Origin of the sequence: Parabacteroides sp. HGS0025 (genome assembly GCF_000969845.1) — a bacterium.
GTDB lineage: Bacteria > Bacteroidota > Bacteroidia > Bacteroidales > Tannerellaceae > Parabacteroides > Parabacteroides gordonii.
The window spans coordinates 2,049,023-2,510,395 of sequence record NZ_KQ033902.1 but is presented as its reverse complement, the minus strand read 5'-3'; the positions used below and the strand labels follow the sequence as shown (position 1 = coordinate 2,510,395).

Below are 461,373 nucleotides of genomic sequence, written 5' to 3'. Positions count from 1 at the left end.
ACAAACGTCGGAACTATGAAGGCGCAACTATATGATGACGTGCCTAATCATGTCCGCGCATTCGTCAACCGGGCACGGCAAGGTGAGTTTAACGGCACGCTGTTCACCCGCGTTATCAAAGAGTTTATGATACAGGGCGGTGCCCCCGATTCTAAAACAGCACCTCCGGGAGCTCGTTGCGGTTTCGGTGATTCGTCTGCCGAGATCATGCCGGAGATGAACGATAAATATTTCCATAAGCGAGGGGCCCTGGCCGCTCCCCGGCAGAATGACGATGTAAACCCGCAGAAGAAATCGGATATGTCGCAGTTCTTTATCGTACAGGGAAAAGTGTACCGCAACGGCGAGTTGGACACATTGGAATTGATCGCTAACCAAGATATTCGTAAAAAAGCGCTCGATAAATTTTACCGTCCTGTAGCCGTAGAACTGAAAATGCAGAAACAGACGAACAAACGGGAATACAGCAAACGTATCAAAGCCATCAATATAAAGATAGACTCGATGATACAGGCAACGCCCGGCCATCTGCTCTTTACCGACGAACAGCGGAAAGCCTATACAACAATCGGAGGCTGTCATCACCTGGATGGTATTTATACGATCTTCGGCGAGGTAACGGAAGGTTTCGATGTATTGGATACGATTGCCAATCAGCCTAAAGACCAGTACGACCGTCCTAAAAAAGATATAAGAATTATAAGTGTAACCGTAGAATAACCCCCATCCATTATGCTAAAAAGAGATTTGATCATGGTACAGATAGAAGAACTGGGCAAAATGATCGCCCAGGTGATCTTCAACCGTAATAACAATGCAGCCGGGAAAAATCCGGAACTGATACAGACCGTTTACGAGAACTTGAAACTGACTCCGGATTTCCTGATGACAACGGCTCCCGACGATATCCTCCGTTTCCTCGACAATGAAGAGAAAAGCGGTGTCTTGCGTCTTGAGATCGCCATCAAGACTTTGATTGAAGATAGTTATCAGCAACCGAAAAACCAACCCGATATGCTCGTACGGGCTAAAGAGTTGCTGGAATACCTACAAGCACACGATACTACTTTCTCGTTGGAAAGGGTTAATCTGATGAATGAGATTGAAAAGCTCCGCGCCTCTTGTCGCTGACAAGAGGACGTCAAGTCAGCGACAAGAGGACGTCGAGTCAGCGACAAGAGCCGCCCCTTCCGCACAGCGTTCTCCGTCGATTGCTGCCGACACAATGCCACCGGCATAACCGGCACCTTCGCCACAGGGGAAAAGCCCTTTGATCGTTACATGCTGGTAACTGTCACGGTCGCGAAGAATACGAACCGGTGAAGAGGTACGTGTCTCCACTCCTATCATCAGAGCGTCATTGGTAAGGAACCCTTTCGATACTTTTCCAAAATAACGGAAGCCATCCCGCAAACGGCTGGTTACAAATTCCGGCATCCAGAAATGAAGCGGAGAAGCCAGCAGTCCCGGTGTATAAGAAGATTCCGGCAGATCGAACGAGTTTTTCTTCGTTACGAAATCATTCATGCGCTGGGCCGGTGCCGTTTGTTTCATGCCACCGTTCAACCAGCATACTTCTTCCAGCCGCTCCTGGAAAGCCATCAGGGCTAAAGGGGAGTCGGCCGGGACTTTCATTTCTTCATGTTTCATCAATTCGGGATAATCTTCAGGACGGATCTCTACCACCATCCCTGAATTCGACCAACGCGAACCCCGATTGGAAGGAGACATCCCGTTGACAACAACTTGCTTCGGGCCACTCGCAGCGGGAACGACAAACCCGCCCGGGCACATACAGAAAGAATATACGCCTCTCCCGTTTGCCTGCGTAACAAAACTATATTCGGCTGCCGGAAGATATTTTCCCCTGCCCTCCTTACGATGGTATTGTATCTGGTCGATCAACTCCTGGGGATGTTCCAGACGGACTCCCACGGCAATACCTTTTGCTTCGATAGGTATCTGCTGCTGATAAAGATATTGATAGACATCGCGAGCCGAATGGCCTGTAGCCAGGATAACCGGGCCGTAGAATGCCTTTCCCGTATTGGTTTCTATACCGATCACTTCATTATCCTTCAGGATCAAGGCATCCATACGGGTCTCGAAATGCACTTCGCCTCCACAGCGGATAATTTGTTCACGGATATTTTCTATTACACGCGGTAGTTTATCCGTCCCGATATGCGGATGGGCATCTGCCAGGATAGAGGTACTGGCACCATGCTGGCAAAAGACATTCAGTATCTTATCGACCGAACCGCGTTTCTTGCTGCGGGTATATAATTTGCCATCCGAATAGGCACCGGCACCACCTTCCCCGAAACTGTAGTTCGATTCACTGTTCACTACATGCTCACGGCTGATCAGTGCGATATCTTTCTTCCGGTCGCGCACATTCTTTCCACGTTCGACGATGACAGGACGCAACCCCAGTTCGATCAGGCGCAGGGCAGCAAAAAGTCCTCCGGGGCCGGTACCGACCACAACCACTTGTTTGCCGCCGGATACATCTTTATATTCCACCGACTGGAATTCCGCTTCTTCCGGTTGTTCATTGATAAATGCACGTAGCTTAACGTTTACATAAATCGTACGCTGGCGCGCATCGATAGAACGCTTCAATAGCCGTACTGCTTGTATATCTTTCAGAGAAGCGCCGGTTTCGCGCGCAACGACCTGTTTCAGAGATTGCTCATTGACTGCTTCTTCCGGCAGGATACGGAGTTGTAATTCTTGTATCATTATTTATTTGCTTGTTAATGGGGAAAAGAGGTTATCCGAACAGGTGCCGGAAAGCTTCCTCTACTTTCTTTACCTGTATAATCTGTATTTTGCATTTAGCGACATCGAAACCTTTCAGGTTGTTATGAGGAATGATTATACGTGAAAAGCCCAGCTTCTCCGCTTCAAGGATACGCTGCTCAATACGGTTGACCGGACGTATCTCGCCCGACAGGCCGACTTCGCCACACATACATACTCCCTGTTCGATACTGATATCGAGACTCGACGAAAGCACGGCACTGATAACAGCCAGGTCGATGGCCGGATCGTTTACTTTCAAACCTCCGGCAATATTGAGGAACACATCTTTTTGTATCAGTTTAAACCCGGCCCGTTTCTCAAGGACAGCCAGCAACATATTCATTCGCCGGAGATCAAACCCCGTTGCGCTGCGTTGCGGCGTACCATAAACGGCCGAGCTTACCAATGCCTGCGTTTCGATCAGGAAAGGACGGATACCTTCGATCGCAGCAGCAATAGTCACACCGCTCAGTCCTTCGTGATTTTGGGTAAGCAATAATTCAGAGGGATTGCTGACCTCGCGTAAACCGTTCTGCCGCATTTCGTAGATACCGAGTTCCGCCGTACTGCCGAAACGGTTTTTGATACTGCGCAGAATGCGGTACATATAATGTTGGTCGCCTTCAAACTGAAGCACCGTGTCGACAATATGCTCCAATACCTTAGGCCCGGCAATGCTTCCTTCCTTATTAATATGGCCGATCAGCAAAACAGGCACACCGCTCTCCTTGGCATATTTCAGGATAGCTGCGCTACACTCACGTACCTGTGAGACGCTACCGGGTGACGACTCCACGATCTCCGTATAAATTGTCTGGATAGAGTCGATAATCATCAGATCCGGCTGTACGTTTCGAGCTTGCACGAAGATTTGTTCGAGGTTTGTTTCACAAAGGATGAAACAGTCGGGATTTTCGTGAGCCAGACGGTCGGCACGCAGTTTGAGCTGGCGGCTGCTTTCTTCACCGGATACGTACAACGTCTTTAGCCCGTTCAACCCCAGGACGGTTTGCAGCACCAGCGTAGACTTACCGATACCCGGTTCACCACCAATCAGCACCAGCGAACCTTTCACCAGACCGCCACCGAGGACACGGTTCAGCTCCTCATCTTTCAGATCGATACGAGATTCTTCTTCGGAAGTGATGTCGCGCAATAAGACCGGACGCACTTTTTCGTTATCGGTTATTCCGGGGATAATATGTTTTGCCGAAGGTTCTTTGGTAGCAACGATCTCTTCCACATACGTGTTCCATTCGCCGCAATTAGGACATTTGCCCACCCATTTAGGAGAGTCTGCTCCGCAATTGGAGCAGACATATACTGTTTTTGTCTTAGCCATACATCTTTAAGATTTGGCGTAAAGATAGGAAAAGTTAGCCAAATAAGTCGAGTGTAAGTTGTTTCTTCTCCGCTTCCAGCTTGCGCAAGTGGCGCTTGCCCTGGGGAGTAACGATTTCAAGTTTGTCGAAGCGGGTACGGATCACCGTAGTCACCGTATAGCTGACGTTGATCGTTTCGCCCAATTCGCTTAGCTTACGTGCAATTTCCAATACGCAGTCGATGCACATGCCGCTGGTGAAGGATATCTTTTCGTCGAACATCTGCTTTTTAAAATCTTCGTCGCACATATAGAAGTCGATCGTTTCGCCTCCCTTGTTATAAATACCTTTCCAACGGTAACGGCTATCTTTCAACACAGGTGAAATGATTTCGATCGTCGCTTTGTTATCTTTGATCGTAGGCAGGTCGTCCGAACGCAGGATAAAGTAATCAAACTGTTCACGTTTCACTTCCAACGAACCGGAGCGGCTGCGGTTGTTCTCGTTCAATTCGCGCACGTTTATCTTTGTCACCTTGGGATAACCTTTCAGCGCTTCATAAAAATTGGACTTGCATTTGCTGAACTTCGGCCATGAAGATAAAAGCTCGATCAGCTCGCGCGGGATGAGTGCACCGACCTGTTTCAACTTGAGAGAACGCTTCAGCAGCGCTATTTCCTTCTGCATATTCTCCTCATCGGCGTTTGTCCGGTCGGCAATGGGTTGTCCTCCAACCGACAGGGTCGGACGCGTCAGAACCTGCATCAATATATTCAATACCACGGAGATAGCACGGGAACTTTCACCGCCTATCGGCCATACAACCCTGTATCCGCCTTCCTGTAGAACAGGTTCGCAATGGGCAGTCATCTTCACATCCAACATATCAGCCAACACACGGATCATGGAAAGTATCTCCTTTTCACAACGGTGTTTGATCATAGCGTCCATATAGCCGGACTTATCGTTAAAAGAATAACGAAGTTCAAGTTTGTTTGCAAACTTTATCATAGAGTCATCATGTTATTTATCCAAAATCCTGCTAATTACTTTACGGGTTGTTCTTTCGGTTTACGATCGAAGAACGGGTTTTTAGAAGAGGCACTGACAGGGATAGCCATTACACATTTGCTCTCTTCTCCCAACCATCCCAGACGCTGGGCAGCCAGCCCGGCACTGAACATGACGCGGGTATCCAGACGCAGATCGGAAGCGGTAGCGCAGGCAGAGCCGATGGCAATCCCCAGATCCACCGAATTAATGGTGCATGGAACCGTTGCCGGTTTCTCTACGCAGGTATCAAACCCGCAATGTGCGCAATTCAATCCTTGTACCTGCTGGCCAGTACCCAATATGACTACGGCTTCTGCACTCAGTATATTGTCCGCATCACGCAGGAAAAACTTTAATCCGGTTTCCGCAGCCACTTTCAGCATCTCTTCAGACAGCTGATGGATATCTTCGCCGGTCACCATAGCCATTTCTATAATGTCAATACCTTTCCCTTTTGGAGCTGTCCGGGCAGCGGTCATCATCTGACGTACAGCTGTTAACACGTGTTCGTGTCGTATCTCTCTTTCGTTTTGTATCATCTTATTATTGGTTTAGCAGGAACAAAGATACACTTTTACTCGTTTTCAAGTTCAAGATTTGTCATCTTTTCTGTGATGGCAAACGGATAACCGGGATATTCGTACAGGCTGAAACGCGGTTCGGTTACCCCTTCACAATAATTCCAGATACTTCGATATTCCTTTACATCCTCTCCCATTTCTTCCAACTGCCGGAGATAGGCTGCCACCGATTTATTTTCGACAATAAAAACCTCTCCCATTTTATTAATGATCGGGCTGTGACGGCGTCCTGTATCATGATCGAACTTAAGGATACGTTTTCCTTCCAAGGTGAGTCCCACCGTTTTAAAAGTCATACTCTTACCTATGGCCGGCAGATTCAACACGCTACGGTCTGTCGCTGCAAACAGCAGATGATTCTCTTTCAGGAAATTGACAAGCTTCTTTCCTAAAGGACGTTTATTGGTTACGATATCATCTAATTCTGCCAGCTTATTTTCAGGTACTCTCCCGAAGATCTTTTCTTCATATTGTTCCTGAAGTGAACGGCTGTTGGGTGTGAACACGGCATAGTTCTCGTTAAATCCTTTGACAGAGAATGTATAATAGCAAATCACCCCGACAGAGTTAAGTGTCTGCCGCAGTTTAGCCGTATGTCCGCGACGGGAAGCAGCAACCGTATACACCAGCTGATTTGTTATGACCCATCCGGCATCCAATATCGCCCGGATAGCCCGCTTAGCCTCCGGTGTTACTTCTAATGGAGACTGAAAATGTGTCTGAATAATAAACTGTGATACACCGACTGCCGATGCCTTATCCTTAAACTCTTTCAGGATTGCCACCAGTTCGTCGGTAATACGCAAAGGCAGGTAAGCCAGCAGACGCGATCCCAAACGAACCCGCTGCAATTCAGCCAGCTTTTCACCTTCCGGGCGATCCTCGTTGGCTTTACGCTTGCGGACAGCCATCTTATAGACTGCTTCCAATATTTTACGTAAGGTCGCATTCTGGCTCATCAAAGCATCCCCTCCGGTGATCAGGATATCCCGCAACTGGGCATCTTCTTCGAAATAATGCATCAACCGGCGAAGTTTCTTATCCCAGGTTTCTTTCGGCTTCAACGCTTCAAAATCGAAGTTCAGCCGTTCGCTCTGGAAGTCATACATGCGCTGGCAGGAAGCACAGAGACCGCCACAGGCGCGTCCCATCGAGTCGGGTATCAGAATGGCTACTTCCGGGTAACGGCGATGGATATTATGTCCTTCAGGCAACAGCCATCCGGCGGCATTCGGTTTGCCGGCTTCCACGATGTCCTCTTTTTCCCAGGCTTTGATACTGCCATAGGTATCTACCAGCTCATTCGAGTAAAGTATATAGGAACGGACAGTTTCGTCGTCAAATCCTTCTGTCCCCGGATTCAGCAAAGACAAATAATAAGGAGTAACGAAGAATGGCATTCCTTTCTTTTTGGCACGTAGCAACAAATGCATCATTTCTTCCGAAAGGGATTCACCCAGAAAATAGTTCAGCTCAGTCGGGCTTTTTATAGCCATCGACAAATGGAAACGTGCCGTATCCCACCATTCCCGAACCTGATTATACTTTTCCTCATAACTCATTTCGGGGGTAAACTGGTAACGGGAAGAAGGGGCCGTACGGCGTTCTATCTTCCGGATCAGCCGTTTTATAATACGTTCTTTATTGGCTTCACGAATAGCGATGACCTCTTCATCCAAACCAGTCGGCCAACGGTTCATTTGTCGTTTCACCAGCGAACGGTCTGTTTCAATCGTTTCCGGATGCTCCAACAACTTGAACTGATGGTAAAGATCGATAAACAGATCAGAAGAAACCTCATCCGTAAGTTTACCTGCCAGTAATTGCCATAGATAGGTTATCGTTTGTATCGACAGCTCCTGTCCCGTCGATAGTTCATCGATCGGGGAACCGTCATATTCTATTAAAAGTAAAATACGTTTCGCGACGGCATTTCCCATATTACCACCTCCTTCATTGACAGCTATCCTGGAAGACACAAACGATCGTAGAGCCTCTCTGAACAATTTTATGTTCCTGCTCTCTTCCGCCATTGCTACCAAATGAGGAAAGTCTCTGTTAAATACTTTTAGTAAATAAGAATTGTCGTACGTTAGTTCTTTTCTTTTAATCATAAACATCACTGCTTTTTAATAGATTGGAATAATTCAAGTCTCAGATCGCTTATTCAAAGGGATTACATTATATTAAGGATAGTTCATTTCCCGAATCGCAAATAACAGATGAAGAAGCTCAGACTTTTACACTTGTCCACAAATATAACATTTTTCATCGAAAAGCAGCGAATATTTAATGGAAAAACATTCTAATTTATGATATAACCGGAGCAAAATGACAACCTTTTTACTGTTCGATTACATTTTGGTTGCATTTTTCCCAGTTTCAGTTGATACAAGTCACTTCTACTTTCACATACGTCTTGAAAAAAGAGCGATAACGTTTGCATTTATCAAAAACTATATTTATATTTGTGACAAAGTAATATTTGAGGTTAAGACCTCTCGTTTTAGGTAAAGGTATTGGTCATTATAAGAATTAAAAAGTCTACTTGTGAAAGTAGACTTTTTGTTTTATAGGACTGTTCACTAAGACAGTCTTTTTATTATCTTTGCAAAGTTTTGATTGATGCAACATTATTAATTATTAAAAAATCACCTATGAACAAAGCAGAACTGATTGCAGAACTGGCTGAAAGAGCCGGATTGAAAAAGCAAAAAGCAGCTAAAGTATTAGATGCTTACATGGAGATCGTGACTGAAAAAATGTCCAACAACGAAGAAGTCGTTCTTATTGGGTTTGGAACATTAATACCCAGACCTCAAACTAGTCGCTTGGCTCGTAATCCCAAAACAGGTGAGCCTGTTATGATCAAGCCAAGAACAACCGTGAAGTTCAAACCGGGAAAGTTCTTACTAGAAGCGATGAACGGTAAAAAGTAATAGATCCGTTTTAAAAAGCTAGAAACGGCAACGCAGGTTGTCGTTTCTAGTAAATTATTATTGAACCGAACCTTTATCTTAACACAAATGTAACATCTATTTCATCCATCCGAAACAACAATGGCGTTCCTTTGCAGGAAAATAATTAATTTTGTAAACAATGAAATGAGTTTTTCATTTCAATATAAATAAAAAAGACTATGGACATGCCCCGAATTCTTGTTGTGGACGACGAAGAGGACTTGTGCGAGATCCTCAAATTCAATCTGGAAATAGAAGGATATGAAGTAGATACCGCTTTCAGCGCGGAAGAAGCACTTAAGAAAGACCTATCCGTATATCAGTTACTTTTACTCGATGTGATGATGGGAGAAATCTCCGGATTCAAAATGGCCAGCATTTTAAGGAAAGACGAAAGCACGGCTAACACGCCTATCATCTTCCTGACAGCCAAAGATACGGAAAACGATATGCTGACCGGCTTCAATCTGGGTGCAGACGATTATATTTCAAAACCGTTTTCCATCCGGCAGGTTGTCGCACGTGTTAAGGCCGTGTTACGCAGAACTACAGAAAAAGAGAAAGCTACCGTAAACGAACTTCTAGAATACGAGACACTGGCACTGGATATAAAACGTATCAAGGCTTCTGTCGACGGGAAAGAAATTCCGTTGACCAAAAAAGAGTTTGAGATATTAAAACTATTGCTGGAAAACAAAGGGAATGTATTTTCACGTGAAGAAATCCTGTCGCGCATCTGGAAAGATGAAGTATATGTACTGGATCGCACCATTGACGTGAATATCACCCGCCTTCGGAAAAAGATCGGCCCTTACGGAAAAAACATTGTCACCCGCCTCGGCTTCGGTTATTGTTTTGAATGCTAATACCCGTCATTTGAATTATGGTAAAGAGAGAGAATATGAAGAGCAGAATACCGTTCAGCCAACGGTTGTTCTGGTCTGTTTTTGTGATGTTTCTGGGATTTACGGTCTGCTTTCTGTTGTTTCAGTATCAGCGGGAGCGCGAATTCTCACAGGAGAAGTTGAATAATGTATTAAGTAACTATAATTACCAGCTATTCCGACGTACACAACAGCAAGGCACCGATATTGACAAAACCGTAAAGCAGTTCATTGAAGATATTCCGCAGAAGGATTTACGTGTGACGATCATCAATCCGGAAGGGAAAGTGCTTTTCGATAACAGCGGAACCGAAGAGTTCAACAACCATAACGACCGCAGCGAGGTACGCAAAGCCCGTTTATATAATGACGGTTTTGCCATCCGCACATCCGGCTCGACAGGTAGAAGATATTTTTATTCGGCCAGCAATATCGGCGGTTACATCTATCGTTCGGCACTACCTTACGATCCGTATGTACAAAGTGCCCTGTCGACCGACAAGGACTTTATTTATTTCATGGTGCTGATGACCCTGATCTTCTTCTTCGTCCTCTCCCGTTTCACTTTCAGCATCGGGCGAACGATATCCAAACTACGGGATTTTGCCCTGAATATAGAGAAGGACAGGATACCGGAAACGGATTACATGTTCCCCAACGATGAGCTGGGCGATATATCGAGGAATATCATCACTTTATACCATCGCCAGCAAAAAGCAAAAGATGAACTTTCGATGGAACGTGAGAAACTGATCAAGCACTTCCAGTATGCCAAAGAAGGGTTTGCCATGTTTACCGCAGAAGGGAAAGAGATCCTTTCCAATATTCTCTTTATCCAGTTCTTCAACGTGGTTTCCGACAGCCAGATCCGCCAGGCGGAAGAGGTGGTCGACATCCAGGAACTGGAACCGATCAAAGCATTTTTGAATAAGAATATCCCCAATACGAACCGGAAGCGGAAAGTATTGCGCGAGTCGGCGACTGTCGATAAGAACGGAAAGATTTTCCTGATCGAATGTATCCTGTTCCTGGATAACAGTTACGAGATATCGATCAACGATATTTCCCGCCAGGAAGAAGAAAGCCGTATGAAACGCCAGCTGACGCAAAACGTAGCACACGAGCTGAAAACCCCAGTCAGCAGTATACAGGGATATCTTGAAACGATCATCAGCAATCCGGAGTTGGCAGAAGACAAGCGTCAGTTCTTCCTCGAACGTTGCTACTCGCAAAGTACCCGCCTGACGGGTCTTCTACGCGATATCTCCGTATTGAACCGGTTGGATGAGGCTTCCGAACTGTTCGATCTGGCCGACACGAATATCTCCAGGCTGATCAGTGAGATACAAAAGGAATGCTCGAAAGAAATGGAAGAAAAGCAGATCACATCCGAAATCATCCTGCCGGGTGATCCGACTATTCATGGTAATTACTCTTTGTTGTATTCCATCTTCCGCAACCTGTATGACAATGCGATTGCTTATGCGGGAGAAGGGTGCAAGATCACGATCAACTGTTACAAGGAAGATCCTAAATTCTATTATTTCAGCTTCGCAGATAACGGAACGGGTATTTCGGAAGAGCACATCAACCGCATCTTCGAACGTTTCTACCGTGTAGATAAGGGACGAAGCCGCAAGGTAGGCGGAACCGGCCTGGGATTGTCGATCGTAAAGAACGGCGTTAATTTCCACAAAGGCCAGATATCTGCCAAGAGCAGCCCGGGAAAAGGAGTTACTTTCTTCTTTACGCTTAAAAAGAAGTTGTAGTAGATCCTGTGAACCATTCCTTAAATTCGGAAACACGAACTTTACTGACCAATATCTTCTCCGCGACAGGCACCTTCAGATTGACCGACAAACGTCCGTTAAACCAAAGGTCGATATCCAGAACTGCCTTTCGGGAGATTAGATATTGACGGTTTACGCGAAAGAACAGATTCGGATTCAGGCAATCCGACAATTCATCCAGTGTTTGTGTAAAAGTATATTCTTTCCCGTCCGTCACAACTGCCTTTACATTTCCTTCATGGATATAAAAAAACAGGATCATATCGACAGACAAAGGAAGTAGTTTATCCCCTTTGACCGGAACAAGGAAATGGGTTTTGTAACTCTCCTGCCGCTTCAGTACATTGATAAGGCTGCTGTAATCCGGTTCTTTCACCGGCAACTCGGCTTTCAGTTGTCTCAATTTACCGATCGCTTTACGGATATCGCTTTGCCCGATAGGCTTTAACAGATAATCGATGCTGTTCACCTTGAAAGCACGCAGGGCATATTCATCATAAGCGGTCGTAAAGATGATCGGACAGGTGATATCGACATGCTCGAATATTTCAAAAGAAGAACCGTCGGCCAGATGAATATCCAGGAAGATCAATTCCGGCATCGGATTGGCACGAAACCATTCGACACTTTCAGTAATACTATCCAGCACGGCTATGATCTCTATGTCGGGAGCCTCATCACACAGGAGCGCCTTCAGATTGCGAACGGCCGCTTTCTCGTCTTCAATGATTAATGCATTCATATCAATGGAATGGTTACAGTAAATGTATTATTATCTTCACGCACTTCGATCTCCTCTTTAAATAGCAGGCGGTAGCGTTTTGCCAGGTTCGACAAACCGATCCGCATGCCGCTGCTGGCCGTCAGTTTACGCTGGATCGGATTACCGACCGTTAAGTGTTTCCCCTCCGAACAGATCCGGATGGTCAGCGGATGGCGGTTACTGATCTCATTATGCTTGACGGCATTTTCAACCAGCAACTGAACCGACATAGGCGGGAGCTGACAAAGCATAGCCCCTTCCTCAATCCGGATATCGAACGACAGATTATCTTCATAACGCATCTTCAACAGAAACAGGTACGCATCGACAAACTCCATCTCTTCCTGCAAAGTAACACTCTGGCATTCGTTCTCCTGCAAGGTATAACGAAGCACACGGGATAGTTCCTGCAGATAATCCTGGGCTTTATCGGGTGTTTCGCGGATCAGCGAACGCAGCGTATTCAGCGAATTGAAAAGCATGTGGGGATTCAGTTGGTTCTTCAGGGCTTCGTATTGATTGACCAGGTTCTCCGTCCGCAACTGCTGGTTCTCGATCAACACCTGCTGGCTTTTGCGGATCAGATGGATCATATAACAACTGCCTGTCACAATACAGGTGATGATAAAGTCACGCAATGGATGCAGATAATGATGCACCATCGCATCGATGGCCGGGATATCGAAATGATGATGCAGGAAGACAAACCCCTGTCCCAACAAGTTACTCATTACCCAGGTCATGATAAAAGACAGCATCATCTTCAGCCAGGTGATACGTGCCGTCGCCCGGTTAAACCCGAACAACAAAGTGTTGAGCGTAAACAGGATCAGCAGGGAAATGAACGTGAAAAAAACCTCGTTGGCAACATCGGCCAGCCGCATCCCCGGAAACAGGTTATCCTGCCCGGAATGATCGAACAGGGAGATCATTTCCGGGAAATGAGTCAGGAACGCCACCACTACGGAAATGACGATCACTGCCAGTTTATATTTATCTACATTTAGCTTCATGCCACAAAGATACTTATTTCTTTTCTACGCGTGCCGTAACATACATGCCAGGACGAAAACGTTCGTTATTTCCTTTTACCCGTGCATATATTTCAAGAGAGCGGTTGACGGCGTCCACTTCCTGTCCGATGGAGAGCAGGGTGGCATCAAAGGTTTGTTTACCCATACCGTTTACGCGGAACTGGATGCGGCTTCCGGGGGTCAGGTCATCCAGGTCTTTTTCGTAAGCGGTCAGGCAGAGCAGGGTTTCCCCTTTGTCGATCACATCACAGACCGGTTCGCCGGCATTGAGATATTTACCCAGATTGATTGTCATTCCGGCCACATATCCATTCAGCGGAGATTTCACTTCGAGATAAGGACGGATACCGCTTTTCAACAGATCAGCGGGATCGACACCGAGGATCGTCAACTGGGCGGCAGCGGCTTCCAGGCGGCTTTTCATCGACAGATAATCTGCCTTACTCTGCTGAAAACGTTTCTGGGAAGCAGCTTCCTGCGAACTTAAACGCTCCTGCCGATGGAATTCGGCTTCCAGATATTCCGCTTGTGCATGCGCTTCGAGATAATTTTGCTGGAGAGTGATAAAATCAGGGTTCTCCAACGTTGCCAGGACAGTACCTTTCCGCACATAGTCACCCGGCAGCAGAGATGTTGCATGTACGGTTCCTCCCATTGTCAGCGTAACAGTGGCATGACGCTGAGGGGGAACGATCATTTTCCCATTAAAGGAAGAATGATTCGGCATAGCGGTTGCAGAGGTGACGGCATCCACCTGAAGCGAGTCGGCTGCAGCAACTACCGGTTCGACCTCCGGCTTTGAAATCTCTTGTGGTTGTTCTTTTTCCGTAGTCGCGCTACAGGCTGCCAACAACAGGGCAGCAATGGGAATAAATATTCTTTTCATCGTATCGTTTTTATTATAAATTCTTTTTATTCGGTATTTCCGGGGACAATGCCAATAATTCTCTGTAAGCACTGTCCCCGGGTTGGACAGCGCCAATAATTTTCTGTAAGTACTGTCCTCGGGCTGGACAGCGCTGATAATTTTCCGTAAGCACTGTCGCCAGGCTGGACAACGCCAATAATTTTCCGTAAGCACTGTCGCCAGGCCGGACAACGCCGATAATCTTCCGGAAGCATTGTCGGGCGGAATATTTCTATCGCGTATACAATTCCAGTTCCAGCGCGGAGATATTGTAATTGTAAACAGATTCAATATATCCTCTTTTTATCTCCCGCGCACTGTTCAGGCTCTGCACAAACTGCATAATATCCGTTTCACTCTCGCGGAATTGTATCTGCGCACTCTTTAACAAAGCATCGGCTTCCGGCAAAGCTCCCGTCGTGTAATAGCGGATACTTTCACCTTGCTGGCGAAGCATTGCCTGCAGTTCGTCAACCTTATTGCTTAGCTGGCGCGTACTTGCTTCCGCTTCCGTACGGGCGATATAAGCATCTATCCGTGCCTGCCGCGTACGACTTTGCTGCGGGAAGAACAGGATCGGAAACGAAACGCCGACCATCCAGGAGTTCAGTCCGCTAAGCGGCGCTATTTTCTGGCGGATATAACCGACCGACAGCTCCGGAAAGAAACGGCTGCGCTCCACGTTGAGCATCGCTTTCTTTTCGTCTGCCGTACTTTGGAAATATCCGACATGCGCATCCGACAGCACAGCAGTTCCGGTTTCTGCTGGGAACAAAGCCAGCGTACTGTCAGCGGGGACGATCGGCCGGTCGGCATAACAAGCCCAAGTAAACCGGCGTGCAGCCAGCTGCAACTCTTCTTCCGACTGCATCAGGCGGGTACGCAGATCTGCGGCGAGCGTGGTTGCCATATTCCGTTCCAGCAAGGTGATATCGCCCTGTTCGTAACGGAGTTGACCGGCTTGTTGCAGACGCGCAGCCAGCTCGTTCTGTTCGCGGTAAAGGGAACGGAGATTGGCTGCATATTGATAATAAGCCCAGGCACGCTTCACTTCGGCGATGATTTCCTTTTTCACCATATCCCGATAGTATTCGCCGGTTGCGATCTGTTTGCCGACAAGCGTATTCTTATAGAACGGAGTGAGCAAAGAACCCAGCGACTGGGTCACTTCGATCTGATTATCGTTACGCGTCTCGCCATTGATCTGTCCCCATGAATAGCTGACCGATGTCGGAGCCAACTCCCACGATTCGCCACGGGCAGTACGTGAACGGTCGATGGCAGCAGATGCCGTTTTCAGACGCGGGTGATTCTGCAGGGCGACAGACAACGCTTCATCTAGCGAAACCATAGCTGCCCGACCAGTTACATCATTCTGAGCCCAAGCCGGGGAAGCCAGAAGAGCAAGCCCCAGGATCATCGGCAACGCCTTTACTCCTCTCCCTTTCCAGATCTTCTTCCATAAGAACGGGAATGAATTTACCAGCCGGTAAAAGACCGGGATAATCAATAAGGTAAGGACGGTAGAAACAATCAGTCCCCCAATCACCACCGTCGCCAGCGGACGCTGCACTTCAGCTCCGGCCGACCGGGCAATCGCCATCGGCACAAATCCCAAGGAAGCGACCAGCCCCGTCAAAAAGACCGGACGCAACAGGTGCGGACAGCCTTTAGCTATAATACGGTTCGTACACATATAATATTTATTTCGTTTACGCAGGTCATTAAAGTGATTGATCATCAGGATACCATTCAGTACCGCCACGCCGAACAAGGCAATAAATCCCACCCCGGCCGAAATGCTGAAAGGCAAACCGCGCAGCCAAAGCGCCGCGATACCGCCGATAAGCGACAAGGGGACGGTTGAAAAGACCACCAGCGTATAAGTCACGCTCTTGAAAGCAAAGAACAACAACAAAAGGATCAGTGCCAAAGCCACCGGAATAACGATCAGCAAGGTATTAATGGCATTCTGCAGGTTCTCGAACTGGCCGCCGTATTCAAAATAATAGCCGGGCTTCAGCTTGATATTCTTATCCAATGTATCCTGAATGTCGGAAACGACCTGCTGAATATCCGCATCGCGCACATTCACCCCGATCACAATACGGCGTTTGGTGGCATCCCGGTTAATCTGGAGCGGCCCGTTCACCAGTTCGATGTTCGCCACTTCGCTCACCGGGATCTGGATGCCTTCCGCCGTACGGATAAACAGTTTATCCAGATTCAGGTCAGACACTTTATCCTTATCGAGACGGAGCACCAGATCGAAGCGGCGTTCATTCTCAAAAATCACGCCGGCAGCTTCACCGGCATAAGCCGTGCGGACAATCGTATTCAGTTCCTCTATATTCATCCCGTAGCGGGCAATCTTGGCGCGATCGTATTTAACCACCAGCTGCGGAAGTCCCATTGCCTGTTCCACGATCACGTCGGCCGCCCCGGATACTTTCTCAACAAAGGCGGACGCTTCTTTCGCTTTCGCATAGAGTTCTTCCATGTCTTCACCATACAGTTTGATGGCTATATCCGCTTTGGCACCCGTCATCAGTTCGTTGAAACGCAACTGGATCGGCTGGCTGAAATTAAACTCGGCACCCTCGATCGGTTCAAGAGCCGCCTTCATCTTCTCCACCATCTCGGCACGGCTCGACGCGGAAGTCCATTCCTTGAAAGGCTTCATGATGATCATTATATCGGCATCTTCCACTGCCATCGGATCGGTAGGCACTTCCGCCGTTCCTATCTTGGCAACCACGTGTTTAATCTCGGGGAACTGATCCATCAATGTCTTTTGTGCCTCGCCGGACAATTCGATGCTGCGGGTCAGCGAACTTCCCGCCGGAAGCGTCATCTGCATGGCAAAGTCCCCTTCATCCAGGGTCGGGATAAACTCGGCACCCAAACGGGTAAACAACAACAAGGAAGCCGCCAGCAAAGCAAAGGCAGAACCGATCGTCGCCCAGATATGATGCAGGCAGAAACGCAGGCTGCTTTTATATACCCGGTTCAGTTTCTCAAAGAAACGATCGGCAAAAGTAGGTTTGGATGAAATAGTCCGTTTCAGGAATAAAGAAGCCATCATCGGCACATAGGTGAGCGAAAGGATCAACGCGCCGATAATACAAAAGACAAGGGTCTTTGCCATCGGTGTAAAGTATTTTCCTTCGATGCCGGTCAACGTAAGGATCGGGAAAAAGACGATCAGGATGATCAGCACCGCAAACGTGGCACTTCGCACCACACCGCTTGCCCCGGCTTCCACTTCCTTGTCCATCTCGACTTTCGACAGTGTCCGTCCGGCAAGCCGCCGGGTATAAATATGTGCCAGGATCCCTTCCACGATCACAATCGAGCCGTCCACAACGATACCGAAGTCGATAGCCCCCAAGCTCATCAGGTTGGCCGACACGCCGAATATACGCATCATGATAAAACCGAACAGCATCGCCAGCGGAATAACGGAAGCCACGATCAGCCCGGCGCGAATATTTCCCAGAAAGATAATCAAGACGAAGAAGACGATCAGGGCACCCTCTATCAGGTTCCGTACAACCGTCGAGATATTGCGGTTCACCAACTCCGAGCGGTTCAGGTAAGGCTCTACGCTGACACCTTCGGGAAGCATCTTCTGTACCTTATCGACACGCGCTTCCAACTCTTTCGTCACCAGGTTGGCATTGGCGCCTTTCAGCATCATGGCGATACCGCCCACACATTCGCCCTCACCGTCTTTCGTCATGGCACCAAAACGCTTCGGCGCTCCGAAACGGACTGTCCCGACATCACTGATATGGATAGGGATGCCTCCCCGGTTGGTTATCACGATACGTTCGATATCTTTTGTATCGCTGATCATCCCTTCGGAACGGATATAATAGGCCCGGTTCACCTTTTCGATATAGCTGCCGCCTGTGTTCTGGTTGTTGCTGTTGAGGGCGGCATACACATCACTGATAGTAATATTCAACGAATACAAAGCGTCAGGGTCGACCGCCACTTCATACTGCTTCAGATAACCGCCGAAACTATTGATCTCTACAATCCCCGGAATACCGGAAAGCTGCCGTTTAACGATCCAGTCCTGGATAGTACGCAACTCCATCGCATCGTATTTATCTTCATAACCCGGAGCCACTTTCAATACATATTGGTAGATCTCCCCCAGCCCGGTGGTTATAGGCATCAGCTCCGGCGTTCCCAGCTCTGGCGGGATTTCACCGGACACGGTTTGTATCTGTTCGTTGATCAACTGCCGGGCATCCAATGTAGGTACGCTCTCCTTGAATACGACCGTTACGAGCGACAGCCCGAAACGGGATACGGAGCGTATCTCTTCTACATTCATTATATTGCTCATGGCAATTTCTATGGGAAAAGTAATCAGTTGTTCTACTTCCTGCGGGGCAAGGGTCGGCGAAACAGTCACGATCTGTACCTGGTTGTTGGTTATGTCCGGTACGGCATCGATAGGAAGCGTCAACATTGCATAAATTCCACCGATCAGCAGAAACAGCGTCGTAAGCCCGACGAACAACTTTTTGTGGATCGAAAAATGTACAATTGCTTTAAACATCACTTTGTAATTTAAAATAATATTACAAAGCTAGCCAGACGGAAAGTGATTACATATAATAAAATACTGAAGCTGACGGAATGGGAGGTGAAGTGTACCTATCAGCATTTAAACGGAAAGGGGAAAAATAATCCGGAAAAGATCAGAGCTATAGTCTTCCTGAAAAGGGGTACATGCGTGTGTAAAAAAGGGGTACATGCGTTTGGTAAAAGAATACAGGCTCTTATTCGTGATCTCTTCCGGAATTAAATCTTATACGACATCGTCTTTTTCGTTGAAGTCGTCGGCTTCCTGGTTACCGCCTTCGATAGTTTCTGTTACGTCCTTGATATCGTCGGCTGTATACGTATTCCCGGTTATAGAATTGTCGACAGACATTCCTTCATCTGTCAGCTCGGAACTTTCGTCCCACAATGTTTTCATTATCTTTGTCATAACCATTGATTTTAATTAGTTAATACTTTAGTTTAACAAAGCTGGCAAGGAAATTGTTGTCCCCAGCCGGGAATTATTCCCCGTAATTGACGGGGGCCGTCAACGAGGGGTGACGATTACCGTCAACGGGAGGTGATGACCATCGTCAACGGGGGGTGACGGATGCCGTCAACGGGAAGACTAGAGCGTCGTATAAACGATCGAGTCTACCGCATGAGATAAAATATAGGCCGCCGGCGTGGCATTCACTGCCGAATAGCCCTGTTTCAACTCCTCGATTGCCGGCCCCTTACCCGCACCTAATACCGGTACAAGCAGCGGAGAACCGTTCAGTATGATCGGGCCGGTCATCGTGATACGGAACTGCCCGGTTTCCGGATGCTGCGAAACGGCATAATTGCGGCTGTCCGTCAGCAACGGAAGATTATCGGGAAAGATAGAGGCCGTATGCGAATCCCCTCCTATTCCCAGAATGATACAATCGAAATAAGGGAACTGGCCGTGGCGGGGCAGATATTCCTTTACAATACGCGAATAACGCATGGCCTCCGTACCTGGCTCCACCTCACCGTGAATACGATGGATATGATCCTGGGGTATCTGCAGAGGTTCGAACAGCAATTTGTTCGCATGTCCGAAATTACTATCCGGATCGGTCGGGGCCACACAACGTTCGTCTACCCAGAAGAAACGCAGACTATCCCAATCGATCTTATCTCTGTATTCATCCACCCAAAGGGCGAACATCTTCTTAGCCGTTTCCCCGCCGGAAAGGGCGAGGTTGAACGGCTTTTGGTCTTCCTTCCGGGCCATATAAGTCATCAACTGACTGGTCAATGCCCGGAGAGCTTCTTTGTTGTCTTTATAATTCTCTATTTTCATACGCTTCATTTTTTAGCCGCACGAATCGCAGGGAGCTCCCATCGAATCGGCGCCCAGGTTCATTCTCTCTATCGGCCCGTTCTGTCCGGGTTCATAGAAGTACAGCCGCTTCGATCCTTCTTCTTTCCAATGATGCAGGATCGGATCGATAAAACGCCAGCTGGCTTCCAAAGCGTCGCTACGGGCATACAGGGTCGAATCGCCCAGCATGGCATCCAGCAGCAACCGTTCGTAGGCATCCGGCAAATGAGTCTTTGAAAGCGAGTCGTAACGGAACTCCATTCCGACCTGCTTCACCGTAAATCCGGCTCCCGGCATCTTCAGCCCGAAACGCAAGGTGATGCTTTCGTCCGGTTGGATACGGATCACCAGCTTATTACAGGAGCTTCCCGAACACTGTCCGGCAAACAACTGGTGCGGGGTCGATTTAAAATGGATAACGATCTCCGACGACTTCTCCGGCAGTTTCTTCCCGGTGAAGAAGTAGAACGGTACGCCGCTCCACCTCCAGTTATCGATAAAGAACTTCATACCTACGTAAGTCTCCGTATTCGAGTCGGGAGCCACATTCTTCTCCTCGCGATAACCGTCGTACTGTCCCCGTACCACCCACTCGTTCATTTCGCGGATCGTATAAGGACGGATCGAGCGGAACACCTTCACGATCTCGTCACGGATCGGTTCCGGATCGAACACGGAAGGCGACTCCATCGCAGCAAAAGCCATCAACTGCATCAGGTGATTCTGTATCATGTCGCGCAAAGCGCCGGCACCGTCGTAATACTTGCCGCGATTCTCCACACCCAGCGTCTCTGAGGCACTGATCTCGATCGAGTCGACATAGTTGCGGTTCCAGAGAGGTTCGAATATGCCGTTCGAGAAACGGAGTACCAGGATGTTCTGCACCGTCTCCTTTCCCAGATAATGGTCGATACGGTAAATCTCTTTCTCATCGAAGATACGGCACAGATGCTGATTCAGGTTCTGCGCCGTATCCAGGCTCGTACCGAAAGGCTTCTCCACGATTACCCGGCGCCATCCGTCTTCCGACGCAGCCACATTCATACCGTTCTCCTGAAGATACTTCGGGATCAACTCGTACATCAACGGCGGAGTCGCAAGATAATAGATCACCTTGTCGGGAAGATTTTCCTGCTGTTGCAAAAGACGGATACGGTCTTTCAGTTTTACATATTCCGCGGTGTTGGTTGAATCGAATGCCAGGTAGAAAAGTATCCGGAAGAAGTTATCCAGATCTTCACTGTTTGTTTCCTTATTTCCCCGTGCTTCCAGTATATGTTTACGTTGTTCGGCACGGAACTCTTCATCCGTAAACGCGGTGCGCGCAGCACCCAGAATGGCAAAATGTTCGGGTAACATCTTGCTGACATACAATTCAAAAAGTGCCGGAAGCAACTTGCGCCCTGTCAGGTCGCCCGATGCCCCGAAAATAACAAGTAGCTGATCATTTGGTCTGTTCATCCTCACGTCCTCCACTTGTTAAACATTATAAGTTCCGGATACCGTGTTACCGCCTTCGCCCGTCCAGTTGGTATGGAAGAAGATGCCACGTTCGCGGTCTGTCCTTTCATAGGTATGGGCTCCGAAGTAATCACGCTGTGCCTGGATCAGATTGGCTGCCGAATGCAGGGTACGCAGTCCGTCGAAATAACTCAGGGCAGAGCTCATGGCCGGTAAGGCGACACCGCTCAGGGCACCTTCCGAAACAGTCTTGCGCCAGGAGGGTAAAGCATTTTGTATCTTGGTGCGGAAGAAGTCGTCGAACAGCAGGTTTTCCAGCTTCGGGTTCTTGCGGTAGGCTTCCGTTATCTTCTGAAGGAAGACGGAGCGGATAATACATCCTTTACGCCATATCTGGGCGATCGTTCCGTAATCCAGCTCCCAGCCGTAATGTTCGGATGCACGGCGTATCAGGGAGAATCCCTGGGCATACGAAATCAGTTTGGAAGCATACAACGCCTGGCGTATCTCCTCCACGAACAGGTTCTCTCCCAGTTCGACCGGTTCGGGATACAGGCCGGCTGCTTTCTCACGTTCGGCATAAAGGGCTGACAACAGACGGGCATAAACAGCTTCGGTAACCAGCGTCAGCGGGTCGCTTTCGTCCATAGCGGCAATCGCGCTCCACTTTCCGGTTCCCTTTTGTCCGGCCACATCGAGTATCTTATCCAGCAACGGCTTACCGTCTTCATCGCGGAAACGGAGAATATTCTTCGTAATCTCGATCAGGAAACTGTCCAGTTCGCCTTTATTCCATTCTTCAAAGACAACCGACATTTCATCGTCGTCCAATCCTTTACGGTTTTTCAGCAACGAATAGGCTTCGGAGATCAATTGCATATCCCCGTACTCGATACCGTTATGAACCATCTTCACGAAATGTCCGGCTCCTCCCCGTCCGATCCACTGGCAGCAAGGCGTACCGTCGTCCAGCTTCGCAGCGATACCCTGCAGGATATCCTTTACGATCGGCCATGCTTCGGGAGAACCGCCCGGCATAACGGAAGGCCCGTGAAGTGCGCCTTCTTCACCGCCTGAGATACCTGAACCTACGAAGTACAAGCCTTTTGCTTCCACTTCCTTCACACGGCGTTCCGTATCGTGGAAATCGGAGTTACCCCCGTCGATGATTACATCGCCCGGCGACATGTGGGGCAATAATTGTTCGATCATCTCGTCTACCGGCGCACCGGCTTTGATCATCATCATGATGATACGCGGACGCTTTACGGCATCCGTCAGTTCTTCGATCGAATGTGTAGCGATGAAGTTCTTCCCTTTACCGCGGCCATTCACAAAACGATCCACCACACCTTCCTCACCGGGAAAGTTGCGGTTATATACAGCAACGGTAAAACCTTTGCTTTCCATATTCAGAGCCAGGTTCTCGCCCATTACGGCAAGCCCGATCAGTCCGATATCTGCTTTTTTCATGTTCTTTCTATTTTATATTTTGTTTTTATTGTTTTATCAATGCGAACAAATCGTTCAGCGATTCGCTCATCGACGGGTGAGTATAAATACTATCCCGCAAAAATGTATAATCTTTTCCTGCCCGTATCGCCAGCGACACGAGGTTGATGACTTCCGTAGACTCTGCACAGAACAAAGTACACCCCAGTATTTCTCCTGTTTCCGTATCTACAATGGCTTTCAGCAGGCCGTCTGTCTGATCGAATGTCCGTGTGCGTGGAAATGCAGCAGCCGGAATACGGGCAATACTGACTTTCCTTCCCGAGTTAAGGGCTTCCTCCTCTCCCATACCGATGCGCGACAACGGCGGGTCGATAAATACGGAATAAGCCACACCCAGGCGGTCGTCTTTCGTACGTGTTCCTTTTCCGAACAGTTCATCCTTTATCACACGATAGTCATCCAGAGAAATATAAGTGAACTGAAGGCCGCCGGTTACATCGCCCATTGCCCAGATACCGGGCACGTTCGTACGAAGATGTTCGTCTACCAGGATGGCTCCCCGGTTGGAGAGTTGTATTCCGGCTGCTTCTGTATTCAAGCCTTCCGTATTCGGTTTACGCCCGGTGGCCAGCAGCACGGCTTCGGCAGATATCTGCTTATCCAGTCCTTCTTTATTCTCTTTATATATTATAACAGCTTCCGCCCCGTTGTGTTCAATAGACTGAACCTGGGCATTCAGATGGATGGTGATTCCTTTCTTTTCGAGAACGGCTTTTACGGCTTCGGCGATATCCCGGTCTTCACGGGCAATGAACTTGTCCCCGCCTTCCAGTATGGTCACTTCCGAACCGAAACCGGCAAACATCGAAGCGAACTCCAGGCCGATATAACCGCCGCCTACGATAACGAGCCGGCGTGGTAACTTGTCCAGTTCCATAATAGAGGTGCTGGTATATACGAAAGGATTTCCCTCCAACCCTTTGATGGAAGGAAGGATAGTTGTGGCACCCGTATTGATAAATATCTTTTCACTTTCCAGCAGCAGGGCTTCGCCTCCCGCTTTTACTTCTATCTGATGAGGAGAACGGAAAGAGGCAACACCGGTATAAACCGTAACCGTATCTTTCGAATCGAGATTATCGAAATTCTTTTTACGCAAAAGGGCTGTCAGCTCCCGCTTTTCAGCAATCGCTTTACGGTATTCTTCCGCATATTGTTCAAAAGACGATGGTTTTCTGTACGAAATCACTTTCGACATGTGTACCAGCTTCTTTGTAGGGATACAACCTATATTGATACAGGTGCCGCCGTACATTCCGGCAGAACGTTCAATGATGGCCACATTCCATCCCCTTGATCCCAACTCTGCGGCAAGTGTCTTGCCGGCTTTCCCAAAACCAATGATTATCGCATCATACTTCTTCATCTTACATTTCTCCTCTTTTGACTTTGTTATTAACAGAACATTCGTTTTAACCTAATTGTTCGGAATTTTTTGTAATAACCGACAATTAATTGTTAACCTCCTCTCCTTAGAAAGTAAAAGCTAACGGTACAAAAGTAGAGAATACGTTGAGTTAAGGCGATGATAATTTTCCCTATAGAGTTGGCAATTTGTCTATTTGGGTCTCTTCTCCCTGATTTTTGTTCTTCTTCCGGTATTCGGTAGTACTCAATCCTGTTGCATTTTTGAAGAAGCGGCTGAACGTCGCCTGGTCTTCAAACCCCAACAACAAAGCGATCTCTTTGGAACTTTTCGAAGTGTAAAGCAACAAACGCTCCGCTTCCGCCTGCACACGATTGTGGATGACACGGATAGCAGACGGCTGTTGATACGTAGACAGTAAGTTAGCGAGTGTCTTAGGCGACTTGTTGAGCATATCGGCATACTCCTGCACCTGCTTTTTCTCCTTGAAATGGGTATCGACCAGGACATAGAACTTGCGGATCGTCTCAAACTGCATCCCGTTTTCTTTCCTTACCCCCTGCCGGTTCTCCGCCACTCGCGTACATAATATAATAAAGCGTTTCAGCAATACACGGAGCATTTCATCCTGCAGATGGTCGCGGCTCTCGAATTCTTCACGCATGATCCCTGTCAGCGTCTCAATCTTCCGCCGTTCCTGATCCGACAAGTCGAATACGACCACATGCGATGATCCGTGGAACAACAACCCGTTGCACGAAACTTCATGGTCATTGCCATAGATACAATAGAAATTACTGTTGAACATCAGGGCAAAATACGATCCGTCCACCCGCACGAACTCCAGGTGATGCAGGTGCGATAAAGTGAGCAGCTGCCCGGCATTCAGTACCACCGCCTGATGGTCGACATCCAGTTCGAGCTGACCGGAAACCACCCATATAAACTTATACAATGTTTTGTCTTTCAATAAAGCCGGGTTAGCATCCAGCGAATCCGTTAAAACTACTTTCCCTTTGATCTTGCTGTTTTCAAATGATAAATTCATGGTATTCCTATACATTATATATTATTACCTCCATTCGGTAGGGATCTCACCCGTATTCCTGCGGAACCAGCGGGAGAAGGTATCGTGGTTGGCAAACCCCAGCATCGTAGCTATCTGCGAAGGACGCAGGCGGGTCTTCGACAACAGGTCTTTTGCTTCCAGCAATACAAACTCACTGATCCATTCGGCTGCTGATATTCCGGCCCCTTGTTTACACCGGATATTCAGCTCCTGCGAATTGATCCCTAACTTTTCTGCGTAAAAGTACGCAGGAGAATGGTGATATCGGCTAATTAATGTCGCAAATTGTTGGAAAAAGAGCGAATTTTCTGTTTTAGGCACTTCGGCGACTGCTTTTCCCTGCTGCAGGTTTATGATCAAAGCCCGCAGCAACGACTCGACCACCTTGGCACGCATCTCCTTCATCTGCTCGATCTGCGACTCGACCAGGTGCAGGTAGGTTCTCGTCTCTTCAATTTCGTTGGAAGGGATATCACGGTACACAAGGCGTTGCCGGTTGATAAGCAACTCTTCGGAGACATAGACGATTATTCCGGAAAAACCGGTCGACTGGAAAGGTTTCACCTCAGTCACATCGTCACTGGCCACAAGAAGGAGTTGTCCGGCCGTTACATCATATACCTGATGCAAGGCATGGCAGTTAAAAGCACCTCCGGTACAGATCACGGCCAGTGTCCCCGACTCCAACGGAAGCAACTGGTAATTTTCACCATCTTTTACATATAGGATCTTCAGCGAACTTTCAAGCGTTAGCTCAGGCGTCGATACCGTATTGTAAAGATCAACAGGTAATATTCTTTCTGTTTTCATTTTTTAATTACTATTTTTAGCGTATAAATTAAGTATCGGGTAAACATACAAACGTCATTGTTAGTTTATTATACAGTGGGATTTTATCTTTAGTTAAAACCATCTTAAGAACATTTTATGATAACAACTCTTATTATTCTCGCACTTTCCGCCGTATTCTTTGTGAATGGGAAAGTACGTTCAGACCTCGTTGCTCTTTGTGCGCTGGTCTTATTAATGGTATTCAACATCCTGACTCCGGCGGAAGCGCTCTCCGGTTTTTCCAATTCTGTCGTCATCATGATGGTGGGACTGTTCGTTGTGGGCGGCGCTATCTTCAAGACAGGTCTGGCCAAGATGATCGGTAGTAAAATATTACAACTGGCAGGCACCAGCGAGATCAAATTGTTTATACTGATCATGCTGGTCACCGCTTTTATCGGTGCCTTTGTCAGCAATACCGGAACCGTAGCCCTGATGCTGCCGATCGTTGTCAGCATGGCGATGAACGCCAATATCAACCCCAGCCGTTTTCTAATGCCTCTTGCTTTTGCGAGCAGTATGGGGGGTATGGCCACGCTGATCGGTACGCCTCCTAACCTGGTGGTACAGGAAGCATTGTCGAATGCAGGATACAACGACCTTTCCTTCTTCTCTTTCACCCCCATCGGCATCGTATGTATCACAGTCGGCATCATCATCCTGATCCCATTGAGCAAATGGTTCCTGACCAAGAAAGATGAAAATAAGAAGACCGATGCATCCTCAGGCCGCTCTCCCCAGGAACTGGCAGCCAAATACAGCCTTTCCGACAATCTATACCGGGTACGGGTGCATAAAGACTCATTGGTACGTAACAGGAAACTCCAGGAGCTCAACATCACCAGCCTGTATAATCTGACCATCCTCGAGATCCGGCGCAAGTCTTCCTCACAGGGACGCTTTATGAAAACGGTCGACCAGAAACTAGCCGGGCCCGATACAGAGATACTGGAAGAAGATATATTATATGTATTCGGCGACTTCGAAAATATAGACAAATTCGTAAAAGAGAACCACTTGGATCTTACCGAGTCGCAGGTATCCGAATTTACGGGTGATGCGGAAAAACTCAGTGTACGCGAGATCGGTATCGCCGAAGTCCTGCTGATGCCCGACTCCAAGCTGATCAACAGAGCGGTCAAAGACTCCGGTTTCCGCGACAAATATTCAGTCAACATACTGGGGATAGAACGCAAAAACGAATATATCCTGTCTGATGTAAAGGATGTGAAGATGCATGCCGGAGATATCCTTCTGATACAAGGGAACTGGGACGACATCGCCCGTATGAGCAAGAAGCAGTCGCAATGGGTAGTGCTCGGCCAGCCGGTCGAAGAAGCTTCCAAGGTTACTCTCGACTACAAAGCACCTGTTGCCGCCGGTATCATGGTCCTGATGATCGCCGCTATGGTATTCGACTTTATCCCCATTCCGCCCGTAGCCGCCGTACTGATAGCCGCCATACTGATGGTGCTGACAGGATGTTTCCGGAATGTGGAAGACGCCTACAAAACGATCAACTGGGAAAGTATCGTGCTGATTGCGGCCATGCTGCCGATGTCGCTCGCGTTGGAAAAGACCGGAGCCTCCTCGCTCATCTCCGAAAAACTGGTAGGCGGACTGGGTAACTACGGGCCGCTCATCCTGATGGCGGGTATCTATTTCACGACCTCTTTGCTGACTATGTTTATCAGCAACACGGCCACAGCCGTACTAGTCGCCCCGATCGCCTTACAGTCGGCCATCGCCATAGGGGTAAGTCCCTACCCGTTCCTGCTGGCAGTAACAGTCGGAGCCAGTATGTGTTTTGCTTCTCCATTCTCCACTCCGCCGAATGCACTTGTGATGTCGGCCGGTAAATATACGTTCATGGATTATGTGAAAGTGGGTCTTCCTCTTCAGGTCATCATGGGAATAATTATGGTGTTTGTGCTGCCTTTATTATTTCCTTTTTAAACATTCGTGCATCTTAATTAGTTTTATATTTGCACGACAAAAAGAAAAATGATGAAGATTCCTTTTAAACCAATTACTATAGAGGATAAGGAGACAATTACCTCCTTTACCTATCCTCACAATTATCGCAATTGCGATTATTCGTTTGCCAATATTTGTAGCTGGCGTTTCCTGTACGACACGGAGTTTGCCGTTGTCGACGGATTCTTGCTGATCCGTTTCCTGATAGAAGACAAAAGCAGGATGGTTTACATGACCCCGGCCGGAGAAGGCGACCTGCGGCACGCATTGGAACTGCTGGAAGCCGACTCACGCGAGCACGGCCATCCGTTATGTATGCTGGGAGTAACCCACGATGCCAAGGAGATGCTTGAAAAAGCATTACCCGGCGGGTTCTTTTATATCCCTGAACGGGATTATTTCGACTATATCTATCTGCGTGAAGACCTGGCCTTGCTGAAAGGCAAGAAGTACCAGTCGAAACGCAACCATATCAATAACTTCAAAAAGAGATATGAGTACGAATATTCCCCCATTACCCCGGAACTGATCCCCCAGTGTCTGAAGCTGGAATGTACCTGGTACAAAGCCAACCGGACGGAAGACGATGCGGAAGATCTGAACTACGAACGTATTTCTATGACCTATGCCCTCAATCACTTCAACGAACTCGGACTGATTGGCGGAGCCCTGCTCGTCGACGGCAAAGTGATAGCCTTTACATTCGGTGCACCGATCAACCATGATACCTTCGGAGTGCATGTGGAAAAGGCCGATGTCGACTATGAAGGAGCCTACACCGTCATCAACCAGGAATTCGCTTCCCGCCTGCCGGAACAGTTCACCTACGTCAACCGGGAGGAAGACCTGGGTATCCCCGGACTACGCAAAGCGAAACTTTCCTATAACCCGGTCATACTATTGGAGAAAAACGCCGCGATAAAGAAAACGCAAAACAATAAACAAGATGAACAAGCAACAAGTAATCGATCTGTGGCGTCTCTCGTTCAATGATACGGAAGAATTTATACGCCTCTATTTCGACCGGGTATACAAGGAAGAGAATACCCTGGTCATCGAAAAGGACGGACAGGTGGTATCTGCTTTGCAGATGCTGCCTTATACTATGACATACTACGGGACAGAAATATCCGTAGCTTATATCTCAGGGGCATGTACCCTCCCTTCGATGCGGGGAAAAGGCCTGATGCGGCAGCTTATCCAGAATGCATACGAGGAAATGAAATACCGGTCGGTGGCCGTAACGGCTCTGATCCCGGCCGATCCCTGGTTGTTCGATTATTACCGGGAACAAGGTTACACCGAGGCTTTCGACTATTCCGAGGAAACCTATATCCGCCCCGAAGAACCGGTATGGGCTCCGAAACTGACTGTGGTTCCTCCCGAAGTCCCTTCGATGGATCTGCTGTACAAGTTTTTCGATAAACACATGCGTCAACGCCCCTGTTGCGTGCTCCATACCAAAGACGACCTTATCACGATCCTGCGCGACCTGCAACTGTCCGGCGGACAACTACTCACCGCCCTGGACGAACAGGAACAGCCTGTCGGAATGGCTTTCGTACTTCCCCCCGACCATACCTCCGGCATACCGGAAGCAAACCAACAGCTGTATATAAAGGAGTTTCTTTACGACGACGACCGGGTGGCAAACCTGCTGCTCCAGGAAGCGACCCTGCAAAACAACGTAAGCAAAGCCGTTTACAAAACACCTCCGGTCGTTCCCGGTACACACCCGATGGGTATGGCCCGCGTGATCGACACGGAACGGTTGATGCACCACTGGTTGTCTACGCACAAGGATGCTCCGGTATCGGAAAAGTTATTAAAGGAGCAGGATATCCAGACTTTCACACGGATCGTAATGGGATACCCCCAACGGGAAGCTTATATGAACCTGATGCTGGATTGATCCGGCACCAGGCATCGGATCAATAACCTTCCGTGTCAGCACGAAAGGTTATTCTTCTTTTCCAGCGCTTCCTTATAAAGCTTTTCCTGTAATACCGCAAACTGCGCAATATATTCTTCCTCCATCATCCCTTCCGGTTCACTAGCCCCATCCGTTGCCACAAACAAGCTGATCCGCTCACTCATTTTCAGATATTCTTCAAAACCTTCACTGGAAGCATTCAGCACACTGATAATTGTCTTGTATTTGGGAGTTTCCATACTATATCTAATTTATATGATTAATCTTTCGTTATCCATTCTGCAATATTCCGTTCCTCCGCACTAAAAGAAGCACCTACTTTTATAAGGGTACGACCATCTGCAATATAAGGGATCAAATACCCTTTTTCATCGATCTGCCGGATGGCATCTTCTGCACTACCATCCAGTTTGAATTCAAATACATAGATGTAATCCTTCGTCTTTACTACCGCATCGGCTCGGCCTCTGGCACTACGAACCTCCGCATCGCAAAATTGTCCCATCAGCTTAAACACCAGATAGAAAACGACCTGATAATGTCGTTCCGTACGATCATTCAGTTCATAAGGGAAATCTGCAAAAAAAGCCTTAAGCCGGGTTAGAAACGCATCCGTTTCTCCGGCACGAAGCTCACGTATAAACTGTTCTATATAAAAACCGCTTTCATCATCCGATACCGGTGTATAGAAAGGCACTATAAAATTCAAAAAACCATATTCCACCTCTTCATTCGGAAAAGCCAGTGTATAATTTTGAAACTCCCTGTCATAATCCTTTATCGTCAGGTAACCACTCTGATAAATCACCGGGATCGGGTTATTAGCCTCCACTCTGTACTCCGAAAAAGCTGAAGCACGCAACTCCACCCCTTCGATGATCCTTCGCAAATCATAGTTACTTTTTTTCAATAACTGAATAAGGAAGGTTGGAGTCCCAGTCTGAAACCAATAATTACTAAAATCCTGTTTTACCAATACGTTCAATACACTGAAAGGATTAAAGACCCCTTCGGCCACCGGATGAAAATGATAACCGTCATATTTCTTTATCAATGTATCGATCGTTTCTTCAAAAGTAAGATCATTCGCATCTCCCAGACTGGCTATCTCATTCGTAAAATTAGCAGTCAATTCACCCTTTGTCAAACCGCAAAGAGTGGCATATTGACGCGCCATACTGATATCATTCAATTGATTCAAATCACTGAACACGCTCACATGAGCAAATTTGGTCACACCGGTAAGCAGGACGAATTGCAGATAAGGATCGGCACTTTTCAATACACCGTAAAAACCTTTCAATGTACTCTGAAAAGTTTCTAACAAAACATCGTCTCCCAAAGCCTGTAACAAAGGTTTATCATACTCGTCGATAAGAACAACGACTTGCTTTCCGGTCTTTTCGTAAGCACGACGGATCAAACCCTGAAACCGGTCAGCCAACGTCTTTTCTCTCTCATCTCTGCCCCATCTATCCTCCCAAATATTCAGATGTCTGATTAATATAAAAGACAGAGATTCTGGAGATACGAACTTCTCCGCATTCAAATCCAAATGTAGCACCGGATATTCAAACCAGTCCTTTTCGAGCTGTTCGATAGCCAACCCTCTAAACAACTCTTTCTTTCCCTGAAAATAAGCTTCCAGTGTCGAAATCAGCAAACTCTTTCCGAAACGTCGTGGACGGCTCAAAAAATAAGGTTTGCCCCTCGTCACCATTTCATAGATCAAAGCCGTCTTGTCTACGTAAGCATACCCCTTGCTTCGCAAATCCTCGAAGCTTTGTATTCCGATCGGCAGTTTTTGGAGTTCTGTATTCATATTATCCGTTTTATGTAGCAATACACAAAGATAACATTTTCTTTAGAACAACCCTTATTTTTCCTTCCTTAGTTTACACACAATCCACAGACAAAACAGCAATAATAGGGCTAATCCGGCGAGTAGCAGGAAAGGGCTCCGGGACGAAGACCGGGCGGTGTGTTGAGCCGTGAGGTTTTCTGTAGCAAGACGTTCATATTCCGTATGGCTGTCTGTAACGGCAAGCAGTGAATCCGTCCAGGAACAGATGCGGGAAGCTTTGGCGGTGGTGACGCTTTGCAGGTATTGCACGCCGGAACTGTCCGGCGGCAAATATACAACCTGCTCCAACTCCCACGAAAGGCTGTCGGTGATCTCCAGGTTCGCGACACGGATCAAACTATCCCGACGGCTTACCTGTACCGAATCCCTGCGTTCTTCCAGACAGGTACCTGCCACCGTACGGCGTGCTCCGCATCCTGCCAGCAAAAAGATAACACATAACATACAGAGAATAACCTGCATACGATTCTTTCCTGAAGTCTTTAACGAGAGATGAAGGAACTTCCTGCGCTTATACAGGATCGCCTGGTCGAAAGGCAAACCCGACTGTAACAACAGTTCCAACAGCTTCGCCGGGCCTTCGGGAGTATAACAATCGGCTGCCTCCCCCTTCAGATGCTGGCTCGTAGATACGCCACCCACCAGACGGTTTACCTCTTTGTTCCGGTAACCGCTCAAAACGGCGATCGGCTTCTTATACAACTGCCGCAAGGGTTCCAGCAAACAACCGGTCAGATGTTGCAACGACACCCTTGCTTCGGGAGACGGTGTATTGTCGATTGCATGCTCTACCGCAGTACGACTATAGGTAAGTTCTTCCAATGTGAAATGCTCACTCAACCAGATCTTTTTACTTTTACTTTCCATTGTCATTGATTTTTAGTTTATATGTATAATCCACCCCGAAAAGAGCTCCTGCAAACGTACTGATCTCGCCGAAAGCCACCAGCACACTGTTATCGATCAGTCCCTGCGGATCGATCCAGAACCCGCAGAAGAGAAGGACAATCCCGCTCAATGTGAGCAGGATTGCCATAATCAATTGAATTGTCAGCCGTTTCATCGGATTACTCGATCACCGGTCTGTCATCCTCGCCACCGCCTTCACCTTCATTCTTGCCTTCAGAAACTGTCACCTTCTCGAAGTTAGTCCGGCTCTTGGCGATACGCAACGCCTTACCGGGGAAGAAGCAAACACGCGGTTCGCGGATCATACTTACATCGAAATCCTTCGCATCGGTTACTCCATCGGAACCAAAAGAGAAACGGAGATTACCCAACTCCCCCAGATTGACACGCCGTCCGTTGCGCAAATGACGTATCGATACCACATTCACACGATCCAGCACCGCTTTCACGCTGGCGCTACTCACTCCCGAGCCGTCGGTTACCTCTTCGATCAGTTCCTCGAAAGTCACCAGATCACCGCAAACCATCTGTGCATACTGCTTTACCGGATGTTCCGCCTGGTCGTCCCCCAGATTCTTGCGCGAAACCATTTTGAACTTGATTGCCATAATACTAATGTTTAATAAATTAATAAAGGAGTACGATATCGAACACATGTCAAAGATATAAATCCGGGAAAACCGCTTCTATCCGAATACGGGGGAACGAACAGTCAAAAAGGGAAGAAAACGATCCCATAAGCCCCACAAGCCATCCGAAGATACCTGAAAGGCGATAGATCGATTCCTCCCCTATTTAACATCAATTAATCATCACTTACGCTTTTCCGCCCACTTACGCATGTTTTCCAAATCCTCGATATCATCCCTGTCAGCCCTGTCGTTCCGGAGCTTACAGGAGAAATACTGCAAATTCCCATCAAAACCAAAAGCCAGAAAACAGATAAAGGCCAGATGCATGGAATTAAAGTCGAAATCCTTCTCATACGTTTCCAGCAACGTTAGTAACCTGCGTAACATCAGAGGTTCACGCAAAGGGAAAGCCAGTTTTCCCAATACTGTATGAGTACGCAGATAGTCGGCCGACCGGGCCCAATCGCTACATACAAAGATCAGGACAAACGTTCTGTACTCGTCAGTCATTTCCACCCAATCACAAAAAGCGGCATCATAGACCGCTTTTACATAAAAGGCCCTCTCTTCGGGAGCCATCCGTTCCGTTTTTTTCCGGAACTTTCTGCCGGAAGGTTTCTCACCCAGCAGTTCTTTTATTATCTTATACATAAAATGCCGGGCCAGTCAGGGAATGGTTTGCCCTTACCGGTCCGGCACAAAAGCCCGTAGGCCATTAATATCCCTGCGCTATGCGAATATTATGACGCGACAGGCGCGGGTTTTGCGGCATCGCCTTGCGAAACCAGGAGATCGCTTCCGACGGCTCGTTCTCCATCAGGGCCAATACCCCCAGGTTATTCCACGAACGCGGATCGTCGGCCACCTGCCGCAGGAAATAAGCGGCTGCTTCCCGGTCGCCCAAAGCAAGCGAGGCTGCTCCCGCATTCAGCACGGCTTCCCGGCTGGAAGGGAAACGGTAAGCAGCCAGTTCGTATACTTCACGGTATTGTTCCGTACCCGGACGATACAACACTGCCACCTGTAGAAGCTCCTCGAGCGTCAGCTTATCCGGATCGGCAACCACCTTTTCAGCCAGTTCCTCCAGTCGGGGCAACCCGGCAGGAACCCTAACCGTCGTCTCATAGGTGACGTCCAGCTCCATCCGACGCAAACGGGAAAAGAAGCTTTTCTCTATATCCTTATATATAGCCCCCTTGCCGAGCGCCTTCAACTGCTTCCGCCGATTGTCGGCATCGGTGTATTTATCCAGTACAGCCAATACCTCCGCACTATAACTACGTCCCGACTTCGCAACCAGCTCGCGCAAACCTTCCCAGTCTTCGCCTACCCAGTCGATCGTGACCGATACTCCGCTGGACAACTCCGGTAACTTTTGCAGATAATTCTTAAAACCGACAGCCCGGTTACCCGCCAGCCGCTCATTCTCACTCGTGCTACCGTCGGGCGAAGCAAAGCCTGTCAGGCGGACGGCCCGTACCCTGTTTTCCGCTCCCTGCAACTGCGACAAGCGTTCTTTCAGCTTTTCCAGTTCGGCCCGGTTGTTGCCATACTTCAGGTCGAGTTTGACACTCCCTGCCGGAAAACCGATATAGGCCGTCAGTTTTTCAGTACCCAATTGTTCTGCCGGACAGGTTTCCGCTTCCGGTGTCAGATAACTGATCATCCCGCTGTAAACGGCCAGGGCATCGATCTGCAATAAAGGGATCTCCGCACGGCGCACCAAGGCAGCTGTAGGCGGCACCTTCTCTACTGCAGCCGACTGGACTCTTTCCATACGTCCCGTCGACTGTGTATCTTGCCGGGTTGTCTTACAGGAAGGCAGGACAGCCAGTATACATAAACCGGCCAACCCTTTTGTTACTATTTTCTTCATATGTTATTTGTCGTGGGTATTCAAGGCCTTCAATAAAAACTTTCCGGGTTTGAACTTCACGCTCGTACGGGCTTCAATCATACAGGGAATACCTGTACGCGGGTTACGTCCCTGCCGCTCTGTCTGTTTCCAGGGTTCAAACGTTCCGAACCCCTGAAGCACTATCGCTTCCTGCCCCAGCGAATCTTTCAGCACATCCTGGAAAGCATTGAGGAACTGGCGGGATTTATACTGCGGAATACCCATCTTCTCCGCTAATGCGTTCACTAAATCTGTTTTGTTCATAATCAGTTGTCTTTAAATGTTATGTTATTTTCCAATTGTTTCTTCAACGACGACAGGAAGATCATACACTCTATCGGGGTCACCCCCGCGATGTCATACAGACGCAACTGTTCCAGCACCTGCGCACCGGCATCCGGTTCTTTCCTGATAGGGACGGTTTCCTGCAATGCTTCCTTTTTCAACGCCTGCATCATCTTGGATATATACCGGCTTTTCTCCGTGGCAAACTCCTCGTCGCCAAGCAATACCGAACGGATAACCAGCCGCTTTTCATCCGGTTGCTCGTATTCCCGGTTTTCAAGTATCTTCGGTAGAACCGCATCCGGAAAACCCAAAGAGATCACTTCCATATTGACTACCTTACAGAAACGGGTATTTACCTGATAAACGGTAATGGTCTGTATAAACTTAATTGCCGAACGCTCATACGCCTTCCAGAAAAGGCCCTCGCGATACAAGTATATATGAGTACTCCCGGCTGTCTCCAAAGCCAGCTTCTGTTTCAAGTCCATAAATAATTTCTTTTATTTGATTACACTTTTCCGCCACCCTGTTATCTGCCGTCCGATATCTTCCATCAACAGAACCAGCTTGGCATAACTACCCGTATCGATGATACGCAGATCATTACACAGGCGGATTTCCAGTTTCAGGAATTCGAACTCATCCACCAGTTGCATCAGGTGGGGCGACTTGTCCAACGACACATTCGCCCGGTAGATACAACGGGTCAGGTTCATCGCGTCCCTGCGGATATCCTGCATCAGGGTGTATTTATACTCCCGGGGAGCATGGTGCGAGACGGCATAGATCATTTTTATCAGTTCAACCGTCCGCAGATAAAGCGGAGTTTCAGTATGTAAAGCCATGATTCAATATTTCATAACAATTGTATCTGGATGCATATATTACCGGATACAGATCGTCGTAATTTCCGGGAACCAGCCCGGCCTTTTTCTGAGCTCTTATTATAGTCGAGCAAATATTCCTGACAGTCTGGTGGCGCAACAGGCGCACCTTCTCCTTCCGGACTATTTTCTCGGGACTGACATAATACAGTTTATCCAGTGCAGGCGAAAGCCATTCCCTGACCTTCTTCCTCAGGTTCATACTACTGTGATGTCTCATCAGTCCTAAATACGAATTCAGGCTTTGTAGAAAATGTTCCTCTTCATCTTCGCTCAACGGGTGTTTGGAAACCTTATAATTATATTCTCCTATCACCTTACGCATCCCTTTCACAGCCCGTTTCCCCGTCAGGATAACACGTCCCTTTACGATAGCTCCGACAAAACGGATACCGTTCGTATAATGGGTCAGCCGTATCTTGTTCGGATGCAGGGTCAACCCCAGTTCTTCCTGCAGATACTGCTGAAATAAGGGGATCAGGCTCTTTAAATATTCCTTGTCGTTGTGCACGACAAAAAAATCGTCTACATACCGTCCGTAATAACGCAGCCCCAGCTTGCTCTTACAATAATGGTCGAAACCGTTCAGGTAAAAGTTGGCAAATAACTGGCTGGTCAGGTTACCGATCGGCAAACCCAACTCCCGGTTACAGACAAACAAGTCCAGTTGCCGGGGTTTCGTCTCATTCGGCAACGGCATGCCGTTCATCGAAAACAGACTCTTATCTTTCGGCAGGCCTTTCCATAAAGACCGGAAACCTTTTATATGTACCCTCGATACAGGGTTATCCAAAGCGATCAGCCGGGTCAGATAAAGAACGGTTTCCAAATCGTCGCCTTCATATCTGGCACGCAGAAACCTATCCAACTTATCCGCCAGCAATCGGCGGTCTATATTCATAAAAAAGCCACGTATGTCACACTGAAGGACATAGCAATCTTTCGTATAATTGGCCGAACACTGGGCGATAAACCGTTTTAAGCGATTTATACCGAATAATGTTCCCTTGCCGGTACGGCATGAATAACTGTCCAGAATAAATTCTTTCTCAAACAACGGGTTGATACGCGCTGCCAGATAATGATGCACCACCCGGTCACGGAACGAAGCAGCAAACACCTCCCGCTTCACAGGTTCCGTTACAATAAATGCCTCCGAACGTGAAATCTTATAGCAGCCCTCCTCTATCTCTTTATATAATGTATAGAGGTTATGCTCTGCATCCATCTCAAATTCCATTGCAGCAGTTGTTCTCCGTTTTGTCTTACGGCAGTCGTACCATGCCTGCACCAATGATTCAAAGTCTATTTTCATTTCCTACTTCATTATTTTTAGATTCATAAACGAGTCCCGGACACAGCGAACATAGCGATTGTTGTTGTCGTTGTTGTTGTTGCTGTTGCCATCGCTGAAGCGCACGATCCAGTGGTTGTTGCTATTGTTGGCCGTACTACTCCAGTACCAATCGCTCGCAAACGTTCGTAGTTGCCACTTATAACTTACTGCCGGGGCTCCCCGGGGTAATTCTAACAGGGCAAGCCCTGCGGACAACCGGATTCGTCTGAATCTTGACGCTACCGTATGCCGTAACTAACGGTATTCTGAAGTCCAAACTATTTTCTTATACTATTCTCTTTTTCTTATACTAAATAATTACAAACAATCAGGCTTAAAGACTCAAACCAGTCCCGGACACAGCGAACATAGCGATTGTTGGTGTCGTTGTTGTTGTTGCTGTTGCCATTGTTGAAGTTCACGATCCAGTGTTTGCCACTACTGTTGGCCGTACTACTCCAGTAGTTATCGCTCGCAAACGTTCGTAGTTGTCACTATAACTTACTGCCGGGGCTCCCCGAGGTAATTCTAACAGGGCAAAGCCCTGTGGACAACCGGATTCGTCTGAATCTTGACGCTACCGTATGCCGTGACTAACGGTATTCTGAAGTCCAAACTATTTCTTATACATCTTTTCTCCTTTACTTAAATAATTACTTGACAATCAGATTTACAGATTTCAAACCAGTCCCGGACACAGCGAACATAGAGATTGTTGTTGTCGTTGTTGTTGTTGCTGTTGCCATTGTTGAAGTTCACGATCCAGTGTTTGCCACTACTGTTGGCCGTACTACTCCAGTAGTTATTGCTCACAAACGTTCGTAGTTGTCACTTATAACTTACTGCCGGGGCTCCCCGGGGTAATTCTAACAAGGCAAGCCCTGTGGACAACCGGATTCGTCTGAATCTTGGCGCTACCGTATGCCGTAACTAACGGTATTCTGAAGTCCAAACTATTCTTTTATATCATAAGCATACCTCCTTTTTATTTTCAAATTTCGACCGCCTTACGGCGGTCTTTGGGTTTCAAATTGTTAAATTGATAAATTGACTATTTATCCCGGACACAGCGAACATAGCGACTGTTGCTGTCGTTGGTGTCGTAGCTGTAGCCATCGCTGAAGTACACGACCCAGTGTAAGCCACTACTGTAGGCCGTACTACTCCAGTAGTAATCGCTCGCAAACGGTGTAAAGCCGGCGGTGTTCTGTAACGAACTCTTATTGTTATACATAGTTAGCAGCTGATCCTTCGATGGCAAATACCAATCACTTTTACCTTCTGCTGTAAGGTTACTACAATATGAATTAGCACTACTCCAATTCATGGTGCCTCCATCCGTTTTACATACTTGAAGGTTGCCTGTTGTAGCTGGTGTTTCGCCAGCCACTTGCGTAACACTTAATGCCAGTGTACGTGCAGGACTGGCACCGGTTGCCGATAAAGTAAATGATCCAGTACGCTCAGCACCGGTATTGGCAGTACCCGTAAAAGTGATCGTTGCATTACCGGTACCACTGGTAGGACTCACCGTTATATTATTATTAGTAGCCGGTGTTATTGTCCACGCCAAACCGTCTGTCGCGGTAACCGAACCCGTTACTTTACTGTTTGCGGCAGCTGCTATTTGGCCCGACGGATTCGTTCGGCTAAAACTAGAAGCAGCTTGCTTGATTTCTACATCTTTTGTCATATTACCGGCTTTCACAGTTACTGTCGCTTTCCGTTCAGTTCCATTCGGATTTACAGAACTCGTTTTATAAGTTAACTGCTGATCAGAACCACTAGTCGTTCCGCCACCGGTAGAAGCAGTACCATTAGTGACTGTCAACCACGAAGGAAAACCGACGGTGAAGGAATATGACAATCCGCTAGTGCCATTCATTGTATAAGTACCGCCGGCACCTGTTGTTGCAACTAATGCTGTTGTTGGACTGACAGAAGCTGTTAAGGATGATGCACTTTGAGTCACTGCTATCGTTCTGGTCAATCCTTCATCCGTACTACCGACAGCATTGCCAGCTTTTACAGTAATCGTTCCCTGGCGGGTAGAGGCATTCGGATTAACAACCGTACTATACGTTATATTCTGATTCGTACCGATAGTGTTATTTGTACCCTCAGTTGTGCCGGTCAAAGTCAACCAATCCATATTTTCCGATACGTTCCACGATAAACCTTTCGTAGCCGAAAAAGTAGATACATAATCAGTAGTAGAAGCGGTAGCTGCCACCGTTTTGGCATCACTCACCTTCAATATTGCTCCCAGCTGGTTCAGAACAATATCGCCTGTCGGTCCGGTAGAAGTATCACCTGCACGAACCGTTATTTTACCGCTCCGGCCAGAAGAAGACGGGTTAACGGTAGCCGTATAATTGATTGTCTGAGCAGATCCGGTAGTAGGCGTGCCCGATCCGCCGGAATTGATAGTTATCCAATTGCCCGAAGTGACACTCGAAGCCCAGACCAAACCTTTTGTAACCGTAAACGAAGCATCACCGGTTGCACCTTGAGCGACTATATTATTCAATGTCGAACCTGTTACTTCGGAACCCGCCTGAGTTACTGCTATCTCCTGTTTCAATCCGGTGTAAGTGGCATCCCCCACCGAAGCACCGGCTTTCACCGTTATTTTACCGGTACGCACCTGTGCCGATGGGTTTACAGAAGTTGCTCGTACTTTCAACGCTTGCGCCTCCTCCGGCGCTTCATCACCGAATGTTCCGGGGTTTGTGCCTGACCAGTCCAGCCAACCATCACCGTCGCTTAAAGCGGCAAGCCACTGTAACCCCTCGGTAGCCGTAAAAGAAGAAGCACCCTCAGAGCCGGTAATTGCCGCTAACGAAACAGCATTTCCTTTTGTCAGGGTCGAACCGCTTTGAGTGATCGTTATCTCCTGATTAACTCCATTCACTTCGATATTAAACGAAACAGATCGCTTTTCTGCTTTCGGATTAGCAGATACAGCCTTAAATACTACATTAGCAGGTCCCTGATGCGTGATGGTTGCACCCGTAGGGATATCTTTCCCATCCAGTACGGCGGATAACCACTCAGGCATATTGAACTCCCACGGCTGACCTGGACGGGCGGTAATCTGTATATCCTTTTCACCGCCTTTATTTGCCGGCATTTCACTCGGATCAACCTCAATAGGAGGTATTTCGCCGACGGTGATACGTTCGTCGGAAGCATCTATACCTACCAATGTGACCGTCATCGTATAATGAGAATTGCGGATGATATCGTAATTATTCATGTCGCTACCCGGATAAAAGCGGAAAATAACATTCTTGTAAGTGACACCTCCCTGCACGGCATTGCCCATCAGTTCGATACAGGTAGCATTCACAACACCCTTTCCCGTCTTCTTCTTCTCCGAATCGACAGCATTTTCACCGCCGACCGTTCCTGCCATATTCTCAGGCAAATACCAATAGATGGTAGCGCCGGTACTGCTGACCGTACCTGAGTAGTCTTTATAGCTGATCCCTCCTGTCGTCAATTGATCCGTTGGCGCTTCCACCTGCGATAACGTAGGAGCGTTTCTCAGAATAACCGAAGTAGGGATAAATGTAAAATCAAGTCCGGTCGAATAGGTAAACGTAATCTTGGCCAGGAGGCGCTTCAAGTTCACAGTAACCTCTTTCACACCACCTTCCTGTACAATCCCTTCCCAGGTTCCTGTCATCTTACATAAGTTATCTTCGGGCAAGCCCTCACCAGTGGATTTATACGCCAATGTTCGCTCCTTCAGTGCCTTTTCGGTGGACACTTCTCCCAGGTCGCCGGCATTTGCAACAAACCACACACGACTTTTCGCTCCGCTCTGACTCTGCTTCAACTTCACATTCACCGTATTATCGGTCATCGAAGCGATATACTGGCTAAACAGCCGGGCACCCGACGTAGCGTCGTACTGTCCGATCCACAAACTGGCGATCTTATTTTCCTGTATCTCCGACAACGGAGCGGCAGCCCGTGTACGAACCGTATCGCCGACAGCCGCTACCAACGTATCGGCCTCTATCGTACCCTCGGACGTAAAGGTTATGCTACGTGTCGCGGGGGTCTGGTTAGCCAATACATTCAGGTTAAAACCTGCTTCCACATCTTTCAGGGCATGGGGAGGGATCACATCCTCTTCCACTTCGGTCTGCGTACAGCCACCAGTCAGCAATAAGACCAGATACACAAACAACCATCCCAGTAATAAGCCGATGCGCAACCTCCCGATCCTCGTCAAAGGCCTCCATCCTGTTTCACTTCCTCGTTTCATTGTATTTCGTTTTTTTAATTTCCTCCAATTTCCCCGTTTCCGCTCCAGGGTATTTCAGTCCATTTGGCAACAACTATCGTAGTGCCGATCCCCTCATTCACATCCGGATCGGGATAAGGCGTGTCGGGACCTCCCACGTTATCGTCCCTGAAGACGATCGCATTCCAGTCGAGCACCCTCATCAAAAGGCTGCTTTCGTTATTCTTCACTTCCAGCGTAAAAACATACCGTTTGCCTTCATCGAACGAGATATTTTTGTCGATCGTCGCTTTCAAGGTAGCCGCTTCATTATCGCGTTGAACACCGATCTCCACCTCGAAAGGCTGGTTATTCTTCGGAATAAGGATACCCTTTGTCTTGTTCAGGCCGATCTTATCAGGGTCCGACTCCACCGGTTCGAATTCTTCGGCTGCAAATACGATCCGGGCCTCTTCCTCTTCACTCCCGCCGGTGGGCGGTATTCCCGTATCCTCACCCGCTATCAGGGAAGCTCCCGAAGAAGAAATCTTTTTCAGTTCCAGCTTTGTGCCGTACAATGTTTCGAAAGGCAGCGCGTTGTCAGGCGAAGGAGCCACATTGAATACCACCAACGCACATTTTCGCCGGAAAGTGCCGAGTGTCACCACACGCGATTCTTTAGCAACCGCAACACCGCGGGCAAAAGCATCCATCACATCTTCCTTATGGGGGATACCGGTTATCTTATAATTATTATCGGCACCCTTCAATAGCTTTCGCGCCGGTGATACCGCATAAAAATCGTATACGCCCCCTCTCACCTGCAAGCCTTTGGCTTCTCCTTCCACCACCTTTCCGGCATTATCCACCCGGCAGGGAACCAACGCACCGTCCTCACCTACCCTGTAAGTAGCTTCAAACGAAGGCTCGTCCGTAGCAAAAGAAGCAGGTTGTTGCTTATCCCCGACGTTCCCTGTGAAATAAGCGCCGATCCGTACGGTTGTTCCTACAGGTAACGGCGTCGGTGTCGTCACCGTTTCATCGGCACGGGTCAGTACCGCAGGCACTCCCAGGTCAGGCTTGCCGAAGCTAAGCATCACCAGCTGTGCCTCCTCCGGTACGATCTCTTCCACCGGTCCTGCCGTACACCCTACCAGCAAACTGCCGGCCAGTAACCCATACAGATATAGTTGTATTCGACTCCGTTTCATCTCAGTTCGTTTTAATCTTTACTTGTCACATTCTTCTTTGTGAACGGGAGGGGTATCGCTCCCCGCCCGCCCTGTTTGTTGCAGCCTATTCTACCGGAATGTCGGTCGAACCACCGTCGTTCCAGCCGGCTACTTCCATATTCGCTATAACGATTCCTTGCGGAAGCATACGGATATTATAGATGTAATTATTCCCTTTCACCCAATCGGCCGTGAACGTGCCGGGATCAGCACTTCCTTCGGACGGAGACATGGTGAACACACGACCGTCGTCGAGTGTCAGTTCCAATGTAACGGATACGCCCGTCACCGGGATCACCAGCCCGAAGGCCTGTACCGGTACCTGCGCAGGTTCGTTCACACCGGTTCCGACAGCACGCATATCGCCATCGGCAGTAAAGGTCAGCTGGCTTACCGGTGTCAGCGTACCGCTCAACTCCCCTGTCGACAGGTTCAGCTTGGCAGAAGTCGACTTTTTAAAACCGTCACTGCTTTTCAATACCACCTTAGCCACATGGAAACCATCGAATGCTGTTCCCCCGTCAGCTTCCAGAATACGGAAACTCACCTTCGTCAGCGCATGCCGCATGGTTAAGGAAACCTCCGGATGCCAGCGGTCCACCTGATCGGATGCCGTGCAATAGAGATAATCATCCTGATCGGTATTCCACAGTACATCGGTAGCAGCATTCACCACACCACTGCCGTCATTGAACACGAAATTCTGCTTTTCCGAGACTTTCACGCTACTCATCACCGGCACTTTGGGAGTGCCGGTGAGCGAGACGCTTTTATCGGCAGGCGAATAAGCATATACCGTACCCTTTTCAGAGTACAGGTAGAGCGCCTCTTCGCCTTCTGCCAGTTCCCAGGCAGGCGTAGCGGAATTGTAGGTGAACATCTGCGTGTTATTTCCGCTGGCATAAACGCTCACCGAACCGCTGCTGCTCTGCTTCGTGACACAAAGTCCTACCTGCGTCAGCGGATTCGGATTGGTGTCACTCCTCACGGGACCTCCGGTCACTAAGCTTCTCGTTTCTATCTCCACCGACAAGCCCAGGTTCTTTACCGACAGAGGGACACCTTTGTCTTTCCCGCCGTCTCCTCCATCGCCACCGGCTACCGGCAAAACGATGTCGGCCTGTGTACAGGCAGTACACAAAGACAGGAAGACCGCTAGCGGAAATGTATATAGATTCTGTTTCATGGGCTTTGTTTTAATGGAAATGATTACAGCGGGATTTCGTCCTGTTCGTTATCTACCCATGCTTCTACGGTAACATCCATTACCGTCAGCTTATTACGGCCTGCAGAAAGCGTATAGATGTAATTGTTGTTGGCAGCCCATTCATTGGCCGTTAGGGTTACCGGATATTCGACAGGAGTGTTAGCACCTTCCTGCAGAGTAACCACCACGTCGATCTCACCATCGCCGAAAGTTGTAGGATACACAATGGCACTGACCGTTTTGGATACCGATTTACCGTTTACAGAGGAGGTACTGGTACCTGTCGATTTGAAAGCGTGTTCGCCTTCAGTTCCCGTTGTCGGATCCACCTGTCTCATCAAGATATAGTTCGTTATCGTACGAGCCATTCCGGTTGTAGTAGACGGGCCAGTAATCGCACCGTCCACCAAAGACATGGTTCCACTTCCCACCTTGAAAGGATTTACTCCGGAAGTAGCATTGTTCTTTATCTCGAACTTAGTAAATTTCACGTCATTAGTACTCAGGTTACCACCGTCGTACACCCGGAAAGAGACCATCGACATGGCATGATGCATATCCAGATTGATCTTATAACCGGGATTGTCCGTATTCTTATTATCCGGTTCGGCATCCGGAGTGACCGGTGTTTGTCCATCGGCACGTCCGTTATTTACATAACGTCCTTCTGTTCCTGCAAAATAAAGGTAATCCTTTTCAGTTGCCAACGACAGGTTCACCAGATCCCCCTTGGCAGTCGTACCCCAGCTAGTGCCGTTCCAATACTTCTTCGCATTGTTTTTCGTAGCATCTATTTCACCGGAAGCCAGCACCGTTACCGGGATTTTCAGGTCAGATTCCGAGGAGATAGAAGAAAGAGAGGTCGTAATATCTGCACTATAAGGATAATAGGCATATACTTTACCGACTGTTTTACTCAGATAATAAGGAACTTCTTTCGTATCGGCGAAAGTGCCGGCTTTTGTTTTGACAGAGATCCAATTAGCTCCCTTTTCATCTCCCAGATACCATACATGATGGCCCGTATACTCTGTTCCGTCGGGCGTGTACCAACCGGTAGCACCGCTGTTCGTAACCAACACACCCAACCCCGGAGCATTATCGTCGCTTGAGAAACTGTTCTTATCGTAAGCGATCGCCTCACCGCTCACGACAGATTTGGTAGCCGCTTTGGTTCCGGCATCCACTTTCAGATTCGGGGTGATCCCCAAAGCTACCTGGTCGTCGTTGCCGGGTCCGGTAATAATTTCCGTTTCCTCGTTCGAGCAACTGACTGCTGTCAGCAGGGCAACTGCCATAGCGCCCATTGTCATTGTCTTTTTCATTTTCGTTCGTTTTAATATAAATACTAGTTATTACTTATTCTATTACTTAAATCGGTATTTCGCCGGCATCCCGATCCGTCCATTGTTCTACGCCGACCGTTGTAGCCTGTATCTTCCGTCCGTCGGTGAAAAACAGCGAGACAACATGCCGCTTGCCGGGCAGGAAACCACCCTCTACGGAAACGGACACCCGGGAGACTGTCTCCACCGCATTGCCGTTGCCGTCTTTTGTTGTCGTCACCTCCAATTGCAGCGGGATCGGCGAAGCGGGAAGCAGGATATACCCCTGCGCTTCGGGAAGCTCACCACCTTCCTCTACCTCGGGAATCGCCAGGCCTGCTATCTCCTGCACGGCGACAGCCTTAATATCTTCCGCCGAAGAGGCATCGGACAACACGGGCAATACTGATTGCCAGTCCAGTTGTTGCCGGGTATGTACCCCTGTTACTTCTATCCCCGCGATCTCTCCCCAACGGTCTGTCCTGTCACTGTAACAAAGCAGGCCGAGTTGAGTCAGCAAATGATGGAACGTACAGGTGCGCAGGGGAGCAAAGCTGTTTCCCGACAAAGGTCCCGTCGCCATCACATCTGTCATTCCGTCTATTGTAAAGGTCATCCGACCTGCCGCAGCATCCGGTTCACCGGTTACCGGATAATAGCCATGCAAACGGATATTGCTTCCATCGGACGGATAGAGCTGCGTCTCATCGAACACGACCGGACGGTTGCCCGCCCCGCCGCTCCGGACGGCTCCGGATACACTCCACGTACCATACACTCCGGAACCGGTTTCATCCTGCCGGGCAAAACACACAGCCAGATCCTTTTTATAGCCGGAGCCGATCACTGCACGGGTAGACACACCGATCGCCCCTTCCAGGCATACCTTCGTTTCGGGGACAGGCTGCGGTGTAGGATCGCTGCCGTCCGAACAGGCGGTTAGTGCCCGAAGGCAAGCGATGGTGGCTATCACTATTATTTTCTTCATCTCCTGCTATTCTAAAAAGGGTTATGCTCCGGGAGTGATCGTTGAACTGCCTCCGTTGCCCGGCTGCCATTCGGCAATGCCTGCTTCGATGGTGATCTCGCCGTCGATCGTGAAATTGAGGGTGATCAGGTGCGACTGTCCCTTCTGTGCGCCTCCGCTGATATTGCTGATAGGTACCTGCAATGTTTTTTCTGTTCCGTCATAAGTCGCTTTTACTTCCAGGGCGATAGCGGCAGACTCCGTACCCATATCCGCTACGGGATAGACCATCAGATATCCGGTCTGCGGGTCGGCTGCATCGGGAGCCGATACTTCTTCCGGACAACCGATCACGCTCAGGCTGGTGTTGGCCGAACCTGTTGTAGCTAGCGTTGCGCCGCTTGTTTTATCGAGCGACAACGACAGTGTGTTATATACGTTCTTTACCGTAATAGATGAAACTTTCGTCCATTTCTTAACTGCTTCCGCCGAACCGGAGCATTTGAATTGCAACTGGGTAAGCAGGTGCTGAAAGGTGAACGGGGTAAACTTGGCGTTAGCAGCCCCGGTCTGCACTTCTGTTGCCATAACGTCCTCGTCGCCCGTAATAGTGTAAGAGACTGTCGGGTTGTTTTTTCCACTCAGGGCAGCCTGCGGATAATAACCGATCAGAACCGACTGACCATTAGCAGGCATATAAGTCTGCGCCGTTGCAAACGTAACGGAGGTATTGCCGCCACCGCCGAGGCGGGTAGCATCGATAGCCGGCGTTGTCCAATCCGTATTAGATACCGGATTATCCAAACGGGCAAACGATACGGCCAGGTCACTGCCATAACCGGCATCGATCACCGCACGGGTAGCCTCTCCGATACCGGCACTTACCTGCATCGCTTCCGGGATACCTCCCACAGCGGGTTCTTCTTCGTTGGAACAGCTGCACAAGAAAACCGTCGCCAACATACTCATTACTAAAAATTTGTTCGTTCTCATTTCATTTATCGTTTAATAATAATACCAGTTTCATTTATTGTCAGATGTGAATCACTTCTTTTTACTCTGTTACCGTTCCGTTTCCGGAGGCACCTACCTGCCACGGGGCTACAGTGGCTGTTCCTTCGATGGCGATTTCACCTGTTTTCAGGAAGGAAAGAGTGATTAGATGGGAATTTCCGGCCAGGGCATTCAAACCTTCTTTGGTAGACGCATCCATAATGCTGATGTCCGGACTGGTTGTACCACCTTCATAAGTCACTTTCACTTTTACGCCGTTCAATGCCTGTATCATAAAAGGTTCACCGACCTTCGTCACATCTTTGGTAAGCTGGGTAGATGTAATACCCGGAACCGGCAATGCAGCTGCAGTCGCATACGTTACAATACCGTCTGCGATCGTCATTGTCTTTGGATAAGAAGCGGATAAAACTTCTATTTTTGTGATCTTCTTATCCGGGTTTGCCGTCAGATAACCATCCGAAGCCTGTACCTGGAAATTCAACTGCGTCAGCGCATGAGTAAAGGAGAACGCTCCTGCAGGAACACTTTTGCTTCCGCTGACGATACCGCCATACATCACATCCTCCGTTCCTGTCTGCTGAAAAGTCACTACCCCCGATACGGAAGCGATCTCCGGATGCCAGGCCGCCATATAAACATTTCCTGTAGTCGGATACACTTTCGATACATTCAAAGGAACCGATGTTCCTGCCGCTGTTTCGGCAGCAATCAATGTGATACTGTTCTGCCACGCAAATGCAGCAGTCCATGATGCAGGAGCTTGGGTTCCTTCAAAAGCTGTGATAGCTGCCGTAAACGTATCGCCCGTAACGACCGGCGCCTTGGTTATGGCTCCGCTTACGGTCGCCCCGACCCTGATTTCTGATGTTTGGAGATCTCCTTCTTCCGAAGAAGAGCAACCCGACATCACTACCGCCAGAAAAGCGGCATACATCCATACTTGTTTCATACTTTCTTTTATTAATTGATTAAATAACTATATCTTCAATCGATAACTCCCGTTCCGTTATTCCCTCTCTTCCACTCCGACACCTGTGCCGACAGGGAACAGGCACCATCGGCACGAAGCACGACCGACAAGAGATAAGAAGTGCCGGATGCCGGATAGCCATCCGTTTCATGGAACGATACCGGCAACCGCTCGAACCGCGTCAGATTGCCTGCACGGTCTTCCAGTATTACTGTCAGGCCCACCGCAACACCAGGCTGTATCATGACCATTTCCGACACGTCTACCCAATCGGTATCCAGCGGCAGACACTCGCCGCCGGCCATCCGGTCAAGGACGATCAACGCCTTTTGTTCACCGGAGAAAGTCAACCCTTTATCCGACAGAGACAATACCGCATCGCATTGTACCCCTTCCGCCACAAGGCCGAAAAGTTTCCACCCTTTCTCTTTTCCCGCCTCGTCACACCGGAACTGAAAACGTAGCTGGCTCAGCAGATGCGTAAACCGGAACGACTTTCCTTCCTGCCAGAACATATCCGTCAGGGAGCCGTTTTGTTCGTCGGTCACCAGCAAGTCCTGCCGTCCATCGATCGAATAAACGATCCGCCCCTCACCAGACAACTGACCTTCGGGAGCAAAGCCGCGCAGGTAAATACGACTATTGTCCGAAGGATAATATTTCGGTTCCGCCAGGCTCGTGCTCCCATCCTCTTTTACCCGGGCTTTCCATATATCCGTATACTTTCCCGATTCATTGCCTTTGGCAAAAAATACAGAGTCGGCAAAAGAAACCTCGCCCGATAGCTTCTCCGAAAAAGCACGAAGCACCAGCTTTTGCCCGAACAGATCAGTAAAATCTTCGTCACTACCCGAACAGGCCGCCATTATTGCTCCTAAAAGGACAAATACAGGCAGATACCATCCTCCTCCATATCTGTTTTTAATCTTCATTTCCCTATACATTAAATATATATCAAGTATTGTCTCAGTTCCCCGCCTCACCGGTTCCTTCTTTCCAGCCGGACAGGGTGATCGTTGCACCGTTTATCTCATCATACGCGATCTCCAGGTCGAGTACGACATGAGCCGATATGCTTTGCTCGAATGCCTTACCCACTTCCCCGGTTATATCCGTAAACGAAGTGACCTCTTTTCCGTCTTTCAGAGTAAGCGTCAGGTAAAGTTCGACCGGATCGCCCTCCTCTCCTCCGTCAGACAGGCCGAACAGATTAAGAGAAGAAGTGTATACTCCCGGATTAGCTGATTCAGGCTCGAATGCCATAAAAGCCGGCGTATCGAACAATGCTTTTCCGGTCGGAATTTGTATCTGCGACGAAACGCCTGTCAACCGGCCGGATAACCCCGTCAACCGGATATCTTCCCCTCCTGTCACCTTTATATTGAGTTCCAGTGTCTTCACCAGACTGACCGGATACAGCTCTTCCACAACAGTCTTTTCTCCTCCTACATCGATCGACTGACAACCCGTACCGTATAAATTACCGGGACGTGCAATATGTACGGAAGCGGATTTTAAAGAAGAAATCAGCCGGGCCTTGCCAAGAGCCTGTTCGTAACCGTTATTCATTTCCAGTTGGACATTATCACAATCGGTATTGCATACCACTACTTTATAATGTCCCGACGGCAGTGTCCCTTCATAACCCGTAACACTTCCCAAGCGGACTACCGGATGCCCTGTCCCGTCTTTATAGAAATAGTACGTCATACCGGACGGATAACTGCTCCGGGTCTGCCAATCCAGATGCAGACGTACTTTCCCGTTCTTCTCCCAGTCTTCGTCGGGGACATGGTAGGTACAAGACGATATTGCAAAGACACATACAAGAAATGCCATCCAACCCACTATTCCACTCTTTTTCTGCTTTTTCATATTTCTACCCTTTCCTTATCTGATCTGAAAACGATACACCAGGCTGACTTTCAGCCCGACCATAAAGCCCGTCGACGAAAAACGGCTCTCCATATAATTCTTATCGTCTATTTTATCATAACGGTATTTCTTCCCGTCGAAAACCGAACGGTAACCTGTACGTACACTCGCCTCGGCACAAAAACCATTTCCTAAAGGAATCAGGCAACCGATCGAAGCACCTAACGTCCAGAAACGGCCGGTCCTGCCATAAAGCACTTCTTCATCGGGATCTATATCGCTCCCCCGCACATCGAAATCACCATATTCACCGAACAAGCCGGTGTTCAGCCAAGTAAATTTTCCGGGAGTAAGCGGCCACACACGGGGCTCGACCGAAAATTCGGATACCGACCAGCGGTCGCGTGTCTTATTCTTATAGGAGAAATCGGAATACATTCCCGATACAGCCACCGACCAACGGTCGGAAAAATAGCATTCCACCTCCAGATTAGGCATAAAGGAGCCGGTTTGCAGTTTCACATCTCCTGTACCCAACTGAATAGAAGGAGATACCGTAAACCAGGGTAACAAATTGGTCTTGACGGACATATATACAGGCGATCCCGGAATTGAAGGAGACGGATGCCGGCTGGTAACCGCTACTGGATCATCCGCTTTTGCCGGTATATCCTCCGTTACTTTATTCACCGGAACTTCTTTCCTGACAACTCGCGTTTTTTCATGTGTCGTTACAACTGTTGAAGACAGAGGAGTCCGGACTGATTTATCCACCATCGAAGCCAGTCGGTAATCCTCCAGTTCAGAAGGATCGAACAGCGGATCGTCGATACGGTATACCGCACGATCGTAACCGCCCGCCTCTCCCCGCCGGAACAGGTCTGCATAGGGGATAGCTCCGTATTTCTCCAATGCATCCCGGATGGCTTTCGGATAACGGCTTTCACTATACCGGATCGCAGTATTAGCAAACCAGGGAAGCGGAGATTCCACCAGATAAACGTGTACCCTATCCCGATAACTTCCACTACGGTCGATATAGAATGCTACACAATCACCGGGAATATCCAACCGGGTTTTCAGATAGGCACGGATCCGATTGGCACGAAGCGAGGCTTCATTGATGACTGTATCTTCTTCCGAGTCGTAAGCGCTCACATGCGATATGATCAGTAAGTGGCAACCTCCGGTCAACAGGCGATTACGGAAAGCAGGCAAATACTGTCCCATTCGTTCCAGTTGATAGGCGTTATCACCAAAATCAGCCAGGAACATATCATTATTTTCTTTAAAGGAGAATAAAAAAGATTCTGCTTTCGTATATGATGTAGTCTGGGCTTTTACTCCCGGAAAGAAAAGTATAAAAAGCAGGAACAGGCAAAGTGCGGTTCTTATTGTTTCCATTCTCTTTTTATGTGTTTGCTGTTTCATCCTGTACATCTCCCTATTAGCTTTTGATATTCAGTTTTTCTTTATTTTTCTACCCTTATTTATAAAATAAGGGGAAAGCAATAAGAAAGCTCTTTTTAGGAGAAGGATTTTACTCTTCAACAATGGTAAAAAATATAGGATTGGGATCTTTTTGAGACTCTTTTAGGGAAAAATTTAACAGAAAGGATAACAGTTTTTTTCTAACGGACATTAAAGAGATAGCACTCCCAGCCCCCTTTATGTCTGCACCACCTAAAATTTAGGTAATAGGACTATAAAACAGAAGAAAAGGTGAAAATATATTAAATCTGTGTGCTTTTTTTAATAAAACACTTTCGAAGCCTTGTTTATTCGTAGGATTCTATCTATGTTTGCACAGTACTTTATCTCAAATGATAAATTAAAGAGATTATAAACACCTCTATTTGAGATAGAAACGATACTTTATCCCTTATTTTATAAATAAGGGTATATTCTAAGCCCTCATCATAGCTTCTATTTCTTCAGTAACAATTTGAGTAGCTTCTGCCATCTTATCAAGATCAAAGGCTGCCAGATAAATACGGGTTGTTTTTTCCGAGGTATGTCCAAGTGCCTGACTGATGATGCTGATCGGCACTCCCCGATGATAAGCCTCCGAGGCCCAAGCATGACGGAATACATACGTAGTCAGTATATCCAACAATTCCAGATCGATACAGATTTGCTTCAAGTACTCATTTTCCTTTGCCAGACAAGATTTATACTGTTCGTGGGTAGCACCCTCCGACAATATAGGAAAAAGATAGTATGCGTCCGGACGGCTATAACGATCTATCAGCTGTTGCATCCCCAAAGTAACCTCCATCCGGATCAGGACACCTGTTTTCTGCCTGTAATAGGCCAACACTTTACCGCCCTCCTCCAGGTTCGCCTTGGTAAGATGCGCAATATCGACAAAAGGAATACCGCAGGCCAGAAAAGAAAACAGAGCCATATCGACGGCGAGTTGCTTCCCGGGTTCCTCTTTCAGTTCGAGCGAAGCCAATTTTTTGATCACGTCAGTCGGTACGGCACGTTTTACCGTCTCCTCCCGTTTCAACCGAATACCGCTAAACGGTGATTCAAGAGGCCGGCTTTTCCATCCCAGGCAAGCACGGTTATACATGGCACGCAGGTTACTGATATAACTGTTTATGCTATTCACCTTTAAGCCTTTGTTCTTCAGCCATTTCAGAAAGGCATGTACCATTTGCGGGGTCACATCCTTCAGCAAAAGTTCGCTCTTACCGGTAAATAACATAAAATGGTTTCGTACAGCCCTGTACAGGTCCGCCGTACTTTCATCGCCCGCAGAACGTTTCTCCTGTTCCTGCAAGCGCATCTGTTTGCAAAAATCCTTATGTTTCATAACTTTTCCCTCAATTTTAAACAAGGGCAAAGTTACAACAATTACTCCCGGATAAAAGTTAGCCGCACAGGCGTTTATCGCTACCTGCGCGGTTAACTGTAATTGGCTGCGCAGGGGATATTCATTTCCTGCACAGGGAGAAGCCGGTTCGAGTTGGAAATACGGCTTACTTCCGGTATTGTGAATGTTTGATTATAACGACTCTATCTCCCCGGCCGACAGACCGGTACATTTTGCAATGTCGGCAGTCTCTATACCCATGCTTTTCATATTGATTGCCGTCCGGCGTAAGGCTTCCGCTTTTCCTTTGGCCTCTCCTTCGGCAAGACCTTTCGCCTTTCCCCTGACTTCTCCTTCAGCAAGGCCTTCTGCTTTTCCTTCGGCAAGGCCTTCGATCCGGCCCTCCCATTTGGCGGTATTGAGGACGTCGTTCTGGATCATGATTACGTTCAGGTGCTCGTCATAAGCATGTCGTTCCTGCGAGGACATGGAGTAATACTTTAGTTTCTCGCGGGCTTCACGAAGACCCGGTGTTGTCGTGTCCGGACGGATAGTTCCGTCTTTCAGGTATTTGATCCATTCGTCCAGAGGTGTCGAAGCTACTTTATCGAACTCGTTTACGCGGATCAGGATATATTCGGGGAAAATCTCGGCAGGCAGGCGGGTGATGACTGCGTCGCGGTCACGCATGTTGATACGCAGACTGTCGCCGGTATGTACACCGGTGAAATGGTTCTGACCGTGGTAGAAATAGTCCGTACCCACACCCAGATCGAAATAAAGAATGCTGATGGAATACACTTTCTTCACTTTCTGATAACCTTCACCCAGCGAGATATGCTCGGTAATAGCTTTGGCCACTCCGTAGAGGATACGTTCGAGATAATGAACCTCACGTGTGTTCTGGATTTCAACGATGATAATTTCGCCTTTGCTGTTCAGGGCTTTGATATCTACCCGGTTGAACTTATCGTCGGCACTTTCCTGATTGCTTTCGCTTTCAAGGATTTCAAGGATACTGACCTCTTCACGCAGCATAACGGTCAGGAAACCATTTAGCACATCGAAGTTGGCCTTCTGGCGCAACAAACGCTTGATAGCCCAATCGAAACGGATATACCGGTCCTGCAACTCTTTTCTTTCATTCTCTGCCATGACTTTCGGATCTGAATTTTTCATAATTAAGTGTTTTTATGTCAGGTAATTCGCAAATATACGTAATTAATATATAAACAGGAAGGGTCGGTTCAATTATTTTCATACCAGCGTCACTCGTCAACCGTCTTTATCCAGACCCGTTTGCCATCGAAGGTGATGGCCATTTTGAGGATGTCGGCGAAACCGGCAGCACAAAGGGTAGCGGCATATTGTTTATTTTCAATCTGCTGGAGAGCCGAGGCAAGTGCCTGTTCGACCGTTTCCTTCGGACGAAGCCGTTTGAGTTCCATTATGATAGCCTGTCCTTGTCCGTTTTTGGGGCGTAGCATGATATCATAACGACCAAAGCCGGCTTCTCGGTTACTGCTGACCTCATAGTCGGACATACCGGCAAGCAAGCCGAGCATAAAGGCCTGATAGACCTTTTCCGGATCGCGTCCGGAAGTATCGTAATAAGAAAGTGAATTTATCAGGAAGTCATTCAGTAGCTCTTCGAAGTATTCGATATCCCCGATACGCAAAGCCTGTAGCATCCGTTCGAGACGGTCGTTTTTCACAGGGCCTTTATTGATCCAGCTACGGATAATAGTAAAGAATACTGTTCTTACCTCCCGGTTGGGCACTTGCAGCGTATATTCCAGCAAATCTTCCGAAGTTAAAACCGGATCGGAAGCTTTCAGGTACCCGCTGAACAGCATGAATGACCAGATATTGACCGTTTCAGCCAACAAATCAGGGAACGCCAGCTTATCATTTATTACGCTGCGAACAGGATAGCCTTGTATCAATGCCTCTACACCATCGCGTATCTGCGAAGGACCGTCGGCCAACAGATGGCGCAACAGAACATCGGAACCAGTGTTTACCCAATAGGGAGCTAACACACCATTATACATTATATAATTAAGCACTGACCAAGGATTATACATCACTTCGTCACCAAACAGGTAACCATCATACCATGTTTTTACATCTTCTTTATGCTCTCCCTGAGAATAATCGTCAAGAAACCGGTCCGTTTCTTCCTGAGTGAAACCGAAAGCGCTGCAAATCGGCCGGTCAAGCAATGTAAATACAGCAATATTATTCAGTCCACTGAAGATAGACTCCTTGCTCACCCGAAGGATGCCGGTAATGACACCACGGAAGATATCCGTATTGTCCTTGAATACAGCACTCATGAAGTTGCGCATAAAACCGATCATCCGGTCGTAGTAGCCTTTGTCGAAAGCGACATGGATCGGGCTATCGTATTCGTCAAGCAAGACAAGCGGGGGCGTGCCCCAGTATGTAGTCAGCATGGTAGACAACATAGCCAACGAGTTTTGTATCTGCACTTCCGTTGCCTGTTGTTCAACGATAGCTTTAAAAGCCGGGATATATGCAGGTTCAGTACGAGGATCTTCCAACAAATACTTATGACGCAGGAATTCGTTTTGCAATTCCTGTCCTAACATACTCAGGAATTGTTCGAACGTATCCGCTTTGCAATCTTTCAGCGTGATCAGTATCACCGGATATTTTCCCTGATATTTATCGAAATCTTTCCATTGCTCGATACTTTTCCCGTTGAACAGCGGGCGATACACATTCCCTTCGGTCTTCTCAAAGAAATAACGGAGTGTGGAAAGGTTGAGCGTCTTACCAAAACGACGCGGACGGGGAAGCAGGGTGATTTTACTTCCGTTTTCTATTATCTGGCGGATAAAGTCGGTCTTATCTACATAATAATAGCCTTCGCTGATCAGTTCTTTATAATCGCTGATGCCTATCGGTAATTTCTTTCTGTCCATACGTCGTTGTTTTTAAGCATGCATACAAAGATAGGCATATTATTCTTATATTTGTGGCTCTATACTTTATTAAACAGCGGAAAATAGTGAAAAGGATTGTTATCATTGGGGCGACGTCCGGCATTGGGTATGAGGTTGCTAAAATATACCGTCAGTTGGGCTGGCGGGTCGGAGTGGCCGGACGCCGTATCGAACGGCTTGAAGCATTTAAGGAACAAGATCCCGGACAGACAGAGATACAACAACTCGACGTTACCGAGGTCGATGCGGTAGAAAAGTTTCATCTGCTGATCGACAAACTGGGCGGCATGGATCTGTTTCTGCTCAGTACTGGTATCGGCAGCCAAAACCGGGCATTAAACACTGACATCGAACTGGCTACAGTCAACACCAATGCCATCGGCTTTACCCGTATGGTGACGGCGGCCTATCACTATTTCAAGGAACAAGGCGCAGGACACCTGGCCGTTATCAGTTCCATCGCCGGAACCAAAGGACTGGGGGCTGCCCCCGCTTATTCGGCTACCAAAAGATTTCAGAACACTTATATAGACGCACTGGCTCAACTAGCCCGGATGGAGAAACTGCCGATCAATTTCACCGACATCCGTCCCGGCTTTGTTAAGACAGACTTGCTGAAAAACGATAAGTATCCGCTGCTGATGCGCCCCGAACGGGTAGCACAACGGATCGTAAGGGCTTTGAGCCGTAAAAAACGCAGTGTCATTATCGACTGGCGCTATTTTACACTTGTATTTTTCTGGAAGCTGATCCCCTCCTACGTGTGGGAACGGTTATCCATACACAATTAAACGCACACTAATAAAACAAAATGGGATTATTCATTAAGAAACCTCTGGGAGCCTTACAGGCAGAAGCGAATGAGTCAGGAAGTAAATCACTAAAACGGGTATTAGGGCCGTGGAGCTTGGTGGCACTGGGTGTCGGCGTTATTATCGGGGCGGGATTATTCTCGATCACGGGAACCGTCGCCGCCGGATATACGGGCCCCGCTATCACCTTGTCGTTTGCCATCGCCGCACTGGGCTGCTGTTTCGCCGGATTGTGTTATGCCGAATTTGCCTCGATGATCCCGGTGGCCGGCAGTGCCTACACCTATTCGTATGCAACGATGGGCGAACTGATCGCATGGATCATCGGCTGGGATCTCGTTCTCGAATATACCGTAGCTGCAACGACCGTCAGTATCAGTTGGAGCCGCTACCTTGTCGTCTTTCTCGAAGGGCTGGGGATCCATTTGCCGCAAACGCTTACCGCCTGTCCCTGGGATGGCGGGATCGTCAACGTGCCGGCTTTCCTGATCGTTGTCCTGATGAGCCTCTTCCTTATCCGGGGGACGGAAGGGAGTTCGATCTTTAACGGGATCATCGTCTTTCTGAAGGTGTCGGTCGTATTGGTTTTCGTGGCACTGGGCTGGAAATATATCAATACGGATAATTATGTCCCCTATATCCCGGCCAATACAGGTACATTGGGCGAGTATGGTTTCTCCGGCGTACTTCGCGGGGCAGCTATCGTTTTCTTTGCTTTTCTCGGATTCGATGCGGTTTCGACTGCGGCACAGGAAGCCAAGAACCCGAAACGCGACATGCCGATCGGTATCCTCGTCTCACTCCTGGTATGCACGGTATTATATATGCTTTTTGCCCATGTTATGACAGGGGTGGCACATTACACGCAGTTCGGCGGCCAGGAAGGGATCGCCCCGGTGGCCGTTGCCATCTCGCACATGGGAAATACGGATGCGGCAGGTATCATCCAGCCGGATTATCCCTGGCTGAATAAAGCGATCGTACTGGCTATCCTGTTCGGTTACTGCTCCGTTATTATGGTCACCCTGCTCGGACAAAGCCGCGTATTCCTGAGTATGAGCCGCGACGGATTGCTTCCTCCTTTCTTCTCGCATATCAACGAAAAGTTCCGCACACCGGCACGCAGCAACCTGCTTTTTATGTTGCTCGTAGGGACACTTGCGGCTTTTGTTCCGGCACGTGTAGCCGGCGAAATGACAAGTATCGGAACCCTATTCGCCTTTACGCTGGTTTGTGCGGGTGTATTGGTCGTGAGAAAAACAATGCCGGATGTTCAGCGTGCCTTTAAGACCCCGTTCGTACCGCTCGTCCCCATCCTGGGTATCGTAACCTGCCTGTGCATGATGCTCTTCCTGCCGGCCGACACATGGATACGCCTGGTACTGTGGATGCTGATCGGATTGGATATATATGCCTGCTACGGGGTGAAACACAGTAAACTGGAATATATGCAACAGCATCGCAAAGGACAGCTTTCGCTCAATATGATAGGTATCACCCTTTCCGTCCTCTGTGTGATCACCGGATTATGGCACCAGCAGACAGTGGGATGGAACGAAAGCAAGACATTGCTGATCATTTCGTTTGTCTTCGCCTTTACACACCTGCCGTTCTATATGACACGTATCTGGAAGAACACGACACAGGCTTAAAAGAACCTGTGCCAAAGCATCTGCACAACTGTGCCATAGTATATGCACTATTGTGCCACTATAGATGCATTATTGTGCCACTGCATGTGCACAAAATATTACTTACGAAAGAAGGTAAGCCGTTTATTCATGCTGAAATTGACGGCACCATAAACGAACAGGCCGAGGAACTGGGCCAGATATTCGTTCATATCGCATAACTCTACCATGAGTAAGAGGGAAAAGAATTGAAGCCCGTAGGCACAACCGAAAGCGATCAGGAAAAGAGGAATCTCGCGCTGGAATTTTCCGCTACGGGCTGAGAATATCCAGTACTTGCTCCAAAAGAAGTTATTGATAAGGGCTGCAACGTATCCTGCGACATTCGACCAGAGGTAATTACAGTCCAGCCCTTCCATCAATACCCATATAACAAGGGCGGTAATAAGGGCATTCAACGTTCCCACGATGATAAAACGAAGTATCCGTACACTCTCTTTCATGCGGCAAATATACATGATTTTCGAAACAACTGGTTCTAATCCGCCGGATTATTCTTCATAAAGAACGTATCGAAGAAGGCATCCCGATAACTATTGCCTATCGATATCTCATATTTTCCGATAAACACGTCGTTATTGTCGAACGAGTCAATATGATCGGTATTAACGATATACGACTTATTGGTACGGAGAAAGATATCCTTCGGAAGCATCTCATGGATAGACTTCAGATTCATCTTCGTCACGATCCGCTGATCGGGCGTCTGGATCACCACATAGTCCTTCAATCCTTCGATAAAGAGGATATTCCTGAACTGTATCTTAAAATAACGCCGTTCGGCTTTCACGAAGATATGGTCGGCGGCGACCGACTCGACGAGGTTCTTGCTGTTGTCCGTCTTTAAGAGGGTGTGATAGACATTGGCTTTCACAACGGCACGTTTGAAGCGTTCTATCTCGATCGGTTTCACCAGGTAGTCGATCGCATCCACTTCGTAACTGTCGAGGGCATATTCCGCATAGGCGGTCACAAAGATCACCAGTGTTTCAGAAGGGATCATCCGGGCAAACTCCAGGCCGTTCACGCCGGGCATCTTGATATCCAGAAAAACAAGGTCGACCGGGCTGGCCTGCATGAACTTTCCGGCCGAAACGGCATCACCGAAACTTCCGCATAAGGATAACAACGGAGTATCCTGTACCAATAGCTGGATGGCCTTGCGCCCCAGTGGTTCATCATCTACAATTATGCAATTCATACAACTATTCATTTTATGTTTAAACGGAGATTGATCGTATATGTTATATCGGTGTCGTCTATTTGCAGCGAATGATCGGTATCGTACAACAGTTCGAGCCGTCGGCGGATATTGGCAAGTCCTATCCCTCCGTCTGTGCGCCGTTCCCGCTGTTCGGCCGGTTTGGAGTTGATACAGATAAAGGTGAGGCTCTTCTCCTCCACTTTGAAATAAAGGTGTACGTACGAGAACTTCTTATTATCGTTGTTATGCTTTACGGCATTCTCCACAAAGGGGATGAACAGTAAAGGTGGCAGGGTGACATCCTCCGTATTCCCCTCTGTCGATACGATAAAATCGAAGTTATCGCGCCGTATCTTCTCCATATTCAGATAATCGTTCAGAAAAGAGATATCGTCTTTCAGGCGGACTTTTTCCGAAACACTGTCTTTCAGCTGATACTTCAGCAGGTCTTTCAGTTTGGAAAGGACAAGGACGGCCTCTGCCGGACTTTCTTTTATCAGCACATTCGCGTTATTCAGCATGTTAAAAAGGAAATGCGGGTTGATCTGGTTCTTCAGCTGTTCCAGTTCGGATTGTATGGTGGCATTTTCCAACTGGCCGATGCGCTGCCCGTTCTTTATGTAATCTTGGAAGACAATCACGGCAGATGCTCCGGCAATAATCAGACTCAACTGGATAACAGACGAAATGATCAGGAAGGAACCCATCCAAAATTGATAAATTTGATACTCTTGCCTGATCGACTCGTTACGCAACAGAAACGAAAAGAGCAGGCTTAGTCCTATACACAAATAAACAGATAGTATATAAGTACCAATCTTATTTCGCAGCAGAAAACGAGGGGTCAGCACAAAGACACTCAAATAAATGGGAACAAGCAAAAAGACGCTTTGCGCAAAATCTTCTGTCAAGTTCTTTCGTTCTACCAGATCCATGTAATAGTTTAGGCCGATCGTTATCATACTGAAAACAAACAACAGGAGATGTCTGTAAATCCTATAACGAGGATCTACCAACAAACGCAACAGGAAACCGGGGGCATTTATCATAACTTAATATACAGATTTGTTTTATAAAGCGGGCCATCACCCACCATCGTTAAAGTATAACTGCCGGCAAATAACAGGTCGAAACGATGTTTTACATCTGTCAGTTCCCGGCTGTTTTCAATATCCGCCAGCGATATTCCGGGAGAAAAACAGATACAGGAGAATAATAATCTTGCTTCTTCCACCCGGAAGAAGATCTGAAGATCCATCTGCATTGTCTTTTCCGTCAATAACTTTACATAGCAAATAGCAAAGGGAATAAACAATAAGGGAGGCACCAGTTTACGGTTGACATTTCCTTCCCATGTCAATGCAAAGCTCAGGTTTATATAACGCATCTGAGCCAAAATCAGGAAATTCTCAATAAAGGAGATCTCCGAGATCAGCAACACTTTCTCTCTATTCCCGTCATACAACTGGTAGCGCAATAGCTTGCTCAACTTCATCAAGACCTTTGATGCCTGTTCCGGATTACCGGCTGTTTGCTCGCCGGCTTCATCCAGCATACTGAAAAGGAACTCCGGGTTTATCTGATCTTTCAAACGTTCCAGTTCTGTTTTCAGATTTACCTTTTCCAATTCGTTCTTTCGCATGCTGAATTGCAGCCACTGGCGCAATAACACAGTAAGCGAAGTTCCTGCTATCAGCAAAGCGAACAGAAAGAAATTCCCTATAATTTCTACTGCCATGATCCGGCTTTCATAGAAAAAAGAATAATGGCCCGGCTTCTGTTCATAATAATTATTTATCCAATAATCCACTCCGAAAGAAATTGCCAATATCAATAAAATAAGCAACGATATAGATCCTATGTATAGCTGATATTTATTCTTCAGCAGTAGTTTGGGCAATAAAACATACATATGCAGATAAAGCCCGGTTAAATAAGCCACCAGTAAAAATAGGCCGGCATACAACACCATGTTATCTATCTTGTCCAGATACTCAGAGCAAATTATATACGGCATATTGAATGACACAAACACAAAGAACAGCACAAGCAACACATGTCTGCCAACCCTGTATTTGGGGGCGATCAGGAAATCGATCAGAAAACTATTATATGTAACTTCCGGTTGGGACATCATTTATTGTTTATCAGTTTTGAACTATCCAAAGAACAAAGATAGTAATATCCCTATTCAGAAACCATACTTAATGGCAACGCTGGCATAGAAGGAAGGCGAGAAATGCGGGTCATAATCTCCCTCCACCTTGAACATGGCCTTCAGCGTACGGTCGTCGTAAAAGGCGGCTCGGTAAGCAGACAGGCCGATCGTGACAGGGACAGACAGCGACTTCGTGATCGTAAGCTCCGGTTGCAACCCTGTAATAACATACTGCTGCGTAAATATCTTATCCTTGCCGTCACGTTCAACAAAGGCCAGCATTCCGTTCATCGAGCCGACCAGCTTCAAACGAAACAGCTTATGCAGTTGGATACCGCCCGAAACCTCCACCCCGTCCATCATCGAGACATTGACCATATAACGTCCTTCGATCCGCCAGTCCACAAAAAGCGCCGGGAAGACCATCGGATAACCGAAGCTGGTATTCAACGCCAACCCCACCCCCAGATCGAGGTTATCCCGCAGATGCCAGATAGCCGCAGCCATTCCTATACCCATCACATTCTTCCAACGGGCATAAGACAAGCTTCCGGTATCCATAAAGATCCCCGCTCCCACACTAGCCAGTAACGACCACTTCTTACTGAGCGGACGAATATACGAAACAGCCAGCTGCGCATTAAAGATCTGTGGGATATCCACATATCCCGACAAATTCTTATTATCCATCGAAGCATAGGAAGCGCCCAGGCCTACCATCCAGGCCGTCGGATGATTGTTCTCATCCATCTTCATCGATACGGGGATATTGACACCTCCCTGTATCACCTTCATATCGCCCTTTCCGTCAACCTTTTTATTATCGACATCCCTAAACCCGGAAGATCCGATATATTCAGCCTTCAGCCAGACCTGTGCGTTTACTTCCTGGAATACAAAAACCAACAAAAAAATCAACATCAACCATCCTGTTTTCATATCATGCTTCTTTAATTATAATTGAACTTGATGCAAAACTAGGCAAACAGGCAATGGCAGAACAGATTAGTATACGAAGCGGCTGTAATAATATACGAAACGAGGTTTTTCGTAGACATCCGGTAACAGTAATAAAAACTACCGGATGTTTGGTTGCTACATCCGCATTTTATATCTTTGCGCCCCATTTTTCATTAAACAAAAGGCAAAGATGAACATGAACGAGTTGACATGCGGTTTAGATTTCGGAACCTCCAATTCCATTATATCCCTTACGGACAAATCGACACAAAAAGAAGTATTCTCCTATAGCGCCAGTTCGATCCTCTATTTCCCGGACACGAACGAAATGACCTGGTATGTGGGAAAAGAAGCCCACGACAAATATATAGAAGAAGAAATGACCGGCCGCCTGCTGAAATCGGTCAAGACACTGCTCCGGCAAGACAAATTCCTTTCGACCTGGATATTCGGCAAGCGGATGACACCGGATCAGCTCGTTACCTGCATCATCCGCCACCTGAAAGAAAAAGCGGAAGCCTTTACGGGTACGGAGATCACCGACGTGGTGTTGGGAAGGCCGGCTATCTTCTCGGAAGATCCCAAACAGGAAAACCTGGCCGTCAGCCGCCTGACACTTGCCGCCCGCAACGCCGGTTTCCGAAGCATCAAACTGCAACTGGAACCGATTGCCGCCGCCCTCTCCTACGAGCAACGGCTCGACCACAGCGAGAATGTCCTGGTAGCCGACCTCGGTGGGGGTACTTCCGACTTTACGATCATGAACCTCTCACCCGATAAAGTCAGGAAGGAAGACCGGAAAGACGATATCATCGCACACGGCGGTGTCTATATCGGCGGTGACTTGTTCGACTCGGAGATCATGTGGTATAAAGTGACCCCGCACCTGGGACGGGGCGTGAAATACCAGTCGTACGACAAGGAAATAGAAGTGCCTTCCATCCTCTACCGCGAACTGAAAAACTGGGAAAGGACATTTATGCTGAAGGAAAGTAAGTTGCGCCGTTCGATGGATAACTATTATCACCTTTCGGGCAATAACCCCAAGATCGATAATGTCAGGGTGCTGATCGACAACAACTATGTTTTCTCACTGTTCAAAGGAATCGAACAGTCCAAGATAAACCTGTCGGGCGGAGAAGAGACAACGATCGACTTTGAGAAAGAGACGATCCGCATACACGAGCCATTCACACCTGCCGAGTTTGCCACGATCATCGAACGGCATACCAGCGAGATCGAACGATATATCCTTAAATTACTGGAAACAGCGAAATACAGTGCCGACAATATCGACTCCGTCTTTATCACAGGCGGTAGCAGCCTTGTCATTCCGGTAAGGGAGATCCTTTACCGTATCTTTGGAAAGGATAAAATACGTACGGGGAATACGTTTAACAGTGTGGCTTATGGGTTGTCGCTAAGTTATTAAAATAGTAAAGGGCGGTTCACGAACCGCCCCTACTTTGTCAACGTTCCGCAATCGGAACATAAGTCGTTTCTTCCAGCACATTCTTGTAGGCAGGACGGATGATACGTTTGCCGTCGAAATGAAGTTCTTCGATACGGTGGGCAGTCCAGCCGACGATACGAGCCATGGCAAACAACGGTGTATAGATTTCCTGCGGCAGGCCGATCATTTCATATACGAAACCGGAATAGAAGTCTACGTTCGAAGAAACACGTTTCTTCGTTCCTTTATGCTTGGCGAAACATTCGATAGCACGTTCTTCCAACAGTTCGAGGAAAGCAAATTCTTCTTCGCGTCCCTTTTCCTTCGCCAGGTCACGAGCCAGTTCTTTCAGTACGATCGCACGCGGATCGGAGATCGTGTAAACGGCATGGCCGATACCATAGATCAGACCTGTCTTATTGTAAGCCTCCTTATTCAGCATACGCATAAAGTAAGTATCGATCTCGTCTACATTCTTCCAATCACCAATATTCTCTTTCAGGTGGTTGAACATATCGACTACCTGGATATTGGCACCTCCGTGTAACGGGCCTTTCAGCGAACCGATACCGGCAGCGATGGAAGAATACGTATCCGTCCCGGTCGAGCTGGTCACGCGAACGGTAAAGGTAGAGTTGTTACCACCCCCGTGTTCGGCCTGCAGGACAAGCAGCAAGTCCAGTGTACGGGCATCCAGTTCCGTGAAGTCTTTCTTCAGCATGTGCAGGAAGTTTTCCGCCAGCGAAAGGTTTTCGTGCGGGTGACGGATATGCAGCGAACGTCCGTGTGTGCTGTGACGGAAGATATTATAGGCATAGGCGATGATAGTCGGGAAACGGGAGATCAGTTCGATAGACTGACGCATCAGGTTGTCGCGGGAAGTATCGTCCGGATTCGGGTCGAACGTATACATTTCCAAGACACTACGGGCAAGGATATTCATGATATTCTGTCCTTCGAGATCCAGGATATTCATCTTTGTTTTCTGTTCAAGCGGCATATTGTCGCAGATCAGGCCTTTGAAAGAGGCCAGTTCTTCCTTGTCGGGCAACTTGCCGGAAAGCAGCAGATAAGCCACTTCCTCGAACCCGAAACGTTTCTCCTTGATCAGAGCATGAGCCAGGTCTTCCACATCGTAACCTCTGTAAAACAGTTTGCCTGGAATGGCTTTCAGACCACCGTTATCCGGCAGGCGTTCGTACCCCACCACGTTACCGATCTTGGTCAGGCCGACCAATACACCGCTGCCGTCTTCATTACGCAGACCGCGCTTCACGTTATACATCGGGAACAGTTCATTATCGATCTTACAGGCATCCTTCGATGCATCCGACAGCTTATAAATAAGATATTCTTTCTTCATGACTATTTGTTTTATGAGGTTACAATAAAGATATGATACAATCACCAAATTCCTTGGTGCCAAGAGATTTTCCTTCCGGCATGAAACGCGCCAGGTCATTCGTCGCTTCTCCTTTCGAGAAGGCTTTTTCCATAGCGGCAGTGATCAGGTCGGCCGCTTCATTCCATCCCATATATTCGAGCATCATCACGGACGAGAGCAAGAGCGACGACGGGTTGACGACGTTCTTTCCGGCAATGTTGGGCGCCGTGCCATGTGTCGCTTCGAAGATGGCATAACCGCTGTCGTAATTGATATTGGCACCCGGGGCTATTCCGATACCGCCTACCATAGCCGCCAACTGGTCGGAGATATAATCGCCGTTCAGGTTGAGCGTGGCGATCACGGAGTATTCTTCCGGGATCAGCAGGGTGTTTTGCAGGAAAGCGTCGGCAATGACATCCTTGATGATGACTTTTCCGGCAGCGGATGCTTCGAACATCGACTTAACGGCTTCGGCTTCCCCTTTTTCCTTTTTGATCTTTTCGTATTGCGGCCAGGTGAATGTCTTGTCGCCGAATTCGCGTTCTGCCAGCGCATAGCCCCAGAGCTTAAAGCCACCTTCGGTAAACTTCATGATATTGCCTTTATGCACCAGCGTCACGCTCGGCAGTTTGTTTGTCAGGGCAAACTCGATGGCGGCACGTACCAGGCGTTCGGTTCCTTCCACGGAAACGGGTTTTACACCGAATGAAGAAGTTTCGGGGAAACGCACTTTGGTCACTCCCATTTCTTCGGTCAGGAATTTCAGGAATTTACGGGCTTCGGGTGTGCCCTGCTGCCATTCGATGCCGGCATAGATATCTTCGGTATTCTCACGGAAGATATACATGTCCACCTTCTGCGGTTCGCGTACCGGAGAAACAACGCCTTTGAACCAGCGGACGGGACGCAGGCAGACATACAGGTCGAGCGTTTGCCGCAAAGCGACGTTCAGGGAACGGATGCCACCGCCGATCGGGGTGGTAAGCGGGCCTTTGATACCGACCATATATTCACGGAAAGCATCCATCGTTTCATCGGGGAGCCAGTTTCCGGTCTTGTTAAATGCTTTCTCACCGGCCAGTACTTCTTTCCATTCGATGGCACGTTTGCCGGCATAAGCTTTTTCGATAGCGGCATTCACTATCTTCTGACTGACCGGAGTAATCTCAGCCCCTACGCCATCTCCCTCGATAAAAGGGATCGTTACCTTGTCGGGAACGATCAGATGGTCGTTTTGTTTTGTTATTTTATGCATGTTACTAGCTTATTAGTTGTTTTAAATGTCCCTGTTAATGTGCCATATTCAATGCCGATCCGGCCTTAAACCATTGTATCTGCAAATCATTGTAAGTATGATTTACGGGGAACGACTCCTGTGTGCCGTCGGCATGCGTAAGGACTGCCGTCAACGGCTTGCCGGGTGCAAAGTCTTTCAGGCCGGTGATCGAGATATGGTCGTTTTCACGGATCTTATTATAATCGTCCTTGTCTGCGAAGGTCAGGGCAAGCATTCCCTGTTTCTTCAGGTTCGTTTCGTGGATGCGGGCAAAACTCTTGGCCAGGATCACCTTTACATTCAGGAAGCGGGGTTCCATAGCGGCATGCTCGCGGGAAGAACCTTCACCATAATTTTCTTCGGCAACCACGATGGAAGAAATGCCTTTTGCCTTGTATTGTTTGGCTACGGCAGAAACGGCTTCATACTCGTTATTGAGCTGGTTCAATACAGCATTCGCTTTCCCGTTGAACGCATTGATCGCACCCATCAGCATATTGTCGGAGATATTTTCCAGATGACCGCGGAAACGAAGCCACGGGCCGGCCATCGAAATATGGTCTGTCGTACATTTGCCTTCCGTTTTGATCAGTAGCGGCATATCCAACAGATCGTTTCCGTCCCACGGGGCGAAAGGATGCAATACCTGCAAACGGTTGGAGTCGGGGTTGATCTTCACATCCGCATTCTTTCCGGTCGGAGCCAGATAGCCGTTGTCCTTTACATCGAATCCATTAGGCGGGAAGTCGGTACCCTGCGGTTCACGGAGCTTCACTTCGCGGCCGTCGGCAGTCTTTAACGTATCGGTCAGCGGATTGAAACACAGGTCGCCGGCGATGGTCAATGCCAGCGTCAGTTCCGGGGAAGCGACAAAGGCGTGGGTATTCGGATTACCGTCCGCACGCTTGGCGAAGTTACGGTTGAAGGAAGTCACGATCGAGTTCTTGCGCGTGTTGTCGTCGGTATGGCGTTTCCATTGGCCGATACACGGGCCGCAGGCGTTAGCCATGATCGTGGCGCCCACTTTTTCAAAGTCGCCGATGATGCCGTCTCGTTCGGCGGTATAGCGTATCTGTTCCGATCCCGGATTGATGATCAGCGGGGCGGCGACAGGTATCTTGTCTTCAAAAGCTTGGCGGGCGATGGATACGGCACGGCTCAGATCCTGGTAGGATGAGTTCGTACACGAACCGATCAGGCCTACTTCCATCTTACGGGGATAGCCGTTGGCTTTTACCTTGGCGGCAAACTCGGAGATAGGAGTTGCGGCATCCGGGGTGAACGGTCCATTGATATGCGGTTCCAATTCGGAGAGGTTGATAACGATCACACGGTCGTAATACTCATCCGGCTGTGCCCTCACTTCCATATCGGCCTCCAGGTAATCCTGGATAGCATCGGCCCAGGCGGCAATGGTATCGCGTCCGGTAGCACGCAGGTAAGTAGCCATATTCAGGTCGTAAGGGAATAAAGAAGTGGTTGCGCCTACCTCGGCTCCCATGTTACAGATCGTCGCCTTTCCGGTGGCAGAGATAGAAGAAGCACCCTCGCCGAAATATTCGATGATGGCATTCGTTCCGCCTTTCACCGTCAGGATACCGGCCAGCTTCAGGATCACATCCTTCGGAGAAGCCCAGCCGCTGAGACGGCCTGTCAGCTTGACACCGATCAGTTTCGGCATCTTCAGTTCCCATTCCATGCCGGTCATTACATCGACGGCATCGGCACCGCCTACTCCGATGGCTACCATTCCCAGACCACCGGCATTCGGTGTGTGGGAGTCTGTTCCGACCATCATTCCGCCGGGGAAAGCATAGTTTTCCAAAACCACCTGGTGGATAATACCGGCTCCCGGTTTCCAGAAACCGATACCGAACTTATCGGACACGGAATGCAGGAAATCGTAGACTTCGCTATTCCCTTTCGTAGCCGTTTCTATATCGGCTTTCGCACCGATATTCGCCTGGATCAGGTGATCGCAGTGGACGGTTGCCGGAACAGCGGATTTATCTTTACCCGCATTCATAAATTGCAGCAAAGCCATCTGTGCCGTTGCATCCTGCATGGCTACACGGTCGGGACGGAAGTTCACATAATCGTCTCCACGCCGGAACAGGCGCAGGGCATCTTCGTCATATAAATGAGCATATAAGATCTTTTCGGCCAATGTCATCGGGCGGCCAATCTTTTCGCGGGCAGTATCTACCCTTTTCGGGAAACTGGAATAAAAGCTTCTCAGCATTTCAATGTCGTACACCATATCGTAATCTTATTAGTTGTTGTTTGTCAGAATGTTTTCATGCAAATATACCGGTCTGTCATCGAACGGAATGTAATATATAAGACACTTCTCTCTGTTAGCATATTTGATTTAATTCCTAACAAATATATATTTTATTAAAACATCTCTCATTCGATAATTTCTATGGACGGATAGAGGATGTCTATCATAAAAGAAAGTTCGCCTTACGTCTACTTATAGAACGCAAGGCGAACTCGTTTTGTTCAGCGATTACTGCTGTTTATTTAATTATTGTTTTTATTTCTTTCCGACTCTTTCCATTTATCGGCATAGCTATGAAGAATAGAGGCTATCCCCTCTCCAATCCGTGCATAATCTTCCGCTTTCAGGTTGGCCAGCGACGCGCGGATAGACCATTCGGGAGCATCGAAACCGCCGCCGTTGAGAAGAACCAGCGAAGTCTCCTGCGCCAGACGGAACACCACGTCGACCGGTTCGTAGTTGGCTTTCAGGTATTCCACGAAATCGTCGCCGTAGAATTTCTTTGCCCATACTTCCATATCGATCTCGCTGTAATAACCGGCACGAAGCGGGTCGTCCAGCAAGGTAAACCCGGTGCTTTCCCAAAGCGTATGCAGGCGTTCGTGGATGATCTCGACCATGCGCGACTGATACAGGTTCTCGGTATCCAGCAGGGAGAAAGCGGCAAACAAGGCCATTTGTGTCTGTTGCGGCAGGGATAGTCCGGCAGTATGGTTAAGTGCCACCTGACGGCTGTCGGCCACCATACGGTCGATGAACTTCATCTTCGACGGATCGAGCATGATGCTGCCGTACCGTTTTGTCAACAGGGCTTTCTTGTCATCCGGCAGGCCGGCAATCATCCGGTCGTAAATATTATCCTCGTGCAATGAAACCACCGCCAGACGCCAGCCTGTCGCCCCGAAATATTTGGAGAAAGAATAAACACATAAAGTATTGGCGGGCAAGTCGGCCATCAGCGAACGGAAGCCGGGAACGTAAGTGGCATAGACATCATCGGTAATGATCATCAGGTTTGGATTATCGTTCGTGACGATGTCGACAATACGTTCCGTTAATCCCTGTGTCAGCGCATAAGAAGGCGGATTGCTCGGATTAACGATAAAGGCCGCTTTGACGGAAGGGTCTTTCAACACATCCAGGTCTTTTTCCTGATACTGCCAGGTGTGATAACCGTCGCCCGTCATCTTCAGGGCATGGATCTCGGTTACGTCAAACTGGTAACGGATCTGTTCGGGTATTTCGATATAGGGAGTGAAGACCGGAGCGAAAAGGACGATCTTATCCCCTTTGTTCAGCAGGAAGTTTTGTTGCAGGGAGTCGAAAACATAGCACATACCGGCTGTACCTCCTTCGGTGGCGAACAGGTCGAACTTGCCTTCAGGCGGAAGATTGTTGCATAAGGCCTGCTTCAGATAGTCTTCGACCAGCACTTCCGTATATTTCAGTATGCGGTCGGGAACAGGATACTGGTCGCCGATCACGCCCTCGGCCCATTCATGCACCAGGTCGTTTTCATCGACACCTTTCTCGTGCACCATATAATTATAGGTATCGCGTAAAAGCTGGGAACCGGGTGTTCCTTCATGTTTGTCGAGGAACTCCCTGAAACGGTAGGCGATACCCGGTTTCTGAGGGATACCGGCCAGGCCGACCATCCCGTCTTCCAGCTTCGTTCCCCGGCGGCATTCTTCCATTCCGAACTGGCCGAGCAGAAAGAAAGCTTCGCGTGGCGTGGTGGCGATCCAGTTAGGATTACCCCGTCCGGCATTCAACATGATATGAGTACTTTTGCGGGCACTCTCGTCGGCCAGTTCAATCAGGATGTTCTTCAGTTCGAAAGGACTGATCTCCGACATTTTCTTTTCGTATTCACGGGTGACTACGATTTTCTTGTTTTCTTCCATATTATATATAATGTATAAGTAATTAGTATCAGGATCGTCAGCTCATCAACAAGACGATGACCACTCCCCAGATGATCAGCAGGGTATTACCTACTGCGTATGTAACGGTATATCCCAGGGCAGGCGTCTGGCTTTCAACGGCATCTTCCACAGCTCCGAGGGCGGCGGTCGTTGTCCGTGCACCGGAAGTACAGCCGAGTGTTATTGCCGGATGGAACTTAAAGAGATAGCGCCCCATCAGGACACCTACGATCAGTGGCAGGGTCGTTGCCAGCGCACCGATCACGAACAGGCTCACGCCCACTTCCTTAAAACCGGTTACGAAACTCGGCCCGGCAGTAATGCCGACAACGGCAATGAACATATTCAACCCAACGTTATTCAGAACCCAAAGCGATGGTTCCGGAATACGCCCGAAGGTAGGATGTTTGGAACGAAGCCACCCGAACACCAGTCCGGCTATCAGGGCACCGCCGCTGGTACTGAGGCTGACAGGTATATCTCCGAAATGAAGTGCCAGCGAACCGATCACACCCCCCAGGAAGATACCCAACCCTACGAAGACCATATCCGTCTGATTGGTCGGACGATCGGCATATCCTAAAGTGGTTGCCGCTTCATTCACTTCCATCTTGGTACCGACCAGTTCGAGCATATCCCCCGGATCGATGGTTGTCGCAGCGAGGACGGGAATACTGATGCCCGCCCGTTTAATACTTTTAATGCTGACGCCATGCATCACTTTCTCCTTACGCAGACGGGCAACCGTCATACCGGCAAATTTCTTGCGCGAGATCAGGACGGGCAATGTCTCGGCCGGGAAGTCCAGCAATTCGATATCGTTCACCTCTTCCCCGATCCAGTTTTCCTCACCGATCACAAACTCACGACGGCCGCTCAATACGACTTCATTCCCTTTCATAAGCATCAGATCGGGTTTTACCTCATAAACGATATTATTGATACGGACACGTTCGACAAACAAACGCCGTCCCTCTGCTTCCAGGTAATCTTCCAGTTCCTGTACCGTTTTACCGGCACCGAACCAGTCGTTACTGATCTTATAGGCACGGAAGGTGATCGGACGGGCGGCCGGCATAAAGCCCGGTTGATCGCTCTCGTCGTCAGTTCCCATCTTAGCTTCCAGCTCTTTGCAGGCTTTCTTCACGGAGGCTAATCCCCCCAGAAAACGCGGGGCGATATCACTCATGATCCAGGCGGAACCGGCCGTACCGAAAATATAGGAAACGGCATAAGCCACAGGCATCACGTTTATCATCGACGTTTTATCCGCTGCACTCAATCCGCCCTGATTGATCGTATCTTCCGCCACGCCCAATACGGCGGAGATGGTCTGCGAACCGGCCAGTAACCCGGCTGCTTCCCCTGCATTGTATCCCATCAGCTTAGCCAACAGAAAAGGGACGAACAGGCAGAACAGGCACATCAGTGCGGCAAAAAGCACCTGCGGAAGTCCTTCTTTCTTCAATCCACGGAAGAACTGGGGCCCTACACTGTAGCCTACGGCAAAGAGGAACAGCAGAAAGAATACTGATTTGATAGGTGCCCCGATATCGATATGCAGCTGTCCGATCAAAACTCCGACCAGCAGGACACTGGTGACGGTACCCAACGAAAATTTCCCGATTTTAAACTTCCCGATCCAGAAGCCGAAAGCCAGTGTGAGAAAAATGGCCAGCTCCGGATAGTGTTTGAGTAAATCTACAAACCATTCCATATATAAATTGTTTGGCGTTAATACTAAACAGACATTTTATGTCCGGTTTTTTATTTGTGGTAATGAAACAGGAGCTATTACATAGTTGTTCCGAGAGAACCAATTAAGATAGTATAAAATCCCGTTCTTTTTAAATAATTTTCTATCTTTGCCCCCGCTTAGGTGATACGACGACTTCCGGTTGTCGTATAAAAGGGAATCCGGTGCGAATCCGGAACAGTGCCCGCTACTGTGAAGCCCATTATAAAAGGAAAGCATACTCACACCACTGTCCGCATCAGGACGGGAAGGTCGCTTTCCGGGCAAGTCAGGAAACCTGCCAGGCATATAGTTAATTCGTTCTCCCGGGGTCAGGAGGGCTATTATGAACATACAAACAAATCTCTTTTAATGAAAAAGAAAAATCTGCTGGCAGCCCTTCTTGTAGGCTGTTTGATGAGTATCTCTATGGTACATGCAGGCGTTCCCCACGATGAAGAAGGCAACTTCAAGTCATCCGACTTCTTTGCCTCCATGCAAACCGGCGACAAAGCCGCTGTCCTGATGGTTCATTTCGGAACCACTTACGACGAAACCCGTGCGCTTACTATCGACGCCATCAACGAGAAGGCACGTGAGGCCTTCGAAGGCACGGAAGTGCGGGAAGCCTACACTTCACGGATCATTATGCGCCGCCTTAAAGCACGCGGCATTGAAAAGCTAAACCCGGCCGAAGCACTGAAACAACTGAAAGCGGAAGGCTTCACCCACATCCTTATCCAGTCGACCAACATCATCGAAGGGGTGGAAATGGAATCGCTGCGTAAAGATGTAACCTCCCTGGAAAAGGAATTCAAAGACGTACGCATCGGCAATCCGCTGCTTTACATGCCTGAAGATTACGAAGCCGTCATTGCCGCCATTGCAAAGAAAGGAGCCAAAGAAGGCGCTACCGTCCTGGTCGGTCACGGAACATACACTCCTTCCACCGCCCAATATGCCATGACCGATTATATGCTGAAAGACAAAGGATATACCAACTTCCACGTCGGAACGATCGAAGGTTATCCGTCATTCGACAACACGCTTGCCAAACTGAAAGCCAGCGGTGTGAAGAAGGTTATGCTCATACCTTTTATGTTCGTTGCGGGCGACCATGCCAACAACGACATTGCCGGCGACTGGAAGAAAGAGCTGGAAGACAATGGCTACGAAGTTTCCGTCCTGATGGAAGGCCTCGGACAGAACCCCGAGATACAAAATATCTTCATCGAACACGCCCGCTTTGTTGCAAAGCATAAGATGATCGACATCATGGAAAAAAAGAAAACTTACGCAACTGAAAAGGATTGAAAAGATGAAAAAGGTTTTGACATTATTACCGTTGACTGCCCTCTGCGTCAATTCGATGCAGGCCCAACAGAAAAAGGAATATACCAATTTCTCGGACACCACATTCAGCATCCAGGAAGTTGTCGTACAAACGGCCAAAAGAAACATTCCGCAGGTAACAAAGCTGAATGTTCCGATGAAATATTTGCCTGTTTCAGTTAATAAAGTATCCGGAAGCAGCCTGGAATTACGGGGTATCCGCGATATTCAGGAAGCTGTGCGCTTTATGCCCGGTGTGCGTATGCAAACCAGTTACGGGGCATTCCAGCAACTGTCGGTACGTGGTTTCGACCATTCCGTATTGATGATAGACGGAGTGCGCGACGAGCGTTCGGCCATCAATAACTCCTACCCTTTCCCCGACCTGTCGGCCATCGAATCGATTGAGTTACTGAAAGGGCCGGCTTCGGTTCTCTACGGACACTCTGCCGTCGGCGGTATATTAAACGTTGTCCGTATTTCCCCGAAAGCGGAACAGACAGTCAATGCACGTGTCAGCTACGGTAGCTACGATAACAAGCAGGCCACAGTAGGTATGGGCGGCCGCCTGATCGGGCCGGTCAACTATTATGCGAACGTGAACTTCTCAGATCAGGACGGCTGGCGCGATAACCAGAACAAACGTTTCTCCGGCTACCTGGCTTTGAGCGCCGATCTGACAGCTAAGGATGTGCTGGACGTACGCGGTGCTTTCAACCGTGACTTTTACGGCACGGAGATCGGTTTGCCCGACCTGATGCCGGGGGATATTTTCGATACGAAAACAAATCAGAAATATCTGAGCGCCCAACAGCAACTACCGGGATTGAACCGTGAAGCCCGCTACAACAACGAATCGGACTTCATGAAGAACCATGCCTGGAATGTGACTGCCCAATACACGCACACCTTCGACAACGGCTTCAAGCTGATCGACAAACTGGCTTACTACAACGATGACATCAACTATTTCGGTACGGAAGCACTGGATTATCTGGAAAGCGAAGATCCGATCTACGATCATTATTATATGAAAAGCGGCAAGAAAAAATATATTTGCCTGGATACCGTATATCTGTCTTACCCGCTCCGCTTCTCGCATATCTCGAAAACAGTAAGTAACAGCCTGGAATTAAGCGGCAAGCTGAATACAGGGGAAGTCACTCACAATTTCATAGGCGGTTATTCTTTCTCGCTGATGAACCGTGTAAGCTACAGCGGCTATGATCTGGGAAACGATGTACAAGGCCCGGGGCTTTACTCGCATGTATCGGTATACGATCCGCACAGTATGGGATATATGACCAGTAAAATGTCGAAAGCAATCCCATCGCATAATTACTCCAATAGCATTTATGTGCAGGATATGCTGGATATCAACGAACATTGGAAAGCCCTGGTTGCCTTGCGCGGCGATTTCTTCCGTTATTTGCAAGCCAATGCTCCGACACCGACAGGAAAACGGGAATATGACGATGCAGACCGCACAATATACAACCGCTTGCATAATGCCGCGTTCACCTATCGCCTCGGAGCCGTTTACCTACCTCGTCCGAATATTTCCATCTATGCTTCATTCGCTACCTTCTTCAAGCCGATCCGTACATTCTATCAGGACAACGTGATCTATGTCGATGGTGACGGCTTACGTTCCTATCCGAAAAACAACGAGGAAATATTCAAACCGGAGAGTGGTTACCAGGCAGAAGCCGGTGTAAAATACACATTGAACAAATGGCTGGAAGCAAATGCCAGCATGTTCTACATCCGTAAGTCGAATGCGACACAGACATTGGCAACAAACGTGGAACAGGAGATAAACGGAGTTGCAACCAAAATGTCGATCATCGGCCAACTTGGTGTGATGGACTCCAAAGGCTTCGACCTGGAAGCAACTTTTACCCCGGTCAGCTCACTGGCCTTCACTCTCGGCTATGGTTACACCGATGCGCGCATCCGGGAAATGAAGGAGGTTAAAGATCCGGAACTGGCTGAGATCATCTATTCGGAAGCAAACAAAGATCAACTGGAGAAATCGACCAGCCTGGAAGGGAACTACCAGAACAACGTTTCCAAAAACACCTTCTATGCATACGGTAGTTACACGATCCCGAAGGGTATCCTGAAGAATCTCAGTTTCAATCTTAGCACAAGCTATACGGATAAAGTGTACCGGAATACGGCCAACAGCAAATGGTTCGATAGCTACTGGATCACAGACCTCGGTGCCTCTTACGTACTGAACCATCGCATCCGCCTGTCGGTCAACATCAACAATCTGTTCAGTAAAGAATATACCAACCAGGCATTGGGCGACCAGATCGTACCGAGCATGCCGCGCAACTACCAGGTTGCGATATCTTACAACTTATGATACGGATAACCAAACTCATGTTAACAATTCACAGGATACTGGGCTCGCTGCTCAGTATCCTGTTTCTCGTTTGGTTCCTGTCGGGACTGGTAATGATCTATCACACCTTCCCACGCGCCGACCGGGCAGACAAACGGGCAAAGATGGATTATCTTCGGGTAGCGGATCTTCCTTCCCTGCAAACCATAAAAGATCGCCTACCCAAAGGAGAACCGATAAAGAATATCACCCTCAACAGCTATCTGGGACAAACCGTTTTCCATATCCGCACGGATAAAAACAGTTATGATATTCCCGCAGACTCTACGGAAACGCTGCCGGTCATCGACGGAAAACGTATACGGGAAACGGCCTCGCTCTGGTGCACCGCCCCTGTGGAAAAGGTCGATACCCTGTATGCCCTCGACCAATGGATCCCTTTCGGTAACCTAAAGAAGGAGTTCCCTATTTACAAGTTCCATTTCGCCGATCAGGAACGGCACCAATTATATATTTCGTCGAAGTCGGGCGAAGTTTTACAATACACGGATAAAGACAGCCGGCTCTGGGCATGGCTGGGTGCAATCCCGCATTGGGTTTATTTTACCTCTTTACGTCAGGATGCCGAACTATGGATAAAGGTCGTTGTCTGGCTATCGGGCATCGGGTGTATCATGTGTATTGCCGGTATTTATCTGGGTGTACGCAATTTCCGGCTGGCACGCAAGCGCAAACTGGCTTCTCCCTATAAGAAGTTCTGGTATAAATGGCATCATATCATAGGAACGGTATTCGGTTTGTTCGTCCTTACGTTCACTTTCAGCGGAATGATGTCACTGGCACGTGTGCAGGACTGGGGGCTTCGTGCCAAGCTGGATATAAACCCGGCACAGGAACTCCGTAAGCTGGCTCCTTCCCCACTCGATTATCCGCTGGATTACCGGGACGTCATACAGGCTTATCCCGGTCAGATCCGCCAACTGGAATGGGGCTGTTTCGGAGATATCCCTTTCTACACGATACTGACAGATGCAAACGATATCGTCGTCAACGCAAATTCGGAGCACACCGTATCTCCTTTAAAACTGGATACCGAAGATATCCATTCCGTGCTGACACAAGTCCACGGGACAGAGTGCGCAATGGACATCAGGCTTTTGGAGGAATACGATACTTATTATATTTCACGCAAAAGAAAACTGGATCTGCCTGTCTGGAAGGTCACCATTGAAGATATAGACAAGAGTTGCTATTACATCAATCCCGGTAACGGGCAATATCGTTATGTGAATACGCCCGCCCGTTGGAACCATTGGATGTATCCGGCCTTGCATAGTTTAAACATCAAGATTCTGGTAGACCATCCAATCTTATGGAATATAGTGATGTGGGGACTGATGCTCGGAGGCACATTCGTTTCCCTGTCAGGAGTTTGGCTGGGTATAAAATTCTTACGCCGGAAAATACATCGTCTAACAAATTAAATACATTATCTTTGTTGTAAAATCTAAAAGATGAGCACAGGAAAAATAATCGTAGCCGGGATCGGACCCGGTAGCGAATCAGATATTACTCCGGCAGTTCTCTCTGCCATCCGCCAGTCGGATGTCATTGTCGGGTATAAGTATTACTTTCAGTTTGTAGAATCTGCGATCCGTCCCGATGCAATCTGTATCGACTCGGGGATGAAACGCGAAAAGGTTCGTGCGGAAGAAGCTTACAATTACGCTACCGAGGGCAATGTGGTAACCGTTATCAGCTCCGGCGACTCCGGTATCTATGGCATGGCGCCGCTGATCTACGAGATGAAGCGCGAGAAGGGAAGCGATATTTCCATCGAAGTACTTCCGGGGATCAGCGCTTTTCAGAAAGCCGCCTCGCTGCTGGGTGCCCCGGTAGGACACGATTTCTGCGTGATCTCCCTCTCCGACCTGATGACGCCCTGGGAAATGATAGAGAAACGGATCAAGGCCGCCGCTTCGGCCGACTTTATCACGGCCATCTACAATCCGAAAAGCGAAGGCCGCTACTGGCAGCTCCACCGCCTGATCGAATTATTCCGGCAGGAACGCAATCCGCAAACCCCTATCGGCTTTGTCCGCCAGGCCGGACGGGAAGAAGAAACCGTGACGATCACCACGCTGGCAGATTTCGATCCGGAGCAAGTGGATATGTTTACCGTTATCATCATCGGCAACTCACAGACGTACCGGTTCGAGAATCACATGATCACTCCGCGCGGTTATTATGGGGAGATAAAGATGGGGAAGAAAGAGACAGGTATCGGGCAGGACATCATGATACGCAGTTTCCGGACAATCGAAAAAGAACTGAAGAACAAAGATATTCCGTTGGATAAGAAATGGGCGTTGCTGCATGCGATCCATACGACAGCCGACTTCGACATGGAGAATGTACTGCGTATAGACGACAATGCCGTAGCAACCCTTTACGAGTCGCTCAGTAGCGGCAAAGTACGTACCATCATCACCGACGTAACGATGGCGGCATCCGGCATCCGCAAGGGAGCCTTGCAGCGCATGGGGATTGAGGTGAAATGCTATCTGTCCGACGAAAAAGCCGTGGCGCTGGCTGCCGATAAAGGGATTACCCGCACGCAGGCCGGTATCCGTGTCGCCGTAAGCGAACATCCGGATGCCTTATACGTATTCGGTAATGCGCCGACCGCCCTGATGGAGTTGTGCGACCTGATACGGAAAGGGAAAGCAACCCCGGCCGGCATCATTGCCGCCCCTGTCGGCTTTGTGCATGTGCAGGAATCCAAACATATGGTAAAACCGTTCGCCTCGATCCCCAAACTGATCGTTGAAGGACGGAAAGGCGGCAGTAACCTGGCAGCTACACTAGTAAATTCTATACTTTGTTATAACGACGCTATTAATTTAAAACCCGGAAGAGACGTATGAGAACACAATTTATCGTTATCGGCATGCCCGATAACCAGTGCTATATAAGCAAGAACAAGGAAATATTGGATATAATCAACAGTAACACCCACTTTTCGGGAGGGAAACGGCACTATGAACTTCTTCGTCCGTTCCTTCCTGTCGATGCCGTATGGATCGATATAAAAGTGCCTTTAGCGGATGTTTTCGACGAATACGAATACCACCGGAAGATCGTCGTGTTCGCTTCGGGAGATCCTTTATTCTCCGGATTTGCATCAACCATCTTGAAGCGTATGCCGGAAGCGGAGGTTACGATAATGCCTTCATTCAATTCGTTGCAGATGCTTTCGCACGAATTGAAAATGTCTTATGAAGATATGCTGATGGTGCCCCTTACCGGCCGGCCGTGGCATGAACTGGATCGTGCACTGATAGAGAACAGGATGAAGATCGGCATACTGACCGATCATGTACATACACCGGCCGCCATTGCCATGCGCCTGCTGAAATACGGCTTCACACAATATAAAATGTATATCGGCGAACATCTGGGCAACCCGGAGAAGCAGCGTGTATCGCGTTCGCTCGCCCTGTCGGAAGTGGAAGAGCATTCGATCGAAAGCCCGAACTGCGTTATCCTGCAACGGATGTACAACGATACCACCTACCGGCCGCTGGGAATACCCGACAAGATGTTCGAACTTCTCGACGGCAGGGAACGGATGATCACCAAAGCGCCTGTCCGCGTGCTCGATATGAGTGCACTGATGTTGCCGATGTGCAACCACTTCTGGGATATCGGTTTCTGTACCGGTTCCATATCCATCGAAGCCAAACGGCAATATCCGCACCTGCATATCCATGCCTTCGAGATACGCAAGGAATGCTGGAGACTGATGGAAGAGAACAGTTGCCGCCTGGGAGCTCCCGGCATCGACGTACATATCGGTGATTTCATGGAGGAAGAAGTATCCGACCTGCCTGCACCCGACGCTGTTTTCATCGGGGGACACGGAGGGAAATTAAAGGAGATCGTTGCCAAAGTAGCCCGTTATCTGGCTCCCGACGGCCTACTGGTATTCAATTCCGTATCCGAAGAGAGCGAGAAGCTGTTTATCGATGCGGTGCAGGATGCCGGACTGAAACTGGATGATCCTTTACATATAACTGTCGGCGATTATAACCCGATAGTGATATTGAAGGCTTTTAAAGAAGCAAAATAAAAGAACTATGAATAAGCGAACTTTAGCCATTGTGGTGGTATCGGCCAGCAGCCTGCCACTGGCACGACGGATAAAAAAGCAGTTTCCCGATGCTGTTATCTACAGCAAGGAATCGCAGGAAGAAACAGTCTTGATGGAGTCGATCGACAGCATTATGGGAGATCTTTTCCTGAAAGCGGAAGCCATCGTCTTTATCGGGGCGATGGGGATCTGCGTCCGCTGCATCGCACCTTATGTGATGGACAAGCATACCGACCCGGCTGTCGTCTGCATCGACAGTACGGGCAAATATATCATCCCTGTCCTGTCAGGACATATCGGAGGGGCGAACGAACTCAGCACCGAACTGGCACAACTCCTGGGTGGCAACGCCATTGTGACGACCCAAAGCGACAACACGGGATTGTGGGCGCTCGATACGCTGGCCGAAAAGTTCGGCTGGTCTGTCGTGGCCGACGACCTGACCGACAACGAGAACGCGATGAATGCCTGTATTGCCGCATTCGTCAATAAGAAACCGACGGCTTTGCTGCTCAATGTGCGCGACAAGGGTACGGATTATCTGGAAAGCTCTCTCCCCGCCCATGTGCAGCAATTCAATAAATTCTCGGATATACCGCTCGATCAGTTCGAATTGGTTATCACCGTCGGGCCGTTCATCTACGAGGCCGACGTGATGATGGTTTCCTACTTCCCGAAAGTCTTGCATATCGGTATCGGTTGCCGGAAAGATATAAAAGGCGATCCGGTGGAACTTCACCAGCATATCATCGGAACGCTGATCGACAACAACATCTGCCCGGAGTCGATCGTCGATATTTCATCCATCGACATCAAGAAGGACGAAGCGATGCTTGCCCTGCTGGCTTACGGCATTATGAACTGTCCGTTCAAGACCTATCCGGCGGAGATATTGAACAAAATACCGGTTCCCAACCCGTCCCCCCGTGTAAAAGAGGCGACGGCATCGGCCAGCGTTTCCGAAGCCGCGGCCATTCACAGTGCCGGAGGCGGTTGGTTGCTATTGGAAAAACAAAAGGGAAGCCTGGGCGAAGGCAACGAATATACTTTTGCCGTGGCTATGGATAAATCCGTACGCCGGCAAGGACATATCGAGATAGTCGGAGCCGGGCCAGGCGATCCGGAACTGGTTTCCATCCGCGGCCGCCGGATGCTGGAGAAGGCAGACCTGATCCTTTATGCCGGGAGCCTCGTCCCGAAAGAGCTGACTTACTGCGCCAAGCAGGGAGCAACCGTGCGCAGTTCGGCCGATATGAATCTCGACGAGCAGTTCGCCCTGATGAAAGAGTTTTACGACAGGGGCAAGTTCATTGTCCGCCTGCATACCGGTGATCCCTGTATCTACGGAGCGATACAGGAACAGATGAATTTCTTCGACCGGTACGATATGAGCTATCATATCACCCCGGGAATATCCTCTTTCCAGGCCGCCGCAGCCGCCTTGCGTTCGCAGTTCACCATCCCGGAAAAGGTACAGACAATCATCCTTACCCGTGGCGAAGGCCGCACGCCGATGCCCGAAAAAGAGCAGTTGCACAAACTGGCCGCCAGCCAGAGTACCATGTGCATCTACCTGAGTGCAGGCATAGCCGACAAGGTGCAGGAAGAACTCCTGCAACACTACGCCCCCACTACGCCGGTAGCCGCCTGCTACAAGCTGACATGGAAAGACGAGCGTATCTACCGCGGGGAATTGAAAGACCTGGCTCAAATAGTGAAAGAAAACAACCTTACACTGACAACGCTGCTGGTTGTAGGGGATGCTATCGACAACCGTGAAGGCCTTTCCCGGTTGTATGCCGACGAGTTCAAACATCTGTTCCGCAAATAACCGGACAATGATACTGATACTGGGAGGAACAACGGAAGGACGTGCCGCCGTCCGCATAGCCGACGAAGGAAGTGCCCCTTATTTCTATTCGACAAAAGGGTCGCTTCAGGAGATAGACTGTGCGCACGGCATCCGCCTGACCGGTGGGATGGATGCTGCATCTATGGAAACATGCTGCCGCGAAAACAATATCCGCCTGCTGATCGATGCCGCACATCCCTTTGCTTCCGCCCTGCACCGAACGGTAGCGGAAGTCGCTTCTTCCCTCCAACTGCCGGTTATCCGCTATGAGCGGCGTTATCCTCCACGCGACAACGAACTGATCTGGTGCGACGATTACCACGATGCCATCGACAAGTTAAACGAGCACGGCATCCGTAACCTGCTTGCCCTGACCGGAGTAAACACCATCGCCCCGTTCCGCCCCTGGTGGGAAAAGCATCCGGCATGGTTCCGCATCCTCGAACGCGAAGAGTCGCTCACCATCGCTACCCGGCAGGGTTTTCCCCCCGACCGACTGTGTTTCTATCGCGATGAAGAGGATGCCGGGGAGTTGATGGATCAGCTTCAGCCGGATGCCGTCATCACGAAAGAAAGCGGACAGTCGGGATATTTCAACGAGAAAGTGGCTGCCGCCCGCAGTCGGTCTATTCCAGTGTTCGTTGTAAAACGTCCGGCATTGCCCGAAACATTCTATATCGTTTACGGGGAAGACGGATTGCGCAAACAGATTGAACGGCTGCTACCCGAATTTTTCCCCTTGCATCATGGCTATACCACCGGCGCCTGTGCCACTGCTGCTGCTAAGGCTGCCTTGCTAGCCTTGCTAACGCGGAAAGAGCAAGCCGACTCTCCCATTACCTTGCCTTCGGGTGAAGTGATCACATTGCCGATCGCCGATACCGCCTGGAACGATAACAGTGCCACCTGCGCAGTCGTCAAAGATGCCGGGGACGACCCGGATGTAACGAACGGCTGCCGGATCGTTGCAACAGTTGCTTTCTCTACGGATATTGCCCTGTCAGGCATCCGCTTTCTTGCCGGAAAAGGGGTCGGCACCGTTACCCTTCCGGGATTGGGTCTGGAAGTAGGCGGCCCGGCTATCAACGCCACTCCCCGAAAAATGATAACGGAAGAGCTGACTGCCGTCTTACAGGATTTCCGGCAGGAGAAGTCAGCCGGGTTAACCGTTACGATCTCCGTGCCCGGTGGAGAAGAAATTGCAGCCAGGACATTCAACCCGAAACTGGGTATCGTCGGTGGGATCTCCATTATCGGGACATCCGGCATTGTTCGCCCTTTCTCCACGGATGCTTTTATCGCCTCTATCCGCAAGGAAACGGAAGTTGCCAAAGCCATCGGCTGCACGACGCTGGTAATCAATTCCGGTGCCAAAAGCGAGCGATACCTGAAAGCCCGTTACCCCGAACTCCCGCCACAGGCATTCGTACATTACGGTAACTTTATCGGCGAGACACTAAAGATAGCTTCATCGCTCGGCTTTCAGCAGGTTGTTATGGGTATAATGATCGGGAAAGCGGTTAAACTGGCCGAAGGTTTCCTCGATACGCACAGTAAAAAGGTAGTGATGAATAAAGACTTCCTGAAGGAATTGGCCCGTCAATCCGACTGTCCCGAAGCAACCATCCAAAAGATCGACGGCATCACGCTGGCCCGGGAGTTATGGCAGCTGTTCCCCGTGGAAGAACAAGAAGCATTCTTCAATCTCTTATTGAAAAGATGCCATGAACATTGTACTCCACTCCTGCCTAAAGGTGATTTATCTATCTTATTGATAACGGAAGAAGGAGTTATTTGGAAATAACCAACCACTTTTCAATGTTGCGAGTCTTTGCGCTGAAATTCACACCGATGCGGAACAATGTACGCGGGTCGGAAGCGAACGGAAGAGCATACCCCTTGTCTTCGATTTGTTGCAATGCCTCTTCTGCTGTACCGTCGAGTTTGAACTCCATGACATAGATAAAACGGTCGGTCTGCAAAATCAGATCTACACGACCTTCGGAGGTATGGTATTCCGCTTTTACATAGAAACCCAACAGCTTAAAGACGATAAAGAGCACATTCTGGTAATGCAATTCCAGGTCACGAACCAACTCATAAGGCGTATCGGCAAAGAAGCTTTGCAGTCGCCGGAAGAAAGCATCATAATCGCCGTCATAAACCTCCCGGGCAAACTTCTTGATCTGGAAAGCAGTATCGACCTGGCTCACCGGAGTATAATAAGGTAGAAGATATTTGATAAACCCTTCTTCTACCTCTTTATTGGGAAATCCCAACCGATAGAGCCCGAAGGTTTTGTCGTACCCTTTGATCGTCAGATAACCGCTTTGATAGATTACAGGTATGGGATTTCTCGAAATGGCATCGATGCTGTTCAAAACATCGGCATCCGTTTCTGTATGTGCCATCCGATAAAGGTCGTAATTTGATTTTTGCAATAACTTTACCAGATAGGTTGGAGTACCGGTTTCGAACCAGTAATTATCGAATTGCCGGTATTTAAATGTATTGAGCAAGCTGAACGGGTTGTAGATTCCGGGAGAGTTTTCAACGAAGTGATAACCATCAAAACTCATTTTCAACTCTGTACAGGTTTCTTCATATGTTATACCGAGCACAGAAGCCAATGTATGAATATCACCATCGAAATCACGATGTAATTCCTCTTCGCTGATACCACAAATAGCTACATATGGCCTTCTCATCGAAAGGTCGTCCAGATTATTTAAATCGCTGAACACGCTCACTTTGCCAAACTTGGTCACGCCTGTGAGGAAAGCAAACTGGATATACCTGTCCATACTCTTCATCACTCCGTAAAAGGCTTTCAGGGTATTGCGGTATTCGTTTTGCAGCTCCTCATTGTCGATAGCTTGCAACATAGGTTTGTCGTATTCGTCAATCAGAATGACTACACGCCGTCCCGCCTGCATGCTGGCCCGTTCAATGACACCGGCAAACCGCAAAGCCTGGCCTTTTTCTGCCGGATCGGAACCATATAATTCTTCCCAGGCAGATAGCTTGCGGTTCAGCATGTCGTCCAAATCGCTTACCTGGTCATATTTCGCGGCATTCAGGTCGAGATGAAACACCGGATAAGTCAGCCAATCTTTTTCCAACTGTTCGACAGCTAATCCTTCGAAGAGTTCTTTTTTACCTTTAAAATAAGCTTCAAATGTGGATATCAGGAGACTTTTACCAAAACGACGGGGACGGCTCAAGAAATAGTAGCTACCGGTTTTTACCAATCGATACATCAATTCGGTCTTATCTATATACAGATAACCTTCATTTCTTATTTTCTCGAAATCCTGTATCCCTATCGGGTATTTTCTGGCATACATTGTTTCCATATATCCACGTGTTTAAAAAGTACAGATACAAAGATAGAAATAATGTAGCAATTAAATACTCTTTCTTCATAGCCAAGATCATTTTATGGTTAAAGCCCATCATCATCTTAATAACGATAGGATAGTAATTGATAGTTCATATTTTGGCAGTTTTGAATGTAGTGTCGTTGGTAGGGGCGGGGTCTGCCCGCCCTTCTCCACCGGTTGTTATATTATTGTCGCAAAGGGCGGGCAAACCCCGCCCCTACAAAGCCTGTCATTTGGGTTCACATTTTTCTAGCTTCGGCATATTGGATCATTATTTTCTAAACATAATCCTATCAGGTATGTATTAGATTTCCTTTACTCCAAGCGTACCTCCTTACTCTGTATATAAGAAACATCCAGTTGCCCGCCGGCATTTCCATTGCTTTCCTGCAAAGGATGAGTCTTGGCACGACTGAGGGATAAGGTGGCTTTGGAAGCGGTCACCTGGTTACCGAGCGTGATACTGATCGATTGGCTGCCTTTATCACGGTTGTAGAGGGTGGTCACTCCGCCATCGTATGAAATGGTAGCTTCCACCATTTCATCGTCCCCGACAGGATCGCCCTCCCAGGTCAGCGTGGTTGAAGTTTTACGGTTGATTGAAGTAAAAGACTCCGGGATGGCAATCGGCTTCACGTCTTTCAGGGTGGCTACATTCGTGAAAATGCTGTCCTTTGCCCGTGTAAAGACGAAAGTCATATCATCCAGTCCGGAGAATGAATAGGTATAAAAGTAAACACCGACGTTGGCAAAGTTCGGGGTCTTGCCGTTAATCAGGATAGAGGCAGGGCCGTTCAATTTAATGTTTACCCCTGCGCTGTCGTACTTGTTGAAATTCGCTCCGACACGTGTCGTATTATTAGTGATATCGTAAGCGACACCCAGGTTTTGATAGAAAGGGACATCTGCTTCTATATCAGATGAGTCGTCACTGCTGCAAGCGGTAAATGCGGCGGCGGAAATCAGAATGGCGTATAAGAAATACTTTTTCATGTCGTTTGTTTTTAAAATTACTCCTATATAACAAACGAACAGGAAAAAGTTTAATCAGTTTAACATTATCTTTCAGGATTCCAATTGCAGCAACAGCTCTTCGATGGTTGCCGCACGCCGGATCTGCCCGTCAGAATCGTGGAGAACGAATGAAGTAGAGGACGGATCACCGGCGTCTATCCAACGCGCCGACTCGATCCCGCTATCCGCATGGATACCGTTCCGTTGAAGAGCCTTCCGTGCCATAGCATATTTCTGCCCCTCACCGACAAGGCGTATTTCGGATTTATACTGGTTGTTGATACGGAACAAGCCGGTTTCGGTATCGAAGATAATCCCCTTGCGGGAGAAGAAACCGCTCAGGTGCCCGCTCAGCGCCAAGTCTTCCGGAGTCCCGGTACTTATACCTTTGTCGCGATCCATCAGCCAGATCTTATCGGCGATCTGGAGAGCCAGTTCGAGGTCGTGTGTAGAGAGGAAGATCGTTTTATCGGTGGTGCGGGTAAGCTGATGCAGGAGTTGCATGATCTCTACCTTGCTGGGGAAATCGAGGAAGGCAGTCGGCTCGTCCAGGTAGATCACAGGCGTTTCCTGTGCGAGGGCTTTCGCGATCATCACCTTTTGCCGCTCCCCGTCGGAGAGGGTGTGCACCATTCGGGAAGCCAGGTTTTCGATGCGGACGAGGGCGATCGCCTCTTCCACCACCCGCTTGTCTTCCTTTCCCAGGCGTCCCCAAAAGCCGGTGTACGGACTACGCCCCATCTCTATGAGTTCCCGGACAGACATGTTACGGATGTCACACTTATCTGTCAGCACCACTCCCACTATAGTGCTAAGTTCCTTATCACTATAGTCCTGTATATCGTGACCCAGTAGTGCTATTTCGCCGGACAAACGGGGCTGAAAAGCGGAGAGCGTACGCAATAAAGTAGACTTTCCCACCCCGTTGGTACCCAACAGGCAAGTTAATTCTCCACTGCATATCGTAGTGGTTATATTGCTAGCTACCAGCTTTGTATCATTCTTGGAATGATAGCCGATAGAAAGGTTGTTTATCCGGATAGTTGCCTCTTTCATACTCATTCGTTCAGTTCGTTTTTGCGTTTGCGGAATAATACGGATGCAACAACGGGAGCACCGACCAGGGCAGTAACCGAGTTGACGGGCAAGGCTCCTTCAAATCCCGGCATACGTGCGATCAGGTTACAGGCCAGCGCCAGGGCGGCACCGACAAACAGGACACCGGGCATCAACACCCGGTGGTCGGATGTCTGAAAAACAGCCCGGCAGAGGTGCGGCACAGCCAATCCGAGAAAGACGATCGGACCGCAATAGGCGGTAACGATCGCGGTCAGGACACCGGCAGAGGTAATGACGAGCAGGCGTGCCCGTTTGATATTCAGTCCCAGGTTGCGGGCATAGCCGTCACCGAGGAGCATCAGGTTCAATGTCTTTATCAATAAAAATGAGAGAGGGATCAGGATCGCCATAATAATCACGAAAAGCATCATCTGATTACCCGATACGCGCGAGAAACTTCCCAGCCCCCAGATAACATAGGCCCGTATATCTTCTTCCACACTAAAGAATTTCAATACACCGATCACGGCATTTGCCACGTAGCCGATCATCACACCGATAATCAGCAACGTCACATTCCCTTTTACCTTCTGCGAAACGTAGACGATCAGCGCCATGACAGACAAGGAACCGACTATCGCTGCAACAGACAAAGCGATCTCCCCCATAAAGCCGAGCTTGCTAAGCGCCACACCTCCCAGGCTTCCGCTCAGCAAAACGACAAAGGCCACTCCCATACTTGCACCGGAACTGATCCCCAGCACAGAGGGCCCGGCCAACGGGTTGCGGAAGACGGTTTGCATCTGAAGCCCGCTGATAGCCAGTCCGGCTCCGGCAACCAAGGCTGTCAAAGCTTGCGGGAAACGTGATTTCCTGATTATATTCTGCCAGGTGACCGGTTCATCGCCATTGCCGCATATAATATTCCAGACCGAGTTGAACGGGATGGATACGGAACCCAACACCAGATTAAGGAACAGCAGTACAACGATCGAAACGACGACCAAAAGCATCAGGACAGTGTTAGAATACTTCATCGGCCCTATTTATTTAAGTAGATCATAATAGACAGGGGTGTGATCCGGCAGCAGGTTCGGATGGAAGATATGCAGCAGGTCGCCCAGCACCACTTCCGGTTCGGTCGGCATACTTTCGTAAAAAGGTTTCTCCCGCATATTGCAATAGATCACTCCTTTTTCCTTGAAAGCACGGAAGTCGGCATAACGCGGATCCTGGTCTTTCAGGGCTTTATAGTCATATGTTCCCGGATAGCTGTTCACGATACGCCAGTAGTCGGCCTCGTCAGCCTGGTTATAAACGGTTTCAAAGTCGAGGGTGACACCTCCCGAACGGTCGTCGTCCTTCAGGAAATAGTCGGCACCGGCATCTTTGAATAGTTGCGCCAGGAAGCTCTTCCCTCCTACCGCATACCAGTTACCGCCATGAATCTCACCACTAAAGACGATGGGACGCCGGGTTACCTTACCTTCGGCAGTCAGCTCCTTCAGTTCATTATAGCGGTGCTCGATAGCCGAGAACTTATCATTGGCCTCCTGTTCCATTCCGAGTAACAGACCGACAAATTTGATCCACTCGGCCTGTCCCAGCGGGGTCATTTCCTTATATCCCAGATGCGGGATCAGCGGGATACCGATATCTTTCATTGTCTCATAGCCGCCACGCTTAAAGGGTGAGATCAGGATCAGGTCGGGATTGATACTCATAATCACCTCATTATCGAAGTTGCCTTCGATCCCGATCTTTGCCGTCTTTCCTTCCTTCAACTGGTCGTTGATCGTCTGATTAAACAGATGGCGGGTACTGGTGATGCCTACCACTTTATCTTCTGCTCCCAACTTGATGAAATTGGATAGTTGCAGGGAAGTCATACAAATGGCACTACGTACAGGTGTTTCAATCACCATATAATCGGTAGGAATACCTTCCGGCTTCGTCCCACGGGGAACCAACGCATACAGGAAATGAGTGCTTTCTTCATTCTGAGGGTCATGTATATCCATCAGGATGTAACCGTCGGCATAGGTCAACTGAAAACCGTCGGCATATTCAGGTGTGATCTGAACCTTACTATCCACCGTAATCGTTTGTTGCGACGATGCATTCTCTTTCTCCTGCTGATTTCCTTTCGATGCGCACGATGCAGCCAATAACGCAAACAGGCAGCAACCTGCCAAATACTTATTCATATTCTATTTGTTTTTATCCGACACAAACCGTCCAAACCCACGAGGACAATCGTTATGCAAAAAATGGCAGGTCTTCTGACTTACTTCCATCCTGAAAGCCTTCCCGATCTCTCCCGGATCAGTGGCAAAAGGTGTTATCAGGATGTTTATAAAGCTTCACAGCAGCGTGGACTGTCCGGGATTTACACCCGGTTCCCTTTTAATCTGTCTCCATGAACAGGAGTTTGACAGAACCTATTTCGACCGCAAAAGTAATAAGAAAAACTGAACCATTCGCATACGGAACTGTTATTTACAGAAAATGGCAGCAATATGGCACTCAATCAGATCGACACTCATTTCTTAATCGCAGCTATCTGCGTAATTTCATCGGCATTAGTGTTTTATACAATCGGTGTCTGGGGCGAACGTATCCAGAAGAAGCTGAAAGCCTGGCACGTGGCCTTCTTTGTTGCCGGACTATTCGCCGATGCTGTCGGAACCGGACTCATGGAACAGATTGCACAAATGACCGGATTGCAGGATAACCTGCACACTATCACCGGAATAATAGCGATCGTCCTGATGTTTATCCATGCCTTATGGGCGCTGTGGACTTACTTCAAGGGTTCGCGCAAAGCGAAAGCACATTTCAACCGTTTCAGCATAGTTGTCTGGTGTATCTGGCTAATTCCTTATTGCATAGGCATCTATTTGGGAATGTCGCTTCATCCGTAATATTGTGCGGTTATTTGTTTGGAGACTTCCGTTATTTTCATCACTTTTGCCCTCCGAATAAAAGCAAAAGCAAATGACACATCCGATCAGTTTCGTTTCATTAGGCCCCGGAGAGCCGGAACTTATTACCGTTAAAGGACTTAAGCAACTTCAGCAGGCAGATATCATCTATTGTCCGGCAACCCGGAATAAACAAGGTACTTCCCTATCGCGTGCGGCAGATATTGTTCGCGCCTTGGAAATCGACGAGACTGCCATCCACTGTTTCATGCTGCCCATGAGCAAAGACCGCACGGAAGCCTGGAAGGTTTACGATGCCCTTTACAACGAAGCCGCAGACCGCTACCGGAACGGGCAACGGATCGTTATCGTGGCCGAAGGAGATGCCGGCTTTTATTCTTCTATTCAATATATCTACGACAAATTTACAAAGGCCGGTATTGCCGTACAACGTACCGCAGGAATACCAGCCTTTATAGCAGCCGGCGCATTGGCCGGATTACATATTGTCAAACAGGAAGAGGAAATAGTCGTAATCCCCGGTACACCTTCTGCGGATGAACTGTCAGAAAAGATAAACGCAGGATATGTGATCGTTATCATGAAACTATCCCAATGCGTAGAAGCTGTATATGAATGTATCCGCAGGCATCCGCAAGCCCAGTTCCACTACTTTGAAAACGTTGGAACGGATAAAGAATATTATACTTCCGATAAGCAAATCATCACACAGAAATCGTTTCCCTATTTCTCACTAATGATCATACAGGCTGTATGATACTGCTCAAGCGGTTAATATGATAGCGAAGTGACTGGACAGACTCCCAGTTCTGGTGTCCTGACTTACATAATTCACGTGCACTAACCAACACACCCGATATATGGCTGTTAATCTCTTCGATCTTTTTATTCGTTCCACTGTAAAGAGAATCGAGCTCTTCCGGTGAATAGATGGAAGCAGACTGTGCCAACGATTCAAGCAAGTTCATCTGATAAACTCCGGCCTTGGGGATTAAGTTGCGGATAGCATAATGATGAAGATCCTGTATTTCCTTCTGCTTGGTGGTGTCCCAACCTACATTATTCATATCTCCCGAAGGATTCATCTTCGAAAACATATGGATTCCCAAACAATCTGCGATTGTCCTGATCCATGAACTTGTTTCTGTCTCTCTCAATGCTACTCCTGCAAAACTAAATCTCATTGTTGCCATAATCAAATCTCCTTAATTACATAAACCGAAGTTTTTAAAATTGTTATATACTTTCTTTTTATTGCCAGAAACTTGCTGTTAGTTTCATTTTGTTATTGACATGATGCAAAATTAGGCAAATTATCATGTACCACAACTCTTTACCTGTATTTTAAAGTTCTTTAATACAACTTCTATCCAAATGCTATTATTTTGCCAACTGAAGATTACAAATAAATTGAAAAACGCACAGTTTACTTAACAAAGATACCTCCATGCGCTCTTTTTTGTAACTTTTATCAATATAACACAAAACATGGGGGAATAATAGGGTTCCACAACCTTTCATTCTGACATTTTGTTATTTAATTAAAAATAGTATACTTTTGTTCCTTCTTAAACTTACATAAGCACATGAAATCGGATATAGAAATTGCTAGAGAAGTCTCCCTGCGTAAAATAAAGGAAGTTGCTACAGGTTTGGGCATTCCTCGCGAGGAAGTTCAGAACTATGGTCGTTACATCGCCAAAGTGCCTCTTCACCTCATCGATGAAGAAAAAATAAAAGAACACAACCTGATCCTGGTAACGGCCATCACTCCGACCAAAGCAGGTATCGGAAAAACAACGGTTTCTATCGGACTGGCTCTCGGTCTGAACAAGATCGGTAAAAAAGCGGTGGCTGCGCTGCGCGAACCTTCACTCGGCCCGTGCTTCGGTATGAAAGGTGGAGCTGCCGGAGGTGGCTATGCCCAGGTATTACCGATGGAAAATATCAACCTGCATTTCACCGGCGATTTCCATGCCGTTACTTCTGCCCACAACATGATCACTGCACTGCTGGATAATTATATCTATCAGACACGCAATACATGTGAAGGACTGAAAGAGATCAAATGGAAACGTGTACTCGACGTAAACGACCGCAGCCTGCGCAACATCGTATCGGGCTTGGGAGGTTCTGCCAATGGCATACCGACTGAGACAGGATTTGATATCACTCCTGCTTCCGAAATGATGGCTATCCTTTGTCTGGCGACCGACCTGGAAGACTTGAAACGCCGTATCGGTAACATCTTACTGGGTTACACCTACGACGATCAGCCGTTCACGGTAAAAGACCTGGGAGTTGCCGGAGCTATCACCGTACTGTTGAAAGATGCTTTGCTGCCCAACCTGGTGCAGACAACTGAGAATACGCCTGCTTTCGTTCACGGTGGCCCGTTCGCCAACATCGCACATGGATGTAACTCTATAATCGCAACCAAGATGGCGCTTACCTATGGTGACTATGTGATCACGGAAGCCGGTTTCGGTGCCGATCTGGGTGCAGAAAAGTTCTTCGACATCAAATGCCGTAAAGCGGGACTGACTCCGAAACTGACAGTTATCGTTGCTACTGCACAGAGCTTGAAGCTGCACGGCGGCGTGCCTGAAGCACTGATCAAGGAACAGAATATCGAAGGCTTACGCAACGGTTTTGCCAACTTGGACAAGCATGTGGCCAATATGAAACGTTTCGGCCAGGAAGTGATCGTTACTTTCAACCGGTATGCAACCGATACGGACGAAGAGATCGCTCTGGTTGCCGAACATTGTAAGGAACTGGGCGTCGGCTTTGCGATGAACAGTGTATTTGCAGAAGGTGGCGAAGGTGGCGTTGAACTGGCTAAACTGGTTGTCGATACGATCGAAAACAAACCGTCGGCTCCACTGAAAATGGTTTACGAAGATACTGATCCGGTACGCGAAAAGATCAAGAAGGTTTCTGAAGAAATCTATGGCGCAGCATCGGTTACTTACACGACTCTTGCCGACAAAAAGATCAAACAGATCGAAAGCCTGGGTATCTCCCACTATCCGATCTGCATTGCTAAAACCCAGTATTCATTCTCTTCCGACCCGAAAGCGTACGGCGTTGCCAAAGATTTTGAATTGAAGGTGCGCGACGTTGTTATCAACAATGGTGCGGAAATGATCGTTGTTATCATGGGTGAGATCATGCGTATGCCGGGACTTCCCAAAGATCCGCAAGCTAAACGGATTGACATCGTAAACGGATTGGTTGAAGGATTGAGCTGATCTTTCAAAAGATATAGAACAGGAAAGGCGACCTTTATAAGGATCGCCTTTTTTATTTCATTTGCGTTTATCGAAATAATTCTTGAAGAACAATATCTGATAATCTATTGAATTACGCCAGTAATCCCCATTATGCGCTCCGGGGCGAACAAGGAAATCATGGTCTATTTTATACTTCAGCAGTTTCTTGTGGAAATCGTTGTTCACTTCAAAAAAGAAATCACTATATCCGCAATCGATGATGAGTGCCAGGTCACCATTCTTCAGGCGGTCGATCTGGTTGATCGCCGTATGGTTATCCCAAACTTCCTGGTTTTCGCTTTCTTTTCCTAACCAGTCACTCATATGCCAGTTATTCGGGAAAGGGCGGATATCCACCCCACCGCTTGTACTCCCAGCCGCTCCGAAGATATCTTTATGGCGGAACGACAACCACATAGCGCCGTGACCGCCCATACTCAATCCGGTAATGGCACGCCCTGTGCGGTCTTTAATAGTCGGATAACTGGCATCTATATAATCGATAAGCTCTTTCGATACAAATGTCTCATAGCGATAAGACGGATTGACCGGGCTATCCCAGTACCAACTGTTCTTGCCATCCGGACAAACGAACATAATTCCATACTGATCGGCAATCTCCGGTAAATTGGGTTTTACGGAAATCCATGTTTTCGCATTTCCTCCATGCCCATGCAATAAGTAAATAACAGGAGCTGTCGTTTTTCCTTTTCCCGGCGAAATAACGATTGTCTGAATATCTTTATTCATGGCATCACTATGCACATAGATAGTATCGACTACTGCCGCCTGCAGAGACAGGGCAAAAAACGCTATAAGCGATAAAAAGAACACCTTTGCTTTCATAAATCAGATTAGAATTTTAATATTGAAAGCAAAGGTATTTATTTTTATTTAAAACACCTCTTTCCAGTGCTTCAGGTTTGTATCGATCGTATCCATAACTTCTTTGGAACGTCCCTGCATCAGGAGCTTGTACATTGTCTGTGCAAACCCGAGCATCTGGGTAAACTCTATTTTCGGAGGCATAGCGAGCGCGTTCGGATCAGTCATAATATTGACCAAGACAGGGCCGTCCGAAACGAAAGCCTTTGTTAATGTCGGCAACACATCATCCGGATTGCATACATTGTAGCCTGCCATTCCCATCGAAAGAGCCACCCGTGCGAAATCAGGATTCAACATCGTAGTTTGCCAGTCGGGTAATCCGGCTACTTCCATTTCGAGTTTGACCATTCCGAGCGAACGGTTATTGAACACAACCAGTTTGATAGGTAATTTATATTGTACGATCGTCGCCAGGTCGCCCAGTGACATGGAAAGCCCACCGTCGCCACATAAGGCAACCGCCTGACGTCCCGGATAAGCCAGTGCCGCCCCGATAGCCTGAGGCATGGCATTCGCCATAGAGCCATGATTGAAGGAGCCCAACATCTTGCGCTTTCCGGTAGCCTGCAAATAACGTGCTCCCCATACGCAGGTCATCCCTGTGTCGACGGTAAAGATGGCATCGTCCGAAGCCAGTTCATTGATAACGGAGATCACATATTCCGGTTGGATCTTTTCTTCTTTGCCCTTCACTTTCGCTGCCGATCTCAAGTTGTCTTTCACCTTTTCATAATGCGCCAGTTGTTCGCGGAGAAAGGAATCGTTTTTCTTCTGCTGAATAAGGGGAAGTAGTTCCGTCAAAGTATCTTTCACATCACCGCAGAGTCCCATTTTTATTTTGGCACGACGTCCGAGACGGTTGGCTTTGATATCCACCTGCACGATCGTATTGTTTTGCGGCATAAAGGCTTCATAAGGGAAATCCGTTCCGAGCAAAAGCAATACTTCGGCTTCATGCATACTATAGTAACCGGAAGGCATTCCCAGCAAGCCTGTCATACCTACCTCGTTCGGATTATCGTATTGTATTTCCATCTTGCTTTTAAAGGAATAAGCGACAGGAGCATTCAGAAGCCGGGATAATTCTACCAATTCCTTATGCGCGTCTTTGGCTCCTATTCCACAGAAGAGGGTAACCTTTTCCGCTTTGTTCAGCAAGTCAGCCAGTTTACCGATCTCTTCAGCGGAAGGGCAAACACGTTGCCGGGTCGGAAACGGAAGCAGGGAAGACTCTCCTTCGCTAGCTGTCATCGAAGTCAGGTCGCCGGGTAAGCCGATCACGCCTACTCCACGAAATGAGAGAGCGGCTTGTATGGCACCCTGCAACATACGGGGGAATTGTTCGGGCGTGGTCGCCACCTGATTATAATGGCTGCAATCTTCAAACAATTTGATTGTATTGGTTTCCTGAAAATACTCCGTTCCAAACTCATGAGTCGGCAATGTGGATGCGATGGCAAGCACAGGAGCCCCCGAGCGCTGAGCATCATAAAGTCCATTGATCAGGTGCACATGCCCCGGGCCGCTACTTCCGGCACAACAGGCCAGTTCACCATTCAATTGCGCTTCAGCCGCAGCGGCATAAGCACCGGTTTCTTCGTGACGGACATGAATCCATTTGATCTTTCCATTTTTTCGTACAGCTTCGTTTACTTCATTCAAACTGTCACCCGTGACAGCGTAAATACGTTTGACACCTGCCTTTTCCAGTGTGTCTACTAATTGTTCTGCTACATTCTTTGCCATATTGATATTTACTTTTTCTTTTATGTTTTGTTTATAAAAGAACTATGGCAGAAAGCAAAATGTTTTGAGAATACAGTTTATAAATTTAAGAAAATAATTTTAAGTGTACACCAGTCCTTTTTCATTACAAAATACTACCTTTGCAGCGATTGTTTAGGGAAATAGTATGGGAACATCCAAAGAAATGACTTCCGGACGGGCACTTCCGCTGATCTTCAGTTTTGCCATGCCGGTACTTTTAGCAAATCTGCTTCAACAAACTTACTCTTTAATCGATGCGGCTATCGTTGGTAAATTTTTAGGGATCGGCGCTTTCTCCGCAGTTGGGGCAAGTACGTCCGTTATCTTCCTTATCATCGGATTCTGTAACGGCTGTTGTGCGGGTTTCGGAATTCCGGTGGCACAAAAATTCGGTGCGCGGGATTACAATACGATGCGACGTTATGTGGCTATCAGTTTACAACTGGCAGCTATCATGTCGGTAATCATTGCCGTCGTGACGTGTATTTACTGCAAAGATATTTTAAAGATCATGCAGACACCGGAGAACATCTTTACAGATGCTTATTTTTATCTGTTGGTGACTTTTATCGGTGTGCCGTGTACCTTCTTCTATAACTTACTTTCCAGTATTATCCGTGCCCTGGGCGATAGCAAGACGCCCTTCTGGTTCCTGCTCTTTTCAACGATTCTCAATGTGATCCTCGATCTGGTTTGTATCCTGATCTTCAAATGGGGAGTTGCCGGAGCAGCGATTGCGACACTTCTTTCGCAAGGTATTTCGGCTGTCCTTTGTTTTATCTATATGTACCGCCGCTTCGATATCTTGCAGGGAACGCGTGACGAACGGAAGTTCAACGCGCGGTTGGCAGGCAATCTGCTTTGGATAGGCGTTCCGATGGGGCTTCAGTTTTCTATTACAGCGATCGGCAGCATCATGTTGCAAAGTGCGAATAATGCACTCGGGTCGGCCAGTGTCGCAGCGTTTGCTTCCGCAGTTCGAATAAAGTCATTTTTCATGTGTCCTTTCGAGAGTCTGGGTATCGCAATGGCAACCTACACCGGACAGAACTATGGTGCAGGAAAGCCCAAACGTATCTGGCAAGGAATCAAGGCCAGTGGCCTGATGATGATCGTTTATGCCGCCTTCGCCTTTATCGTCCTGATGCTGACGTCAGAACGGCTCACATTGATATTCGTCGATCCCACTGAGTCAGAGGTTATTTCTAAAGCCGTGCAATACATGCATGTATCATGTTCCTTCTTTCCTATCCTTGGTACTCTTTGCATACTGCGATATACGATTCAGGGAGCAGGATTCACCAATCTAGCTATGCTTTCGGGCGTTTCGGAAATGATTGCCCGTACACTGGTCAGTATTTATGCAGTACCGGCTTTCGGCTTCCTGGCAGTCTGTTTCGGCGATGCAACAGCCTGGGTTGCAGCCGATCTATTTTTAATTCCGGCATTTATATATGTATATAAGAAGATAAAAGAGATAAAAAGAGTAGAGATAGATAGAATTTGACTAATATTGTACTATCGTAAAGAAAAGGATCATGAATATAGATAAATGTGATATAGCGATACAAAAAGCCGATTATAAAGATCTGCCGGCTATTCTTGCCATTCAGAAATCGGCTTTTCTGGAAGAAGCTAAGTTCTATGATGATTATCAAATTCCCCCACTGACACAAAGCATTGATGAGATAGAGAAAGATTATCAGGATCATTTATTCCTGAAAGCAATGTATCAAGGTCAAATTGTAGGTTCGGTAAAGCTACGGGAACAAAACTCATCCTGCTGGCTCGGCAGGTTGATCGTCTCTCCCGAATTTCAAAACAGAGGCATCGGACGTAAACTGCTGACGGAAGCGGAAGCTCAAATCACTACGGCAAAAGAGCTAATTCTCTTCACGGGCTCACAAAGCACCAGAAACATCAACTTATATGAATCTGTCGGATATAAAAAGATAGAAGAATACGCTGATGAAAACAATCCCAATCTTATATTAGTTAAAATGATAAAAAGCATCCCGGAACAATGAAACAGGTAGAAATTATTTATCCGATTGCTCCCAATGCTATCGCAATAAAGCTCGGGCCATTAATTACTCCGTGAATGATAACGCCCGTCCAGGTGTTTCGTGTTTTCTGGACGATATAGGGCTGGATAAACATCATAGGTAATAAGATAACCCAGAGCTGCCAACCGAAGGCCAGATGAAAAAGGCTCCATCCTGTCCCTTGAACGACCCATGTATATCGACCGAAGATCAACTCCTGACGTGGCTGCATAACACCTCGCCAGAGTATTTCTTCTCCCATTATATTAAATATCCAAAAGACGAACCAGACAGCCAGTAACCAGTAACGCCCGGCACTCAACGGTTCAAACTCCATAAATGAAGGCGTATAATCGAGTTTGTCTACAAATAAGGTAATTATACCCATAACTGCAACCATCCCTATTCCGGTAATCAGTATCCCGAAAATACTCCACATCCAGTCCGGCCCGGTCATTCTGACAAACCGCATTCTTTTATACCACGTTCGGGAGTTCAGCTTATACCTTTCCGATTTAAGTATTGCCATTGCTAGAAGAATAAGAGGCAGGAAAATACCGAGCGCACCAATAACAAACCAAAACAAGATCGGTTCCAGACCGGTCTTTTCGCTTAAATAGGGTATCGTATAATGAGTTTGAAGCCACATAAGCAATGCGGCAATGATATATATGGAAAATGAATAAAATAATTTCATTCCTGAAAGTGGTTTCATACGCATAGAGTTTTGGCAAATATAGCATTTATATATCTGATTATGAAACCATAATGGATAATATAGGATATTTTGACAGCATTTTCTTATGTTTAAAGGAGTCGTAAGTAGCATCCGGTCAGTTTACTTTTACCCTGAAAAACAAGAAATAACAACAAATTATCAAAAAAAACAGGTATTCATAGTGCTAGTTCAAAAAATAGTTGTACATTTGCTATTGAAAAACGTAAATTTTTTCATAGTTAAGGTTTTGGTTAAGAAATGGCCCACTTGTGAAAGTTAGCCATTTCGTTTTTTATATACCTACCTGTTCTTGTATTTCTTCCCTGCTCAAACACACGATATTTAGATATGAATCCCATAATCATGCTTAACTTCATCCATTACGAAAGTGCTTTCCAGAGAACCCAGACTATCGATCGTTCCCAACACATTCAGAATGAACTCCTGATAATACTTCATACTCGGCGCATGGATTTTTAAGAGATAATCATAACGTCCGGATATATTATAACATTCGGTCACCTGGGGAATGTCCTGTATAATTCGTGTGAACTCCGCTGCAATGTCCCGATTCAGCTTACTCAACTTCACACTACAAAATACGACAAATCCCTGGTTCAGCTTCTCTGCATCCAATACGGCAATATACTTCTTTATATATCCCCCATTTTCAAGACGTTTGAGACGCTCAAACACGGGTGTCGACGAAAGACTTACGCGGGAAGCCAACTCTTTTGTCGTCAGCCGGGCGTTCTCTTGCAGCGTACGAAGAATCTGCAAATCTGTTTTGTCCAAAGTATCCATAGAATAAAATTCTTTACAAGAGGCTTTTTTAATATTCTCTCAGTTTATATTTTCTTTATTAAGATACAAAAATAGTGTTATTATCCATATTTACAGTAAATATTGTTTGATATATCTGCATACAATAATTTTGCAAGAAAATAATTCAAGAACAAATCAATTAAAAATATACAGTTATGGCAACAAAGAATTTGCATTTCGAGACATTACAACTTCACGTAGGACAAGAGCAAGCCGATCCGGCAACAGATGCACGTGCAGTTCCTATCTACCAAACTACTTCATACGTGTTCCACAACTCCGCACATGCAGCAGCCCGCTTCAGCTTACAGGATCCCGGAAATATTTACGGGCGCCTGACCAATTCCACACAGGGCGTTTTTGAACAGCGCGTAGCTGTGCTTGAAGGCGGCGTAGCCGGACTTGCTGTTGCTTCAGGAGCCGCAGCTATCACATACGCATTTGAGAACATCACCCGTGCAGGCGACCACATTGTTGCCGCCAAAACCATTTACGGAGGAAGCTACAACCTGCTGGCACATACGCTGCCCGCTTACGGCATAACAGCAACATTTGTGGATCCCACCGATTTATCTAACTTTGAAAAGGCTATCCAAGAGAATACAAAAGCCATTTTCATCGAGACGCTGGGCAATCCCAATTCCAATATTATTGACATTAAAAAAGTTGCTGATATCGCCCACCGCCATAAAATACCGCTGATCGTCGACAATACATTCGGCACACCTTATCTGATCCGCCCCATTGAGCACGGTGCAGATATTGTTGTACATTCTGCCACGAAGTTTATCGGCGGACATGGCTCTTCACTGGGTGGTGTAATCGTCGACTCCGGGAAATTCGACTGGGTGGCATCCGGCAAGTTCCCTCAACTAACCGAGCCCGATCCCAGCTACCACGGCGTACGCTTTGTCGATGCTGCCGGCCCGGCTGCATATGCGATCCGCATTCGTGCCATCCTGCTGCGTGATACGGGAGCAACCATCAGCCCGTTCAATGCATTCATTCTGCTGCAAGGATTGGAAACGCTCTCCCTGCGTGTGGAACGCCACGTAGAAAATGCGCTGAAAGTAGTAAATTATCTGAAAAATCATCCGAAAGTAAAGAAGGTGAACCATCCGGCATTGCCCGATCATCCCGACCATGCGCTCTACGAACAGTATTTCCCCAACGGAGCAGGTTCCATCTTTACATTCGAAATAAAAGGAGGACAAGAAGAGGCACACCGTTTTATCGACAGCCTGGAGATTTTCTCCCTGCTGGCAAATGTTGCTGACGTGAAATCACTGGTTATCCATCCGGCCAGCACCACACATTCGCAACTCAACGCACAGGAACTGGCCGAACAGGAGATTTATCCGGGAACAATCCGCCTGTCGATCGGCACGGAACATATCGAAGATCTGTTGGCAGACTTAGACCAGGCGTTTGCAAAAATTCATGTGTAATCAATCAGCCAGAAACTTTTTATTTATCACTACGAGCAAGAGCAAGAGTCAGTGCCCGAAAGACATGTGAATAATCTTCTGAGTGACTCATCTTTACAATGTGTCTGATTAACTCTCCGTGAATGTTCTGTATTTCCATATTGTTCACTTTCTGTGAATTCTCAGGTAATACACCACTTAGTTTCATTTTTGATAAATTATTCATCTGTACAATTTTAATCTGACTCTTACTCATTATATTATTCCGGCATAAAGGTAGACTTTACCATATTTCTGTAAAGCGTTAATAGACCAACCTCTCTATTCCGGGGATGAAACAGGGAATAAAGTCGATAAACGACTGAATAACATTTATAATTTCCCTATCAGTTCTGCAATACCGAGAGCGCATTCTACAACTCGTTCACAGTTGACTATGCAGAGATTATCCTTTGCCGTATGTGTGATGTCCTGGCACTCCATATGCTCAATAAACCAGTTGGAACTTACAGCAATCGCCGGACGGTCATTCTGCAGAAAAATGCTGTGATCTCCCTGATACCAGGGAAGTCCTTCCACAATCTCCGGAGTATTCCGGATTACCCCATCCATAGCCTGCTGCATATCTGCAGAAAGCCCGAATGCAGAGAAACAAGAATAGCCTTCTTTATATCCGGCTCCATCAATATTAATGTTCAACAATATATCATCAAAATGAGCTATATTCTGTTCAATATAATTGACTTGTCCGGGAGCGGCATAATAATCTTCCCCATTGAAAAGAACCAATTCGACCGGATATCGAGTGTCGCTATCTTTCAGCAACTCCGCAAGCAGCAGAACAGCCGTAACTCCTGTCGCATTATCTATTGCTCCCGGGGTTCCGATTTTTGTATCAATATGGGCAGTGATAATGATCCTGTCTTTCGTCCGGCTGTCTTTTCGCGCAATCACGTTAAATGCAGTCTCCGGGATTCGCACCGCCCCTGAGACGAGTTCCACCATTTGCCCTGTGCAGGCCAACAACTTTTCACCTTCGGTATCTTTCATGTAGACTGACGGAATATCGAAGTCTCCATCCTCGAACAACGGGAAAGGATACACACCGCCGGCCGTTGCCGAATTACGTTCCGTTGCACTGATCAACGCTTTAGGGGCGCCATTCTCCAACACCGAAACCAGATGTTGATGTTCTTCCGGATTCCAGAAAGGAAAGTTTTTAGGAGCGATCTGTTGGGAAGCGATTTCTCCGTACAACAGTACGATTTTATCTTTGATATCTGCTTTTTCCAATTTGCCGACTGTATCCACCGCTATTAATTCTCCTTTTACGGAACATCCCAATGAATAATGGGAGGAAAAAACATCGAACGATTGTTTCCCGCAGGTCAGTGACGCCCCTTCCGTTTTCCAGTCTATCACCGAGAGCTCAGTCTCTTCAACCTGCCACCCCGACAATTGTAATACTTTTTTTGCATAGGCCGTGGCCTGCCGATTCTCTTCACTTCCTACACGGCGTTCACCGATTTCCGAACATAAAACCTGCAAGTCTGCTTCCACTTTGTCTCTTAATGCTTTTTTATCCATATCTTTGTTTGTTTATTATGTGCCGACAAAGGTAGAACCCCTAAAATCATTGGTATTGGAAAAAAGAGACAAAACATCGATCATGCAAAAAACAATCTTCAGTATAAATAATATACCAGCCATCTTGTGGGGTGAAAACTCTGAAAAAGTCATTCTTGCCATTCATGGGAATATGTCGGACAAAGCGGATGTCCCGATCAGGATCGTAGCTGAAAATGCGTTGGCAAATGGCTGGCAAGTTTTGAGTTTTGACCTGCCGGAGCATGGAGATAGGATAAATGAAGATACACCCTGCAAAGTTCAGTACTGCGTTGAAGATTTAAGGGTCGTCATGCAATACACTAAAATGAACTGGAAACATATCCGTTTATTTGCCAACAGCATGGGTGCTTATTTCAGCCTTTTGGCCTATCCAAACGAGCCGATAGAAAAAGCCTGGTTCCTCTCCCCGATCGTCGACATGCAACGTCTTATCCAAAATATGATGATGTGGTTTTCCGTCACGGAAAAAGAGTTGGAAAACAAACAGACAATTTCCACCCCCATCGGACAAAATTTATATTGGGATTATTATTGCTTTGTAAGGGAACATCCTGTTTCCCGTTGGGAAATACCGACACATATCCTGTATGGCAGCAAGGATGAGCTCTGTGAAAGAGATATTATATCTAAGTTTACAGAATTATTCGCTTGCCAACTGGAGATTGTACAGGGATCAGAACATTATTTCCATACACAAGAGCAATTGATGATATTGGATGAATGGCTGAAACGTACGGTATAAAAGGGATTTGAATATATTTACGTAACTGGTTACATATTTTTCGCGAAATATTTGCCAGTATTATTTAAAGCCCATATATTTGCGTAATCAATTACGTATCTAATAACACAAATTCTACATATATGGACTTTTTTAATCAGACAGGCAAGATGGCTATCGGTAGCAGACTACGTATGTTAACCGATAAAATAACAATGGATGCAGCTTCGATCTACGAAATGTTCGGGGTAGACCTCAAACCAAAATGGTTTCCCGTATTCTTCGTTTTATCCCAAGGAGAAGCAAAAACAATCACCTCGATAGCAAAAGAGATCGGACACTCCCACCCTTCGGTAAGTAACATTATTAAAGAAATGGTAGCCAAAGGACTGGTAAAAGAAACCAAAGACCAGTCTGACGGAAGAAGAAATGTAGTTGCATTATCTGCTAAAGGGAAAAAGATGTCAGATTCGTTTACAGAACAATGTGTGGATGTTGCTGCCGCCATCGAACAAATCACCCGACAAACAAAGAATGACTTATGGAAAGCAATTGAAGAATGGGAAAATCTCCTATCGGATAAATCCTTGCTGCAACGGGTAAAGGAAGAAAAACGGGTAAGAGAAAGTAAAGATGTAAAAATAGTTGCATACGAACCGTGCTACCAGATTACTTTCCGTTCGCTTAACGAAGAATGGATAACGGCCCATTGGAACATGGAAGAAGCCGATTACAAGGCATTGGATCATCCGCAAGAATACATTCTGGATAAAGGTGGTCACATTTTTATCGCCCTTTACAAAGGCGAACCGGTCGGTACATGTGCTTTATACAAAATGGAAGATCCGCTTTATGATTACGAACTGGCCAAACTGGCAGTCAGTCCTAAAGTGCAGGGTAAAGGCATCGGTGTGATATTATGCGAAACAGTTATAAACAAAGCGATAGAATTCGGAGCAAAAAGACTTTTTCTGGAAAGTAATACAATTCTGAAGCCTGCCATTCATCTATACAGGAAGTTGGGTTTTAAAGAACTGGCAGAATTGCACCCTGCTTACGAAAGAGGTGATATACAAATGGAATTAATCGTGGAATAACGAATGGTGTCTCCATCCGAAGATAATACAAACAAGGAAAAGTAAAACAATGATCCCAACACAGGCACGCGGACTTTGGGATTTTTCGGTTTGGCTGTTTTCCTGCCGGGCATGCAGTTGTTCGTTTTTTTCTTCGTATTGATAAACCAGGGCTTGCAGGCTGTCGCAGGTGGCGGAGACAAACAATGTGTCGTGCAGGAAACGGATTTCAGCGGTTGCCTGCCCGCTTTTCTGCACAAAAGCGGCACCGGAAAGCAGTTCCTTCAGCCTACCGACAGGGATCGTTAAACGGGCACGGCTTTCAGGGATTTTAGTTGTCCGGACAGATAACCGGCTGGTTTGCCGTAAACTATCGGTTTGTTGCCGGGATGAATTGGTTTGTTTGCGGGTCGAACAGTTTGCAAAAAACAGGATGATGAAAAAGAATAGGCTGAATTTCATGGGTTAATAGAATAATTTATAGGTTGTAAAAAAGTATCCTGTTCCCGTGCTTGACACGGGGTCGCATAATAAACGGCCGTATAACCACTGATTGATAAGGCCTGTCCTTTTGCGACCCCGTGTCAAGCACGGGGACAAGAAGCTCTATTTGTAAAGAACCTGCCTGCGGTTAAACTTTTCTTGAACAAATATCCGAATGTCGGATGCTCGATAGTAAGTCTTATGGCTAATCATAAAGTAGGGAAGTTTACCTGCTGTAAATACGCTATAATTTGTTGGGTGTATTGAGGTTGTTCTCTTACTGATATTATATTCATAATGTTGTCTATTATAAGTTCCTTTTTCTATTTGCAGCAATTATAACTAATGCTTGCGGCAAAAACAGCCAAAAACCGGAAATCGGCTCTATGATACATCTAACAACAGCGAACGCCAAAATACAATACCCCAAAATCAGAGGTGCGGGTTTCTGCTCTTTTTTGATATAGCATTGGAGTGTTAGCCCCCAAAGAATAAGTATAATCCCACATACTAAAAACCAAAGGGCGAAAGCACGGCTGTAACTGTCATCTGTGGAGTTTATTAATCCATCTTTTATCATGTCCGTAAAGTCCTCTTTCCCAAGTAATAGTGCATATACGGTGTGGATTACTCCTGTTATAACAAGGAATGTCCCACTGTATTTCCAAAGTTTCATATTTTCATTCATTGTCATAGATAATATTTTATTAATGTGTTTTTATAGTCTTTATTACTTTCTCTTTTTCTTATAGTTCTGATGGAGTTGTGTTTGCCAAATTTTTAGCTTCTTTTACAAAATGGGAAAAGTCGGTATATCCCAATTCGTCGTATAAATCATAACTACCATTTGCACGATAGTTCTTCAATGCAGTTTTAAAGCGTAAAGCTTTAAAGCATTGTTTGGGTGATATACCTAATACTTCTTTGAAATATCTATTGAGTGTAGGATTTGACACACCAACTTCCTTACTTACTGTGTTCAATTTGTAATTACGGTTAGTATTGATATAGTAAATTGTTTTTATTACAGTGTTGAGTTTGAAATCAGAACTAAAGATTTTCATATTACTTAAAAGCCAATTCTCTACAAACTGAACTCGCTCGGCAAAAGAGCTTTGCAATTTTAGTTCGTCTATTACTTTTTGATTTAGATACTTTTGCAGAGACAAATGATTATCCACCAAAGTTGAAATATCTTTAGATAAACAGGAGTACAAAACTCCCGGCTTGAATTTTATTGAAAATTCATGGGTTCCGGGAGCGTGTATTACAGTGATCGTTTCTGTTAAGCTACCAGATATCTTATCACCCGATGTATCAATTATACCATGTTCACGATGTACTTTGAATGTCTGACTACTATCGGAGATATAAATTGAAACTAAGATATTAGCATTGGGCAAAGCCACAAGTGAAAATGGAGTTATAGAATTGTTAGGAGTACATATTTCAAAATAATACTCAACAATATCCTTTAATTCAAAACAAGGATATTTAATCTCTACTTGTTCTTCATCTTCAAATATGACTTTACTCTTTACCATGTTTATTTAGTTAGGTGATATAATACCTGAATACCAAGCCCGAATGTCATCATTCGCTCTTTTTTGTTGGTTAATAGCTGTTGTGTCCAATCAAGCAATCCACCGTCAGCAATTTCAATAGTATTGCCGCCGATCACTATTTGCTGCTTTATTCTGAAACCATGATAATAGTTATTATCATGTTCCGGTGCTATAACCAAGACCTCAAGATTACTATTTTTTTCCCGGACATACGATATTGATTCCATTATTAGTGGGCTTTGACTGTCATAACCTTTGCATGGAATAATCTCATAATATATTTTCTCCACACCGTAACTTTTACATATTTCATATGATGTAGTTAAATGTTTTAATAGTTCTTCTTTCTCAAAATTAAAGCTACCAGTATCTCTGCCGCATGAAATAAGGGCGAGAACAGTAAAATGAGGAGTGAAATTAGGATTATTAAATACCTGTGTCCTTATTACCCGTGAAATGTTGCTGTAATTATAGGTTTTGTTATCTAATTCTCCTTTTTTCTTTAACGATGCGTAATGTAATGCTATTGCATTCGTCGGGTCTGCCTGTACTTCTGTGTTTCTTAAAGAAGTAAGGACTTTTTTTTGATCTACTGTTGCTATAACACTACTTGTCCCAAATTGAGCGACCGGGGAAAGTTCTATGGGTTCAAATCCTCTACCTGCCATTAATTTATAGCACCGTAATTCATTTTCTTTATATTCTAAAACATCTTCTAATAAGGCGGGCTTAACAAGCTTGTTGCCCTCATATTTACTTAGTAAAGATGAGGGAGTTTCCTGTTGAACACGCTTGTTAAAAACGCCCAGTAAAACAGTGTTCAGTTCCGACCCGCTTAATTCATCGGACAACACTTTAACTATATCTTGCAAATCTAATTTACTAATAATGTGATCGCCTATATCTTTTTTCATTTTTTCCTAATACTATATAAATGTTCATCAACTATTTGTCCCTCTTTTATAACCGAGGACTTAATAATGGCTTCCTTTTCAAAACTTTCATTGAGCCTATATTATACTCGTAAATTTTCGCATAAATCCTCAATAAGTTAAGTTCTTCAAAAGCAAATTTTATCAATAACCTTACCGCTTCGGTGGCATATCCTTTGCCCCAATAAGGTTCTCCAATCCAATATCCAATTTCTGCATTAATACGATATACGCCATACTGTGGTATTAGGCTGCAACAACCAACGAATGTATTATTCTCATATATCCCGAAGACGTTTCCTAATGATCCATTTGTAGCTAAATCAAGAAATGTAGTAGCATCTTCAATCTTATAAGGATATGGAAAGGTGTCCCGTAAGTTTACAGCGATAGCGTGATTATTTGCTAATTGCTGTATATCCTCAGGTGGAGTTAGGTTTATATTTTGTAATCGTATCATTTTAATGTACTTATTGTTTTTGCAAAGGTAATCTCATATGTCATATTAATAAGTGTAAAAATGAATCAATCTGCTAATTCTTTTAATAGCCTAATCATTAATCAAATTTGTTCTAATAGTTAATCCTGAATTTTATCTTTTAGTTCTTTTTTTAATTCTGATGGAATATCATTCCAGTGTAAGTTTAATAGAGCTCCTTCTAAAGAATAGAGATAATAGCACACAGGTATAGTCTTTTCAGGATGTTGTTCACGTATCTTTATAAAAGCTTTGACAGAGGTTGTTTCTGCAAGATCGGCTAAAGTGAATATACCAATTTCATTAAGGTATTTCTCGATAGTTGCACCTATGTTCTTCGCATTTCTTAAATTGTTGTCTATTTTTGATTTCATTTTTACTATGGACTACGTAATATAATCTTCTTTCTACAAATTCGGTAATATTTTATCATTTCGGCAATACTTATTCTACAATAATTCAATAGATCGCTTTAAACATCTAATCGGTACCCAACCTGTCATTCCATTGCCCGCTATACACCAAACCCAATTTACCCATTCTGGATCAGTTTCTTTTATAGCTAAATTGACTACAACTTTTTCATCTTTCTTTAATATAATAGGATTTTCATAGCTCTCAACCCATTTGCACACAACAATATATTTATCTAAATATTTCATTATCTTGTTATTAAGTTGTTTTCAATAGTTGCTTTTATATTTTTAGCGATTTCTTTAATCACCGTTTATCTTTAACTTCATCCTTACTGGTTATTACATAAAGTATTGACAGTTGCTTTATGCTATATAATTCCATGCCGCAAAGTTAAAACATAGAGTTTTTCAAAAATAGGAAAAATCGGACATTTTATTCAGCGGCGATCTTTGAGGGCGTTTTACCGTAAAATAATTTAAACTCTTTTATGAAATGAGTTTGGTCATAGTAACCAAAATCATAATATGATTTTTCGGATTTTATTAATTTAACTGAAGGGTCAATCTTTAAAAGATTCTGAAAACGAACAATTCGGCAAAAAGACTTGGCTGTATCTCCTATGTAAAAATTAAAAAGTCGTTGTAAATGACGACTACTTATTCCACCATTCAAATCTTTCTCAATAATAATCGATCCTTTGCTTTTTAAAATAGTTTCTAATGCACAGAAAAATCTATTATCAAAAGGTTTATCTATTTTATTAATATGCTTAATAAAATAGATATTGAGTTCATCGCACAAATCCTGAAGGCATAAGCATCTATCTTTCGATTGTTGAATTACATTGTATATACGAGGTTGCACGGTATTTAAACATTCGTAATGATTGCTTAATTCTGACGCATCTATATTAAATAGTAATGGAAATATACCCGGAAGAAACCGTATTCCGAAATAATTGAATTCTTTATCAATGCCAATCTTCACAAAAGAATTGCAGTACCCCATTATATATGTTTCATCATAATTTGTACAATTAAAAACGATATCAATACACCCATCAGCAACTACACGATAATTGTATATATCATCTAGTGGCTTAATAGTCTTTAGATTCCAATAACAATAAATAAAGTCTTGTAGTTGTGCGTCAGATGGCAACTCAATATATGAGACCTCGCCATTAGTACCTATTACTGCTGGCTGTACTGGAGTGTACAGGCTTCTTATGTTGTATTCCAATTTCAAATTACGAGTGCTAACTTAGATTATTACTTTATCAACTTTATATATCGGCTACCTCTCACTATGAATCAAAAGCTGACATAGCTTTAAAATATTCGGTGTAGAAATCTATGCATTCCTCTACTTTATTTGTATGGAACGTAATTGAAAGGTCTTTGAACTTCATACTGACTACATTTATAAATTGTTGCAATATAGTAAAATTTGGAGTGTGCTCATGGTATTTCTCATGAAGATTTAAGTGTTATTTGGGAAACTAGCTCGTAGAGACAGTAGTGGTTTTATTATGCCATCCTTGGACAGTTTTGAAAACGGCTCCTGATTCTTCTTTCATTTGCCGATGAAAGTTAGATCAACACGTTTTATAAACCTTTTAAAATTGAAAGTATGGAAGTAGTAACCATTGAAAAGAGAACCTTTTCGTATGTCTGCGAACGGTTCACTGAGTTTGCCAAACGAATAGAAAGTTTGTGCAGCACTCATACCCAGAAAGTAGAAAACTGGCTAGATAGTCAGGAAGTGTGCCTGTTGTTAGGTTTTAGTAAACGAACGCTGCAATATTACCGAAGTAGTGGACGACTGGCTTATTCTCAAATCGGCAGCAAGATTTATTATAAGTCTTCCGATATTGAAAGAATTATTGTGGACAGTGAAACACAAAATCAATCACCCAAACAAACCACGCCTTATGAAAAGAACTAAAGAAGATTATCCGTCCTTCAATCTGTTTTCCATTGTAGGCACATGGGAAAGCATTAATCTGAATCCTACGGTTATCATCTATCGGAGCGACAAAGAGTATCTCCTTTCTATTATATATGTATCAGAAACTACTAAACAGGCTTCACCCGCTACTTATGAGATACAGCAGGAGGTAGCCTGTATTTTATTGCCACTGCATCCAAACGGCTCTATATTGATTATGATCCGGCAAAAGATGTACTTAGCATTTCATCACTTGGTGACTATCTGCGCAACTAATCAGCCATATAGCAATCTTGAAATCAATATTTCAATAAAACAATCTTTCAATCATGGAACTAATAAATAAAGATACCCCGCAAATTAAAGAGTTTATTTCTTCGCTTGATTCGATGCTGAACGGTATTGAATCTATAGTCAAGCATTACAAGCCCCACCTGAACGGGGAGCGTTTTCTTTCTAACAATGAAGTTTCCAAGAAACTGAATGTTAGTTTGCGAACCCTGCAAGAATGGCGAGATACAGGTCAAGTCCCCTTTATCCAGATAAAAGGTAAAATCATCTACCGTCAGAGTGATATTGATAAACTGCTCCAAAAGCACTACTTTGAAAGTTGGAAAGAGTAACCTGACAAGCCCAAAACATTGTTTTCCGGAATTTAATTTGAATCATTGACTTTTCCAGTGAAGTATTTAGTCTGTGCAAGTCTTTGGATAAAAATACGCTCGGAATGAAATGGAGAGGAAGATTTTTATTCAAACCGAAGGCTCAGACTTGAACGGGCTAAATACGGAACTTACCTTTGTCAATGTTTTATATTATATTCTGGAAAAATTTTAATATATTGCCCTTGACTTTTATTTATCTTCATTTTGAACGTATCTGGTTCAATTTGGCATATTGATATTTTAGTCCTTTATAATAATAACGTAATCAATATAGTCACCTGGGAAATCGGAAATCTGTTCATTAGGCCTTCTGTTATATGCTTTAAATCCGACTCCTTCATACATTTGTTGTGCAGGAAACAACCCAATATTTGTTGTTACTATTATCCTATTTACATCATTTAGAACAATTCTTCTATAAGCTTCTTGGAGTTGTATTTTCCCATATCCATTATTTTTATATTTTGATACAATACAATTATGGCCAATTTCAATATAATCAGGAATATTCCTAGGATCCCATGAAATCATTCCTATTGCTTCATTATTTAATGTTGTGATAAAACCATATTTGTCTGCAATTTGCAAATTGTCAAAAAAGAAATTATCAAATTCTTTCCAGTCTGAACTCCAACGTTGAGCACATCTATAATCAAATGAATATGCATCTGTCAGCAATTCAAATATTGTTCCTCTATTAAATTCGCTTACTTTATTAAATTCAATATTCATTTATTATTTCTCTATATTCAGCTTCATAACACAAAGATAATGTGTGAACTTTAATATCCCAAAGTATTATAGTGAAATCAAAGGACTATTTTTAATCTGAATCGAAAGTTTGGATTAGGAAGGCTAAATACATAACTTACCTTCAGCGATATTCCACATTGAGTTCTGGAAAATTTATGATAAAAGAAAATGATTGAGAAAATGAAATTCATTCTTCCCAATCATTTTCTATATTGACTACTAACTTTATTATATAGCCAGTTCCGATAAACAGTTATTTACTTTCTGCATATCTTTTAGAATATTCTGATCTAGTACCCGTGCGTAGTGTTTCGTCACGCTGGTATCTGCATGACCTAACATCTTGGCTACATTTTCCATACTTACGCCATTTGCAAGGCATACGGAAGTGGCATAGGAATGTCTGGCTGAATGTGTGCACAGATTTTTCTGTAACCCGCATACATCTGCAATCTCTTTCAAGTAACTGTTCATGCGCTGATTGCTCAATACTGGCAATAGTTTTCCTGTACATTCTGCCACATTTTTATACTTTTCAAGTATAGAAGCTGCCACAGGTAACACAGGAATGTTACACATGATTTTGGTCTTTTGGCGGTTCTTCCTTATCCAAAGTTCCCCTTTGTTGTCTTTTACCAAGTGTTCGGGTGATAAATCTTTCACATCGCTGAACGCCAAGCCAGTAAACGTGCAAAAGACAAAAACGTCACGTACCTGTTCTACTCGTTTAATTGTGAACTCTTTAGCGAGAATGATTTTAATCTCGTCCATCGTCAGGAATTCAGGATCAGTTTCTTCCAACTTAAAGCGATAGTAAGCGAACGGATCTTTCTTTATCCAGTCGTTTTCCAAAGCAATGCGGATAATTTTCTTCAAGTTCTTTAATCGGGTGATAGAGGAGTTCTGCGCACAGCCCTTTTCTATCTTCAAGAAAGCATCAAATTTAGAAATGAAATTCGCTTCTAAGTTATTCAAGGCAATATCCGATAACTGATATTCTTTCTTAATGAATTCCTCCAAATATCGGGTAGTGGTTTCATACCGTTGAACGGTCTTGCTTACAAAGTCTTTACCGATCAGCTTACGGCTTTGTTCGTTATGCTCCCTGAATACCTGCAATAGTGTTTTGCTATCTTCGTCCACACCATAAAACAACTTTCTCAAAAGATCAACAGTGATAACCTTGCCGGAAGTTTCCAGTTCTCTATAAATTTGGTGTATGTGTGAACGTGTGATTTCCAAGTAGTGGTTCAGTTCCACCGACATACGGTCTTTGCCTTTTGAATTCTCTTTTGCCTGATTCCATAGATTTACAGGACAGCTTCTTTTGATAGAAATGTCTGCCATACAGCCATTTACGGTGATTCTCATGCACACGGGTGCTTCTCCGTTCTTTAATAATTTGCCTTTCTTGATAAAGAACAATACAGAAAATGATTTTCGAGCCATTTTTACATCGTTTTTAAAGTTACAAAACTATGTATTCTCTTCCAAAGTAAGTCTATGCAAAATACTATGAATCAGCGAGAAAGATGCAAATTCGTGGGACTTTTTTGAACTAAATTTTAGTCTCACGATTTATCCACCGATAATATGCTTGAAACGGCTATTTTCTGCTACCTGCTAGAAAAAAGAAATCCCTGATAATGTCTTATTATCAGGGATTTGCTTGATTTTTCTTTTGTTTTCAGTGATCCGCCTGGGACTCACCGCCAAATTATATCTTATTGATATGTAGATGCTTATAAAGTTTTCCTTTTTTAGTCCACCTATTTCACCACAGATTATTTTCTGCGTTTTGCTGTAGATTTCACAGCGACTTTCAATAATAATACAAAGATAGTTACTTTTATTGGAATTTTCAACTGAATTGATAAGTATTTCATTATCAATGCTAACCTAATATTTTAGATGTTTGACTGCTTTTTGAATTGTTATGTGATTAATTGCTTTTTTTGCAATCCATTGCTTATACTTATGGTCAATAATCTGAATCACGTTTTGAATAAAGTTAATATGAAATATAATTAGATAATGGAGAAATATGATTTCTATAACATCTTATATCAAATAAAATAATATTGTCTGTTTCTGTCTTTTTTGTCAGTTGCTCAACAGTTGAGTAACCAAAGGGCTCACAATAACTCTGTAATATTGCACCATAAACGATAAAAACAAGGTCTATATGAATAACAGAAAAGCTGTATTGGGTGCTGGAGTTACCCATATGTTAAGTACTATCCTTGCCAAAGTAGATAGAATTGAGAAGTTGCTTTCACCCAATATCGAAAACTTGCCTGACAGTGAGATACTGGATTCAAAAGGTGTGCGCTTGCTCACGAAGATGTCGGATAGGACGCTTTTAAGACGACGCAATGACGGGACACTTCCCTTTCACAGAGACAAAGGGAAGATATATTACCGCCGTTCGGACGTACTCTGTGCCATGTTACTGGAAAAAGAAGAACACTCTAAAAAATAAGCGTTATGAAGAAGATGATTAAAATTGAAAGCAGATCATTCGCTGCACTCGTGAGAAGTTATAAGAAGTCATTGAATATGCTGGCCGTCCTGCAACATATCTGTCAGGAAAATGAAGTGGCGCTTTCTATGCTCCCCGATGAAGTCTGCGAACTGATAAATCTTGCTCCTGCAGAGATTGAAAAACAGTGTTTGAGCGGTCGATTGCGTTTTGCAGAAGAAGAGAACGGGACAAAGCATTATTCGATTGTGGATATTATCAACCTAAAAGACTCGATTGACTGGAAAGTAATTAACAAGCAGATAGAAAGCCTTTCCTTTGAGGAAGAGGAATGATGTAGTTTACGGTTGACAGACAAGGGTACGGCTGGCAAGGTCGGATTTATCCGAGTGTCAGCCGTGCCTTCGCCCTTTCCTGAAAAGCGGCTCTCTGCTGTAACCTGCGGAAATGGAGCCTGCGTAGCTTCCGGGGCAGTAATGTGTATCGAAGTACTTCATGGGAAAAATCCTGATTCTCAGAATTCTTTATTTTATTCTTTTTATGATGGAAAGAAGAAAAAATGTTTCAAGAGGCTATCGATAAGTGCCTAAAGATGTATGCTGTCAAAACGCATGAAATAGCTAAGTGCGTACCTTCTAATCTCCACTGTCATAGTCTTCGACATGCACGTGCCAGTCATTGGTTGGAACAAGAACTAGATATAGTTGCAATACAGCGACTGTCGGGACATGCTGACGTAAGGACTACAATGCGTTATATTTTTGTTTCTGTCGAACAAAAGAATAAGGCTTTGGCTACCTTTGGAAAATGCATCAATGCTGGGACTTGAAAAGAAATGGAAGAAATCTCCGAAAGGACAGTCTCTTTTGGAATATGTAGGATTGAAAAAGCAGAAATAACTATAATACCGGTCGAATATTGAGCACTCGACCGGTATCCCTTAGACCAGTAAAGTTGTATCTTAACTGAAATTTCCACTATATAAATTTATATCCGTTTTTATAAGTATAGAACAACGATTGCCAGATACATTTGTTATAGGGGACATTTGCATTTCTAAAATGTCACGGATACTGTTTCCTGATGTTTATAGCATCTTCTACTAATGACTCGATATTGTTTGCAATATCATTATATGTATTGGACGCAGATGGGTGATAGAATTTGCAAATATTTGACAGCCTGATTTCATTGCTGTCCACTGTATTTTCGCGTTTAGCAATAAAATTATACGTTTTGTCAATACAGAACTTCGATAATGGATTTTCACCTTGAGAACAAGTTTCACCATATTGATTCTTTAGGAAATGAATATCAATACATACAATACCTTTTCCAGTTTTCCATGCATACTCTATCTCATACTGTACCCAAGGGCGGCTTGCAGTTTCTGATCCAACTAGAACAATGACACATGAACGATATCTCATATTGTTGTCTATCCAATTTTCAATTGCTGTAGAGCCTTTTCGTTTTACTTCCTCCCAAGCACTTGCATTGACAGGAGTGTTACCTTCTATGGCTCCGATATTGCGAATAATCTGAGTCCTCCAACAATCGTTACTATAATGAAAACTATAAAATACTTGTCTTTTCATCGTTATTATACGTTAATATGGATATCGTAGGCATCTTTGTTGTCTCGAATCTTTTTAACCTCATTTATCCAAAAATTGATATTACTGATAAAATTGTCCCATCTAATCATATGTATGTAGCTTACATAACCGTAATAGACATTATCCCTTAGACTACAAACAGAACTAGTCTTTTCCTTTTGATTGAACATATTCATGCGTAAAACTTTAAAGAGTTTATTAGTGTGCCATAGTGTACATCCTGATTGGCAGCACGTCTTCTGTTCGAGCATGTAATCGTATTCATCATTGATATCAGGGAGAACAATGGCTAATATGCCATTTTTTCTGCTTGTGCGGTCATTACGAGTTGTTTCCCGCAATGAATATGACACTTCCCATGGAATCCATTGGTCTTCTTCGTTTTTATTTGCTTCTTTCATGTTAGGAGAGATGAGGACAATAGTAACAGAACTATCATAAATTTTGTCTCTCAATTTTGATTCCACTGTGGAATCTTTAAAATTAGACAAATCCTCACCATCCAACTCTCCCTTATTGATATGGTCACCCTCTTCTAGTTTGTCTTGTAGCTCATCAACATAATGACGAACTTTAGTCGATTCGTACCACGGTGTTCTATCAAGACGTTTTACAGAAGTATCACCATATTTGTATGATATAAAAATTTTATGCCCCATTGATGTTTATAAATTAAGAAGATCTTTAAATAGAGAAGAATAAGCTAAATTGGTACGTAATTGTGGCTCTTGACCACCAAAATATTTATCATAAATGATTTTTGCTGCAGCTCCAGTACTAGCCATAGGAAAAACCTTTGCTTTAGGATGCAGTTGAGTAAACATTTTATATTCATCTTCTACTCCTTTCATACCTCCTATAAATATTCCAGCATAAAATTCATTATCACCAAGCATATGTTTTCTCATATCTTCTATACTAGAAGTTTTATCCCCTAAATCTTTTGTTTTTATGATGTGTGCTACACTTTCATTTTCTAAAGGAAAGAATTTTTCAAAATACATAGATTGGTATAAAGTTACACTACTTTGTATATCGAAACCTGAATGTTGCAGGATATTTGCAATAAGCGGTGTAATCGATGGATGCCCTCCCCAAATCAATTTATACTTAGGTAAAGCCACGCTAGCTAGAGCTAACACTGAATCACGTATTGCTATAACATCTGCTGTTTTAAAATATTTCTCATTCCCTTCTTCAATAGGAATACTTGCAGACAGGAATATATTTAATTGTTTCTGAGCCATGATTCAAAATCCTTTTTCTTTATAGTTTTAACCTCTAATGATTTATTCAGCCATTCCAGATGCTCTATCCACCTCTTGCGAATGCATAAGTCATCATAGATAAGGAATAGTTCTAACTTTTCGTTATTAAGCAACTCTCTGAAACGAAGAGACTCGAAGCAGTCATATGATTGTGGTATTCCTATTGCAGGAATGAACAATCGTATTCTGCCATTTTCCAGATTCTCCACGAGATATCGATACTCTTGAATAAGACGGCGTTCTTGCTTACGCGCTTCCTCAACAAACTCTCCTACAAGATTATCTTGTCTGGCTGCAAGATTTCTAGCTCTGACAGATTCCACTATATGTATTATATTTATAATAGATTCTTCTGTAAGGCGACAATCTTCATTATGGAAATTCTTGTTAATAAACAACTCCTCTGAAAGTTGGACAGGTTCACATAGTAGATTATGGATATCGGGTTTACAGTCAGGCCATACCAATTCAACAACTCCGATCTGCTTCTGGTTTGCTGATGTAATCTCTTCATTACACCATTCACTATTCTTAAAGTCATTTGTGTATAGCTGAATGAGTACATCACAATCTGTCATTCTATGATGCAATTCTTCTTGAAAGTTCTTTGCAGGATTGATGGAATAAGTATCAAGAAAAACATCATAATTGCTTTTAACAAAAGCATCAAAGAGCTGATTGGCCACTGCGGAAGAGTCTGTTCGGCGGTAGCTGATGAACAATTTCCGGTTTTCTCTCAATAATTTCATTGATTCGAACGCATAATTAATATATTTCTCGTGATCGTCAACTATATATCGTTTTCCATTCATTATATGAATAACTTTTGGAACCTCATTTTCGAATTTTTCACCAAAATATATAGGAAAAACCGCATCCCCATTATCTATGAGAATTTTTAAGATGTCTGCATCTGTATCTTGATGATCTGTTTTTCCAAAATAAAAGACGAAAGATGGCTGTTTATTTAAATATTTTTCAGAAAAGCTATCAGCATAGATTACTTCAAACATCTCATCTTTCAATCCAATGTCATGAATCTTTTCAAAAAAACATACTCTTATTGCATCACAAACAGCATTTTCAATATCTCCTAAAAGGATAAGTTGATATTTATAGAACATAGTAAGTTGTAGATAAAAATATGCAGCTTATGATATAAGCCAATCATATAAGTTTTTTAAATAAAATTTCCCATCCGTTCCCTTGTATCGATAGTAGTAACCCTTAGGTATTAGCTCTTTGTTAGAATAGCTTTCTGTTCCATCAAAATATTGAATCGTCGGGTATATCTGCATATATTCTGAACCTTTCCAGCTCCCATCATTTTGAGCAATCGGAAATAATGCTATTTTCCCTGTCTCGAATTTCTGTGCATCTCCGTAACCCAACTCCCAATTGCACCATTTCGAATCAATTGCACCATCAGAAGCAACTAGAATGAACTTATCATATTTTTTAATCCGTTGCTTGATTTTAGCTCCTGTGTCTCCAGAAGTTATTTTGGGCATAGAACTATCAAGCCAGTCAACATAGAGACTAGTATGTAAACGTTCTAAAATGTAAGCCACTCGTTTAAGATAGCTAATCTCATCATGTTTATGAGAAAGAAATACAGATGCCCGTTGGCCTACAGAAAAATATCTAACTTGCTGATGAGCTTCCGAAAGGACATCAGCTGTAGGGGTAAGGCTCCTTAATTGGTTTTCTGTTAGAATCATAGTATATTATATTTTAAATGACTATTTATGTTAAAAAAAGAACAGGATTTTCCTTAAGAATAGTTCTACGAATTCATTTCTTGCATTCTTTAAGTTGTCTCCATTTGCTTGATATTCCATATTGATTTATTTGTCTACAAAAATAATAAAATATCAGATAATATAGCCTTATTTTATTTGTTTTATTGCTAGTATTCTATTGAAATTACAACTTCAGAGTTCTATATTGTATAATAACTGATTCCTTAGTGTCACATACTTCCCAAAGTGCACAAAATATCACAATGCTAAAGTAATTAAAATTTAAAATTTCAATTACTTACTTTATAAAGTTGGGATAAAATGTGCTGCAGGAAACATTAGGATATTTTTTTCTGTTCCCTTGCTGGGTCTACGATTCCCATAGACGGTACATGTTTTGCCTGCCGTGGTAAATCCGGAATAACGTCACTGCCACTGACAAGCCTTTGTTCTTCCGGTTCTTTACCTTCTACATTTTCATGCCGTCCTACCGGTTTAAGGGTAAGCTGTATCTTCCGGTTCAATGTGGCAAGCTCTTCACCCAACTGTTTGATTTCTCCCTCTTTGGGCCATGAGGCCGCCACTATTTCCTGCAAGACCGGAATATCTTTCGACAACTCTGCATTCTCCTTTTCCCGTTTCTCAATCATGCCGGGAATACGTTCCAGCGCATTGATGAAATACATTACGGCCAGTTTGGGGTCTTTGGCTATGTAACCGTTATGATAGGTATATTTGATACCGTCCAGTCCCTCGACCATGAACTTGTTATGCAAGGCTTGCGTGTCTCCGTCACAAGTCTTTTCGGTACGGACAAGGATACGAAAATCGAACAGGGTGCCGATTTTCATGTAATCGTCCTCCATCCGGGCCTTCTGATTGATTATGGCAAGCCGGTTGCCGAGTATCTCGATATTGTCCGAATCCACACCGTCCAGTTTCAGAGGATTGGGACGAAGCCCGGTTTCCGCATTTACCGGAGCCACTTTATTGAGGTATTTCCAATCTCTGGTAAAGCGTCCGATAAAAATGTTGTTCTTCTCTATTCCGGCGGTTTTTTCATTCAGCTTTCCTTTCGCATTTCCTTTATTGCGGTGATACGCCTGCCTTTCGCTTTCAAGGACTGCCAGTTTCTTGTCCAGTTTTGCCTTTTCTAACAAATCGTCGTTGCCTGAAAGAATGGCCACGTATTCACTGAAATTGCCTCCGCCGTTTTCGTCTATCGCCCCTTCGTCAATGGTACGGGCGGCCAGATTGCGGCTTTTAAGCTGGTTGATGAACACCTGCTTGTTTTGCAGCAGGTTGAACTTGTAACTGTCCAGAGACTTTTCCACCGCATAGATGTAACAGTCCACTTTATTGTCTGCATATTTCTTGGCAATGACATTGCCCTTTCTTACCGCCCGTCCGTTACGCTGTTCCAGGTCGGACGGCCTTCAGGGTATGTCTAAATGATGGATAGCCACGGCGCGTTGCTGCGCATTGACTCCCGTTCCCAATTTCTGGGTGGAGCCGAACAGGAAACGGATGCGCCCGGAGTTCATATCGCTGAACAGTTCCTTGCGTGCGTTGTCGCTATTTGCTTCCTGAATAAACTTTATCTGCTTTTCCGGGATATTATGGTCTTCCACGAGTTTGCGCCTTATCTCACTGTATATGTTCCACTGGTCGGGTTTATAGGTACTCAAATCTGAAAAAATGAACTGTGTGCCTTTCTGGTCGAGATATTTATAGTAATATTCCGCAATCTTGGCTGCGCAATGGGATGCCTTGTTTCCCGGATTATCGCCGTATTCAGGGTCTATCAGCCGCATGTCAAGCGACATCTTGTTCGAGTAGTTGGTGGCGATCAGCATCTGTGCCTTTTCTTCCGCCTTGGATAAAGGCTCCCTGTCTATGTAGGCTGCATTCCCGGTTTCAGCGAACTTTATCAGTTTCTGAATGAAAATCTCCTGCTGGGGAGTGGGCGGTATGTGATAGAGTTGCTCGTTGAGTTCCGGCCTGTCAACCCCTACGTCTTCGGCCGTTTTGTAATCGGTTATCTCCGCATAAAAATTGGCGAGTTCCGGCACTTTGATAAAATAGCGGAAACGCTCTTTCTGCACGACCTGGTTGGTCACGGAAAATTCAAAGTCCGTGCTTTTCTTCGCATAGACGGCTGCCCAGCCGTCAAAACAGGTAATCCCCTGCCGTTCCATTTCCTTCGGACGGAGATATTTGAAAAGGAGATAGAGTTCCGTCAGGCTGTTGGAAATGGTCGTACCGGACAAGAAAGTGGCCCCCAAATCCCTGCCTGTGCGCTCCTGTATGGTACGGATGGCGAAAAGCATGTTCATGGCCTTCATGCTTCCTTCGGGGTTGCCCAGACCGGAAACTCTTGCATGGCGTGTATTGAACATCAGGTTCTTGAAATTGTGCGATTCGTCAACGAAGAGGTGGTCGATGCCCATTTGCCTGAAATCGGTCACGTCATCCGTCCGGTCTTTTATATCCTGTTCCAGCTTTTCAAGTTTGGTCTCAAGGTTCTCTTTTCTTCTTTCCAGCCCCTTCTTTATCCAGCCGCTCACTTCATTGCCCTGCTGCTCGAATATGGTGAGATTCTCTTCGATGCTGTCTATTTCCTGCGTATATATTTCCTGCTGTATTTCGGGAGACTGGGGTATTTTTCCGAACTGGTCGTGTGTCAGGATGATACAGTCCCAGTTATTGTTCTTGATGTCATGGAATATTCCGACACGTTTCTCCGGTGTAAAGTCCTCCTTGCCCGGATACAGCACTCTGGCGTTCGGATAGGCTCTCTTGAACGTGTCGGCTATGTTATGCACATTGCTTTTGAGTCCGATAATCATCGGCTTGTTCGCCAGTCCGAGACGTTTCATCTCAAAGGCGGCTATGCACATGATGAGGGTCTTGCCCGTACCCACCTCGTGGTCGATTATGCCACCCCCGTTCATCTTCAGCATCCATACGGCATTTTTCTGGCTGTCGTACAAGTCCGGTATGTCCAGCCCTTTCAGGTCAAGGAACGGGAAACTTTGCAGGGAACCGTCATAATCGGGACGTACATAACAATTGAACTTGCGGTTGTACATATCCGCAAGGTGCTGTTTAAATTCGGGTAGCTGCTCGTTCAGCCAGCCTGTGAAAGCCGACCGTATTTCATTGATTTTGGCGTCGGCAAGCTGGATGGCCTCGGCATCACGCACCTTTATATCATTGCCTTCTTCATCCTGCACATTCTTGGTTATGTCGGGCACCGTGTTGTGCAGCGCATGCTTCAGCAGGTCATTTCCGTAGTAGCTTCTTTTCTCTCCTTTCACATAATATTTATCAGTGATGTTTGCGTTCGTTTCTTCAAAACTCACACTGAACTCGTCGATGGATTCCGTATAGTGGATATGGGCTTTTGCCTCAAAAAGGTATCCGGTAAACTCTTCATATACGGACACGGGTATCCACCTTTCTCCCAGATTAAAATCAAGCAGTTCGAAACTGATCGGCTCCGGAATGGCTTTCTGCAAGGCTTCCAATGATTTCTTGCTTGCGTCGTCATCGGGATAGTCTTTCAGGTAGTTCTCTATCCATTCGACTTTGGCCACCACATTGCCCGCTATGAAACGGTCTTTGATTTCATGGTTCTTCATCATGGGATTGTAGAAGATACGGCTGTCTAGTTGTGTGAGCAGTTCCTGCCTGCCTGTTTCACTGAGATTTTCCATATATTCCAGATTGACTTCCCCGAACTTGTTCAGAGATGCCGCAAGCGCTTCCTGCGGTGTATCCACATGTGTCACTTCATTGGCGTTGAACGATACGGGAACAGAAAATATATCCGCCTTCTGTATCTTGCCGTTAACGGAACGTTCCAATGAAAGTATTTCCCGTCCTCCGGCATCCATCAGCAGGAACTTGGCATTGTCCTTTCCGTTCAATTCCCTGAACATGCGATAAAAACTGTCATACCGCTTAACCAGTTCTTCCCGTAGTTCCGGCTGTTCCGTTTCCGTTTCGGCTTCCTTATTGTAGAGATTGTGGTAGGCTTCACGAAGCGGGATATAGTAGGCGGCCCGGTATTGTTGGGTGACTGTCAGTTTAAGCGGATGGAATTGTACTTCGGGAGTACCCACCCCTCTTAAATATCCGTATTGCTCACCCGATTTCACGATGGAACCGTTCTTGTATTCGGGACGTGTCTCTCCGGTAAACGGTCGTGGTTCCATTTCTTTCTTCCGCTCTTCCTCGAATTTTTGTCTGCGCTCCTGCCATTTTGCTTCCGCTGCCGCCCGTTCCCCGGTCATGTCTTCCTGCGTGGCGGCTTCATCGTACATGTTCTCTTGGGAGAAGAGATTGAACATTTCCGGTTCATCCCCTTTCTTTTTTCGGGATGCCGACGGTGCCCGGCTTGGTGAAGGTCTGCTTTCTACCACTTGCACCTCCGCTTGCTCTTCATCCGCATAGGCGGCAAACAGGTTGAGCATGGGTTCATAGGGTTGTACGGGGCTTTCTTCCTGTACCTCCTGCCGTTCTGTCTCTCCTACAGTTTCCAATAGTGTCTCAAACTCCGTTTTGAGGATGGTGGAATTGTTTGAGCGGGATAGATTGGCATCATAAAGTTTCCGGTCAAGATGGTTCTCCACATCTTGCGCCAATAACTGCCTGAGATGTTCGGAAATGGCGCCGACACCTCCTTCATGAATAAAATTCATGGCCGGTTGTCCGTACATGTTTTTACCCATAGATACGGAAGTATGGATGATATGGTCTAAATCGGCATAGCTGTTGTTGATATTGATGCTGCCGGATATAAGGCGGGTTTCAATAAAGTTCCGTTCCTTTTCGGTCAGTTCCGATTTCCGGGTATTCTTCTGCAATACGATCAAATCACTGCTCACTTCCGTACCCGCATCAACAAACAGGTTGTCCGGCAGACGTATGGTTGAAACAAGATTGGCATGGTTCACCAGCCATTCCCTGACGGGACGGTTCTGTGGCGAGTCCATGACGCCCGAAGTCGTGATATAGGCCAGTATTCCGCCTTCGCGTAATGTGTCCATACCTTTGAGAAAGAAATAGTTGTGTACGGCAGCAAGTGAGGATTTACGCACAACGTCTTCACTCCGGTCAAAATCCCGGTCATAAACTCTGGTATTTCCAAACGGGATATTGGATGAAACCATATCGAAGTAGTTATTATAATAGGACTGTATGGACTGGAAACCGTCTATGGTCACTCTGCTTTCCGGATAGAGGGATGAGAGGATTTTTCCCGTGAGCTTGTCTTTCTCGAAACAATGGATTTCGGGAATATCCTTCAAGCCGCTGATAAACATGCCCGTTCCGGCAGAAGGGTCAAGAAAACGTCCCGGACGGATTCCCGGTGCCTTCAAGGATTCCTGCATGGCCGTTACCACCGGTTCCGGTGTGTAAAAGGCTGTGAGAACGGAGCTTTTAAGGCTTTGGACGTATACCTTGTATTCTTTTTCGTCTTTGGAATACTCACGCAAAAGTTCATGCAGCAGTCGGACTTGGGGAAACAGTTCCCTGTCTGTCGTTCATCTTTCAATGTCCGTGTCTTTTTCCGCCGGATTCAGGATGCACTTCAATCCTCCGAAACCCGAATAACCGTTCAATACTTTGCGTCCCTCTTCCGTGAGACAAAACTCCGTGCGCATGAATATCAATTCAAGTGCGGCTATGTTGTCCGCCAAATGTTGTCGTTTGTTATATGCCATATTGTTCTATATAAAATTGTATGAAACCTGTAAGTTCAACGGTAAGTGTATGATAGGACGGGGATGATTCAAACCGGTCGTCTATGGGATATTTGCTGAATACAGTTTCTGCGGGTGACAATACTTTCAGGCAGAACCCCGTCCGTCTTTCAGGCCGCACTTCGGGAAACCACTCCGACACTACCTCGAAAATCGTATCGAATCTGGAAAAGCGCAAGTCCTGATAGAGAACGGACTCGGCCAGTTGCAAAGCCTGCGTAACGGATAAACCGTCACGTATGGCACGTTCGTAGCTGCCTGCCGCCTCGTCGGCCCGCATTCGGACAAGTTCTTTGTCTCCGGCAATATGCGGATGGCTTTCCTTTAAATAAAGAAAGAGAGTCGTCTCAAAATAGGACAATTCTCCGGTTGCGGTATTTTTATCTTGTATAATCATTTGTTATCGCTTTAAAATGTTAATCGGATATTAAACATATACCCGGCTGCCATAAAAGAGAACCGGGTATATATCTGCTAAAAACATGAATAATCTGTCTGTTACATGACCGAAAGACTCTTTTTTGACTGGGCCTTTACAGACGCCACATGGCGGGGTGCCTGCTGTTTTACCTCCTTTTTCTTGTCATTTTTCTTACTATCAATAGTGGGTTTGTATTCACGGGCGTTACGTCCTATCAGCAGTTGGTTGCTCTTGTTGCTGAAACGTACATCATCGGAAAATACCCTGCCTTTGTAGCGCATATTCTCAACGAACACCATTTCATGGTTCTGGAGCATCTTCTTTTGCTCAGGCGTGATTTTGGCACCCATGATAGTGTCGTTGACCTTCAGTTGTTCACCGGACTGCTTGAATGCGATGTCCATTATTCTCGGATCGACGAAAGCAACCCCGGAAAGTAGCGTATCGTTTTTGCGCTGTATGTCATTGATGGGAAGCTGGCCTCCTGACGCAAGGATTTGCTTCTGTTTGTCATCCAGCCTTTTCCCGTAGATATAATCGGGTATCTTGATGGCATCCACCGGCATGGTTATGATACGGTTGCTCGGTTCATGGAAAGATACATAACAGTTGCAAACTGTTCCCGTATGGGTATCCTTCATCTCCTTGATTGCCCCCAAAGTTCCGGTGTCTTTAAGCGACTGCTTTTCCTCGTCCGTGAATACTCCTTTATAGGCAGGCAGGTCATACTGCGGTTTGTCAAGCCTGCTTAGAGTTTTCAGTTGCACCTTGCCGTCCTCCCCTTTGACACAGAGGAAACAGGCTTCCCCCATATCCTTCTTTTCACCGTTCACTTCCTTACTGATGGGGAAAGCCATAGAGGTAATCCTCCCTTTCAGCATCTCACCCATGCAATGGTTGTCAAACAATAGTTGTTTGTCAACTCCCAATGCGGCGAGTTCTTTCCACGGAAGCTGGTGTTCGTCAAACTTATACCGGCGGGCAAGTTTGGCGATACGTCCTTCATCGTTGAGTTCGCTGTTCTCCACCAGTTTTTTACCTTCTACTCCGGGGGCTTCCCCTTTTCGGATTTGGACTACGGCATTCAGTGTCTTTTCCAAAAGGACAAGAGGTACAAGGAAGAAACTGAAACTCGTGGGATTTTCGTACTGGTTCTTGAAATTGGTGAAGAATAGTTCCAGCGGTGAGGTACGATCCAGTTTGAGGAAACTGCTGCTGTTCTTTTTGTCGGGTGGCACGATTTCGAGACTGCCGTCCTGCTCGTTCATTTTGGAAACGACTGCGGTTTTGTTCGTTCGCTTGTCAAGGATGGCCATTACATGCTCGTCCTGACTCTGTTCTTGTTGTTCTTGCTTTTTTTTAGCCATAAAATCAATAATTTAAGTGATACAATAATTAATCAATACCGGGTAAACTTTAGCCCGTCGGTGCGAATGTAGAGGTTTAATTGATAGGATATTACGTTTTTAAGACTAATGGAAATGATTGGCGGAGATTGACGGGAAATGACGTTATGACTTATTATCTACGCCAACAAAATTTATAAATAAAGAATTATTATATGGGAATTTGTGAAATGACTACATTTCAAGCAAGATATATCTCTTATGTATTAGTTTGTAAAATTTTGAATCAATTGTAGGGATTCTTGATTTGGATATCATGCTTTACATATCCCCAATAACAGTTCGCATATTTTTATGCTATGGAATCCTGCTACTTGGTGAGTTGTCACTTTTCCTTATATATGGTTATTAAACTTCTATGTAAAAGAAACATATAAAAGCGAAAATTCTTCTTGAAATTCTTTCAATACATTGTAAGCAGTCATATACACTCGGATAGTTTCAAGATTCAATTCTTCTTTTCGTTCTACAAAATGAAGGTAGTAGCTATAAAAGGATTGACTTTCAGGTTTTACTATTCTTTTCACTGAATATAATTTCTTTATCAAATTCATTGTTAATTCCAACTCGATTGTCAACGTTCAGTTAATTTAAAGGCCTAATTCCTTACGTTTCTTATTAAGTTGGATTGGCAATGCCTTATCTTTAGGCTTTTTCTTTTTAACATTTCAGCGTTTTTTTGAATATCAATCCGTATCGGAACTTTTTATCCCTTACTCGGATTCTTAAGTAAATCGGATATTAACCATTTCATCGGTTTAGCTATTCTTACCTAATTTATAATAGAATATTCTGCGACAATATACGATTTGATTTACAATTTCCATGTACTAATGGTAGTTACTTCCTCAATATGAGCAAAATTTCTGCCAAAAACGTTGTTTTTTGAAAAATAAAGAAAGAATGTCATGTTTGATAACATTTATTATGCCACAACGTCCTAAATATCCACATGGCTTAATTTTTGTTTTTATAGCTAAAAAAATCGTATGGCAATATTTACAAAACAAGAATTTGAATCAATAGCGAGAATAAAAGCTGGATATAAAGGTTTAAGTTCCGTATTAAATGAAAGTAGGTTTTATTCAAAGGCTTCTGCTTTGACAAGTCTTTTTCTTTCGCATTCTCATTATGACAAAGCAATTGTGGAACAGGCAAAAATCTTTTTTGAAAATTTGGGTATTAGTATTTATGTCGATTGGGCTGATGAAACAATGCCTGAGAAAACGAATGGTATTACAGCTACAAGAATTAAATCAAAAATTATCACCAATGATAAATTTGTGTTGTTAGCAACCAATTCAGCCGTTATATCAAGATGGTGTAATTGGGAGGTTGGTATAGGAGATACTTATAAGTTGAATAGCGACAAAATTTGTATATTGCCTTTGTCTGACAATAAGAACGACTGGAATGGGAATGAATACTTGCAAATTTATCCTCGTATAGAGCCTGTCTATAAAGATAGTTATTCTTTTTATGACAATATATTTAAAGTTATATATCCAGATGGGCATAGTACTTGGCTGGATGATTGGTTAAAAAAATGATATTATGGAATTTTCAACAAAACAAAAAGCATTTATAAATGCATTTGCTACAGAAATAATTAATGGTGATGCTGCCATTTTTGCAGGTGCAGGCTTGTCAGCCCCATTAGGCTTTGTTAATTGGAAAAATCTTTTAAAAGATTTGGCAGAGGAGATAAATCTGGATATTAATAAAGAGTCTGATTTGGTTTCAGTTGCTCAATACCATTTTAATAAATTCAAGAGGGGGAAAATAAATAATAAAATTGTAAACGAATTTACTACTTTAAAAAAGGGAAGCGTTAATCACGAAATATTGGCAAGAATAGGAATAGACACTTTTTGGACTACTAACTACGATCAGTTAATAGAGAAAACATTAGAAGCTGAAGGTAAAACAGTTGAGATAAAAATAAGAAATGAAGATTTCTCAAGAAATATAAAAAAGAAGAATGCGATTGTTTATAAGATGCATGGTGATAAGAATTCGCCTGACGATGCAGTATTAATCAAAGATGACTATGAAACCTACAATGACAAAAGAGAATTTTTTTCTACTTCATTGAGAGGTGACTTGCTTTCTAAAACATTTCTATTTATAGGATTTAGCTTTGATGACCCTAATTTAGAATATATTTTAAGTAGGATAAAGGTTTTACTAAAAGATAATACTCCAACTCATTACTGTTTCTTTAAAGAAGTCTTAGCTGAGGATTTTAATGATCCAAACCTAACAAAAGAGAAAAATAATGAAAACTACTTGTATGCAAAGATTAAACAAGAACTGAAAATAGATGATCTTCTTAGGTATGGGATACATGCGGTAATGATAAGGCAATATAATGAAATAACTTCTATACTGTTAGAGATAGAAAAAAAGATAAAAAGAAGAAATATTTTCGTTTCAGGAGCTGCTCACATTTATGATCCTTATACTCCCGATGAAGCTAAGGAATTAATTCATCAATTGAGTTATAAACTTGCGGAAAATGAATATAAAATAGTCTCAGGGTATGGGCTTGGGATTGGAAGTGTAGTTATCAATGGAGCGTTGGAGTTCAAATTAAGTTCTAATTATCGTAATTTAGATGATTTACTAATATTAAGACCATTCCCACAAATACAATCTGGTTCAAAAACTATACCTGAAATTTGGACAGATTATAGAAAAGACATGATTTCTAAAGCTGGCATTGCCATTTTTATGTTTGGGAATAAAGTTAATGCTAATGGTGAAGTCGTTCATTCAAATGGAATGGAAGAAGAATTTAATATCTGTTTGGAATACGGTGTTTTCCCAATTCCAATTGGAGTTACTGGTTTTATATCAAAAGCTTTATGGGATGATGTAATGATTAATATAGATAAATATTATCCAAATAATTTTGAACTAAAAAATGCAATTAAGAAAATCGGTGATTCGACTACCTCGATAGAAATGATTATTACAAACGTTATAAAAGCAATTAATATCTTACAAAAAATATAAAAAATATGGCAAAAAGACAATTTTTTTACAGTTTTCATTATGATAATGATGTTTTCCGTGTACAGCAAATTCGTAATATTGGTGCTCTGGAAGAAAACAAACCTGTTTCTGCAAATGAATGGGAAACAGTAAAAAAAGGAGGAGATGCAGCTATAAAACGTTGGATTGATGATAATATGAAATATAAAAGTTGCTTAGTTGTCCTTATTGGTTCTGAAACGGCTAGCAGACCTTGGGTTGACTATGAAATAAGAAAAGCATGGAATGATGGAAAAGGTGTTTTAGGTATTTATATTCATAATTTAAAATGTCCTCGCAATGGAAAATGTAGACAAGGTGCAAATCCTTTTGATAACATTTATTTTACTGATGGAAAAACAAAACTGTCAAGTGTGGTAAAGACTTATAATCCTAACTCTTTTGATGCATATAATGATATAGCTAACAATCTTGAAAATTGGATTGAGGCCGCTATTAGTGCCAGATAAAGAGGAGAGCATATAGGGACGAAAAAATGCAATAACTTGACATCTTTTGAATAGTGATTCGAATTGTAATTTTATGAATTGATTCATTTTGAAAATATTATCATTCATATAAAGTCGATTGTAGTCAAAATGAGCTTTATCAGGAATCTCAAAAAGCAAAAAAGGATTAGAAATTTTCTTCTAATCCTTTTGTTTTAAGTAGGCCCTTCGAATAATATCACTAAGTGATTTTCATCAAAATAGCTTTCCCCATAATAAATAGAGAGAAAACTGCTAACTGATAAACTTTTAAACTAAATTAAACCTGTTTCTGAATATAATTTAGCAGATATGGGACATTTTTTACGACGGGAAAATGTCTATTACACCTCTATTAAAACCACGATTGTCATGTTAGAAACCAATGGGATAGTCAGCATTGATGACAATCATAATGCCATGTACTCGAAAAGGGAACAGATATATTGAAAGAAATGAATTGGAAATAAGCGAAAGGTGGAAGGTGTTGTATGTTAGGAAGATAATGAAAGATAAGTAAAAGAATGAAGGTTCTTTGTGAAAATCCCTCTATATTATCTTGTCTTATGTGTACAGATATACAGCATTTATTTCTAAGTGCCGTATATCTGTACATATTTTCTTTTAAGAAGCTAATAGACAAGGGTGGGCAGGCTGGTTGGACTTATCCGGGTGCCTGCCCATACTTTTGTCCTTTCCTAAGAACGGCTCTTTGGGGTAATCTACGGAAGTGAAGCCTGCACAGCTTTCGGGATTGCTGCAATGTGTCGTAGAAAACATATTGTTATGACACTGTTTTAGGCTTTGCCCGGTTCCTCTTTGTCATTTCCCAACAGATGTTTGAGTTCCGGGTCATTCTCAATACGAATCAGTTCGTTCTCCACCAGTTCGACAATATCCTGTTTGATTTGCCGATAATTCGCTTGTATCTGCTGCTCCATTGTATCATTGCGGTTTTCGTTCAGAAAACTACTGATTTCGGGAATGGGCTGGTAGGCCGCTGTCTCTTTCTGTACAGCTTCATTGTCCACGACTATCTGCGCATGGAAAATTTTCTGTTCGATTGTCTCTCCAAAGTTGTCTGCTACTGCGCCGACAAACATCCCTTGCGAGAGTGTGCTGATTTTGGATGCAGGTATCAGACTGTCTAACTGGGTATTGATTGACGTTGATGTATCGTTGCGGTTAATGCTCATAGACTCTCTTTTTTGTAGGATTTTCCCAAACCTTTCCGACAATGTTTTGGCTGTTTCACCCACCACTTGACCGCTAAAAACATTGCCCACAGTTGACATGATAACGGCGGCCTCCTTGTCTCCGTAATCGCGCTTTAACTGGCTGAAATCCTGAAAACCTAACACAACCGCCACTTTGTAGCTTCGTGCCGTGGCAATCAGATTGTCCAAACCTTTAAAGAAGATGGTTGGTAACTCGTCAATAATCACACAACTTTTCAGTTGTTTCTTCTTATTTATCAGCTTAACGATACGAGAGTTATAGAGCCCCAATGCCGCCCCATAGATTGAAATTCTATCAGGATTGTTGCCCACACATAACACTTTTGGTTCTTTGGGATTATTAATATCCAGTGTAAAGTCACTGCCGGACATTACCCAATAGAGTTGCGGACTTATCAGTCTGGATAACGGGATTTTAGCACTTGCTATCTGGCCCTGGAGCTGCTCACTCGCTCCACCTTTCCATGCGTCAATAAACGGACTTAGATAGTTCTCCAAATCAGGGTAACTTGTCAGAATAGTAAAGACGTCTTCATACCTTTTATTAAGCAATTCGATAGCATGTGGGAACGTACAGAATTTGCCACCTTCATAGATTTTCAGAAACCAAATTATGGCCGTAAACAATACAATCGGAGATTCTACAAAGAAGTCTCCCTGTTTTTGCACCCAACTTTTATTCAGGTTCAACATGATGGTATAACTGGATTCATACGCATCCGAAATATCCGTCATCAGTTCGGGAGCCAGCGGATTACAGCGGTGGCTTTTTCTTGGATTGTCGAAATTGATTACATAAAATTTAGGTGGTATCTTATAACGGTGTCTATACTTAATCAGATGGTTATAAGCGATAACCGACAGGTCATCAAACTTAAAATCATATATATAAAGCGCATAGGACTTCTCGATTGCCTGCTTTATATAATTATTGACTACGGCATACGACTTACCGCTACCCGGTGTACCCAAAATCATGCTTGCCCGGAACGGATTCACTACATTAATCCAGCCTTTCCATTCTTTGCCTTTATACCAGAACTTGGTCGGCAGATTGACGGAATACTCGTTTCCCATGAGTTTTGTTTCCTGCATGAAGGATTCATTCTCACGGTTGAAAACGTCTTCCAACAGGTTGTTCTTCAACAGGCGGCTTATCCATAAACCGGATGCCAGCAGACAGAAAAAACCGCCGGTCAGTGTTGTAATATAAAGTACCGCACACACACCGGATGATGCATTGATAGATAATAACCACCAGTTCAGGAAAAAGAGCATGGTGCCCACTATGGCCGCAATGATAATCTGCCTTCATGTGATTTCATGCTTCTTCACTCCCTTGTTGCCCATGCAGGACAAACCGAGGAAAAGGACACAAAACAGTTTTGTGTAAAGCAAAGATGAAAATAGTCCGGTGGTACGCTGGAAATTGGATAGTATTTTATCCACTATGCCAAGCGTTCAGCCCATTTCATGCAGTCAGCCATAACAAAACCAATAGATGTGTATCGCCAAAAATAAAAAACTGATGGCCCGCATAAAGTCTGTGACTTTGGCAAGACCTCTTAAATCATCTTCATTCTGCATAATTGTAACTATTAAAATTAAACTTCTTGTTCTATACATTAATTATACTATAACCTGCGCCTGCGCTTCTTCTTTTTCTTGCGTCCATAACGGAAGGCCGGATCAATGTACTCGCGTGTATGGTCGTCTTCCATAAGTATGGAGAAAATGTCAACGGCACCGAGTGCGGATGTATCAATCAGACTTTCTGATAATTCACTCTGATGATGGCTTCGATTTTTCTGCTGCCGGTATTCTGTTCTTTCCTGCCTTTCTTCCGCTTTCGTTTCCTTTTCCTGCCGGGACGGTTCCTGCTCCGGTTGTGGTATCAGTCTTTCACGGTCTGCATCCGAGTTGTTAAACAATTCGTTGAACACATTGGCTGAAAAGGCTTTGCCCAGACGAGAGCCGTTGAACACTGTCCGGCAGGTATGGTCTATGAAGGTGATACCATACAGACGTCCTTCGGGATTGATACGGTAAACGACTTCTATATCCGCCTCTTTCAACCTGCGGGCAAAATCTTCTTTCGTGCCGATGTCCTGCATGGCTTTAATGATTTCCAGCTTTGTCCTTTCTGCGAGGTTGTCCTTCTTCACCTTTCCGACAGAAGCGGCAAACTTCTTTTGCAATGCTTCATAACCGAACACCTTACCGAACTTGCTGGATTTGAAAGGTGTTCCTACCTGCTGTCCGTCATCATCCAAAGCTCCGTACATGACGCCGTGGTACTCCTTCCCGTCCACACTTCCCCTGATTTCGTAAACAGTGACGTTATACAAATTCAGAAGAGTATTGTATTCGGCAAGTGAATGACAGTTGTAACATTCCAGCAAGGTACGGGCGGTATGCTTCACCTGTACTTTCACGTCACCTTTCGGATAGTCCACTTTTTGCAGACTTACCAGTTCCCGCTCACCGTGTTCTCCGAGTGTGGGATGAAGCCCGTACTTCACTTCCATTTCACGACAGATGTTCTGTGCCCGGATAGCCTCCCGATTATGGTCTATCTTTTCTCCGGTTTCATCAATGCGTACTGATACAATGTGCATGTGTTTGCGGTTTATGTCTTCGTGCAGCCAGACTATATAAGGTTGGTTCTCGTAACCGAACTTTTCCATAAACTCCTGCGCCAGTACGGTCATTTGCTCTTCCGAAAGAATGTCTTTCGGAGAAGGATTCAATGAAATATGGATAACAGGTTTCTTGACGTGTGAATTGAGTGCAATGTAAGGCTCAAAAGCCTGCACGCAGTTTTCAATCGGTACATTGCCCGAAGTATCAGCCGCAATTTTCGGGTGTCACAATACCTTTGCCGTACCGTCGTCCACTTTTATCTTATTATAGGCAATCACTCCATAGAATGAACAGCCCGATGTGATATTCGGCACCATGACGTTATTCCTTTTTAGTGAGATACTCCTTTTCGTACCGCTTTGTCAGTTCGATAACCTGCCTGCATACTTCTTCCAGTTTACGGGTTTCTTCGGCAAGTTTGTAGAGAAACGCAAGCGATTTCTTCTCCCCGTAAATGGTATGGATGGTCTTTACACATTGGTTGTAGTTGTTTCCTATTCTTCGGAACTGTTGATAGAAAGCGGTGAGCTGGGCGTAATATTCCTGCGCTTCTTTATCAATCTTCACTACCTTGAACTCTCAACCGAAGATACGGGCAAAGATAAATTCGGCTTTGTTTTTCATGCCCGATTGCTCGAACATGGAGATAAACTTTTCGTTCTCTCCGTCATTGAGACAGAGGTAATAGCGGTGCGTGCGCGGGTCTGCCAGCACCTTGCGCCCTGCGGCGCCACGGATTCTTGTTTCATCTTTCATAACATGAATAATTTAGGAAGTTCGACTTAGGAGAACTGACACCCCCGAAAGAACTTTCGGGGCGAGACTTTCAGCGGGTGGAAATATTTTCAACCGCTGAAAGTACACCTCGCTATATGCTGACGCATATTAAAATCCGGCTGGGCCGGATTAAAGGTCTGAAGGGTTTGTTTTACGTTCTCTTTTCGAGAACGGGCTGCGCTCTCCCGGCGACAAAGGTAGATAGTTTTTTCGGTATGGTTATTATCAGGCATCACGCCAACAGCCGCCAACAAATGACTTTGAAACCACAGGTACATTACGGATGCTCTTTTTGAGGTTTATTTGCAGTCGGATAGTTATTTAGCCACTTATCTGGATAGATAAAAAGATGGTTATCAGGATAACTATGCGGACGGTTTTCTATCCGAATAGCTTTTTGTCTGAATAGCCATTTGATTAAATAAGTTTTCAGATAAGCGTTCATAAGGTTATCTATCCGCTTATACAGCTATACATATATAAAGATGTATAGACAAGCAAGTGGATATTCGGATAAATGGACAGGTAAATAGACTATTAACTAAACACTTAGATAAACAGCCGGATAGCTATGTGGCTACATAGCTGAATAGATAAATAACTATATAATTGGATAGCTAGGTAAGTATATAGCTAAATAGACAAATAGTTCCATAGCTAAGTAGCTACATAGCTATAAAGCTAAACTGATAATGAAATGAATGAACGGATAAGTGGATAGGCATCTATCCGCTAAACTATCAATAAATCAAATTATTCACTTAAATTAGGTAACAATGGAAAAGAGAAAGAAAACATTATTCGTTTCGTTCGCTACCCAGAAAGGGGGCGTGGGTAAATCAACATTCACCATTTATGCGGCATCGTGACTGCATTATGTGAAAGGACTGAATGTAGCTGTGGTGGATTGTGACTATCCGCAGCACTCAATCATCAAACAGAAAAAACGGGATATGGAAGTGGTAAAGACTGTTCCCGTTTATCAGAGTCTGCTTGTTGAACAGTCGGAACGGCTGGACAAGAGGGCTTATCCGGTTATCGGCAGTAACCCGGCAGACTGCATGGCGGACTGAAGTGCATTTGAAGACAAAACGGATACGCATTATGACATGGTGCTGTTTGACCTGCCCGGAACAATGGGTAGCGACGGAGTTATCGCCGCAATCAGTGCGCTCGATTATCTGTTCGTGCCGATAAAGGCAGACCGTCTTGTATTGGAAAGCACATTGAACTTTGCTACCACCATCAATGACCGGCTGATAAAGACCGGCTTGTCTTCTCTGAAAAGGCTGTGTCTGTTCTGGAACATGGTGGATCGAAGAGAACGCACTACATTGTATAACATCTACCAGCAGGGGTTCTCCCTGTTAGGACTGGACTGCCTCCAAACACGTATTCCCGTGCGCAGTAACTTCACTAAAGACTTGTCTTCTATGGGCGGCTCCGTTTACCGGAGTACGCTGTTCGCTCCCGATGCGGCATTCACCAGAGAGTGCGGCTTTGATACGTTCATGAATGAAGTCATGGAAATACTTAAAAACGAATAGTCATGGCAAAGAAAACAAGCGGACAGAATCTGGTAGACGAAGCGTATCTGCGCAGTCTGATGGCGGGTGTTCCTTCGGAACCTGCCTTATCTCCGCTTCCTTCCGTTATCGGAGGAAACAGCAGTAAAAAAGAAAACGCCTTATCCGATGAAAAGGAGAAAGAGGATAACAGTGTGAACGAAACAGGGAATAACGGTGTGAAGGAAAGAGCGGATAATGGCGTGAAGGAAGCAGTTAGGGATGTTTCCAGTGCGGATGATACCGGCTATCCGGAAGCGGGAACGGAAAAACCGTCACCGAAAACGGTTCGCACCGCATTGGCCGACTTTATCCGCAAGTTCCTCACACCTTATAAATGCGAAGGCAGACAGGGGGTATATATAGACAAGGAACTGCACCAGAAAATATCCGTTATTGTAGGGATTGCCGGTAAACGGCAGTTGACGGTAGGCAACTATATAGATAATGTATTGAAAGAGCATTTCGAAAAACATGCGGATGAGGTGAAGACCTATCTCCAAAAGAGTTATAACAAAATATTTTAGGTTATGGATATACAATCAGGTTACTATGAAGCCGGAATAGTTCTGTTCTGGCTGCTGTTCGCTTATCTGTTCATGGACAAGTTCCTGTTCAGGGGCGAACTCGGCGAGATATGTTTCGGGAAGATGCGCCGCCGGATGGCAAAAGGTCTGCGGAGCATTGCCGGATGGTTCGACCCGGCAAAAGAAGAACCGAAGAAAGGACGCAGGCGTACGAAAGGAAAAACGGAAAAGAAAGAAGTTCCGGCAGTGGCAGTACCGGAAGCTGAGGAAAGGAACCACCCAACTGTAAAAGTGGAAATGAAGGGCAAAGAAAAGGATGAAGTTAAGGAAAAGACAAAAGGCAAGAACATGGAAAAGCTGCCCCAAAAACGGCCTGAAACGGACAGTCTTGTCGTTACAAAAAGCTACGGGATACGCCAGCAACCGCCAATGAACGCCACCGGTTCCGGGGCTATTGCAGGTAAGGAAAATGCCTCTACTTTTGCTGGCAGAAACGGGGAAACGACACCACCAAAGGTTGCACAAGTGCCGCCGGAGCGCATCCCGGATTTGTTCCGGGACAAGCGTGTGGAAGAGTGGCGGGCTTCTCTGGATGAGAGTTCCGGCAATCGTGAAGGCGATGACGGACAGAGAGGAAACGGTGACGAAGTGGATACCGACGAGTTGAATGAGGAACTGGAAGATTTGAACTGTGCCCGTGAAGATTATTCGGGTGGTGCAGCCGGTATCGGACCGGAAGAGATTGACCTGATTATCGACCTCTGCAATGGCAAGGATATTCCGACAGATAAACGGTTGTCCCTTTTAAAGGCGATCCACCAAATCAAGGATACGCAGATTGAACGCTCGATACTGGAAAGTATAAATGGCAGCGACAGCCGTATCAGCAAATTTCTGGATGAAGCCGAACAAATGAGTGAGGCTGCTCCGGACAGTGACTAACCAATTAAAAAAGGAGGTAACAATGACAAGAGGTTATTTTGATACGGGTTGACAGCCCGTATCACTTTAAAGAGAGAGATTCGGTAGAAAACCAACAACAAAACGTATCATCCATGTTTATGACGTATTTCGATTCAAGTTGACAAACGACGGTTTCCTCTTTATGACGGGAAACGTATTAACTCCCAGAGAGACAATCATTCCATTAACTTATCCATAAAACGACAGTGGCAATGACAAAAGGCTATTATGATTCGGGATGACAGGCCGTTCATGGCATTCACCCGGTAAGGTAACAAGAACTATTCACCATTAAATTTTATCCGTATGAATATAGGACTGGTAGATGTGGACGGACATAACTTCCCCAATTTTGCACTGATGCGCCTTTCGGCTTACAACAAGGCAAAAGGTTGTCAAGTAGAATGAGCGGAACCGGCGAGGCGTTATGACAAGGTGCTGGCAAGCAAGGTGTTCACCTTCACACCTGACTATGATTACCGGCTACTGGATGCAAGGGAAGTGATAAAGGGCGGAACCGGATATGATATTCCGGGCAGGCTTCCCGAAGCTGTGGAAAACAGCCGGATGATGGACTATTCCATTTACCCCGGATACCCTTTTTCACTTCAGTTCTTTTCAAGAGGCTGCATCCGCAAATGCCCTTTCTGCCTCGTCCGTGAGAAGGAAGGATACATTCAGGCCGTAGAGCCGGTGGAACTGAACCCGAAAGGGAAATGGATTGAGGTGCTGGACAATAATTTTTTTGCCAACCCGCAGTGAAGGTCGGCGGTGGATTATCTGATGAAAAAGGGGCAACCCGTGAAACTGCACGGTGTGGACGTGAGGATTATGGACGAGGAACAGGCTTGGCATCTGAACAGGCTGAAGATGAAGCAGAACATCCATATTGCATGGGACTTGCCGCAGCTTGATTTGACGGAACGCCTGAAAGAGATGGTAAAATACGTGAAACCCTACAAGATAACCTGCTACGTACTGATAGGATTCAATTCGACTGTTGAGCAGGACTTGTTCCAGTTGAACGTACTTAGGGAATTGGGAATCACCCCCTTTGTTATTCCTTTCCGGGATTATGGAAATGAACGGACACCTACGCAGTACGAGCGTGACCTTGCCCGATGGGCGAACCGGATGTGGCTGTTCAAATCCTCTTCCTTTGAAGACTATATACCCCGCAAGGGATTCAAGTGCGGGGAATATCTGAAATAAACCGATAAGGACAGTAAAGACAATGAGAACAAACGGCTATTACGATTCGGGATGATTCGCATCCCGCTTTCAAGAGAGAATTGACAAGAATGTTTCACCACCAAATCATGTAACAATGCAAATGGCATATTATGACTCCGGCTGATTTCCGGCCGGAACTTCCCCCCTGAATCAATAAACCATAAGCGGCTGCGGGCTGCCTATGGGGATAGTGAAAGGGGGCAGTCCGTGGCTTTTTTAATCACCTAAAAAATCACGGAAACAAATGAAAAAGAAAAGATTGATTATGATGCTGGCCGCTGTTGCGGCGGCAAGTGCGGCAATGGCACAAGGAAACGGGCAGGCAGGTATCACCGAAGCGACACAACTCGTGACCGGATATTTTGATCCCGGCACAAAACTGATTTATGCAATCGGTGCTGTAATCGGCCTCGTTGGCGGAATCAAGGTATATCAGAAGTTCAGTTCGGGCGACCCCGACACGAGTAAAACTGCCAGTTCGTGGTTCGGAGCCTGTATCTTTCTGATAGTCGCCGCCACCATTTTGAGGTCGTTCTTCCTCTAAAAACATAAAAAAGACAATAACTTATGGCTGATTTTGAAATAAATAAAGGGGTGGGCCGTGAAGTTGAGTTCAAGGGGCTTCGGGCACAATACCTGTTTATTTTCGCCGCCGGCCTGCTTGCCGTATTTGTGATGTTCGTCATCATGTATATGGCGGGCGTCGGACAGTGAATCTGCATCGGTTTCGGGGTATCGGCGGCTACGGTACTGGTATGGCTGACCTTTACGCTGAACCGTAAATACGGCAGCCACGGGCTGATGAAGCTGTTCGCGGCCCGGCAGCATCCCCGGAGAATCCTCTCACGAAAACGTATCACACGTCTGATCAACAAACAACAATCGTAAATTATGAGAAGTATATTAAAAGCATCCACACTGGAAAGCAAGTTTCCCATCATGGCGGTGGAACACGGCTGCATCGTCAGCAAGGACGCCGACATCACGGTCGCTTTTCGGGTCACACTGCCGGAAGTGTTTTCGGTATCATCCGCAGAATATGAGGCTATGCACGCCACATGAGCGAAGGCAATCAAGGTGTTGCCGAACTATTCAATCCTGCACAAACAGGATATTTTCATCACGGAGAAATACGAGCCGGACATCCGCCGGGACGAACTCAGCTTTCTCTCCCGCAGTTTTGAACGCCACTTCAACGAACGTCCCTACCTGCACCACACCTGCTACCTGTTCCTCACCAAGACCACCAAAGAGCGCTCCCGGCAGCAAAGCAACTGGAACACGCTCTGTCGTGGTTTTCTGGTGCCGAAGGAAATCAGGGACAAGGCAACGGTGGAGCGATTCATGGAAGCGGTGGGACAGTTTGAAAGTATCGTCAATGACAGCGGGCTTGTCAGGCTGGAACGGCTGACCACGGAAGAGATTACGGGAACGAAAAACGAACCGGGCATTATCGAACGGTATCTTACGCTCTCGGCAGACGGAACTACCATGTTGCAGGACATGCAATTGAATCCGGACGGGATGCGTATCGGAGATAAGCGGCTCTGCCTGCACACGCTCTCCGACCTCGACTATCTGCCGGGAAAAGTGAGGACGGATGGACGGTACGAACGCCTCTCGACAGACCGCTCGGACTGCCGTTTGAGCTATGCCGCCCCCGTGGGCGTGATGCTGCCCTGCGACCATATCTACAATCAGTGGATATTCATAGACGACAGTAACGAAAACCTTTCCCGTTTCGAGAAGATGGCGAAGAACATGCAGTCGCTTTCCCGGTACAGCCGCAGCAACCAGATCAACAAGGAGTGGCTGGACGAATACCTGAATGAAGCGCATACCAATGGATTGCAGTCGGTGCGCTGCCATTGCAACATCATCGCATGGGCGGAAAACGGGAACGAACTCCGCAGGGTGAAGAACGATGTGGGAAGCGCACTGGCATTGATGGAATGTACCCCGCACCATAACACGACCGACCTTCCGGCTCTCTATTGGGCGGGCATACCGGGAAATGAAGCGGACTTTCCGGCCGAAGAGACGTTTTACACGTTTACCGGGCAGGCGCTCTGCTTCTTCACGGCCGAAACCTGTTACCGGAACTCGCTTTCCCCTTTCGGCATCCGCATGGTGGACAGGCTGACGGGAAAACCCGTCTTCCTCGACATATCGGATTTACCTATGAAAAAAGGGGTGGTGACCAACAGAAACAAGTTCATACTTGGCCCGTCAGGCAGCGGAAAGAGTTTCTTTACCAACCACCTTGTGAGACAGTACTGGGAACAAGGAACGCATATCCTGCTGGTGGACACCGGAAATTCATACAAGGGACTCTGTGACCTGATACATCAGAAGACCGGAGGGGATGACGGGATTTATTTTACATACAAGGAAAATGATCCGATTTCTTTCAATCCGTTTTTCACGGAGGATTACCGGTATGACATCGAGAAGCGGGACAGTATCAAGACACTGATACTCACCCTTTGGAAAAGAGAGGACGAACCGCCCCGCCGCTCGGAAGAGGTGGCGCTATCGAACGCAGTCAGCCTGTATATCGAGAAGATAAAGAAGAACCGGAAGATAAAGCCGAATTTCAACTCGTTCTATGATTTTGTAAGGAAAGACTACCGGAAGGTGCTGGCAGACAAGAATGTGCGGGAGAAGGACTTTGATGTGGACGGTTTTCTGAACGTGCTGGAACCTTATTATAAGAACGGTGAATACGGGTATCTGCTGAACTCGGACAAGGAACTGGATTTACTGAACAAACGGTTTATTGTATTTGAGTTGGATGTTGTGAAAGATAATCCAATCCTCTTTCCGGTTGTCACCATCATTATCATGGAGACGTTTATCAATAAAATGAGGCGTTTACAAGGTATCCGCAAGATGATACTGATTGAGGAAGCATGAAAGGCAATCGCCAAGGAAGGTATGGCAAACTACATCCGTTATCTTTTTAAAACAGTCAGAAAGTTTTACGGAGAGGCGGTTGTAGTGACGCAGGAAGTGGATGATATAATCTCTTCCCCCGTTGTGAAAGAGACGATTATCAACAACAGCGACTGCAAAATATTGCTTGACCAGCGGAAGTATCAGAACAAATTCGACCAGATACAGAACTTGCTCGGCCTGACGGACAAGGAACGCAGCCAGATACTTTCTATCAATCTTGCCAATGCAGCGAACCGACTTTATAAAGAGGTCTGGATAGGGCTTGGCGGCACGCAGAGTGCGGTATATGCGACAGAAGTTTCGGGCGAGGAGTATCTGTGCTACACAACTGAAGAGACTGAGAAACTGGAACTTATCCGCCTTACGGAAAAGCTGGGCGGAAACATCGAGCTGGCTATCAAACAACTTGCCGAAAGCAAGCGGCAGGAAAACAAGTAACCATATTAATCTATAGAAGACAATGAGTAAGAAAGATTTATTAAGCCAATGCAGGGAAGCACTCGGAGATGCGACCCTGACCAATCTGGATCTGCTGAACCTGATCGGGGAAATGAAGAAGGAACTGGAACACGACCGCATCTGCGGTCACTGAATGAACAAGGAAGGCGGCTCCACGCTGACAATCCGTAAATCCAACCACGTGACGGACGGATTCAAGGGTTATAAAGCCACGCTGTTCGCCGGAGAAATGAGTTATACCGAAATCAATATCCCGCTCCGTAAAGGGGACGACCTTTTCCTGCACGGGAACAAGGATGCCGGATGTATCGGGTATTTCAGCGGAAGCGAGGTATTGCTGTTCGGTTGTTACGGGCTGTTTGCCCGTGATGACGACAGCCGGTATTTACTTACCAAAAAAAGGAGATAGACGCATGAAAAAGAGAATGATAATTTTATTCATGGCAATGCTGTCCCTTTCGGTAACAAGCAAAGCACAATGGGCAGTGATAGACCCTACGAACCTTGCTCAAGGCATTGTAAACTCGGCCAATGAAATTGTACAGACTTCCACAACGGCACAGAACATGTGAAGTAACTTTCAGGAGACTGTAAAGATTTACCAGCAGGGAAAGGCCTACTACGACGCTTTGAAATCCGTACACGATCTCGTAAAAGGGGCACGCAAGGTACAACAGACTATCCTTCTGGTAGGTGACATCAGCGATATTTACGTGACCAATTTCAATACGATGATGGGCGACCCGAATTTTACCGTGGAAGAACTCTCGGCCATTGCTTTCGGGTATAACCGGTTGCTTGAAGAAAGCAGCAACCTGCTACTGGACTTGAAGGAAGTGACCACGGCTACCGGACTCTCGATGACCGACAAGGAACGACTGGACATCATCAACCGGATATACGGCGAAGTGCTGGAATACAAGAACCTGACATGGTACTATACTCGCAAGAATATCGGCATATCGTACCTGCGCAGCAAGAAGAAGGGGGATTCCCGACGGGTACTCGCCTTGTACGGGACACATGAACAGCGTTACTGGTAATCATTCATCCTTAAAAAAACAGATAGATTATGGTATTACTATCAATAGATTGGACGAACCTGCATGAGTTGTTGCGTTCGCTTTACGATGAAATGATGCCGCTGTGCGAGGATATGGCCAGTGTGGCGAAGGGAGTGGCCGGTATCGGTGCCCTGTTCTACGTGGCCTACCGGGTATGGCAGTCCCTTTCAAGGGCGGAAGAGATAGATGTGTTCCCACTTTTCAGACCATTTGTGCTGGGCCTTTGCATCATGTTCTTTCCTACTATGGTGCTGGGGACAATCAACGGGATTCTTTCCCCCGTATGCAGTGCCACTTCCTCACTGGTGGAACAGCAGACTTTCGACATGAAGAAGTATCAGGAAGAGAAGGACGAACTGGAACGGGAAGCGATGCTCCGTGACCCGGCAAAGGCTTTCCTTGTGAGTGATGAGGAATTTGACAAGAAGATAGACGAGCTTGGCTGGTCGCTGGGGGACATGGACACGATGATAAACATGTACGGGCAGAAGGCGGTGTATGACATGGGGGAAAAGGTGCGGCAATGGTTCCGCGAACTGTTGGAACTGTTCTTTCAGGCAGCCTCGCTACTGATAGACACGCTGAGGACTTTCTTTCTGATTGTCCTTTCCATACTGGGGCCAATCTCCTTTGCGCTGGCCGTTTATGACGGATTCCAGAGTACGCTCACTACCTGGCTGTCACGCTATATCTGTATTTACTTATGGCTGCCCGTGGGTGATCTGTTCGGTGCTATCCTCTCGCGCATACAGATTCTGATGTTGCAGCAGGACATCAAGCAGATGCAGGACCCGACATTTATACCGGATGCTTCGAACAGCGTTTATTGCATCTTTATGATTATAGGTATCATCGGTTATTTCTGCGTTCCCACGGTGTCCTCGTGGATTATCCAGGCAGGCGGTGCGGGAGCTTACGGGCAGAAGGTGGGCGGTGCCGGGAAAATGGCCGGAAACGGTGCGGCGGCAGTCGGCGGCGCAGTCGGCGGATCGGTAGCCGGACGCATCAAGAAAATGTTCTAAACATATCACTTTAAAAAACAGAAAAAAGACATGGAGTTCAAATCATTAAAAAACATCGAGACATCATTCCGACAGCTACGGCTGTTCGGAATGGTATTCCTGGGAGTATGCGCACTGGTAACGATCTTCGCCACCTGAAAGGCATACGAGTTTGCCGAGGCGCAGCGGCAGAAAATCTATGTACTGGACAGCGGAAAGTCGCTGATGCTGGCACTTTCGCAGGACGTGCAGCAGAACCGTCCCGTGGAAGCGAGGGAACATATCAGACGTTTCCATGAACTGTTTTTCACCCTATCACCGGATAAGAGCGCCATTGAAAGCAATGTGCAGCGTGCCCTTTACCTTTCGGATGAAAGTGCCATCGGTTACTACCGGAACTTGCAGGAGAAAGGCTACTTCAACCGGATGATAGCGGGAAACATCTCGCAGACGCTGACGGTGGACAGCATACAGGGGAACTTCAACAGTTATCCATACGAGATGAAGACCTATAGCCGGCAGCACATCATCCGTTCGAGCAGCGTTACCGAAAGGTCGCTTGTCACCACCTGCCGTCTGAGGAATGTAACCCGGAGCGACAACAATCCGCAGGGCTTTCTGATAGAGAGTTTTACCATCATCGAAAACAGGGACATCGGACAGTATGAAAGATAACGGTATAAAAAAGGTCTTCCACTCGTTCAGAACGGAGAAAGACCGACATATAGCAAAACTCCGCAGACGGTGGCAACGGTTGAGCTACCGGCAGCAAAGGATTATCATCCTTTACCTGCTCGGACTCTTCGCCGCCATCGACCTTGCCTACATCGTGGGCGGTTTCTGCGGGACAGACAAATTTCCGATTGAGGTACAGCATCTCCAAAGGATTGCGCTTCCCCAAACGGACAGTATCCAACCATTAAAAAACAATGTATCCAATGACACAATCCGATAAGAAAGAAGAAAAGAATAAAGAAACGCAGAAAGCGGAACCTGCATCCGAAAAGGAGAAGAAGTTAAACCGCAAGGTTGCCGATAAGCTGAAATTCTATGGCGTAGTGACATTCCTCTCCCTGCTTTGCGCCGGGTTCATCTGGTTTATCTTCAAGCCGGACACGCCAGAAACGGTGGAAGGGACGGCAGGCATCAATACAACGATACCCGACGCTATCGCACCGGAGACAATGGCCGACAAACAGAAGGCTTACGAACTGGAAGAGATGAAGAAACGCAGGCAAGAAAAAGTGAGAACCTTGCAGGACATGGCAGGTGGCTATCTGACACCGGACACAACGGACAGGCTGAAACCGGAAGAAGATGCATCGAAAGCGGATGCTATCCGGGAGTCCAAAGAAAAACAGCGGCAGATTTCAAGGCAGATCACCTCGTTCTATCAGGTACCGAAGGAGAATTCGAGGGTGGACGAACTGGAACGGCAGGTAAAGGAGCTTAACGAAAAGCTGGAACGTGAACGGAAAGGACAAGACCCGCTGGAACTGATGGAAAAGTCGTATGAGATGGCGGCACGCTATTTCCCCGGACAGACGGGCGGACAGGTGAAAAACATACAGCCTGCGGGCGTTACGGGCGGTTCCTCCGGCAATCCTGCGGCCATAGCTGCCGGACGTGCCACGGAGAATGTGGTTTCGTCACTGGCCGTACCTCCGGTACCCGACACGATACCCCGCAATTACGGTTTTGCCACTGCCGTGGGTGGCGGACAGCTTGCCGGAGCCAATACGATACGTGTCTGCGTGGCTGAAGACCAGACAGTGACCACCGGAGCATGACTGAAGTTCCGGTTGTTGGAACCGCTGCAAGTGGGCGGTGTGCTTGTACCTGCCAATACTCCGCTATATGGTACGGTGCGTATCGAAGGGCAACGGATGGCAGTCACAGTAAACTCCATAGAGAGTGGCGGCAATATCCTGCCGGTGGAACTAACGGCTTACGATATGGACGGGCAGGCCGGGCTTTTCGTTCCGAATACTGCAGAACGTACCGCCATGAAGGAAGCCGCCGCCAATATCGGGGGCAGTTTCGGAACAAGCATCTCGTTCGCACGCAGTGCCTCGCAACAACTCGTCATGGACGTGACAAGGGGCGTGCTTAGCGGCGGATCACAATATCTGGCCACAAAGATGCGTGAGGTGAAGGTGGCTGTAAAGGCAAATTATCAACTTTTATTAATATCCAAAAAGCAGTAATCAGATGAAGACAAGAATTATTTTATCATTAGTCATGCTTTTAACCGTATTGTCGGTAAAGGCGCAGGAACCGGTGGAAACAAAGATTTTCCCCACCAACCAGATTATCTCACCGCATAAGATTGAGGTGACTTTTCAGAAAACCGTACATATCCTTTTCCCTTCCGAAGTGAAATATGTGGATTTGGGTTCGTTCGACATCATAGCGGACAAGGCCACGGGAGCAGAAAATGTAGTACGCATCAAGGCGGCGGTGAAAGGTTTTGAAGGGGAAACGAACTTCTCCGTCATCACTGCCGACGGTTGTTTCTATTCTTTTAATGTGGTTTATAAGGACAAACCGGCCTGGCTTTCCATTGAGATGGAAGACTGGCTCCGGGACAATCCCGAAGGCGGGATTGCGGGCGACCGCATGTTCGTGAAGCTGAAAGAACTCGGCGGGGAGACACCGCTGGTGGTGAACCGTATCATGTACACGCTGTATAAGAAGAACAAAAGGGACATCAGGCATATCGGTTGCAAGAAGTACGGCATACAGACATTGCTCAAAGGGCTTTATATCAACAATGACCTGCTGTACCTGCATACTTCCCTGCGCAACAGTTCGGATATATCGTTCGACATTGACTATATCCGTTTCAAAGTGGTGGACAAGAAAGTAGCCAAGCGCACGGCCATGCAGGAGAACTTCATAGAACCTGTAAGGACATACAACCGCCTGGTAACGGTGGATGGGAAAGCCACGGTGCGGGGTATATTCGTGCTGCCCAAGCTCACCCTGCCGGATGACAAACTGCTCGTGGTGGAGGTTTACGAAAAGGGCGGTGCCCGTCACCAATCGTTCCGCATAGAGAACACAGACCTTGTGGCGGCAAAACCAATCAGTGAACTGCATCTGAAATAATAACCTATATATAAAATGTATATGCAAAGAATACTATTTATACTGACAGTTGCCGTATTGTCGCTCTTTGCGGGCGAAGCATACGCACAGCGTGACCTGCCGGGACAGACAGGCATACAGTTCACCTCGGGCGGGGTGAATCATTTCCTTTCATGGAAGAGTGGCGGCGAACGCCACTACTTCACCTCGCTGGCCTTTACACATACCAACCGTAACCGTACCTACTGGCTGTATGGTCTGGATTATCAGATAAAAGAGTACACCTACGAAAATAAGGCAATACCCAAAGCGCAGTTCACGGGGGAACTCGGCTATTTTATTCCCGTATTGTCGGATAAGGGCCGGAATGTCTGTTTCCGTATCGGACTTTCCGCTCTGGGCGGCTTCGAGACGGTCAACTGGAGAACCTCCCTGCTTCCTGACGGGGCGGCAGTGACAAACGGGGACAGTTTTATTTATGGCGGAGGACTGACTGCGGCTTTCGATGTCTATCTGACAGACCGGATCATCTTCCTGCTGCAAGTCAAGGAAAGGGCGCTGTTCGGAACGGATGCGGGGAACTTCCATACGCAGGTAGGTTTGGGCGTCCGCTTTATCATCAACTAACCAAAAGAGAAAGGAGAAACAGAAAATGAAAAATGTATTATATATATGTATAGGCGCACTGCTTGCGGCGCTGGCCTTCAGTTCTTGTAACGATGAAATAGACATCCGGCAGGATTATGATTTCAGCCTCTCGTCATGGTATCTGCAAAAGCAGATCGCGACGGGTGAAACGGTGGAGATACGCTTTTATCTTGACCGTGAAGGGGACTATGAAAAGGCAGAGTATGAAATAGGTTACATTCAGATGGAAGGCAAGGGAGAAGTGTCCGACAGTGAAGGCATAAAACTTGTGAACCGGGAAGTGAGGCCGCTGGCAGAGGTACCGGGACTGGATACGGAAAATCCGGTGAAGCAGGTATTCACTCTCTTTTACCGTTCGACAAGTGCCAAACGCTCGGAACTGAAATTCTTTGTCCGGGACAATTTCGGGCAGGAAAGGGAAATGGCAGTAACATTTGACACGGAAAGCGGTACGACGGAAGAATAGCCGTTACCAATACCTATAAGTAAGAACGGTGGGGCATCCCGCCGTTTTTCATTCCATAAATTTGACTGTATGGCAGTAATTTGATTGATTTATCCACCCGGTGATTCAAATTAACTTTTTATATTTACCAACCGTTTTAAATTTATAAGCACATGAAAACAGCACTCCGTATATTCCGCATTTTATTCAAGCTGCTTTTGCTCTGTTACGTGACAGTGGTAAACATTATCCTTATATCGGCTTTTTATGTCCTGCTTCTTCTTATTGTGGAATGGGTGGCCCCTTCCTTCCTGCCGGGACTGTTTGCCGAATACTCCTTTGCGCATCATCTGGTCTATTCGATGCCTTTCTATCTTGTACTGCTTTATATCCTGTACAGTCTTTCACCGCTGAATGTATGGATGATGCGGATAAAGGAAGGGTACAAACCGCTCAGCGGTGACGAGCGGGCACGGGGGGAACTCCTGCTCGCAGAAATGGGGATGGAAAGGAAACTGAATGTCTACCGAAACAAGGACGCACGCACGAACGCCGTGACTTTCGGTTTCAATACCATCGGTCTGACGGACGGCATACTACGGGTGGCTACGGATGAGGAACTCAAAGGGATAATCTGCCACGAAGTGGGGCATATCTCGCATTATGATTTCGTTTATCAAGTGCTTTTATTCTCGATGCAGTCGCTGGGCTACCGTTGTCTGTACGGACTGTTCCTTATTCCTGCACTGGTTTTCGGAATAATCGGAAACCTTGTGATTGCCGTGATTCCGGCTGTCCGGTTCGCTGTGGTGGGGATAGCAAAGCTGTGGTGGAGTCTTTATAAACTGCTGCATCATACGATTTACGGCATCAGCCGGATAGCCGACGTGAATATCAACAAATACGCTGAATATCGCTGTGACACGTATGCCGTGCGTTATGGTTGCGGGGAAGGTCTGCTCTCGTTCCTGCGTCGGTTGGCGGTGACGGAAACGGGCGGCGGGCGGCCTTCGTTTACCGAATATATCATGAGTACGCATCCGTCAACCGAAAAACGGATTGAACGGCTGGAGAAACTGCTGTAACATGCAATAAGGTATGTGTGCCTATATCATTTTACGGATATTGGTATAGGGAATACCGGATGCACGCACCTGCCCGATTTCTTCGGAAAAGTCGTCATAATAACAGACGATATGGCTACCGGTAAGGGTGTTGCTGAAAACCTCTTTTTCCGGAAGCATTTCTTTATTGTCCGCCTGCTTCATCAGGTCGTCATACAAGGCACGATACACTTTGTCGGTATCTGCCGGAAAAGCTGTTCCCGGTATGATTGTCGAAAGGATTATATCCGGGCATTTGTCCGCTTCACGCAGCATGACTATCGTGTCCGCACCTAATAATCCGATATAGGAATGTAGATTGCAGGTGAATGTGCGGTAACCTTCATTGTAAAATGAAAGAATGATCCGGTAGAGTTCCATACGGATTTTATCTTCCCTGAATTGGTCGTATTTTGTTGTCTTTTCAATGGTACTGCCGGTAATGGCAACGCTCTTGTTGTACATCTTGCTATGATTTTTTGGTGGATACCTTGTCCGTAACTTCCTGCTATGTACCGAAAAAAAGCACAGTACTTAACAAGTCTGAACACAGGCACGACCAAGCGCCTCGCAGGAGACGAGTTAAGCCCGTGCCATATATATACGACAAGGACTTCGCCCGTTTACCCTCCTGCTTTAAAATTGGTCGTTTCGTGTTCAGGAATAAACAGCTAAAAGCTATTATACTATATTGTCATTCAACTTTTTTAGTCTTATAACTATCTTTTTAAAATTCAGCGCTGCAAAGGTAGAAATAAAAAGTGGAAATGGGAAATACGGAGCGATAGAATTGATAGACAAGAGGTTTAGGGAATTTGGGGTTGAAGAGCGAAGCCAACGAAAACCAAAATAAAGCCAAGTTGAACCGGAGCTGCGTAACCTAATAGTAACCTGTGTATTTTTAACCGAAAGGTTATGAGATAGATATGGGTGATGGACGTAAGGTATTAAGGATAAGCAGTTTTGGAGAGAAGAGAAGGTTTTAAGGAAGGGGATTTGGAAAAAGCGACCGAAAAAAATATGAAAAGCGATTTGTCTGCTTTGCTCCGCTCCGGTTTGCATATCAATGAATGATTCTTCATAACGTAATTTTGAACCTAAAAAAAGTAGAGTTATGAAGAGTACATTTTCGACAATCTTTTATCTGAAAAGATTAGCAGTGAAGAAAGACGGTACAGTGCCTATCATGGGACGTATCACAGTGGACGGTACACAGACGCAGTTCAGTTGTAAACTGAATATCCACCCGGATTTGTGGGATACGAAAGCAGGACGGGCAACAGGATGCAGCACAGTGGCGCTGGAAACAAACCGCATGCTCGACAAGATGCGGGTGAAAATCAATCAGCATTATCAGGAGATAATGGACCGTGACAATTTTGTCACAGCGGAGAAAGTGAAGAATGCGTTTCTCGGACTGGAACATCGTTTCCGTACGTTAATGACGGTGTACGAGCAGTATCTAAAAGATTATAAGAAGCTGTGTGATGAAGATATGAAGTCTATCAAGACGTATCAGAAATATCAGACGGTGTATAAGCACCTGAAAGATTTCCTTTACCAACGGTATAATCTGAAAGATATTGCGCTGAAAGAACTGACGCTGGCTTTTATCAAGGATTTTGATATGTATCTGCGCACGGATAGGCATTGCTGCAATAATACGGTATGGATTCATACCGCTCCCCTGCGCACGATGATAAATGTGGTTCTTGATAATGAATGGCTCACTCGTGACCCTTTCCGCAAATATGAGATTGAAAAGGAGGAAACGACACGTACTTTTCTTAATAAAGAGGAAATAGCACGCCTTTTAGATACTCCGATGAAAAATGCAAAGCAGGAATTAATCAGGGATTTGTTTTTATTTTGTACATTTACGGGCTTGGCTTTTGCGGATTTGTATAATCTTTCGGAAGAGAACCTACGGACGTATTTCGACGATCACCTTTGGATTAATATTCCACGCCAAAAGACAAACGTAGTTTCCAATATCCGGTTGCTGGATATTCCGCGCAGACTGATTAACAAATATCGTGACCTTGCGACGGATGGCAGGGTGTTCCCCGTTCCGGGTTATCAGGTGTGTTTGTATAATATCAAACACCCGATAGCGAAGCGGTGCGGAATAACCAAACACCTGACATGGCATGTGAGCCGCCACACAATGGCAACAGAGGTGTGCATGACGAACGGCGTACCCATTGAAACGGTAAGTTCGATTTTGGGACACAAGAGCATTAAGACGACACAAGTCTATGCGAAAATCACAAAAGAAAAATTGAACCGTGACATGGAAAACCTTGCTGACCGTCTGGGAGACATCAAGGAATTTGCCGTTATGAAAGCCGTATGAGATACGGCAGGGCTGGAAGGATAAACAGAGAATCAAGTAGAACGAAGTGTGAAATTTATTAAGTGTACAAGTATGGAACGGGACATCATAAAATTTGAAAACGGAAGAATGTTCGCAACCGGAAGTAACGTGTTAATGGCCTCAACGGAACTCGGCGAGTTGTTCGAGGTCAGTCCTGCACAAGTGGATCGGGCGGTTCAGAGATTGATTAAGAGGGGTATTTTTGATAAGTATGCGATTTATAAGACTATCCCGGTGGAAGGACACGAAGATAAAATCGGCTGGACGAGAGAGGTGTACGGCATAGAGGTGATTATTCCACTTGCCTACGAATGGGACAACGCTTTTACCCGTATGTTCAGGAAATGGCTGGCGGAAAAAGCGACAAGCATGATAAAAGAAACTCCGACGATATTTATACAGTGCGGAAAAGGATTTGTCTGCTGATATTCCAGAGAATAAAATAATAAATAGATAAAATATTGCTTTAGAATAGAAGCTACACAACATGGGAAAAGGTGACATAAAAACAAGAAGAGGAAAAATTTTCAATAAGTCTTTTGGAAAATATAGACCTCGAAAATCATTAAAAAAACGTAGGAGAGCTATACAAAAGAAGAATTATCCTATTTGCTATTTATGCGGAAAAAGGATGGTAAGAGAAGAGTATTATTTATCTCATAAAGACTTGTTTAAAGAAAAACCTTGTTTTCTTCATGAGGAGCATATAATTCAAAATGCCCTCTATGGCAGACTTAAATCGGATTCTATATTGTGCAAAAAGTGTGGTAATAGACTTGGAGATGACATAGATAGCCAATTTGTAGCATTATTTGCCCCTTTTATCGGACAATTGAAAAAGAAACTTATTACAAAAGATCATGGTGAAAAAAACGCTGTAACATTGAAAGGGCATCTTTATAAAGATGAAAAATTTGAAAACAAAATAGATGTTCAAATTAGAGAAGGTAAAGTATCTCCTGTTGAGCCATTCCATAAAATAGATAAAGTAGAAAAGATAGTAAAAATATTTGCAAATGAGAAAAGAGCCATGCAATACGAGCCAATTGTTCGAAAAAAAATGAAAGAAGAGGGACTAAATCCCAGTTCGTTTGATTTTGAAACAATTACAGACATTCACAATGAAGGTATCTTAGCATATTTATTCACAGAAGGGGTCGTGAATTTTAATGATAAATTCAAAAAAGGATTTGTGAAAATAGCGGTCGATTTCGCTGCACATTGTGGCATAAAAAGAAAAGACATGCCACAAGTCCTTGAAATAAATAATACTATGCAAATAGGCAAACTTAAATATGATAATTGTTGTCTTCCATTTGTTTGTATAGGAACACTTGATACCATTTTGGAAATTAATAGACCCCAAATTGAAAAATTATACCCGACTCATACTCTTATTCTATTTAATCAAAAAATAGGCGAGAGAAATTTGTTGTATTGCTATATTGATTTATTTAGTACCTTTCAATACTATGTATTGCTGAATACTGACTACAAAGGGAAAAGTGTTCATAAAGTGTTTTATCAAACAATTCTTAAGCAGGAGATTCCAGAAATTAATGTTCGGGATTTCCGCCCGAAAGAATTGGGCATTATTATCAACCAGTATGGCATTGATATGTCAAAATGCAAAAGCAACAATTTGACTGAAATGTATGATTTTATAGAAAAAGAAGTTCACAAATATAAGACCAGTCCAATATTAAATTTCCCAACGGAACTAAAAAATATATTCGATAGAGTATCACTGCCAATCGCACTACAAATTGGAGGAAAAGAAATTCCCGGAAAAGAAGAAGTTGTAGCAGAAATAAATTATCAAATACCTGATTCTGAAAAAAAAGCCATCATTTATGAAATGTATAATTACAATAAAAATGAAGAACATTTCAATTATCAACTATATAGAAATATATTTTATGAAAATGATGGCAAAGGAGGTGTTGAACCTATGTCTTCTCCAATAGAGTGCAATAGTTCTACAATTACCGATAAAGTGAGAAAAGCATATTGTCATATGAAGTTTGAACAATTAAATCGGTTTATCTATAGCAAAGATAAGCAGAAAATTTGAAAGGTAGAGCAGAACGGTGCAAGATAGTTGTAAATAAAAGGTTTAAGACAAAAAGGGGAATGGAAAGCGAAGCCAACGGAAACCGCGAAAAAGCCAAATAAAACCGGACTTCCGTTACTATCCCGTTACTTTCATTCCGATGAGGTGGATGATAGATAATATGCTGAGAAACAAGGAAAGAAGGGTATTTCCGCTTGCAAATGCAGGTATTTTTTGAAACGGTGAAATATCCCACGAAAAAAAGAGGTTTATCCGATTTGATTGCGCTGATTGGCTGCGTTTTACATATCTTCTTACAGCTCTACAATGAATAATTTTGTTCACTAAAAACTCCGTTGTATAAAGGGATGGGTGGATAATCATAAAAGCTACAGCTTGCACAGCCGTATAAAAGAAGTTTCCCGTCTGTCAATGTGGTGCTCGCACCTGCTTGCAGACGGGATATTTCTTTAGGCTGTGCCGTAGGCTGAAAATGGTTATTGGAACTTGTGGAGATAACGGTTTTCAGACGAAAATACGGGCTTTTATACCGCTGAACGGGTTGGGAAAAAGAGGAAAAGGAAAACGAATAAATTATCTCTGAACATCGTTTGCTAATTTCAATTTTAATCGTACTTTTGTACGTGAAGAGTCATTTGAAATTATGCAGACCGCAGAAGTTCAAAACATTCTGTATATTGCTAATTCGTAACCTCCTAATGGTTAGGATAGGTCACGTTTATTATCAATTACTTCCCATTTTTATTATATTCAATAAAAAAATCAGTATGGAAAAGCAAGATTATGAAATTGAATGGCCGAATATGCCAGTAAAGTATCTGATCACATCAAACTCAAATAAATATATTGTTTTTTTGGATAATGATCTTGATCTTGATTGGAAGACAACTGATGAATTTGATGAAAGTATTTCTGAGACAGAAAGAATTGAATTTAATAAAATAAAAAACGATGTTGACAGGTTGGAATGTATATACCTTGATAATTTGAGTGAACTAATTAAGATAAACTATAAAAGACAACTAGGAGAAGCCCTTGTCCGTGCTTTCGATGGCGACTACGATAATGCCAAAGAAATGCTGAATCATGCCGAACAGTTTATCTCCAACAGAAATATAGAGGAATCACGTGTAATGTTTATACAAAGCAGTGGTATGACGGCCGGAGTATCGCTGATTATTATATTACTCCTATGGTTATTAAGGGATTTCTTTATTAGTCTTATAGGTATTACACCATTTTATATATCTATATCATTTCTTTTTGGATCCATTGGTGCATTTCTTTCTGTTATTTTACGATTGGGAAAGTTTGTACCTGATTATAATGCTTCAAAAAAACTGCATTATCTTGAAGGTGTATGTAAAATAGTTGTCGGTATGATTTCAGCTCTTGTGGTTGCCCTATGTATAAAGTCAGAACTAATTCTTCCGGTTTTTTCTAAAGTAGAATCAACTTATCTAGCAATGGTTTTAGGTGGTATGATTGCAGGAGCAAGTGAGAGGTTTGTGCCCTCAATTATAGGAAAACTCGATAATACTTTAAATACAGAAGAATCATGAAAAGAAAAATTTTAATCATCACGAATCCTGGTGTAGTAGGTGACCAATATTATTGCGAGGGAGTATATAAAGACAGAGATAATTATAAGTCCTTTTTCAAATCTGCCTACGGAGGTTTTTTTTCGGATAGTGAAATTAAAGTAATGGATAAACCGAGTAAATGGTTGGTTGATTTTGAATTAGACATGCTTCAAAAAAATGATATAGAATTTTCAATTATTATTTTTTGCGGTCACGGATACTATTCCACAACAAGAGAATCTAATATTTTGTGTCTAAACGATAAAGAAGAAACTATCAATTCACTTGATTTGAGAAAAAACTATAATAAACGAATCATCATTGAAGATAATTGCCGAGAAAAAGTGAAAGAACCTCTTTTGGAATCACTACAAAAGGCATTTAGCGCAACTCAAATATTTGATTCTGGCGGCAAAATTCCTAATCCAGAAGAATGTAAAAGGTACTATAACGAATGGATTCAGAATTGCTCCAAACAACTTATTTGTGCAATGTCGTGCAATATTGATGAAACAGCGGGGGACAGCAGTTCACGTGGTGGATATTATACATCAAGCTTACTAAAGTCAGCAACAGATTCTGCTAAAGATATTACTAAAAAAATAGATTTAACAAAAAAATATAAGATATTAAGTTTTCCCGAATGCCACAATAAAGCAATACCATTAGTTATCGCTTTAAGTGGTGGACAGCAAAATCCTCAGATTGATAAACCAAGGATACCTGTCGGAGAGCCTTATTTGCCCTTTGTTATAATAGCATAATATTTCCACGTATATTTAACGCAATATCGGAAATAAGCAGATTGAAAAGAGATATGAAATAATATGGCCTTGATTAATATAAGAAATTAATCGGATTAGCCTGAACTATATATATCCATAGTAATAATTGATTTTACTAAAAATAAAGCTCTGTCAAGATTTGAATTTTACTCCGTAGGGTAACGGGTAGGTAGACAATCATAAAAGCTACCGCTTTGCACAGCCGTATAAAAGAAGTATCCCGTCTGTCGATGTAGTGCTTGCACTTGCTTGGCTGGCGGGATGTTTCTTTAGGTTGTGCTGTAGTCGAAAAATGGTTGCTGGAACTTAGAGGTAACGGTTTTCAGACGAAAAGAGGGCTTTATACCGCTTTTAGGGTTGGATATTAAAGAAAAAAAGGGCGGAAAAATATCTTGGAACATCGTTTGCCAAATTCAAAAATAGTCGTACTTTTGTATTCGAAGAGTCATTTGATATTATGCAAACCGCAGAAGTCCAAAACATTCTGTATATAACTAATTTGTAACCTATTAAGGGCTACGTTAGGTCAAAAAGGGTTTTATTCTATTTATTATCAATTACTTCCCACATTTTTATTATATTCACTGCGCAAAAATGGAAAAAAGCCGGGCAACCGCATAGGGATTGCCCGACTTTTTTCGGATGGAATTTGCAGGTGTGGGGTGTGGCAGGTCAGTCCACGGGTTCGCCACCATAACAAAGACGGCAGATGTCCTTATGGATTTCACACATGATGTTCAGTTTCATCCGTTCACTGATATGGCGGTTGTCGGAACGCATAAACAAACGGTTCTCTATCAGGCTGCAAAATTTCGTGCCTTCTTTGCTTACCATACAGAGGATTTGATGTTCAAGGAAAAAATCCATATCGGTGGAATACTCCACATTCGGGGAAATTCTGATATATTTCATTGATTGATGTTTTTAAATGATAATTACGGTGGCGGTGTAGGTGGGGTCGCCCGGCCCTGCCCTCTGCTCTTTCGGGGGCGGGGAAAATATGTGCCGGATGATTGTTTCCGGCACATAACATAGTTATTCGCATACGAACAATTCATCTGCATTCTTTCCCGATAAACGGATAAGCCTATATTCATACCTATCGTATAGCTTATCAAATTCATCTTGATATTTTGAACGATATGTCCCTCCTTTAGTCATCAGTTGTTCGGGTAATTTCCCGTATTTATCTACAAGCTCCTTTTCTGCCAAAGAACACGCAAATTGTTTGATGGTATCAATGATTTCTTCTTTCTTCATCATGTTATAATCTTATAGTGTTAATTCTAAATCGGGTGAAATAATTGAAAGGTGAAATGCTTCACCTTTCAATTATGTAAATTTAAGCTGCCTTGTCATCATTGGGTAATGCAGGGGAAACATTTTGCTTTTCGTCTTTTGGGGTTGCCGCCTTTTCCGCTTTCTTCATCTCCTTTATCCTTTCGTCCAAACGTTCATGCCGTTTCTGATATTCTTCCTCGTGGGTGGCTTTGGCGAGTCCGTACTGGTCGGGGAAGTGCATGTTTGCGAAGTCCCGTAATAGTTTGGATGCGCTGTTATCCCCGTAAGCGTCCTCGCAAAGAAAATAGTTGATGAAGTCCCGTTTGATAACTGTTTTTTGTGCATCGGTCAGCTTAGCTACAATTTTCATCCGCTGTTTTTCATCCAATTGGATAGGCTGGTCTTTGATACCGCAAAGCGGATAATGCTTTCTTTGCAGCTTGGTCAGCATGATGAAATACAGCATCCCGTCCTCGTACTGTGTAAAAGGGCTTTCGGGGTAGTCGTTTTCACGGACTACTTTCTTTGTATCGGCTACAATCTTTTCAACGGAAAGTTGTTTGAAACGTTTGTCCCTTTCCTGCAATGTCTCGACGGTGACGGGGGCGGTTTCCTTCTTGTTTATTTCTACATAGCAAAGTTCGGGTTCTGTCTGTCCCACCTTTACATAGGTCTTTATCCTGCCTTCCTCCTTCTTTCGGTTCAATTCTTCCACCTTTCGGGCGTATTCCTCGTTTTTCTGTTCAAAGGTCTGTACGGCTTGTTCGTACTCCTTCGGTTTGGAAAACTGTTCTTGTCTCGGTGCTTCGGGGGCTTTCGGAAAACTTTGTGCCGAAACGGTATAATTCAATTCTTTTATCTCGTGCCCTTTCTTGTCGAGTTTCTGAAGTGCCGTTTCGTTCATGCCACCGTAATAGGGTCGGGCTATCACTAACTTCGGATCGGATTTCAACAGTTTCTCCGTTTCCTTTGTTACAAATGCGGCATTTTTGGTATCCAAACACTTGCGGTTGGTACAATGTCCGCACCCGTTATGCTCGGCAAAAAGGTTGTAATTGGCTGCGTTGTGTACACACGCCTTACATTCCGTCTTGTCGAACTTGTATTGTTCAAGGTCGGTGGTATAGTATTCTTCAAAATACTTCTTGAACAGTTTCAGCGTATAACCTGCCCAATTATCCCTGCTGTTCTCTTTGAGGTGTTTCTCGTAAACGTCCTTTTGGATATTGGGTTCATAGGTGCTTATCTCTTCGGCTACGCTGATAGTGATTGTTTCATTGTCCAACAGTTCACCGATAGGCTGATACAGTTCGTTCAGTTTCAGACGGGTATAGATATATTTCTCGCTTCGTCCGAAACGGCTGACAAGTGAATACATATCATACCTGCCCTTTTCAAGCAAGCGTTTGAAAGCTTTCGCTTCTTCGGTGGGGTGTACTTCCTCACGCTGCAAATTTTCACTCAGTGACATATCTTCCGCTTCATCATCTGTTATATTATTATAGATAGTTGTCTTTATCGTCTTTGCTCCTGCAAGCAGTGAAGCACGGTAACGGCGTTCTCCGTAAATGATTTCGTAACCTCTTGCCGTGTGTGGGCGTACTGCGATAGCCTGCAAAACGCCAACCTCCCGAATACTTTCCGCAAGTTCCTGCAAAGATGCGTCATTGAACGTCTTGCGGTGGTTGTCTGCGCTCGGATGCACGGTGGTAATATCAAGGTCAGTTTCGGCTGTGGCCGTTGCAAGCGGTGTTTTGAACGTGGCTTGCTGCGGTGCTTCTTCCGTAACGGTGGGAACGGTTGCCGTTTCGGGTACGGCTGTTGCAGCTTCGGGTGTTTCCGTCACTTCGGTAGCCGTGGGCACGTTCTGCGGTGAAAGTAATATTATCGGCTTTGGGATGATTGCCAAAGCGGTTACCTTTACTGCTGTCTTTTTCTCTGATTTCTGTACGTTGTTCTTATGTACTTTTTTGTTCGTCTTCATAATGATAAGTTTTAAAATATGATAATCTGATTGTCTGATAAGTGGGGCGGATTTTGCTCCGCCCTGCTGTTAATACTGTCATACACGAATGCACATTGCAAGTGCTTTCCTTACTTTTGTTTCCTGCTTCTTGCTATATATCCACCCTGCACGCCTTTCACCGTTGTAGGTAAGGTTCGCACGGAACAGACCGTTTAAGCCTTTCAAAACGTCCTTTATCGGCTTGGTATCACCGAATACGGCTATCGCCTTTTCGCTGTATTCCACAATTTCAAGATTGAGGGCTGAAAGGTCTGCGGATGCTGTCGGCTGTTCTGCCGTGTCTGTTTGGGTTTGCGGTGTTTTCAAACAAATATTTGCTTCATCCCCTGCGGTGTATGCAAACCGTTCAAGGAACTTTTCAAGGCTGTAAATCGACTCTTTATTAATCGTCCAACCACTGTACTTGTTCCTGCCTAAATACATGCCGTCCCCCATGCTGTAATTCTCACGGTGTTCGAAGTCTGCGTTATATTCCGCTAAATGGGACGTTCCCTCAAAATTGGCAGCACATTTGCGCATCTCTGCAAAGAGGTTGCGTGTATGTTTGGAGAAACCTAAAATGACGGTTCGTTCTGTCCGATAGTCATAGTAATCGGTATAACTGTCGCATTCACTTACCCGTAATTCTCCGATAATAACGGCTTTTGCATCTGATGGAATAAGGGGGTGCAACCGTGCCGCACCGATTTTCGAGATACGTTCGTGTTCATCCCGTTCTTCCTTCGCTTTCCGTTCCTCTTCGGCTTTCTTCTTTTTCGCCTTAGTGAGTAAAGCAGCCGTTTCCAACGGATCTAAAAACGTCGGGTTCTCACTGTCGTAATAGATACCTATTCCGAACTTTTCAGATAAAGGGCGGATAAGGTCGGATGTGTTGAAGTCGTAGTTTCTTGTATGTACAAGATGATAGGTAAATCCACGTTGGTTACGGGTGACGTCATAGACTACATAACTGCCACCTGCGTAGCCTTCCAACACAACAATCTGATTGACTGAAACAGTCTGAATGTCTCTGTCATAGCTTCTATTAGCTCCTAATAAATGTACTTTAGTCATAATGATTGAATTTTAAAGGGATTAATAATCAGTCAGAGTATCACGCAAAAAAGAATGAGCAAAAGAGCAAGCACGCAAAGGGAAACGAAAACGGAAAGGATGCGCCACACGGCACGGATGAGGAAGACCACCACCGCCAAAACTCCCAACATGGGCAACAAACCACCCACAAAGGCACACACAAAACGCATCGCCACATACACCACGAAGCCGACCGCCAGCCACTTCACCCATTTTTTTATGCCAGTTGGAGCGGAGCCGAAGCCTCGTTTCAAATCTTGCTGTATTTCAGTTCTCTTTTTCATAACATTGACTTTTTTTTTATGCCTTGTCGGTGGCTTCACCTTGCTCGTTTCAGGGGGCAGATACGGACGGGGAGAAAATATGCAAGGCTTTTGGTGAAAAATTTTCAACCGCCCTGCTGGACGGATTGAAAAATTTTCGCCAAAACCCGTAGGGCGCGAAGCGGGCTTGCAGATTTTTAGGGGCCCTGGACGTAGCTTCGCACCCTGAACTACGGCAAGGTGAAGTCATTGACAGGGTGATAAAAATGAGGAAATCGTTATATGGGGAAAAAGAGAACTGAAATACGGCAAGATTCGGGGCTGGCTGTGCCGACTGGATTAATTAGAAGATAATAATGTTCCAGAATGCTATTTCAAGTTGAAATCTATCCATATTAATAAGTAGTCATTTTCTTCAAATGTATGTTATCATATAATAAAAGAATTCTGCATGCTCTCTCCCCTTTGTAAAATTCAAATTGTCTACAAAATCCCTCTCTACTTTCGCCCCCAGATTTCTACATAAAGGACAAAAAGAATAAAAAAACACTCAATGAGAACATTGCAAATAGGTAATTTAATGCCCCGCCTTCCTATTATTCAGGGAGGAATGGGAGTCGGTGTCTCTTTATCGGGCTTGGCTGCGGCAGTAGCCAACGAAGGTGGCATCGGAGTTATTTCCGCTACCGGACTTAGTCTTTTATATGCCAAGGCTTCCGATAGTTTTGTGGAAGCCGGAAACCGTGGCCTGACAGAAGAGATACACAAGGCACGGGAAAAGTCGGACGGTATCATCGGCGTGAATATCATGGTGGCACTTACCAACTTCGTAGAACTGGTAAAAACCAGTATAGCAGAAAAAGTGGATATTATATTCTGTGGAGCCGGACTCCCGTTAGACTTACCCTCTTTTCTTACGGAGGATTGTTCCACTAAATTAGTTCCTATCGTATCTTCTGCCCGGGCCGCGAAATTGATTTGTCAGAAATGGATAACTACCTATCAGTATCTTCCTGATGCGATAGTGCTTGAAGGCCCGAAAGCAGGTGGCCATCTGGGATATAAAGAGTCTCAGTTGGAAGATGCGACTTTTTCACTGGAAGCCCAATTGCCTTTAGTGATAGCTGAAATTTCTGCTTTTGAGGAAATGTATCACAAAAACATTCCCGTCATAGCAGCCGGAGGTATCTATACGGGAAAAGACATGTACCGCATGTTGGAACTGGGAGCTTCCGGCATTCAGATGGGAACCCGCTTTGTTGCAACCACCGAATGTGATGCAGCCGATGCTTTTAAAAGATTGTATGTCAGTTCCCGGCAACAAGATATTAAGATTATTAAAAGTCCGGTAGGAATGCCTGGGCGGGCTATTCGCACTCCTTTTTTACAGAGAGTGGAGGACGGTACGGAACATCCCGGATGCTGTCCGTTTCATTGCATCAGGACTTGCGACAGTAAAACGAGCCCTTATTGCATTGCACTCGCTTTGTATCATGCTTATAAAGGAAACTTTGAAAAAGGATTTGCTTTTGCCGGTTCAAATGCTTTCAGAGTCGAGCGTATCGTTACAGTCAAAGAGATGATGAAGGAGCTTATCGGTGAATATCAACAGGTTTGCGAATTAATTGAATCAGAAACATCAGTAAAGAAGATATGAAGATAACAATCAGATATTTTATGCTTCTGTCCCTGTTTCATACAGCCGCGTCTGCTTTTTCTACGGTACATGCTCAAAACGTAACCTCGGTGTCGGGTATGGTAAAAGATTCCATTTCCGGTGAACCTTTGCCTTTTGTTTCCGTGTATTTTGAAGGTACTACAATAGGGATGCTAACCGATGAAAACGGAAGATTCACTCTACAACATAAAGGAAAACATTTGAAACTCTCCGCATCTTCTCTGGAATATAATCCAAAAACAATCTCTTTAAAAGCAGGACAAAAGAATGAAGGACTGGAATTGCTGCTCCAACCTGCCGTGTTCCAACTATCTGAAGTCGTGGTGAAACCAAAGAGGGAAAAATACCGTCGTAAAGATAATCCGGCAGTGGAATTAATCAAAAAAGTAATCGAGCATAAGAATGAAAATCGTATTGAGTCTAAAGACAAATATCAAGCCGAGGTTTATGAGAAGTTGGTCTTATCGCTGGATGACTTCAAACCCAATCTGGATAAGAACAAATTGCTCCGCAAGTTCAAATTTATCCAGAATTATGTGGATACCTCGGCGTTCAACGGGAAACCGATCCTGACCGTCTCCGTTCGTGAGAAACTGTCGGATGTATATTACCGGAAAAGTCCCAAAGTGGCAAAGACGCTCGTAAAGGCCAAACGTATGCAAGGTATTGACTACGGGGTGGATGACGGTGTAGGGATTACTTCCAATCTGGAAGAAATATTCAAAACGGTCAATATATTCGATAATAACATCCCTATTTTACTAAATCGTTTCGTCAGTCCGCTATCTTCTACACAAGCCGTGAACTACTACCAGTATTATATAATGGACACGCTCGATGTGGCCGGCGATCCCTGCATCGACTTGGCTTTTGTGCCCGTGAACCGCCAGAGCTATGGTTTTACCGGACATCTCTACATCACACAAGATGGCCGTTATTCCATAAAAAAGGTACTGCTGAATACTCCTACCGATATCAATCTGAATTGGGTGGACCAACTGCGTATAGAACAAGAATTTAAGCAAATGCCTGATAGCACCTGGATAGTCAGCAAGGAGAATACCTTTATTAATTTTTACATAGTGAAAGGCGTACAGAAACTACATGCTCATCATCTGCGGAATTATGACAAATACGATTTCCAGGTACAGAAAGCCGATTCCGTTTTCGGATTGTTGGGAACCGTCCATGTCAGTCCGGAGGCTGTTGAGCAACCGGATACATTCTGGCAACACAATCGTCCCATACCCTTGAAAGAGAAAGAGGACGCAGTGGGAGATTTGTTGGCGAGACTGCGAAAGATACCCGTCTTTCATGCCATTAAAAAGACCGCGGAGATACTGATTACCGGATACATTCCGACGGATGGTGATAAGAAAAAGACAAAGTTCGATTTCGGCCCCATGTATAACACCATTAGTGCAAACCGTATAGAAGGACTGCGCCTGCGTGCGGGAGGAATGACGACCGCCAATCTCAACCCGTATTGGTTCGCCAGTGGTTATCTGGCATACGGTTTCAAAGATCGGAAACCAAAATACAATCTCAAACTGACTCATAGCTTTAATAAGAAACTCTATTTTGAAGGAGAAAGCCCGCTCAATAACCTGTCATTTATGTATGAGTACGATCTCTATACACCCGGACAGGACTTTCTTTTTACGAGCAAAGATAACTTGTTTCTTGCTTGGAAGGTAGGTGAACCGATAACCAAAATGCAGTATATCCGTAAAAGCGTGCTGCAATATGAAAAGGAGTGGTTAAACGGGCTTACTTGGAAATCGTGGATGCTTTACCAGAATAGTGAAGCTGCCGGAACGCTCCGGTATATGGAGCGGGATGCGGCTGGTAATCTGCATCTTTTAAAAGATTTTACGACTGCCGAAATAGGGACGCAACTCCGTTTCGCTCAGGGAGAACGCCTTTACAACGGTCGTGCGGGAAAAGGTTCGTCCTTCAATCTCTCCAAAGACGCCCCGGTATTCAAACTATCCCACCAAATAGGAATAAAGGGAGTCCTGGGTGGAGACTATAATTACCACCATACCGAGGTCAGTGCTGAAAAGCATATCTGGCTATCTTCGTTCGGCAGACTGGATGTACAGGCGAAGGCTGGAAAAGTATGGAGTAAAGTTCCTTTCCCATTATTAATATTACCGAATGCCAACCAGTCCATCACCATCCAGCCGGAATCATTTCATTTGATGAACGCGTTGGAGTTTGTGGCAGACCAATACGTGTCGTTTAATGCCACTTATTACTTGAAAGGATGGATATTGAACCGTATTCCTATCATTAACTGGCTCCGGTTCAGGGAAGTCGTTTCCTTTAATATGATCTATGGTGGATTGACTGACAAGAATAATCCGGCGCTTACTCCAGGACTGTTTATGCTTCCCGAAGGGACAAGACCGCTTGGTAAAACGCCCTATATGGAAGCCAGTATCGGACTGGACAATATCTTCAAGATACTACGCATCGATTATTATCGAAGGCTGACCTACCTGAATGATCCGGGTATTCAAAAAAGTGGTTTCCGGGTAGCACTTCGATTCTCATTCTGATCGTTTATAGAACACTAATAATTGATATATGAACAAACTTGATAATCTACGACAAGAAACAAATGCCCCGTCTCTGATCGGTATTTTTAATGATTGTTTTCCACCTATTATGGATGGAGTTTCGGTCGCTGTGATGAACTATGCCCACTGGCTCCACCGGAAAACTGGAAATGTATGCGTTGTTACTACTAAATCACCACGTTGTCAGGATAGTCAACCCTATCCTGTTTACCGTTACTCTTCTTTACCCATTCCGATGAGGAAGCCTTATCGTATCGGGATTCCGCAAGTGGACTGGCCTTTTAACCGCCGAATGGCTCAAACTCCTTTCGGACTGCTTCATGCGCATTGCCCGTTTTCTTCCGGTACACTTGCCAAGCGGATCGCCCAAAGGCAAAACATTCCACTCGTTGCCACTTTCCATTCCAAGTTTCGGGACGATTTCGAACGGATTATTCCCAACCAATCCATGGTAGATTACATGATCCGTCGCATTGTCCGATTTTACGAGATGGCCGATGAAGTCTGGATACCTCAGCCTGCCGTGGAGGATACACTGCGTGAATACGGTTATAAGGGGCCGGTCGAAGTAGTTGATAATGGAAGTGATTTCCGTGTGGAAGAATCTCCGGAGCAATTTCGCCTGCTTGCCAGACGCCGGTTAGGACTACGTGCTAATGAATTTACTTTCCTCTTTGTCGGGCAGCATATCTGGGAGAAGAATATTGCGTTTCTGCTCAATGCGCTATCCACACTAAGGGATATACCGTTCCGCATGTTTTTTATCGGCACGGGATATGCTGAAAAGGAAATAAAACAACTGGTAGAGAAGCTTGGACTCGCTTCCCGTATTGTTTTTATCGGTTCCATTACGGACCGTAACCGTTTGAAAAGTTATTATGCGGCAGCGGATCTTTTCCTGTTTCCCTCTTTCTATGACAATGCTCCGCTTGTGATACGTGAAGCGGCCGCGATGCAAACACCTTCCGTTCTGTTGCAAGGCTCCACCTCTGCGGAGATTGTCCGGCATGGAGAGAATGGGTTCCTTTCGGCTGATAATACGCATGATTTTGCCTTACTTATCCGTAATCTGACGGATCACCCGGAGCAAATCCGGCAGGTGGGACTTGCCGCTTCACAATCCATCTCCCGCTCATGGAGCGACATCATGGATGAAGTACTCGACAGATATACGCACATCATACATCGCTATCACCAATGGAAATAGAAAATATGGCAGTCGATATGATGACTAAGAAACAACGGGGATCGCTCCGCGTTTTTCGGCTCATGATTCCTTTGCTGATAGGCATTGCCGTGACGGGTATATTATTCTATCAGGAGTTTTATTCGGAAGCATGGGGGCAATTCCGGTTTACATGGGTGGAAGGAGCATGTATTATACTGGCTTTTCACTTTATAGTGATGAGAGATTTGAGTATGATGTGGCGGTTCCGGTTGATGTGTGGACAGGACAAACTATCCTGGCGACAGGCTTTTCACACAAATTTATTGTGTGAATTTACTTCCGCAATTACCCCTTCAGCGGTAGGCGGTTCGGGGTTGATCGTTTTGTTTTTGAAAGCGGAAGGCGTTCCGGCAGGTAAAGGAACCGCAGTAATGATGTCTACTTTGTTTCTGGATGAGCTTTGTCTGGTAGTTGTTTGTCCTTTGCTTTTTTTAATCTTCCCCGAAGAAAAATTATTCGGTACATCCGTAGGAATTACGGGATTGCATATTACATTTGCAATTATTTATCTGTTGATCATAGCCTGGACTATTGTACTTTATGCGGCTCTTTTCAAGCGTCCCCAAGTAATAGGTGGAATTATTTACCGGTTGTTCCGCATGCCATTATTGAACCGTTGGACAAGTAAAGCGGAAGAGTTTACCAAGAATTTGCAGCTCAGTTCGAGACAAATGGCTGACTGGTCACTCCTTTTTTGGATGAAAGCCGGGATTGCTACATTGGCTGCCTGGTCGTCGCGTTTTCTGGTGGTTTGCGCGTTGTTCCTGCCGTTTATCCCTTTGGGTGAACAGCCACTCGTTTTTGCTAGGCAGTTTATCTTGTGGATTGTGATGACAATCAGCCCCACACCAGGGGGAAGTGGAGTGAGCGAATATCTGTTCTCCACCTGTTACAACGACTTGGTGGGCACGGCAGGAGTCGTTTTTCTCATCACTTGTTGCTGGCGGATAATAACCTTTTATCTCTATCTATTTGCCGGAATCAGCCTGTTACCGGGCTGGATACGAAATAAATTTCATTCAATTGATTAATTACATCTTTATGAAACTATTAATTATCGAAGACGAACGCACCTTGTCTCAAAATATAGCCAACTACCTCTCTAAAGAGGATTACCGGTGCGAACAGGCATATACGTTTGATGATGCCATAGAGAAAGTGACGCTCTATGACTATGATTGCATTCTGCTCGACCTGATGCTACCGGGTGGTAACGGACTGGATATCCTGCAAGTTATCAAACAGAAAACGAATCCGACGGGTGTTGTCATCGTCTCTGCCAAAGATTCGCTGGACGATAAGATCAATGGTATCAAAATCGGGGCGGACGATTATCTGCCCAAGCCTTTCCATCTGTCAGAACTCAGTGTCAGAGTGTACTCTGTTATCCGTGGACGACATTTTTCGGGCAATAACCTGCTAACCAGTCAATCCATTACCATTGATCTTTTAAGTAAGGAAGTGAAAGTGAACGGACAATCCATCGTGCTTACCAAATCCGAATACGAGCTACTGCTCTTCTTTATCAGCAATCGTAACCAGGTGATTACCAAAAGCGCCCTTGCCGAACACCTGAGTGGTGATATGGCGGATATGCTCGACAATCAGGATTTTATTTATGCGCATATCAAAAATCTGAAAGCAAAACTTGCTCATGCCGGTTGTAAGAACTGTATTAAAAATCTTTATGGAATAGGTTACAAATGGAACGAATGAAATGCCTGATGCGTAAAAGTCTTACGCAATTTACGTATTGTGTGGTTGCCCTGTTGGTGCTCTTCCTCCCCGTCTTTTACTTTCTGACGAAGCACTATTACATGAACCATAGTTTGGCGGAGCATCACGTGATGTTCGGTATCATGATGCAGTTCATATTTATCTTCTGCGTGCTAGCTGTCTCGCTGATACTGATGGTTCGTTTCATAACGAGACGCTTGTGGATTCCGTTTGAAGACACACTGGCCCGCTTGGAACGCTTTTCACTGGAAGGGGGTGAGATACCCGAATTCACCCCCAATGACGTGAAAGAATTTACCCGTCTGAACGTGACGCTTACCCAGCTGATGAAAAACAGTCTTCACACTTACCAGATGCAAAAAGAGTTCACCGAGAATGCCTCGCATGAATTGCAAACTCCGCTGGCAGTGATTCAGAGCCAACTGGATTCATTGATGCAATTGGGAGAATTAACCGAGGAGCAGGCGCACATCGTGCAGAATATATATGATTCGTCCCGGCGACTTTCCCGCCTGAATAAGAGCCTGCTGCTGCTTGTCAAGATAGAGAACCGACAATATCTGCAAACCAAAGTAATAGACCTCGCGCAGATACTAAACGAGATACTGCCTCTACTGGATAAACTGACCGGTGGGATAACGGTGCATAAACAGATTCCGGAAACACCTGTTTTTACTCGTGCGAACCGGACATTGGTTGAGAGTCTGATTAATAACCTGGTTGTGAATGCCGTGCGTCATAACACACCGGATGGGGAAATATTCGTTTCCCTTCGTTCAGATTGCCTTACCGTTTCCAACACTTCATCGGAAGGCGAATTAAATACAGAACTGTTGTTCCGTCGCTTCAACCGCACTTCCGAAAAGGTAAAAGGTAACGGTTTGGGGTTGGCTATCGTGAAAGCGATTTGCGATTCTCATGGATGGACCATAAGGTATGAATACAAGGAAGGACTGCATCGTTTTATCGTACAAATGTTGAGAGCATGAGGTTGTTTATCCTGCTTCTTTTATGCGGTATATCCGACATGCTGCAAGCATCAGATAGTATTCCGCCTATACAACTTATACACTCTGGCGTATCATTAACAAAGTCAAATTCTTTTCGGCAGACAGTGGATAAAGCAACAGGATCAAGAATTTACCAGATGACTTATATCGGTGTGCCGCTTATTGCCGGAGGGTTGCTGGTTAAGAATAAAGATAAGCATTTTCGTAGCCTGCGGAATGAATACTTGCCTGTATTCAGAAAGCGGTACGATGATTATCTGCAATACCTTCCAGCTGCCGTTATGCTCGGAATGAAAGCGGGAGGTGTAGAAGGGCGTAGCTCGTGGGGAAGAATGCTTGCCTCGGACGCTTTTTCGGTGGTTCTCATGGCTGCGGCGGTTAATTCGTTGAAGACAACTTCCAAAGTGATGCGTCCCGATGGCTCTAATAACCATTCCTTTCCGTCCGGGCATACGGCTACCGCCTTTATGACTGCCACCATGTTGAGCAAAGAATATGGCGGACGAAGTCCATGGTACAGTATTGGGGCTTATTCAGTGGCAACTGCCACCGGATTGAGCCGGATGATGAACAACAAACATTGGCTTAGTGATGTGATGGTAGGCGCTGGCATAGGAATACTTTCTACTGAATTGGGCTATTACCTTGCCGACTTGATATTTAAAGAGAAAGGTATTCGTCGTTTTTCCACTGAGACAACTTTCGACAGGTTCAGCAAACCTTCTTTTCTGGGCATCTATCTGGGATTTAATACTCTGCCGGGGCGTCATCGGTTGATAGATAATTCCGGGATCGCTCTTTCAACGGGTAGTAATGCGGGAATTGAGGGCGCTTATTTCTTCAATCCGTATATCGGAATAGGTGGACGGCTCACCATAGCCAATATGCCTGTTATTCTCAATAATGAAGCGCAAAATGAATCGTTGGATATGATTTCCGGCTATGCAGGCGCTTATTTTTCCTATCCTTTCTCTTCCCGATGGATGGTTGGTAGTAAATTGTTGGCAGGCTACACCTATCTCCCCGAATGCACATTTACTACTATCACTATTGGCAAGAAAGGAAGTATTAGTATGGGAACAGGCTGCTCGCTTACCTTTCGGGCAAAGCAAAACTTAGGAATAAAGTTTTTTTTCGACTACAACTTGATGAAATCTCCCATTCCTCTAAAGACAAGGCTTTTGCAAGTACTTACGGTAGGAAGTGTGGTAGCCGTTTCTTTTTAAAATACAAGGCAAATGAATTACAGAACTCATCCCATAAAAAAAAATATGGTACGATTAGTCTCTCTTAAATTCAAAATATCTACAAATTCACCTCTTATCTTTGTTTCTTTTTTCTGCATAGCAGACAAAAGAAATCAACAATAATTAAACTACAAAAATCAAAAAAGTATTATTTGCGATTATGTTGTATGTGGTATCCAATACTTCCATGCAATTACGAAAAAAAAATCAAGGTTATAGCAATAGGATGAGTGATGAAATTTTAATATTCAGAACCTCTGTCAGAACGGAGAAAGATATTGAGCGGATAGGAGTACTGTTTGTTCATAAGTCCTGTATTCACAAATGGAATGTGGATTTTGAAGATTGGGAAAAGGTTTTGCGGATAGAAAGTCAAGGAATTACTGCTGAGAATATAATTGACGCATTGCGGACAATCGGCATTGTTGCCTCTGAACTGGAATAAAAGATTTATAGCAATTAATGGCAAGCAACGGATGAATTGCATGAAAAATTATCATGAAAACGGTATTGGTCGTGGAAGATGAAAGAACGTACGCTCGCATAATAACCAACTGGTTGATAAAAAACGGGATGAATGCTCGATATGTCTTGTCAATTAGTGCTGCGAAGGAATTTGTGCTGGGCCAAAAGATAGATCTGATATTATCGGATTTTAACCTACCAGGAGGAAATTGCATGGAGTTATTTAGCTGGATGCGTGCAAATGGCTATAGAATACCATTCCTTATTATGACTGGATTTGGAAATATAGAAAAGGCAGTAGATGCCATAAAGAGAGGAGTGGATAATTATTTAATCAAGCCAATACAATCTGAAAAAGTATTGAATATTATAGATGATCTCTTTATTGAAAGCGAAAAAACTTCGAAAAGTCCGTTTGTCTACTATTATGGGAAAAGTCCGCTGGCATTAAAGACACAAGAATATATACGGGTTGCGGCTCCGGTAGAATCGCTGACAATATTATTGCGTGGTGAATCAGGAACAGGAAAAGAATATGCAGCCCGACAGATATATGCCATGAGCAAAAGGTCAAATGCCCCTTTTATAGCTGTAGATTGTGGTACGTTACCTAAAGAATTAGCAGCATCGGAATTGTTTGGATATGTAAAAGGAGCTTTTACCGGGGCAACTGAAAACAAAACCGGATTATTGGCTGCTGCCAATCACGGAACATTATTCTTGGATGAGATTGGCAATTTGGGATTGGATGTACAAAGGCTCATGCTTCGATTTTTGCAGGAGAAAAAATACAGACCTGTGGGAGGTAAAGAAGAAGTTAAAGCAGATATCCGTTTGTTGGCCGCCACCAATGAGAATTTAGAAAAAGCTATAGCAGAAGGGCGGTTTAGGGAGGATTTCTTTCATCGACTAAACGAATTCCCGATTTATATACCCTCGTTAGCTGAATGTCCAGAAGATATATTACCATTAGCTGAATTCTTTTTAAGGTTGGCCAATAAAGAGTTTGAAAAAGATATTAAGGGCTTTGATTGTGAAGTACAACAGATATTTAAAAAATATGCCTGGACAGGAAATCTTCGTGAATTACGTGGCGTGATTCGCCGTGCGGTTTTGTTGGCTAAAAGCGAATGGATTACGTCCGGAGAACTTATTATACAAATGGATGACAAGCCAACTGAATCCAAACCTTTGGATAATGGACGCATGATGCGGGAAGCAATTGTCAAAATGCTTGTAGTCACTGGTAATAACAAGCGTAAGGCTGCCAAACTTTTGGGAATTGCACGGAGTACACTCTATGCAAGAATGAAGAAATATCATATAGAATAAAAAGAGTTCAAATACCGGACACAAAGTGTCTTGATGGACATGTTCCATCAAGACATATACTATTTGTAAAAACTGCAATATACTGATAAATAGTCATATTACTATTTGAAATTTAACGGCACAACTATTGTCTCTTTATTTATATGTCAGCAGGCTGAGAATAAAAAGTTTGTAAAACTAAAAAATGAAAGCCCATGAGAATATTGATTGAGACTACTTTGATTGCAATGTTTACCTCCTATCAGAATCAGAAGGAACTTGCTCCCGGTGAACTGTCTATTGCTTATGAAGAATTCGTATCTCTGCTTGCAGAAATTGCAGATGACGACCGTATTGGACACTTGCGCAGGCTCAACTATACGAAAATTGAATTGACTTTCCTGAAAAAAGCTTGTGATGCCATGACTGAAGGGAGACATATACTCTATGATGTATATATCAATAAATCACTCGCAGTGCTGGATGCAGAAATTCAGATAATTAAAGACTTCTATATGGAGAATAAATTGTCATCCGTAATCCAGATAAAGCATCAACCGGAAGGTGGAAATAGAAAAAGAACTGTTGCACTGACATGGAATGGTACAGATAGTGATTTGATAGAATTGGTAGCAGCATTGATGGCAGCAGGAACAATTGGTTCAACGGGAGGAAAAAAAGTTACAGTTGTGGATGTGATTAAAGTTTTTGAGGAAGCTTTTCATCTTAAGGTCAATGCCCTCTACACAAAGCGTGGAAAGGTATTTGACCGTTGCACGGACACAACTCCTTTCATCGACTCGTTGCGTAACAGCTACAACCGCATGTTGGAAGAACGATTGGCATAATAGGTGGATTCGCCAACTAACGCCAAAGACAGACTTACATGTCGCCTGTCTTGTAGTTCGGTTGGCGAATGCTTTTCTTTGCGATTGATATTCATTAAATAATGGCTTATGTCAATCCTAAAAAGAATCTTATCCCTTTTGAAACGGAGTAAACCAAAGGATGTCTTTGGTTTATTCGACAACCCCGACGCGTCGAAACACGATAATCGGGTATTTGCCATTGCTACTGAAGCTGGTGTGTTACTCTTTTCGAATACTCCGAAAGGAAAAAAGGCACAAGGTAGTTATTTGCAAAGCCTTGCGGACAGCTTTTTCAATCTTACAAAAATACAAGAAACACTACGAATCTATGAGATAGATTTGCCAACCAAAAGGATGGCTGAGTTGGTGGATAATTGCATAGATAAACTATCAAAAGCCGATCTGCGGAGTGAAGACACGCAATTAAGGCGTTCCGTTGTCAGTTTTACTCCTGATAAATTTGTTGGTCCGGAAGTTCTGGAAGGAGCCGTGTGTAAGGACAAGTTCGATATCAGACCTGATTTTCACAACTTCGACCGTTTGACGAAGGAATTCTCGCTTGGTATCTCACCCCGGAACTATGATGTGGCTTTTTTATTATATATATCGGAAAACGGATATGCAGGTCATGTGGTAGCGGATAAATTCCATCCTTTCAGTTATCAATATGAATTTAGGGAGTTGGCTGAGAAGTTAGGTGATAGCATAAAAGCATGGCAAAACGCACCCTTATCGGCCCATGATTTCGGTTATACAGCCCTGCAAAAAGAAGCGAAAGTGATGGCAGCTGATATCTTGCAATCCGAGTTTCATTTGCATGGCGGGGAGTTCAGCCTTAGCGGAAGAAAAGTTGTGTCCACCATCGAACGCAATCAGAAGCAAGATTTGGAATTCAGTACACTGGACGGTGAAATAGATAAGAGACAGGAACGGAGTCAGGTAAAGCATGTCCCGTCTATCACGGCTAAAAAAGAGAAGAAACAATTAATTCTATAAGGATGATGAATGAAAATAAAATGAATCATGCGGAAAGCGGTAGTCTGTATATGACGCTGGATGCTTTTTACAAGCCCGTCTATTTAAGTCTGAGAGGGCAGGGAGAGACTGGTTTTGAACGCTATATCGAAAACAATGTACAGTTTCATGTGGTAGACCGCGAATTTATTCCCGATCACTGAATGTTTCGTTTCGACTTTCGTGACAAAAGCAAAATACCTGAGATTAGGGCGACAGATAATGCCGATTATTTACAACGATTGTGTCCGGTACTGAAACAGGAAAAAATACATCCTTCGGGAATAGTGCGCTTGCGTGATGCCGCTTTTTGCTGTGAAAGAGGAATTGCGCCTCTCTCAGTAAGCGCTGCGCATTCGGCTCTGACTGAAAATGAAGATTATAATCGGTTGGCATACCGCTTCGGTATGGACGGTCATGTCATTCGGAACGGGCTGGCTGCTTTTCCCACCTGTACAGCAGTGGAATTCGGAAAGACCGTATGGTTATTTAGTAAAGACCAGGCGGGGGATAAAGCATTAAATAAGTTCATGCAAGAGCGAACAGCCAATTTTTTCAAAAAGAAAGTTCAGTCTGAAGAACTCCGCATCTACGAAGTGGCTCCGTTGGATGCAGTTTTCCGCTTCAGTCTGAAGGATTATCAAAAGGCATCGCCTGACTTATTGAAATACGGCATCTGTACCGTTCGTCAGGAAATGACATCCACTTTACGGAACTTTAACCGACTGATGAATAGACTATCGGAACGATTACCACTGACGGGAGAACAGGAGCAAGTGGTATCTGTACTTAACTCACGACCGGATAAGGCAGAATATCAGGCAGTGGCAAAGACTGGCCCATTTAAGAAAAAGGAACAAAGTATCAAACTATAATCAAGTACCAAGATGGAAAAAGAAAAAAACAAGAACAGCGGAAGTGTCTACGTGACAGCCGACAAAAACGGAAATCCTGTGCATATCAGTACCAAAGGCAAAGGTAACGAGGGGCTGATGGACTTCATGCTTGAAGATGTGGAGAAGGCATTGCATCGAAAAGAAATACCTACCGAATGAATAGTTCAGTACAATGTGCCCGATCTTGTGTTCGTTCCACCTCTGTCCGAAGGTAAAAATGAGGATTATTTGCAGCGGTTGGAGAAAGCGATGGATGAGCAGGGAGTCATGCCCCATCGAAACCTGCGAATCTCGGAAGTGGTTTATTGTCTATGGAATGACACAGACCCGCTATCAAAGGACGAACACCATACTCGCATACTCACGCCTACCACGTGGCAAGAGATTATAAACTCGCCTTACATCACCGAAATGCTGGAAGATCTTCGGCAAGGCAACAAGTATTACACGGGAATTGAGACAGAGAAAGGCATATTGCTTTTTGGAAGGGATTTGTTTGGGCAGCACCAATCCAACAATTATCTGCAAAGGAACATTGAGGAGCCTTTCTTTAACTCGGATTTTAAAGGTGATACGCTTACAATCTACGAACTGCGTAGTTGGCCGTCGCTAATGGAAGGTAAGATAAATCTCTGTGGGAATAAATTTGGCGTGGCTTTTACTCCCGAAGAGATTCCTCAAAATGCTTACATAGAGAAATCAGCTTTGAGAAATATCACCGATACCGAAACGTATAATCTAGCTCCTACATGAAAGAATTACCATGAACTAACCGGCTACGACACAGGATTAAACCTGTCAAGTCGTGCTGATAATTATGATCTGGCAGTCTTATTATATATAAAGGATAAAGGTTATCCGCAAGGTGGAATGTTTCATGAATATCCTAATGAATTTAGTTTTAGTGAGAACTTTGAAGATATAGAAGAAAAACTTGCAGGGAAGAAAGTCTATGATTCGACGGACGAGCTACAGGAACAGGCGAAGCTATTGGCCGTAAATCTGCTGAAAGTACATTTTTCGGATATTCGACAAGAAAATCAAGGTGATAAGATCGTCGTCGAAAAGACCATAAAAACTCCAAAAGGATTACGATTATAAGAGAAGAAAGGAGAATAAGACACATGGAAATGATTTACATGGAAGCCCGACTGTTTAAAAAAATGATGGATCGGTTTGATGCGTTTGTAAATAAGGCGAATGCAGTTTGTGGAAAAAGTAATATGAAAGGTATAGAATCATGACTCGATAATCAGGATGTATGCTTGCGGCTAAATATCTCTTTGCGCACCTTGCAAATGTTTCGCGATACCGGAAAATTGCCCTATTCACAAATCAATCACAAGATGTATTACAAAACGGAAGATGTTGAGCGTTTATTGCTTTATGTTCAGAACAACCGCTTGAAGAAATTAAAAAAGTAACTTATCAATAGAATTAAAAATGGAAGATGTTATTACAGAAAGAACTCCGCAGGTAATTGCTTTCTTTCAAACAATGGAATTCCTGCTAACCAATATAGAAAGTATGGCCGGAAATTGTAGACCTTTTTTGAATGGCGAACGGTTCATGACCGACAAGCAGTTGGCTGAGGTCTTAAAGATAAGCCGCAGGACTTTACAGGATTATCGCACTAATGGGATTCTTTCCTATTATATGGTAGGCGGAAAAGTTTTATATAAAGAAAGTGATGTATTGAAACTGCTTGAGGATAATTATTATCCGTCGTACAAGTAGTCTATTATTAAAAAAGGATTTTATCACAATTGATAAAATCCTTTTTTAATGCTGTCTATATCGCAAATTTGCCTCTGAGTATCTGCATTTCATCAGAAACCGTCCGGTCCAATATACGGGCATAAATTTTTGTGGTCCTAATATCAGTATGTCCCAACATTTTGGCGATCGACTCCATAGATACTTTGTTTGCAATGGCCAAACAAGCAAATGTATGGCGCGCAATGTGTGTACTCAGCGTCTTCTGAATTCCGCATACATCGGCTATTTCCTTGAGATAACTGTTACACCGTTGATTGCAGGGGACAGGTATTACGACTCCTTTGCGAACACATTCAGGATGGTTTTGATATTTCTGAATTAGCTTCACCGGAAGATCGAGTAAAGGTATATTGCACATATTATCTGTCTTTTCCCTTGTTTTGCGAATCCAATAACTACCGTCCATGTCGCGGAAGATATGCTCCGGTTTCAGATGTTGCACATCCGTGAAAGCGAGTCCGGTCAGGCTACAAAAGACGAAAATATCACGGACTATTTCCATTCTTGGAATTGTGAATTCTTTTTCAATCAGTTTATTTAATTCTTCTTCCGTCAAAAACTCACGGTTACTGGCAGTCTGGTGGAAACGGATTTCAACAAACGGGTCATCATCCATCCACTTGTTCACGAGAGCATTCCGGATTATCTTTTTCAGATTCTTCAGATACTTGACTGTCGCATTCTGGGCGCAGTCTTTCTCCGTCTTGATAAAATGCTCGAACTCTTTCACAAACTCCTGATTAATATTCTTCAATGGAATATCAGAGAAACGATATTTCTCTTTCATGAATTCTTTAAGATAGCGGACCGTTCTCTCATACCGTAAAACCGTACCCAATACCACATCTTTATCCAAAAGCTCACGGTATTTCTTATTATGTTCCCTGAAAACTTCCAGCAACATTTTTGGAGATTCACCTTCACCATAGAAATGGCGTTTCAGTATTTCGGCGGTAATGGGTTTGCCGTCTTGCTCCAATTCTCTGTGGATACGTAGTACTTTTGTCCGAACCGTTTCAAGATAGTGGTTGAGTTCCTGATGCTTCCGTTCCTTCCCAATCGCACATTCCTTATTACTATTCCACAGGGAAACCTCGACACTGCGTTTGATTTGAACTTCCGCACGTTGGCCATTGATTGTGATGCGTAGGCAAATCGGTGCCTCGCCATTCTTTAATAACTTACTCTTCTTGATGAAAAAGAGGATTGAAAAATAGTTTCTGTCCATACTTTTAAGTTTAAATTTTAATGGTTCAAAAATACTATTTCAAGCCTGAAATCCTGTTACGCAAAACGCAGTGAATCAAAGAGTAAAGTTCAATTCGGTGGACTAAAATCGGACCTAAACAAAGTCCACCTATTTCACCTGTATTTCTTGCTGTAATCTGCCTAAAATGGTGGACTGAGGGGAAAAAGAAATCCCCGATAGTGATTGACTATCAGGGATTTACTTTATTTTTCATCTTGTTTCAGTGATCCGCCTGGGGTTCGAACCCAGGACCCCATCCTTAAAAGGGATGTGCTCTACCTGCTGAGCTAGCGAATCATCCGGTGCGTTACTTCTGTAATGCGGGTGCAAAGATAAGGGGTTGATTTATATTATGCAAATATTCCAATGATTTTTTTTGCAGATTTTTTCACATAGGAGACAGAACTTGCTGGCTTACTGCATATAACGAAACAGTATATTTTCCGTATACTTTCTGTAGTAACACTTCCACCTGTTCGTTATCGCCCCAATCATCTGCATAATAAAGAGGAAGAATGAGATGAATCAAGGGGAAGCAGGATAATTATTTTAAAATCTAAAGATATTTATGTATGTTTGTCCTGGAAAAAAAATCATAATATACATACTTAAAAATATGGCAGACGACAAGAAAATTATTTTCTCGATGGTGGGTGTGAGCAAGACTTTCCCCCCTCAGAAACAAGTGTTGAAAAATATTTATCTGTCCTTCTTCTATGGAGCTAAGATCGGGATTATCGGCCTCAACGGCTCCGGTAAATCTACGTTGCTGAAAATCATTGCCGGTATTGAAAAAGAATATCAGGGAGAAGTTGTATTTTCGCCCGGCTACTCGGTGGGTTATCTGGAACAAGACCCGAAACTGGAAGCCGGCAAGACGGTAAAAGAGATCGTACAGGAAGGTGTGCAGGATATCGTAGACACATTAAAGGAATATGAAGAAGTGAACGAAAAATTCGGCGACCCCGAAGTACTGGATGATCCGGATAAAATGGATGCGCTGATCGCACGCCAGGCTGAACTCCAGGACAAGATCGACGCAACCGACGCATGGAACCTCGACAGCCGCCTGGAACGGGCGATGGATGCCCTGCGCTGTCCGCCCGAAGACCAGGTCGTGGATACGCTTTCCGGTGGTGAACGCCGCCGCGTGGCCCTATGCCGCCTGCTGCTTCAGCAACCGGATGTGTTGCTGCTCGATGAGCCGACCAACCACTTGGATGCCGAATCGATCGACTGGTTGGAACAGCATTTGCAGCAATATGCGGGTACGGTAATATGTATCACGCACGACCGTTACTTCCTCGACCATGTGGCCGGATGGATTCTTGAACTCGACCGCGGCGAAGGTATTCCCTGGAAAGGCAATTACTCTTCCTGGCTGGATCAGAAGACTAAGAAGATGGCGATGGAAGAAAAGCAGGTCAGCAAACGCCGTAAGACACTCGAACGCGAGCTGGAATGGATCAACATGGCTCCCAAAGCCCGTCAGGCTAAGGGTAAAGCCCGTTTGAACTCATACGAAGCCTTACTGAACGAAGACCAGAAAGAGCGCGAAGCCAAGCTGGAAATCTTTATCCCGAACGGCCCTCGTCTGGGTAACAAGGTGATCGAGGCACAGCATGTGGCCAAAGCCTTTGGCGAAAAGCTGCTGTTCGACGACCTTAACTTCATGCTCCCTCCTAACGGTATCGTTGGTGTGATCGGCCCGAACGGTGCCGGTAAAACGACGCTCTTCAAGATGATCATGGGAATGGAAAGCATCGACAAGGGGACATTTGAAGTAGGCGAAACAGTGAAAGTCGGCTATGCAGACCAGACACACAAGGATATCGACCCGAAGAAAACGGTTTTCCAGGTCGTTTCTGGCGGCCAGGAATTTATCCGTGTAGGCGGCAAAGAGATCAACTCGCGCGCTTACCTGTCACGGTTCAACTTTGCTGGAGCCGACCAGGAGAAGCTTTGCGGCGTATTGTCCGGTGGAGAACGCAACCGCCTGCACCTGGCCATCACGCTGAAGGCCGAAGCCAACGTTTTGCTGCTGGATGAGCCGACCAACGATATCGACGTGAACACGCTGCGTGCCCTGGAAGAAGGTCTGGAGAACTTCGCCGGATGTGCCGTTGTCGTTTCGCACGACCGCTGGTTCCTCGACCGTATCTGTACGCATATCCTGTCGTTCGAAGGCGATTCGAATGTGGTATTCTATGAGGGAACTTATTCCGAATACGAAGAATACAAGCGCAAACAGGGTGGCGACACCGAACCGAAGCGCGTTCGTTACCGCAAACTTATTGTTGATTAATCACATATAATTCATTTAGTACCATGAAAAAAAGAATGCTTTGCATGGCAGCGGTTGCTGCCGCCTTTTTGTGTTTCGGAAGTGATGCGAACGCACAAAAGACAACCAAGTTGTTCAACGGAAAAGATCTTTCAAACTGGAATTTCGTTGTCGATAAAAATTCAGTCCCGCCCGAACAGGTTTATTCCGTAAGCGACGGCGTGATCAAGATCACCGGACAGCCTTTCGGTTATATGTACACGAAAGAGAAATACGACAATTATAAATTGCACGTGGAATGGCGTTGGCCGAACGGCGACCAGAATGCGAACAGCGGTATCTTCCTGCTGATTGCCGAACCGAAAAATCCGTTCCCGAACGGAATCGAGTGTAACCTGATGTTGGGCAGTGCAGGTGACTTTGTCCTGTTGGGCGGTTCCGACCTGGCACAGTATCAGGGCAAGCCGGGCGAACCCCGTCCCGGTTTTCCGGTTGTCAAGAAGAATGCGCCAAGCAGCGAAAAACCGGCCGGAGAATGGAATGAAGCCAATATCTACGTGAAAGACGGAAAGATCAACGTTTATATCAACGGCGTTTATCAGAATACCGGATGGAACAAGCAAAAAGAAGGTTACATCGGCCTGCAGAGCGAAGGTAAAGAAGTGGAGTTCCGTAACGTAACGATCACTCCCTGGTAACAGCGGACGGAACAAAAGGATCATAGGAAAGGGTGGATAGAATTTTTATCCACCCTTTCAACGTTTCGTATTCTATATTGTTGTATGTAAATCAACAATAAATACGAACGCCAAAATGAAACAGTACAGAGCTTTATGCTTTTTCCTACTCTTATCGCTTCTGCATACAACCGCAAATGCCCAATTGCAGAATGTCATCAAGGATATTTTCCAGGCAGATACAACCCTGACCCATACGGATTCGTCCGCCACACAGAAAGCAGACGGCACATTCAAATTAAAAGCAGGCCAGATCCAGAAACTGGACTCATTGCACCGAGAGACGGTTGTCAAACTAAAAACAGACAAGCTTCACGAAAATTGGTGGGAAACCGGAAAACACTCCTTTATTTCGTGCTGGTGCTGTTGGGACAATACCTGCTGTTTCGCCTCTCTTCGTGGCTGTATAAAAAGGCGAAAGCACGGATCGAGTTACTGAAAGACACCAAACTGAAGCCGATCTCGATCCAGAACTACGAGATACTGGACACGCAAAAACAAGTAAAGCTGCTGGTCTTTCTGGCAAGCATCCTGCGCTACCTGCTGTTGTTCATCCTATTGGTGCTGACCATACCGATCCTCTTCTCGATCTTCCCGCAAACCAAAGAACTTGCCTACAAGATTGCCTATTACATCTGGAACCCGGTGAAAAGCATCCTGGTAGGAATACTGGATTACATCCCCAACCTTTTTACGATTATCGTGATCTGCCTGGTTATAAAGTATGTGATCAGGGGCATCCGCTACCTGGCCACGGAAATAGATGCGGGAAGATTGAATATTAATGGATTTTATACGGACTGGGCGATGCCGACCTATCATATTATCCGTTTCCTGCTGTACGCGTTCATGATTGCCATGATCTATCCTTATTTGCCGGGCGCCAATTCGGGCGTGTTCCAGGGAGTGTCAGTCTTTGTCGGTCTGATCGTTTCGTTGGGGTCGAGCACGGTGATCGGGAATATCATTGCCGGATTCGTGATCACTTATATGCGTGCCTTCAAGCAAGGCGACAGGATCAAACTGAACGATACGGTGGGGAATGTGATTGAAAAGACGGCCTTCGTCACCCGCCTCCGCACGATAAAGAACGAGATCGTGACGATACCGAACTCATTTATCATGTCGTCACAGACAGTCAATTACAGTTCGTCGGCACGAACTTACGGGCTGATCATCCACTCCGAAGTGACGATCGGGTATGATGCGCCCTGGCGGAAAGTACACCAGCTTCTGACAGATGCGGCGCTGGCAACGCCCGGTGTGATGCCCGAACCGGCTCCCTTTGTCCTCGAAACGTCTTTAGAGGACTTCTATCCTGTCTACCAGATCAACGCTTATATCCGGGATGCGGATAAGATGACGGCCATCTATTCGGATTTGCACCAGAACATACAAGATTATTTCGACAAAGCCGGAGTAGAAATCATGTCGCCGCATTATACGGCGTTCAGGAACGGGAATGCATCCACGATCCCGAAGGAAGAGCCGGCCGGCAATTAGGCCGGCATCCCGTCGAGTTGTTCCGCTTTCCACTCCACAAAACCGTCGATGCGGCCGGGGATCTGGAAAAGAACCTGATCGTCCCCTACTCTTTTCAGGACTGCGGAGCGGAACAGGGGAAGCCGCATTTTATCGATGTTGAAAGAAGCCTTCATCAGAATGACTTCGTAACCATCATGCACTATTTCCTTGTTGAGAACAACCGGAAATTCCTTTGCCAGATAATAAGCCGAACGTTCGTAAGCACACCAGTTATCTCCTTCGAGATAAAGGTAAACGTACTTCTCGTTATCTACTTCATTCAATAAGATCGATTCTACGTTGAGTGCTTGTTTCATAACACGAAATTTAGTTGTTATACATTTTTGTCGGGTTCTTCTTTCTGCGGGTTCAGATGTTCCAGCAGGAATTTGCCCGGTTTGAATTTCACGCTGTTGCGGGGAGCGATCATACAGACGGTATTCTCGCGGGGATTCCTCGCCGGTCTTGCCGTCTGCTTCCATAAAGTGAATGAGCCAAATCCCATCAAACCGACTTCGCCGTCCTTCAACAGAGCTTTCTCCACCTCTTCTTCCCACACTCTGATATATATTGCAGCTTCCTCCTCTTCCAACAAGAGTCGGCCGGCTACTCTTTTTATTAAATCTGATCGGTTCATGTTAATTTGTTTGTTTTACATCTCTGACGCAACGATACTTTATCGTTTTTTCCCGCGGATAAGCGTTTGGATCTATTACAGTCGTAGTATTACCATCCCATAAAGTCATACTTTGTAGAAAATAATTATACCCGCAATAAAGTTTTTTGCCAGGAGCCATTGTACAACTAAAATAATTATTTTGGATATCAACTCCAGTATCGTTAGCCCTATTAAAAGCAATGATCAATAATTCTCTCTGGTTAGGAAGACGCCAACCCTCTTCCGCCTTTTTACAAGGATTCTTCAAACTTGCTTGAGAAGCATTGATATTATCATCCCCCCACTCTCCAACTTCAAAAGAATTCGGCAAGCGATTTTCTTCATCAAAATAATTATGTCCAAAAGTTAGCGAACCACTAATATTATCACGTTTAGCCCCATCATTCAGCTTCTCGAACGAATAATATCTACATGTATTATCACCATAATGATCATTGTTAGATTTAGTAACGAGCTCAACTGTATATGTAGCTACATCAACCAAATTACGAACACAACGATAAGGATAGACGATATTTTTTCCAAATTCCAAAGAAGCTACTTCAGAAGATTTCAGTACTTGAGGTTGAAAATCATAAAACGAGCTACTTAAATAAGTATAATCTGCATCAGCCCCTTCAGCCCCCTCATTGTACAACCGAGCATCTTTAGGTAAAACATTATCACCCACAGCTAAGCCTATATATTGTTTAATTGCCGGAAGATACCAACGTAATTCATTTTCATCAATAACACCATTGCCATTTAAGTCACGGTTTCTGGACAGACAAGCATAATCTGCATATTCAAATTGGGCAGTTAGACTATTACTTTTAAACTCGATATATGATTCCCAATTCCAATTATTTTTTTTATTCAGAAGTTCTGTTATATTTTTACGTCCTTGATCATAAGAATTTTTTCCAGGTTCGTTCTCACCTTTACCATAAGTCGTAATATTTTCATAATCCAGATTGATGCTGTTTTGCATATCAAAGACAAAAGCTCTCAAATTCTCACTTTCCTGTGTCCACTCAATTCCCCAACCATTTGTTCCTTTATCCAAATATCCTAAATCGTATACTGTACATATCGACTTTTGGGAGAATGTATATGATGCCATATTAATAGTACTTGTACTTGATGGATCACTATTCCGATTGAAATAAGTACATATTTGGATTGTACGAGGTTGCTGATTTACAAATTGGCTAAGATTCAAATCATCATAGTAATATTCATCGATAAAACAGGTGTAGCGAATTAGTGCGGACTCTCCATCCCCGTCAAAAGGATCTTTCTGAGAGTTATATTGATAATAATAAGCATCAAACAAATCTTCTTTAAAGCCCTCCGAATCCAGAGGTTCATCAGAAATATCGTCCTTATACTTCATGAAACCTTCATATCCATTTGTATTCCTTTTGTAAGTTACCCAGTCGATATCATTTGTACCATCTGTTGCGAAACCGTTTTTCGGAGTTGATGCATATATTAGGAAATTATCTTTGAATTTGTTGCGTGCAACTGTATAATCTTCTCCTTCACTAAATTTTGCACCATATTTCGATATTAAATCACCTATTTCCTTTCTTGAAAAAGAAATGACAGTCGTTTCATAATGTGCATCGAAAGTTCGGACATTATTTGAAGAGACAAACATATCACCGTCTCCTCCCCAAACTTGCTTATCTTCACCTTCCTTTTCTACTTCGACTATCAACTTATCTACACCTATCACATTAACCTTATAGACATAACGGTAATTACGGGAAATACTGAAATTATTAAATTCCTTCCCATAACCTTTGTCTGTCCAATCTCCCAAATGTATGTAATAGGTTGTAAAAGCTTTTACATACTTTTCTGAAGATTCATCTGTACCTATTGCTTCATTCGTCTGTCCGATATAAGTTCCTTTCAGGATCACATAGGTGGAATTGGTTGGAGCATTAACGAAGCGACAAGGGATGGATTCCTGTTTTTCACGTTCATCATAGGAAGAAATCGTATTAACAGACGTTTTCCTGTTTTCCATCATCAAAAAAGAGAAACCGACTTTTCCTTCTTTAGTCGTAAAAACCGAACTTTCTTTGGAAGATTCATAATCACTACTATTGCCCGGATAATCGTTATCCTGCTCCACTACCTTTGCGTATTGAGGGACATTTACTACTTGCCAACTATCGGCAACAAAATCTGCACCAGTATTAGAATAAACTTCAAATCTAATGGAAGACATTATTCTTTTTAAGTCGATATATCCACTTCCACCTGCAGAGCTAAGTAGAGAGCCATCTTTAACAACACAGTATCCTTCATCCTCATCCGCAGCATTCTCACTGACAAAACAGCCACTCATTAAAAATTGATTATCGAGTACTGATATATTGTTCTCCTGCAATTTGACCGATAAATTTTTCAAATCATCCAAATTCTTGACACTTTTCAATTCATCTTCCAGATTATTGAATATCGAACTTTTATAATTTGCAACAGCGTACACATACCTTTTACCGGAAAGAGTATTAAATGTTACAGTCTTATCTTTGATCTCATCAGATGTAAACAAATGAGGTGTGCCGACAATATTTTTCGTACCGTCTGCCGCTTTTTTAAAGATCAGGATTGCCAACGTATAGACCGGATCTTTATCGTCATTAAAATCCGTAGCTCTTGTATCGATCTTCATGGCTTCAGAAGTTCCGAATGAAACCGTGGCTGTTACGGGTATCCCTTCTTCGACTTCAATACCTTTTCCCGGGCCGACAAGAGTTTCATCCGAACAAGAGACAAGTATGAAAAGACTTGCCAATAAGCTGAATATGTTTTTGCCAGAATGTATCATAATATTTTATTTTTTATTTATCAATTGTGGATGTATAGCAAATACAAGATTAATTGAATGTTATTTCGTCTTGTTCGATCGTTTCAATTTCATGCAACTTATAAGTAAATGTCGGATCACAATTAACACTTACCGATAGAGCTGTTTCAATAGTAAGCTGATAAGATTTTCCATTTTCCAAAACAGATAACGGAGAACCGTCTTTTTGGAAAGGAACCGATATTGTTCTTTCAATAGTTACATCTTCTTTTCCAGCTGTAGAAATAACGATCTTAACGTTCAATACCAGAGAAGGATCATTCAGTTTGTATGTATAGAAATGGAAGTTATTAACGTCAAGCCCTATTACATCGTCCGGCGTTTCTCCGGCTCCGGCTTCCGGTTCAAATGAGGAAGTGCTTTGTATTTTTGCTTTATAGCTAATAGCATTGATGCGTGCTGTTACATCTCCTTCACCCGGTTCATTGCCATTTACGCTTGCTGTTTCTGCCACGTTTACCTGAACGCGAGCAGTAAGTTGAGATAATTCAACAGGTACAGAGACTTCACTGCCGGATATTTTCAGTTTAATTGCCGAACCTACTTTTACCAGGTCATTCAAACTGTCAAAAGTTTGTGCCTTAAAGTCTGCAGAAGTGTAAATAGCATCGAACTTTACTTCATCCGTTTCATCAAGATTTGCGATTACGAAAATGTCTACAAGACCTTCTTTAGTGTCAACATTCAGGGTCAAACCCGTAACAGCACCACCAGTCGCAGTATTTTTACCTCTTACATAACCGATGCGTTCTTTTGATACGTGTTCGAAGACTGCTATAATATAATTATTAATTGCAGTATCTTCTGATGTCAATGAATTGGCTTCAGCTTTCGTTCCTACCCCTTCCGTCATCATGCGTACAGATATAGAAGTTGTTCCGTTATTTACGTTTGTGTTTGTCATATTGTCGTCGATACCTTCTATTTCAGAAGAACATGCTGCGAATGACAGAACCATTAAGATTGCTAAGATGATATTTTTTGCGTTCATAGGAATGAATGTTTTTTTACTATTAAAATTTTACCCTTACGTTTACGATGCAAATGTACGGCAAGCCCGGATAGCGGACGATAGGCAAATATTACACCCAAGCGGGGTATTTTTTAAAGCCTTGATTTTGATATAAACACCCTATGAAAACGATAAATACACCTTACAAAAAACAGCTGTTCAACGAAAAAAATCACTTAAAAATCTGATGAAAAAATATTCTCATGAAAATTGAGAAAAATACCATACAACGTGAGAATATCCGCTTTTTTAATGAATACCCACATTGAAGAGGCATTTATTTCAAACCAAAAGGGGAAACGACCGACAGAATGACGGCGCTCCCCCTTTCTTCTCAAAAATACAACACGTCATTATTCAATTACCGGACGATCATCTTCACCGCCACCGCTACCACCACCCGGAGTCTCGGGGTCAGTTGGAGTGTCGGGGATCAACGGGGCATCCGACGGAGAAGTAACGGATTGTTTTAAAACCTGCTGTTTATAGTGTACTATCTCCTGATTTTGCAAAGTGATCAGATTTTTATAAAGGGAATCGCCTTCCACTGCGGCATGCGCATTAATCAGTTTGACTACTTCCTGATAAGCAGCATCGGTAATCTTACGGGCTTCAGCCAGTTTATAGGCCGGTTGTTCCAGCAATTCCTTGTTACGGCTGTCAGTGTAATTACGGACAGCGAAGTTCGATTCTTTCAGTTGAGTGAGAAACATTCCCAAGCCCAATTTTTCGACCTCGGCGGCATACTTGTTTTCCAGGTCGTTGATCAAGTTGAGCATCAGACCGGTTTCCTTATCTAACTGGTCTTTGGTTTTTATGTTATAATCCTTGATCAATTGCGAAACTTTAATGGCCGCATCGTGAACGGCTGTATCGGAAACGGCCAGTTGTGCCTTCACTATGTTTTTTATAGCAATAAAAAGGGAGTCACGTTTACTGTCGAACTCGGCGATCTTATCCGTATTCAGGCTTTTTTGCGAAACTTTCAGGGCTTCATCTTCGAGGTCGATTGCCTGTTTATAACGAGCCAATGCTTCCGTGATCTTTTCTTTTACTGCCGTCTCGGCATCGATACGGGCATAAAAGTCGGTGTTGTAGAGGAAATGCGCTCCGTTATTCATACGGACTACGCTAATTTTGTTGATTTCCATGTTATAAAATTTTTTAGGTGAATATTCTTCTTGCAGAGCTTCAGAAGCTCCGCGCTGTCCCGCTGAACAAAAAAACGTGCTTCAAAACGTCCGCGCTGCCGGTTTGGGGGTTCTGACGTGCTGCAAGACCTCCAATCCGGCGGCGCGGACGCTTTGAAGCTCTGCAAGACCTCCGGCGGGACAGCGCGGACGTTGTGCAGAGCTTCAAGGGGGTTATCAGTTTACTCCTTCATGCTGGGTTTCTTCGACAGACCAGTCGTCGGGAGTGACGGTTACGATTGCAGAGGCGTTTTCGCGGTAGGTCTCGTCACCGGAGCCTTTTCCGGTGATCGTGGCGCTGATGCGGATCACATAATTGCGGATTATACCGGGGAGCGGCTTCTCTTGGGTATCTTTCATATCTTTCAGGCGGACAAAGAAATAACGGTCTTTCAGGATCGGATCTTCACCCGTTTCAGGCAATATATCTCCTTTCAGGATCAGCGTGGTAGGCAAGGTGAGTCCGCTTTCCGTATTTTCCGTTACGTAGCAGCGCCAAGGGTTCCCGCCATTTATCTCTTCCGATTCAATGGAATTTCCGCTAGAAATGATAACTGACTCAGCATCTTCTGACGGATTAAATAAATTCAGAGTTTCCAGATAGCTGGCGGAGCCAGACTCCTTACCATCCAGATAGGAAAGCCCGTCAGTTCCGTTTTTCACTTCGACCGACTGATCACCAGTACTACGATCTGTCAGATAAGTATGGCTTTTTACCTGAGTGGCATAAACCCGCTTCAGAAGGAAACGGGCATTGGCTTTTTTCAGGTCGGTGGCATTCTCATCACTCCAGGTCACGCCGATCTTCTCAAAGTCGATACGGCTGGCGGTACGGTAGACACTGACCGGTGAAGTACTATGGAATTTAGCTCCTTCCGGAGCGTCTTTAAAAACATCTTCAGAACCGATATAATTGGCTCCCGGATCAAGAGTAATATTCTTGAACTGGCTGCACATAGGTTGGTTGTCAACCTTAATATCTTTCAAGGCAAAAGTTTCCTCCTTCAATTTCTCGAGCGTTGAAAAGCTCTTATTTCCTACATTGACAAGGATTACATACGTATAATTTGTAATGCTTTTGGCACTGATCCGGATAGTATCGGGAGTTTTGCTTCCCCCCGCTCCTGCCGCGTAATCCACATAAGACGAAGTCAGCAGGCTACCATCCTCCTTGAACAAGGCGGCACAGATATTATTGATCTTTGCTTCACCCGCTAGCGTTTCAACCGCATTCGTTGCACGGGGCGAGCTTTTTGTCAGTACCGAGCCGGGAGCGACCGACAACGTCAGCGTTGCATCCTGCGGAACGATCACTTCGGGTTCGTCGTCGCCGGAAGAACAGGAAGCCAGCAAACACAGGGCCAGCAGAAAGGGGGCGATATAGATTGGTTTCATATTATTATTCTTTTATTTTATTTCTTCAGTCTGATGTACATATCCCCATCCAGCCACTTCGACACGAACGTCGAGCGAAGCATCGTCGTCGAAACTGGTTTCCGTGAAAGTGACGTGGAGACGGTAGATATAATTCCGTTTCACGTAATTATGATCGTAGCCGTTCAGCACACCGTTGCGGTTGATCGGCGAAGTGAAGATACGGGTCTGGTTCGATTCCACCAGGGTCGCCTTTACGACCAGCAAGGTCGGGGCGGCATCCGACGAGCTGTTTTCAAAGGCATAGGTTTCGAAAACAGGTGTCAAGCGAGGGGTATTGTCGTTTACTGTCAGGTTGAAATCGCTTCCGAGGTAATCGGACGGATGGGAACCGGGAGCAAAAAGGGAAGCTGCTTCCGAAACGCCTGCACCGTATATCAGCGCAGCTTGTCCGGCAGGGGCTTCCACTTTGCCCCAGTCCCCTTCACTGAAGAATAAGGATTTACTTTTAACGTTCGCCAAGGCGATATGGTCGATCCGCACCGTACATCCCTTCAGCGAAGAGCCGGCGAAGCGGGTCTGGATGGTATTCATTTCCACACGGGCGGCAATGCGGGTGAGCAGCAGCGGGGTGGAAATATTGTCGATGTTCTCCCCTGCCGTAAAGCCGATCAGGTTGTCCTCCCCTTTTACAAGCGCCTGCTCGGTACGGATCACCTGCGTGCTGAAGGTCAGCGACTCCTGCGACTGCGATGCGAGATCGGCCAGGCTCGACTGCAACCCGGCATAAGAACCGATCGAACCGGCTACACTTTCGGGAAGGTTGGCCAGCACGACAAGCATGATACGTTCCGGCCGTGTTTCTATATCGGTAACGGTCAGCATGTCTGATTTGGGATTTTCCACACGCCCGTAGCCGATCCGTTCGGAGCCATCGCTGTTGAATACATAGGCTGTCAGGTTGTGTATATCGCTTTCGCCGGGCAATGCGTTCGGGTCGTCGCCTGATGCCTTACTTTCCGACTGGCTGCGCAATTGCAGCCCGACGGAAAGATTGGCCTGTTCAATCGAAGGCGTTACTGGCTCGTCGTCTTTTGAACAGGATACCAACAGCATGGCAACAGATATGAATAATATAAATTTATGTAAGATCATCTTTCTAAACCGGTTTAATTGTTGATTGACTTAAAATTCGATATGGTCGTCCACCGTTCCCCAGGGACGGATTGCTTGCCGGACGGAAAGCAGGGAGCCGTTTTCGGCGAAACGAAGCACGACGTAGAGCACACCGGCTTCGGGAGCTTTCAGCGGCTTTCCGTCATCATCGTGAGTAGCAACAGCCAGCGTACGGTCTTCGGCCGTCAGCTCCACGCCCAAGTTATCGCCTGAGCACATCCGGTAGTTGGGGGCGAAATATTCTTTGTTTTCATCCCAACCGGCATCAGGCGAGTAATAGACGCTATCCCCGGTCAACTGCCCCTGGTAGTCGAAACCGCTCAGGGTACGGTTCACATAATAATCGCAATCGATATCTTCGTGGGTCGTTGAGGGGAAGTTCTTTTCCAATGCGTATCTGATATTCTCCGTAACGATATTGACTTGCGAGAGTTTAGGGCGAACAACGATCGTATCGTCCTCGTAAATTCCCCCGCCGGCTTTCGTCAGCACCAGACGGTTGCCATAGAAAAGATCGTCGGGTTTCTGAGCCAAACCGTCACGGCTTTTAAGCATGACTGTCAACTCTTCAATCAGCTTGCTTTCCGTAACAGTTTGGTTTTCTCCCGAAAGATTTCCCCAGGCTACCACATGTAGGTTACGATCTTCGGGATATATAAGTCTGATCTCTTCGCGGTTGCGTATCTGATTTTGCGTCAGGCGAACCGTTTCCAGATAGGAATAGTCTTCATCGAAAACATAGAGGGAGGCGTCGGTCAGGGCTAATCCCGTGACATCTTCGCCTTTTGCATTTTCGGCTTTCAGGGTCAACTTATAACAGGCTGCAAGATTTTCCTGAATGCAACCGGTCAGCGTCAAAGCTGCGGTACAAACGGCTGCCAACAGCCATCGACAAGGGTGATTGATCTGTTTCATATTATATTTCGATTTCTTCATCAATTGTTATTGTGTCGAGTGTCACACCTTCCCATGTTTCCACACTGATAGTGACAGACATCTTGACATTATCCTTGTTATCTCCGGGTTCGGGCGATCCTTTTCCCTCGATAGTCACTTCAATCTTGTAAATGGTGTTACGCTGAACGCCTTTGGCAAGTTTGATGCGGTAGTAACGGTTCGTGAGGACGGGTTTGTTATTTTTGCTGTCGTACAAATCGCCTTTAATATAAAGGATGACAGGAGCACTCCCACTCTCTTTTGTATCAGAGTTGGTCATGGCATAAAAATGGGCAAGGTCAATCTTACTCGTTGTTGAATTGATTGTAACATCCTTGCATTCATACAAAAGATTTTTATCGGGTATATTTCCGGTAACAATATCACCACCTGTCTTATCAATACCGCACAAATAACCATCCTCCTTATTTTCCAAAGCATGTTTTTCTGCATCATTCATGAAATCCCAACCTGTCATATCGAACAAATAAGATTTGGGACGGACATTAGCCAGAAACACCTGGGTTAAACGGAATTCCAGACCGTCTATCCCTTGCAGGTCTTTGTTTGTATCTGTATTTTCCCAATTGACATCCAATTTACTCAGATCCACACGGCCGACTACCCGTTTCACTTTTTCACTTATTTCATTCACATTTTTTTTATCACCTTCAATAGCCTTTATCTCTACATCCTGGGCAATGTTGCTCATTACAAAACCATTCTCCCCTCCCTGTTCAGGCAACGAAGCTATCAAGTCATAATAATCTTTCGGAATGAATGAGTTCACCTCTTTGGTGTTGGCCATCACCAACATTTTATATATTCCGGTTTTCAGGGCAACAGTAACTTTTTTCTCACTTTCGCTACCAGTCATTTCCTTGTAAGTATGTCCTATCACTTCATTTTTGGCTGCATCGATAAAAACCACAGTCAGGTTTTTAATTGCGTTCTCTTTTTCGTCACCTGGCTGTGTTTCGGATTCCGCTTTCGTTTTGGCAACGCCATCGACTGCCACAGAGACAGTGACTAAAGCATCTTCACCGCCCGGAGTCGGCGACGGTTGTTCCTCCTTTGAGCAGGAAGCCATCAGCAAACCGGACAACAACAGGATGTATATTTTATTTCGTTTCATATCGGATTTGTTTTATCTGGATTAATCAATCGACGGGTTTTCAACGATTTCGCCCCAGGCTTGCACCTCCACCATGCTTGTAAGCGTAGTATCAGAGCTCTTGGGCCCTTTAATAATAGCATCGATCGAGTAGATGACATTACGTCGAACATACAGGTGTTCCGTAACATTCGTGATATCGTCGTGCTGCCTGTTTACTACAATCGGGTAATCGATATTCTTTATTTCCTGTATATTCCCGCTTTTATCTTTATAGCGGTAGGTTCCGCGAATGATCAGGAGCGTGTGCCAGGTTGTTTCCTTCATATTTTCGTAAACGAAATAAGCATTATCTGCACAGTTTGCGATAAGGCCTGTTTCTTCCGTCACACTCCGGAAATCATAATTATAGGCAGTACGCAGGTCGGCGGATAATTTCGGTGCATTGTCTTTATAGACATTTTCGAGGTCGGCATTTTCGCCAGCCAGGAATAAATCGGGAAGGGAATGATTGGTTACTTCAACAGCACCCCAGTCGCTCTCACTGATATAATGGGAATAATTCTTTACGTTGGTCATAAAGACGGATTCAAGTTTAAAACTTGCCCCATCAGCGTATTGCTCTAAGGGACGCAGGAATAGTTTGTTCAGATAAACACGGGCAACCGTACGGTAGACAGTTACCGGAGAAGCCGTGATCAGGTTCGCTCCTTGTTTTTGCAATCCGATCGTGTTCTTACCGGGTTTCAAAACATAGGAATGTACGCCCGAGCTCATTGTCGGGGTTGTATTTTCGTTTTCAAGTTTTTGGGTGAGGGTCAGAAATTGATCCAGTGAGGTTAAACCGTCGAAAGTTCCTTCAGGTGCGTTGGCAACGAGAAGCATACGGATAGTCCCGGCTTTGAGCGGGGTGATATCTTCAATTGTGTCTGTTTGTCTGACTTCGCGGGCGACGATCAATTTGTCTGCATTCTCGCCCGAAGTACCGAAAATGGCTACATAAAGTCTATCAATCGCGGAGTCGTTGGCTTTTGAACCGATCTGCGGGATCGTGATGCGTAATGAGAGTGCAGCTTCCCCGGTCTCGTCTATTTCCTGTCCTCCGTCGTGGGAGCAGGATAGCAAAGCGAGAAACAAGAAAACGTTGTAAAATAAAACCCTATTGTTCATATATTAATAGTTTTATATATCGGCAAACCGGAAAGTTTTTAAGAATAAGAATAAATCAATCCGGGGAATTATCCCCCGGATTGATCGGTGTGATCCAAATTGGATGTATGAGCTAATTGATTGTTAGTCGATATCGGGGTTAAGAACTACCTGTCCCCAAGGAACTACTTCGATCTTAGAAGTTAAGCTGGCTGCATTACTTTCCGGATCTTCAGAGCCACTACCAGGGCCTGTTATTGTTACATTCAAAAGATATTTTACGTTACGCAATACTCCACAATGTGAAGGGAAACCGGCATCACCTGACACAGGGTCAGTATTGTTGATAACAGTCGTCCAATATGCATCTTCTGATTTTATTATTTCGCCACCTTCAACAGCCCTATACTCATAGTCACCTCTAATAACAAGGAGTGTTGCATTATCTTTAGGTGAAACGATTGTAGATGTTGATGAATTATCATAAACAAATATCCGAGCATCCGGAAATGTTTTCTCAGCAGTTGTACCAGAATAGTCTATCACATTCTCAGATGAGAACAATTTTATATACTTTGAATAAATACCCTGATTGCCATAAATTGTATTACCTGTAATCAAATCTGCTCCTGTATTAACAACCGGGCACCAGAAATTATCCGCTTTTCCAAAGACTGAAACACTGGAACGAACATTCGATACATAAATAGACTTTAATGTAAACTTAGCATACTGACCTTCCTTACCAAATCCTGAACGAGGATTAACTATGATTTTCGGAACCTCTACCCTTGCTACATTACGATAAACTTTAATATTTTCAGTTGCAGCAACAGTTCCTTTATTATCTTCTCCAAATACAGTAGAAGCATTAGTTGCAATAGTATTTCTACCTTTCGCAACAGTGATATCATAAGCGTTACTAGACATTAATAAATTATTTTCATCAATAGAAGCATCTGATATTGCTGTCAAATAACCGGCATAAGTATTATATGACTTAAACATATCTGCAGTAGGATTAGCCACAACCAGTACTTTCACTACTCCTGATTTAACAGAAACACACGCCGTTGTATCTGCACCAGCTGAATTATCCTGCTCTGCATAACCAATCAATGCACCTTCTGCCATACTCGGTGACATTGCACCTGCATTAAACACAGCAATACCAATTTTACCAATAGTATTATATTGGTTATCATCTGCTTTTGTCAAGCTCTTTAAAGTTGAGCCATTATTTCCTACCGAACTAAATGCCACCGTTAGTGTAGCATCCATTTCCAAAGCCGGATCCGGGATATTCGGATCATCATCGTTTGAACAAGCGCTGAATGCGCATGCAACCATAGTTGCGTAAATTAAATTCTGTAATTTCATAACTTATATGTTTTAAATGTGATAAATCATTTTACTACCCTATACTTAAATATCGACTGTCTTGAAGATTAAGATTACTTTGTTGTTTCTTGTTGACAGTGCAAATGTAGACAGCCATATTTTGATAAGCTGGCGGTATATTTATCACCCATACGCGGTAATTTTTAAATGATAAAAATTCCTACGTTTATTTACATTTATTTTAAAGAATACCATGCTTTATACCCTTACCGGCTGCCCATATTGAGAAGGATTTACACCATATTGCTCGATAAATCGTTTGCGGAAGGTCGCCATATCATTAAATCCGACCATTTCGCAAACCTCCGTAATAGTATATTTCTGCTGCAGGATCAGTTGAGCCGCCCGCTTGATACGGACACTTCGCGTCAATTCCAGAATACTGCAATTGGAGAAAGCTTTTACCTTGCGGTAAAGTGTCGGGATACTCATACTCATTTCATCCGCCAGGAATTTTGCATCGAAGCAAGGATCTTCCAGATGCTCTTCAATGGTCTGCACGATCTTATTCATAAATGCATTTCCTGCGATTTCTATCTCGTTGAGCGGAGCAGGTACTTCAACAGAAAATCCTTCTGTATCAGGAACCGATTGCGTATAGAATGCCCGCATTTGTTCGCGGCGTTTTAGCTGACTGATCAGTTTACTGCGCAACACTTCCAGGTCGAAAGGCTTAGTGATATAATCATCCGCACCGGCTTCAATGCCGGCTATCACATCTTCGTTTTCCACTTTAGCCGTCAACATGATAACCACCGTCTGGCTGGTACCCGGATTTGTCTTTATCTCCCGGCAAGCGGTAAACCCGTCTTTTACAGGCATCATGACATCGCACAGAATACCGTCGGGACATTCTTTTTTTGCCATCATCACCCCTTCCTCCCCATTACAGGCTTCCAGTATCCGGTATTCTTTCCCCAAAGCCAGTTTGAGGAACCAACGTATCTGGTCGCTATCATCGATCACCAACAGTTTTTTACCGGTTTCTTTCTTCTGCGGAATAAGTTGTACGAAACCGGCAATCTCTTCTTTCTGAAATTCGTTGAGATTGACCAGGCTGCTGTCGGGTTCCACAAATTCGACCGGCAATTCCATCAAAGAACTTTTCCCCAACGGGATCAGGATCGTACAACGGGTTCCAGCCTGGCCTTCCATTGTCTCCTGTATAAACTTCGCACGAACTGTTTCGGCCATATCAGTGATCTGTTTCAAACCGATACGGGCACTGTCCTGCGCATCGAGTCCGTCATCCTGTATGCTCAACGAACAATAAGATTTACCGTCTACCTTAACAACCGCTATATTGATCGTGATCTTGCCATACATAAATGTATTTTTCAACGAATTGGATAGTAACGTACGCAACGCATACTCTATTTTCCGACGGTCTACCCATACCCATAAAGCCTGCACCTGGGTATTGATCTTAAAATCGATATTGTTCATAGCAATCCAATCGACAAACAGGTCGCATATCTGTTTGGTAATATCCACCAGATCGTAGCGGGCTATGCGCATATGGTTAGCCACATCGTCGCCGTGGCGTATATCCTGCAATTGATACATCATATCCTGCAAAGCCAGCGTATTACGATAGGCCGACAATACCTGGGTGGAAACAAGCCCGTCGAGTTCGCGATTGAGAACCAACTGTCCCAGGTAGCCCAATATCAACGAGAGAGGCGTACGCATTTCGTGCACGGCTTCAACAAAAAAGGAATTGTGAAGCTTTTCCAGTTCTTCAGCCCTTCTGATCGCTTCATTGTATTTGGCTTCGTGTTCCAATCCCCAGCTATCTGTTTCTTTTATTTTGTTCACCATGAGCTGCTGTATCTCACGATTCTTGATAGTCAGCGTATCAATGGTGCGCTTCAACTCTTCATTTTCCAGCTTGAGCGTTGCCATAGCAGTCTCTCCTTGTTCATTTTCCTTTTCCTGCTTCTGTTTATTATGAAACAGAACAGTAAAAAGCGTTCTAAATTGATTGATCATTTCCATTGTATCCGGATTTATTATTTTTCATTTATTATCTTGTCCGATCTTTTATCCTATTTTTTGCTTTTCAGTAGAATTACGGTAGCTTTTTTATCGATTTTTCGCTGATTATTTATCCCAAATGACTAATCGCACAGGTCGATTTGTAATACAAGGACTACATGTAACGACTGGTTTATAGACACTTAAGACTTACAATACAATTTATACTTAGTTCATACAGAACTATGGTTCAATAAGATAGACAAGAAATTTGTGTTGTTATTCAACACGAATTTCTTGTCGGAAAATAATAGATCGCGAAAAATTGGAGAAGTATAAAAGAATATAGGTACAAGCCATAAGGATTTTTTGTCCTTGAAATGCTACCGGCTTATAATTTGATCATAAAACAGGGAAAATGGGAAAAGGAAGAATATTTTGGGGATACTTTATAAAATAAAGCCTGCAATTAGTTCATATCAGATTATTTTATAACTTTGAAACCGCAAAAGGTAGAGTTCTGTATGAACTAAGTCAATTATTCGGTCTTATTCAGTTTGTCCAGAAGATCTCTGCTTGGCTTCAGACGGACAGTATTTCGGGGAATAAGCATAACCCCCTCTCCCGTCCTGGGATTCCGGGCTAAACGCGACGATTGGGGGTGAAGAAAAATTCTTCCAAAGCCATAAATGGAAACATACTCTTCTGTTTCCAACCCTTCGACCATAATATCCAATATCGTGTTTATATAAGTACGGCTCTCCACCAGACTGATATCCATTTTTTCAGATAGTTTTCGAGCCATCTGCTCTTTGTTCATCTTCTATTTATAATTTATTCAGCAACGACAGGGTACAAAGTTCGGATTTTCAAGCATACAATGCAATTCACATTTCTTTCATAATATGTTCTATTCTTTCGTTCTCCATCCAAATAAATACTATTTTACTATATATTGATCGAAATATATAAGCGAACGCCATTTTTATATAAGAATCGAAGTTTTGTTTCATCGTAGATTTGCGCAATCAAAACCAAAAGATAACATATATTTCAATCAATAAAAAAATGAGAACAACGAGTAAATTAATCACTGTAATGCTTGCATTGGCCTTATTGGGCGCTTGTAGCAAAAATGAAATGAATGAATTAGGTAATGGAGAGGAAGCATCTATCACAATTACACTAAAAGGAGAGAACCTATCTTCTAAAGCAACAGGTAGCACTTCTGACACAGAAACCGACGAACGCAAGATCGTAAATTACAAGGTTTATGTTTTCAGTTATAACAGCGGTGTACTTGAAAAAGAAGTAGACGGAATTGTTAGTAATGGCGTAGCCGGATCAACCCAGATAGACGGATTGAATACAGCAGGTACAAAACGTGTAGTGGTTGTAGCCAATCTTCCCGCCGGATTCCCAGCCATCGACAATTACGACGATTTTGGAACTGCGGCATTCGATCTCGGATTACAAAATCCGGCAAACCGTGCAATAACAGGCCTTGTCATGAGCGGCGAATCATCAGAACTGACATTGACCAGCGGAAGTCCTGTTCCGGTAACCGTAAGTATCAAACGTGTAGTTGCTAAAATAGAATTAGGCTCCGTTACAATCACTCCGGAAGCGGGCCATACGGAAGCGTTTGTTCTGACTCAGGTCAGTATTCAGAAAGCTAAATCAAATGCGAATATAGGTCCTGTGACAATTGTATCGAATGCCCCGTTTTATGGAGGCTTAAGTGGTACGGAAAGTTCCGTTCCCAATCCCGATAACTATTTACTGGATGCGATCTCCACCGATCAGCCGAACGGGTCGCCTAAAGTGTTCGACAACTTCTTTTATGTTTTCCCGAACGACGAAGTGGGAGCCGAAACTTTGCTGACCATTACCGGAACATACAAAGGTAATATTACCCATTTCCCATTCCGCATTAACAGCATCGTTTCCGGTACTGCCGACGGAACGCTCATTAAACGGAATACCCGCTATATCCTCAATGTTACACTGAAGAAATTAGGAAGTGGAACAACTGACCCGGATACTCCTGGAGATCCTGCTGCTATAGAAGTAACAGTCACGCCCGAAGGTTGGGAAGGTCCGCTGGTACAAGATCTGGAATGGTAAGACCAACGATCAGAGCTATCGTTCCGTTTTTGTTGATCTTATTGCAAACGAGCTGTATCCGTGAAGATTTACAGGAATGTGAAGAAGAATATTTTGTCACAATAAAGGTAGTGGACATACTTACCGGAGAAGATATTACAACCTCCGGAGAAGTCGGTCATGCCGGGTTATTCATCTTTGATGCAAATGAACAACTCCGGTACACGGTCAATGTCGACTCCAATCATATCCGGCAAAAAATTCCGGTTTTGATTACCCCGAAAATAATTGGTCATCATTGGATATCCGTCTGGGGAAACCTGGAAGGATATCCACCTGAGACATCCAGTGGCGATCTCTTTTTTGGTATTACGAAGATCACCGGATCAAAGGTAAGAAATGAAGAGATAATAATTTCCAGGAAAAATGCCCGGATGTACATAACCGTCCGGGGACTTCCGGCTCTGTATAATGCTGCGGATTATTATTTTTCGATCGATCTCAACAATAACGGATATGACCTCAAGGGAACACCAATCCCGCATGCAACAACGATCAAGCAAAATGGCATCACGCTCGAAAACAACGATTTTGTCTCTCTCTCCTCTTTCAGTCTGACCCATACCAACGGCAATAAGGAGGACTATGCAACCATCAGTCTTTACAAAAAAAGACCCGGTACAGAGAATAGAGAAGATATATTAATAGCGAGTATAAATTCTGATTTAAACGGAAACCACATTGTTCTTCCTGCCGGCCAGACTACAAACCTGCTGATCGACTTGTGTCAAGAGATCAACGTCCGTGTCAAAATAAGTCCCTGGGATAAAACAGAACAATGGGTCGAATGGTAATAATATGAATAAAAGATATCAAATATTAAACCGGATAACTGGCTGGCTACTACTTCTGCTGGTATACAGTCTATCAACCTTATCCTGTTCCGACGAATCGTTTATCGGTGATGAGAACGGCAAGCAGGTAGAAAACCGGATGCCTGTCCGGCTGACAATTAACACGCCTGACACCCAAAAACCGGATACACGTAATATGAACCTGGAGGAACATATAGAGGAAGTACACATACTGGTTCTTTCAAAGCCGGCCGCCGAATCCGAATACCAGTTCCTTTACAGCGCGGAGGGAGCGAATATAAGCTATCCCAACAACCATACGACCACATTCACCGCTATGCTCAAATCGTCGGACAACCCAATCAAGCTGATACTAATTACCAATGCCAGTCAAACCATAGCAGAGAAATATCCGGAAGCCGGTGATACAGAAACCCAAATAAAAGAAAAACTGGTATATCAGTTGGGGAATAGCGACGGCTACCCACAACCGATCACCGGTAGTCTGCCCATGTATGGAGAATACTCGCTCCCAAAGCTGGAAGCCGGTAAAGTAAATGATGACATACAAATTAGAATGTTGCGCTCCGTTGCCAGAGCCGATATATATAATAATGATGCCACAGGACATTTCCGTTTACAAAACGTACAGGTGTTCCGTCCTTATAACAAAATACAACTTATTCCGGGAAGTACTATCGTCAACAGCAACGGAGGACCGAAAGTCGATATACCTTCCCTACCCGAACAGGCGACCTTCTATCCCGTAGATTTTCCCGTGCCACAGCAGGAGACAACATCAGGAGCAACTTCAATCGAACAGATATATCTTCCGGAAGCCCCGGCCCCGGCAACAGATAAACAAATAAGCGATGCGACCTGTCTTATTGCCGGTGGTATTTATGATGACGGCATCTATCCGGCCCGAACCGTTTATTACCGGATCGACTTTAAACCTTCCGGCCATCCGTTCGGACAAATCCTGCGGAATCACCGATATATGTTTCTTATACAGAAAGTTTCAACTGCCGGCTGGGACACACCCGAAGAAGCGGCTGTAAACGCATCTTCCGGTATCATTGCCACCGTCGAATCATGGGATGAACATACGACCGACATGTATTTCGACGGGGAACATCACTATGGCGTTTCAACCCGTCATCTTAAATTACAATACCGGATGAACTCCAAAGGTGTCATTTATATCGATACAGACCTGACAGGCGAGCTCATGCAATGGGTAGATACAGACGGTAACCCCATTGACAATAACGAATTGTCTTCCTCTTTGTCGAGCGCCCGTTTTGAAGTCTCCCTGACCCAGGAAACAGATAGCGATAACAATATCCGGAGAGTGATTCAATGTCGTGCCAAGCAGCCGAACAATAGTTACTCCGACTATTCCGAATATATTATGATACATGTAAACCGTTGGAAGATAATGATAACAATCACCCAATCGGCAAACAGCAGCAGAGACGAAATCATCCATATATTGAGTACCAACGGTATCGGAGGTATCGATTATGCTTCATCGAGACCTATGAAAGCGATACTCGACAACCATTTTGGTGTCGGAAAAACGATCCAGCTCGGAGGAATAGAATATTCCCAGATCCCTATCACTATCAATGAGACTAATTTGCCTTATAGCAAGTTGGTACAACAAGATATTTTAGTACTGGGCTACGACAGCCGGCCTGATTCCGCTTCCGCACGCCGCATCCTGGACTGGCTCGGGGCAAGAAAAAACAGAGTACTTGTCATAGGTACCGACTGGAAAGCCCCCGGCATTAACGACAGTAGCGGTAGCGGACGGCCTGAAACAGCCTATACAACTAATTACCAGTTACTGAAATTACTGCGGGAAGATGTAACCCCTTATTGGTACAACGGAGCAAACAACGAATCAATCGGTGATACAGGCCCTTTACGTTCAGCACTGATTGCCTCATTCGATCCTACTGCTAACAATGACTATTTCTTCCGGACAGGTCCTTTTACAGAATCACTGGCTACAGGGATCATAGACTGTGGCTACTGGATAAGCGATGGCATCTGGGGACGTTTGGATGTCCATTCCTCTAACATCATCCCACTCATCCGTTTCAAGAATGTGGTCAAAGACGACGGCTCCGGCTCACTCCCATCCTACAGTCCCTATCCGGAAGGAGATGGACGGATGATACTGGGAATAGACAAAAAGAAGCGAATCGTTTATGTGGGCGATTCACAGATTTTTGAAATAGGCTCGGGAAATGCCGTAAAAAGAAATTCACGGATCGACAACAATGCCGGTGATCTGACTAACGACTATTCGCGAATCATGGCTAATCTATGGGCTTGGATGATCGAAGAAGTTGTATTAGGAAACAATGAATAACCGTAAATCATAACAAACAAGAAATATGAGTATCCTATTTCAACACAACAACAACAATACATACGAATAAGGAGACAAAACAACGATAAAGCCCGTTTTGTCTCCGCATAATACGTCAGTCAGTCATTAAAAAAGACAATTATAGCACCAAACAAACAAAAATCGATACATACTTTTGTCGAATTCTGATAATTACATAAAACTAAGACACATTATGGGGATACTTTATAAACATGAACATGTTTCCTGCAACAATTTCCGGTTACCAGCACAACGTACCTTCCAGGTTTTCCATCTTCATCCCGAAGAAAAATGTATGGAACTTGACAATTCCAGATCTATCCTCCTTTTTATTCTGGAAGGAGAAATTATGTTCAGTAATGACGCTGTCCACAAGCAGATACTACAAAAAGATAATATTGCATTGATACCCGTAGGTAGCCATTATTCCATCGAAGCAAGAAAAGCAAGCCACATACTCACCTGCCGGTTCAGCGATGATATCAGATTATGCAACCGTATTCATTTTGAATCTTTGTCTAAATACAAAAAGAGAATAGCTTACAGTCACAACACATTGAAATTCCAAGAAGAAATCCAGATTTTTTTAAATTTACTCAATAGTTATATAGAAGACGGAATCGGCTGTAAACATCTGCAGGAGCTAAAATTGCAAGAACTTTTTATATTATTCAGGGCTTATTACACAAAAGAACAACTGGCCGCCTTTTTCCATCCGATCCTTAGCCGGGATACGGATTTCAACCACTTCATTCTATCCAACTATCGGTCGGTGGCAAATGTGGAAGAATTTGCACGTCTGGCTCACATCAGCCTCTCGGCATTCAACCGTAAATTCAAAAAACATTTTAATGAACCTGCTTATCAATGGATGCTACAACGTAAAACAGAGGGGGTACTGGAAGATATCCGAAGCACGAACAAATCTTTCCTGGCGATCTCACTCGATTGGAATTTCTCTTCGCAGGCCCATCTGACTAAGTTCACCAAACAACAATGCGGCCTGTCCCCCTCACAGATTCGGGAACAGGCCGCACATGACCTAATATTCGATTAATTAAAACGGAACCTCGCTACTACTACCCTGGTTCAGGAAGTCTGCTCCGGCCGGCGGTATCGGGGGCAACGGATCTTCGCTGTTCATATTCGATGAGAACTCGCGCACTGCCACATCTTCATCTATATTCATGAACTTCGCATAATCGCCCTTGAATCGCAGACGCACATCCCCTGTCGCACCGTTACGATGCTTGGCGATGATGATCTCCGCCAGTCCGACCAGCGAGTTACCACGTTCATCTTCCGTAATCTTATAATATTCAGGACGGTGGATAAAGCAAACCATATCCGCATCCTGCTCGATCGCTCCTGATTCACGAAGGTCGGCCAACTGCGGACGCTTTCCTTCGGCTCCCTGACGGCTTTCCACACCACGGTTCAACTGCGACAGGGCGATGATCGGGATATTCAACTCCTTCGCTAACCCTTTCAACGAACGGGAAATGGTACTTACCTCCTGTTCACGGCTGCCGAAAGTCATACCGCTCGCATTCATCAACTGAAGGTAGTCGATGATGATACATCTTACCCCATGCTCACGTACCAGACGACGTGCTTTGGTACGCAACTCAAAAACCGAGAGACTGGGCGTATCGTCCACAAAGATCGGGGCGTCATACAGTTCCTTGATCTTGAAGTCGAGCTGTTCCCACTCGTAACTTTCCAGGCGTCCGCTCTTGATCTTCTCACCCGGAATCTCACATACGTTCACGATCAGACGGTTTACCAACTGAACGTTACTCATTTCAAGAGAGAACAGGGCTACAGGGACGTTATGATTAACCGCCATATTCTTCGCCATAGAAAGCACGAATGCCGTTTTACCCATCGCAGGACGGGCAGCGATAATAATCAGGTCGGAGTTCTGCCAACCGGAAGTGATCTTATCCAACGCATCGAATCCGGTACGTGTACCGCTCAAACCTTCCTTCTGGTTTGCCGCCTTCTGCAACAACTCCATCGCATCCTTGATGACCGGGTTGATCTGGGTTACGTCTTTCTTTACATTACGCTGGGAGATCTCAAACAATTTTCCTTCGGCTTCCTGCATCAGGTCTTCCACGTCGATCGTCTCGTCGAACGCCTTTCCCTGGATCATGGCGGTAAAGGAGATCAACTCTCTCGCCAGGTATTTCTGCGCTATGATACGGGCATGGTATTCGATATGCGCACTACTGGCCACTTTACTGGTCAGCTGCGAGATATAGAACGGGCCGCCCACCAGATCGAGTTCGCCACGTTTCCTTAGCTGCTCCGTTACGGTAAGCATGTCCACCGGTCGCTGGCTGACAGCCAGGTCTACTATTGCCGCATAGATCATCTCATGCGATTTCTCGTAAAAACATTCCGGTTTCAACAACTCACTGACAACAGAATAAGAATCTTTTTCAAGCATCAAGGCACCTAAAACGGCCTCTTCCAACTCACGTGCCTGTGGCTGCAAGCGCCCCATATCGGGCACCATATCAGGCTTTTTCTTTCCTCTTCCACTATTATTTCTAGTTCCTTCTGCCATTTCTGTATGTTTATCGGGGATCAAAATTACAATTTTTATTTGGTATTCGCCCCTTTTTTCTACCTTTGCACCCGTAAAAAGTAATTAACAAATTATGGACGACAGTATTCCGCGAGAAACAAGAACAAGTAAAAATTAGCGAGGCAGGGATTTCATATTTCCTCTGCCCGTGTAAGTAAACGAAAGGAGGCAATAATGAGATCATTTCTTTATTGTGAAGCCGGTTTTGTGGAAAAAACCAATTGGCTTCCTAACTGCTGGGTAAATGTAGAATGCCCTACCCCGGAAGATATCCAGTATCTTTTAAATCAATTTCACGTACCTGAATCATTCCTGAGCGACATTGCCGATACCGACGAACGGCCGCGTATCGAATATGAAGGTAACTGGCTGCTGACCATTCTCCGTATCCCGGTACAGAGCACGGAAAGTGGTATTCCCTTCACTACCGTTCCGATCGGTATCATTACCAACAATGAGGTCATCATATCCGTATGTTACCACAAGACAGAGCTTTTGCCCGATTTTATCCGTTACAGCCGACGGAAAGAGCTTGTTGTACGTCATAAATACGATCTGATCCTGCGATTGATCCATTCGTCGGCTGTCTGGTTCCTGAAGTACCTGAAACAGATCAACAACGAAGTGGCACGTGCTGAAAAAGCCCTGGAGAAAAGTATCCGTAACGAGGACTTGCTACGGTTGATGAAGCTGGAGAAAAGTATGGTTTACTTCAATACGTCGATCCGTGGAAACGAAGTGATGCTTTCCAAACTGCAAAGTATCTTCCAGGAGCCGATGTATATGGATGCGGAACTATTGGAAGATGTGGAGACGGAGCTGAAGCAGGCGCACCTCACGGTAAATATTTACAGCGATATCCTTACCGGTACGATGGATGCTTTCGCCTCGATCATATCGAACAATGTGAATACGATCATGAAACGCATGACATCCATTTCGATCATCCTGATGGTACCTACGCTAATCGCCAGCTTTTATGGTATGAATGTGATTAATAATATTGAAGAGATGCCGCACGGGTTTATCTTTATAGTACTTATCTCCATTACCTTATCGGCTTTAGCGTTCTTTATTTTCAGGAAGATCAGGTGGTTCTGATATACATTAATAAAAATAGCCCCGGAATAAACCGGGGCTACAGGTTTGTTTGTACGGAAACAATAGATGTCTCCTGAAAACAATATATACTTATTTAAGGGTTGCGCCGCCATCTCCTCCCTGGTTCCGGACAATCCAGGGTAACACATTAAAATCCATTTTTAGATAAGCTTCATATTCATCCGGCTTTTCGGGGTCTACCTCCGGAGTGCCTGAGCCAAGTCCTGAAATATTAGTCACCAGTAAACGATAAATATTATTGCGTACAATGGCAAACTCCATTACTCCCATCTCATTCTCCTTATTATTATCCAGATGTCTGATCCAGTAATTATAATAGCAATAATAGCTCGACACTTCCGGATCTTTCCGGTAACGTTTTACAAAAACCTTCGCTAACTCTTCATCAGTCGATCCTTCTGTAATGCCATCTAATTTGAGACCCGCATCTTTCATTGCCTGGATACCAGTATAAAATTTATAGTTCGCATAATAAATAACATCAGGTCTCGCATCGGTTATTTCCTTATTCTCTCCCCAAAGAGTTGTAGGTGTAAAGCTGGCTTTAAACCGGACTCCGGTCGAATAAGCGTTCAACTGAGCCGTTTTAAACATACAGTTTTCAAGACAATAAAAGCCATGAAACGAGTTAACCGGTACAGACTGCCAGTTTTCGGCAATCGTCTTTAAAGGATAAGCATAATACCCATCCGGATTATCAAAACCTTCAGCCCTGTCTATCGTCTTTGAGAAAAAATAAGGATCGATCACATAACCGTTAGTGGGATTTATTTCTCCAAAATTCCCATTTGTTATAGTATAGGAAGAAGGTTCCCGGTTTGTACTCAGAACTGCCGTATGACGGAAAGTGTAAAACCAACGGCTTAAGTTGATATACTGGAACCCGGACAGGCTGATGGAAACATATTTATCGCCATCGCCGGTCGTCAGATCGTATTTCTCTTTCGACTGTCCGACCAATACCTTAGCCATAGCCCGTTCCAGATTTATAGTTATAATAGTAGGATCTTCCGACGGCAAAACTTCACGGACAGTCACTTTCAAATTCAAATCCGTACTACCCTCATACAAACCGCTATTGTCGGCACGCCCTGTCATCAATAAAGTTCCATCCTCGGTTAAAACCCCGAAGCCGTCTTTATAAGTAGATTTGTCCACCAGGTTGATAAACTCGTTCTCTGTATTGAAAGAACCTGTCACATCCCCATTGGCAACCGTAAAAATATCATACGTCCCCGGATCTATCAAGACCCTGTTGGCCGTGTACTTTACAATATGTTCACTCTGGTTTCCGGAAGGAGCATTTTCCGGAATCTGCGGCCCTGCCGTACGCGTTATATTCTCCAGCGAGATCTTTTTATATAAAGCCTTCGTATCCGAATTAAACAGATAAACGGCAAGCGACTTTACATTATACTCATTGGCAGTACCGGTCTCATAAATACCCGAAGTTTCCGCACTGCCGGCTTTGCTCGAAGAACTGTTAGGAACGACAAAAGCAAACCGGACATTTCCTTCTCCCCCGTCTACAAAGCCGGAATTATCTTCCGGAAATACATCCGCATCGTTAATGCAGCCGGACAAACCCAGTACCAGGCATAACAGCCATGCTGATTTTGCAAAAAAGTTGTTTTTCATGTGATAAATGCTTTTAGTTAATAATTATACATTTAATGACGTTTATTATTCTCAAAAAATGCAGCCAAATTCATACCGGCCTCTTCCGACCCTTCCGCTTTTGCCGCTTTCAGCAGGCGAATGCCTTCATACAGATTCCCGGTCATCAATTCGTACACCCCTTTGCAATTTTTATAAGCCAGGGTTTCATGGGGTGCCATCCGCAGATACTCCCCGGCTGCCTGCCAGTTGCCCTGCTCGATAGCTGCCGCTGCCGCATTCAGATTGGCTACCGGATGAGCCGGGTAAATCTTTACACTCGTTTCTATTATCTGATAAAATTTCCCCGGTTCATTTTTATAACTCAACGCCACCATATACAATTCGCGTAAAGAAAGCATCTGGGGATTTATTTCCGCCACGACCCTGGCTTCTTCCAGGTTAAAATTCAATTCTTTCTGATTCCGGACATCGGTCGCATCGCTTTCAGGAGAAATGTATGAAGCCTTTAAACCGGATACATCCGAAGCCTTCGGCGAAGGTGTAACATCATTGGTTGCAGTAACTCTCTTTACCTCCGATGACCTTCCCGGTTCCTTCAGACCGACCGTTTCCTGAACAATTTCCCCGGAAGAAGCCAGCTTGTTTACCTTCAAATACAGTTCCGGCATACGCATCCAATTTTCGGAAGCCACAGACGTATGATAGACCACTTCACAAGGATATTCTCCCGACAGCTCCCTGACAAGAAAATATTTCTCCCCTTCAATACCTTTTCGTTTATTCAATACACGGTTCCGTTCATATATGCGATGTCTTTTTTTACCGTTCAGCAAGACCGGAGCAAGTTCTTTTTCCTGCCTGTTCTCTTTTACCATCGGAATAATGGTAAGCGATTCGTCTGATGTGAAATCATGGGTATTGACAATACATTTTACCGATACCACCAACGAATCACCTTTCACAAAACATGATTGCGATTTTATCTCCACATCAATATCCTTTGCATATAAGGAGTTGCTAATAAAAAATAAGCCCAACAACACGAGCGGATTAATTTTCATATTTATCGTTTTTTTATTGTATAAAGTAAATTAGAGATATGCCTATTTGTGTCGGTCCCACATAATTGGTATGCGCCTTTTCTATGCGGGGCGTTCCTTTTTCCTGCCTGTATTTATCATAACTCAGATAAGCATACCCCAAAGCAATGCTAGCTTCCAGATTCCATAACGGGCTTATCATCCATTGGTATCCGTAAGAAACTCCGGCACCAACCAGATTTCCCTGAAAACGATAATCGGATAGTATTCCTCCCCAATTAAAACGCGCATAATGAGCCTGTATACCTACAAAACTTCCCTGAAAAACTTCCCCGAACCATCTTCTGAATTCCGGTTGTATAAGCAGATGTTTCATCTTCTTGTTATCAGCAAAAGTCCACGGGTTGTAACTGATAATAGAACTGAATGAGTAGGCTTCTTTGCATTTTATTTCACCTCCAATATTCAAAGACGACGTCAAATCATAAAGCATGTTTGTTTTCACTGCTATATTCTGAGAATTCAATTCAGATAAACAACTGATAATCATTGTTATAAAAATCATGCTCTTAGGACTATAAAGCCTAATAAACATCTTACGACAGATTATCATAATAACACCAAAAACAACCATATAATTACTTTTATATCGCATATTAGATATCACAAAAAAATATTAATACTATATCAGATAATATCACTCACATTTTAACAAAAAAATAATGACTAAAATAAACGAACGTTTTTTCTAGTCATTATTCCGAGACGATAATTCAATATAATATGATTATTGCAACTTTTCGAAAAATCACATATATTCTCCTGTAATTCAATGAAATAAAAAGATAAAAAACGCTTTGTTTTTCATTTAATATAAAATATATTTGCACCAAATAAATGACTAGAAAAAACGTTCGTTTATTTTAGTCATCATATCGAATCTTTATGAATTCAGCATAAAAAAACTCTGTATTTTCCGACTTTAATTGAAATAATATTGGAAAATACAGAGTTAAATATTCAACCGGATGAAAGCTTAAAGTAGCTATTCTTCCTCTTTATTCAATTTTCTGACCAGGTCATCCGCTGCACGAAATTTCATGGTGCTTCTGGGTGCAAGCATCAGAGGTTCCATTGTTTGTGGATTCCTGACAGGACGCGGTTTCTGAAGTATAGGAGAAAAAACTCCAAGGCCACCTATCCTCACCTTGTTTTCAGATCTAACTTCTTCAAATACCGTGTCAATGAAGGTATTCAAAACATTCCGTACAGCACTTTGCGTATACCCTGTCTTTTCAGCAATAGAGTATATCAACTCTCTTTTGTTCATCATATCTTTACAGTTTTAAAATTTTTATTCCGCCAACGATCCACTGTTCCAAAGCAAATCGTTATTATCAAATAGTTTGTTAATTTGTTGCATTTGACTTCCTGACAAATAGAGCTTTTCCAGGCCTTTTTCATAATCGACTAACCGATGAAAATCCGAACCTACATAATCGTAATATCCTTTATCCAACAACATCCGGGCAACCGACCGGGCTTGTTTCCCATACAGGCCGGCCAACGAGAACAAATTCAACTGAAATTTATATCCCTTGTCTTTCAGAAAATAGTAGTCTTCCTGCGTCATATACTGATATAATTCCGGGTGAGCGATAACAGGTTTATATCCCTCCAGCATAAGATCGAATAAAAATGTCAGGAATTTCTCAGGTGCCGACAAACGGGAAGTTTCCACCAATATCTGCTTACCGGGAAAAGTCAATACTTTACCCCTCTTACGGGCATCAAAACAATTATCCAGCATATATTCAGCAGCCAGATATAATTCAATATCCACAGGACAACACTCTTTCAAAATGGAATATTTTGCCTGTAAAAGCTCTAATGAATTATTCGTACATTCCTCCGCAATATGGGGAGTAAGGAAGATCCGTTTCACACCGACCTCCCTCATTCTCTCCAATGCTGTTATCGAATCCATTAAAGACTCCGATCCCCCGTCCACATTGGGAAGCAGATGCGCATGCACATCCGTCATCCCCTCGAGCAATGTGGTATAAAGAATGTTTCTCTTTGGTACAATCCAAGTTAACATAACAAATTCAATATTTATTTCTTCTTTTCATTCCCGTATCCATAGCCATAGCCGTACCCATATCCGTAGCCATAACCATAACTTGAATGATTATAGCGTACACCGTTCAAGATCAGACTCATATTCTTGAATTTATCCTGTTTATACAGCTTTTCCAACTCAGGAAGTTGCCGGCGATCCATCAATCCGGCACGCAGGATATAAATGGTCAGGTCAGCTACACGATTAATAATTGCCGCATCTGCGACCAAACCGGCTGGCACGTTATCCAGAATAATATAATCATACCGTTTCTTCAACTCTTCAATCAAAGTATCCAAACGAGTACTCAACAATAGTTCGGACGGATTAGGAGGTACAGGCCCGGTATGAATGATATCCAGGTTTTCCGCTAGTTCTCCTTTTCCAATGATAGAATCGATATTATCCACTTTCCCGGATAAATAATTAGTTATCCCCATGTTAGTAGCGCTACTAACATGGCTGCTAAGGGTACCCTTACGAATATCGAGGTCGACCAGTATCACCTTCTTACTGGTCAAGGCAAAGCTCATGGCCAGGTTCATCGACACAAATGTCTTACCGGCATTCGGATTGAAAGAAGTGAACATCACCACTTTCATGTCTTTCGCTTTCACACGCATGAAATCCATATTCGTACGTACAATACGGAATGCTTCCGAAATACTGTCGCGTCCGTTTTCACGCACCACTATCTCATCCTTATTCTTCCTGTCACGTAAAGGTATCTCTCCCAGGAACGGGATCGATACGGCATCTTCTACATCCTTGCGCGTACGCACAGTCGTGTTCATAACCACTTGCAACCAAATAATCCCCGACGGGATAGACAATCCAAGCACCACAGCCGCCAGTAAAATCATCATCGACTTCGGCGCTATCGGGTTTCTGCTCCCCTGGGCCGCGTCGATGACACGGGCATTACTTTCGGTAATTGCCTGCGACAAAGCATTTTCTTCCCTTTTATTCAATAAGTAGAGGTACAATTCTTCCTTGATTTTCTGCTGGCGCTCAACCGACAACACATATTTCTGTTGCGTCGGTACAGCCGAAATACGACGGCTGGTCTGTGCCTCCCGTTCCTTGATATTCTTTATTTTGATATTCAGTCCGACAATCAGGTTATCGATGGCCCGGATAATAGTCTGCTTCATTGCTCCCAACGAATTGTTCAAATCCATTACTACCGGATTCTTATTACTACTGTTACTGATCAGTTTGTCACGCTTCAGTAGCAGGTTGTTATATTCGCTAATCTGGCCTTCGATATTCACATCTGCAATACCGGTATTAGCTGGTATCAGATCCGAGCTTTTATGCGGGTCTATCAGGTAATCGCGGATATATTTAGCCAAAGTCAGCTGGTTCTCCAAACCGAGCCCTTCCTGGCTGTATTGGCTGCTCTCCTGCAGATACATCCCTGTTTCGGAACTGATGTCGGTCAACTGGTTTTCCCGTTTATAGGTCTCGATATCGGCATCAACGCTTCCCAATTCTTTTTCAATAATGATCAGACGGTCATTGATAAAATCGGAAGTATTCACCGTCACCTGGTTCTTATCGTTTATCGCATCTTCATTATAGACAGCGATCAACATATTCAATACATCCTCTGCCCGTGGAATAGAAACATCCTGCAAGGTCAGGTTAATGATCGCTGCCGTTTTACTGGCTAATGCCACCTGAAGGGTATTACTGTAACCCAAAGCAACATCCACCCTGTTCTTTTTCACAACAGCCACCGGCTTGCCGAAATATTTATCCGAATAATACAAGGTCGGAGTAACCACCAGCTTTCCGATAGATGTAATCACCGTATCGTTCAACACCACCTTCAACATTTTTGTCTCGTCCGTTGAAAAATCCGACAACATCACTTCCGTCTCCGTCAAAGGAGTCACATTCAACGAAAAAGCCTGTGTCGCCTCCGCTTCCGGAAACTGCACGGCAATAGGTGACTGGGTATAGAGTTCGACCGTACGCAACCCCTCTTTCACCGTATAACCGATATCCAGGTTCAAGCGTTCGGCCACGATACTCATCAATCGCTTCGACTTGAACACCAACACTTCGTTGTCCACATTACTTTTGACATTGAACATGTTCAATTCTTCAAAAGCAGCCGATTCACTCAGGCCGCCTCCCTTCGTATTATCTTTTATCAGAACCGAAGCCGTACGCGTATACACTTTCGGCGCCCATTTCAGATACAGGAAGGCCGCTCCGCAACAAATCAGAACGGATAAAAGGAACCAGTACCAGTTAGCCAGGACAATATGGAAAAGATCTTTCAGATTCAGTTCGTTTTCTTCCCCTCTCAAATAAGTAGTTTCTTGTTCAGAATTCATTAGGTTCTCCGATTATTTAAATATTAATACCGCGATTGTCGTCAGCAATGAAATAACAGACACCCAGACACCGATGGAGTTATTCTGGTTAATGCTGCTCTGGCCTGCCTTCGCCTTGTTCGGTTCCACATACACAATATCGTTTTGCTGCAAATAATAGCAAGGAGAGTTAAATATATCTGCCGAGCGCAGGTCATGGAAAAGGATCGTACGCTTTCCGTCGTTTTCACGGATCACCCCTACCCGGTCGCGACGTCCGTAGATGGTCAGGTCGCCCGCCATGCTCAATGCCTCCAACAAGGTGATACGATCGCCGGAAATAGTAAAGCTACCCGGACGGCTTACTTCCCCCATCACGGATATTTTAAAGTTCAGGAACTGCACCGTCACGATCGGATCTTTGATTAGGTCGCCTTCAATCAATTTGTTCTTGATCAACTCCGTCAATTGCATACGTGTCAATCCTTCCGCATGGATCTGTCCCAGAATCGGGAAATCGATATTACCGTTCGTATCCACCAGATATCCTAATACACGTTGCTGACCAGTACTGGCAGACCCCAACTGATAAGTTATCATCGGCATATTGAATGGCAATGCCAGTTCCGGATCACGGCTGTTCACCATAATGGCCAGCAGGTCGTCGCTATGGATAATCACTTCATATTTCTGCTCGATCTCCTGCTGTTTTAAGGGGACGACATCCTGCAGATAGATAATTTTCTTGGTAGACGTGCAGGCGGACAAAAACACCGCCATGCAGACTACCAGATAAGCTACATATTTCACCTTCATACTCTTCTGTTTCGGATTATTTATTCACCAGAGCCACCGGAATGTGTTCCATGACTTGCCCCCTTTTCAGTTGTTATAACCAGGTCTACCCCATCGTATTTAACAACCGGAATAGTCAAAGCGACAGTCTGCCCTCCGAATACGACCGGAAAACTAAATACGGTTGTCGTTGTCCGTTCGACAATGGAAACAGTCGTTTTCATGTCGCCGCTTATTCTGGCATCGCGCTTCAATGTCATTTCGCCGACACTCGGAGCTCCCCCTACCAACGATGCCAGAGTCAGTTCGACTGCACCGGATAAAGCAGTAATATCGCTATCGCTCAAACCGGCCAATTGCTTCTTTAATAAATCGCTTGTCGTTCCGTCTATTTTCCATCCCAAATGTGATGTTACGTCGATCGACTGTTCCTGCGAATCCATTTTTCCCAGGTTATCAATCACAATCGATTTCAGATTTTCAGTCTTGGAAGTTCCTTTCTGTGACGAGCAAGGCACGCCGAACGAGTGATTTGAAAAGCCATCGATGGAAGTCACATAATATCCGTTACCGTTATAATCTGCTGCTCCTGTCTCACTCCACACGCCATTCTTTTCCACATAATGTTTTACATCGGCAAAATAGACACCTTTGCCTGTCGGATTTTTCATCCGCAATTCAATCGGTTTCTCAAACGACTGGCCGTCGGGTTCACAGTTTACAGTAGAAAGACTGGCACGTACCGTACCTGCCTGAGTCTTTTTAGCACCCTCTTTATAAGCAGTTACCGTTATATCTGTTGCCGATTTAACCGCACCTGCCGGAAAGGTCAACTCGATCATCTTCCGCTTTACTTCTATCACCGTCTGTTCTACATCGGAGGAAATTGTCACCGGCGGATTTTTTGTTTCCAGCTCCTGTGACAGTAATACGATACTTTGTTTTTTAGCATCCGCCGGGAAACCGACTTCCGCCGTCACTGTCACATAGCCACTCTTTTCGAAAGTAACGATACAATCATCTTTCGATTTCATTTCCAACTGGAACGTACCATCTGCAGCCGTTGTTGCTTCAACGCTCGAAGCACTGACTTTTACACCCTCGAGAGCGTTGTTCTCCGATATCACTTTCCCGGCAATATAATAGACCTCCGCATCCAGCGGATTTTCCACAATGACAGGAGTCGGTTCATCTTTCTTACAGGAACTAAATCCTACACCAATTGTCACAGCAAGAGACATAGCCATGCTGACAACCAAATACTTGTTCGTTTTCATTTCGTCTTCTTTTTTGTTTATAATTATTTTGATACTATTTAAACCGTTCAGCCAGACCGACCAGGTTATCTTTAATAAAATCAGGATTGTAATACCCCCGGCTCCTGTTTTCATCCGGACGTGTTTTGTAAGAGCGTCCCAGCTTCCGTGAAGTATACCAGGGGCCGGACTGTGCTTCATACTGCCAGTCGAAATACTCCGGCAAACGTACCCGCACAGCCTTATGTTTACTGCGTTTTTTGCGTGGCAGGGGAATAGCAAAATGGAAACCGCCGTTCGCCTCCCCACCGGAATACATGGCAAACAAACCAACTGTAACCTCCCCGAAATGGCGGCTACAATCCCCACGTACCCCATAATCGCCATAGATATAGCGGTGGGCCGACAAGTCGAATTGCAGATTATAGTAGGGTTCGTTATAACGGATCAAAGCAGTTCCGCTGACCCTTTTCCATTGTGTCACCTCCCATTTGCCGCCGTAGAATGTAGACGAACCGGTTAGTCCTCCGGTCAACCCGAAAGCCCAGCGATCCGAATTGGCTCGATACAAAAGATCCAGGTCCACACCGATCCGGTTCTGGTTAAAATTACCCACACTCAATGCGGCAAATATATTCTTCGGCAAACGGATCTCCTGACGCAACACCAGCATCCCGGCACGGATATAATCCATCTCTCCCACCAGGTTATTCCACACCGGGAAAATGACCTGTCCGGTGAAAGAAGCTCCTTTCCAAAGCCCTACCTCCACAGCCGGAGCAATATTCAACACCGTTCCGTATATCTTATCCAACCAGGAGTTTTGCAGTTTGACCTGCGGGTATAATACCAGATCGACCTTTCCGGCCGAGCAGTTCACCGCTTTTGCCCCTTTCAAAATCTTCATCACCTCATCCGTATCGTAACTGATCGCCAGCCCCTTCATCACGGCTGCCAGCGATACCTCTTCCTGCCGGTAAGCGACCAAGGCTTCCCGGCCTAACGATACCGTAATCTGAGGTATCCGGTCTTCCAATACAACCAATCGTATATCTCCTTCGACATCCGGATCATTCAGCAAAGTCCGGATCACGTCAAACAATCCGCGATAAGTACCCCGGTACACATTGTCCTCATAAGCGATACAAACCCCGTCAGCCTGTGCCACAACCTTTACATTCTCCATACCGAGACTGACAAGCCTATCCTCCACCGTCGCATTCCCTTTCCAACAGAACAGATTGCCCAGAAGGAGTAAACAAAGTATATGATATATTTTCACCATTTAAATTCGTATCTTATCCCCGCAGAGACAGCTTTGAAATCGTAACAAAAAGCATGTAAGGAGAAATGATTGAAAAGCTGTGCGGCAGCCCCTATACTAACGGCTTCCGCATTATATTCGGCCATCAGTGTAACAGACCTCAAAAAAGCCGGACTATAACCCACTCCACCGAAAATACCTTTCCGGTAACTATCTTTACGAAACGGGATATTCCCTCCCAGGGAAAAGCCCAGGTCATGGCCGCCCAATAACAGATGCTTTGTCCCGACAATATATACAGATGAGAAAAAGCGGTTGCCTGCAGCACTCTTAAACATATTCAGTTCGCCGGTAGTAAACGCGTCATTCGATCCTACCACGATGGCCGGCCACCATTTCCCCTCTTTCAATGGACGAAAACGCAATGATACGGAACGATCCTGATTCCATTTACTCCCCTTCTCGAACTCCCCATGAAGCAAAGTGCAACGATAGGCCACTTCCAGGAACGGCAGGAAAGTTATATTCACAAAATAATTCCCGGTATTATACTCCCAGTTGGAAGGCATCATTGCTTCAGGCAGAAAATTAGCCCCTCCCATAAAAGTTCCGTCTGCCTGCATGTCTGCTGTCGGGATTGTCAACAACCCCGTCACTCCCAATGAATATTGAGCGTGAAGATCGGTTGCCATCAGCAGCAAACAGGCAGAGAGAAACAATTTTTTAAACCAGATTGATATATTCATTATCGACACATTCTTTTAAGGTTCTCCCAGCACCTCCACAATACACCCTACCTGACGTGGTGTCAGAATACGTTGCGTACGGTTCCAGCCTGTCTTTGTCAAGCAACGGATCAAACCGCCATTCGCCATCACCCAGGCTTTCAACCGGCGGGAAGCAGCTGCGGGAGTCAGTGTCGGACTATACAACACGCCTAGTTCCATCCAGGTAAAACTGCGGTTCTTCCACTTTCTTTCCTCTTCTTCTTCCACAGACTTTATCTTGCCTTTTTCATCTTCCCGTTTCATACCCACCTCCAGTCCATAGTGGCCGGACGTTTCTGCCTCCGCGACAGACCGGCCAGGTGAGCAATCCCGATATTCAGGCGACGAAGTGCCTGCATCCTATCCGTTGTATCCGTAATGCCGGACAACGTCTGTATCCCTGTCCGGATACGTTCCAATAACAAAGCCTCTTCCGAAGGCGAGTCCTGTACAAGCTTTTTCCGGAGATAACCGGTAAACCGGTCTTTTCCCCAAAGCCGGAACAACGAGTCGGGATCCTCTCCCTCCGGTAATTCTACCCCGTAAGCCCGTATGCCCTGCATCCTAAGAAGATGAACGGCCTTTTCCGAAGCTTTTCTTCCGGCAGTATCTGCATCCAGCATCACCAGCACCCGTGATGTATATTTCTTCAGCAACGCAATATGACCGTCGCATAAAGCTGTACCGCAAAGCGCCACTGTATTCCTGAATCCCGCTGCATGCATCGCCAGCACGTCTTTGTAGCCTTCTACCAGTATGGCATATTGTTTTTCCCTGATCACCTTACGGGCGATATGCAATCCGTAAAGGATCTCATTCTTACGATAAAGTTCACTGGTCGGCGAATTGATATATTTAGGAGAGCCTGGGGTCTCCGTCAATCGACGCGCCCCAAATCCTACCAGTATACCTTCTTCATCCCGTATCGGGAATACCAGCCGGTTACGCATCGCTTTCCATTCCCCGACAACCATAGCCGGTGAAGTTCCTACCCCAAAATCAAGCCAGGTCGGAGTCAGATCCGAGTCTCTGGAAGCCGCAGGAAGAAGAGACGCAAAAAACAGAAGGTTTTGTTTCTCTGTTTCACATACCCGCTTTGTCAATTTGACTTCGGGTTTGACTTCAGATTTAATTTTCAATTTTCCATTTTCAATTTTTAATTTCTTCACCGCTTCCCCAAACGACACCCTTTCTATCTTCTGTAAAAAATGGATCACATCCCCTTTCTCCCCGCATGCAAAACAGGTAAAATATTGCTTCTCCGGATTAACGGACAAAGAAGGATGGTGATCTTCATGGAACGGACAAAGCCCCAGCAGGCTTTTGCCTTTCCGTGTCAGCTGCACATACCGTCCGATGACCTCTTCGATCTGCGGAGCCGACTGTTTTATATTGTTTATTTCCTGATGTGTCATGATGTTGCAGTATTACGATAGTCCGTGATTTTTGTATACGAAGGATTATAACGGAACCGTGCAATGCCGGTCGCCCCGTTTCTGTTCTTCACAATATAGAGTTTGCCTACTCCTACCAGGCTTTCACCCGTCCGCTCATCTTTCGTAATGCCATGCTTCTCGGGACGGTAAACAAATACGACACAATCCGCCACCTGCTCGATCGTACCCGAATCCCTCAGGTCGCTCATCACCGGGATATGTGCCCTGTCGGCACGTGTATCACAGGCCCGGTTCATCTGCGAAACAAGCAGTACCGGACAATTGGCCTCCAAGGCCAGCTGTTTCAGGGCTACCACATTACGCCCCACAACCTGGTCCTGCGTTTCATTCTTCTGGCGGACAGACGACAACAGGTGCAAATAATCGATTACCACCAGATCACACTCCCCTTGTTTGCTTTTCAGCATCACTTTGGCACGTATATCGCTGACGGTGTTACAAGGCGTATAATCCATATAAAGAGGAAGATGTTCCAGTTTGCGGCTTGCTTCTTTCAATTGCTCCAGTTCCTTATCGGTCAGTCCGCTGATCCGCAAATGATCCGGATCCACATCCGTCATACCGGCCAGGATACGGTTCAGCATCTGCAAATCCGACATTTCGAGGCTGAACAAACAGACATGTTTCCCTTCCTTCGCTGCATTGACGGCTATATGTAGTGCCACTGCAGTCTTCCCGTCACTCGGACGACCACCCAGAATGAGGATTTCGCCCCTGTGCAAACCACCCGTTACATAGTCAAGCTCCTCTATCCCGGTCAATAAACGGGTCACATCCTCCGATGCCTCGGCACGCCTATTATGCCATTGTAAAGCTTCCTCCGCCAATTCTCCTACCGTACGCATCACTTTTCCCCCGACAGTGTCGCGCCGAAGCTCCTGCAACGACTGTTCCGCTTCCGCAATCAGCTTGTCGGGATCGGCATCGAATTTCCCGGAACTAAAATTCAACGTCACGAACAACTGCATCAGACAGCGTAATTTATATTGCCGCTTAACCTCTTCGGCATAACGTATTACATTCTCCGCATTGCGCACATTCAGCATAGCCGGAAGCAGAAACGACAATCCGTTCAGTTCCTTCCAGCGGACTTCATCCAGCCGGCGCATTCCGGTTTCGACCGTCACCATATCCGGCTGCACACCATGATCGTACAAATCCATGATCACACCGAAGACAAATCCCAGCGATTTATCCGAAAACATCTCCTTACGTAACATCGTGGAAACCTGCATCGGAGCATCCAATGAGGTCATCAGGCAACAAACCAGCGTACTTTCCAGTTCGAAGGTGGTCATACCTGCCATTTCCGTATTATTCGTTTTATCCGCATCCATCAGGCATACCCCCTTTCCTCCGGATTCATATCCTGCATGTTTCGACCTCCCATTGTACGTTCAACGTCGGCCATCCTGCGTCCGGCTTCTCCGGCCGAAGCATCCTGCCCACCGTTCATTTCCGGTTCGTGCCCGGAGAAAAGATCATAATTGCAAATCCCGATACGGGTACCTCCCTTTACTGCGTTCAACACGATCAGTTTTTCCATTTCAAGTATCTTCAGGTAATAACCTACCGAACCGAGACTGATAGCCGTGAAACGGGCCAGTTCCAAATAAGTACCCACATATTCTCCCCTACGGCAAACATGTTTGTTTTTTCCCAGCATCACTATTCCATCACGAAAAAAACTCAATGTGATCAGTGCCATATATATACGGGCCAACTGACACTTTTTTTTCTCCGGATGCAAAGACTGGTTTAATAACTTGCGCGGCATTTTGATAAACGCTTTTCCCAGGAAATCTGTTACCTGGCTACTGTTTTGAAGATCTTTGTTCATAACCGTAAATATTAATATCTGTTAGTATTTACGTTGTTATACGATTTCTATTTGCAGAAATCATTGAGTTATCTCGCTTCTTCCCTACACTCTATTTGCTTTCTATTCGACCGGAAACGGTTCCTCTTTAATATAGTAAGAAGTATTTCTTTTTATAAGAAATTTATAAATACAAGATTTTTCCATTTTTTCGGAAAATAAGACCGTATATCAACGACTAAAACAAAGATAGACAGTAGGTTTCGTATATAAAAAACTGTTTTTCGCGTATATTTCACAATCTAACAAGCGATATATCAGCTTGTTAATTACTTAAAATTCCTTCTCTCCTGGCAGGTTCCAGCTTTATCTCCATTTTGATTCCATCATGGATATGCTGATAATCCTCATGAGCCGCTTTCAGCAGGTTGCAAATATAGGTCTGCTCGTAGCCTGTATTGAACACCAGATTGATAAATCCGGCTAATTCTTCATACGAACACTCTTCAAACATACCATATCGAAACATTCCCGACATATACTCGATAAACAATTTCGGCTCCACTATCCGGATTCGCTCCAGATTAGCCGGCCCGATATCATATCCGCAATACTGCAATATCTTCTCCCTGTAATTAGTAAAAAACGATTTAGCCAAAGCGTTCCATGTTTTCCTTTTTCTTATCTCCGGATCCCCTAACAACAAAGCCAGTAATAAAATATAATGGCTGTTATTCTTCACTCTTTCAATCGATTCTTCCAGGGAAGGATACGACAAATATTTCCCCGTTATTTCACGAACGGTCTTTTTAAAAAAACGATTATTCTTTGTACAATTTGCTTGTTTATATTATTAATCATATTCATTCTCCAATTAGGCATCCATATAGCCTGCAAGATTGTGAAATGATATACCCTTTATATGCAAAACATACATGTTTCGCGTTTAAAACATATATGTTTTAACGTTGAAACACCCGTGTTCTGAAGCCAATTAATTAACTGTCGTTATCTGCTCCTATCCCACTCTTACTGCACCTATCTGTCTGTGGGTTTTCAGGCCACCGTACCTTTGTAATGTTATCGATAACCAACAATTTTCAATTATTAATTTTTAAATTCCAAACTATGCCATTAAAGTACAGACTTGTAAAACGTAAGGACATGAGCAAGGGGGCTGCCGAAGGAACCGAGCTCTACTTTGCCCAGACCAGTATTACCAAAAAAGTAGATCTCAACCGTATCTGCGCTCGTATCAGCAAATACAGTACAGCCAGCCGCGGTGATATTCTACTGGTTTTAGACGGTTTTATCACCGTCATGAATGAATCCCTTGCCGATGGCGAATCGATCCATTTGGGCGATTTCGGCAGCTTCCGTATGGTAGCCGGTAGTAAAGGGGCTGCTACTGAAGAAGAGTTTAAGACCTCTTTGTTCAACCGTGCTCATATCGTTTTCTATCCGGGAACGATGTTAATGAACCTTGTTCGCGATGCCAGTTTTGAAAAATGGGCCATTCCTGGTTCAGTTACCATCCCCTCGGAAGGTGAAGACGACCGTCCGGTAATCGAATAATATCATGACAAAGCAGAATTACATCAAACAGTACCTGCCTCTCGCCCAAAAGGCGGGAGAGCGGTTCGGAATGAATCCGATCATCATCCTGGCTCAATCGGCTATTGAAACGGGTTGGGGCGAAAGCTCGCTGGCCAAGGAGTATAATAACTTTTTCGGTATCACCGCCTACGGCCGTCCTAATCCTTTCTGGGATGGTGGGCGGACAGACTTGTCTGCCACAGGAGGCCGACCGGCTCTTTGGTTCCGCCGGTATCTCACAGCCGAAGATAGTTTTCTCGATTTCGCCCGTCTGATCCACTCGGCCTATCCCGTGGCTGCCACGCTCACCTTCTGTCCTTCAGCTTACGCCAAGGAGATCGCGTACAGCAAATACATCAGCGAAGTGAATGGCGACAACCGTGCCGCTTATCAGCGTATGCTGGTATCGATTTGCAAGTCGATAGAACGGTTATTACCTAATTAATAAATTATTATCATGAATGTCCTTGAAACAATTCTCAACTTCCTCACCCAGCTTGCCCGGATCATCTTTCCCCGCAAGCGAAAGCCGGCAGCCGGTGACTGCCCCTGTCCTCATCCTCTGCCTGCTCCTCCTGAGCCTCCTCTCCCTCCTGATGAGGGAAACGGAAGTGACCCTGACCTGTATCGGGGCGATACTCTCGCTCTCGCCCAGGGAGACTGGGGAAGCCGGAAAAACCGGGAAGCCGACTGGCTCGGAATGTCCGGATACAGCTTGATGCTGATGGGCGGGGCCGGGTGTCTTTATAAGTGGTTTATAGGGTAACAGTTCCTCTCTCGGGAAAGACTGGGGGTGTGTCACAGGTGTAATTGGTGATACACTCCCTCCTACTTCAACAAATTATTTTCTCCAAACCATCTTATTTACCACCCCTGTATAACTCTGTATCAGCTTGACTACCTTCACCGATACATTCTCATCCGTATAATTAGGAACAGGGATTCCTAAAGCACCGTCTTTATTCATCTCGACAGCTACATCCACTGCTTGTAATACCTGTTCTGTCGTAATACCAGCTAAGATGAAATTTCCCTTATCCAATGCTTCCGGACGTTCCGTACTGGTGCGGATACATACCGCCGGAATCGGATTGCCGACAGACAGGAAGAAACTGCTTTCCTCAGGCAGCGTACCCGAATCGGACACGACAGCAAAGGCATTCATCTGAAGATGATTGTAATCATGGAATCCTAACGGTTCATGCTGTATCACACGCGGATCGAACCGGAAACCACGCTGCTCAATAAACTTCTTCGAACGGGGATGGCAGGAATAAAGAATGGGCATATCGTATTTCTCTGCCATCGCATTTACCGCATTCATTAGGTTGAAAAAGTTTACTTCCGTATCGATATTCTCTTCCCTATGGGCAGACAATAATATATACTTTCCTTTCTTCAATCCCAGACGTACCAGTACATCACTTGCTTTGATTTGTTCCAGGTTATTATGTAATACCTCTGCCATCGGCGAACCGACTACATAGGTACGTTCTCTCGGCGTACCGGCAGCATTCAGATACCGGCGTGCATGTTCCGAATAACACATATTGACATCGGCTGTCACATCCACGATACGGCGGTTGGTTTCTTCCGGCAGACATTCGTCGAAACAACGGTTACCCGCCTCCATATGAAAGATAGGAATATGCAAACGCTTTGCACCGATTACCGAAAGGCAGGAGTTCGTATCTCCCAACACCAGCACGGCATCAGGCTTTACCTCCACCATCAGTTTATACGATTTGGCAATGATATTCCCGATCGTTTCCCCCAGATCCGCCCCTACGGCATCCAGATAATAGTCAGGGACACGAAGTCCCAAATCATCAAAGAAAACCTGGTTCAGTGTATAATCGTAATTCTGTCCGGTATGGACTAAGATTTGATCGAAGTACTGATCGCATCGTTTAATAACGGCTGCCAACCGGATGATTTCCGGACGAGTACCGATGATGGTCATTAATTTCAGTTTATTCATAATTCTATCTTTTACACCTCCTCAAAATAAGTATCCGGTCTATTCGGGTCGAAAGGTTCGTTGGCCCACATAAAAGTCACCAGCTCTTCCGTATCGGAAAGATTAATGATATTATGCGTATAACCGGGAATCATTTCTACGACCTCTATCTTTTCCCCGCTGACCTCAAAATCGATTACTTCATCCGTTCCGATCTTACGAAGCCGGATCAAGCCATGACCGCTTACGACCACAAATTTTTCATTCTTGGTATGATGCCAGTGTTGGCCTTTGGTTACACCCGGTTTGGAGATATTGACTGAAAACTGTCCCCGGTCAGGCGTACGGATAATTTCTGTAAAACTACCTCGATCATCTGTTTTCATCTGTACCGGATAGCAGAATTTCTCTTTCGGCAGATAAGACAGATAGGTCGAATATAACTTCTTTGTGAAAGGATCACCTAAATCAGGCACCTCTAAATTATCCGGTATTTCTTTAAAAGAATAAAGTAAATCGACAATACTTCCCAATGTGATCGTATGAACGACAGGAACCGCACAAAAGTCTCCCTCGTGATGTTCCCCACCTGACAAAGCAGCAATCAGTTCATCCACCACATCATCCACATACACCAGGTTCATAACCACACTCGAATCATTCACCCGGATAGGCAGATCATTGGCTATATTGTTACAGAAAGTAGCGACAGCACTGTTATAGTTCGGCCTGCACCATTTTCCGAACACATTCGGGAAACGATAAACCAGAACTTTCGCTCCGGTTTCCTTTGCATACTCGAAGAATAAGTTCTCTCCTGCCCTTTTCGATTCGCCATACGGATTATCCAAAGCTGCCTGCGTAGACGACGAGATCATCACCGGGCAAGTATTGTTATACTTTTTCAATGTATCCAGTAAAGTAGATGCAAAGCCGAAGTTACCCTTCATAAATTCCGCCTGATCTTTCGGACGGTTCACACCCGCCAGGTTAAAGACGAAATCGGCATTCTTGCAGTAGACCTCCAACTCAGCCGGATCACTGTCTATATCATATTCGAAAACCTTTAGATCAGTTCCCGAAACAGGATAATTCAGGGCTTTCCCTGATTGGATATTATGGAGTTGGGAAACAAGGTTCCGACCAACGAATCCTTTGGCGCCAGTAACTAATATATTCATTACATTAAAATTGATTTATTCGCTTCTGATTTCTCTTGGTTTTGCCCGTTCTATCAGTCCAAGATCTTCCTGAATAAAACGTAAGCGGAGTAATAGTTTTTTCATGCCTTCCACATCCAGACGTGTGGTGTTATGGCTGTGATAGTCTTCAATCTTAGAGAGACATTCGCTTCCTTCAGTAAAGAACTTATCATAATTCAAATCGCGTGTATCGCAAGGAATACGGTAATACTCTCCCATATCGATCGCTTTCGCCATCTCTTCACGTGTTACCAGTGTTTCATACAGTTTCTCTCCGTGACGCGTACCGATTACTTTCACTTCCGTATCCAGATACTTCGGATCGATCTGTGCGTATGTCTCTTTTAAGGCCTGCGCCAGGACAGACAAAGTAGCAGCCGGAGCTTTCTGAACAAACAGGTCACCGTTATGACCATGTGTAAAGGCATAGATCACCAAATCGACCGCGTCATCCAGAGTCATCATAAAGCGGGTCATTTCCGGATCGGTAATAGTGATCGGCTTTTCTTGTTCTATCTGTTCTACCCAAAGAGGAATCACCGAACCACGGCTTGCCATCACATTCCCGTAGCGGGTACAGCAGATTGTTGTCTGCGCTCCTTCGCCTAACTCACGTCCTTTAGCAATCGCCACCTTTTCCATCAAAGCCTTGGAGATACCCATTGCATTGATCGGATAAGCGGCCTTATCTGTCGAAAGTACCACTACATTTTTCACTCCATGTTCGATTGCAGAAAGCAATACATTTTCTGTTCCTCCCACATTCGTCAGTGTTGCTTCCATCGGAAAGAACTCGCAACTGGGCACCTGTTTCAATGCCGCTGCCGAAAACACATAGTCTACACCACGCATCGCCACATCCACAGAGTTTTTGTTACGCACATTCCCGATATAGAATTTCACTTTAGGATTTTGCAAAGCGTGACGCATATCGTCTTGCTTTTTTTCATCTCGGCTAAAGATTCGGATCTCCTTGATATCGGAATCCAAGAAACGCCGAAGAACGGCATTACCGAAAGAACCGGTACCGCCGGTGATTAGGAGGGTTTTGTCTTTAAATACTGACATACATATATTCTATTAAAATTCTAATAAATTCATTACAGAATAGACTTCTTAATTTCCTGTACGATATAAGCCACATCTTCATCTGTTACACAAGGACCACTCGGTAAGCAAAGTCCTTGTTTGAACAACGATTCACTCACGTCATTCACATAACAAGGGTTATTCTTATATACTGGTTGCAAATGCATCGGTTTCCATAGCGGACGAGATTCGATACCGACAGCATCCAGGGCCATACGCATCGCCTCTACATTCTTGTTCGGCTCACAATCTGTGTGCAAAGAAGAAGCTTCGTGTGTCACTCCGGCTGCACCACCTACAGCTCCCTGAACAACCACATCAAACGCATGTTCTTCACCTTTCACATGTAAATCCGGATCAAGCAGGATTGTATTCAGCCAATAGTTGCTATCGAACCGGGAAGATGGATTTTCATGTAGTACGACTCCTTCTACTCCGGCAAGTAACTCCTTGTAAAGACGGCAAGTGTGCTGATGGTGGGCGATATGCTCTTCCAACACTGTCATCTGCCCGCGTCCGATACCGGCACAGATATTCGACATACGGTAATTATAACCGATCTCTTCATGCTGGTAATAAGGATATGACTCGCGAGCCTGGGTAGCATAGAACATAATTTTCCTTTTTGCCTCTTCATCCGGACAGATTAATGCACCGCCTCCGGAAGTCGTAATCATCTTATTCCCATTGAAAGAAAGTACCCCGTACCGTCCGAACGTACCACAAACCTGTCCATCATACCGGCTGCCCAATCCTTCGGCTGCATCCTCGATAACCGGAATATCATACTTATTGGCAATCGCCATAATCTCCTCAATCTTGGCAGGCATACCATACAGATAAACGGGAACAATCGCCTTCGGCTTCTTACCTGTCTTGGCGATCCGATCTTTAATAGCCTCTTCCAACAACTCCGGGTCCATATTCCAAGTATCCGCCTCCGAATCCACAAAGACCGGAGTAGCACCCAAGTAAGTTACCGGATGCGAAGAGGCACAGAAAGTAAAGCTCTGTACGATCACTTCATCGCCAGGACCGACACCACAAGCCAACAATGCAAGATGGACGGCTGCCGTACCCGCGGAGAGGGCAACGACTTGTTTATTCTCCCCTATAAATGTTTCCAGATCTTTTTCAAAAGCGTTTACATTAGGACCTAAAGGGACCACCCAGTTGGTATCGAAGGCTTCTTTTATAAAAGCCTGTTCTTTGCCGCTCATGTGGGCGAGACAAAGGTAAATTCGTTTGTTCATTGTTATGATAGATAATTGTTTTATTTATGATTAAAACATTCCGACTTCCCAAGAAAAGTTTTAAGTATGATTAAAACTTTTCGTATATATATATATCAACTTTGAAGATTTTGCCTTTAGCCAGATTCAGACAGCAGAAGACATGCACGCCTATAAATGTTTATACGGCGCAGTTTAAATCCTCCGTGTCTAACCGATGCTATTTAACCAAAAAGATTGTACCCCAACAATAGCTGATCAACAAGAAGTTTTGTGCAATTTGAAACGCACCACCAGTAATCTTCTTAGTGGATATTGTGTTAATTAGGATTTTCATTAACCGTATTTTATATATTCTGTTTAAGCCGTCCATCTCATCAGACATCGCCCATTGTTATCCTCCAAAACCTCAAATCCATATTTCTTGTAGAGGTTAAATGCCGGCGCATTATCCTTATACACCATCAAGTCTATGTACTTGAAACAGATAGAACGTGCATAGTCTTGTACAGCCTGAAGCAATATAGTTGATAGATGCAACCCTCTGAACTCTCGTTTGGTATGAGTCAGAGTAATGAATCCTTTCTCACTTGGGAGATCATAGAAATAGGAGGCAATCAGACCTGCCAGTTCACCATTCACTACCAATACGAAAGTAGTAGAAAGACTATGAACCTTCTCTACAAAAGCATCCACATCAATCCTACCATTTAAGGGCTCGTAGAAATCATTGTCATGAACAAGAATATACTCCTTGAAAAATGCAACAGACGGTTTACCCACATAAACCACTTGATGCTCATTCAAATTTTTAACCTGCTCTATAGAACTTAACACTTGATTGATATCCATCATATTTTAATGTCTCTTTGAGGTATCCTTTGCTGACTCAGCTTGCTGGTTCTCTGATCACCCGTAATCACCTGTACATCCTTACGCGAAAGCACATTAACAATAGTCCGCCAGAACACCATGAAATCGGTCCTGAACGACAGATGCTCTACATAATATACATCCATTTCCAAACGCTCATCCCAAGGTAGGTTATTGCGACCATGTACCTGTGTATAACCTGTAATTCCCGGACGGACAGAATGACGTTTTGCCTCCCGTTCTGTATAATATGGCAGATATTCCACCAATAGTGGACGAGGACCAATCAATGCCATATCGCCCTTCAGTACATTAATAAATTGAGGCAACTCATCAATCGATGTTGCTCTTACAAAGCATCCTACCTTAGTAAGACGCTTTGTATCAGGTAACAGATTTCCATTCTCATCACGCTCATCAGTCATTGACTTGTACTTGATGACATTAAATATCTTCTCATCTTTACCGGGTCTTGGCTGCAAAAAGAAAGCTCCTGCTCCCTTATTGGCAATGTGTAACCAGATAGTAATCACCAAAAGGAAAGGGCTCAAGCACAACAATACGATGAGAGAGAATGTGAAATCGAATGCTCTCTTAAATATGCTATACATTAGAACTGATGTTTTGGATCATCAAAAATCTCCTCACTCTCCAGAATGATAGGCTCTACGTCCACATCACGCAAGAAAATGTAAGGTTTGTCATAGTGGTAATATGGTGCACGCTCTACACGGTCGCAGTTACCATCTTCCATAATCTTGATGGTGTCCTCAATCAGGTCGAAACCAACGTGAGCCATCACACCTGCATAAGCCATGTGGCGAATGTTCACCTCGGTCACTTTCATATTACCCTCACTATCCTCCTTCAAGTCAAATGAAAGAATGCCATGAGCAGTAACGCCAAGTTTCTTTTCCAGATACTTGATACAACGGTCACAAAATTCGTTGATGCGATCCTCATTGAGGAAACGACCGAAGTGAGTGTTACCCGTCACACGCGAAGGAGCAGTACTTGCCATCACATACTCTGCACACTCCAGAGCAGCCCCTTTCACATACTCACCATTATAGTAGAGCATCTCGTTGGCCAAGTGACGACCGGAGAGGAATTCGCTCACGGTAAACTCTGGAATGAAATTATTAATAAAGAGCCAGCTCTTGTAACTGTTCAGATCGTTGAGTTTCAGAGATCCAAGACCACCGGTACCATTTGTAGCACGAATCCAGCAAGGGAAACCGATCTCCTTCTCCACCTCTTCGAATTTAGGATTATCTTGAGTCACCTTGATGGTCTTAGGGATGAACTCTGTACCTTCCAAAGCTTCAGCCATGATAGCCTTATCCTTCAGCGAAAGTGAAAGCAACTTACAACCCATGAAAGTAGGACAAGGAAACTTACCATGTTTCTCGTAGTACTCACCCCATTCCACGATCTCACTCTCTGGCTGTACGAAAGCATAATCAATGTTCTTCTCCTTCACTAGCTTCTCAATCCATGGGAAGTACTCAGGAGTGTTGCAACGAGGGCAGATGTAATACTCATCTACCAAATCCTTCATGAAGAAGCCTATGGCCTTCTTCTCGATGTCACAACCGATAATTTTGTAATCGGGATGGTTCTCACGAATAATGGTGGTGATTGAACGTGGGGTCAGACCACCAATACCTGTCACCAAAATAGTTTTCATACACTTACAATTTACATTTTATTTATACATACTTTTCCAAAAGAGTCTTCATACCCTTGCCTGCAGGCATCTGCCAAACGCGGGCACCCCAGTCATGATTACCCTCAATAAGCAGAGGTCCGTCCTGTTTAATAGCGACATCCCATCCTATGCATCTGTTGTCTGGATATTTTGCTGCAGCCCTCTTACACATCTCCTTCACTTCTTTCCAATAAGGGATTTGGAAACCAATCAGTTTTATGCCAGATACTGGGTGAACATCACACAATGGCTGTGTAATATCGAAAGAATAGCCCTTTGATTCAATTACACCTTTCTCAACATTGACCTTACAGGTTATGCCGCCAGAAGATAGGTTATCGGTATTCTTGTAGATGCCCATTCTCAAACTTGCGCCTATGATATCAACAGAACCATCCATTTTCAACTGTGTAATAAAACGGACTGTATTCAAACTGTTTGGAGACAGATTCTGAAGATCCTCATGTTGAATCACAAATTCTTCCAGAATATCAAAGCGTTCTGCAATAGCCTGTAATTGGATGTTTTTTGCGTTTATTTTCGTTCCAGTAAGTATTTTTACGTTCTTACCACCACCACCTGTAGAGCGTTTCAAAACAATCTTCTGTTTACCTTCAATGAATTTCTCAATATCTGCTATAGAAGCTGTTTCTGGATTAAGTAATCCTCTACCCACAAACTCCTGATAAGCTACATCAAACTTATTTTTGTCTGCCAGAACTTCACGCTTTGATGGAGGATTCATTTTCTTCTGATACTCGTACATGAATCCCATAGACGCGTATTCAGATCGTTGTTGTGGAGTCTTCTGCCAAAATCCATAATAAAAGTACTCATGGAATGCAGTACCATATTTGAGAGTACAGTATATCATATCTTTAAGGACACGCATTTTGCTGATATTGTTCAACTTGCATACAAACTGCAGATGTGACTTCAATCTCACCCAATTTGTAATTTTTAAGTAATAGAAAAAATAAGCCAAATTCTTCATAACTGTTTCTTTCTATTTTTCATTGATTTGTATATATAAAAGTTATTTTCCCAGATATGAAATAGAAATTCTATTTTTCGGCAAATATTGTAGGTTTTTGATACCAGTTTTTTCTTTCTTTCACTCCAATATACTCCATCAATAAATGCTAAAGACTGCTCTGACAAAGGGCGAATGCTAACAGGTTGATAATTTCTGTTTTTAATCAAGAGACACTCACATGGTAATCCTGCATCTATAGCTATTTTCACACAATATGATTTCTGAGTTTCAATAGAGAAATTCTCATCAAAAACAAAATTTCCCATACTATACATCACCAATCCATTATTGTATCTTTCAATTGGTTGAAAAACATGAGGATGATGACCGTGTATTATATCCCCCCCCCTATCTACAAGCTGGTGCGCCAATTCCACTTGATTTCGATTTGGATAGGTGATAAATTCCGTTCCCCAATGAATTGACATAACCCAAACATCATCACAACCTTTTTCTTTGGGCAGTTCAATCTTATCGAGCAAGTCATTGTACGTTGCAGTAAATACAGGGACATCCCAGTCTATCAACGAAGCACCCCAAAACAACAATCGCTGTCCTTTGATTTCAACTATAGTGGGCTTTCCATTCTCTCCTGCAACAAAAAAACCATGTTCCTTTAAAGCATTAATAGTATATTTAGTCCGGCTTGCTCCTTTTTCCCAAAAATGATTGTTTGCTATATTAACTACCCTTATTACATGATCTGGAATGATTTTCAGACTTTCTAAAGTGGACACATATATAGATGCTTCAAAATCATTGAAATCAAAATCATTAGGCACTAAAGAATACTCAAAGTTGTAAACAACCACATCAATATCATTTAAGAGCTGTCCTTTTATATGTTCAGGAATGAAATGCGAATAGTCATGCCCATATTTTGTGCGGATACCTCTGCCTATGTGATACACATTCTCACCCGGCATCATATCGCCAAGGAAAAGTATTTTCGGAATATCTCTCATTTCTTTTCTCTGATTAATTTGATGTAGTCGTCAGTAGTCATAAAACACACATCCGGCCATTTTTTTATAATAGATGAGAGTAGACGATTTAACTCTCTTAAACCTTTGTCTCTATTTTGGTGATCTATCCCGCCCATATAGTTTACTCTATGGGATGAAATAATGGCAGCTTTATGCCAATTAAATGCACCTTGAATTTGTGCCATACAAAAATCAACCGCATCAAAAGAAACCTGAACAGGTTCAAACACACAATTCCTTGTATAGTAAGTCTGTCCCAAAGTATTCGGAGATTTACAAGAGGCTTTACTTCCTCCACCAAAACCATCAGGAACGAATCTATGCGGATTATGTATTCCAATAACACCTTTTTGGTAAAGTATTTGGTCAAAATCAGGATGCGAAACACCATTTGATGGTGCAAAAGTAATAGGAGCTATTCCAAATATCGTTTTCAAAATATCAATTCCCTCTGCCAAGGATTGTTTTAGCCACTCTTTTTGTTCATTATTCTCAAAAAATAATGTCGGACGAAAACCTTTAGCAACACCAGACACTCCCTCAAAAGGAATTGAACAAAACTCGTTGTCAAAAGCCTCCCTAATCCGTTTATTCCCAGTCTGCAAACACTTCATCCATAAAGGTACTGTAACATGCTCTCGGCCATGATACTCTGGGTGTATAACTTTTTCATTAATTCCCTGCTTCCAAAGACAATAAACTTTCTCTTTTTCTCCCGTTTTATCCAATATATCCAAGAATGTTTCATAATAGTATTTTTGAAAGTCATTCTCCTTTATTCTCTTAAAATCAGGATTTGCAGGAGTGAAAAATGCAGAAATGACTGCAGGCTGTCCATCTTTACCTCTATAGCGTAATAATACTTCATACAAAGAAGATAAATCATCTTTTCTTGCAATGGTATCACATTTATCGTAAACACATGTGTTAGATGATAGTAATCCTACTTTAACTAAAGAGTCAAATGAAGCTTTTGAAGCAATGCGATTGCTACCCCAATCATCACTATCAATGATCACTATCCTATCTTTTACACATTGCCCATTCAGAATATTGCGCACGTTCGAGATGAGTTTTCGCTTTAACGTTGCCATAATAATGGATATTTAAAATTTATTTCTAATTTTTGCATTCAAAATGTCTCATAATGGCATTATAGGTTACAGAAACCTCATAGTTTTCAAGAAGATAACTATAAGCCTTCTCGCCCATCTGTCCGAGCTGGTCCTGATTGACTACAAACCATTCAATACAGTCGTTGAACTTCGCCAAGTCACCACTCTCTACCCAAAAACCACAGCCGTTCTCCTCTACCAAAGTTCCAACATCAGTTACCGGATCGGTAGCTGACAAAACGGGCATTCTGTGTAGCAGATACCCCATCACACGAGTCGGGAAATTTGGAATGGTAAACCTTCGGTCTAAAAACACTAAACCTACATCACCAGAACTAATCAGATAATTGTATTTCTCCTTAGGAACGAAAGGTAGGAGTTTCACATTCTTAACACCCAAAGAAGTAACCCACTCACTGATTTTGTTGTATTCCGTACCCTTTCCTACAATCAAGAAATAGCGATCCAGTTTGTCGACATTGGTCTTCAGTACGTCCAATAAGAAGTCGATGCCTTGCGGTTTGCCCAAATTTCCACCATAGACGAAAACCATCGCGTCCTCAGGAATACCAAATTCTCTACGTATGGCTTTTTTGTCAGGATGAATTGTATTAGCCTTGATGTCAATACTGTTCGGACAAATCTCCAGTTTATTATCAGGAATCTCTGGATTATGCACCTTGACGAAACGAAGGTTGGCTGGTGACATACAACCGATATAATCAGATAAAGCATATAATTTCTTTTCTTTCTTTCTAAAGAAGTTAAACATAATACTATCTTTTTTTAACATACCCATGTCAACTGCATTCTGTGGAAATATATCTTTCAACAGAAGGTATGATTTGGCACCATATTTTTCCTTTATTTTATTGATTAATTTATTAAAAGTTATCGGAGGCGTAGAATAAAGAATTAAGTCGAATTTTATATTCCCCCAATAATGATTAACTGCCTTATAATATTGACTTTCAATTAAAATAGTCGCAACTCCCTTTTCTAGAACATTTGTTCGTGTTATATTTAAAGTACTAACTTTTAATATTTTGGCATCCATAGACTCTAATACATGAGTCTTTTCATGTGTACGGCGTTCAGCAGGACTAACTACATACATGTTGTGACCTTCTTTTACAAATTTTCGAAGCAAATCTTTATACAGAGAACTTGTTTCTATTTCTTTAATATCGGCAATAGTTAAAAAAAGAATGTTCATTGTCTCAATAACTGATTGAATAAATCTATATATTCTCTGAATCTATCATCCTTATTAAAATACTTTTCAGCCCTCTGACGACAATTTACACTATAATCAATATTACTAGTACAAATTGTTTCTATAGCCTCTTGCAACATCTTAATATCCCCACGCTCTACAACAATCCCTGTTTTATCATCTATAGCTTCAGGACTTCCTCCTGTTCGATAAGTAATTACTGGAGTTCCACAAGCTAAAGCCTCTATATTAGTTGTTGGGAAATTATCTGAATAAGTAGGATTAACAAAAACATCTGCCAGACTGTACCATTTTGCTAACTGATATGTATTCTCGGTACGTTTTATACCAATAATATTAGGGGGCAACTTTGCTATTTGTTTTTCATTCAAACCAATTAAAACAATAATATATTCATCAGACAGATTTGCACTAATTTGTAAAAAATCATTAAGACCTTTACGAGCACTCCATGGAGCAGCAACACCAATAATTATTCGCTTACCAGTAAGCGAATATTGATTTATCAATTCTGTACATTTATCAATCGGCTTAAAGATATCTAAATCTGTACCATTATGAATAACATGAGTAGGTACATCCTTCATAAATGATTCATGTACTAATTCTTCTAACCAATTTGATACTGGTATCAAGGTTAAATTGGGGTAGTTTGAAAATAATCTTTTTTTAAGAGAATATATTTGTATACTATTATCTATAAACTTTCTTAATGGACACTTTTCACATTTTATCTTCCATTTTTTACATTGTGAATGATTTAAAAATGTACACCCTCCTGTGAAAGGCCAACAATCATGCAATGTCCATATTATAGGTATTTGTTTTTTATTCAAATACTCAAATAGAATCCTAAAATTCAAATAATAACCATGGATATTATGAAGATGAATTATATCTGGCTGGATAGAATCTATTATATTCACTAAACTTTCTGTTGAACAAATAGCCCCTCCTCCATCAAAACCAAGAAATTTGCCAAATATTCCCGCATGAATATACTCGTTCCATCGATTTCCCAATTTAATTGTATGATGAACTGACTTACCAATATATCTCGCACCATGAGCATAATATACGTCAAAACCATTAGATTTCGCTAACAATCCTATCTGTTCTGCAATTCGACCAGTAGATCCTTTATTAAGTGATACATTTATTTGAAAAAGTTCCTTTTTCATTACTATAATATTGCATTATAAAATTTATCCCCGATAGAACTAGTAGAAAAACGTTTAATATCTTGTTGAGCTCTTGCGCCCATTTCTGCTGCAATTCCAGGGTTTTTCATGAGATATTCAAGCTTATATCGAAAAGCATCTTTATCAAATAATGGGATCAAATATCCGTTTCTATTATCTAAAATCAAGTCACTCGGACCTGCTACACAATCATAAGAAACAACAGGTAACCCAGCAGCCATAGCTTCACCTACAACATTAGGAAAACCTTCACTACTCGAGGTAAAAGCAAATATTTTACTCTTCAATAAATAAGATTCTACATCTTTCTGAGTACCTGCAAGAACGATTCTATCATTCATCTTCAATCGGTCAATTTGTTGCTGTAAAACAATACTATTATGTTGCTTTAAAGCATCTCCTCCTATAATTATAAGCTTCCAATCTTTACAATCTATCTTAGTAAAGATATCAATCAATTGATCAAAATTTTTACTTCTAATAAGTCTTCCTACAGATACAACTATATTCTCTTTATTAATTTGATTTTGCTCTATATTTCGAATAGGATTACCTATAACTATTATATTATTATGTTTAAACAGAGTTTTGTATATTTCTTTCGCTTTTTGAGTCTGAACAATAATACCTTTTGCTCTTGGATACAAGCATCTACGAAGCATATCCTGTATTTTTCCTAGCGATTTATCTGGTTGACACCGATCCGAAACAAATATGGGATACTTCGTAAATAACAAACTTAAAAGAATTAAATTATTCCAAGATTCACCAAAACTTAGAATCGTATTGGGATGTATTATTTCAATTTCTCTCCGAATAAAATACATCGTTTTTATAGTATTCCATTTACGCAAATTATCGTTAAACGTAAAATTTGGTTTATGAACAAATACATTTGTCGGTATATCATAAAAAATTTCTCTATTTTTCCCAAAAAGCAATAAATACAACTCCACATTTTTCCTTTTCGAAAAATTCCAAACAAGTTCTGTCATTACTCGTTCCATACCTCCAGAAGCAAGTGATGGTATTGCCAAACATATTTTTATTGATTTACTCATTGTTTCTGATTATTTGTTTTCTATATGGGATACAGAATTGACTATCTCTTCTACCATCCACAAAATCAAAATTATTACCCTCATGCCATTGCATATCTTCTGTCCAATAACCAGGACAATGGTCTACATCCTTGCAGACAACACTATTGGAAGCTACTATCACATGGTTGCCAATAGAGATGTCACCATAAAGTTTGCAGCCCACAAAGAGGATGACATTATCACCAATTACAGGTCTATCATCCCATTTTATCATTATGTATATTAAGTTTTATCAATTTTCCAAGCTCTAAATCCTGCTCATAGGTTGAGAATGGTTGGAATCCCCCCCAATCGAAGAACGTGTATTCTCCAAAATAAACATGTCCGTCAATATCATAAAAATCTACTCGGACAAAAGGAATACCCTTTGATAGTTTTTCTGCTAATTCTCTCATCAGTTCAAACTCCTTTGGCTTAGCATATTCTGGCTTAAAACGAGGGAATCCATGGTTAATTGCCACCGGATTGAATTCCATATCATAAAAATTCTCAAATATTTGAGTTCCCTTATTTGTCATATACATATATATGGGATTACCATCGAAACACCAAAATTTGTAATCTTGAAGTTCTCCCTCTCGATGGTCATCCAGAAACACTTCTGCCAGAATTTTTCTTTGAATATCGCGATATTGTTTATCGCGACCTTGGTAGAAATAACCTCGCTTAAGACACTTATTCAAGAATCGAACAGATTTTTTGATATTGAGTTTTGACTTATCTTTACACACAACATTTCCACCCGAATTATGGTTGCACTTCAACACGAATGAATTCGGCAACTTATCAAAATCAATATCTCTGGCATTACCCCATACTCCCAGATAGGGAACAACATACTCTTCACCTATAATCCGTGAAACATATTCCTTAACGAGAAACTTGTCAGCCATAGTTACATATTCTGATCTATGAGCATATAGTTTAAGCCATTGAAGTTTTTCATTAAATGTTTTAGGATTCTGTAAATTCAACGTATAGCCTAAACGATGTTCAAACTTATCTTTTACGTACTTTTCATCAGACCATAGATGAGTATAATACCACCTAATATGTCTGAAAATACGATTTAATGTACTCATATTCTTGTTTTATTTATAGTTTTTCACAAATTCATCACTCGACATAAACTCCACATCGGGATATTTTGTAACTATCGTCTTAAGCAGTCTCTTGAAATCACGCAAATTCTGGTCCCTATTTGAAGCGTCTAACTCTCCAACAAAATTAAGTCGATGGCAAGAGATGACAGCTGGTAACATCATGCTGAAAGCTTTTGAGATACCTGCCAAACAGCAGTCTAAACCTAAGTTCTTACCTTGGGAAGGCTCAAAATTGCAATTCCTTACAGTATAGATCTGTCCGTTCTTGTTTTTTTCGCCCCAATAATGTCCTGTAATGCGGTTTCCCTTTGATTTTTCAAGATAGGAATGTTTCTGTATATAACCACCTTGGATACCGATTACTCCATTTTCTGCAGCTATATCTTCCACAAAAGAATCCCAAGTATAACAAGGAGCAATCATGGTGTCGGATTTGAATCCAAAAATTTGCTCAAACATCGATAAGCCTTCTTTTATGGATTGGGTTATTACTGTTCGGTCTTGAGGTAACCTCATATCAAACGCTTCCAATACATGGCTGATTGAATTATTATCGAAAGTTCCTAAAGAAAATGTACCTTCGTCAAAGCAAGCCATCATATCCTTATTGCCAGATTGCAAGAATCTCATCCAATATGAAACATTCAGATGCTCACGGCCATGGAATTGAGGCTGAAAAACTTTATGAGCTATACCTTCTTTCCACAAACCAAAAGCTTTGTCATGATGCGGATACCTTTTTAACGTTTCTGTAAATGGCTCATAACAATACATCTGAAATCCGTTTGCCCGAATTGCTTCAAAATAAGGGTTGGCAGTAACACAATTTAATGTGATAATAGCAGGATTTCCTTGTGAGTCTTGAACTGATGACAACACTTCCATCAGTAGTTCCAAATCATCATTAGAAGCCAATGTATCCACACGATCGTATGCTAAACCAATAGGAGTGGCAGGAACCCCTCTCTTTATCAGCCGATCTAAAACGTCCAAAGATGGCATTCTAATACTTCCCCAATCATCGGATTCAAAGACAACAATATGCCGATTTGTACGATGATTCATCAGCATCATCAAACTATGAACCGCTCGGGAATAATTTGTTCTGTATAATTTTACAATCTTACTCATATAAGAATAATTGACTTATTTAATTAACGATAACACTGGACAAGAATCTTCTATAAACCACGTTGTTAATACATTTCCTACACAAAGAGCATTTATACCGATGATTCCTAATACTCCTCGTAGCTGAAACAAAATAATATACACAAAGAATGGTGAAGCAATGCGAATGACGTTATCGAATTTGAGACCGAACACCTTAGAATCGGCTAGGATAAGAATGTATAATGAACAGAACATAAAATTAGTCACATCCAAATATCTCCATCCCCATTCTGTCAGATTAGCAATTGCCGAAAATGTGCCTATTAATAGAGTACATACCAACAGACTTTTATATTCAGGCCGATACTTTAAATAATCTCTTAATTGAAAAAAAATATACAAAACCAATCCTATATTTAAAAATTTCCAAGTAACACGACCAGATTGGCTGAACCAATTATGATCCTGAAACTCTGCATTGATATATGATTCATTTCGACTATTAAACGAATCTGGCAAGTACTGCTCTATAACTCCGGTTATAGCTCCAATATCCAAACTTTCAAGTAGATTTGCAACTATGAATATGAGAACGTATGATATTAGAGAATACTTAGGTAAAAACTTATATACCAACAGAATGACTAACAGATACAAAAAAGAGAAATGGATAAAAATAGAAGCTATCGAAAAAAGCAAAAATTTATATTTCCCCTCTAAAATATATGGTAAAGCTCCTAAAAGGAACACTTGCATCGCCATCCACCAACGGTGTGTGTAAGAGGCTTTAGGAAGCAAAACAAGAACAAAAAAAAGAACAATAAAAAGAGTTGAACTATTGCAGTATTTTGTAATATATTTAAAATTAAAGGAAAGACAAATACCATATAACATCGCCAATATTCCAGCAAAGACCTGTGTATTCGATGTAAATCTGGAAACAAACCATGTCATAAACGGTAAATAGAAATCAATCTGACTACTTTCATTCAAAGAAATGAAATAATATTCGAAAGAGAATCCAGACTGCATTGATAACAAAGAAAAATTCATCATATATCGTCCAAAATCGTTGCTTTCATTAGCTATTATTTGGGTACCAATGAAAAAAAAGAATATAGCAAAGACCCCGGGGAATACATAAGTCCTATTCGCTTTTATGGACGAAACAAGACCACAAAAAGGGAATAAGGCTGTAATGAAAGCCCAACGAACTTTATCATTTATTGTCATAATGAATTATCATTTGAATTTTAACAATACTTGAAGGTAATTAATCTTAACCAATCTCGAAGTTATAATAAGCAGCAGGTAATATAGAGATAATGCTAAACATAGAACAATAAATAGATTCGTAAGCCAACCTATCCTATTAAGTGCATAATAAATTACCAAGGCAGAAATACTTGTATGAATCAGCACCTTGAACATATATACCATGATATCTGCATTGACAACTCTAATATTTCCCTTCTTGTACAAGAATATACCAGGAAGGAAATATTTCGTGCAGGCATTCAAGAAAACAAATACCGCCGTTATCAAATATGGGTTTCCAATGTCAGAAGTAACTAATAAAATATTCACCATCCAAAGCAATATAGTGCAAATTATGTCAAATTTAAAGCAAAGTTTACTTTTTCCAATAGCAGTAAGTAAAATGGAGAATGGGAACATTTCCACAAAGTTAAACATAAGCACTATTCGGAAATAGATAAAAGAGTTTACATACCCGCCACCGTATAAAAATTGCATGATTTCACGTGCATATAGGAACGAAAATACGATGAGAGGCATCAGTAATACAAATAACTGCTTTGTAGAATTATAAAGCGATGTGAGAGGAGTACTATAATCGCCAGAAGAACTTGCTTTTGCAAACATAGGTGTAAGCAACATTCTCACAGGAGCAACAAAGATTGTTACAAAAGGTAGTGCCATATAGCCGTTAGAATATTCTGCAAAGGCAACCGTTCCGTAGTAACGACTGATAAACAATTGTGTTGCCGAATTGAACACCATAAAAATCAATGCCGAACCCATAATCGGAAGCGTATAATTCAAAACTTCCCGATACATGTTGGGAAGTTCTATCTCATCAACCTCTTTATAGGCACGATTCTTTGCTATAATAGCTATAACAAATGCTACAAATGAAGCAATACCCCATCCTACAAGTGCATACCTATAGTCATTTTTTATGAATACCACTGGAATGATGATACAAGCCAACATCAATAAGCGTGTAACAATATTATAGAATGCAATAAACTTCGTATTCTTATGCACTGTATAGATGCCTTCTACGCCAAGCGTGGGCAAGGTGAAAAGCGGGAACAAAGAGAATATCTTAAGACCTATTGCTAATTCCTGATTTTTCAATAGATCTGCTAACAAACCCGAGGCAATAAATAAGACCAAAGAACATAATACTCCTAAAGTGAATAACAGACCATTGATTTTCTTAACAATATACTTTCCCTCGCCTTCACCATATTTTGGAAGGAAGTAGGTGAATACAGCAGGTAGTCCAGCTTGAAATACAGTAAACAAGATATAATACACATACATAATCTGCTTGTATGTCCCATACTCTACCTTGTCAAAGTATCTGGAAAGAATAACAGAACTGACAATGCCAACTGCCATACTACAGACGTAGCTGACACTAAGCCACAATGCTTGATTAAAGTTATTTGTTTTTTGATTTCTCATAAACCACTTATCCTATAAAAAAACGCCCAAAATTAGTTTTTAAAACTATTTTTGTTAGTACTATTGATAAGAATAATGTAATAGTAAATCCTACCCACGGAGTAAGAACATCTCCAAATATGACATAGATATTAGTATAAGTATATAGGAATTTCAAAATGAATTGATGAAAAACATAAACCCCATAACAAATTCCACTTGCAGCTATCACCATTTCACTTGGTTGAAAACCCTGTCGGTTCGTATATCTATATACTATAGAATACAATGCCAAAATACCGATACATGCTTTTACTAATATAATAGAATGTCTCCATATAAAATCTAAATACAGATTCCAACCAGTTATGAAAAGATTTTCTAAAAACACTAACGCTATATATCCTATAACTAATATAACAATTACGCCATTGCTTTGGGTGCAGTTCAATAATCTTTGTTTGTTAATCCATAAACAATATCCAGAATAAACATAGAATAAGAACTGAGGTAATCTACTAAAACCTAATGGTAAATCAAAAACTGGTATCAAAGTTAATATTGCCAAAATCAGAAACATCCAAGCTGATACCAATTTATAGTAATCGATTATCCATATAAATAAAAAGCACCAAAACAGCATTGGCAAAAACCATAAATGACCAGATCCAGATAGCACTTCAATTATAAATGTATCAAAACTAAAAGTTTCTGCTTTATATATGAATATGAAATAATAGATAGGACTAAAGAAAAGCATAGGAACAATCAGTCGTAAATTTTTTTTCTTTACAAACGACCAGAAACTAGAGCGTTTATTCAAGTCATTAGTTTGATATGAAAATACATATCCAGCCACAAAGGCAATAGTCTCAATACGGAATCCCCTAATAAAATCTATCATCCATTGATACACCGATAACAATTCTACATTATGAGAATCTATTTCTATATATTTGATATGAGAAAACGAATGTATAAAGACCAAAAGAAATATAACAAATGGTCTTATATAAGATACTTCATAAAGAAGTTTTTTTTTTAATGTTTTAGTCTCTTGCATAAAATAACCATTAAAGACATTATATTAAATTATTATGTATCAGCAAAGCAGAAAATAATCTTGTTTTTTTTATTTGTATTATTATATATTAGTTTTGACTAATTGTATTGAACCATACAAATCACTTGTTCTACCAAAATCCTATTAATTAAAGACGCGCATCAATGATGCCGCGGTCAAGAGTACACTTCACATCGAAGATCACATGCTTCTCCTTGAGGAATGCAGGTACATCCATCCCGGCAAACTCCTTGTGAGCTACGGCTGCAATGGCAGCATCGAATTTCAACAGAGGGAGCTTGTTGATGACATCGATACCATACTCGTGCTTTGCAACGACAGGATTAGCCCATGGATCGTAAACTGTTACATTGACATTGTATTCCTTGAGCACACGATAGATGTCGATGACCTTGGTATTGCGTACGTCAGGACAATTTTCCTTGAAGGTGAAGCCGAGGATGATGACCTGAGAGTTAAGCACCTGAATGCCCTTCTTGAGCATATGCTTGACAGTCTCGGTGGCTACGTACTCCCCCATGCCATCATTCATGCGACGGCCGGCGAGGATAATCTCAGGATTGTGACCATGGCGCTGAGCACATTGGGCAAGATAGTAAGGATCAACACCTATGCAATGACCACCTACAAGACCTGGCCGGAAAGGAAGAAAATTCCACTTGGTACCAGCAGCCTCAAGAACATCGAGTGTATCGATGCCCATCTTAGTAAAGATGTGAGAAAGCTCATTAACAAAAGCGATGTTTATGTCACGCTGGCTGTTCTCGATTACCTTTGCAGCCTCAGCCACCTTTATGGTAGGTGCAAGGTGAGTTCCTGCAGTAATAACAGAAGAATAAACTTCGTTAACATACTGACCAATCTCAGGAGTAGAACCAGAGGTAACTTTCTTAATCTTCTCTACAGTGTGGAGCTTGTCACCTGGATTGATACGTTCAGGAGAGTAGCCTGCGAAGAAATCAACGTTGAACTTCATGCCGCTGACCTTCTCGACAACATGAATACATTCGTCCTCAGTTACACCAGGGTAAACGGTCGATTCATAAACGACCACATCGCCCATGCTAATGACCTTCCCCACGGTGGTAGATGCGCTATAGAGAGGGAGAAGATCAGGATTGTTGTTCTCGTCAACAGGAGTAGGAACAGCAACAACGTAAAAGTTGCAGTCGCAAATTTGCTCAATGTCAGCAGTACATACAAAACCGTGGTTATTAATTGCGTCCTGAAGAAGTTCGTCACTTACTTCAAGGGTAGCATCATGCCCCGCCATAAGAGCCTCGCAACGCTTAGCGTTCATATCGAAACCTACGGTCTTGTACTTGGTGGAAAACAAACGAGCAAGTGGAAGACCTACGTATCCGAGGCCAATCACACATATTTTTGTCTCTTTCATTATTATTTATTGATTACAGATTATTCTTGTACCACTCGATAGCAGCCTCAATACCTCTTTTAAAGCTCCAGTCTGGATCGTAACCAAGAAGTTCCTTTGCCTTAGAAATGTCTGCATTCGAATGCTTAATATCACCGGCACGATCAGGAGCGAACTCAGGCTCCATATCAATACCAAGAGCCTTGATGAGACCATAGTAAATATCAATAAGGAACTCTCGACCACCGTATGCTATGTTAAATGCCTGTCCAGCGGCAGAAGAAGGTGCAAGGCACGCTTTAAGGTTAGCCTCAATGACGTTTTCGATGTAAGTGAAATCACGAGACTGCTTACCATCACCATTGATGCGACACTTCTGACCATTGATAAGAAGTTTGATGAACTTGGGAATGACTGCTGCATACACTCCATCAGGATCCTGGCGACGACCAAAGACATTGAAGTAACGCATCCCGTATGTATCAAGGCCATAATGCTTTGTATACTGCTTTGCCCACTCCTCATCACATCGCTTTGAGACCGCATACGGACTTAGAAGATTGCCTTCAATGCCTTCTTTCTTAGGAAGATTAGGCTCATCACCATAAACAGAAGAAGAAGAAGCGTAAACGAACTTCTTCACACCCTTTTGGCGAGCTGCTTCAAGCATGTTGAGTGTGCCCTGGATATTGTTAAGCGAGTAGAAGAGTGGCATTTCAATAGAACGAGGTACAGACCCCCATGCTGCTTGATTGAGCACGTAAGCCACCCCCTCACAAGCTTTCATACAAGTGTCGATATCCTTGATGTCGCCCTTGACAAACTCGTAGCGAGGATTATCAAGGAACATATCGATATTCTTCTGCTTACCAGTAGAGAGATCATCAAGGGCACGCACACGATAGCCCATTTCAAGGATTGCCTCACAAAGGTTACTGCCAATAAAACCGGCAGCACCAGTTACTAAAAATATGGAGTTCTCGGGAAATTGTAAATGTCTGTAAGCCATAATTGCTTTAATTTATATTGTTCTGATTATTTCTTGTTATCATTCCAACGAATCAATAAAAATTATCCTAATTGCACTGCATTTCTCTATAATTATCCATATTGACTTTCACACCTTTTAAATAATATGTATCACCTATGATTAACACTCGTCTATTCATAAATTATTCGCTTATTTTCTATAGTCATCTTTCCAATGCGCAAATATATGCAGGCAAAACCTCTACCTTTTTTCCACCTTTTCAGGAATTACACCCACTGCTGTACCTGATGATGTTGCGCCAAAAGTGTGGCTATACTAAGACCACCATAACCTGTTCCTGCTACTGCAATTTTCATCATAAAATAGATTAATTTATTATTCCTTTCCAAATATCATGTTATGGTTGCTATACATTGATGCGTTTTACCTTATCCGTCAGATATGATACTTTTCAACTCCGCATCATCAAGGAAGTCCATAAGTACATCAAGGCCTATGGAACCATTCTCGTAGAAGAGAAATGTCCATTTACCGCCAACAATGCCTTATAGCATTTCACTTCTAATTCATAAAATTCAGATTCTTCCTGAGTCATTTTTCTTGCATTATATTTCCCATAAATATCAACTTATCTCCCCATCCATCTGCAAAGATATTGGGAGAATGTGTTGTCAGGAAAATTTGACAATTAGGATTGATAGCTAGCAAATTCTCAATCAGTTTATCCTGCTAAACCATGTGCAAAAATATCTCCGGTTCATCTAATAAAAGGACGGGAGATCTTTGTTTCATCAAAAAACAGTAAACAGAAGGATCAACATCTGCTTTTCCCCGGAAGAGAGCTGTTCGATGGTTAATGCCACTGTCTTTTTATCAAAGACTATTTCATTCCGCTCATTGATCCGAATTGTTTTCCCTGTCGTTGAAAACAAACTATTGATTATACTGAATAAATCGTCTATATGGGATTGGCTGACATTATCCAGATCCGGATTGGTCATCGACAAACGATAATCCGTAAAGGAGTAAACCTCTTTCTGCCTTTGATATAATAGAGTATCCAGCTGTTGTGTCAACTGCGATTGCGCATTTTTCTTCGATGATGGTATATCGAACGTATTCACATAATGTACCTCGAAAAATGCACCTGTAATCGCCGCGGTTTGGGTTTTTCTTCAAAAACCACATTACCAGAGGAAGTTTGTAAAGTTGCTTTTTCTATTCCTTTAATCGCTTTCGCATCACCGACCATCTAAACTATTTTATATCAAAAAAAGAAATTTATTCTTTATCCAACACCTCATACTCCGAATTCTTACTCTTAAATTCCGGTACAATCCCTTTCATATATCTAACTGTTTCCATTTTATCTACTTTTATTGCAAAAGCGATTAAAGGACTCAAGAGTGTACAAATAGCATTATAATCATATTCTCTTACCTGGGCACAATATATCTTGGCGTTATTCGTAGGGAGTGTATTTTCTTTTGTCGCCAAAAGCTCTTCATACAGTTTCTCACCGGGACGAAGACCGGTATATTTTATTTCGATATCTTCACCGGGAGTAAGACCAGCCAGTTCAATCATACGGCGAGCCAAATCAGCGATCTTAACAGGTGTTCCCATATCGAAAACAAATATCTCACTGCCCTTTCCCATAAAAGCAGCCTCAAGTACCAAACGACAGGCTTCCGGGATTGTCATAAAGTAACGAATGATATCCGGATGAGTAACCGTTAAAGGGCCTCCTTTCACTAATTGCTCACGGAAACGAGGTATAACAGAACCATTACTACCCAAAACATTCCCAAATCGAGTCGTGATAAAACGAGTTTTCCCGGGATGCAAGCCCTTGCTTATGGCGATACTCAAACTCTGTACATAGATTTCTGCCAGACGCTTGGAAGCCCCCATCACATTTGTAGGATTAACAGCTTTATCAGTAGATATCATTATAAATTTCTCCACATCATACTTAACTGCCATATCCGCTACATTACGAGTACCATGCACATTCGTATGAACTGCTTCACAGGGGTTTTCCTCCATTAGAGGTACGTGCTTATAAGCAGCTGCATGAAATACATATTGGGGACAGAAACGCTTGAAAACGGACTCTACACGATCAACCATCCGAATGTCTCCCATAATAGGGATGCATTCAATCCCGGGGAACTTCTCTTCCAATTCCAAACGTATATTATGCATGGGAGTTTCAGCACTATCAAACAAGATCAACTGTTTCAAACCGAATGTACAGAGTTGACGACAAAGCTCACTCCCTATCGAACCAGCAGCACCGGTAACCAATACCACTTTTCCTTTTAAAGATGCTGCAATTTCATCCATATTAATATGGATTTCTTCACGGCCTAAGAGATCTTCAATACGTACTTCCGGTAAATTACATAGGTTTATTTTACCTTTTTTCAGTTCATCGATAGAAGGAAGCATCAGCATCCGGACTTTTTTCTTTTCGCAATAGCGAACCAGACGCTCACTCTCCTCTTTTACAATTGCATAGTCTGTGAACAGAATAGCCCGAATGTTTTTCTGATTCACTAAACGATTAAACTCAATTTGATTCTTTATTGAAAAAACCTTATACTTACCTATACGCAATGATTGGCGCTCCCCAAAACGGAGAAACCCCTCCATCTGAAACATTTGCTTATCACATAAAGAAGAATCAAATAATAAGGAGGTGAGATTCTTCCCCTGGTAGATCAATAATTTCCCCTGGCTGGAAGAAATACTATTTATTATGATCGTATACGATACTATTAAGAGAGCACGCGATATAGTAAGTATAGAGAATGTCAGAAATAAATCGATAACAGCTCCTAATACTAGCTCATGCAAAGAATAGGTATCGGAAAAGAGATGAAATGATAAAAATAATAATGAGACTTTTATCAAAGACGAGATAGCAAATCTTCCGGTTTCTGTAAAAGCAGAATGTCTGATCACACCTTTATAAGTCTGACAGAAGTAAAAACTTATCAAACTATAAGATAATGATAGGAATAATATATTGAAAAGATTGCGATTGGAAGTCTCCGTTCCTAATATAAACCACAGGAAGGTTAGAGACGTAGAAGTGGAGAGAATTGATAAAAATAGATCAACAGAAAGGATTATCCATCGATTTAAGAATTTAACATGAGAAAACAATTCAATTAAATACCTGGCATTCATCGGATTAAGTTTAACACCATTACACACAGATGTTCGTCAGTCCCAATTGACCAACTACGCATAATGGCTTGATATACTAGTGTTTGCTGTAAAACAGGGTGACTAAAAAAAACGATCGTTTTTTCTAGTCACCCTGTTTTTATAATTTTAGTTAATCCTTGATTATTGCGTAATATTGAATAATTGAACTTATGTATTTAATAAATAGCTAAATAAAAAATTTCAGTCCGATTGTATTTCAATAAATATTTAATACCTTTGCGCACATAATAATGACTAGAAAAAACGATCGTTTTTTCTAGTCATTATTATTTTGCAGTATTTTAAAATTTTAGAAGATTTACATTCTGAAACCAGACATCTACTTCTGCTTATGAATAAAAAAAGCCCTGAGAAGTTTGTTTCTTCCCAGGGCTTTTGCTTTACTTATCTCTCTCTGTTTATTTATGCGTATCTTCTAAAATAAACTTGAGTGTTCCGGCATTCACCAGTTCTTCTTGAGAAATGGTATAGCCTTTCAACTTCTTTCCTCCGGCAGTTACTTCTTTTATATAGATATCTTCCGGAGTCTGGTGCATAGACTCGATCACCAACTCACCTTTCGGATAGAACTTTTTGTTCAGATCGATAGTGACCTTGTTGAAGGTCGGTGAAGTAAGTACGTAATCCATATCACCCGGGCAAGCTGGATAGAATCCCATCATAGAGAATACAGCCCAGGTAGACATTGTGCCGGTATCATCATTTCCGGGAAGGCCGTTCGGAGCGTTATGGTAATACTTGCTTAACAGTTCGCGGACTGTTTTCTGTGTACGCCATGCTTCACCTTTAAAGTAACTGAACAGGTAAGGGTAGGCAATATCCGGTTCGTTAGCCATATCGTAATGACCTTCATCGAATACCATTTGCAGTTTATCGACAAATTTCTTCTGACCGCCCATCAGCTTAACCAGCCCGGGGATATCGTGAGGCACATAGAATGTATAGTTCCAGGCACTTCCTTCATGGAAACCGGGGTTAGGTTCAAAGTTTTCACCTTGTTTCGGATTGAAAGGTGAATAGAATGTTCCGTCAGGCAGGATCGGACGAAGGGTACCGAACTCTTTACTATAATAATGTTTATAGCCCATTGAACGATCGTGGAACAACTTGGCATCCTCTTTCTTTCCCAATGCTTTGGCAAACTGAGAAAGGTTCCAGTCGGCAATATAATATTCCAGTGCATGAGAAACGGAATTATCATACTGTTCGCGCAGAGGAACATATCCTTTACTCATATAATCGTTATTGTCCGGACGAAGCAGGTTGAACTCACCGGGAGTAGTAGCCCCTTTACGCATCGCTTCGTAAGCTGTTTCAACATCGAAGTCACGCAGGCCGCGCATCCAGGCATCTACTATATAAGGTATGGAAGGATCGCCTTCCATCGTCAGGGTTTCGCGTCCGTAGAGTTCCCATTTAGGCAACCAGCCGCTTTCCTTATACATGTCGACCATCGTACGGATAATATCCAACTGACGTTCGGGGAAAAGCAACGTCATCAACGTGCTTACATTACGATACGTATCCCACAAGGAGAAAACTGTGTAGCGATTGCCAGTCGTATGACCGACTTTCAAACTTTCCATCATCGGGTATTCGCCGTTTACATCCTGGATGATATTCGGATGGATCAGCAGGTGATAGAGCGCTGTATAGAAGATCGTCTTATCATCTTTTGAACCTCCTTCAACTTTAACGCGCGACAGGTCGTTGTTCCACATCGTGCTTGCAGCAGCTTTAACCTTGTCGAAGTTGAAATCGGGCTGCTCGGTGTTCATGTTCAAACGAGCATTTTCTATGCTGACAAAAGAGACGCCCATCTTTACTTCGATGACTTCATTTTCCTCTGTATCATAGGTAAGCCATACCCCGATATCATCACCGCTCATTTCACGGTTGTATTTGGTATAGAGTTTATATTTACCGGAATAGATATCCCATTCGGCTTCTACTCCCTTCATTTCACGTTGCTTCTTCCAGTATCCTATCTGTTTGGGAGCTTTGCTTACCTTCATAACGAAATAGATCGGGAAAACGGCCTGGGGATTATAACAGAATGTTCCCAGCAACTTGCTTCCTTCAATCTCCGTATCGCTGACCATACGGACAGTTGCTCCGGTTTCGTTTGTTAGTCCTTCACCCAGATTAAGCAGTATATTACCCTGCCCTTTCGGGAAAGTAAAACGGCTCAATCCTGTACGCATACTGGCTGTTGCTTCAGCTTTAATATTGTATTTGGTCAGGACGTTGCTATAATATCCCGGATGGGCGGTTTCATCTTTGTACTTACTACCGTATTGCTTGTAGTCCACATTCAATTCGCCGGCTGTAGGCATTAAAAGGAGGCTTCCCAGTTCAGGACAGCCTACTCCACTCAGGTTTACATGGGCAAACCCTGTAAAGAAATCGTTGTCAGAGGAATAAGGGGTCGACCACCATTGGCTGTCTTTATCGAAACGGTTACTCTCCGATCCCATCACATTGAATGGAGTGACACTCATCATACCCTGCGGACAGATGGCGCCGGGATTCGTCGTCCCGTAATTGCTCGTCCCGATAAAAGGGTTTACATAATCTACCGGCTGTTGTGCTGCCGCCATCAGGCTACCACACAGCAGGAGGCTCATTACTTGCTTCTTCATTCTTGATTTATTTAGTTAATAATTTAAATATATACTATTTAGTTACCATACGACAATTTCATCGACAAAGATAAATCCCTTGTTGGCTTCATCTGCCCTCAGACGAACATAACGGGCTTTCCAGTCACCACAGAAGGTATATTCCTGAAAAGAAAGTTCCGGATCTTTATTAGAAATAGTAGTCGGAATAAGACCTTGCGAAGTGAAGTTAGTTCCATCTTCAGAGGTTAACAACTCCACACTGGCCGGTTGATACACTCCCGGGCCGATCAGTTGCATGAAACGGGCAGAGACTTTGTGGATATCAGTCACCTCTTCCATATCGATCACGCAATCCAGATCATTCAGATAACCTTGCCAACGACCATCCAAATATGTAAGTCCGCCACGGTATCCGTCGAGCAGAGCATTCATTCCGCCGGCCATATAACCCGGATACAACTTACTATTATAATGTATAGGTTTGTTGATTGCACGGTGATAATCGACTTTCTTCTCAGTCGGTGTACCCTGTAATTCTCCGTTTTTAAAGATTGCCGCTTTGATATAAGCAGAATCCTTTACCATGATCATGCCATCATAAAGGGAAGAAGAGGCAGTCGGAACTGTTCCGTCTGTTGTATAACGAATTTCAGCCGGGTACTTTTCAGCATCCAGGAAGACTTCGATCTGCTTATTGACGGTATCGACCTTCATCGTTACTTCAAGTTCGTCGGAAAGGGTAAATGTATTAATACCCATTTGCTGCAATTTAGCGATATGGGCATTCATGCGCGGTTTAAAGTCATCCCATTCACGCTTTTCCTGCGGCGACCAGGCAATCTCGGCAAGCGCCAGAGCACGAGGGTACATCATATATTCCAGATGTTTTTCATCCGGGATATATTCTGTCCAGGTATTGGCCTGAACTCCCATGATATGTTTACTTTCCTCAGCAGTAAGCGAATCTACCGGAATCGGGTTATAGCTATATACTTTCTTGATCGGAGTATATCCGCCAATGGCATACGGCTGAGTTTTAGGATCCGCCTGATAAAAATCGAAATACATATAATTGCCCGGCGTCATAATAACATCATGTCCCATACGGGCAGACTTGATCCCGCCACTTTCACCACGCCAGGACATAACGGTTGCTTCAGGAGCCAAACCGCCTTCAAGTATCTCATCCCAACCGATCAGTTTGCGGTTTTTAGAGATCAGGTAGTCTTCCGCTTTATGGATCATATAGCTCTGAAGTTCGTCTACACTCTTCATGCCGTTCTTTTTCATCAAAGTCTGGCATTTCGGACAGGTTTTCCAGGCACCTTTACCGGCTTCGTCACCACCGATATGGATATATTCTGAAGGGAACAACTCGATCACTTCATCCAATACATCTTCCATAAAAGTAAATGACTTAGGATTACCGATACAGAAATCCCCATTCTTATAAGGAACACCAGAGCAACTCAATTCCGGATAAGTGAATAATACCTCCTCCGAGTGTCCGGGAAATTCTATTTCCGGTATTACATTAATATGTTTAGATGCAGCATAAGCTACGATGGCACGGATATCGTCTTTCGTATAATAACCGCCATAAGCACCCGGAGTTCCCTCTGGTAAATATTGACGGTCTTTTCCATCCCACCATTTCCTCCAGTCGGATTCCGTACGAAAAGCAGCTTCTGTTGTCAACTTTGGATATTTATCCATCTGGATACGCCAACCACCGGCATCAGTAAGATGAAGGTGAAGATTATTCAATTTGTAAAAAGACATTACATCCAACAGCTTGAATACCTCTTCTTTTGGGAAGAAATGGCGCGACACATCCAGATGCATTCCCCGGTATTTGAAACGAGGCTCGTCCTGTATAGCCACATAAGGGAAGCCCAGGGGAGAAAATAACTGCCGGAGTGTCTGTTCCCCATAGAACAAGCCTGCTTCGGTAGCCGCTTTCAGGTCGATCCCTTTTTCATTAACTATAAGCTGATATCCTTCCGGATTTCCACCTATCGACTCATCCACGGTAAAGTGGACATTTGCTGGTTTTTCCGCAGAAAAGACGACTGCACTGTCAGCTTTAAAAAAGCCTCCGGATGCACTAACCTGTGCGGGTAGCGGAATTATATTCAGTTGCACAGTCTCTTTCGGAGAACAGGCAACAAGAAATAAAGAACACGCTACGGCGACACCCGTTATCGTCATGCGCGATTGTTTTGGCAACAACATAATAATCAGTTTTTGTGTATTTATTCTTGGTGCGGTAAATATACAAAGAAAAAGGGAAAATCCCGTAAGAGATTTTCCCTTTATATGAGAAGAAAGCCGCACCGTAGATATGAACAAACTCCGTATGACAGGATTTGAGTGCTTTGCCACCTTTGTAATCCGCTGTGCGATGCATGCCCCGAAGGGTGCGGCCCGCCATTAGCGACAAGAGCTTTGTCTCGGAATTAAAATAAACTGATGAGTTTCCCAATCGAACAAGTGCGGCTAACTCATTTTTCTTATTACAAAGATATGTAAAGGCTTTGAATTATCCAAACAAAATGCAGAGTATTTGCCTTTAAATATTGAATAAAAAAGTAAACTCTCACTGTTTCAGAACGTATGAATTGTAAAAAGTAAACAAAAAAAGAGCCCTCTAATGAGGACTCTTCTCCTATTGACATTATGATATATCAATTACTTTACTTTAGCAACGATTGCTTTGAAAGCTTCCGGATGGTTTACAGCCAGGTCGGCCAACACTTTACGGTTGATTTCAATACCTGCAGCGTGTAAAGCTCCCATCAAACGAGAGTAAGACATACCTTCCAGACGTGCAGCAGCGTTGATACGCTGGATCCACAATGCGCGGAAGTTACGTTTCTTGTTACGACGGTCACGGAAAGCATAAGTCAAACCTTTTTCCCAGGTATTCTTTGCTACGGTCCACACATTCTTACGTGCACCATAATAACCTCTGGTAAGTTTTAAAATCCGTTTTCTTTTTGCTCTTGAAGCAACATGATTTACTGATCTAGGCATAATTCTAATCTGTTTTGAATGTTAGCGCCATCTTAATTATTTGATGATCTTACTTGCTAAATACATTCGGTTAATAAAAATCTTTGTAAAACTCGCTTAATTTAAGAAGATTACTTCATGCCAAGCATTAGCTTAACACTGTTTACATCAACAGTGGCAACAAGGCCAGTGTGAGTAAGGTTTCTCTTAGCTTTTTTAGTCTTCTTAGTCAAAATGTGACTTTTAAAAGCGTGTTTTCTTTTGATTTTTCCTGTTCCGGTAAGGGCGAACCTCTTTTTGGCACCGGAATTAGTCTTCATCTTAGGCATTTTCCAATTTTGTTTTAATTATTAAACTTGACACCCTCTAACGGGCGGTTTTTCTTATTCTTCATTTTCGTTAGCCTCAGACTCAGTCTTAGGCTTCAGAGTTATAACTTTCTTCACCACAGGTTTTGCAGGTCCTGCTGCATTTGCCGGTTTCGGAGCAGCTGCCGAAGCTCCTGCTTTTTTAGGTGTCAGCATGATGATCATACGTTTCCCTTCCAACACAGGTAATTGCTCTACTTTACCATACTCTTCCAGATCATTGGCAAAACGAAGTAACAAAACTTCTCCCTGCTCTTTGAAAAGAATGGAACGTCCTTTAAAGAACACATACGCTTTAACCTTTGCTCCTTCTTCCAGAAATCCTTTGGCATGTTTCAACTTAAAGTTATAATCATGATCGTCAGTCTGAGGTCCGAAACGAATCTCCTTCACTACAACCTTAACTGACTTCGCTTTTTGCTCTTTCTGTCTTTTCTTTTGCTGATAGAGGAATTTCTGGTAATCGGTTACTCTACAAACGGGGGGCGCAGCATTGGGTGAAATTTCTACCAGGTCAAGTGCCAGATCTTCGGCAATTTTTAATGCCTGAGAGATCGGGTATACTCCCGGTTCTACATTGTCACCTACTAAACGAACTTCACGAACACGAATACGTTCGTTGATTCTGTACTGTTCTTTCAGATTGTCATTCTTCATTCAAAAAGATTTATTCTCCTCGTTATTAGTTATTTATTGTTTACTTTTTTGCCAACGATTCATCATTTCCTCTACTTCATCGTTTAAAAGCGCTGCAAAGGTAGTAATTTTCATCGAACCTTTATCACCTTCGCCCTGTTTTCTTACAGAAACTTCATTATTTTCTGCTTCTTTCTCTCCAACAATGAGCATATAAGGAATACGTTTCAATTCGTTATCACGAATCTTACGACCAATTTTCTCGTTTCTGTCATCTACCAATACACGGATATCCTGCTCTTCCAACTGACGGGCGATATCCCATGCATAGTCGTTGAACTTCTCACTGATAGGCATGATACATACCTGATCCGGAGTCAGCCACAACGGGAATTTACCACCGGTATGCTCAATCAGTACAGCAACAAAACGTTCCATTGAACCGAATGGTGCACGGTGTATCATTACCGGACGATGTTTTTTATTGTCTTCACCTGTATATTCCAGTTCGAAACGTTCCGGCAGGTTATAGTCTACCTGAATAGTACCTAACTGCCAGCGACGACCGATCGCATCCTTCACCATAAAGTCCAGTTTCGGACCGTAGAAAGCAGCTTCACCATATTCGATCTTTGCCTTCAGGCCTTTTTCCTGACAGGCTTCGATAATGGCTGTTTCCGCTTTTTCCCAGTTGTCTTCCGAACCGATATATTTATCTCTGTTCACTTTATCACGCAAGGAAATCTGAGCTTCGAAGTTTTCAAAGTCGAGCGCCTTGAAAATGATAAAGATAATATCCATTACTTTCAGGAACTCATCTTTCAGCTGATCCGGACGGCAGAACAAGTGAGCATCATCCTGGGTAAAACCACGTACTCTTGTCAGACCATGCAACTCACCACTCTGTTCATAACGATATACAGTACCGAACTCTGCAAAACGAAGAGGCAGGTCTTTGTATGAACGCGGGAATGATTTGAAAATCTCACAATGGTGAGGACAGTTCATCGGTTTCAACAAGAATTCTTCACCTTCTTGCGGAGTATGAATCGGCTGGAATGAATCTTTACCGTATTTTGCATAATGGCCAGAAGTCACATACAACTGTTTAGCCCCGATATGCGGAGTCATTACCTGCTGGTAACCATATTTCTTCTGAATACGTTTCAGGAAGTCTTCCAGTTTCAGGCGCAACTGAGTACCGCGAGGCAACCACAAAGGCAAACCCGCACCTACAGCAGTAGAAAATGTAAACAATTCAAGTTCTTTACCGATCTTACGGTGGTCACGTTTTTTAGCTTCTTCCAATAACGCCAGATATTCATCCAGCATTTTCTTTTTCGGGAAGGTTATACCATACAAACGAACCAACTGTTTACGCTTTTCGTCGCCACGCCAGTAAGCACCGGCTACGCTCAAAATCTTAACAGCCTTCAAATAAGAAGTGTTAGGCAAGTGCGGACCGCGACACAAGTCTGTGAAAGCACCTTGCGTATAGGTAGTAATTGTACCGTCTTCCAATTCGCCGATCAACTCGGTCTTATATTCTTCACCTCTGTCCCCGAACATTTTCATGGCATCTGCCTTGGTAATGTCCTGACGTTTGATTTCTTCTTTTCTGGCAACCAGTTCCAGCATTTTTGCCTCAATAGCAGCAAAATCACCTTCTTTGATTGTAGCTTCACCCGGATCCACATCATAGTAGAATCCATTTTCAATAGCCGGACCGATACCGAACTTAATGCCCGGATACAGTTCCTGCAATGCTTCAGCCATTAAGTGAGCACTCGAGTGCCAGAAAGCATGCTTACCTTCTTCATCATCCCACTTAAGCAAGTTAACTGTTGAATCTTTAGTAATAGGACGAGATAAGTCCCAGGTTTCCCCATTCACACTTGCGGCCAAAACTTCCTGAGCCAAACGAGAACTTATGCTTTCTGCGATCTGCATAGCAGTAGTTCCTTCAGCATATTCTCTTACGGAATTATCCGGAAATGTAATCTTTATCATAATCTGTTCTCTATAATTCTTTTTAATTAGGATGCAAATTTAGCATTCTTTTTCGTAAAATAATCCTTTTGCGCCAAAAGATATATGCTTTAAACCCAAAACAGACATGTTTTGTTGGCAAAGCATGTCTGTTTTGAACTTAATTGAGCAATATAAATTAGTTGCTTGTCATGCGCTTGATGATACTATAAGCATTAATGATACCCAGTTCGCCCGCCTTACTCAGGTCGGCTATCCCCTGATTGGCATCACCTAAAGACAAACGTGCCAATCCCCGGTTGAAGTATGCTTCTGCAAAATCGGGATCACGTTTGATCGCTTCATTATAGTCCTGTATAGCAGCTCTGAAGTCACGTTGAACGCAACGCAGGTTTCCACGATTGAAATAAGCATAAACAAAACCCGGATTCAAACGGATAACCATATCATAATCGCGTGTTATCATTTCATGCTCGTAAGCTCTTTTATTTTCTTTTACGTTAGCTGATGCAGGATCAGAAGGTGTCCTCGACAAACTTTGGTTTTTACCGATATTAAAATTCATGCTTCCCATAGATGCCGACAGATCATCCGTACTCGAGGCTTGCGACATATCATACACCAACTGTTTATAGCGCACCACTGCCCGGTTGAAATAAGCCATCGTATAAGTCGGATCAAGTTCAACTACCTTATTGAAATCCTTAATAGCTTCAGTAAAGTCCTGTACCAGCATATAATCGACAGCCCGACCGAAATAAGCATCGGCATTGCTTGAACGTGTTTCTATCTTAGCTGAGAAATCATTGATCGATTCAAAATGCACGGCAATCTGATCTTCAGTAAGAGCCGCTTCTTCATTCGTGATACGAAGTTTACGCGATAAAACCATACGGGCATTGAACTCCTCGATCATCTTATCGTAATAGACTATTTTTTTGATCGGGTCAATCTTTTCGTAATAGGTCAATACAAACTGAGGTTCCAGGTCTACACGCACATTACGATCTTGCACACGTCCACGAACATCACTCTGATATTTATTCCTTCGCTCTTCATCCTTATCATACACCACCAGACGATTAAACTTACTAATGTTCTTATCCGATTTTTCACGTGTATTTTCATCATTATTATTTGCAGCAGTTGCTGTTCCTGTCTGCCCACCGGCTTGACGGTCTTTCTTGGCATTGTTTTCCATCTCGATAGCAGCCCAGTAGTCACGGTCAGCACCCACAACATCGTTCATCTTACGTTTGGCTTCCGAACGGCTGTAATATCCGGGGGTAAAATTCGGATATTGTCCCAACACCACATCGTAATCACTTACCGCACCACGATAGTCACCGGTTTCAAAGCGGAGTAAAGCGCGGTTGTAATAAGCCATATAGTTATCCGGTTCCAGTTGGATCACTACATCGAAATCTTCAATAGCCCGGTTATTATCTCCCACCTGATAACGGAGCAGTCCACGGTTAAAGCGGGCAATCAGATTATTTTTATCCATACTGATGACCTGGTCATAGTCAGCCATAGCTCCACGAAGGTCATTCATCTGATAACGGACTAAACCTCGATTGATATAATAACCACCTTCACGGGTATTCAATTTAATTGCTTCATTCAAATCGGCCAACGCATCTTTCAGGTCATTCGTCTGATAAAGCAAAATAGCACGGTTTCCATAAGCCGGAGCATAATACGGATCCATCTCAATCGCCATGTTGTAATCGGCAAGCGCTTTAACGGTATCTCCTTTCTCGCTGTACATGGCTCCGCGGGTCAGATAGTTCATGGAATATTTAGGATGCGCTTTCATCAGCACATCAAATGTCTTTTCTGCTTCGTCGTAATCTTTCCGCTGAATATTAGCTACAGCTTTATTGACAAGCATCTGCCGGTCTTCAGGCTTAAACTCAAGACCTTTATCATAGTCATTAATAGCCTCTGCATATTTTTCCTGGCTCTGACGAGCAATTCCGCGGGCGTAATAAGCCTGCACTAAAAAAGGGTTCCGCTGAAGACATAATGTACAGTCTTCCTCGGCACCCTTGTAATCGTCTAAGTTCACTTTTGCTACTGCACGGTAAAAATACGGTTCCGCCAACCAGGGCTTCGCTTTAATTACCTGATTAAAATACTGTATTGACAGAACATAGTCTTCAAAATACAGAGCATTACGTCCTATGGCCAGTACACGATCCGTATTGATCTGTGCCACTAGCGAAAGTGAACATATTTGTAATATAAAAAAGAGTATTGCCTTCTTCATCTATTCTAAATATCAACTTGAGTGAGGCAAAAATAAGTAAATTATCTTACTTAGACTCTATTTTTACCATCAAATGATCTTTTGTAATCTTATCTCCCTCTTTTACATCCAATTCGGTGATCACTCCGGTCACCGGAGCAACGATACGATTGTACATTTTCATCGCCTGATGGATAAGGAGTAACTGTCCGGCTTCCACCGTCTGTCCCTTTTCCACATAGATCTTCACGATGGTTCCCGGAAGAGTAGAAATTACGTCACCGACGAAGGGCTTATGCCACATCTTACGGTTTTTATATTTCTCAGTCAGCAGCGTTTTGTATTTACGGGCGGTAACTACAAAGTCTACATATTCATTTTCTTTATTTTCCATATTTTCAAAAAGTATATTTACGGATTCAATTAGAACGGAGGTATTCCGTGCTTTTTAGCCGGTCTGTATTCCTCTTTCAAAACAGAAAGCTTCAGCGCGTGAAGTAACAACGAACGTGTTTCTTTCGGCTCGATAACAGAATCGATAAATCCTTTTGAAGCAGCCACATAAGGATTAGCGAACTTCTCAATATACTCTTTTACTTTTTCCTGACGCATTGCATTCTGGTCTTCCGCTTCCATGATTTCCTTACGGAATATAATGTTGGCAGCACCTTCCGGCCCCATTACAGCGATCTCTGCACTCGGCCATGCGAACATAAAGTCTGCGCCCAGGTGACGTGAGTTCATTGCGATATAACCACCACCATATGCTTTGCGCAGAATAACGGTGATCTTAGGAACAGTAGCTTCAGAATAAGCATACAATACTTTTGCACCATGACGGATCACACCGGCATGCTCCTGGTCTACGCCCGGCAGATAACCCGGCATATCTTCCAGTGTAATAATAGGAATATTGAATGAGTCGCAGAAGCGGATAAAACGAGCGGCTTTATCAGCACTGTCGCAATCCAATACACCTGCCAGTACCATCGGCTGGTTAGCAACAAAACCGACAGTTTCGCCACCCATACGACCAAAACCAACTACGATATTTGCAGCCCATAGCTCCTGTACTTCCAAGAAGTCTGAATCATCAACAATACATTTAATAACATCGCGAACATCATACGGCTGCTTCGGATCGGCAGGAACAACCTGTTCGATATTAAGCATAACTGACGGTTCTTTCGCTTCTACCGGTTTTGCGTGGTCTGTATTGTTCCAGGGAATAAAGCTAACCAGGCGTTTTACCTGCTCGAAACATTCCTGTTCGCTCAATGCATAGAAATGAGCATTACCTGTTGTTTCTGCATGAACACGAGCACCACCCAGATCTTCCATAGAAATATCCTCACCCAACACAGTCTTGATTACATTCGGCCCGGTAATAAACATCTTAGAGATATTTTCTACCACGAACACAAAGTCTGTCAATGCAGGAGAATAAACAGCTCCACCGGCACATGGCCCCAGAATCAAAGAGATCTGAGGGATAACACCTGATGCAATTGTATTTCTATAAAATATTTCGCCATATCCGGCCAAAGCACCAACACCTTCCTGAATACGAGCACCACCCGAGTCGTTAATACCGATAATCGGACATTTCATTTTCAGAGCATGATCCATGATCTTCGTGATCTTACGGGCATGTTGCAAACCTAATGAACCACCAGCAACCGTGAAGTCCTGTGCATAAATACAAACCGGAGCTCCGAAAATTGTACCTGTACCAGTTACTACACCATCGCCCGGAAAGTCCTTCTTGTCCATTCCGAAATCGCGACCATCGTGCTTAACAAACAAATCGTACTCATGAAAAGAGTTCTTGTCCAACAAAGAAAGGATACGTTCACGGGCAGTAAGTTTACCCATAGCAACCTGTTTTTCGATTGCAGCTTCGCCTCCACCCATCTCTACGACGGCTTTCTTTTCCCTGAGGGCCTGAATGTTTTTACTTAAATCTGTCATACTGATTATTTAATAGAGTTTTATTATTTACCGACAGCTTTTGCTCTGTATGAACAACGAGCAGTCCCTTTAATAATACTATTGAGTTTTCCTTTATTCAACTGGCGGCGGATAGGAGATACATTATCGATGAATACATGACCTTCCAAGTGTTCACACTCATGCTGTACCACACGAGCGGCAAAACCGTCCACCACTTCATCATGTTCGACCAGATCTTCATCCCAATATTTCACCCGGATCTTTTTGGCACGGGATACCTTCTCATGCACTCCCGGAAGGCTGAGACAACCTTCTTCCATAGAAATCTCCTCTTCACTTCGTTCCACAATATCCGGATTAATCATAGCACGCTTGAATCCTTTGCATTCAGGAAAATCGTCTCCCATCACATCTGCGTCAATAACCAGCAGACGGAGCGACAATCCAACCTGGGGAGCAGCTAATCCTACTCCATCGGCATTATACATGGTGTCAAACATGTTAACCACTAATTGCTTTAAATCGGGATAATCTTTAGGAACATCTTCAGCCTCTTTTCTTAATACGGGCTGACCATATAAGTATACTGGTAAAATCATAAATTAAAACTGATATTTTTTATTTTCTAAATATGATTGCAGGATAATAACAGCACTGATTTCGTCTACCAGACCTTTATCCTGTCTTTTCTTTTTCTTTAAACCACCGTCAAGCATTGCCTTATGTGCCAGAACAGAGGTAAAGCGCTCATCGTAATATTCAACCGGAATATCCGGAATAGTCCGTTTCAGATGTGTAACAAAAGCCTCTACATATTTCATATTTTCGGAGGGTTCATTATTCATCTGTTTAGGCTGACCGACAACAAACAGATCAACCGGTTCTTTAGATACATAACCGGATAACCAGGCCACAAGTTCACCGCTTGGTACTGTTGTCAGACCATTTGCTATCATCTGCAAAGTATCCGTAACAGCAATTCCGGTACGCTTCCGGCCATAATCAATTGCTAGTATCCTTCCCATCGGCTGCAAAGATAGCACAAATATGCATTTGTATTACACAAATACACAAAAAGTGTGCAATTTATGAGTTTAATAGGCATTCTTTTCTCCTTTTGACATATTCAGAACTGTCACCACTATGATCTTCAGATCCAGGAAAAATGACCAGTTCTCGATGTACCACACATCTCTTTTCACACGGCCTTCCATCTGTTCCAATGTCTTTGTTTCTCCCCGGTAACCGGTAACCTGCGCCCAACCTGTAACCCCCGGTTTCACCAGATGGCGCACCATATATTTATCTATAAGAGCAGAATATTGTTCAGTATGTTTCAACATATGAGGACGCGGTCCCACAACCGACATTTCTCCTTTTAACACATTAATAAACTGGGGAAACTCATCCAGGTTCGTGCGACGAAGAAAGTCTCCGATGCGGGTTTTACGGGGATCATCTTTTGCAGCCTGCAATTTATCGGCATCTGCATTCACCCGCATTGTACGGAATTTATAACATTCGAACTCCTGCCCATACAGACCTGTACGTTTTTGTTTAAAAAAGATCGGCCCGGGAGATGTCACTTTTATCAAAGTACCGATAATAACATATAATATCGGATAGATCGTCAATAAAACCCCCAGAGAGAAAACAATATCGAAGGATCGCTTCAATGCCCGGTTATAAGCAGCCTGCAACGGTTCACGACGAATTGCTAATAATGGAATAGACTCCATTATCTCCATCACAAGACTCTTCTTGATATTTCGGTAAAATTCAGGGACAATATAGAAACGGATCATGTGCTTTTCGGCAAAATTCATTATCCGCAATATTTTCTCATCCTGTGTTCCAGGCAAAGTACAATAAATTTCGTCTATATCATTTGCCTGTACATAACTCTCCACATCATGCGTCATACCCAAATAATTCGGCAATACACTTTTCAAAGATAAATTATCATCAAAAAAGCCCATAACACTAAAGCCGTACGAAAGATCATCTTTCATAACCCGATACAACTCCATACCATTCTTTCCAGCCCCCACTATGATAATCTTCTTAAAGTTATGTCCCTTTCTCCGATACATCTTTAAAGTTACTCGAACTAAAACACGCCAAAGAGAAAAAATGACAACCGTCACGACATAATAAACCAGCAAGAATGTAGCCAACACATCGCCTATATTGAGAAATATAAGGCAGGTTGCAAATAAAAAGACCATTATAGAGACAAGAGCAAACGCACGCTGAACAATCTTATCTATAAAGATAACGGCCACATGCAATTGCATCGGTATAAAATAGAGAGAAAAGAAGTAACAAAAATTCAATAAAAGAACGACCTCCCTTAAACTCGAGGAAATCATTTTCGTATAAAACTCCCCTAACCCATTATAGACAGCAAAGAACAGCAGATTTATCACAAGTAAATCTCCCATCCCTATACACCATTGGATAAGGTAACCATGTTTTTTGTCGAATTCCATAATTGTGTTCTAAAATTCCACAAAAGTAAGCATAAATATGTGCAAAAAAAAGGCCGCACAACATAATGTGCAGCCTTTTTCAGATATAATTAAAAAATAATTAATTATTTGCAGACATGATTACAACACGGTTCCAGTTGTTTTCGCTATACGGCTGCTCGTCAGAACCTCTCCATTCGATAGTGATCTGGTTAGAGTTGATACCGTATTTCTCGATCAATTCTTTAGCAACGGCTTTAGCACGTTTTTCAGAAAGACCCATGTTATATTTCGAATTTCCTGTATTCTTATCAGCATAACCGATAACCTTGATCGGAGTATTGTTACCCTTCATGAATTCAGCAGTATTATAGATATTGATCTGCTGGTTCTTATCGATCTTAGAACTGTTAAGACGGAAGTAAACTACATTGTCAACATAGTTGTTTACAACATTTGTCACTACTTCTTCACATTCAGGACAAGATTCCGGACGTTTGCTCAGCTCATCGTTAGCAGCACGCAAAGAGTTGATCTGATTGTTCAAATCGTTCAACAAAGCATAATCCATCGGTTCCAATACTTCGAAATTAGTTTTACCCAATTTGAATGTCAAACCTGCACTTAACTGAACGATACCGTCAGACAGGTGATACATAGAAATACGGTTAAACTGTTCGTTCAGCAATGAACCCTGAACTTCCACGTTCAAATCAACACGGTTGCTCAAACGGAAAGCAGTAAGGATACCGGCATTCAATGTAGGAGATTCTGTTCTTGCAAACTCAGCAGATTCTGTAGTTTTGAAACGCTGTGCATAACCAAAACCAACCCAAGGAATCAAACGGAAAACTCTCTTTTCATTATAAACACCCCAGAAGTTAGTCACATCCCATAACAAATCTACGTGAGCAGCTGCATATTTGTTGTGCTGCATCTTAGTAGCATTACCATCCTGATAAAATCCGTGTAAAATACCACCGTTCAACTGAGCACGGAAAGCCAGATACGGATTAAACCATTTACCAAACGAGAACTGAGGAGCAAAATTCAAACGGTTACCAAAATCCGCTTTATTATTCTGGTCACCTAATAACATACTTGCACCACCAGCAACAGAAATAAACCAATTGTCGCCAGCTTTGTTTTTCTTGAAATTTGTCTTATAACCTTTTTCAGTACTAAAACCAACTTGTGGTTTAAATTCCTGTGCAGACACAGAGAAAACGAAACCTGACAACAAAGCCAAAAGTAATACTTTAGTCTTCATATTCATCAACATTTTAATTAAACAATCAATTACCTCAAATAACGCTCAAATTTAGAGCAAAATTAACTCTTTTTTCAAATAAAACAAACTAAATCTATGTTTTGTTCTTAATTTATTCAAAATAATTCAGAATTTTGTACCCGCCTTCCCGGAGATAAGACTCTTTTTTCATAAGCTTCACATCGTTCTGCATCATATCCTGAATAAGAGCATCAAGGCTGTATTTCGGCTCCCAACCTAACCGGGTACGAGCCTTCGTAGCATCCCCGATAAGCAAATCAACCTCTGTCGGACGAAAGTACTGTGGATCAACTCCGACAACTTCCTCCCCTATTCGTTCCTTGAAACTTTCGAGGTAAGACTCACCTACTTTCTCTATAAACATTTTTTCGTCAATATAGTTTAATAAAGCAACCTCATTAACATTTTCTCCTTTGAAAATAACTTCTACCCCTATTTCCTTAAATGCCTTGCTCACGAAATCACGAATAGTCGTGGTTATTCCGGTAGCAATTACATAATCAGAAGGTTCATCCTGTTGGAGAATGGCATGCATAGCACGAACATAATCCTTTGCATGCCCCCAGTCACGTTTAGAAGACAGATTTCCCAGATAAACTTTTTTCTGCATCCCCAGTGCAATACGTGACACCGCACGGGTTACTTTACGTGTAACAAACGTTTCACCACGCAACGGCGATTCATGGTTGAACAAGATACCATTGGATGCGTGCATATTATAAGCTTCGCGATAGTTTACGGTTATCCAGTAGCCATAAAGTTTTGCTACGGCATACGGGCTTCTCGGATAAAAAGGAGTTGTTTCCTTTTGAGGAACCTCCTGCACCAAACCGTATAGCTCAGATGTCGAAGCCTGATAAATACGGGTTTTAGTCGTCAGGTTCAGTAAACGGACAGCTTCAAGGATGCGCAAAACACCCAAACCGTCAGCATTCGCTGTATACTCGGGAGTATCAAAACTAACTTTCACATGGCTCATAGCAGCCAGGTTATATATTTCATCGGGTTGTACTTCACCGATGATACGGGTCAGGTTCAAGCTGTCGGTCAGATCGCCATAATGCAGTATCAGGTTTCTGTTCTCTATATGAGGATCCTGATAGAGATGGTCGATACGGTCTGTGTTGAACATAGACGAACGACGTTTGATGCCATGCACTATATATCCTTTCTTCACAAGATATTCAGCCAGATAGGCTCCATCCTGTCCTGTTATGCCTGTAATTAAAGCTACTTTACTCATTATACTAAGTTTATTATTGTTTGTTCAAATACCAGTTATACAAAAGCTCCACACCTTCGGCAATCTCAATCTGATGATGCCAGCCCAGGGCATGAAGTTTACTTACATCGGTTAGTTTACGCAAAGTACCGTCGGGCTTGGATGAGTTGAAGGTAAGCTCACCTTCAAAACCGATCTTTTCACGGATCAGGGTAGCCACTTCTTTTATAGACAATTCCTTTCCCGTACCTATATTAATATGCGTGTTACGAACTTCTATTCCTTCGGGACGGACATCCGAGAAATCGATATGTTCCATAATATAAACGGAAGCGTCCGCCATTTCTTCACTCCAAAGGAACTCACGAAGCGGCTTTCCGGTTCCCCAGAGCTCCACTTTACCGGGGTAAATTCCGTATTTCTCAAGAATTGCCAGAATAGCTTCTTCGGAAGCTTCTCCGGATACGCCTTCTACCGGACGTGTATTCAGATCTTTACGCAACACATCCCAATCTTTCCTGTGCAGACACTTCGCCAGGTGAATCTTACGGATCATAGCCGGAAGCACATGGGAAGTTTCCAGGTTGAAGTTATCGTTCGGGCCATAAAGATTTGTCGGCATCACAGCAATATAGTTCGTTCCATATTGCAGGTTGTAGCTTTCGCACATTTTTATTCCGGCAATCTTTGCAATGGCATACGGCTCATTCGTATATTCCAGCGGAGAAGTCAGCAGACAGTCTTCCGGCATGGGTTGCGGAGCTTCACGAGGATAGATACAAGTGCTTCCCAGGAACAGCAACTTCTTTACATTATTAATATAAGAAGCATGGATCACATTATTTTGTATCATCAGATTGATATAAATAAAATCCGCACGATACACGCTGTTCGCCATAATTCCTCCCACATGGGCAGCAGACAAGAATACATACTCCGGTTTCTCTGATGCAAAAAATTCGTTTACAGCGAGCTGGTCAGTCAGGTCGAGTTCTGTATGCGTCCGCAGAACAAAGTTCGTATAACCTTTCTGTTGCAAGTTCTTCAGAATGGCAGAACCGACCAGACCACGATGACCGGCTACAAATATTTTACTGTCTTTATTCATTCCTTTATCAGTTTCAATAAATACTGACCATATTGATTCTTAATCATCGGAGTGGCAAGTTCTTTCAACTTGTCGGCATCGATCCACCCTTTCCGGAAAGCGATCTCTTCGAGACAGGCCACTTTCAGTCCCTGACGTTTCTCAATCACTTCGACAAAGGTCGACGCTTCCGAAAGCGAATCGTGCGTACCTGTATCGAGCCAGGCAAAGCCACGGCCCAGTAACTGTACTTTCAGCTCCCCGTCGTTCAGGAATTCCTGATTGACTGTTGTGATCTCCAGTTCTCCACGGGCTGACGGCTTAATTTGTTTTGCCACTTCAACCACTTTATTCGGATAGAAATAGAGCCCAACCACAGCATAGTTCGACTTCGGAGCTTTCGGCTTTTCTTCGATGCTCAACACGTTTCCGTCTTTATCGAATTCGGCAACCCCGTAGCGTTCCGGATCGGTGACGTAATAACCGAACACGGTTGCTTTTTGTTCTTTCTCCACATTGTTAACGGCCTCTTTTAACATAGCTGTAAAGCTTTGTCCGTAAAAGATATTGTCGCCCAGCACCAGGCAAGCCGAGTCATTACCAATAAATTCCTCCCCTATAATAAAGGCTTGTGCCAGCCCATCGGGCGAAGGTTGTTCGGCATACTCAAAACGCACACCATAATCCGAACCGTCTCCCAACAACCGACGGAACCCGGGCAGATCCTGTGGAGTAGAGATGATCAATATCTCCCTTATACCTGCCAGCATAAGAACAGATATAGGATAATAGATCATCGGTTTATCATAAATCGGCAACAATTGTTTGGAGACACCTTTGGTGATCGGATACAAGCGGGTACCCGAGCCTCCTGCCAGTACAATACCTTTCATAAGAGCAGACTTTAACTTGTGTATAATTTATTAAACAGACGACAAATGTATATAAAATATTCCGGTTTGTCTTTACCTTAAAACCTTTCTTTCCCACGCTTTGTTACAGAAGAAATTCTTTAATTTTTAAAAGTTACTCAATATGAATGCATTTAACGAAAAAATTAGTTCCGCCGTACAAAACTGGTGGGTTTCTCTTCTGCTGGGATTATTATATATCCTGATTGCAATATGCCTGATGTTCACACCGCTGGCAAGTTATATTGCTTTAAGTATGCTGTTTAGTATAGCCATGTTCGTAAGCGGTACCTTAGAGATCCTGTTTGCCGTATCAAACCGTAAGCATATATCCAGCTGGGGCTGGTATCTGGCAGGAGGTATTATCGACCTGATACTTGGTATCTATCTGATGGCCAGTCCGGGTCTGAGTATGACTGTTCTGCCTTTCATTCTGGCCTTCTGGTTAATGTTCAGAGGCTTCTCTTCAACAGGTTATGCGATGGATCTGAAACGGTTCGGCACCGGAAACTGGGGTTGGTATATGGCTTTCGGTATCCTGGCGATCATTTGTAGTATCGCTATCATCTGGCAACCGGGACTGGGTGTATTCACTCTTGTCTATATGATAGCCTATGCGCTGCTGATCATCGGTATCTTCCGTGTAATGCTTTCTTTCGAACTGAGAAGCTTGCATAAGAGACAAGAAAAAGAATAAGAAAGAACTGAAAACTTCAGCAGAGAAGCGATCAGTATCATATATTATGAGAAGATAGTATCATAATATATAAGAATCAGTTCTCATATATTATGATACAAATCTTCCATTATCCTCTGTAGACAGAATTCTATATTATCGAATAATTACCCGACGGGACTGTTCTCCCTGAGAGGTATAAACATGAATAATATAAAAACCGGAAGCAAGAGTGTTTAGGGGAATACTATGCTGACTGTTGCGAACTGTTTCCCGACGGACAATAGCACCGGATGCATTTATAATGCTTACCTTTCCTTCCTCAATATCTCCTAAATCAAATTCCAGGGTGCGAGAAGAAGAATTCACTGCAATCTTATAATCACGATTAACTCGTATAGTTTCATTATGTGTAATCGTATTGTCGGAATAGAAATTCTGGAACCGAATATAGAGAGTAAAGCCATCGTTTTCCTTATCCGTTTCACGTATCATATTCCGATGCTCATCATATAGATATGTATATTCAAAACCAAAGACCCACTCACCATCTTCTATAAATTCAGTATATTGACTGATTACATTACCCTGATCGTCATAGGTTAGTTGTGCCTTTTGTGAAGGGATCCAATCCTTCATTTCTTCACTCCAGTCGTAATTAGTTCCGCCTAAAACAAGACCGCCATCACTATAAACTGCATCCATTTTATAAATTTCGAGACTTCCATCCGCATGGAAAGTAGTATCCATCACTATCAGAGGATTTCCTTTATCGTCAGACTCAGCAGTCTCCCAAACCCAGTCTTTCACCCATTCGCCGTTTTCATTTCGGTAACTTCTCATTGCCGTTTGGGTAGCAGAAGCATTATAAGTATTGAAAGTTTTATAAACCGGCATCCACTCCCCGTCTACATAAGAATAGGCTCTTTCTTCCGTTTCATAAGAAGTATTTCCAATGTTTTCAGGATAAATATATTCTGTTTTCGAAGAAAGACTCAGGTCACCGTCAGAACTATAAACAGACTTCGTTTCCATCTTTATTTTTCTACCGGATTCATCATAAGTATAATAGGCGATATCCGTCAACTTATTATCACTCCCCTGATAAGTATATGTCGAATCCAAGGCTGTATTCGCCATCCTTAACGATGAAACGGTTTGTGTTGTCCGGTTAAACACTTTCAAAAAATGCCCCGATGTTTGCTGGGCAAAACTAATAACTGGTAATAAACAAATACAAAGTACTAATTTTTTCATTCTCTTTTATTTTATGATTATATCGATAAGACACGAATAAATTCAAAACCCCTATCGCAACGAAAGAAATTTATCAGAAGTAAATTTCTTTTGTGCATTAAAAGAAATAACCTAGCTTTGTAATCTTGTAAGTACTAACAACGGATTAAATCTAACTAAATAAGTAATCACCGTGAAGAAGGAAGATGAAGAAAAGGTAAGCGGACTACCCGAAAATGCCTACAGAGAACTCAAGGAAGGAGAAGTGTATAACCCTATCATGTCGCCAGGCAAGCAATACAAGGAAGTGACCCCGTGGTCTGTTTTCTGGGGGCTGGTTATGGCCGTGATATTCAGTGCGGCAGCAGCCTATCTGGGATTGAAGGTCGGACAGGTATTTGAAGCCGCCATCCCTATCGCCATTATCGCCGTCGGGCTGTCGAGCGGTTTCAAACGAAAGAACGCGCTGGGGGAAAATGTGATTATCCAGTCTATCGGAGCTTGTAGCGGTGTGATCGTGGCCGGAGCTATCTTTACGCTTCCCGCCCTTTATATCCTGCAGGATAAATATCCGGAGATCACGATCAACTTCTTTGAAGTGTTTATGAGTTCGTTGCTGGGCGGTATCCTCGGCATACTGCTGTTGATCCCGTTCCGGAAATACTTTGTTTCGGACATGCACGGTAAATATCCGTTCCCGGAAGCAACGGCTACTACACAGGTACTGGTTTCCGGAGAGAAAGGCGGCAGCCAGGCTAAACCGCTTATCCTGGCCGGTCTGATCGGAGGTCTGTACGATTTTATTATTGCCACCTTCGGATGGTGGAGCGAAACGATAAGCACCCGTATCGTAGGGGTCGGTGAAATGCTGGCCGACAAGGCGAAAGTCGTGCTGAAAGTAAACACCGGAGCTGCCGTGCTGGGACTCGGTTATATCATCGGACTGAAATACTCGATGATCATCTGTGCCGGATCATTCCTTGTCTGGCTGGTCATCATCCCGTTGATGTCCGCCTTCTTCGGGCCGGATGTACTGACTTTGGGAAATGACGCGATCACAGCCACCGTAGGCAGCATGAGCGCGGAACAGATATTTACTACTTACGCCCGTCATATCGGTATCGGAGGTATTGCTACAGCCGGTGTGATCGGTATTATCAAATCATGGGGAATAATCCGTGGCGCGGTAGGTCTGGCAGCCAAAGAGCTGAAAGGTAAAAATACGGAGGTTGATACCGAAGCGGTACGTACGCAGAAAGACTTATCGATGAAGATCATTACGATCGGTATCTTCGCAACACTGATCGTGACTTACCTGTTCTTCCATTTCGGTGTGCTCGACAACTGGTATTATGCACTGATCGGCCTGCTGATCGTTGGAATCATCGCGTTCCTGTTTACGACAGTTGCGGCGAATGCCATTGCTATCGTAGGGACAAATCCGGTGTCGGGTATGACATTGATGACGCTGATTCTGTCGTCCATCATCCTGGTTGCAGCCGGGCTGAAGGGAACAGCCGGTATGGTATCGGCACTGATTATCGGAGGTGTTGTCTGCACGGCATTGTCTATGGCAGGCGGTTTCATCACCGACCTGAAGATCGGTTACTGGCTGGGAAGCACACCGGCCAAGCAACAAACATGGAAATTCCTCGGAACGCTGGTATCCGCTGCTACTGTTGGCGGTGTGATCCTGATCCTGAACCAGACGTACGGTTTTACCACCGGACAACTGGCTGCACCGCAGGCAAACGCTATGGCAGCAGTTATCGAGCCACTGATGAGTGGCTCGGGAGCACCCTGGGTGCTGTACGGTATCGGAGCCGTGCTGGCTATCGTCCTGAACTTCTGTAAGATCCCGGCATTGGCTTTCGCACTGGGTATGTTCATCCCGATGGAACTGAACACACCGCTGCTGATCGGCGGAGCTATCAGCTGGTATGTCGGAAGCCGCAGTAAAGATCAGGCACTCAACACAGCCCGCCTGGAAAAAGGGACTCTGCTTGCTTCCGGTTTTATTGCTGGAGGAGCCCTGATGGGCGTTATCAGCGCTGCCCTACGTTTCGGTGGCGTGAACCTTGTCAATGAGAAATGGCTGGAAGGGAACTTTGCCGAGCCGCTGGCTGTTGTAATGTATATAGCATTGATGGCTTACCTGGCAATAAGTTCAATGAAAGCGAAAAAAGAATAAAATAAATAATGGATGCACCGCTAGTTAATGTTGGGATTATGACGCAGAAGGCTGTCTCTTTCGTGTTCAACGGAGAGTATATCCACACGGAGAGCAGTACCTTCCTGACCGGTGAACAACGGGCGTTGTTCGTAAACGGAAATATTGTGTACAACGGCAAGCTGTACAAAGAACTTTTCTTTGAACCGGCTTCGCCTGCCTCCTCATTCGACCTGAAGGCCGTTACGATCGGAATTGATTTCCATTGGCAACGGCAGGAAGATCAGCGTTTTAAAGGCTCACTTAACCTGGTGGCGGGAAACGAAGGCATTGTTGTTATCAACAGTATCGATGTGGAAGAATACCTGATTAGCGTGATCTCGTCGGAGATGAGTGCCAGAGCCTCGAAAGAGCTACTGAAAGCACATGCCGTGATTTCACGCAGTTGGTTGCTGGCACAGATAGAGAAGACATACCGTTTAGGCGGTGCTCCGGAGAAATACCAGAGCTGCCACCGCGAACAAGATCAGCTGATCCGCTGGTACGACCGCGAAGATCATACGATGTTCGATGTCTGTGCCGATGATCATTGCCAGCGCTATCAGGGTATCACCCGTGCTTCGACACCGATTGTACAGGAAGCGATCGAGGAAACGCGCGGTGAAGTACTGACAGACGGCGAATCGATTTGCGATGCCCGCTTCTCCAAATGTTGCGGAGGCGTAACCGAGCAGTTCGAACATTGCTGGGAGCCTGTGCCCCACGCTTATCTGACTGCTGTACGCGACAGCAAAGAGACTTCTTATCCCGACCTGACCGATCCGACGGAAGCTGAAATGTGGATACGCAACTCTCCCAAAGCCTTTTGTAACACGACCGACAACAGGATATTATTGCAGGTACTGAACAACTATGATCAGGAGACAATGCATTTCTATCGCTGGACAGTATCATATACGCAACAGGAGTTGGCCGAGATGATCCACCGTAAAAGCGGTATCGACTTCGGCGAGATACTGGATCTTGTCCCGCTCGAAAGGGGAACTTCCGGCCGTATCGAAAAGTTACAGATCGTAGGGACACGGCGGGTGTACACGATCGGCAAGGAACTGGAAATACGGCGTACATTGTCGGAGACACATCTTTACAGTTCGGCCTTCGTAGTAGACAGAGAAGATATCCGTGTCAATATCCCCCAACGTTTCGTTCTTACAGGTGCCGGTTGGGGACATGGCGTAGGGCTTTGCCAGATCGGAGCTGCGGTAATGGGTGCAAAAGGATATCCTTACACAAAGATACTGGCACATTATTTCCGGGGGACACAGATAGAGAAAAGATATTGAATCACTTGATAACCATCAACTAAAAAGGCTGCTAATCTCACGATAGCAGCCTTTTTCTTGTGTTTACCTATCTTATCAGCTACAAGTCGTAGCTGGTTTGTCTTGACTCTCACGAGCTCTAACGGTTACAAAGGAACAAACAAAGCCGGAAGGTGACAAACAAAATAGATTAACGGGTGTATTTTCCCCACGAAAGGGGGAATTATGCCGATTAAATTATTTTTCAGTTTTTATCCTTATCTTTGTAACCGAACATTTGACAGGGAGTCCGCTCCCTTGCTCTACTTAATAAGTATCGGTGAATGAATAGCTATATAATCCTTTCCATCATTGCAATTTATTTTGGTATCCTGCTGCTCATTGCATGGATCACGGGAAGAAAAAGCAGCAGCAATGACGCTTTCTTTCTGGGTAACCGTAAGTCACCGTGGTATATTGTCTCTATCGGAATGATCGGGACATCACTTTCAGGGGTGACCTTCGTATCCGTTCCGGGAATGGTGCGCAGTATCGATATGACCTATATGCAAACGGTCTTAGGTTTCTTCTTCGGATACATACTGATCGCCAAAGTCCTTCTACCGCTCTATTATAAGCTGGAACTGACCTCTATCTATTCCTACCTGGGTGACCGTATCGGGCGGCGAAGTTATAAAACAGGAGCCTTTTTCTTCCTTCTGTCCAAGATCGTGGGAGCGGCCGCACGACTTTATCTGGTGGTACTGATCCTGCAACATTATGTATTCAGTACCTGGAATATACCTTTCTGGGTAACTGTTGTTATCAGTATTTTCCTTGTCTGGCTGTATACGTACCGCAGCGGCATCAAAACGATTATCTGGACGGATACGCTTCAGGCGCTTTGCCTGGTTGCCATGCTGGTCGTTATCATCTGGAAGGTAAAAGACAGTATGGAACTGGATATGGGCAGCATGATACAGACTCTTGCAGACAGCCCGCACTTCCGTATCTTTGAGTTCGACGACTGGCATAGTACACAGCATTTCGTCAAACAGTTTTTCAGCGGTATCTTCATCACTATCGTAATGACCGGACTCGATCAGGATATGATGCAGAAGAACCTGTCCTGCAAAAGCCTGAAGGATGCGCAAAAGAATATGTACACCTACGGCTTTGCCTTTACGCCGGTCAACTTCCTGTTTCTTTCGCTGGGCGTTCTGTTACTATCGCTGGCGGCACAAAAGAATATTGCATTGCCTGCGCTGAATGACGATATCCTGCCGATGTTCTGTACTTCTGGTATACTGGGACATTCAATCCTGATCTTCTTTACGATCGGTATCATTGCGGCAGCCTTCAGCAGCGCAGACTCGGCATTGACGGCGCTTACCACTTCCTTCTGTGTTGATATTCTGGGAGTGGAGAAAGAAGAAGCCCGGAAGGCCAAACGTACCCGCCTGATGACTCATTTCCTTATTTCGATCCTGTTTGCGATAATAATCCTTATCTTTAAGGCCGTAAACAGCCGCAGCGTGATCGATGCGATTTACATGATTGCGTCTTATACGTACGGCCCTTTGCTCGGATTATTTGTCTTTGGATTGTTCACAAAGAAACATCCACGCGACAAATATGTTCCTTATATATGCATACTCTCACCATTGATCTGTTTTGCTACGGATTATCTGGTGAAACAATATACAGGCTATGCTTTCGGTTACGAAATGCTGATGGTAAACGGTGCCATCACCTTCTTCGGACTATGGGCTGCCTCGATAAAATATAAATCAATAAAAGATTAACTAAGATGGAAATTAAAAGTGCAGAATTTGTTATCAGTAACACTGACGTAAAGAAGTGCCCCGCAGGAAACTTTCCGGAGTATGCCTTTATCGGGCGAAGTAATGTCGGCAAATCCTCCCTTATCAATATGCTGACCGGAAAGAAAGGGTTGGCCATGACTTCACAAAAGCCGGGCAAAACGTTACTTATCAATCATTTCATGATCAACAACAACTGGTTTCTGGTCGACCTTCCCGGTTACGGTTTCGCCCAACGGGGAAAAGAAGGACGGGAAAACATTCAGCGGATCATCGAAGATTATATTCTGGAACGCGAACAGTTGACCAACCTTTTCGTGCTGCTTGACTGTCGCCACGAGGCACAAAAGATCGACCTCGAATTTATGGAGTGGTTGGGAGAGAATGGCGTACCCTTCTCAATCATCTTTACCAAGATAGACAAGATAAGCAAAGGACGTCTGAAAGAAAACCTGAAAGCCTATCAGGACAAGTTACTGGAGAGCTGGGAAGAACTGCCTCCTATCCTAATCTCCTCCTCCGAGAAAAAGGAAGGACGCGAAGAGATTCTCGGTTATATTGAAGATATAAATAAAAGTTTAAAAGGATAGAACGATCCGGGAGCGACATGGTATCAGGTTGCACGGAATCGCCACAATTATGCCGGAGCGGACATTCTGCCGCTCCGTAAGGTTGCGCTTCACCAAGTATAGTTGCCGTGCGACCTAAGCCTCCTGAATAAAAATGCTATTTTATAGCTTCTTTCCGAAAAAATAAATACATTTGTACTTCATCAAAACCGAAAGGAGTAAAGATATGAAAGCAATGGAATTACAGGGTGAACGCCTGGAACTGTTCAACGAAATCGTTAACCTTGACACAGAGAGTCTCGAGAAGGTAAAAAAGTACATTAAACGTATCGCATCCAACAGATACAAAATTTCACGTGCCAGTAAAGTGGATGACATCGACATCGTCACTGACGAAGAGATTGAAAATGCTATGCGCCCATTTACTGACGAGGAGAAAATAGAAAGATTAATGGTGGCAGAGACCGATCCGGTTTATTATACACAGGAAGAAATGCGAAAAGCCGCTGCTTCATGGAGAAACCTTTAATCATTAAATGGAAACGTACAGCAAGAAAGAAAGCTCGTGTAACTTATGCCTGGTATAAAAAAGAAATGGGTGTCAGAGCAGCCGACAAATTCATAAATGGTATTTTAGAGGCTACCGACTTGCTGGCATTAAATCCCAATATGGGACAGCCTATTGAACTGAAAACCGAAACATGTAAAAGAAATTATCGTTCCTTCGTGGAACATAAGAACCATAAAATCATTTACTATGTAGAAAAAGAGACTATCCATATTGCTGACATTTGGTCCAACAGTCAGGATCCGAAAGAGTTTAGCAAACGATTAAAATAACAAGAAAGGCCGACAGAAGTAAAACAACTTCCATCGGCCTTTTCTTTTATCTGCCAACCAACTTAATAACTGATCTTACAGCCTATGAAATAACTGCGCGGAATACCCGGGCCGTAAATATAACCGGCATCACGCTCCGGCCCTTTATCAAAGTCCTTCTGATACGAGTTGAAGATGTTCTGCACACCGGCATTCACCTGCAAAGTAACAGACTTGTAAAGAGGGAAATCGTATGCCAGCTTCACGTTCAGGTCAAAGAAGTCCTTTGTCTTTTCTTCCTTGTCTTCGGGAATATAACCGGCCAAGTGCTGAACCAGCATGCTTCCGGTATAAGTACCCGTCAAAGAGGCGGTAAAGCGTTTCACCGGAGTGAAGGAAGATGTGAAGTAACCGTACACATCCGGCGAACGGAACATCTTTTTCTGAGGAGCTATATTTTCATTCTCACTCCATGTTTCCGGTTCTTTATAACGACTGCGCTGGATCGTCGCACCTGCCTGTAGCTGCATCCACGAATAAACCGCCTTTGCTTCCAGGTTGATACCCATCACGCGGGCACCTTTTCCGTTACGACGTTCCATCAACAGGTTGTTATCATCATCGCGCCCTATCTCTTCCAGGATGAACACATTACGCAGGTCGGTATAGAAACCTTCGATCAGAAAGTTAGTCTGCACCGGGCCGAAGCGACGGTAAAAGTCAGCCGAAGCACTGATACTCTGCGAATTTTCTTCCTTCAGGTCAGGAGAAATGCTGATGATCGCCACATCGCCCCCCACAGCCGTGATATGCAAATCCTCATCAAATGCCTGAGGAGCACGGAAACCGCTGGAATAAGACATACGCAGATTGATATCGCTGGTCGGGTTAAAACGTACATTGGCACGCGGACTGAATATCGCATGATCGATCAGGTTATGCTTATCCATACGCGCACCTACCAGGAAACTCCATTTCTCATTCTTCCATTCGTTCTGCAGAAAGACGCTACCGATATGCACCGTCTGCTCGATCGTACGGTGATAACCCAACATCTTATCCTGCAAATCATCATAATTATATTCGGCTCCCCCGGTAAATTCGGCAGGCATAAACAGACACTTCTCCCATTCATACGAATACTGTGCACCGCCAACGAAAGTCATATCCGTCGTACTGCCATAGGCATTCGGGTTCTTTCCGGCACCGTAATAACTGTTTCTTTTGGTATGCTGCGCCGAAGTATAGACATTCAGACGGTGTTTGTAATCTTTCGAAAACAGGTCGAACTTCAATCCGCCACCGTTGATATTATGTTCGGTCTGCTCGGCAATATTCGCTTCGTGGGGCGGCAAGTCCAACAGGTCGCCACCACGACGGTACTCATTGATATTGTGATACTCGAAAGTCAACTTGGAGTAAGTACTTGTTTTCAGATAAGAACGGAAACCGAGCGTGCGGGCATTCAGCTTGCCGAGTTCCGTGTACCCGTCGCCATCATGGTCGTAAGCACCACGATAACGGTTCTGGCCGAACATATAAATACCGGCCTTATGGTCGTCCGTCACCAGTGAAGCATTGACAGTCGTATTGTTATCCGCCCGTTCGCCGCCGACCATTGTCAATGAATGAGCGATCTGTGCCGAGTTACGCAACGGCTCTTTGGTGATAATATTGATCGTCCCGGCAATTGCGGAAGAGCCGAACAAGGCCGATCCTCCCCCGCGCATAATTTCTACACGCTCGATCATATTGGCCGGAATCTGTTCCAGTCCGTACACACCCGTCAGGGCACTGAAGATAGGACGGCTGTCTACCAGTATCTGCGTATAAGGGCCTTCCAGACCATTGATACGCACCTGCTGAAAACCACAGTTCTGGCAATTGTTCTCCACACGTACACCGGGCTGGAAGTTCAGACCGTCGGCCAGAGAAGTAGCATGCGTCGTTTCAAACGTCTTCGAATCGAGCACATTCACCAACGAAGGAGCCAACCGGCGGGTCGTCTCGTTACGGTTGGCCGACACCACGACACCGTCCAGTGCCACCAGGTCTTCCTCTGCATCGAAGTTCACTTCCAGGGTTTTCCCTTTCTTCAGCGTAACCGGCTTTTCTATTGTCTTAAATCCCAGTGTCTTCATCACCAGGGTAAACTTCCCTTCCGGCAGGTTCTTCAGATAATAATGGCCGGTAACATCGGTAGACGTACCGATCGTTGTCCCTTTCAGGAATACGTTGATAAAAGAAAGATGCTCACCGGTTTTCTTATCCAGTATATGTCCTACGATATTGGCATCCGAAGGGTTCAAATTGGGGGCATCATCCGCCCATGCTGACGTAACGGCACAGCACAGGCAAAGTATAAGTGTAATAATCTTATTCATTGCGATTTGTTCTGATAAATATATAGTATACTAATCCAAAGCCAGGCACCTTCTAATTGAAAGCACCGGACGTTTTATATTTTTGACCCAGGTCAAAAAGGTTTACTACCTAGGTCGAAAACGTTTACCACCTGGGTCAAAAACGTTTGTCACCCAGGTCGAAAAATTAAAAGTACGGGACGTTTGCATTAGCAGCAAGCACCCTTACGATTAGAAATAACGGATATTTTTATCAGAAGACAGGCGGGGCACGAAGAGAAAGCTTCCCTCTGACGGGAACCAGATAATCCGGATAGACCGGGATCTCTACTATTTCTGCGATTTGTTTTGCCTGGAAATCAAGTTGGTAAGCATGAACTGCACCATCTTCCACACTGATAGAGGTCAGTATATGGAACAGTTGAATTTCGGATAAAGAAGCATGATGGTGGCAAGCACCGCCCGACTTAGCTCCGAAAGGGTGGGAATGGACAATCGTCGTGCCGTGTTCGATGTGCACATGGATAAATAGAGTAATACTGCTATAATACGCGATGAAGATCACCGGTAGCAGCCACTTTAAATATTTAACCATCTTTTCTCTCACACCCATATTCCTTTGAGAACGCGCAAAGTTACAAATAATTTTCATACTTTTGCTTTTACGTTAAATCAAAGCAAACTTTAGAAAGACACCATGACAAAAGAACAAATGTTCGAACAGTGGACTAGGATCTATGAGCAAGGATACTATAAATGCACCTTCACCCCAAAAGTATATGAATATCTGGATGAGAAGATCGACCAAGCTCCCGAGGTGGTCATGTCGGGCCCGAAGATATATGCCGATTATGACGGTTGGCTTCTACATGAATTAAACGGGGAAAATGCGGAACTGGCACGCCGCATGCTGGTCATTATCTCGAAGATACGTCGCGACGGCCCTATCCATAAATGGGGAATGAAAGATGAATTGGAGATCTGCCTGCGCATCGGTTACGGCCACGATTTCAGGAACCTGATCAAAGAGTCGGTAAGCCGTCACAAAGCACAAGGCCCCGAGTTGTACGAGATAGCACAGATATTACTGAAATATTGTCCGGCCGACTCGGAAGCTTTTGCCGACCTGCTTCTCTCCGACAAACTAAAAGAACTGGAAGAACAGCGGAACAACACGCACGAGTTCTATCTGGCTTTATACCTGGCTATCCTGTTGCTGGAACAGGATGCGGAGAAATATGCCCGCTATCTGCCGGTACTGACCGTTTTAACGAACAGGTATTCCGGCCCGAGCTTCATATATATCCTGTATTTCAGCTATAAGTTCTCCCCCGAACTGAAAGAACGTCTGCTTCAATTGCTTAAAGATCCGATATCGGCCCGGGCACTGTTCTTCCATCTCAATCCGCATAAGATGCTGGCATTCCTGCAATCGATCGGGGCGCCACTGGCTGTTTATTATCAACTGATCCTGACCGAAGATAACGATCTAGACGCACCTTCCATGTTTCACGCACTGTACAAAGAGAACAAAGAGCTGTTCATGGAAGTCTACCGGATGCTGGCTGCAACGAAAACGATCCAGCAAGCGGCAAACAGCCTTTATCTGCTGGCAATCCTTTTGGAGAATGGCGAGGGAACGGAAGAGCTGGCAGCAAGCAAAGAACTACAGGCTCGTTGCATGCTGAATCTCCTGGGAAATCCACTAGGTAATACCGATAACCTAATCTCGGCAGCAATGAATGAATCCACCCCGCAAGCAACTTGGGAGAACCGCTTGAAGAATTGTGAAGACTTCGTTTGGGGATATGGAAGAAACAAACCGGTCTTACTGACCGGGGCTTTGGCGCTGTTGTACGAATGGTCGGAACTGTCCAAACGGTTTATCGATATCTTACTTACTCAGGTTCGCACAAGCAATACAATCAATAATCCGAGATATATAACCTATTTCTTCTTTGAGACACGTAAAAAATGGTTAGGCTATTCTCCCAAAAAGAGTATCCGGTTGTTACTGGATACTGCCAGCCAGTTCACCTATAGCCTGGTATTTAAAACCTATGCCTATAATCCCAACCGGATGCAAGGTATTCTGGAGCAAGAAGATATCACCAACAACCAGCCGCTCGCACTGGCACTCCTTAGCAGCGGCGAACTCTCGATCGAAGAGACACAGAACTGGCTCGACATGATCTACGGTACCTGCAAGATGAGCGACGTCAGCCCGTTGCTCGGACTACTCTCCAATAAGTCGAAGATACTCCGCAAGACAGCCGAAGAACTGATCAGCCTCAACGAAGAAACCATCCGCCCGTTACTGGAAGCGGAACGGCCTAAGATGAAAGGCGACGCATTGTCGGCCGCCAAACGGATCATCAAACGCTGGGACAACGAACGGAAGTTCGGTGCCGACTTTACCTTCACCAAAGAAACGGTGGTAGAGTTCTGTAACGATAATTACGATAAAGACAATGAGAAGTACATTGCCTGGATACCGGAAGATATGCTTCTCGACGTCCGCTTCGCCGATATGACGGAGAAAGCGCCTGTCGTAGTCATCCGTTATATCCTTTCCGAGTACCTCTGCCTCGAAGAGCCTTACAAGGTAAAGGCCTGCGATAAGATTGTAGAGCAGTTGCATGCTCCCGACTTCCAGCAAATGATGGAAAACATTTATCTCTTCTGGAAAGAGAACGGAGCAGAAGCCAAGAAGAAAATGATTATGGTACCGTATTGTATTTACGGTTCCGACACACAGATACTCCGGCTGAAAACGCAGTTGAAAGACTGGGCGGAAGCTTCTCGCGGAGCCATTGCCGCTTTCGTTGTCAACGCGATCGCGATGAACGGAGGAAGTGTGGCGCTGGTGATGATAGACGGTATCTCCGTCAAATTCCCCAACAACCAGGTAAAGAACGCAGCGAAGGCCGCCTTTACCTTCGCCGCCAAAGCCCTGGAAATACCGGAAGACGAGCTGTCGGATAAGATCGTCCCCACCCTGGGTTTCAACCAGGCAGGAGAAAAAGTGCTCGACTATGGCCCGCGTAACTTCACGGTTACCCTGATGCCGGACTTCTCGCTTTCCATCTTCGACAACGAGAAACAGAAAACGATCAAGTCGATGCCCTCCCCCGGAGCCAACGACGACGAGGTGAAAGCGACAGCCGCCAAGAAAGAGTTCTCCGAACTAAAGAAACAGATCAAAGCGACCGTGCAGTCGCAAACCAACCGGCTGGAAAAGGTTTTGATGAACGGACGCCGCTGGACGGTAACGTCATGGAACAAGCTCTTTGTAGAGAACCCGATCATGCACCGTTTTGCAACCGGACTGATATGGGGCGTGTACGATGGCGACAAGCTAACCGGCACGTTCCGTTATATGGAAGACGGCACGTTCAACACCGTAGATGAGGAAGAATATACCTTGCCCGAACAGGCCAGTATCACCCTCGTCCACCCTATCGAACTGCCGGAAGATGTCCTTTCGGGATGGAAAGAACAACTCGACGATTACGAAATTGTACAACCGATCCCGCAACTAACCGCCCCTATAATTGTTTTAGAAGAAAAAGATACAAACGGCAACAAGATAACCCGTTACAACGGCTCGATCATCAAATCGGGAAAGATCAGCGGTATGGCGAAGAAACATAACATGGTTCGCGGGGAAGTATGGGATGCCGGCAGCTACACTTGTTTCCACCTGGTGGACAAGTACCTGAACATGGCCGCCCAGCTCAACTTCGAATATATGTATATGGGACAGGAGTACAACGATGACGTAACGCTGGGTGATGTCGTTCTGTATTGTATGGGAGAAGATCAAACGACCGACGACGAGCCGAAAAGTAACGTGATCCTCTCCCCTGAAAGTGTTCCCGCCCGCTTCCTTTGCAGCGTGCTGGGTATTTTTGAAGTATTGAAAGAAGAATAATATATATGATGAAGCAACAACCGGAATTAACAGCATTGTTCGACACCTATTGCGAAGCACATACCGCATCCGACTGGCAACTACTTAAATCGATAGAGGCAGTACCGATCAACGAACTGATCAGCGAAAACAAACAGGCGGCGTATGATTACCTGTACAGCGACATACCGCTTAAAAAGAAACTGTTCTGGCTGAATAAGCTGTTTTTCGATTGCGGCTTCGATGACTATAAGCAATTGCTGGGACTGCTGAAGGAAGAATCCAAGTGGATACGCAGGGTGATCGAAAAGATCATACTCGACAAGGAAAAGAAAACCCGTAAGATATTGGAGAAACTGCTTCCGGAACTGGACGAAGATACGCAGAACTGGGCACGGCAGATGTTCAGTTACTGGGATGACACACGTCCCTCGGCCAAAAGGATCAAAATTAAAGACAAGAAAGCAGCCCTCGATTATTCGAGCAAGCATATCGAGCTGTACCGTACCCAGCAGATAGCCTGGGTGCCACCTAGGCCTTACACAATGATCCACTGGGCCAACGAGACAAACGCCGACGAATACGTACCACGCCATGTGATCCGGTTCATTCTCAGTGAATACATGACGGCCATTCAACCGATACGTCTCTACGCCTGCGACGCGATTGCCGCTCATTTGGAAGAGAAAGAGTGGCAGGCCGCCCTGGAAACGCTTCTCCAGTTCTGGCTGTCCGATGGTGCGGAAGCAAATAAAAGAGCGATCCTGATGCCCTATTGCATATACGCATCGGAACATCAGATCCACCAGCTTCATACTATACTGAAATCATGGGTGAATGCCAACCGTAAACTCCTTGCAGGATATACGTTGAGTGTTCTCGGAATAAAGGCCACTCCTGCCGCCCTCCAACTGCTCAACTATTGGATGGTACTAGGAACCAATACGATGTACAGACGCGAAGCCTGGAAAGCATTCAAACAAATTGCCACGGAAAGAGGACTGTCCACCGAAGAACTGGCCGACCAGTCCATTCCGTCTTTCGGCTTTAACCGGCAGTCGGAAAAGGTTGTGGACTATGATACCCGTACCTTCCACGTGACATTGCTGCCGGACTTCAGCCTGTCAGTTGTAGAAAGTGAAACGAAGAAAATAAGCAAATCGCTTCCCGCCCCCTCTAAGTCCAAAGGTGATAACCGGGAGAAAGCGGAAGCGGCCCGCGAGGAAATGGCCGACATGAAGAAAATAGTGAAACGGCAAACCCGTGTCCAGAGGAAACGGATGGAGATGGCTTTGAGGAACGGACGCACCTGGACGAAAGAGGCTTGGATAGCTACCTTTATCGATAATCCGTTCATGCGCTACCTGTCGCCCGGTCTTATCTGGGGAGTATATAAGGACGGGCAGTTGCAGGAGTCGTTCCGTTACCTGGAAGACGGTTCCTTCACAACGGCAAACGATGAGGTATTTACGCTTCCCGAAGAAGCCGTTATCTCGCTGGTACATCCTATGGAACTGACCGACGAAGTATTGGCTAAATGGAAACAGCAACTGGACGATTACGAGATCGTTCCTTTCATTCCTCAACTGAGTACGCCCATACGCCGCATAGACAGTATTCAAATGCAGGAAGATGCCATCACCCATTATTCCGGCCGGAATGTTTCTATCAGTAATATATATGATACGACAAACCCCGATATTAATTACTGGACAGACAGCCAGACCATTTATATCATCGACAGGTCTATGAACGTTCTGGTACAGCTTTCTTATACACTGGAAGAAAGCAACTGCTTCCTGCAGGAGTTGTATTTCTCTCCGCTGGAAGAAGGGGAAGACTCCAGTACCGTACAATTGCCCAAGACGGAACGGTTGCCGATATCTTCTGTCCCGGAACGGTTCATCAGCTATATCCTGGATTTACTGATCACGGCCTTTAACCTGGAATAACATCCGTCTAAACAGAAAACAAATACAAGCCTATACATTAATATATGGATAACAAAATACAGAAACCGTTGATGGAGATGCGGTATGCCGACGAGCTTGCCGCACTCCGCAAACAAGATACGGGAGCCAAGCCAGCCAACTGGCAGCTCTCTCCCCGTGCCGTCCGTGCCTTTATCCTCGGCCAAAGCGAACCGATAGAGCTGGACGGACGGATGATCAAAATCACTCCGAAGTTCTTTGGCGACGATGCCCTGGTAGAACGTTCCATCATCACCCTGGCCGGCAACCGGGGATTAATGCTGGTAGGCGAACCGGGTACGGCAAAGACCATGTTGAGCGAACTCCTGTCGGCTGCGATCTGCGGCATCAGTACCAATACGGTACAAGGTACGGCAGGCACCAGCGAAGACAATATCAAATATTCCTGGAACTACGCCCTTCTGCTGGCTAAAGGCCCGGTAAAAGAAGCACTTGTCCCCTCTCCCGTTTATATCGGGATGAAGCGGGGGCTCATCACACGCTTTGAAGAGATCACCCGTTGCCCGCTCGAGATACAGGACAGCCTGATCAGTATCATGAGCGACCGGGTACTGAATATCCCCGAACTGGGGGAAGAAGGTTTACTTTTCGCCTCTTCCGGCTTTAATGTGATAGCGACCGCCAACACCCGCGACAAAGGGATCAACGAAATGAGTAGCGCCCTGAAACGCCGTTTTAACTTTGAAACGGTCGAACCGATACGCAGTGTGGCACTCGAAAGCCGTATCATCACCGACCAGTGCGAAGGGATGTTTGCCGCCAACGGACTGGAGATGCCTGTACAGGAAGAGGTTGTCGATATACTGGCTTCCACCTTCAACGAATTACGCAACGGGACTTCTTTCGAGAAAGCCAAGATACAGAAAGTATCGGGTGTGATGAGCACCGCCGAAGCAGTATCCGTTTATTACCAGTCGGCCTTGGATGCCTATTATTACGGAGACGGTACGGTGAGCATGCGTTCACTGGTACAAAACCTGCTGGGTGCCGTGATGAAAGAAAACAAAGACGACTTACCCAAACTGAAAGATTACTTCAACGGCGTAGTCCGGCTAAAAGCCGAAAGACAAGGAGGAAGATGGAAGGAATATTACGACAACCGGACCTGGCTAAAATAGACCGCCTCTTCCGGGCCAGCTTCAATACCGACGGACAGGTGGTGTACTTTCCGGTACGTCACCACTCCCCTGCCTGTGCGTTGTACCTGCAACGTACGATCGGGGAATACTGTCCCGACCTGATCCTGATCGAAGGGCCGTCTGACTCGGCAAAGTTACTTCCTTACATTGCCGACGAACAGTCGGTTCCGCCTTTCTGTATCTATTACAGCTACGACGATAAAGAGGGGAAAGTGAGCGAGGAGAAAGAAAAGTACCGTGCCTATTACCCTTTCCTGTCGTATTCGCCGGAGCTGGTGGCTATCCGGGAAGGGGCACGCTGCAACACACCGGTTCGTTTTATCGACCTGCCGTATGCGCTGCGCCTGACCAACAAGGTCGAGGAAGAACCGCAGACACAGTTCTACTACAATGAAAACAAGGAATACGAGGTAAACACCTATACGGCCATGATTGCCCGTAAAGCCGGATGCCGCAGCTTCGCGGAGTTCTGGGAAAGCCGCTTCGAGCTGAATGCCGGAACAACAGAGACAGACGCTTTCGTCCGCAACCTGTTCCACCTCGGTTACTTCATGCGGCTGGCAACTCCCGACAATGAAACCTCCCTGAAAGAAGACCGCCAGCGGGAAACCTATATGGCGGATGAGATACGGAAAGCGCTTCCCCTACATAAAAAGATATTGGTAGTAGCCGGAGCTTTCCACATTGCCGGATTAATGGAAGCAATGCAATCGGATAAGAAATTATCGCTTAAAACAATCAACCCCGAACATATCGCTTCCTACCTGATGCCTTATACATTTAAGGAAGCCGACAGTAAAAGCGGGTATGCCGCCGGTATGCCTTTCCCGGCTTTCTACCAGGAAGTATGGGAAAAGACGGAGAAACAAAAGAAAGACCCGTTCGGCTCGACCGTTCTCGAATACATCATAAAGACAGCCCGTTATGCCCGCAAAACGCAGATAATCTCATTGCCCGACGAGATCAATGCCCTGAACATGGCTCGTTCGCTGGCGGTGTTGCGGGGAAAGCAGAGCGCCGGCGTATACGAACTGCTGGATGGCGTGCGAAGCTGTTTCGTGAAAGGCGACCTGAATGCCACCTCGACATTCGAGATCGATTTCCTTTACCGTCTCCTCTCCGGTATGGGTGCCGGAAAGATTGCGGATAACGACTGCATCCCGCCGGTGGTACGGGAGTTCCGTGCCTTATGTTCGCTTCACCGGCTGAAAACATCGACGATCGAACGGCAGGAAGTGACGCTCGACATTATCAAGAACCCGGCTCATTACCGGAAAAGCCGTTTCCTTCATCAGATGGAGTTTCTGGAAACAGGCTTCGCCGCCCTTCAGTCGGGCCCCGATTATGTGAACCAGAAGAATAAGAACCTGGTACGCGAGCAGTGGATATGCCGTTACGGCACAGGCGTTGAAACACGCCTTATCGACCTGTCTGTCTACGGGGCGACCTTGTCGCAGGTGTGTAATTCGCTGATCGAAAAGAACTTCAAAGACAGTATGACGGCCGAAGAATTGGGCAAGCTGTTGCTATCCGTACAAGTGATGGGGATAGAAGGCTTTTATCTCCAGTACGAAGACCATACCCGGCTGGTGGTGGAGAGCGAAGGTAATTTCACCAGCCTTTGCAAACTGATCAACAGCCTACTGTATCTCGCCAACATGCAACAACTGATGGATGGAGAGATCCACCCGGTTATCCCCGAACTGGCACGGCTCGCTTTTAAAGGGGCTGTCGTATTGATCCCGCTCCTGAAAAGCACGACGGAGGAGGAAGAACAGGAGATTTGCGAACAGATGCGCAACCTTTACAGTTTTGCGATGGATGAGAAACAGTGGTTCGACACCGAAGCTTTCCTGTCTGCCGTAGAGAAGGTGTTAAACGACAGTTTCAGCAACAGCCGCCTGTTCGGGCTATGCCTTGCCATTCAGTATAAGGAAGGGCGGACGGAACAGACAGCGTTCTGCCAACAGATAGCCGCTTACCTGGAAAGCAGCATCACCCATCCGGAACAGGCTGCTTCTTTTATCTGCGGACTGTTCCTGATTGCCCGCGACGTATTGTTCGCCGACCCGCGTATCCTGGAAGTGATAGACCGGGTCATAGCCAATGCCGACCAAGAAACTTTCCTGACCATCCTGCCGAACCTGCGATATGCCTTTACCGGATTTCTTCCGGCGGAGATCAGCCGCCTGGGACAACAGGTGGCGGAGTATCACCAGGTATCGGAAGCCCGGTTGACGGGAAGTATCACTGTCTCGCAACAGGAAATTGCTGAAGCCATGCGTCTCGATACGCTGGCGGCCGAAGCACTTAAAACATGGAGGATCGTATAATGGACAACCCCGAAATAGTAAACCGCTGGCGGCTCATCCTGGGCGACTTCGCCGAAAACAGCCTTCCCCTCGATCCGGAAAGCGGAGAGTTGGACAACACGCTTTATTTCCTCTACAACCGGGAATACACCGATGAGCAGGGAATACGCAACGATTTCCCGAACCGGGCCGGACGTGGCGGTTCCATGCTGACCGTCCCGGGATGGCTGAAGAAAGTAAAGAAACTGTTCCCTAAAAAGACAGTCGAGATCATGCAGAAGCAGGCACTGGATAAATACAACCTGACCCAACTCCTGACCGACGAGTCTGTCCTGAGCCAACTGGAACCGAATATCGGTTTACTGAAGAATATCCTGACCTTCCGCAATATGATGCCGGAGCATGTCCGGAAACTGGCTTACTCGATCGTCGAGGAAGTAATCAAAGAGATACAAAAGAAACTGGAGATAAACGTACGGAAAGCCTTCTACGGAAAGAAACTGCCGCACACCAATTCCTCTTACAAGATATTCAGGAACTTCGACTTTAAGCAAACCATAGAAAAGAACCTGAAGAATTACAGCCCGGAACATGGCACGATCATCCCCGACCGCCTGTATTTCAATCAGAACGTACGCCGCTACAATCCCTGGCACATCGTAATCCTGGTAGACGAAAGCGGTAGTATGCTCGACTCGGTGATCTATACGGCGGTTATGGCATCCATCTTTGCCAAAATGCCGTTCCTCTCGGTCAAGCTGGCGATATTCGATACATCGGTAGTCGACCTGAGCGAGCATCTCGACGACCCGGTCGGCATCCTGATGAAAGTACAGCTGGGAGGAGGAACCGATATTCACAAGGCGTTGGAATATGGCAAGAGACTGATAACCGCCCCCCAGAAAACAATTGTTGTGCTGGTCAGCGACCTGTACGACGGGAACAATTACAGTTATATGTTCCGCTCCTGCCGCGACATTATTGAAGCGGGAAGCCGACTGTTCGTATTGCCTGCCCTCGACTACTCCGGCACTCCCTGTTATGATGTCCGTGCTGCCCGCAGCATTGCCGGCATGGGTGCCGATGTAGCCGCCATAACCCCTGAAGAATTAGCCGAATGGATAGGAAAGATTATATCATAAACGGAAACGGATGCCACGCATCCGCCGGACAGTTCATCCCCTTTGCCAACGAAGCCTTTCTGGTGACGCTGGCAAACAAAGGATTATATAAACGTGCCCTGAAAGATCTGGAAACGACCGGACAGGTCGAGTTAACCGTTACTGACGGCCGGTTGCAGATCCGGTTGGACGAAATAACCGTCAGCCTCGATCCGAATGTCGCCCAAAGCACATGCAGCTGTCCTTCCAAAACGGTATGTAAGCATATCCTGATGGGCATACTCGTTGCTGCCGGTTGCGCATCGTCCGAAAGCGAGACCGCACCTGCCGGCAGTGAGGATGTCTCACCCGATACGACACCGGAACCACCGTCGTCCGAAGCCTGGAAAGAGTTGAAGAACGTCGACCTGGCACAACTCCGCAAACAAGCCGGCAAGAAGTTGTTTGAAGACACCTTGCGTCTTATCCAGGACGGCTGGACGGCCGATTTCACAGAAGGCGATATACTCGAAGCGACGATCAACACCGAAAGCATCACCGTCTACTTCCCCAAAGAGGACAGCCTGAACCGTGCCGTCTGCAAATGCGGCGAAAGCGGCCTGTGCAAACATAAACTGATCGCTATCCTGTCGTACCTGAGCTTGCAGGGGACATTATCTTCCGACACTGACGGTAGCCAACCGGAGCTGTCTTTACTGACGGAAGATACGCTGAACGTATTGAAGGGAGCTTCCCGTTTCATCATCGGGATATTGGAGAAAGGCCTGATCAGCTGCGGGGAGAATGAAGCGGAAACAGCTATCCAGTATTCCATCCGGCTGGAGACATGCGGGATCGGTAACCTGGCACGATTGTTCCGCTCGCTGTCGTCCGACATAGAGAACATGCTGGTCAAACACGTCGGTTTCCAGCCTTTGACCACCTTTGCCACCTTATCGCGGTTGCACAACACGATCACGCTGATCTTACGGAACACGCAAAACAATGAGATGCTCAGCCGGCTGATCGAAGGAACCCGGTCGGATTACTATACGACTCCGGTCGGCCATTTCACCGGCCTGGGGGCCTACCCGTGGCAAACCCGTTCGGGCTATTTCGGTATTACGGCCTACTTCTTTTATCACGAAAAACAGAGCATCTGCACGTTGACATCCAGTATGGCCGACTATTACGAACATACACAGTCTTTAGTCACGCCCGAAAACCTGAACAGGCAACTGGAAATGCAGAGTTTCTGGAATAACAGTGCTTCACTGGCGCGTTTATCCTCTTCAACATTGGTTCTGCGTAACTTCAAACTCAACAGGCAGCAGCGTCTCTCCTCCTCTACCCAGACACAGTGCGAGATAGAAAATAAAGTAACGATCAGCGGACTGGACGCATTACTCGCGATCCCCGAATTGTCGGATCCGACCCTGCGACCGGAAGAACGGTACGATTATTTCCGTAAGAAACAACCGGAGCAATTGGCTTTGGTTCCGTTCACCCATCTGTCGGAAGTCTATTTCGATCCGTCCGAACAGAAACTTTACTTTACCGCGATAAATGAACAGGTTGAAGCCAAAGGTTCCCTGGCATACAGCGAACTCAACCGGAACGCCATCCGCAAACTCGAACAGCTGGGCGGACGGTATGCCGAAGTAAAGCAACGGTATATGGTCTGCCTGAAACGGCCGGACACCTTGATCCCCGTCAGCCTGATTACCGCTTCCGGAGTCGATAATTTCTATTTCTAATCCATCAAAGCTGCATACGATGATACTAAAAGACCTACTTTCCGAACTGGAACTCCTGCTTTCCGACATCGCCTTTTCCGGATTGCGCAATATCCAACCGGTCACTCTCCAGAAACTGGATGACCTCAAACACTGGATGGCCGAACTGAATATGACCGAAGCGATCCGCCTCACCGATCGCTTTATCGACTCGGTCTACAGCTGGCAAGCCGGACAAACCGGAATCGATACGGTAGCAAACCATCTTTGTGCATTGGAGTTTTATGAGAAGAATATGGTGAATAGTTGAATTTGCTGCTTAGCTCTTTCGCTACTCCGCATCCCCCACGTTCCAATATTTTTATTACCTTTGCTTTCGGAATTCTAAAGAAGAAAGGAGAACAGCATGACAACAATGGAACTCGAAGCCTACAAAGCCGAACTGGCACGCGAAATACTGACCACCGATAATTGGCACGTACTGGACGAAGTGAAGCGAGTATTAGGCAAAATACGAAAACAATCGCAGGCGGAAGAAGCCAAAAGTAAGTTGAAAAGCGAATTAAGAGAGGCTCTTCAGGAAGTGAAAGATGCAGAAAAAAATAAAGTTAGTATGAGCACAATGGAGGATCTTTACGCCGAATTGGAGGATTAAGCATGAATATAACCATTGTACCTAGTAAGGTTTTTATCAGAAAGGCAAAACTGCTAGCTAAAAAACATCGTACACTGATTTCAGATTTAAAGAAACTGGAAGAAGAACTAAAAGAGAATCCGGATATAGGTATCGATTTAGGTAATGGATTGCGTAAAGTACGGATGAGCATAACAGCTAAAGGTAAAGGCAAAAGCGGTGGAGCACGAGTTATCACCTATACTGCAATAGCAAGTGTGGAAGATAAACGGATTACGTTACTTACCATTTATGACAAATCAGAACAATCAACTATCTCTGATCAAGAATTAAGACGATTGATAGCAGAACTGTAAAAGTTTGATATTTACAAAGCGGAGTATTAGCAAAAAGTTTGCAGTCCAACAGCAGGAAACCCAATTTAACACCAACTATTTGTAAGCAGTCGGCATCATATATCTAATAATTTGTTACTTTTGTAGGCGATTTTAAAACACATACAAAAATCTACTAACATATAAGTCTATGGCAAAGATAACAAAAGAGGAAGCACTTCGGTATCACTCCGAAGGCAAGCCCGGAAAAATTGAAGTAATACCAACTAAACCTTATAGTACTCAAACAGATTTATCGCTGGCTTACTCTCCCGGAGTTGCTGAGCCTTGCCTTGAAATAGAAAAGAATCCGCTTGATGCCTATAAATATACATCGAAAGGCAATCTGGTCGCCGTTATCTCCAATGGTACGGCTGTTCTGGGTCTTGGTAATATCGGAGCGTTGGCCGGTAAACCGGTTATGGAAGGAAAAGGCCTGTTGTTTAAGATATTCGCAGGAATCGATGTGTTCGACATTGAAGTAGACCAGAAGAACCCGGAGAAATTTATCGAAACGGTAAAAGCGATCGCGCCTACCTTCGGCGGTATCAACCTGGAAGATATCAAAGCACCGGAATGTTTCGAGATCGAACAACGCCTGAAGGCTGAACTCGATATCCCGGTCATGCATGACGACCAGCACGGTACAGCTATCATCTCCGCAGCAGGTCTGATCAATGCGCTTGAAATAGCCGGCAAGAAAATCGAAGAGGTAAAAATCGTTGTGAACGGCGCCGGTGCCGCTTCCATCTCCTGTACCAAGTTATATGTGATGCTGGGAGCCCGCAAGGAAAACATTATCATGTGCGACAGTAAGGGAGTGATCTCCACCAGCCGTACCGACCTGAACGAGTCGAAGAAAGAATTCGCTACAACAAGAGATATAAAGACACTGGAAGAAGCTGTTGTCGGAACAGATGTATTCCTGGGATTATCCGTTGCCGACGTGCTGACACAGGAAATGGTTCGCACCATGAACGAGAACCCGATCGTTTTCGCCCTGGCAAACCCGAACCCGGAAATCTCTTTTGCGAATGCAATGGCTTCCCGCGAGGACATCATCTTTGCGACCGGACGCTCGGATTATCCGAACCAGATCAATAACGTATTAGGTTTCCCCTATATCTTCCGCGGTGCATTGGATACACATGCCAAGGCCATCAATGAAGAAATGAAGCTGGCTGCCGTACATGCCATCGCCGAACTGGCCAAAGAGCCGGTGCCCGATGTGGTCAATGCCGCATACAAGTTGAAACGCACTACTTTCGGACGCGATTATATCCTGCCGAAAGCCCTCGACCCACGTTTGCTGACACGTGTATCTGTGGCAGTGGCCAAAGCTGCGATCGAGTCGGGTGTTTCCCGCAAGACGATCACCGACTGGGACGGTTATGCCAACCATCTGCGTGAAATGATGGGCTACGACAATAAGCTGCTCCGCTCCTTCACCGACATGGCAAAGGCCAATCCGAAACGGGTGGTATTTGCCGAAGCCAACCATGTGAACATGCTGAAAGCTGCCGTTGAAGCGAAAGCCGAAGGTATCTGCTACCCGATCCTGCTGGGTAACGAAGAACGTCTGGAGAAACTCGCCGCAGAAGAAAACCTGAGCCTCGAAGGTATCGAGATCGTCAACCTGCGTCACGACCGTGAAGAAGAACGTCGCGACCGTTATGCCCGCATCCTTTCCGAAAAGAGGGCACGCGAAGGGGTCACTTTCTCGGAAGCACGCGAAAAGATGGTAGGCCGCAACGCCTTCGGTATGATGATGGTGGCAACAGGCGATGCAGATGCGTTTGTGACAGGTGTTTACAGCCGTTACTCGGAAGTAACGAAGCTGGCGGAAGAAATTATCGGTATCCGTCCGACATACAAGCATTTCGGTGCGATGAACATTATGAGTTGCAAGAAAGGTACTTTCTTCATTTCCGATACGCTGATCAACCGTCATCCATCTACGGAAGTGTTGATCGACATCGCCCGTCTTACACACGATGCCGTGAAGTTCTTCGCACATGATCCGGTGATAGCGATGTTGTCTTACTCAAACTTCGGTTCCGATAAGCAAGGCAGTCCGCTGAAAGTACACGATGCGATCGATTATCTGCACAAGAACCATCCGGAGATCGTGATCGACGGAGAAATGCAGGTAAACTTCGCACTCGACAAGAAGCTGCGTGATGACATGTATCCATTCAACAAACTGAAAGGAAAAGATGTCAACGTACTGGTATTCCCCAACTTAAGCTCGGCTAACAGTGCCTACAAATTACTGGACAACCTGGGCATCACCGAAACGATCGGCCCGATCCAAATGGGATTGAACAAACCGATCCACTTCACCGACGTGGAAAGCTCTACCCGCGACATTGTCAACCTGACAACCGTTGCCGTTGTAGATGCCATCGTACAGGAACAGATCGACAAGGGAGAATAATTTCCCCTTAAACAATAATAAAGAAAGCCGGAACATGATAAGCAAAGATCATTGTTCCGGCTTTCTTTTTATTTTGCACCAACTAAGCAATCCCCAATAACTCCACCTCAAAGACCAGTGTCGAGAATGCCGGGATAGGCCCCGACGGACGGTTGCCATATCCCAGGGTATACGGAATATATACGATCCATTTATCCCCTACATGCATTTGCTGAAGCGCTTGTTGCCAGCCTTCTATCACCTGGTTCAGGCGGAAAGCCTCGGGGCAGCTGCGTTTCCAGGAGTTATCGAATTCGCGTCCATTGATCAACGTACCGCGGTAATGGACAGTGACAACACTGCTCAGTTGGGGCGAAACAGTACCCGTTCCCCGCTCCAATACCTTATATAATACGCCACACGGCAGCTTTGAAACTCCTTCCTGTGAGGCCGTTTCTTCCAGGAACAGCAGGTTTTGTTCCTTATATTCCTCTTTCTTATTTTTAGCCATATTTCCTTATTATTGTTTTTCTTAATTCGCAAAGATAAATCTTTAAATGGAGAACAATTCACCTTTCCGACTGTTCTTTAATGGCTAAATCTAAACAAGTAAATTATGCACATAAGTACATGGTGTTATACTATGCTCTGCCTGCTCTTTCCACTGACGCTATTTGGACAGACGGAGCATAAGTACCTCGATCACGCATTGCCGGAAGCGTGGCAGGAAACCGACAGCAATTTCCAACAGACTCTCCCCGTTGAAGATAACTGGTGGAGAAACTTTAACGATCCGGTACTGGACTCCCTGATCGATGTAGCCGTGAAGCAGAACTATTCTGTGCAGATGGCTGCCGATCGTATCGCGATGGCGAAAGCCAACCTGCGCAGCGAACAAGGCAGCTACGCGCCTACCTTCGGACTCTCGGCCGGATGGAACCGCCAACAGACGAGCGGCAACACCAGCAGCCTGCCACAAACAACGACGCAATACGCCGACGCCGCCCTCTCCATGAGCTGGGAAATAGACGTGTTCGGCAGTATACGCAACCGGGTGAAGGCACAGAAGGAAAACTTTGCAGCCTCGAAAGAAGAATACAACGCCGTCATGGTTTCCCTGTGCGCACAAGTGGCTACCGCTTATATCAACCTGCGGGAGATGCAACAGGAAATGCAGGTGGTGACGCAAAACTGCCTTTCGCAACAAGCCGTTGTAGAGATCACGAAGAAACGGTATGAAACCGGACTCGTCTCCAAGCTGGATGTGGCACAGGCGCAATCGGTTTACTACAGTACCAAAGCTTCGTTACCCTCATTGGAAGCCGGCATTATCCAATACACCAACTCGCTGGCTATCTTGATGGGATTATATCCCCAGGATGTGAAATACCTGATGGATGCACCCCGCCCGCTACCGGATTATATCGAAACGGTGGGGATCGGCATTCCCGCCAACCTGCTGCTCCGTCGTCCGGATATCCGTTCCGCCGAACGCCAGGTAAACGCACAGGCGGCCAGCCTGGGTGCTTCCAAATCCGATTGGTGGCCGCAGGTCTTTGTCAAAGGTTCGATCGGGTTTGCTTCCCACGACATCGACAAGATAGCCAATCACAACAGCCTGACGTACGAGATCGCCCCGGCTATCTCCTGGAACTTCTTTCAGGGCGGTAAACTGGCGCAGGCCACCCGGCTCGCCAAAGCGCAACTGGACGAAACAGTCCGCCAGTTCAACCAGACCGTCCTGACCTCGGTACAGGAAGTGGACAATGCGATGAGCGCTTACAAGAACTCGATCAAACAGATCGTCGCCCTTCGCGAAGTGGTCAACCAGGGACAGCAAACCCTCGACCTCTCGCTCGACCTTTATAAACAGGGACTGACACCGTTCCAGAACGTACTGGATGCACAACGCTCCTTGCTATCGTACGAAAATCAGCTTACGCAAGCCAAAGGAAGTTCTTTGCTTTATCTGATCAAGCTGTATCAGGCACTCGGTGGCGGCTGGAGTGAGGAGTGACAAACTGTGCACTGCCTACTGCACAAATGTGCCACTACGAGTGCACAAAAGTGCGACTACTATGGCACAGTTGTGCACCCGTAGTGGCACAGCATAACCTATTAAACTAAAAAATGACAATATGAATACAACAATTAAATTCGCCCTGATCGCCCTGGCCACCCTTCTGCTGGCCTCGTGTAAAGGGAAAAAGCAGCCGGCCGAAACGCCTGCGCCTTCCATCAGCGTAGCAACGCCGGAGGTAAAAGATATCACATTGACGAAAGATTATCCGGGCTATCTAAGTTCGGAACTGATGGTCAACCTCGTTGCCCGTGTAAACGGCTATCTTCAGACTTCGCACCTCAAAGCAGGCAGCAAAGTCAGGAAAGGCGACCTCATCTTCGTAATCGAACCGGATACTTATAAGGATAATGTAACGCAAGCCGAAGCTGCACTCAAAACAGCCCAGGCACAACTGGATTATGCCCGCAGCAATTACGAACGGATGAAAGAAGCCGCCAAAAGCGGAGCTGTCAGCCAGATACAGGTCTTACAGGCTCAATCGACCACCAGCGAAATGGAAGCTTCCGTACGAAATGCCGAGGCCGAACTGAACACGGCCCGAACCAACCTGAGCTACTGTTACATCCGCGCCCCGTTCGACGGGAAAATAACTCGTGCCAGCTACGACATCGGCAATTACATCAACGGAAGTGTGCAACCCGTCACGCTGGCTACCTTATATAAGGATGATTTAATGTACGCCAACTTCAACATCGAAGACAACCAGTTCATGAAGATGATGATCACAGCCGCTCAAAACGACTCAACCGTGAAACTGCCGGAGACCGTCTCCGTACATCTGGGAGAAAGCGGACGGCAGAACTATACAGGCCGGCTGGATTATTTTTCCCCTAACGTCGACCTCTCCACCGGGACGCTGAATGTACGCGCCAACCTGGATAACCCGCACGGAGAACTGAAAAGCGGGCTATACGTCACCATCACCCTTCCGTACAGCGAAAAGAAAGATGCTATCCTGGTGCGCGACGCTTCCATCGGAACCGACCAGCTGGGTAAGTTCCTGTATATCGTCAACGATTCCAACATCGTACGGTACCGTCATATCGAACCCGGACAGTTGGTCGGCGATACCCTTCGCCAGATCGTCAGCGGGCTCGCTCCCAACGAACGTTACGTCACCACCGCCTTATTGAAAGTGCGCGACGGAATGACTATTAAGCCTATAAAATAAGAACGTTATGGTAAAATTCTTCATTAACAGGCCGATCTTCGCTACCGTCCTTGCCCTGATCATCGTGGTGGCGGGATTGGTCACACTCAATATATTGCCCATCGCCCAATATCCGGATATCACGCCGCCTACCGTACAAGTGTCGGCTGTTTATCCGGGGGCTGATGCGCAGACGGTTTCACAAACCGTCGGTTTGCCGATCGAGCAACAGGTAAACGGTGTGGACGGGATGCTTTATATGAGCTCCAACTCGTCCAGCTCCGGCGTTTATTCGCTGACAATCACCTTTGCCGTAGGAACGGATATCGACATGGCGACTGTCATGGTACAGAACCGTGTCAGTATTGCACAAAGCAGTCTGCCCGAAGCCGTGATCGTACAGGGGATCACGACTAAAAAACAATCGTCCAACATCGTCATGCTACTTTCGCTAACGTCGAAAGACTCGCTCTACGACGGGCTTTACCTAAGTAACTATGCCAGCCTGAACCTGACCGACCAGCTAGCACGCTTGCCGGGCGTAGGATCGGTCAACGTCATGGGAGCCGGTAATTACAGTATGCGCGTCTGGCTCGATCCGGAAGTGATGCGTATCCGTAACCTGACGCCCGACGCGGTTCTCCAGGCCATCTCCACCCAAAACAGGCAGGTCTCTGCCGGGTATGTCGGCCAGCCGATCGCCAAAGCGGATAATCCGTATCAATATACTCTGACGGTCAAAGGTCGTCTGACAACACCGGAGGAGTTCGGAAATATCATTCTCCGTACGGAAAGCGGAGGGAAAATACTCCGCCTGAAAGATGTGGCACGCATCGAACTGGGTAGTTCTTCCTATAATGTGACTTCCCGGCTGAAAGGGCAGCAAGCGGCGGCTATCGCAATCTATCAGCTGCCGGGTTCCAACTCGCTGGAAGTATCGAAAGCGGTACGTAATAAGATGGAGGAGATAGCCTCTACCCTGCCCGACGGCGTTGAATACGGCGTCACGCTCGATACCACGGAGGTGATCAATGCTTCTATCGACGAGGTGCTGGTAACCTTCCTTGAAACGACGGCCTTGGTCGTGCTGGTGATCTTCCTTTTCCTTCAGAACTTCCGGGCGGTCATTATCCCCTGTCTCAGTATTCCCGTATCCCTGATAGGGACACTGGCTGTTATGGGGGCATTGGGTTTCTCCGTCAACACATTGACTTTATTCGGACTGATCCTGGCGATTGCCATTGTGGTAGACGATGCGATCATAGTCGTCGAGAACTCGTCGCGGTATATGGATACGGGGAAATATACGGCACGCGAAGCGGTGACAAAGGCGATGGGCGAATTGGTCGGGCCGGTGATCGGCGTCGTACTGGTTCTGCTGGCCGTATTCATCCCGACTACCTTTATAGGCGGTATCTCCGGACAGCTTTACAAACAGTTCGCCCTGACAATAGCAGCGGCAACCGTATTGAGCGGTATCAACTCGCTGACGCTGACACCGGCACTCTGTGCCCTGTTTCTCCGGACGACTAATGATCCGAAGTTCGTCGTCTTCAAGGTATTCAATAAAGTATATGATAAGACGCAGAAAGTCTATGACGATATCGTCGACCGCATGTTAAAGCATCAGTGGGTCACGTTGATTGTCTTTCTGATCGTTTCCGGAGCTGCGGCCATCCTGTTCATGCGCTGGCCTTCCACTTTCATTCCGGAAGAAGACGATGGTTATTTCATTGTCTCCACCCAATTGCCACCGGCCGCCAGCCTGCCTCGTACGGAAGCAGTCAGTGAGAAGATCAACCGGATACTGGATGGTTATCCGGAAGTGAAAACCTATATGGGTATAAACGGTTTCTCGGTGATGGGCGGCGGCGAACTGTCGAATGCAGCCACCTATTTTGTCGTGCTGAAGAACTGGAAAGAAAGGAAAGGCAAAGGACACACGGCAGAAGATGTAGTGACCCGTTTCAACCGGGAAGCCTACGGTATACAGGAAGCGCAGGTGTTCGCATTGGTTCCCCCGGCCATCCCCGGCCTGGGTGCTTCCGGCGGGTTACAACTTCAGCTGGAAGACCGGAAGAACCTCGGCCCTACCGAAATGCAACAGGCTATCCAGACCTTACTGGAACATTACCACAGCAAACCTCAACTACTTAGCCTGTCGAGTATGTACCAGGCCAACGTTCCGCAGTACAAGCTGAATATCGACCGCGACAAAGTGCAGCTACTGGGATTGCAACTGAGCGACGTCTTTTCAACCCTCAGCTATTACATGGGGGCGGCTTACGTGAACGACTTCGTGGAATTCGGCCGTATCTACCAAGTCAAGATAGAAGCGAGCGACCAGGCACAGAAGGTAATCGACGATGTGATGCGGTTGAGTCTGGAGAACACTTCCGGCAAAATGGTTCCTTTCTCCGCCTTTACCCAGGCCGAACAACAATTGGGACTCGACCAGATCAACCTTTATAATATGTATTCATCCGCCTCTATCACCTGTATCGCCAATCCGGAATACAGTTCAGGAGAAGCCATCAAGGCGATGGAAGAACTGATACAGGAACAGTTGGGGGATAATTTCGGATACGAATGGACTTCCGTTGCGTACCAGGAAACCAAAGAGGGCTCGACAACGATGCTGATATTCGGAATGGCCCTGCTGGTAGCTTTCCTGGTTCTCTCCGCACAATACGAGAGCTGGACGAGCCCACTGGCAGCCATCATGGGATTGCCGATCGCCCTGCTGGGGGCTATCTTCGGTTGCTTTGTGATGGGCGTACCGGTCAGTGTCTATACGCAGATCGGTATCATCCTGCTGATCGCCCTGTCTGCAAAGAACGGTATCCTGATCGTCGAGTTTGCCCGCGACTACCGTGCGGCCGGCAATCCGATCCGTGAAGCAGCCCTTGAAGCCGGGCATGTCCGCCTGCGTCCGATCCTGATGACTTCGTTTGCCTTCGTGCTCGGTGTTATGCCTTTGCTGTTTGCAACAGGAGCCGGAGCAGCCAGCCGCGTATCACTCGGTGCCGCCGTTGTATTCGGTATGGCTGTCAATACGATCTTTGCGACAATCTTTATCCCCAGCTTCTATGAATGGATGCAAACCATACAGGAAAAATGGCTGGATAAGGCTTCTCCCAATAAAAACGTAACAAAACCCTGACAAAAGATCAGGATATATTGTATTCAAAAAAATAACGGTTGCCTGAACTGATCAGAGCAACCGTTATTCATTTCTTCCGGATCATAAACCCCACCTATTGCCACATCAAAATTACCTATTTGACAACTGCTTAAAAACATTTTACATTTGTTGAATAAATTAAAAACAAATGCTGTATAAATCCGGTTACATAAGTATTGAAGGGTAAAATGTTGTCGACTGTATACAGATAAAAATTATTATTTATGGAAAACAAAAAGCTAACAGCTGCAAATGGCCGTCCCGTTGCAGACAATCAGAACATTCAGACGGTTGGTCCCCGCGGACAAGTATTGTTACAAGATCCCTGGTTTCTTGAGAAACTAGCCCACTTCGACCGCGAAGTGATCCCCGAAAGACGTATGCATGCCAAAGGTTCCGGTGCATTCGGTACTTTTACCGTTACACACGACATCACAAAGTACACAAAAGCAGTGATCTTCAGTGAAATCGGTAAGAAGACAGATTGCTTTGTCCGCTTCTCTACAGTAGCGGGCGAACGTGGAGCAGCTGATGCCGAACGTGATATCCGTGGCTTTGCCATGAAGTTTTACACAGAAGAAGGTAACTGGGATTTGGTAGGAAACAATACGCCGGTATTCTTCCTGCGTGATCCGCTGAAATTCCCCGACCTTAACCATGCCGTCAAAAGAGATCCGAAAACAAACATGCGCAGTGCAAACAATAACTGGGATTTCTGGACATTACTGCCGGAAGCATTGCATCAGGTAACTATTACAATGAGCTCCCGTGGTATCCCTGCTTCTTATCGTCACATGCACGGCTTCGGTAGTCATACCTACAGCTTTATCAATGCCAACAACGAACGTATCTGGGTGAAATTCCATCTGCGTACCTTGCAGGGAATCAAGAACCTGACAGACCAGGAAGCGGAAGCGATCATAGCAAAAGACCGCGAATCGCATCAGCGCGACTTGTTTGAAAGCATCGAAAAAGGTGATTTCCCGAAATGGAAATTCCAGATCCAGCTGATGACGGAAGAACAGGCGGAGAACTACCGTATCAATCCGTTCGACCTGACCAAAGTATGGCCGCACGGCGACTTCCCGCTTCACGACGTGGGTATTCTCGAACTGAACCGTAACCCGGAAAACTATTTCGCAGATGTAGAGCAGGCAGCCTTCAACCCGATCAATACGATAGAAGGTATCGGCTTCTCTCCTGATAAAATGCTTCAGGGTCGCCTGTTCTCCTATGGGGATGCACAACGTTACCGCCTGGGCGTTAACTCCGAACAGATACCGGTAAACAAACCCCGCTGTCCTTTCCATGCTTATCACCGCGACGGCGCCATGCGTGTAGACGGCAACTACGGTGCTGCAAAAGGATACGAACCCAACAGCTACGGCGAATGGCAGGACTCTCCCGAAAAGAAAGAACCGCCTTTGAAAGCCAACGGTGATATCTACAACTATAACGAACGCGAATACGACGACGATTATTACAGCCAGCCGGGAGCTTTGTTCCGTCTGATGCCGGCCGACGAACAGCAGGTATTGTTCGAGAACACCGCCCGTCAGATCGGTGGAGCCGAATTGTTCATCCAGCAACGTCACGTACGCAACTGTTACAAGGCCGATCCGGCTTATGGTAAAGGTGTTGCCGATGCTTTAGGCATCAGCTTGGAAGATGCGTTGAAGGAGACAAGATAAGCCCTTCCGTTCCATAAAGTTATTTCAACTTCCTCCTTAGGAGATTTCGTTTCCTGAGGAGGAAGTTAATCAATATCTACAATTATAGGTATCTCCCAGATATTTTCTAATCATCTCCCGGTTTGTACCGCAAGCCTGTTTGATCTCAAAAACTTTAGCATCGACCAAGGTTCTGTACCACCAGCCTTGCAGGAAATGCCACAAAAAACCTTCCTTTCCATCCAGCCATCCACCCTTTATGAAATACCGGTAACAGAAATAAAGAAAGGCACGCCAAAAAAGAGGCATACGTACATAACGATCCTTTATTTTTCTTTTATGCATAGCCTGGGCTACGAGTTGTTTCTCTTCTTCTGGCTGTAATTCATGCCACAAGTTCAGTTCCGTATCCAGCAATTCAGCTGCTTCACGGACAGCATAATTCACATGTTTATTACAGAACCAGGAAAGATTATTCAGATTGTGATCGACAAAATCATAGTCAAAATTCACAAGCCTTCCTTCCAGTAACTGAATATGTTCGTCCATCAGCCTTTGTTCACAAACGGCTTTACCATAACGGAACATGCGAAGTAAATGCACGGGATAAATACCCCGCTTCATCCATTTCCCCAGAAAATAATGTCTCCGTTTAAAAACGATACCGGATACATCTGCCGGTAAAAAAGATACTTTTTCTAATAATTCATCGATCAATTCCGGCAGCAAATATTCATCGGCATCTAGCCGGAGAACCCAATCCGTACGAACCGGAGCATGCTCCAATGCCCAATTCAGTTGCTTGGCATGATTGTTCTCCCATTTATTCTGTAATATCACGGCGCCATATTCCTGCGCTATCTCCAGCGTGCGGTCAGTTGAATAAGAATCTATTATGAAGATATCCTTTGCCAGTTCCCTTATATTTTCCAGACAACGGCGAATATGAATTTCTTCATTATAGGTAAGTATAATAACAGAAATATCCGGCTTATTCATTCTTTATCCTTTTCTTACGTATGGGTTACAGAATCCAACTGATCCAAAAAACTGGAAACCAGCACATTTATATCATACGGATATTTTAGTTTCTGTACATACCGATGTTGCATGTATTGCTCTATCAGAAAAGACAAGCGTTCATAATCCTCTTTTGGGAAAAGCCATTTGTCCTTTTCCGCATCGGCTATATATTCAGAGGCTCCCTGATGTTCGCAAAGCATAAAAGGTATGCCACAGGCATAAGCTTCTGTAAAAACACAGCCAAATCCTTCATAAAAGGTTGGTAATACAAATAAATCCAATGAATTATAATAAGTCAGCAACTCTCTATGATGCACCTCCTTTTCAAACCGGATATAACCGGAAAGACTATGTCCGGCCACATATGCCCGGCATTCGTCGAACAATGGGCCTGTCCCGATAAAAGAGACCCGGAGTTGTCTGTAACCTTTCTGAAATAAGAGCTCTACTGCTTTCACCAATGTGATCTGACTTTTCAGATGATGAAAATTTCCGATACAGCCTATTTTAAATATTGTCTTATCCCTCCTCCCTTCTATGGGATAAAATTTTGTCGGATCCACTCCGTTATATAGCACCAATGAGTGTTTCGGAGAAATCGAAGGCAAGTGTTTTGCCTTTTCGAGTGTCTCCAGATAAGAAGGATAACTCTCATATTTACCGGGACGTGGAAATGACAATAAATTATCTTCAACCACACGACTTATAGAGACATGGCAATCCACCCGGTTGAACAATGCGATATTTGTTTTAGCCCGATAATAGAGATTCGGCTTCATCTTTGCCAGGCGTCCGTTCCGTATCGTAAAAGGATCGCGGTCATGGTGTTGTACCAATGTCCGGATGCGGGGATTCAGTCTTTTCAATGAGATCCCATAAGCGGCAAACGAAGAGGTATGTCCATGTACTACAGCTATCCGGCTTATATCCAGTTCCAACCGGGCAATACATTTCAGAAACATGCTGCAATTAAACCCGTTACTCAGGCCATTAAAGAAGAAAGAAGGCATCTGAACAGACGGAAATAAATGAACTGTTATTCCTTCATATTCATAACTGTCCCGTTTATCGTTCAATGTTGTCGGTTTGAAAACCATTACATCATATTTACCTGTCCGCCGGATCGCCTTCACCTGATCATAAATATAAGGCCCTCTGAAAGAGTCCGGTGTCGGAAAAAAAGGCGTAACACATATATATATTTGATCAGCCATTTTTAAGCCCTCTCAATATAGCTTTTACCTTAGACCCAAGCCTGGCCCCAAAGCTTATCATCCGGGGAGCATGTATATAACCTCCGCACATGAAATAAAAAGTTCTTTCATCTTTCCATAAATCGGTTCTGATTTCCTTCTTACTCCAATAATATTTTTTCAATATACTGATTACTTCCGTTCTGTTACCCTTTATTGCTTCCACTAGAGGGGAAATAAACAAATAACAAATCTGCTTTTTTATTCGTGACTCATAAGGATAAATATCCAGAAGAGACCACACAGACTCAAGCATTTCCATCGATAAACCTAACGTCTTTTCATCTACTTTCCTTGTTACGGAATTTCCGTTCCAGACATAGTTATACAAACAGATATCAAGTACCACGAGCTCCTTCACCTTCAATATTATCTGCATATTCAAATAGAGGTCTTCCCCTATAAAAATCTTTCTGTACACTATTTCATCGAATAATGATTTCCGTATCAGTTTTCCCCAGATAGGCCATAATCCCATGCCGATCATAAATGTCAACAGCTCCTGCCCCGACAAACCGTTCATCCGTTTATCCCAATAATATTCCTGTTTGTCATCACCGAATATCCGGTTAAAACCGGCTATCACACAGTCGGAATCATTTTTTATGATCTCTCGATATAATATTTCTATGGCATCGCTCTCGATATAATCGTCACCATCCAGATGATAGACATATTCTCCCCTGGCTATATCCAGTCCGGATTTACGGGCATAGATCAATCCTTCGTTCTTTTTACTTACCACTACTATACGCTCGTCAACGGCTGCATATTTGGCTATGATCCGGGAAGAGGTATCGGTGGAACCATCATTTACTACTATAATTTCTATATCCCGGAAAGTCTGGTTGATACAGGATGATAAACAGGTTTCCAGATAAGGATCGACATTATATACCGGAATAATTATGGATACTTTTATATTCATACGAAAGAGATTCTATTTATTTAATAACGACTGGAACAAACCAAGCCATTTAGGTCCTATTTTTTCAATACTATATTGTTCGACAGCCCGGACTGCGTTAGACTGCATTTTACTCAAAAGAGATGGATTTGAAGCCAGTTCATATAATTTATCCGCGTATGCATCCAGATCAAACGGCTCTATCAGGTAACCATTTACCCCATCTGTTATTGCATCTGTAACTGCAGCAAAACTAGAAAAAGAAATAGGGACGCAACCATTCTGCATCCCTTCTAGAATAAACATATTAAACCCTTCAAAATTAGACACCAATGATACGATCTTTGCTTTGGCATAATACGCTAACGGAGACTGATAACCATGAAAAAAGACATTATTCAGTCCAAGTTTTTCAGCCAGAATTTCCAGATCCCTCCTTTCCTTTCCATCTCCAACTAACTCCAATTTCCAGCCCGGAAGCCTGTTCTGTATTTTATGCCAGATATATAACAGGCGATCAACCCTTTTTTCCGGATAAGAAAGGCGCCCGACAAATAAGATACAGTCTTCCTTCTGATCCATCGTTCTTACCTCTATATTTGAAAAGGTAAGAGGATTCGGTATAGCTACTATTTTACTTGAAGAGGATATTCCGATCAGTTCTTCAAATTCATCAATATATTGGGGAGACAAAACAACGACAGTATCCGTATACCGATACATAAAATTCATCTTCTTCTTTTTCAGCCTATAGATGCGTTTCTTAAAATAAGGCAATCGAATACGGCGCAGCAACGACCTGGTACTAAGCACCGGACTGCTCCATGAATATTCTAATTTACATAACTCGTTAAAGTTGCGGAATCCGGAGTCTATAGAAGTATGAATGGTGGAAACGATCTTTGTTTCTGTCGTTAGTACCTTATGGTTACACAAATACACATCATCGTTCCAGACATCCTGATTTATCAATATATCTATTTGCAGTTTTTCCAGTAACTGATCTAAAAAAGATATATTTTCAGGAGAATCCCCACGGGCAGAATCCGGCAAAAAGAAGGTACGGATATCTGCATTTTCCAGGGACTTTCCCATATCAACTCTCACTAAATAATAAATAGTATATCCAATCGATTTTAAATAATGAGCCACAAGGTCTGTAACACGTTCAGTTCCTCCATGCTCAGGATCTATCGGATATGTATTATAGAATAAGATATTCACCATCTTAAAAACTTAATCAGTTTCAATTATTCGTTTTTTCAATACTCTTGCCGGATTTCCTCCTACTACCGTCCACGGGGCTATAGCCTTGAATACACTGGCACGTGCACCAACTACCGCACCCTGACCGATCGTCACCCCCATACCGACAAATGAATCTGCCGCTATCCAAACCTGATCTTCTATTATGATCGGGGCAATGATCAGTGGAGAAGCGCTATGGGTTATGTCATGTGAAGAAGCACATAAATAACTCTTTTGAGAAACGGTAGAATGCCTGCCTATTTTTACCGATGCCGGATTATAGCAATCCACCTCCGGCCCCAGACAAGAATAAGCTTCCATCTCCAGATTCCACGGTGCCCAAATCTTTACAGAGGAATAGACTTTTGCCGTAGGATGTAATTTTGCCCCGAAACAACGTAGAAGGAATAACCGCCAGGAATCGAATAAAAACAAACCGAATGGCCGGAAGGCTATGATACGAACCACATTCCAGGCTGCACGGCCCAGTTTATTCTTCAGGCTCAATTTATTCCGATATTTCGACAGGTCGACTTTTATGTCGTTACTATATTCCGGTTTCATACAGCTGTAGGAGATTGTTATTTTAATACGTCCAGAAATCTTAATAAACTCTGCTTTTCCATGCCTACCAGTTCTCTGGCATACTTCCGGGCCATTTCTTTCTTCATATTTATTGTTTCCGGTGATATCTGATCCAGAAACTGCGTAACTACGACTGAGATATTCTCCCAGTCTGAAACCAACCAGACGGCATCAGGGAACATACAGGCTCCATCCGATTCCTGATGGGCATTATATAAGACAGGGGTACCGGCACAGATGGCACTTACGACTTTCGAAGGGACACAGATATGGCTCCAGGCTGAAAGTAAAGAGGCTACATTCACATCGACATATTGCACTTCGTCCTGTGGCAGATAATCCAAGATGCGGACAACGGGATAATTACGGACACGATCTAATATAGACCTCGCTTTACAACCATACAACCGAAGCAACATAATATGTTTTTCAGGCTCTAACTGATCGATCAACTCCAGCAGAAAAGCGGCGTTATGTGCTTCCCCCATATTACCGGCATAACAAAAAATGATCTTATCTTCATTGTCGATACGCCAGGAAGGAATAACCGACGGTTCGTTTTCATAAACTCCGCAGGGAAGAATAATATGAGGTATAAAATCGCATCTATATTGCTTACATAAATAGCGATATTGCTGCTCTCCCAATGCTATCAGGAAATCGGGAACACGACTATAAACAAACGTAAACAGCAAACGGTACCCCCAATTATCCTTAGAGACTAAACCTGCGGAAACAAAAGCCTCCGGATACAGATCCATCGTCCAAAAGACTAAGCGACTACGATAAAAAGGACGTAGTAGAACCGCCCAAGCATTCAACAAAGAGGGATCAGTCATTACAATCTTCAGATCATGACGCGGTAAAAACATGGAACGCAACATCAACCGGCAACCGTCTATCAGGTTAACAGCTAAACGGATCAGATTATTTCTACCTTTATACAATCCCTTGAGCTCAATCGTACGATAAGGTAAAATATCTTCATCGGCAGGCATTTTCCCATTATAGTCGACGTGAATAGAAACAACAGTTACTTCAATTCCTTCCGCAAACAAGTAATCTGCCAGTTTCCTTATCGGATAGCCTGTTGCCGAAGGATGTCGTGCACCATATTTATTTACAATCGTCACTCGTTTGCTATTATTCAAAGGGACATCAGCCCCTTCCCCTCTCTTCTTAAAAAAGAAGAAGGGGTTCTTCATAAACTTCATAAATGATGCACTCCGGTTTTATCCGATTACTTTAAAGATCCAATCGGTTTTCAGATAAGTGACTTTTACGATATATATTTGTTTTTCCGACAAGGGCATACGGATATAGTCGTCTTTCGATTCATTCGTACTTAAAATACGTCCGGCCATATCCATTACGACAATCTTCGATCCGGCACAAATATTGTCCACATACAACATATGATCCCTGACGGAAACAATAGGAGATCCTGTATGGATATCCTCAACGCCCGTATCTATTTCCGCACTTTTAAAGTTAGCATAAATAAGTGCATTCGTTTCATCCAGAATAAATGAATACGGATTTTGAATCGAGAGGGTTTCATTTAATCCATTTGTCCATTTCTCAAAAACAAATCCTTCTTGAGGGGTTGCTGTTACAGTGATCCTAGTTCGTTCTGCCCAATGTCCCGGTCCGGGATGACTACTTACAGTACCGACTGTCTCGGTAGGGGGAATAATTACAAAATCGTAATAAACAGGCCCGGGATTCTGATTCTCTTTAAATTCAGCATAGACAATCATATCGCCGGTCAAACTGAACCTATACGGATTTTGAGTTGAAAGGGTTATATTGTTTCCATTAACCCACTTATCAAAAACAAATCCACTTTTGGGAGTTGCGGTTACAGTGATTGTGGTTCGTTCTTCCAAACGTCCCGGATCTGGTTTACTACTTACCGAACCAACTATTTCAGTAGGGGGAATAAGAATAAAATCATAATGAACAGGTTGGGGAATTTCGACTTTCTTAAATCTGGCATAAATAGCCGTATCCCTTGTTAAGCTAAACGCATATGGGTTTTCCGTTGAAAGCAAATCTCCCTTTTCATTTATCCATTTTTCAAATACAAATCCATCCAGGGCTTTAGCCGTTACGGTTATCTTCGTGTTCTCTTTCTGACTTCCGGTTTCATGACTACTTTTTACTGTTCCTTCCTGTTCATTTTCGGATGCAACAGCAAACTTATAATCAACTCCCGTATTACTAACAAGCCGTTCACTGATAAACGGAGCAGGTGTTTCAGCAATTGTAATTCCGTTTAACAGACCTGTTTCACCATAATTCTTCATCTGTAAAACAACACGATCCTTATATACATATACGATCAGGGTCTGAATAAGCCGGGAATTTCTAATACTGGCATATTCATCGATAGTGCTGCCATAATAACGCATCGACCCGGCAAATGAGGAGCAAAAGCTTTTAGTTCCACGCTCTTTTCCAGCAATCGTCCATATAGCAGAATAATCATCACCAAGGTTAGAGTCAAAATAAGTAGCATCTGTTCCGCTCACCGATACAACGACCGATTTCAAACGGCGATCAGCACCACTTTTCCCGTTCTTCTCATTTGTCAGTGCATGGTACTCTTCATTATCCTTAAAGACGATCAGGTATTGTTTGCCATCCTCTACAGAAGATACTTGAGTAGCTTTCGATTCTCCTCCATCCGTTGAAACAATTTCATATAAAAACAGGTCTTTTGCCTCACGATTTACAGAAAACATCTTAGATCCTGTACTGAAATAAAGATGAGGGGTAATCCCGTCATTAATCTTTATATTGAACATCCCGTTATTTACAGAGGAAACGGTACATATATTTTCATTCTCCAACAAATTAATATTCGAATCACCATAACCTAAATATTTATTGCATAAATCTTTAATACAAAACAGGGTTCCTGATTCATTCTGGTCTGTTTCCACATACCAGTTTCCGTTCGAATCATATTGGGTAACCCGTTGAGCTGTTTCCGTCCGTATGTATGCATTGTCTCCCCCATGATCATGCCCGTAAATATAAATCAGATTCCTATATTTAGTGAGGGTCGATTTCAGTAAAACAGTCGATTCGACAGGATTCAATCCTTTATTTCCATGAACATGAATGCTTTTGGAATCGGCAAAAGGGAAATGAGCCATAAAGAATATCGTCTTATCAGGATCGTCTTTACATATCTCTTCCAGTTTATTCTTACACCAGGTTACGGATTCAATGGAATACTGATAATTTATAGCACTCTGGTACAAAAATTTCCCTGTATTTAAACATACAAAATCAAAACCATTAATGACATAATGGAAGGCTGCCAGCAAATCATATTTACCATCCAATGTCTTCTCATAAAAACAATCTTTTTCGTCGAGTTCACCTACATTCGTTTTCATCGGGAAAGTGTAGAAGTCACCCGCATTATAGTTGGCGGAGCCTTCTCCCTGCCAGACATCTTTCCCTACTTCATAATCATGGTTCCCGTTAATATAAAGTACCGGTTTATTCTTTGCATCGTCCTGAAAAGCTTCTAAAGAGGCTTCATGCATCAATTCGCGGACTCTTTCCCAATTACTTTTCGGTATCGAGACATCGCTGGTATAGTCACCGTTCATAACAAGCAAATCTATATTCTCTTCTTTCTTAATCCTTTCTATCGTATTGATAACTGTTCCCCGCAGACGGACATTCTCAATACTTCCACTGATAAGATCCTGCTGGTTATGAAGGTCCGAGAGTATGGCAACAGTAAAGATCGGTTGGTCATTGCCTTTATTGTCTGTTGATTCTGCAAATAAGTTAGTAACAAAAAGAAAAGTTGCAACCAGTAAAATCAGATATAATTTATTCATTTGAATTGATATTTATTTTTGACATAAAAATGGTAATACCATAAATGCGGATCAGTTACGGTCTTTGAAGTAATTCCTGAAAGACAAGACCTTTGCAGACAGCAATAGTTCACAATAAAATCGTGTCCAACAATGTTTTAACTGATACCGAAACGGTAAATCCGATAAACGGACATAATCCGTACAATCATCCTGTATTTCAGATGGCTTATCGATGCTGGAGCCTCCGGAAATAAACGTAGGATAGATCCCTTCAGCCAGTATGCCTATCCTTTTCATATATGTAAAATCATCGGCAACAATAGAAGGACGCGATGCTTTCAATAATCGCTCCGCAGCCTTCTTGTTGATCAGATAAGCACATGCACCATAAGCATCCCAAAGCCTGTAAAAAGAGAAGTTATCGACCAGATGGACACTTTTGGTGTAATAAATAGCATGTGTAGTAAAAGAGATGATATGAGGTTGTGCACTTTTCATTTTTCCAGCCATCTCTTTTATCAGGCTATCCACTCTTTCCGGATAAAAAAAAACTACATCATCTTCCAGTACCAAAGCGAACTCTTCATCCGACGCCAATAGTCTTTTGTAACATTCCCGATGACTGTGCACGCAACCAATCTCACCACGCTTGGGAGTTCGCCGGTACCGATAAGTGAATTTTAAAACGTCAAAGTTCTTTTTTACATCTTCTGAAGACATTCTTCTGCCGTTAACTGCTTCCACTATTTCCACATCCATACACGGATACTTGGTAACTTCAGACAACAAGGCATTTCTGCGAACGACAGACTCTTTCATATTTATCACATACGTCTTTATCTTCATTCGATCACTTTTGAGAAAAACGATAGACCAGACCAGCAGTAACCCCCATATATCCTTCCAGTTTACGGCCACCGGTATGGCTATTGAACTTATCTCTCACGATCGTACCATCCATTTCCAAAGCAACACTCCAAAAGTCTGTCAGACGAAAATTCACCTGTCCTCCCAAAATCATAGCAGGAGAAAATTTTGCAGAGAATTCATTCCGGGAAGGTGTCCAGGCACCTCCTACCCCTGTATACAAAAAAACAGACACCGGACGATTCGAGTTCTTTTCGGCTCCCCAGTTCATTACATTGGTAATAAATTCCACATAGCCATCCGCAAAATAAAACTTGCCATCGGAATCGACTTCTTTTACTTTCACTGCACCGTTTTTAAACACACCTCCGTCCAATTGCATACGAAGTCCCCACACTGATGAAAACCAACGGGCAACAGAGAGTTTGCCATAAGGAGTTATAAAATCAGCTTTCTTCATGTCACCATCCCATTCTCCCTGATACAAAGTTGCACCTCCAGACAAAGAGACTGTCCAATAACTACTGTTATCCCCGGTTTGCGAAACCTGTATATCCGGATTCGTATTTCCGGAAGATTCCTGCTCCACCTGAGCAAATACAGAAACTACGTTCAAACAAAAAAGAAGCATAAAGCAAGATAGAGCTTTCATAATCAAATTAGTTAGTTTATTATTATTATTTATTTTGAATTAGAATCAGATGCATAACCATATCCATAATAGCCATAGCCGTAGTATCCGTAACCATACCCATATCCGGCATGTTTGTTACATACACCATTCAATAAAACCGACATACCTGGTAATTTTTCACTTGTATATAAGTTCTCTATTTCAGGCAATTGTCTACGATCCATCACTCCCTCACGGATCACATAAATACACAAGTCTGCAATACGGCTGATTATCTGGGCATCAGCTACCAGCCCGTAAGGAACTGTATCAACCAGAATATAATCATACTGTTCCCTCAAGCCGGCTACCAACTGATCCAGGCGCGAAGTCAGCAACAGTTCGGAAGGATTGGGCGGAATAGGTCCGGAAGTAATTACATCAAAATCGCTGTTGTTTTTATAAGGGCGGATCAACTGCTTGAATTCATTAACCCTGCCGGCCAGATAATTCGTAATACCCGGTAAAATACTTTCACCCGGTTCCCTCTTTGAACCTTTACGTATATCCATTTCCAGTAGGATCACTCGTTTTCCTGTCTGTGACAGGGAAATAGCTAGATTTAAAGAGATGAACGATTTGCCAGCACCTGGATTAGAGGAAGTTAACATGATAACCTGTGCTCCTTTGTCCTTATCCAACATAAAATCAATATTCGTACGAACGATACGGAAAGCTTCGGATGTACCGTCATGACCATGCTTAGCTGTATCTACCCCTTGTTTTTTCCTGTGACGGTAGGGAATCTCTCCCAGGAATGGAATGGTGAGGTTGTCTGTGATATCTTTACGCCCCCGTACGGTTACGTCCAGCATCGGTTGCAAATAAAAGACTAATCCCGGTATAATCAGGCCTATTAAAAACGCTCCCAGCAGAACCACTATCTTGTTCGTTCCGGCAACACCAATTCCGTAAGCCCAGTCGATAACACGGACATTACTATTAGTCGTAGCTATGCTCAACGCATTTTCTTCCCGCTTATTCAATAGATAGAGATAAAGTTCCTCTTTAATCTTTTGTTGTCTTTCCACCGTTAAGACATATTTCTCCTGTGTCGGAACGGTTGCAATCCGTCCATCTACTTTGGCAAGCCGGCTGCGTACGTCCGACAATTTCCGTGACATAGCATGCTGAAGGTTATCCAGCACTTTCAGAATGGTCACGCGCAAAGCCTTCAGGTCAGCTTCTTTTTCTTTGACAACCGGACTGCGATTTCCCTTCTCTTTCAGCTTATTTCTGACCAACAGGATAGCATTATATTCAGCAATCAACTCTTCTACGCCCGTATCCATAATGCCGCTATTTACCGGAAGTAACTGCCATTCTTTTATCGGATCCCGAAGATATTCGCGGATCAGCCTTACTAACTCCTTCTGGCCTCCCAACTCTATTTCTTCCTGTTCATACCGGCTACGGTCGCTAACAAAAAGCCCAGCCTCCGAAGTGAGATCGACCAGTTGATTCCTTTTTTTAAAGTTCTCGATATCACTATCCACTCCACCCAGTTCATCATTGATAATAGCCAGACGCTCATCGATAAAAACACCCGTATTCTGAATGATCAGATTTTTATCACGGATAGCTTCATCATTGTATACATCAATCAAAGTATTCAGAATAGCATCCGCACGTTCCGGATTCGTGTCCTGGTATTTCAGAGCCATAAGTGTCGCCTCCCTCTCCGCCAGTTCCACTTCCAATCTCGACAAGCAGGATGCGATAGCCGCTTCTTCCGTAATACAGGAAATCTGTATAGGTATACCGAAATAGACTTTTCCCAATAGGGGAGATAGGTTTACAACTATCTTTCCTACCGATGTTTGTACTTCCTGACCAAAATGTTCCTCTGTTATCCGATCCTCGTCATCCGGAAAATCAGTCATCTGATAGGTCGTCGACGATATGGGAATAACCGTAAAAGTAACGGGTAATGACAAAGTTGAATCCGGGAATTCCACCTGGACAGGTGAGTCATTATAGAGTATTTTCTTTCTTAGACCTTGTTTTAACGAGTATTCCCGGTCAAGCGACAAACGGCGTACGACTTCCATCATCAATGAACGGGATTTAAAAACCTGCATCTCATTGTTTACATCATAATTCTGGTTAAAGAGTTGTTTTTCTATAAATGCTTCTTCCGTATTGGATTGTTTCTTCAGCATAACGATTGCCTGCCGTTTATAGACTGTAGGAACTGTTTGCAAATACACATAAGCCACTATCAGACAAAGCAACACAGAGATAACAAACCAATACCATTTTGAAAAAAGAACATCTATAATCGTGCGGATATTAAACTCTCCGTTTAAATTCAACTTCTCGGTATAAGGTATTTGTTCTTTCATGTTTTTTTATTTAAAGATCAGTACGCTCATCGAAAACAGGAAAGAGAGAATAGACATCCAAGTTCCGACATTTGTAAATTGATTTTGTTTACTGGCTTCCGCCTTGACACGGTTTGGCTCTACATAAATCATGTCATTTTGTTTCAGATAATAATTAGGTGACTGGAAGACATCGATCGATCGTAGATCATGGTACAGGATAATACGTTCTCCGTCTATTTCACGTATTACGGCCACCCGGTCGCGTTTTCCATAGATTGTCAGGTCACCCGCCATGCTCAGTGCTTCGAGCAGCGTGATCCGTTCGGATGAGATATTATAAGTACCGGGACGAGCTACTTCTCCTAAAACAGATATACGGAAATTCAGAAAACGGACTGTTACAATAGGATCTTCTATATAACCTTCCTTTTTCAATCTCCCTTCAATGAGATCGACCACTTCCCGGCGGGTCAAGCCGGCAACCTTTATCTTCCCCAGCAACGGATAATTAATCGTTCCATCCACTTCCACCAGGTATCCGCGGTTGTATCCGACATTTCCATTATAGTTTCCATCATAACCTCCACCATAATTTCCGCTACTATAATTACCTCCTCCATATTGCTGAACAAAAGGCCGGAGTAATTCAGGTTCAATACAACTTACCACAATATCCAGTAAATCATCCTTCTGTATCTTTAGGTCGAATGTATCCGCAATGGCAGTTTTTTTCAGTAAACCATCTCCCTGCAAATAGGTGATATCTTTCACCGAGCCACAGGCGGACAGTAGGTAAGCAATAAAAAACACTCCTAAAAGGATATTATATCTTTTCATACTTATATTCGATAATTATTGCGGATTCAATTTCTTTATCAATCCTTTACCCGGTTTGAACTTCACACTTATCCGCTTGCTGATCATACAATCTTCTCCTGTACGCGGATTACGTCCCGGACGTGCCACTTGCTTCCAGGGCATATATTGCCCGAAGTTTTGTAACATCACAGATTCATTCTGCGAAATTGTTTCACTTACCACTTCGTTCATCGTGTTCAGAAACTGCAATGTTTCAGAAACAGTAGTAGACATACGGGATGCGATCTCCTTTGCTAATTCAGTTTTATTCATACAATATTTGAGTTTAGTTTATATTTTTCTTTCAAAATTTCCATGAAACATTCTGTTTGAGTACTTTCGCAGGAACTCCTCCGGCCAGGCAGCCAGCAGGAATATCTTTGGTGACCACAGCCCCTGCTGCTATAATGGCACCTTTTCCAATCCTGACACCTTTAAGTATGGTGCTATTGATCCCAATCCATACATGATCCTCTATTATGACCGGACTGCTTACCTCCTGTTCGTGGCCTTCATAAAATATCTGGTGATTATCCGTATCCCGAATACTTACATTATCCCCTATAAGTACCTCCTCACCTATCTCGATATGGGTCGTACAATAAATACGAGCATTGTTATTCATAATAGCTTCTTTTATTTCCAGCCGTCCATTCGCTGCTACGACAATACTAATTCCGGAATTGCAGTATAAATAGTCATGTACAATACACCGGGAATGCCTGTATAATACGAATTGAGTCAAACGGACTGTATCCTTCCCCCATGGAAAAATATTCAGTTTTCCCGTTTCCCCCAACGAAAGTGTATTGGGAGAAACTTTAAAACTGACTTTACGATGCACATATACTCTGCCTTTCCATTTATAATATCTATACAAATCCAGATTTACAATACGTCTAAGACGATCAAAACCAATATCAATCAAATCTGCTACAGGCATGCTTCTTATCTTCTTCATTTTGTCACGCAAAGAAGATTTATCAGATTGCTTTAAGAAATAAAATCCCACTTTCTACTATTCTATTTTTTATTCAAATACAAAATCCGGTTTCTCTGAGTTACCTGTCAACCAACCATACAGTTGTCCCATCTGCTCTGACACTACGTTTACTGCATATTTTTCAAGGACTAACCTGCGTCCCCGCTCACCCATTTCATATAAAAGTCTTCTATCTAATGACAAAACTTCCCGAAGTACATCCGTTAATGTTTCCAGATCATTATTCACCCACCAGCCACACTGATAGGTATTTAAATCCTCCCACGGTGTTGCTGTCGATCCGATAACGGGTACATTTTGAAGTAATGCTTCCGGAATGATCATTCCGAAGTTCTCAAAATCACTGGGTACAACCAGACAGGTTAACGAAGCCAGTAAACGTTGTTTTTCCATCCCGCTTACCCAACCAGTAAAGCGGACTTTATCCAATCCCGCCTCCTGCACTATCCTCCGTATCCCCGAAACATATCTCGGATCTCCATCACCCATTATCACCAACTCTCCGGGTTCATGCAGTTTTTTCCATATTTCGATCAGACGGTCTACCCGTTTATAAGGTTGAATACGTCCCAAATAGCCGACTCTTTTTATCTTATCTTTAAAAAAAGGATCGACCGGTTCACTGCAATCTATCGGATTAGGTACTATTGCCACCGGATTAGTAAATCCCAGTGAACGATAATGTTTCATTTCCTCTTCACAAGTAACATGAACACAGGATGCCTTCTGTAGCTGCTTGCGTTGGAAAAGAGAAAAAGCCGTTTTTTTTATTAAAGAAGAATAAGACAATGCTTCCGGATGTAATGCTCCATGTAATGTTACCACATAAGGAAAGTGATTTTCAATAGCAAACCGGGCAGTAATATAACCTTGATACTGCCATATCCCCTGAATATGATAAATATCTGCCCCAGAAGTCTTTTTCAACACTTTACTCCAAGCTGGCGAATAACCAAAACGACTGTTATAATAGGCTGGAAGTTCCAAATAATGAATAAACGGTTCTTCCGAAACTGGCATTTCTCCCGGTTGTATCCGGTTCGTTAATATCTTAACTTCCCATCCCAGGGTTTTCATACCCTGTACTGTTAGCAACGTTGTACAGGCCGGTCCTCCACAAGACTTACTCATGGAGTTTATTACATATACAATATTCATATCACCACCTCCAATAAACATTCTCTTTCAAAACCCTGGCAGGTACACCACCTACCAGACATTTCGACGGTACGTCCTTGGTAACGACAGCTCCCGCTGCAACAATAGCACCATCACCAATATGTACTCCTCTTTGTATTATTGCATAAGAACCGATCCAGACTGAATTGCCGATCACTACCGGTAGACATCTTTCCCTATCGCCCGACGCATCTCCATGATCATGACCGTCCGAATCACGGATGGTCACATTACGGCCGATTCCTACATCATTTCCGATCGTAATACTCGATTCACATTCTATATAAGTATCATTATTTATAACACAATCATCTATTATTAAATTAGCACCGGGATGAACCCAAAGTGTTATATTGTCAATCAATAAAAGTTTCTTTTTTATAATAAGATTACCTCCCTCTACCATAATTACACATGGCTTTTTTAAAACGGGAGTACTATATAATCGTCCCTCAATAGATAGATTTCCATTATTATTGATTCTTAAGTCCGATTTTTTTAATAGTTGTATTTTTCCTCGGGATTTTAAATAAGTCCATACCTTGTAGGTCAAAATAAAATTCCAATAATAACCACCTCTTCTCCTGAGAAAAGTTATTTTTGATAATAATTTCTGTGTCATTTTTTCATATTCCCTATTTAAGTATTTAATAAGAAGCTTCGACTACCATTGATTCAAGCCTAGTAAGTCCCGGAAAGTTCACTTCATCATGTTTTTCTATGCCCCGAAGAGTTACATGTTCGCTCTCTCCTACTTCACATCTTTTTATTTTCTTATAGCCGCATTTCCGTAACAGTATTTCCAACGTTTTATAGTCATAAATCATCTGATGTCCCCAGTCCCGATAAAAGTTATTGATGACAAATACTTCCGGATATTTCCCTGGAAATAACTCTTCCACTTCCGGTAAAAATTTCTTTGTACACCATTTCAAATATTCCCGGTACTTCTCCGGATGAAAATACATATCCAATAAAAAGCCCATATCGGGTAAGGTTATTCTTAGGACACCGTTTTCCTTCAACACCCTTCTACATTCCAACAGCATACCTGTAGCATCTTTCAATGAAAGATGCTCGAACATATGTTCGGAAAAAATATAGTCGAAACTCTTATCTGCAAAAGGGTAAGGCTTTGTTGCATCCAAATAGATCTTTTCACCTCTTACCGGTACCAGAATATCCGTATTTAACCAACCTGGTATCTGATTTGCGCCACATCCTAAATGCAAACAATGAAGAACATTTTCACGTGCCATGTAAATCGGAACTTGTTTTCTGACATTACGGGTGATCAAGATTCTTCTCAGTAAATCATATTTCTTCATATCTATTATCAAATTAAAAGTTACTTGGCATTTGCATTATAATGAGAAAGATTTCCTTATACCTGTCGCTATCTTATGCAATAATATCTTTGCATTTATTATAGCCAATGAGTAATAACTCCTGCAATACAACTCAATCGTTCCTGCTATCGGTTCTTTCTTCCATATTGCAGGACATAAATCTCTGGTGTCTCTTTTCACACCGGAAGGTGCAAACCACGGAGTAGGACAAACGATCTTTTTCTCCGGATTCGGATTAAGCCACGCACCCCACCAGCCAAAGGAAGAATTACTAATTATATTGTGTGTACATAAAGATTGAAGATATAAATCTACAATCGGAGGTTCATCGTCTACAAAAAAGAAGTTTTCCCCTCTGAAATGCTTTTTACACCATGTAATATCATCACTGATAATAAGGAAAACAGAACCGGAATCAAAAGTTGCCATTGCTTTTTTATAATAGCTCATCTGACAGACCGGATGTTTGAATTGTAATTTCAAATAATCACCACGGCGCACTAGTATGGATACCGGAGTCCTCTCAAGTATATGACTATATTTCTTTCTTATATAGGACAGTGTTTCCGTATCTATACGGAACAAATTCCGGACAACATCTTCTTCAAAATATCTTTCCGATTGAAAATACCCGTGCAATACAATATCACTTTCTTCAGGAAGAGGTCGATAGGGAAAAGTCTGCTCTTGATATACTTTCTGATTTTCTGGATACTCATTCGAAAAATCAATATTACGTAATATTGATTTTCGAAATTGTTCCACATATTCCGAGATGGAACAATTATCAGGTTCCCCAAAGATATCCGGAGAACACGTCAATGCTTTAAACGGAACATTCCTTCTTTTAGCCAAGGAGGCACCTGCTGCAATTTCAAACAGGATATTACCCAGCCTTCCTTTTAAATAGGAATAAATCATAATTTTATATTTCTAAACCACCAGATCTTTCCTGTTTTGACTCTAAAAACAAACAATCAACAGATGGCGGATATACCGTATTATTTATCATTCAAATCATTAATATCTATTATCTTACTACACACTGCCAGTGATTCCGGACGATGTGAAATAACCAGCAATGTCATTCCCGGACATTCCTCCAACAAGCGAACAATAGCCTCGTTGATAGATTGTTCGGTAGCTTCATCCAAAGAAGAAGTAGCTTCGTCGAACATCAGGATCTCCGCCTGTTTATATAAAGCACGAGCAATACCCAGACGTTGTCTCTGTCCTCCGGAAAGCAGACAACCAGCCTCACCAACCGGAGTATCTACTCCCTGGGGCAATGTTCTGATGAAACTATCCAGACAAGCCTGACGGATTATCCGATCAATCCGTGTTCTGTCGACCTTCTCTTTCTCCGAGCTCATTATGATATTATCCAGTAAAGTTCCTTCTACCATAAATAACTGTTGTGAGACATACCCGATCTTACTTCGCCAGGCAGACAGCCTGTCCGGCGATAACAATACATCATCAATATAAATCCCTCCCGAATCGGGTTGAATAAACCCCAGTAACAAATGAAATAAGGTCGACTTCCCTGATCCCGACTCACCACGGAAACCGATTATATCTCCTTTATGAATGTCCAATGAAATATTATTCAGCACCTGGATTTTTTTGTCGTATGAAAAAACAAGGGAACGAATTGAAATAGCTTGTTCAAAGTCTATCGGTTTCTGCTCCAATTCTTCCGATTCTGTTTGTTCAGCATCCAGATCCAGCAACAATTCGCCGGAATACGAATTCGATTTCATCTGAAAAATAAAACTGGTACTACGCACAAGACCAGGAAGAACACGGTAAACGGCAATAGCAAACAAGCCTATTATCAATCCTAAAGAGGGTAACTTAAACAACTGTGTTGCCAAGATAAGTACAACCAGTGAACAGACGATCGCTATTTCCAGTGCCTTCTGTATCGATCCGCTAAGCAGCAGCGTCCGTACATTGATATGATTCTGCCTTTCCATCAACTCGTCAAAACCGTTCACACTTTCAGGAAAAGAATTACTCATCTCCATATCGGTATACCCGACAAAAGTTTGTTGCAATATTTTATTCTTCAAAGGGATCAACTGAAACAACATAGTTCCGTAGCGCATCATGCGGGCACGGGAAAAACGGTAATATATTAATGTGATCGGAACAAAAGTCACCAGTACTAACAAGAATACATATATATTGAACAGCATCAGACCTATCAGAATGGAAATCATCACTGCACACTCACAAATCAACTGGGTATAAGGTACCAGATATCCCTGGATCAAATTCTGGGAAACCCCATTGACCCGGTTAATCAACTGGTGACTGTTATTCTGTTTGATATAAAGAAAACCCTTTGAATAATAATAACGATATAAGCGTAAGGACAAATAACTGGAAATGGTGAATAACCGCTTATTCTGTTTATATTGAAGCCAGGCACAAATCACAATACGACCGATTGAAAACAACAAAATAACCACACAAATAAAGATCATAAAAGAAAAAAAATCCTCGAAGCCACACCAATTAAACAACCCGGACATATACCGGTTCTCTGTTACTGCATCTTCATTCAGAACCAGAAGTAATACGGGTACCAACACCCCTATTCCTATCAGATCGAAAACAGACATTATAAAAATAGTCAAACCTGTCATCCAGATACGCAAACGGTACTGGCGAGGCAATAATAAATACAACCGGGATATGATCGACGGTATTATTGGAATCATACTTATAAAAACTTGTTATTACTATTTTGTAGAATTTGTTCGCCCTCCGATAAGGAAAGCCATAAAAGAAAACAGAGATAGGATCCGGAAGCTATGACAAATCCTTCAACCAGCATATGAACGCTAAACAGCGTCATGATAGAACCGACCAGCCCTCCGTTCAGACCAGTCCCGGAATCCTTATAAAGCATACATATTAAATAGATTATTGGTAATAAAAATGACAAAAAACCGTATAACCCAAGCGACGATAGCAGAAAAAGCCAGCTGCTACCTGGTTCTACAGTTCCACTTTGCAGGTTTATGGAATGTTCGCTCTGTATATAATTAAGATTATAACTGGCAAACCCTACACCAAAAATCGGAAAAGCTTTAAATTCTTTTATCCGATCCTCCCATAGCCCGTCACGACTAGACGTTAGACTACCGGTATTTTCACTCGAATCCATTTTTTCCCTTATTCTTTCGGTATAAGACCACCAGAGTGAGGAAGTCGATAATACCAGTAAAGAGAAAAATAATACTATTTTGGCTAACTGTCCTACGCGGTATTTATACAGACGCACATAAAAGAAAGCGACACCAGCTAATGTGGCAGCCAAAGCACCACGGGAACCCGCCAGTATCAATACCAGAAAAGAGACACCGGTATATATCATTTCTTTATACCGTTCTGGCTTTGTTTCCGACAAATAAAACCGGTAAATGCCATAAAGCATACAAATCCCCGCCAAAGGAGATAACAACATCGAATGGTTAGTCAGCCCTGTAAATCCAGATTTTCCCATTACTATATCAGGTGCTATAAATTTCAACAAAAAAGAAAGCAAAACTACCCAACGAAGAATAAGTAACGAACGTATAAATAAAAGCCTGCGCAAACGAACCAGATAATCGTTTATAAAAAACGGGCCGATTATAAAAACCAGACTGAAAAAAGCAATCACTCGGAACCAGACCCTGAATAAAGCTGGAATATCATTTAACCAGACTGAAAAAAGAACAGCAGAAATAAAAAAAAGATATTTCCAGGATATTCTTATTCCTCCTCTGAAAATAAACCAGATAAAACTAATTAAAAAACTCCCGTAGTAAATAACTTCCGGAAAAGAAGGAAACAAGGGAATCACTTTAGATAAAGAAGCTATAAAAAGTATCCAAAATAATATTATATCCATACTGATTACAAGACTGTCAACAGGGTTTCAGCCACTCTTTCCGGAGTTATCAGTAAAGATAACTGCCGGCTATTCTTACCCATTAACAACCAATCTGATTCCGTACAAGCTATGAATTTTTCTATCGAATGACGAATAGAACAGATATTGGCAGGAATAAACAGATATCCGTTTTTTCCTTCCTCCACAAACGAGGCTATCGCTCCACAACGGTTGGATGCCAGTATCGGCAAACCGGCACAAGCAGCTTCATGCAAAACCAATGCCCATTGTTCAAATATAGAAGGCAAAATAAATGCCCCGGAATTTTCCATTACTTTCTGTAAATCCTTCTGTTCCATAAAATCCAGAATCTCTACATCCGAATAACCAGACAATCGTTCTTTCTCCGAACCATTTCCAACCAATGTCAATCGCCAACCTTTGCGATCCGGGATTGCATTCCAGGCCCTCAACAAATAACGAAGTCCTTTCTCCGGAGAAAAACGGCCAACGTACAACAACCTTTTAGGATAGTCCTTTTCCCGGCAATCGATATCTATCCGGCTGAATAAATCAATATCTGCTGAAAGATTATGCATCAATATCCTATCCTGCCTGAAACCCAGTTTCCGTGCATATTCTACCTGCCACTCTCCAGCAACGAACAGATGGCTGAACCAACAGCGTTGCCGGAAACGGGATGTTAAAACATTCAACCATTGTTTTCCTCCACGCCATTGTGTGTCGCTACCTGCTACAACAGGGATACGCAATTGCCGACGGATCATTCCACATATTTCGTTATACAGTGGATCGATCCACCCGGCTGTCCACACCAGATCCGGTCTCAACGCCTCTACTAACCCGTATAAATGATTCCTATCCTGAAATGTAGAACGTTTATAGTAAGTTACGCCATCCAATAAAGGGGGGACATAAGGTGTTTCCCTCTCTCTGTCCTGTGATACGATATGCACACGACAGCCCTTTTCCACCAATACTTTTATAACTGCTATGTTATAAGGCATCAATTCCGTATATAAAATCAGTATTGTAATCACCTTATTTACTCTTTGATTTCGGGAACAGAAACACCGCTGAAATCGAAATCATGCACTTTCCTGATATATCGTATCCTGATATCCAGAAGATAATTTATACAAATAGCCACCAGCATATTGAGAATAAACAATATATTCAGATTAAATATGCGGAACAATCCAATATTTACAATCAGCATAACTATAGCATAACCTATCAACAGACAAGTTGCCTGTAAATGGCTTAAGCCTGCATCCAAACATTTATGATGAATATGGTTACGATCGGCAAGAAACAACGGATGGCTCTGAAAAGCACGAACCACCATCACCCGCAAGGCATCGAAAACCGGCACGAATAAAAGGGAGAATGGAATGATCAGGCAATACCCATCCATTCCTTCTCCGGAAATATACATAACATATTTCACGGCAAAAAAAGATAACATATACCCCAGAGACAAAGAACCCGAATCTCCCATAAATAATTTACTGCCGCGAAAGGCCGATCCAAAGACATTGTAATAAAGAAATGGTAACAAGCAGCCAACGAAGGCAAATGCCAACATAGAATAAATCCATTCCCCTTTTAAAATATACAATATACCGAAAGTGATAAAAGCAACCAAAGCCATACCGCCAGCCAATCCGTCTATTCCGTCGATCAGGTTAATAGCATTCGTTACAAATACAACCAATACGATTGTAAAAGGGATTCCTATCAAGACAGGAATTTCATACACGCCAAATAACCCATATAAATTATTTATATAAAGGCCAGCCATCGGAAACAGAGCTGCGACAAAGAATTGAGCGATGAATTTCTTACGGTAACGAACTCCTATAAGATCATCCTTTACACCCACCAGATATAGAAACAGACTACCGGTCAGCAAAAACAACAATTCCTGCAGCGCATTGCCCGCTAATGTCGAATTTAAAGGGAAACTGATAAAGAAAAAGAATGCCGTAGAAAAAGAAAATGCGATCAGCACTGACGGTATAAACACCAATCCCCCCAAACGGGAGATCGCAGCCGAATGACATTTCCGGGCATTCAGATCATCGTATAAACGTTTTCGCTTAGAGATGATCATTATCCTCGGAAGCATAAATACAGAGCAGATAAAAGACATAATAAAACAAAGTAAAATGACAAATTCTGCTATCGTTGAATCCCGTTGTATAATAGAAAACATCATTGATAATAAACCTGTTACCATCTTTCCATGATTTAGTTTTTACATAACGAAGGTGGTCAGTCCCATCCCACCGGGTGACCACACAAATATTTTGACCCTTATTTACGGAATAAGGGTCATTGATTTTAAACGACTATATATCAACACTTTATTTAGACATTTCAACCAGATTGCAAATAAAAAGTCACAAATAAGCTCTTTTATGACCACCTTATTCAGCTTTCAAATAAATCATTTGAGGAAAGAAAAAAGGGGAAGGTATTATGAAGCGAAAATGAAGTGTTTATTTAGTAAAATAATATTATTGAAATCATGATCCTTTAAATAAATGTCAATAGATTTATTTTGATAATCAAATTGTCCTGCTAAGATCGGTTAACCGATTCGTAGCAGTAGGCATCACAATATACAACACATTAGTATTTAAGCAATTAAACCCTATTTTTTCGTGAAAAATCTGCTATATTATTTTAATTTTAATCTTTTTTAAAGGACAAGGAGTCCCCTGGCAAAAGTTTTATCAATTTATTTTATTTACCTTTGCAGTGTATAAAAGTATTAAGACATTTGTTTGAATTGGGATACGAGGGGTGTGGTTTTTATTCTACCTATTTATGGTAATGATTTGCAATGACCCTTATTCCGTAAATAAGCGTCAATATCTACAGCATTTTTAACTTATCCATTGCTCCACAAAGTTTATAATTTTTAGATTTGCCCGATCAATGATCGCTTGGTCTAAGCTTTCCAAATAAAATTGAGTTGTTTTTTCAGATGTATGCCCTAAGATTTGTCCGATTATTGCCACTGAAACAGAGTTTTCTTTTGCACGCATAGCCCACGAATGGCGTGCGACATATGACGTTAATTTTACAGGAACAGACAGCATATTCCCGATAACTGCCAGGCGACGGTTATAAGTACGCAATGCTACCTTATAACTCTCATAAGATGTATCCGGCGATTTAAGAATAGGAAACAATAACTCCGATTCAGGATCAGCATATTTATCCAACAAACGGCGCATCCCCGAAGTAATTGTTATACGAATCTCCCTTTTTGTCTTCACACGATAGTACACAAGTTGGTTCCCGCGAATATTGGCACGGGTAAGATGGGCCAGATCGACAAAAGCGATTCCGCAAGCCATAAAGCTGAACAGAAACAAGTCACGTGCAAATCTCAGGTTCTTTTTACTTTTCAAATCCATACGAGTAATCTCTTTAATCACCTTAGCCCCTACCGAACGCTTATAAGTCTGTATAGGACGCAAATAAACTTTCTGAAACGGATTTTCTTCCGGTGTAACCAACTTTTCCGATACTGCCGCATTATAAGCTGCACGAAAAATACTCGTATAGTTACTAACTGAATTCTGACTTAAGGACAATGATTGCAGATGTCCCACAAACTCCTGTACCAAACGACTGTTTATACGTTTCATATTGAAGTCACGTTTATTCAGAAAATGTTCCAGCTGATTACGGGTTGCCTTATACAGACTTGCTGTTCCTTTTTTTCCGGAGTTATATTTCTCCCTTTCAAGGTAATCCATATAACTCAAAACATCTCCATAAACATACTTCTTCTTTTTTTCTTTCTCTTGTTGTATTACCATAACTATCATTTTTGATGAAATATAAACAACAAATATAAGAGAAATGTTGTTGCCAATCATTAGGTTGGAGAAAAGACTGTGAACCATTTCAATATAAAAATGAGACAGCATAGAAATTGTATGTATCTCTCCCAATAGCCGGTCTGAGTCCGAACCAGTTATACCTAAAAAAGAAGAATGCCCGCAATACCAAATGGTAAAGGGGCATTCTTTATTTGTTTATAAGATAATGATTCGTCTATCAGAAATTGTATCCGACACGAACACCTAAGATCGGCTGATCGAAATCCTTAATGATATTATATTTGAATTCCAGGCCTACAGTGATCTGGTCTGTCGCATATACTTCACCACCTAAACCGATATTGGCTCCAAAGCGAGTCATATTATGACTCCAACCACCGGCACCAAATTTCCAGAAGGAAAGGTCAAGACCTGCCAACGGATAGAAACCGAACATTTCACTCAACTTAAATACATAATGGACATTCATATCGATAGCCCATGCACTCAGTCCATTGTCCTTGACAAAATACGTCAGAGAAGGAGCGAAACGAACCTCATCGGTAAAATTATAACGATAATCAACTCCCAACAGTGCATTCCCATTATCATTAAACCCATAACCGATATTGAAACCGAAAGACGATTGTCCCTGCTGGGTTTGTGCGAATGCACTCATGCTGATAATTGCCAGCATACACATAACAATTAATTTCTTCATACTCTCATTAATTTAGTTCAACATTATGCGCAAATATAATTATTTTACTTTAAGTCTGTCACCTGCGCTTTTTACGATACTACGGTAATAATCCTCGTCATAGCCAGGGAAATCAGGATATTCGGACAATCCGTAACCGTTCTGCTTAAACTGGCCATTTTCTTCTTTCTTAACATTACCGTCCATATATTTTACTAACAGGTACTCACCTAATTTCTTCCAACGAGCGGTTGCCTGATCGGCAGTCGTTGTACTGAACCAGGTAAGGAACTTTACAGCCTCTGCCGGGTTCTTGGCATACAGCTCCGATGCAGCCTTGTCGATAGCCGGAATTGCTTCCTTATAACTGTTTTCCAGTTCCTGCTGAACCGGACGGATATCCTTGATCATAAAGCTGTACTTTGAATAAGCCTGGTTGGCTACCCAGTTGTGGATCCAGAAAGCGGAAGTCCATGAGAAGTTCATGATGTCTCCGTTTCCTACCCGGTAACACTCCGGCGACTCCGTGATAGAACAATACAACGGAGTGAAGACAGCCATATCGGCATCATCCACACCGAACCAAAGAATTCCACCGACAGCATCCGGCAACCAGTTACGCATCTGCGGAACGATCACAAAACCGGTCTGCTGTGTTGCAATGGCACGTTCGTTCGTATAGGTTTCCCCATCCACCTTAAACGTCATCGGACGCCAGCGATACGGCACCTTGTATGAACCGGCTCCGGCATCATTCGTCATATCCAGATCAGTGCCTTCGTAATGGTCGCGCATGCCGTTCTGCACATCCTGAACGGACAACAAACGGTTAGGCTTCACGTACAAAGGCATCGGCTCTTTAGAAGGATCCCCTTTAATAAAGTCGGTATATTTATCCATTGTGTTATCATATTTACGGAAGAAAGACCATACACGGGCTTCACATCCTCTCAGGCCGCTGAAATCGTAAGGACAATACGCTTTCTGGAAGCTGAAGTCCTTATCTTTTCCTGTGAAATAACCTTTTTCACGGGCAAAAGAAACTACGTCCGGCGAATACAGGCAGTTCTCCTTATCGTCGAACGGAATCTGCTGTATGCGCGACTGGTTGGCATGTGCCGAGATACAATCGTCGGGAACACGGATCGCTACCCATACCGCCCCTTTATTACCTGTTCCTTTTCCGATCAGTTCCATCACCCAGGCTTCATTCTTATCAGCGATAGAGAAAGTTTCGCCACTGCTGTAATAACCGTGATCCTTCACCAGGTCTGTCATCACCTTAATCGCCTCACGGGCAGACTTGGAACGCTGAAGGGCTATGTAGATCAGGCTACCGTAATCGATGATACCAGTTGTATCCACCAGCTCGGGACGACCGCCCCACGTGCTTTCCGTGATCGCTACCTGATGTTCGTTCATATTACCTACCACCGAATACGTCTGTTCCACCTGCGGGATTTGTCCGAGCGGTTTATTTGTATCCCATTCCCTTACTTCCAGCATAGCCCCTTTCGGCCAGGTTGCCGCCGGCCAACGGTAAAGCTCCCCATACAAAGTATGCGAGTCTGCTGCATAACTGATCATGACCGATCCGTCGACCGATGCTTTCTTTCCTACCAGCAAACCTGTACAAGCCATAGCTTCCATTCCGGAAAGCAAAACAGCGCAGGCCGCCGCAATAATCCATTTTCTTTTCATATAAATAAGTTTAAGCGAATAATAGCATATATACTGCCGCACCGCAAATATAACCAATCAATGCCAGAATTGAAAATCGCTTTGTATAGTACATAAAATCTATCTTCTCCAGTCCCATCACCGTTACACCGGTTGCCGACCCGATAATCAGGATGCTACCACCCGTTACGGCACAATAGGCCAGGAAAGTCCAGAAGCCGCCGTCAGCCACAAAATACTGTGCATAAGGAGCCAGATCGGCCGCCTGCTGCACAACAGGGTACATACCCATCGTAGCCGCAACCAAAGCCACGTTGTCCACACAAGATGACAGTACACCGATAACAAAACTGATCAGATACGGATCATGTACATGCTTATCGAGATAAGCGGACATCAACCCCAGCTGCCCGGATGTTTCCAGAGCTCCAACAGCCATCAGGATACCCAGGAAGAAAAAGATAGTGGCTAAGTCTATATTAGGCAATAACCGGGAAATACGCAGTTTCTCCGACTCATGCACATGCAAACGGCTATACATGATATCGGTATAGATCCACAGGATAACCAATCCCAGCAATACGCCCAGGAAGGGAGGTAAATCCGTCACCATCTGGAAGACAGGGACTAATGCCAGTGATAGCACACCGATCACAAAGATAGTACGCCGTGCCCGGTTCGATATTTCGGGAACAAACTCGTCCGCCATTTCCTCTTCACTCATTACACGCAGCTGCGAGTCTTTCTTGAACAACCAGAAATGAGCGATAGTAAGCGGAACCAGCATATTGACCAGGGCGGAAATGAATACATGCGATATCTGATGCATCGCCGTAATATTCTTACCTACCCAAAGCAGGATCGTCGTCACATCACCGATAGGCGACCAGGAGCCGCCGGCATTGGCCGCAATAATGACCATACAGGCATACTTCAAACGGTCTGTCCGGTCGGGAACCAGTTTACGGAGTACGGCCATAATCACGATAGCCGCCGCCAGGTTGTCCAGTAAGGCAGAAAAGAAGAAAGTAGCTATACTGATATACCATAACAATTTGCGTTTATTGGCAGTCCGGATATATCCCGTAACAGCCCTGAATCCACCATGTTTATCTACAATATCGACGATCAGCATGGAACACATCACAAAGAACAATGTTTCAGCAACATTACCCAGATGGTAGACAATAGAACGGTTGGTTATAAAATTAATAAACTGATCTTTCGCCGGCAGGTTAGCCATCTCCGGGTTCTGCGCCAGAAACTCGGCAAATAAAGGATTAGCACGTTCAACAAAAATATTATAGGCGTCAAACATCAGGATCATCCACAAAGAAATTGCCATAAAAAGGGCTGTCGCTGCCTTATTGATCTTGATCTTATCTTCAAGCGCAATCACCAGGATACCCACAACAAATATAATTGGCATTAATATAAACATAGCTGTAATGTATTTGTGTCTACCTTCTTACCGAAGGGACTTATTAGTATATGGAAAAAGAGGAGACTTACAAAAGTGCCCCTTCTCCCTGTAATTCTCTTCTATAAAGTGTATAAATAACTGATCTCCTCCGCCCAGATCGACTCATCAGGGGTTTCCAGGATCAGTGGTATGTCGTCGAAACGAGGGTCTTGCATGAGCATCTTAAAGGTTGTGATGCCCATCACTCCTTTCCCTATGCTGTCGTGCCTGTCCACACGAGTCGCCAGGTCTTTTTTCGAGTCGTTGATATGCATTCCGCGCAGATAAGAGAAACCGATCACCTCGTCGAAATGACGGAAAGTATCTGTAAACCCTTGTTCTGTTTTGATGTCGTATCCCGCAGCCAGCGTATGGGCCGTATCGATGCAAACCCCTACCCTCGATTTATCTTCAACCTTGTCGATAATGGCAGCGATCTGTTCAAACGTATATCCCAGGTTCGTACCCTGTCCGGCCGTGTTCTCTATGACGGCACAAACACCGGCCGTCTGGTCGAGTGTCCAGTTGATCGACTCGGCAATACGCGCCAGACAATCGTCGACAGACAGTTCGTTCAGATGGCTTCCCGGATGGAAGTTCAGGCGATCCAGTTCCAACTGTTCGCAACGTTGCATCTCATCCAGAAAAGCATCACGCGACTTTTGCAACCCTTCCGGGTCGGGATGTCCCAGATTGATCAGGTAACTGTCGTGCGGAAGGATATGCTTCGCTTCATAACCGAACTCCTCACAACGTTCCTTAAACAAGGATATACTTTTCTTTGTCAACGGGGAAGATTTCCATTGACGCTGGTTTCGGGTAAAAAGGGCGAAAGCTTTCGCCCCAATAGCATGCGCGTTCAGCGGTGCATTTTCTATCCCACCCGACGCACTTACATGAGCTCCTAAAAATTTCATTTGTTAATCGTTTACTTTATTCTTTTTGTCTACTGATCTATTTTTCATCTTCGGTCTTGCAGCCTGCAAAATGAAACTTCTCCGTTGCCTGTTCTTTAGTGACAACAAAATATACGATATCCGCACGCGAACAAAGTTCGTTCTGCGAATTGTATATCTCCGTTTCAATAAATATAGCATTCCGTTTCTGCTCTTTGATGCGCCCCCGCACCATCAAGCGTGGTTCGCGGGTCGAGATGCTTTTCAGGAAGCGTGCATCCAGGCGGGATGTTACCCCCGACGTTTGCAATTTCCTCAATACTACCCAACCGGCCAGTTCATCCATCATAGTCGTCTGGATTCCCCCGTGCAATGTATCCAACCATCCCTGATAATGACTTTCAGGCTCCCAGAAAGCAACAATGTCATCATCTTCTTCGTAAAACTCCATGTGAAGACCTTGCGGGTTTTCAGGCGCACACCCGAAACACATATAGCCTTCCAGTCCCTCCCAGGGATTAATAATCTTTTTCATACAACAACAGCTTTAAACGGATTGTTTCTTAAATAAAGAAAATTTTATAGCATAAGTCCGATACAAATATAACAAACTTACAGCGAGTTTTCCGGCTGGAAGCAAAAAACAGAGATAAAGACTAAGCCTTACCTCTGTTTCCCCTACTAATAATCAGGTATCTCGTTTATCTTTATTCTTCGATTACAGGCATTAAGAAGTCTACAAAACACAGGGCAGCCAAAGCTGTACCGTATCTCTTCTCGATGGTAATACCTTCTGTTATAAAGTTAAGCTCACCTAGATAATACTTACCGTACGTTTTCTGATGAAGATCGTTGATTACACGGATCAAACGTGACTCCAACTCTTCGATACGATAACGGCCGCTGACCTCACATACCAGGGCTCCCACCTTCTCATCGAAGTTTTCGTCCTTGTACATCCAGGCGTAAACCACACCGGCAGATACAAACTCATCCTGATACCCGTGAGACACGGCCATAATGGTCTTCAGTTCCGTACCAAATGGAGGAAGATCTATTTCATCCATGGTAGCAAGATGTGCAGTGGCGGGTATAACAGACGAATACGTCATAATGTTAAAGTCTGAAATACCAGCATCATAAAGGGCCATGTGATAAGAACCTGCATGTTTTTCCAGATCCGAGTCACCACTACCCTTTGTAATAAAAAAGGTGTTTGGAATTAAATTCCCAACTTTCTTTACCATCTACAAATATGTTTTACTTATTAATAATATTGCGGGCACAAAAATAGAAACTTCTTCGGGATTATTTTCTTTACAAATGATAAAAAAACAGCTTTTTACATATTATTATTCATTTTATTACAGGTCCGACCGAAACAAGCTGATAAATCGCTCTCTTTGAGGGTGAAAGTTAAGCCGGATAAATTTTATCTATCGTTTAATCAAAAAAAGTTATAGCAAATCCCCCCTCCCGGCATGAACAAATAACGAACCGCCAATGTTAGATTAGTAGAAACAACATAAAACATATTGGTTATGCTTACATTATGTCTTAGTTTATTATTGTTGATCACAAATAACAGTAATTATAGTCAAACAACAAATAAAAAAGAAGAAATTATGAAATTCGAATTAATCCAATTACCCTATGCAGCCAATGCGCTGGAACCGGTTATAAGTAAAGAAACTATTGAGTTCCATCACGGAAAACACCTTCAGGCTTATGTAAACAACCTGAATAACCTGATCCCGGGAACCAAGTTTGAAAATGCTCCTCTCGAACAGATCGTAGCAGAATCAGACGGTGCTATCTTTAATAACGCCGGACAGATACTTAATCACAATTTGTATTTCACACAGTTCTCACCCAAGGGAGGCGGCAAACCATCAGGCAAATTAGCAGAAGCTATCGACAAGACCTGGGGTTCGTTTGAAAACTTCCAAAAGGAATTCAACACAGCAGGTGCAGGTTTGTTCGGTTCCGGATGGGTTTGGCTGGCAAAAGATAAAGACGGCAAACTTTCAATTACCAAAGAAGCTAACGGTAGCAACCCTGTTGCCAAGGGGCTGACTCCAATTCTGGGATTCGACGTATGGGAACATGCTTATTACCTGGATTATCAGAATCGCCGTCCCGATCATCTGGCTGCCTTATGGAAGATCGTTGATTGGGATGCCGTTGGCAAAAGATATTAATATTAATAGTAGTGTAAAGTAAAACCAGATAAGGCCGTCCGGAGCAAGTTTCTCCGAACGGCTTTTTATTTACATCCTGTTATCCGAAGTAATAATGTCAATTATTAAGGAAAAACAGCCAATTGTTACAGGAATAAAGGGTTGTAACTTTGTTATGTAAATAGAAGCAAGAATAATAACTAAATAACGAGGAGTTATAATTATGAAAATTAATGAGTTAACAAAGCAGGAATTTCTAAGTAAAGTAGCCAACTACGAAGCAAGCCCCGACAAATGGGTGTACGAAGGTGATAAACCTTGTATCGTAGACTTCTTCGCTACCTGGTGCGGCCCTTGCAAAATGATCGCCCCTATCCTGGAAGAGCTGGCCGACGAATATGCCGGAAAGATCGATATCTACAAGGTAGATACGGAGAAGGAAGAAGAACTGGCCGCCTCTTTCGGTATCCGGAGCATACCTTCCCTTCTGTTCTGTCCGATGGGTGAACAACCGCAGATGGCAAGAGGAGCCATGAGCAAGGCTGATTTCAAAAAGGCCATCGAAGAAGTGCTTTTGAAGAAAGAAGAAAAGTAAACATACGCGTTCAATGTAAACTCCTGAAAGTACAGGCCTGTGTAAGCAGGCTCACTTTCAGGAGTTTTTATGTTGATGAGTTTGTTATCCGTGTAATACACCCTGCATATCGATCACAGGCCAGGGCTTATAGTCGCGCCAGGCACCCCGGGTAAAGTCGGGGATAGCCACCGAACAACTCTTATTCAGCACAGAGCGTTCGCTTAACTCCACGATACATGACCAGGCAGCAGCATCGTAAACGCTCTGATCGAGCGGGTAACCGTTTTGAAGGCAATAGATCAGGCGCCAGTCCATGATAAAGTCCATACCGCCATGACCGCCTACTTTCTTGGCCCGCTCACCGATATATTTACTTAACGGATGTTCGTACTGCGCCATCACATCCTTATGATCCCCCTCTTTCAGGTACGAATGTGTATCGGGCTGCACAGCCACTTTTTGGTTAGGGTACTTAACGGCCATCCCTTTCGTGCCCTGCACCAGATGGATACGCGAATAAGGGCGCGGCGAAGTGGTGTCGTGCTGGATCATGATAGACTTGCCGTTCACGGTGTGGATGATCGTTGTATTCATATCCCCCAGCATATAACGTTCCGAATGCGTGATACGTTCGTCATTCTCCAAGTTTTCTTTGGCCCAGAGTGACAGGCCGTATTGGTTGGTGGAGACGGAAGAGAGATAATCCATCCGGTCACCCTGGTTGATACCCATTATCTGGGCGACAGGCCCCAGTCCGTGAGTCGGATACGGGTTTCCGGTGTGGTATTTACTGTATTCAAGCCGCCAGTGTTTATAATAGCCTTTAAACTTCTCGCCTCTCAGGTCGTGTATATAGGCACCTTCGGCATGGATCACGTCGCCCAGCAAGCCCTGACGGGCCATATTCAGGGTAGCCAGTTCAAAGAAGTCGTAACAGCAGTTTTCGAGCATCATGCAGTGAAGCTGGGTTTCCTCGGCTTTGTCCACCAGCGCCCAACAGTCTTTTACGGTGAGGGCGGCAGGAACTTCAATAGCGACATGTTTACCATGATCCATAGCGTAAAGGGCGATAGGGACATGCAGTTCCCAGGGGGTGGCATTGTAGATCAGGTCGATATCATCGCGTTGGCAGATCTTTTTCCAATCTTCTTCGCCGGTGTAAGCAACGGCTTCTTTCCGGTTACTGTTCTTCAGGGTTTTCTGGCTGTTTTCCACCCGCTTAGGGTTCAGGTCGCAGATGGCAACAATCTCCGTGCCATCGATTTGCGCCAGACGTTTCACTGCTCCCGCACCACGTCCGAGACCGACAACGCCGATGCGGACAGTTTTTAAAGGTTTGCATCGCAATCCTAATACAGATTTCCCTTTCGAAGGCGGACTGGCATCTTCCGCCTGAAGCGGCAATGTTCCTACTGCGGCCGGAGTAGCAGCTCCCAGCTCTTTACCTACAACGACAGCGGCACTTCCGGCCAGCGATCTTCTTAGAAATTGTCTTCTGTTAATACTCATGGAAGTAGATTTATAGATTAAGTAAATATGTTTTCAATTGCCAAAATAAGAATTTATTTTCACTCTTACTATTTTAAATAAAAAATTATACATTCTTTATCATTAGCAATCAGAGACATAGCTTGCTATTGAAGAGGAAGCAGAGAAAAAACACAGAAAAAAACACGCTTACCTATTGCATGGTTTAAAATATTCACTACCTTTGCACTCGCAAAACAGAAATACTGAATGCCTCTTTAGCTCAGTTGGCCAGAGCACGTGATTTGTAATCTCGGGGTCGTTGGTTCGAATCCGACAAGAGGCTCAAAGGAAAGATAGAGATCGATCCTATAAAACGAAAGTTTTGCATTGGGCAGTTACCAGAGTGGCCAAATGGGGCTGACTGTAACTCAGCTGTCTTTCGACTTCGGTGGTTCGAATCCATCACTGCCCACAGAGAACCTCAGGAATTTATTTTCTGAGGTTTTTTGTTTTAAATATACCGACACTTTTGTCATTCCCCCCTGTTCTTTTTCCCGAAAGATATAGACTTTTTACACAGATATACTTGCTTCTTATTGTCAGGATACCCGTTTCAGCCCATTTTACACCCCCATCTCAACGATGCGCACACCCGGGTGTCGGTGGCGTCGAGACCCGGGTGTCAAGCAACATTTACTACTATCTATTTGATTTTTAGTAGTATACTTATTAAAAAGAAGTAGTGGTCTGAGCAACTTTTTAAACAAAGAGTGATAGTAGGGTGATAGATCAGTGATAGTTAAAAACAAGAACTGTCACTACCTCAAGGATTGATTTTCAAAGCAAAAATACAACCCGTGATAGTAGTGACAGTTATTTTCAAAAACACTAAAGTGAATTACACGATAGAAGTCTTCTTTGTAAATTCAATGATTTCGCTGATGCGGCCGAAGGCAAGGCCGGTAACAGTATCCGCACAACCATAATAGATTGCGATACGGTCTGATTCCGGATCATGCAAAGCGGCACACGGGAATACGACATTAGGAACATCCCCCATACATTCGTAATCCTTCTGCGGAGACAACAGGTACGGGCCTGAACGGAATTTCACCTTCCAGGGTTCGTCCAGATCCAACAGCGCAGAACCGAAGCTATATACATAGCCATTGCAGGAACGCAATACACCATGATAGATCAGCAACCAACCTTCCGACGTCTCGATAGGGATAGGGCCTGCACCGATCTTCATACACTGCCAGGCACTGTCTTCGAATGCAGCCGGAGACATTACATGGCGATGCTTGCCCCAGAAACACATATCCGGCGATTCGCTGTAGAAGATATCGCCGAACGGAGTATGACCGTTGTCGCTCGGACGGCTCAACATGGCAAAGTTGCCGTTGATCTTACGAGGGAACATCACACCGTTACGGTTGAAAGGCAGATAAGCATTTTCCAACTGGTGGAATGTTTCGAAATCGAATGTATAGGCCACTCCGATCGTCGGGCCGTGATAGCCGTTACACCAGGTAACATAATAACGGTCTTCGATAAAGCAAACGCGCGGGTCGTAAGCATAAACAAACTCACCGATCTCTTTGTCGTCGCACTCGAATTCGAGCTTCGTTTCCGAGATATTCCAGTGGATAGCATCCGCACTGAAACCGACATGCAGACGCATGCGGCGGTTAGTATCGTCGCAACGGAACACACCGGCATAACCACCCTTGAACGGAACGACAGCACTATTAAATACACTGTTGGAAGTAGGAAGGATATCGCGGGGAATAACGGGATTCTGCGAAAATCTCCAGATCACATCCTTACAATCAGCCGGGCGATCTTCCCAAGGCATATCAGGCAGCGGCTCGCCTATAATTTTCAGTTTATCCATTTCTTATTGATTTGTTATATAATTGACAATGCAAAATTACTTCTTTTCGTCCAATTTCAACTCTTTCATCAACTCATTATACTCCACTTCGTCTTTGCTCATCTTGTCGTACCAGTTCTTTTTCAGAACCAATGTAGTGATGGCAAGGATCAGAATGCTTGTAACCAGCGGCATACCTTCACGGATAACGATATACATCGGAATAATGGTCAGACACATCTGCCAGATGATACCGACAGCCACGTTGAACATATCGCGTTTGAAATTCTTATTCGCCTTCACCTGCGGATATTTGGCAACAACCTTGTTGTAAACCGGCTTCCAGAATCCCCACGGACGGACGGTGATGTAGAAACGTTCCAATGTTTCATCTTCAACAGCCGGAGAAGCATAGGTGCCGACCAGACAACCGATCAGTGAAACAACAAGCAACACCGGGAAGTAGAATAATGGCAGCATCGGCGCATTATTGGCAAACTCTCCCACTCTTTCCACAAAGTGACCGTCTACCATCGTATAGTTATCGAAGATGAACGGGCAAACCATAGCCGCCAGAATACCGGAAATCATTCCCCAGAAATAACCGTTACCGTTGAAACGCCACCAATGCCATTTCAGCAGGTTGGCCGCGATATAACCACCATACAGGGCTGAAGTGATCCATTGCAGCACCGAGTTCACGCTCTCCACAAAGAAACCGATCACGACGCTGACCACCACTACTCCTACGGTCACGATGTAACTGGCACGAATCATAGTCTTGTTGCTGGCATTCGGATTGATATATTTTTTATAGATATCATTTACAATATAAGCAGGTGCCGCATTAGCCGTAGAGGCAAAAGTAGACATAAAGGCAGCAAGCAATCCGGCAAGCAGCAATCCGCATACTCCAACGGGCACAAACTGGTTAATGGCATTCGGCAGGATCAGCTCGAAGTCGATCGCCCCGGTCTTTGTCGTCAAGTCCAGGTCTTTGAAGAAGGCCAGCGCCAGGATCGTAAATCCCATAATCATCAGGTAACGCGGGATAAGCAGGATGACAGGGACAGAACCGCTCATCAAGGCTGCTTCCTTACCGTTACGGCAGGAAAGGATCTTCTGCATATCGTAGTTGGGGGCAGGCCCCGCCATACTGTTGAACACTCCTTTGAAAAGCATCATCATAATAAAGATCCCGAACAGGCCGAACTGGTCGTTCATTATCTTGGTATTTACGTCGCTGAAGATGTCAGTCCATTTCAGATCGAGGTTCCATCCGGGAACCAGGCTATCCCAACCGGCAGGTACAATGGCTGCGATCGTTTCCGGGCTCACCTTCATCATAGCGATAACGGCAATCGTTACACCGGCCACAGTCATAATGGCAAACTGAACCACATCCGTCCACACGATACTCAGCATACCACCCAGCATCACATAAATCGTGGCAATAGCCGTAAAGAATATACCATACGCATGCGGCACATATTCGGCCGGAATATTGAACGGTACGTACTGGGAAACAAAATCCCAGGGGAAGAAGATCTCCATGAATTTACCTACGCCGATAAAGCCGTAGCTCAGGAAACCCAGCACACCGATCAACGCGTAGATCACGACGATGGTATGGGATAAATTAGCTCCTTTGTTCTTTCCGAAACGTGTCTGAATCCATTCCGCCCCGGTCAGTACATTCGACCTCCGCAGCCAGACCGACAGGTAGACCATCAGGAAGATCTGGTTGAATACGGGCCACAGCCAGGGGATCCAGGCACTTTTAATTCCATAAATAAAGGCTAGCGTAACCATCCACATGGTACCAGAGATATCGAACTGGCCGGATGCGTTAGACAAGCCTAACATATAAAAAGGTAATGTTTTTCCTCCTAAAAAGTAGGAGTCCATGTTTTTCGACGCCTTTTTCTTCAGCACAAGGCCGATGACGATCATTGCCACCAGATAAAGTGCAATAATGAAAATGTCGATGGGTTGCAATTTCATGATATTGAATTTTGTTATTAGGTTTAACGTTTAGCAAAGATACAGTAAATAAATAGTCGGCGGGGACAATCGTTACTAAAAAATTTAAGCACCGTCCCCTGCGGGGACAGTACTTACTGAACTTTTTTAGCATCGTCCCCCGCGGGGGCAGCACTTACTGAAGTTTTTTAGTAGCATCCCCCGCAGGGACAGTACTTACTGAAGTTTTTAGACGCTGTACCCCGACGGGGACGGTGATTGCTGAAGTTTTTCAGTCGATTGGGCAAACTGAAGAGATCATACCGAATGTATCGTTGTCATTCAGACTCCAGATAACTTTATTGTTACCGTCTATTTCCATCAACTGCGGATTGTTCGATTCCTTTGCACTGGGATCGTGTCCCTGCCAGTTACAGATATACAAGCCATTATTTGAAGTTGGCAACAACTGGGCAACAAAGAATAAAGAAACACCTTCGATGTCCTTTTCTCCGATTTTACGGATCACTTCGCCTTTGTCCAGGTTTACTTCCATCAAGGAATGTCCGTCGCCACAAGCAACCATGTAGTTGCCGTTGTTCAGCAATACCGTACCGTACGGGGTACCTTCCAACTTAGTTGTCCGAACCAGTTCGCCGGCCGGAGAGATTTCGCGTACTTCAGAAGTAGCGAAAAGAGGCATCAGGTAGTTGCCAGCCTTGTTCTTGTTCACCTGACGGAACTGAGCGTGCGGGTTCTCGATACCTGTTTCATATTCCGTTTCCGAAAGGATTTCACCCTTTGGGCTTACTTCCATGATTTTAGCCGGATGTCCGCACCAGGCCAGCAGGTAGTTACCATCAGGCAATATACGTGCAGTCTGCATTTCGCAAGTATCCGGTGCCGGGATATTCCATAATTCCTTTTGATCGCGGGTGATCAGTTTAGCCCCCTTCTTATAGGCAAACAAGATGTTACCGTCCGGGGTTGCCACAGCCGAGTTACACTCCCAACCTTTCTGTATGGGATGTTCCCATTCGATTTGCTTCGTATCCTTGTCGATAATGACGATCTTATTCCAACCCGAACCGGCCAGTAATAACTTCTGAGCCTTTTGCTGGCAAGATGTTGCTGCAAAAAGGAAAAGAGCAGAGCACAGTAATGTGAATATTTTTTTCATGGTAATTCAATATGTATTATGTTATGTTCAGATACAACGAGGGGCAGAGCAGAGCCCCGCCCCTTCGAAGTGTATCGTTTGATTATTTAGATAAATCCTGGAACAGTTCAAATCCCTGCTGAGGAGTCAGATTCTGATGAACCACTGCGTGAACAGCCTGGATCATAGCAACCGGATTTTCAGACTGGAATACGTTACGTCCCATATCGACACCGGCAGCACCGTCGTTGATCGCTTTGTAACACAGATCCAATGCTTCCAGTTCGGGTAACTTCTTACCGCCTGCAATTACAACAGGAACCGGGCAGGCAGCAACTACCTTTTCGAAACCGTCGCAATAGTAAGTCTTCACGATGTTTGCACCGTTTTCAGCACAGATACGTGAAGCCAGACCGAAGTAACGGGCGTCGCGTGCCATCTGTTTGCCGACAGCTGTCACACCCATCACAGGAATACCATAACGTGCACCTTTGTCTACCGCAGCAAACAGGTTGGCGATCGTTTTAGCTTCGTGCGCTTCGTCACCGATAGCCAACATCACAGCCATAGCTGAAACGTTCATACGGATAGCATCTTCGATATCGATCACTACGTTATCGTTCAGTTCAGTCAGGATAGATGTACCTGCATCCGAACGCAAACAGATCGGTTTGTTTGTTGTTGTCGGGATTGAAGACTGAAGAATACCGCGTGTACACATGATACAGTCTGCATATTCGATCAGCGGTACGATATTCAGGTCGATACGTTCCAGACCGGAAGTCGGGCCCATAATGAAACCGTGGTCAAAAGCCAGCATAACCGCTTTGCCTGTTTTCGGGTTGAAGATACGTGATAAACGATCTTTCATACCCCAGGAAAGGTTTTCAGCACCCTTCACATGGAAGCTTTGCTGCGCGGAGCTAACACCTAAACCAAAGTTACTGCCTTCTCTCAAATCATCTAAATCTGCCATTTTTTCTATTTTCTATATTAAAAAGTTAATTACTCGATTACAATGCTTCTGCAAAAGCAGCCAGCATACAGCTCCATGAAGTAGCACCGCTATCGGCATAACCGATCGAGCGTTCGCCGTAGTTACGGGCACGTCCGAAGTTCGCTTTCATGTTTACGGTCTGTTCAGCTCCCTGAAGGGCAGCTTCAGCACCTGCTGTCATTACTTCCTTGATATCGTCGGATGTAGAAGCCTCGATTGCTTCGATTGCCGGGATCAGGGCGTCCATCATGGTTTTATCACCCTTCTTAGCCTGTGTCTGTTTCTGCACGTTTGCAAGACCTCCGGCGAACATCTTCTTAACAGCAGCCGCATCCAGTTCGGTTCCGGCAGCGTTATCGCTCATACCCAAGAAAAATGCACCTAACAGGGTACTTGTCGATCCGCTTGTTTCCAGCATCACGCCAAATCCCATATCATTCAGCATAGATTTGAATTCCGTTCCTTTTTCCGAAGCCTTAACAACAACAGAGAAAGCGGTTACGATAGCTTGTCCGTGATCACCGTCACCGATTACCGCATCCAGTTTAGAGAATTCGTCTTCACGGGCTTTGATATGCTTTAAGGCGTTAGTCAGCATACCTCTGAAACCCTCAATAGTCAATTGTTTCATGTTATTTGTTTATTTACCAATAGTTGTCCAATACGGTGCGTTTGCACTCTTGTTCTTTAAATAATCGATATGATCTGCGTCCAGAATACCCATGATCATCTGGAAACCGGCTTGTTCCTGTACAGTCAGGATTTCCTGGATACGGCCGAATACAACTTCCATGCCACGAGCTTCCAGTTCTTTGTAAGCTTTGCGGAAGATAATATTCAATTCCATGTGGGTAGTTGCACCTACGCCGTTGATGATCAACATCATCTTATCACCGGCTTTCGGCTGTAACTGCTGGCACAACAGGTCGACCATTTCAGCAGCAGTAGCATCGGCAGATACCAACGGTTTCTGACCGCCACCACCTTCACCATGCTGTCCCATACCGATTTCCATGATACCGTCAGGAAGGTCGGTGATCGTAGCATTGTTCTGCGGATGCGTACAAGAACGCATAGCAACAGCCAGAGTTGCAGCTTTTGCATTGTAACGTTCGCCGATCTCGATCAGTTCGTCGATAGACTTGCCTTCGTCGGCAGCAGCACCCAGGATCTTGAACAAAGGTACGCAACCAGCCAGACCGCGACGGTCGTTAGTCGGAGCACCGATACCAGCACTGATGTCATCGTGAGTCAGGATCTGTTTTACTTTAATACCTACACGTTCTGCCAGCTGGCAAGCCATGTTTGCGCTCATCACGTCACCTGAGTGGTTCAATACAACCAACAGGATACCGGCTTCACGCTTCATCAACTGCAAAGCCTGGAACAAACGTTGTGCACCCGGAGCAGCAAAGATATCCCCTACTACAGAGCAATCCAGCATACCGTCGCCAACGAAACCGCTCAATGCAGGTTCGTGACCGGAACCGCCTAATGTTACGATAGCTACTTTGTCTTCGCTTTTCGGATTGGCACGAACAACGATGTTTTCAGCAGCCAGCTTTACCTGTTCAGGGTAAGCCAATACATAACCTTCCAGCAACTCCGGAGTTACTTGTTCGGGATCATTTATAAATTTAGTCTTAATTTCTGCCATGGTATTTTCCTCCTTGTTTTTGTTTAGGTTTATAAATTATTTGATTTCCATTAACTCGATAGCAATGCCTTCTTCTTCGATGAAAGCAATAGTAAGATGTTCGTCGCAAACAGCCGGGCCAAAGATAACTTTAGCATCCTTCAGCGCCTCGTCCAGTGAAGGAACAGTATAAGCGATATGACCATTTGATTTAACCAGATCAGGCAAGCAGCTCGCAGCAGGATCGTCAAATTTCAGGAATTCGATCTTGTTAGGGCTTTTGCTGTAATCGGTTAACCATACGTTCAAACCTTCGTTGAACATAGCACCTTCTTGGTTTTCGTTGGTAATGATACCTACATGATTAAATGTTCTCATGATCACTAAAATTTAATGTTAAACTACTATTTAATTAATTCTACTTTATTCTTTATCCTTTGTTTTGTTATATCCGATCCTCGACAATATAGCCAGGACGATGACAACAGCACCGGCCATATACAAATAAGTAAAGATACCGTGTACATTATCGTTCTGTCCGTACGAATGCATACCGCTCAGGAAATAGTTCACTCCGAAGAAGGTCATCAATACGGAAGCGAATGCCACTACCGAACAAAGATTAAACAACCAGTCGCTATACCAGCGTTTCACCAGGTGAAGATGGGTTACGACCGCATAAACCACCATCGTGATCAGCGCCCAGGTTTCTTTCGGATCCCATCCCCAGTAACGTCCCCACGACTCGTTCGCCCAGACAGCACCGAGGAACGTTCCGACCGTCATCAAGGCCAGTCCGACCAACAGCGACATCTCGTTTACGATAGTCAGCTCTTTTACGCGGGTTTTCAGCAAAGCTGTATTTTTCTTTCCGGCAATACTTGTCATCACCAGGTTAGTCAAACCGATCAGGCAGCTGATACCGAAGAAACCGTAAGCAGCAACGATCACAGCCACATGGAACATCAGCCACGGAGATTTCAGTACGGGAACCAGCGGGTTGATTTCCGGATCCATCCAGTTCAACCCCGAAACGAACAGGATAATACCCCCGAACAAAGTGGCCAAAGCGAATGTAACCGTACTGCGACGTACGAACAACAAACCAGCCAGCACGGTTGCCCAGGCTACATACACCATTGTCTCATACGAGTTGCTCCACGGTGCATATCCGGCAATATACCAACGCATCCCCATCCCATACATATGGTAAAAGAACACGGTCAGCACAGCAATACCCAATATCCAGAGACTTGCCGTCATCCATTTCTGCTGTTTGAACAACATGGCAAACGAAAGTACCAGCATCAATCCGCCCAGGATCAGATAACCGATCTTGCAATAGCGGAAGATATCCATTTTATTATACTTCAGTTCCGCCTGTATCTTCTTCGGTGAAATATCCAATGTCTTGTTCTTTGCCTGCTGGTAAGTGCCGATCATATCGATCACTTCATCCGATTTCGACCAGTCGCCGTTTTGCAGGGCATCCTGTACTTCGGCCAGGTACCAGTCAAGGATACGGGATACGAACAAAGAGTCTTTGCCGGTGAATGCCGACAAGTCGTCCCCCGGCGCATACCATTTATGATTGGGATCGTCTTCCTTCGGGAAAAGGTTCAGCATCTGATGGTTGATCAACTGATGGAAGATATTGATCTGTTCGTCCAGTTTGAGCAGGTCTTTATCGAAACGACTGCGTTCGGCCGGCATCTTGTTGTAAGCCTCTTCCAGTTTCTCCTGCAATTTATAATTTCCGTTGTTGTCGAATACCTGCAGATAAGCACATTCGCCGTCGGTCAGATCGTAGTAATTTGCCAACTCCTGGTTAGATAGAGCGATAAAAGGAACGCGCATCCACATATCCGGCATCGCCAGCATGCTCAGCAGGAACTGATCGGAGTTCATCTTGCCGATCTTATCCGCCTTATGCAGTTTACGAAGGATTTCGGAAGAGAAAGTATTGACAGGCATCATACGGCCACTTCGCGACTGTACGGGTAGAGAACCGAACTTGGCAGCATGTTCCGGAGTAACCATATATTTCTGTACGGCATCCAGCATAGGCGACTTGTCTTCTTTCGCCTGTATCGATGCCGATACAGCCAGCAGCACCAGTACCATTGCCACAGATTTTGCAGCCGAACGCAGTTCTTTCAGACGACGGCTTAATTTCATAAAGCGGGTGTTCTTCCCTATCAGGGAAATGATCAATCCGATTACCAACATAAGATAACCGGTATACGTTATATTCCGTCCGGCCACATCACGGTTGACGGAAAGGATGGTTCCATGTTCGTCCGGATCATAAGAAGCCTGGAAGAAACGATACCCTTTTACATCTAATACATTATTCATAAATATCCGTTCACGGCGTGTGCTACCGTCTACATGAACCAGCACTTCGCTTTCATAGGCAGACGGACTTGATGAACCGGGATAACGGGTTAAAGTAAATTTCTCGAGTTCCACAGTAAAAGGTAAGGTATGGAAAGTGGTCAGATCGCCCGAGCGGACTGCTATCTGATCGGTTGCTTCGCCTTCGCGAAGGTGAAGGATGCCTTCTTCGCCGAACTGGAAGGATGTGAGGGCGCCCAGAAGGATCACAATAAAGGCAGTATGAACAACCAGCAATCCCCATCTGCGCTGTTTGATATACTGGTATTTGATAAGAACGGCTATAAAATTAACCACTAAGAGGAATTGCAACAGGAAGAATAACGGGGAATAATAAATCATTGCTTTGGCAGCTGCTGTTCCATGATACTTTTCTATAAAAGTGGCGACAGCCAGACCAAAACCGTAAATGAGTAACAAGACGATCGTCGTTACAAAGGAAGATAGTATTCTTTCGAGAGTTGCTTTCATTTGTTGTTTTATTAAGTTATGTCGCCAAAGATAAGAATTTTCAATTAAGTGACCCCGGCCACGCCAGGGCCACTTAATAGATTTTATCTATGTCTAGGACATATCTTGCTGATTAGTCTTCGATTATAACACGGAAACCAACATTAAATACACGCTGGTACGGATAGTACGCTTTACGTGCATAAGAAGTAGAGAACTTCGGACGTTCGATATATGAACCACCACGAACCACCTTGTGGTCGGAAGTTACTTTAGCCTTTTCATTATAAGGATAAGGAACATAATCTGAACGAGTCCATTCTGAAACATTACCATGCATGTTGTACAAACCGAATGGGTTAGCTTCGTAAACCTTTTCGCCTGTCTGGATCAACTGACCATCGTCTACACCTTCTTCTTTCGGCAGATAAGTATAATACTTGTACCAGTAAGAATTAGGAGACATCGGTTTCGGGTCTACACCACTTACTGCGAACAGCAAAGTAGTCTTGTCAGCCAAGTTTTCGTATTTACCAAAGTCTGTATTCATATTACCATACCAGAAATCACCATCGCTACCTGCGCGGCAAGCCCATTCCCATTGTGCTTCTGTCGGAAGCGTAATGTTCAAGCCTGTCTTTTCGCTCAGTTGCTTGCAATAATCCATAGCATCGTTATAGTTTACACGGATAACCGGTTGATTTGGTTCGTTAGCCGGATAACCCTGTACCACGTGGTCTTTCCACAACTGGTCAACGAAACGGCTGTCGTGATCCGGATAGATAACATTGAACTGTTGGTTCGTTACTTCCATTTCACCCATCCAGAATGCTTTACCGATCTTCACTTTAGCAGTAGGATAAGCATCCGATTCGCCCTGGTAGCTACCCATTACGAATTCACCTGCAGGGATACGAACGAAGTTGATCTTCACACCCGGAGCGATCTCAACCTCTTTGCGGTTGCTCTGTTCCTTAGCAAGCATATCTTTGATAGCAGCCTTATCGAACGGCCAACCTTTAGCCTTCACAGTCTTTTCCTTTACAGGAGCAGCTTTTTCAGGCATTACCGGAGTGATCGGGCCTTGAGCTTTCAGATAAGAAGCATAGTCTGCGATTTCTTTCTTCCAGTCTACACCCATGCCGTTAGCATATTTGTCAGTCAGTTCTTTACGACGCTGGATCTGGTCGAATCCCTGATACGGGATGATTTCCTTACCCAAAACGTTTGCATCGAAGTAACCTTTATCAGGAGCGTTATAGTCGATCCAGTTGTACAGTTTCAACCATTCTGCGTCAGTCAGTTTCACATTGTGGTGACCCTTCTTCAGGATACGAACCAGTTCGCTGGTGTTCGGATGATATTCGTACGGCTGAAGAACAACCATATCACCTTCACCACCCTGACGGTGTACGTACGGATGAATGTTCAGATAAGATGTACCATAACCCAGTTTGTCTTTCTTACCGCCACGCAGGTCGAATGCTTTGCCTTCGCCATTGTGACAAGCGATACAAGCGCGATCCAGGATCGGCTGAACTTCCAGGTCGAAAGTGAATGAACGAACACCACCTTCAGGAGCCTTCAACGGAGTAGCCGCTTTCTGTGAAGCGATCACACGCTTAGGAATAGGTATCTGGTTCTGGTCTTCATGACAACCGATACAAGATACAACTTCACCCGGCTGACCTGTAAACCAGCTACGCATCCACTGAACAGCTACGCCATCCTTGTCGATCGGCTGGATAGAGATCGGAGTATTAGCCGGAACTTTGAAGATAACCGAACCGTCTTCTTCAACAGGAACAGTACCCAACAAACGTTTGATATCCCAACCACTCTGGATACCATGCCAGTTGTGGTCTGAACGAGTCTTCACATAAGCATATTCGTAAGCATGCAGACGAAGTTCTTTCACTGTTCCACGAGGAATACCACGCAGGCCTTCGCCTTCATAGATATCCTGGATAAATACAGTAGCTTCCTTCTGGTCTAACTTAACACGATCAGGAATTGACGGAGGAGTTTTTGTTTCCTTCACCAGGATCGGGCTGATATAACCTTCACCTTCTGCCTGCATCAAACAAGTAACGTTATCATAAACGTCCACCAGATAAAGTCCCCACAATGACTGCGGATCCAATTTCGCTGCAACCAGGAAGTATTTATCGCTCAAAGCTATCGGTTTAACGAACTGCGGCCATACACCGTTCACCAATTCGTCTTTGATCAGCTCCTGGATAGGACGGTTACGGTGAGGAATTTCCTGTACCATACCGGCTACACTCTTACGTCCCTTAGACGGATCGAAAACGATCAGACGTCCTGAACGGGCTACACCGTGGTGACCGGAGATAACGCCTACGAAAGCAGACCCCTGTCCGGGCAACGGCTGAATATCGAATGTACTGTTCGGGAACATAGCACCGCTACCATAAAGGGCTTTGTTTTCTGTTCCATCCGGGTTCATATGCATTACGATACGAGAATAGTAGTGAGTCAGGTCGGTATATTCCCAACGAGTGTACATTACACGTCCGTTGTTCATTACAACCGGGTTCCAGTTAGCATCCTGGTCAAATGTCAAACGACGCAGATTTTTATTCTCGGGAGTATAAAGAACCATGTTTCCTACAGGGTCATCACCACTAACGCAAGGTACACCCTGGTAACCGATGTTAGAGTTGGCAATAACGCGTCCGTCAGGAAGGTAAGTACCATCATAGAATTCCAGATCCGGCTCTTCGTTCTCAACCAGCGGTTTGTAACCTGTTCCATCCAATTTCACTTCGTATACATTCCAACGTCTGTCTTTATCTCCCATCAGGGTAGTAAACATCACGCGGTCTGCATCCCAGTGCATTCTCAGGTCGGCGATAGAAGCATCTTCTACTTTAGGACGGAAGATACTCTTCATCTGCATGTCACCACGCAGGTTGCTCAGTTCGACGATCTCAGCATTAAATCCGCTACGACGAGCCGATTCCTGGTTACTCCAGTTATTAGCCTGCGTACCCAGATCCGGAGCCATAGCCTGACGAGCTCTTGAACCTAATTTATAACGAACAGCAACGATCTTGTCTGCATCCAACAGCGGGTTACCCAACAGGATAGCCTTTTTGTTATCCAAAGCCTTACGGGCATTAGCCAAAGCCTGCTCGTCTCCTTTATAAATACCGCTGAAACCTTTCTGTTCAAGTTGTACCAACTCGTTCAGTAGTGTTTCATATTTAGCTGCATCGAAACCTTTCTGCTTTTTCATGTCTGCAAAAGCCAACTTAACAGCTTCCACATTCAACCATTCAAGGTCGTTCTGAACAGCATAAACATCCTGAATCTTTTCAAACAGTTCCAGATATTTACGGATCTGTGTATTCACATCCTTTTCAGAAGCGATCTGCTGGATAATGCTCTTATAATAAGAACCGTCTTTCAGCTTGGTGATCAAAGACTCTACTGCTTGTTTCTCTACAGAAGCATCAGGAGTGATCAACCAGGTATCCAGGCCGTCCATCATAGCGCCCAACATACCGATCTGTCCCGGATATTTAGCGATCAACTCGTCACCTACAAATTTAGGAACGACATTCAAAGCCTGGAAATATACGCTACCGCCGGAAGAAGTATCATCGATACCTACTTCAGCTTCAAAACGTACATATTTACCTTTTACCGGATAAACCAATGTTCCGTTTGCATGACAGAATACACCATGTTTGTATTCTTTTCCTGCAATAAAGATCTCATGGTCATAGGCATTCACATTCATTTTCGGTTTAGCCCAACCGGCTACACCATATTCGAAAGGAACTTCATCCAACCATACGGAAGAACCGTCGGCTGCAATCAAACGGGCATTACCCCAAACAGCCTGGTCGTAATCAGAACCATCCGGGCCACCGGCAGTGATAAGCACCAGCTTATCCACGCCTTTCAAATCAACCACGAACGGTTCTGCCTTTTCCTTATGCTTCTTAAAGGTAGAAATGATAGGCATACCTGCCTTCTGAAGCTCATTACGCAGTTCCGTCTTGGCCTTGATGGAGGCATCAATCCAGGTATCCGCCTTTTTTTGCTTCGGAGCAGCCGAAGCAAAAAGAGAGGAAGATAAGAAGAGTGATACTAATAAAAAATATTTATTCATGTATCTATTAATATAAGGTGTTAACAACTACAATTGGATTACAGAGCAGCCTTAGAGTTAGTGAAACGCAGACCGTCATTATCGTGATAGCATGCCCATTCGTCAACGATAGCACCTTCCGGACCAGCCATAAGGAAATGGAATGATTCGATTTTCTTCAACGGTAATACTTCACCAACCTTCTGAACAGTAAAGTTCTTACTCTTGATCGGACCGTGAGTAGCAGGAATTGCCGGAGCATTAGGAGTTTCGTCTCCTATTTCAGAGAAGTTGTAAGCCCATCCCTTTTCAACCATCCATGTTTCATGTTTAGCCGGGAATTTAGTTTTCACGTGAGCGTGTTCAGGGATCATCTGTCCCGGAAGCAGATAGATAGCGTGAGCGAAGTATCCGTATTCCTGATTGTTAGTCCAGAAGATACCACCCATACCTACGTTTTCGAAGTCACCCAAACCGAAGTCGGTAACCCACATATCTTTAGCCATCAGTTCAGTGAATGGAACATCATAGAACTCAAACATGTCTTTCATAGCCTTCATAGCTACTTCCTGATCGAACTTGCCGTCTTTATAGAAATCGGCGTTTGTGTACTTTTTTGAATAAGTCATTTCTTTATTAGTTTTACAATTAGAATTTTTATCGCATTTGCATTGTTCAGTGCATCCGCCCTCTCCGTTGCAACAAGTAGCGTCACTTGTTTTGTTACCAGTACATGCTACCATAGAGCTTAATAAAAGCCCCACAGCCATTGTTTTAATACTTAATCCTTTTTTCATTTCGCTTTTAATTTATGTTAGTAATATTTGCTTTCTTTCGCCAAACGGTCAACATGATCCGGCAGAGGTCATTATAACACTGCAATCCCCTCAATCTCTATCAATAATTCATCCCGACAAACATCCGCCCACATATAGGAGATGGGGATATTCAACTTATACTCATTCAACAGCCTTTCCGCATCCTTGTAGAATGACTTGTCTTTCAGATACACCCGGAGCATTTTCAACTTAGCCTCACCGATCAGCTCGGCTATATTCTCCATAGTGATATGAAGCTGACGCTCCAGCCCCACTCCGATCAGGCTCTCTTCGCCACGAATAGCTGCCGTCCCGGAGATATAGATCAACTCACGGTTGCCGAACGTCATGCTCTTGGCACGCTCGAACTTCGGAGTCGTCTTTTTGCTGTTAGCCGCTTCCAGCACCCCTTCCGAATAAGCATGTGCAGCAACCTGCAACTTATTATCGATAGGAGTAGCAAAACAATCCGGGTTTGAGAACACCGCCGCATCCAGATCGACCAGTACTCCCCCCAGGTTGGCACCGATACCTGTCGCAGCAGGATAACCGTTTTCCCAGCTCGTTTTACCATAATACTCGCTACGGGAGTTATTAAATATCTGGTAATGCTGGTCGTCGCCGTCGAACTTGGTGATCTCTTCGATATAATTCCACTGGCGGATAATACTGTTGATTGGGAAACCTTCCCTTCTCATCAGATCCGATATCAGCTGGAACACCTCTTTCGACTGTACTTCAATACCGAAATTTATTACGTCGCCGTGGAAACCACCGGCAAACAGGAAACGGCCGCTGCCATTTTCCAGTACAACATACGGGAATGTCCCGATATGTTTATACGTAATATGATCTCCTTCGTCGGGAGTGTAAGTATGGGCTTCAAGGATCAGTCCTCCGTTCAATGGCGGTTGAGACACATAGCTCAATACCGGCTCATGATTGCCGTAATACTTACGTACCTTTTCACGCAGCAAGATGCGGCGCGAAACATACTGTTCATTGCTACTTGGCATGCCAAAAAAGGCAAGCCTGAATATTTGTTCGTTCTGCGGAAGCTGGGCTAGCAGCTTATCGACCATCTCTCCAAATTCCGCTTTTTCAGTAGTGTAAATATTGTATTCTATCTTATCGCAATAATTCATCGATTCCTCCTTTTAGAGTGAGTTAACATATTCTGTCAAGGCTTCAATATCTTTCTTGGAAACTTTCTTATCGATACCATGCTTATGCACTTCGAACACTTCCTGCATTGTTGCGGCACGTCCGTCGAAAAGATAAGGGGCCGTACGCCATACTTCCCTCAAAGTCGGAGTATCCCATCCCTTTTCAAATTCGATATCCTCGCCGATACGGTGCATTTTCATATCCGTATAATAAGGGCCGCTGTGGCAATCGCCACAACCCAACTTTTCAAAAACCTTACGTCCTTCTTTCGCTTTGTCCGACAGTTCGCCATTCACCAGATAAGGACTGGGAACGGGACGTAGCGACATCAGATAGTCGTCCACGCATTTAGCATCATGTTCGGAAATATCAAAGAACTGGATGAAGTTATAACCCGCACGTACAGCCACTTCAGCCGATGCACGGATACCGGAAATCATATTGGGTGGTGTAACATGGCTAAACAGCAAGCTCTTACAGTTCTTGGAGTTACCCACACCGTCGTTCATCAAGTCCCAGTTCATACCATCCGTACGGGCTTCTCCCGGATGGCAACCGTTACAACTCTGCCAGTTCTGGAAACAGTGGGAAGCATCGTTGAAGTATTTTTCTCCTTTATTAATATCAGACTCCGTACGTCCCGGATTCAACTCGGTAGCCGTTACCTCACGGGTATTGATATCCACCACATTCAGTACGTCTGCGAAATAAGTCGGAAGGATCAGCTTGTCTGCCGTCAGCACCATCGAACGGGGGCCGTTACCTTGCAGGGGAATACGTTCACGAATCCCATACAGGAAGTTCAGGTCATAGTCCAACATTGACTTATTGGGATAGTTCTCAAACTTTTCGCGTAATGCCGGATGATCGATCACACTGATCTCATGCGTACCGGAATGCGAGATAAAAATAGCATCATCATTACAGTCGATACTCCAGATACCGGCAGCCCCTCTTTCCGGCTCGTCGACAACCACTGCACCGACAAATTCCTGCTTCTCCGTATCGATCACGCTGAAAGCGCTGGTGTTCATCCAACCCTGTTGCAACTGTGAAGTCGGTACGGCAAAACGTCCGAGGTTATGGGATACATAAATATATTTACCGTCGGGTGTGATACAGATACCGCGCAACGCATTACTACCGTTGGCCAGCTTAATATCCTTTACTTTGGTAAAGCCGTCCATTTCGATAACAGAGACACAAGCTGCCACGTAATCCAGATCCGCCCGTTGTGCCGGAAGGAAATTCGTTACATACAGATATTTGCCGTCTTTGCTGAATACAGCCGACTTTGGTTCGCGAAGCACTTTTACCGTACGCAGTACTCTATGATTGACCGGATCGATCTCCGATACGCTATCATCAAACTGGTTGCATACATAAATCGTTTTCTTGTCAGGGCCAAACATCGGATGGCAAGCACCCGAACCGGTTGGAATGGCAGCCTCTATCCTACCCGACTCCAACAACAGTATCTGTAATTTCCCAGTGTTCTCAAAAGTAGTTACATATGCCTTATCACCGTCAAGAAGAATACCGGTAGGCGTTTCATCCATCGGGTAAGAGCGTAAAAGTTGTTTGCCATCAGCAGAGAAAATATCCACCCGCTTCAGACCTTTCTCTGTCAGAAGCATTTCACCCTTGTCATTCAGCTTGATGTCAGTGGTGAAAAATGGCGGATTGTCAGCAGATGCAAAAGAGATGCAGCAGCTGACAAAGCAAGCCATCAATGAGCTTTTTAACATGTATTTCCGTGTGTTCATGGTATGTTATTTTTTTGTGTTCTTACTATATCCTAATTCAGCGGAGATAGACTGCACTACCTCCTTAATATTATCGACCGTCGAACGAAATATTTCTTTTGTCAATCTGTCTTTAGGACCGGATATCCAGATAGCTCCGCAAGGATAACCCGTATAGTTAAAAATAGGAGCACCTACACAAATCACTCCATTCAGTTCTTCTTCATTATCCATAGCATAGCCTACTTTACGAACTCTTTCCAGTTCTTCCAGATAAGCCTCACGTGTAGTTATTGTCCGGGAATTATACCGTGCGAAAGTCATATACGACAAATAACGGTCGCGAACCGTATTCGGTAGATAAGCCATGATAGCTTTTCCCGGTGCTGAGCAATGCAGTTCGAAGGGTTTTCCCGGCGACAAGACAAAGCGGAACGTATGATGTCCCTGCGCCTGTTCTATAAAAATACCCTTCTCATTTCCTAGTACACCAAAACATGCAGTCTCCCCCACTCTATCGCGCAGATCACGTAAACGGGGTAAAACTGTCTCCAATAAATTGTGTTCATTCAACGATCTGAAGCCCAAAGTTAGCAATTTGCGCGATAACTTATAGCGTTTCGTATCTTCATTATAGTTAAGATAATCCAAACGAACCAATGTATTCAAAATACGGTAAGCAGTAGTCTGGGAGATATCCAGCTTACTCTTAATATCCTGCAGCGTCTCACCCTGTGGGTGGAGCGAAAGATATTCAAGCACCGCAATCCCTTTTTCCAGATTAGGCACCTTATAATTTTCTTCTCCTTTTTCCATATTTGGAATAACGCTTTCCATATTTGAAATATTGTTTCAGATTTGAATCAAATATAAAAGAGTAACGTTAATAAAGAGGAAATTCCATGTAAAAATTAGTTAAGTATGCTGTAGAACATTCCCTTCAGACAACTTCTGTTCTCCCTTCTGAACTTCATCAAGGAGTATTAATGAGTTCCTGAATCACAAAATATCCAACTTTTATTTCTTCCTGTAGCTAACCACCGCCATCACATTAAAGAGTAGTGCAAACAGACAAACAATAATAAAGTGTCCGCTTAAATCAGCAAACGTACTTCCTTTCAGATACACCATACGCATCACCTCTACAAAATAACGGACAGGATTGAGCAAGGTCATATCCTGCGCCCATTCGGGCATACTGCTGATCGGAGTAAAAAGACCACTCAGCTGCGCAAAGATGATCAGGAAGAAGAAAGCGGTAAACATAGCCTGCTGCTGCGTAGACGATATGGAAGAAATAGCCAGCCCAAAGCCCGTAAAAGCAATCAGGTAGACAGCCGCAAACAAATAAATGATCCCCATATTTCCGATCGGGACAAGGCCATACACGATCCAAGCCACGATAGCGCCGATTGTCAGCAGGATAAAGCCGATAATCCAGAAAGGTATCAGTTTTGATAGCAGGAACAAGGTTTTAGGAACCGGTGTTACGTTGATCTGCTCGATCGTTCCCTTTTCCTTTTCACTGACAATGTTCAGTGCGGAGAGGAAGCCCCCGATGATGGTCAGCAGAAAGACCATGATACCGGGCACCATATAGTTTTTATAATTCAGATGCGGATTGAAGAGGTTCGTATGACGTACCCCGCTAAACACTGAGCCGGAAGTAAAACCCTTCTCCCGGTTAAAGTCCTGGATGATCTGCGACAGATAAGAGCTGCCCATCCCCCCTTTTGTGCCGTTCACGGCATTGGAAGCGATCAATACATCCGCCTGCCCTTCACGCCCCAGATCCTTTTCAAAGTTGACGGGTATTTCAAGCAGCAGATCCGACTCATTACTCTCGATAGAGGTTATAGCCTGGTCGTAACTGGCAGACACGTTCGTCAGACGGAAATAGCCGGACGAAAGTATTTTCTCCGTCAGCTGGGTGGAAACGACGGAATGGTCGTTATCTATCACCCCCAGGTTGATGTTACGCATCTCGAAGTTCGCCGCAAAAGGCAGGATGATCAGCTGCATCAACGGAACCAGAAAGATGATTCGGGGCAAGAACCGGTCACGTTTGATCTGTTTGAATTCCTTTTCCAATAAATATCGTAATGTTCTCATCGCTTTTCTATCATAAACGGGTTTTAAAACGCTTCACACTCAGTACAACCAGCAAGACGGCCATCAACGACAGGATACCGATCTCTTTCAGGATCGAACCGGCGCCAAGTCCTTTTATCATCACATCCTTCACGGCAATAATATACCATTTGGCCGGTACGATATTGGAAAGCCATTGCAGGATATCCGGCATATTCTCTATCGGGAACACCATGCCGCTAAGCAGGATCACCGGAAGCATCAGCACCATCGCGCTGATCAGCATGGCCGCCTGCTGGGTATCGGCTATCGTGGAGATCAGCAGTCCGAGACAGAGCGACACCAGGGCGTAAAGGATGGAGACCGACACCAGGAGGGTCAGACTGCCCGCTATCGGGACTTTCAGCAGGAAATAGGACAGGCAAAGGATGGTTGCCACATTCACAATGCTGAGCAGCAGGTAAGGGGCGGCCTTGGCCAGGATGATATAAATAGGTTTCATCGGAGAAACCAGTAATATTTCCATTGTCCCCATCTCCTTTTCCTTTACGATACCGACGGATGTCATCAGGGCACAGATCAGGATCAGGATCAGCCCCATCACTCCGGGAACGAAGTTGTAGGCGCCTTTCATGGTCGGATTATACAGGAGGTGAACCACCGGGGTGATACCGGCCTGCCTGAGTTCTGTATTCGCCGACGATAACTGCCCTTGTATCTCCGCCCGGGCAGAAGAGATGATCGAGGTGGCATAGGCCGTAAGCTGCGTCGCTTCGTTCGGGTCGGTGGCGTCGGCCAGCAACTGGACGGAGGCATCCGGCGTCGAAGCGTACCGGGGCGGAAAGACAACGACCAGTTTCACTTTTCCCTGTTTGAAAAACGCCTGTGCTTCTTCGTTGCTGTCGATCATCTTATACAGTTCGAAGTATTCGCTGGAACTCAGATGTTCGATGATCTTGCCCGTTACCTCGTCGCGGCTTTGGTCGAATACGGCGATAGAGACGCATTTGATCTCGGTCGTAATGGCGTAACCAAACAGGATGATCAGGACGATCGGCATCACTAGCAGGATCAACATTGTCCGTGTGTCACGGAAAATATGATAGAATTCTTTGCGTATAAAAGATAGAAACTGTTTCATACTATTCTCCTCGTTGTGCTTTCCTTGCCAGGGCATGAAAAACTTCGTTCATATTATCGGCTTTGAAAGAGGTTTTCAGGGCGGCCGGACTGTCGAGAGCTTCGATCTTTCCGTCTACCATGATGGAGACACGGTTGCAATATTCGGCCTCATCCATATAATGGGTGGTGACAAAGACGGTGATATTCCGTTCGGCCGCCTTATAGATCAGTTCCCAGAATTGACGGCGGGTAACCGGGTCGACACCCCCGGTCGGTTCATCTAGGAACACGATACGGGGCTCGTGGATGATGGCGACGGAGAAAGCCAGTTTCTGCTTCCAGCCCAAAGGCAGGGCATCGACAAGGGTATTCCGTTCGGCTTCCAGGTTCAGGACATCGAGCAGTTCGTCCGTCTTGTCGGCAAGCTTTTTCTCCGGTAGGCCGTAGATACCGCCGTACAAGCGGATATTCTCCCAGACTTTCAGGTCGCCGTAAAGGGAAAACTTCTGGCTCATATAACCGATATGCCGTTTGATCTGCTCGGTTTCCTTATATACATCAAAACCGGCGACTCGGGCTTCTCCGGAAGTCGGGTTGGAGAGCCCGCAAAGCATGCGCATGGCTGTCGTCTTTCCGGCACCGTTGGCACCGAGGAAACCGAAGATCTCCCCCTCTCCCACTTCGAAACTGATATGGTCTACCGCCGTAAAGGTTCCGAAGCGCTTCGTCAGGTTGTTTGTTTCTATTACGTTCATTATATATATTGTTGACAAAAATATCATATATTGTGATACTGCATTCTCATATATTATACTACTCTAGTATCACAATATATGATACAATATTTTACCCTATCGTTTTTACAAGGCCATAAAGCAATCTTCCACACTCGGTTCGGCCGGTTCGATGACAACGTCGGTATAGCCTTTCTCCTTCAGGAATTGCAGCAGGGCATTCATTTCCCGGCCATCTTCCTTCAATGTCAGATGATGCGCATCGCCGAAGGCATAGCAGGAATGAGTCCCGGGGAAAGCACGGAGGTCGACCAGCAGCTTATACATGGATGCCGACCGGACAATCCACAGCTGCCTGCCGAAGGAAGAACGGATGCCTACCGGCGTATCGACGGACAGGCACCGGCCGGAACGCATCAAAGCGATGCGGTCGCAACGGGAAGCCTCATCCATATAAGGAGTGGAGACAAGGATGGTTATCCCCTGTTTCTTCAGGCGGTCGAGCATATCCCAGAACTCCACGCGCGAAACGGGATCGACACCGGTGGTCGGTTCATCCAGAAAGAGTACTTCCGGACGATGGATCAGGGCACAGCTTAACGCCAGTTTCTGCTTCATACCTCCCGACAGCTTTCCCGCTTTCCGTTTCTTGAACGGCTCGATCTGCACATAGATATCCCGTACCAGCTCGTAGTTTTCTTCTACGGTCGTATTGAATACGGTAGCGAAGAAATTCAGGTTTTCCTCGACGGTCAGATCCTGGTACAACGAGAAACGGCCCGGCATATACCCGACCATCGTACGGATCTTCTTATAATCGCGTACCACATCGAGACCGCAAACCGTCGCTTTCCCCTTGTCGGCCAGCAACAAGGTGGTCAGTATACGGAACAAAGAGGTCTTACCTGCCCCATCCGGCCCGATCAGGCCGAACAATTCTCCCGAATGTATATCCAAAGAAATATCCTGCAAGGCCTCCACCTCACCGTAATTCTTGAATACTCCTTCAACCCGTACTTCGTTATTCATTATCAACATACATTATTAATTATCAATTGAACACCGTTTCCCCATATTGCCCGATCTTCAGATAACCGTCATTCTTCACGGCGATCTTGATGGCATATACCAGATTGGCGCGTTCATCCTTGGTTTGGATGCCTTTAGGGGTGAACTCGGACTTATCGGATATCCAGGTGATCGTACCGGGATATTCGCGACGGTCGTCGGTACCGTAGTCGGCAAAGACACGGACGGACTGCCCCTGCTTCAAGGTCGACAGCTGATCGGCTGTTATGTAGGCACGCAAGTAGAGCAGGTCGGTATCGGCTATTTTATACAGGGGCTTGCCGGCTGCTGTCACTTCACCCGGTTCGGCATACTTCACCAGGACTGTTCCTGCCTGGGGGTTGACGATCCGGCTTTTCTGCAACTGGTCGTCCAGCTGCATGATCTGGTATAGTATTCCTTCGGCTTCCGCATCGGCTCCTCCGGTTGTTTTATTGAGGGTGGAGTATTGTGCATCCAGTTGTTTTTGCAGGTATTTGATATTGTTTACGATATCGTCTACCTGCTTCTGGTTGCCCGCTTTCGCTTTGACGAGGTTCTCCATACGCTGCTGCTCGGTACGGGCGGTGGCGATCTGTTGTTCGAGGGCGGCGATCTGTTTGCGGATATCCGGTTTACGGACATCTACGGAACGCAGGCCGGCTGCCAGCTGCATCTTTTTCAGGTACAACTGGGTACTGTCTACATAGCCCAGCAGGGCACCGGCATCCAGGCGGTCGCCCTCCTCCATGTTCAGTTCCATAATCTTTCCGTTCGCTTCGGACGAAACCAGTATTTCGGTCGCTTCAAAGGTACCGGTAGCATCAAAATTGTCGTCTCCCCTATTGCAAGCGGCCAGGCAGCATAATCCGGTCGTCAGGATGGCTAAAGAAGCTATTCGTTTCATATTCTCTTTCATTATTAATTCTGATTATTCGTTGTTTGTCGTGTACATATAATTATAAACAGCATTCAGGTGCTGGATGCGATGGGCGGCAGCCGCCTGTTTGGCCAGGTCTTCCGAGTTGATCTCGCGGATCAGGTCGGTGACGGAGATAACACCGTTTGCCAGCTTCACCTCGGCCGCGTTCTTGATGCTGGTACGCAGGCGGATTATTTCATCATCCGCTTTCATCAGGTCGGCTATCTTCTGTATCTCCGTATTCTGTTGCATCAGTTGCAATGAGGTGTTGAACAGGAAGGTTTCGCGCTGTACTTCTATCTGCTGCATATTGGTCGATACCTTACGGCGGTCGTTCTTTAAGGTATAGAGCTTGCCCATATTCCAGGAAAGGCGCACGCCTGCCACATAATAGGGATTAAAACTATCTTCCAGCATATTCAGCCCCGGACGGCCATAGCCCCCCTGCACGAACGCACCGATACGCGGCATCAGCCCGCTGGTGATCTGCTTGTTCTGGATATCCAGCAAATGGCTTTTAGCATCCAACGCCTTCAATTCGGGACGGTTTATCTCTGCCGACAGCGGATTTCCCGGCACGGCAGGAACCTCCAGTATGCGGTCTTTATCGTAAGGTTTCCCGATCAGCGCGCTCAACATACGGCTGAAAGCGACCCGCGATGCTTTCAGTTCGATCTCTTTCTGGCGGGCATTCAGCAATTCGACCTCCATACTTTCGCGGTCGGACTGGTTGGCTACGCCGTTCTCCATCATGGCCGTTATACGGTCGATATTGTTTTGCAGTTCCTTCTGGAGCAGACCGTTCTGACGGATCAGTTCTTCCTGGAGCAGGCAACCGAAATAAAGCTGGTTCACCCGGTCGTTCAGGGCATAGAGATCGCTTTCCAGTTGTTCCCGGTCTGCTATGGCCTGTGCCTTGGTCAGCTGACGGGTGGTGTGGATAGTACCGCCATCCCAGATGTTCTGGTTCACTTCGGCCACCACCTGATACTGGTCTTTACTCAGTGTCGGGATTTCCAGTCCCGGCAAAACGGCCGACAGCTTTTCCGTATCGAAAGGCAGCTTGGTGACTTCACTCTGGTAGGTTGCCTTTGCATTCACCGTCAACTGGGGAAGCCAACCTTTCGCGGCGTTCGACAGATTATATTGTTCCGTCTGTCCGATCAGGCCATATTGGCGTATCTGCGGATAATTGGCATGCGCCCACTCATAGCACTGTGCCAACGTAATTGTCTCCTGCCCTTGCACTATTCCTGACAACAGGGGGAGACATAAGAATAAGATTACACAAATCCGTTTCATAGGGGTATTTATTTATGCTGTATATGATCGTCCGGTGTCAGCAACCGGATCATGATATCGGTAACGAACGGGATACGTTCCTGCAAAAAGTCTTCGTATTTCTCTGCATCCCCACCCATAAAAATTGCAGTGAACGGGTTGCGCACCAACATGGGGAAAACCAGCAGGCTTATCAAAGTCGTTGCCACATAGTATACCGGAAGTTTCTTTAGCAAACCTTGCTCCATTTCTTTCTCCATCTGCCTGCGCATACGGATAATCGGTTCGATCCGGGAAGGATTTTTCAGTATGGAATGGTAAATATGTTCGGGTGCCCGCTCTAATTCATTAATAACAAATATGGGAAATAAAGGGTTCCGCTGCAATGTCTTTACATATTGATCGATGATCTTCGGCAACTTCTCCAGAAAAGAAGTATTCTCGTCTATAATCGCTCCCAGGTTGGGAAGCAAAGCGCCTATCAGCTGATCGAAGATCGCATCGAACAACATTTCTTTCGTACGGTAATAATAATGCAAGGCAGTACGGCCGATACCCGCTTCGGCTGCTACGTCGCCCATCTTCGTCGCCTCATATCCTTTCCTGACAAAGACCTGCTTTGCCGCTTCGAGGATACGGTTCTCCATCGTGATAACTTCTTCTGTACTCATTGTATATCTTGTTTTTACTTCATTTGTCACAACTGTCTGTCAAATATGTTTGACATTATTGTTTGACAGATGTGTCAAAAGTAGTATAAAAAAAGAAGGATGCAACTACTGCATCCTTCTTTTAATATCTTTTATACAATAGAGTCGGCCTATTTTATCTTTCTTTCGGCTACTCCTTCGAAGGTCATCTTAACCGGATTGATGTATCCATCCTTATCGAAAGTCATCCGGTCGATACACGTTGCCCGGTGATCGCGCCCCGTATCGCCCAGCGGACGGCGGTGGTAAACGATGTAATAATCTTCCGAGTTGGGCACATGCATAATGGAGTGATGGCCGGCACTGGTCGCTACCTCCGGATCCTGTTCGAGGATCGTGGCAATCCGCTCGAACGGCCCGAAAGGCGAGTCGGCAATCGCATAAGCGACACAATAGTCAGGGCCTCCCCAACCTCCTTCGCTCCACATGAAATAGTATTTACCGTTCTTCTTGAACATGAACGGGCCTTCCACATACTTCTCCGGCGTTATTTCCTTATAGATGGTTCCATCTTCAAACGGCACCAGCCCGGTAAAGTCGTCGTTCAGCTGCACGACGTTGCAATGCCCCCAGCCACCATAATACATATAGTAACGGTCGCCATCCTTAAAGACGAACTGGTCGATAGGCTGTGCCCCGTTCACGATCTCGTTGATCAACGGCTTACCCAGCAAATCTTTGTACGGGCCTTCCGGACGGTCGCCGACAGCGACACCGATACCGCCCACTTCGCCTTCATGCACATCGTTCGCACCGAAGAAGAAATAATATTTGCCATCCTTGCTGATCACAGACGGCGCCCACATAGCCCGTTTCGCCCACTTCACTTCGGACGTATCCAGGATAGACGAATGCTTCGTCCAGTTTACAAGGTCTTTAGAAGAGAAACAGTCGAAGAAGGTCTGATTCTCGTACAGGTCACTCCAGGTAGGATAGATCCAATACGTATCATCATAGATAATACCTTCGGGATCGGCATACCATCCTTCAAACACAGGGTTACCACTTTTCGCCACCTCTACAGACTGCTGTTTCGGTTGTCCGCAAGCCGACATCAGGGCGGCGGTACAAACAGCTATAACACAACTTTTATTCATATAAATAATAGGTTTACTATAATAGTCTTAATCACCGTACTTCTTGGCCAGTCCGCCTTCGGAAGTTTCCTTATACAGGCTGGGCAGGTCGTTACCTGTCTGGCGCATCACTTCCACTACCTGGTCGAAGCTCACACGGTGTTTGCCATCCGAGAAGTTCGAGAAGGTATTTGCATCCAGTGCACGTGCGGCGGCAAATGCATTACGTTCGATACAAGGGATCTGAACCAGTCCGCAAACCGGGTCGCAAGTCAGCCCCAGGTGATGCTCCAACCCCATTTCGGCAGCATACTCGATCTGGGCAGGCGTCCCACCGAACAACTGGCTGGCAGCGGCTGCCGCCATCGCACAGGCTACCCCTACTTCACCCTGGCAACCTACCTCCGCTCCGGAAACAGAAGCGTTGGTACGTACCACATTCCCGAACAACCCGGCAGTAGCTAATGCACGCAGGATGCGTGAATCGCGGAAGTCGCGGGTATCTTTCAGGTGATACAGAACGGCAGGTAATACACCGCAGGAACCGCAGGTCGGAGCCGTTACGATCTTCCCCCCGCTGGCATTCTCTTCGGATACAGCCAACGCGAAAGCATATACCATCCCCCGGCTTTTGATGCTGCTGCCGTAACCTTTGGCACGGATCAGGTAATCGGATGCCTTACGACGTATTCCCAGGCCACCCGGTAAGATACCTTCCGCTTCCAGGCCGTTAAGTACAGCCTGTTGCATCACTTCCCATACTTCAGCCAGATAATCCCATATCTGCGGGCCTTCGCACTGCTCCACATATTCCCAATAAGAGTGGCCGGTCTTTTCGCACCAGGCTTGTATGTCCTTGATGGTACTCATTTCGTACACTTTGGCCGTCTTCAGCTCATTGAACGTTTCGTTGGCAAGCGTACCGCCGCCGATACTGTAAACCGTCCACGCCTCCAGCTTCTCGCCTTTATCGTTGAATGACTCAAACAGCATCCCGTTCGGATGGAACGGCAGGAATGTTTTAGGTTCCCAAGTTATATTCGTCGGAGCCACGGGTTGCAGCACTTCCAGGATTCCGGCATCCGTCATGTGACCCTTTCCGGTAGCAGCCAGGCTACCATACAACGTTACATTGAAACGTGCAGCCTGCTGGTTGCGTTCCAAAAACATACGTGAAGCACGTATCGGCCCCATCGTGTGGCTACTCGACGGGCCATGACCGATCCGGTATATCTGTTTGATTGATTCCATTTTCTGTTTTCCTTGTTTTGTGTGTTTTTATACTTTAAGAAATATATTACGTTTATAAAGCCACCACAAAATTACATAAATAACCAATATGTTTGACAAGCTGATCAAAAAGGAATAATAATTCCCCATATATTGCTGAAGCCCATAAAACAAGGACTCGCCCAAACAGCTGAAATTAATCACATTAGCCAGCATATAGGCCACGATAGAATTCATTCCGTACACTTTCAGCCAGGTGATATTTTTATTATATCCCTTATAATCGATCAGGTAATAGAACAATCCCATCAACAGGAAACAGTAACCGCTGCTGACCAGTACCATAGAACTTGTCCATATCGTTTTAATGACCGGCATCTGCAATCCCCACAACCATCCGGCTGCCACCATCGCTGCTCCGGCTCCGAAATACCATTTCAGTTTATATACGTCGTTCGTCTTATCCTTGGCAATATATCCGGCAAACAGTCCAGTCAGCACCGTAACGCCGAAGTTCAGGCTGCTCAATATCCAGGTGTAATAATATCCGGGAGAGAAAACCACTTCGCCGTCCACCACTTTCGCTCCATCCCGGAAACGTCCCAGCACGGTACGGTCTATCCATTCCGCCAGGTTTCCTTCAGGCGTATAGTTACCTCCCCCGTAGTTGCCGACGGTAATAAACTGCATGACCGCCCAGTAAACAAGCAATAAGATGATGGCTACCCCTATCTGTGTGCGACGGCTCGTATAGAGGAAAAGTACGGCAGTGATCAGGTACCCCGCCGCAATAGCCTGCAAGGTATTAGAATATAAATAGATACGGTTCGGATCGAGCCCCAGCAGGTTCCCTTGGCACATCATACCGAAAATCCACAACAACAGAATACGTTTACCCAACCGGCGGAACAACGCTTTCTTATCCGAAACGCCCTTATAGCGGGACAAGGCAAACGGCATAGAGGCCCCCGACATAAACAAGAACAACGGCATAATCAAATCCCAGGGAGAAAAACCCACCCAGGCTTCATGATTAAACGCCCACATACAACTATGCAACCATTCCACGTCAGCCGCACGGGCCAGTGAATGTGCCAACGGCCCCAGAGCCACCAGATAAAAAAGATCGAATCCGCGAAGTGCATCAAGCGACTCCAGTCGCTTAAAAGTAGTTTTTTCCATTTGATAATTATTTTAGACTTTCAAGAAAATACGTTGACGATACAGGAAATAAAGGAAGCCCCAGCAAATGGCGATATAGGCTATCGCTCCGAATAGCGGTTGGGCTGATTCCGGCATCAGGCTGGTCAGGCCGCCGAAGATCGCATTAGCGGTAAAGGTAAAGTCTACGAATACCTGAGCCAGATAAATCGTGATCGAGTTCATTCCGATTACGGTAAAGAAAAGTGTCCAGCGCCGTATCCCCTTCACGTCTACTATATAATAGAATAAGGCAAACAACAACATGGAGATACCGCCGACAGTACAAACAAAAGAGCTTGTCCACAGATATTTATTGATCGGGAAAAACAATCCCCACAACAGGCCGGTCACCAGCAACGCAGCTCCCCCGCACAGCAGATAAAGCACCTTCTTCGTTTCCGTCAGCCCTTCCTTCTGCAATTTGATAAACTCTCCGGTGAACATCCCTAATAAGGCCGTTCCGATAGCCGGCAGGGTAGACAGCAGGCCTTCGGGATCGTAGTTGCCACCGTGCAAACGCCCCGGCAATAACAAGCGGTCGATGTAGCAGGCAAAGCATCCCTCGCGGGTAAACACCTCCGCCCCGTTCCCGTCGGGTGCCGGTACAAAGGCCAGCAGCAACCAGTAGCCGACCAGGATAGCAGCTACGATCCATATCCGCGTGATCGTTCGTGTATTGACAAAGATCAAAGCCCCGAACATCCAGGCCAGACCGATACGCGCCAGCACACTGGCATAACGTTGCGTCTCGAAATCGAAATTCAGCAGTCCGTTATAAACACAACCCAGGACAACGAGTGTAATTCCCCTGCGGATGATCTTTTTATAGATCGCCGCTTCCGACATCCCATGTTCCCGTTGTTTCGCCAGGGAGAAAGGCAAGGATATCCCCGCAATGAACAGGAACAGAGGGAAAATAATATCTTCTACCGTAAATCCCGCGCCCCACTGTGCATGGTGCATCTGGTCAGCCACTGATTGAAAGAAAGGAGTAGGAATTAAAGTCGCCAGTGCGATAAAGAGGGAACCGCCTCCCATGATAAAGAACATGTCGAATCCCCGCAGTGCATCGAGCGACTGAAGCCGTTGAGTTTGTTTTTGTTTTTCCATTGTATCGAATTTAGAAATTAGAATGTAAGGAATGCAAATATAAGAAATAATGTAATAAAACTCCTGCTTTTTCATTAGTTTTGCAGCCATGATGAAACAACACCTGAAACCGATTATGTTCGTTGGCACTTGTTCCGATGCAGGGAAAAGTGTGATCAACGCTGCTTTTTGCCGTATCTTCAAGCAAGACGGATACCGGCCTGCCCCTTTCAAGGCGCAGAATATGTCGCTCAACTCCTACTCCACGCCCGAAGGGGGCGAGATGGGGCGTGCCCAGGTGGTACAGGCCGAAGCTTGCGGTATTGCACCGCATACGGATATGAATCCCGTTTTACTGAAACCGACCAACGATAAAAGCTCGCAGGTGGTGCTGAACGGGAAGCCTGTCGGCAACATGTCGGCAAAAGACTATTTCGGTATTCAGAACCAGAAAGAAGAATTGTTCAAAGAGGCAATCGCTTCCTTCCGCCGGCTCGAATCGCGTTACAACCCGATCGTACTGGAAGGAGCCGGAAGTATCTCCGAACTCAACCTCCGCGACCGCGACATCACCAACATGCGCATGGCCATACAGGCGGATGCCTCCACCTACCTGGTGGCAGACATCGACCGGGGCGGCGTATTCGGTTCCGTCTACGGCACTATCGCCTTGCTCAAACCCGAGGAACGGGCACAGATGAAAGGGATCATCATCAATAAATTCCGTGGAGACGCTTCACTGTTTGAAGAAGGACGTACCATCCTGAAAGAGCTGACAGGCATACCCGTAGTCGGCGTTATCCCCTGGTTCCGCGACATCAAGATAGAAGAAGAAGACTCGGTTGCCCTGGATATGAAAACGAACACCTGGCAAGACGGCAAGATCAACGTGGCCATCGTCCTGCTGAAACGCATGTCCAACTTCACCGACTTCGACGTGCTGGATATGGATCCGCGTTTCAACCCGTACTACACAAGCAATACCGACGAGGTGGAAAAAGCAGACATCATCCTCTTGCCCGGTTCGAAAAACACCCTGTCAGACCTGCAAAGCATCCGTGCCAACGGCATTGCCGATGCGATCGTCCGGGCGTATAAGAAAGGGAAAAAGGTGATCGGTATCTGCGGCGGTTACCAGATGATGGGCGCACGCCTGGAAGATCCCGAAGGCATCGAAGGGAACCTGCCGGCTGTTCCGGGTCTGGGTTTGCTTCCGCAATGCACCGTGATCGAGCAGGAGAAGATTACGAAACAAAGTACTTTCACCTTCCTGCCGGGCAACGGCTCCACCTGTCGCGGATATGAAATACACATGGGACGCACCATCCTGCTCGGCAATGTTCCGGAAAGCCCCGTAGCCCGCCTGGAAGACGGACGGATGGATGGATATTACCTCGATAACCGTTGCTGGGGCAGCTATATGCACGGTATCCTGGATAACCCGGTCGTGTTGGATAATCTGGCGGAAGGCTTTAACAAAGAGGCCGATGCCACCCCGTTCGACTATGCCGCCTTTAAGGAAGAACAATACGAGGAACTGGCGGATCTGGTACGCCAGCATGTGGACATGGAGTACATTTACAGTACCCTGTAATCAGCCCCACAGCGTTTCATTCCCCCGCATCAGCCTTTCTACCGCCTCAAACTGGTCTTTTTTCAGCTTGAGGGAGCTGTAGAAGCTACGGTAATTGAGTGAATGGATATCGGTTCCGACAAAGTCGTAACAGCCCCTTTTCAGTAAGGTAGCGGCAGTCTTATTAGGCAACGGCCCATAGAAACCGGCCAGGGAGAATATGTTCAACTGGAACTTGCAGCCATGTTCCTTCAGCTTCAGCAACTCGTCCACATTCCAGAAACCGAAACGCTCCGGGTGAGCCATAACAGGGATAAACCCGTTCAGTTGCATATCATAGAGTTTTTCAAACAGATCGCCGGGCGCTTGCAGGAAAGAGACTTCCACCAATACATGCTGTCCATCATAGGAAAGCAAACCCTCCTTTATGCGGTCGTAAAAGCATTCGTCCAGCATGTATTCGGCAGCCAGGCGGAGCTCGACAGGTATGTCCGTGCATTTACTGCGGAAGAGGTCGAACCTTTCCTGAAGGAACTCCCTCCGGTTCTTGGCGAGATCCGCCATGATATGGGGTGTCAGAAAAAGACGTTTCACCCCGCATGTACCCAGGAACGAGAGCATCCCCAGGCTTTCCTCCTCCAACGAAAACCCATCATCTACCCCCGGCAGCACATGAGAATGGACATCGGTCATGCCCGGCCACAAAGGCTTTTTCCGGGTAAATAAATCAGAAAGGAATGCGTTCATAATATATTTATATTGAAAAATAACCCGCCAAAGGTAGCATAAAGTACCACGATTTCCAAATCATCCCCCCTTCCCTCCCGCCCTAAACGACAAAACCCGCTGCCCGCAGCCGTCCGTAGGGGGACAGCCGCAAGCAGCGGGAATACATCGCTATCTGATACGTATCCTAAGGGATAGTTTCAAACAAAGGATCAGCCCTCGCCGAAGCAGGCGGCACAGGACGCGGATAAAACTCGGCAATGTCGGGTGTTTCATCATCGGGCACAGGTTTAAAGTGAAACAAAAAGTTAAGCAAAGCAAGAATGAACTGAAGAATTTTTTTGAGTTTTGTCATGGGATATAAAAGTTTAGAGTTCCTAAATCATTACCACAATCGCCCGGATCGTCCGTTCGATGCTGACGAGGCTGCGGCGGTAGGTTTCGCGGTCGTCGCCATTGAGTTCGCTGATGTAAGGGCTGTAAGCGATCTCTTTGGCGTAGGCCGGCATGTCGTTGCTGACCGACCAGGCGGAACGATACCCGTCGCGGATCAGGCGGGCGAAGTCGAGGAAAGAGTTTTCGCGCGTGTCGTACCGGCGGAAATCCATCGAATAACCGGTCGCCTTCACGGTCGTTTTTCCGCCGTGCCAATACGCATTACCGGCACCATAGGCAGTCAGGCCGAAGAAGTTGTTATACTTTCTCGACAAGTCGCTGGTACCCCAGCCACTCTCGAAAGCCGCCTGCGAAAGGATAGCCATCGGGTTCATGTTGAAAGCAGCCCCCGCAGACACAGCCGCCTGCAGGGAGTCTTTTACAAAAGAAATTTGTTGTGCCGTCATAGCATTCAGTATTAAAAGTTTACTACTCGATTACAGGGCGGTCGTCTTCACCTCCGCCACCACCGCCGTCGGCAGAAGGGCCGGCTTCGGTGGCGATGCGCTCGAAGCTCACCTTGTTCAGAATATCCTTCAACTCCACGCTCGGACGAAACACGATGCGCGGTTTGCGGATCATGGAGGCCTTGAACTCTTCCGCCGTAGCCGCCCCCGAACTACCGACATTCACCTGGAAACGTCCGAAATCCCCCATCTGCACGATCTCGCCGCGAAGCAGGGAATCTTTCAGGACAAACAGCAAACCATCTATCACCAGGTGCACATCCCCCGGCGAAGCCGTGGAATAAGCGGCGATAGCCTGGCACATCTGCTTGTAGGCCAATGTCCCGTTGTTATTGACTGATGCATAAATCTTCTGTGCCCCCTCGGGAGCATCTTTCGACAGGTCTTTACGCTTGACCAGTTTGTACCTTACTGACATAATTTTAAATTTAAGGGTTAGTGTTTCGTATAACGTAATCCGGTTAAAGAAGAGGCCTCGTTCTTGATTACATTACAAATATACGACACGCCAAGCCCCCGCGGCGGACATAATCCGGTGAAGTCCGGCAGCGTCCGGTATTCACGGGTGAAAAGAGTTATAAAACCTGATTTTCATAGCGTATATATTTGTTTATCTCATTCTTTTTCCTTACCTTACGAGTACTAAATCAATACAAAAACGATCATGGAAGAAAAGACGAATTACTCCCGTGTATGGGCTTTTTACGAACTGGCCCTCTGTTATTTCCCCGAATCGACGCCCAAGGTGGCGAGCGAACGGCTTACAAGATGGATCAGGCTCTCGGGGAACCTGAAAGAGAAACTGATCGCCCTGGACTGGAAACCGGGACAAAAACTACTCACCCCCCGGCAGGCCATGTGCATCGTCGGCCACCTGGGAGAACCCTGACAACAAACAATGTGTAACCGACAATTTACAACAGTATGGAAAATAAAGAACAACATTTCTCATGGTACAGCAACGTTTACAGTATCAGGGAAGAAAAGAGAATGACGCTCATACAGATTTATGAGCTGATCAAGAGCGGTAAGCTCATGTTCATCACCAAAGAGATCAGACGGCTCACGGCCGAAGGTCGGCATAAGGAAGCCCGCCGGATGAAGATGCAGCTCCCCGCCTTCGTAGTCGCCGCCCTTTTCCCGGAAGAACGGAAAACGGAACAGGCCGGCCCCTACACCGGCTATGTGCTGGTGGACGTGGACGGGATGAAGGCGCCGGCTACCGACTATCTGGAACGGTGCAAGGCGTTCCCCTGGCTCGCACTGGCGTATGTCAGTACACGGGGATGCGGCGTGCACCTGATTTTCCAGGTGACGAACGGGGCGGAACAACATGCCGCTGTCTGCCGTGCGCTACAGGATATGGTGGAAACAACGCTGGGAGAAGAGGTAGACCGGGGATGTACGGATCTGGTGCGGACAAGCCTGGTTTGCTGGGATGCGGAATGTTATTTCAATCCCGGCGCAGAAGGGTTTACTTTGGAGAGGAAAAGTGATTGTTGTCCAACTACTAATCAGACAACGGAAGCGGAACGGCTCGATAGGTATCTCGACCGGGTGGATATGGGGAACAGTTGGGTGAAAGGGCAACGCCACGGGTTATTGGTTAGTCTTGCATTTTGCCTGAACCGTGCCGGGTTCGACCAACGGATCGTGGAAAGCGAATGCCTGCGCCGCTATGCGGAGCCCGATTTCGATGCAAAGGAAATTACAAAAACCATCGCCTCCGTCTACACCCGTGCACAGGCCGAACACGGAGCGAACCGGTGCGAAAAACCGTTCGTCTTCCCCGAAAAGTATGCCACTTCTGCCAACTCTGCCAATAGATACGCAAAAAACGATACGCTCCCGGCGGAAGAAACGGATAACATTACTAACGAAGACTTTACCAGCCACCTTCCCCGCTTCGACAAGGTTGTCTTCGAGTTCCTCCCCGCCCTTCTGCGCGACATGATACGTCCCGGCATCACAGGCGAGGAATTCGACATGGCACTGGTCGGTGCACTGACCATGTTATCTACAGTAACCCCCAACGTGTACGGGCAATACCACGGGCGTTACACGGCTCCTCCCCTCTATCTCTATGTCGTGGCACAGGCGGGCTCCGGCAAAGGAATACTCAACACCATGCGCCCCGCCATCAGCGTCTGGCAAAATTATATCTACAACCAATCGAACAAACGGGTGAAAGAGTACGAAAAAAAGGATCAAAACTACCTCATAGCCGTGGCACAAGCCAAGCGCAAAGGTACTCCCCTCACCATCGATCCTCCCACCGTGGTGCGCCAGATAAACCTGAACATCCCCGGCAGCATCACCCAGGCCAAACTGACCGAGGTGCTCGCCGGCAACCTCCATTATCCGGGGCTGATGCACGAGTCGGAGATCGGTGTCCTGACCGATGCCAACAGCCAGGATTACGGTAAGTATACCAATATGCTCAACAAGATCGCCCACCAGGAAGAGATCGGACGCGACTCGGTGGCCAATAAATACCAGTACTGCGAAAAGCCCCTGATGGGGTTGTTACTCTCCGGTACGTTCGGACAGTTCTTCAAATTCATCCCTTCCGCCGACGACGGGTTGTTCAGCCGCTTCCTGGCCTACACCATTGACAAGCCGGTGGAATGGAAAAACCTGACCGACGAAGACGATAAGCAGTCCACCGGAAAATACTACCCCGATCTCGGGCAACGCATACTCCGTGCCGGCCTTTTCCTGGATCAGAACGCTACGTTCGTACATTACACCAAGCAGCAGCGCGACCGCATGAATGCCCGTTTCCGCCGTCTCACGGAAAAAGCGCAGCTGTATGGCGACAACGAACGCCAGGGTATCGTGAACCGCCTCGGACATGCTCACTTCCGTATCTGTATGACACTCACCGCCCTACGCAAAGTAGAGCAACAATGCACACAGGAGAATATGCTTATTTCAGACATCGACTTCAACAATGCGATGGAGTTCATACTCGTTTTCCACGAACATATCCTAAGCCTGAGTACGCGCTTGAAGAAAGAGGGTGAATGTCCTCCGGCTACGAACCCGAATATCTACGAGCAGATCTTCAACGAGCTGCCCGACGAATTCCGCACTGCCGATATGACTCTCCGCGCTACGTCGCACGGGATAGCTCCGCGCACGTCGGCACGACGTTTGAAGATCTGGCTCGACAAAGAGCTAATATTCAAATTATCAGCGGGTAAGTATATCAAAAAGAAGCAGCCGGAAGCGGGTAACCAATAAAAATGTACCTACTGGCAGACTTGGCAGAAGTGGCATACTTTGCACAAAAAACGGGTACTTTTCAACGAAAAAACTTACCCGTTTTTGTGAGAAACCGCAAGTATTTTCAAATAAAGACTTAAGTATTTTAATTATTAATACCCGGTAAGTTTAAAAATCAAAGCTAATAGACGATTTTTAGCCTCAAAATAAATGACTAATTTAAACGTTCCTTTAAATCGTCCACAAAGTTACAGGTTAATTTTTAATAACCAAAGCAATCTTAGACAAACTTTGATTTTCATGTTTTTCTTTATATATCAACACTTTTCACGATTTTCTTCTTCACTTTTTTACACAAACTGAATTTCGCACATACCCCCTCAAAAAATGACTAATTTAAAGGAACGTTTTTTCTAGTCATGCTTATGAATAAACAACAATTAATCAACGACTTAGCTCTAAAGACAGGGCAAACGAAGTCAACCTCTCAAAAGATGCTTCAGGCATTAATGGAAATCATCACCGATCAGTTACGCTGTGGTGACGAAATCCACTTATACGGTTTTGCCGTCATTTCAAGATGGCATCAATCCGAACGCCCGGCGCGCAACCCCAAAACGGGTGCCCCTCATGTCATTCCCGAACGTTTCTCCGTAAAGTTGAAACCGGGAAAACAGTTACTCGATGAATTAAATAATCCTCAAACTAAAAATAAATGATGATGAAAAAGTCTTTACACCTTATCTCAATTCGCCTGTTAATAACGATTATCCTCTGCTCCCTATCCAAAGGAGTATCGGCACAAGATAGCCCAACGCAAACGTGGGAAGACCTGGCTGAAGCACCAAGCGGGTGGAGTACCGCTTCAACAGAAATCAACATATCTTCCACTGAAGAATTAGCCTGGGTAGCCAAAATGGTTAATGACGATACAGATACAGGAGATGGCAACAAAAAAGGATTTGAAGGAGTAACGATCAATCTTACGGCTGATCTGGATTTGGCAGGGCATCTCTGGATACCGATAGGAGAAAAAGGAAAAGATACCAGATATACCAGACCTTTCAAAGGTGCTTTTGAAGGAAACAATAATACAATATCGAATATAAAGATTGTCTCCGATGGCTCTGCAGGGCTCTTCGGACAAATAGATCATACAACAATAAAGAATATCAAGTTAATAAACTGCTTTATCGAAAAAAGGAGTAGTACCTATACACCCGATAAAAACATTTATGCCGGATGCATAGCCGGTGCAAGCTTTTCCTCTACAATTGAAAATTGTCACGCAGAAGGGGCAATCAACTATAAAGGAGAGTCCGCAGTGTATGTAGGAGGTATAACTGGTAAAAATGCATCAGAAGACGACACACAAGCAATCATTAAAGACTGTAGTTTTGACGGGGAGTTCGATTACAATCTCGAGCTTACTGAGTTTGGAGGAATAAAAACCGGTTGGATTGGTGGAATAGCCGGAACGAATAATGCTTCCACACAAACAGAGGGTACTATCATAAACTGTCATGCAAAAATAACTGCCAAAGTAATTCAAGGAGCAGTTGGGGGTATTACAACATCAAGCAGGGGTGTAATAAAAGACTGCATCACAGAAGGGGATATAAATGTAACATTGGAAGGAACTATGGGTATTGGCGGAATTGTCTCGGATAATTCAAAACCTTTACATTCAAATCCAACCTATACAATTGAGAATTGTAAATCTTCCTGTAATATAAATTTAGCATATAAAGTAAATAAAGTACTGAGCAATAATAGTTATTATGCTAAAGTCGGAGGTATTGCGGGTTCTCACGGCATGAGAACACCTCCTATTACTAACTGTACTACATCCGGAACAATTTCTGTAGAATTAGTAACGGATCAACCCCTAGAAACAGATCTAAAAGACAATATATGTATAGCTGGAGGTATCGTAGGATACAGTCAAGCGTCAATTCAGAATTGCGAAACATCAGCCGAAGTTTCAGCTATCACAAATATACCTGCCACAGAAGCATACGCTGCAGGTATTGCAGGTATTATTATGTATGGGCCTATAAGTAATTGTGTAGCATCAGGTATTATTACAACTAAAGGAGCAGCCTGTTATGGTGGTGGAATTGCAGGGCAATGCTCTAATACTATTCAAAACAGTTTTTCTACCGCTAATATTATTTCTTATGGGAATAATAACTCCATTGGTGGTATTGCAGGATACAATACACATTATATTCAGGATTGTTATTCAACAGGAGATATTACTTCTTCCGGAGAAACGAGTAATGTAGGCGGAATTGCAGGAGTCAACGAAAAAGAAGTTCTGAATTGTTTCGCCACAGGTAAGGTAGAAGCTATCGCTATCAATGCCCAAACCAAAAGTGGCTCGGAAGGGTATGTTGGCGGTATTGTCGGAATGAATCAAAACTCTGTAAAAAACTGTTTGGCTCTTAATCTCGCAGGTATCGCAAACTATACAACTACTACCGGCCGTATCATCGGTAATAATGACGGGTCGACAACGACTACAGGTAATATGGCTCACCCCGAAATACCGGGAGAATGGGATGCTCAAACTGAGACAAATGGTTCCGATTGGAATTATCTTACTATACCTTTCAATCCTGCCGATGCCTGGGACTTAACAGACAATACCCAACTCCCTAAACTAAAAAAGATCAACGATGACGGAAATTACAGCGAAATGGTCGCTAATCAGCCGAACATACCTTTACATACTCTGCAAAGTTTCACCATCACATTCGATACGCCCGAAAACGGAACCCTGACAGTTAATCAGGAAAATAATACTCCCATATCATCAGGAGATAAAGTATTAGGCGGTACAAAATTGACTATTACGGCCGAAGCGTCGGAAGGCTATCAGGTAAACGAGTTACTCGTCAACAGTACACCTTTCACATCAGGTGACGTGCTGACAGTTTCATCCAATATAGATATCGCAGTAACCATCACTAAAAAACCGGAACCTACCCCCGACCCTGATCCCGATCCTACTCCAAAGCCCGATCCCGATCCGACCCCGACAGTATACCATATCGTCACCCTCCCGCAAATAGAAGGTGCAACAACCGACCCTGTTGCCGGAGAATACGAAGTAGAAGCCTGGAGCAGCTTCCGTTTCTACCTCACACTGGATGAAGCATACAGCCAATCCTCCCCCATCGTCACGACCGACCGGAGCGAAACAATCACCCCACGTTCAAGCGACGGCGCATACATCATCAAATATGTACGCCAGCCGATCGCCATCAGCATCGACGGCATCATAAAGAACCCCGACCCCGTAGCCAACGAAAAGATAGATGCAAACAGCCCAAAGGTTTGGACAAAAGACTCCTACCTCCACCTCCAAACCCCGCAGCCCGAAACGGTCTTCATCTACACCTTCAACGGCACTTTGCTGAAAAAGCTCACCAACCTATCCGGCAACAAAACACTCTGGCTCCCCCAAGGCAATTACATCGTTCTGATTGGAAAGGAACGGTTTAAGGTACAGGTGAAATAAACAATAAACAAAAAGCCGCAAAAGAAATTTAATCTTTTGCGGCTTTTATATTACTAAATAACTCTTTAGTCCATTCAAATACAAATCAATAAAACAATCTGGTAGCTACAAGGTAATTACAATGTGAGTATTTTATGGGGCTTTGCCTTGTTCTTAAAGTACAGCTAAAAAAGTAATATGAAGTTTGATACAATACAAATACAAGAATAATTGAAAACAATTTCTATCTTTGTAATACTATTGATCAAATAGATAGGACTAGTATAAACCTTAAAAAGCAAAATAAAATGGATACAAATATGAGACTGGATGCAGATAAGATAGAATTAGCGAAAGCAATCCTCTCTATTACAAGCAAAGATATTTTGGATAAGGTCAAAAGCCGGTTGACAGATATTCTGGATTTTCATGAAAAGGAAGAAGAACTTACTCCATATACGTTGGAAGAACTCCATGCACGCATCGACCATTCTATTACGGAATTAGATGCCGGAAAAGGTATTCCCAGCAGCGAAGTATTTCATAAGATGGAACAAAAATACCCCTGGCTATGCAAGTAATTTGGTCTCCTGACGCAGAAAAAGAGCTTGACGACCTTGTGGAATATTGCCTTATTACATTTGGAAAAAGGACAGCAAGCAATGTTTATCAGCAAATCAAGCATTACGATACACTTTTGGCTCAAAACCCTTTGATGGGGAAACATGAAATTTTATTAGAGAAATATCCGCAAGGATTTCGCAGTATTGTAGAACACAGTCATTATAAACTCATTTACTTTATCGACAAACAAAACAATATAATTAATATCGTTGATATTTGGGATACACGCCGCGCTCCCGAAAGCTTAGTTGAAAGGCTGAAGTAAATCCTTATCACTTCAACCTATTCACCCTAGCCACATCCGTCAGCTTCACGCAAACCGTTGCGCCCAACTGTTCCAGATAAAGCATGAGGTGGTTCTTCTTTATCTTCTTGATCTTTCCTGATACATGCCGCATAGCACCGGTAAGGATTTCAACCTCTTCACCTGCACAAAGCTCATGCTCGGCAGCCTGCTCCAAAAACTCTTTGATGGCATCCACCTCCACCTGGCGGACAATAGCCGGCTTCTGGTTGTAAAAGACAATCCGGATAACGCCATACACCTTTAGCAAGTCGCGCAAAACGGTATCTGTACACCTGACGAACACATACGAACTGAACAAAGGTATTTCAACGATCTTCACACGGTCTGACCATACACGTGGAGTACGGTGCAAAGGTAGCCAGCATTCTACTCCCAACATATCGATTCGCTCTTTTACCTGCTTTTCTGCACGCGGAGCCGTATATAAAACATACCAGTTAGTATCTTGAGTGGTTATCATTGGTAATTTTTTTAATTCAGGGCACAAATATAGAACTATTTTTCGTATTATTGCAAAGCTGTTCGCGAACACATAATTTAAATACCATGAATAGAAGAAATTTTTTACAAAAGTCCGCATTATCTGCTGCCGGACTTGGTTTATCGCCGTTATTCGGCCATGCTTATGAAACGGTCTACGGACAAACTGCCCCTAGCAACAAAGTAAAAGTAGCCCTGATCGGATGCCGTTCGATGGGTTTCTCCAACCTGAGTAATTTCCTGAAATACCCGGAAGTGGAATGTGTCGCCCTCTGCGACATAGACGACGAGTGGCTGAACAAACGGGCTGCCGATGTGGAGAAAAGCACCGGAAAGAAGGTGAAGCACCTGTATAAAGACTGGCGCAAAGTAATCGACAACAAAGATATCGACGCCGTGATCATCGGTACCCCCGACCACTGGCACTGCCTTCCTACCATATATGCCTGCCAGGCAGGGAAAGATGTATATGTGGAAAAACCGCTTTCCAACACCATCGAAGAGTGTGACCTGATGGAGAAAGCCGCCCGCAAATACAACCGTATCGTACAGGTAGGCCAATGGCAACGCAGCGACCCGCACTGGGACGAAGCCGCCAACTACCTGAAAGCAGGCAATATCGGCCGTATCCGTACGGTAAAAGTCTGGGCTTACCAGGACAGCAAACCTACCCTACCCATCATACCCGACAGCCCGGTTCCTGCCGGAGTGGATTATGATATGTGGCTGGGTCCGGCACCGAAACGTCCGTTCAACACCTACCGTTTCCATTATAATTTCCGTTTCTTCTGGGATTATGCCGGCGGGTTGATGTCCGACTGGGGCGTGCACCTGCTGGATTATGCATTGGAAGGAATGAATGCCGACCTGCCGAGCCGCGTATTCTCCGGTGGTGGCAAGTTCGCTTATCCCGACGATGCTATGGAGACACCCGATACCCTGATGGCTACCTACGCCTATAAGGATTTCAATATTATCTGGGATCATGCCTGCGGTATCAACCACGGCCCGTTCGACAAGAAAGAAGGACTGGCCTTCTTCGGTGAAAACGGTACGCTGGTACTTACCCGTGCAGGATGGGAAGTCCTTCCCGTCATGGTCGGGAAAGAGGCGCGCATGGAAGCCATACCTTTCAAAAAAGGCGAAGGCAAAGGGTTGTACAACCATGTCGGCAATTTCCTGAGTTGCATCAAGAGCCGCGAATTACCCAACGCGGATATAGCCATCGGCGCTCGTGTAGCCAAAATGTCTCACCTGGCAAATATTTCATGCCGCCTGCAACGCGAAGTGCGCTGGGACGACGCCAACAGCCTGTTTGTCGGTGATAATGAAGCGACTGCGCTATCAAAGGCCTATTATCGGGCTCCCTGGGAATTACCTAAAATTTAAACAAGACAATCATTATTCGAAGGAAAGCTTAGAACATCTTTGAAAATCAAATTTTATATGTACTTTTGTTCCCATACAACAAACAATAAACTTCATATACCGATATGGGTAGCGTATATGCTAATTATTCGAGAGAAGATCTGATCCGTGAAATAGAAATGTTGAAGGCCGAAGACTCCTCCGTCAATGTAGAAAAGACATATAAAAACCGTATGCTGACGAATGCCATTGCACTACGGAAAACTTTTTCGGATGTTCTGGCTTTACTGATGAGACCGGGACAGAAGCATCTTATAGACCAGTCCCTCTTGGTTATCCTGAAGTTCTTCGATGTCGACAGGGTATATATCGGGAATTTTGAAGAGAATAAACCGACATTTAACTTCACGCATGAAGTGACCTGCCAAGGTATTATCTCCATGCGTGAAGATATTCTGACGGAAATGCCTCAGGAAGACTTTCCCTGGTGGATAAAAACAATCAGGGAAGGTACGGATATCATTATCAATGATATTGACTATATGCCGGCAGAAGCTGTTGCCGAACAAAATATATTGCGGGTGCAAAATATAGTCTCCCTACTGGCCATACCTATTTTCCACGAGGGGGCGACAAATAGTTTTATCGGCCTTGACTGTGTAAGGCAGAAAAGGACGTGGACTGCCCTGGATATAGAAAACCTGCGGATACTGACAGATATCATCTCGATCGCCATCGAACGCGAAATGGCTCACGGGATGATGGAGCACTCGATGAAACAGGTGTTGAAGAGTGAAGCCAAGTTCCAGATCATCTTCGACAAATTGCCGTGGGGAGTAGAACTTTACGACGAAAACGGCTATCTGCTGGATATCAACAATGCCGACCTGCAGATATTCGGGACGACACACGACCAGGTGCTCGGAATTAACACCTTTGAGAATCCGAACATCCCCGACTGGGTAAACGAAAAACTGAAAAAAGGGGAAGATGTGTCTTTCCTGCTGGATTACAATTTCAGTAAAGTTACGGAGACTGAGTTTTACACGTCGACGGTAACCGAACAGGTCAAACACCTGCGGGTGAAAGGGGTTGTCCTGAAAGATCCCCAAAACGTTATCATGGGTTTCATCTTTATCGTCTTCGATGACACCGAAAACTACCATAAGACAGAGGAGATACAATACAGCCTTGCCAAGTTAAAGGCCGCAGTCGATACCGGCGAGTCAGTTATATGGGAATACGATGTAGCCATCGATAAGCTGACTACCGACTTCAGCCTGAACGATAAGATACAGGACACTTCTTTCCTTAATTACCTGAAAGAGGACAGATTCGGTTCCATAAACGACTTTATGGAGACATTGCATCCGGACGACTATCCGATTGTTTATGAAAAGAAATTCAAACGGCTTATCAATGGGGAAATCGACAAGTACACGGCTGTGTACCGCAGGATATTCGACGATAAGGTGTACTGGCTCAACTCCAATGTGCGTGCCTACAAATATTTTGAAGATGGAAAACCCAGCAAGATAATAAGCTATACTTCCAACATCACCGACCAGCGCGAGAAAGAGCTGGAGCTGCTGAAGGTGAAGGAAGCGGACAAGCTGAAGTCGGCTTTCCTGGCTAATATGAGCCATGAAATACGTACGCCGCTGAATGCGATCGTCGGTTTCTCGGATCTGGTGGCCGAGACGGACGATCCCGAAGACAAACAGGTTTATCTCGATATCATCCATAAGAACAATGATTTGCTTCTTAATCTTATCGGCGACATCCTCGACTTCTCAAAGATTGAATCGGGCATGTTGAAATATAATATAGAGGAGGTCAATATCAGGGAACTATGTATGGAGGTTTACCTGGGAGGCACGCTGAAAGTAAAGCCGGAAGTAAAACTGATTTTCGACAGGAGCCAGCCGACCGTCACTCTCAGGACAGATCCCCAGCGGGTCACGCAGGTGATTGCCAACTTTGTCAATAATGCGATCAAATTTACGGACAAGGGAAGCATCACTATCTTTTACGAAATAAAGAAAGATAGAGTGAAAGTCTGTGTGCAGGACACCGGGATCGGTATTTCCGAAAGCAACAGGGAGCGCGTATTCGAACGTTTCATCAAGATCAACGACTTCCATCAAGGCACGGGCTTAGGACTGACTATCAGTAAAACGATCATTGAATATCTGGGTGGGTCTATCGGGGTGGACTCCGTAGAAGGCAAAGGTTCCACTTTCTGGTTTACTTTACCTTTAAATTATAACGGGGCTTATTAGGATATGACATCCTGATCCCCTGTTTCATAAAATAAGAAAGCCGGTTGATTTCTCAACCGGCTTTCTTGTTATTATAGCTCTGATCATTGCGGCATCGGAGCGGCAGAAGGAGGAGGCGTTCCTACCCCCCATGCTTTATTGGCTCTCGGGCCCATTTCAAGTTCAAGCAAACCGCCCTGGGCGATATCGCTATGCTGGAACCAGGGTTGGTTCAGGACTTTGCCGTTCAAACGGGCAGACTGTACGTATTTGTTCTCTTCAGAAGCATTGTTCGCTTTCACCTCGAAGGTATTGCCATTGCCCAGGTCGATCTTCACATCGGTAAATACCGGGCTACCTATATTATATGTAGGCGAACCGGGAGTCACCGGATAAAATCCCATCTGACTGAATACTACGAAAGCAGACATACCGCCACCGTCTTCATCACCCGGCACACCCATCAGGTCGTTACGGAACCATTGGTTCAACAGCGTACGGATACGTTTCTGCGTTTTCCAGGGCTGACCGGCATAATTATATAGGTACGGGATATGCAAGCTCGGCTCATTGGCCATAGAGAACATACCTACATTACCTGTATGGTCGGGCAGGAAGGAATAGAATTGCCACTTGGACATTCCCAACGGCTCATTGAACATAGAATCGAGAGCAGACGTAAAGACTTTATCACCACCGATCATAGAGATCAGGTCGCCGATGTTATGCTGTACGTCCCAACGGTAGATATATCCGTTGTTCTCGTCGTAATAGTCGCGTGCACCCAGGCCACCGTCGTAGCGGTAATCCATCGGTTCGATGAACTTGCCGTCTTTATCCTTCGGATGGAAGAAGCGGGTGTCGGGGTTGAACAGGTTGCGGTAGTTGTACGACTCACGCAGGTAATGTTTGGCTTCGTCTTCCTTACCCAGTTCGGCTGCGATCTGTGAAAGGCACCATTGGTCGTAAGCCGTACCCAATGTTACGGCTACCGGCTGGCGTTTTTCCCAGATAGAGACATTTTCCACTGTTTCCTTTTCGCCGGGTTTCAAAGCCGGGATATAACCGTGTTCCTTGTAGAAATCATCCAACCATCCGGCAGGTTTAGCCGACCAGGGGATCAATGTTTTCTCTTCGATACCTTTCTTCGATGCGATATAAGCTTTTTCCAGGTCGAAGCCGCGTACGCCTTTCTTCCAGGCATCGATCACGGTAGCAACGGCATGGTTGGAGTTCATACGGCGGGAGTCGCCGGTCACTTCGGGGAAGGTCGGCATCCAGTTCGTACCCATCTGTTCGGCCATCAGCAGGAAGGAGTGGATGATATTGCTTTCTTCCTCATTGTCGATCAGGATGCGCAGCGGATGAGTGGCACGATACGTGTCCCAGATCCAGTCGTCGGTATAGAACGGACGGCCACCGTCTTCGTGTATCTTTCCGTCGAAGGCGCTGTAATAGCGGCCGTCTTCACTCAGGTTAACCGGACGTTCGTAGCAACGGTACAGGGAAGTATAGAATACGGTCTTATCGTCGTCGGTTCCCCCTTGTGTCTGTATCTTGCCGAGGGCATCGTTCCAGTCGTTACGGGCGATCTTGGCAACGACATCGACATCGTAGGCTGCTATCTCGCGTTCCAGGTTCTTCTTCGCCTGTTCTTCACTGATGAAGGAGATACCGTAACGGACGCCGAGTTGCTTCACATCGCTACCGTAAGCCATCACCAGAGCGGCATCTTTTCCTTCCACAGAAGTTTCACCGTACTTCACGGTGTTGTCTGCCAACACGCCGCATTGCTGCGGAGCTTTGTCGGTTTCGGCATACAAGTAGACTTTTGTCTTACGGTCTACGAACTGGTAACCGCTGATGTTCTTGCCATCACTCTTCAGCTGTCCGTTGCGGCTGTTGAATACCAGATACGCCGGGCCTTGTCCTTCAAAAGTGATACTATAAACCGCACTCTGGTGAGAGGGGGCATAGTCTACATCGATATTGTTGTCGTCCAGATATACCTGGTAACGGTACGGATGGATCTTCTCATGATCGTAGCTGTAGTTGATAACCGGCTTCAGTCCGGCTTCTTCCCCCTGATACGGGCTCAGGTTGAAGGCGGAGCTTCCGCGGTGGCTGGTCACGATGATAGGCAACCCGCTCAACATGTCACCCGTAAAGTCGGCACGCTCCGGATAAACACGGAGCATGCTGTTAGGTAAATGTATCGTCGGATAGGTAGGCACCAGCAGGTGACTGATATTTCCCATGTAGGGATTCACATAGTCTACCGGGCTTTTCTGCGGGGAAGTACCTCCCCCGGCTGTACAGGAAGCCAGCAGAAAAGCGGAAGCCAGCAGGGCTACACCTGTTTTTATTTTCTTGTTAACGTTCATATACCTGTATGTTTATTTCTTTTTTGACTTAGCGGCCGGAACCAGTTTCTTAAAGTTCTCGTCGTTGACAGAGAAGGAATAAGGAAGATCTTCCGGATTAACGCCTCTGCTGAGGTTAGGCTTGTCACCCATCTTGATATCGAGCACGCCGCCTTTCAGCAGTTCGTTATGGTCGAGATAGTTCTTGGTGTAGTTCACGCCATTGAACGACATCGACTCGATATAGATATTCTTGTCGCTGTTTTCAGGGGCATTGATCACCAGGTTCTTTCCGTTTTCGAAATGCAAGGTCGCTTTCTTGAACAGCGGAGCACCCAGCACATACTGTGTCGTTCCCGGAGCTACCGGATAGAAACCGAGGGCTGAGAATACATACCAGGCTGAAGTCTGGCCGTTGTCCTCGTCACCGCAATAGCCGTCGGGGGTCGGAGTGTACATTTTATTCATTACATCGCGTACCCAGTACTGCGCTTTCCAAGGTTCTCCGGCATAGTTGTACATGTAGATCATATGCTGGATCGGCTGGTTACCGTGTGCATAGTTACCCATGTTCATGATCTGCATTTCGCGGATTTCGTGGATCACCTGTCCGTAGTAGCTGTCGTCGAACAATGGCGGAACGGCAAATACAGAGTCGAGCATCATAACGAAAGAGTCCTTACCGCCCATCAGGTCGATCAATCCCTGCGGATCATGGAACACAGACCAGGTATAATGCCAGCTGTTACCTTCCGTAAAGGCATCCCCCCATTTCAGCGGAGAGAACGGTGACTGGAACGTACCGTCGGCATTCTTTCCACGCATCAATTTGGATTCTTTATCGTAGAGGTTCTTATAGTTCATGGCACGTTTGGCATACAGTTCGAGCTCTTTCTTCGGACGTCCCAGCTCTTTTGCGATCTGGTAGATACACCAGTCGTTGTAAGCATATTCGAGCGTACGGGCTGCATTTTCATGTATCTTCACATCGTAAGGTACATAACCCAACTTGTTGTAGTATTCGTGTCCCAAACGGCCGGTAGACGAAACGGTAGGATGTACGTTTTCTGTTCCGTGGATCAGGCCTTTATACATGGTTTCCAGATCGTCCACTTTCACTCCTTTCATATAGGCATCTACCAGAACGGAAGCCGAGTTGTTACCTACCATGCAACCACGGTGGCCCGGACTTGCCCATTCGGGGAAGAAGCCGCTTTCTTTATATGTATTGATCAATCCTTCCTGCATTTCCTTGTTCATAGACGGGAACATCAGGTTCAGGAACGGGAACAGGGCACGGAAAGTATCCCAGAAACCAGTATCGGTAAACATATAACCGGGCAGTACTTCGCCGTTGTACGGGCTGTAATGAACTACATTGCCTGCTGCGTCGATTTCATAGAATTTACGCGGGAAAAGCAGGGCGCGGTACATACAGGAATAGAACGTACGATACTGATCCAGCGTACCTCCTTCCACCTCGATCTTACCCAACACGTCGTTCCAGGCTTGTTTGCCTTTTGTCACCAGTGTTTCGAAAGAATCGTTACCCAGTTCCTTCATATTTACGGCAGCCTGGTCGAAGCTGATAAAGGAAGAGGCTACTTTGGCATGGACGATCTCGCCTTTCTTTGTCTTGAAACCGATTACGGCTCCCACATGCTTGTCGGTCTGTTCCTTTGCCCCTTCTTTCAAAGAGTTATCGGCAAAAGTAGCTTCGTAAGTGAAAGGTTTGTCAAATTCTATGATGAAATAGTTCTTGAAGTTTTCAGGAACACCTCCGCTATTCTTTGTAGAATAACCGATGATCTTGTTTTCTTCCGGTATCACCTTAATATATGAGCCATTATCGAGTGCATCGACTACGATGTAAGAATGGTCGTTTTCGGGGAAAGTGAAACGGAACAGGGCGGCACGGTCGGTCGGAGTCAACTCTGTGATCACATCGTGGTCGGCCAGGTATGCTTTATAGTAATAAGGTTTTACCACTTCGCTCTTATGCGAGAACCAGCTGGCACGCTTGTCCTGGTCGAACTCAGGAGCACCTACTACCGGCATGATGGCAAACTGTCCGTAATCGTTGATCCACGGGCTGGGCTGGTGGGTTTGCTTGAACCCTCTGATCTTATTCGCAGTATATACATACTGCCATCCGTCTCCCATCTTTCCCGTCTGGGGAGTCCAGAAGTTCATACCCCACGGACGGGCGATGGCAGGATATGTATTTCCTGTTGACAACTCAAAAGAAGATTGAGTTCCCATCAGGGGCATTGCATACTCTACCGGATCGAATGCTTCATTCCCGGAAGCGGCCATAGCAGGTTTCCCGACACAGGCCAGCATAGCGGCCAAAGCGAAAACCCATACACTTTTTCTTTTCATGATTTAGTTTTTATTTGGTTGAATAACTAATTATACTCATTGATTATTATCAGTACAAAGATAACCAGATTTTTATAGCAGAAGTACACAATTTAAATTAATTGCAGGCGACTACTTCTGAATAAGTGATAACGCCTTTCCTCCCCATGCGGGGAGAAAAGGCGTTATCACTTATTCAGAAAGAAGATCGTCACATACGTATATGTATGCCAACCACTTACGTATGTAGGAGATGGCCACGTACGTATGTAGACGGTAGTCAGGCAGTATGTAGCTGGCATGGTTACCAAACAAAGGAAACAGAGATACCTGCCGGATCGTTCTCGAACTTAAGCAAACAGGTTTTACTTGCTTCGTCCCATTCCGATACCGCTCCAGCGAGAGCCTGGCCGTTTGTATCTGACACAGAGACTTTTTCCGGTTTCTCCGGCAATAACACGCGCATCACATTGGTGGTATTAACCGGGCTTTTGGCAATAAAGGAATAGGCCTTTTTACCGGCTTTTTCTTCATACACACGAGCTGCTCCACAAAGTACCTGCGGCTTGTCCTGATCCGGCACACGGCCGATATTGACAAGGAAAGCCTGTTCGCCCGGTTGAACGGTCTTTTCGTTTAGTACCGGTAGTTCGGGATCGAAGAGGTCGATCAACTTCCCTTTCACGGTATATGGTTCATTGCTGATCATGCCTTCATCCAGCACGGCTACCAGGTCATAAAAGCCTCTTTCCAGATAGAAGCAGTTCTTATACTGAAGATTTCCTGCTTTCGCTTTTTCTTCAAATAAGCGCTGTACCGTAGCAACATATTCTTTATCGGCATTCGCTTTCAAGACAAATTCTTTCGGATCCTGGCGGATGATACAGACTGTTCCTTTCCCGTAAGTATATTCACCTTCTTTGGCATCTTTATCTATCCCCATCAGGCTGAACAAGTGTTGTGAGGGTGTTTTATACTTTTCCGTATCCTGGTTCCACCACTCCTGTACCGACTGGAAGGGATCGGTATCGCGGGTGCTGTAAACCAATACGCCACCGTTCTTAACCCATTCGGCAATATATTGATGTGTTTCCTTCTCCAACGGTTTCATATTGGAATAGGTCATCAGCAATACTTTCGTGTTCTTCCAGGTTTCCGGATAAGAGACATTTTCCAGATGCAGCAGATGTACGGGAACCCCTCGTTTCAGGAATGGCAACGCCTGTCCGTAAAAGTTAGACAACTGCGGGTCATCATAACCGGCAACCGGCTGGGGGGCACGCTGGAACATCAACGAGTTGGCCATTAATACGCTTATACCGGAAGAACCGGAAACCTTATTGTCGGACAATGGCATATTATTCAGCGAATTGATCATCACCTGCATCTGTGTGGAATAGAAACGGGGGATGCGTGCTTTTTCTTCGCTGTTGGCACTTGTACGGTACAGGCCTTCGTAAATGCGATCCGGCCAGGGCATTACTTCGTAGTTGTTATTGTTGGGATACAACAACTTCGCGGTGAAGGTTGCCTGGTAGTTCTTCTTATAGTCAGCCCAGTCGCGAGGCCAGTCCTCAATCGGGTCGGTCAGGAAAAAAACCTTACGGCCTGTCGGAGCCGTCATCGATTCCATACAGCCATATTCAAGGAAAGCCGTTTCAAAGACACGTTCTTTCGCTACTCCGTTGAAATAGTTCGGTTCGCGCGACGTACCTGTCCACACCTGGGCGATATACCCGTCCACACAAGGCAGAGAGGCCAGGCTTGCTTCGGGGCTGACGATCTGCCATTGCGAATAGTTCACCAGCGAATGGGTGGGAACATAACAACGGACATCCATTCCTTTACTTTTACCGTATTCCTTGGCATAGGTAAAACATTCGTTCAATGCACGGTAATACAGATGGTATTTCAGTTTATTGGAAAGGTAGGTATTCTCTGCCGACTCATGCTGCGGACGCCAGTCGAAACCGTAATATTCTTTCCACTCCCGTTTAAAGGCATCACTATAACCGCCACGGGCCCAGAACTCCGGTTCTTCCAAATAAATGGCATCGATACCGGCATCTATCACTCTCTTTATATGCTGTTCCTGCATATACTTGATGAAATTCTTCGAAGGGACAATATAGGGAACCATGTGACCATGCCAGATCGTATCTCCTTTCATCGTTACCTGTCCTTCATCCAGATGCCATTTGCCATCCCATTGGCCGGTAAAATAATCCTGATATTCTCCCCAGGCAATGCCCGTCATAAAATGGGTAGTGTAGCCTTTATCACGCCAGCTTTGTACGCGTTGTTCGAAAGTTAATCCCGAACGTTTCTCGGAAGGGTTCCCCCCCACTCCATAAACGATGGAAACATCAGCCCGCACATCGGTAGTCGGTTTCCAGGGTTGTCCGGTTTGAAAGGCGGTTTTTTCCCGTCGCTCGGCAGGAGTTGTTTCTGTCCCCTTTTGCCCGGTCAGGCAGGAGGTGGTTAACAGGGAAAAGGCCATACAACTCAATACTAGTTTTTCTACATTTGTCTTCATGATTTAAAATTTACTGTTCGATATAAAAAGGGCACCCTAAATGTATGAATTATTCAGATAAGGTGCCCTAAAAAAATTACATTAGTCTATTTATGGGATTTGAATGGTTATCATTTCCGTATAATTGTAGCGTCTGCTACCTTCTATCTCCTTATCCATACGGGCACCGACTCTGAAATGATAGGTAAAGCCAGACTGCAAAGCTGTCTTGGTTGTCAGTGTTACTGTTGTCCCTAACATTGCACTGGCATTATCACCGTCAATATAGACAGAATAACGGTCGTCTTTATTATTTTCACCTACATAAGGAGCTCCGGCAACAACGAAGAAACGGACATCCGAAACTTTCTGCTGATACTCCGGATTAGTTGTTCCCCGTTTGATCGTGGCCTTTACTGTTACGGTTTTATCTGCATTGATCACAGGTTCGCCTACCCAATCAACATTCAGGAACGGCTCTACCTCGAACTTCAGATCCAACGTTCCTTTTACCTGATGTATTTCCTCAGGAACCGGAACGAAAGCTCCCATAACAGTAATACCATATTCACCGGCAAAGATCTTTTCATTCTTAAAATCACCCTCCTGCATACCACCGAAGTAGTAAGGTGTAGGACTTTCACTCCAGCTGTACTCCATCAGTTTAATGCGAACACCGCCTTCACCGACTTCCGTCTGTACAGGTTTCTGTGTATTCTTATCAATTACAACACCTTTAATAGTTTCTTTAGGTTCTTCGTAATTATCAAATTTAGTACATGCATTGCTCGTCAGGAGTAACAGAGCCATTGAAAAATAATATACTATCTTTTTCATCTTATTTCTCTATATTAAATTAATAACCTGGATTCTGCGTAAGACCGCTCTTGGTAACTTCGTCGTTAGGCACTTCGTTGTAATACCATCTTTCGTCGAAAGTAAAGCGTTTGTTCTGATCGTCCGGTCTGGCATCAAAGAACCATTTATTTGCTTTTTCAGCATAGAATGCAAACAATGATCTGTAACGCGTAGAGTTTTGTTCTTTATGAGCAGTTCTCCAACGCCTCATATCCCACCAAACTTTATTTTCGAAGCTGAGTTCTTTACGTCTTTCTATGCGGACTGCCTCTTTAGTCAATTCATTCTTATTGGTCAGTAATGTTGCACCAGCCCGTTCACGAACTTCATTGATACACTCGTAGGCATCCTTCAGATAATCTACACCGCTTTCACCTTCTTCATATAGTTCGTAAGCAGCTTCTGCACGGTTCAATAGTATTTCTGCATAACGCAGTTCCAGCCAAGACTGATCCGAACGTCTTTCCATCACCAGTTCGGCCGGCATATCCGGATTGATCCATTTACGAACTACAAAACCGGCAATAGCACCTTCACCCGAGTTAAAGAAACTTCCGCTTCTACCACTGGCATTCATCTTTTCACCATTCGGCAAAACATGAACTGTCTGGTTATCCGCACTCTGGGAACTAACGAATAGGTTTTTGCAGTTTGTATCATTCTCATATTTCTCGGCAGGATCGTCATCTTTTTGTAAACGGGGAATGCCATTTGTTACATCACCGGTATAAATACCACGCCAAAGTTCAACCTGTTCGCCTTTCAAATCATCTCCCGGCAAGATAACGATTGCCCTTAAACGAGGTTCAGCCTCTGCAAAAAGATCCATCGTATTATCAAACAGCTTATAAGTTCCATCTGCATTCAATACATCGATCTGGCCTTTCTCATTCTTAGGATAACCTCCGAACATTTCAACAAAACTTAATGTAGGGCTTGTCGAAGCTGTCCAACCATTTGTACGGAACTGACGCGGGATATTATAAGCATCATACCCATGTACAGATTCAGGATAGCTGTATTGACGAATAAAAATATTCTCACTGCTATTCTCTGCAAAGAACATGTCCACATAGTTCTGATACTGTGCTTCCTTGTCGTCAGCTTTCCAACCATCTTTATACAAAGAATATTTACCTTTTAATAATAAAGCAGCTTCATAACTCTTCTTAAAATACTCTTTGGCTTTTTCTTTGGGGACACCGCAAACGCGAATGCTATTATCAGTATTGTCTCTCTTATCGACCTCATTGTACTTTGCGATGGAACCGGCAAACAACATTGCTCTTGACTTAAAACCGGCAGCCACATACTTATTTGCACGACCTTTCTGATTGCTTTCCGGTAATAACCTATAAGCCTCGTCGAAGTCTTTTTCCATCTGATCATAAACAGCTTCTTCTGAAGAACGCTGAATCTTCATATCCTCAACCGATTCATCCGGATAGTTAAGTACTCTATTCACAATAGGGACACCGCCATAACGTTTCGCCAATGCATGATAAGTAAGAGCACGCATGAAATAAGCCTCTCCCGTCCATGTATCTACTTGATCCTGGGAGAAATTAGAAGCATATTTAGGTAATGTTTCCAGAAAATAATTAATCTCACGGATCAGCTTGTATGCATCGTTCCATATCTGGTTCGATTCGGTAGCTGCTCCACCAATATCACGGTTTAAAGCCTCACCTGTCATACCGAAAGTAGACTGGAAAGCATAGGAATTATTAAATCCACGTGTATGAGAATAGCGGAAGTCTTCAATAAATGAATTACTATATAATCTCGACAAATAACTCTTCACCCCATTTTCCGAAGCAAAAATATCGTCATTCTGAACTATATTCAAAGGCGGTATATCCAAATCCATACATGAAGGCATACCACAAGCTAACGCCAGTAATAATATATATTTTGATACTTTCATAACTTTAGAATAGATTAAAATTTAACATTTGCACCTACCGAGAACGTTCTGTTCAGAGGATACATATTGCCATAACTATCTTCCGGATGTTCCGGGTCAATCTCTACACCTTTTATAGTGAACAAATTATAAGCATTCACATATAGGCGGAGATTTTTAATACCTACTTTAGATATCCATCTTTGCGGCATTGTATAACCGATTTCCGCACTCTTCAAACGAAGATAACTTGCATTGTGGAAATTGAAACGGGAATTCTCGTCTGCAATCGATCCGGTGTAACCATACTTACCGGATATCCATGAAGTAGAAGGATCATAGGGGTTTGCGGTAGGATCGGCAGGATGCCATCTATCCATGAAATAATCCAGTGCATTAGACAGGTCGTTACCCCACATCGGTTCACGCAATTGTTCAATATATCTTACATAACTCATACCGGCTCCCTGGAACAACAGGTTAAGATCGAAGCCTTTATAATCGGCACCAACATTCAAACTGAAGTTGATCATCGGACGACCGCTGTATCCGATCGGATGTACGTCATGGTCAGTGATCTGTCCGTCACCATCCCAATCCAGATAAATATAATCACCCGGCAGCACATTCTTATCCGCATAAATCGGGCTATTCAGGATCTGATCGTATGAACCGTAACGTCCGCCATCGCCTCTACCCCATTTGATATCATTATAACGATCGTTTCCGTTGTTTCTCCAGTTTTCATACGAGTTTCCGGCACGACCACGTTCCTGGTAAGTCGTTTTTGTACGTGTGAAGGAGAAAATACCTTTTAGATTGTAACCAACTTCACCTACTCTGTTTCTATGACTAAGTTCTAATTCTACACCCTGTGTAAAGTCACCATTCAAGTTTTCCTGAGGCAGATCAGCGCCTACAACACCGGGAAGACTCAGGTTTCTTGTTGCAAGCAAGCCTGTTCTGTCACGGGTAAAGTAATCAGCAGAGATACCCAACAGACCGTTCCAGGCTTCCAGATCAATACCCAAGTTCAATGTTTTGGAAATATACCATGTAATATACGGATTGGTAATACCTTTATTCTGAGCACCGGAAACAAAAGTTCCATCAAAAACAGTACCACTTGAATTCTGACCGTCAAAGCCATTACCCGGATATAGATAGCCGTTTACAAACTGATAGTTGGAAGCACGATCGTCTCCCATCTTACCATAGGAAGCACGTAGTTTTGCATTGCTGACGAATGAGAGTTTGGATTCTTTCCAGAAGTTTTCTTCAGAAATACGCCATCCGACAGATGCAGAAGGGAAAAATCCCCATTGTCCGCCTGTTCCGAATTTGGAAGAACCGTCATAACGAAAACTAAACTCGGCCAAGTATTTAGACATATAATCATATCCGAACTTACCTACCAAACCCAGGTTAGCTTCTTTATATAAATCGCGTCTTGCCGGATCATCGACATCATAACCTGTACTCATATTTGCTTCCTGGTTTTCACTGTTACCCGCAAAGAGTTGGTCTAAAGCAAGTGACAATTCTCTTTGTGCAAAGAAGTTGTCGCCATTCCTCTTACTTCCTTCCAACAGAACCAGACCGCTAACATTATGCTTTTCATCAAAAGTACGATTATAGTTTAATGCTACCTGATAAAGCAATGCCTCTTTCGTATAATGCTCGCGACGGAACTTACTTGTTCCAACACGCGGATTAACCATATAAGTATCAGAAGCTTCATCATAGGTATACTGATTGTAGCTCTTTTCATAAAGGCTGTTGTCTGCTATTTGATAATCATAACTAAACATCACTTTCGCTTTCAGTCCGTCGATGTAAGGGACATCATAGGTTGCATCTGCCGAAGTCTGGAACCATTTATTATTATACTTTTTATAACCGACCTGGTCTGCATCCATCATAGCCACAGGGTTATCACCTTCAATCCATCCATTCATCAGATATTCCGGATTATTGTTAGCGTAGATCGGCTGCGTAGCCGGAGCACGCTGGAAAGCACGGATAATCCAATCCGAATTCTGATAAGGTTGGTTTTTCTCATCCATAATACCGCTCATATTCAGAGAGACAGTCAAGCGGTCAGTCAGTTTACTGGTAATATTGGAACGGACATTGAAACGGTCGTAATCCAAACTCTTGCTTTTCAGGAATGATTCCTGGTACAAATAACCTGTACTGATATAGAAGTTTATCTTTTCATTACCACCTGTAGCATTCAACGTATGCTGGGTCTGAGGTGCTAATGTACGCATACAGGCATCCCACCAATCTGTCCCCTGCATGTCGCCATTACGGTATGCATCAATTTGTTCCTGCGTATATGGACGAACACCGCCTTCCAGATTATGCATAGCCTTTTCATTCTTCAACACCATCCAGTCGGCAGCACTAGCACTTTTGGGTGAGCCGGTAGGATTCTGCCAGCCTACATTTCCGGAATATTCCAGTTCCAGAGATCCTTCTTTACCTTTCTTTGTTGTAATCAGCACAACACCGTTTGCTGCACGTACACCATAGATAGCGGCAGAAGCATCTTTCAGAACCGACAAAGATTCGATATCATTTGCGTCCAGGCGAGACATATTATCACGGGGCACACCATCAATGATGATCAACGGATTCCCCATACCACGGATATCAAATGTATTATTGAAAGAACCCGGTTCGGAAGATTTCTGAACGACACGTACCCCGGGAACCTTACCCGTCAGCATATTTTGTGCATTTTCGTTCTTGGTAGTAATGATATCATCACTTTTAATAGCAGAAACAGCTCCCGTCAAAGTTACTTTCTTTTGAGTACCATATCCCACTACAACCACTTCATCCAAAGCCTGGGTGTCTTCAGTCAATATAACATTAATCACAGACTGATTTCCCAGAGGCAACTCTTTTGTCAGATAACCTATGTAAGAAATCGACAGAGTCGAACCAGTCGTCACATCCAAAGAATAGTTACCATCGATATCGGTAACAGTTCCGTTAGTCGAACCCTTCACCATCACATTTGCACCAATAATCGGTTCACCAGACTGATCCGTAACCACACCAGATACTTTTTTACCCTGTTGTACGACAGGAAGCATCGCATTCTTCGTCAATATAATATAGTCATTTTCAAAAGCGTATCTGACATTTGAACCGTCAAATACTTCTTTCAGGTACTGCGAAACCGCTTTTTTACCGGTTTTCACAGAAATGGCCTCATTTATATTCACTTCATTTTTACTATATACAAACAGATAGTCCGTTTGTTTTTCAATTTGATCGATCAAGTTGCCGATCGTTAAATTACTTCCATTGATATTCACTTTTGCATTTTGCGAACTCGTTTTTGCCGCAAAAGAAGAGAATACGCAAAGGAAAAGGAGGAAGGCTGAAATTCTCATAATGCTTAGAAATTTCGGTTCTTTTTTCATAACTTTGCTTCGTTTACTTGTTAATACTTAATTTATTTAGTGTTAGCAGCGGTCGATGGATGCGGGAACATCCATCGACCGCTTTTTATATAAAAAGCTCAATTCGTCATAGGCTATTACTGATTTAAAGGTTACACATATATTTTACTCTTTCTCTTTGCTTCAGCGTATTGTAATCGTATTCAACTCCTCATCCTTAACGTATGAGAAATTATAGATTTTCTGTAAAGTTTTCAGGACGCTTTCTATACCGTCTCTTTGACGAAACTTACCGCTAAACTTGTAATTATTCAGCTTCTTATTCCTTATTTCTATTGTGATATCATAATAGAGTTCCAGCTTTTTGATTATCTCACCGAAAGGAATATCATCGAAAGCATAAATACCTTCTTTCCATAATAAAAAGTCAGTACTGCTGATCTTACTTTTTACCAACCTTCCATCTTTCAGTTCCGCATAATCATTCGGACTCATGTACATGGCCACCGATTCATTGTCCGATTGATATAATTTCACCGAACCTTCAATCAAAGCAGTTGTAAATTCATTCTTTCCTTTATAGGCAAAAACATTAAACTTGGTTCCCAGTACTTTTATATCCAGTTTTTCCGTAGAAACGACAAACGGGGCTTCTTCATTACGGAAAACTTCAAAGAAAGCTTCTCCGTCCAATTCCACCTTTCGTTCCGCACCGGAAAATCGGTTAGGATAACGCAACCGCGAACGGGCATTCAACCATACAACCGTTCCATCATGCAATTTTACCTGGGCACGCTGGCCAGGAGGAGTCGAGAATTCTTCAAAAGCAAGCTGTTCTTCGATTGCATTATCGCGTTGATAATTCATTATTGTCCAAGTTGAAAGAACTGCCAGACAAATAGCCGCAGCATAACCCACAAAATGTCGGGTGAGATGAACAAACTTCTTTTTCTCATTCTTATGAGCTTGTTTAAATTGCAGAAGTTTGCCGACAGCTTTCATCTCATCGCCTTCAGCAGGCAATGAGGCCGACAGAGCAGATAGATTCTGCATAGACACAAACTCTTTATGCAACTCCTTATCTGTTTGCATCAAAGAGAATAGCTCTGCTTTTTCTTCTGTCGTTATCTCTTTATTGAAATATTTAGTAATTAAAATATACATTTTTCAGCTTTTATAAGGGAGAGCGTTTAAGAATTTATTTTCCCCCAAAGCCTCTTAAGAAATAAATATTATTTAACAGTAATAAGAAAAAGTAATAATGGCAGATAGTCTTTTAATTCCAATCGGAGTTTCTTCAAAGCAATGGTCATTTGGTTCTCCACTGTACTGGCAGAGATATTTAGTTCTTCAGCTATTTCTCGGTTTTTCTTTCCTTCAATACGGCTTTTTAGAAATATTTCCCGACAGCGTTCAGGCAATTTATTGATAGCCTCCATCAATACACGTTCAATATCCTCTTCAGAGGTTAACGTATAATTCAAGGCTTCGAGGGAAGATAGTTTGGCCTTAAATTCCTGTTGATATTCTTCTACTACCAATCGGTGTCTGATATGATCCAAACATTTATTTTTCACCAGACTAAACAGGTAAGACATCAAACTCACCTGGATATCCAGCACATCCCGTTTTTCCCATAACAACAGAAATACATCCTGTACAATATTTTCAGCGTCTTCATCAAACAAAACATACTCCTTAGCAAAGCGATACATACGGAAATAGTACGTCACATAAATCTTATCGAAATTACTCCGTATATCTTTGGATGAAATATTTGTGTTGTTTAACGGCATCTTTTATTCTATTGAATTATATGATTACTTCTGTCATTTATATGAAACAGGTGCAGCAAAGATATAAAAGATACACACATATTGAGACTATTTTATTAAAAAACATCATTTATCGAAACAGTGGTTAACACTCTCGTTTCGATAAATGATGTTTTTAGCAGTAGCAGCAGATTACTGACTTAAGGCTAATATCTGTGCAATGCCTATGGCACAAATGTGCAGCTATAGTGGCACAGTTGTGCCACAAGTATGACACAACTGCTGTATAGGGCTAAGTAAACGCTTACCAGGATAGCTTTATAAACTTGTTCTCCCAGGGAGCAAACGTTGCTTCCGGATTACCTTTCACTGGCTCTCCCACTACATCGCATACGGTTACTCCGGTAAAGTTCACCTTATCCGAAGTTACGGCAAATTTAGCCGGCTTACCTGCTATTTCACGCAACTGAAGCATAACGGCTTTTTCTCCTTCCACCGGTTTCATGTTTACCAACAAAACATTATCGGGAACGATATTGAATACGGATGCAGGAGTGATAACCTTACTTCCTTTTGCTCCGGCCGGCAACACGCGGGTCAGGAACGGAATACGATTTTCCCAGGCAAAGCGGGTGGCATAACCTACCGAGTTGTCTTTGCTTGAATTGATAAAATAGCTCCATTGCAATTCACCCATCTGGTCGGCGTTGAAATTGGTTACCCAATAGTTATTCATCGGCCAGGAATACATGTTGGTGGACTGCGGAACAGCTCCGGCTTTATAGCGTCCCGTATTGATGGCTCCGAACTGCATCAAAGGTATCTCCGGACTTCCCATAACGACCTGCGACTCACTGTTGCGTGCCGTTGCAAAGTTCTGCACGGTATACCAGTCGTTCGATGATCCGGGGATCTGGTCGACACCCGCTTCGATCGTACCGCCGGGCACGTCCAGCATGATCTTACCCTGGTTCACCTCAAACGGGAACGAGATATAGATGGCTTCGGGATCGATAACGGCTTTCTTACGCAAACGGTACACTATATCAATCTTCTTGGCTACGTTGAATACACGGAACTCGACCATCAGGTTGTTCGGTTCGCGTCCGGCAACAGTCTCGCCACGGAAACGGTAAGTATCCCAGATAGCTCCTTTTTCGTAACGCTCGAAACGAATCCGTTCGGGACGGCGGCGCAGGAATTGCGGTTCACGGTATTGTTCCATCGGGTGGCGGCTGTCGATGATCTCATAAATAAACTCACCCATCTCCCATTCGGCTTTCGGAGTAGTCAGCTCCTTATTCAACTCTTTGTCGAACAGCTTGCTGATCGTACCTTTACGCGGATTGAAGTCGATAGCATACCAGGCATTCTCGACATGCGCCTTTTCCAGTGAGGAAGAAGCGACTGTCTCCGGGCGGGGCTCGTCTTTTACCTTTATATAATACTGTGCATATCCCAAGGCCGGGACATCTTTCACAAACAAAGACCAGTATGTTCCATCGGAACGGCTCTCCGCCGGTTGAGCTGGAATTATATTTCCTGCTGCATCCGTTATTTCAAAGGCTTTCTCGCGGGGCAATATCTGATGATCGATGTATACTTTAGCCAGACCGCTGTATGTCCAGTTCAACGTATTGAAAACGGCCACAGACGGGTATTCGGCTTTAGGCACGAACGATTGCAGTAATCCCATCGTCACCTCTCCCAGCAAACCCGAATGACGGTAAGCTTCCCAGGCATACGATTGTTTCAGGGAACGTTGCTCCCAGGTTTCCAGGCCATACGGGTTGCGTACGCTCTCACTGAAACCGAACGTATGTTCGTCATAAAAGAGCAGGGCTTTGTTGATGCCGCTGATCTGATTGTCGATATCATCCGGAAGTTTGGCTCCCAGCATATCGGCAAACGACAAACCGGCTTGGTTGGCGATAATATCCGAATGGGTAATGCGGGAGATGGCAGCTTCGCGGGCTCCGGAACCGAAACCGTCCGTCCACCAGTCGGGCCATGCGCCACGGATAGTCTGGATCTTATCGGCATAGTTGTTTTCCACCTCTTTGATAAATTCGCTGGAAACAGCCGTGCGCAGTTTAGGCCATTCGTATTTCTCGTTCCATCTCATCAGCATCTCGCAGCTTTTGGTGGAAGGGGGCGAGTTATCCGTGAAATAACCGGAATGCTGGGCGGCAACGATATCATACGGATAGTTCTTCGCTTCCATTTCACCCAGATAATTGAGCACGCGTTCTTCGAACTGCTCGAAGTTATCGGTATGGACACCGAAAAAGTTGCCCTGGTTATAATGCTCGGCACGATAGGTCAGCACCTTCTTTCCCGAAGGCGACTGCCACCAGAACACCGTAGGAATATCGAAACAGATCAAGGCGCGGTGGCCGTGTGTTCCCATATTGACATATTTCACACCTGCATCCGCAAAGTACTCGCTGAAACACCAGCCGATACCATTCACGTCATTCTGCATGGCGACTTCGGCTTTCAACCCGGCTTCACGGAATTGCTTCAGCGGATAAAGGGAAGCGGCCAGCGTCTGCTCGTCAGGTAGTTCGTCGAAGTTCAGATACATGGCGGCCAGTTCGATACGGCCTTCACTCACGCGCTTTTTCAGGCGGGCGATCTGCTCGGCAGGGCGACATTTCAGATATTCGCTGACCGCCCAGGCGATCTCGCAAGTCCAACGGAACTTGGCGAAATCAGGGTAATCGTCGGTCGCATCGCAGTAGTCGAGTGCATAGTCGATATAGCGAAGATGCTCGGCCAGGATCTCCGTTTGCGAACGGGTGTAGCCGATATCGGTATGCGTATGCTGCACCATATTCATCTGCCAGTGACGGACAGGTTTCACTTCCACCTCCGTCGATTGCTTCTCCTTCCCTTTTGTCAGGACGAGCGGCAGGCGTTGCATGGACTGGACTTCCGGTACTTCAAAGAAAAACTGGTTCGCTCCCTCTTTCAGCTTCCCTTTCTGCGTTTGTCCGGCAAGCGTGAGCGTTACATTCTCCGGTTCTCCGGTATGAGTAAGAGAGACGCGTACTTTTTGTACCAGTCCCTGTTTCGATTTATACAAAGCCGGATAGACATGCGTGTCGATACCCGGAGGAGCGGTTGCGCCCCAAACGGCGAAAGACAAGGCAAACAGCGCTATGCCTATCAGAAAGAATACTTTCGGTGTTTTCATAAGCGTTCTTATTTAGTTAATCTAAAGGATATAAGACAAATATAAAGCATACAGAGCAGCAGGACAGACAACCCGGCCACCTGTCCGAACCCATCTGAAATAATTCCCATCATGGGAGTGATCAGGGCACCACCCGACACTCCCATGATCATCAGGGCGGATATTTCATTCGCCCGCTCCGGCTTATGCTGAAGGGCGTATGAGAAGATGATCGAAAAGACATTGGCACAGGCCAACCCCACGATAACGATCATAGCAAACATGCTCCACGTACCCGGAACCAGCAACAGCAACACAAATGCCGCTATCGCTACGAACATGCTATATTTCAGGAAACGGGCACCGGAGAGTTTCGCCAGCAGGAAAGCTCCGGCAAAAGAACCGATCGTACGGGCGGCAAAGTACAGGCTCGTACCCAAGCCCGCTTCGGTGAGCGCCATATCGGTGCGCTCCATAAGCAGCTTCGGGATAGAAGTATTCAAGCCCACATCGATGCCGACAATGAAAAGGATTCCCAGAAAAAGGGAAACGATGTATTTATCTTTAAAAAGGGATAGTGTAGTTCCAAAGGTTGCTTTGGCTGCTTCCAGGTGTTCTTTTCCGGGGATGGTAGAGATCAGCCAGATCGTGGAGATCAGGGTCGTTGCTGCGTAAACGGCAAAGATCAGTTTCCAGTCGCCCCAGAAAGAAGAGGCGGCTCCGGCAATGATCGGCCCCAGGAACGAGGAGATCGCCTTGATGAATTGCCCCAGTGTCAACACGCTGGTGATACGGTCGGGACTGACCACATTCGCCACCATCGGATTCAGTGAGACTTGCAGGATCGTATTGCCTATACCCAACAAGGCAAAAGCGACCAGTATGCTGGCAAAGTCATAGAAGAACAAAGGCAGCAGCATAGCCAGCACCGTAATGGCGAGGGCTATCACAACCGTATTGCGCCGTCCGGCTTTCCCCATCAGGATCCCCGTAGGGATAGAGAACAGGGCAAACCAGAGGAATACGATCATCGGGAGCAGGTTTGCCAGCGTGTCGGAAAGGCCGAAATCGACCTTCACATAGTTTGTTGCAATGCCTACGACATCAGCAAAGCCCATCACGAAGAACCCGAAGAGGATAGGGTAAATGGCCTTTTGATTTTGTTTGTTGTCCATGATATAATCGGTTTAATAATTATCCACCGGCTGATTCCCCATATCCAGTTCCAGACGGCCACCGGCAGTAATCGTTTCGAAAGGAATGCGGGTGGAAGAATAGGGTTTACCATCCAGGCGGTATTGCTGAACATAGACGTTATCCTTGCTGTTATTCTTCGCTTCGATAACGAATTCCTTACCTTTATAATAGCTGTTATTCAACCGGATCGTGATCTTGTCAAACACAGGGCTACCCAAAGCGAACGAAGGTTCCGGGTCTGTCAGTCCCTTCACGTCGAACAATCCCAGGGAAGCGATCGCATACCAGGCACCCAACTGTCCCTGATCTTCATCCTGTCCGTAACCATATCCGTGAATACCGTCCGTACCATAGAACTCATCGAGGATGGCACGTACCCATTTCTGCGTCAGCGAAGGACGTCCCGCTTCATTGAACAACCAGGAGATATGCAGGCAAGGCTGATTGCCATGATTATACAACGTCTGCAACCCGGCAAAAGCGCCTACTTCCGTACCCCCACTGAATATCAGCTTCTGGGAAACGGTAAAGATACTGTCGAGACGCTGATTGAATACATCCGCACCGACTTTACCGACCAACCCTTCCGCATCATGCGGCACATAGAAGGTGTACTGCCACGCGTTGCCTTCCTGGAATCCGCGCCACACCTGCATCGGGTTGAAGTCTGCGAGGAACTGCCCGTCCGCCTTTTTGGGGCGTACGAAGTTGGTAGAAGGATCGTAGATACGCTCCCACCCTTTCGACAACCACATCAGTTTATCGTAATCATCCGTCTTACCCAATTTCTTAGCCCATTGAGCAACCGCCCAGGCACTGTACGAGTATTCCAACGTATGCGAAGCCGAGAACATGAACGCTTCATCCGGGCCGTCCCCTTTATCCAGATGGGGAACATAACCATATTCGAGGAACTTATCCGTATCCACCTTACCGGCACCCAACGGACGGTTCTCACCATCCAGTTCATTCTTACGGGCAGCTTCATAAGCCAGATCGACATCATAATTACGGATACCGCACTGGTAAGCACCGGCAAAAACAGCCCCCAGCAGATTGGTTCCTACCCCGGAGACATACCGGCTATTAGCAATACCGTCGCCCAACCAACCGGCATCCTTATACACCAACAGATGGCTGCTGATATAATCGGCATAATACTCGGGAGCGATCAACGCCCACACCTGTGCCAGGTTCCATTGTCCGCCCCAGATACCGTCGGTGTTATAGAAATTATGTACCGGCTTTCCGTTTTCCACCGGGATCTGCCCGATGCTACCGTCATTGCAAGGATAAGCACCGTTCACATCGCTGGCCAGTCCGCGTCCCAACAGGGCATGATACAGGCCGGTATAGAATTTCACCTTATCTTCCTTGACCGGAGTCTCCACCCGGATACGTCCGAGGTAGTCTTCCCATTGCCGGTGAGCCGCCTCTTTCGCCTGGTCGAAGGTGAGCGTGCGCGCTTCCGTATCGCGATTCAGACGGGCATTCTCCACAGAAGTATACGACAGGCCGACTTTGGCCGTGATGCTTTCCCCTTCCGTAGTCTTATAGGTGAGATACAATCCCGAACCGACGCCGGTAACCTGTCTGGCATCCGCCTGCACCTTTTCACCGATGAAGGTTCCGCATCCGGTAGGTTGTTTATCCAACTGGGCGGAGAAATACAACGGCACCGTAGCACCCGCCTGGTATTTCTTTACATATTCCGGCAACGTAATCACCCAGCCTTCAACCGTCCCGTCCTCATTCAACGTGACGGAAGCGTCCTTTACGGCACCGCTTTCACCCTGCCGGTTACCGATATCGAACAGGATACGGCTCTCTTCGGATGCAGGGAACGTATAACGCTGAAAAGCCACACGCGGGGTGGATGTCAGTTCCGCACGGATATTATAGTCTTGCAGATTCACCGAATAATAACCGGCAGTGGCAATCTCTTCCGAATGATCGAAACGGGAACGGTAACCGCTACCCGTCGAGTCGTCCACAGCACCGGGGATCGTTTTCAATGCCCCTACCGTCGGCATCAGGACGATACCGCCCACCTGAAACTCATGCAGGCAGGGGAAACCTTCGATAGAAGTATCGCGATAATCATAGCCGGTTGCTTCCCAGCCGGAGTTGTTTCCCACGTGGGCATTAGTCGCCGGGGCGGGCTTTGCCATACCGAAAGGATGGGCGCCCGGGGTGAAATGGAACCAGCGGCAGTGCGCCGTTCCGATACGGGGTTCTACATATTGGGATAAGTCCTCTTGTACTGCTTCCTCTTTCACCGGCGAACAGCTGACAGCCAGTAAGCCGGTCAGCAGACCGAGAACCGGGATGAATAGATTGTGTTTATTCATGGCGTATTTGTTTATAGATGATTTAATGCATACACATAAGCGCCCAGAGCCACCGAACGGCTTGCCCCCTGTTTGCTGATAATCACACCGATCCGTTTGAACGGGTCGTAATTGACGGTACGGTCGGAACCGGGCACAGCAATCCTCACCGCCGCTCCTTTGGCGAACTGTTCGAACTCCGCCGCGTCATCCAGATTGAAAGCCTTACTTTGCAGGCGACTGAAGCGGCTACCGTTCATCATCCCCGTTTCGCTGTTCATCTCCTTCAGAAGGGACGGCATGAAATACTTCGCAGCACCTGTCAGGCCACCGCCTATAACGATCAGACCGTCGATCAGCGTAATCGCTTGCGCCAGGGCATCACCGGCCATTTCGCCCAATTCGGCAAAGGCGGAACGGGCAGCCTCTTGGTTACCCGGACGAGTTCCTTCGGCTATATCATAAATATCTTTGGGAGTGAAGGGAGGAGCATCGCCCGACAGCAATCCGTAGATATGTTGCACGGCGCGGATACTGACGCTTTCTTCCACGATATAAGATTGGTATTTCTTATTGCGGAAGCACCAGATATCACCTCCCGCCGCATTGTCGCCTTCCAGCAGATTGCCGTTCAGCACGACACCCGCTCCGAAGCCTGTGCCCAGCGTCACACCGAGCAGGTTCTTGTAGCGTTTGATACTTCCGGCTTCTTCCAGGCGGCGGTTAATCTCCGGCAAGGCTCCGGTCAAGGCTTCGCCATAAGCAAACAAGTCTCCATCATTATTGATGAAGACAGGAATGCCAAACTTCTCCTCCAGGTACGGGCCCAGGGCCACTCCTCCACGGAAAGAAGGAAAGTTCGGAAGGTCGCCGATGATCCCGGCGGGGTAATCGGCCGGCCCGGGGAAAGCGAAGCTGATGGCTACCGGGGCTTCCGGCAATTGTTCGCTGACATGGGTGAAGCCGGTCAGGAGTTGTCCCAGGCATTGATCCAGGTGGCAGGCACAGGAAGGCAAGGTGATAGGTGTCACTATCTCCCTGCCGCCCCGGATGGCAGAGAAGACCAGGTTGGTTCCTCCGGCATCAAGGGTCATTACTATTCGGTTATCGTTGGTATACATGGTATATATTTTATGTTCAGTTATTATCCTTTCGTCCGTACATACGCTTTGATCGTACCGCAGGTCTTGCCTTCGGAGATACCGTAGGGGCGGATCGTGTAATCGCCTACCACGGCAGGGACGATGAATGTTTCGGCATAATGCACGATGAACGGTTCGAAGGCATCCGTCGGACTCTCGACGATCAGCTCATCCCCTTCCACCACATTCAGAACGTTGACACCCCCGCCCGTATTGTGCGGCACCTTTCCGGAGAACCAGTGGCGGCGTGTCTCGATAAACTCGTTCTCATGCAGGCCGGTGCGTTCCTCACGCCAGTCCTCCCCTTCGGCACGCGGCTCGAAATGGTTGACCAGCTGGTCGCGTACGAAATCCGTCTGCCGTTCCCACTGGATGACATGTGAACCGTGGGCGATATTGATAGGGCGCGGCTTGCCGTCCAGTCCCAGGCGATCCCAGTCCCAGAGTTTGAAGGTAAAGATACTCGGTGTGGCACTGATCTCCAACACCATCGCTTCCGAACCCGAACAATGGATCGTACCCGCCGGTATCAGGTAATGGTCGTGCTTCTTGGCAGGCCATTTGTTTACATATTTCTCGGTATCGAAAGTAGTGCCCGACTCCTGCGCTTCATTCAGGGCGGCAATCATTTCATCGGGATCTACCCCGTCTTTCAAGCCCAGGTAGACAGTAGCCCCTTCACCCGCATCGAGCAGGTAGTAGCTTTCGTCCTGCGTATAATAGATACCGAACGTATCACGGATATACTGCGTAGTGGGATGCACCTGCAAACTCAGGTTGCCCCCTCCCATCGTATCGAGAAAGTCGAAACGGATCGGGAAGTCCTGCCCGAAGCGCGCCTCCACCGGAGCACCCAGCAGGTTGCGGGTCTGGTAGAACACCAGGTTGTTGGAAGCCATCTCGAACAACTCCCCTTCCACCTTCAGATACAGGCTGTTTTCTTCGGGGACGCAATCGAAGCACCATCCGAAGTTATCCTGTTCCTTGTCGAGGTCGCATACCTCCTTCATCCACTGGCCACCCCAGGGAGCCGGATCGAAGAAAGGCACTACACGGAAGGGACGGTGAGCCGTCTTGACCAGTCCGTCGCGCATCGTCTCGCCGGTAATCATCTTCGGCATTTCGGGGATATGCGTGTCCAGCCAGAAGTCCACCTTCGGCAACAGCTGTTTCTTCAAGTCGTCGCATACGTTCCAGTCGATAAAGTAACCGCGCTTGTAATGCAACGAAGGCGCTTCTTCCCGGTTCTTCACGCCCAGACCATTAATCTCCTGACGACGGAAACGCTGCTGTATCTCCCAGCGCGTCATATCGGCATAGACCAGCACATCGGGTTCGGGCACCAGACAAGCGGCACCGGGGCCCCAGACGATAACCAATCCGTCTGCTGCTTTTATCTTTTCGCGACACACCTCCATCCGGCTCTCATCCAGAAAGTCCGTGTAATGGAAAGCGGCGCGGCGACCGAAAAGGCGGTCGTCCGTCAGATAAGGATACGTCATCGCTTCGATCTCTTCTACGCCTTTGAAGAACATCTCCGAATGAATGATCAATAAAGGTTGCAATGCCGCCAGGTGCTTAGCTAGCTCTTCCGGATGCACACCCTGATAGCATTCGACAACAACAACTCTATGCGCCAACTCAGAGCCGTTGCAGGCTTCCTTCAACTTATCCAAAACAGACTCCCAGCCTTTCCAGAGCCTGCCCCCAACAACTGTCGAGGGGGTTTTATCGTAATTACTCTTTCTCATTATCTTCGTTTATTTATTCTCTTCCGCCCATTCGTTAAACATCTCGATTGCTTTCGCCAGTACGCCTGCCGACCCTTTGAAATGGCCTGAACCGCTGGGAACACCTCCCATGCCGTACCACTCGTAGAAACCGTCGTTCTTGATCACACGGTCGATCATCGGACGCACTTCCTCGTACGCTTCCTTCACCATGCCGTTGGCAATCAGTTGCTGGATCATACGGCCTCCGAACCAAGTCCAGTCGCCGCCGTTCTGATACAGGTACGATTTCGCCATCCCCCCGTGGAAAAAGCCGTCAGGGTAGGTAGGATAAAGCGTCAGCCCGATACTCGGCATGCCCGACAGGCGGACATTCTCGACCATCTGCGCATTGACCGTAGCGATCTCTTCGGCCGACAGCAATCCGGCTTCGATAGCGATAGCCGTTCCCCCATGATAATGCACGTCCAGTTCGTTGAACCCTTCGGGGATCGGCGAGTTCTCAATATAAATATGAGGGATGAACTTCTGACGCTGCGTATCCCAGAGATGCTTGCGCACATTGTCGGCGATATGCTGGCGAAGTTCTTTCCAACGGATCTTATCGGCTTCATCAGCCGTCATCTCGTCCATATAATTGAGGGCGATGATAAACATGGCATTGTCGTACACGTCGATGGCCGGGTCGGACAACTCGTTCATGTCGCAGCCGAAGGGATCATTGGGCTGCACGTCACCCCAGTCAGCCGTCATGGCACCGTAAAGCAGGCCGTATTGTTCATTATAGCGTTCTTTCATCAGGTAATCGATCATTCCGACCATCCGCTGGTAGACCGTGCGGCCTGCCACTTCTTCGTCGAGGATGGAACGGTCGCCCGTCTTGCGGATATACTTTCCTACGATCTGGATCAGCGACGACTCCTGGTCTGTCTCCACCGTATTCTTAAAGGCTACATGATCGGGAGCCGTTTCCGAATAGTACGGATGATCGTCCCCCCAGGTGAAATCTTCCTTCAGCACATACCCGTCGATCATTTCGTCATTAGGCTGCTGAAGGGCAAAGAACAGGACGATCGCATGGCGCAACTCCGCCGGATTGCTTTCCTCGCAGGCCACTTCAATAAAGGTATTCATATCGCGCGCCCAGATCTGGGAGTAACCGCTCCCGGCATTGAAACCGCTGCGGATCGTGGCACGCGCCATACTGTCGACTATATGCAGGGTATTATCGTTTTGAATATCCTTCGCTAACTGTTGCGTCGGTGTAGGCCCCGTACAGGCGATAAAGCCGCTGCACAAAAGGGTAAATAGCAGATGTTTTTTCTTCATATCACTTGTTCTGTTGTTTTGGTGCAAAGATACCCTATTGCGAAGGAATGAAAAGGTGCATTTGTTTCGAAAATGTTATACTATCTTACGATTCAGCCCTATTTAGGCTGTATATTATACAATATACCTCTTTTACCTCTGATACAGGAGCGTTGATACTATATGAGCTTACCTGTTAGCACTATCTAACCACCATTATACTCTGTTAATCTGCCACCGGGAGAATATAAGTTGCGGGTGATGTCGCAATGTACAACCAACCCGAAACCGATGCAGCGGGTTGCTGTCGGAGATTGGTCGGGAAGGATTACGATTAAGGAGTGAATGAAAAGGGGATGCGGCACAAACCGCATCCCTTTTTTATCAAAATACAATCTCTATCCTGCCATAGCAGGGATTGGCTTCCAGGGTTTTGCAATAGTTGCCCCAGGCGATTTCGGGGTAATCCCAGCGGTTGTTGACGTAGAGGAGCAGCTGGCCGTCGGCACGCTTACTGGAGCGGCAGGCAACGGATGCGTCGGGCGAGATGACCGACAGGCCGTCTCCCGCAGCGGGCGAAAGGGTGTAGAAGTAGATGTTCTCTTTCATTCCTTTGGCCTTTTGGGTAAGCGGACGGTCGCAGTTGGCTCCGGCGTCGGCCCAGTAATAGTAGTTGTGGGTGTCGTCGTACCAGGGTTGGTCGGGACGGGCACCGTAAGCTACCTTGTTCGGGTTGTAAAGGGAAGTGCTGCCCTCGTTGCCGGCAAATTCTCCGGCGGGGTAATAGCTCCAGTGGCCACGGCGTTTCCAGGTGAGGCGGTCGAGCGTTTCGGGCAGGTAGAACGACAGGCCTGTCTCGCGGAGGAAGCCGTTGGGCTGTCCGTCAGTCAAGTAGTCGATCTGCATCTTTCCTTCCGGCGAGATCAGCAGGCGGATGTCGGTGCGGACGTCGCGGTAGTTGCCGGAGAGCAGGACGAGGACGTCAGCACCCCGTTTCTCGTAAGTGATGCTTTGTTTCTTCCAGTCGGCATCCGAGGTCAGGAACTTGGTGGCGCTCTTGCGTACTTCGGCTCCGGTGAGATGATTCAGATTGATGTCGAGGTTAAGGAAAGGGCCTTTTTCGATGATGATCTTTCCGCCGGCTGTGGCGTTGCAGATCAAGCCGGTTTCCTTGCAGAAGGGGATCTCGAAGCCGTTGCCTTTGACGAGGATACGGTCGGGTGTCTCTTCTACCTGAAGCGCACCTTTGCGGGTGGGCTGCGGAAGGGCAACGGTCTGCTTTCCGAGCGTGACGAGGGAAGCGTCGATCAGCCCGCCGTCGGCATCGAGGAAGCTCACCAGCAGTTCGCTACCTGCTGACCAGTCTTCCGAAGGAATGACCAAAAGGCCTTTCTGATGCGGCTGGACGGCTGGGGCGGCGGCTTCTTTTTCGGTGCCGTTGTAAGTGTAGCGCACCTTTATCTCGCTGAGGTTCGTATGGTCGAAACGGTTGTAGACCGGAAGGATCAGACGCTCGCCGGGGGTGAAACTACCTACCTGTTCCGTCAGCAGGCGGACGGGGGAATAGGCTTTCTTGGTCGACCAGAACTCCGGTTTCTCCCGGCGCCATACGTCTACGATACCCCACTCGCCGTAACCGACACAGTTGCCCTGATAGTCCTCGGGCTTGGCCGTACGGGCGAATTCTTTCCAGAAAGCAGTGCCCTTCTTCGGTTCGGGGAGCATGAATGTTTCGTCGATATATCCCCAGATCGCACCGCCCAGACCGCCGGGAGCATCGAACAGTCCGCTCCACATCTTTTCGAGGGAGATACCCCAGAACTCACGGATATTCGGGTCGTCCTGCAATGTCTTATAGGTGTAGCAAGCCGGGTGTGCCCATTCGTCGAAGAGGGCGGGGATGCCGTGTCCCTGGTAGTTGCGGGTGGACATTCCGAACTGGTTCACATCACCGTTCACGTCCTGGTAATGCATACTGAGGATGTCGTAGACCGGCTTCCTGTCTTTCACCGAACCGGGGTAACTGAAGATGACGGGGCGTGTCGTGTCGGCAGCCTTCACCCAGTCCCAGCAGGCCTGGAAGTTCTTCCCGTAGATACTTTCGTTGCCGATCGACCAGAACAGGATGGACGGGTGGGAACGGAACGATTTCACCATCTCGCGGCATTGGGATAGATAGCGGGGAGCAAACTCGGCGCTGTCCTGCGTCCGTCCGGGAGCATAGTTCTTCTGACGGTAGGTGTCGACGAAGCAGACGGCTGTCTCGCTTTCCACGTAGATACCGAAGCGGTCGCAATAGTTGAGGAACGCTTCCGACGGGGGATAATGCGAGGTGCGCACGAAGTTCATGTTCGACTGCTTGAAGCGGATCACGTCGAGACTGTCGAGCTCGGCTGTCGTGGTACGTCCCAACATCGGGTGGATATCGTGGCGGCAGGCTCCGCGCAGTTTGACGGGCTGGCCGTTGACGAGCATACGGTCTTTTACGATCTTCACGTCACGGAAACCGATGCGTTTGCTGAAGCGGGTGGTCTCCTTGTTTTCCTCACGGATCGCGACGGTGAGGGTGTAGAGGTTGGGGTGTTCGGCATCCCATTTCAGCGGGTTGCGTACCGGGAGTTCGTTGCAGTTCTCATTCTTCTTCAACGGGAAGATGCTTTGGGCAAGAGGGATATTGCGGCCGGAAGGGTCGGTCAGGGTGTAGGCTACTTCCGCGTTTCCGGTTGTTTCGCCCCGGTAAGAAACCTTCAGCACAGCATCACGGTAGAGGGTATCGAGGTGCGTCTCCGCCGCAAAGTCATAGAGACAGTTTGCGGGCAGGGCAAAAATCGTGACGTCGCGTAAAATACCGCCGATCGGGTGGTGACCGTAACCGGAAGCATAGGAGATGTCGTCGATACGGTCGGTCACTTCCAGTTGTATCTCGTTCTTCTTTCCGGGACGGACGTTGTCGGTGATGTCTGTTTCCCAACGGGTGAAACCACCGTGATGTTCGCGGATAAAGGTACCGTTCACCGACAGGCGGGCATGGCTGTACACGCCGTCGAAGCGGAGTATCGTCCGCTTGCCTTTATAATCGGCCGGAAGGGTAAAGGATTTGCGGTAGAGATAAGGGGTGTCGTGCTGGATGGCGTAGCCTTGCATGGCGAGTTCGCCGGGTACCTGCACGTTGTTCCACTTGTCTTTCGGGGCATAACGGAATTGCCAGGTGCCGCTCAGGAGCAGCGCCGGATTGTCCACACCCGCCACCTCTGAGGGAATCAGGAAAGCAGACTCCGGCGATAATCCGGTGGCAAACAGGCCCTGCCCCATAAGAAGGCAGGTGCCGAGAAGTAAGAATGTCTTTTTCATATTGTGTTGTTTTATTATTATTACCACCAGAACCAATAGAACGCTATCAGTATCGCTATCACGACGAAGGACAGGATATTAAACATGCGGCTCGTGCGGAACAGCCCGGGCGAATGCGTGGTATATGCATTCTCCACCGGCTTACGGCTGCCCAGCAGGACGATCAATCCGCAGCAGAGGAAGAAAACGATCATCATACGATCCATCCACGGCAGACCGGGACAGAGGAACTTCATCCCCGTGGAGAAGACAAAAGAGCCGAGAGCCGCAGCCAGTGCCCCGTTCGCCGTCGCCCGCTTATAGAAGAACCCGGCCAGGAAGATCGACAACGCTCCGGGACTGATAAAGCCGGTGAACTCCTGGATATACTGAAACGCCTGGTCGAGCCCCGAAAGCATCGGCGCGATCGATACGGCAACCAGCAGCGACAGGAAACTGGCCCAACGGCCGGTCTTCACCAGTTCCTGTTGTCCGGCTTCCTTCCGGAAGTACGACTTGTAGATATCCATCGTAAAGATCGTGGAGATACTGTTCATCATGGAAGCCAGCGAACTGACGATAGCTGCTGTCAGGGCGGCGAAAGCAATCCCTTTCACCCCTACCGGAAGCAGGTTGCTGAGTAGCCACGGGTAGGCTTCGTCCGACTTCTCCAACGGTGCATCCAGTGCAAAGGCAGCGATGCCGGGGATAACCACCAGCAACGGAACCAGTAGTTTGATAAATCCGGCGAACAGCATACCGTTCTGCGCCTCTCCCACCGATTTAGCGGCCAGGGCACGTTGGATAATATACTGGTTGCATCCCCAGTAATAAAGGTTAGCGACCCATAATCCCCCGAGAATGACGGAGATACCGGGCAGGTCTTTATAACTCGGGTGCGACTTGTCGAGGATCAGGTGGAACTTATCTTCGGTCTGTGCATACAGGTTCGTGATGCCTTGCCAGATACCTTCGCCGGCACCCAGCAGGTCGAGGGCGATATAGGTCGTTATCAATCCGCCGCCAACAAGGAAAACGACCTGGATCACGTCGGTAAGCGCCACCGCCTTCAGTCCCCCGTAGATGGAGTAGATAGCGGCAAAGGCTGCCAGTCCGGCTATTCCCCAGATCATGGGGACGCCCATCACCTTCTCGATGGTCAATGCACCGAGGTAAAGGATGGAAGTGAGGTTGATAAAGATAAAGACGGCTAGCCAGAAGACGGCCATCACGGTCTTTACCCGCTTGTCGAAGCGTTCTTCCAGAAACTGCGGCATGGTGAATATCTTCTTCTCCAGAAAGATCGGGATGAAGTATTTAGCCACGATGATCAGTCCGAGTGCCGCAATCCATTCGTAGGTAGCCATCGCCAACCCGATCGCATAGCCGGAACCCGACATGCCGACGAACTGCTCCGCCGAGATATTAGAGGCGATGATCGAAGCACCGATCGCCCACCAGGCCAGTCCGCGACCTGCCAGGAAGTAATCGCCCGCATCGCGCTCCTCCCCTTTCTTCTTCCTCGAAACGAAAAGGCCGACGAAAAGGATCAGGGCGCAGTAGGCGATGAATATGAGTAAGTCTATTGTGTTCATGGTAAAAAAGATTGACTATTCATCCTGCATCAAAGCTGAACGTCCGCCGTCCATCAGGATCGTTGTGCCGCTGATAAAATTAGCCATTGGAGAAGCCAGGTAGACGCATAGGGCACCGACTTCCTCCACGGTTCCGATCCGTTTGACGGGATGCAGGTCGATGGTTCGCTGACGTTCCTTTTCCGCGTCGGGGAAGGAGTCGAACCAGGTATCATTGCCGGCCGTATCGATGAAGCCGGGAGCTACGCCGACCGTGCGGATGGCAGGCCCCCACTCGATCGCCAGGTTACGCACCAGCCCGGTGATGGCCGTTTTCGTTACGCTATACGGGAAGCAGCCGGGGATCGTTCCGAAAGCATGGTTGGATGTCATCAGCAGGATCACCCCCGCCCCACTCTGTTCCAGGTAAGGCTTGCAGAGTTTCGCCAGTCGCCAGTGTGCCGCCAGGTTCAGGTCGAGGTTGTACTGCCAGCGTTCTTCCGTGCATCCTTCAGCTCCTTCAAAGACGTTGACCCCGGCACTGGAGACAAGGATGTCCAGGCGTCCGAACGTGCGGATCGTCCCTTCTACCAACTCTTCCAACTCCTCCGGACGGGTCACATCCGTTTGTTTATAGAATGCCTGCACTCCCGCGTCCTCAACGGCCTTACGGAAAGCAACCGCCTCCTTATCTCCGGAAGCCTTACGCGAACATCCGGCCACATGGGCACCTGCCCGGGCAAACTGGCAGGCCGTACCGAGCCCGATACCGGACGATACGCCGGTAACGAGCACTACTTTATCTTTATAGTCTATCGTAAAACTCATACGCTTAAATATAGAAGTTATCGGGAGCGTCGGAAGTGATACCCGGGTGTTTTTCCATCTCTTCTTCCACCAGGTCTACTCCCAAGCCGGGACGGTCGGACAGGTGCAGATGACCGTCGTACACCATCCCTGCAATCGGATGGTCGATCACCGTATCGCGCCAGGGCACATCATTATACATGAACTCCTGACGGAAGAAGTTAGGGATGGCGGCACACACATGCGAAGAGGCCAGCGTAGACAACGGGCCGTTGGGATTGTGCGGGGCGATCAATACGTTGTAGGCTTCCGCCATCGAAGCCATGCGCTTCATTTCCGACGGGCCGCCGCAACGGGTGATGTCGGGCATGATCACGTCGCAGACATGTTTCTCCAGGATCGAACGGATACCGAAACGGGTGTAATGACGTTCGCCGACACAGATAGCCACATCCGAAGGGATACGTTCGCGCATAGCCCTCAGGGTCTGCGAACTTTCCGGGCCGGCGGGTTCCTCGTACCAGGTGATATCGAGTTTAGCCAGGCGTTCGGCCATCTTCACGGCTACGCGGTAGTTCAGCATGGCGTGTGTCTCGATCATGATATCGAACTCCGGGCCTACGGCATCGCGGACGGCCTTCGATACATCGAAAGCGAGGTCTTGCTGTGCGGCCGTCAGGGTCAGGTTGGATGCCAGGTCTTCACCATAGAAATAGTTTGTGTGTGCGAACGGATCGAACTTCAGGCCGGTAAAGCCGGCTTCTTTTACTTTCAGTGCCTGCTCGGTGTAATCCTTTGCGTTGTGTCCGCCGCCGGTAAACCAGTAGTTGGCATACAGTAATATATCTTTCCGGTAGGCTCCCCCCAGTAATTCGTAACAGGGAACGCCCAGTACCTTTGCTTTCAGATCCAGCAAGGCCATATCGATCCCGCTGATCGCACAAAGGCTGGCACCATACGGGCCGATCCAGTTCAGGTCGCGGTAGAGCTTCGTCCAGATAAAGTCTGTCTTCATCGGGTCGAGACCGATAATGCGCTGTCCGACGTGTTTGGCTGCTTCGAAGACGATCGGGCTTCCTGGCCAGTTGGTAGCTTCGCCGACTCCGGTATAACCTTCGTCCGTATATATTTTAAGTAGCGTCCAGTTGTATTTGATACCTTGTACCAACCATACTTTAACATCTGTGATCTTCATGTCTGTCTTTGTTTATTACATTATACCGAATTGATCGAAAGCGTCGCGGGCTTTCATTCCTTCCTGAATTTTCTTCAATACCATACGTTCGCCACGAGCCTTTTCCAGTGCACGGGTAAACACTTCCTCTTCGATGCTGCGCGGTACGACGCATACACCGTCTATATCTCCTACCAGAATATCGCCGTCGTTAATACGTACGCCGTCCATTTCAATGGGGACGCGGTAATCGATCACCTTTCCACGGGGCGCCTGATCCTGTGCATACGGCCCGTAAGAGAAACAGGGGAAGTCGAGTGCCAGGATCCCTTTCGTATCGCGGGAATAACCATTCACTACCGCACCTGCCGCCTTGCACTGCATGGCACGGGCACTCATCAACTCGCCCCACAGGGCATAGGCCGGGGACGAACCGGAACAGACGTAGACTTCATTTTCCTTCAGGTCGTCCAACGCTTCCAGCATCAGCCCGAAAGAGCGTTTCAACAACGGATTCTGGCCGCATTCCTTTCCATGATCCAGCACATCGGCTTCCAGAACGGTCATTGCCCGTCCGGCAACCAGCATGTCGTCGCGAAGCGGACGGATCTGTGGGGGAAGAAACTGACGGGTATACCCCATCTTATCCATGATGTCACCAATAACTGCCGTATAAAGCTCCTCCTTTATCAAAGAGAACAATGCTTTATCATCTTTCCATTCTTTCATTCTACTATCGTTTTTTCAATGTCTGTTTAATACTGTATTACTGATTGCAAAGTTAACGGGTATGTACAAAAGCGGCATAGGTAACTTCAATTGCAACGTATGCAGGTAGGCTCTTTTAGCGGGAATATGTGTACAAAACGGAAATCTATTTCGTAACCTCCCTCGGAGTGATCCCCATCTGCTGTTTAAAGACACGTGAGAAATATTGCGGCGATTTAAAGCCGCAGGTGAAGCAGACTTCCTTGATCGACATTTCCGTATTGCGCAGCAACTCGATCGCTTTATTGATCCGTATCTGGTTCAGATAATCCAGCGGGGACAGGTTGAGATGTTGGGCAAACAGTTTGCGCAGGTAGCGCTCCCCTATACCGGTCTGTCCGGCCACGTCGCTGATGGTCACGTCCGACTGGTAGTTCATACGGATATAGGAAATTGCCTTTTTCAGCGACTCATTTGTACATATCGGCAGGTAGGACTCATCCATATAACGATAGATCAGAATAAGCAGTTCCGCATAGTACATCACAACCAGATATTGATAGTATTTGCTTTTCAGGTTCATCTCGTTGACGATACGCTGGACGGCTCGCATGATACGGACATTGTTGACGATTTTAATCAGGCGGTTCTCCTCCGAGAAGATCGTTACAGGAGTCAGTTCGCCCGTCTCGTCCTGCGCATGGGGATTGAAGCGGGAGAATATCTCCGGCAGGAATTCCAGCTGCATGAGCGTGGTGCCTTCCGAGCCTGCTTCGAAGGTATGCTCTACGTTTGAACAGATGATCATCATTTCGTTCTCATTGAAACTGATACTTTCGTTTTCGAGGTGAAGGATGCAATTCCCTTTCTTGACATAATTAATCTCTATACGCAGATGCTGGTGCGGACCGAAGGTCTCGAACGGCTGAAAGGACACAAAACGAAAGACATCCGCCAGACGTTTATGTTTCAGGTTATCCGTTATCCCTTCCAAAAGTCCCCAAAGGGACTGCTCTGTTGTGTTATTCATAGTGCTTTCCTTTTCCATTATAGGAAACAAAGATAGAGAAAAGAGAGAGCCGGATTTTACACTTCAGCAAAAAAAGAAGGGCCGATATGGTATCATTCGGCCCTTTAACTTATACAAAACGGAACTGGGTTCGTTCGGGTTTCTTATTTCTCCAATAGAATGATCATTCCGCCACGTCCCATTAGTTCACATTGTTTCAGAGCGGGCAACTTACCCTCCCATTGCATATTCCTTATTTCGGGTAGTGTATATGACACCGGCTTGAATCCCAACAGTTGCTCGTCGAGGGTTATGTTAGCCGTCTGCGGCAGATCAGTCCAGTTTGCCAGTACGACTAGCGCTTTATCCCCATGAATATAAACAGTGGCCGGGATATTGGGATTGTCGGTCTTTACCGGGCAACGTTCATCCCAGTAGCCTCTCATCACCGCATCTTTCATTCCAAAGGAGTCCCACAGCCCCCATAGCAGAACCGGGTTACCGCTCCACGGAAGGCGGGGAAGCATACCGTACATCATTCCCCGGTAGGTATTACGGGCATCCAGCGTTTCACTCATCAGGCCGAAAGGAATACCTGACATTTCCACCAACCAGAAGTCTAGCGTATTGTTTGCAGAGAAACCTTCACCGATCCAGGTACGGTCTACATAAGGCAGCAACTCCAGATACAGATGCAGGGAGTTGGCATAACCGGCCCATTCGTTCATGTGATTCCAGGAATGGATATCTATCAGGCGGCGTTTGCCATCGGCATCCATAATACGGCGGGCACGTTGCAGGGTCTGATGATCCAAGGCGCTGTCGTCGATATAGACACCATCCAGTCCCAGGTTCTTTATCATCCAGTCCAACCCTTCCAGATAGTAATTGTTCCAACGCGAATCGGGAGTCGTGATGACCGAGATATCCATATCCCCGGCGTATTTACCTTCTTGGAAAGCGTTATACCAGGCCGGGATGAAATGAGTCGTCAGGTTCTTGTTCAGCCATTCATGCGGGCCGTTCCGGTGGATCAGGGTACGGACGTCTTTCCCGGGGCCATCATGGATCACTTCGCTACCCAAGCTACGCAGGGCCCATAGTTCGGGTATTTTCACCGTCAGTTCGCGGGTCGTATAATACAGTCTCACATCCAGGTTTTTGCTGTGTGCGTCTGAAATAAAACGTTTCAGATCGGGAACAGCTTCATCATAATACGGATAGTTAATGAACGGGTAAATATCTTTCTTATGATGTACATTGATCATATTGGCTCCTGCCTTCAATGCGGCAGGTATATAATCGGCACTTACATCGCTGTTGGAATGATAGAAACGGTTTTCAGCCAACCCTTTCAGGTCGAGCGGTTTTACGGGGGTGACCAGCATATTGAAATTATAGTGCAAAGTCTCCCCTCGCTGCATCCTGCGTTCGCCGCTATAGGCTTTCAGCAGGACAGTTCCCTCTTTCTCCGGCAGGATGTCGATACCGCCTTTATTGGCGTTTCCCCATGAAACAGGGAGATTCAACTTGCCTAAAGCATAGTAGATATTCACCAATGGACGGTTGTAATTTTCATCTTTGAAGCAGAAGTTCAGACCGGCATTTATATTTCCCATCCAAATTTTATCCTGATGTTTGTCGACGTTCCATCGCCAGTTGATCACAGAGTCCGAGCGGAAACCGCCTTTATACCCCAACCCCATCATATATTCAGCAGCGTAGGATGTATAAGGTACTTCCAGACGGATATCCTTCACCGCCACTTCTCCCAGCGACCGTACTTCTATCTTATAATCTGCCAGGCCATCGAAACCCAGTTTGCCTGTACATAGGACTTCAAAGTGGCGGCTCTTGCTAGCGACCGACCAGCTTACTGAAGCCTTGTTCTTTTCCGTGATCCGGAAAGATCCGGGTTTCAGTATTTCTTCTCCCTTCTCCGTTTCTATTACGAACCGCATGGCTCCGGACAACACGGGATTGTTAGCCACGTCAGCCAATTGGTTGCTCTGGTCGTAACGGGTAGCAATAGATTGGGGCAGACCGTTCTTCGACAACTCCATCGTTCCTCCCAGCCAGGAGACAGCCTGCTTTTGCTGTTTGACCGGGATATAGGGATATGTAGGTTCATCCGCATTACCGATAGAAGAATCGAGCCAGCGTAAACGAGTCTTCCGCCATCCTTCGTCGTCCCCGTGATTAACGGCAGGTTCTCCTTTTACGGTCAGTTCGCAGGCGATCTCCACCGGTTTTGCATTGGCAGCCTTCACTGTGACAGTACCTTTATAAGTACCGGAAGCTGTTACCGGCATATCCCCTCCTATCCATAATGCCTGTACATTGCCTTTGGGTACATCGATCTTCTTTTTAAACGGTTTTCCGTTCGTATCGATTCCTCCGAGATTGAAACAACGGAAAGCCGAAGCCGGAATCTTATTCCCTTTCTCATTCTTCCAATCGGAAAAAGAGACGGATACATCCGATAATACTTCATACGGAGCAAAGAGTCCTACCTGCCAGGTATAAAATTCACCGGGAAGACATTCTCCGGTAAATGTCGTACGCAATGCGGCCGGACGTTCCACCCAGCGTAGAGGTATCGCATCCGTCATACGGATATCATGCATCCGGTCTTCCGTAAAACAAAAATAACCGCTGGCCGGGTTTTCCTGTATCAACTTATTCACGGCATCCGACGGAGCTGTACGACGCATTTCCGAGTCCTGCTCATTGACTGTTCCCTGTCTTTTCAGGTCATCGAAAGCATTCGTCACATCATCCTACGCCTGTATGATACAAGGCAAAAGGAGTAGCGAGCATGCCATCAGACACTTAATTTGATTCCTCAACATGGTAATATTAATTTATCGGTTCTATCCCGCCATATAATTTTCTCGCGTCTCCAAAGAAATCGAAATTGACCTCCTGCTGTCCTTTTTTCTTTTGGGAAGACCCTTTTATTTCCGGAGCAGCAATCAGGCTTGTATATCCATGTACTTTTATTAAACTTCCTCCTTGTATTTTGGTCACAGAGATCAGGTTCATGGCTTCCAGTTTTCGGATTAAACGATTGACCGAACCGATATTGATACCTGACAGATCAGCTAATTGCTGTTGTGTTCCAACGTACTCTCCCCTCTTACACGGAACTTTCCGCCCATTCAAACTGGCATAACCATCAGCAAAAAAACAAATATCGAATAACAACAAATGAAGTTGTCCCAACTGGCGGGTAGCCGGGCTCTTTAGTAAATCCAGTGTATAACGTGGAATTTTTACGTAAGGCAATCCCATTAAATCGATTGCCTGCTTCTCATTGACAGAGCGGAACTCATCCATAGCATCACATTTTATTAACAAACATTACGATGTAACTTCCGATGTAAACGATGCAATTTCCTACTCACATCTAATAACCAATCAATAAGACTTTTATACCAGCTATTGAAATTTGCTATATTATTCCCCGATGTAACAAACGCGATTCCTTATATTATATATAATAAATAACTTAAAAATAAAATATAAAGCCTTCGGCATTTTTTTGTGAAAATATGCATCCTTTAAATCAATTGTAAAGATATAAAACACATTACAAATACGACGTTGTTTCTTTGATTATTTTTCACATTATTCCTTGTGTTTTCTATAAAAGCGTTATATTTGCAGTACTCAACATATATCCAAGATGCGGGAAAACCTGCTTCTGGTTAGTTGCAGGCATTTTTTTGTCTGCAACTTTTCCCCATAGGCGGTTCCGTACCCCCGTGGAGAGCATTAATGTGCCTCCAGCATCTTGGATGTGTTGAGTAACGGGAAAGGCGGAACCGTTTTTTTCCTCCTGTACTTTAAAGAAAATACTACCATGAATGAAGCAGAAAACACATTGACACTCCCGAAAGAAGTCTCCAATGAAGTCTTTTTTAAAGAAGAAGCTCGCCGTATACGGGAAGCATTCAACAACAAAAGTAATGAGCTGGACCTCGAGTATCTCCGTCACCAGTTGAAATGTATGAAAAGTCTGGCAACAAGCCTTGAACTTCCGTGGGATCGCTTTATTCCCATCCTGTTTCGTAGTCTTACCCTCTACATGCAACAACCGGACATAAATATAAACAAACGAAAAATGGTCCAGTTGACTGCACAATTGATTGATTGTATCACTTATCTGTCACAAAGCGGACGGGAGATTAATGCTCTGGCTGTTTATTTCGACCACCAGATAGACGATCTTGACAACCTATTGGCAAAAAACGAAGAACAACAAGGTAATTCAGTAATAGTTGAGTCCTAATAAAACAGGACATAACTATCTCCAAAAAAATAAGGGACTTTTGAATTCAAAAGTCCCTTATTTTGTAATTAAAAGTCCTGTCTTAACATTTCAAAAGACCGGACCTTTAAAACAGGTTGTATTCTTCCTGACAGATCAAAAAGAAATCCTTATTTTTCCTTCTACCTTATCCCCTCTCCGCAGCGGTCTATAATCTTTTTCGGCATGGGAGATCAGGAAGTTTTCATTACCGGCGTTGTTATAACCGGCTACCAGAAAGCGGATAACATCGCCCTCCAACCAGGCACGCACATGTTGTGTGCCGTCGGAGACAACCGACAGTTTATCTCCGGAAGCATTACTTAAGCTGGCTGAATAAATATTCTCCTTTGTTGAACGGAAAATATTAGCTCCTGCCGCCGTCTGATCCATCGACCAGGAAACAACCGGTTGTTTTGACGGCCCGGCAACACCCGATACGGGCAACTTATCATTGAATGCTTTTGCCGATCCCTTCAAAGCGCCGATATGATCTTCCGGATAAACACTCCAGTAACCTTTGCGTTCCCAGTCCAGATCCGTATAGGAAGCCGGTAGCGTAAATACCAGACCGGTCTGTCTGGGAGAGACTTCCTGAAGGATCGTAAAATCGTATGTGACAGTAACCTCTCCTGTATTATGGAAACAATATTCCAGCATACCTTCCGCTTCTTTATAGGAACCTTTTACACGTATCGTGACCTGATCATCGCCAGATGTGCAGGCAACAGCATGTGCCACCCAGTTCTTACAAACGGGGTTGAATGGCGTAAAGTTCTGATCTTTTCCAGTCATCTGTATTCCCTCACCATGCGGATTCAAAGGAAGAACCATCAAAGAAGGCGAAGGCTGCATACATTCTTTTCCTTCCCGTTTGGCAGACAGCAGGCCATTTCTTTTATCTACGGTAAAATCACCACCCAGGGAGCGAACCAGAATCGAACCGGCTGTTTCTTCACAAGTAAGGCGACCTGTTTTTAAGTCTTTCTTTTCATCTGCCCTTACCGGCAACAGATCGAAACGATATTCATCGATCATGAAACCACGTACACCGTTAACCGTCAGAGTCATCTGTTTCGATTCACGCAGAGATTCCGGTAACTGTATTTCAAACTCCCCTTCCGACCGCGGAGCCACATCGACGGAAACCGTTCCATTCTTCCCCCCGGCACTCCATGAGATAGAGCACTCGGACAAATTGCTGAAGTTATGGCGGTTCTCTACTTGGAACCTTACAATACCATCGGCCGACATATTCCCTTTCTGTTCGATCTTGACCGGACTAAAGGCTTTCTTCATCCCCCAGTACTCCGGCTTCTCACGACGCCAGCCATCGATCGGCCCCCAGGTTCCATAACCTACCGCTTTCTCTCCAGGCAGGAAGAAAGTATCGTCGATACCTGCCCAGATTGCACCGCCCAGGACACCTTTGCTACGATACATATCCGTCCACATACGATCCAGTAAAACGCCCCACATATTACGAAGCCCCGGATCGGCCGCCAACTCCAGGCGGTTATAGGCATTCAGGTGGCAGAACTCGTCGAACGTTACCGGACGTTTGCTGTTGCGGTACATATCCGGCCCTTTAGGCCCGGGGTAATGGTGGTTGGTTACTTCCAGTTCTCCATTATCGGCATCCGGCCCCCACTGGCTGAAGATACGGGGACGCGTCGGGTCTATTTGCTGAACGACCTCAGAGGCTTTCTTAAAATATTCGGTAAACAGATTTGACTCATTTCCCATCGACCACATAATAATAGATGGATGGCTACGGTTCAGATTCACCATTTCGATATGCTGGTTGACCAGTACGGGATAATGCATATCTTCCGGTACTTTCGTGTTATGCGCCCAGCAAAACGGTGCTTCGAGTTCCACTAACATTCCCAACTCGTCGCAGGCATCCAGCAATGCTTCATCCGGCGGATAGTGAGAAGTACGGATATAATTCACATTTCCACGACGGAACAGTTCCACATCCTTCCGCCACATATCGTTGTTCACAGAACGTCCGCGCAACGGCATGACTTCATGGCGGCAAACTCCACGAAGTTTGACCGGCATATTATTTACAAACATCTGATTACCGCGTACCTCAATCTGACGGAAACCGATACGGCGCTCGGTTTCATGTAAGACCTTTTGTTTCTCTTTCAACCGGCAGGTTAAAGTGTACAGATAAGGATGTTCCGAATCCCATTTATGAGGATCGGCGATATCAAAAGACACTTCCATCTTCTCTGTCGCACCGGCAGACAATTTACGGACTGCCTGCGAACTTTTCTTCAAAGGGATTTCCTTTCCGGTCGCGTCTTTCAATACAAATTGCACAGTTAGCTGACCGGCTTCTGCTATCGATTCATTAACGACTTCTATTTCGGTTTTCAGGGTAGCATCCGTATAAGTGGAATCAAATAATGTGCTAGCATGGAACATTCCCAGGTTCACATCCGGCAAGGCATACAGATAAATATCTCTCGAAATACCACCGAGGGGATGAACGGCATATTGGGAAGCACTGGAAGTAGAGTCGGCAAGACTTTCCGAAATCACTGAGACAGCGATCCGATTCTCTTTTCCTGTCTGTACCAAATCCGTTACATCCAACTCAAAAGCCGTAAACCCGCCTAGATGAGAACCGGCCTCTTTTCCGTTGATATAAATCCGGCTATCGCTGTATATTCCGTTACAACGCAGTTTAACCCGCTGTCCATCCCAAGAGGACGGGACAGTGAAAGTGCGGTAATATCCGGCGGCCTTGCCTTTTTCAACTTCAAAGCCCTGCATTACCCATTCACCGGGAACTTCAATGTTTTTCCAGTTGCTTACACTTCCTTTCTTCCAGAAATCCTTTTCGGGAGAAGGGTTGAACTGCCATTTACCGGCAAGAGGGACTTTCCTGTTCTCCACTTTGACGGGCAAAGGGGAAAGGCGTGGCACATTAAAACCGGTTGCATAAACCGGAAGAACCAGGAATATCCAAGCAAAGAGTTGAAAGAGTCGTTTCAAATTCATATTTATTTCATTCTTAAATTACTATTATCTCCATGTGGTAAAGCCAATTGGTCATAATCACCTGTACAAAACTAGCTATATACCTGTTATTCACAAAGACTATTCCAAACAGAAAATGATCTATTTCGGAACTAATCAATCCGAAATAGATCAAATTCAGGAACTGGATAATAAAGCCAGTCGTACCTTCAATACCTTAAAGACTCCTATTTTTATTTTTCTGCCGGATAATTTGCTTTTACCGGCCAATACGGGTTCTGATAGATCGGAGAATCGGAATAAGCCTCCCTGTCTTCCGTTGAAGTAATCATGAAATGCTGCATGGCAATCGGATTCAGGTAATGTGCCATGTGCCAGCCATATCCTTCATATGCACGATTCGTCTTTAAAATCTCATACGGACGCAAATAGTTACTGGCTGAAGGAGACGAAACGTTGGAACTCGGATCCTGATCATAAATCAGATTATAACCGGCTGCGGCATACTTTTCGGGAAGATCGGTATTCCATAGCTTAAACCCTTCGATATGATACTTTTTCGCCATCAACTGATCCATCGAACGCCAGCGTTTCAAATCAGGGCTGCGGAAACCTTCACTCAAAAACTCATTACGTCTCTCCCTGCGGATATTGAATAAGGTTGCATCCCCCAAGATATTACCGGCAGAATAGGCAGCCCAGTCGAGCTCGGCTTCTTTCTGCATATTGGTTGCCTGTATTGTCTTTGTGTAATCTTCATCAACATGGGCGCGACGGCGTAATGCCTTCCAGTATTGATCGGCCTTGCTATTCAGATTTCCATAACATTCGTAATAGGCTTCGATATAGTTCAGGTATGCTTCTGCCGCCCGGAAAATGTGTACGCCTGTTTCACCCTGCCAGTTATTACAATAAAGGTGATCCCAGTACCAGTATTTACGTGACACATAACCGGTGTTATTCCTCAGCTGTCCTACTCCATTTATAATATCCGGTAAAGCGGGCTCCACAGGTACTCCATGCGTTCCCTGTCCTACATTCAACCAGATATTGATCATGCCCGGTTGTTTCAGGAACAGACGAATACGATCGTCCCGGTCTTCAACAATATTCTGGGACGAATTATCTCCCTTGTAAAGTGAAGATGCATAATAAGGTAAGCCGTCATTCATCAGATAACTTTGAACCATCCCTCTGGTCAACCCGATAGCCGTACAGGTCGTTCCGGCATCTACCGCCCGGTTATTTACGATGTTTTTCCCTTTATCAAAATCTCTCCAAAGCAAAACCTCGTTATATCCGGACATATCCATTGCACTAAACATTTCGACATACGGATTCGTGTCGCCCGCTCCCTGCATCAACACACCGGAGTTGGTCGTTAACTGATATTTGGAGGCTACGATATCCGACGCTTCCACCGCCTGTTCCAGGAACCATTTGATTTCATTATCAATACTGCCCGACGGGAACTGGTAACCTTTATTGTATTCTTTGGTCGCTCCCGGCCATCCTTCTCCATTCGGAACAAAAGCCGTTCCTTTAAAATATTTCAGCCAGGTACCTTCAAACAAGGCTACCCTCGATTTCATCAGATAGGCTATATCCTTATACAAACGATTTTTACGTCCGTCGGGAGCTGTCGGTTTCATCAATATGGCGGCCGAATCCAGATCGGAGATAATGAAGCGGGCAACTTCATTCCGCGGCATACGTTTGGATGCTTCCGTCAATTGCTCCCTGTCGTCTACAAACGTATGGCGTACGATCGGGAAATCCCCTAGCGATACCAATTTATTATAATAAGCTACTGCCCTAAGGAAATAAGCTTCTCCGATATAGTGATCTATATTTTCCTTCCCACCGGATATTTCCCCGTTCTGATGCATGGGTAATACCCTGTCGAGAAAATAGTTCAATTGATAGATCTCTTCAAAGTTCCATTCACCGGCAGTCTCTCCCACTTTCCAGTCACCATCCGTATAACTGGATGAAAAACTCATTCCGGCTTCGTTATCCGTACCGTTATCCAGTCCGACTCCCCCGCCGGCATTAGGCAAAGCGGTATATCTGTTAATTATATACGAATCCAGTTGAGACTCTTCCGTCAGATAATCTTCGGGAATGATTGATGAAGGAGGTGTAATTTCCAGGTTATCGTTACATCCTGTTAAGGCACAGCCCAGGAAAAAAGCACCGATTATATATTTTATTCCTTGATATTTCATGATTGTAAATCCTCCTTTATTAATAAGTTATACTTAATCCAAATGAATAAACAGCCGACAAGGGGTATTTTATCATACCTGCAGGATCTGTTGACAATGTTTCCGGATCGAACAGGTCTGTTAAACTGGTTCCGGTCCATAGGTTTTCGCCGGTCACATACACCCGGAGATTCTGCAGTTTCCATTTGTTGACCAATGCTTGTGGAAGTGTATATCCTATGCTGAGATTTTTCAAACGGATATAAGCTGCATTCATCAGATAACGTGTTTGTGCATGTTTGTTCTTGCTTGAATCGAACAGAGGTCTCGGGTAATATCCATTCAGATTCATACCCAGCGGATGGCTGGCATCAGCCCTGAAATAGTCCATGTGCTGTTCATAGAAAGTAGAAGACCATAAAGAACTGGCTCCCCAAAAGTCTGAACTACCTGAGAAATAATCCCTTTTCATCACACCCTGGAAGAACACACTTACATCAAAGCCTTTATAATCCATACCCAGATTCAAACCGAACATATACCGGGGTGTATCATTACCTATAACCTTCATATCTCCCAGGTCATCATAAGTAGAATTACCCCAGTCGATCTTTCCGTCGCCATTCAGGTCACGATACATAATATCACCGGCAGCCCAGTTGTTACCCATCGTATTCTGTCCGCCATTAGGCAAAGTAGCCAGATGAGCATCCATTTCTTCCTGCGTCTTAGCTATACCAATAGTCTCAAAGCCCCAGATCTCTCCCATGTCTTTACCGGAATAATAACCGGTAACAGTTCCTGTATGGTTAGGGTATTCCAGGATTTCAGTCCGTGCATCCGACAGGTTAAAGGCTACTCTATATCCTAATCCATTCTTCAAACGGTCGCGCCATGATACATTCAGTTCCCAACCATTTGTACGCAGACTTGTATTATTCGTTTTAGGAACTGCCGTACCCAGGATCACTGGCATTTCAGGAGCCGGGCCTATCATATCTTCGGTCTTTCTCGTAAACCATTCAAGGCTTAATCCCAACCGGTTGTTCAAAGCATTTGCATCGAAACCGATATTGGTCGTTTTAACCGTCTCCCATCCCATCGTCATACTGATCAGGCCGGGAGCCGAAGAGGTGTTCTGCTGATTTCCATTAATCAGCCATGCACTGTTGGATGAACTCACGGGCATTGTCAGATAAGTAGGATACCAAACCTTTGTATTCTGGTTTCCCAATAATCCGTATGATCCTCTCCATTTAAAGGTCGATATGTATTCCGACAAGGAGCTAAAGAATTCTTCATTTGCCATATTCCACCCTAAAGAGACAGAAGGGAACCAGCGCCAGCGTTGATCCGAACGGTAACGCGATGTTCCGTCATAACGCAAATTTCCTTCTATCAGATAACGGCCTTTGTAATCATAATTCAAACGTCCGAAGAAACCGGCAGTCGACCATTTATCATACGCACCGCTAACGGTGGGAGGAACTGATTTTCCATCCGAGTCGTTACCGGAAGTTGCATCTATCACATTCGTACCGGGAACAATAATACCCAGACGCCCGGCACTCGTTACATCCTGCCAGAGTTGTTCGGACTGCATACCGACCATCGCTTTGAAGTTGTGTCCCTTCAGCTCTTTCATATATTCGGTATATGCATTTATATTCAAATACTTAGTCCCTTTATAACTTTCTGACACGCTTGAATTGGCACCACCCAGCGTAGATTGGTAAGGTTCGCCGTTAACATCGTAATTATAGACTTTTTGAGTATCTGCATGCACCCGTTCATTATATAACTGATAATTTACATCGCCTATAATTTTCCATCCTTTGATCGGTTCCACAACGATATTCACCTGTTGAGTTGTCTCATACGTTTTCTTTGTAGTTCGTCCGCCATCCCTCAATCGTAAAGCATGGGTAGCATATTCGTATAAATTTCCATTCGGATCATAAGCGATCAAAGTAGGCCAGCTTTGACGGGACAGGTTTGAAAATAAACCGTCGGTCAAATAAGTGGGTTTATCATAATCGATCTGATTAAATCGCATATTATAATTAATACTGATATAATCATTCAATTTGGATGTCACTTTCAGGTTAGTAGCCACACGCTGGTTGGTTTCCGGATTTAAACGCATATAACCATCCTGTCCCAGATAGTTTACAGATGCGTACATCTGAACTTTTTCACTACCACCGGAAACACTCAGGTTATGCTCGTGAGAGAATACACTGTCATCAAAAATCAAATTGATCCAGTCGGTGTTTCCATATCCTTTATCATACAAGTCAGACCATCGGGACGGATTGTTGGGATCTGGATCAATACCTCCGCTAATCTTGCCATCCATAAAATCCTTGATCTTTTGCAGACGTTCCGGAGAAAAGTGTCCGGCTTTTCCGGCATTGGTTGCCGCTTCATTGAAATAATTGGCAAAGGTGTAAGAGTCTACGGTCTGCGGCATGTTAGTGGCTTTACTCCAACGGAAAGAGTTGTTATAATTAACAGACATCTTACCGGCTTTACCTTTCTTGGTTGTGATCAGGATAACTCCGAACGGTGCACGTGATCCATAAATAGACGAAGCAGCAGCATCCTTCAACACGGAAACCGTTTCGATATCCTGCGGATTCAAACGGTTCATATCCCCTTCCATTCCATCGATCAGAACCAACGGACTTCCCGAAGAACCTTCACCGATCGTCCCGACACCACGAATATTAATGGCAGGAGATGAATCCAGATAACCCTGAGTCTGTTGAATGTTCAACCCCGGCATGGCTCCCTGCAAGGCTTGCGATGCATTCGAGACAGAACGGCCTTCAAAAACATCCGACGAAACGGTAGAGACGGCTCCCGTCAGGTTCACCTTCTTCTGTGTACCGAAACCTACCACTACAACCTCATCCAGTTTCTGTGAATCTTCCCGGAGAGTTATCTGAAAAGATGAATTGTTTCCTACCGGGATAGATTGTGCCAGGTAACCGATATAAGAAACTTCCAGCATCGCATTATCCGGAACATCTATTGAAAAACGGCCGTCTATATCCGTTATAACCCCATTTGTGGTTCCTTTCTGTACCACATTGGCACCAATAACAGGAAGGCCTGTCTCATCGACAACCGTACCTGTTACTTTTTTTGTTTTTTGATTAACTCCATTGTTTAACTCGGTAGTCACCGAGTTAAACTGATCTAGATCAGTTTCGCTTTTAGCAAAACCGGGAAAAGAACCGGCACTTAGCATAGTGGCAATCGCCAGACATCCCCCTCGTTTCAAGAAATACCTTTTTTTGTTTTCCATAATAATAAAACTTTAGTGAGAATTATCCCTTTTAAATACTTAAATTTGATAAAGATTTACACTTGCAAAGTAAGGCAAGATCTCACCGGTTGTCGATATAACTACCTGACAAACAAAGTACAAATTCGGAACTGTTTTCTAAAAAAAGTACGTATTTTGGAACAGAGGAAGAGAACATACTGTTAAGACCACAATAACGAGCTGATTATATGATCATGGCATATATTACACAATCCGTTTTCCATAATAATGTTTAAAGAGGACTCTTTTACCTGGGTATTTATGTATATTGCGACTCTATTCAACCCATAAATCTTCTGTCATGAATAAGACTTATTTACCCTTCTTCTTTCTAATGATTTCTCTCTTTGCCTGCACACACTCAGAGATGAGTCCTGACCAATCCATGTCGTTCAATAATAATCCATCCGTGAGAAAAGGCCATCTGATCTCTTTTCAAGAAAAGCCTGGATGGTTCGTGCCAAATGGGGTAGCAAATATAGATTCGACTGTTTTATATAATGATCAGAAATCACTCCGGCTGGTAAATACACCACAGGATACAACTAAAATAAATCAGATCTACTATTGGTTCAATACGGAAATGATCGAAGGAGATTCTATCATATTTTCCGGTAAGTTCAGATACAAAAAAGCGGATAGCACCACAATATATTTTGGTATACAACAACTTAAGATTGATAGCGAACCGGAGAATACCGGCACTGATTTAGAGAAACGCTCCGGTGACTCGGAGTGGGAAGATTTTACCGTTAAAGCAGCAATGTCATCCACAACAACAGGTATTTGTTTCTTTGGCTTTACTACAGGAGATATTGAATTATGGATAAGCGGATGGCAGGCGGAAATAGATAAAAAGCCAATCGGCTCGCAGATCGGTCTTGTTCCTAAAGCAGAGAGTGACAATGGGTTCTATATCGGTTCAACCATCGTCCTGCCGAAACCCTCTGCACAAATGCTGGATAATCTGGAAGTGCTCTGCAAGGTGTGGGGATTTCTCAAATATTATCATCCGGAAGTATGCCGGGGAAATTACAACTGGGATTACGAGCTTTTCAGGGTATTACCACAAATAGCAAATGCTTCTGACAAGATTCAAAGAAGCAGATTACTAAGCGAATGGATCGACCGGTATGGAAAAATAACCGAAGTACAGCCGTATACAATAGATGACCCCGGTCTATATTCACGCATTATCGATCTGAGCTGGATCAATGACCGGGAAATGTTCGACGATAAACTGATCTCAAAACTAAATACGATTAGGGATGCCAAACGTAGTCAGAAATTCAACTATTATATTATTCCCTATCAGTTATACTCTCAAGGTTCCTTCGACCGGGAAAAAGGATATCCCAACATTACATGGCAAGATCAGGGATTCCGCATCCTTACACTCTTCAAGCTTTGGAATGCAATGGAGTATTGTTTCCCTTATGTCGATATGACCGACAAGCCCTGGCATTCGCTGATAAAGGAATTTCTGCCTAAGTTCGTCACACCCGGCAGCAAAGCGGATTACGAACTTGCCATCAATGAACTGGCTGCATGTATCGACGATTCTCATGGCTTTGTCAATATACCTTATTCCGATCTGGATAAAACGATCCTGAAAAGAAAAAACGATAGCTACCATATCCCTGTTACTTTAATGGAATCAAAAAGCGGAGATATCGTAGTAAGAGATACGCGAACTTATGAAATGGAAAGAGGGGATATTATCCGCTCTGTCAACGGAGAAACTGTCGAAGAGTTTATCGAACGGTTTAAGCCTTATATCCCTGCTTCAAATCATTCGGGGCTAGTGAGGAATGTTATCCCCTGGCTTTTGCGAACCGACACAAATATAATGAATGTTACTTGTATTCGTAATGGAAAAGAGGTACAACTGGAATTAAAGAACTTCGGACTGAACAAGAGACGTAAACCGCATGAATTAAGCGAGATGAAATATCCGGAAGACTATAATCCGGAAGCTAAAGGTATTGCTTATATCAATGTGACCTCTATGGATGCTCCCCTTATAACTGAGATCATTCAAAAGAATAAAAAGGCTAAAGGGATTATTCTCGATATGAGAAAATATCCCGGGATGTCGGCATTCGGAACGTTATCCCCTTTATTATATCCTACTCCACAGGAATTTATGTGGTTCTCATATAATGAAAAAGCTGCACCAGGCAACTATAAACTTACTTTCAAATCGAAGGTTGGAATAGATAATCCGGATTATTTCAAAGGGAAAGTAGCCATTCTTGTGAATGAAGGAACACAAAGCCACGGTGAGTTCTCCGCTATGGCTTACCGCAAAGCTCCTCAAAGTGCAATAATTGGAAGTATTACTGCCGGTGCAGACGGTAATGTGGGACACTTTTATCTTCCGGGTAATACTCGTTTTAACTATACGGCACTTGGTGCCTACTACCCGAATTGGGGTATTTGTCAACGTAAAGGAATACATATTGATATTGAAGTCCGTCCAACAAATGAAGAGATACGCAACGGACAGGATGTGTGGATGGAGAAGGCGATCGAGTATATCCTGAAGTAACTTAATCCCCTACCGCATACAATATTAATAATAAACAATGTTCAGTATGCGGTAGCGGGAATTAAATTTATAATGTAAACTCCCCTTTCAGCCGGATATCATCCGAAGCGGCTCCAACCATTACTTTGAAGTCGCCGGGTTCTACTACCTGTTTCATTTCCATATTATAAAGAGATAGTTCCTCTTCGCCTAATGTAAATGTTATTTTCTTACTTTCACCTTTCTTCAAAGCTACACGTTCGAAAGACTTCAAGAGGATCGGAGCCTGGGAAACGGAAGCTACTTTGTCGCAGATATAAAGCTGAACTACTTCTTCGCCGTCACGATCGCCGGTATTAGTAACCGTGCAGCTTACTGTTTGCAGGATGTCTTTGCCATTGCCCTTCTGTATTTCCAGCCCGCTGTAATCGAATTGGGTATAACTCAGGCCATAGCCAAATGCGTAAAGGGGCGTTCCTTCTTCTTCCACATAAGCACGTTGTTTGCCTTGCGAATAGAACAAAGGCAACTGGCCTTCACTGCGGGGAACGGATACAGGCATACGTCCGGCCGGATTATAATCGCCAAATAAGACATCGGCAATGGCTGCACCGCCCTGTTCACCAGGATACCAGGCGGTGAGTAAGGCCTGTGCTTTTTCCGAAGCCAGATTCATATTCAACGTACGTCCCTGGATATAAACGACTACCAGCGGTTTGCCTGTGGCGGCCACTGCTTCGAGTAACTTCTCCTGATCGCCCAGCAGACGTAAGGTACTACGGTCGTATCCTTCGCCACAATCCATATCCGACAGGATCTGGTTTCCATCGGTAGAGACATCGGCTGCACCGGTTCCTATATATTTAGTCTTGAAATCACGGGCACTGGAACCACCTACCACCAGGACTACTGCATCTGCCGCACGGGCTGCATCCACAGCCGCCGGGACATTACTTGCCGTTACGTCACGGATGGCGCAACCCTTCACATAATTTACTTTTGTTGTAGGAGAGACAGCTTTTCGTATACCGTCGAGTACCGTAACGATTTCTTCACGTTCCTGCGGAGCCGTGTAGTCACCCAACTGGTTATACATCATATCCGCATTCGGGCCGATCACAGCGATGCTTCCGATATTCTTCTTCAGAGGTAATACTCCGTCGTTCTTTAGCAGGACAATTCCTTCACGGGCTACTTCGCGAGCCAGTCCCTTATGCGCTTTCGATCGTACTAACTGCTTGGCTTGCTCCGGAGAAACGTACGGATTCTCGAACAATCCCATGCGGAACTTCAAACGGAGCACGTTAGCCACCGCCCTATCGAGATCTTCCATTGTGATCAAGCCTTCTTCGTATGCTTTCTTCAGGTTCTTGCCATACGCATTTCCTCCCAGATCCATGTCGAGACCGGCTTTCAATGCCTGAACTGCGGCATCTTTATTATCTTTTGCCACCCTTGCTCCGACAATACCTTCGATACTGGTAAGGTCTGAATAGACAAATCCTTTAAAGCCCCACTGGTCACGAAGCACATCGGTCAACAGATATTTGTTGGATGTACAAGGAACGCCGTCGATCGTATTATAGGATGTCATAATCGTTCCTACTCCTTCTTCTACAGCTTTCTTGAAAGGAGGCAGATAATCGGAAAACAGCTGGCGCATACCGACATTGGCACGTGCACCGTTATGTCCGGCTTCAGGAATACCGTAAGCGGCAAAATGTTTTAATGTAGAGAAAAGGTGCTTACCGTCATTCTGAGTGTCTCCCTGCATCCCTTTCATAAAGGCTACACCTAGATGAGTCGTCAGCACAGGATCTTCACCGAATGTTTCTTCCATACGCGACCAACGGGGTTCGCGGGCGATATCCAGTACCGGGCCGTAACCGATGTTAGCCCCCTGCGAACGTGCTTCCAAAGCGATGGCCTCTCCCATACGGTACATTAACTCTGCATTCCAGGTACTTGCCTGTGATAAGGAAGTCGGGAAGACGGTGGTACCGATCGCCATATGTCCATGCGGACATTCCTCGGCAAACAATACGGGGATTCCGAGACGGGTTTCTTCCACGGCATATTTCTGCAAGGCATTTAGTGCTTTAGCCGATAATTCGGGATTCAGGCCTGTTTCCAACGTTTTCTGTGTCCAGGGATCGGCGCGAAGGACAGCCCAGAATGAACCGATAGGCATCGCTTTCATCCGTTCCTTGTAAAGATCGGAAGCGACTACACCATTCTTTGTTTTGGTGTACATTTCCCAACCCAGCGGACAACAGAGCTGACCGACTTTTTCTTCAACGGTCATGCGTCCTATCAGATCATTTACTCTATCTTCAACAGGAGCCGTAGCCTGTTTATACAACGGTTGCTGAGCCATAGCCTGTCCCGCAAAAGCGATAAGGCCGATAATTAAAGATGTTGTTTTACTCATATAATAACTGCTTGTTTCAAATATATTCTGAATTGAACCTTTATTTCTTTAATGTGAACTGTAAAGCTACCGGTTCGTTCTTCAATCCTTTCGGAAGGGTGACTTTTACTTTACCGTCTTTGCCGATGTATTTTACCGTTTTGTTTCCTTTCAGCATTTTCATTTTGCCGGTAGGGATATTTCCTGTCCATTCGATCGTTTCAGGAAGGTTTTCGCCATCGGGCAATGCATATATGGCATAGATCGTTTTGCCATCCTTATCAGCAGTGAACCAGACATTTCCATCATTATAAACCGGAGTGATACGTGTATTATAGATGGCTTTCCCGTTGGCTCTCAACCATTCGCCCACCACATGCAGGCGTTCGGTTACAGCCTCTTCAATAGTTCCCTGCGGAGTTGGGCCCACACCTAACAACAGGCAACCGCCTTTAGCCGTGATCTCAGCCAGCAGACTGATAACCTTTGTCGGTGATTTGTAAGGAGCATTAGGAACCCATCCCCAGTCGTTACTCAACGTGATGCAACTCTCCCAGGGGTTATTCAACTGGGTTTCGGGAATGCTGCGTTCCGGAGTCTGGTAGTTTTCATTTCTTCCTCGGATCGTACGGTCTACGGAGATCAGGCCGGGCTGGGTAGAGGTACGCACCTTTGTCAATAACTTATCCAAGTTGACATCATCGCCGGTTACCCAGCCGCCATCCAGCCAAAGGATATCGAACTTACCATAGTCGGTCATCAACTCATCCATCTGGTTGTAAGTAAATTCCTGATAATTCTTCCACCAGTCCGGATGGCGGTCTTTCTTATAATTCTGACGGCGGTTAGGAGTAGCAAAGTAAGGATTCCAGAACCATTCGCAATGCCAGTCCGGTTTGGAGAAATAACAGCCGATCATAAAGTCTTTCTGGCGGAAGGCATCGAACACATGGCGGGCTACATCCTTCCGAGGATCAGTGCCAAAGGGGCCGTTCGCTATGGAGAAATCCGTATATTTCGAATCGAACATACAGAAACCATCGTGATGTTTGGTAGTAAAAATCATATATTTCATTCCGGCATCCTGCATGATGTCCGCCCATTTAGCGGGATCAAATAGTGTCGGGTTCAGGGAGTCCTTCAATCCCCAGTACCACTTCTTGTATTCGTCGTACGTCAGATCTTTTTTGCGGGAGATCCAGTCTACGTCTTCGGAGCAGATAGACCACGACTCGACAATTCCGGGAACCGAATAAAGTCCCCAGTGAAACAAAACTCCGAACTTCTGATCCTGCCATTTATCCAGCTTATTCAAAACCTGTTGATCTGCAGGCCATTCGTAATCGGTTGAACGTTGATGGACGAATCCTTGTACTTCTTGGGCGCTTACATTCATAGTCAAAGCGGCGCCAGCTAAACATCCGAATAGTGTTTTCAGGATTTTCATAAAATAATCGTTTTAATTATTGTATAATATTAATTTTTCGTTTAAGTCAAACGGTGTCCGGTATTAAAATATCACGGCAAGGTACAGATAAAATCCCAAATGTCAAAATGTACAGCTGACAATATGTAATAAAAAAAGATGTATGGATCTTTCTGACCCATACATCCTTCCATCCTATTTATTCCAAAGAACCATCCAATACGACGGTATGTCCTTTTGCTAATTTCACTGATTTAACGATGTCGCCATACCGCACCGGGATCGTTTCATCTCCTTTCGTCCGGTCGGCCTTGATCATTGCTTTAGTCAATTTCCCTCCTTTCCAGAAAATATCGACTTCATATCCACCCCGGGCACGTAGGCCGGTAACGGAACCGTCTGGATATTTGGCCGGTAAAGCAGGCAGCAGGTTAATCTCGCCGGCATGGCTTTGCAGCAACATTTCGGTGACAGCTGTCGTGATACCCAAGTTACCGTCAATTTGCCAGGAGCCCATGAAGAGACTGGTCAGGTTGGGATGCAGCGCCAAATCGAAATGACGGTCAATCACACGTTGCACGCTGTCGGGCTCTTCGAAACGCGCCCAATAGATTGCCGGGAAAGTGCCTGTCCAGCTACCGCTGTTATAGGAATAGCCGGGACGGCGGTACTCAACGGTCTTACGGAAGGCCTGAGCCAGTTCGGGAGTGCCGCGCAACGTGATCTGGTTGCCAACGGCAAAAGCCCATCCATGCCCCACCTGTCCGCTGGCCGGATCAGCAGGTTCCCAATCGTCGTTCCATTCCTGTAGCTGACCGGTTCGCGGGCTGATCTTCATAGGAGCCAGCTTGGCATACGCTTTCGCGACCTCCTCCTTAAATGCCCCGTCATCCAATATCTCTGCGGCATTCATCGTATTCTCAAACAGGGCGCGGACGATCTGCATATCCTGAGCCGAGCCAACACAAGCCCACCCGATTTCTCCATTCGGCTTCACATAACCGTTTTCAAACGATTCGGAAGGGATAGTTACTAGGTAACCGTCTTTATCTGTCTGAAGGTTATCCAGATAAAACAGAGAGGCATTCTTCAACAGGTCATAATTCTTCTTCAGAAAATCTTTATCGAGCGTAAAAAGGTAGTGTTCCCAGATATGCTGGCAAAGCCATGCTCCGCCCACCTGGAACAAAGAGTATAGCCCGGTTCCTCCCACCATCCAGGTCGTACGCCAGATATCCAGATTATGATGTGCCACCCAGCCACGCGAGTTGTATAAGTTTGCGGCCGTTTTCGCTCCGTCTACCGATGCTTCCCGTATCATGTCGAACATCGGGGCATGACATTCGGAGAGGTTCGTGATCTCTGCCGGCCAGTAGTTGATCTCGGCGTTGCAGTTGATCGTCCAGTTGGCACTCCAGGCAGGTTGCATATCCTGATTCCAGATGCCCTGCAGGTTCGATGGTTGCGATCCGGGACGGGAAGCCGAGATCAGCAGGTAACGTCCGAACTGGAAATAAAGGGCTGTAAGAGCCGGATCGTCACCGGGTTTGTAATTGGCGATCCGTTCGTTGATCGGCAAAGAGGCTTCAGGTGATTTCCCCAGATCGATACTGACACGGTCAAAAAGAGAGGAATAGTCTGCCACATGCGATTGGTACAGGCTTTCATACTCTTTCGTTTTCAATTGGGAAATATACTTTTCGCAGGCGGCTTTCTCATCCCTGCCATTCGCATAAGGGTCTTTATCAAAGCCGTTAAAGCTGGTCGCAGCCACAAAAGTCAAGGTGGCTGACGAGGCATCTTTCACATGCAACCGATCTCCGGCTGCCGTCATTTCACCATCCGACTGCTTCACCTGCAAACGACCCTCAAAGCGCATGCCTTTTCCCTCCATATAAACGGGAGAATGTACTCCCGTATAATTGGGGTCGGTATGGAAAGGAGCCTGCCCGTTGATCACTACCTGGTCACCATCGGTCTTCGTCTGATGGTTAACCTGGCTTCCCAGGCCGGCTGTGAACGCTATTGCCTTCTTTTTATCTGCCGAGACATTCATCACGATGGCCTGGTCGGGAAAAGAGGCGAACAGTTCACGCTTATAGTTTACCCCGTTCCGAGAATAGGTGATCGTAACCACTCCCCTGTTCAGATCGAGCTCCCTTCTGTAGGCCGAGACGTCTCCGTCGCCGTCCCACTCGAGCAGGATGTCGGCCAACGGCATATAATTCTGATTCCAGGGCCCCAGCATATTGGCATCGATCACTTTCTGGGCTTCCAGATTCTTTTCCTCCAGCAACAGCCGGCGTATTTCAGGAAGACATTTGTAAGCTCCCGGCCGTTGCAGGTCACGCGGTTCGCCGCTCCAGAAAGTATCATCGTTGGTTCGTATCGTATCCTGTTTCACACCTCCATAGATCATACCTCCCAAACGTCCATTGCCGACGGGAGTCGCTTCATACCAGGAAGCGGCAGGCTTATCCATATAAAAGATAGTGGAAGAAGGGATGTCTGCCGGAGACTGTTTGTCCGTACAGGTAATCAATATTGCCGGCATAAGGCAACAAATCATTGTCAAGAAAGAGTTTTTCATAATATCCGATCTTTAAAATTAAGAACTAACCACCTTATTAACAGGCGAGAACGACACAAAGATAAGATTTGTACCAATACAACTACCGATTTCATCAACAAAATACATTAAAGTTTCCTTTTAAGGAAAAAGCAGCCAGAGTTTGTATCATTCAACTCTGACTGCTCTCATATGTCTTTAATTCAAATTTATCGAATAATTATTTTTTGGGTTACCGTATTTCCTACTTTAATCAAATAACAACCTTCCGGCAAAGCATGTGAAGAACATCCTTCCGGAATCCTTTTCTCTAAAAGCATCCGTCCCGATAACTCCCAAACTCTTAAAAAAGTATCTTCCGCAGTTTCCACATACAACCTGCCGGACAAAACATACATTCGTATTGCGGACAAATGAATATTTTCATTTGCCACGGCCATATCTCTCCGCATAAACACAGCCTGCAAACTCACATCCCCATTGACCGCATAAGGATACGGGTTCAAGGTATTCCCATCATCCCACTTCACAAAGATATTTCCCGGATCAGGAGTAGCCAAGAAAGTCACCCGGCTACCATATTTCACCTTTCCGGAAGGACTGACCGATGCTCGCCCACCCTCCGGCATTAAACATTCCACTTCGTAAGTATCAAGTTTCAAACCATCGATTTCAATTTTCACCTCTTTTTCCACATTGGTAAGAGAATAGACCAAAGTATGACTTTTACTGGCGGCACGCATGGACAATCCCTCTTCCAATAACTTGCCGTTAGCGATGACCTTCACCTCGCTTTGACTGTATCCGGGCAGAAGCACGACTTTGAACGGCATCTTGCCCCCTACCTCAACCGAATGTACATCCACCTGCACGCCGACACCTGCACCGACCACGTTCGGGAGTTGTATCTTGGCGTAGTCACCTTTTCCAGATCTCGGCTGGAACAATGGCAGTAATCCGGAAGCCTCACGAACCGTTACGATACGCGGGTTATCACTATTCCCGTCATTCCATTTGTAGAAATACTGTCCGTCAGGAGCCGTTGCCAACAGGGAGATCATCGACTCCGGATAGAGCCGGGCTTTCATCGCATCCGTCGCCGTCGCAATGTCAACGGCTGATACATGCTCTGCCAACTTCAATTTCACACTGTCCTTCACGACTCCTTCCAGCGAGATGGAATAGTTCCCGGCAATCCGATACAGGCTATACACACCTTCCTCATTCGCCGTCAACTCCACTCCGTTCGCCTTGACGATCAGATTCTCCCCATGATATCCATCTGCAAAACGCAGGTAGAAATGGAACTTACCACCTTGCAGTACTTCGGTCGAATAACCGGACAACGGTTTGACCGCCACACCTTCCAATACAGGAAGGGTAATCGTGAAATATTTGGCATCCGGCACAAAGACAGCCTCCAATGTCGTATCGCTCGTTATCGTGAAAATGCCCGGATTGGCCTGGCTTCCGTTCTTCCAACCTCCGAACTTATAGTTCAGGTCGGGCACGGCCGTTACCGAAATCTGCTTAGAACAAGGCAACGTAAGCGAACCATCGCTACCGTCTTCCGTAAAATGAATATGACCTCCCTCCGCTGCTTGTTCCAAAGTAACTGTATAAGTCACGCTTTCCAATCCCTTCACCGTAATCTTCACATCCTTGGAAGCGCCTTCCACGCGATAAATGCCGTTGGCGTTTGCCGTCAATACGGAATCGTTTGCTAATACGGTCATCGAATCCAACGACTGGAAATAGTTCCTGTCTACTTCTAAAGAGAATTCGAACGCACCTCCGGAAGCGATTGCCGAAACCACCTCACCTCCCAACGGATTGATAGCGGTAATGCCAGCCGGCAAATCGAAGGTAACCAGTAGCTTCTTCACACCGAATCCCATATCCCGCACGGTCACTCCGTCTTTATAACCCTCCTTGACTGCAAATGCTTTCAGGGTAATGAGTTGCTTTGCATCGGTGCTCACCTCGAAAGGTTCTTCATAAAGCCGTTTCGGACTGTCACTGATCGAATAATAGAGTGTCGTGTTTTCATCCGTCTTTTTGAGAGTTACTTTCACGACTGTTCCCGTAAGCATATTGTCGGTGTTTTCCGGGTCGGTGATGATCTCCGGCGCGGAAGCTGCCGTACGCGCATCTTCAAAGATGGCGGAGATATACAAGTCGTTTGCAGGCATTTTGATGGTCTGGGGGCTGGTGGTGTATGTCTTTCCACCGATCGACAAGGCTTTCAGGCCATACTTCGCATCCGTATGCGTTGCCGTAATCGTGATTTCCACGCCTTCCCCGACCTTGTCGCCCGAAACCAACAGGTCTCCTCTCCGCTTTACCTCGATCTTTCCGTTTTCCGGTTGGGTAAAGCGAACCATATAACCAGGTTTCCAGGTGGCATAGAATGTCTTGTCGCCCGATTCACCCTTTTCAATCTTCGTTACAGGTCCCACCGTCAACATATCGTCGGCATACCAACCGGCAAATGTAAATCCGGGACGGATAGCATTCGTCGGCAACTGTTTCGATTCTTCTGTCGTATAGGTATCATCGGGCAATTCTTCCCCGTGAAACATATCGTAATGGATCTTGAAGTGCTTCGGTCCCCATTTGGCGTATAAGGTGAGGTCGCCGCCAATACTTCCGGATGTATTTTTATCATACGGCTTAGTAAAACCGGCATCCACAAACCAACCTTCAAAATCGTAGTTCGTCTTATAAGTACGCTTATCTATTTCAATCGGTTGTCCATACGTAAACGGGAAACTACCCTTGATTTCGGAACCGCCATTCGTTACGAACGACAAATGATATATTTTCGGTGTCCATCGGGCATAAAGGGTTTTATCACCGGTTTCGTAATAAAACACATTCTCCATATATTTCGTTCCCCCTTCATTCGCGGTGAACCATCCGACAAAATCATAATGTTCTTTCTTCGGCTCAGGTAGTGTAACAACCTCTGCCACGGTGTATGTCTTTTTGGCATCAGCAGGAAGAGTTCCACCATTTGTTACATAAGCAAGTTTATAATCATAAGCTTTCCAATGTGCATAAAGAGTTATCTTTTTCTTATCTGATCCTGATTGTGGAGCAATTGAGGTGTACTTGTTTCCTCCTTCAGGTTGATCGAACCAACCCAAAAACTCCCAACCTCTTCTTTCCGTCTCAGGCATTTCAGATTCCTTTACACCTTTTTCCAAACTATACTCTTCACTATGTACGGCACTTCCACCTCTTGGTAAAAACAAAATATCATAGTTAGCCTCTTCCCATTTTGCATACAGCCGGATTGTCACCTTTGATTCATCCGTTGAAGAAGTTGTCCCCATCTTTTTATCTATCGGGAAGGTTGTAATTCTTTCATCTTCGTTATATTCTGTATTGGGGAACCAACCTTTAAACGCATATCCTTCTTTCCATACCGATTCTCCGGCAAGCCATGTGAGTCCACCTATTTTGTCTGATGTGTACTGAATTGACGGTCGATCCATCTGCCCTCCTTGGGGATCATATTGAATTGTAAATTCAATCAATTTCCAAGATGCATATAGATTCATACTTTCAGTTCCGGGAGAAACAGATTCAACCAATGTTCCATCCTTTTGCTTCCAGCCTGTAAAAACACGATCTTGTTTCTCCGGCTTTGGCAAAACCGGTATACCCTTCTCTATATCGCGTGTATAATTGTCGTATATCTGATATTTCGTATCCCCATCATAAAAATCCACCTCATACGGTTCCGGGCTCCATTTGGCGTAAAGGCGTAAAGGGTTACCGTAAAAATCTTTATTCAATTCTGTTATTTGAGAACCACTGAAATTCCCATTGTCAAACCAACCTTCGAATTTATAGAAAGGTTTTATGGGCCTTTCAAAAGTAAAAACTGTCTCCACAGTATATGTATCCGGATTATTTGATTCTTTTTGCCCGCCGTTGCGTTCATAAACTATCGGATAGTCGACAGGTTTGAATTGAGCCGTAAAACTTCTATCTCTGAATGATGTTCCCTGCTTTATCGTAACAGTTGGTTCCACTCGTTCTACATCGGAAAGGTCATAACGCCACCCTAAAAATTCATAATGTCGCTTAGACAAAGTCGGCAATGTAATATCGGGAGACTCAACAGTGTAGGTTGGACTTGGCTGTGTACCCGACGTGATTGTTCCACCGTTCAGATCACAATTAAAATTGTAAGTGATTGGTTTGATTTCGACAGTGCCATTTACATTTGTGTCAGTCATTGATTGTAACAGATTTCCTTTATATGCACCATAACCTTGGACCAGTATTTTATCCAAAGAGAGATTGGAAACAATTGCTTTACTTCCACTCGTCCAATCACTACCACTGATTGTCCCTGATTTTAAAGAAATTGTTCCATTTTCTATCTTTAAAGTTTCAGTATAACCTGTAGTAGCAGTAGATTGTAATGCTCCTCCTTCCATTGATAAAGTCCCTCCTTTTACTCTTGCAGAAATCGCATGTCCTGTTGTCGCCTTTGCATAAATTTCCCCAGACTTAATAATCAGTTTTCCTCCTAAAAGATCAATACCTACAGCTTCTTTTGTTCCTGTTTCCGAATGAATCGTACCATTTTCAATCGTCACAGAACCATTACTAATAGAAAATACAGTTATTGATTGGAACGTTTTAGCATATTTAATCGTTTTTCCATTCAAGTCTAACTCAACATCTTTTGAGATTGTGATTGTACCTCCTAAATCTATATTGGCCGTCAACTTAATATACCCACCATTAGCAATAGCATTCTTTAATCCACTTTCATTACTAACCTCTACTGCATATCCCACAACCGGAGACATCATTCCTATCAGCCATACCAACCAAACAACAAATACATTTTGTCTTTTCATTGTTTATTTCCTCCTCCTCCGAAAACTGTTTCCACCATCTTCCTTGTTTTCAGGCTTATTTAATTTTTAATCTAAATTACAATCAATTCCTATCCTACCTGTCAGACAAACCTTTACCCTGTCAGCAAGCAGTGCAAAAACTACATACCAAGTAGACATACCCTCTACTTATCGAGTAGATTTGGGCTTACTCGATAAGCAGATTATTTATCCATTGCCAATTACTCAAACACCAACTCCAACTCATCCAACAGCAACACGCTGCTCGTGCTTCCCGTAAAGAAATCGCCATATTTGCTGGCGGAGGCTACGATGAGAATGTATGTCGGTTTAGTTGTCTGGTCGCAATATTCCAGGTCGATACGGAACTGGATATAATCCTTTACCGTTTCACCCTGTATGAGTTGCCCGAAAGCGACAAGGTTTTCATTGTTCCAGGTCAGATCGACAAACGTTCCCGTATTGGTATTGACCTGAAAAGGAGCCGTCCATCCAGAAAACAATGCCATATAAATATGGCAGGAATCACGCCGCCCCGCCAAATCCAGATAAGGAGCTTTCGTCTTGTCGATCACGCCAGAATTATACTTATAATATCCTTTCAATGCCGAAGGACGACCCGTATAAGGACGACCGAAATTCAAAGAAGCACCGCTCAGTCCCTCCACCTTGCCGAATGTTCCCGTATAAAGACTACCAGCCGCGAAGACACCCGCCACCGTCTTACTTTCCAGACGTGCCGCCTTGCCTCGAACCACATCGCTCGTCTCCGGCGAAGTCGGATTGGCTTCCCCTACCGCATTGGAACCTTTGTTTCCAGAATCCCAAAAATAATTCTCCGGTTCCAGATCCAGATTGGCATACCAACTTTTTCCGTCTTTATACCAATCGTCCAAAGAAAGGTTCGGGATCAATTGGATAGGTTCCGTCTCGAATGTTTTCACATCTTCCGTGACGCCATCGACAGTCAATTCATATTCATAGACCTTGCCCGGTTGGAGATGCGTGAATTCCAACGTAAAGTTGCCCGCTTCATCGATATCGATCTCGCTCGAAAGCACATTTTCCCAGCGGTCATTCGTATCCGCCTTAGTCTCCACTTCCTGCTTCATCCGATAGCGAGCGGAAACCATGCCCGTCCGTGTATTTCCCATAACACAAGCATGCTTTGCCCAAGCCGACACTGAAGTGAAAGACATTCCCGCTGGCGGATAGGCCACACTGACCGTCCACTCCTCCGTCTCGCCGAAAGCGGTAAACAGGAAGGTGCGGGGACGTGTAAAGTCGGTAACCGACTTCAGATCGGGCATGACCGTTGCCGTCGAACCGCCCAGGCTCAACGTTTCAATCTCAATATTGCGCAAAGAAGGTTGCAAAAGCGAGTCTACATATACAATTACATTGTGCGTATTCTTATCAATCAACGCACTACCCAACTGATTTTTCACCGTCACCTGTTGTTGGATATCATGCTCTACCGTCACTTTCCACGAATAATCCTGATAAAGACGAAGGATAAAAGAGACAGGCTTCTTAAAATTCATTCGCGTATCTGCCGTAGGCGGCAAGCTGTCCACATGAACAAAGCCGGTATCTGGAAAATGCGCAAAGTTAAGGCACGCCTCTTCGTCGGGGATCACCGTCATGCCATCTGTCACAATCATTTTCTCAATTTTAAGATTGGCCAAGTCCAGACTATCCGCAACCTTGACGGCAATCGCAGCAGCCGCCTTGTCTATCTTCATCTGAGTCTGCCCCTGCAAAGCAAACTCATTGATTTCCCCCACGATCGTAGGATAAGGCAAATCGTTCTTCACACATCCTGCCAAAAGAACAAGAATAACCCCAAATAGTATGAAAAGCTTTACTTTCTTCATAAATCAGTTACAAATAAAAGACTATACCGAGATCTACGGACAGCAGATTGATCTTGAAATTTGCCGAACTGGAAGTACGTTTGCCTTTATATACCTGATCACGCGTCTGATCGTACCAGTTAAAATTAAGGCCTGCCACACTGACGGAAGCTTCCACGGCTGCAAAATCATTGACGAATACCGTGATACCGGGTGCTACACCGATATTCAGGTTATGTTTCAACTGGTATAAGCCGGAGAGGTCGACTCCCGTTCCGGAATTTCCATTGCTTTCGGAATAGCCATACGATACCCTTGCCTCGTTGAACAACCCGAACCGTTTGCTATCGCCCAAATTCAGGTAGGTACGTAAAAAGACCGCAGTAGTAAACGTATTGGAAGTACTGTTATAGTCGCTGACATCAAAACTCAAATCATCCCCCAACTCCAAAGACAGGTTATTCAGGTTCGTCACGGTACGCCCATAAGCAAAGCGTCCTCCGATACTGATATTGTCGCGTATGAAATAGCTGACCAAAGGTGTCACCTTGAATGTATATCCATCGCTCGTTATATCTTTCAGTACGGAAAGAAATTCAAAATTATCGTCCACATGCTCGGAGTATGAGAACGTTGTACCTACCATCCATTGCCCTTTCGGGATAAAGGTCTTCATGACAATCCCACGGTCGTACTTGTTTTTCTTTGCTTGGACGGGCAAAGAAAAACAACATATAAACAATAGGATTAAAGAAAAGGAAGATTTCATATTCCTACTTATTCAAATGATTTATTGTTATAATCAAAACTTAATTCAAACTCATCCAAGTATAGCGTACTACCAACTCCACCCGTAAAATAATCACCATACTTACTTGAAGAAGCGACAATTAAGATATAAGTCGGTTTCTTCTTTATGTCCCGATACTTAATATCAATCTCAAATTTCTGATATTCCTCCATAGTAAGACTAGCTTCTGCATCACTCAATTCTCCATAAGCCAAAACATACGGAGCTGATAAATCCACAAATGTTTCTGTTTTCGTATTAACAGTAAATGGAGCCGTCCAATCACATAAGACAATATAAATAATACACTTGTCCATTGAACCTGGCTTTAGTTCTCCATGTTCACCCTTTTTTATCTCTTTCGGAATATATTTATAATAACCAGTCAATTTTGTTGGACAGCCTGTATAAGGACGACCAAAATTCAAAGATGCACCACTCAGTCCCTCTACCTTGCCAAATGTTCCTGTATAAAGACTACCAGCAGCAAAGACACCTGCCACCTCCTTACTTTCCAAACGTGCTGCCTTACCTTTTATTACAACTATTTCTTCTGGAGATGTCGGATTAACTGCACTTAGGGTATTAGCACCTTTGTTCCCTGAATCCCAAAAATAATTTCCGGACAAATCTAAGTTAGCATACCAGCTCTTTCCGTCTTTATACCAATTATCAAAATTCAAATTTGGTACAATTGGTGTATCAGCAGTTATAAACTCTTTAACATTACCTTCCACATCCTCACCAGCCAATGCTTGATAACAATATTCAGTATTCGGTTTCAAGTCCTTAATCACTTGTTCAAACGAACCATCACCATTTGCATTAGCAGAAATCTCTTGTGCAGAACCTACTCCTACACTTTTTTCCCAATATTTAAATCTTACATTTTCTTTTTCATCCGAAGATCCTTTCAAAAAAGCAAAAGTAGCAAATGCATTGGCATCATCAGTTTCAGCTGGTAAATCCGGAGCGATTATCAATGAAAAGTCGATCGCCGCCTCTTGATTCAAACTATCCAATACCCTGATTGCAAAGGAATGTGTCTCCGGTGCTTTTAAATCAGACCAAGAATATGCATTCTTCAACAATTCATTTAATTCAACGACCTGTTCTCCCTCCACAGACTTATCAATATTCAAATCAGTAGAACTAAATCGAGCAGAATTTACATCGATCTTTACCTCTTGAATACCGGTTGGGACATCCAATGTCAATTGTGGAGCCGGATCAGGCAATGGTTGCTGTTCCCCATTCTTCAACGGCTTCCAACTTAACGATTTATTTTCTCCATCTTCCTCCCCAAATCCGGTAAGTTTTAATTTGGGTACACCTTTTCCAAATAAACTTTCTTCTTCTTTAATAAATATATTGTATTGTATCTCCTCATAATTAGTAGAGTCGATCTCTATTCCAAAGTCTGCTCCAGCTTCTTTATCCTCTCCCTCATCAGCCAAATCAAATTTGAACTTATAATGATACTGAGGTTTGATATCCGGATATATCTTCCGGATCACAAACTCGTTACCATCCCGATTCACCAGTTTCAATGAAACGGTCAGTTCCTCCGGTGTAAAATAGCCGGAACGATATTCATCACGGGTAAATGTCAAAGAACCGGAAGAGTTGCTTACAGTAGTACCATAATGAGAAAAATAGTCTTTCATATTCTCGGAATACAATACCGATACTTTCGTATTGGTTATCTTACAAACCACTTGCGCACTGGTGATCTCCCCTTGTTTGACTTCAACCTCTTCTTCTCCTCGATACAAAGGGGTTTCCCAACCTGCCTCACCGGTATGGTTCGAACTAACGGAAACAATATATTTCCCCACGGGAAGCGTCATCCGCTGGTCTTTTACGTCCGAAAGATAATCTTTATATGTATTGACCGTATCCCGATTCATATCCAACACATCTACCCGAAGTGACTCGAAAGTAACTCCCGTTTGCGCCTTGGTATGTAAAGTAGCATCTCCTTCCACATTCAGATACAAATACCCTGACGGTATCAGATTGTTCTTGTCTTCTTCACAAGCAAACAGGACAATCAATAAACAGGACAAAAAACTATATAATACCGATTTATATTTTATTCCTTTCATTCATCAACCATTTTTATTGTTAATGTTGCCGAAGCCGATTTACCCGCTTCATCCACAGCTTTAATTGAGAAAGAATATGTACCTTCTCCTACAATTGCAATAAGAGGCACAAAACTTGTAATATCGAAAACATTGCTCACTGCTCCTTTTGTAGGAATTGCCAATTCCAAGTCACTCAATTTCTTTTCCAGATCCGCACTCAGATTACACATATCAAAATTATGATCAATCCCTACCATATCCAAGGCTTCCCACATTGATTCAGAAATACTGACTTGCAAAGAGGCCAATTTTCCCGGGGTATTGATATTTACTTTTACTGTCCTTTCCGGCTTGGATTTAGGAACCACAATTGCTTCCGAAATATTGAAACCTTGTCCAACGATAGACGGAAGTAACTTATCTCCCTCTCCCGGCTCGTTCCCCCCCGGCACATCCGGCTTATCCACCTCCACGAAATCGGAAGGCACCTCTATTATATAGTTCTTTTCAACCAACGATACATCCACCTTGATGGTCGGAGCGGAAGAAGGATATTCCGGTTCTTCAGGATCTGTCGGTCCTTCCGGTTCATCTGGTTCCGAAGGTTCATCCGGTCCCGGGTTGTCGGGATTGTCTGGATCTGAAGGTTCACCTGGTTCATCCGGTCGGGCGTCAATAGCGTCTAGTTTGATATACAAATTGTTATGTTCCTTGATCTGTTCGTCTTTCGACAAGTCGCACGAATAGGTATAGGATTCCCCTTTATAGGTTGTCGTATAGATTGTAAAGCGTAACGTCCCGGTATTTCGGAGATAGGCGGAACGCAACTCGTCCGATGAGATCGTTAAGACCCCCGTCCCGTTGTCCACCACGATCGTATAATCACTTCTAAAACTGTCGAAGAACTGGTCGGAAAGGTCGAACTGAACTTTCTTGTTCGATAAACGACAATTCGCTTCGATCTTCACCACTTCCTTGGCAGAAACCACGCAAGTCGTATCTCCTTCATAGTAGGGAGTATCGAAACCGGCATCCGGATCGTCGCCGCTAAAAGCCCGAATCGTATATTTGCCGGCAGGCAACAACAATTCTCCATCCGCCTTCAATACCGCATACGAATCGTAGCTCTTCACCACCTGCCCCACGCTGTCGAGTATCGAGACACAGAAATCGTCCGTAGCCAAATATATATTCTCATTCTCCGTCTCCCCTTTCGTCCCAGGCACGGCTGCTTCCCGTTCCGCTACTACATGAAGATCCAGCAGGCCGACATTTTCCGGCACACCCTCTTCTTCATTACCTTGCCCCTGTCTGAACAAATCCTTTTTCATCTCGCATGAGACGAAAAGCAACAGGCAACACAACGCCCAATATGTAATCGGTTTTACCATACTCATTCTCCTATTCCATTAATGCACTTCTTAAAGATACCGTCTCCGGCTGGTCGCCCGCATCCAAACGGATGATATAATACTCGCCTGTCTTAGGCGTATCCCCTTGATTCGTGATCCGCCAAACACGTTCCGGATATACCTTACCACCCATAGTCATGGTCACTTTCACGACCAGTTCTTCACAGCCTTTCAAAAAATAAACCGGCTTCATTTCGTCTTTCGAAAACTCATACGAGGCAGTGCCGTTCGACACATTCACCTTATAGTCATAATTTTCAGGCTCCTCTTCCAGCAACCCCTGAAACTGATCGGACAAAACCAACTCTACCCCCAAGCTTTTATAGACACACTTCAAAGTCACCTGCGTAGTCCGCTTCTCCTCTATCACAAACGGATGGCTTCCGCCCTCCACCTCGAAATAAGGACCATTGGAATACTCTTTCCCGTCAGGTTTAAAAGAAGAGGCGAACGCCGTGTAGTTGCCGGTTGGCAAAATAACAGGCAGCCCTTCGTCGCGCATGGCTGTCAACGAGGCAAACTCTTTGGCGACTTCTCCTTTGTCATCCAATATCTTTATATAAAAATCATCTACCGACACATCGCTGAAATCGGCCGACCGCGTGATCACCGGTATCACTTGTTCCGTAGACATACCGGCAATCATATTCAAACCTCCCGTATTTTCCGGGAAAACAAGCAGGTTGTCTGCCTCATTTTCGCCACACCCTGCCATACAAAACAAAGCGAACGACCCTAAAATAGATAGTATATGCTTTTTCATTATTCTATTACTCTTCATTTACATCTTCTTATTTGGGCAAAAATACTTTTACGTCAAAAGTGACCTCATCCGTATATTTCGGTTTGTCATTCGCATTATGCCCCAAAATGGAAAAATGATACAAATAGAACGAAACACTTTCTTCCGGTTTTGGTGCTTCCAGATTATTCAAGACATCCCATAAGAAGACCTGTCCGTTCTTTATGTTTCTCAGATTAATATTCTGCTTTTCACCGGATTGCCAGGAGAACTTTTGAGCTATTGCTTTGGCAACCCCTTCATCCGTGGCAAGATCTATGATCTCGGCCTCTTCTTCATACAAATCGTCTCTCCAATATTTGATCTGCAAAGAACCGACACCGGCAAGCATTTTAAAACCGACCGTCATGCCATCACCGGATGTACCATCCACTACGGGAACCTCAACCTTATCACCCGAGTGAAAGTTAACGGGATGTAAATCAGGCTTGGTAAATTCTTCCCACATGAAATCAGGAATATCTATAGGAATATCCTTGTTAGTCAACTCATCGTCCAGCACAACATCCAGTCCAATTCCGTTGAAAGCACCGCCATCCGTCTTAAATATCAAATGGACATTCTGCTGACGTTCCAGTTTGATCGCATTGGGAACAAGATATGTACTCGATTGCTCTTCTCCCCTTTTCTGTACCCGAATCCGGACTGTCATATCTGTTCCCTCCTTCGCAACCTGAAGATAAGCCGGACGAGATTCATCTTTGGTGATTTCAAATTCTTCGGATGTAAAAGGAGTACTGAGCAACACTGAATAATCCTCATAAGCTTCCTGGAACACAGATGTATATTCAGCCGTCACACGCGCATTACCCAACGAACAAACGACCTCCAACGGAGTATCCATACTTTCTTTTACCACAAAAGAAGAGTTTCCTTCAAAATAAGGATTTTCAAAAGCAGCGGGAAGATCATCGCCATTCGAAGCAACCAACCTGTAAACACCTTCCGGCAACTCTATTTCTGACGGCATAATTCCAAAACGCTCATACGATCTTATCGTATCCTGATCGTCTAAAATATGAATCCGGTAATCATCGACAGTCAAAAAACGTTCGAATTCATCTGAAACAGCCTTTGTCAAATCGGAATTTATTCCTTTTCCTCGAGAAGTAGTATCGGCCACCAAATTCAGACGAAGTTTACCCACATGAGCCATTGATCCATCTTTTCCATTCGTGCAAGCAGAGTGATTGATTATCAAAAACAACACCCCTAAAAACGGCAAAACCAACACCCTGTTCTTTAATAATATTTGTGATTTAGCAATTTTGAATCTCAACTTTAAATATAAAAAAAACTCCCTATACGACTCTCTGTATCTCATCTTACAATTTGTATTTTATGGGATACAAAATAACTTCAAAATCAACAAGATTGCAAGACCCTGTTATCTATATATAATAATTTTATCACTATTTAACTGTAACAAATATAAAATATGTTTACCTTTGAGATACCCAAACAAGCCGTAAAGCAAATTATGAAAGTATATAACAATCCTGAAATTAACATTTCAGAAGACTGGTTCATGGGGTACTTGACACCTGAAAATATGAAGTTACTCAACCCGCATATTAAGTCATTATGCTGGTTGAAAATGGAAATGTTTATTCTTTGCCTCAAAGGTGAAGCGGAGATATTTATAGATTTGAATCACTATTTAATCAAACCTGGTAGTTTTATAACAATCTTACCTGAAACAGTCTTACAAATACAAGCTATAAAAGAAGATATACAAATTTATATCCTAGCTTTCTCTTCTGACTTTATTAATAAAAATCATATAAATAACATACACCTGTTTAATACAATCAAAAAAGCACCAGTCATTGAGTTAAAAAGACAATCGGAACAATTCATGAAAGATTATTTTTTATTCCTCACTAAAACATATAATTCATCCATAACCAAACTAAATGACAAAATACTGATTTATCTGTTTAAAGGAATATGGTTTGGTGTTGAAAGTTTATACAATACAACAATAATCTATCCAACTCGCTATTCCAGAAACGAGCAGATAAGTATAAATTTTCATCGATTGGTCTTGTTGCACTATACCGAACAACGTAATGTAGCCTGGTACGCCGACCAGTTAGGAATAACACAGGCTCATTTAAGTACGGTCATAAAACAGACAACCGGAAAAACATGCATCGAAACCATTACTTCAATGGTAATAATGAAAGCCCAAATACAACTAAAGTCAACAAATCTTGCAATACAAGACATTGCCAAATCTTTAAATTTCAACAATATGTCTTTTTTCGGAAAATATTTCAAACGCAACGTAGGGATAGGACCGTTAAAATATAGAATTAACTAATTCTTCATACATTAAGTAAACGAGCGAAAGCCCGATTACCCAACAATATGACCATACGAGGGGGAGCTTATACCTATCGAAAAAATCCCGTTCGAAAAAAGACAAATCTTCTTCATTCTGAATCAGCAGCATATGTTCTGTATAGGCAGTAAGCTCCCGTACTCACTTATCAATGTCTCATAAATAAGAACTATAAAATTACATATCCAAGGGAAATTTTCAGAATATGATTAGAGATATTTGTTCTAAATCGCATACTAAATAAAAAACAAGCCTTCTAATTCACCTTCTAACTTTCCTGAATAGGAATAGCAGGATACTAACCTTTCGTTTTTATATCAACCCATTGTCCTTTCCGGGTTTCAATCGTATAAATGCCTGCTTCCTCCGTTACATCGCCTTCATTTCCGGTGACAGAGACTTTACTGCTGCCTGCCGGGAAAGCAATACGCAACGTACCGCCCTGCTCGGGATAGACACGGAGCTTCACGATCTTGCCGGCTTTCTTTTCGGCAGAAATGACGAAAGCCCCCATAGCCCGCAGATTATCGAACGAGACATCCGACCAACCGGCCGGGATAGCCGGAAAAACACGCACGATACCGGTATGGCTTTGAAGTAACATCTCCTGGATACCGGAAGCAAAAGCGAAGTTACCTTCCAGCGTAAACGGACGATAAGTGAATTTAGACTTCCCGCTTTTCGTCTGGTCGCCATTCACATGGAACGTATTACGAAGGCAGAAACATTCGGCAAAGGTTCGCAGTTCCTCCGCTGCCCCTTCGCCGTCAAAGGCACGGGCTTTCATATTTCCGAACCAGCTATAGGAATAACCTGTCCAGTAGTCGGGGCCGTAATCCTTCAATTTCTTCAGCGTAGCCTGGATGATCTGCTGAGACTTTTCACCTTGGCTCCAATCCAGCAGACCCAACGGATGGATCGCCATCGCATGGGAGAAATGACGGTGGGACTGATCGTACGGAAAACCTTTGGCAAAGGTCAGGGCACCGTCTTTATCCAGGTCATAGTCGGGAAGCTGGCTGCCGATTTCCTTCCAATGTGCCGATTCTTCCGGGAGATTCATCTCGGCCGCCAGTTCGGATGCCGCACTGAAGGCAAAGTGCATCAAGGCCAGATCGTAGTTCGTCATATCCTTAAACCAGGCATTGATGGAGTTATCGAAAATCTCGGGGCTTGAACTCATCGCCAGTTTGCGTACTCCACCGGCATCGACTACGGATATTTGTTCGAGGAAGATTGCCACATCCTTCAGGAACGGATAGGCACGGTCTTTCAGGAATTCACGGTCGGCCGAATATTTCCAGTGCAGGTAGAAATGTTGCGCCAGCCAGGCACTGACTGTCTGTGACATAGAATATTGTATCCATCCTCCCATCGGGACACCCAGCAGGGTACAAACACCCGGTATATTCATTCCGTCTTTCCCGAAATATTCTTTCGTATATTCCTTATATACATCACGCTGGTTCCACAGTGTATTCAGATAACCCATACCTTCGGTCAGGTGGTTACCGGTATAAGTCGGCCAATAACTGAGCTGCGTATTGAGATCGTGGTGGTAATCGCCTTTCCAGGGGGGAAGTTTGCCGTTATCGGCTGTCCATACGGCCTGCAAAGAGATGGGATAGGAATTTTCGCGGGTAGCCGAACCGTATTTATACATTTCATTATCGTATTGCTTCTGCAAAACCGGATCAGGAAGGGTGACGGACGATTGCGCCCAGTAATTCTTCCAGAAATCCATGTGCGTCTGATAATCCCGGTCGACACCACGCGTCATGGCTTCCTGCGTCTTGTCGGTTGCTTTATCTGTTTCCAGAGAAGAAGTCACGCTCCATACACCGCGAAGGGTATTTCCTTTTTGCTGCCAGCGGACATTTACATCGTAAGAGAAGCCATTCCAGCCTTCCTGATGATAGGTGATCTGATTGGATTCCTTATCGATCGTGCCTTGTTTATAGCCCAGACGGCGCAAATCCTGTCCCTCCACCGAGTTTCCCGCCTCTGCTCCTCCGGTATTATATTTCGGGGAGATCAAAGTAGGAGTTATAGCTGCCGGGAGATTTTCGAAAACGAACCAGCCGACAGGTTCTGTGGCATGGACAAAGGTCTTCAGTGTTGCACCGTTATCCCATGTTGCCTCACAAAGGGCATTGTTCAGGTAAAGGTGCACATCGGAAGGCGATCCCAGTTCTTCCAGGGAAAATTCGAGCGCAGCGCCCGGTATCTTCGACGGTGCAGGCTGCTGATCATACGGATGATCGTATTTCTTCTGAACGGGAAGATAATCCTTTTTCTTTACTTGTTCGCAGACCCACGTGAAACGGTTGTTAGGGCCAGAGATACTATCCATCGGGCGAAGATCCCAGAGATCCGTCCGATCCAGCGACAGGCGCAAGGCCGAATCGCGTTGCCAGACCAGTGCACCGACAGTTGCGTTACCAAGGGGCATTCCTTCATCCCAGGTGGTTGCCAGGTCGGGGAATTGCAAATCACTTTCGGAAGGTGTAACAGGCAGGTTACTTTTCCCTCCTCCGCTACAGGCTACCAGTAGCAGGAGACTAAATACGAATACGAAGTTTTTTATCATAATATGTTCATCTAACTAATACAAATATAGGAGAATAAATCTTCCCTAATATATTACTTGTCAGTCTATTTAGGCAGAATACCGGATTATGCAAAACATTCTCCTGATTTTGCATAATCCGGTACTTATTTATTCTTCCATCAAGGCGACTTTGGAGATCACCAGGTCGGCACCTTCCTTCACTTTTGCTTTCAGGACAAGCTGCCCGTCGTTTGAATCTTCGCGCATCACATGCAACTTAATCCAGGTTTCCTCTTCCTTTTGCTTGCCCAGTTCATAGGCACGTCCTTCAAAGACGATATGTCCGGTGCGTCCCTTCTTGTCCTTGTCGGCAAAGCAGACATACAGGGAACCGATAATGCCCGACGGACAATCGATCGTCAACGTCAGTTCTTCACTCTGCCAGGACGGAGTGACCTTATAAGTCGTTTTTTTACGTGCCTCCACCTTATCGGTCGTGCCGCAGTCGATGTACAGCAAAGCGTTGCCGAACTCTCCGGTGACAGTGCTCTTCAGCGGCTCCACATAGGTAAACATCTTCTGCAAAGAGGTGATATCCCTTTCGTAAACCGGATTGAAATCGTTTGAATTCATATAATGCAGGATGCTACCCTTCAATCGGCGGGCAGCCGGGTTCGTCTCTTCCCGCAGGTCGAAACCGCAGACCAGCAATTTTCCTTTTCCTACTTTCAGTTCGAAGATAGATGCCAGCTTATTATTCCGGTGGAAATCGTCGATAGGCTGGGCAATCGGCTTGTAAGTCTCCGGATAGTCGTTGATATAGAAAGCACGGGCATCTTTGTAGATGGATTGCCACTGCCAGTCGCTATGCGAATCGGTCGGGAACTGTGCAAAGAGCGGATGTTTATCGCGGACGATCATCCCGATCGTATTCTTTCCCTGTCCGGGGAAGAAGGTCAGCGACCAGTATAAAGGATAGAAACTGATCTTATCGCAGGTTTCTTCCGTGCCCAGGGCTGAAGCCTGCAAGAGCACCTTCTCCCCTTTCTCCAGGCGTTTCAGGCACTCGGTATCCATGCGGTCGGTGACGTAGACCGTTCCGGCTTCCACTTTGTCATTTGCCGGGAACACCCAGATATTCCAGGTGTTAGCGATAGCTTCGTTCTGCAGGCCGACCTCAACAGTCAGTTTCTGTGCAGCCGTTACAGCAGACAGGTCGCAGGAAACCGTACCTGCTATCTCCGAACTGCCGGCCGGAAACGTGCGGGATGCCGTACGACCGGAAGCAATCAGATTACCTTGTTCGTCTTTCAGCTTCCAGTAAAGCCCGTCATGCAGGAGAGCCAAACCGTAATGAGCCAGCTGAATATCAGCCGTAAACGGTTCATCATTCGTCCAGACATATTTCGGGAAACGCAGCAGCGGAACCGTACTGTCGTGGTGACAACGGAACTGTTCGGGCGTAGTGATACCCTTGCTATCGTAAAAGACATCCAGCCAACCGACCAGTGCTTCTCCCTGTCCCTGATAATCCTGCATACTAAGCAACTGGATTCCGGCACAGGAAGGAGTACGCAGGAACGATTCGATCTCATATTTATACATGATCTGGTTGAGTGCGCCCGATGCCGCAACAAATGCTTCGTTCTGCTCTTCAATCTTATTCTTACGTGCCTGCTCGCGGAACTCCTCGAAGTTGCGCGCTTTCAGTACACCCTTATATTTCTTTATCTCACTCCAACGGGGATAGACAGGCCATTGTCCGATCTCATGAGATAGAACGGGGATAGCAGACTTTGAGTAAACCTCTTCAAAATCCCAGGCGGTAGACGCTCCACCTTTTAATCCGCGGGCACTTCCCAGTCCGTCGATATAATGGGTAGCCATATACTGATCGACCGGCATGATCTTACGGGCGGTCGATACGGAATACAGGCGGCGGGAATCCTTCTCCTTCAACGGTTTCATCCACGACTCCATCACCTCGAAATCAGAGTTACCCAGTTCGTTTCCGATACATTGCATCACAAAAGAAGGATGATTGCCGTAAGCATCGATCATACGCGACAACTCCTGTTGCACATACCGGTCTGCCGAAGGATTCTTACCCAATCCCTGCGGATATCCTTTGGTATTCATTTCCGGCCTGTCTTTCTGCTCGGACGACATCCACCAGTCGATCCAGATGGTTTCGGCCTGGATATAAATACCGAGACGGTCGGCAGCAACGAAAGCGGCTTCGGGCGGGCACCAGGAATGAAAACGGACATGGTTCAACCCATAGTCTTTATAGATACGGAATATCTTTTCCCAATCTTCCACCTTGCAGGACGGATAACCCGTCAGCGGGAAATGCACGCAGTCGAGGTTGCCACGCAGAAAGACCGGTTTGCCGTTTATCAGTATCTTCGACCGAGAGTGGGATACCTCACGGAAACCGAACTCAATTTCGCGGCTGTCGAACTGTTTCTTCTTATCTTCCAAAGTGACTTTCAGTACGTACAGATTAGGAGTGATATCATTCCAAAGACGGATATTCTCCGGCATGGTGGCTTCAAAGTCCAGGATGTTCAATCCTTTCTGCAACAGTTGCTCGGTCGTCCGGGTATAAACGACGGCACCGTCTTCCCGGTCGGTCAGTTGCCAGGTGATGCGGGCGGGAACTTTCCGGGACGACTCGTTGATAAGCGTATCCCTTACCTGCAAGGTGCAGGGGCCGTTGGTCGTACGGGTAAACACCTGCGGATTGGAGAAGCGAACCGGATCGGATGCCACCAGACGGATGCGTCCGACCGCCCCATTCCATATACTTTGCGTATATTCGGAATAGACATGTCCTTTATCCCCGATATTATAGATCATATCATTATTGATACGGATGGTCAGCTGATGTTTGCCGGGTGTCAGATATCCCAGGTCATGCCAGTGCGGAGTGGACAAAGCATCCTGCACGGATATCTCCTTTCCGTCCAGAAAGACACGCGATTCCCACAAGACACGTTCCAGTTCCATCCGGATGTATTTCCCGTTCCATTCGGAAGGAATTTCTATTTCCTTCGAATACCATGCCGGGCCGTAATATTTATAAGCCCGTGTCAGGATACCGAAATCCGAACCGGAAGTCTTCTCTCCGTAACCGGCCTCATCCGTTGTTCCGGGCAGCGCGATACGATCGGAGAAAGCGGCGCTCTGCCAGTTTTCTTTCAATCCCTTATCTTCCGGATCGAGCCTGAACTGCCAGGTTCCGCTCAGAGATTCCACTTGCTGGGCTTGCGTCGGGATATCCAGACTTAAAAGAAGTAGTGCGATAGATACTAGTTTAGTAAGTTTCATATATATTTATGTTTCTGATATAGTCAGTCAGGGCTGTCATGGAGTGATTTTATCCGGCAGTGCCAGTAGCCTGCACTGCATTCCTTATTCATACCACAGCTGTGGTATGAAAGAAATCCATCTGTGGTATGCACG

At 45.0% G+C, this 461,373-nt stretch carries 374 protein-coding genes, 3 tRNA genes, 11 pseudogenes and 2 riboswitches (1 of these 390 running past the window's edge); of the genes and pseudogenes, 126 read left to right on the top strand and 262 right to left on the bottom strand.

The window, feature by feature from the left end:
* Positions 1-720: the 3' portion of a peptidylprolyl isomerase gene (locus tag HMPREF1212_RS09765; protein WP_046149230.1), read on the top strand. 90 nt of this gene lie to the left of the window's left edge; 720 of the gene's 810 nt are visible here — the last part of the coding sequence; its start codon lies off the left edge, out of view; the stop codon is at positions 718-720.
* Positions 721-753: 33 nt separating this feature from the next.
* Positions 754-1,131 (top strand): hypothetical protein, encoded by a 378-nt coding sequence (locus tag HMPREF1212_RS09760; protein ID WP_232430071.1) that lies wholly within the window; start codon positions 754-756, stop codon positions 1,129-1,131.
* A 15-nt stretch (positions 1,132-1,146) separates the two neighbouring features.
* Here HMPREF1212_RS09760 and HMPREF1212_RS09755 read toward each other — a convergent pair whose 3' ends face one another.
* Genes HMPREF1212_RS09755 through HMPREF1212_RS09735 form a run of 5 tightly spaced genes read right to left on the bottom strand, consistent with a single transcriptional unit; the run spans position 1,147 to position 7,878 of the window.
* The gene (locus HMPREF1212_RS09755) at positions 1,147-2,745 is read right to left on the bottom strand and encodes an NAD(P)/FAD-dependent oxidoreductase (RefSeq protein WP_046149228.1); all 1,599 of its coding nucleotides are present in this window, start codon (positions 2,743-2,745) and stop codon (positions 1,147-1,149) included.
* A 31-nt stretch (positions 2,746-2,776) separates the two neighbouring features.
* A complete protein-coding gene (gene radA, locus HMPREF1212_RS09750) occupies positions 2,777-4,150 on the bottom strand; it encodes a DNA repair protein RadA (RefSeq protein ID WP_028729098.1) in 1,374 nt (457 codons plus the stop codon).
* Between the two features lie 34 nt (positions 4,151-4,184).
* On the bottom strand, positions 4,185-5,141 hold the full coding sequence (locus HMPREF1212_RS09745; protein ID WP_028729097.1) for a hypothetical protein: 957 nt from the start codon (positions 5,139-5,141) through the stop codon (positions 4,185-4,187).
* 35 nt (positions 5,142-5,176) lie between these two features.
* Positions 5,177-5,722: a ferredoxin domain-containing protein gene (locus HMPREF1212_RS09740; RefSeq protein WP_028729096.1), complete on the bottom strand. Its 546-nt coding sequence runs from the start codon at positions 5,720-5,722 to the stop codon at positions 5,177-5,179.
* A 35-nt stretch (positions 5,723-5,757) separates the two neighbouring features.
* On the bottom strand, positions 5,758-7,878 hold the full coding sequence (locus tag HMPREF1212_RS09735; protein WP_046150322.1) for a KamA family radical SAM protein: 2,121 nt from the start codon (positions 7,876-7,878) through the stop codon (positions 5,758-5,760).
* A gap of 543 nt (positions 7,879-8,421) precedes the next feature.
* On the opposite strand from HMPREF1212_RS09735, the gene HMPREF1212_RS09730 reads away from it, so the two are divergent.
* The 3 genes from HMPREF1212_RS09730 (at position 8,422) to HMPREF1212_RS09720 (ending at position 11,377) form a co-directional block, all read left to right on the top strand.
* A complete protein-coding gene (locus tag HMPREF1212_RS09730; RefSeq protein ID WP_028729094.1) occupies positions 8,422-8,703 on the top strand; it encodes an HU family DNA-binding protein in 282 nt (93 codons plus the stop codon).
* A 200-nt stretch (positions 8,704-8,903) separates the two neighbouring features.
* Complete coding sequence (locus HMPREF1212_RS09725) at positions 8,904-9,590, top strand: response regulator transcription factor (protein WP_028729093.1); 687 nt, start codon at positions 8,904-8,906, stop codon at positions 9,588-9,590.
* Positions 9,591-9,607: 17 nt separating this feature from the next.
* A complete protein-coding gene (locus tag HMPREF1212_RS09720; protein WP_028729092.1) occupies positions 9,608-11,377 on the top strand; it encodes a sensor histidine kinase in 1,770 nt (589 codons plus the stop codon).
* On the opposite strand, the gene HMPREF1212_RS09715 is transcribed toward HMPREF1212_RS09720, so the two are convergent.
* The 11 genes from HMPREF1212_RS09715 to HMPREF1212_RS09660 form a co-directional block, all read right to left on the bottom strand.
* Positions 11,361-12,140 (bottom strand): LytR/AlgR family response regulator transcription factor, encoded by a 780-nt coding sequence (locus tag HMPREF1212_RS09715; RefSeq protein WP_046149227.1) that lies wholly within the window; start codon positions 12,138-12,140, stop codon positions 11,361-11,363. The two genes, HMPREF1212_RS09720 and HMPREF1212_RS09715, sit on opposite strands and share 17 nt — an antisense overlap.
* A complete protein-coding gene (locus tag HMPREF1212_RS09710; protein ID WP_046149226.1) occupies positions 12,137-13,174 on the bottom strand; it encodes a sensor histidine kinase in 1,038 nt (345 codons plus the stop codon). Before HMPREF1212_RS09710 ends, HMPREF1212_RS09715 begins: the two co-directional genes overlap by 4 nt.
* A gap of 13 nt (positions 13,175-13,187) precedes the next feature.
* Entirely contained in the window at positions 13,188-14,081 is an 894-nt protein-coding gene (locus HMPREF1212_RS09705) for an efflux RND transporter periplasmic adaptor subunit (RefSeq protein ID WP_028729089.1), read from the bottom strand.
* A gap of 253 nt (positions 14,082-14,334) precedes the next feature.
* Positions 14,335-18,678, bottom strand: coding sequence for a CusA/CzcA family heavy metal efflux RND transporter (locus HMPREF1212_RS09700; RefSeq protein WP_046149225.1), 4,344 nt, complete (start codon positions 18,676-18,678; stop codon positions 14,335-14,337).
* 252 nt (positions 18,679-18,930) lie between these two features.
* Complete coding sequence (locus tag HMPREF1212_RS09690) at positions 18,931-19,113, bottom strand: hypothetical protein (protein WP_028729086.1); 183 nt, start codon at positions 19,111-19,113, stop codon at positions 18,931-18,933.
* 180 nt (positions 19,114-19,293) lie between these two features.
* Positions 19,294-19,995: a 6-phosphogluconolactonase gene (gene pgl, locus HMPREF1212_RS09685; RefSeq protein WP_046149224.1), complete on the bottom strand. Its 702-nt coding sequence runs from the start codon at positions 19,993-19,995 to the stop codon at positions 19,294-19,296.
* A 12-nt stretch (positions 19,996-20,007) separates the two neighbouring features.
* Positions 20,008-21,477 (bottom strand): glucose-6-phosphate dehydrogenase, encoded by a 1,470-nt coding sequence (gene zwf, locus HMPREF1212_RS09680; RefSeq protein ID WP_046149223.1) that lies wholly within the window; start codon positions 21,475-21,477, stop codon positions 20,008-20,010.
* Positions 21,478-21,495: 18 nt separating this feature from the next.
* Entirely contained in the window at positions 21,496-22,950 is a 1,455-nt protein-coding gene (gnd, locus tag HMPREF1212_RS09675; RefSeq protein WP_028729083.1) for a decarboxylating NADP(+)-dependent phosphogluconate dehydrogenase, read from the bottom strand.
* A 25-nt stretch (positions 22,951-22,975) separates the two neighbouring features.
* Positions 22,976-24,358, bottom strand: a complete 1,383-nt coding sequence (locus HMPREF1212_RS09670) for an FAD-dependent oxidoreductase (protein ID WP_046149222.1) — start codon at positions 24,356-24,358, stop codon at positions 22,976-22,978.
* 172 nt (positions 24,359-24,530) lie between these two features.
* Positions 24,531-25,406 (bottom strand): helix-turn-helix domain-containing protein, encoded by an 876-nt coding sequence (locus HMPREF1212_RS09665; RefSeq protein ID WP_028729081.1) that lies wholly within the window; start codon positions 25,404-25,406, stop codon positions 24,531-24,533.
* A gap of 24 nt (positions 25,407-25,430) precedes the next feature.
* Positions 25,431-26,237, bottom strand: a complete 807-nt coding sequence (locus tag HMPREF1212_RS09660) for a helix-turn-helix domain-containing protein (protein WP_028729080.1) — start codon at positions 26,235-26,237, stop codon at positions 25,431-25,433.
* 117 nt (positions 26,238-26,354) lie between these two features.
* Here HMPREF1212_RS09660 and HMPREF1212_RS09655 point away from each other — a divergent pair, with 117 nt between their 5' ends.
* From HMPREF1212_RS09655 to HMPREF1212_RS09645, 3 genes are read left to right on the top strand one after another with little or no spacing between them, the layout of a single operon-like run.
* Positions 26,355-28,214 carry an SLC13 family permease gene (locus HMPREF1212_RS09655; RefSeq protein WP_046149221.1) on the top strand — a complete coding sequence of 620 codons (1,860 nt, stop codon included), beginning with the start codon at positions 26,355-26,357 and terminating at the stop codon, positions 28,212-28,214.
* Positions 28,215-28,265: 51 nt separating this feature from the next.
* Positions 28,266-29,228, top strand: coding sequence for a DUF2156 domain-containing protein (locus HMPREF1212_RS09650; protein ID WP_046150321.1), 963 nt, complete (start codon positions 28,266-28,268; stop codon positions 29,226-29,228).
* Positions 29,182-30,147 carry a GNAT family N-acetyltransferase gene (locus tag HMPREF1212_RS09645; RefSeq protein WP_046149220.1) on the top strand — a complete coding sequence of 322 codons (966 nt, stop codon included), beginning with the start codon at positions 29,182-29,184 and terminating at the stop codon, positions 30,145-30,147. Before HMPREF1212_RS09650 ends, HMPREF1212_RS09645 begins: the two co-directional genes overlap by 47 nt.
* A gap of 35 nt (positions 30,148-30,182) precedes the next feature.
* Here HMPREF1212_RS09645 and HMPREF1212_RS09640 read toward each other — a convergent pair whose 3' ends face one another.
* The 25 genes from HMPREF1212_RS09640 to HMPREF1212_RS09525 all read right to left on the bottom strand — a co-directional run bounded on the left by HMPREF1212_RS09640 (position 30,183) and on the right by HMPREF1212_RS09525 (position 56,580).
* Entirely contained in the window at positions 30,183-30,407 is a 225-nt protein-coding gene (locus HMPREF1212_RS09640) for a hypothetical protein (RefSeq protein ID WP_046149219.1), read from the bottom strand.
* A 20-nt stretch (positions 30,408-30,427) separates the two neighbouring features.
* A complete protein-coding gene (locus HMPREF1212_RS09635; RefSeq protein ID WP_046150320.1) occupies positions 30,428-31,990 on the bottom strand; it encodes an ATP-binding protein in 1,563 nt (520 codons plus the stop codon).
* A gap of 54 nt (positions 31,991-32,044) precedes the next feature.
* Entirely contained in the window at positions 32,045-32,899 is an 855-nt protein-coding gene (locus HMPREF1212_RS26650) for a D-Ala-D-Ala carboxypeptidase family metallohydrolase (protein WP_082099865.1), read from the bottom strand.
* Positions 32,889-33,095 carry a hypothetical protein gene (locus tag HMPREF1212_RS09625; RefSeq protein ID WP_028729074.1) on the bottom strand — a complete coding sequence of 69 codons (207 nt, stop codon included), beginning with the start codon at positions 33,093-33,095 and terminating at the stop codon, positions 32,889-32,891. Before HMPREF1212_RS09625 ends, HMPREF1212_RS26650 begins: the two co-directional genes overlap by 11 nt.
* 4 nt (positions 33,096-33,099) lie before the next feature.
* Positions 33,100-33,549 carry an HU family DNA-binding protein gene (locus HMPREF1212_RS09620; protein ID WP_046149218.1) on the bottom strand — a complete coding sequence of 150 codons (450 nt, stop codon included), beginning with the start codon at positions 33,547-33,549 and terminating at the stop codon, positions 33,100-33,102.
* A gap of 204 nt (positions 33,550-33,753) precedes the next feature.
* Entirely contained in the window at positions 33,754-34,224 is a 471-nt protein-coding gene (locus HMPREF1212_RS09615) for a hypothetical protein (protein ID WP_046149217.1), read from the bottom strand.
* Positions 34,225-34,288: 64 nt separating this feature from the next.
* Positions 34,289-35,449: an OmpA family protein gene (locus tag HMPREF1212_RS09610; protein ID WP_046149216.1), complete on the bottom strand. Its 1,161-nt coding sequence runs from the start codon at positions 35,447-35,449 to the stop codon at positions 34,289-34,291.
* Between the two features lie 3 nt (positions 35,450-35,452).
* On the bottom strand, positions 35,453-35,734 hold the full coding sequence (locus HMPREF1212_RS09605; protein WP_028729070.1) for an HU family DNA-binding protein: 282 nt from the start codon (positions 35,732-35,734) through the stop codon (positions 35,453-35,455).
* Between the two features lie 2 nt (positions 35,735-35,736).
* Positions 35,737-36,246 (bottom strand): hypothetical protein, encoded by a 510-nt coding sequence (locus HMPREF1212_RS09600; RefSeq protein ID WP_046149215.1) that lies wholly within the window; start codon positions 36,244-36,246, stop codon positions 35,737-35,739.
* A 12-nt stretch (positions 36,247-36,258) separates the two neighbouring features.
* Entirely contained in the window at positions 36,259-36,603 is a 345-nt protein-coding gene (locus HMPREF1212_RS09595) for a four helix bundle protein (protein WP_046149214.1), read from the bottom strand.
* Positions 36,587-37,957: an RNA-directed DNA polymerase gene (locus HMPREF1212_RS09590; RefSeq protein ID WP_052724962.1), complete on the bottom strand. Its 1,371-nt coding sequence runs from the start codon at positions 37,955-37,957 to the stop codon at positions 36,587-36,589. Before HMPREF1212_RS09590 ends, HMPREF1212_RS09595 begins: the two co-directional genes overlap by 17 nt.
* Positions 37,958-37,960: 3 nt before the next feature.
* Positions 37,961-38,194: an Lcl domain-containing protein gene (locus HMPREF1212_RS27560; protein ID WP_157316985.1), complete on the bottom strand. Its 234-nt coding sequence runs from the start codon at positions 38,192-38,194 to the stop codon at positions 37,961-37,963.
* A gap of 835 nt (positions 38,195-39,029) precedes the next feature.
* Positions 39,030-42,257, bottom strand: a complete 3,228-nt coding sequence (locus HMPREF1212_RS09585; RefSeq protein ID WP_082099861.1) for a BACON domain-containing protein — start codon at positions 42,255-42,257, stop codon at positions 39,030-39,032.
* Between the two features lie 14 nt (positions 42,258-42,271).
* On the bottom strand, positions 42,272-43,426 hold the full coding sequence (locus HMPREF1212_RS09580; protein WP_046149212.1) for a BF2992 family fimbrillin-A clan protein: 1,155 nt from the start codon (positions 43,424-43,426) through the stop codon (positions 42,272-42,274).
* An 85-nt stretch (positions 43,427-43,511) separates the two neighbouring features.
* The gene (locus HMPREF1212_RS09575; RefSeq protein ID WP_046149211.1) at positions 43,512-44,633 is read right to left on the bottom strand and encodes a fimbrillin family protein; all 1,122 of its coding nucleotides are present in this window, start codon (positions 44,631-44,633) and stop codon (positions 43,512-43,514) included.
* 23 nt (positions 44,634-44,656) lie between these two features.
* Positions 44,657-45,979, bottom strand: a complete 1,323-nt coding sequence (locus HMPREF1212_RS09570; protein WP_046149210.1) for a fimbrillin family protein — start codon at positions 45,977-45,979, stop codon at positions 44,657-44,659.
* A gap of 46 nt (positions 45,980-46,025) precedes the next feature.
* Positions 46,026-46,967 carry a fimbrillin family protein gene (locus HMPREF1212_RS09565; RefSeq protein ID WP_028729063.1) on the bottom strand — a complete coding sequence of 314 codons (942 nt, stop codon included), beginning with the start codon at positions 46,965-46,967 and terminating at the stop codon, positions 46,026-46,028.
* Between the two features lie 21 nt (positions 46,968-46,988).
* On the bottom strand, positions 46,989-47,939 hold the full coding sequence (locus HMPREF1212_RS09560) for a fimbrillin family protein (protein ID WP_046149209.1): 951 nt from the start codon (positions 47,937-47,939) through the stop codon (positions 46,989-46,991).
* 61 nt (positions 47,940-48,000) lie between these two features.
* On the bottom strand, positions 48,001-48,912 hold the full coding sequence (locus tag HMPREF1212_RS09555; RefSeq protein WP_046149208.1) for a fimbrillin family protein: 912 nt from the start codon (positions 48,910-48,912) through the stop codon (positions 48,001-48,003).
* Positions 48,913-48,947: 35 nt separating this feature from the next.
* Complete coding sequence (locus tag HMPREF1212_RS09550) at positions 48,948-49,865, bottom strand: fimbrillin family protein (RefSeq protein WP_046149207.1); 918 nt, start codon at positions 49,863-49,865, stop codon at positions 48,948-48,950.
* A 34-nt stretch (positions 49,866-49,899) separates the two neighbouring features.
* Positions 49,900-50,808, bottom strand: coding sequence for a DUF5119 domain-containing protein (locus HMPREF1212_RS09545; RefSeq protein WP_046149206.1), 909 nt, complete (start codon positions 50,806-50,808; stop codon positions 49,900-49,902).
* A gap of 15 nt (positions 50,809-50,823) precedes the next feature.
* On the bottom strand, positions 50,824-52,212 hold the full coding sequence (locus HMPREF1212_RS09540; protein ID WP_087880890.1) for a DUF3575 domain-containing protein: 1,389 nt from the start codon (positions 52,210-52,212) through the stop codon (positions 50,824-50,826).
* 502 nt (positions 52,213-52,714) lie between these two features.
* Entirely contained in the window at positions 52,715-53,629 is a 915-nt protein-coding gene (locus tag HMPREF1212_RS09535; RefSeq protein ID WP_052724961.1) for a tyrosine-type recombinase/integrase, read from the bottom strand.
* Between the two features lie 192 nt (positions 53,630-53,821).
* A complete protein-coding gene (locus HMPREF1212_RS09530) occupies positions 53,822-54,808 on the bottom strand; it encodes an Rpn family recombination-promoting nuclease/putative transposase (RefSeq protein WP_046149205.1) in 987 nt (328 codons plus the stop codon).
* 89 nt (positions 54,809-54,897) lie between these two features.
* Entirely contained in the window at positions 54,898-56,580 is a 1,683-nt protein-coding gene (locus tag HMPREF1212_RS09525) for an AAA family ATPase (protein WP_028729055.1), read from the bottom strand.
* Positions 56,581-56,666: 86 nt separating this feature from the next.
* Here HMPREF1212_RS09525 and HMPREF1212_RS09520 point away from each other — a divergent pair, with 86 nt between their 5' ends.
* Both HMPREF1212_RS09520 and HMPREF1212_RS09515 read left to right on the top strand, forming a co-directional pair.
* On the top strand, positions 56,667-57,392 hold the full coding sequence (locus HMPREF1212_RS09520) for an SDR family NAD(P)-dependent oxidoreductase (protein ID WP_046149204.1): 726 nt from the start codon (positions 56,667-56,669) through the stop codon (positions 57,390-57,392).
* Between the two features lie 20 nt (positions 57,393-57,412).
* Positions 57,413-59,065 (top strand): amino acid permease, encoded by a 1,653-nt coding sequence (locus HMPREF1212_RS09515; protein ID WP_046149203.1) that lies wholly within the window; start codon positions 57,413-57,415, stop codon positions 59,063-59,065.
* A 98-nt stretch (positions 59,066-59,163) separates the two neighbouring features.
* Here the strand turns inward: HMPREF1212_RS09515 and HMPREF1212_RS09510 are convergent, their stop codons facing one another.
* The 5 genes from HMPREF1212_RS09510 to HMPREF1212_RS09490 are packed head-to-tail and all read right to left on the bottom strand — an operon-like array spanning position 59,164 to position 63,405.
* Positions 59,164-59,547 (bottom strand): GtrA family protein, encoded by a 384-nt coding sequence (locus HMPREF1212_RS09510; protein WP_028729052.1) that lies wholly within the window; start codon positions 59,545-59,547, stop codon positions 59,164-59,166.
* Between the two features lie 35 nt (positions 59,548-59,582).
* On the bottom strand, positions 59,583-60,305 hold the full coding sequence (locus HMPREF1212_RS09505) for a LytR/AlgR family response regulator transcription factor (RefSeq protein ID WP_028729051.1): 723 nt from the start codon (positions 60,303-60,305) through the stop codon (positions 59,583-59,585).
* An 8-nt stretch (positions 60,306-60,313) separates the two neighbouring features.
* The gene (locus HMPREF1212_RS09500; RefSeq protein ID WP_046149202.1) at positions 60,314-61,357 is read right to left on the bottom strand and encodes a sensor histidine kinase; all 1,044 of its coding nucleotides are present in this window, start codon (positions 61,355-61,357) and stop codon (positions 60,314-60,316) included.
* Positions 61,354-62,445 (bottom strand): histidine kinase, encoded by a 1,092-nt coding sequence (locus HMPREF1212_RS09495; RefSeq protein WP_232430070.1) that lies wholly within the window; start codon positions 62,443-62,445, stop codon positions 61,354-61,356. Before HMPREF1212_RS09495 ends, HMPREF1212_RS09500 begins: the two co-directional genes overlap by 4 nt.
* A 54-nt stretch (positions 62,446-62,499) precedes the next feature.
* Positions 62,500-63,405 (bottom strand): DUF6268 family outer membrane beta-barrel protein, encoded by a 906-nt coding sequence (locus HMPREF1212_RS09490; RefSeq protein ID WP_046149200.1) that lies wholly within the window; start codon positions 63,403-63,405, stop codon positions 62,500-62,502.
* A 211-nt stretch (positions 63,406-63,616) separates the two neighbouring features.
* On the opposite strand from HMPREF1212_RS09490, the gene HMPREF1212_RS09485 reads away from it, so the two are divergent.
* Complete coding sequence (locus tag HMPREF1212_RS09485; protein ID WP_028729047.1) at positions 63,617-64,858, top strand: Hsp70 family protein; 1,242 nt, start codon at positions 63,617-63,619, stop codon at positions 64,856-64,858.
* 37 nt (positions 64,859-64,895) lie between these two features.
* Here the strand turns inward: HMPREF1212_RS09485 and HMPREF1212_RS09480 are convergent, their stop codons facing one another.
* The 5 genes from HMPREF1212_RS09480 to aspT all read right to left on the bottom strand — a co-directional run bounded on the left by HMPREF1212_RS09480 (position 64,896) and on the right by aspT (position 73,471).
* Entirely contained in the window at positions 64,896-66,242 is a 1,347-nt protein-coding gene (locus tag HMPREF1212_RS09480; protein ID WP_028729046.1) for a citrate/2-methylcitrate synthase, read from the bottom strand.
* A gap of 19 nt (positions 66,243-66,261) precedes the next feature.
* Complete coding sequence (icd, locus tag HMPREF1212_RS09475; protein WP_046149199.1) at positions 66,262-67,521, bottom strand: NADP-dependent isocitrate dehydrogenase; 1,260 nt, start codon at positions 67,519-67,521, stop codon at positions 66,262-66,264.
* 34 nt (positions 67,522-67,555) lie between these two features.
* Positions 67,556-69,802 (bottom strand): aconitate hydratase, encoded by a 2,247-nt coding sequence (locus tag HMPREF1212_RS09470; RefSeq protein WP_046149198.1) that lies wholly within the window; start codon positions 69,800-69,802, stop codon positions 67,556-67,558.
* 266 nt (positions 69,803-70,068) lie between these two features.
* Positions 70,069-71,733, bottom strand: coding sequence for a bifunctional aspartate transaminase/aspartate 4-decarboxylase (locus HMPREF1212_RS09465; protein ID WP_046149197.1), 1,665 nt, complete (start codon positions 71,731-71,733; stop codon positions 70,069-70,071).
* 37 nt (positions 71,734-71,770) lie between these two features.
* A complete protein-coding gene (aspT, locus tag HMPREF1212_RS09460; RefSeq protein WP_028729042.1) occupies positions 71,771-73,471 on the bottom strand; it encodes an aspartate-alanine antiporter in 1,701 nt (566 codons plus the stop codon).
* 143 nt (positions 73,472-73,614) lie between these two features.
* Positions 73,615-73,810, top strand: a riboswitch (cobalamin riboswitch).
* Between the two features lie 108 nt (positions 73,811-73,918).
* On the opposite strand from aspT, the gene HMPREF1212_RS09455 reads away from it, so the two are divergent.
* Genes HMPREF1212_RS09455 through cbiD form a run of 7 tightly spaced genes read left to right on the top strand, consistent with a single transcriptional unit; the run spans position 73,919 to position 84,983 of the window.
* Positions 73,919-74,803: a sirohydrochlorin cobaltochelatase gene (locus HMPREF1212_RS09455; RefSeq protein WP_232430141.1), complete on the top strand. Its 885-nt coding sequence runs from the start codon at positions 73,919-73,921 to the stop codon at positions 74,801-74,803.
* A 4-nt stretch (positions 74,804-74,807) separates the two neighbouring features.
* On the top strand, positions 74,808-77,195 hold the full coding sequence (locus HMPREF1212_RS09450; RefSeq protein WP_046149196.1) for a TonB-dependent receptor: 2,388 nt from the start codon (positions 74,808-74,810) through the stop codon (positions 77,193-77,195).
* The gene (locus HMPREF1212_RS09445) at positions 77,192-78,658 is read left to right on the top strand and encodes a PepSY domain-containing protein (RefSeq protein WP_046149195.1); all 1,467 of its coding nucleotides are present in this window, start codon (positions 77,192-77,194) and stop codon (positions 78,656-78,658) included. The genes HMPREF1212_RS09450 and HMPREF1212_RS09445 overlap by 4 nt, the downstream gene beginning before the upstream one ends.
* Positions 78,659-78,688: 30 nt before the next feature.
* Positions 78,689-80,101, top strand: a complete 1,413-nt coding sequence (cobJ, locus tag HMPREF1212_RS09440) for a precorrin-3B C(17)-methyltransferase (protein WP_046149194.1) — start codon at positions 78,689-78,691, stop codon at positions 80,099-80,101.
* Positions 80,098-81,306: a bifunctional cobalt-precorrin-7 (C(5))-methyltransferase/cobalt-precorrin-6B (C(15))-methyltransferase gene (locus HMPREF1212_RS09435; RefSeq protein ID WP_046149193.1), complete on the top strand. Its 1,209-nt coding sequence runs from the start codon at positions 80,098-80,100 to the stop codon at positions 81,304-81,306. The genes cobJ and HMPREF1212_RS09435 overlap by 4 nt, the downstream gene beginning before the upstream one ends.
* 7 nt (positions 81,307-81,313) lie before the next feature.
* Entirely contained in the window at positions 81,314-83,158 is a 1,845-nt protein-coding gene (gene cobM, locus HMPREF1212_RS09430) for a precorrin-4 C(11)-methyltransferase (RefSeq protein ID WP_046149192.1), read from the top strand.
* A gap of 7 nt (positions 83,159-83,165) precedes the next feature.
* Positions 83,166-84,983 carry a cobalt-precorrin-5B (C(1))-methyltransferase CbiD gene (cbiD, locus tag HMPREF1212_RS09425; RefSeq protein WP_046149191.1) on the top strand — a complete coding sequence of 606 codons (1,818 nt, stop codon included), beginning with the start codon at positions 83,166-83,168 and terminating at the stop codon, positions 84,981-84,983.
* Here the strand turns inward: cbiD and HMPREF1212_RS09420 are convergent.
* From HMPREF1212_RS09420 to HMPREF1212_RS09400, 5 genes are all read right to left on the bottom strand, one after another.
* On the bottom strand, positions 84,970-86,526 hold the full coding sequence (locus tag HMPREF1212_RS09420; protein ID WP_046150315.1) for an ATP-binding protein: 1,557 nt from the start codon (positions 86,524-86,526) through the stop codon (positions 84,970-84,972). The two genes, cbiD and HMPREF1212_RS09420, sit on opposite strands and share 14 nt — an antisense overlap.
* A 351-nt stretch (positions 86,527-86,877) precedes the next feature.
* Complete coding sequence (locus tag HMPREF1212_RS09415) at positions 86,878-87,555, bottom strand: hypothetical protein (RefSeq protein WP_046149190.1); 678 nt, start codon at positions 87,553-87,555, stop codon at positions 86,878-86,880.
* Positions 87,556-87,627: 72 nt separating this feature from the next.
* Positions 87,628-88,632, bottom strand: coding sequence for an ABC transporter ATP-binding protein (locus HMPREF1212_RS09410; protein ID WP_046150314.1), 1,005 nt, complete (start codon positions 88,630-88,632; stop codon positions 87,628-87,630).
* 2 nt (positions 88,633-88,634) lie between these two features.
* Positions 88,635-89,672, bottom strand: a complete 1,038-nt coding sequence (locus HMPREF1212_RS09405; protein ID WP_046149189.1) for an iron ABC transporter permease — start codon at positions 89,670-89,672, stop codon at positions 88,635-88,637.
* Between the two features lie 9 nt (positions 89,673-89,681).
* Complete coding sequence (locus HMPREF1212_RS09400) at positions 89,682-90,842, bottom strand: ABC transporter substrate-binding protein (protein ID WP_046149188.1); 1,161 nt, start codon at positions 90,840-90,842, stop codon at positions 89,682-89,684.
* A gap of 47 nt (positions 90,843-90,889) precedes the next feature.
* A riboswitch (cobalamin riboswitch) is annotated at positions 90,890-91,095 on the bottom strand.
* Between the two features lie 59 nt (positions 91,096-91,154).
* On the opposite strand from HMPREF1212_RS09400, the gene HMPREF1212_RS09395 reads away from it, so the two are divergent.
* Positions 91,155-91,559 carry an HsmA family protein gene (locus HMPREF1212_RS09395; RefSeq protein ID WP_028729029.1) on the top strand — a complete coding sequence of 135 codons (405 nt, stop codon included), beginning with the start codon at positions 91,155-91,157 and terminating at the stop codon, positions 91,557-91,559.
* A gap of 73 nt (positions 91,560-91,632) precedes the next feature.
* Positions 91,633-92,337: a precorrin-2 C(20)-methyltransferase gene (locus HMPREF1212_RS09390; RefSeq protein ID WP_046149187.1), complete on the top strand. Its 705-nt coding sequence runs from the start codon at positions 91,633-91,635 to the stop codon at positions 92,335-92,337.
* Here HMPREF1212_RS09390 and HMPREF1212_RS09385 read toward each other — a convergent pair.
* Positions 92,321-92,773, bottom strand: coding sequence for a hypothetical protein (locus HMPREF1212_RS09385; protein WP_046149186.1), 453 nt, complete (start codon positions 92,771-92,773; stop codon positions 92,321-92,323). The genes HMPREF1212_RS09390 and HMPREF1212_RS09385 overlap by 17 nt on opposite strands.
* 393 nt (positions 92,774-93,166) lie before the next feature.
* Here HMPREF1212_RS09385 and HMPREF1212_RS09380 point away from each other — a divergent pair, with 393 nt between their 5' ends.
* Positions 93,167-94,834 (top strand): formate--tetrahydrofolate ligase, encoded by a 1,668-nt coding sequence (locus HMPREF1212_RS09380; RefSeq protein ID WP_028729026.1) that lies wholly within the window; start codon positions 93,167-93,169, stop codon positions 94,832-94,834.
* A 57-nt stretch (positions 94,835-94,891) separates the two neighbouring features.
* On the opposite strand, the gene HMPREF1212_RS09375 is transcribed toward HMPREF1212_RS09380, so the two are convergent.
* Positions 94,892-95,701: an alpha/beta hydrolase gene (locus tag HMPREF1212_RS09375; protein WP_046149185.1), complete on the bottom strand. Its 810-nt coding sequence runs from the start codon at positions 95,699-95,701 to the stop codon at positions 94,892-94,894.
* Positions 95,702-95,749: 48 nt separating this feature from the next.
* Complete coding sequence (locus tag HMPREF1212_RS09370) at positions 95,750-97,489, bottom strand: thiamine pyrophosphate-dependent enzyme (RefSeq protein WP_028729024.1); 1,740 nt, start codon at positions 97,487-97,489, stop codon at positions 95,750-95,752.
* A 166-nt stretch (positions 97,490-97,655) separates the two neighbouring features.
* Here HMPREF1212_RS09370 and HMPREF1212_RS09365 point away from each other — a divergent pair, with 166 nt between their 5' ends.
* Together HMPREF1212_RS09365 and HMPREF1212_RS09360 are read left to right on the top strand one after the other, a co-directional pair.
* Positions 97,656-99,017, top strand: a complete 1,362-nt coding sequence (locus tag HMPREF1212_RS09365; protein WP_046149184.1) for an MATE family efflux transporter — start codon at positions 97,656-97,658, stop codon at positions 99,015-99,017.
* A 31-nt stretch (positions 99,018-99,048) separates the two neighbouring features.
* A complete protein-coding gene (locus HMPREF1212_RS09360; protein WP_046149183.1) occupies positions 99,049-99,537 on the top strand; it encodes a GNAT family N-acetyltransferase in 489 nt (162 codons plus the stop codon).
* Between the two features lie 16 nt (positions 99,538-99,553).
* Here HMPREF1212_RS09360 and HMPREF1212_RS09355 read toward each other — a convergent pair whose 3' ends face one another.
* Positions 99,554-100,270 carry a CPBP family intramembrane glutamic endopeptidase gene (locus HMPREF1212_RS09355; protein WP_046150313.1) on the bottom strand — a complete coding sequence of 239 codons (717 nt, stop codon included), beginning with the start codon at positions 100,268-100,270 and terminating at the stop codon, positions 99,554-99,556.
* Between the two features lie 345 nt (positions 100,271-100,615).
* A complete protein-coding gene (locus HMPREF1212_RS09350; protein WP_028729020.1) occupies positions 100,616-101,077 on the bottom strand; it encodes an Lrp/AsnC family transcriptional regulator in 462 nt (153 codons plus the stop codon).
* Positions 101,078-101,253: 176 nt separating this feature from the next.
* Here HMPREF1212_RS09350 and HMPREF1212_RS09345 point away from each other — a divergent pair, with 176 nt between their 5' ends.
* A complete protein-coding gene (locus HMPREF1212_RS09345; RefSeq protein WP_028729019.1) occupies positions 101,254-102,546 on the top strand; it encodes an O-acetylhomoserine aminocarboxypropyltransferase/cysteine synthase family protein in 1,293 nt (430 codons plus the stop codon).
* A 351-nt stretch (positions 102,547-102,897) separates the two neighbouring features.
* Here HMPREF1212_RS09345 and HMPREF1212_RS09335 read toward each other — a convergent pair whose 3' ends face one another.
* Positions 102,898-104,112, bottom strand: coding sequence for a M28 family metallopeptidase (locus tag HMPREF1212_RS09335; protein WP_046149182.1), 1,215 nt, complete (start codon positions 104,110-104,112; stop codon positions 102,898-102,900).
* A gap of 82 nt (positions 104,113-104,194) precedes the next feature.
* Here HMPREF1212_RS09335 and HMPREF1212_RS09330 point away from each other — a divergent pair, with 82 nt between their 5' ends.
* Both HMPREF1212_RS09330 and HMPREF1212_RS09325 read left to right on the top strand, forming a co-directional pair.
* Positions 104,195-104,896 carry an alpha/beta hydrolase gene (locus HMPREF1212_RS09330; RefSeq protein WP_046149181.1) on the top strand — a complete coding sequence of 234 codons (702 nt, stop codon included), beginning with the start codon at positions 104,195-104,197 and terminating at the stop codon, positions 104,894-104,896.
* Positions 104,897-105,018: 122 nt separating this feature from the next.
* A complete protein-coding gene (locus HMPREF1212_RS09325; RefSeq protein ID WP_046149180.1) occupies positions 105,019-105,972 on the top strand; it encodes a bifunctional helix-turn-helix transcriptional regulator/GNAT family N-acetyltransferase in 954 nt (317 codons plus the stop codon).
* Here the strand turns inward: HMPREF1212_RS09325 and HMPREF1212_RS09320 are convergent.
* From HMPREF1212_RS09320 to HMPREF1212_RS09285, 8 genes are all read right to left on the bottom strand, one after another.
* Positions 105,958-106,413 carry a hypothetical protein gene (locus HMPREF1212_RS09320; protein ID WP_046149179.1) on the bottom strand — a complete coding sequence of 152 codons (456 nt, stop codon included), beginning with the start codon at positions 106,411-106,413 and terminating at the stop codon, positions 105,958-105,960. The genes HMPREF1212_RS09325 and HMPREF1212_RS09320 overlap by 15 nt on opposite strands.
* Positions 106,414-106,741: 328 nt before the next feature.
* Positions 106,742-107,110: a DUF6463 family protein gene (locus tag HMPREF1212_RS09315; RefSeq protein ID WP_046150311.1), complete on the bottom strand. Its 369-nt coding sequence runs from the start codon at positions 107,108-107,110 to the stop codon at positions 106,742-106,744.
* A 70-nt stretch (positions 107,111-107,180) separates the two neighbouring features.
* Positions 107,181-107,978 (bottom strand): helix-turn-helix domain-containing protein, encoded by a 798-nt coding sequence (locus HMPREF1212_RS09310; RefSeq protein ID WP_046149178.1) that lies wholly within the window; start codon positions 107,976-107,978, stop codon positions 107,181-107,183.
* 2 nt (positions 107,979-107,980) lie between these two features.
* Positions 107,981-108,913 carry a hypothetical protein gene (locus tag HMPREF1212_RS09305; protein WP_046149177.1) on the bottom strand — a complete coding sequence of 311 codons (933 nt, stop codon included), beginning with the start codon at positions 108,911-108,913 and terminating at the stop codon, positions 107,981-107,983.
* 46 nt (positions 108,914-108,959) lie between these two features.
* On the bottom strand, positions 108,960-109,391 hold the full coding sequence (locus tag HMPREF1212_RS09300) for a GNAT family N-acetyltransferase (RefSeq protein ID WP_052349885.1): 432 nt from the start codon (positions 109,389-109,391) through the stop codon (positions 108,960-108,962).
* Positions 109,392-109,510: 119 nt separating this feature from the next.
* Positions 109,511-109,783, bottom strand: coding sequence for a TfoX/Sxy family protein (locus tag HMPREF1212_RS09295; RefSeq protein WP_008777585.1), 273 nt, complete (start codon positions 109,781-109,783; stop codon positions 109,511-109,513).
* 75 nt (positions 109,784-109,858) lie between these two features.
* On the bottom strand, positions 109,859-110,071 hold the full coding sequence (locus tag HMPREF1212_RS09290) for an SH3 domain-containing protein (protein ID WP_044193193.1): 213 nt from the start codon (positions 110,069-110,071) through the stop codon (positions 109,859-109,861).
* A gap of 187 nt (positions 110,072-110,258) precedes the next feature.
* Positions 110,259-111,074 (bottom strand): helix-turn-helix domain-containing protein, encoded by an 816-nt coding sequence (locus HMPREF1212_RS09285; RefSeq protein ID WP_046149176.1) that lies wholly within the window; start codon positions 111,072-111,074, stop codon positions 110,259-110,261.
* Positions 111,075-111,458: 384 nt separating this feature from the next.
* On the opposite strand from HMPREF1212_RS09285, the gene HMPREF1212_RS09280 reads away from it, so the two are divergent.
* The 3 genes and pseudogenes from HMPREF1212_RS09280 (at position 111,459) to HMPREF1212_RS09270 (ending at position 112,399) form a co-directional block, all read left to right on the top strand.
* Positions 111,459-111,773 carry a helix-turn-helix domain-containing protein gene (locus HMPREF1212_RS09280; protein WP_046149175.1) on the top strand — a complete coding sequence of 105 codons (315 nt, stop codon included), beginning with the start codon at positions 111,459-111,461 and terminating at the stop codon, positions 111,771-111,773.
* A pseudogene (locus tag HMPREF1212_RS09275) lies at positions 111,760-112,052 on the top strand (DUF3876 domain-containing protein). The gene HMPREF1212_RS09280 and the pseudogene HMPREF1212_RS09275 overlap by 14 nt, the downstream one beginning before the upstream one ends.
* Positions 112,053-112,105: 53 nt before the next feature.
* Positions 112,106-112,399 carry a helix-turn-helix domain-containing protein gene (locus HMPREF1212_RS09270; protein WP_046149174.1) on the top strand — a complete coding sequence of 98 codons (294 nt, stop codon included), beginning with the start codon at positions 112,106-112,108 and terminating at the stop codon, positions 112,397-112,399.
* Positions 112,400-112,681: 282 nt separating this feature from the next.
* On the opposite strand, the gene HMPREF1212_RS09265 is transcribed toward HMPREF1212_RS09270, so the two are convergent.
* Both HMPREF1212_RS09265 and HMPREF1212_RS09260 read right to left on the bottom strand, forming a co-directional pair.
* Positions 112,682-113,173 (bottom strand): GNAT family N-acetyltransferase, encoded by a 492-nt coding sequence (locus HMPREF1212_RS09265; protein WP_046149173.1) that lies wholly within the window; start codon positions 113,171-113,173, stop codon positions 112,682-112,684.
* Between the two features lie 249 nt (positions 113,174-113,422).
* A complete protein-coding gene (locus HMPREF1212_RS09260) occupies positions 113,423-114,643 on the bottom strand; it encodes a site-specific integrase (protein ID WP_046149172.1) in 1,221 nt (406 codons plus the stop codon).
* Positions 114,644-115,379: 736 nt separating this feature from the next.
* Here HMPREF1212_RS09260 and HMPREF1212_RS09255 point away from each other — a divergent pair.
* From HMPREF1212_RS09255 to HMPREF1212_RS27555, 3 genes are all read left to right on the top strand, one after another.
* Positions 115,380-115,676 (top strand): MerR family transcriptional regulator, encoded by a 297-nt coding sequence (locus HMPREF1212_RS09255; RefSeq protein WP_046149171.1) that lies wholly within the window; start codon positions 115,380-115,382, stop codon positions 115,674-115,676.
* A 5-nt stretch (positions 115,677-115,681) separates the two neighbouring features.
* On the top strand, positions 115,682-116,011 hold the full coding sequence (locus HMPREF1212_RS09250; protein ID WP_046149170.1) for a hypothetical protein: 330 nt from the start codon (positions 115,682-115,684) through the stop codon (positions 116,009-116,011).
* Positions 116,012-116,235: 224 nt separating this feature from the next.
* On the top strand, positions 116,236-116,505 hold the full coding sequence (locus tag HMPREF1212_RS27555) for a tyrosine-type recombinase/integrase (RefSeq protein ID WP_046149169.1): 270 nt from the start codon (positions 116,236-116,238) through the stop codon (positions 116,503-116,505).
* Between the two features lie 235 nt (positions 116,506-116,740).
* On the opposite strand, the gene HMPREF1212_RS09240 is transcribed toward HMPREF1212_RS27555, so the two are convergent.
* The 10 genes from HMPREF1212_RS09240 to HMPREF1212_RS09195 form a co-directional block, all read right to left on the bottom strand.
* Positions 116,741-117,274, bottom strand: a complete 534-nt coding sequence (locus tag HMPREF1212_RS09240) for a TIR domain-containing protein (protein WP_046149168.1) — start codon at positions 117,272-117,274, stop codon at positions 116,741-116,743.
* Positions 117,275-117,279: 5 nt separating this feature from the next.
* Positions 117,280-117,954 (bottom strand): TIR domain-containing protein, encoded by a 675-nt coding sequence (locus tag HMPREF1212_RS09235; protein ID WP_046149167.1) that lies wholly within the window; start codon positions 117,952-117,954, stop codon positions 117,280-117,282.
* Positions 117,955-117,960: 6 nt separating this feature from the next.
* On the bottom strand, positions 117,961-118,542 hold the full coding sequence (locus tag HMPREF1212_RS09230; protein ID WP_046149166.1) for an SLOG domain-containing protein: 582 nt from the start codon (positions 118,540-118,542) through the stop codon (positions 117,961-117,963).
* Positions 118,524-119,687 carry a toll/interleukin-1 receptor domain-containing protein gene (locus HMPREF1212_RS09225; protein ID WP_046149165.1) on the bottom strand — a complete coding sequence of 388 codons (1,164 nt, stop codon included), beginning with the start codon at positions 119,685-119,687 and terminating at the stop codon, positions 118,524-118,526. Before HMPREF1212_RS09225 ends, HMPREF1212_RS09230 begins: the two co-directional genes overlap by 19 nt.
* A 27-nt stretch (positions 119,688-119,714) precedes the next feature.
* Positions 119,715-120,284 carry a toll/interleukin-1 receptor domain-containing protein gene (locus HMPREF1212_RS09220; protein WP_046149164.1) on the bottom strand — a complete coding sequence of 190 codons (570 nt, stop codon included), beginning with the start codon at positions 120,282-120,284 and terminating at the stop codon, positions 119,715-119,717.
* 359 nt (positions 120,285-120,643) lie between these two features.
* Positions 120,644-121,660, bottom strand: a complete 1,017-nt coding sequence (locus tag HMPREF1212_RS09215) for a hypothetical protein (RefSeq protein ID WP_046149163.1) — start codon at positions 121,658-121,660, stop codon at positions 120,644-120,646.
* 81 nt (positions 121,661-121,741) lie between these two features.
* Entirely contained in the window at positions 121,742-125,704 is a 3,963-nt protein-coding gene (locus HMPREF1212_RS09210) for an N-6 DNA methylase (RefSeq protein WP_046150310.1), read from the bottom strand.
* A gap of 153 nt (positions 125,705-125,857) precedes the next feature.
* Positions 125,858-126,037, bottom strand: coding sequence for a hypothetical protein (locus HMPREF1212_RS27150; RefSeq protein WP_046149162.1), 180 nt, complete (start codon positions 126,035-126,037; stop codon positions 125,858-125,860).
* A complete protein-coding gene (locus tag HMPREF1212_RS09200) occupies positions 126,027-126,473 on the bottom strand; it encodes a DUF1896 domain-containing protein (protein WP_046149161.1) in 447 nt (148 codons plus the stop codon). Before HMPREF1212_RS09200 ends, HMPREF1212_RS27150 begins: the two co-directional genes overlap by 11 nt.
* A 101-nt stretch (positions 126,474-126,574) precedes the next feature.
* Positions 126,575-127,864, bottom strand: a complete 1,290-nt coding sequence (locus HMPREF1212_RS09195) for a DUF3945 domain-containing protein (RefSeq protein WP_046149160.1) — start codon at positions 127,862-127,864, stop codon at positions 126,575-126,577.
* Between the two features lie 1,028 nt (positions 127,865-128,892).
* Between HMPREF1212_RS09195 and HMPREF1212_RS09185 the strand changes: the two genes are divergently transcribed.
* Genes HMPREF1212_RS09185 through HMPREF1212_RS09175 form a run of 3 tightly spaced genes read left to right on the top strand, consistent with a single transcriptional unit; the run spans position 128,893 to position 131,409 of the window.
* Complete coding sequence (locus tag HMPREF1212_RS09185) at positions 128,893-129,453, top strand: TIR domain-containing protein (RefSeq protein WP_052724957.1); 561 nt, start codon at positions 128,893-128,895, stop codon at positions 129,451-129,453.
* Between the two features lie 4 nt (positions 129,454-129,457).
* Positions 129,458-130,921: an SIR2 family protein gene (locus HMPREF1212_RS09180; protein WP_046149159.1), complete on the top strand. Its 1,464-nt coding sequence runs from the start codon at positions 129,458-129,460 to the stop codon at positions 130,919-130,921.
* A 5-nt stretch (positions 130,922-130,926) separates the two neighbouring features.
* Entirely contained in the window at positions 130,927-131,409 is a 483-nt protein-coding gene (locus HMPREF1212_RS09175; RefSeq protein WP_046149158.1) for a TIR domain-containing protein, read from the top strand.
* 815 nt (positions 131,410-132,224) lie between these two features.
* On the opposite strand, the pseudogene mobC reads toward HMPREF1212_RS09175, so the two are convergent.
* The 4 genes and pseudogenes from mobC to HMPREF1212_RS09155 form a co-directional block, all read right to left on the bottom strand.
* Positions 132,225-134,252: pseudogene (gene mobC, locus HMPREF1212_RS09170) on the bottom strand (conjugal transfer protein MobC).
* A gap of 47 nt (positions 134,253-134,299) precedes the next feature.
* Complete coding sequence (gene mobB / locus HMPREF1212_RS09165) at positions 134,300-135,481, bottom strand: conjugal transfer protein MobB (protein WP_046149157.1); 1,182 nt, start codon at positions 135,479-135,481, stop codon at positions 134,300-134,302.
* A gap of 148 nt (positions 135,482-135,629) precedes the next feature.
* A pseudogene (mobA, locus tag HMPREF1212_RS27290) lies at positions 135,630-136,064 on the bottom strand (conjugal transfer protein MobA).
* Positions 136,065-136,153: 89 nt separating this feature from the next.
* Entirely contained in the window at positions 136,154-136,363 is a 210-nt protein-coding gene (locus HMPREF1212_RS09155; RefSeq protein WP_046149155.1) for a hypothetical protein, read from the bottom strand.
* A 600-nt stretch (positions 136,364-136,963) separates the two neighbouring features.
* On the opposite strand from HMPREF1212_RS09155, the gene HMPREF1212_RS09150 reads away from it, so the two are divergent.
* From HMPREF1212_RS09150 to HMPREF1212_RS09040, 21 genes and pseudogenes are all read left to right on the top strand, one after another.
* Positions 136,964-137,158 (top strand): hypothetical protein, encoded by a 195-nt coding sequence (locus HMPREF1212_RS09150; RefSeq protein ID WP_004315593.1) that lies wholly within the window; start codon positions 136,964-136,966, stop codon positions 137,156-137,158.
* A 63-nt stretch (positions 137,159-137,221) separates the two neighbouring features.
* A complete protein-coding gene (locus HMPREF1212_RS09145) occupies positions 137,222-137,632 on the top strand; it encodes a ParA family protein (RefSeq protein ID WP_046150308.1) in 411 nt (136 codons plus the stop codon).
* Between the two features lie 2 nt (positions 137,633-137,634).
* Positions 137,635-138,177 (top strand): DUF3408 domain-containing protein, encoded by a 543-nt coding sequence (locus tag HMPREF1212_RS09140; protein ID WP_046149154.1) that lies wholly within the window; start codon positions 137,635-137,637, stop codon positions 138,175-138,177.
* Between the two features lie 3 nt (positions 138,178-138,180).
* Complete coding sequence (locus HMPREF1212_RS09135) at positions 138,181-139,119, top strand: hypothetical protein (protein WP_046149153.1); 939 nt, start codon at positions 138,181-138,183, stop codon at positions 139,117-139,119.
* Positions 139,120-139,575: 456 nt separating this feature from the next.
* Entirely contained in the window at positions 139,576-139,902 is a 327-nt protein-coding gene (locus HMPREF1212_RS09130) for a hypothetical protein (protein WP_046149152.1), read from the top strand.
* A gap of 21 nt (positions 139,903-139,923) precedes the next feature.
* Complete coding sequence (locus HMPREF1212_RS09125) at positions 139,924-140,352, top strand: hypothetical protein (protein WP_046150307.1); 429 nt, start codon at positions 139,924-139,926, stop codon at positions 140,350-140,352.
* 265 nt (positions 140,353-140,617) lie between these two features.
* Complete coding sequence (locus tag HMPREF1212_RS09120) at positions 140,618-140,917, top strand: DUF4134 domain-containing protein (RefSeq protein ID WP_009860229.1); 300 nt, start codon at positions 140,618-140,620, stop codon at positions 140,915-140,917.
* A 23-nt stretch (positions 140,918-140,940) separates the two neighbouring features.
* Positions 140,941-141,261 (top strand): annotated as a pseudogene (locus HMPREF1212_RS26605) (DUF4133 domain-containing protein).
* A gap of 3 nt (positions 141,262-141,264) precedes the next feature.
* Positions 141,265-143,769: pseudogene (locus tag HMPREF1212_RS26600) on the top strand (TraG family conjugative transposon ATPase).
* 22 nt (positions 143,770-143,791) lie between these two features.
* The gene (locus HMPREF1212_RS27475; protein ID WP_008020351.1) at positions 143,792-143,923 is read left to right on the top strand and encodes a hypothetical protein; all 132 of its coding nucleotides are present in this window, start codon (positions 143,792-143,794) and stop codon (positions 143,921-143,923) included.
* Positions 143,924-144,199, top strand: coding sequence for a hypothetical protein (locus HMPREF1212_RS09100; RefSeq protein ID WP_046149150.1), 276 nt, complete (start codon positions 143,924-143,926; stop codon positions 144,197-144,199).
* A 4-nt stretch (positions 144,200-144,203) separates the two neighbouring features.
* A pseudogene (locus HMPREF1212_RS09090) lies at positions 144,204-144,833 on the top strand (DUF4141 domain-containing protein).
* 29 nt (positions 144,834-144,862) lie between these two features.
* Positions 144,863-145,876 (top strand): conjugative transposon protein TraJ, encoded by a 1,014-nt coding sequence (gene traJ, locus HMPREF1212_RS09085; protein ID WP_004313118.1) that lies wholly within the window; start codon positions 144,863-144,865, stop codon positions 145,874-145,876.
* Positions 145,877-145,906: 30 nt separating this feature from the next.
* Positions 145,907-146,530 (top strand): annotated as a pseudogene (gene traK, locus HMPREF1212_RS09075) (conjugative transposon protein TraK).
* On the top strand, positions 146,520-146,810 hold the full coding sequence (locus HMPREF1212_RS09070) for a hypothetical protein (RefSeq protein WP_046149146.1): 291 nt from the start codon (positions 146,520-146,522) through the stop codon (positions 146,808-146,810). Before traK ends, HMPREF1212_RS09070 begins: the two are co-directional and overlap by 11 nt.
* Positions 146,794-147,645, top strand: coding sequence for a conjugal transfer protein (locus HMPREF1212_RS09065; protein WP_046149145.1), 852 nt, complete (start codon positions 146,794-146,796; stop codon positions 147,643-147,645). Before HMPREF1212_RS09070 ends, HMPREF1212_RS09065 begins: the two co-directional genes overlap by 17 nt.
* A 15-nt stretch (positions 147,646-147,660) precedes the next feature.
* Positions 147,661-148,062, top strand: a complete 402-nt coding sequence (traM, locus tag HMPREF1212_RS09060; protein WP_046149144.1) for a conjugative transposon protein TraM — start codon at positions 147,661-147,663, stop codon at positions 148,060-148,062.
* A gap of 4 nt (positions 148,063-148,066) precedes the next feature.
* A complete protein-coding gene (gene traN / locus HMPREF1212_RS09055; RefSeq protein WP_046149143.1) occupies positions 148,067-148,966 on the top strand; it encodes a conjugative transposon protein TraN in 900 nt (299 codons plus the stop codon).
* Positions 148,967-148,981: 15 nt separating this feature from the next.
* Positions 148,982-149,572 carry a conjugal transfer protein TraO gene (locus tag HMPREF1212_RS09050; RefSeq protein ID WP_046149142.1) on the top strand — a complete coding sequence of 197 codons (591 nt, stop codon included), beginning with the start codon at positions 148,982-148,984 and terminating at the stop codon, positions 149,570-149,572.
* 25 nt (positions 149,573-149,597) lie between these two features.
* A complete protein-coding gene (locus HMPREF1212_RS09045) occupies positions 149,598-150,059 on the top strand; it encodes a TraQ conjugal transfer family protein (RefSeq protein ID WP_046149141.1) in 462 nt (153 codons plus the stop codon).
* Positions 150,060-150,211: 152 nt separating this feature from the next.
* The gene (locus HMPREF1212_RS09040; RefSeq protein ID WP_046149140.1) at positions 150,212-151,123 is read left to right on the top strand and encodes a M48 family metalloprotease; all 912 of its coding nucleotides are present in this window, start codon (positions 150,212-150,214) and stop codon (positions 151,121-151,123) included.
* 21 nt (positions 151,124-151,144) lie between these two features.
* Here the strand turns inward: HMPREF1212_RS09040 and HMPREF1212_RS09035 are convergent, their stop codons facing one another.
* Positions 151,145-151,606 carry a hypothetical protein gene (locus tag HMPREF1212_RS09035; RefSeq protein WP_046149139.1) on the bottom strand — a complete coding sequence of 154 codons (462 nt, stop codon included), beginning with the start codon at positions 151,604-151,606 and terminating at the stop codon, positions 151,145-151,147.
* Positions 151,607-152,255: 649 nt separating this feature from the next.
* Between HMPREF1212_RS09035 and HMPREF1212_RS09030 the strand changes: the two genes are divergently transcribed.
* The 5 genes from HMPREF1212_RS09030 (at position 152,256) to HMPREF1212_RS09010 (ending at position 157,939) form a co-directional block, all read left to right on the top strand.
* On the top strand, positions 152,256-153,497 hold the full coding sequence (locus HMPREF1212_RS09030) for a site-specific integrase (protein ID WP_046149138.1): 1,242 nt from the start codon (positions 152,256-152,258) through the stop codon (positions 153,495-153,497).
* Between the two features lie 72 nt (positions 153,498-153,569).
* Positions 153,570-153,944, top strand: a complete 375-nt coding sequence (locus HMPREF1212_RS09025) for a hypothetical protein (RefSeq protein ID WP_046149137.1) — start codon at positions 153,570-153,572, stop codon at positions 153,942-153,944.
* Positions 153,945-154,005: 61 nt separating this feature from the next.
* On the top strand, positions 154,006-155,592 hold the full coding sequence (locus HMPREF1212_RS27130; RefSeq protein ID WP_046149136.1) for a 30S ribosomal protein THX: 1,587 nt from the start codon (positions 154,006-154,008) through the stop codon (positions 155,590-155,592).
* Positions 155,593-156,359: 767 nt separating this feature from the next.
* On the top strand, positions 156,360-157,154 hold the full coding sequence (locus HMPREF1212_RS09015; RefSeq protein ID WP_157316981.1) for a hypothetical protein: 795 nt from the start codon (positions 156,360-156,362) through the stop codon (positions 157,152-157,154).
* Positions 157,151-157,939: a caspase family protein gene (locus tag HMPREF1212_RS09010; protein WP_046149134.1), complete on the top strand. Its 789-nt coding sequence runs from the start codon at positions 157,151-157,153 to the stop codon at positions 157,937-157,939. Before HMPREF1212_RS09015 ends, HMPREF1212_RS09010 begins: the two co-directional genes overlap by 4 nt.
* A gap of 693 nt (positions 157,940-158,632) precedes the next feature.
* Here the strand turns inward: HMPREF1212_RS09010 and HMPREF1212_RS09005 are convergent.
* The 5 genes from HMPREF1212_RS09005 to HMPREF1212_RS08985 form a co-directional block, all read right to left on the bottom strand.
* On the bottom strand, positions 158,633-158,872 hold the full coding sequence (locus HMPREF1212_RS09005; RefSeq protein ID WP_046149133.1) for a hypothetical protein: 240 nt from the start codon (positions 158,870-158,872) through the stop codon (positions 158,633-158,635).
* A 123-nt stretch (positions 158,873-158,995) separates the two neighbouring features.
* Positions 158,996-159,223: a hypothetical protein gene (locus HMPREF1212_RS09000; RefSeq protein WP_229098444.1), complete on the bottom strand. Its 228-nt coding sequence runs from the start codon at positions 159,221-159,223 to the stop codon at positions 158,996-158,998.
* A gap of 79 nt (positions 159,224-159,302) precedes the next feature.
* The gene (locus HMPREF1212_RS08995) at positions 159,303-161,225 is read right to left on the bottom strand and encodes a ParB/RepB/Spo0J family partition protein (protein ID WP_046149132.1); all 1,923 of its coding nucleotides are present in this window, start codon (positions 161,223-161,225) and stop codon (positions 159,303-159,305) included.
* A gap of 78 nt (positions 161,226-161,303) precedes the next feature.
* Positions 161,304-162,320 carry a hypothetical protein gene (locus HMPREF1212_RS08990; RefSeq protein ID WP_046149131.1) on the bottom strand — a complete coding sequence of 339 codons (1,017 nt, stop codon included), beginning with the start codon at positions 162,318-162,320 and terminating at the stop codon, positions 161,304-161,306.
* Positions 162,321-162,352: 32 nt separating this feature from the next.
* On the bottom strand, positions 162,353-162,625 hold the full coding sequence (locus HMPREF1212_RS08985; protein WP_046149130.1) for a membrane protein: 273 nt from the start codon (positions 162,623-162,625) through the stop codon (positions 162,353-162,355).
* A 532-nt stretch (positions 162,626-163,157) separates the two neighbouring features.
* Here HMPREF1212_RS08985 and HMPREF1212_RS08980 point away from each other — a divergent pair.
* The 17 genes and pseudogenes from HMPREF1212_RS08980 (at position 163,158) to HMPREF1212_RS08905 (ending at position 178,381) form a co-directional block, all read left to right on the top strand.
* Entirely contained in the window at positions 163,158-164,261 is a 1,104-nt protein-coding gene (locus HMPREF1212_RS08980) for an NAD(P)H-dependent flavin oxidoreductase (protein WP_046149129.1), read from the top strand.
* Positions 164,258-166,846, top strand: coding sequence for a DUF5686 and carboxypeptidase-like regulatory domain-containing protein (locus HMPREF1212_RS08975; RefSeq protein ID WP_046149128.1), 2,589 nt, complete (start codon positions 164,258-164,260; stop codon positions 166,844-166,846). Before HMPREF1212_RS08980 ends, HMPREF1212_RS08975 begins: the two co-directional genes overlap by 4 nt.
* Before the next feature lie 73 nt (positions 166,847-166,919).
* Positions 166,920-168,074 carry a glycosyltransferase gene (locus tag HMPREF1212_RS08970; RefSeq protein WP_046150306.1) on the top strand — a complete coding sequence of 385 codons (1,155 nt, stop codon included), beginning with the start codon at positions 166,920-166,922 and terminating at the stop codon, positions 168,072-168,074.
* Entirely contained in the window at positions 168,065-169,126 is a 1,062-nt protein-coding gene (locus HMPREF1212_RS08965; RefSeq protein WP_232430069.1) for a lysylphosphatidylglycerol synthase transmembrane domain-containing protein, read from the top strand. The genes HMPREF1212_RS08970 and HMPREF1212_RS08965 overlap by 10 nt, the downstream gene beginning before the upstream one ends.
* Positions 169,127-169,136: 10 nt before the next feature.
* Entirely contained in the window at positions 169,137-169,811 is a 675-nt protein-coding gene (locus HMPREF1212_RS08960; protein ID WP_046149127.1) for a response regulator transcription factor, read from the top strand.
* Positions 169,799-170,821, top strand: a complete 1,023-nt coding sequence (locus tag HMPREF1212_RS08955) for a sensor histidine kinase (protein ID WP_052724955.1) — start codon at positions 169,799-169,801, stop codon at positions 170,819-170,821. The genes HMPREF1212_RS08960 and HMPREF1212_RS08955 overlap by 13 nt, the downstream gene beginning before the upstream one ends.
* Positions 170,822-170,946: 125 nt before the next feature.
* Entirely contained in the window at positions 170,947-172,068 is a 1,122-nt protein-coding gene (locus tag HMPREF1212_RS08950; protein WP_232430068.1) for a phosphatase PAP2 family protein, read from the top strand.
* A 247-nt stretch (positions 172,069-172,315) separates the two neighbouring features.
* Complete coding sequence (locus HMPREF1212_RS08945) at positions 172,316-172,534, top strand: hypothetical protein (protein ID WP_046150303.1); 219 nt, start codon at positions 172,316-172,318, stop codon at positions 172,532-172,534.
* Positions 172,535-172,587: 53 nt separating this feature from the next.
* Positions 172,588-173,886 (top strand): sigma-54-dependent transcriptional regulator, encoded by a 1,299-nt coding sequence (locus tag HMPREF1212_RS08940; protein ID WP_046149125.1) that lies wholly within the window; start codon positions 172,588-172,590, stop codon positions 173,884-173,886.
* Positions 173,887-174,080: 194 nt separating this feature from the next.
* On the top strand, positions 174,081-174,713 hold the full coding sequence (locus tag HMPREF1212_RS08935) for an RteC domain-containing protein (protein ID WP_046149124.1): 633 nt from the start codon (positions 174,081-174,083) through the stop codon (positions 174,711-174,713).
* Positions 174,714-174,851: 138 nt separating this feature from the next.
* Positions 174,852-175,730 (top strand): DUF6047 family protein, encoded by an 879-nt coding sequence (locus tag HMPREF1212_RS08930; protein ID WP_232430067.1) that lies wholly within the window; start codon positions 174,852-174,854, stop codon positions 175,728-175,730.
* Positions 175,731-175,732: 2 nt separating this feature from the next.
* Positions 175,733-175,912, top strand: coding sequence for a hypothetical protein (locus HMPREF1212_RS08925; protein WP_046149122.1), 180 nt, complete (start codon positions 175,733-175,735; stop codon positions 175,910-175,912).
* Positions 175,913-176,623 (top strand): DUF6047 family protein, encoded by a 711-nt coding sequence (locus HMPREF1212_RS08920; RefSeq protein WP_046149121.1) that lies wholly within the window; start codon positions 175,913-175,915, stop codon positions 176,621-176,623.
* Between the two features lie 12 nt (positions 176,624-176,635).
* Positions 176,636-176,803 (top strand): hypothetical protein, encoded by a 168-nt coding sequence (locus HMPREF1212_RS27285; RefSeq protein ID WP_232430066.1) that lies wholly within the window; start codon positions 176,636-176,638, stop codon positions 176,801-176,803.
* Between the two features lie 90 nt (positions 176,804-176,893).
* Positions 176,894-177,745: pseudogene (locus tag HMPREF1212_RS08910) on the top strand (DUF6047 family protein).
* Positions 177,746-177,900: 155 nt separating this feature from the next.
* Positions 177,901-178,068 (top strand): annotated as a pseudogene (locus tag HMPREF1212_RS26965) (helix-turn-helix domain-containing protein); the annotation flags it as partial.
* Between the two features lie 19 nt (positions 178,069-178,087).
* Complete coding sequence (locus tag HMPREF1212_RS08905) at positions 178,088-178,381, top strand: helix-turn-helix domain-containing protein (RefSeq protein ID WP_046149120.1); 294 nt, start codon at positions 178,088-178,090, stop codon at positions 178,379-178,381.
* A 55-nt stretch (positions 178,382-178,436) separates the two neighbouring features.
* Here the strand turns inward: HMPREF1212_RS08905 and HMPREF1212_RS08900 are convergent, their stop codons facing one another.
* Together HMPREF1212_RS08900 and HMPREF1212_RS08895 are read right to left on the bottom strand one after the other, a co-directional pair.
* Positions 178,437-179,651, bottom strand: coding sequence for a site-specific integrase (locus HMPREF1212_RS08900; protein WP_046149119.1), 1,215 nt, complete (start codon positions 179,649-179,651; stop codon positions 178,437-178,439).
* A 245-nt stretch (positions 179,652-179,896) separates the two neighbouring features.
* A tRNA-Lys gene (locus HMPREF1212_RS08895) sits at positions 179,897-179,969 on the bottom strand.
* A 319-nt stretch (positions 179,970-180,288) separates the two neighbouring features.
* Here HMPREF1212_RS08895 and ettA point away from each other — a divergent pair.
* From ettA to HMPREF1212_RS08880, 3 genes and pseudogenes are all read left to right on the top strand, one after another.
* On the top strand, positions 180,289-181,977 hold the full coding sequence (ettA, locus tag HMPREF1212_RS08890; protein WP_028728134.1) for an energy-dependent translational throttle protein EttA: 1,689 nt from the start codon (positions 180,289-180,291) through the stop codon (positions 181,975-181,977).
* 23 nt (positions 181,978-182,000) lie between these two features.
* Positions 182,001-182,654, top strand: coding sequence for a 3-keto-disaccharide hydrolase (locus HMPREF1212_RS08885; protein WP_046149118.1), 654 nt, complete (start codon positions 182,001-182,003; stop codon positions 182,652-182,654).
* A 115-nt stretch (positions 182,655-182,769) separates the two neighbouring features.
* Positions 182,770-184,196, top strand: a pseudogene (locus HMPREF1212_RS08880) (mechanosensitive ion channel family protein).
* Here the strand turns inward: HMPREF1212_RS08880 and HMPREF1212_RS08875 are convergent.
* The 13 genes from HMPREF1212_RS08875 to HMPREF1212_RS08815 form a co-directional block, all read right to left on the bottom strand.
* The gene (locus HMPREF1212_RS08875) at positions 184,193-184,534 is read right to left on the bottom strand and encodes a hypothetical protein (RefSeq protein ID WP_028728137.1); all 342 of its coding nucleotides are present in this window, start codon (positions 184,532-184,534) and stop codon (positions 184,193-184,195) included. The pseudogene HMPREF1212_RS08880 and the gene HMPREF1212_RS08875 sit on opposite strands and share 4 nt — an antisense overlap.
* Positions 184,535-184,551: 17 nt before the next feature.
* Positions 184,552-184,854: an HU family DNA-binding protein gene (locus HMPREF1212_RS08870; protein WP_046149117.1), complete on the bottom strand. Its 303-nt coding sequence runs from the start codon at positions 184,852-184,854 to the stop codon at positions 184,552-184,554.
* Position 184,855: 1 nt separating this feature from the next.
* Complete coding sequence (locus HMPREF1212_RS08865) at positions 184,856-187,723, bottom strand: fimbrial protein (protein WP_046149116.1); 2,868 nt, start codon at positions 187,721-187,723, stop codon at positions 184,856-184,858.
* 49 nt (positions 187,724-187,772) lie between these two features.
* Entirely contained in the window at positions 187,773-188,753 is a 981-nt protein-coding gene (locus HMPREF1212_RS08860) for a hypothetical protein (RefSeq protein WP_046149115.1), read from the bottom strand.
* Between the two features lie 374 nt (positions 188,754-189,127).
* Positions 189,128-189,925 carry a DUF6261 family protein gene (locus HMPREF1212_RS08855; protein ID WP_046149114.1) on the bottom strand — a complete coding sequence of 266 codons (798 nt, stop codon included), beginning with the start codon at positions 189,923-189,925 and terminating at the stop codon, positions 189,128-189,130.
* A gap of 216 nt (positions 189,926-190,141) precedes the next feature.
* Positions 190,142-191,359, bottom strand: coding sequence for a fimbrial protein (locus tag HMPREF1212_RS08850; RefSeq protein WP_046149113.1), 1,218 nt, complete (start codon positions 191,357-191,359; stop codon positions 190,142-190,144).
* A 12-nt stretch (positions 191,360-191,371) separates the two neighbouring features.
* Positions 191,372-192,493 (bottom strand): fimbrial protein, encoded by a 1,122-nt coding sequence (locus tag HMPREF1212_RS08845; RefSeq protein ID WP_046149112.1) that lies wholly within the window; start codon positions 192,491-192,493, stop codon positions 191,372-191,374.
* 30 nt (positions 192,494-192,523) lie between these two features.
* Positions 192,524-193,429 (bottom strand): FimB/Mfa2 family fimbrial subunit, encoded by a 906-nt coding sequence (locus HMPREF1212_RS08840; RefSeq protein WP_046150302.1) that lies wholly within the window; start codon positions 193,427-193,429, stop codon positions 192,524-192,526.
* Position 193,430: 1 nt separating this feature from the next.
* The gene (locus HMPREF1212_RS08835) at positions 193,431-194,585 is read right to left on the bottom strand and encodes a fimbrial protein (RefSeq protein WP_046149111.1); all 1,155 of its coding nucleotides are present in this window, start codon (positions 194,583-194,585) and stop codon (positions 193,431-193,433) included.
* Positions 194,586-194,606: 21 nt separating this feature from the next.
* Positions 194,607-195,734, bottom strand: a complete 1,128-nt coding sequence (locus HMPREF1212_RS08830) for a fimbrial protein (RefSeq protein ID WP_046149110.1) — start codon at positions 195,732-195,734, stop codon at positions 194,607-194,609.
* 123 nt (positions 195,735-195,857) lie between these two features.
* Complete coding sequence (locus tag HMPREF1212_RS08825; protein WP_046149109.1) at positions 195,858-197,093, bottom strand: fimbrial protein; 1,236 nt, start codon at positions 197,091-197,093, stop codon at positions 195,858-195,860.
* A 219-nt stretch (positions 197,094-197,312) separates the two neighbouring features.
* Positions 197,313-199,112 (bottom strand): hybrid sensor histidine kinase/response regulator transcription factor, encoded by a 1,800-nt coding sequence (locus tag HMPREF1212_RS08820; RefSeq protein WP_046149108.1) that lies wholly within the window; start codon positions 199,110-199,112, stop codon positions 197,313-197,315.
* A 517-nt stretch (positions 199,113-199,629) separates the two neighbouring features.
* Positions 199,630-199,911 (bottom strand): HU family DNA-binding protein, encoded by a 282-nt coding sequence (locus tag HMPREF1212_RS08815; protein ID WP_046149107.1) that lies wholly within the window; start codon positions 199,909-199,911, stop codon positions 199,630-199,632.
* 248 nt (positions 199,912-200,159) lie between these two features.
* On the opposite strand from HMPREF1212_RS08815, the gene HMPREF1212_RS08810 reads away from it, so the two are divergent.
* The 4 genes from HMPREF1212_RS08810 (at position 200,160) to HMPREF1212_RS08795 (ending at position 205,512) form a co-directional block, all read left to right on the top strand.
* Positions 200,160-201,218, top strand: a complete 1,059-nt coding sequence (locus HMPREF1212_RS08810; protein WP_082099856.1) for a fimbrial protein — start codon at positions 200,160-200,162, stop codon at positions 201,216-201,218.
* Positions 201,212-202,051, top strand: coding sequence for a FimB/Mfa2 family fimbrial subunit (locus HMPREF1212_RS08805; protein ID WP_028728151.1), 840 nt, complete (start codon positions 201,212-201,214; stop codon positions 202,049-202,051). The genes HMPREF1212_RS08810 and HMPREF1212_RS08805 overlap by 7 nt, the downstream gene beginning before the upstream one ends.
* A 4-nt stretch (positions 202,052-202,055) precedes the next feature.
* Complete coding sequence (locus HMPREF1212_RS08800) at positions 202,056-204,434, top strand: hypothetical protein (protein WP_046149105.1); 2,379 nt, start codon at positions 202,056-202,058, stop codon at positions 204,432-204,434.
* A 214-nt stretch (positions 204,435-204,648) separates the two neighbouring features.
* Positions 204,649-205,512 carry a helix-turn-helix transcriptional regulator gene (locus HMPREF1212_RS08795; protein WP_046149104.1) on the top strand — a complete coding sequence of 288 codons (864 nt, stop codon included), beginning with the start codon at positions 204,649-204,651 and terminating at the stop codon, positions 205,510-205,512.
* On the opposite strand, the gene dnaB is transcribed toward HMPREF1212_RS08795, so the two are convergent.
* On the bottom strand, positions 205,513-207,030 hold the full coding sequence (dnaB, locus tag HMPREF1212_RS08790) for a replicative DNA helicase (protein ID WP_028728154.1): 1,518 nt from the start codon (positions 207,028-207,030) through the stop codon (positions 205,513-205,515).
* A 195-nt stretch (positions 207,031-207,225) separates the two neighbouring features.
* On the opposite strand from dnaB, the gene HMPREF1212_RS08785 reads away from it, so the two are divergent.
* On the top strand, positions 207,226-208,152 hold the full coding sequence (locus HMPREF1212_RS08785; protein ID WP_028728155.1) for a magnesium transporter CorA family protein: 927 nt from the start codon (positions 207,226-207,228) through the stop codon (positions 208,150-208,152).
* A gap of 90 nt (positions 208,153-208,242) precedes the next feature.
* On the opposite strand, the gene HMPREF1212_RS08780 is transcribed toward HMPREF1212_RS08785, so the two are convergent.
* The 15 genes from HMPREF1212_RS08780 to HMPREF1212_RS08710 all read right to left on the bottom strand — a co-directional run bounded on the left by HMPREF1212_RS08780 (position 208,243) and on the right by HMPREF1212_RS08710 (position 223,418).
* The gene (locus tag HMPREF1212_RS08780) at positions 208,243-209,811 is read right to left on the bottom strand and encodes an Mfa1 family fimbria major subunit (RefSeq protein WP_046149103.1); all 1,569 of its coding nucleotides are present in this window, start codon (positions 209,809-209,811) and stop codon (positions 208,243-208,245) included.
* 32 nt (positions 209,812-209,843) lie between these two features.
* Complete coding sequence (locus HMPREF1212_RS08775; protein ID WP_028728157.1) at positions 209,844-210,854, bottom strand: DUF3868 domain-containing protein; 1,011 nt, start codon at positions 210,852-210,854, stop codon at positions 209,844-209,846.
* A 13-nt stretch (positions 210,855-210,867) separates the two neighbouring features.
* Positions 210,868-211,398 (bottom strand): DUF3575 domain-containing protein, encoded by a 531-nt coding sequence (locus HMPREF1212_RS08770; RefSeq protein ID WP_225608043.1) that lies wholly within the window; start codon positions 211,396-211,398, stop codon positions 210,868-210,870.
* A 480-nt stretch (positions 211,399-211,878) separates the two neighbouring features.
* Positions 211,879-212,166, bottom strand: a complete 288-nt coding sequence (locus tag HMPREF1212_RS08765; RefSeq protein ID WP_052349846.1) for an HU family DNA-binding protein — start codon at positions 212,164-212,166, stop codon at positions 211,879-211,881.
* Positions 212,167-212,187: 21 nt separating this feature from the next.
* Positions 212,188-212,934 carry a tyrosine-protein phosphatase gene (locus HMPREF1212_RS08760; protein WP_046149102.1) on the bottom strand — a complete coding sequence of 249 codons (747 nt, stop codon included), beginning with the start codon at positions 212,932-212,934 and terminating at the stop codon, positions 212,188-212,190.
* A gap of 14 nt (positions 212,935-212,948) precedes the next feature.
* Positions 212,949-215,303 carry a GumC family protein gene (locus HMPREF1212_RS08755; protein ID WP_046149101.1) on the bottom strand — a complete coding sequence of 785 codons (2,355 nt, stop codon included), beginning with the start codon at positions 215,301-215,303 and terminating at the stop codon, positions 212,949-212,951.
* Between the two features lie 12 nt (positions 215,304-215,315).
* Complete coding sequence (locus HMPREF1212_RS08750) at positions 215,316-216,098, bottom strand: polysaccharide biosynthesis/export family protein (protein WP_046149100.1); 783 nt, start codon at positions 216,096-216,098, stop codon at positions 215,316-215,318.
* A 20-nt stretch (positions 216,099-216,118) separates the two neighbouring features.
* Positions 216,119-217,354: a hypothetical protein gene (locus HMPREF1212_RS08745; RefSeq protein WP_046150301.1), complete on the bottom strand. Its 1,236-nt coding sequence runs from the start codon at positions 217,352-217,354 to the stop codon at positions 216,119-216,121.
* Positions 217,355-217,388: 34 nt separating this feature from the next.
* A complete protein-coding gene (locus HMPREF1212_RS08740) occupies positions 217,389-218,618 on the bottom strand; it encodes a YjbH domain-containing protein (protein WP_052724952.1) in 1,230 nt (409 codons plus the stop codon).
* Complete coding sequence (locus HMPREF1212_RS08735; protein ID WP_046149099.1) at positions 218,612-219,343, bottom strand: YjbH domain-containing protein; 732 nt, start codon at positions 219,341-219,343, stop codon at positions 218,612-218,614. The genes HMPREF1212_RS08740 and HMPREF1212_RS08735 overlap by 7 nt, the downstream gene beginning before the upstream one ends.
* Before the next feature lie 15 nt (positions 219,344-219,358).
* Complete coding sequence (locus HMPREF1212_RS08730; protein ID WP_044192438.1) at positions 219,359-219,628, bottom strand: DUF4248 domain-containing protein; 270 nt, start codon at positions 219,626-219,628, stop codon at positions 219,359-219,361.
* Positions 219,625-220,779: a DNA primase gene (locus tag HMPREF1212_RS08725; protein ID WP_046149098.1), complete on the bottom strand. Its 1,155-nt coding sequence runs from the start codon at positions 220,777-220,779 to the stop codon at positions 219,625-219,627. The genes HMPREF1212_RS08730 and HMPREF1212_RS08725 overlap by 4 nt, the downstream gene beginning before the upstream one ends.
* Positions 220,776-222,158: a replicative DNA helicase gene (locus tag HMPREF1212_RS08720; RefSeq protein ID WP_082099855.1), complete on the bottom strand. Its 1,383-nt coding sequence runs from the start codon at positions 222,156-222,158 to the stop codon at positions 220,776-220,778. The genes HMPREF1212_RS08725 and HMPREF1212_RS08720 overlap by 4 nt, the downstream gene beginning before the upstream one ends.
* Entirely contained in the window at positions 222,158-222,661 is a 504-nt protein-coding gene (locus HMPREF1212_RS08715; RefSeq protein ID WP_046149096.1) for a hypothetical protein, read from the bottom strand. Before HMPREF1212_RS08715 ends, HMPREF1212_RS08720 begins: the two co-directional genes overlap by 1 nt.
* Positions 222,662-222,965: 304 nt before the next feature.
* Entirely contained in the window at positions 222,966-223,418 is a 453-nt protein-coding gene (locus HMPREF1212_RS08710) for a hypothetical protein (RefSeq protein WP_046149095.1), read from the bottom strand.
* Positions 223,419-223,768: 350 nt separating this feature from the next.
* Between HMPREF1212_RS08710 and HMPREF1212_RS08705 the strand changes: the two genes are divergently transcribed.
* The 3 genes from HMPREF1212_RS08705 to HMPREF1212_RS08695 are packed head-to-tail and all read left to right on the top strand — an operon-like array spanning position 223,769 to position 225,002.
* Complete coding sequence (locus tag HMPREF1212_RS08705) at positions 223,769-224,215, top strand: HU family DNA-binding protein (protein ID WP_046149094.1); 447 nt, start codon at positions 223,769-223,771, stop codon at positions 224,213-224,215.
* Positions 224,216-224,219: 4 nt separating this feature from the next.
* The gene (locus tag HMPREF1212_RS08700; RefSeq protein ID WP_028728172.1) at positions 224,220-224,681 is read left to right on the top strand and encodes a glucosaminidase domain-containing protein; all 462 of its coding nucleotides are present in this window, start codon (positions 224,220-224,222) and stop codon (positions 224,679-224,681) included.
* A 12-nt stretch (positions 224,682-224,693) separates the two neighbouring features.
* Positions 224,694-225,002 (top strand): hypothetical protein, encoded by a 309-nt coding sequence (locus HMPREF1212_RS08695; RefSeq protein ID WP_046149093.1) that lies wholly within the window; start codon positions 224,694-224,696, stop codon positions 225,000-225,002.
* A gap of 75 nt (positions 225,003-225,077) precedes the next feature.
* Here the strand turns inward: HMPREF1212_RS08695 and wecB are convergent, their stop codons facing one another.
* The 39 genes from wecB to rfbA all read right to left on the bottom strand — a co-directional run bounded on the left by wecB (position 225,078) and on the right by rfbA (position 270,382).
* Positions 225,078-226,217: a non-hydrolyzing UDP-N-acetylglucosamine 2-epimerase gene (gene wecB, locus HMPREF1212_RS08690; RefSeq protein ID WP_046149092.1), complete on the bottom strand. Its 1,140-nt coding sequence runs from the start codon at positions 226,215-226,217 to the stop codon at positions 225,078-225,080.
* Positions 226,218-226,228: 11 nt separating this feature from the next.
* Positions 226,229-227,377 (bottom strand): capsular polysaccharide biosynthesis protein CapF, encoded by a 1,149-nt coding sequence (locus HMPREF1212_RS08685; RefSeq protein ID WP_046149091.1) that lies wholly within the window; start codon positions 227,375-227,377, stop codon positions 226,229-226,231.
* Between the two features lie 15 nt (positions 227,378-227,392).
* Positions 227,393-228,466 carry a polysaccharide biosynthesis protein gene (locus HMPREF1212_RS08680; protein WP_046149090.1) on the bottom strand — a complete coding sequence of 358 codons (1,074 nt, stop codon included), beginning with the start codon at positions 228,464-228,466 and terminating at the stop codon, positions 227,393-227,395.
* A 32-nt stretch (positions 228,467-228,498) separates the two neighbouring features.
* Entirely contained in the window at positions 228,499-229,740 is a 1,242-nt protein-coding gene (locus HMPREF1212_RS08675; protein ID WP_046149089.1) for a DegT/DnrJ/EryC1/StrS family aminotransferase, read from the bottom strand.
* 339 nt (positions 229,741-230,079) lie between these two features.
* Positions 230,080-230,526 (bottom strand): GNAT family N-acetyltransferase, encoded by a 447-nt coding sequence (locus HMPREF1212_RS08670; protein ID WP_157316977.1) that lies wholly within the window; start codon positions 230,524-230,526, stop codon positions 230,080-230,082.
* A 44-nt stretch (positions 230,527-230,570) separates the two neighbouring features.
* Positions 230,571-231,203 carry a sugar transferase gene (locus tag HMPREF1212_RS08665; protein WP_046149087.1) on the bottom strand — a complete coding sequence of 211 codons (633 nt, stop codon included), beginning with the start codon at positions 231,201-231,203 and terminating at the stop codon, positions 230,571-230,573.
* On the bottom strand, positions 231,203-232,075 hold the full coding sequence (locus tag HMPREF1212_RS08660; protein ID WP_157316975.1) for an ATP-grasp domain-containing protein: 873 nt from the start codon (positions 232,073-232,075) through the stop codon (positions 231,203-231,205). Before HMPREF1212_RS08660 ends, HMPREF1212_RS08665 begins: the two co-directional genes overlap by 1 nt.
* A gap of 229 nt (positions 232,076-232,304) precedes the next feature.
* On the bottom strand, positions 232,305-233,297 hold the full coding sequence (locus tag HMPREF1212_RS08655; RefSeq protein ID WP_052724951.1) for a sugar-transfer associated ATP-grasp domain-containing protein: 993 nt from the start codon (positions 233,295-233,297) through the stop codon (positions 232,305-232,307).
* A complete protein-coding gene (locus HMPREF1212_RS08650; RefSeq protein ID WP_046149085.1) occupies positions 233,294-234,304 on the bottom strand; it encodes a CapA family protein in 1,011 nt (336 codons plus the stop codon). Before HMPREF1212_RS08650 ends, HMPREF1212_RS08655 begins: the two co-directional genes overlap by 4 nt.
* Entirely contained in the window at positions 234,301-235,419 is a 1,119-nt protein-coding gene (locus tag HMPREF1212_RS08645) for a hypothetical protein (RefSeq protein ID WP_046149084.1), read from the bottom strand. Before HMPREF1212_RS08645 ends, HMPREF1212_RS08650 begins: the two co-directional genes overlap by 4 nt.
* Positions 235,420-235,444: 25 nt before the next feature.
* Positions 235,445-236,656, bottom strand: coding sequence for a glycosyltransferase family 4 protein (locus HMPREF1212_RS08640; RefSeq protein ID WP_046149083.1), 1,212 nt, complete (start codon positions 236,654-236,656; stop codon positions 235,445-235,447).
* Positions 236,653-237,858, bottom strand: coding sequence for a glycosyltransferase (locus HMPREF1212_RS08635; RefSeq protein ID WP_046149082.1), 1,206 nt, complete (start codon positions 237,856-237,858; stop codon positions 236,653-236,655). The genes HMPREF1212_RS08640 and HMPREF1212_RS08635 overlap by 4 nt, the downstream gene beginning before the upstream one ends.
* Before the next feature lie 2 nt (positions 237,859-237,860).
* On the bottom strand, positions 237,861-238,940 hold the full coding sequence (locus HMPREF1212_RS08630) for a glycosyltransferase (protein WP_046149081.1): 1,080 nt from the start codon (positions 238,938-238,940) through the stop codon (positions 237,861-237,863).
* Positions 238,933-239,196: an LbetaH domain-containing protein gene (locus HMPREF1212_RS27550; RefSeq protein ID WP_046149080.1), complete on the bottom strand. Its 264-nt coding sequence runs from the start codon at positions 239,194-239,196 to the stop codon at positions 238,933-238,935. The genes HMPREF1212_RS08630 and HMPREF1212_RS27550 overlap by 8 nt, the downstream gene beginning before the upstream one ends.
* Entirely contained in the window at positions 239,180-240,064 is an 885-nt protein-coding gene (locus HMPREF1212_RS08620) for an ATP-grasp fold amidoligase family protein (RefSeq protein WP_046149079.1), read from the bottom strand. Before HMPREF1212_RS08620 ends, HMPREF1212_RS27550 begins: the two co-directional genes overlap by 17 nt.
* Before the next feature lie 9 nt (positions 240,065-240,073).
* Positions 240,074-241,216, bottom strand: a complete 1,143-nt coding sequence (locus HMPREF1212_RS08615) for a hypothetical protein (RefSeq protein WP_046149078.1) — start codon at positions 241,214-241,216, stop codon at positions 240,074-240,076.
* A gap of 15 nt (positions 241,217-241,231) precedes the next feature.
* A complete protein-coding gene (locus HMPREF1212_RS08610; RefSeq protein ID WP_046149077.1) occupies positions 241,232-242,431 on the bottom strand; it encodes an EpsG family protein in 1,200 nt (399 codons plus the stop codon).
* 9 nt (positions 242,432-242,440) lie between these two features.
* Positions 242,441-243,913 (bottom strand): oligosaccharide flippase family protein, encoded by a 1,473-nt coding sequence (locus HMPREF1212_RS08605; protein WP_082099854.1) that lies wholly within the window; start codon positions 243,911-243,913, stop codon positions 242,441-242,443.
* 7 nt (positions 243,914-243,920) lie between these two features.
* The gene (locus HMPREF1212_RS08600; RefSeq protein ID WP_046149075.1) at positions 243,921-244,955 is read right to left on the bottom strand and encodes an acyltransferase family protein; all 1,035 of its coding nucleotides are present in this window, start codon (positions 244,953-244,955) and stop codon (positions 243,921-243,923) included.
* A gap of 148 nt (positions 244,956-245,103) precedes the next feature.
* Complete coding sequence (locus HMPREF1212_RS08595) at positions 245,104-246,372, bottom strand: nucleotide sugar dehydrogenase (protein ID WP_046149074.1); 1,269 nt, start codon at positions 246,370-246,372, stop codon at positions 245,104-245,106.
* A 13-nt stretch (positions 246,373-246,385) separates the two neighbouring features.
* Positions 246,386-247,360 carry an SDR family oxidoreductase gene (locus tag HMPREF1212_RS08590; RefSeq protein ID WP_046149073.1) on the bottom strand — a complete coding sequence of 325 codons (975 nt, stop codon included), beginning with the start codon at positions 247,358-247,360 and terminating at the stop codon, positions 246,386-246,388.
* A gap of 773 nt (positions 247,361-248,133) precedes the next feature.
* Entirely contained in the window at positions 248,134-248,466 is a 333-nt protein-coding gene (locus HMPREF1212_RS26960) for a hypothetical protein (RefSeq protein ID WP_157316973.1), read from the bottom strand.
* 157 nt (positions 248,467-248,623) lie between these two features.
* Entirely contained in the window at positions 248,624-250,540 is a 1,917-nt protein-coding gene (locus HMPREF1212_RS08580) for a UDP-N-acetylglucosamine 4,6-dehydratase family protein (protein ID WP_046149072.1), read from the bottom strand.
* A gap of 440 nt (positions 250,541-250,980) precedes the next feature.
* Positions 250,981-253,224, bottom strand: coding sequence for a GH92 family glycosyl hydrolase (locus tag HMPREF1212_RS08575; RefSeq protein WP_046149071.1), 2,244 nt, complete (start codon positions 253,222-253,224; stop codon positions 250,981-250,983).
* A gap of 42 nt (positions 253,225-253,266) precedes the next feature.
* Positions 253,267-255,441 (bottom strand): family 20 glycosylhydrolase, encoded by a 2,175-nt coding sequence (locus HMPREF1212_RS08570; protein ID WP_046149070.1) that lies wholly within the window; start codon positions 255,439-255,441, stop codon positions 253,267-253,269.
* A 456-nt stretch (positions 255,442-255,897) separates the two neighbouring features.
* Positions 255,898-256,242 (bottom strand): 50S ribosomal protein L20, encoded by a 345-nt coding sequence (rplT, locus tag HMPREF1212_RS08565; RefSeq protein ID WP_022455800.1) that lies wholly within the window; start codon positions 256,240-256,242, stop codon positions 255,898-255,900.
* 110 nt (positions 256,243-256,352) lie between these two features.
* Positions 256,353-256,550: a 50S ribosomal protein L35 gene (gene rpmI, locus HMPREF1212_RS08560; protein WP_007657083.1), complete on the bottom strand. Its 198-nt coding sequence runs from the start codon at positions 256,548-256,550 to the stop codon at positions 256,353-256,355.
* Between the two features lie 54 nt (positions 256,551-256,604).
* Positions 256,605-257,246, bottom strand: a complete 642-nt coding sequence (gene infC, locus HMPREF1212_RS08555; RefSeq protein WP_046149069.1) for a translation initiation factor IF-3 — start codon at positions 257,244-257,246, stop codon at positions 256,605-256,607.
* A 33-nt stretch (positions 257,247-257,279) separates the two neighbouring features.
* Complete coding sequence (gene thrS / locus HMPREF1212_RS08550; protein ID WP_028728197.1) at positions 257,280-259,235, bottom strand: threonine--tRNA ligase; 1,956 nt, start codon at positions 259,233-259,235, stop codon at positions 257,280-257,282.
* Between the two features lie 157 nt (positions 259,236-259,392).
* Positions 259,393-261,486 (bottom strand): tetratricopeptide repeat protein, encoded by a 2,094-nt coding sequence (locus HMPREF1212_RS08545; protein ID WP_028728198.1) that lies wholly within the window; start codon positions 261,484-261,486, stop codon positions 259,393-259,395.
* 46 nt (positions 261,487-261,532) lie between these two features.
* The gene (locus tag HMPREF1212_RS08540; protein ID WP_046149068.1) at positions 261,533-261,859 is read right to left on the bottom strand and encodes an acyl-CoA carboxylase biotin carboxyl carrier protein subunit; all 327 of its coding nucleotides are present in this window, start codon (positions 261,857-261,859) and stop codon (positions 261,533-261,535) included.
* Positions 261,860-261,888: 29 nt separating this feature from the next.
* A complete protein-coding gene (locus HMPREF1212_RS08535) occupies positions 261,889-263,436 on the bottom strand; it encodes an acyl-CoA carboxylase subunit beta (RefSeq protein ID WP_028728200.1) in 1,548 nt (515 codons plus the stop codon).
* A gap of 23 nt (positions 263,437-263,459) precedes the next feature.
* Positions 263,460-264,017, bottom strand: coding sequence for a peptide deformylase (gene def / locus HMPREF1212_RS08530; protein ID WP_046149067.1), 558 nt, complete (start codon positions 264,015-264,017; stop codon positions 263,460-263,462).
* A 3-nt stretch (positions 264,018-264,020) separates the two neighbouring features.
* Positions 264,021-264,443: a Holliday junction resolvase RuvX gene (ruvX, locus tag HMPREF1212_RS08525; protein ID WP_028728202.1), complete on the bottom strand. Its 423-nt coding sequence runs from the start codon at positions 264,441-264,443 to the stop codon at positions 264,021-264,023.
* A 69-nt stretch (positions 264,444-264,512) separates the two neighbouring features.
* Positions 264,513-265,910: an undecaprenyl-phosphate glucose phosphotransferase gene (locus tag HMPREF1212_RS08520; RefSeq protein WP_028728203.1), complete on the bottom strand. Its 1,398-nt coding sequence runs from the start codon at positions 265,908-265,910 to the stop codon at positions 264,513-264,515.
* Positions 265,911-266,010: 100 nt separating this feature from the next.
* Entirely contained in the window at positions 266,011-267,159 is a 1,149-nt protein-coding gene (locus HMPREF1212_RS08515; protein WP_028728204.1) for an OmpA family protein, read from the bottom strand.
* A 112-nt stretch (positions 267,160-267,271) separates the two neighbouring features.
* Complete coding sequence (gene gmd, locus HMPREF1212_RS08510; protein ID WP_046149066.1) at positions 267,272-268,423, bottom strand: GDP-mannose 4,6-dehydratase; 1,152 nt, start codon at positions 268,421-268,423, stop codon at positions 267,272-267,274.
* 13 nt (positions 268,424-268,436) lie between these two features.
* A complete protein-coding gene (locus HMPREF1212_RS08505) occupies positions 268,437-269,510 on the bottom strand; it encodes a GDP-L-fucose synthase family protein (protein WP_046149065.1) in 1,074 nt (357 codons plus the stop codon).
* Positions 269,507-270,382, bottom strand: coding sequence for a glucose-1-phosphate thymidylyltransferase RfbA (gene rfbA, locus HMPREF1212_RS08500; protein WP_028728207.1), 876 nt, complete (start codon positions 270,380-270,382; stop codon positions 269,507-269,509). The genes HMPREF1212_RS08505 and rfbA overlap by 4 nt, the downstream gene beginning before the upstream one ends.
* 142 nt (positions 270,383-270,524) lie before the next feature.
* On the opposite strand from rfbA, the gene HMPREF1212_RS08495 reads away from it, so the two are divergent.
* On the top strand, positions 270,525-271,097 hold the full coding sequence (locus HMPREF1212_RS08495) for an HdeD family acid-resistance protein (RefSeq protein ID WP_046149064.1): 573 nt from the start codon (positions 270,525-270,527) through the stop codon (positions 271,095-271,097).
* Positions 271,098-271,232: 135 nt separating this feature from the next.
* Here the strand turns inward: HMPREF1212_RS08495 and HMPREF1212_RS08490 are convergent, their stop codons facing one another.
* Positions 271,233-272,333 carry a T9SS type A sorting domain-containing protein gene (locus HMPREF1212_RS08490; protein WP_082099853.1) on the bottom strand — a complete coding sequence of 367 codons (1,101 nt, stop codon included), beginning with the start codon at positions 272,331-272,333 and terminating at the stop codon, positions 271,233-271,235.
* Between the two features lie 172 nt (positions 272,334-272,505).
* Here HMPREF1212_RS08490 and HMPREF1212_RS08485 point away from each other — a divergent pair, with 172 nt between their 5' ends.
* The 6 genes from HMPREF1212_RS08485 to HMPREF1212_RS08460 all read left to right on the top strand — a co-directional run bounded on the left by HMPREF1212_RS08485 (position 272,506) and on the right by HMPREF1212_RS08460 (position 279,015).
* Positions 272,506-274,503, top strand: coding sequence for an OPT family oligopeptide transporter (locus HMPREF1212_RS08485; protein ID WP_046149062.1), 1,998 nt, complete (start codon positions 272,506-272,508; stop codon positions 274,501-274,503).
* Positions 274,504-274,511: 8 nt separating this feature from the next.
* A complete protein-coding gene (locus tag HMPREF1212_RS08480; RefSeq protein WP_046149061.1) occupies positions 274,512-275,825 on the top strand; it encodes a SpoIID/LytB domain-containing protein in 1,314 nt (437 codons plus the stop codon).
* Between the two features lie 302 nt (positions 275,826-276,127).
* A complete protein-coding gene (locus HMPREF1212_RS08475) occupies positions 276,128-277,588 on the top strand; it encodes a sodium:solute symporter (protein WP_046149060.1) in 1,461 nt (486 codons plus the stop codon).
* 5 nt (positions 277,589-277,593) lie between these two features.
* Positions 277,594-278,196, top strand: a complete 603-nt coding sequence (gene yihA / locus HMPREF1212_RS08470) for a ribosome biogenesis GTP-binding protein YihA/YsxC (protein ID WP_046149059.1) — start codon at positions 277,594-277,596, stop codon at positions 278,194-278,196.
* 205 nt (positions 278,197-278,401) lie between these two features.
* A complete protein-coding gene (locus tag HMPREF1212_RS08465; RefSeq protein WP_225608045.1) occupies positions 278,402-278,704 on the top strand; it encodes a hypothetical protein in 303 nt (100 codons plus the stop codon).
* Positions 278,689-279,015 (top strand): type II toxin-antitoxin system RelE/ParE family toxin, encoded by a 327-nt coding sequence (locus HMPREF1212_RS08460; protein WP_046149058.1) that lies wholly within the window; start codon positions 278,689-278,691, stop codon positions 279,013-279,015. The genes HMPREF1212_RS08465 and HMPREF1212_RS08460 overlap by 16 nt, the downstream gene beginning before the upstream one ends.
* 62 nt (positions 279,016-279,077) lie before the next feature.
* Here HMPREF1212_RS08460 and HMPREF1212_RS08455 read toward each other — a convergent pair whose 3' ends face one another.
* The gene (locus HMPREF1212_RS08455; protein ID WP_046149057.1) at positions 279,078-281,378 is read right to left on the bottom strand and encodes a TonB-dependent receptor; all 2,301 of its coding nucleotides are present in this window, start codon (positions 281,376-281,378) and stop codon (positions 279,078-279,080) included.
* Between the two features lie 232 nt (positions 281,379-281,610).
* Positions 281,611-282,009 (bottom strand): hypothetical protein, encoded by a 399-nt coding sequence (locus tag HMPREF1212_RS08450; protein WP_081693370.1) that lies wholly within the window; start codon positions 282,007-282,009, stop codon positions 281,611-281,613.
* A 45-nt stretch (positions 282,010-282,054) separates the two neighbouring features.
* On the opposite strand from HMPREF1212_RS08450, the gene HMPREF1212_RS08445 reads away from it, so the two are divergent.
* The 10 genes from HMPREF1212_RS08445 (at position 282,055) to HMPREF1212_RS08400 (ending at position 296,993) form a co-directional block, all read left to right on the top strand.
* Positions 282,055-285,291, top strand: coding sequence for a DUF4132 domain-containing protein (locus HMPREF1212_RS08445; protein ID WP_046149056.1), 3,237 nt, complete (start codon positions 282,055-282,057; stop codon positions 285,289-285,291).
* 5 nt (positions 285,292-285,296) lie between these two features.
* A complete protein-coding gene (locus HMPREF1212_RS08440) occupies positions 285,297-287,222 on the top strand; it encodes a DUF4132 domain-containing protein (RefSeq protein ID WP_046149055.1) in 1,926 nt (641 codons plus the stop codon).
* Positions 287,223-287,266: 44 nt separating this feature from the next.
* Positions 287,267-288,379 carry an ATP-binding protein gene (locus HMPREF1212_RS08435; RefSeq protein ID WP_046149054.1) on the top strand — a complete coding sequence of 371 codons (1,113 nt, stop codon included), beginning with the start codon at positions 287,267-287,269 and terminating at the stop codon, positions 288,377-288,379.
* On the top strand, positions 288,340-290,733 hold the full coding sequence (locus HMPREF1212_RS08430; protein ID WP_046149053.1) for a DUF5682 family protein: 2,394 nt from the start codon (positions 288,340-288,342) through the stop codon (positions 290,731-290,733). Before HMPREF1212_RS08435 ends, HMPREF1212_RS08430 begins: the two co-directional genes overlap by 40 nt.
* Positions 290,718-291,854, top strand: coding sequence for a VWA domain-containing protein (locus HMPREF1212_RS08425; RefSeq protein ID WP_046149052.1), 1,137 nt, complete (start codon positions 290,718-290,720; stop codon positions 291,852-291,854). Before HMPREF1212_RS08430 ends, HMPREF1212_RS08425 begins: the two co-directional genes overlap by 16 nt.
* Positions 291,830-293,569 (top strand): SWIM zinc finger family protein, encoded by a 1,740-nt coding sequence (locus tag HMPREF1212_RS08420; protein WP_046149051.1) that lies wholly within the window; start codon positions 291,830-291,832, stop codon positions 293,567-293,569. Before HMPREF1212_RS08425 ends, HMPREF1212_RS08420 begins: the two co-directional genes overlap by 25 nt.
* 19 nt (positions 293,570-293,588) lie before the next feature.
* Positions 293,589-293,858 carry a hypothetical protein gene (locus HMPREF1212_RS08415; protein WP_046149050.1) on the top strand — a complete coding sequence of 90 codons (270 nt, stop codon included), beginning with the start codon at positions 293,589-293,591 and terminating at the stop codon, positions 293,856-293,858.
* A 96-nt stretch (positions 293,859-293,954) separates the two neighbouring features.
* On the top strand, positions 293,955-294,203 hold the full coding sequence (locus HMPREF1212_RS08410) for a hypothetical protein (protein ID WP_028728810.1): 249 nt from the start codon (positions 293,955-293,957) through the stop codon (positions 294,201-294,203).
* 2 nt (positions 294,204-294,205) lie between these two features.
* On the top strand, positions 294,206-294,538 hold the full coding sequence (locus HMPREF1212_RS08405) for a type II toxin-antitoxin system RelE/ParE family toxin (protein WP_028728811.1): 333 nt from the start codon (positions 294,206-294,208) through the stop codon (positions 294,536-294,538).
* Between the two features lie 169 nt (positions 294,539-294,707).
* Complete coding sequence (locus HMPREF1212_RS08400; protein WP_046149049.1) at positions 294,708-296,993, top strand: NADP-dependent malic enzyme; 2,286 nt, start codon at positions 294,708-294,710, stop codon at positions 296,991-296,993.
* 82 nt (positions 296,994-297,075) lie between these two features.
* On the opposite strand, the gene HMPREF1212_RS08395 is transcribed toward HMPREF1212_RS08400, so the two are convergent.
* Positions 297,076-297,483 carry an FKBP-type peptidyl-prolyl cis-trans isomerase gene (locus HMPREF1212_RS08395; protein WP_028728813.1) on the bottom strand — a complete coding sequence of 136 codons (408 nt, stop codon included), beginning with the start codon at positions 297,481-297,483 and terminating at the stop codon, positions 297,076-297,078.
* Positions 297,484-297,588: 105 nt separating this feature from the next.
* On the opposite strand from HMPREF1212_RS08395, the gene HMPREF1212_RS08390 reads away from it, so the two are divergent.
* The 4 genes from HMPREF1212_RS08390 (at position 297,589) to HMPREF1212_RS08375 (ending at position 305,080) form a co-directional block, all read left to right on the top strand.
* Positions 297,589-298,989 carry an efflux transporter outer membrane subunit gene (locus tag HMPREF1212_RS08390; protein WP_028728814.1) on the top strand — a complete coding sequence of 467 codons (1,401 nt, stop codon included), beginning with the start codon at positions 297,589-297,591 and terminating at the stop codon, positions 298,987-298,989.
* Positions 298,990-299,110: 121 nt separating this feature from the next.
* A complete protein-coding gene (locus HMPREF1212_RS08385; RefSeq protein ID WP_028728815.1) occupies positions 299,111-300,226 on the top strand; it encodes an efflux RND transporter periplasmic adaptor subunit in 1,116 nt (371 codons plus the stop codon).
* A 7-nt stretch (positions 300,227-300,233) separates the two neighbouring features.
* A complete protein-coding gene (locus HMPREF1212_RS08380) occupies positions 300,234-303,368 on the top strand; it encodes an efflux RND transporter permease subunit (RefSeq protein WP_046149048.1) in 3,135 nt (1,044 codons plus the stop codon).
* Positions 303,369-303,613: 245 nt separating this feature from the next.
* Complete coding sequence (locus HMPREF1212_RS08375; RefSeq protein ID WP_046149047.1) at positions 303,614-305,080, top strand: catalase; 1,467 nt, start codon at positions 303,614-303,616, stop codon at positions 305,078-305,080.
* A gap of 69 nt (positions 305,081-305,149) precedes the next feature.
* Here HMPREF1212_RS08375 and HMPREF1212_RS08370 read toward each other — a convergent pair whose 3' ends face one another.
* From HMPREF1212_RS08370 to HMPREF1212_RS08235, 28 genes and pseudogenes are all read right to left on the bottom strand, one after another.
* Positions 305,150-306,058 carry a glycosyltransferase family 2 protein gene (locus tag HMPREF1212_RS08370; protein WP_046149046.1) on the bottom strand — a complete coding sequence of 303 codons (909 nt, stop codon included), beginning with the start codon at positions 306,056-306,058 and terminating at the stop codon, positions 305,150-305,152.
* 14 nt (positions 306,059-306,072) lie between these two features.
* A complete protein-coding gene (locus tag HMPREF1212_RS08365) occupies positions 306,073-307,296 on the bottom strand; it encodes a glycosyltransferase family 4 protein (protein ID WP_046149045.1) in 1,224 nt (407 codons plus the stop codon).
* Positions 307,289-308,263 (bottom strand): glycosyltransferase family 2 protein, encoded by a 975-nt coding sequence (locus tag HMPREF1212_RS26290; RefSeq protein WP_052724948.1) that lies wholly within the window; start codon positions 308,261-308,263, stop codon positions 307,289-307,291. Before HMPREF1212_RS26290 ends, HMPREF1212_RS08365 begins: the two co-directional genes overlap by 8 nt.
* A gap of 12 nt (positions 308,264-308,275) precedes the next feature.
* Positions 308,276-309,469, bottom strand: a complete 1,194-nt coding sequence (locus HMPREF1212_RS08355; RefSeq protein ID WP_046149044.1) for a glycosyltransferase — start codon at positions 309,467-309,469, stop codon at positions 308,276-308,278.
* A 9-nt stretch (positions 309,470-309,478) separates the two neighbouring features.
* Positions 309,479-310,054: an LbetaH domain-containing protein gene (locus HMPREF1212_RS08350; protein ID WP_046149043.1), complete on the bottom strand. Its 576-nt coding sequence runs from the start codon at positions 310,052-310,054 to the stop codon at positions 309,479-309,481.
* Positions 310,055-310,071: 17 nt separating this feature from the next.
* Positions 310,072-311,289, bottom strand: a complete 1,218-nt coding sequence (locus HMPREF1212_RS08345) for a glycosyltransferase family protein (protein ID WP_046149042.1) — start codon at positions 311,287-311,289, stop codon at positions 310,072-310,074.
* Between the two features lie 18 nt (positions 311,290-311,307).
* Positions 311,308-313,941: an InlB B-repeat-containing protein gene (locus tag HMPREF1212_RS08340; RefSeq protein ID WP_046149041.1), complete on the bottom strand. Its 2,634-nt coding sequence runs from the start codon at positions 313,939-313,941 to the stop codon at positions 311,308-311,310.
* Between the two features lie 51 nt (positions 313,942-313,992).
* Positions 313,993-314,769, bottom strand: a complete 777-nt coding sequence (locus HMPREF1212_RS08335) for a glycosyltransferase family 25 protein (protein ID WP_046149040.1) — start codon at positions 314,767-314,769, stop codon at positions 313,993-313,995.
* Between the two features lie 4 nt (positions 314,770-314,773).
* Positions 314,774-315,442, bottom strand: a complete 669-nt coding sequence (locus HMPREF1212_RS08330; RefSeq protein ID WP_028728825.1) for a hypothetical protein — start codon at positions 315,440-315,442, stop codon at positions 314,774-314,776.
* Between the two features lie 29 nt (positions 315,443-315,471).
* Positions 315,472-317,808 (bottom strand): GumC family protein, encoded by a 2,337-nt coding sequence (locus tag HMPREF1212_RS08325; protein WP_046149039.1) that lies wholly within the window; start codon positions 317,806-317,808, stop codon positions 315,472-315,474.
* 6 nt (positions 317,809-317,814) lie between these two features.
* A complete protein-coding gene (locus HMPREF1212_RS08320) occupies positions 317,815-318,627 on the bottom strand; it encodes a polysaccharide biosynthesis/export family protein (protein ID WP_044192854.1) in 813 nt (270 codons plus the stop codon).
* Positions 318,628-318,642: 15 nt separating this feature from the next.
* Complete coding sequence (locus HMPREF1212_RS08315) at positions 318,643-318,921, bottom strand: HU family DNA-binding protein (RefSeq protein ID WP_028728828.1); 279 nt, start codon at positions 318,919-318,921, stop codon at positions 318,643-318,645.
* Positions 318,922-318,952: 31 nt separating this feature from the next.
* Positions 318,953-319,273, bottom strand: coding sequence for an acyltransferase (locus HMPREF1212_RS27280; RefSeq protein WP_232430063.1), 321 nt, complete (start codon positions 319,271-319,273; stop codon positions 318,953-318,955).
* A gap of 405 nt (positions 319,274-319,678) precedes the next feature.
* Positions 319,679-320,782 (bottom strand): glycosyltransferase, encoded by a 1,104-nt coding sequence (locus HMPREF1212_RS08305; protein ID WP_255353052.1) that lies wholly within the window; start codon positions 320,780-320,782, stop codon positions 319,679-319,681.
* Positions 320,783-320,810: 28 nt separating this feature from the next.
* Positions 320,811-320,987 (bottom strand): annotated as a pseudogene (locus tag HMPREF1212_RS27545) (DapH/DapD/GlmU-related protein); the annotation flags it as partial.
* Between the two features lie 490 nt (positions 320,988-321,477).
* Positions 321,478-322,158, bottom strand: coding sequence for a class I SAM-dependent methyltransferase (locus HMPREF1212_RS08295; RefSeq protein WP_082099851.1), 681 nt, complete (start codon positions 322,156-322,158; stop codon positions 321,478-321,480).
* Positions 322,159-322,194: 36 nt separating this feature from the next.
* On the bottom strand, positions 322,195-323,100 hold the full coding sequence (locus tag HMPREF1212_RS08290) for an alpha-1,2-fucosyltransferase (RefSeq protein ID WP_028728895.1): 906 nt from the start codon (positions 323,098-323,100) through the stop codon (positions 322,195-322,197).
* Between the two features lie 80 nt (positions 323,101-323,180).
* Positions 323,181-324,908: an ABC transporter ATP-binding protein gene (locus HMPREF1212_RS08285; RefSeq protein WP_046149038.1), complete on the bottom strand. Its 1,728-nt coding sequence runs from the start codon at positions 324,906-324,908 to the stop codon at positions 323,181-323,183.
* Between the two features lie 2 nt (positions 324,909-324,910).
* Positions 324,911-326,086 (bottom strand): O-antigen ligase family protein, encoded by a 1,176-nt coding sequence (locus tag HMPREF1212_RS08280; RefSeq protein ID WP_046149037.1) that lies wholly within the window; start codon positions 326,084-326,086, stop codon positions 324,911-324,913.
* A 5-nt stretch (positions 326,087-326,091) separates the two neighbouring features.
* Positions 326,092-327,129 (bottom strand): glycosyltransferase family 4 protein, encoded by a 1,038-nt coding sequence (locus HMPREF1212_RS08275; protein WP_046149036.1) that lies wholly within the window; start codon positions 327,127-327,129, stop codon positions 326,092-326,094.
* Between the two features lie 5 nt (positions 327,130-327,134).
* Positions 327,135-328,220: an MraY family glycosyltransferase gene (locus HMPREF1212_RS08270; protein WP_232430061.1), complete on the bottom strand. Its 1,086-nt coding sequence runs from the start codon at positions 328,218-328,220 to the stop codon at positions 327,135-327,137.
* Positions 328,221-328,983: 763 nt separating this feature from the next.
* Complete coding sequence (locus HMPREF1212_RS08265) at positions 328,984-329,928, bottom strand: tyrosine-type recombinase/integrase (protein WP_028728899.1); 945 nt, start codon at positions 329,926-329,928, stop codon at positions 328,984-328,986.
* Between the two features lie 241 nt (positions 329,929-330,169).
* Entirely contained in the window at positions 330,170-330,652 is a 483-nt protein-coding gene (locus HMPREF1212_RS08260) for a porin family protein (protein ID WP_028728900.1), read from the bottom strand.
* Between the two features lie 39 nt (positions 330,653-330,691).
* Positions 330,692-332,332 (bottom strand): dipeptidase, encoded by a 1,641-nt coding sequence (locus HMPREF1212_RS08255; RefSeq protein WP_028728901.1) that lies wholly within the window; start codon positions 332,330-332,332, stop codon positions 330,692-330,694.
* A gap of 10 nt (positions 332,333-332,342) precedes the next feature.
* Positions 332,343-333,752, bottom strand: coding sequence for a sodium:proton antiporter NhaD (nhaD, locus tag HMPREF1212_RS08250; RefSeq protein ID WP_046149035.1), 1,410 nt, complete (start codon positions 333,750-333,752; stop codon positions 332,343-332,345).
* Between the two features lie 101 nt (positions 333,753-333,853).
* Positions 333,854-334,690 (bottom strand): deoxyribonuclease IV, encoded by an 837-nt coding sequence (gene nfo, locus HMPREF1212_RS08245; RefSeq protein ID WP_046149034.1) that lies wholly within the window; start codon positions 334,688-334,690, stop codon positions 333,854-333,856.
* Positions 334,691-334,727: 37 nt separating this feature from the next.
* Positions 334,728-335,204 carry a PaaI family thioesterase gene (locus HMPREF1212_RS08240; RefSeq protein WP_028728904.1) on the bottom strand — a complete coding sequence of 159 codons (477 nt, stop codon included), beginning with the start codon at positions 335,202-335,204 and terminating at the stop codon, positions 334,728-334,730.
* Between the two features lie 172 nt (positions 335,205-335,376).
* Complete coding sequence (locus HMPREF1212_RS08235) at positions 335,377-335,916, bottom strand: pyruvoyl-dependent arginine decarboxylase (RefSeq protein ID WP_028728905.1); 540 nt, start codon at positions 335,914-335,916, stop codon at positions 335,377-335,379.
* A 294-nt stretch (positions 335,917-336,210) separates the two neighbouring features.
* Between HMPREF1212_RS08235 and HMPREF1212_RS08230 the strand changes: the two genes are divergently transcribed.
* A complete protein-coding gene (locus HMPREF1212_RS08230) occupies positions 336,211-336,870 on the top strand; it encodes a superoxide dismutase (RefSeq protein ID WP_028728906.1) in 660 nt (219 codons plus the stop codon).
* 202 nt (positions 336,871-337,072) lie between these two features.
* Positions 337,073-337,444 (top strand): thioredoxin, encoded by a 372-nt coding sequence (trxA, locus tag HMPREF1212_RS08225; protein WP_028728907.1) that lies wholly within the window; start codon positions 337,073-337,075, stop codon positions 337,442-337,444.
* Between the two features lie 84 nt (positions 337,445-337,528).
* Here the strand turns inward: trxA and HMPREF1212_RS08220 are convergent, their stop codons facing one another.
* Positions 337,529-338,935, bottom strand: coding sequence for a Gfo/Idh/MocA family protein (locus HMPREF1212_RS08220; RefSeq protein ID WP_028728908.1), 1,407 nt, complete (start codon positions 338,933-338,935; stop codon positions 337,529-337,531).
* Positions 338,936-339,165: 230 nt separating this feature from the next.
* Between HMPREF1212_RS08220 and HMPREF1212_RS08215 the strand changes: the two genes are divergently transcribed.
* Positions 339,166-339,239, top strand: a tRNA-Thr gene (locus HMPREF1212_RS08215).
* A gap of 46 nt (positions 339,240-339,285) precedes the next feature.
* A tRNA-Tyr gene (locus tag HMPREF1212_RS08210) sits at positions 339,286-339,368 on the top strand.
* A gap of 426 nt (positions 339,369-339,794) precedes the next feature.
* Here HMPREF1212_RS08210 and HMPREF1212_RS08205 read toward each other — a convergent pair.
* The 24 genes from HMPREF1212_RS08205 to HMPREF1212_RS08090 all read right to left on the bottom strand — a co-directional run bounded on the left by HMPREF1212_RS08205 (position 339,795) and on the right by HMPREF1212_RS08090 (position 369,752).
* A complete protein-coding gene (locus HMPREF1212_RS08205; RefSeq protein ID WP_028728909.1) occupies positions 339,795-340,793 on the bottom strand; it encodes a glycoside hydrolase family 130 protein in 999 nt (332 codons plus the stop codon).
* 36 nt (positions 340,794-340,829) lie between these two features.
* Positions 340,830-342,776, bottom strand: a complete 1,947-nt coding sequence (locus HMPREF1212_RS08200; RefSeq protein WP_046149033.1) for a sodium:solute symporter family protein — start codon at positions 342,774-342,776, stop codon at positions 340,830-340,832.
* 250 nt (positions 342,777-343,026) lie between these two features.
* Complete coding sequence (locus tag HMPREF1212_RS08195) at positions 343,027-343,914, bottom strand: beta-propeller domain-containing protein (RefSeq protein WP_046149032.1); 888 nt, start codon at positions 343,912-343,914, stop codon at positions 343,027-343,029.
* A gap of 82 nt (positions 343,915-343,996) precedes the next feature.
* Complete coding sequence (gene lsrF / locus HMPREF1212_RS08190; RefSeq protein WP_028727388.1) at positions 343,997-344,869, bottom strand: 3-hydroxy-5-phosphonooxypentane-2,4-dione thiolase; 873 nt, start codon at positions 344,867-344,869, stop codon at positions 343,997-343,999.
* A gap of 37 nt (positions 344,870-344,906) precedes the next feature.
* The gene (locus HMPREF1212_RS08185; protein WP_028727387.1) at positions 344,907-345,521 is read right to left on the bottom strand and encodes a DAK2 domain-containing protein; all 615 of its coding nucleotides are present in this window, start codon (positions 345,519-345,521) and stop codon (positions 344,907-344,909) included.
* Positions 345,522-345,530: 9 nt separating this feature from the next.
* Complete coding sequence (locus HMPREF1212_RS08180; protein WP_028727386.1) at positions 345,531-346,547, bottom strand: dihydroxyacetone kinase subunit DhaK; 1,017 nt, start codon at positions 346,545-346,547, stop codon at positions 345,531-345,533.
* 36 nt (positions 346,548-346,583) lie between these two features.
* Positions 346,584-346,904: a hypothetical protein gene (locus tag HMPREF1212_RS08175; protein WP_028727385.1), complete on the bottom strand. Its 321-nt coding sequence runs from the start codon at positions 346,902-346,904 to the stop codon at positions 346,584-346,586.
* A gap of 45 nt (positions 346,905-346,949) precedes the next feature.
* The gene (gene ccsA / locus HMPREF1212_RS08170) at positions 346,950-349,394 is read right to left on the bottom strand and encodes a cytochrome c biogenesis protein CcsA (RefSeq protein WP_046149031.1); all 2,445 of its coding nucleotides are present in this window, start codon (positions 349,392-349,394) and stop codon (positions 346,950-346,952) included.
* 112 nt (positions 349,395-349,506) lie between these two features.
* Positions 349,507-353,517: an SUMF1/EgtB/PvdO family nonheme iron enzyme gene (locus HMPREF1212_RS08165; protein WP_046149030.1), complete on the bottom strand. Its 4,011-nt coding sequence runs from the start codon at positions 353,515-353,517 to the stop codon at positions 349,507-349,509.
* Between the two features lie 38 nt (positions 353,518-353,555).
* Positions 353,556-354,293, bottom strand: coding sequence for a cupin domain-containing protein (locus HMPREF1212_RS08160; RefSeq protein WP_046149029.1), 738 nt, complete (start codon positions 354,291-354,293; stop codon positions 353,556-353,558).
* A gap of 71 nt (positions 354,294-354,364) precedes the next feature.
* The gene (locus tag HMPREF1212_RS08155) at positions 354,365-355,459 is read right to left on the bottom strand and encodes a chorismate transformation FkbO/Hyg5 family protein (RefSeq protein ID WP_046149028.1); all 1,095 of its coding nucleotides are present in this window, start codon (positions 355,457-355,459) and stop codon (positions 354,365-354,367) included.
* Positions 355,460-355,471: 12 nt separating this feature from the next.
* A complete protein-coding gene (locus tag HMPREF1212_RS08150) occupies positions 355,472-357,247 on the bottom strand; it encodes a YncE family protein (protein WP_028727380.1) in 1,776 nt (591 codons plus the stop codon).
* Between the two features lie 6 nt (positions 357,248-357,253).
* Positions 357,254-358,063 carry an IclR family transcriptional regulator gene (locus HMPREF1212_RS08145; protein WP_028727379.1) on the bottom strand — a complete coding sequence of 270 codons (810 nt, stop codon included), beginning with the start codon at positions 358,061-358,063 and terminating at the stop codon, positions 357,254-357,256.
* A gap of 180 nt (positions 358,064-358,243) precedes the next feature.
* On the bottom strand, positions 358,244-359,338 hold the full coding sequence (locus tag HMPREF1212_RS08140; protein WP_046149027.1) for an ABC transporter permease: 1,095 nt from the start codon (positions 359,336-359,338) through the stop codon (positions 358,244-358,246).
* A 10-nt stretch (positions 359,339-359,348) separates the two neighbouring features.
* Positions 359,349-360,458, bottom strand: a complete 1,110-nt coding sequence (locus HMPREF1212_RS08135) for an ABC transporter permease (protein WP_046149026.1) — start codon at positions 360,456-360,458, stop codon at positions 359,349-359,351.
* A gap of 1 nt (position 360,459) precedes the next feature.
* Complete coding sequence (locus HMPREF1212_RS08130) at positions 360,460-361,194, bottom strand: ABC transporter ATP-binding protein (RefSeq protein WP_081693296.1); 735 nt, start codon at positions 361,192-361,194, stop codon at positions 360,460-360,462.
* Between the two features lie 105 nt (positions 361,195-361,299).
* Positions 361,300-362,202 (bottom strand): ABC transporter ATP-binding protein, encoded by a 903-nt coding sequence (locus HMPREF1212_RS08125; RefSeq protein ID WP_046149025.1) that lies wholly within the window; start codon positions 362,200-362,202, stop codon positions 361,300-361,302.
* Positions 362,203-362,224: 22 nt separating this feature from the next.
* The gene (locus tag HMPREF1212_RS08120; protein ID WP_046149024.1) at positions 362,225-363,139 is read right to left on the bottom strand and encodes an HlyD family secretion protein; all 915 of its coding nucleotides are present in this window, start codon (positions 363,137-363,139) and stop codon (positions 362,225-362,227) included.
* Positions 363,140-363,151: 12 nt separating this feature from the next.
* Positions 363,152-364,444 (bottom strand): TolC family protein, encoded by a 1,293-nt coding sequence (locus HMPREF1212_RS08115; protein WP_046149023.1) that lies wholly within the window; start codon positions 364,442-364,444, stop codon positions 363,152-363,154.
* 8 nt (positions 364,445-364,452) lie between these two features.
* A complete protein-coding gene (locus tag HMPREF1212_RS08110) occupies positions 364,453-365,094 on the bottom strand; it encodes a TetR/AcrR family transcriptional regulator (RefSeq protein WP_046149022.1) in 642 nt (213 codons plus the stop codon).
* A 149-nt stretch (positions 365,095-365,243) separates the two neighbouring features.
* Positions 365,244-366,230, bottom strand: coding sequence for a glycoside hydrolase family 43 protein (locus HMPREF1212_RS08105; protein WP_046149021.1), 987 nt, complete (start codon positions 366,228-366,230; stop codon positions 365,244-365,246).
* Between the two features lie 27 nt (positions 366,231-366,257).
* A complete protein-coding gene (locus HMPREF1212_RS08100) occupies positions 366,258-367,460 on the bottom strand; it encodes an L-serine ammonia-lyase (protein WP_046149020.1) in 1,203 nt (400 codons plus the stop codon).
* Between the two features lie 27 nt (positions 367,461-367,487).
* The gene (locus tag HMPREF1212_RS08095; protein ID WP_028727370.1) at positions 367,488-368,621 is read right to left on the bottom strand and encodes an acyltransferase family protein; all 1,134 of its coding nucleotides are present in this window, start codon (positions 368,619-368,621) and stop codon (positions 367,488-367,490) included.
* 12 nt (positions 368,622-368,633) lie between these two features.
* Complete coding sequence (locus HMPREF1212_RS08090; RefSeq protein ID WP_046150294.1) at positions 368,634-369,752, bottom strand: acyltransferase family protein; 1,119 nt, start codon at positions 369,750-369,752, stop codon at positions 368,634-368,636.
* A gap of 91 nt (positions 369,753-369,843) precedes the next feature.
* On the opposite strand from HMPREF1212_RS08090, the gene HMPREF1212_RS08085 reads away from it, so the two are divergent.
* Positions 369,844-371,325, top strand: coding sequence for a cobyric acid synthase (locus HMPREF1212_RS08085; RefSeq protein WP_046150293.1), 1,482 nt, complete (start codon positions 369,844-369,846; stop codon positions 371,323-371,325).
* On the opposite strand, the gene HMPREF1212_RS08080 is transcribed toward HMPREF1212_RS08085, so the two are convergent.
* From HMPREF1212_RS08080 to HMPREF1212_RS08070, 4 genes are all read right to left on the bottom strand, one after another.
* Positions 371,326-372,051, bottom strand: coding sequence for a tyrosine-protein phosphatase (locus HMPREF1212_RS08080; protein ID WP_046149019.1), 726 nt, complete (start codon positions 372,049-372,051; stop codon positions 371,326-371,328).
* Between the two features lie 166 nt (positions 372,052-372,217).
* Positions 372,218-372,385: a hypothetical protein gene (locus HMPREF1212_RS27125; RefSeq protein WP_198293259.1), complete on the bottom strand. Its 168-nt coding sequence runs from the start codon at positions 372,383-372,385 to the stop codon at positions 372,218-372,220.
* A 22-nt stretch (positions 372,386-372,407) separates the two neighbouring features.
* On the bottom strand, positions 372,408-372,872 hold the full coding sequence (locus HMPREF1212_RS08075) for a glucosaminidase domain-containing protein (RefSeq protein ID WP_046149018.1): 465 nt from the start codon (positions 372,870-372,872) through the stop codon (positions 372,408-372,410).
* Positions 372,873-372,894: 22 nt separating this feature from the next.
* A complete protein-coding gene (locus HMPREF1212_RS08070; protein ID WP_028727365.1) occupies positions 372,895-373,350 on the bottom strand; it encodes an HU family DNA-binding protein in 456 nt (151 codons plus the stop codon).
* A 246-nt stretch (positions 373,351-373,596) separates the two neighbouring features.
* On the opposite strand from HMPREF1212_RS08070, the gene HMPREF1212_RS08065 reads away from it, so the two are divergent.
* The 6 genes from HMPREF1212_RS08065 to HMPREF1212_RS08040 all read left to right on the top strand — a co-directional run bounded on the left by HMPREF1212_RS08065 (position 373,597) and on the right by HMPREF1212_RS08040 (position 380,554).
* A complete protein-coding gene (locus tag HMPREF1212_RS08065; protein ID WP_028727364.1) occupies positions 373,597-373,821 on the top strand; it encodes a DUF4248 domain-containing protein in 225 nt (74 codons plus the stop codon).
* A 35-nt stretch (positions 373,822-373,856) separates the two neighbouring features.
* Positions 373,857-376,178, top strand: a complete 2,322-nt coding sequence (locus tag HMPREF1212_RS08060) for a DUF3987 domain-containing protein (protein ID WP_046149017.1) — start codon at positions 373,857-373,859, stop codon at positions 376,176-376,178.
* Positions 376,179-376,585: 407 nt separating this feature from the next.
* Complete coding sequence (locus tag HMPREF1212_RS08055) at positions 376,586-376,879, top strand: HU family DNA-binding protein (RefSeq protein ID WP_046150292.1); 294 nt, start codon at positions 376,586-376,588, stop codon at positions 376,877-376,879.
* 2 nt (positions 376,880-376,881) lie between these two features.
* On the top strand, positions 376,882-379,686 hold the full coding sequence (locus HMPREF1212_RS08050) for a GLUG motif-containing protein (RefSeq protein WP_198293258.1): 2,805 nt from the start codon (positions 376,882-376,884) through the stop codon (positions 379,684-379,686).
* Between the two features lie 287 nt (positions 379,687-379,973).
* Positions 379,974-380,246, top strand: coding sequence for a hypothetical protein (locus HMPREF1212_RS08045; protein ID WP_046149015.1), 273 nt, complete (start codon positions 379,974-379,976; stop codon positions 380,244-380,246).
* Complete coding sequence (locus tag HMPREF1212_RS08040; protein ID WP_046149014.1) at positions 380,237-380,554, top strand: type II toxin-antitoxin system RelE/ParE family toxin; 318 nt, start codon at positions 380,237-380,239, stop codon at positions 380,552-380,554. The genes HMPREF1212_RS08045 and HMPREF1212_RS08040 overlap by 10 nt, the downstream gene beginning before the upstream one ends.
* Positions 380,555-380,561: 7 nt before the next feature.
* Here the strand turns inward: HMPREF1212_RS08040 and HMPREF1212_RS08035 are convergent, their stop codons facing one another.
* Positions 380,562-381,056, bottom strand: a complete 495-nt coding sequence (locus HMPREF1212_RS08035; protein ID WP_046149013.1) for a UpxY family transcription antiterminator — start codon at positions 381,054-381,056, stop codon at positions 380,562-380,564.
* An 86-nt stretch (positions 381,057-381,142) separates the two neighbouring features.
* Between HMPREF1212_RS08035 and HMPREF1212_RS08030 the strand changes: the two genes are divergently transcribed.
* Together HMPREF1212_RS08030 and HMPREF1212_RS08025 are read left to right on the top strand one after the other, a co-directional pair.
* Positions 381,143-382,465 (top strand): Gfo/Idh/MocA family protein, encoded by a 1,323-nt coding sequence (locus tag HMPREF1212_RS08030; protein ID WP_046149012.1) that lies wholly within the window; start codon positions 381,143-381,145, stop codon positions 382,463-382,465.
* A gap of 104 nt (positions 382,466-382,569) precedes the next feature.
* Positions 382,570-384,726 carry a sensor histidine kinase gene (locus HMPREF1212_RS08025; protein ID WP_046149011.1) on the top strand — a complete coding sequence of 719 codons (2,157 nt, stop codon included), beginning with the start codon at positions 382,570-382,572 and terminating at the stop codon, positions 384,724-384,726.
* Positions 384,727-384,809: 83 nt separating this feature from the next.
* Here the strand turns inward: HMPREF1212_RS08025 and HMPREF1212_RS08020 are convergent, their stop codons facing one another.
* The 23 genes from HMPREF1212_RS08020 to HMPREF1212_RS07915 all read right to left on the bottom strand — a co-directional run bounded on the left by HMPREF1212_RS08020 (position 384,810) and on the right by HMPREF1212_RS07915 (position 422,728).
* A complete protein-coding gene (locus HMPREF1212_RS08020) occupies positions 384,810-387,089 on the bottom strand; it encodes a GH92 family glycosyl hydrolase (protein WP_046149010.1) in 2,280 nt (759 codons plus the stop codon).
* 12 nt (positions 387,090-387,101) lie between these two features.
* Positions 387,102-389,450, bottom strand: a complete 2,349-nt coding sequence (locus tag HMPREF1212_RS08015; protein WP_046149009.1) for a GH92 family glycosyl hydrolase — start codon at positions 389,448-389,450, stop codon at positions 387,102-387,104.
* 283 nt (positions 389,451-389,733) lie between these two features.
* Entirely contained in the window at positions 389,734-391,965 is a 2,232-nt protein-coding gene (locus HMPREF1212_RS08010) for a hypothetical protein (protein ID WP_046149008.1), read from the bottom strand.
* A gap of 90 nt (positions 391,966-392,055) precedes the next feature.
* Positions 392,056-392,781: a DUF3823 domain-containing protein gene (locus HMPREF1212_RS08005; protein ID WP_046149007.1), complete on the bottom strand. Its 726-nt coding sequence runs from the start codon at positions 392,779-392,781 to the stop codon at positions 392,056-392,058.
* A 19-nt stretch (positions 392,782-392,800) separates the two neighbouring features.
* Positions 392,801-394,729 (bottom strand): RagB/SusD family nutrient uptake outer membrane protein, encoded by a 1,929-nt coding sequence (locus HMPREF1212_RS08000; RefSeq protein WP_046149006.1) that lies wholly within the window; start codon positions 394,727-394,729, stop codon positions 392,801-392,803.
* Between the two features lie 14 nt (positions 394,730-394,743).
* The gene (locus HMPREF1212_RS07995; protein WP_082099849.1) at positions 394,744-398,148 is read right to left on the bottom strand and encodes a TonB-dependent receptor; all 3,405 of its coding nucleotides are present in this window, start codon (positions 398,146-398,148) and stop codon (positions 394,744-394,746) included.
* Between the two features lie 162 nt (positions 398,149-398,310).
* The gene (locus HMPREF1212_RS07990) at positions 398,311-399,291 is read right to left on the bottom strand and encodes a FecR family protein (protein ID WP_046149005.1); all 981 of its coding nucleotides are present in this window, start codon (positions 399,289-399,291) and stop codon (positions 398,311-398,313) included.
* 68 nt (positions 399,292-399,359) lie between these two features.
* On the bottom strand, positions 399,360-399,923 hold the full coding sequence (locus tag HMPREF1212_RS07985; RefSeq protein ID WP_044191921.1) for an RNA polymerase sigma-70 factor: 564 nt from the start codon (positions 399,921-399,923) through the stop codon (positions 399,360-399,362).
* A 283-nt stretch (positions 399,924-400,206) separates the two neighbouring features.
* Entirely contained in the window at positions 400,207-403,101 is a 2,895-nt protein-coding gene (locus HMPREF1212_RS07980) for a glycoside hydrolase family 38 N-terminal domain-containing protein (RefSeq protein WP_046149004.1), read from the bottom strand.
* Between the two features lie 8 nt (positions 403,102-403,109).
* On the bottom strand, positions 403,110-404,255 hold the full coding sequence (locus HMPREF1212_RS07975) for an MFS transporter (protein ID WP_046149003.1): 1,146 nt from the start codon (positions 404,253-404,255) through the stop codon (positions 403,110-403,112).
* A gap of 12 nt (positions 404,256-404,267) precedes the next feature.
* A complete protein-coding gene (locus HMPREF1212_RS07970; protein ID WP_046149002.1) occupies positions 404,268-406,628 on the bottom strand; it encodes a GH92 family glycosyl hydrolase in 2,361 nt (786 codons plus the stop codon).
* 11 nt (positions 406,629-406,639) lie between these two features.
* Positions 406,640-407,728, bottom strand: coding sequence for an ROK family protein (locus HMPREF1212_RS07965; protein ID WP_046149001.1), 1,089 nt, complete (start codon positions 407,726-407,728; stop codon positions 406,640-406,642).
* Between the two features lie 23 nt (positions 407,729-407,751).
* On the bottom strand, positions 407,752-409,500 hold the full coding sequence (locus HMPREF1212_RS07960; protein WP_046149000.1) for a class I mannose-6-phosphate isomerase: 1,749 nt from the start codon (positions 409,498-409,500) through the stop codon (positions 407,752-407,754).
* Between the two features lie 9 nt (positions 409,501-409,509).
* Positions 409,510-410,808, bottom strand: coding sequence for a GH36-type glycosyl hydrolase domain-containing protein (locus HMPREF1212_RS07955; RefSeq protein WP_046148999.1), 1,299 nt, complete (start codon positions 410,806-410,808; stop codon positions 409,510-409,512).
* Positions 410,809-410,993: 185 nt separating this feature from the next.
* A complete protein-coding gene (locus tag HMPREF1212_RS26955; protein WP_157316970.1) occupies positions 410,994-411,152 on the bottom strand; it encodes a hypothetical protein in 159 nt (52 codons plus the stop codon).
* Positions 411,153-411,171: 19 nt separating this feature from the next.
* A complete protein-coding gene (locus tag HMPREF1212_RS07950) occupies positions 411,172-414,138 on the bottom strand; it encodes a glycoside hydrolase family 2 protein (protein ID WP_046148998.1) in 2,967 nt (988 codons plus the stop codon).
* 20 nt (positions 414,139-414,158) lie between these two features.
* Complete coding sequence (locus HMPREF1212_RS07945; protein WP_046148997.1) at positions 414,159-415,712, bottom strand: sodium/sugar symporter; 1,554 nt, start codon at positions 415,710-415,712, stop codon at positions 414,159-414,161.
* 15 nt (positions 415,713-415,727) lie between these two features.
* The gene (locus tag HMPREF1212_RS07940) at positions 415,728-416,519 is read right to left on the bottom strand and encodes an SDR family NAD(P)-dependent oxidoreductase (RefSeq protein WP_028727341.1); all 792 of its coding nucleotides are present in this window, start codon (positions 416,517-416,519) and stop codon (positions 415,728-415,730) included.
* Between the two features lie 4 nt (positions 416,520-416,523).
* Positions 416,524-417,693: a mandelate racemase/muconate lactonizing enzyme family protein gene (locus HMPREF1212_RS07935; RefSeq protein WP_046148996.1), complete on the bottom strand. Its 1,170-nt coding sequence runs from the start codon at positions 417,691-417,693 to the stop codon at positions 416,524-416,526.
* Positions 417,694-417,708: 15 nt separating this feature from the next.
* Positions 417,709-418,401 carry an RraA family protein gene (locus tag HMPREF1212_RS07930; protein ID WP_046148995.1) on the bottom strand — a complete coding sequence of 231 codons (693 nt, stop codon included), beginning with the start codon at positions 418,399-418,401 and terminating at the stop codon, positions 417,709-417,711.
* Between the two features lie 145 nt (positions 418,402-418,546).
* On the bottom strand, positions 418,547-419,410 hold the full coding sequence (locus HMPREF1212_RS07925; RefSeq protein ID WP_028727338.1) for an AraC family transcriptional regulator: 864 nt from the start codon (positions 419,408-419,410) through the stop codon (positions 418,547-418,549).
* A gap of 143 nt (positions 419,411-419,553) precedes the next feature.
* Entirely contained in the window at positions 419,554-422,163 is a 2,610-nt protein-coding gene (locus HMPREF1212_RS07920; protein WP_232430060.1) for a glycoside hydrolase domain-containing protein, read from the bottom strand.
* Between the two features lie 85 nt (positions 422,164-422,248).
* Positions 422,249-422,728 (bottom strand): helix-turn-helix domain-containing protein, encoded by a 480-nt coding sequence (locus HMPREF1212_RS07915; protein ID WP_046148994.1) that lies wholly within the window; start codon positions 422,726-422,728, stop codon positions 422,249-422,251.
* 526 nt (positions 422,729-423,254) lie between these two features.
* On the opposite strand from HMPREF1212_RS07915, the gene HMPREF1212_RS07910 reads away from it, so the two are divergent.
* Entirely contained in the window at positions 423,255-423,683 is a 429-nt protein-coding gene (locus HMPREF1212_RS07910; protein ID WP_044191917.1) for a hypothetical protein, read from the top strand.
* A gap of 135 nt (positions 423,684-423,818) precedes the next feature.
* On the opposite strand, the gene HMPREF1212_RS07905 is transcribed toward HMPREF1212_RS07910, so the two are convergent.
* The 3 genes from HMPREF1212_RS07905 to HMPREF1212_RS07895 all read right to left on the bottom strand — a co-directional run bounded on the left by HMPREF1212_RS07905 (position 423,819) and on the right by HMPREF1212_RS07895 (position 432,218).
* Positions 423,819-426,719 (bottom strand): glycoside hydrolase family 2 protein, encoded by a 2,901-nt coding sequence (locus HMPREF1212_RS07905; RefSeq protein ID WP_046148993.1) that lies wholly within the window; start codon positions 426,717-426,719, stop codon positions 423,819-423,821.
* A 212-nt stretch (positions 426,720-426,931) separates the two neighbouring features.
* Positions 426,932-428,926 (bottom strand): RagB/SusD family nutrient uptake outer membrane protein, encoded by a 1,995-nt coding sequence (locus HMPREF1212_RS07900; RefSeq protein ID WP_046148992.1) that lies wholly within the window; start codon positions 428,924-428,926, stop codon positions 426,932-426,934.
* Positions 428,927-428,945: 19 nt separating this feature from the next.
* On the bottom strand, positions 428,946-432,218 hold the full coding sequence (locus HMPREF1212_RS07895) for a SusC/RagA family TonB-linked outer membrane protein (protein ID WP_046148991.1): 3,273 nt from the start codon (positions 432,216-432,218) through the stop codon (positions 428,946-428,948).
* Positions 432,219-432,540: 322 nt separating this feature from the next.
* Here HMPREF1212_RS07895 and HMPREF1212_RS07890 point away from each other — a divergent pair, with 322 nt between their 5' ends.
* On the top strand, positions 432,541-434,790 hold the full coding sequence (locus tag HMPREF1212_RS07890; RefSeq protein WP_082099848.1) for a S41 family peptidase: 2,250 nt from the start codon (positions 432,541-432,543) through the stop codon (positions 434,788-434,790).
* A gap of 67 nt (positions 434,791-434,857) precedes the next feature.
* Here HMPREF1212_RS07890 and HMPREF1212_RS07885 read toward each other — a convergent pair whose 3' ends face one another.
* The 10 genes from HMPREF1212_RS07885 to HMPREF1212_RS07840 all read right to left on the bottom strand — a co-directional run bounded on the left by HMPREF1212_RS07885 (position 434,858) and on the right by HMPREF1212_RS07840 (position 454,163).
* Positions 434,858-437,200, bottom strand: a complete 2,343-nt coding sequence (locus HMPREF1212_RS07885; RefSeq protein WP_046148990.1) for a glycoside hydrolase family 3 N-terminal domain-containing protein — start codon at positions 437,198-437,200, stop codon at positions 434,858-434,860.
* A gap of 40 nt (positions 437,201-437,240) precedes the next feature.
* A complete protein-coding gene (locus HMPREF1212_RS07880; RefSeq protein WP_046148989.1) occupies positions 437,241-438,626 on the bottom strand; it encodes an alpha-L-fucosidase in 1,386 nt (461 codons plus the stop codon).
* A gap of 178 nt (positions 438,627-438,804) precedes the next feature.
* Positions 438,805-441,195 carry a glycoside hydrolase family 95 protein gene (locus tag HMPREF1212_RS07875; protein WP_082099847.1) on the bottom strand — a complete coding sequence of 797 codons (2,391 nt, stop codon included), beginning with the start codon at positions 441,193-441,195 and terminating at the stop codon, positions 438,805-438,807.
* A gap of 188 nt (positions 441,196-441,383) precedes the next feature.
* Positions 441,384-446,057, bottom strand: coding sequence for an InlB B-repeat-containing protein (locus HMPREF1212_RS07870; protein WP_052724941.1), 4,674 nt, complete (start codon positions 446,055-446,057; stop codon positions 441,384-441,386).
* Between the two features lie 221 nt (positions 446,058-446,278).
* Positions 446,279-447,934, bottom strand: coding sequence for a PCMD domain-containing protein (locus HMPREF1212_RS07865; RefSeq protein ID WP_046148988.1), 1,656 nt, complete (start codon positions 447,932-447,934; stop codon positions 446,279-446,281).
* A gap of 7 nt (positions 447,935-447,941) precedes the next feature.
* Entirely contained in the window at positions 447,942-448,589 is a 648-nt protein-coding gene (locus HMPREF1212_RS07860) for a hypothetical protein (RefSeq protein ID WP_232430059.1), read from the bottom strand.
* 101 nt (positions 448,590-448,690) lie between these two features.
* Positions 448,691-450,811: a PCMD domain-containing protein gene (locus tag HMPREF1212_RS07855; RefSeq protein ID WP_046148986.1), complete on the bottom strand. Its 2,121-nt coding sequence runs from the start codon at positions 450,809-450,811 to the stop codon at positions 448,691-448,693.
* A complete protein-coding gene (locus tag HMPREF1212_RS07850) occupies positions 450,808-452,190 on the bottom strand; it encodes a DUF4493 domain-containing protein (RefSeq protein ID WP_052724940.1) in 1,383 nt (460 codons plus the stop codon). The genes HMPREF1212_RS07855 and HMPREF1212_RS07850 overlap by 4 nt, the downstream gene beginning before the upstream one ends.
* Positions 452,191-452,194: 4 nt before the next feature.
* On the bottom strand, positions 452,195-452,968 hold the full coding sequence (locus tag HMPREF1212_RS07845; RefSeq protein WP_052724939.1) for a DUF4493 domain-containing protein: 774 nt from the start codon (positions 452,966-452,968) through the stop codon (positions 452,195-452,197).
* Between the two features lie 28 nt (positions 452,969-452,996).
* The gene (locus tag HMPREF1212_RS07840) at positions 452,997-454,163 is read right to left on the bottom strand and encodes a DUF4493 domain-containing protein (protein ID WP_052724938.1); all 1,167 of its coding nucleotides are present in this window, start codon (positions 454,161-454,163) and stop codon (positions 452,997-452,999) included.
* Between the two features lie 282 nt (positions 454,164-454,445).
* Here HMPREF1212_RS07840 and HMPREF1212_RS07835 point away from each other — a divergent pair, with 282 nt between their 5' ends.
* Positions 454,446-455,333 carry a helix-turn-helix domain-containing protein gene (locus HMPREF1212_RS07835; RefSeq protein ID WP_232430057.1) on the top strand — a complete coding sequence of 296 codons (888 nt, stop codon included), beginning with the start codon at positions 454,446-454,448 and terminating at the stop codon, positions 455,331-455,333.
* Between the two features lie 319 nt (positions 455,334-455,652).
* On the opposite strand, the gene HMPREF1212_RS07830 is transcribed toward HMPREF1212_RS07835, so the two are convergent.
* Positions 455,653-457,944, bottom strand: coding sequence for a glycosyl hydrolase family 95 catalytic domain-containing protein (locus HMPREF1212_RS07830; RefSeq protein ID WP_046148985.1), 2,292 nt, complete (start codon positions 457,942-457,944; stop codon positions 455,653-455,655).
* Between the two features lie 129 nt (positions 457,945-458,073).
* Positions 458,074-461,238 (bottom strand): glycoside hydrolase family 2 protein, encoded by a 3,165-nt coding sequence (locus tag HMPREF1212_RS07825; protein WP_046148984.1) that lies wholly within the window; start codon positions 461,236-461,238, stop codon positions 458,074-458,076.
* Between the last annotated feature and the right edge of the window lie 135 nt (positions 461,239-461,373).

What these genes read in the sequence shown, in the direction of transcription:
- HMPREF1212_RS09760 (WP_232430071.1), top strand. Translation starts at nt 754, where the DNA reads ATGGTACAGATAGAAGAACTGGGCAAAATGATCGCCCAGGTGATCTTC.
- HMPREF1212_RS09755 (WP_046149228.1), bottom strand. Translation starts at nt 2,745, where the DNA reads ATGATACAAGAATTACAACTCCGTATCCTGCCGGAAGAAGCAGTCAAT.
- radA (WP_028729098.1), bottom strand. Translation starts at nt 4,150, where the DNA reads ATGGCTAAGACAAAAACAGTATATGTCTGCTCCAATTGCGGAGCAGAC.
- HMPREF1212_RS09745 (WP_028729097.1), bottom strand. Translation starts at nt 5,141, where the DNA reads ATGATAAAGTTTGCAAACAAACTTGAACTTCGTTATTCTTTTAACGAT.
- HMPREF1212_RS09740 (WP_028729096.1), bottom strand. Translation starts at nt 5,722, where the DNA reads ATGATACAAAACGAAAGAGAGATACGACACGAACACGTGTTAACAGCT.
- HMPREF1212_RS09735 (WP_046150322.1), bottom strand. Translation starts at nt 7,878, where the DNA reads ATGATTAAAAGAAAAGAACTAACGTACGACAATTCTTATTTACTAAAA.
- HMPREF1212_RS09730 (WP_028729094.1), top strand. Translation starts at nt 8,422, where the DNA reads ATGAACAAAGCAGAACTGATTGCAGAACTGGCTGAAAGAGCCGGATTG.
- HMPREF1212_RS09725 (WP_028729093.1), top strand. Translation starts at nt 8,904, where the DNA reads ATGGACATGCCCCGAATTCTTGTTGTGGACGACGAAGAGGACTTGTGC.
- HMPREF1212_RS09720 (WP_028729092.1), top strand. Translation starts at nt 9,608, where the DNA reads ATGGTAAAGAGAGAGAATATGAAGAGCAGAATACCGTTCAGCCAACGG.
- HMPREF1212_RS09715 (WP_046149227.1), bottom strand. Translation starts at nt 12,140, where the DNA reads ATGAATGCATTAATCATTGAAGACGAGAAAGCGGCCGTTCGCAATCTG.
- HMPREF1212_RS09710 (WP_046149226.1), bottom strand. Translation starts at nt 13,174, where the DNA reads ATGAAGCTAAATGTAGATAAATATAAACTGGCAGTGATCGTCATTTCC.
- HMPREF1212_RS09705 (WP_028729089.1), bottom strand. Translation starts at nt 14,081, where the DNA reads ATGAAAAGAATATTTATTCCCATTGCTGCCCTGTTGTTGGCAGCCTGT.
- HMPREF1212_RS09700 (WP_046149225.1), bottom strand. Translation starts at nt 18,678, where the DNA reads ATGTTTAAAGCAATTGTACATTTTTCGATCCACAAAAAGTTGTTCGTC.
- HMPREF1212_RS09690 (WP_028729086.1), bottom strand. Translation starts at nt 19,113, where the DNA reads ATGACAAAGATAATGAAAACATTGTGGGACGAAAGTTCCGAGCTGACA.
- pgl (WP_046149224.1), bottom strand. Translation starts at nt 19,995, where the DNA reads ATGAAAATAGAGAATTATAAAGACAACAAAGAAGCTCTCCGGGCATTG.
- zwf (WP_046149223.1), bottom strand. Translation starts at nt 21,477, where the DNA reads ATGAACAGACCAAATGATCAGCTACTTGTTATTTTCGGGGCATCGGGC.
- gnd (WP_028729083.1), bottom strand. Translation starts at nt 22,950, where the DNA reads ATGAAAAAAGCAGATATCGGACTGATCGGGCTTGCCGTAATGGGCGAG.
- HMPREF1212_RS09670 (WP_046149222.1), bottom strand. Translation starts at nt 24,358, where the DNA reads ATGAAGAAGTATGATGCGATAATCATTGGTTTTGGGAAAGCCGGCAAG.
- HMPREF1212_RS09665 (WP_028729081.1), bottom strand. Translation starts at nt 25,406, where the DNA reads ATGAATTTATCATTTGAAAACAGCAAGATCAAAGGGAAAGTAGTTTTA.
- HMPREF1212_RS09660 (WP_028729080.1), bottom strand. Translation starts at nt 26,237, where the DNA reads ATGAAAACAGAAAGAATATTACCTGTTGATCTTTACAATACGGTATCG.
- HMPREF1212_RS09655 (WP_046149221.1), top strand. Translation starts at nt 26,355, where the DNA reads ATGATAACAACTCTTATTATTCTCGCACTTTCCGCCGTATTCTTTGTG.
- HMPREF1212_RS09650 (WP_046150321.1), top strand. Translation starts at nt 28,266, where the DNA reads ATGAAGATTCCTTTTAAACCAATTACTATAGAGGATAAGGAGACAATT.
- HMPREF1212_RS09645 (WP_046149220.1), top strand. Translation starts at nt 29,182, where the DNA reads ATGAACAAGCAACAAGTAATCGATCTGTGGCGTCTCTCGTTCAATGAT.
- HMPREF1212_RS09640 (WP_046149219.1), bottom strand. Translation starts at nt 30,407, where the DNA reads ATGGAAACTCCCAAATACAAGACAATTATCAGTGTGCTGAATGCTTCC.
- HMPREF1212_RS09635 (WP_046150320.1), bottom strand. Translation starts at nt 31,990, where the DNA reads ATGAATACAGAACTCCAAAAACTGCCGATCGGAATACAAAGCTTCGAG.
- HMPREF1212_RS26650 (WP_082099865.1), bottom strand. Translation starts at nt 32,899, where the DNA reads ATGGAAAGTAAAAGTAAAAAGATCTGGTTGAGTGAGCATTTCACATTG.
- HMPREF1212_RS09625 (WP_028729074.1), bottom strand. Translation starts at nt 33,095, where the DNA reads ATGAAACGGCTGACAATTCAATTGATTATGGCAATCCTGCTCACATTG.
- HMPREF1212_RS09620 (WP_046149218.1), bottom strand. Translation starts at nt 33,549, where the DNA reads ATGGCAATCAAGTTCAAAATGGTTTCGCGCAAGAATCTGGGGGACGAC.
- HMPREF1212_RS09615 (WP_046149217.1), bottom strand. Translation starts at nt 34,224, where the DNA reads ATGTATAAGATAATAAAAGAACTGCTGGGTGAGAAACCTTCCGGCAGA.
- HMPREF1212_RS09610 (WP_046149216.1), bottom strand. Translation starts at nt 35,449, where the DNA reads ATGAAGAAAATAGTAACAAAAGGGTTGGCCGGTTTATGTATACTGGCT.
- HMPREF1212_RS09605 (WP_028729070.1), bottom strand. Translation starts at nt 35,734, where the DNA reads ATGAACAAAACAGATTTAGTGAACGCATTAGCGGAGAAGATGGGTATT.
- HMPREF1212_RS09600 (WP_046149215.1), bottom strand. Translation starts at nt 36,246, where the DNA reads ATGGACTTGAAACAGAAGCTGGCTTTGGAGACAGCCGGGAGTACTCAT.
- HMPREF1212_RS09595 (WP_046149214.1), bottom strand. Translation starts at nt 36,603, where the DNA reads ATGGCTTTACATACTGAAACTCCGCTTTATCTGCGGACGGTTGAACTG.
- HMPREF1212_RS09590 (WP_052724962.1), bottom strand. Translation starts at nt 37,957, where the DNA reads ATGAAAATAGACTTTGAATCATTGGTGCAGGCATGGTACGACTGCCGT.
- HMPREF1212_RS09585 (WP_082099861.1), bottom strand. Translation starts at nt 42,257, where the DNA reads ATGAAACGAGGAAGTGAAACAGGATGGAGGCCTTTGACGAGGATCGGG.
- HMPREF1212_RS09580 (WP_046149212.1), bottom strand. Translation starts at nt 43,426, where the DNA reads ATGAAACGGAGTCGAATACAACTATATCTGTATGGGTTACTGGCCGGC.
- HMPREF1212_RS09575 (WP_046149211.1), bottom strand. Translation starts at nt 44,633, where the DNA reads ATGAAACAGAATCTATATACATTTCCGCTAGCGGTCTTCCTGTCTTTG.
- HMPREF1212_RS09570 (WP_046149210.1), bottom strand. Translation starts at nt 45,979, where the DNA reads ATGAAAAAGACAATGACAATGGGCGCTATGGCAGTTGCCCTGCTGACA.
- HMPREF1212_RS09565 (WP_028729063.1), bottom strand. Translation starts at nt 46,967, where the DNA reads ATGAAGAAAATAATAGTGATAGCCACCATCGCTTGCCTTCGGGCACTA.
- HMPREF1212_RS09560 (WP_046149209.1), bottom strand. Translation starts at nt 47,939, where the DNA reads ATGAGAACGAACAAATTTTTAGTAATGAGTATGTTGGCGACGGTTTTC.
- HMPREF1212_RS09555 (WP_046149208.1), bottom strand. Translation starts at nt 48,912, where the DNA reads ATGAAACAAGTATGGATGTATGCCGCTTTTCTGGCGGTAGTGATGTCG.
- HMPREF1212_RS09550 (WP_046149207.1), bottom strand. Translation starts at nt 49,865, where the DNA reads ATGAAGATTAAAAACAGATATGGAGGAGGATGGTATCTGCCTGTATTT.
- HMPREF1212_RS09545 (WP_046149206.1), bottom strand. Translation starts at nt 50,808, where the DNA reads ATGAAAAAGCAGAAAAAGAGTGGAATAGTGGGTTGGATGGCATTTCTT.
- HMPREF1212_RS09540 (WP_087880890.1), bottom strand. Translation starts at nt 52,212, where the DNA reads ATGGAAACAATAAGAACCGCACTTTGCCTGTTCCTGCTTTTTATACTT.
- HMPREF1212_RS09535 (WP_052724961.1), bottom strand. Translation starts at nt 53,629, where the DNA reads ATGAAACATAAGGATTTTTGCAAACAGATGCGCTTGCAGGAACAGGAG.
- HMPREF1212_RS09530 (WP_046149205.1), bottom strand. Translation starts at nt 54,808, where the DNA reads ATGAAAAATTCAGATCCGAAAGTCATGGCAGAGAATGAAAGAAAAGAG.
- HMPREF1212_RS09525 (WP_028729055.1), bottom strand. Translation starts at nt 56,580, where the DNA reads ATGGACAGAAAGAAATTACCGATAGGCATCAGCGATTATAAAGAACTG.
- HMPREF1212_RS09515 (WP_046149203.1), top strand. Translation starts at nt 57,413, where the DNA reads ATGGGATTATTCATTAAGAAACCTCTGGGAGCCTTACAGGCAGAAGCG.
- HMPREF1212_RS09510 (WP_028729052.1), bottom strand. Translation starts at nt 59,547, where the DNA reads ATGAAAGAGAGTGTACGGATACTTCGTTTTATCATCGTGGGAACGTTG.
- HMPREF1212_RS09505 (WP_028729051.1), bottom strand. Translation starts at nt 60,305, where the DNA reads ATGAATTGCATAATTGTAGATGATGAACCACTGGGGCGCAAGGCCATC.
- HMPREF1212_RS09500 (WP_046149202.1), bottom strand. Translation starts at nt 61,357, where the DNA reads ATGATAAATGCCCCCGGTTTCCTGTTGCGTTTGTTGGTAGATCCTCGT.
- HMPREF1212_RS09495 (WP_232430070.1), bottom strand. Translation starts at nt 62,445, where the DNA reads ATGATGTCCCAACCGGAAGTTACATATAATAGTTTTCTGATCGATTTC.
- HMPREF1212_RS09490 (WP_046149200.1), bottom strand. Translation starts at nt 63,405, where the DNA reads ATGAAAACAGGATGGTTGATGTTGATTTTTTTGTTGGTTTTTGTATTC.
- HMPREF1212_RS09485 (WP_028729047.1), top strand. Translation starts at nt 63,617, where the DNA reads ATGAACATGAACGAGTTGACATGCGGTTTAGATTTCGGAACCTCCAAT.
- HMPREF1212_RS09480 (WP_028729046.1), bottom strand. Translation starts at nt 66,242, where the DNA reads ATGAAGAAAGAATATCTTATTTATAAGCTGTCGGATGCATCGAAGGAT.
- icd (WP_046149199.1), bottom strand. Translation starts at nt 67,521, where the DNA reads ATGCATAAAATAACAAAACAAAACGACCATCTGATCGTTCCCGACAAG.
- HMPREF1212_RS09470 (WP_046149198.1), bottom strand. Translation starts at nt 69,802, where the DNA reads ATGGTGTACGACATTGAAATGCTGAGAAGCTTTTATTCCAGTTTCCCG.
- HMPREF1212_RS09465 (WP_046149197.1), bottom strand. Translation starts at nt 71,733, where the DNA reads ATGGAAGAAAACAAGAAAATCGTAGTCACCCGTGAATACGAAAAGAAA.
- aspT (WP_028729042.1), bottom strand. Translation starts at nt 73,471, where the DNA reads ATGGAATGGTTTGTAGATTTACTCAAACACTATCCGGAGCTGGCCATT.
- HMPREF1212_RS09455 (WP_232430141.1), top strand. Translation starts at nt 73,919, where the DNA reads ATGGTACATGCAGGCGTTCCCCACGATGAAGAAGGCAACTTCAAGTCA.
- HMPREF1212_RS09450 (WP_046149196.1), top strand. Translation starts at nt 74,808, where the DNA reads ATGAAAAAGGTTTTGACATTATTACCGTTGACTGCCCTCTGCGTCAAT.
- HMPREF1212_RS09445 (WP_046149195.1), top strand. Translation starts at nt 77,192, where the DNA reads ATGATACGGATAACCAAACTCATGTTAACAATTCACAGGATACTGGGC.
- cobJ (WP_046149194.1), top strand. Translation starts at nt 78,689, where the DNA reads ATGAGCACAGGAAAAATAATCGTAGCCGGGATCGGACCCGGTAGCGAA.
- HMPREF1212_RS09435 (WP_046149193.1), top strand. Translation starts at nt 80,098, where the DNA reads ATGAGAACACAATTTATCGTTATCGGCATGCCCGATAACCAGTGCTAT.
- cobM (WP_046149192.1), top strand. Translation starts at nt 81,314, where the DNA reads ATGAATAAGCGAACTTTAGCCATTGTGGTGGTATCGGCCAGCAGCCTG.
- cbiD (WP_046149191.1), top strand. Translation starts at nt 83,166, where the DNA reads ATGATACTGATACTGGGAGGAACAACGGAAGGACGTGCCGCCGTCCGC.
- HMPREF1212_RS09420 (WP_046150315.1), bottom strand. Translation starts at nt 86,526, where the DNA reads ATGTATGCCAGAAAATACCCGATAGGGATACAGGATTTCGAGAAAATA.
- HMPREF1212_RS09415 (WP_046149190.1), bottom strand. Translation starts at nt 87,555, where the DNA reads ATGAAAAAGTATTTCTTATACGCCATTCTGATTTCCGCCGCCGCATTT.
- HMPREF1212_RS09410 (WP_046150314.1), bottom strand. Translation starts at nt 88,632, where the DNA reads ATGAAAGAGGCAACTATCCGGATAAACAACCTTTCTATCGGCTATCAT.
- HMPREF1212_RS09405 (WP_046149189.1), bottom strand. Translation starts at nt 89,672, where the DNA reads ATGAAGTATTCTAACACTGTCCTGATGCTTTTGGTCGTCGTTTCGATC.
- HMPREF1212_RS09400 (WP_046149188.1), bottom strand. Translation starts at nt 90,842, where the DNA reads ATGAATAAGTATTTGGCAGGTTGCTGCCTGTTTGCGTTATTGGCTGCA.
- HMPREF1212_RS09395 (WP_028729029.1), top strand. Translation starts at nt 91,155, where the DNA reads ATGGCACTCAATCAGATCGACACTCATTTCTTAATCGCAGCTATCTGC.
- HMPREF1212_RS09390 (WP_046149187.1), top strand. Translation starts at nt 91,633, where the DNA reads ATGACACATCCGATCAGTTTCGTTTCATTAGGCCCCGGAGAGCCGGAA.
- HMPREF1212_RS09385 (WP_046149186.1), bottom strand. Translation starts at nt 92,773, where the DNA reads ATGGCAACAATGAGATTTAGTTTTGCAGGAGTAGCATTGAGAGAGACA.
- HMPREF1212_RS09380 (WP_028729026.1), top strand. Translation starts at nt 93,167, where the DNA reads ATGAAATCGGATATAGAAATTGCTAGAGAAGTCTCCCTGCGTAAAATA.
- HMPREF1212_RS09375 (WP_046149185.1), bottom strand. Translation starts at nt 95,701, where the DNA reads ATGAAAGCAAAGGTGTTCTTTTTATCGCTTATAGCGTTTTTTGCCCTG.
- HMPREF1212_RS09370 (WP_028729024.1), bottom strand. Translation starts at nt 97,489, where the DNA reads ATGGCAAAGAATGTAGCAGAACAATTAGTAGACACACTGGAAAAGGCA.
- HMPREF1212_RS09365 (WP_046149184.1), top strand. Translation starts at nt 97,656, where the DNA reads ATGGGAACATCCAAAGAAATGACTTCCGGACGGGCACTTCCGCTGATC.
- HMPREF1212_RS09360 (WP_046149183.1), top strand. Translation starts at nt 99,049, where the DNA reads ATGAATATAGATAAATGTGATATAGCGATACAAAAAGCCGATTATAAA.
- HMPREF1212_RS09355 (WP_046150313.1), bottom strand. Translation starts at nt 100,270, where the DNA reads ATGAAACCACTTTCAGGAATGAAATTATTTTATTCATTTTCCATATAT.
- HMPREF1212_RS09350 (WP_028729020.1), bottom strand. Translation starts at nt 101,077, where the DNA reads ATGGATACTTTGGACAAAACAGATTTGCAGATTCTTCGTACGCTGCAA.
- HMPREF1212_RS09345 (WP_028729019.1), top strand. Translation starts at nt 101,254, where the DNA reads ATGGCAACAAAGAATTTGCATTTCGAGACATTACAACTTCACGTAGGA.
- HMPREF1212_RS09335 (WP_046149182.1), bottom strand. Translation starts at nt 104,112, where the DNA reads ATGGATAAAAAAGCATTAAGAGACAAAGTGGAAGCAGACTTGCAGGTT.
- HMPREF1212_RS09330 (WP_046149181.1), top strand. Translation starts at nt 104,195, where the DNA reads ATGCAAAAAACAATCTTCAGTATAAATAATATACCAGCCATCTTGTGG.
- HMPREF1212_RS09325 (WP_046149180.1), top strand. Translation starts at nt 105,019, where the DNA reads ATGGACTTTTTTAATCAGACAGGCAAGATGGCTATCGGTAGCAGACTA.
- HMPREF1212_RS09320 (WP_046149179.1), bottom strand. Translation starts at nt 106,413, where the DNA reads ATGAAATTCAGCCTATTCTTTTTCATCATCCTGTTTTTTGCAAACTGT.
- HMPREF1212_RS09315 (WP_046150311.1), bottom strand. Translation starts at nt 107,110, where the DNA reads ATGAAACTTTGGAAATACAGTGGGACATTCCTTGTTATAACAGGAGTA.
- HMPREF1212_RS09310 (WP_046149178.1), bottom strand. Translation starts at nt 107,978, where the DNA reads ATGGTAAAGAGTAAAGTCATATTTGAAGATGAAGAACAAGTAGAGATT.
- HMPREF1212_RS09305 (WP_046149177.1), bottom strand. Translation starts at nt 108,913, where the DNA reads ATGAAAAAAGATATAGGCGATCACATTATTAGTAAATTAGATTTGCAA.
- HMPREF1212_RS09300 (WP_052349885.1), bottom strand. Translation starts at nt 109,391, where the DNA reads ATGATACGATTACAAAATATAAACCTAACTCCACCTGAGGATATACAG.
- HMPREF1212_RS09295 (WP_008777585.1), bottom strand. Translation starts at nt 109,783, where the DNA reads ATGAAATCAAAAATAGACAACAATTTAAGAAATGCGAAGAACATAGGT.
- HMPREF1212_RS09290 (WP_044193193.1), bottom strand. Translation starts at nt 110,071, where the DNA reads ATGAAATATTTAGATAAATATATTGTTGTGTGCAAATGGGTTGAGAGC.
- HMPREF1212_RS09280 (WP_046149175.1), top strand. Translation starts at nt 111,459, where the DNA reads ATGGAAGTAGTAACCATTGAAAAGAGAACCTTTTCGTATGTCTGCGAA.
- HMPREF1212_RS09270 (WP_046149174.1), top strand. Translation starts at nt 112,106, where the DNA reads ATGGAACTAATAAATAAAGATACCCCGCAAATTAAAGAGTTTATTTCT.
- HMPREF1212_RS09265 (WP_046149173.1), bottom strand. Translation starts at nt 113,173, where the DNA reads ATGAATATTGAATTTAATAAAGTAAGCGAATTTAATAGAGGAACAATA.
- HMPREF1212_RS09260 (WP_046149172.1), bottom strand. Translation starts at nt 114,643, where the DNA reads ATGGCTCGAAAATCATTTTCTGTATTGTTCTTTATCAAGAAAGGCAAA.
- HMPREF1212_RS09255 (WP_046149171.1), top strand. Translation starts at nt 115,380, where the DNA reads ATGAATAACAGAAAAGCTGTATTGGGTGCTGGAGTTACCCATATGTTA.
- HMPREF1212_RS09250 (WP_046149170.1), top strand. Translation starts at nt 115,682, where the DNA reads ATGAAGAAGATGATTAAAATTGAAAGCAGATCATTCGCTGCACTCGTG.
- HMPREF1212_RS27555 (WP_046149169.1), top strand. Translation starts at nt 116,236, where the DNA reads ATGTTTCAAGAGGCTATCGATAAGTGCCTAAAGATGTATGCTGTCAAA.
- HMPREF1212_RS09240 (WP_046149168.1), bottom strand. Translation starts at nt 117,274, where the DNA reads ATGAAAAGACAAGTATTTTATAGTTTTCATTATAGTAACGATTGTTGG.
- HMPREF1212_RS09235 (WP_046149167.1), bottom strand. Translation starts at nt 117,954, where the DNA reads ATGGGGCATAAAATTTTTATATCATACAAATATGGTGATACTTCTGTA.
- HMPREF1212_RS09230 (WP_046149166.1), bottom strand. Translation starts at nt 118,542, where the DNA reads ATGGCTCAGAAACAATTAAATATATTCCTGTCTGCAAGTATTCCTATT.
- HMPREF1212_RS09225 (WP_046149165.1), bottom strand. Translation starts at nt 119,687, where the DNA reads ATGTTCTATAAATATCAACTTATCCTTTTAGGAGATATTGAAAATGCT.
- HMPREF1212_RS09220 (WP_046149164.1), bottom strand. Translation starts at nt 120,284, where the DNA reads ATGATTCTAACAGAAAACCAATTAAGGAGCCTTACCCCTACAGCTGAT.
- HMPREF1212_RS09210 (WP_046150310.1), bottom strand. Translation starts at nt 125,704, where the DNA reads ATGCAGGAATCCTTGAAGGCACCGGGAATCCGTCCGGGACGTTTTCTT.
- HMPREF1212_RS27150 (WP_046149162.1), bottom strand. Translation starts at nt 126,037, where the DNA reads ATGGCATATAACAAACGACAACATTTGGCGGACAACATAGCCGCACTT.
- HMPREF1212_RS09200 (WP_046149161.1), bottom strand. Translation starts at nt 126,473, where the DNA reads ATGATTATACAAGATAAAAATACCGCAACCGGAGAATTGTCCTATTTT.
- HMPREF1212_RS09195 (WP_046149160.1), bottom strand. Translation starts at nt 127,864, where the DNA reads ATGGCTAAAAAAAAGCAAGAACAACAAGAACAGAGTCAGGACGAGCAT.
- HMPREF1212_RS09185 (WP_052724957.1), top strand. Translation starts at nt 128,893, where the DNA reads ATGGCAATATTTACAAAACAAGAATTTGAATCAATAGCGAGAATAAAA.
- HMPREF1212_RS09180 (WP_046149159.1), top strand. Translation starts at nt 129,458, where the DNA reads ATGGAATTTTCAACAAAACAAAAAGCATTTATAAATGCATTTGCTACA.
- HMPREF1212_RS09175 (WP_046149158.1), top strand. Translation starts at nt 130,927, where the DNA reads ATGGCAAAAAGACAATTTTTTTACAGTTTTCATTATGATAATGATGTT.
- HMPREF1212_RS09155 (WP_046149155.1), bottom strand. Translation starts at nt 136,363, where the DNA reads ATGTACCTGTGGTTTCAAAGTCATTTGTTGGCGGCTGTTGGCGTGATG.
- HMPREF1212_RS09145 (WP_046150308.1), top strand. Translation starts at nt 137,222, where the DNA reads ATGGGTAGCGACGGAGTTATCGCCGCAATCAGTGCGCTCGATTATCTG.
- HMPREF1212_RS09140 (WP_046149154.1), top strand. Translation starts at nt 137,635, where the DNA reads ATGGCAAAGAAAACAAGCGGACAGAATCTGGTAGACGAAGCGTATCTG.
- HMPREF1212_RS09135 (WP_046149153.1), top strand. Translation starts at nt 138,181, where the DNA reads ATGGATATACAATCAGGTTACTATGAAGCCGGAATAGTTCTGTTCTGG.
- HMPREF1212_RS09125 (WP_046150307.1), top strand. Translation starts at nt 139,924, where the DNA reads ATGAAAAAGGGGCAACCCGTGAAACTGCACGGTGTGGACGTGAGGATT.
- HMPREF1212_RS09120 (WP_009860229.1), top strand. Translation starts at nt 140,618, where the DNA reads ATGAAAAAGAAAAGATTGATTATGATGCTGGCCGCTGTTGCGGCGGCA.
- HMPREF1212_RS27475 (WP_008020351.1), top strand. Translation starts at nt 143,792, where the DNA reads ATGAGTAAGAAAGATTTATTAAGCCAATGCAGGGAAGCACTCGGAGAT.
- HMPREF1212_RS09100 (WP_046149150.1), top strand. Translation starts at nt 143,924, where the DNA reads ATGAACAAGGAAGGCGGCTCCACGCTGACAATCCGTAAATCCAACCAC.
- traJ (WP_004313118.1), top strand. Translation starts at nt 144,863, where the DNA reads ATGGTATTACTATCAATAGATTGGACGAACCTGCATGAGTTGTTGCGT.
- HMPREF1212_RS09070 (WP_046149146.1), top strand. Translation starts at nt 146,520, where the DNA reads ATGAAAGATAACGGTATAAAAAAGGTCTTCCACTCGTTCAGAACGGAG.
- HMPREF1212_RS09065 (WP_046149145.1), top strand. Translation starts at nt 146,794, where the DNA reads ATGACACAATCCGATAAGAAAGAAGAAAAGAATAAAGAAACGCAGAAA.
- traN (WP_046149143.1), top strand. Translation starts at nt 148,067, where the DNA reads ATGAAGACAAGAATTATTTTATCATTAGTCATGCTTTTAACCGTATTG.
- HMPREF1212_RS09050 (WP_046149142.1), top strand. Translation starts at nt 148,982, where the DNA reads ATGTATATGCAAAGAATACTATTTATACTGACAGTTGCCGTATTGTCG.
- HMPREF1212_RS09045 (WP_046149141.1), top strand. Translation starts at nt 149,598, where the DNA reads ATGAAAAATGTATTATATATATGTATAGGCGCACTGCTTGCGGCGCTG.
- HMPREF1212_RS09040 (WP_046149140.1), top strand. Translation starts at nt 150,212, where the DNA reads ATGAAAACAGCACTCCGTATATTCCGCATTTTATTCAAGCTGCTTTTG.
- HMPREF1212_RS09035 (WP_046149139.1), bottom strand. Translation starts at nt 151,606, where the DNA reads ATGTACAACAAGAGCGTTGCCATTACCGGCAGTACCATTGAAAAGACA.
- HMPREF1212_RS09030 (WP_046149138.1), top strand. Translation starts at nt 152,256, where the DNA reads ATGAAGAGTACATTTTCGACAATCTTTTATCTGAAAAGATTAGCAGTG.
- HMPREF1212_RS09025 (WP_046149137.1), top strand. Translation starts at nt 153,570, where the DNA reads ATGGAACGGGACATCATAAAATTTGAAAACGGAAGAATGTTCGCAACC.
- HMPREF1212_RS27130 (WP_046149136.1), top strand. Translation starts at nt 154,006, where the DNA reads ATGGGAAAAGGTGACATAAAAACAAGAAGAGGAAAAATTTTCAATAAG.
- HMPREF1212_RS09015 (WP_157316981.1), top strand. Translation starts at nt 156,360, where the DNA reads ATGGAAAAGCAAGATTATGAAATTGAATGGCCGAATATGCCAGTAAAG.
- HMPREF1212_RS09010 (WP_046149134.1), top strand. Translation starts at nt 157,151, where the DNA reads ATGAAAAGAAAAATTTTAATCATCACGAATCCTGGTGTAGTAGGTGAC.
- HMPREF1212_RS09005 (WP_046149133.1), bottom strand. Translation starts at nt 158,872, where the DNA reads ATGAAATATATCAGAATTTCCCCGAATGTGGAGTATTCCACCGATATG.
- HMPREF1212_RS09000 (WP_229098444.1), bottom strand. Translation starts at nt 159,223, where the DNA reads ATGATGAAGAAAGAAGAAATCATTGATACCATCAAACAATTTGCGTGT.
- HMPREF1212_RS08995 (WP_046149132.1), bottom strand. Translation starts at nt 161,225, where the DNA reads ATGAAGACGAACAAAAAAGTACATAAGAACAACGTACAGAAATCAGAG.
- HMPREF1212_RS08990 (WP_046149131.1), bottom strand. Translation starts at nt 162,320, where the DNA reads ATGACTAAAGTACATTTATTAGGAGCTAATAGAAGCTATGACAGAGAC.
- HMPREF1212_RS08985 (WP_046149130.1), bottom strand. Translation starts at nt 162,625, where the DNA reads ATGAAAAAGAGAACTGAAATACAGCAAGATTTGAAACGAGGCTTCGGC.
- HMPREF1212_RS08980 (WP_046149129.1), top strand. Translation starts at nt 163,158, where the DNA reads ATGAGAACATTGCAAATAGGTAATTTAATGCCCCGCCTTCCTATTATT.
- HMPREF1212_RS08975 (WP_046149128.1), top strand. Translation starts at nt 164,258, where the DNA reads ATGAAGATAACAATCAGATATTTTATGCTTCTGTCCCTGTTTCATACA.
- HMPREF1212_RS08965 (WP_232430069.1), top strand. Translation starts at nt 168,065, where the DNA reads ATGGAAATAGAAAATATGGCAGTCGATATGATGACTAAGAAACAACGG.
- HMPREF1212_RS08960 (WP_046149127.1), top strand. Translation starts at nt 169,137, where the DNA reads ATGAAACTATTAATTATCGAAGACGAACGCACCTTGTCTCAAAATATA.
- HMPREF1212_RS08955 (WP_052724955.1), top strand. Translation starts at nt 169,799, where the DNA reads ATGGAACGAATGAAATGCCTGATGCGTAAAAGTCTTACGCAATTTACG.
- HMPREF1212_RS08945 (WP_046150303.1), top strand. Translation starts at nt 172,316, where the DNA reads ATGAGTGATGAAATTTTAATATTCAGAACCTCTGTCAGAACGGAGAAA.
- HMPREF1212_RS08940 (WP_046149125.1), top strand. Translation starts at nt 172,588, where the DNA reads ATGAAAACGGTATTGGTCGTGGAAGATGAAAGAACGTACGCTCGCATA.
- HMPREF1212_RS08935 (WP_046149124.1), top strand. Translation starts at nt 174,081, where the DNA reads ATGAGAATATTGATTGAGACTACTTTGATTGCAATGTTTACCTCCTAT.
- HMPREF1212_RS08925 (WP_046149122.1), top strand. Translation starts at nt 175,733, where the DNA reads ATGATGAATGAAAATAAAATGAATCATGCGGAAAGCGGTAGTCTGTAT.
- HMPREF1212_RS08920 (WP_046149121.1), top strand. Translation starts at nt 175,913, where the DNA reads ATGTTTCGTTTCGACTTTCGTGACAAAAGCAAAATACCTGAGATTAGG.
- HMPREF1212_RS27285 (WP_232430066.1), top strand. Translation starts at nt 176,636, where the DNA reads ATGGAAAAAGAAAAAAACAAGAACAGCGGAAGTGTCTACGTGACAGCC.
- HMPREF1212_RS08905 (WP_046149120.1), top strand. Translation starts at nt 178,088, where the DNA reads ATGGAAGATGTTATTACAGAAAGAACTCCGCAGGTAATTGCTTTCTTT.
- HMPREF1212_RS08900 (WP_046149119.1), bottom strand. Translation starts at nt 179,651, where the DNA reads ATGGACAGAAACTATTTTTCAATCCTCTTTTTCATCAAGAAGAGTAAG.
- ettA (WP_028728134.1), top strand. Translation starts at nt 180,289, where the DNA reads ATGGCAGACGACAAGAAAATTATTTTCTCGATGGTGGGTGTGAGCAAG.
- HMPREF1212_RS08885 (WP_046149118.1), top strand. Translation starts at nt 182,001, where the DNA reads ATGAAAAAAAGAATGCTTTGCATGGCAGCGGTTGCTGCCGCCTTTTTG.
- HMPREF1212_RS08875 (WP_028728137.1), bottom strand. Translation starts at nt 184,534, where the DNA reads ATGAAACAAGCACTCAACGTAGAATCGATCTTATTGAATGAAGTAGAT.
- HMPREF1212_RS08870 (WP_046149117.1), bottom strand. Translation starts at nt 184,854, where the DNA reads ATGAACCGATCAGATTTAATAAAAAGAGTAGCCGGCCGACTCTTGTTG.
- HMPREF1212_RS08865 (WP_046149116.1), bottom strand. Translation starts at nt 187,723, where the DNA reads ATGATACATTCTGGCAAAAACATATTCAGCTTATTGGCAAGTCTTTTC.
- HMPREF1212_RS08860 (WP_046149115.1), bottom strand. Translation starts at nt 188,753, where the DNA reads ATGAACGCAAAAAATATCATCTTAGCAATCTTAATGGTTCTGTCATTC.
- HMPREF1212_RS08855 (WP_046149114.1), bottom strand. Translation starts at nt 189,925, where the DNA reads ATGGAAATCAACAAAATTAGCGTAGTCCGTATGAATAACGGAGCGCAT.
- HMPREF1212_RS08850 (WP_046149113.1), bottom strand. Translation starts at nt 191,359, where the DNA reads ATGAAACCAATCTATATCGCCCCCTTTCTGCTGGCCCTGTGTTTGCTG.
- HMPREF1212_RS08845 (WP_046149112.1), bottom strand. Translation starts at nt 192,493, where the DNA reads ATGATCTTACATAAATTTATATTATTCATATCTGTTGCCATGCTGTTG.
- HMPREF1212_RS08840 (WP_046150302.1), bottom strand. Translation starts at nt 193,429, where the DNA reads ATGAAACAGATCAATCACCCTTGTCGATGGCTGTTGGCAGCCGTTTGT.
- HMPREF1212_RS08835 (WP_046149111.1), bottom strand. Translation starts at nt 194,585, where the DNA reads ATGAAACGAAATAAAATATACATCCTGTTGTTGTCCGGTTTGCTGATG.
- HMPREF1212_RS08830 (WP_046149110.1), bottom strand. Translation starts at nt 195,734, where the DNA reads ATGAACAATAGGGTTTTATTTTACAACGTTTTCTTGTTTCTCGCTTTG.
- HMPREF1212_RS08825 (WP_046149109.1), bottom strand. Translation starts at nt 197,093, where the DNA reads ATGAAATTACAGAATTTAATTTACGCAACTATGGTTGCATGCGCATTC.
- HMPREF1212_RS08820 (WP_046149108.1), bottom strand. Translation starts at nt 199,112, where the DNA reads ATGGAAATGATCAATCAATTTAGAACGCTTTTTACTGTTCTGTTTCAT.
- HMPREF1212_RS08815 (WP_046149107.1), bottom strand. Translation starts at nt 199,911, where the DNA reads ATGAACAAAGAGCAGATGGCTCGAAAACTATCTGAAAAAATGGATATC.
- HMPREF1212_RS08810 (WP_082099856.1), top strand. Translation starts at nt 200,160, where the DNA reads ATGAGAACAACGAGTAAATTAATCACTGTAATGCTTGCATTGGCCTTA.
- HMPREF1212_RS08805 (WP_028728151.1), top strand. Translation starts at nt 201,212, where the DNA reads ATGGTAAGACCAACGATCAGAGCTATCGTTCCGTTTTTGTTGATCTTA.
- HMPREF1212_RS08800 (WP_046149105.1), top strand. Translation starts at nt 202,056, where the DNA reads ATGAATAAAAGATATCAAATATTAAACCGGATAACTGGCTGGCTACTA.
- HMPREF1212_RS08795 (WP_046149104.1), top strand. Translation starts at nt 204,649, where the DNA reads ATGGGGATACTTTATAAACATGAACATGTTTCCTGCAACAATTTCCGG.
- dnaB (WP_028728154.1), bottom strand. Translation starts at nt 207,030, where the DNA reads ATGGCAGAAGGAACTAGAAATAATAGTGGAAGAGGAAAGAAAAAGCCT.
- HMPREF1212_RS08785 (WP_028728155.1), top strand. Translation starts at nt 207,226, where the DNA reads ATGAGATCATTTCTTTATTGTGAAGCCGGTTTTGTGGAAAAAACCAAT.
- HMPREF1212_RS08780 (WP_046149103.1), bottom strand. Translation starts at nt 209,811, where the DNA reads ATGAAAAACAACTTTTTTGCAAAATCAGCATGGCTGTTATGCCTGGTA.
- HMPREF1212_RS08775 (WP_028728157.1), bottom strand. Translation starts at nt 210,854, where the DNA reads ATGAAAATTAATCCGCTCGTGTTGTTGGGCTTATTTTTTATTAGCAAC.
- HMPREF1212_RS08770 (WP_225608043.1), bottom strand. Translation starts at nt 211,398, where the DNA reads ATGATTTTTATAACAATGATTATCAGTTGTTTATCTGAATTGAATTCT.
- HMPREF1212_RS08765 (WP_052349846.1), bottom strand. Translation starts at nt 212,166, where the DNA reads ATGATGAACAAAAGAGAGTTGATATACTCTATTGCTGAAAAGACAGGG.
- HMPREF1212_RS08760 (WP_046149102.1), bottom strand. Translation starts at nt 212,934, where the DNA reads ATGTTAACTTGGATTGTACCAAAGAGAAACATTCTTTATACCACATTG.
- HMPREF1212_RS08755 (WP_046149101.1), bottom strand. Translation starts at nt 215,303, where the DNA reads ATGAATTCTGAACAAGAAACTACTTATTTGAGAGGGGAAGAAAACGAA.
- HMPREF1212_RS08750 (WP_046149100.1), bottom strand. Translation starts at nt 216,098, where the DNA reads ATGAAGGTGAAATATGTAGCTTATCTGGTAGTCTGCATGGCGGTGTTT.
- HMPREF1212_RS08745 (WP_046150301.1), bottom strand. Translation starts at nt 217,354, where the DNA reads ATGAAAACGAACAAGTATTTGGTTGTCAGCATGGCTATGTCTCTTGCT.
- HMPREF1212_RS08740 (WP_052724952.1), bottom strand. Translation starts at nt 218,618, where the DNA reads ATGGTGAAAATATATCATATACTTTGTTTACTCCTTCTGGGCAATCTG.
- HMPREF1212_RS08735 (WP_046149099.1), bottom strand. Translation starts at nt 219,343, where the DNA reads ATGAATATATCAATCTGGTTTAAAAAATTGTTTCTCTCTGCCTGTTTG.
- HMPREF1212_RS08730 (WP_044192438.1), bottom strand. Translation starts at nt 219,628, where the DNA reads ATGAAACGGGAAGATGAAAAAGGCAAGATAAAGTCTGTGGAAGAAGAA.
- HMPREF1212_RS08725 (WP_046149098.1), bottom strand. Translation starts at nt 220,779, where the DNA reads ATGACACATCAGGAAATAAACAATATAAAACAGTCGGCTCCGCAGATC.
- HMPREF1212_RS08720 (WP_082099855.1), bottom strand. Translation starts at nt 222,158, where the DNA reads ATGGATGCGGATAAAACGAATAATACGGAAATGGCAGGTATGACCACC.
- HMPREF1212_RS08715 (WP_046149096.1), bottom strand. Translation starts at nt 222,661, where the DNA reads ATGAACAAAGATCTTCAAAACAGTAGCCAGGTAACAGATTTCCTGGGA.
- HMPREF1212_RS08705 (WP_046149094.1), top strand. Translation starts at nt 223,769, where the DNA reads ATGCCATTAAAGTACAGACTTGTAAAACGTAAGGACATGAGCAAGGGG.
- HMPREF1212_RS08700 (WP_028728172.1), top strand. Translation starts at nt 224,220, where the DNA reads ATGACAAAGCAGAATTACATCAAACAGTACCTGCCTCTCGCCCAAAAG.
- HMPREF1212_RS08695 (WP_046149093.1), top strand. Translation starts at nt 224,694, where the DNA reads ATGAATGTCCTTGAAACAATTCTCAACTTCCTCACCCAGCTTGCCCGG.
- wecB (WP_046149092.1), bottom strand. Translation starts at nt 226,217, where the DNA reads ATGAATAAACTGAAATTAATGACCATCATCGGTACTCGTCCGGAAATC.
- HMPREF1212_RS08685 (WP_046149091.1), bottom strand. Translation starts at nt 227,377, where the DNA reads ATGAATATATTAGTTACTGGCGCCAAAGGATTCGTTGGTCGGAACCTT.
- HMPREF1212_RS08680 (WP_046149090.1), bottom strand. Translation starts at nt 228,466, where the DNA reads ATGTCAGTATTTAAAGACAAAACCCTCCTAATCACCGGCGGTACCGGT.
- HMPREF1212_RS08675 (WP_046149089.1), bottom strand. Translation starts at nt 229,740, where the DNA reads ATGAACAAACGAATTTACCTTTGTCTCGCCCACATGAGCGGCAAAGAA.
- HMPREF1212_RS08665 (WP_046149087.1), bottom strand. Translation starts at nt 231,203, where the DNA reads ATGTATAGCATATTTAAGAGAGCATTCGATTTCACATTCTCTCTCATC.
- HMPREF1212_RS08655 (WP_052724951.1), bottom strand. Translation starts at nt 233,297, where the DNA reads ATGAAGAATTTGGCTTATTTTTTCTATTACTTAAAAATTACAAATTGG.
- HMPREF1212_RS08650 (WP_046149085.1), bottom strand. Translation starts at nt 234,304, where the DNA reads ATGAGAGATATTCCGAAAATACTTTTCCTTGGCGATATGATGCCGGGT.
- HMPREF1212_RS08645 (WP_046149084.1), bottom strand. Translation starts at nt 235,419, where the DNA reads ATGGCAACGTTAAAGCGAAAACTCATCTCGAACGTGCGCAATATTCTG.
- HMPREF1212_RS08640 (WP_046149083.1), bottom strand. Translation starts at nt 236,656, where the DNA reads ATGAACATTCTTTTTTTAACTATTGCCGATATTAAAGAAATAGAAACA.
- HMPREF1212_RS08635 (WP_046149082.1), bottom strand. Translation starts at nt 237,858, where the DNA reads ATGAAAAAGGAACTTTTTCAAATAAATGTATCACTTAATAAAGGATCT.
- HMPREF1212_RS08630 (WP_046149081.1), bottom strand. Translation starts at nt 238,940, where the DNA reads ATGAGTAAATCAATAAAAATATGTTTGGCAATACCATCACTTGCTTCT.
- HMPREF1212_RS27550 (WP_046149080.1), bottom strand. Translation starts at nt 239,196, where the DNA reads ATGATAAAATGGGATGATAGACCTGTAATTGGTGATAATGTCATCCTC.
- HMPREF1212_RS08620 (WP_046149079.1), bottom strand. Translation starts at nt 240,064, where the DNA reads ATGAGTACATTAAATCGTATTTTCAGACATATTAGGTGGTATTATACT.
- HMPREF1212_RS08615 (WP_046149078.1), bottom strand. Translation starts at nt 241,216, where the DNA reads ATGAGTAAGATTGTAAAATTATACAGAACAAATTATTCCCGAGCGGTT.
- HMPREF1212_RS08610 (WP_046149077.1), bottom strand. Translation starts at nt 242,431, where the DNA reads ATGACAATAAATGATAAAGTTCGTTGGGCTTTCATTACAGCCTTATTC.
- HMPREF1212_RS08605 (WP_082099854.1), bottom strand. Translation starts at nt 243,913, where the DNA reads ATGAGAAATCAAAAAACAAATAACTTTAATCAAGCATTGTGGCTTAGT.
- HMPREF1212_RS08600 (WP_046149075.1), bottom strand. Translation starts at nt 244,955, where the DNA reads ATGCAAGAGACTAAAACATTAAAAAAAAAACTTCTTTATGAAGTATCT.
- HMPREF1212_RS08595 (WP_046149074.1), bottom strand. Translation starts at nt 246,372, where the DNA reads ATGAAAGAGACAAAAATATGTGTGATTGGCCTCGGATACGTAGGTCTT.
- HMPREF1212_RS08590 (WP_046149073.1), bottom strand. Translation starts at nt 247,360, where the DNA reads ATGGCTTACAGACATTTACAATTTCCCGAGAACTCCATATTTTTAGTA.
- HMPREF1212_RS08580 (WP_046149072.1), bottom strand. Translation starts at nt 250,540, where the DNA reads ATGAATGCCAGGTATTTAATTGAATTGTTTTCTCATGTTAAATTCTTA.
- HMPREF1212_RS08575 (WP_046149071.1), bottom strand. Translation starts at nt 253,224, where the DNA reads ATGAAGAAGCAAGTAATGAGCCTCCTGCTGTGTGGTAGCCTGATGGCG.
- HMPREF1212_RS08570 (WP_046149070.1), bottom strand. Translation starts at nt 255,441, where the DNA reads ATGTTGTTGCCAAAACAATCGCGCATGACGATAACGGGTGTCGCCGTA.
- rplT (WP_022455800.1), bottom strand. Translation starts at nt 256,242, where the DNA reads ATGCCTAGATCAGTAAATCATGTTGCTTCAAGAGCAAAAAGAAAACGG.
- rpmI (WP_007657083.1), bottom strand. Translation starts at nt 256,550, where the DNA reads ATGCCTAAGATGAAGACTAATTCCGGTGCCAAAAAGAGGTTCGCCCTT.
- infC (WP_046149069.1), bottom strand. Translation starts at nt 257,246, where the DNA reads ATGAAGAATGACAATCTGAAAGAACAGTACAGAATCAACGAACGTATT.
- thrS (WP_028728197.1), bottom strand. Translation starts at nt 259,235, where the DNA reads ATGATAAAGATTACATTTCCGGATAATTCCGTAAGAGAATATGCTGAA.
- HMPREF1212_RS08545 (WP_028728198.1), bottom strand. Translation starts at nt 261,486, where the DNA reads ATGAAGAAGGCAATACTCTTTTTTATATTACAAATATGTTCACTTTCG.
- HMPREF1212_RS08540 (WP_046149068.1), bottom strand. Translation starts at nt 261,859, where the DNA reads ATGGAAAATAAAGAAAATGAATATGTAGACTTTGTAGTTACCGCCCGT.
- HMPREF1212_RS08535 (WP_028728200.1), bottom strand. Translation starts at nt 263,436, where the DNA reads ATGACAGATTTAAGTAAAAACATTCAGGCCCTCAGGGAAAAGAAAGCC.
- def (WP_046149067.1), bottom strand. Translation starts at nt 264,017, where the DNA reads ATGATTTTACCAGTATACTTATATGGTCAGCCCGTATTAAGAAAAGAG.
- ruvX (WP_028728202.1), bottom strand. Translation starts at nt 264,443, where the DNA reads ATGGGAAGGATACTAGCAATTGATTATGGCCGGAAGCGTACCGGAATT.
- HMPREF1212_RS08520 (WP_028728203.1), bottom strand. Translation starts at nt 265,910, where the DNA reads ATGGAATTCGACAAAAAACATGGTTACCTTATCCAATGGTGTATAGGG.
- HMPREF1212_RS08515 (WP_028728204.1), bottom strand. Translation starts at nt 267,159, where the DNA reads ATGAAGACTAAAGTATTACTTTTGGCTTTGTTGTCAGGTTTCGTTTTC.
- gmd (WP_046149066.1), bottom strand. Translation starts at nt 268,423, where the DNA reads ATGAGTAAAGTAGCTTTAATTACAGGCATAACAGGACAGGATGGAGCC.
- HMPREF1212_RS08505 (WP_046149065.1), bottom strand. Translation starts at nt 269,510, where the DNA reads ATGAATAAAGACAGTAAAATATTTGTAGCCGGTCATCGTGGTCTGGTC.
- rfbA (WP_028728207.1), bottom strand. Translation starts at nt 270,382, where the DNA reads ATGAAAGGTATTGTACTGGCAGGAGGCTCGGGTACCCGCTTGTATCCG.
- HMPREF1212_RS08495 (WP_046149064.1), top strand. Translation starts at nt 270,525, where the DNA reads ATGAATGCATTTAACGAAAAAATTAGTTCCGCCGTACAAAACTGGTGG.
- HMPREF1212_RS08490 (WP_082099853.1), bottom strand. Translation starts at nt 272,333, where the DNA reads ATGAAAAAATTAGTACTTTGTATTTGTTTATTACCAGTTATTAGTTTT.
- HMPREF1212_RS08480 (WP_046149061.1), top strand. Translation starts at nt 274,512, where the DNA reads ATGGATGCACCGCTAGTTAATGTTGGGATTATGACGCAGAAGGCTGTC.
- HMPREF1212_RS08475 (WP_046149060.1), top strand. Translation starts at nt 276,128, where the DNA reads ATGAATAGCTATATAATCCTTTCCATCATTGCAATTTATTTTGGTATC.
- yihA (WP_046149059.1), top strand. Translation starts at nt 277,594, where the DNA reads ATGGAAATTAAAAGTGCAGAATTTGTTATCAGTAACACTGACGTAAAG.
- HMPREF1212_RS08465 (WP_225608045.1), top strand. Translation starts at nt 278,402, where the DNA reads ATGAAAGCAATGGAATTACAGGGTGAACGCCTGGAACTGTTCAACGAA.
- HMPREF1212_RS08460 (WP_046149058.1), top strand. Translation starts at nt 278,689, where the DNA reads ATGGAGAAACCTTTAATCATTAAATGGAAACGTACAGCAAGAAAGAAA.
- HMPREF1212_RS08455 (WP_046149057.1), bottom strand. Translation starts at nt 281,378, where the DNA reads ATGAATAAGATTATTACACTTATACTTTGCCTGTGCTGTGCCGTTACG.
- HMPREF1212_RS08450 (WP_081693370.1), bottom strand. Translation starts at nt 282,009, where the DNA reads ATGAAAATTATTTGTAACTTTGCGCGTTCTCAAAGGAATATGGGTGTG.
- HMPREF1212_RS08445 (WP_046149056.1), top strand. Translation starts at nt 282,055, where the DNA reads ATGACAAAAGAACAAATGTTCGAACAGTGGACTAGGATCTATGAGCAA.
- HMPREF1212_RS08440 (WP_046149055.1), top strand. Translation starts at nt 285,297, where the DNA reads ATGATGAAGCAACAACCGGAATTAACAGCATTGTTCGACACCTATTGC.
- HMPREF1212_RS08435 (WP_046149054.1), top strand. Translation starts at nt 287,267, where the DNA reads ATGGATAACAAAATACAGAAACCGTTGATGGAGATGCGGTATGCCGAC.
- HMPREF1212_RS08430 (WP_046149053.1), top strand. Translation starts at nt 288,340, where the DNA reads ATGGAAGGAATATTACGACAACCGGACCTGGCTAAAATAGACCGCCTC.
- HMPREF1212_RS08425 (WP_046149052.1), top strand. Translation starts at nt 290,718, where the DNA reads ATGGAGGATCGTATAATGGACAACCCCGAAATAGTAAACCGCTGGCGG.
- HMPREF1212_RS08420 (WP_046149051.1), top strand. Translation starts at nt 291,830, where the DNA reads ATGGATAGGAAAGATTATATCATAAACGGAAACGGATGCCACGCATCC.
- HMPREF1212_RS08415 (WP_046149050.1), top strand. Translation starts at nt 293,589, where the DNA reads ATGATACTAAAAGACCTACTTTCCGAACTGGAACTCCTGCTTTCCGAC.
- HMPREF1212_RS08410 (WP_028728810.1), top strand. Translation starts at nt 293,955, where the DNA reads ATGACAACAATGGAACTCGAAGCCTACAAAGCCGAACTGGCACGCGAA.
- HMPREF1212_RS08405 (WP_028728811.1), top strand. Translation starts at nt 294,206, where the DNA reads ATGAATATAACCATTGTACCTAGTAAGGTTTTTATCAGAAAGGCAAAA.
- HMPREF1212_RS08400 (WP_046149049.1), top strand. Translation starts at nt 294,708, where the DNA reads ATGGCAAAGATAACAAAAGAGGAAGCACTTCGGTATCACTCCGAAGGC.
- HMPREF1212_RS08395 (WP_028728813.1), bottom strand. Translation starts at nt 297,483, where the DNA reads ATGGCTAAAAATAAGAAAGAGGAATATAAGGAACAAAACCTGCTGTTC.
- HMPREF1212_RS08390 (WP_028728814.1), top strand. Translation starts at nt 297,589, where the DNA reads ATGCACATAAGTACATGGTGTTATACTATGCTCTGCCTGCTCTTTCCA.
- HMPREF1212_RS08385 (WP_028728815.1), top strand. Translation starts at nt 299,111, where the DNA reads ATGAATACAACAATTAAATTCGCCCTGATCGCCCTGGCCACCCTTCTG.
- HMPREF1212_RS08380 (WP_046149048.1), top strand. Translation starts at nt 300,234, where the DNA reads ATGGTAAAATTCTTCATTAACAGGCCGATCTTCGCTACCGTCCTTGCC.
- HMPREF1212_RS08375 (WP_046149047.1), top strand. Translation starts at nt 303,614, where the DNA reads ATGGAAAACAAAAAGCTAACAGCTGCAAATGGCCGTCCCGTTGCAGAC.
- HMPREF1212_RS08370 (WP_046149046.1), bottom strand. Translation starts at nt 306,058, where the DNA reads ATGAATAAGCCGGATATTTCTGTTATTATACTTACCTATAATGAAGAA.
- HMPREF1212_RS08365 (WP_046149045.1), bottom strand. Translation starts at nt 307,296, where the DNA reads ATGGCTGATCAAATATATATATGTGTTACGCCTTTTTTTCCGACACCG.
- HMPREF1212_RS26290 (WP_052724948.1), bottom strand. Translation starts at nt 308,263, where the DNA reads ATGAATATAAAAGTATCCATAATTATTCCGGTATATAATGTCGATCCT.
- HMPREF1212_RS08355 (WP_046149044.1), bottom strand. Translation starts at nt 309,469, where the DNA reads ATGGTGAATATCTTATTCTATAATACATATCCGATAGATCCTGAGCAT.
- HMPREF1212_RS08350 (WP_046149043.1), bottom strand. Translation starts at nt 310,054, where the DNA reads ATGAAACCGGAATATAGTAACGACATAAAAGTCGACCTGTCGAAATAT.
- HMPREF1212_RS08345 (WP_046149042.1), bottom strand. Translation starts at nt 311,289, where the DNA reads ATGAAGTTTATGAAGAACCCCTTCTTCTTTTTTAAGAAGAGAGGGGAA.
- HMPREF1212_RS08340 (WP_046149041.1), bottom strand. Translation starts at nt 313,941, where the DNA reads ATGAATAAATTATATCTGATTTTACTGGTTGCAACTTTTCTTTTTGTT.
- HMPREF1212_RS08335 (WP_046149040.1), bottom strand. Translation starts at nt 314,769, where the DNA reads ATGAAGATAAAGACGTATGTGATAAATATGAAAGAGTCTGTCGTTCGC.
- HMPREF1212_RS08330 (WP_028728825.1), bottom strand. Translation starts at nt 315,442, where the DNA reads ATGAAAGCTCTATCTTGCTTTATGCTTCTTTTTTGTTTGAACGTAGTT.
- HMPREF1212_RS08325 (WP_046149039.1), bottom strand. Translation starts at nt 317,808, where the DNA reads ATGAAAGAACAAATACCTTATACCGAGAAGTTGAATTTAAACGGAGAG.
- HMPREF1212_RS08320 (WP_044192854.1), bottom strand. Translation starts at nt 318,627, where the DNA reads ATGAAAAGATATAATATCCTTTTAGGAGTGTTTTTTATTGCTTACCTA.
- HMPREF1212_RS08315 (WP_028728828.1), bottom strand. Translation starts at nt 318,921, where the DNA reads ATGAATAAAACTGAATTAGCAAAGGAGATCGCATCCCGTATGTCTACT.
- HMPREF1212_RS27280 (WP_232430063.1), bottom strand. Translation starts at nt 319,273, where the DNA reads ATGAATAACAATGCTCGTATTTATTGTACGACCCATATCGAGATAGGT.
- HMPREF1212_RS08305 (WP_255353052.1), bottom strand. Translation starts at nt 320,782, where the DNA reads ATGAGTAAGTCTTGTGGAGGACCGGCCTGTACAACGTTGCTAACAGTA.
- HMPREF1212_RS08295 (WP_082099851.1), bottom strand. Translation starts at nt 322,158, where the DNA reads ATGAAGAAATATGATTTACTGAGAAGAATCTTGATCACCCGTAATGTC.
- HMPREF1212_RS08290 (WP_028728895.1), bottom strand. Translation starts at nt 323,100, where the DNA reads ATGATTTATTCCTATTTAAAAGGAAGGCTGGGTAATATCCTGTTTGAA.
- HMPREF1212_RS08285 (WP_046149038.1), bottom strand. Translation starts at nt 324,908, where the DNA reads ATGATTCCAATAATACCGTCGATCATATCCCGGTTGTATTTATTATTG.
- HMPREF1212_RS08280 (WP_046149037.1), bottom strand. Translation starts at nt 326,086, where the DNA reads ATGGATATAATATTATTTTGGATACTTTTTATAGCTTCTTTATCTAAA.
- HMPREF1212_RS08270 (WP_232430061.1), bottom strand. Translation starts at nt 328,220, where the DNA reads ATGCTTCCGAGGATAATGATCATCTCTAAGCGAAAACGTTTATACGAT.
- HMPREF1212_RS08265 (WP_028728899.1), bottom strand. Translation starts at nt 329,928, where the DNA reads ATGGTAATACAACAAGAGAAAGAAAAAAAGAAGAAGTATGTTTATGGA.
- HMPREF1212_RS08260 (WP_028728900.1), bottom strand. Translation starts at nt 330,652, where the DNA reads ATGAAGAAATTAATTGTTATGTGTATGCTGGCAATTATCAGCATGAGT.
- HMPREF1212_RS08255 (WP_028728901.1), bottom strand. Translation starts at nt 332,332, where the DNA reads ATGAAAAGAAAATGGATTATTGCGGCGGCCTGCGCTGTTTTGCTTTCC.
- nhaD (WP_046149035.1), bottom strand. Translation starts at nt 333,752, where the DNA reads ATGTTTATATTAATGCCAATTATATTTGTTGTGGGTATCCTGGTGATT.
- nfo (WP_046149034.1), bottom strand. Translation starts at nt 334,690, where the DNA reads ATGAAATTTTTAGGAGCTCATGTAAGTGCGTCGGGTGGGATAGAAAAT.
- HMPREF1212_RS08240 (WP_028728904.1), bottom strand. Translation starts at nt 335,204, where the DNA reads ATGAAAAAGATTATTAATCCCTGGGAGGGACTGGAAGGCTATATGTGT.
- HMPREF1212_RS08235 (WP_028728905.1), bottom strand. Translation starts at nt 335,916, where the DNA reads ATGGTAAAGAAAGTTGGGAATTTAATTCCAAACACCTTTTTTATTACA.
- HMPREF1212_RS08230 (WP_028728906.1), top strand. Translation starts at nt 336,211, where the DNA reads ATGCTTACATTATGTCTTAGTTTATTATTGTTGATCACAAATAACAGT.
- trxA (WP_028728907.1), top strand. Translation starts at nt 337,073, where the DNA reads ATGAAAATTAATGAGTTAACAAAGCAGGAATTTCTAAGTAAAGTAGCC.
- HMPREF1212_RS08220 (WP_028728908.1), bottom strand. Translation starts at nt 338,935, where the DNA reads ATGAGTATTAACAGAAGACAATTTCTAAGAAGATCGCTGGCCGGAAGT.
- HMPREF1212_RS08205 (WP_028728909.1), bottom strand. Translation starts at nt 340,793, where the DNA reads ATGGATAAACTGAAAATTATAGGCGAGCCGCTGCCTGATATGCCTTGG.
- HMPREF1212_RS08200 (WP_046149033.1), bottom strand. Translation starts at nt 342,776, where the DNA reads ATGAAATTGCAACCCATCGACATTTTCATTATTGCACTTTATCTGGTG.
- HMPREF1212_RS08195 (WP_046149032.1), bottom strand. Translation starts at nt 343,914, where the DNA reads ATGAAAAAAATATTCACATTACTGTGCTCTGCTCTTTTCCTTTTTGCA.
- lsrF (WP_028727388.1), bottom strand. Translation starts at nt 344,869, where the DNA reads ATGGCAGATTTAGATGATTTGAGAGAAGGCAGTAACTTTGGTTTAGGT.
- HMPREF1212_RS08185 (WP_028727387.1), bottom strand. Translation starts at nt 345,521, where the DNA reads ATGAAACAATTGACTATTGAGGGTTTCAGAGGTATGCTGACTAACGCC.
- HMPREF1212_RS08180 (WP_028727386.1), bottom strand. Translation starts at nt 346,547, where the DNA reads ATGGCAGAAATTAAGACTAAATTTATAAATGATCCCGAACAAGTAACT.
- HMPREF1212_RS08175 (WP_028727385.1), bottom strand. Translation starts at nt 346,904, where the DNA reads ATGAGAACATTTAATCATGTAGGTATCATTACCAACGAAAACCAAGAA.
- ccsA (WP_046149031.1), bottom strand. Translation starts at nt 349,394, where the DNA reads ATGAAAGCAACTCTCGAAAGAATACTATCTTCCTTTGTAACGACGATC.
- HMPREF1212_RS08165 (WP_046149030.1), bottom strand. Translation starts at nt 353,517, where the DNA reads ATGAATAAATATTTTTTATTAGTATCACTCTTCTTATCTTCCTCTCTT.
- HMPREF1212_RS08160 (WP_046149029.1), bottom strand. Translation starts at nt 354,293, where the DNA reads ATGAAAAAAGGATTAAGTATTAAAACAATGGCTGTGGGGCTTTTATTA.
- HMPREF1212_RS08155 (WP_046149028.1), bottom strand. Translation starts at nt 355,459, where the DNA reads ATGAATTATTGCGATAAGATAGAATACAATATTTACACTACTGAAAAA.
- HMPREF1212_RS08150 (WP_028727380.1), bottom strand. Translation starts at nt 357,247, where the DNA reads ATGAACACACGGAAATACATGTTAAAAAGCTCATTGATGGCTTGCTTT.
- HMPREF1212_RS08145 (WP_028727379.1), bottom strand. Translation starts at nt 358,063, where the DNA reads ATGGAAAGCGTTATTCCAAATATGGAAAAAGGAGAAGAAAATTATAAG.
- HMPREF1212_RS08140 (WP_046149027.1), bottom strand. Translation starts at nt 359,338, where the DNA reads ATGAGAACATTACGATATTTATTGGAAAAGGAATTCAAACAGATCAAA.
- HMPREF1212_RS08135 (WP_046149026.1), bottom strand. Translation starts at nt 360,458, where the DNA reads ATGAAACAGTTTCTATCTTTTATACGCAAAGAATTCTATCATATTTTC.
- HMPREF1212_RS08130 (WP_081693296.1), bottom strand. Translation starts at nt 361,194, where the DNA reads ATGAACGTAATAGAAACAAACAACCTGACGAAGCGCTTCGGAACCTTT.
- HMPREF1212_RS08125 (WP_046149025.1), bottom strand. Translation starts at nt 362,202, where the DNA reads ATGAATAACGAAGTACGGGTTGAAGGAGTATTCAAGAATTACGGTGAG.
- HMPREF1212_RS08120 (WP_046149024.1), bottom strand. Translation starts at nt 363,139, where the DNA reads ATGAAAGAGAATATGAAACGAATAGCTTCTTTAGCCATCCTGACGACC.
- HMPREF1212_RS08115 (WP_046149023.1), bottom strand. Translation starts at nt 364,444, where the DNA reads ATGAAACGGATTTGTGTAATCTTATTCTTATGTCTCCCCCTGTTGTCA.
- HMPREF1212_RS08110 (WP_046149022.1), bottom strand. Translation starts at nt 365,094, where the DNA reads ATGAGTACAGAAGAAGTTATCACGATGGAGAACCGTATCCTCGAAGCG.
- HMPREF1212_RS08105 (WP_046149021.1), bottom strand. Translation starts at nt 366,230, where the DNA reads ATGAATAAAAGTTGTGTTATAGCTGTTTGTACCGCCGCCCTGATGTCG.
- HMPREF1212_RS08100 (WP_046149020.1), bottom strand. Translation starts at nt 367,460, where the DNA reads ATGGAATCAATCAAACAGATATACCGGATCGGTCATGGCCCGTCGAGT.
- HMPREF1212_RS08095 (WP_028727370.1), bottom strand. Translation starts at nt 368,621, where the DNA reads ATGGAAAAAACTACTTTTAAGCGACTGGAGTCGCTTGATGCACTTCGC.
- HMPREF1212_RS08090 (WP_046150294.1), bottom strand. Translation starts at nt 369,752, where the DNA reads ATGGAAAAACAAAAACAAACTCAACGGCTTCAGTCGCTCGATGCACTG.
- HMPREF1212_RS08085 (WP_046150293.1), top strand. Translation starts at nt 369,844, where the DNA reads ATGAAACAACACCTGAAACCGATTATGTTCGTTGGCACTTGTTCCGAT.
- HMPREF1212_RS08080 (WP_046149019.1), bottom strand. Translation starts at nt 372,051, where the DNA reads ATGAACGCATTCCTTTCTGATTTATTTACCCGGAAAAAGCCTTTGTGG.
- HMPREF1212_RS27125 (WP_198293259.1), bottom strand. Translation starts at nt 372,385, where the DNA reads ATGACAAAACTCAAAAAAATTCTTCAGTTCATTCTTGCTTTGCTTAAC.
- HMPREF1212_RS08075 (WP_046149018.1), bottom strand. Translation starts at nt 372,872, where the DNA reads ATGACGGCACAACAAATTTCTTTTGTAAAAGACTCCCTGCAGGCGGCT.
- HMPREF1212_RS08070 (WP_028727365.1), bottom strand. Translation starts at nt 373,350, where the DNA reads ATGTCAGTAAGGTACAAACTGGTCAAGCGTAAAGACCTGTCGAAAGAT.
- HMPREF1212_RS08065 (WP_028727364.1), top strand. Translation starts at nt 373,597, where the DNA reads ATGGAAGAAAAGACGAATTACTCCCGTGTATGGGCTTTTTACGAACTG.
- HMPREF1212_RS08060 (WP_046149017.1), top strand. Translation starts at nt 373,857, where the DNA reads ATGGAAAATAAAGAACAACATTTCTCATGGTACAGCAACGTTTACAGT.
- HMPREF1212_RS08055 (WP_046150292.1), top strand. Translation starts at nt 376,586, where the DNA reads ATGAATAAACAACAATTAATCAACGACTTAGCTCTAAAGACAGGGCAA.
- HMPREF1212_RS08050 (WP_198293258.1), top strand. Translation starts at nt 376,882, where the DNA reads ATGAAAAAGTCTTTACACCTTATCTCAATTCGCCTGTTAATAACGATT.
- HMPREF1212_RS08045 (WP_046149015.1), top strand. Translation starts at nt 379,974, where the DNA reads ATGGATACAAATATGAGACTGGATGCAGATAAGATAGAATTAGCGAAA.
- HMPREF1212_RS08040 (WP_046149014.1), top strand. Translation starts at nt 380,237, where the DNA reads ATGCAAGTAATTTGGTCTCCTGACGCAGAAAAAGAGCTTGACGACCTT.
- HMPREF1212_RS08035 (WP_046149013.1), bottom strand. Translation starts at nt 381,056, where the DNA reads ATGATAACCACTCAAGATACTAACTGGTATGTTTTATATACGGCTCCG.
- HMPREF1212_RS08030 (WP_046149012.1), top strand. Translation starts at nt 381,143, where the DNA reads ATGAATAGAAGAAATTTTTTACAAAAGTCCGCATTATCTGCTGCCGGA.
- HMPREF1212_RS08025 (WP_046149011.1), top strand. Translation starts at nt 382,570, where the DNA reads ATGGGTAGCGTATATGCTAATTATTCGAGAGAAGATCTGATCCGTGAA.
- HMPREF1212_RS08020 (WP_046149010.1), bottom strand. Translation starts at nt 387,089, where the DNA reads ATGAACGTTAACAAGAAAATAAAAACAGGTGTAGCCCTGCTGGCTTCC.
- HMPREF1212_RS08015 (WP_046149009.1), bottom strand. Translation starts at nt 389,450, where the DNA reads ATGAAAAGAAAAAGTGTATGGGTTTTCGCTTTGGCCGCTATGCTGGCC.
- HMPREF1212_RS08010 (WP_046149008.1), bottom strand. Translation starts at nt 391,965, where the DNA reads ATGAAGACAAATGTAGAAAAACTAGTATTGAGTTGTATGGCCTTTTCC.
- HMPREF1212_RS08005 (WP_046149007.1), bottom strand. Translation starts at nt 392,781, where the DNA reads ATGAAAAAGATAGTATATTATTTTTCAATGGCTCTGTTACTCCTGACG.
- HMPREF1212_RS08000 (WP_046149006.1), bottom strand. Translation starts at nt 394,729, where the DNA reads ATGAAAGTATCAAAATATATATTATTACTGGCGTTAGCTTGTGGTATG.
- HMPREF1212_RS07995 (WP_082099849.1), bottom strand. Translation starts at nt 398,148, where the DNA reads ATGAAAAAAGAACCGAAATTTCTAAGCATTATGAGAATTTCAGCCTTC.
- HMPREF1212_RS07990 (WP_046149005.1), bottom strand. Translation starts at nt 399,291, where the DNA reads ATGTATATTTTAATTACTAAATATTTCAATAAAGAGATAACGACAGAA.
- HMPREF1212_RS07985 (WP_044191921.1), bottom strand. Translation starts at nt 399,923, where the DNA reads ATGCCGTTAAACAACACAAATATTTCATCCAAAGATATACGGAGTAAT.
- HMPREF1212_RS07980 (WP_046149004.1), bottom strand. Translation starts at nt 403,101, where the DNA reads ATGAAAACACCGAAAGTATTCTTTCTGATAGGCATAGCGCTGTTTGCC.
- HMPREF1212_RS07975 (WP_046149003.1), bottom strand. Translation starts at nt 404,255, where the DNA reads ATGGACAACAAACAAAATCAAAAGGCCATTTACCCTATCCTCTTCGGG.
- HMPREF1212_RS07970 (WP_046149002.1), bottom strand. Translation starts at nt 406,628, where the DNA reads ATGAATAAACACAATCTATTCATCCCGGTTCTCGGTCTGCTGACCGGC.
- HMPREF1212_RS07965 (WP_046149001.1), bottom strand. Translation starts at nt 407,728, where the DNA reads ATGTATACCAACGATAACCGAATAGTAATGACCCTTGATGCCGGAGGA.
- HMPREF1212_RS07960 (WP_046149000.1), bottom strand. Translation starts at nt 409,500, where the DNA reads ATGAGAAAGAGTAATTACGATAAAACCCCCTCGACAGTTGTTGGGGGC.
- HMPREF1212_RS07955 (WP_046148999.1), bottom strand. Translation starts at nt 410,808, where the DNA reads ATGAAGAAAAAACATCTGCTATTTACCCTTTTGTGCAGCGGCTTTATC.
- HMPREF1212_RS07950 (WP_046148998.1), bottom strand. Translation starts at nt 414,138, where the DNA reads ATGAAAAAGACATTCTTACTTCTCGGCACCTGCCTTCTTATGGGGCAG.
- HMPREF1212_RS07945 (WP_046148997.1), bottom strand. Translation starts at nt 415,712, where the DNA reads ATGAACACAATAGACTTACTCATATTCATCGCCTACTGCGCCCTGATC.
- HMPREF1212_RS07940 (WP_028727341.1), bottom strand. Translation starts at nt 416,519, where the DNA reads ATGAGTTTTACGATAGACTATAAAGATAAAGTAGTGCTCGTTACCGGC.
- HMPREF1212_RS07935 (WP_046148996.1), bottom strand. Translation starts at nt 417,693, where the DNA reads ATGAAGATCACAGATGTTAAAGTATGGTTGGTACAAGGTATCAAATAC.
- HMPREF1212_RS07930 (WP_046148995.1), bottom strand. Translation starts at nt 418,401, where the DNA reads ATGAAAGAATGGAAAGATGATAAAGCATTGTTCTCTTTGATAAAGGAG.
- HMPREF1212_RS07925 (WP_028727338.1), bottom strand. Translation starts at nt 419,410, where the DNA reads ATGAATAACACAACAGAGCAGTCCCTTTGGGGACTTTTGGAAGGGATA.
- HMPREF1212_RS07915 (WP_046148994.1), bottom strand. Translation starts at nt 422,728, where the DNA reads ATGGATGAGTTCCGCTCTGTCAATGAGAAGCAGGCAATCGATTTAATG.
- HMPREF1212_RS07910 (WP_044191917.1), top strand. Translation starts at nt 423,255, where the DNA reads ATGAATGAAGCAGAAAACACATTGACACTCCCGAAAGAAGTCTCCAAT.
- HMPREF1212_RS07905 (WP_046148993.1), bottom strand. Translation starts at nt 426,719, where the DNA reads ATGAATTTGAAACGACTCTTTCAACTCTTTGCTTGGATATTCCTGGTT.
- HMPREF1212_RS07900 (WP_046148992.1), bottom strand. Translation starts at nt 428,926, where the DNA reads ATGAAATATCAAGGAATAAAATATATAATCGGTGCTTTTTTCCTGGGC.
- HMPREF1212_RS07895 (WP_046148991.1), bottom strand. Translation starts at nt 432,218, where the DNA reads ATGGAAAACAAAAAAAGGTATTTCTTGAAACGAGGGGGATGTCTGGCG.
- HMPREF1212_RS07890 (WP_082099848.1), top strand. Translation starts at nt 432,541, where the DNA reads ATGAATAAGACTTATTTACCCTTCTTCTTTCTAATGATTTCTCTCTTT.
- HMPREF1212_RS07885 (WP_046148990.1), bottom strand. Translation starts at nt 437,200, where the DNA reads ATGAGTAAAACAACATCTTTAATTATCGGCCTTATCGCTTTTGCGGGA.
- HMPREF1212_RS07880 (WP_046148989.1), bottom strand. Translation starts at nt 438,626, where the DNA reads ATGAAAATCCTGAAAACACTATTCGGATGTTTAGCTGGCGCCGCTTTG.
- HMPREF1212_RS07875 (WP_082099847.1), bottom strand. Translation starts at nt 441,195, where the DNA reads ATGAAAAACTCTTTCTTGACAATGATTTGTTGCCTTATGCCGGCAATA.
- HMPREF1212_RS07870 (WP_052724941.1), bottom strand. Translation starts at nt 446,057, where the DNA reads ATGAAAAGACAAAATGTATTTGTTGTTTGGTTGGTATGGCTGATAGGA.
- HMPREF1212_RS07865 (WP_046148988.1), bottom strand. Translation starts at nt 447,934, where the DNA reads ATGAAGAAAGTAAAGCTTTTCATACTATTTGGGGTTATTCTTGTTCTT.
- HMPREF1212_RS07860 (WP_232430059.1), bottom strand. Translation starts at nt 448,589, where the DNA reads ATGAAGACCTTTATCCCGAAAGGGCAATGGATGGTAGGTACAACGTTC.
- HMPREF1212_RS07855 (WP_046148986.1), bottom strand. Translation starts at nt 450,811, where the DNA reads ATGAAAGGAATAAAATATAAATCGGTATTATATAGTTTTTTGTCCTGT.
- HMPREF1212_RS07850 (WP_052724940.1), bottom strand. Translation starts at nt 452,190, where the DNA reads ATGAGTATGGTAAAACCGATTACATATTGGGCGTTGTGTTGCCTGTTG.
- HMPREF1212_RS07845 (WP_052724939.1), bottom strand. Translation starts at nt 452,968, where the DNA reads ATGAAAAAGCATATACTATCTATTTTAGGGTCGTTCGCTTTGTTTTGT.
- HMPREF1212_RS07840 (WP_052724938.1), bottom strand. Translation starts at nt 454,163, where the DNA reads ATGGCTCATGTGGGTAAACTTCGTCTGAATTTGGTGGCCGATACTACT.
- HMPREF1212_RS07835 (WP_232430057.1), top strand. Translation starts at nt 454,446, where the DNA reads ATGTTTACCTTTGAGATACCCAAACAAGCCGTAAAGCAAATTATGAAA.
- HMPREF1212_RS07830 (WP_046148985.1), bottom strand. Translation starts at nt 457,944, where the DNA reads ATGATAAAAAACTTCGTATTCGTATTTAGTCTCCTGCTACTGGTAGCC.
- HMPREF1212_RS07825 (WP_046148984.1), bottom strand. Translation starts at nt 461,238, where the DNA reads ATGAAACTTACTAAACTAGTATCTATCGCACTACTTCTTTTAAGTCTG.